The organism is Polynucleobacter sp. MWH-P3-07-1 (genome assembly GCF_018687555.1).
GTDB lineage: Bacteria > Pseudomonadota > Gammaproteobacteria > Burkholderiales > Burkholderiaceae > Polynucleobacter.
In genome coordinates, this window is the sequence record NZ_CP061296.1 from 1135009 (window position 1) to 1593245 (window position 458237).

The 458237-nt window shown below is 46.7% G+C and carries 466 protein-coding genes, 5 tRNA genes, 2 other RNA genes, 1 pseudogene and 1 riboswitch (2 of these 475 only partly in view); of the genes and pseudogenes, 192 read left to right on the forward strand and 282 right to left on the reverse strand.

Translation table 11 applies throughout. From position 1 onward, the window contains the following. The 4 genes from ICU98_RS05925 to ICU98_RS05940 all read right to left on the reverse strand — a co-directional run. Positions 1–746 carry the 5' portion of an HD-GYP domain-containing protein gene (locus ICU98_RS05925; RefSeq protein WP_215351269.1) on the reverse strand. Its footprint begins 565 nt before the window's first position, so only the first 746 of its 1311 coding nucleotides appear in the window; its start codon is at positions 744–746; its stop codon lies off the left edge, out of view. Between the two features lie 74 nt (positions 747–820). Further along, positions 821–896: transfer RNA gene (locus tag ICU98_RS05930), tRNA-His, on the reverse strand. A 54-nt stretch (positions 897–950) separates the two neighbouring features. Then, positions 951–2033 carry a tRNA dihydrouridine(20/20a) synthase DusA gene (gene dusA, locus ICU98_RS05935; RefSeq protein ID WP_215351293.1) on the reverse strand — a complete coding sequence of 361 codons (1083 nt, stop codon included), beginning with the start codon at positions 2031–2033 and terminating at the stop codon, positions 951–953. Then, positions 2033–2332, reverse strand: a complete 300-nt coding sequence (locus tag ICU98_RS05940) for a hypothetical protein (RefSeq protein ID WP_215351296.1) — start codon at positions 2330–2332, stop codon at positions 2033–2035. The genes dusA and ICU98_RS05940 overlap by 1 nt, the downstream gene beginning before the upstream one ends. A 97-nt stretch (positions 2333–2429) precedes the next feature. Between ICU98_RS05940 and ICU98_RS05945 the strand changes: the two genes are divergently transcribed. Then, complete coding sequence (locus ICU98_RS05945) at positions 2430–3185, forward strand: TSUP family transporter (RefSeq protein ID WP_251365317.1); 756 nt, start codon at positions 2430–2432, stop codon at positions 3183–3185. 6 nt (positions 3186–3191) lie between these two features. Next, entirely contained in the window at positions 3192–4385 is a 1194-nt protein-coding gene (locus tag ICU98_RS05950; protein ID WP_371818421.1) for an MFS transporter, read from the forward strand. 15 nt (positions 4386–4400) lie between these two features. On the opposite strand, the gene ICU98_RS05955 is transcribed toward ICU98_RS05950, so the two are convergent. The 10 genes from ICU98_RS05955 to scpB form a co-directional block, all read right to left on the reverse strand. Next, on the reverse strand, positions 4401–4817 hold the full coding sequence (locus tag ICU98_RS05955; protein ID WP_215351300.1) for a type II toxin-antitoxin system VapC family toxin: 417 nt from the start codon (positions 4815–4817) through the stop codon (positions 4401–4403). After that, positions 4817–5071, reverse strand: coding sequence for a type II toxin-antitoxin system Phd/YefM family antitoxin (locus tag ICU98_RS05960; RefSeq protein WP_215351303.1), 255 nt, complete (start codon positions 5069–5071; stop codon positions 4817–4819). Before ICU98_RS05960 ends, ICU98_RS05955 begins: the two co-directional genes overlap by 1 nt. Positions 5072–5201: 130 nt before the next feature. Continuing rightward, positions 5202–7019 (reverse strand): translational GTPase TypA, encoded by a 1818-nt coding sequence (typA, locus tag ICU98_RS05965; RefSeq protein WP_215351306.1) that lies wholly within the window; start codon positions 7017–7019, stop codon positions 5202–5204. Positions 7020–7082: 63 nt separating this feature from the next. Beyond that, positions 7083–7994, reverse strand: a complete 912-nt coding sequence (gene truB, locus ICU98_RS05970) for a tRNA pseudouridine(55) synthase TruB (protein ID WP_215351309.1) — start codon at positions 7992–7994, stop codon at positions 7083–7085. A gap of 4 nt (positions 7995–7998) precedes the next feature. Next, the gene (gene rbfA, locus ICU98_RS05975; protein WP_215351312.1) at positions 7999–8367 is read right to left on the reverse strand and encodes a 30S ribosome-binding factor RbfA; all 369 of its coding nucleotides are present in this window, start codon (positions 8365–8367) and stop codon (positions 7999–8001) included. A gap of 18 nt (positions 8368–8385) precedes the next feature. Beyond that, the gene (gene infB, locus ICU98_RS05980) at positions 8386–11124 is read right to left on the reverse strand and encodes a translation initiation factor IF-2 (RefSeq protein ID WP_215351315.1); all 2739 of its coding nucleotides are present in this window, start codon (positions 11122–11124) and stop codon (positions 8386–8388) included. A 13-nt stretch (positions 11125–11137) separates the two neighbouring features. Beyond that, entirely contained in the window at positions 11138–12619 is a 1482-nt protein-coding gene (gene nusA, locus ICU98_RS05985; RefSeq protein ID WP_215335870.1) for a transcription termination factor NusA, read from the reverse strand. After that, positions 12616–13107: a ribosome maturation factor RimP gene (gene rimP / locus ICU98_RS05990; protein WP_215351318.1), complete on the reverse strand. Its 492-nt coding sequence runs from the start codon at positions 13105–13107 to the stop codon at positions 12616–12618. Before rimP ends, nusA begins: the two co-directional genes overlap by 4 nt. Before the next feature lie 189 nt (positions 13108–13296). Continuing rightward, a complete protein-coding gene (rluB, locus tag ICU98_RS05995; protein ID WP_215351321.1) occupies positions 13297–15018 on the reverse strand; it encodes a 23S rRNA pseudouridine(2605) synthase RluB in 1722 nt (573 codons plus the stop codon). A 6-nt stretch (positions 15019–15024) separates the two neighbouring features. Continuing rightward, positions 15025–15705: an SMC-Scp complex subunit ScpB gene (gene scpB, locus ICU98_RS06000; protein WP_215351324.1), complete on the reverse strand. Its 681-nt coding sequence runs from the start codon at positions 15703–15705 to the stop codon at positions 15025–15027. A 197-nt stretch (positions 15706–15902) separates the two neighbouring features. Between scpB and ICU98_RS06005 the strand changes: the two genes are divergently transcribed. Then, positions 15903–16796, forward strand: a complete 894-nt coding sequence (locus ICU98_RS06005; protein ID WP_215351326.1) for a patatin-like phospholipase family protein — start codon at positions 15903–15905, stop codon at positions 16794–16796. A 15-nt stretch (positions 16797–16811) separates the two neighbouring features. Here the strand turns inward: ICU98_RS06005 and ICU98_RS06010 are convergent, their stop codons facing one another. From ICU98_RS06010 to ICU98_RS06030, 5 genes are all read right to left on the reverse strand, one after another. After that, complete coding sequence (locus ICU98_RS06010) at positions 16812–17456, reverse strand: C40 family peptidase (RefSeq protein ID WP_215351329.1); 645 nt, start codon at positions 17454–17456, stop codon at positions 16812–16814. A gap of 127 nt (positions 17457–17583) precedes the next feature. Further along, complete coding sequence (locus tag ICU98_RS06015) at positions 17584–19242, reverse strand: ABC transporter ATP-binding protein (protein WP_215351332.1); 1659 nt, start codon at positions 19240–19242, stop codon at positions 17584–17586. Beyond that, positions 19239–20264, reverse strand: coding sequence for an ABC transporter permease (locus ICU98_RS06020; RefSeq protein WP_215351335.1), 1026 nt, complete (start codon positions 20262–20264; stop codon positions 19239–19241). The genes ICU98_RS06015 and ICU98_RS06020 overlap by 4 nt, the downstream gene beginning before the upstream one ends. Continuing rightward, positions 20261–21325 carry a microcin C ABC transporter permease YejB gene (locus tag ICU98_RS06025; protein ID WP_215353178.1) on the reverse strand — a complete coding sequence of 355 codons (1065 nt, stop codon included), beginning with the start codon at positions 21323–21325 and terminating at the stop codon, positions 20261–20263. The genes ICU98_RS06020 and ICU98_RS06025 overlap by 4 nt, the downstream gene beginning before the upstream one ends. Positions 21326–21336: 11 nt before the next feature. After that, positions 21337–23214, reverse strand: coding sequence for an extracellular solute-binding protein (locus ICU98_RS06030; RefSeq protein ID WP_215351338.1), 1878 nt, complete (start codon positions 23212–23214; stop codon positions 21337–21339). A 50-nt stretch (positions 23215–23264) separates the two neighbouring features. On the opposite strand from ICU98_RS06030, the gene fabI reads away from it, so the two are divergent. The 3 genes from fabI (at position 23265) to ICU98_RS06045 (ending at position 26439) form a co-directional block, all read left to right on the forward strand. Next, complete coding sequence (fabI, locus tag ICU98_RS06035) at positions 23265–24050, forward strand: enoyl-ACP reductase FabI (protein ID WP_215335879.1); 786 nt, start codon at positions 23265–23267, stop codon at positions 24048–24050. Beyond that, positions 24047–25366: a chromate efflux transporter gene (chrA, locus tag ICU98_RS06040; RefSeq protein WP_215351341.1), complete on the forward strand. Its 1320-nt coding sequence runs from the start codon at positions 24047–24049 to the stop codon at positions 25364–25366. The genes fabI and chrA overlap by 4 nt, the downstream gene beginning before the upstream one ends. Before the next feature lie 80 nt (positions 25367–25446). Continuing rightward, on the forward strand, positions 25447–26439 hold the full coding sequence (locus ICU98_RS06045) for a tripartite tricarboxylate transporter substrate-binding protein (RefSeq protein ID WP_215351344.1): 993 nt from the start codon (positions 25447–25449) through the stop codon (positions 26437–26439). 66 nt (positions 26440–26505) lie between these two features. Here ICU98_RS06045 and ICU98_RS06050 read toward each other — a convergent pair whose 3' ends face one another. From ICU98_RS06050 to ICU98_RS06060, 3 genes are read right to left on the reverse strand one after another with little or no spacing between them, the layout of a single operon-like run. Next, positions 26506–27150 (reverse strand): hypothetical protein, encoded by a 645-nt coding sequence (locus ICU98_RS06050; RefSeq protein ID WP_215351347.1) that lies wholly within the window; start codon positions 27148–27150, stop codon positions 26506–26508. After that, positions 27150–28355, reverse strand: coding sequence for an exo-alpha-sialidase (locus ICU98_RS06055; RefSeq protein ID WP_215351350.1), 1206 nt, complete (start codon positions 28353–28355; stop codon positions 27150–27152). Before ICU98_RS06055 ends, ICU98_RS06050 begins: the two co-directional genes overlap by 1 nt. Then, on the reverse strand, positions 28352–30094 hold the full coding sequence (locus ICU98_RS06060; RefSeq protein ID WP_215351353.1) for a glycosyltransferase family 39 protein: 1743 nt from the start codon (positions 30092–30094) through the stop codon (positions 28352–28354). The genes ICU98_RS06055 and ICU98_RS06060 overlap by 4 nt, the downstream gene beginning before the upstream one ends. Positions 30095–30158: 64 nt before the next feature. Between ICU98_RS06060 and ICU98_RS06065 the strand changes: the two genes are divergently transcribed. The 4 genes from ICU98_RS06065 (at position 30159) to ICU98_RS06080 (ending at position 33128) form a co-directional block, all read left to right on the forward strand. Further along, entirely contained in the window at positions 30159–30473 is a 315-nt protein-coding gene (locus ICU98_RS06065) for a c-type cytochrome (protein WP_215351356.1), read from the forward strand. 4 nt (positions 30474–30477) lie between these two features. Continuing rightward, positions 30478–31758, forward strand: coding sequence for an NAD(P)/FAD-dependent oxidoreductase (locus ICU98_RS06070; RefSeq protein ID WP_215351359.1), 1281 nt, complete (start codon positions 30478–30480; stop codon positions 31756–31758). Between the two features lie 67 nt (positions 31759–31825). After that, entirely contained in the window at positions 31826–32803 is a 978-nt protein-coding gene (locus ICU98_RS06075; protein ID WP_215351361.1) for a DnaJ C-terminal domain-containing protein, read from the forward strand. Between the two features lie 4 nt (positions 32804–32807). After that, positions 32808–33128: a chaperone modulator CbpM gene (locus ICU98_RS06080; RefSeq protein ID WP_215351364.1), complete on the forward strand. Its 321-nt coding sequence runs from the start codon at positions 32808–32810 to the stop codon at positions 33126–33128. Here the strand turns inward: ICU98_RS06080 and ICU98_RS06085 are convergent. From ICU98_RS06085 to ICU98_RS06115, 7 genes are read right to left on the reverse strand one after another with little or no spacing between them, the layout of a single operon-like run. Continuing rightward, positions 33125–35032, reverse strand: coding sequence for an ATP-binding cassette domain-containing protein (locus ICU98_RS06085; protein ID WP_215351367.1), 1908 nt, complete (start codon positions 35030–35032; stop codon positions 33125–33127). The genes ICU98_RS06080 and ICU98_RS06085 overlap by 4 nt on opposite strands. 47 nt (positions 35033–35079) lie before the next feature. Beyond that, positions 35080–35532, reverse strand: coding sequence for a molybdopterin synthase catalytic subunit MoaE (gene moaE, locus ICU98_RS06090; protein WP_215335890.1), 453 nt, complete (start codon positions 35530–35532; stop codon positions 35080–35082). Between the two features lie 3 nt (positions 35533–35535). Further along, positions 35536–35793 (reverse strand): molybdopterin converting factor subunit 1, encoded by a 258-nt coding sequence (gene moaD / locus ICU98_RS06095; protein ID WP_215351370.1) that lies wholly within the window; start codon positions 35791–35793, stop codon positions 35536–35538. Between the two features lie 3 nt (positions 35794–35796). Next, a complete protein-coding gene (glp, locus tag ICU98_RS06100) occupies positions 35797–37038 on the reverse strand; it encodes a gephyrin-like molybdotransferase Glp (protein WP_215351372.1) in 1242 nt (413 codons plus the stop codon). A gap of 18 nt (positions 37039–37056) precedes the next feature. Beyond that, entirely contained in the window at positions 37057–38499 is a 1443-nt protein-coding gene (thrC, locus tag ICU98_RS06105) for a threonine synthase (RefSeq protein ID WP_215351375.1), read from the reverse strand. Between the two features lie 9 nt (positions 38500–38508). After that, a complete protein-coding gene (locus tag ICU98_RS06110; RefSeq protein WP_215351378.1) occupies positions 38509–39819 on the reverse strand; it encodes a homoserine dehydrogenase in 1311 nt (436 codons plus the stop codon). Next, entirely contained in the window at positions 39816–41075 is a 1260-nt protein-coding gene (locus ICU98_RS06115; RefSeq protein WP_215351381.1) for a pyridoxal phosphate-dependent aminotransferase, read from the reverse strand. Before ICU98_RS06115 ends, ICU98_RS06110 begins: the two co-directional genes overlap by 4 nt. A 78-nt stretch (positions 41076–41153) precedes the next feature. Here ICU98_RS06115 and ICU98_RS06120 point away from each other — a divergent pair, with 78 nt between their 5' ends. From ICU98_RS06120 to ICU98_RS06165, 10 genes are all read left to right on the forward strand, one after another. After that, complete coding sequence (locus tag ICU98_RS06120) at positions 41154–41534, forward strand: Mth938-like domain-containing protein (protein ID WP_215351384.1); 381 nt, start codon at positions 41154–41156, stop codon at positions 41532–41534. After that, positions 41531–43225: a glycosyltransferase family 39 protein gene (locus ICU98_RS06125; RefSeq protein ID WP_215351387.1), complete on the forward strand. Its 1695-nt coding sequence runs from the start codon at positions 41531–41533 to the stop codon at positions 43223–43225. Before ICU98_RS06120 ends, ICU98_RS06125 begins: the two co-directional genes overlap by 4 nt. 6 nt (positions 43226–43231) lie before the next feature. After that, the gene (locus ICU98_RS06130; protein ID WP_215351390.1) at positions 43232–44389 is read left to right on the forward strand and encodes a DegT/DnrJ/EryC1/StrS aminotransferase family protein; all 1158 of its coding nucleotides are present in this window, start codon (positions 43232–43234) and stop codon (positions 44387–44389) included. Positions 44390–44452: 63 nt separating this feature from the next. After that, complete coding sequence (locus ICU98_RS06135; protein ID WP_215351392.1) at positions 44453–45424, forward strand: glycosyltransferase; 972 nt, start codon at positions 44453–44455, stop codon at positions 45422–45424. Further along, positions 45425–46300, forward strand: a complete 876-nt coding sequence (locus ICU98_RS06140; RefSeq protein WP_215351395.1) for a formyltransferase — start codon at positions 45425–45427, stop codon at positions 46298–46300. 18 nt (positions 46301–46318) lie between these two features. Continuing rightward, positions 46319–47365 (forward strand): bifunctional UDP-4-keto-pentose/UDP-xylose synthase, encoded by a 1047-nt coding sequence (locus ICU98_RS06145; protein WP_215351397.1) that lies wholly within the window; start codon positions 46319–46321, stop codon positions 47363–47365. A gap of 12 nt (positions 47366–47377) precedes the next feature. Beyond that, complete coding sequence (locus tag ICU98_RS06150) at positions 47378–48295, forward strand: polysaccharide deacetylase family protein (RefSeq protein WP_215351400.1); 918 nt, start codon at positions 47378–47380, stop codon at positions 48293–48295. A gap of 18 nt (positions 48296–48313) precedes the next feature. Further along, complete coding sequence (locus ICU98_RS06155; RefSeq protein ID WP_215351403.1) at positions 48314–48781, forward strand: peroxiredoxin; 468 nt, start codon at positions 48314–48316, stop codon at positions 48779–48781. A gap of 208 nt (positions 48782–48989) precedes the next feature. Next, the gene (locus ICU98_RS06160) at positions 48990–50654 is read left to right on the forward strand and encodes a PhoH family protein (RefSeq protein ID WP_215351406.1); all 1665 of its coding nucleotides are present in this window, start codon (positions 48990–48992) and stop codon (positions 50652–50654) included. Then, the gene (locus tag ICU98_RS06165) at positions 50635–51198 is read left to right on the forward strand and encodes a C40 family peptidase (protein ID WP_215351409.1); all 564 of its coding nucleotides are present in this window, start codon (positions 50635–50637) and stop codon (positions 51196–51198) included. The genes ICU98_RS06160 and ICU98_RS06165 overlap by 20 nt, the downstream gene beginning before the upstream one ends. Here ICU98_RS06165 and dnaB read toward each other — a convergent pair. The 6 genes from dnaB to ICU98_RS06195 form a co-directional block, all read right to left on the reverse strand. Beyond that, positions 51195–52643 carry a replicative DNA helicase gene (gene dnaB / locus ICU98_RS06170; RefSeq protein WP_371818422.1) on the reverse strand — a complete coding sequence of 483 codons (1449 nt, stop codon included), beginning with the start codon at positions 52641–52643 and terminating at the stop codon, positions 51195–51197. The genes ICU98_RS06165 and dnaB overlap by 4 nt on opposite strands. Before the next feature lie 24 nt (positions 52644–52667). Next, positions 52668–53120, reverse strand: a complete 453-nt coding sequence (gene rplI / locus ICU98_RS06175) for a 50S ribosomal protein L9 (RefSeq protein ID WP_215335906.1) — start codon at positions 53118–53120, stop codon at positions 52668–52670. Between the two features lie 13 nt (positions 53121–53133). Then, on the reverse strand, positions 53134–53406 hold the full coding sequence (gene rpsR, locus ICU98_RS06180) for a 30S ribosomal protein S18 (protein ID WP_112204645.1): 273 nt from the start codon (positions 53404–53406) through the stop codon (positions 53134–53136). 12 nt (positions 53407–53418) lie between these two features. Continuing rightward, positions 53419–53712 carry a primosomal replication protein N gene (priB, locus tag ICU98_RS06185; RefSeq protein WP_215335907.1) on the reverse strand — a complete coding sequence of 98 codons (294 nt, stop codon included), beginning with the start codon at positions 53710–53712 and terminating at the stop codon, positions 53419–53421. A 59-nt stretch (positions 53713–53771) separates the two neighbouring features. Then, positions 53772–54146: a 30S ribosomal protein S6 gene (gene rpsF / locus ICU98_RS06190; RefSeq protein WP_215335908.1), complete on the reverse strand. Its 375-nt coding sequence runs from the start codon at positions 54144–54146 to the stop codon at positions 53772–53774. Between the two features lie 113 nt (positions 54147–54259). Continuing rightward, complete coding sequence (locus ICU98_RS06195; RefSeq protein ID WP_215351411.1) at positions 54260–55336, reverse strand: asparaginase; 1077 nt, start codon at positions 55334–55336, stop codon at positions 54260–54262. A 63-nt stretch (positions 55337–55399) separates the two neighbouring features. On the opposite strand from ICU98_RS06195, the gene lexA reads away from it, so the two are divergent. Next, entirely contained in the window at positions 55400–56119 is a 720-nt protein-coding gene (gene lexA, locus ICU98_RS06200) for a transcriptional repressor LexA (protein ID WP_215351413.1), read from the forward strand. Between the two features lie 69 nt (positions 56120–56188). Here the strand turns inward: lexA and ICU98_RS06205 are convergent, their stop codons facing one another. The 5 genes from ICU98_RS06205 to uvrC all read right to left on the reverse strand — a co-directional run bounded on the left by ICU98_RS06205 (position 56189) and on the right by uvrC (position 59553). Beyond that, positions 56189–56644, reverse strand: coding sequence for a hypothetical protein (locus ICU98_RS06205; protein ID WP_215351416.1), 456 nt, complete (start codon positions 56642–56644; stop codon positions 56189–56191). 95 nt (positions 56645–56739) lie between these two features. Then, a tRNA-Cys gene (locus ICU98_RS06210) sits at positions 56740–56813 on the reverse strand. A gap of 47 nt (positions 56814–56860) precedes the next feature. Continuing rightward, positions 56861–56936 (reverse strand) — tRNA-Gly (locus tag ICU98_RS06215). A 73-nt stretch (positions 56937–57009) separates the two neighbouring features. Then, positions 57010–57585 carry a CDP-diacylglycerol--glycerol-3-phosphate 3-phosphatidyltransferase gene (gene pgsA / locus ICU98_RS06220; RefSeq protein WP_215351419.1) on the reverse strand — a complete coding sequence of 192 codons (576 nt, stop codon included), beginning with the start codon at positions 57583–57585 and terminating at the stop codon, positions 57010–57012. 48 nt (positions 57586–57633) lie between these two features. Then, complete coding sequence (gene uvrC / locus ICU98_RS06225) at positions 57634–59553, reverse strand: excinuclease ABC subunit UvrC (protein ID WP_215351422.1); 1920 nt, start codon at positions 59551–59553, stop codon at positions 57634–57636. Here uvrC and earP point away from each other — a divergent pair. Continuing rightward, positions 59552–60622 (forward strand): elongation factor P maturation arginine rhamnosyltransferase EarP, encoded by a 1071-nt coding sequence (gene earP / locus ICU98_RS06230; protein WP_215351425.1) that lies wholly within the window; start codon positions 59552–59554, stop codon positions 60620–60622. The two genes, uvrC and earP, sit on opposite strands and share 2 nt — an antisense overlap. An 86-nt stretch (positions 60623–60708) precedes the next feature. Continuing rightward, complete coding sequence (efp, locus tag ICU98_RS06235; protein WP_215335915.1) at positions 60709–61269, forward strand: elongation factor P; 561 nt, start codon at positions 60709–60711, stop codon at positions 61267–61269. A gap of 45 nt (positions 61270–61314) precedes the next feature. Here efp and nagZ read toward each other — a convergent pair whose 3' ends face one another. The 17 genes from nagZ to ICU98_RS06320 all read right to left on the reverse strand — a co-directional run bounded on the left by nagZ (position 61315) and on the right by ICU98_RS06320 (position 76602). Next, positions 61315–62397, reverse strand: coding sequence for a beta-N-acetylhexosaminidase (gene nagZ, locus ICU98_RS06240; protein WP_215351427.1), 1083 nt, complete (start codon positions 62395–62397; stop codon positions 61315–61317). Between the two features lie 13 nt (positions 62398–62410). Continuing rightward, the gene (acpS, locus tag ICU98_RS06245; RefSeq protein ID WP_215351430.1) at positions 62411–62806 is read right to left on the reverse strand and encodes a holo-ACP synthase; all 396 of its coding nucleotides are present in this window, start codon (positions 62804–62806) and stop codon (positions 62411–62413) included. After that, positions 62803–63549: a pyridoxine 5'-phosphate synthase gene (pdxJ, locus tag ICU98_RS06250; protein WP_215351433.1), complete on the reverse strand. Its 747-nt coding sequence runs from the start codon at positions 63547–63549 to the stop codon at positions 62803–62805. The genes acpS and pdxJ overlap by 4 nt, the downstream gene beginning before the upstream one ends. Positions 63550–63579: 30 nt before the next feature. Then, on the reverse strand, positions 63580–64314 hold the full coding sequence (gene recO / locus ICU98_RS06255) for a DNA repair protein RecO (protein WP_215335919.1): 735 nt from the start codon (positions 64312–64314) through the stop codon (positions 63580–63582). Then, positions 64315–65211 (reverse strand): GTPase Era, encoded by an 897-nt coding sequence (gene era, locus ICU98_RS06260; RefSeq protein WP_251365419.1) that lies wholly within the window; start codon positions 65209–65211, stop codon positions 64315–64317. It lies immediately after the preceding gene. A gap of 44 nt (positions 65212–65255) precedes the next feature. Continuing rightward, positions 65256–66047, reverse strand: coding sequence for a ribonuclease III (gene rnc / locus ICU98_RS06265; RefSeq protein WP_371818423.1), 792 nt, complete (start codon positions 66045–66047; stop codon positions 65256–65258). Between the two features lie 3 nt (positions 66048–66050). Further along, on the reverse strand, positions 66051–66857 hold the full coding sequence (gene lepB / locus ICU98_RS06270; protein ID WP_215351436.1) for a signal peptidase I: 807 nt from the start codon (positions 66855–66857) through the stop codon (positions 66051–66053). Continuing rightward, complete coding sequence (gene lepA / locus ICU98_RS06275) at positions 66857–68662, reverse strand: translation elongation factor 4 (protein ID WP_215351439.1); 1806 nt, start codon at positions 68660–68662, stop codon at positions 66857–66859. The genes lepB and lepA overlap by 1 nt, the downstream gene beginning before the upstream one ends. Positions 68663–68798: 136 nt before the next feature. Beyond that, positions 68799–70253: a DegQ family serine endoprotease gene (locus ICU98_RS06280; RefSeq protein ID WP_215351442.1), complete on the reverse strand. Its 1455-nt coding sequence runs from the start codon at positions 70251–70253 to the stop codon at positions 68799–68801. 49 nt (positions 70254–70302) lie between these two features. Further along, complete coding sequence (fabF, locus tag ICU98_RS06285) at positions 70303–71550, reverse strand: beta-ketoacyl-ACP synthase II (protein ID WP_215351445.1); 1248 nt, start codon at positions 71548–71550, stop codon at positions 70303–70305. Between the two features lie 21 nt (positions 71551–71571). Then, positions 71572–71811, reverse strand: a complete 240-nt coding sequence (acpP, locus tag ICU98_RS06290; RefSeq protein WP_028819177.1) for an acyl carrier protein — start codon at positions 71809–71811, stop codon at positions 71572–71574. Positions 71812–71916: 105 nt separating this feature from the next. Further along, complete coding sequence (gene fabG / locus ICU98_RS06295; RefSeq protein WP_215351448.1) at positions 71917–72660, reverse strand: 3-oxoacyl-ACP reductase FabG; 744 nt, start codon at positions 72658–72660, stop codon at positions 71917–71919. 38 nt (positions 72661–72698) lie between these two features. Next, positions 72699–73634: an ACP S-malonyltransferase gene (gene fabD / locus ICU98_RS06300; protein WP_215351451.1), complete on the reverse strand. Its 936-nt coding sequence runs from the start codon at positions 73632–73634 to the stop codon at positions 72699–72701. Positions 73635–73657: 23 nt separating this feature from the next. Continuing rightward, the gene (locus tag ICU98_RS06305) at positions 73658–74644 is read right to left on the reverse strand and encodes a beta-ketoacyl-ACP synthase III (protein ID WP_305849374.1); all 987 of its coding nucleotides are present in this window, start codon (positions 74642–74644) and stop codon (positions 73658–73660) included. Next, positions 74641–75654, reverse strand: a complete 1014-nt coding sequence (plsX, locus tag ICU98_RS06310) for a phosphate acyltransferase PlsX (protein WP_215351453.1) — start codon at positions 75652–75654, stop codon at positions 74641–74643. The genes ICU98_RS06305 and plsX overlap by 4 nt, the downstream gene beginning before the upstream one ends. An 84-nt stretch (positions 75655–75738) precedes the next feature. Next, the gene (rpmF, locus tag ICU98_RS06315) at positions 75739–75918 is read right to left on the reverse strand and encodes a 50S ribosomal protein L32 (RefSeq protein ID WP_112204698.1); all 180 of its coding nucleotides are present in this window, start codon (positions 75916–75918) and stop codon (positions 75739–75741) included. Between the two features lie 102 nt (positions 75919–76020). Continuing rightward, positions 76021–76602 (reverse strand): DUF177 domain-containing protein, encoded by a 582-nt coding sequence (locus ICU98_RS06320; RefSeq protein ID WP_215351456.1) that lies wholly within the window; start codon positions 76600–76602, stop codon positions 76021–76023. A gap of 31 nt (positions 76603–76633) precedes the next feature. Between ICU98_RS06320 and ICU98_RS06325 the strand changes: the two genes are divergently transcribed. Both ICU98_RS06325 and ICU98_RS06330 read left to right on the forward strand, forming a co-directional pair. Further along, positions 76634–77242: a Maf family nucleotide pyrophosphatase gene (locus tag ICU98_RS06325; protein ID WP_215351459.1), complete on the forward strand. Its 609-nt coding sequence runs from the start codon at positions 76634–76636 to the stop codon at positions 77240–77242. Then, positions 77239–78012 (forward strand): SAM-dependent methyltransferase, encoded by a 774-nt coding sequence (locus ICU98_RS06330; RefSeq protein ID WP_215351461.1) that lies wholly within the window; start codon positions 77239–77241, stop codon positions 78010–78012. The genes ICU98_RS06325 and ICU98_RS06330 overlap by 4 nt, the downstream gene beginning before the upstream one ends. On the opposite strand, the gene sppA is transcribed toward ICU98_RS06330, so the two are convergent. The 3 genes from sppA to ICU98_RS06345 are packed head-to-tail and all read right to left on the reverse strand — an operon-like array spanning position 78009 to position 80708. Continuing rightward, entirely contained in the window at positions 78009–78962 is a 954-nt protein-coding gene (gene sppA, locus ICU98_RS06335) for a signal peptide peptidase SppA (protein ID WP_215335931.1), read from the reverse strand. The two genes, ICU98_RS06330 and sppA, sit on opposite strands and share 4 nt — an antisense overlap. A gap of 17 nt (positions 78963–78979) precedes the next feature. Then, positions 78980–79663 carry an HAD-IIIA family hydrolase gene (locus ICU98_RS06340; RefSeq protein WP_215351464.1) on the reverse strand — a complete coding sequence of 228 codons (684 nt, stop codon included), beginning with the start codon at positions 79661–79663 and terminating at the stop codon, positions 78980–78982. Between the two features lies 1 nt (position 79664). Continuing rightward, entirely contained in the window at positions 79665–80708 is a 1044-nt protein-coding gene (locus tag ICU98_RS06345; protein ID WP_215335932.1) for an RluA family pseudouridine synthase, read from the reverse strand. 447 nt (positions 80709–81155) lie between these two features. Here ICU98_RS06345 and ICU98_RS06350 point away from each other — a divergent pair, with 447 nt between their 5' ends. From ICU98_RS06350 to ICU98_RS06370, 5 genes are all read left to right on the forward strand, one after another. After that, complete coding sequence (locus ICU98_RS06350) at positions 81156–83765, forward strand: Rne/Rng family ribonuclease (protein WP_215351467.1); 2610 nt, start codon at positions 81156–81158, stop codon at positions 83763–83765. A gap of 84 nt (positions 83766–83849) precedes the next feature. After that, positions 83850–84965: a GTP 3',8-cyclase MoaA gene (gene moaA / locus ICU98_RS06355; protein ID WP_215351469.1), complete on the forward strand. Its 1116-nt coding sequence runs from the start codon at positions 83850–83852 to the stop codon at positions 84963–84965. Beyond that, positions 84965–85570, forward strand: a complete 606-nt coding sequence (gene mobA / locus ICU98_RS06360; protein ID WP_215351472.1) for a molybdenum cofactor guanylyltransferase MobA — start codon at positions 84965–84967, stop codon at positions 85568–85570. Before moaA ends, mobA begins: the two co-directional genes overlap by 1 nt. Further along, positions 85567–86865 carry a gephyrin-like molybdotransferase Glp gene (glp, locus tag ICU98_RS06365; RefSeq protein ID WP_215351474.1) on the forward strand — a complete coding sequence of 433 codons (1299 nt, stop codon included), beginning with the start codon at positions 85567–85569 and terminating at the stop codon, positions 86863–86865. Before mobA ends, glp (ICU98_RS06365) begins: the two co-directional genes overlap by 4 nt. A gap of 12 nt (positions 86866–86877) precedes the next feature. Beyond that, entirely contained in the window at positions 86878–87171 is a 294-nt protein-coding gene (locus tag ICU98_RS06370; protein ID WP_215351476.1) for a hypothetical protein, read from the forward strand. A gap of 39 nt (positions 87172–87210) precedes the next feature. Here ICU98_RS06370 and ICU98_RS06375 read toward each other — a convergent pair whose 3' ends face one another. After that, positions 87211–88212, reverse strand: coding sequence for a D-glycerate dehydrogenase (locus ICU98_RS06375; protein ID WP_215351479.1), 1002 nt, complete (start codon positions 88210–88212; stop codon positions 87211–87213). 138 nt (positions 88213–88350) lie between these two features. Here ICU98_RS06375 and fdxA point away from each other — a divergent pair, with 138 nt between their 5' ends. Genes fdxA through ICU98_RS06395 form a run of 4 tightly spaced genes read left to right on the forward strand, consistent with a single transcriptional unit; the run spans position 88351 to position 91057 of the window. Next, positions 88351–88674, forward strand: a complete 324-nt coding sequence (fdxA, locus tag ICU98_RS06380; protein WP_215351483.1) for a ferredoxin FdxA — start codon at positions 88351–88353, stop codon at positions 88672–88674. A gap of 31 nt (positions 88675–88705) precedes the next feature. Next, a complete protein-coding gene (locus tag ICU98_RS06385) occupies positions 88706–89743 on the forward strand; it encodes an NAD(P)/FAD-dependent oxidoreductase (protein ID WP_215351486.1) in 1038 nt (345 codons plus the stop codon). A 28-nt stretch (positions 89744–89771) separates the two neighbouring features. Then, the gene (locus ICU98_RS06390) at positions 89772–90566 is read left to right on the forward strand and encodes a thymidylate synthase (protein ID WP_215335941.1); all 795 of its coding nucleotides are present in this window, start codon (positions 89772–89774) and stop codon (positions 90564–90566) included. Between the two features lie 2 nt (positions 90567–90568). Next, on the forward strand, positions 90569–91057 hold the full coding sequence (locus tag ICU98_RS06395; protein ID WP_215335942.1) for a dihydrofolate reductase: 489 nt from the start codon (positions 90569–90571) through the stop codon (positions 91055–91057). A gap of 3 nt (positions 91058–91060) precedes the next feature. Here the strand turns inward: ICU98_RS06395 and pmbA are convergent, their stop codons facing one another. After that, complete coding sequence (pmbA, locus tag ICU98_RS06400) at positions 91061–92407, reverse strand: metalloprotease PmbA (protein ID WP_215351489.1); 1347 nt, start codon at positions 92405–92407, stop codon at positions 91061–91063. 26 nt (positions 92408–92433) lie between these two features. Between pmbA and mog the strand changes: the two genes are divergently transcribed. Beyond that, positions 92434–93045 (forward strand): molybdopterin adenylyltransferase, encoded by a 612-nt coding sequence (gene mog, locus ICU98_RS06405; protein ID WP_215351492.1) that lies wholly within the window; start codon positions 92434–92436, stop codon positions 93043–93045. 8 nt (positions 93046–93053) lie between these two features. Here the strand turns inward: mog and orn are convergent, their stop codons facing one another. Next, positions 93054–93653: an oligoribonuclease gene (gene orn, locus ICU98_RS06410; RefSeq protein ID WP_215335945.1), complete on the reverse strand. Its 600-nt coding sequence runs from the start codon at positions 93651–93653 to the stop codon at positions 93054–93056. Positions 93654–93668: 15 nt separating this feature from the next. Between orn and ICU98_RS06415 the strand changes: the two genes are divergently transcribed. Both ICU98_RS06415 and rsgA read left to right on the forward strand, forming a co-directional pair. Further along, entirely contained in the window at positions 93669–94925 is a 1257-nt protein-coding gene (locus ICU98_RS06415; RefSeq protein WP_215351495.1) for a M48 family metallopeptidase, read from the forward strand. Further along, on the forward strand, positions 94925–95938 hold the full coding sequence (gene rsgA / locus ICU98_RS06420) for a ribosome small subunit-dependent GTPase A (protein WP_215335947.1): 1014 nt from the start codon (positions 94925–94927) through the stop codon (positions 95936–95938). The genes ICU98_RS06415 and rsgA overlap by 1 nt, the downstream gene beginning before the upstream one ends. Here the strand turns inward: rsgA and ICU98_RS06425 are convergent. From ICU98_RS06425 to rpsP, 6 genes are all read right to left on the reverse strand, one after another. Then, a complete protein-coding gene (locus ICU98_RS06425) occupies positions 95883–96842 on the reverse strand; it encodes a CobD/CbiB family protein (RefSeq protein ID WP_215351497.1) in 960 nt (319 codons plus the stop codon). The genes rsgA and ICU98_RS06425 overlap by 56 nt on opposite strands. Then, the gene (locus tag ICU98_RS06430; RefSeq protein WP_215351501.1) at positions 96839–97585 is read right to left on the reverse strand and encodes a CoA pyrophosphatase; all 747 of its coding nucleotides are present in this window, start codon (positions 97583–97585) and stop codon (positions 96839–96841) included. Before ICU98_RS06430 ends, ICU98_RS06425 begins: the two co-directional genes overlap by 4 nt. Before the next feature lie 66 nt (positions 97586–97651). Beyond that, on the reverse strand, positions 97652–98047 hold the full coding sequence (gene rplS, locus ICU98_RS06435) for a 50S ribosomal protein L19 (protein ID WP_215335950.1): 396 nt from the start codon (positions 98045–98047) through the stop codon (positions 97652–97654). A gap of 76 nt (positions 98048–98123) precedes the next feature. Next, complete coding sequence (trmD, locus tag ICU98_RS06440; protein ID WP_215335951.1) at positions 98124–98876, reverse strand: tRNA (guanosine(37)-N1)-methyltransferase TrmD; 753 nt, start codon at positions 98874–98876, stop codon at positions 98124–98126. Between the two features lie 11 nt (positions 98877–98887). Further along, positions 98888–99448, reverse strand: a complete 561-nt coding sequence (gene rimM / locus ICU98_RS06445) for a ribosome maturation factor RimM (protein WP_215351504.1) — start codon at positions 99446–99448, stop codon at positions 98888–98890. An 80-nt stretch (positions 99449–99528) separates the two neighbouring features. Further along, positions 99529–99774: a 30S ribosomal protein S16 gene (gene rpsP / locus ICU98_RS06450; RefSeq protein ID WP_215335953.1), complete on the reverse strand. Its 246-nt coding sequence runs from the start codon at positions 99772–99774 to the stop codon at positions 99529–99531. 236 nt (positions 99775–100010) lie between these two features. On the opposite strand from rpsP, the gene ICU98_RS06455 reads away from it, so the two are divergent. Both ICU98_RS06455 and ICU98_RS06460 read left to right on the forward strand, forming a co-directional pair. Further along, entirely contained in the window at positions 100011–100556 is a 546-nt protein-coding gene (locus ICU98_RS06455; protein ID WP_215351507.1) for an META domain-containing protein, read from the forward strand. Beyond that, the gene (locus tag ICU98_RS06460; RefSeq protein WP_215335955.1) at positions 100553–100999 is read left to right on the forward strand and encodes a hypothetical protein; all 447 of its coding nucleotides are present in this window, start codon (positions 100553–100555) and stop codon (positions 100997–100999) included. Before ICU98_RS06455 ends, ICU98_RS06460 begins: the two co-directional genes overlap by 4 nt. Before the next feature lie 12 nt (positions 101000–101011). Here ICU98_RS06460 and ICU98_RS06465 read toward each other — a convergent pair whose 3' ends face one another. From ICU98_RS06465 to ICU98_RS06475, 3 genes are all read right to left on the reverse strand, one after another. Beyond that, positions 101012–101947 carry an electron transfer flavoprotein subunit alpha/FixB family protein gene (locus ICU98_RS06465; protein ID WP_215351510.1) on the reverse strand — a complete coding sequence of 312 codons (936 nt, stop codon included), beginning with the start codon at positions 101945–101947 and terminating at the stop codon, positions 101012–101014. Further along, positions 101948–102697: an electron transfer flavoprotein subunit beta/FixA family protein gene (locus ICU98_RS06470; protein ID WP_215335957.1), complete on the reverse strand. Its 750-nt coding sequence runs from the start codon at positions 102695–102697 to the stop codon at positions 101948–101950. Between the two features lie 85 nt (positions 102698–102782). Beyond that, entirely contained in the window at positions 102783–103703 is a 921-nt protein-coding gene (locus ICU98_RS06475) for a histone deacetylase family protein (RefSeq protein WP_215335958.1), read from the reverse strand. 140 nt (positions 103704–103843) lie between these two features. Here ICU98_RS06475 and ICU98_RS06480 point away from each other — a divergent pair, with 140 nt between their 5' ends. After that, positions 103844–105049 (forward strand): lytic transglycosylase domain-containing protein, encoded by a 1206-nt coding sequence (locus ICU98_RS06480; RefSeq protein WP_251365318.1) that lies wholly within the window; start codon positions 103844–103846, stop codon positions 105047–105049. On the opposite strand, the gene cysM is transcribed toward ICU98_RS06480, so the two are convergent. The 15 genes and pseudogenes from cysM to gyrA form a co-directional block, all read right to left on the reverse strand. After that, positions 105046–105957: a cysteine synthase CysM gene (gene cysM / locus ICU98_RS06485; protein WP_215351516.1), complete on the reverse strand. Its 912-nt coding sequence runs from the start codon at positions 105955–105957 to the stop codon at positions 105046–105048. The two genes, ICU98_RS06480 and cysM, sit on opposite strands and share 4 nt — an antisense overlap. Before the next feature lie 41 nt (positions 105958–105998). Continuing rightward, the gene (locus ICU98_RS06490; RefSeq protein ID WP_215351519.1) at positions 105999–106427 is read right to left on the reverse strand and encodes a helix-hairpin-helix domain-containing protein; all 429 of its coding nucleotides are present in this window, start codon (positions 106425–106427) and stop codon (positions 105999–106001) included. Between the two features lie 116 nt (positions 106428–106543). Further along, a complete protein-coding gene (rfaD, locus tag ICU98_RS06495; RefSeq protein ID WP_215351522.1) occupies positions 106544–107563 on the reverse strand; it encodes an ADP-glyceromanno-heptose 6-epimerase in 1020 nt (339 codons plus the stop codon). After that, the gene (rfaE1, locus tag ICU98_RS06500) at positions 107560–108489 is read right to left on the reverse strand and encodes a D-glycero-beta-D-manno-heptose-7-phosphate kinase (RefSeq protein WP_215351525.1); all 930 of its coding nucleotides are present in this window, start codon (positions 108487–108489) and stop codon (positions 107560–107562) included. Before rfaE1 ends, rfaD begins: the two co-directional genes overlap by 4 nt. 35 nt (positions 108490–108524) lie before the next feature. Then, complete coding sequence (locus ICU98_RS06505) at positions 108525–109889, reverse strand: UDP-glucose/GDP-mannose dehydrogenase family protein (protein ID WP_215351528.1); 1365 nt, start codon at positions 109887–109889, stop codon at positions 108525–108527. 82 nt (positions 109890–109971) lie between these two features. Continuing rightward, positions 109972–111183 (reverse strand): lipopolysaccharide assembly protein LapB, encoded by a 1212-nt coding sequence (gene lapB, locus ICU98_RS06510; RefSeq protein ID WP_215351530.1) that lies wholly within the window; start codon positions 111181–111183, stop codon positions 109972–109974. Positions 111184–111249: 66 nt separating this feature from the next. Continuing rightward, positions 111250–111588 (reverse strand): annotated as a pseudogene (locus tag ICU98_RS06515) (integration host factor subunit beta); the annotation flags it as partial. Positions 111589–111640: 52 nt separating this feature from the next. Beyond that, positions 111641–113314, reverse strand: a complete 1674-nt coding sequence (gene rpsA, locus ICU98_RS06520) for a 30S ribosomal protein S1 (RefSeq protein WP_112204783.1) — start codon at positions 113312–113314, stop codon at positions 111641–111643. A gap of 126 nt (positions 113315–113440) precedes the next feature. Beyond that, on the reverse strand, positions 113441–114103 hold the full coding sequence (gene cmk / locus ICU98_RS06525; protein ID WP_215351533.1) for a (d)CMP kinase: 663 nt from the start codon (positions 114101–114103) through the stop codon (positions 113441–113443). A gap of 6 nt (positions 114104–114109) precedes the next feature. After that, positions 114110–115429 (reverse strand): 3-phosphoshikimate 1-carboxyvinyltransferase, encoded by a 1320-nt coding sequence (gene aroA, locus ICU98_RS06530; RefSeq protein ID WP_215353193.1) that lies wholly within the window; start codon positions 115427–115429, stop codon positions 114110–114112. A gap of 8 nt (positions 115430–115437) precedes the next feature. Then, positions 115438–116307 carry a prephenate dehydrogenase/arogenate dehydrogenase family protein gene (locus ICU98_RS06535; RefSeq protein WP_215351536.1) on the reverse strand — a complete coding sequence of 290 codons (870 nt, stop codon included), beginning with the start codon at positions 116305–116307 and terminating at the stop codon, positions 115438–115440. Between the two features lie 3 nt (positions 116308–116310). Then, positions 116311–117429: a histidinol-phosphate transaminase gene (hisC, locus tag ICU98_RS06540; protein WP_215353196.1), complete on the reverse strand. Its 1119-nt coding sequence runs from the start codon at positions 117427–117429 to the stop codon at positions 116311–116313. Continuing rightward, positions 117429–118511: a prephenate dehydratase gene (gene pheA, locus ICU98_RS06545; protein WP_215351539.1), complete on the reverse strand. Its 1083-nt coding sequence runs from the start codon at positions 118509–118511 to the stop codon at positions 117429–117431. The genes hisC and pheA overlap by 1 nt, the downstream gene beginning before the upstream one ends. Next, the gene (gene serC / locus ICU98_RS06550; RefSeq protein WP_215351541.1) at positions 118511–119608 is read right to left on the reverse strand and encodes a 3-phosphoserine/phosphohydroxythreonine transaminase; all 1098 of its coding nucleotides are present in this window, start codon (positions 119606–119608) and stop codon (positions 118511–118513) included. The genes pheA and serC overlap by 1 nt, the downstream gene beginning before the upstream one ends. 33 nt (positions 119609–119641) lie before the next feature. Then, on the reverse strand, positions 119642–122350 hold the full coding sequence (gene gyrA / locus ICU98_RS06555) for a DNA gyrase subunit A (RefSeq protein ID WP_215335969.1): 2709 nt from the start codon (positions 122348–122350) through the stop codon (positions 119642–119644). Between the two features lie 160 nt (positions 122351–122510). Here gyrA and ompA point away from each other — a divergent pair, with 160 nt between their 5' ends. The 4 genes from ompA (at position 122511) to ssrA (ending at position 124939) form a co-directional block, all read left to right on the forward strand. Then, a complete protein-coding gene (gene ompA / locus ICU98_RS06560; protein WP_215351544.1) occupies positions 122511–123080 on the forward strand; it encodes an outer membrane protein OmpA in 570 nt (189 codons plus the stop codon). A 63-nt stretch (positions 123081–123143) separates the two neighbouring features. Beyond that, positions 123144–123839 carry a bifunctional 2-polyprenyl-6-hydroxyphenol methylase/3-demethylubiquinol 3-O-methyltransferase UbiG gene (gene ubiG, locus ICU98_RS06565; protein ID WP_215351547.1) on the forward strand — a complete coding sequence of 232 codons (696 nt, stop codon included), beginning with the start codon at positions 123144–123146 and terminating at the stop codon, positions 123837–123839. After that, on the forward strand, positions 123839–124510 hold the full coding sequence (locus ICU98_RS06570) for an HAD family hydrolase (RefSeq protein ID WP_215353200.1): 672 nt from the start codon (positions 123839–123841) through the stop codon (positions 124508–124510). The genes ubiG and ICU98_RS06570 overlap by 1 nt, the downstream gene beginning before the upstream one ends. A gap of 70 nt (positions 124511–124580) precedes the next feature. Continuing rightward, positions 124581–124939, forward strand: a transfer-messenger RNA (tmRNA) gene (gene ssrA, locus ICU98_RS06575). A 66-nt stretch (positions 124940–125005) separates the two neighbouring features. Here ssrA and ICU98_RS06580 read toward each other — a convergent pair. From ICU98_RS06580 to ICU98_RS06590, 3 genes are read right to left on the reverse strand one after another with little or no spacing between them, the layout of a single operon-like run. Further along, complete coding sequence (locus ICU98_RS06580; protein ID WP_215351550.1) at positions 125006–126172, reverse strand: 50S ribosomal protein L11 methyltransferase; 1167 nt, start codon at positions 126170–126172, stop codon at positions 125006–125008. Positions 126173–126180: 8 nt separating this feature from the next. Beyond that, complete coding sequence (locus ICU98_RS06585; RefSeq protein WP_215351553.1) at positions 126181–126735, reverse strand: carboxymuconolactone decarboxylase family protein; 555 nt, start codon at positions 126733–126735, stop codon at positions 126181–126183. 21 nt (positions 126736–126756) lie between these two features. Then, on the reverse strand, positions 126757–127755 hold the full coding sequence (locus ICU98_RS06590) for a tripartite tricarboxylate transporter substrate binding protein (protein ID WP_215351556.1): 999 nt from the start codon (positions 127753–127755) through the stop codon (positions 126757–126759). Between the two features lie 86 nt (positions 127756–127841). Between ICU98_RS06590 and ICU98_RS06595 the strand changes: the two genes are divergently transcribed. Beyond that, complete coding sequence (locus ICU98_RS06595; protein ID WP_215351559.1) at positions 127842–128612, forward strand: sulfurtransferase; 771 nt, start codon at positions 127842–127844, stop codon at positions 128610–128612. 12 nt (positions 128613–128624) lie between these two features. On the opposite strand, the gene ICU98_RS06600 is transcribed toward ICU98_RS06595, so the two are convergent. Further along, on the reverse strand, positions 128625–128927 hold the full coding sequence (locus ICU98_RS06600) for an antibiotic biosynthesis monooxygenase (RefSeq protein ID WP_215335976.1): 303 nt from the start codon (positions 128925–128927) through the stop codon (positions 128625–128627). An 81-nt stretch (positions 128928–129008) separates the two neighbouring features. Between ICU98_RS06600 and ICU98_RS06605 the strand changes: the two genes are divergently transcribed. The 6 genes from ICU98_RS06605 (at position 129009) to ICU98_RS06630 (ending at position 134453) form a co-directional block, all read left to right on the forward strand. After that, entirely contained in the window at positions 129009–130004 is a 996-nt protein-coding gene (locus ICU98_RS06605; RefSeq protein ID WP_215351561.1) for a tripartite tricarboxylate transporter substrate binding protein, read from the forward strand. A gap of 31 nt (positions 130005–130035) precedes the next feature. Then, positions 130036–131409: an MmgE/PrpD family protein gene (locus ICU98_RS06610; protein WP_215351564.1), complete on the forward strand. Its 1374-nt coding sequence runs from the start codon at positions 130036–130038 to the stop codon at positions 131407–131409. A gap of 4 nt (positions 131410–131413) precedes the next feature. After that, complete coding sequence (locus tag ICU98_RS06615; RefSeq protein ID WP_215351567.1) at positions 131414–132397, forward strand: D-2-hydroxyacid dehydrogenase family protein; 984 nt, start codon at positions 131414–131416, stop codon at positions 132395–132397. Between the two features lie 81 nt (positions 132398–132478). Further along, the gene (locus ICU98_RS06620) at positions 132479–132946 is read left to right on the forward strand and encodes a chromate transporter (protein WP_251365319.1); all 468 of its coding nucleotides are present in this window, start codon (positions 132479–132481) and stop codon (positions 132944–132946) included. Continuing rightward, positions 132946–133467 carry a chromate transporter gene (locus ICU98_RS06625; protein WP_215335984.1) on the forward strand — a complete coding sequence of 174 codons (522 nt, stop codon included), beginning with the start codon at positions 132946–132948 and terminating at the stop codon, positions 133465–133467. The genes ICU98_RS06620 and ICU98_RS06625 overlap by 1 nt, the downstream gene beginning before the upstream one ends. Before the next feature lie 11 nt (positions 133468–133478). Beyond that, complete coding sequence (locus ICU98_RS06630; protein ID WP_215335986.1) at positions 133479–134453, forward strand: tripartite tricarboxylate transporter substrate binding protein; 975 nt, start codon at positions 133479–133481, stop codon at positions 134451–134453. Positions 134454–134461: 8 nt separating this feature from the next. Here the strand turns inward: ICU98_RS06630 and crcB are convergent, their stop codons facing one another. Genes crcB through ICU98_RS06650 form a run of 4 tightly spaced genes read right to left on the reverse strand, consistent with a single transcriptional unit; the run spans position 134462 to position 136003 of the window. Further along, positions 134462–134845 carry a fluoride efflux transporter CrcB gene (crcB, locus tag ICU98_RS06635; RefSeq protein WP_215335988.1) on the reverse strand — a complete coding sequence of 128 codons (384 nt, stop codon included), beginning with the start codon at positions 134843–134845 and terminating at the stop codon, positions 134462–134464. 7 nt (positions 134846–134852) lie between these two features. After that, positions 134853–135629 carry a 4,5-DOPA dioxygenase extradiol gene (gene ygiD, locus ICU98_RS06640; protein ID WP_215351572.1) on the reverse strand — a complete coding sequence of 259 codons (777 nt, stop codon included), beginning with the start codon at positions 135627–135629 and terminating at the stop codon, positions 134853–134855. 22 nt (positions 135630–135651) lie between these two features. After that, positions 135652–135789: a hypothetical protein gene (locus tag ICU98_RS06645; protein ID WP_215335991.1), complete on the reverse strand. Its 138-nt coding sequence runs from the start codon at positions 135787–135789 to the stop codon at positions 135652–135654. A gap of 43 nt (positions 135790–135832) precedes the next feature. Then, positions 135833–136003 carry a hypothetical protein gene (locus tag ICU98_RS06650; protein WP_215335993.1) on the reverse strand — a complete coding sequence of 57 codons (171 nt, stop codon included), beginning with the start codon at positions 136001–136003 and terminating at the stop codon, positions 135833–135835. Positions 136004–136031: 28 nt separating this feature from the next. On the opposite strand from ICU98_RS06650, the gene ICU98_RS06655 reads away from it, so the two are divergent. The 4 genes from ICU98_RS06655 to ICU98_RS06670 all read left to right on the forward strand — a co-directional run bounded on the left by ICU98_RS06655 (position 136032) and on the right by ICU98_RS06670 (position 140431). Then, complete coding sequence (locus ICU98_RS06655) at positions 136032–136694, forward strand: site-2 protease family protein (protein ID WP_215335995.1); 663 nt, start codon at positions 136032–136034, stop codon at positions 136692–136694. A 9-nt stretch (positions 136695–136703) separates the two neighbouring features. Then, positions 136704–137909, forward strand: coding sequence for an MFS transporter (locus tag ICU98_RS06660; protein WP_215351574.1), 1206 nt, complete (start codon positions 136704–136706; stop codon positions 137907–137909). Between the two features lie 72 nt (positions 137910–137981). Then, entirely contained in the window at positions 137982–138908 is a 927-nt protein-coding gene (locus ICU98_RS06665; protein ID WP_215351577.1) for a dihydrodipicolinate synthase family protein, read from the forward strand. Positions 138909–138961: 53 nt separating this feature from the next. Beyond that, complete coding sequence (locus ICU98_RS06670) at positions 138962–140431, forward strand: M23 family metallopeptidase (protein WP_251365320.1); 1470 nt, start codon at positions 138962–138964, stop codon at positions 140429–140431. A 10-nt stretch (positions 140432–140441) separates the two neighbouring features. On the opposite strand, the gene ICU98_RS06675 is transcribed toward ICU98_RS06670, so the two are convergent. Then, positions 140442–140882, reverse strand: coding sequence for a universal stress protein (locus ICU98_RS06675; protein ID WP_215335999.1), 441 nt, complete (start codon positions 140880–140882; stop codon positions 140442–140444). A 97-nt stretch (positions 140883–140979) separates the two neighbouring features. Between ICU98_RS06675 and ICU98_RS06680 the strand changes: the two genes are divergently transcribed. Beyond that, on the forward strand, positions 140980–141381 hold the full coding sequence (locus tag ICU98_RS06680) for a DUF2177 family protein (protein WP_215351581.1): 402 nt from the start codon (positions 140980–140982) through the stop codon (positions 141379–141381). A 16-nt stretch (positions 141382–141397) separates the two neighbouring features. Here the strand turns inward: ICU98_RS06680 and ICU98_RS06685 are convergent, their stop codons facing one another. Then, the gene (locus ICU98_RS06685) at positions 141398–142597 is read right to left on the reverse strand and encodes a nitrate/nitrite transporter (protein WP_251365321.1); all 1200 of its coding nucleotides are present in this window, start codon (positions 142595–142597) and stop codon (positions 141398–141400) included. A gap of 49 nt (positions 142598–142646) precedes the next feature. Continuing rightward, positions 142647–143393, reverse strand: coding sequence for a 2OG-Fe dioxygenase family protein (locus ICU98_RS06690; protein ID WP_215351586.1), 747 nt, complete (start codon positions 143391–143393; stop codon positions 142647–142649). 65 nt (positions 143394–143458) lie between these two features. On the opposite strand from ICU98_RS06690, the gene ICU98_RS06695 reads away from it, so the two are divergent. After that, the gene (locus ICU98_RS06695; protein ID WP_215351588.1) at positions 143459–144568 is read left to right on the forward strand and encodes an AbrB family transcriptional regulator; all 1110 of its coding nucleotides are present in this window, start codon (positions 143459–143461) and stop codon (positions 144566–144568) included. A 35-nt stretch (positions 144569–144603) separates the two neighbouring features. After that, positions 144604–145365 carry an SDR family oxidoreductase gene (locus ICU98_RS06700; protein ID WP_215351591.1) on the forward strand — a complete coding sequence of 254 codons (762 nt, stop codon included), beginning with the start codon at positions 144604–144606 and terminating at the stop codon, positions 145363–145365. A gap of 9 nt (positions 145366–145374) precedes the next feature. On the opposite strand, the gene ccmI is transcribed toward ICU98_RS06700, so the two are convergent. From ccmI to ICU98_RS06780, 16 genes are all read right to left on the reverse strand, one after another. Next, entirely contained in the window at positions 145375–146559 is a 1185-nt protein-coding gene (gene ccmI / locus ICU98_RS06705) for a c-type cytochrome biogenesis protein CcmI (protein ID WP_215351593.1), read from the reverse strand. After that, on the reverse strand, positions 146556–147041 hold the full coding sequence (locus ICU98_RS06710; protein WP_215351596.1) for a cytochrome c-type biogenesis protein: 486 nt from the start codon (positions 147039–147041) through the stop codon (positions 146556–146558). The genes ccmI and ICU98_RS06710 overlap by 4 nt, the downstream gene beginning before the upstream one ends. Continuing rightward, positions 147038–147568, reverse strand: a complete 531-nt coding sequence (locus ICU98_RS06715) for a DsbE family thiol:disulfide interchange protein (RefSeq protein ID WP_215351599.1) — start codon at positions 147566–147568, stop codon at positions 147038–147040. The genes ICU98_RS06710 and ICU98_RS06715 overlap by 4 nt, the downstream gene beginning before the upstream one ends. Then, positions 147558–149480 carry a heme lyase CcmF/NrfE family subunit gene (locus ICU98_RS06720; protein ID WP_215351602.1) on the reverse strand — a complete coding sequence of 641 codons (1923 nt, stop codon included), beginning with the start codon at positions 149478–149480 and terminating at the stop codon, positions 147558–147560. The genes ICU98_RS06715 and ICU98_RS06720 overlap by 11 nt, the downstream gene beginning before the upstream one ends. Then, positions 149477–149911, reverse strand: a complete 435-nt coding sequence (ccmE, locus tag ICU98_RS06725) for a cytochrome c maturation protein CcmE (protein WP_215351605.1) — start codon at positions 149909–149911, stop codon at positions 149477–149479. Before ccmE ends, ICU98_RS06720 begins: the two co-directional genes overlap by 4 nt. A gap of 14 nt (positions 149912–149925) precedes the next feature. Then, the gene (gene ccmD, locus ICU98_RS06730) at positions 149926–150114 is read right to left on the reverse strand and encodes a heme exporter protein CcmD (protein WP_215351608.1); all 189 of its coding nucleotides are present in this window, start codon (positions 150112–150114) and stop codon (positions 149926–149928) included. Beyond that, entirely contained in the window at positions 150114–150875 is a 762-nt protein-coding gene (gene ccmC, locus ICU98_RS06735) for a heme ABC transporter permease CcmC (protein ID WP_215351611.1), read from the reverse strand. Before ccmC ends, ccmD begins: the two co-directional genes overlap by 1 nt. Positions 150876–150880: 5 nt before the next feature. Next, positions 150881–151546: a heme exporter protein CcmB gene (gene ccmB / locus ICU98_RS06740; RefSeq protein WP_215351614.1), complete on the reverse strand. Its 666-nt coding sequence runs from the start codon at positions 151544–151546 to the stop codon at positions 150881–150883. Next, positions 151543–152187: a cytochrome c biogenesis heme-transporting ATPase CcmA gene (gene ccmA / locus ICU98_RS06745; RefSeq protein ID WP_215351616.1), complete on the reverse strand. Its 645-nt coding sequence runs from the start codon at positions 152185–152187 to the stop codon at positions 151543–151545. The genes ccmB and ccmA overlap by 4 nt, the downstream gene beginning before the upstream one ends. 129 nt (positions 152188–152316) lie before the next feature. Further along, positions 152317–152892, reverse strand: coding sequence for a YceI family protein (locus ICU98_RS06750; RefSeq protein ID WP_215351619.1), 576 nt, complete (start codon positions 152890–152892; stop codon positions 152317–152319). A gap of 27 nt (positions 152893–152919) precedes the next feature. Beyond that, on the reverse strand, positions 152920–153495 hold the full coding sequence (locus tag ICU98_RS06755) for a YceI family protein (protein ID WP_215351622.1): 576 nt from the start codon (positions 153493–153495) through the stop codon (positions 152920–152922). Further along, on the reverse strand, positions 153492–154049 hold the full coding sequence (locus tag ICU98_RS06760) for a cytochrome b (RefSeq protein WP_215351625.1): 558 nt from the start codon (positions 154047–154049) through the stop codon (positions 153492–153494). The genes ICU98_RS06755 and ICU98_RS06760 overlap by 4 nt, the downstream gene beginning before the upstream one ends. 6 nt (positions 154050–154055) lie before the next feature. Further along, positions 154056–154697, reverse strand: a complete 642-nt coding sequence (locus ICU98_RS06765; RefSeq protein ID WP_251365322.1) for a hypothetical protein — start codon at positions 154695–154697, stop codon at positions 154056–154058. A 24-nt stretch (positions 154698–154721) separates the two neighbouring features. Beyond that, the gene (locus tag ICU98_RS06770; protein ID WP_215351631.1) at positions 154722–155204 is read right to left on the reverse strand and encodes an isoprenylcysteine carboxylmethyltransferase family protein; all 483 of its coding nucleotides are present in this window, start codon (positions 155202–155204) and stop codon (positions 154722–154724) included. A gap of 76 nt (positions 155205–155280) precedes the next feature. Next, the gene (locus ICU98_RS06775; RefSeq protein WP_251365323.1) at positions 155281–156261 is read right to left on the reverse strand and encodes a quinone oxidoreductase; all 981 of its coding nucleotides are present in this window, start codon (positions 156259–156261) and stop codon (positions 155281–155283) included. Positions 156262–156315: 54 nt separating this feature from the next. Further along, positions 156316–157017, reverse strand: coding sequence for a pirin family protein (locus tag ICU98_RS06780; RefSeq protein WP_215351634.1), 702 nt, complete (start codon positions 157015–157017; stop codon positions 156316–156318). 183 nt (positions 157018–157200) lie between these two features. Between ICU98_RS06780 and ICU98_RS06785 the strand changes: the two genes are divergently transcribed. Further along, complete coding sequence (locus ICU98_RS06785; RefSeq protein WP_215351637.1) at positions 157201–157623, forward strand: hypothetical protein; 423 nt, start codon at positions 157201–157203, stop codon at positions 157621–157623. 82 nt (positions 157624–157705) lie between these two features. Then, entirely contained in the window at positions 157706–159316 is a 1611-nt protein-coding gene (locus ICU98_RS06790) for an FMN-binding glutamate synthase family protein (RefSeq protein WP_215351640.1), read from the forward strand. 5 nt (positions 159317–159321) lie between these two features. On the opposite strand, the gene ICU98_RS06795 is transcribed toward ICU98_RS06790, so the two are convergent. From ICU98_RS06795 to ICU98_RS06810, 4 genes are read right to left on the reverse strand one after another with little or no spacing between them, the layout of a single operon-like run. Further along, the gene (locus tag ICU98_RS06795; RefSeq protein WP_215336044.1) at positions 159322–159864 is read right to left on the reverse strand and encodes a DUF3833 domain-containing protein; all 543 of its coding nucleotides are present in this window, start codon (positions 159862–159864) and stop codon (positions 159322–159324) included. Continuing rightward, complete coding sequence (locus ICU98_RS06800) at positions 159861–160418, reverse strand: chalcone isomerase family protein (RefSeq protein ID WP_215351643.1); 558 nt, start codon at positions 160416–160418, stop codon at positions 159861–159863. The genes ICU98_RS06795 and ICU98_RS06800 overlap by 4 nt, the downstream gene beginning before the upstream one ends. Positions 160419–160463: 45 nt before the next feature. Further along, entirely contained in the window at positions 160464–161147 is a 684-nt protein-coding gene (locus tag ICU98_RS06805) for a haloacid dehalogenase type II (RefSeq protein WP_215351646.1), read from the reverse strand. A gap of 32 nt (positions 161148–161179) precedes the next feature. Further along, positions 161180–162448 (reverse strand): MFS transporter, encoded by a 1269-nt coding sequence (locus ICU98_RS06810; protein ID WP_215351648.1) that lies wholly within the window; start codon positions 162446–162448, stop codon positions 161180–161182. Positions 162449–162639: 191 nt separating this feature from the next. On the opposite strand from ICU98_RS06810, the gene ICU98_RS06815 reads away from it, so the two are divergent. Further along, the gene (locus tag ICU98_RS06815; RefSeq protein WP_215351651.1) at positions 162640–163260 is read left to right on the forward strand and encodes a cysteine dioxygenase; all 621 of its coding nucleotides are present in this window, start codon (positions 162640–162642) and stop codon (positions 163258–163260) included. Between the two features lie 116 nt (positions 163261–163376). Then, on the forward strand, positions 163377–163538 hold the full coding sequence (locus ICU98_RS06820) for a hypothetical protein (protein ID WP_215351653.1): 162 nt from the start codon (positions 163377–163379) through the stop codon (positions 163536–163538). 194 nt (positions 163539–163732) lie between these two features. On the opposite strand, the gene ICU98_RS06825 is transcribed toward ICU98_RS06820, so the two are convergent. The 6 genes from ICU98_RS06825 to ICU98_RS06850 form a co-directional block, all read right to left on the reverse strand. Continuing rightward, positions 163733–164746 (reverse strand): cytochrome d ubiquinol oxidase subunit II, encoded by a 1014-nt coding sequence (locus ICU98_RS06825; protein WP_215336056.1) that lies wholly within the window; start codon positions 164744–164746, stop codon positions 163733–163735. A 7-nt stretch (positions 164747–164753) separates the two neighbouring features. Next, positions 164754–166106, reverse strand: coding sequence for a cytochrome ubiquinol oxidase subunit I (locus tag ICU98_RS06830; protein WP_215351656.1), 1353 nt, complete (start codon positions 166104–166106; stop codon positions 164754–164756). Positions 166107–166217: 111 nt separating this feature from the next. Continuing rightward, the gene (locus tag ICU98_RS06835; protein ID WP_215351659.1) at positions 166218–167663 is read right to left on the reverse strand and encodes an amino acid permease; all 1446 of its coding nucleotides are present in this window, start codon (positions 167661–167663) and stop codon (positions 166218–166220) included. Positions 167664–167741: 78 nt separating this feature from the next. Beyond that, positions 167742–168395 (reverse strand): cupin domain-containing protein, encoded by a 654-nt coding sequence (locus ICU98_RS06840; RefSeq protein ID WP_215351662.1) that lies wholly within the window; start codon positions 168393–168395, stop codon positions 167742–167744. Positions 168396–168726: 331 nt separating this feature from the next. Continuing rightward, positions 168727–169566, reverse strand: a complete 840-nt coding sequence (locus tag ICU98_RS06845) for a hypothetical protein (protein ID WP_215351664.1) — start codon at positions 169564–169566, stop codon at positions 168727–168729. A gap of 58 nt (positions 169567–169624) precedes the next feature. After that, positions 169625–170239 carry a hypothetical protein gene (locus ICU98_RS06850; RefSeq protein ID WP_215351667.1) on the reverse strand — a complete coding sequence of 205 codons (615 nt, stop codon included), beginning with the start codon at positions 170237–170239 and terminating at the stop codon, positions 169625–169627. Between the two features lie 111 nt (positions 170240–170350). On the opposite strand from ICU98_RS06850, the gene ICU98_RS06855 reads away from it, so the two are divergent. Further along, a complete protein-coding gene (locus ICU98_RS06855) occupies positions 170351–171220 on the forward strand; it encodes a hypothetical protein (protein WP_215351670.1) in 870 nt (289 codons plus the stop codon). Here the strand turns inward: ICU98_RS06855 and ICU98_RS06860 are convergent. The 3 genes from ICU98_RS06860 to ICU98_RS06870 form a co-directional block, all read right to left on the reverse strand. Further along, a complete protein-coding gene (locus ICU98_RS06860) occupies positions 171213–171785 on the reverse strand; it encodes a site-specific integrase (RefSeq protein ID WP_215351673.1) in 573 nt (190 codons plus the stop codon). The genes ICU98_RS06855 and ICU98_RS06860 overlap by 8 nt on opposite strands. 201 nt (positions 171786–171986) lie before the next feature. Further along, entirely contained in the window at positions 171987–172460 is a 474-nt protein-coding gene (locus tag ICU98_RS06865; protein ID WP_215351676.1) for a hypothetical protein, read from the reverse strand. A 391-nt stretch (positions 172461–172851) separates the two neighbouring features. Continuing rightward, a complete protein-coding gene (locus ICU98_RS06870) occupies positions 172852–173136 on the reverse strand; it encodes a hypothetical protein (RefSeq protein ID WP_215303416.1) in 285 nt (94 codons plus the stop codon). Positions 173137–173290: 154 nt separating this feature from the next. Here ICU98_RS06870 and ICU98_RS06875 point away from each other — a divergent pair, with 154 nt between their 5' ends. The 3 genes from ICU98_RS06875 to ICU98_RS06885 all read left to right on the forward strand — a co-directional run bounded on the left by ICU98_RS06875 (position 173291) and on the right by ICU98_RS06885 (position 175085). Beyond that, the gene (locus ICU98_RS06875) at positions 173291–173734 is read left to right on the forward strand and encodes a DUF6641 family protein (protein WP_215281431.1); all 444 of its coding nucleotides are present in this window, start codon (positions 173291–173293) and stop codon (positions 173732–173734) included. Between the two features lie 105 nt (positions 173735–173839). Next, complete coding sequence (locus ICU98_RS06880) at positions 173840–174307, forward strand: hypothetical protein (protein ID WP_215351679.1); 468 nt, start codon at positions 173840–173842, stop codon at positions 174305–174307. 121 nt (positions 174308–174428) lie between these two features. Next, complete coding sequence (locus tag ICU98_RS06885) at positions 174429–175085, forward strand: putative quorum-sensing-regulated virulence factor (protein WP_215351682.1); 657 nt, start codon at positions 174429–174431, stop codon at positions 175083–175085. A gap of 1 nt (position 175086) precedes the next feature. On the opposite strand, the gene ICU98_RS06890 is transcribed toward ICU98_RS06885, so the two are convergent. The 5 genes from ICU98_RS06890 to zorA are packed head-to-tail and all read right to left on the reverse strand — an operon-like array spanning position 175087 to position 183647. Then, positions 175087–175503, reverse strand: a complete 417-nt coding sequence (locus ICU98_RS06890; RefSeq protein ID WP_215351685.1) for a hypothetical protein — start codon at positions 175501–175503, stop codon at positions 175087–175089. Beyond that, positions 175500–179480 (reverse strand): SNF2-related protein, encoded by a 3981-nt coding sequence (locus ICU98_RS06895; protein WP_215351688.1) that lies wholly within the window; start codon positions 179478–179480, stop codon positions 175500–175502. Before ICU98_RS06895 ends, ICU98_RS06890 begins: the two co-directional genes overlap by 4 nt. Next, entirely contained in the window at positions 179480–180961 is a 1482-nt protein-coding gene (locus ICU98_RS06900) for an EH signature domain-containing protein (RefSeq protein ID WP_215351690.1), read from the reverse strand. The genes ICU98_RS06895 and ICU98_RS06900 overlap by 1 nt, the downstream gene beginning before the upstream one ends. Next, the gene (locus tag ICU98_RS06905; RefSeq protein WP_215351693.1) at positions 180940–181689 is read right to left on the reverse strand and encodes a flagellar motor protein MotB; all 750 of its coding nucleotides are present in this window, start codon (positions 181687–181689) and stop codon (positions 180940–180942) included. Before ICU98_RS06905 ends, ICU98_RS06900 begins: the two co-directional genes overlap by 22 nt. Beyond that, entirely contained in the window at positions 181689–183647 is a 1959-nt protein-coding gene (zorA, locus tag ICU98_RS06910) for an anti-phage ZorAB system protein ZorA (protein WP_215351696.1), read from the reverse strand. The genes ICU98_RS06905 and zorA overlap by 1 nt, the downstream gene beginning before the upstream one ends. A 153-nt stretch (positions 183648–183800) precedes the next feature. Between zorA and ICU98_RS06915 the strand changes: the two genes are divergently transcribed. Together ICU98_RS06915 and ICU98_RS06920 are read left to right on the forward strand one after the other, a co-directional pair. Then, on the forward strand, positions 183801–184274 hold the full coding sequence (locus ICU98_RS06915) for a hypothetical protein (RefSeq protein ID WP_215351698.1): 474 nt from the start codon (positions 183801–183803) through the stop codon (positions 184272–184274). Then, positions 184271–184876: a hypothetical protein gene (locus tag ICU98_RS06920; protein ID WP_215351701.1), complete on the forward strand. Its 606-nt coding sequence runs from the start codon at positions 184271–184273 to the stop codon at positions 184874–184876. The genes ICU98_RS06915 and ICU98_RS06920 overlap by 4 nt, the downstream gene beginning before the upstream one ends. Before the next feature lie 229 nt (positions 184877–185105). On the opposite strand, the gene ICU98_RS06925 is transcribed toward ICU98_RS06920, so the two are convergent. The 3 genes from ICU98_RS06925 to ICU98_RS06935 are packed head-to-tail and all read right to left on the reverse strand — an operon-like array spanning position 185106 to position 187645. Continuing rightward, positions 185106–185366 (reverse strand): hypothetical protein, encoded by a 261-nt coding sequence (locus tag ICU98_RS06925; RefSeq protein WP_215351704.1) that lies wholly within the window; start codon positions 185364–185366, stop codon positions 185106–185108. Between the two features lie 31 nt (positions 185367–185397). Next, entirely contained in the window at positions 185398–187305 is a 1908-nt protein-coding gene (locus ICU98_RS06930) for a DUF3857 and transglutaminase domain-containing protein (RefSeq protein WP_215351707.1), read from the reverse strand. Positions 187306–187312: 7 nt separating this feature from the next. Continuing rightward, positions 187313–187645, reverse strand: a complete 333-nt coding sequence (locus tag ICU98_RS06935; RefSeq protein WP_215351709.1) for a hypothetical protein — start codon at positions 187643–187645, stop codon at positions 187313–187315. 64 nt (positions 187646–187709) lie between these two features. Between ICU98_RS06935 and ICU98_RS06940 the strand changes: the two genes are divergently transcribed. The 4 genes from ICU98_RS06940 (at position 187710) to ICU98_RS06950 (ending at position 189159) form a co-directional block, all read left to right on the forward strand. After that, complete coding sequence (locus tag ICU98_RS06940) at positions 187710–188024, forward strand: hypothetical protein (protein WP_215351711.1); 315 nt, start codon at positions 187710–187712, stop codon at positions 188022–188024. A gap of 3 nt (positions 188025–188027) precedes the next feature. Further along, positions 188028–188150 carry a hypothetical protein gene (locus tag ICU98_RS08950; RefSeq protein WP_256441003.1) on the forward strand — a complete coding sequence of 41 codons (123 nt, stop codon included), beginning with the start codon at positions 188028–188030 and terminating at the stop codon, positions 188148–188150. Positions 188151–188530: 380 nt separating this feature from the next. After that, on the forward strand, positions 188531–188731 hold the full coding sequence (locus ICU98_RS06945; RefSeq protein WP_215351712.1) for a hypothetical protein: 201 nt from the start codon (positions 188531–188533) through the stop codon (positions 188729–188731). A 2-nt stretch (positions 188732–188733) separates the two neighbouring features. Further along, entirely contained in the window at positions 188734–189159 is a 426-nt protein-coding gene (locus tag ICU98_RS06950; protein ID WP_215351714.1) for an HAD domain-containing protein, read from the forward strand. A 2-nt stretch (positions 189160–189161) separates the two neighbouring features. Here the strand turns inward: ICU98_RS06950 and ICU98_RS06955 are convergent, their stop codons facing one another. Both ICU98_RS06955 and ICU98_RS06960 read right to left on the reverse strand, forming a co-directional pair. Beyond that, positions 189162–189512, reverse strand: a complete 351-nt coding sequence (locus tag ICU98_RS06955) for a hypothetical protein (RefSeq protein ID WP_215351716.1) — start codon at positions 189510–189512, stop codon at positions 189162–189164. Beyond that, positions 189505–189858 carry a hypothetical protein gene (locus tag ICU98_RS06960; RefSeq protein WP_215351718.1) on the reverse strand — a complete coding sequence of 118 codons (354 nt, stop codon included), beginning with the start codon at positions 189856–189858 and terminating at the stop codon, positions 189505–189507. Before ICU98_RS06960 ends, ICU98_RS06955 begins: the two co-directional genes overlap by 8 nt. A 291-nt stretch (positions 189859–190149) precedes the next feature. Between ICU98_RS06960 and ICU98_RS06965 the strand changes: the two genes are divergently transcribed. After that, positions 190150–190590 (forward strand): hypothetical protein, encoded by a 441-nt coding sequence (locus ICU98_RS06965; protein WP_215351719.1) that lies wholly within the window; start codon positions 190150–190152, stop codon positions 190588–190590. A 21-nt stretch (positions 190591–190611) separates the two neighbouring features. Next, the gene (locus tag ICU98_RS06970; protein ID WP_215351721.1) at positions 190612–191583 is read left to right on the forward strand and encodes a YafY family protein; all 972 of its coding nucleotides are present in this window, start codon (positions 190612–190614) and stop codon (positions 191581–191583) included. On the opposite strand, the gene ICU98_RS06975 is transcribed toward ICU98_RS06970, so the two are convergent. From ICU98_RS06975 to ICU98_RS07000, 6 genes are all read right to left on the reverse strand, one after another. After that, entirely contained in the window at positions 191584–192078 is a 495-nt protein-coding gene (locus tag ICU98_RS06975) for a hypothetical protein (RefSeq protein WP_215351723.1), read from the reverse strand. Next, the gene (locus tag ICU98_RS06980) at positions 192038–192529 is read right to left on the reverse strand and encodes a hypothetical protein (protein ID WP_215351724.1); all 492 of its coding nucleotides are present in this window, start codon (positions 192527–192529) and stop codon (positions 192038–192040) included. The genes ICU98_RS06975 and ICU98_RS06980 overlap by 41 nt, the downstream gene beginning before the upstream one ends. Continuing rightward, the gene (locus tag ICU98_RS06985; RefSeq protein ID WP_215351726.1) at positions 192526–193239 is read right to left on the reverse strand and encodes a DUF3293 domain-containing protein; all 714 of its coding nucleotides are present in this window, start codon (positions 193237–193239) and stop codon (positions 192526–192528) included. Before ICU98_RS06985 ends, ICU98_RS06980 begins: the two co-directional genes overlap by 4 nt. After that, the gene (locus ICU98_RS06990) at positions 193240–193593 is read right to left on the reverse strand and encodes a hypothetical protein (protein ID WP_215351728.1); all 354 of its coding nucleotides are present in this window, start codon (positions 193591–193593) and stop codon (positions 193240–193242) included. Between the two features lie 95 nt (positions 193594–193688). Beyond that, entirely contained in the window at positions 193689–194051 is a 363-nt protein-coding gene (locus tag ICU98_RS06995; protein WP_215351729.1) for a hypothetical protein, read from the reverse strand. A 123-nt stretch (positions 194052–194174) separates the two neighbouring features. Continuing rightward, positions 194175–194286, reverse strand: a riboswitch (SAM-I-IV-variant riboswitch). 52 nt (positions 194287–194338) lie between these two features. After that, positions 194339–195508, reverse strand: coding sequence for a restriction endonuclease (locus ICU98_RS07000; protein WP_215351731.1), 1170 nt, complete (start codon positions 195506–195508; stop codon positions 194339–194341). A gap of 95 nt (positions 195509–195603) precedes the next feature. Here ICU98_RS07000 and ICU98_RS07005 point away from each other — a divergent pair, with 95 nt between their 5' ends. Beyond that, on the forward strand, positions 195604–196356 hold the full coding sequence (locus ICU98_RS07005) for an Eco47II family restriction endonuclease (RefSeq protein WP_215351733.1): 753 nt from the start codon (positions 195604–195606) through the stop codon (positions 196354–196356). Here the strand turns inward: ICU98_RS07005 and dcm are convergent. The 9 genes from dcm to rpsU form a co-directional block, all read right to left on the reverse strand. Continuing rightward, complete coding sequence (dcm, locus tag ICU98_RS07010) at positions 196289–197521, reverse strand: DNA (cytosine-5-)-methyltransferase (protein WP_215351735.1); 1233 nt, start codon at positions 197519–197521, stop codon at positions 196289–196291. The two genes, ICU98_RS07005 and dcm, sit on opposite strands and share 68 nt — an antisense overlap. 374 nt (positions 197522–197895) lie before the next feature. Then, entirely contained in the window at positions 197896–198105 is a 210-nt protein-coding gene (locus ICU98_RS07015) for a hypothetical protein (RefSeq protein ID WP_215351737.1), read from the reverse strand. Between the two features lie 43 nt (positions 198106–198148). Beyond that, positions 198149–199495, reverse strand: coding sequence for a hypothetical protein (locus ICU98_RS07020; RefSeq protein WP_215351740.1), 1347 nt, complete (start codon positions 199493–199495; stop codon positions 198149–198151). 153 nt (positions 199496–199648) lie between these two features. Next, the gene (locus tag ICU98_RS07025) at positions 199649–200059 is read right to left on the reverse strand and encodes a hypothetical protein (RefSeq protein WP_215351742.1); all 411 of its coding nucleotides are present in this window, start codon (positions 200057–200059) and stop codon (positions 199649–199651) included. Between the two features lie 17 nt (positions 200060–200076). Further along, positions 200077–200559: a hypothetical protein gene (locus ICU98_RS07030; RefSeq protein ID WP_215351745.1), complete on the reverse strand. Its 483-nt coding sequence runs from the start codon at positions 200557–200559 to the stop codon at positions 200077–200079. Between the two features lie 617 nt (positions 200560–201176). Then, positions 201177–203627, reverse strand: coding sequence for an RNA polymerase sigma factor RpoD (rpoD, locus tag ICU98_RS07035; protein WP_215351747.1), 2451 nt, complete (start codon positions 203625–203627; stop codon positions 201177–201179). A 223-nt stretch (positions 203628–203850) separates the two neighbouring features. Then, positions 203851–205782, reverse strand: coding sequence for a DNA primase (gene dnaG / locus ICU98_RS07040; RefSeq protein ID WP_215351750.1), 1932 nt, complete (start codon positions 205780–205782; stop codon positions 203851–203853). A 5-nt stretch (positions 205783–205787) separates the two neighbouring features. Continuing rightward, entirely contained in the window at positions 205788–206234 is a 447-nt protein-coding gene (locus ICU98_RS07045) for a GatB/YqeY domain-containing protein (RefSeq protein ID WP_215351753.1), read from the reverse strand. 135 nt (positions 206235–206369) lie between these two features. Further along, positions 206370–206582 carry a 30S ribosomal protein S21 gene (gene rpsU, locus ICU98_RS07050; RefSeq protein ID WP_011903537.1) on the reverse strand — a complete coding sequence of 71 codons (213 nt, stop codon included), beginning with the start codon at positions 206580–206582 and terminating at the stop codon, positions 206370–206372. Between the two features lie 76 nt (positions 206583–206658). Between rpsU and tsaD the strand changes: the two genes are divergently transcribed. After that, complete coding sequence (gene tsaD / locus ICU98_RS07055; protein WP_215351755.1) at positions 206659–207723, forward strand: tRNA (adenosine(37)-N6)-threonylcarbamoyltransferase complex transferase subunit TsaD; 1065 nt, start codon at positions 206659–206661, stop codon at positions 207721–207723. A gap of 4 nt (positions 207724–207727) precedes the next feature. Here tsaD and folE2 read toward each other — a convergent pair whose 3' ends face one another. The 4 genes from folE2 to xseB are packed head-to-tail and all read right to left on the reverse strand — an operon-like array spanning position 207728 to position 211658. After that, positions 207728–208555, reverse strand: coding sequence for a GTP cyclohydrolase FolE2 (gene folE2, locus ICU98_RS07060; RefSeq protein ID WP_215351757.1), 828 nt, complete (start codon positions 208553–208555; stop codon positions 207728–207730). Between the two features lie 25 nt (positions 208556–208580). After that, positions 208581–210485 (reverse strand): 1-deoxy-D-xylulose-5-phosphate synthase, encoded by a 1905-nt coding sequence (dxs, locus tag ICU98_RS07065; protein ID WP_215351759.1) that lies wholly within the window; start codon positions 210483–210485, stop codon positions 208581–208583. A gap of 26 nt (positions 210486–210511) precedes the next feature. Next, positions 210512–211402 (reverse strand): polyprenyl synthetase family protein, encoded by an 891-nt coding sequence (locus ICU98_RS07070; RefSeq protein ID WP_215336113.1) that lies wholly within the window; start codon positions 211400–211402, stop codon positions 210512–210514. A gap of 22 nt (positions 211403–211424) precedes the next feature. Further along, a complete protein-coding gene (xseB, locus tag ICU98_RS07075; protein ID WP_215336115.1) occupies positions 211425–211658 on the reverse strand; it encodes an exodeoxyribonuclease VII small subunit in 234 nt (77 codons plus the stop codon). A gap of 161 nt (positions 211659–211819) precedes the next feature. Between xseB and ICU98_RS07080 the strand changes: the two genes are divergently transcribed. Both ICU98_RS07080 and ICU98_RS07085 read left to right on the forward strand, forming a co-directional pair. Next, on the forward strand, positions 211820–212926 hold the full coding sequence (locus tag ICU98_RS07080) for an aromatic ring-hydroxylating dioxygenase subunit alpha (RefSeq protein WP_215351760.1): 1107 nt from the start codon (positions 211820–211822) through the stop codon (positions 212924–212926). Between the two features lie 43 nt (positions 212927–212969). After that, positions 212970–213800, forward strand: coding sequence for a sulfurtransferase (locus tag ICU98_RS07085; protein ID WP_215351762.1), 831 nt, complete (start codon positions 212970–212972; stop codon positions 213798–213800). 8 nt (positions 213801–213808) lie between these two features. On the opposite strand, the gene ICU98_RS07090 is transcribed toward ICU98_RS07085, so the two are convergent. The 3 genes from ICU98_RS07090 to polA are packed head-to-tail and all read right to left on the reverse strand — an operon-like array spanning position 213809 to position 218211. Next, complete coding sequence (locus ICU98_RS07090; RefSeq protein ID WP_215336120.1) at positions 213809–214582, reverse strand: ZIP family metal transporter; 774 nt, start codon at positions 214580–214582, stop codon at positions 213809–213811. Positions 214583–214585: 3 nt separating this feature from the next. Further along, positions 214586–215461 (reverse strand): dienelactone hydrolase family protein, encoded by an 876-nt coding sequence (locus tag ICU98_RS07095; protein ID WP_215351764.1) that lies wholly within the window; start codon positions 215459–215461, stop codon positions 214586–214588. Further along, a complete protein-coding gene (gene polA / locus ICU98_RS07100) occupies positions 215461–218211 on the reverse strand; it encodes a DNA polymerase I (protein ID WP_215351767.1) in 2751 nt (916 codons plus the stop codon). Before polA ends, ICU98_RS07095 begins: the two co-directional genes overlap by 1 nt. Before the next feature lie 84 nt (positions 218212–218295). Here polA and ICU98_RS07105 point away from each other — a divergent pair, with 84 nt between their 5' ends. The 3 genes from ICU98_RS07105 to ICU98_RS07115 are packed head-to-tail and all read left to right on the forward strand — an operon-like array spanning position 218296 to position 220460. Further along, entirely contained in the window at positions 218296–218706 is a 411-nt protein-coding gene (locus ICU98_RS07105; protein ID WP_215351770.1) for a hypothetical protein, read from the forward strand. A gap of 3 nt (positions 218707–218709) precedes the next feature. Further along, positions 218710–219681, forward strand: coding sequence for a homoserine kinase (locus ICU98_RS07110; RefSeq protein ID WP_215351774.1), 972 nt, complete (start codon positions 218710–218712; stop codon positions 219679–219681). Then, on the forward strand, positions 219678–220460 hold the full coding sequence (locus ICU98_RS07115) for a BPSS1780 family membrane protein (RefSeq protein WP_215351775.1): 783 nt from the start codon (positions 219678–219680) through the stop codon (positions 220458–220460). The genes ICU98_RS07110 and ICU98_RS07115 overlap by 4 nt, the downstream gene beginning before the upstream one ends. On the opposite strand, the gene ICU98_RS07120 is transcribed toward ICU98_RS07115, so the two are convergent. After that, entirely contained in the window at positions 220457–222805 is a 2349-nt protein-coding gene (locus ICU98_RS07120; RefSeq protein ID WP_215351777.1) for a UvrD-helicase domain-containing protein, read from the reverse strand. The genes ICU98_RS07115 and ICU98_RS07120 overlap by 4 nt on opposite strands. Before the next feature lie 24 nt (positions 222806–222829). Between ICU98_RS07120 and ICU98_RS07125 the strand changes: the two genes are divergently transcribed. Next, on the forward strand, positions 222830–225739 hold the full coding sequence (locus ICU98_RS07125) for a valine--tRNA ligase (RefSeq protein WP_215351779.1): 2910 nt from the start codon (positions 222830–222832) through the stop codon (positions 225737–225739). A 24-nt stretch (positions 225740–225763) separates the two neighbouring features. Continuing rightward, a complete protein-coding gene (galU, locus tag ICU98_RS07130; protein WP_215351781.1) occupies positions 225764–226648 on the forward strand; it encodes a UTP--glucose-1-phosphate uridylyltransferase GalU in 885 nt (294 codons plus the stop codon). A gap of 12 nt (positions 226649–226660) precedes the next feature. Here galU and ICU98_RS07135 read toward each other — a convergent pair whose 3' ends face one another. Continuing rightward, positions 226661–226888 carry a sulfurtransferase TusA family protein gene (locus ICU98_RS07135; protein ID WP_215353207.1) on the reverse strand — a complete coding sequence of 76 codons (228 nt, stop codon included), beginning with the start codon at positions 226886–226888 and terminating at the stop codon, positions 226661–226663. Positions 226889–226902: 14 nt separating this feature from the next. Further along, complete coding sequence (gene alaS, locus ICU98_RS07140; RefSeq protein WP_215351783.1) at positions 226903–229527, reverse strand: alanine--tRNA ligase; 2625 nt, start codon at positions 229525–229527, stop codon at positions 226903–226905. A gap of 126 nt (positions 229528–229653) precedes the next feature. On the opposite strand from alaS, the gene ICU98_RS07145 reads away from it, so the two are divergent. The 3 genes from ICU98_RS07145 to ICU98_RS07155 all read left to right on the forward strand — a co-directional run bounded on the left by ICU98_RS07145 (position 229654) and on the right by ICU98_RS07155 (position 233485). After that, positions 229654–230112, forward strand: coding sequence for a tripartite tricarboxylate transporter TctB family protein (locus tag ICU98_RS07145; RefSeq protein ID WP_215351785.1), 459 nt, complete (start codon positions 229654–229656; stop codon positions 230110–230112). A gap of 18 nt (positions 230113–230130) precedes the next feature. Next, positions 230131–231633 carry a tripartite tricarboxylate transporter permease gene (locus ICU98_RS07150; protein ID WP_215282047.1) on the forward strand — a complete coding sequence of 501 codons (1503 nt, stop codon included), beginning with the start codon at positions 230131–230133 and terminating at the stop codon, positions 231631–231633. Between the two features lie 79 nt (positions 231634–231712). Then, complete coding sequence (locus ICU98_RS07155) at positions 231713–233485, forward strand: glutamine--tRNA ligase/YqeY domain fusion protein (protein WP_215351788.1); 1773 nt, start codon at positions 231713–231715, stop codon at positions 233483–233485. On the opposite strand, the gene ICU98_RS07160 is transcribed toward ICU98_RS07155, so the two are convergent. Further along, on the reverse strand, positions 233466–234362 hold the full coding sequence (locus ICU98_RS07160; RefSeq protein WP_251365324.1) for an SDR family oxidoreductase: 897 nt from the start codon (positions 234360–234362) through the stop codon (positions 233466–233468). The two genes, ICU98_RS07155 and ICU98_RS07160, sit on opposite strands and share 20 nt — an antisense overlap. A gap of 26 nt (positions 234363–234388) precedes the next feature. On the opposite strand from ICU98_RS07160, the gene ICU98_RS07165 reads away from it, so the two are divergent. Together ICU98_RS07165 and ICU98_RS07170 are read left to right on the forward strand one after the other, a co-directional pair. Beyond that, complete coding sequence (locus ICU98_RS07165; RefSeq protein WP_215351791.1) at positions 234389–235429, forward strand: CDP-6-deoxy-delta-3,4-glucoseen reductase; 1041 nt, start codon at positions 234389–234391, stop codon at positions 235427–235429. 39 nt (positions 235430–235468) lie between these two features. Beyond that, entirely contained in the window at positions 235469–236659 is a 1191-nt protein-coding gene (locus ICU98_RS07170; RefSeq protein ID WP_215351793.1) for an acetylornithine transaminase, read from the forward strand. Between the two features lie 22 nt (positions 236660–236681). Here ICU98_RS07170 and ispH read toward each other — a convergent pair whose 3' ends face one another. Next, positions 236682–237623, reverse strand: coding sequence for a 4-hydroxy-3-methylbut-2-enyl diphosphate reductase (ispH, locus tag ICU98_RS07175; protein WP_215336144.1), 942 nt, complete (start codon positions 237621–237623; stop codon positions 236682–236684). Between the two features lie 9 nt (positions 237624–237632). Further along, entirely contained in the window at positions 237633–238079 is a 447-nt protein-coding gene (locus ICU98_RS07180; RefSeq protein WP_215351795.1) for a peptidylprolyl isomerase, read from the reverse strand. 63 nt (positions 238080–238142) lie between these two features. Between ICU98_RS07180 and radC the strand changes: the two genes are divergently transcribed. The 3 genes from radC (at position 238143) to rpmG (ending at position 239360) form a co-directional block, all read left to right on the forward strand. Continuing rightward, the gene (radC, locus tag ICU98_RS07185; protein WP_251365325.1) at positions 238143–238799 is read left to right on the forward strand and encodes a DNA repair protein RadC; all 657 of its coding nucleotides are present in this window, start codon (positions 238143–238145) and stop codon (positions 238797–238799) included. A 148-nt stretch (positions 238800–238947) separates the two neighbouring features. Beyond that, positions 238948–239181, forward strand: a complete 234-nt coding sequence (rpmB, locus tag ICU98_RS07190; RefSeq protein ID WP_076023792.1) for a 50S ribosomal protein L28 — start codon at positions 238948–238950, stop codon at positions 239179–239181. A gap of 11 nt (positions 239182–239192) precedes the next feature. Next, a complete protein-coding gene (rpmG, locus tag ICU98_RS07195) occupies positions 239193–239360 on the forward strand; it encodes a 50S ribosomal protein L33 (protein ID WP_088526346.1) in 168 nt (55 codons plus the stop codon). A gap of 66 nt (positions 239361–239426) precedes the next feature. On the opposite strand, the gene ICU98_RS07200 is transcribed toward rpmG, so the two are convergent. From ICU98_RS07200 to purN, 3 genes are all read right to left on the reverse strand, one after another. After that, positions 239427–240539: a fatty acid desaturase gene (locus ICU98_RS07200; protein ID WP_215336974.1), complete on the reverse strand. Its 1113-nt coding sequence runs from the start codon at positions 240537–240539 to the stop codon at positions 239427–239429. Positions 240540–240679: 140 nt separating this feature from the next. Continuing rightward, positions 240680–242215 (reverse strand): RsmB/NOP family class I SAM-dependent RNA methyltransferase, encoded by a 1536-nt coding sequence (locus tag ICU98_RS07205; RefSeq protein ID WP_215336148.1) that lies wholly within the window; start codon positions 242213–242215, stop codon positions 240680–240682. Continuing rightward, the gene (purN, locus tag ICU98_RS07210) at positions 242208–242840 is read right to left on the reverse strand and encodes a phosphoribosylglycinamide formyltransferase (protein WP_215336150.1); all 633 of its coding nucleotides are present in this window, start codon (positions 242838–242840) and stop codon (positions 242208–242210) included. The genes ICU98_RS07205 and purN overlap by 8 nt, the downstream gene beginning before the upstream one ends. Before the next feature lie 38 nt (positions 242841–242878). On the opposite strand from purN, the gene ICU98_RS07215 reads away from it, so the two are divergent. From ICU98_RS07215 to dut, 5 genes are read left to right on the forward strand one after another with little or no spacing between them, the layout of a single operon-like run. Next, complete coding sequence (locus tag ICU98_RS07215; protein ID WP_215351797.1) at positions 242879–243829, forward strand: bifunctional riboflavin kinase/FAD synthetase; 951 nt, start codon at positions 242879–242881, stop codon at positions 243827–243829. Continuing rightward, positions 243822–246683 carry an isoleucine--tRNA ligase gene (gene ileS, locus ICU98_RS07220; protein WP_215351798.1) on the forward strand — a complete coding sequence of 954 codons (2862 nt, stop codon included), beginning with the start codon at positions 243822–243824 and terminating at the stop codon, positions 246681–246683. Before ICU98_RS07215 ends, ileS begins: the two co-directional genes overlap by 8 nt. A 17-nt stretch (positions 246684–246700) precedes the next feature. Beyond that, a complete protein-coding gene (lspA, locus tag ICU98_RS07225) occupies positions 246701–247183 on the forward strand; it encodes a signal peptidase II (protein WP_215351800.1) in 483 nt (160 codons plus the stop codon). A 9-nt stretch (positions 247184–247192) separates the two neighbouring features. Beyond that, the gene (coaBC, locus tag ICU98_RS07230; RefSeq protein WP_215351802.1) at positions 247193–248404 is read left to right on the forward strand and encodes a bifunctional phosphopantothenoylcysteine decarboxylase/phosphopantothenate--cysteine ligase CoaBC; all 1212 of its coding nucleotides are present in this window, start codon (positions 247193–247195) and stop codon (positions 248402–248404) included. 27 nt (positions 248405–248431) lie between these two features. Further along, positions 248432–248881, forward strand: a complete 450-nt coding sequence (dut, locus tag ICU98_RS07235) for a dUTP diphosphatase (RefSeq protein WP_215336159.1) — start codon at positions 248432–248434, stop codon at positions 248879–248881. 59 nt (positions 248882–248940) lie between these two features. Here the strand turns inward: dut and ICU98_RS07240 are convergent, their stop codons facing one another. Genes ICU98_RS07240 through clpS form a run of 3 tightly spaced genes read right to left on the reverse strand, consistent with a single transcriptional unit; the run spans position 248941 to position 251863 of the window. Beyond that, entirely contained in the window at positions 248941–249174 is a 234-nt protein-coding gene (locus ICU98_RS07240) for a hypothetical protein (protein ID WP_215351805.1), read from the reverse strand. A 29-nt stretch (positions 249175–249203) separates the two neighbouring features. Further along, complete coding sequence (gene clpA, locus ICU98_RS07245; protein WP_215351808.1) at positions 249204–251510, reverse strand: ATP-dependent Clp protease ATP-binding subunit ClpA; 2307 nt, start codon at positions 251508–251510, stop codon at positions 249204–249206. Further along, complete coding sequence (gene clpS / locus ICU98_RS07250) at positions 251507–251863, reverse strand: ATP-dependent Clp protease adapter ClpS (protein WP_215336163.1); 357 nt, start codon at positions 251861–251863, stop codon at positions 251507–251509. Before clpS ends, clpA begins: the two co-directional genes overlap by 4 nt. A 277-nt stretch (positions 251864–252140) precedes the next feature. On the opposite strand from clpS, the gene ICU98_RS07255 reads away from it, so the two are divergent. Both ICU98_RS07255 and ICU98_RS07260 read left to right on the forward strand, forming a co-directional pair. After that, positions 252141–252344 carry a cold-shock protein gene (locus tag ICU98_RS07255; RefSeq protein ID WP_112205123.1) on the forward strand — a complete coding sequence of 68 codons (204 nt, stop codon included), beginning with the start codon at positions 252141–252143 and terminating at the stop codon, positions 252342–252344. A 105-nt stretch (positions 252345–252449) separates the two neighbouring features. Beyond that, complete coding sequence (locus ICU98_RS07260) at positions 252450–252908, forward strand: DUF192 domain-containing protein (protein WP_215351811.1); 459 nt, start codon at positions 252450–252452, stop codon at positions 252906–252908. A 63-nt stretch (positions 252909–252971) separates the two neighbouring features. On the opposite strand, the gene ICU98_RS07265 is transcribed toward ICU98_RS07260, so the two are convergent. Genes ICU98_RS07265 through argF form a run of 3 tightly spaced genes read right to left on the reverse strand, consistent with a single transcriptional unit; the run spans position 252972 to position 255547 of the window. Continuing rightward, the gene (locus tag ICU98_RS07265) at positions 252972–253277 is read right to left on the reverse strand and encodes a pyrimidine/purine nucleoside phosphorylase (RefSeq protein WP_215336166.1); all 306 of its coding nucleotides are present in this window, start codon (positions 253275–253277) and stop codon (positions 252972–252974) included. Between the two features lie 32 nt (positions 253278–253309). After that, positions 253310–254542, reverse strand: coding sequence for an argininosuccinate synthase (locus ICU98_RS07270; RefSeq protein WP_215351813.1), 1233 nt, complete (start codon positions 254540–254542; stop codon positions 253310–253312). Between the two features lie 24 nt (positions 254543–254566). Further along, entirely contained in the window at positions 254567–255547 is a 981-nt protein-coding gene (gene argF / locus ICU98_RS07275) for an ornithine carbamoyltransferase (protein ID WP_215351815.1), read from the reverse strand. A 119-nt stretch (positions 255548–255666) separates the two neighbouring features. Between argF and ICU98_RS07280 the strand changes: the two genes are divergently transcribed. After that, a complete protein-coding gene (locus ICU98_RS07280; RefSeq protein ID WP_215345266.1) occupies positions 255667–255975 on the forward strand; it encodes a DUF3579 domain-containing protein in 309 nt (102 codons plus the stop codon). Positions 255976–256055: 80 nt separating this feature from the next. On the opposite strand, the gene rpsT is transcribed toward ICU98_RS07280, so the two are convergent. Beyond that, entirely contained in the window at positions 256056–256322 is a 267-nt protein-coding gene (rpsT, locus tag ICU98_RS07285; protein WP_112205133.1) for a 30S ribosomal protein S20, read from the reverse strand. A 165-nt stretch (positions 256323–256487) separates the two neighbouring features. Between rpsT and murJ the strand changes: the two genes are divergently transcribed. Beyond that, positions 256488–258041, forward strand: coding sequence for a murein biosynthesis integral membrane protein MurJ (gene murJ / locus ICU98_RS07290; protein WP_215351817.1), 1554 nt, complete (start codon positions 256488–256490; stop codon positions 258039–258041). A 5-nt stretch (positions 258042–258046) separates the two neighbouring features. After that, positions 258047–258889, forward strand: a complete 843-nt coding sequence (locus tag ICU98_RS07295) for a SirB1 family protein (protein ID WP_215336173.1) — start codon at positions 258047–258049, stop codon at positions 258887–258889. Between the two features lie 6 nt (positions 258890–258895). Here the strand turns inward: ICU98_RS07295 and ICU98_RS07300 are convergent, their stop codons facing one another. Then, the gene (locus ICU98_RS07300; protein ID WP_215353213.1) at positions 258896–259525 is read right to left on the reverse strand and encodes a VTT domain-containing protein; all 630 of its coding nucleotides are present in this window, start codon (positions 259523–259525) and stop codon (positions 258896–258898) included. A gap of 89 nt (positions 259526–259614) precedes the next feature. Here ICU98_RS07300 and miaA point away from each other — a divergent pair, with 89 nt between their 5' ends. Continuing rightward, positions 259615–260619 carry a tRNA (adenosine(37)-N6)-dimethylallyltransferase MiaA gene (miaA, locus tag ICU98_RS07305; protein ID WP_215351819.1) on the forward strand — a complete coding sequence of 335 codons (1005 nt, stop codon included), beginning with the start codon at positions 259615–259617 and terminating at the stop codon, positions 260617–260619. Here the strand turns inward: miaA and purM are convergent. Beyond that, positions 260606–261658, reverse strand: a complete 1053-nt coding sequence (gene purM / locus ICU98_RS07310; RefSeq protein WP_215351821.1) for a phosphoribosylformylglycinamidine cyclo-ligase — start codon at positions 261656–261658, stop codon at positions 260606–260608. The genes miaA and purM overlap by 14 nt on opposite strands. A 72-nt stretch (positions 261659–261730) precedes the next feature. Here purM and ICU98_RS07315 point away from each other — a divergent pair, with 72 nt between their 5' ends. Genes ICU98_RS07315 through panB form a run of 6 tightly spaced genes read left to right on the forward strand, consistent with a single transcriptional unit; the run spans position 261731 to position 267011 of the window. After that, a complete protein-coding gene (locus ICU98_RS07315) occupies positions 261731–262720 on the forward strand; it encodes an AI-2E family transporter (protein ID WP_215336179.1) in 990 nt (329 codons plus the stop codon). A 9-nt stretch (positions 262721–262729) separates the two neighbouring features. Beyond that, the gene (gene hda / locus ICU98_RS07320) at positions 262730–263497 is read left to right on the forward strand and encodes a DnaA regulatory inactivator Hda (protein ID WP_215336180.1); all 768 of its coding nucleotides are present in this window, start codon (positions 262730–262732) and stop codon (positions 263495–263497) included. Beyond that, complete coding sequence (locus ICU98_RS07325) at positions 263494–264180, forward strand: HAD family phosphatase (protein WP_215351823.1); 687 nt, start codon at positions 263494–263496, stop codon at positions 264178–264180. The genes hda and ICU98_RS07325 overlap by 4 nt, the downstream gene beginning before the upstream one ends. A 4-nt stretch (positions 264181–264184) precedes the next feature. Further along, positions 264185–265606, forward strand: a complete 1422-nt coding sequence (gene pcnB, locus ICU98_RS07330; protein WP_215353218.1) for a polynucleotide adenylyltransferase PcnB — start codon at positions 264185–264187, stop codon at positions 265604–265606. 41 nt (positions 265607–265647) lie between these two features. Continuing rightward, positions 265648–266175 (forward strand): 2-amino-4-hydroxy-6-hydroxymethyldihydropteridine diphosphokinase, encoded by a 528-nt coding sequence (folK, locus tag ICU98_RS07335; RefSeq protein WP_215336184.1) that lies wholly within the window; start codon positions 265648–265650, stop codon positions 266173–266175. A 17-nt stretch (positions 266176–266192) separates the two neighbouring features. Continuing rightward, complete coding sequence (gene panB / locus ICU98_RS07340; protein WP_215351826.1) at positions 266193–267011, forward strand: 3-methyl-2-oxobutanoate hydroxymethyltransferase; 819 nt, start codon at positions 266193–266195, stop codon at positions 267009–267011. Between the two features lie 6 nt (positions 267012–267017). Here panB and dnaJ read toward each other — a convergent pair whose 3' ends face one another. From dnaJ to hrcA, 5 genes are all read right to left on the reverse strand, one after another. Next, positions 267018–268148: a molecular chaperone DnaJ gene (gene dnaJ, locus ICU98_RS07345; RefSeq protein ID WP_215336188.1), complete on the reverse strand. Its 1131-nt coding sequence runs from the start codon at positions 268146–268148 to the stop codon at positions 267018–267020. 90 nt (positions 268149–268238) lie between these two features. After that, a complete protein-coding gene (gene dnaK / locus ICU98_RS07350; protein ID WP_215336190.1) occupies positions 268239–270170 on the reverse strand; it encodes a molecular chaperone DnaK in 1932 nt (643 codons plus the stop codon). A 157-nt stretch (positions 270171–270327) separates the two neighbouring features. After that, on the reverse strand, positions 270328–270864 hold the full coding sequence (gene grpE / locus ICU98_RS07355; protein WP_215336192.1) for a nucleotide exchange factor GrpE: 537 nt from the start codon (positions 270862–270864) through the stop codon (positions 270328–270330). A 73-nt stretch (positions 270865–270937) separates the two neighbouring features. After that, the gene (hemH, locus tag ICU98_RS07360) at positions 270938–272032 is read right to left on the reverse strand and encodes a ferrochelatase (protein WP_215351828.1); all 1095 of its coding nucleotides are present in this window, start codon (positions 272030–272032) and stop codon (positions 270938–270940) included. 27 nt (positions 272033–272059) lie between these two features. Further along, a complete protein-coding gene (gene hrcA / locus ICU98_RS07365; RefSeq protein ID WP_112205160.1) occupies positions 272060–273070 on the reverse strand; it encodes a heat-inducible transcriptional repressor HrcA in 1011 nt (336 codons plus the stop codon). 38 nt (positions 273071–273108) lie between these two features. Between hrcA and ICU98_RS07370 the strand changes: the two genes are divergently transcribed. Both ICU98_RS07370 and recN read left to right on the forward strand, forming a co-directional pair. Continuing rightward, on the forward strand, positions 273109–274014 hold the full coding sequence (locus ICU98_RS07370) for an NAD kinase (protein ID WP_215351830.1): 906 nt from the start codon (positions 273109–273111) through the stop codon (positions 274012–274014). Positions 274015–274040: 26 nt separating this feature from the next. Continuing rightward, the gene (gene recN, locus ICU98_RS07375) at positions 274041–275711 is read left to right on the forward strand and encodes a DNA repair protein RecN (protein ID WP_215351832.1); all 1671 of its coding nucleotides are present in this window, start codon (positions 274041–274043) and stop codon (positions 275709–275711) included. On the opposite strand, the gene glnE is transcribed toward recN, so the two are convergent. Further along, positions 275697–278513: a bifunctional [glutamate--ammonia ligase]-adenylyl-L-tyrosine phosphorylase/[glutamate--ammonia-ligase] adenylyltransferase gene (gene glnE, locus ICU98_RS07380; RefSeq protein ID WP_215351834.1), complete on the reverse strand. Its 2817-nt coding sequence runs from the start codon at positions 278511–278513 to the stop codon at positions 275697–275699. The two genes, recN and glnE, sit on opposite strands and share 15 nt — an antisense overlap. A 78-nt stretch (positions 278514–278591) precedes the next feature. On the opposite strand from glnE, the gene ICU98_RS07385 reads away from it, so the two are divergent. The 4 genes from ICU98_RS07385 to ICU98_RS07400 are packed head-to-tail and all read left to right on the forward strand — an operon-like array spanning position 278592 to position 286196. Continuing rightward, on the forward strand, positions 278592–282719 hold the full coding sequence (locus ICU98_RS07385; protein ID WP_251365326.1) for a YhdP family protein: 4128 nt from the start codon (positions 278592–278594) through the stop codon (positions 282717–282719). Positions 282720–282735: 16 nt separating this feature from the next. Continuing rightward, positions 282736–283557 (forward strand): carbon-nitrogen hydrolase family protein, encoded by an 822-nt coding sequence (locus ICU98_RS07390; protein ID WP_215351836.1) that lies wholly within the window; start codon positions 282736–282738, stop codon positions 283555–283557. A 4-nt stretch (positions 283558–283561) separates the two neighbouring features. Beyond that, positions 283562–285052 (forward strand): metalloprotease TldD, encoded by a 1491-nt coding sequence (tldD, locus tag ICU98_RS07395; protein ID WP_251365327.1) that lies wholly within the window; start codon positions 283562–283564, stop codon positions 285050–285052. Between the two features lie 19 nt (positions 285053–285071). Continuing rightward, positions 285072–286196, forward strand: coding sequence for a 3-deoxy-7-phosphoheptulonate synthase (locus ICU98_RS07400; RefSeq protein WP_215351838.1), 1125 nt, complete (start codon positions 285072–285074; stop codon positions 286194–286196). Positions 286197–286227: 31 nt separating this feature from the next. Here ICU98_RS07400 and ICU98_RS07405 read toward each other — a convergent pair whose 3' ends face one another. Further along, on the reverse strand, positions 286228–286797 hold the full coding sequence (locus tag ICU98_RS07405; RefSeq protein ID WP_215351840.1) for a cob(I)yrinic acid a,c-diamide adenosyltransferase: 570 nt from the start codon (positions 286795–286797) through the stop codon (positions 286228–286230). Positions 286798–286838: 41 nt separating this feature from the next. Here ICU98_RS07405 and ICU98_RS07410 point away from each other — a divergent pair, with 41 nt between their 5' ends. Genes ICU98_RS07410 through proC form a run of 5 tightly spaced genes read left to right on the forward strand, consistent with a single transcriptional unit; the run spans position 286839 to position 292347 of the window. Next, on the forward strand, positions 286839–288329 hold the full coding sequence (locus ICU98_RS07410) for an FAD-linked oxidase C-terminal domain-containing protein (protein ID WP_215353231.1): 1491 nt from the start codon (positions 286839–286841) through the stop codon (positions 288327–288329). Continuing rightward, positions 288329–289483 (forward strand): glycolate oxidase subunit GlcE, encoded by a 1155-nt coding sequence (glcE, locus tag ICU98_RS07415; RefSeq protein WP_215351842.1) that lies wholly within the window; start codon positions 288329–288331, stop codon positions 289481–289483. Before ICU98_RS07410 ends, glcE begins: the two co-directional genes overlap by 1 nt. A gap of 7 nt (positions 289484–289490) precedes the next feature. Further along, positions 289491–290768, forward strand: a complete 1278-nt coding sequence (glcF, locus tag ICU98_RS07420) for a glycolate oxidase subunit GlcF (RefSeq protein ID WP_215351844.1) — start codon at positions 289491–289493, stop codon at positions 290766–290768. Next, positions 290765–291490, forward strand: a complete 726-nt coding sequence (locus tag ICU98_RS07425) for a YggS family pyridoxal phosphate-dependent enzyme (protein WP_215351846.1) — start codon at positions 290765–290767, stop codon at positions 291488–291490. The genes glcF and ICU98_RS07425 overlap by 4 nt, the downstream gene beginning before the upstream one ends. Before the next feature lie 26 nt (positions 291491–291516). Further along, positions 291517–292347, forward strand: coding sequence for a pyrroline-5-carboxylate reductase (proC, locus tag ICU98_RS07430; RefSeq protein ID WP_215353233.1), 831 nt, complete (start codon positions 291517–291519; stop codon positions 292345–292347). Here proC and ubiA read toward each other — a convergent pair. Genes ubiA through recG form a run of 3 tightly spaced genes read right to left on the reverse strand, consistent with a single transcriptional unit; the run spans position 292333 to position 296198 of the window. After that, on the reverse strand, positions 292333–293190 hold the full coding sequence (gene ubiA / locus ICU98_RS07435) for a 4-hydroxybenzoate octaprenyltransferase (RefSeq protein ID WP_215351849.1): 858 nt from the start codon (positions 293188–293190) through the stop codon (positions 292333–292335). The two genes, proC and ubiA, sit on opposite strands and share 15 nt — an antisense overlap. Further along, entirely contained in the window at positions 293183–294115 is a 933-nt protein-coding gene (locus tag ICU98_RS07440) for a LysR substrate-binding domain-containing protein (protein WP_215336214.1), read from the reverse strand. The genes ubiA and ICU98_RS07440 overlap by 8 nt, the downstream gene beginning before the upstream one ends. A gap of 10 nt (positions 294116–294125) precedes the next feature. Next, positions 294126–296198, reverse strand: a complete 2073-nt coding sequence (recG, locus tag ICU98_RS07445) for an ATP-dependent DNA helicase RecG (RefSeq protein WP_215351851.1) — start codon at positions 296196–296198, stop codon at positions 294126–294128. A gap of 33 nt (positions 296199–296231) precedes the next feature. Here recG and queA point away from each other — a divergent pair, with 33 nt between their 5' ends. The 5 genes from queA to secF all read left to right on the forward strand — a co-directional run bounded on the left by queA (position 296232) and on the right by secF (position 301738). After that, positions 296232–297248: a tRNA preQ1(34) S-adenosylmethionine ribosyltransferase-isomerase QueA gene (gene queA / locus ICU98_RS07450; RefSeq protein ID WP_215351853.1), complete on the forward strand. Its 1017-nt coding sequence runs from the start codon at positions 296232–296234 to the stop codon at positions 297246–297248. A 12-nt stretch (positions 297249–297260) separates the two neighbouring features. After that, complete coding sequence (gene tgt, locus ICU98_RS07455) at positions 297261–298418, forward strand: tRNA guanosine(34) transglycosylase Tgt (protein WP_215351855.1); 1158 nt, start codon at positions 297261–297263, stop codon at positions 298416–298418. Positions 298419–298561: 143 nt separating this feature from the next. Beyond that, complete coding sequence (gene yajC / locus ICU98_RS07460) at positions 298562–298888, forward strand: preprotein translocase subunit YajC (protein ID WP_215351856.1); 327 nt, start codon at positions 298562–298564, stop codon at positions 298886–298888. Positions 298889–298900: 12 nt separating this feature from the next. Continuing rightward, a complete protein-coding gene (gene secD, locus ICU98_RS07465; RefSeq protein WP_215351858.1) occupies positions 298901–300760 on the forward strand; it encodes a protein translocase subunit SecD in 1860 nt (619 codons plus the stop codon). A 3-nt stretch (positions 300761–300763) separates the two neighbouring features. After that, positions 300764–301738 (forward strand): protein translocase subunit SecF, encoded by a 975-nt coding sequence (gene secF, locus ICU98_RS07470; RefSeq protein ID WP_215351861.1) that lies wholly within the window; start codon positions 300764–300766, stop codon positions 301736–301738. On the opposite strand, the gene ICU98_RS07475 is transcribed toward secF, so the two are convergent. Beyond that, on the reverse strand, positions 301735–303081 hold the full coding sequence (locus ICU98_RS07475; RefSeq protein ID WP_251365328.1) for a 3-deoxy-D-manno-octulosonic acid transferase: 1347 nt from the start codon (positions 303079–303081) through the stop codon (positions 301735–301737). The two genes, secF and ICU98_RS07475, sit on opposite strands and share 4 nt — an antisense overlap. Beyond that, positions 303078–304457, reverse strand: a complete 1380-nt coding sequence (purB, locus tag ICU98_RS07480; protein ID WP_215336226.1) for an adenylosuccinate lyase — start codon at positions 304455–304457, stop codon at positions 303078–303080. The genes ICU98_RS07475 and purB overlap by 4 nt, the downstream gene beginning before the upstream one ends. A 95-nt stretch (positions 304458–304552) precedes the next feature. Between purB and ICU98_RS07485 the strand changes: the two genes are divergently transcribed. Next, positions 304553–305167, forward strand: a complete 615-nt coding sequence (locus ICU98_RS07485; protein WP_215351864.1) for a glutathione S-transferase N-terminal domain-containing protein — start codon at positions 304553–304555, stop codon at positions 305165–305167. Between the two features lie 25 nt (positions 305168–305192). Here ICU98_RS07485 and mnmA read toward each other — a convergent pair whose 3' ends face one another. Beyond that, positions 305193–306248, reverse strand: a complete 1056-nt coding sequence (gene mnmA, locus ICU98_RS07490; RefSeq protein ID WP_251365423.1) for a tRNA 2-thiouridine(34) synthase MnmA — start codon at positions 306246–306248, stop codon at positions 305193–305195. A 255-nt stretch (positions 306249–306503) separates the two neighbouring features. On the opposite strand from mnmA, the gene ICU98_RS07495 reads away from it, so the two are divergent. The 3 genes from ICU98_RS07495 to ICU98_RS07505 are packed head-to-tail and all read left to right on the forward strand — an operon-like array spanning position 306504 to position 309402. After that, positions 306504–307637, forward strand: a complete 1134-nt coding sequence (locus ICU98_RS07495; RefSeq protein WP_215351868.1) for a Re/Si-specific NAD(P)(+) transhydrogenase subunit alpha — start codon at positions 306504–306506, stop codon at positions 307635–307637. 25 nt (positions 307638–307662) lie between these two features. Further along, positions 307663–308001, forward strand: a complete 339-nt coding sequence (locus ICU98_RS07500) for a proton-translocating transhydrogenase family protein (RefSeq protein WP_215336234.1) — start codon at positions 307663–307665, stop codon at positions 307999–308001. Between the two features lie 33 nt (positions 308002–308034). Further along, positions 308035–309402 (forward strand): NAD(P)(+) transhydrogenase (Re/Si-specific) subunit beta, encoded by a 1368-nt coding sequence (locus ICU98_RS07505; protein WP_215351870.1) that lies wholly within the window; start codon positions 308035–308037, stop codon positions 309400–309402. 9 nt (positions 309403–309411) lie between these two features. Here ICU98_RS07505 and ICU98_RS07510 read toward each other — a convergent pair whose 3' ends face one another. From ICU98_RS07510 to ICU98_RS07530, 5 genes are all read right to left on the reverse strand, one after another. Beyond that, positions 309412–311778 (reverse strand): tetratricopeptide repeat protein, encoded by a 2367-nt coding sequence (locus ICU98_RS07510; RefSeq protein WP_215351872.1) that lies wholly within the window; start codon positions 311776–311778, stop codon positions 309412–309414. Continuing rightward, a complete protein-coding gene (locus ICU98_RS07515; RefSeq protein WP_215351874.1) occupies positions 311769–311912 on the reverse strand; it encodes a hypothetical protein in 144 nt (47 codons plus the stop codon). The genes ICU98_RS07510 and ICU98_RS07515 overlap by 10 nt, the downstream gene beginning before the upstream one ends. Before the next feature lie 123 nt (positions 311913–312035). Further along, positions 312036–313289 (reverse strand): oxalate/formate MFS antiporter, encoded by a 1254-nt coding sequence (gene oxlT, locus ICU98_RS07520; RefSeq protein ID WP_215351878.1) that lies wholly within the window; start codon positions 313287–313289, stop codon positions 312036–312038. Between the two features lie 182 nt (positions 313290–313471). Continuing rightward, a complete protein-coding gene (gene groL, locus ICU98_RS07525) occupies positions 313472–315124 on the reverse strand; it encodes a chaperonin GroEL (RefSeq protein ID WP_215336242.1) in 1653 nt (550 codons plus the stop codon). Between the two features lie 27 nt (positions 315125–315151). Next, positions 315152–315442, reverse strand: a complete 291-nt coding sequence (locus ICU98_RS07530) for a co-chaperone GroES (protein ID WP_087909492.1) — start codon at positions 315440–315442, stop codon at positions 315152–315154. A 315-nt stretch (positions 315443–315757) separates the two neighbouring features. Between ICU98_RS07530 and ICU98_RS07535 the strand changes: the two genes are divergently transcribed. The 4 genes from ICU98_RS07535 to dacB all read left to right on the forward strand — a co-directional run bounded on the left by ICU98_RS07535 (position 315758) and on the right by dacB (position 321240). Further along, positions 315758–316591 (forward strand): EAL domain-containing protein, encoded by an 834-nt coding sequence (locus tag ICU98_RS07535; protein WP_215351880.1) that lies wholly within the window; start codon positions 315758–315760, stop codon positions 316589–316591. Beyond that, positions 316591–317214 carry a response regulator transcription factor gene (locus ICU98_RS07540; protein WP_215336245.1) on the forward strand — a complete coding sequence of 208 codons (624 nt, stop codon included), beginning with the start codon at positions 316591–316593 and terminating at the stop codon, positions 317212–317214. Before ICU98_RS07535 ends, ICU98_RS07540 begins: the two co-directional genes overlap by 1 nt. Before the next feature lie 73 nt (positions 317215–317287). Further along, positions 317288–319714: an ATP-binding protein gene (locus ICU98_RS07545; protein ID WP_251365329.1), complete on the forward strand. Its 2427-nt coding sequence runs from the start codon at positions 317288–317290 to the stop codon at positions 319712–319714. Between the two features lie 2 nt (positions 319715–319716). Continuing rightward, positions 319717–321240: a D-alanyl-D-alanine carboxypeptidase/D-alanyl-D-alanine-endopeptidase gene (gene dacB / locus ICU98_RS07550; protein WP_215351884.1), complete on the forward strand. Its 1524-nt coding sequence runs from the start codon at positions 319717–319719 to the stop codon at positions 321238–321240. Here dacB and ICU98_RS07555 read toward each other — a convergent pair. From ICU98_RS07555 to ICU98_RS07585, 7 genes are all read right to left on the reverse strand, one after another. Further along, positions 321186–322277: an L-threonylcarbamoyladenylate synthase gene (locus ICU98_RS07555; protein WP_215351886.1), complete on the reverse strand. Its 1092-nt coding sequence runs from the start codon at positions 322275–322277 to the stop codon at positions 321186–321188. The genes dacB and ICU98_RS07555 overlap by 55 nt on opposite strands. A gap of 3 nt (positions 322278–322280) precedes the next feature. Next, complete coding sequence (locus tag ICU98_RS07560) at positions 322281–323465, reverse strand: 5-(carboxyamino)imidazole ribonucleotide synthase (protein WP_215351887.1); 1185 nt, start codon at positions 323463–323465, stop codon at positions 322281–322283. A 5-nt stretch (positions 323466–323470) separates the two neighbouring features. Next, positions 323471–323977, reverse strand: coding sequence for a 5-(carboxyamino)imidazole ribonucleotide mutase (purE, locus tag ICU98_RS07565; protein WP_215351890.1), 507 nt, complete (start codon positions 323975–323977; stop codon positions 323471–323473). Between the two features lie 73 nt (positions 323978–324050). Beyond that, the gene (locus ICU98_RS07570; RefSeq protein ID WP_215351893.1) at positions 324051–324950 is read right to left on the reverse strand and encodes a phosphoribosylaminoimidazolesuccinocarboxamide synthase; all 900 of its coding nucleotides are present in this window, start codon (positions 324948–324950) and stop codon (positions 324051–324053) included. 7 nt (positions 324951–324957) lie between these two features. Next, positions 324958–326022, reverse strand: a complete 1065-nt coding sequence (fba, locus tag ICU98_RS07575) for a class II fructose-bisphosphate aldolase (protein WP_215336259.1) — start codon at positions 326020–326022, stop codon at positions 324958–324960. Positions 326023–326065: 43 nt separating this feature from the next. After that, positions 326066–327502, reverse strand: a complete 1437-nt coding sequence (gene pyk, locus ICU98_RS07580) for a pyruvate kinase (RefSeq protein WP_215351895.1) — start codon at positions 327500–327502, stop codon at positions 326066–326068. 2 nt (positions 327503–327504) lie between these two features. Continuing rightward, positions 327505–328716, reverse strand: a complete 1212-nt coding sequence (locus ICU98_RS07585; protein ID WP_215351897.1) for a phosphoglycerate kinase — start codon at positions 328714–328716, stop codon at positions 327505–327507. A gap of 191 nt (positions 328717–328907) precedes the next feature. On the opposite strand from ICU98_RS07585, the gene ICU98_RS07590 reads away from it, so the two are divergent. The 4 genes from ICU98_RS07590 to ICU98_RS07605 are packed head-to-tail and all read left to right on the forward strand — an operon-like array spanning position 328908 to position 331580. Continuing rightward, entirely contained in the window at positions 328908–329831 is a 924-nt protein-coding gene (locus ICU98_RS07590) for a branched-chain amino acid transaminase (RefSeq protein ID WP_215336265.1), read from the forward strand. 24 nt (positions 329832–329855) lie between these two features. Next, the gene (locus ICU98_RS07595; RefSeq protein ID WP_215351899.1) at positions 329856–330044 is read left to right on the forward strand and encodes a zinc-finger domain-containing protein; all 189 of its coding nucleotides are present in this window, start codon (positions 329856–329858) and stop codon (positions 330042–330044) included. A gap of 51 nt (positions 330045–330095) precedes the next feature. Continuing rightward, a complete protein-coding gene (waaF, locus tag ICU98_RS07600) occupies positions 330096–331124 on the forward strand; it encodes a lipopolysaccharide heptosyltransferase II (protein WP_215351901.1) in 1029 nt (342 codons plus the stop codon). 21 nt (positions 331125–331145) lie between these two features. Next, on the forward strand, positions 331146–331580 hold the full coding sequence (locus ICU98_RS07605; protein ID WP_215351903.1) for a nuclear transport factor 2 family protein: 435 nt from the start codon (positions 331146–331148) through the stop codon (positions 331578–331580). A gap of 12 nt (positions 331581–331592) precedes the next feature. Here ICU98_RS07605 and ICU98_RS07610 read toward each other — a convergent pair whose 3' ends face one another. Beyond that, positions 331593–333311: a M48 family metalloprotease gene (locus ICU98_RS07610; protein WP_251365330.1), complete on the reverse strand. Its 1719-nt coding sequence runs from the start codon at positions 333309–333311 to the stop codon at positions 331593–331595. A 22-nt stretch (positions 333312–333333) separates the two neighbouring features. Here ICU98_RS07610 and moaC point away from each other — a divergent pair, with 22 nt between their 5' ends. Beyond that, on the forward strand, positions 333334–333813 hold the full coding sequence (moaC, locus tag ICU98_RS07615) for a cyclic pyranopterin monophosphate synthase MoaC (protein ID WP_215351905.1): 480 nt from the start codon (positions 333334–333336) through the stop codon (positions 333811–333813). A gap of 80 nt (positions 333814–333893) precedes the next feature. On the opposite strand, the gene ICU98_RS07620 is transcribed toward moaC, so the two are convergent. From ICU98_RS07620 to ICU98_RS07675, 12 genes are all read right to left on the reverse strand, one after another. Continuing rightward, positions 333894–334826 carry a glycosyltransferase family 2 protein gene (locus tag ICU98_RS07620; protein WP_215336275.1) on the reverse strand — a complete coding sequence of 311 codons (933 nt, stop codon included), beginning with the start codon at positions 334824–334826 and terminating at the stop codon, positions 333894–333896. Positions 334827–334867: 41 nt separating this feature from the next. After that, complete coding sequence (locus ICU98_RS07625) at positions 334868–337183, reverse strand: glycosyltransferase family 41 protein (protein WP_215351908.1); 2316 nt, start codon at positions 337181–337183, stop codon at positions 334868–334870. 80 nt (positions 337184–337263) lie between these two features. Then, positions 337264–337782, reverse strand: coding sequence for a pilin (locus ICU98_RS07630; protein WP_215351910.1), 519 nt, complete (start codon positions 337780–337782; stop codon positions 337264–337266). A 127-nt stretch (positions 337783–337909) separates the two neighbouring features. Continuing rightward, entirely contained in the window at positions 337910–338617 is a 708-nt protein-coding gene (locus tag ICU98_RS07635) for a TerC family protein (RefSeq protein WP_215351913.1), read from the reverse strand. Between the two features lie 79 nt (positions 338618–338696). Then, positions 338697–339590, reverse strand: a complete 894-nt coding sequence (gene sucD / locus ICU98_RS07640) for a succinate--CoA ligase subunit alpha (protein WP_215336282.1) — start codon at positions 339588–339590, stop codon at positions 338697–338699. A 16-nt stretch (positions 339591–339606) separates the two neighbouring features. Continuing rightward, positions 339607–340776 carry an ADP-forming succinate--CoA ligase subunit beta gene (gene sucC, locus ICU98_RS07645; protein WP_215351916.1) on the reverse strand — a complete coding sequence of 390 codons (1170 nt, stop codon included), beginning with the start codon at positions 340774–340776 and terminating at the stop codon, positions 339607–339609. A 187-nt stretch (positions 340777–340963) separates the two neighbouring features. After that, positions 340964–341491 carry a recombination regulator RecX gene (gene recX / locus ICU98_RS07650; protein ID WP_215351919.1) on the reverse strand — a complete coding sequence of 176 codons (528 nt, stop codon included), beginning with the start codon at positions 341489–341491 and terminating at the stop codon, positions 340964–340966. A 4-nt stretch (positions 341492–341495) separates the two neighbouring features. Next, positions 341496–342581 (reverse strand): recombinase RecA, encoded by a 1086-nt coding sequence (gene recA, locus ICU98_RS07655; RefSeq protein WP_371818449.1) that lies wholly within the window; start codon positions 342579–342581, stop codon positions 341496–341498. Positions 342582–342720: 139 nt separating this feature from the next. Further along, a complete protein-coding gene (locus tag ICU98_RS07660; RefSeq protein ID WP_251365331.1) occupies positions 342721–343242 on the reverse strand; it encodes a DUF2878 domain-containing protein in 522 nt (173 codons plus the stop codon). A 54-nt stretch (positions 343243–343296) separates the two neighbouring features. Then, positions 343297–343373, reverse strand: a tRNA-Met gene (locus tag ICU98_RS07665). A 31-nt stretch (positions 343374–343404) separates the two neighbouring features. Beyond that, positions 343405–344022, reverse strand: a complete 618-nt coding sequence (locus ICU98_RS07670) for a flavin reductase family protein (protein WP_215351922.1) — start codon at positions 344020–344022, stop codon at positions 343405–343407. 5 nt (positions 344023–344027) lie between these two features. Continuing rightward, positions 344028–345125, reverse strand: a complete 1098-nt coding sequence (locus ICU98_RS07675; RefSeq protein ID WP_215336291.1) for a linear amide C-N hydrolase — start codon at positions 345123–345125, stop codon at positions 344028–344030. A 272-nt stretch (positions 345126–345397) separates the two neighbouring features. Here ICU98_RS07675 and ICU98_RS07680 point away from each other — a divergent pair, with 272 nt between their 5' ends. Then, on the forward strand, positions 345398–346027 hold the full coding sequence (locus ICU98_RS07680; protein WP_215351924.1) for an MOSC domain-containing protein: 630 nt from the start codon (positions 345398–345400) through the stop codon (positions 346025–346027). A 58-nt stretch (positions 346028–346085) separates the two neighbouring features. On the opposite strand, the gene ICU98_RS07685 is transcribed toward ICU98_RS07680, so the two are convergent. Then, positions 346086–347756 (reverse strand): MFS transporter, encoded by a 1671-nt coding sequence (locus ICU98_RS07685; RefSeq protein WP_215351926.1) that lies wholly within the window; start codon positions 347754–347756, stop codon positions 346086–346088. 156 nt (positions 347757–347912) lie between these two features. On the opposite strand from ICU98_RS07685, the gene ICU98_RS07690 reads away from it, so the two are divergent. Beyond that, on the forward strand, positions 347913–349511 hold the full coding sequence (locus ICU98_RS07690; protein WP_215351928.1) for a gamma-glutamyltransferase family protein: 1599 nt from the start codon (positions 347913–347915) through the stop codon (positions 349509–349511). On the opposite strand, the gene ICU98_RS07695 is transcribed toward ICU98_RS07690, so the two are convergent. Together ICU98_RS07695 and ICU98_RS07700 are read right to left on the reverse strand one after the other, a co-directional pair. Beyond that, on the reverse strand, positions 349498–350127 hold the full coding sequence (locus ICU98_RS07695) for a trimeric intracellular cation channel family protein (protein ID WP_215351930.1): 630 nt from the start codon (positions 350125–350127) through the stop codon (positions 349498–349500). The two genes, ICU98_RS07690 and ICU98_RS07695, sit on opposite strands and share 14 nt — an antisense overlap. A 12-nt stretch (positions 350128–350139) precedes the next feature. Then, positions 350140–350664 carry a gamma carbonic anhydrase family protein gene (locus ICU98_RS07700; protein WP_215351932.1) on the reverse strand — a complete coding sequence of 175 codons (525 nt, stop codon included), beginning with the start codon at positions 350662–350664 and terminating at the stop codon, positions 350140–350142. A 91-nt stretch (positions 350665–350755) separates the two neighbouring features. On the opposite strand from ICU98_RS07700, the gene ICU98_RS07705 reads away from it, so the two are divergent. Further along, positions 350756–351118 carry a Rap1a/Tai family immunity protein gene (locus ICU98_RS07705; RefSeq protein WP_215351935.1) on the forward strand — a complete coding sequence of 121 codons (363 nt, stop codon included), beginning with the start codon at positions 350756–350758 and terminating at the stop codon, positions 351116–351118. A gap of 26 nt (positions 351119–351144) precedes the next feature. Further along, positions 351145–351432, forward strand: a complete 288-nt coding sequence (locus ICU98_RS07710) for a glycine zipper domain-containing protein (RefSeq protein ID WP_251365332.1) — start codon at positions 351145–351147, stop codon at positions 351430–351432. Between the two features lie 28 nt (positions 351433–351460). On the opposite strand, the gene ICU98_RS07715 is transcribed toward ICU98_RS07710, so the two are convergent. Next, complete coding sequence (locus tag ICU98_RS07715; RefSeq protein WP_251365333.1) at positions 351461–351853, reverse strand: OsmC family protein; 393 nt, start codon at positions 351851–351853, stop codon at positions 351461–351463. Positions 351854–351927: 74 nt separating this feature from the next. Between ICU98_RS07715 and ICU98_RS07720 the strand changes: the two genes are divergently transcribed. Genes ICU98_RS07720 through ICU98_RS07760 form a run of 9 tightly spaced genes read left to right on the forward strand, consistent with a single transcriptional unit; the run spans position 351928 to position 361831 of the window. After that, a complete protein-coding gene (locus ICU98_RS07720; protein WP_215351938.1) occupies positions 351928–353190 on the forward strand; it encodes a putative Na+/H+ antiporter in 1263 nt (420 codons plus the stop codon). 58 nt (positions 353191–353248) lie between these two features. Beyond that, positions 353249–354595, forward strand: coding sequence for a tRNA (N6-isopentenyl adenosine(37)-C2)-methylthiotransferase MiaB (gene miaB, locus ICU98_RS07725; protein ID WP_215351941.1), 1347 nt, complete (start codon positions 353249–353251; stop codon positions 354593–354595). Further along, positions 354585–355043, forward strand: a complete 459-nt coding sequence (gene ybeY, locus ICU98_RS07730; RefSeq protein WP_215351943.1) for an rRNA maturation RNase YbeY — start codon at positions 354585–354587, stop codon at positions 355041–355043. The genes miaB and ybeY overlap by 11 nt, the downstream gene beginning before the upstream one ends. Positions 355044–355087: 44 nt before the next feature. After that, positions 355088–355933 carry an HlyC/CorC family transporter gene (locus ICU98_RS07735; protein WP_215336306.1) on the forward strand — a complete coding sequence of 282 codons (846 nt, stop codon included), beginning with the start codon at positions 355088–355090 and terminating at the stop codon, positions 355931–355933. A 14-nt stretch (positions 355934–355947) separates the two neighbouring features. Beyond that, the gene (lnt, locus tag ICU98_RS07740; RefSeq protein ID WP_215351946.1) at positions 355948–357453 is read left to right on the forward strand and encodes an apolipoprotein N-acyltransferase; all 1506 of its coding nucleotides are present in this window, start codon (positions 355948–355950) and stop codon (positions 357451–357453) included. Between the two features lie 49 nt (positions 357454–357502). Continuing rightward, complete coding sequence (glyQ, locus tag ICU98_RS07745; protein WP_215351948.1) at positions 357503–358390, forward strand: glycine--tRNA ligase subunit alpha; 888 nt, start codon at positions 357503–357505, stop codon at positions 358388–358390. Next, positions 358387–360525 carry a glycine--tRNA ligase subunit beta gene (gene glyS / locus ICU98_RS07750; protein ID WP_215351951.1) on the forward strand — a complete coding sequence of 713 codons (2139 nt, stop codon included), beginning with the start codon at positions 358387–358389 and terminating at the stop codon, positions 360523–360525. Before glyQ ends, glyS begins: the two co-directional genes overlap by 4 nt. After that, the gene (gmhB, locus tag ICU98_RS07755) at positions 360522–361094 is read left to right on the forward strand and encodes a D-glycero-beta-D-manno-heptose 1,7-bisphosphate 7-phosphatase (protein WP_215351954.1); all 573 of its coding nucleotides are present in this window, start codon (positions 360522–360524) and stop codon (positions 361092–361094) included. Before glyS ends, gmhB begins: the two co-directional genes overlap by 4 nt. Positions 361095–361099: 5 nt before the next feature. Continuing rightward, positions 361100–361831, forward strand: a complete 732-nt coding sequence (locus tag ICU98_RS07760; RefSeq protein WP_215353249.1) for a 1-acyl-sn-glycerol-3-phosphate acyltransferase — start codon at positions 361100–361102, stop codon at positions 361829–361831. Here the strand turns inward: ICU98_RS07760 and rsmA are convergent. From rsmA to ICU98_RS07780, 4 genes are read right to left on the reverse strand one after another with little or no spacing between them, the layout of a single operon-like run. Continuing rightward, complete coding sequence (gene rsmA, locus ICU98_RS07765; RefSeq protein WP_215351957.1) at positions 361828–362616, reverse strand: 16S rRNA (adenine(1518)-N(6)/adenine(1519)-N(6))-dimethyltransferase RsmA; 789 nt, start codon at positions 362614–362616, stop codon at positions 361828–361830. The genes ICU98_RS07760 and rsmA overlap by 4 nt on opposite strands. Then, positions 362617–363621, reverse strand: a complete 1005-nt coding sequence (gene pdxA / locus ICU98_RS07770) for a 4-hydroxythreonine-4-phosphate dehydrogenase PdxA (protein WP_215351959.1) — start codon at positions 363619–363621, stop codon at positions 362617–362619. It abuts the gene before it with no gap. Further along, positions 363599–365095: a peptidylprolyl isomerase gene (locus ICU98_RS07775; protein WP_251365334.1), complete on the reverse strand. Its 1497-nt coding sequence runs from the start codon at positions 365093–365095 to the stop codon at positions 363599–363601. The genes pdxA and ICU98_RS07775 overlap by 23 nt, the downstream gene beginning before the upstream one ends. Further along, the gene (locus tag ICU98_RS07780; protein ID WP_215351960.1) at positions 365092–367614 is read right to left on the reverse strand and encodes an LPS-assembly protein LptD; all 2523 of its coding nucleotides are present in this window, start codon (positions 367612–367614) and stop codon (positions 365092–365094) included. The genes ICU98_RS07775 and ICU98_RS07780 overlap by 4 nt, the downstream gene beginning before the upstream one ends. Before the next feature lie 32 nt (positions 367615–367646). On the opposite strand from ICU98_RS07780, the gene ICU98_RS07785 reads away from it, so the two are divergent. The 10 genes from ICU98_RS07785 (at position 367647) to ruvB (ending at position 377104) form a co-directional block, all read left to right on the forward strand. Beyond that, positions 367647–368639, forward strand: a complete 993-nt coding sequence (locus tag ICU98_RS07785) for an aminoglycoside phosphotransferase family protein (RefSeq protein WP_215351962.1) — start codon at positions 367647–367649, stop codon at positions 368637–368639. A gap of 53 nt (positions 368640–368692) precedes the next feature. Beyond that, on the forward strand, positions 368693–369358 hold the full coding sequence (murU, locus tag ICU98_RS07790) for an N-acetylmuramate alpha-1-phosphate uridylyltransferase MurU (protein ID WP_251365335.1): 666 nt from the start codon (positions 368693–368695) through the stop codon (positions 369356–369358). Next, entirely contained in the window at positions 369345–370688 is a 1344-nt protein-coding gene (gene pepP / locus ICU98_RS07795) for a Xaa-Pro aminopeptidase (RefSeq protein WP_215351966.1), read from the forward strand. Before murU ends, pepP begins: the two co-directional genes overlap by 14 nt. A 10-nt stretch (positions 370689–370698) precedes the next feature. After that, entirely contained in the window at positions 370699–371856 is a 1158-nt protein-coding gene (locus tag ICU98_RS07800) for an FAD-dependent monooxygenase (protein WP_215351968.1), read from the forward strand. Positions 371857–371994: 138 nt separating this feature from the next. Continuing rightward, positions 371995–373011, forward strand: a complete 1017-nt coding sequence (gene dusB, locus ICU98_RS07805) for a tRNA dihydrouridine synthase DusB (protein WP_215351970.1) — start codon at positions 371995–371997, stop codon at positions 373009–373011. 15 nt (positions 373012–373026) lie between these two features. Then, positions 373027–373266: a helix-turn-helix domain-containing protein gene (locus tag ICU98_RS07810; protein ID WP_215351972.1), complete on the forward strand. Its 240-nt coding sequence runs from the start codon at positions 373027–373029 to the stop codon at positions 373264–373266. 23 nt (positions 373267–373289) lie between these two features. Beyond that, positions 373290–374873 (forward strand): bifunctional phosphoribosylaminoimidazolecarboxamide formyltransferase/IMP cyclohydrolase, encoded by a 1584-nt coding sequence (gene purH, locus ICU98_RS07815; protein ID WP_215351974.1) that lies wholly within the window; start codon positions 373290–373292, stop codon positions 374871–374873. 15 nt (positions 374874–374888) lie between these two features. After that, positions 374889–375416: a crossover junction endodeoxyribonuclease RuvC gene (ruvC, locus tag ICU98_RS07820; protein WP_215351976.1), complete on the forward strand. Its 528-nt coding sequence runs from the start codon at positions 374889–374891 to the stop codon at positions 375414–375416. Between the two features lie 18 nt (positions 375417–375434). Continuing rightward, positions 375435–376016 (forward strand): Holliday junction branch migration protein RuvA, encoded by a 582-nt coding sequence (ruvA, locus tag ICU98_RS07825; protein ID WP_215351978.1) that lies wholly within the window; start codon positions 375435–375437, stop codon positions 376014–376016. Positions 376017–376033: 17 nt separating this feature from the next. Further along, complete coding sequence (gene ruvB / locus ICU98_RS07830) at positions 376034–377104, forward strand: Holliday junction branch migration DNA helicase RuvB (RefSeq protein WP_215351980.1); 1071 nt, start codon at positions 376034–376036, stop codon at positions 377102–377104. A gap of 6 nt (positions 377105–377110) precedes the next feature. On the opposite strand, the gene tyrS is transcribed toward ruvB, so the two are convergent. Continuing rightward, complete coding sequence (gene tyrS, locus ICU98_RS07835) at positions 377111–378343, reverse strand: tyrosine--tRNA ligase (protein WP_215351982.1); 1233 nt, start codon at positions 378341–378343, stop codon at positions 377111–377113. A 73-nt stretch (positions 378344–378416) separates the two neighbouring features. Between tyrS and ICU98_RS07840 the strand changes: the two genes are divergently transcribed. Further along, positions 378417–379544 (forward strand): anhydro-N-acetylmuramic acid kinase, encoded by a 1128-nt coding sequence (locus ICU98_RS07840; RefSeq protein ID WP_215351984.1) that lies wholly within the window; start codon positions 378417–378419, stop codon positions 379542–379544. A 12-nt stretch (positions 379545–379556) separates the two neighbouring features. On the opposite strand, the gene erpA is transcribed toward ICU98_RS07840, so the two are convergent. The 4 genes from erpA to rplM form a co-directional block, all read right to left on the reverse strand. Beyond that, a complete protein-coding gene (gene erpA / locus ICU98_RS07845) occupies positions 379557–379931 on the reverse strand; it encodes an iron-sulfur cluster insertion protein ErpA (protein ID WP_215336341.1) in 375 nt (124 codons plus the stop codon). A gap of 69 nt (positions 379932–380000) precedes the next feature. Continuing rightward, positions 380001–381059, reverse strand: a complete 1059-nt coding sequence (argC, locus tag ICU98_RS07850; RefSeq protein ID WP_215351986.1) for an N-acetyl-gamma-glutamyl-phosphate reductase — start codon at positions 381057–381059, stop codon at positions 380001–380003. Between the two features lie 120 nt (positions 381060–381179). Then, a complete protein-coding gene (gene rpsI / locus ICU98_RS07855; protein WP_062310144.1) occupies positions 381180–381581 on the reverse strand; it encodes a 30S ribosomal protein S9 in 402 nt (133 codons plus the stop codon). Between the two features lie 9 nt (positions 381582–381590). Next, positions 381591–382019: a 50S ribosomal protein L13 gene (rplM, locus tag ICU98_RS07860; RefSeq protein WP_112205386.1), complete on the reverse strand. Its 429-nt coding sequence runs from the start codon at positions 382017–382019 to the stop codon at positions 381591–381593. Between the two features lie 402 nt (positions 382020–382421). Between rplM and ICU98_RS07865 the strand changes: the two genes are divergently transcribed. Next, positions 382422–382844 (forward strand): OsmC family protein, encoded by a 423-nt coding sequence (locus ICU98_RS07865; protein ID WP_215351987.1) that lies wholly within the window; start codon positions 382422–382424, stop codon positions 382842–382844. Here ICU98_RS07865 and rnpB read toward each other — a convergent pair. From rnpB to ICU98_RS07930, 13 genes are all read right to left on the reverse strand, one after another. Beyond that, an RNA gene (rnpB, locus tag ICU98_RS07870) (RNase P RNA component class A) lies at positions 382845–383151 on the reverse strand. Between the two features lie 40 nt (positions 383152–383191). Beyond that, positions 383192–384256, reverse strand: coding sequence for a dihydroorotase (gene pyrC / locus ICU98_RS07875; protein WP_215353253.1), 1065 nt, complete (start codon positions 384254–384256; stop codon positions 383192–383194). Positions 384257–384272: 16 nt separating this feature from the next. After that, entirely contained in the window at positions 384273–385592 is a 1320-nt protein-coding gene (locus ICU98_RS07880) for a glycerate kinase (protein ID WP_215351988.1), read from the reverse strand. Between the two features lie 9 nt (positions 385593–385601). Then, on the reverse strand, positions 385602–387425 hold the full coding sequence (locus ICU98_RS07885; protein ID WP_215351989.1) for an ABC transporter ATP-binding protein/permease: 1824 nt from the start codon (positions 387423–387425) through the stop codon (positions 385602–385604). Then, positions 387422–387871 carry a dihydroneopterin triphosphate diphosphatase gene (nudB, locus tag ICU98_RS07890; RefSeq protein ID WP_251365336.1) on the reverse strand — a complete coding sequence of 150 codons (450 nt, stop codon included), beginning with the start codon at positions 387869–387871 and terminating at the stop codon, positions 387422–387424. Before nudB ends, ICU98_RS07885 begins: the two co-directional genes overlap by 4 nt. A 10-nt stretch (positions 387872–387881) precedes the next feature. Continuing rightward, complete coding sequence (gene aspS, locus ICU98_RS07895) at positions 387882–389681, reverse strand: aspartate--tRNA ligase (protein ID WP_215351991.1); 1800 nt, start codon at positions 389679–389681, stop codon at positions 387882–387884. Between the two features lie 16 nt (positions 389682–389697). Continuing rightward, positions 389698–390351, reverse strand: coding sequence for a DUF502 domain-containing protein (locus tag ICU98_RS07900; protein ID WP_215336355.1), 654 nt, complete (start codon positions 390349–390351; stop codon positions 389698–389700). A gap of 53 nt (positions 390352–390404) precedes the next feature. Continuing rightward, positions 390405–391985: a ubiquinone biosynthesis regulatory protein kinase UbiB gene (gene ubiB, locus ICU98_RS07905; RefSeq protein ID WP_215336357.1), complete on the reverse strand. Its 1581-nt coding sequence runs from the start codon at positions 391983–391985 to the stop codon at positions 390405–390407. A 2-nt stretch (positions 391986–391987) separates the two neighbouring features. Beyond that, positions 391988–392608, reverse strand: coding sequence for an SCP2 domain-containing protein (locus ICU98_RS07910; RefSeq protein WP_215351993.1), 621 nt, complete (start codon positions 392606–392608; stop codon positions 391988–391990). A gap of 51 nt (positions 392609–392659) precedes the next feature. Beyond that, positions 392660–393547: a Tim44 domain-containing protein gene (locus tag ICU98_RS07915; protein ID WP_215336361.1), complete on the reverse strand. Its 888-nt coding sequence runs from the start codon at positions 393545–393547 to the stop codon at positions 392660–392662. 50 nt (positions 393548–393597) lie between these two features. Continuing rightward, the gene (gene ubiE, locus ICU98_RS07920; protein ID WP_215351994.1) at positions 393598–394341 is read right to left on the reverse strand and encodes a bifunctional demethylmenaquinone methyltransferase/2-methoxy-6-polyprenyl-1,4-benzoquinol methylase UbiE; all 744 of its coding nucleotides are present in this window, start codon (positions 394339–394341) and stop codon (positions 393598–393600) included. Positions 394342–394358: 17 nt separating this feature from the next. After that, complete coding sequence (locus ICU98_RS07925; protein ID WP_215353255.1) at positions 394359–394751, reverse strand: gamma-butyrobetaine hydroxylase-like domain-containing protein; 393 nt, start codon at positions 394749–394751, stop codon at positions 394359–394361. Beyond that, entirely contained in the window at positions 394751–398590 is a 3840-nt protein-coding gene (locus tag ICU98_RS07930) for an FAD/FMN-binding oxidoreductase (RefSeq protein ID WP_215351996.1), read from the reverse strand. The genes ICU98_RS07925 and ICU98_RS07930 overlap by 1 nt, the downstream gene beginning before the upstream one ends. 134 nt (positions 398591–398724) lie before the next feature. Here ICU98_RS07930 and ilvA point away from each other — a divergent pair, with 134 nt between their 5' ends. From ilvA to queF, 3 genes are read left to right on the forward strand one after another with little or no spacing between them, the layout of a single operon-like run. Continuing rightward, the gene (ilvA, locus tag ICU98_RS07935) at positions 398725–400245 is read left to right on the forward strand and encodes a threonine ammonia-lyase, biosynthetic (RefSeq protein ID WP_215351997.1); all 1521 of its coding nucleotides are present in this window, start codon (positions 398725–398727) and stop codon (positions 400243–400245) included. Between the two features lies 1 nt (position 400246). Further along, a complete protein-coding gene (locus tag ICU98_RS07940) occupies positions 400247–401155 on the forward strand; it encodes a 5'-nucleotidase (RefSeq protein ID WP_215336366.1) in 909 nt (302 codons plus the stop codon). A gap of 4 nt (positions 401156–401159) precedes the next feature. Further along, the gene (gene queF, locus ICU98_RS07945; RefSeq protein WP_215351998.1) at positions 401160–401987 is read left to right on the forward strand and encodes an NADPH-dependent 7-cyano-7-deazaguanine reductase QueF; all 828 of its coding nucleotides are present in this window, start codon (positions 401160–401162) and stop codon (positions 401985–401987) included. A 6-nt stretch (positions 401988–401993) separates the two neighbouring features. Here the strand turns inward: queF and ssb are convergent, their stop codons facing one another. After that, positions 401994–402449: a single-stranded DNA-binding protein gene (gene ssb / locus ICU98_RS07950; protein ID WP_215271884.1), complete on the reverse strand. Its 456-nt coding sequence runs from the start codon at positions 402447–402449 to the stop codon at positions 401994–401996. 64 nt (positions 402450–402513) lie between these two features. Then, the gene (locus ICU98_RS07955; protein WP_215351999.1) at positions 402514–403680 is read right to left on the reverse strand and encodes an MFS transporter; all 1167 of its coding nucleotides are present in this window, start codon (positions 403678–403680) and stop codon (positions 402514–402516) included. 37 nt (positions 403681–403717) lie between these two features. On the opposite strand from ICU98_RS07955, the gene uvrA reads away from it, so the two are divergent. Further along, positions 403718–406603: an excinuclease ABC subunit UvrA gene (gene uvrA, locus ICU98_RS07960; RefSeq protein ID WP_215352000.1), complete on the forward strand. Its 2886-nt coding sequence runs from the start codon at positions 403718–403720 to the stop codon at positions 406601–406603. Between the two features lie 23 nt (positions 406604–406626). Here uvrA and ICU98_RS07965 read toward each other — a convergent pair whose 3' ends face one another. Beyond that, complete coding sequence (locus ICU98_RS07965; protein WP_215352001.1) at positions 406627–408609, reverse strand: monovalent cation:proton antiporter family protein; 1983 nt, start codon at positions 408607–408609, stop codon at positions 406627–406629. Positions 408610–408620: 11 nt separating this feature from the next. Here ICU98_RS07965 and ICU98_RS07970 point away from each other — a divergent pair, with 11 nt between their 5' ends. From ICU98_RS07970 to rapZ, 9 genes are all read left to right on the forward strand, one after another. Further along, positions 408621–409613 (forward strand): SIS domain-containing protein, encoded by a 993-nt coding sequence (locus ICU98_RS07970; protein ID WP_215352003.1) that lies wholly within the window; start codon positions 408621–408623, stop codon positions 409611–409613. 3 nt (positions 409614–409616) lie between these two features. Continuing rightward, complete coding sequence (locus ICU98_RS07975; RefSeq protein ID WP_215352005.1) at positions 409617–410189, forward strand: HAD family hydrolase; 573 nt, start codon at positions 409617–409619, stop codon at positions 410187–410189. A gap of 3 nt (positions 410190–410192) precedes the next feature. After that, positions 410193–410831, forward strand: a complete 639-nt coding sequence (gene lptC / locus ICU98_RS07980; RefSeq protein WP_215336372.1) for an LPS export ABC transporter periplasmic protein LptC — start codon at positions 410193–410195, stop codon at positions 410829–410831. Beyond that, positions 410831–411394: an LptA/OstA family protein gene (locus ICU98_RS07985; protein WP_215352007.1), complete on the forward strand. Its 564-nt coding sequence runs from the start codon at positions 410831–410833 to the stop codon at positions 411392–411394. Before lptC ends, ICU98_RS07985 begins: the two co-directional genes overlap by 1 nt. Then, the gene (lptB, locus tag ICU98_RS07990) at positions 411391–412155 is read left to right on the forward strand and encodes an LPS export ABC transporter ATP-binding protein (RefSeq protein ID WP_215352008.1); all 765 of its coding nucleotides are present in this window, start codon (positions 411391–411393) and stop codon (positions 412153–412155) included. Before ICU98_RS07985 ends, lptB begins: the two co-directional genes overlap by 4 nt. Positions 412156–412337: 182 nt before the next feature. Then, complete coding sequence (hpf, locus tag ICU98_RS07995; protein WP_215337001.1) at positions 412338–412661, forward strand: ribosome hibernation-promoting factor, HPF/YfiA family; 324 nt, start codon at positions 412338–412340, stop codon at positions 412659–412661. A 33-nt stretch (positions 412662–412694) separates the two neighbouring features. After that, complete coding sequence (locus ICU98_RS08000) at positions 412695–413150, forward strand: PTS sugar transporter subunit IIA (protein WP_215352010.1); 456 nt, start codon at positions 412695–412697, stop codon at positions 413148–413150. Continuing rightward, positions 413151–414137, forward strand: coding sequence for an HPr(Ser) kinase/phosphatase (hprK, locus tag ICU98_RS08005; RefSeq protein ID WP_215352011.1), 987 nt, complete (start codon positions 413151–413153; stop codon positions 414135–414137). It abuts the gene before it with no gap. Further along, complete coding sequence (gene rapZ / locus ICU98_RS08010; protein ID WP_215352012.1) at positions 414137–415027, forward strand: RNase adapter RapZ; 891 nt, start codon at positions 414137–414139, stop codon at positions 415025–415027. Before hprK ends, rapZ begins: the two co-directional genes overlap by 1 nt. Here the strand turns inward: rapZ and mutY are convergent. Next, on the reverse strand, positions 414972–416132 hold the full coding sequence (gene mutY / locus ICU98_RS08015; RefSeq protein WP_215352013.1) for an A/G-specific adenine glycosylase: 1161 nt from the start codon (positions 416130–416132) through the stop codon (positions 414972–414974). The two genes, rapZ and mutY, sit on opposite strands and share 56 nt — an antisense overlap. 13 nt (positions 416133–416145) lie before the next feature. Next, positions 416146–416982 (reverse strand): bifunctional DNA-formamidopyrimidine glycosylase/DNA-(apurinic or apyrimidinic site) lyase, encoded by an 837-nt coding sequence (mutM, locus tag ICU98_RS08020; RefSeq protein ID WP_215336380.1) that lies wholly within the window; start codon positions 416980–416982, stop codon positions 416146–416148. A gap of 35 nt (positions 416983–417017) precedes the next feature. Here mutM and ICU98_RS08025 point away from each other — a divergent pair, with 35 nt between their 5' ends. The 6 genes from ICU98_RS08025 to pth all read left to right on the forward strand — a co-directional run bounded on the left by ICU98_RS08025 (position 417018) and on the right by pth (position 421956). Then, positions 417018–418502 carry a lipoprotein insertase outer membrane protein LolB gene (locus ICU98_RS08025; protein WP_215352014.1) on the forward strand — a complete coding sequence of 495 codons (1485 nt, stop codon included), beginning with the start codon at positions 417018–417020 and terminating at the stop codon, positions 418500–418502. Then, on the forward strand, positions 418495–419379 hold the full coding sequence (ispE, locus tag ICU98_RS08030; protein ID WP_215352015.1) for a 4-(cytidine 5'-diphospho)-2-C-methyl-D-erythritol kinase: 885 nt from the start codon (positions 418495–418497) through the stop codon (positions 419377–419379). Before ICU98_RS08025 ends, ispE begins: the two co-directional genes overlap by 8 nt. Positions 419380–419383: 4 nt before the next feature. Further along, a tRNA-Gln gene (locus tag ICU98_RS08035) sits at positions 419384–419460 on the forward strand. 73 nt (positions 419461–419533) lie between these two features. Then, entirely contained in the window at positions 419534–420490 is a 957-nt protein-coding gene (locus ICU98_RS08040) for a ribose-phosphate pyrophosphokinase (protein ID WP_215336386.1), read from the forward strand. Positions 420491–420627: 137 nt separating this feature from the next. Next, the gene (locus ICU98_RS08045; protein WP_215336388.1) at positions 420628–421278 is read left to right on the forward strand and encodes a 50S ribosomal protein L25/general stress protein Ctc; all 651 of its coding nucleotides are present in this window, start codon (positions 420628–420630) and stop codon (positions 421276–421278) included. 87 nt (positions 421279–421365) lie between these two features. Then, complete coding sequence (gene pth / locus ICU98_RS08050; protein ID WP_215352017.1) at positions 421366–421956, forward strand: aminoacyl-tRNA hydrolase; 591 nt, start codon at positions 421366–421368, stop codon at positions 421954–421956. On the opposite strand, the gene ICU98_RS08055 is transcribed toward pth, so the two are convergent. The 5 genes from ICU98_RS08055 to ICU98_RS08075 are packed head-to-tail and all read right to left on the reverse strand — an operon-like array spanning position 421953 to position 426086. Next, the gene (locus tag ICU98_RS08055) at positions 421953–422216 is read right to left on the reverse strand and encodes a YfhL family 4Fe-4S dicluster ferredoxin (protein ID WP_215352019.1); all 264 of its coding nucleotides are present in this window, start codon (positions 422214–422216) and stop codon (positions 421953–421955) included. The two genes, pth and ICU98_RS08055, sit on opposite strands and share 4 nt — an antisense overlap. A gap of 18 nt (positions 422217–422234) precedes the next feature. Next, on the reverse strand, positions 422235–422726 hold the full coding sequence (coaD, locus tag ICU98_RS08060; protein WP_215336393.1) for a pantetheine-phosphate adenylyltransferase: 492 nt from the start codon (positions 422724–422726) through the stop codon (positions 422235–422237). A 35-nt stretch (positions 422727–422761) separates the two neighbouring features. Next, on the reverse strand, positions 422762–423379 hold the full coding sequence (gene rsmD, locus ICU98_RS08065) for a 16S rRNA (guanine(966)-N(2))-methyltransferase RsmD (RefSeq protein ID WP_215352021.1): 618 nt from the start codon (positions 423377–423379) through the stop codon (positions 422762–422764). A gap of 2 nt (positions 423380–423381) precedes the next feature. Then, complete coding sequence (locus tag ICU98_RS08070; protein ID WP_215352023.1) at positions 423382–424719, reverse strand: pitrilysin family protein; 1338 nt, start codon at positions 424717–424719, stop codon at positions 423382–423384. Next, entirely contained in the window at positions 424716–426086 is a 1371-nt protein-coding gene (locus tag ICU98_RS08075) for a pitrilysin family protein (protein WP_215352025.1), read from the reverse strand. The genes ICU98_RS08070 and ICU98_RS08075 overlap by 4 nt, the downstream gene beginning before the upstream one ends. 60 nt (positions 426087–426146) lie before the next feature. On the opposite strand from ICU98_RS08075, the gene ftsY reads away from it, so the two are divergent. Further along, on the forward strand, positions 426147–427037 hold the full coding sequence (ftsY, locus tag ICU98_RS08080; RefSeq protein WP_215352026.1) for a signal recognition particle-docking protein FtsY: 891 nt from the start codon (positions 426147–426149) through the stop codon (positions 427035–427037). A gap of 92 nt (positions 427038–427129) precedes the next feature. After that, positions 427130–428071: an RNA polymerase sigma factor RpoH gene (gene rpoH, locus ICU98_RS08085; RefSeq protein ID WP_215352027.1), complete on the forward strand. Its 942-nt coding sequence runs from the start codon at positions 427130–427132 to the stop codon at positions 428069–428071. Positions 428072–428081: 10 nt separating this feature from the next. Here rpoH and ICU98_RS08090 read toward each other — a convergent pair whose 3' ends face one another. The 5 genes from ICU98_RS08090 to ICU98_RS08110 are packed head-to-tail and all read right to left on the reverse strand — an operon-like array spanning position 428082 to position 432113. Further along, positions 428082–428672: an SCO family protein gene (locus ICU98_RS08090; protein WP_215352028.1), complete on the reverse strand. Its 591-nt coding sequence runs from the start codon at positions 428670–428672 to the stop codon at positions 428082–428084. Between the two features lies 1 nt (position 428673). Beyond that, positions 428674–429567 (reverse strand): heme o synthase, encoded by an 894-nt coding sequence (gene cyoE / locus ICU98_RS08095; protein ID WP_215352029.1) that lies wholly within the window; start codon positions 429565–429567, stop codon positions 428674–428676. Continuing rightward, positions 429564–430694: a heme A synthase gene (locus tag ICU98_RS08100; RefSeq protein ID WP_215352030.1), complete on the reverse strand. Its 1131-nt coding sequence runs from the start codon at positions 430692–430694 to the stop codon at positions 429564–429566. The genes cyoE and ICU98_RS08100 overlap by 4 nt, the downstream gene beginning before the upstream one ends. Continuing rightward, positions 430694–431350 carry a hypothetical protein gene (locus tag ICU98_RS08105; protein WP_215352031.1) on the reverse strand — a complete coding sequence of 219 codons (657 nt, stop codon included), beginning with the start codon at positions 431348–431350 and terminating at the stop codon, positions 430694–430696. The genes ICU98_RS08100 and ICU98_RS08105 overlap by 1 nt, the downstream gene beginning before the upstream one ends. Beyond that, positions 431343–432113 (reverse strand): SURF1 family protein, encoded by a 771-nt coding sequence (locus ICU98_RS08110; RefSeq protein WP_251365337.1) that lies wholly within the window; start codon positions 432111–432113, stop codon positions 431343–431345. The genes ICU98_RS08105 and ICU98_RS08110 overlap by 8 nt, the downstream gene beginning before the upstream one ends. A 14-nt stretch (positions 432114–432127) precedes the next feature. On the opposite strand from ICU98_RS08110, the gene ICU98_RS08115 reads away from it, so the two are divergent. Next, positions 432128–432340, forward strand: a complete 213-nt coding sequence (locus tag ICU98_RS08115; RefSeq protein ID WP_215352032.1) for a twin transmembrane helix small protein — start codon at positions 432128–432130, stop codon at positions 432338–432340. Positions 432341–432397: 57 nt separating this feature from the next. Here the strand turns inward: ICU98_RS08115 and ICU98_RS08120 are convergent, their stop codons facing one another. The 7 genes from ICU98_RS08120 to ICU98_RS08150 form a co-directional block, all read right to left on the reverse strand. After that, positions 432398–433252, reverse strand: a complete 855-nt coding sequence (locus ICU98_RS08120; RefSeq protein ID WP_215352033.1) for a cytochrome c oxidase subunit 3 — start codon at positions 433250–433252, stop codon at positions 432398–432400. 29 nt (positions 433253–433281) lie between these two features. Next, positions 433282–433473, reverse strand: a complete 192-nt coding sequence (locus ICU98_RS08125) for a DUF2970 domain-containing protein (protein WP_215336411.1) — start codon at positions 433471–433473, stop codon at positions 433282–433284. After that, on the reverse strand, positions 433470–434063 hold the full coding sequence (locus ICU98_RS08130) for a cytochrome c oxidase assembly protein (RefSeq protein WP_215352034.1): 594 nt from the start codon (positions 434061–434063) through the stop codon (positions 433470–433472). The genes ICU98_RS08125 and ICU98_RS08130 overlap by 4 nt, the downstream gene beginning before the upstream one ends. Positions 434064–434077: 14 nt before the next feature. After that, entirely contained in the window at positions 434078–434209 is a 132-nt protein-coding gene (locus ICU98_RS08985; RefSeq protein ID WP_215336415.1) for a cytochrome oxidase small assembly protein, read from the reverse strand. Further along, positions 434193–435812: a cytochrome c oxidase subunit I gene (ctaD, locus tag ICU98_RS08140; protein ID WP_215352035.1), complete on the reverse strand. Its 1620-nt coding sequence runs from the start codon at positions 435810–435812 to the stop codon at positions 434193–434195. The genes ICU98_RS08985 and ctaD overlap by 17 nt, the downstream gene beginning before the upstream one ends. A gap of 41 nt (positions 435813–435853) precedes the next feature. Beyond that, the gene (gene coxB, locus ICU98_RS08145) at positions 435854–437005 is read right to left on the reverse strand and encodes a cytochrome c oxidase subunit II (RefSeq protein ID WP_215352036.1); all 1152 of its coding nucleotides are present in this window, start codon (positions 437003–437005) and stop codon (positions 435854–435856) included. 178 nt (positions 437006–437183) lie between these two features. Then, positions 437184–437984 (reverse strand): class I SAM-dependent methyltransferase, encoded by an 801-nt coding sequence (locus ICU98_RS08150; RefSeq protein WP_251365338.1) that lies wholly within the window; start codon positions 437982–437984, stop codon positions 437184–437186. Between the two features lie 23 nt (positions 437985–438007). On the opposite strand from ICU98_RS08150, the gene ICU98_RS08155 reads away from it, so the two are divergent. Beyond that, positions 438008–438748 carry a ComF family protein gene (locus tag ICU98_RS08155; protein WP_215352038.1) on the forward strand — a complete coding sequence of 247 codons (741 nt, stop codon included), beginning with the start codon at positions 438008–438010 and terminating at the stop codon, positions 438746–438748. Then, positions 438741–439211, forward strand: coding sequence for a tRNA (uridine(34)/cytosine(34)/5-carboxymethylaminomethyluridine(34)-2'-O)-methyltransferase TrmL (gene trmL, locus ICU98_RS08160; RefSeq protein WP_215352040.1), 471 nt, complete (start codon positions 438741–438743; stop codon positions 439209–439211). The genes ICU98_RS08155 and trmL overlap by 8 nt, the downstream gene beginning before the upstream one ends. A 13-nt stretch (positions 439212–439224) precedes the next feature. Here trmL and ICU98_RS08165 read toward each other — a convergent pair whose 3' ends face one another. Genes ICU98_RS08165 through ICU98_RS08180 form a run of 4 tightly spaced genes read right to left on the reverse strand, consistent with a single transcriptional unit; the run spans position 439225 to position 441493 of the window. After that, the gene (locus ICU98_RS08165) at positions 439225–440247 is read right to left on the reverse strand and encodes an NAD(P)H-dependent glycerol-3-phosphate dehydrogenase (RefSeq protein ID WP_215352042.1); all 1023 of its coding nucleotides are present in this window, start codon (positions 440245–440247) and stop codon (positions 439225–439227) included. A 25-nt stretch (positions 440248–440272) separates the two neighbouring features. Continuing rightward, positions 440273–440797 carry a protein-export chaperone SecB gene (secB, locus tag ICU98_RS08170; protein ID WP_215352044.1) on the reverse strand — a complete coding sequence of 175 codons (525 nt, stop codon included), beginning with the start codon at positions 440795–440797 and terminating at the stop codon, positions 440273–440275. A 22-nt stretch (positions 440798–440819) separates the two neighbouring features. Continuing rightward, positions 440820–441074 carry a glutaredoxin 3 gene (gene grxC / locus ICU98_RS08175; protein WP_215336428.1) on the reverse strand — a complete coding sequence of 85 codons (255 nt, stop codon included), beginning with the start codon at positions 441072–441074 and terminating at the stop codon, positions 440820–440822. A 5-nt stretch (positions 441075–441079) separates the two neighbouring features. After that, entirely contained in the window at positions 441080–441493 is a 414-nt protein-coding gene (locus tag ICU98_RS08180; RefSeq protein WP_215336429.1) for a rhodanese-like domain-containing protein, read from the reverse strand. A 22-nt stretch (positions 441494–441515) separates the two neighbouring features. On the opposite strand from ICU98_RS08180, the gene gpmA reads away from it, so the two are divergent. The 3 genes from gpmA to ICU98_RS08195 are packed head-to-tail and all read left to right on the forward strand — an operon-like array spanning position 441516 to position 444436. Next, the gene (gene gpmA, locus ICU98_RS08185) at positions 441516–442205 is read left to right on the forward strand and encodes a 2,3-diphosphoglycerate-dependent phosphoglycerate mutase (protein ID WP_215352045.1); all 690 of its coding nucleotides are present in this window, start codon (positions 441516–441518) and stop codon (positions 442203–442205) included. An 11-nt stretch (positions 442206–442216) separates the two neighbouring features. Beyond that, positions 442217–443656, forward strand: coding sequence for a S41 family peptidase (locus tag ICU98_RS08190; protein ID WP_215352046.1), 1440 nt, complete (start codon positions 442217–442219; stop codon positions 443654–443656). A 27-nt stretch (positions 443657–443683) separates the two neighbouring features. Further along, entirely contained in the window at positions 443684–444436 is a 753-nt protein-coding gene (locus ICU98_RS08195; RefSeq protein WP_215352047.1) for a molybdopterin-synthase adenylyltransferase MoeB, read from the forward strand. A 19-nt stretch (positions 444437–444455) separates the two neighbouring features. On the opposite strand, the gene ptsP is transcribed toward ICU98_RS08195, so the two are convergent. The 8 genes from ptsP to ICU98_RS08235 form a co-directional block, all read right to left on the reverse strand. After that, positions 444456–446210, reverse strand: a complete 1755-nt coding sequence (gene ptsP, locus ICU98_RS08200; RefSeq protein WP_215352048.1) for a phosphoenolpyruvate--protein phosphotransferase — start codon at positions 446208–446210, stop codon at positions 444456–444458. A 2-nt stretch (positions 446211–446212) separates the two neighbouring features. Next, positions 446213–446482 (reverse strand): HPr family phosphocarrier protein, encoded by a 270-nt coding sequence (locus tag ICU98_RS08205; RefSeq protein ID WP_215336438.1) that lies wholly within the window; start codon positions 446480–446482, stop codon positions 446213–446215. Further along, positions 446483–446923 (reverse strand): PTS sugar transporter subunit IIA, encoded by a 441-nt coding sequence (locus ICU98_RS08210; protein ID WP_215352049.1) that lies wholly within the window; start codon positions 446921–446923, stop codon positions 446483–446485. It abuts the gene before it with no gap. A gap of 2 nt (positions 446924–446925) precedes the next feature. Then, positions 446926–447867 carry a glutathione synthase gene (gshB, locus tag ICU98_RS08215; RefSeq protein WP_215352050.1) on the reverse strand — a complete coding sequence of 314 codons (942 nt, stop codon included), beginning with the start codon at positions 447865–447867 and terminating at the stop codon, positions 446926–446928. 38 nt (positions 447868–447905) lie between these two features. After that, the gene (gshA, locus tag ICU98_RS08220; RefSeq protein ID WP_215336444.1) at positions 447906–449204 is read right to left on the reverse strand and encodes a glutamate--cysteine ligase; all 1299 of its coding nucleotides are present in this window, start codon (positions 449202–449204) and stop codon (positions 447906–447908) included. A 103-nt stretch (positions 449205–449307) separates the two neighbouring features. Beyond that, positions 449308–450774 (reverse strand): ammonium transporter, encoded by a 1467-nt coding sequence (locus ICU98_RS08225; protein WP_215336446.1) that lies wholly within the window; start codon positions 450772–450774, stop codon positions 449308–449310. 13 nt (positions 450775–450787) lie between these two features. Further along, entirely contained in the window at positions 450788–451126 is a 339-nt protein-coding gene (locus ICU98_RS08230) for a P-II family nitrogen regulator (protein ID WP_112205519.1), read from the reverse strand. A gap of 24 nt (positions 451127–451150) precedes the next feature. Beyond that, positions 451151–452041, reverse strand: a complete 891-nt coding sequence (locus tag ICU98_RS08235; RefSeq protein WP_215352052.1) for a TorF family putative porin — start codon at positions 452039–452041, stop codon at positions 451151–451153. Positions 452042–452303: 262 nt separating this feature from the next. On the opposite strand from ICU98_RS08235, the gene ICU98_RS08240 reads away from it, so the two are divergent. Next, positions 452304–452558 (forward strand): accessory factor UbiK family protein, encoded by a 255-nt coding sequence (locus ICU98_RS08240; protein ID WP_215336449.1) that lies wholly within the window; start codon positions 452304–452306, stop codon positions 452556–452558. Here the strand turns inward: ICU98_RS08240 and ICU98_RS08245 are convergent. The 7 genes from ICU98_RS08245 to ICU98_RS08275 are packed head-to-tail and all read right to left on the reverse strand — an operon-like array spanning position 452555 to position 457243. Next, positions 452555–453151: a hypothetical protein gene (locus tag ICU98_RS08245; protein WP_215352054.1), complete on the reverse strand. Its 597-nt coding sequence runs from the start codon at positions 453149–453151 to the stop codon at positions 452555–452557. The genes ICU98_RS08240 and ICU98_RS08245 overlap by 4 nt on opposite strands. Further along, a complete protein-coding gene (gene lipA, locus ICU98_RS08250; protein ID WP_215352056.1) occupies positions 453144–454148 on the reverse strand; it encodes a lipoyl synthase in 1005 nt (334 codons plus the stop codon). Before lipA ends, ICU98_RS08245 begins: the two co-directional genes overlap by 8 nt. Before the next feature lie 11 nt (positions 454149–454159). Further along, the gene (lipB, locus tag ICU98_RS08255; RefSeq protein ID WP_215352058.1) at positions 454160–454801 is read right to left on the reverse strand and encodes a lipoyl(octanoyl) transferase LipB; all 642 of its coding nucleotides are present in this window, start codon (positions 454799–454801) and stop codon (positions 454160–454162) included. Between the two features lie 29 nt (positions 454802–454830). Next, a complete protein-coding gene (locus ICU98_RS08260; RefSeq protein ID WP_215336457.1) occupies positions 454831–455097 on the reverse strand; it encodes a YbeD family protein in 267 nt (88 codons plus the stop codon). Further along, positions 455097–455813, reverse strand: coding sequence for an alpha/beta hydrolase (locus ICU98_RS08265; RefSeq protein WP_215352060.1), 717 nt, complete (start codon positions 455811–455813; stop codon positions 455097–455099). Before ICU98_RS08265 ends, ICU98_RS08260 begins: the two co-directional genes overlap by 1 nt. Positions 455814–455824: 11 nt before the next feature. Beyond that, on the reverse strand, positions 455825–456133 hold the full coding sequence (locus ICU98_RS08270; protein ID WP_215336461.1) for a ferredoxin: 309 nt from the start codon (positions 456131–456133) through the stop codon (positions 455825–455827). A 15-nt stretch (positions 456134–456148) separates the two neighbouring features. After that, complete coding sequence (locus ICU98_RS08275) at positions 456149–457243, reverse strand: VanZ family protein (protein ID WP_215352062.1); 1095 nt, start codon at positions 457241–457243, stop codon at positions 456149–456151. Positions 457244–457280: 37 nt separating this feature from the next. Here ICU98_RS08275 and ICU98_RS08280 point away from each other — a divergent pair, with 37 nt between their 5' ends. Next, complete coding sequence (locus ICU98_RS08280) at positions 457281–458075, forward strand: biotin--[acetyl-CoA-carboxylase] ligase (RefSeq protein ID WP_215352064.1); 795 nt, start codon at positions 457281–457283, stop codon at positions 458073–458075. Further along, positions 458072–458237, forward strand: the 5' portion of a protein-coding gene (locus ICU98_RS08285; protein ID WP_215336466.1) for a type III pantothenate kinase. Its footprint extends 653 nt past the window's final position; 166 of the gene's 819 nt are visible here — the first part of the coding sequence; the start codon lies at positions 458072–458074; its stop codon lies off the right edge, out of view. The genes ICU98_RS08280 and ICU98_RS08285 overlap by 4 nt, the downstream gene beginning before the upstream one ends.

The following is a 458237-nucleotide window of genomic DNA, read 5'->3' on the forward strand; positions in this document are numbered from 1 at the left end:
TGGTCTCCCGTCTCGTTATCACGCACCATGGACAGCGCATTCAAGCTATGAAGTAATCCACTTTCAATCGCTCTAGAACTACTTCGATGCAACTTCCACAGTGCGTCCAAATAGTAGTGGGTAATGACCATGCAAGAAAGAATGACGCACAGGGAAGATAGAACCCGAATTGAAAATCCGATGGCACCCTCATGAAATAGATACTCAATCTGCTCGCCTGGCCAGTCGTATAAAACAACTAGTCTTACTACACGTAAAACAATTTGCAGAACGATGATGCCAATCAAAATCTGGATTTGCTTAGCTGAATTATGTTGAACAACTGAACGTAGCTCCCATAACTGCCAGATGGAAAAGCCCGTTATGAAGGCACTGACAATATAAACCCGACTTACTGCATCACCGAACCCAAACAGGAAAAGAAAGGCGATCGATAGGATGGAGAACCCAACCCACACATAAGGGCTAATTTGTTGAGAAATATTATTTCGCCAAGATCGGAACAGTAGCGCAAGGCAAAGCATTCCGCCAATCAACAAAAAATTAGACAAGACCAGGAAAAACAGGCTCCCCCAGGAAGCGATAAAGAAGGAAAGGGAAGACAGCGCTAGGAAGGAAAGACTGGCAGGCCAATACCAAATTTTTTCAGTTTCTTTATATTCATCACGCTGAGAAACAAAGCCCAGCATCAAACCCATCAAAATAATGAAGGTAGAGAAATAAAAGGTCTGGTTAACGAGATCCATAAACCTATTCTAGTGGCACTGGCTAGAAAAGCGCTCCAACAAGAGATGGGCAATAAATAGGGGGATAGAGTTAATGGGGCGAACGACGGGGCTCGAACCCGCGACAACCAGAATCACAATCTGGGACTCTACCAACTGAGCTACGTCCGCCGTTGTAGAAATGAGATTATAGCTTCTTGCTCAAAACCTGCCAAATACCCTGATTTAGGCAGTTTCGAGCTCAAATGCAGCCCAATCCCCAAGGGTTAGACTGGCATCGAGGAAAAAATCAGCAATCGCTGCTTTACTCTGGACTTTGGCTAGAGCATGGTGGTCTGAGAGTCTTTGACGCCAATAGCGTGAACCTGCCCTACCATGGGCAAGGCCCAAAATATGTCTTGTAAAAGCACCGATATAGAAAGGCTTGCCTTTAGCTTGGCATTCTTCAAACCAACTTTGCACTTGCTTGACTAAGGCAATCTGAATCCGGTGCCATTCGGTTTCACTAAAAAGATAACCAGCAGCCTCGCCATGCGTATTAATCAAATCATCCCACCCCAATAACATTGCCGGAAAATGATAGGCTGCCCTCCCCACCATGAAACCATCAAAGTCTTGCCAATGGCCTGCAATCTGATCATTCGTTTCTAGGCCGCCGTTGAGCAGGACATTTAGCTTCGGGAATTGTTTCTGAGCATCAATGCGCAACTGTTTTGCCACTTCATAATGCAAAGGCGGCTTACTGCGATTTTCTTTGGGTGATAAACCTTTGAGCACTGCATTACGCGCATGAATCGTGACTTGACTGGCCCCTGCATCGGCGACAGCCAAAATGAAATTGAGGGCAAATTGGTAATCTGCTTGAGAGCTGGACGCATCCATGTGATCCAAGCCCAAGCGATGCTTTACAGAGATCGGAATATTGACCGCACCTTTCATCGCCTTGACACAATTAGCCACCAACTCGGGCTCTGCCATCAAGCATGCACCAAATGCGCCACGTTGAACACGCTCTGAAGGGCATCCACAATTCAGATCAATCTCATCGTAGCCCCACTGCTGAGCAAGTTCTGCTGACTTAGCCAAATCACTGGGCTCTGATCCTCCCAATTGCAATACCACTGGGTGTTGATCTTCTGAATAATCTAAATGACGAGGCACATCACCGTGAAGCAGAGCACCTGTGGTAACCATCTCGGTATACAGCACTGCTTCTTTTGTCAGCACGCGATGAAACGATCGGCAATGGCGATCTGTCCACTCCATCATGGGTGCGACCGCGAGACGTTTTTTATGAATGGCTGTCATCAGTCGAAAGTGAAGCGATGCTTTAATGTTCCCGTTGCTCCCCCGGGTTTGGTATTAGTGCCGCTGCCACCGTTGAGGTTCAGAATATTAGTTTTGGGCGCCTTCTTTTGCTTGTCGATATCATCCAGATTCACATCCGTTGTATTGGGCTGATTCTGCGCTGGCGGGGCGTAAGGGCTCTTTTGTACTGGGAAGGCTTGATTAGAATTCACTGTACTGGTTTGATCGGCATGCGTATTCATGCTGTAGCCAACTACTACAGCAAAGAGGGCTGCAAGGAAGATCTGAATCAGACGCATAGAGGCCCCATTATAAGGCGCTATACAATGCAATTTAGGCGCCCTCGCTAAGCTAAGGATGCAATTTTTGTGATGCAAGATGTTTGATCTTCCCCTAATGAATCTCATCGTTCTAGTATGCGCGGCTCTGTTGGCGGGGCTGATTGACGCAATTATGGGTGGTGGTGGAATGATTCAAGTGCCTGCGCTATTTGCCGTCTTTCCAGGCCTGGCCCCTGCCACCCTTCTCTCGAGTAATAAGATTGCCTCGGTGATCGGTACGACTGGCTCAGCCCTTCAGTACACCCGTGTGAATAAGACTCCATGGCGTTTAGTCATCATCTCTTGCTCGGCAGCTTTTTTAGCTTCGGTTGCTGGAGCTTATTTAGTTACCCAGATACCCAATCAGTGGCTAAGAGTGGCGCTACCGTTTATCTTGGCCGCCCTCCTCATTTTCAACCTCAAATCGAGTGCGGGTCTGGTTCATGCGCCACGTCATCAGCACCACAAACAAAGTGCGATTGCCTCATTAGGCGCAAGCGTGATTGGTTTCTATGATGGCTTCTTAGGGCCTGGGGCTGGTTCCTTCTATAAATTGCTCTACACCCGTGTTTTAGGCTTTGACTTTATCAATACCGCCGCACCATCGAAGTTTCTCAATGTCGCCTCTAATCTAGGCGCTCTTTGTGTCTTCTTCTATTTGGGATTCTTTGATTGGCGACTCGGCCTCTTTATGGCCGTAGCGAATTTTATCGGTGGCCAGATTGGCAGCCGCATTGCGCTGAAATATGGCAATGGCTTTATTCGTAAGGCCTTCTTTATCTCAGTTTCTGTTTTGACAATCAAAACCTTTTATGACGCTTTCTTAAATTAAACTCTGATGATGAACTCAGCTCACACCCCACACTCTTCTGCCTCACATCAATCCCATATGCCGGGCTGGATGGTTTTTCTCTTTGCCTGCGCCTGCGGCCTGATGGTCGCTAATTTGTATTACTCTCAACCGCTGATTGGCTTGATTGCCCCTGAGATTGGTTTAAGTGATTCCGCTGCGAGCTTAATCGTCACCTTAACCCAAATCGGCTATTGCGCTGGTCTGATTTTGCTAGTGCCGCTCGGTGATCTGGTTGAGAATCGCAAGCTGGTGATCTTCACTATTTGCGGTGCGATTCTGGCACTCTTCATTGCCATGCTGGCCCAGAATGCGACTTGGTTCTTAATGGGCTCTTTATTAGTCGGCATTGGCACCGTCGCTGTACAGATGCTCATTCCGATTGCAGCCCATATCTCACCAGAAGAAAAGCGGGGTCGTACTGTCGGCAATATTATGAGTGGCTTATTGCTCGGCATTATGCTGTCCCGCCCAATCTCCAGTTTAATTGCGCACTCTTTTGGTTGGCGTCCTGTATTTGGTATTTCTGCATGCCTACTAGTTTTGCTAGCCGTGATCTTGTGGCTACTCTTGCCTATTCGCAAACCCAATTCTCATCATCACTATTTTTCATTAATTGCGTCCCTCTGGCCTTTATTGCGCGATACCCCCATCTTGCGACGTCGCGCTATTTATCAAGCCTGTCTATTTGCTTCCTTCACTTTGTTCTGGACAATCTCTCCAGTCCTGCTGGCAAGCCCCATGTATTCCTTAACCCAACTCGGAATTGCTTTGTTTGCCTTAGCTGGTGCAGCAGGCGCTTTAGCGGCTCCAATTGGCGGTTGGCTAGCAGACCATGGTCACACCAAAATCGCCACTGCTGGCTCTCTTCTGACTGTGGCAGCTGCATTTTTACTTTCCCAACTGGGTGGTATGGGCTCATTACCGGCTTTGGTCATAGCCGGCATCTTGCTCGACTTGGGTGTGCAATGTAACGTTGTCTTAGGTCAACGTGCAATCTACTCATTAGGTGCAGATATACGCAGTCGTTTGAATGCGCTTTATATGGCGATCTTCTTTGCAGGTGGTGCGATTGGCTCGGGCATTGCCAGTCTGGCCTATGTCACTGGCGGTTGGAGTCTTGTTGCTTGGATTGGCTTTGCCTTTCCCATTGGGGCATTTATTTACTATTTGACTGAATAGAAAGTAGCAAAAAGATTAGGCCCACGGATCGAAAATTTTTACCCCTGACTGACTAAAATCTGAGACATTTCTAGTAACAATCGTCATGCGATGTTCAATTGCAGTTGCAGCAATCATGGCGTCGCGCTCTGACTTTGGGTTCGGCACATGAAGGCTAGCACAACGCTGAGCAACAGCCGCATCAATAGGGAGAACTCTTTCAGAAAATGTTCCTAAAACATTTTTGTTAAGCCATTTTCTTAAGACCGAACCCTGCTTCTTATCGCGTCTTTCAATTTGCAAGATCCCCATCTCTAATTCAAATATCGAGATAACAGAAATAAACATTGAATTTGCAGAGGCCCCTTCAGCCCACTGCTCAACTCCCTTGTTAATTCTGCCGCTACCTGCTTTTCTAAATTCTGATACAACGTTTGTATCCAATAAATACATTACAAAGCATCTCCGATGGGCTTAGAAAAGCTTTGTATTTTCTCAGGCTCGAACTCAATATCGCCTGCACTCTTCATACCCACAAGATCTAGAATACTTTTACTTTTTCCTGTAACCCTTTCATACTCAGAAAATGTCATCAAGACATGTGCGGGTCTTCCGCGATCGGTGATTAAAACAGGTCCAGTTTTAGCTGCTTTTTTAGCCCTGCTGGTATCTTGATTAAATTCACGACTTGATAAAGTAGTAATCATTAGCGCAACCCTATGCTTTCTCTTTAATGTAGCAATGTTACTACAAAATTAAGATGGCGCAAAACCCCCATTATTTAAGGGAAAAGGTTGAAAAAAAGCCACCCGAGGGTGGCTTTTTGATTGGCGATAATTACTCGCGTGAGGCTTTCTTACGCTCATGCTCCTTGAGGTAACGCTTGCGCAGACGAATACTCTTTGGTGTGACTTCTACCAATTCATCATCATCAATAAACTCGACTGCGTACTCGAGGTTCATAGCGATTGGAGTCACCAAACGGACCGCTTCATCCGTTCCTGAGGCGCGAACGTTGGTTAATTGCTTACCTTTAATGGGGTTCACAACCAAATCGTTATCACGACTATGAATGCCAATAATCATGCCTTCATACAGTGGGTCGCCAGGACTCACAAACATGCGGCCACGATCTTGCAGCTTCCATAAAGCATATGCCACTGCATCGCCATCATCTTGACTAATCAGTACACCGTTATGACGCTCACCCAAAATACCATCTTTAGCTGGGGCATAAGCATCAAAGGTGTGACTCATCAAACCATTACCGCGAGTCATGGTCATGAAATCACCTTGGAAGCCGATCAAGCCACGCGCTGGGATACGGTACTCTAAACGGGTACGGCCTTTGCCATCACTCACCATATCAAGCAACTCGCCTTTACGCTTACCCAAATCTTCCATCACGGCGCCTTGGGTAGTATCTTCAACATCCACTGTTAAGTTCTCGTATGGCTCCATCTTGACGCCATTCTCTTCATGGAACACTACGCGTGGACGGGACACCGCCAACTCGTAGCCTTCACGACGCATCGTCTCCACCAAAATGGTGAGATGCAATTCACCGCGACCAGATACTTCAAAAACGGTATCGTCATCAGTCTCTTTAACGCGCAAAGCCATATTAGATTTGAGCTCGCGATCTAAACGCTCACGAATCTGACGGCTTGTTACAAACTTGCCTTCACGACCGGCCAAGGGACTGGTATTGACCATGAAGTTCATGGTTAAAGTGGGCTCGTCAATCTTGAGCATTGGCAATGCTTCTGGAGAGTCGGGTGCACAAATCGTAGTGCCAATTGCCAAGTCTTCAATACCGTTCACTAGAACAATATCGCCAGCCATTGCTTCGTCGACAAGCTCGCGCTCGAGACCACGGAACTTGAGTACCTGATTAATGCGACCTTTACGAACAGCACCGTCTGGGCCATCCATAAAGACGACATCCATCAAGGGCTTCACAGTGCCTCGGTTAATACGACCAACACCGATCTTACCAACGTAAGTGCTGTATTCAATTGAGGTAATCTGTAGTTGTAATGGGCCGTCTGGATTGTCATCACGGACAGGCACATGCTTGAGGACAGCGTCAAACAAGGGGCGCATATCGCCCTCACGCACATCATCTGTCAGGCCTGCAAAACCATTCAAGCCAGAAGCGTAAATGATGGGAAAGTCGAGCTGCTCTTCAGTAGCGCCTAATTTATCAAACAACTCAAAAGTGGCGTTAATCACATAGTCAGGACGAGCGCCTGGGCGATCAATCTTATTCACAACGACGATTGGCTTTAATCCGAGTGCCAAGGCTTTCTTAGTCACGAAACGGGTCTGAGGCATTGGGCCTTCAACTGCATCAACCAAGAGCAATACACCATCAACCATCGAGAGCACACGCTCTACTTCGCCACCGAAGTCGGCATGTCCTGGTGTGTCGACAATGTTGATATGAGTGCCGTCGTATTCCACTGCACAGTTCTTCGAGAGAATAGTAATACCACGCTCTTTTTCGAGATCGTTTGAGTCCATGACGCGTTCGGTCATTTTTTCATTGGAACGGAAGGTGCCAGATTGACGCAAGAGCTGGTCAACCAATGTCGTTTTGCCGTGGTCAACGTGGGCGATGATGGCAATGTTACGGAGTGCGCGTTTAGTCATGTGAAGCTTCTAAAGTTAAGGTAAAAGTGAAATCAGGTTAATGAATAAATAAGTCAAAATGGTTTAATGGGCTTGCGAAATCAAGCGCTTGGGATGCAAGACCCCAGAACGCCAATCCGCAGTTCCAATGAAGTTATGAGGAGCTGCGGTTGCACGATAAATGCGGACTAAAGCTTCAATCGAAGGCAGATTCAGCGGGACTCTTTGCCCCATCTCTAAACGTTTTGCCTGCTGCTCATCCACCGTTAAGTGGGGCAAGGTTTGCAATAAGGCATCGACTGGCAAAATATAAGTGGAGCTCTCTTGCAGACCTTTTTGAATCGACTCCAAAGTAAAGGATTGCTCAAGATTGAGATGCCCCACTTCGGTTCTGCGCAAACCGATTAAATGGGCGCCGCAGTGCAGTGCCGAACCAATATCTTCCGCAAGGACACGGATATACGTGCCCTTACTGCAGCTTACTTCCAAAGTAGCTTGAGGCCACTGAATATCGGTCCAACGGATCCGATGAATGATGATTTCTCTGGGTGTTCGTTCAAGCTCTACACCAGCACGAGCATATTCATATAAAGGTTTACCGTCACGCTTGAGTGCGGAATACATTGGTGGCACTTGTTGAATAGCACCAGTAAATTGCATCAAAACAGAATCTAAGGCTTTTTGAATCGCTGCCTCATCTGCAAAATTAGGCAAGTCAAAGGTTTCGACTATCTGACCTTCAGCATCACCCGTATCAGTTCTGCTGCCAAATTGAACTTTAGCAATATAAGTCTTGTCGGCGTCGAGTAAGTCTTGTGAATATTTGGTAGCCTCACCCAAACAAATCGGGAGTAGGCCTGTAGCCATTGGATCTAAAGTACCGGTATGGCCCGCTTTATCGGCATTGAAAGCGCGCTTAACAGCGGTAACAGCCCCTTGAGAACTCATTCCGGCTGGCTTATCTAACAACACAACTCCATCGATGCGCACTGACATAGGGTTACTTATTTTCATCCCGATGATCACTATCAACCGCTTGATCAATCAGTTTAGACATTTCAATTCCGTGCTCGACTGAGACGTCATAGTGAAAGTGCAATGTTGGCACCGTGTGAATATGTAAACGTTTAAATAACAAAGAATGTAAATAACCCGCTTTTTCTTGCAAAGCTTGTAATGCATGATCAGGCTCTGCACCCAGGACGGTAAAGAAAACCTTGGCATGGGCTAAATCAGGAGAGAGCTCAACACTTTGCAAGGTAATTAAACCCAAACTGGGATTACGCAGCTCTCTTGGAATCAGCTCAGCCAGGTCTCGCTGAATTTGATCGGCAAGGCGCTGGTTGCGATGAGGGCTAGCTTTATGCATAGGAGCTTAGTGATCGGCTTAGAGGCTTCTGGCTACTTCAGTCACTTCGAATACCTCAAGCTGATCGCCTTCCTTGATGTCGTTGTAGCCCTTCAATGACAAGCCACACTCAACACCGGCACGCACTTCTTTGGCATCATCTTTGAAGCGCTTGAGCGAATCCAATTCGCCTGACCAGACCACGACGTTATCGCGCAAGAGACGAACGCTTGAATTGCGTTTGACCACACCATCTAAGACCAAACAACCTGCAATCGCGCCAACTTTAGAGACCAAGAAGACTTGGCGAATCTCGACCATGCCCGTGATTTCTTCTTTCTTATCGGGAGTCAACATGCCACTCAAGGCAGCTTTAACTTCGTCTACCGCGTCATAAATAATATTGTGATATCGAATATCAACGCCATTATTCTCAGCCAACTTGCGAGCAGCAGCATCAGCACGGGAATTAAAGCCAATGATCACTGCTTTTGAAGCTACCGCCAAGTTCACGTCAGTCTCAGTAATGCCGCCCACGCCAGCATGAACGATTTGTACTTTCACCTCTGGTGTAGACAATTTTTGCAATGATTGAGAAAGCGCTTCTTGCGAGCCCTGAACATCAGCCTTGATAATCAATGGCAAGAGCTTCGCTTCAATTGCGCCCTCACCCATGTTTTCCATCATGGTTTCGAGCTTGACAGCTTGCTGTTTGGCTAACTTCACATCACGGAACTTGCCTTGACGGAAGAGTGCAATCTCACGTGCTTTACGCTCATCAGGAACAACTTGCACTGCCTCTCCAGCTGCAGGAACTTCAGATAAACCTTGGATCTCCACTGGAATCGATGGGCCCGCTTCATTACAAGGCTTACCGTTCTCATCCAACATCGCGCGGACACGACCAAAACTAGAACCTGCTAAGAGCATATCGCCGCGCTTGAGGGTGCCCGACTGAACCAAAATGGTTGCAACAGGGCCCTTACCTTTATCGAGGCGTGCCTCAATCACAAGACCTTGCGCAGGAGCATCTTTAGGCGCCTTGAGCTCAAGCACCTCGGCTTGGAGGAGCACGTTCTCTAGGAGTTCGTCGATACCAACGCCCGTTTTTGCAGACACCGGAATAAACGGCACATCACCGCCGTACTCTTCTGGCACGACTTGCTCGGCAACTAACTCCGTCTTGACACGCTCTGGGTTAGCTTCGGGTTTATCAATCTTATTAATAGCCACCACGATTGGCACCCCAGCGGCAAGCGCATGGTGAATGGCTTCTTTTGTCTGAGGCATCACACCATCATCGGCAGCCACAACCAAAATCACAATATCTGTCGCCTTAGCACCGCGGGCACGCATCGCCGTAAAGGCTTCGTGACCTGGGGTATCCAAGAAGGTAATCATGCCGCGTGGGGTTTCCACATGGTATGCACCAATATGCTGAGTAATGCCACCCGCTTCACCAGAGGCCACTTTTGCTAAACGAATCTTGTCTAGCAAAGAGGTTTTACCGTGGTCAACGTGACCCATCACAGTCACTACGGGTGGGCGAGGAAGCAACTCGGCATCATGTGGTTCAGCCCCGATATCCAAATCTGGATCGTCGAGTTTGGCAGCATGAGCAGTGTGACCCATTTCTTCCACAATAATCATCGCAGTATCTTGATCGAGCACTTGGTTGATGGTGACCATTTGGCCCATACCCATCAGCAACTTAATGACTTCAGCACTCTTCACTGCCATCGCGTGCGCTAATTCAGCGACGGTAATGGTTTCAGGAACATGCACATCACGAACTACTGGCTCTGTAGGCACCTGGAAATTGGTATCGACGTTGGCTTCAGCAATTTGACGTTGCTTCTTACGACCACCGCCAGAGCGCCAACCACCAACACCTCCAGAGCTATCGCCCCGGGTCTTCAGTCCGCCAGGACGTTTTGCGCCCTCTTCTTGCCATGTGGAGGAGGTCTCGGCAGACTTAATCGTTTTGCCGCCAACCTTAATAACCTTTTTCTTATCGTCTGCACCTTCAACCTTTGCGGGCTTATGCAGTGTGCCTTTTTTGGCTTCTTCAGCAGCGGTCTCACTTGGCGCCTTGAGAACACGAGCTGGCGCACTCATCATGTCGCGAATCGCTAATGCCTCGGCTTCAGCAGCAGCACGACGTACTCGAATATCAGCGAGTTCTTTTTCTTTAGTCGCTGCTAACTCTTTAGCAGCCTTCTCAGATGCGGCTTTCTTTTCAGCTGCGGCTTCATCATTCGATTTGGCTGGAGGTTCGACAGCAGCAACTTCCTTCTGACGTGCATCTTCAGCAGCCTTCATCTCCGCTTCTTGGCGTGCTAAAAGTTCAGCTTGACGAGTTGCTTCAGCAGCGCGCTTTTCCAGCTCTTCTTCAGAAAGAATCGACTTCGCAGGCGTGCTTGCTACAGCTACCTTGGCTGGCTTTTCTTCCTCTACTTCAGGGGCAGCAGCAGCCTCACCACTCTTAAGTAATACCCGTTTTTTCCGAACCTCAACTTGAACGGTACGAGTCCGTCCAGCAGAATCCGCCTGACGAATCTCAGAGTTCTCGCGCTTAATCAGGGTAATCTTTTTGCGATTCCCTGCATCGGCATTACCGTGCTCTTTTTGCAAATGCTCAAGCAGGACTTTTTTGTCCTTCTCGGTAATGCTGTCGTCCTCAGAACCTTTATCGATCCCTGCTGCCTTTAATTGCTCCAAAAGGTCAGTCGAGGTCCGTTTAAGTTCCGTAGCGAGTACTTTTACTGTTGTTGCCATTCACTGCTTCCTCTTATGAAGTAAACCAATGTTCACGCGCTTTCATGATGAGCGCTTTCGCAGTTTCTTCGTCAATTTGTGTCGCCTCAACTAGCTCATCAACAGCCAATTCAGCAAGGTCGTCACGGGTATGTACTTGATTGTCAGCAAGCTTCGCAATCAACTCAGGAGTCATGCCATCCAAAGAACGCAAGTCTTGGGAAACCTCACCAATACGCTCTTCTTTGGCCAACTCCATAGTCAATAAAGAATCGCGTGCACGAGTACGCAACTCGTTCACAGTATCTTCATCGAATGAGTCAATTTCCAACATCTCTGAAAGAGGAACATAAGCAACCTCTTCCAAAGTATTAAAGCCTTCTTCAATCAAAATATCAGCCACTTCTTGATCAACGTCTAATTTATCCATAAACAATTGACGAATTGAAGAAGCTTCTTTTTCTGTTTTCTCAGCAGACTCTTCTGGAGTCATGATATTGATTTGCCAACCCGTTAGATCACTCGCCAAACGGACGTTCTGTCCGCTACGGCCAATCGCAATCGCCAAGTTTTCTTCATCAACCACGACATCCATTGCATGACGCTCTTCGTCAACTACGATTGAAGAGACCTGTGCTGGAGCTAAAGCACCAATCACAAACTGAGCTGGGTCTTCTGACCACAACACAATATCTACTGCCTCGCCAGCCACTTCGTTACGTACAGCGGTGACGCGAGTACCGCGCACACCAACGCAAGTACCGATAGGATCGATGCGCTTGTCATAGGTGACGACGGCAATCTTGGCACGGATACCAGGATCACGAGCAGCACCCTTGATCTCTAGTAAGCCCTGCTCCATTTCAGGAACTTCATTCTCGAACAACTTGATCAAGAAATCTGGGCAAGTACGGGATAACTCGATCTGTGGGCCACGGGCTTCGCGATCTACTTTCAGAATGTAAGCACGAACCCGGTCGCCAGAACGCAAGTTCTCTTTCGGAATCATTTGATCGCGACGCAGCAATGCCTCTACTCGGCCAGATTCAATGATTAAGCCATTCTTATCGGCACGCTTAACGGTACCGGTCATGACTTTTTCGCCACGCTCAAGGTAATCGTTCAGAATCTGTTCACGCTCAGCATCACGAATACGCTGCAGGATGACCTGCTTAGCGGCTTGTGCGCCAATACGACCGAAGGCCAAAGATTCAATTTGCTCTTCGATGTAGTCGCCAACTTCCATGTCAGCCAATTGCTCTTGAGCCTCAAATTGCAGGATCTCTTTATCCGGCTCTTGCAGACCAGCTTCATTAGGAACAACCAACCAACGACGGAAGGTTTCGTATTCACCAGACTCACGGTCGATGGAAACACGAATATCCACATCCTCGTTTGGATAGCGCTTCTTAGTGGCCGAAGCTAACGCCATTTCTAGCGCCTCGAACACAATAGCTTGATCAACATTCTTTTCACGCGCTAGGGCGTCTGCCAACATGAGAACTTCTCGGCTCATGACTTTCTTCCTTTGAAATCAATAACAGGGACCAACCGAGTCTTATCGACCTCGGCTAATGAAAACTCCAATTGAGACTCAGCACCATCGGTGCCTTCAAACAGCAAACCAAATTTGGCATCAGGCGCATGAATATCGCCACTCAGCAAACCTTGCAACACACCACGAAAATTCTTGCGACTACCTACAGCAACACGTAACTTCAAATCCACTTCCATACCAGCAAAGCGAACAAAATCTTCTGCCGATTTGACCGGACGATCCAGGCCTGGAGAAGAAATCTCCAAACGCTCATAAGGAATGTTCTCAACTGGCAATGCATAGCTCAGTTGATGACTGACCCTCTCGCAATCCTCGACCGTAATCAAACGTTCGTAATCTGGGTTTTCAATCGTGACGCGGAGCAAACCACCGGCTTCACGCTCAATATCGACTAGCGCGTAACCTAAGTTCTCCAACTCCGCAGAAATAATCTGCTGATCTCTCACATCAACCCTTCATACCGAAACGGCAAAAAAAAATGGGCTTCAAAGCCCATATTCTCGAATTCAGAACAGGCCGGCTTACGTTGATCGCAACATCAGCCGGGAAATACATACCCATTGCTACTAACTAAATCAGCGGTAAATCGCTGTAAGAACGAAATTATAGCTGAATTAACAGAAAATCGATAGAAATCAGAAGCTTTCGCTCGGATTACGGGGCTTTCTAGGGCCCTTATTGAAGGGCTTACGGCCTTTAGGCGCGCTGCGTTTAGGGCCATTACCCGGACTCTGGGGATTACCAGTCACAAAGGCAGACTGTCCATGATGGACTTTTTTGGCTTTATTGCGATTTTGTCCCTGAGCACCTTGACCACCCTGCCCGCCTTGACCTGGTCTGCCGCCCTGAGCTCGACCGCGAAAGGGACCCCGACCTTCACCACCGCCACTCGGCTGACCGCCCCTGCCTTGATGCGTGAGGCCATGGTGCCCGCTAGCCAGCGTTAGAGCGTCGCGCGAACCCCAATACGAAACTGAAGTTTGCATTGGGTCGGGCTGATGATCGCCACCTGCCTGAGGATTACGGTGATGACTGTTGCCATTCCCGTTGGGATTACGACTCTTATCCTGCGCTTGTGGAACTTTGAGTCCAGCGGAGCGCATGAGTGCAGCAACGCCTTCAGCAGGAACTTCCTCCCACTTACCGCGTCTTAATCTTGGGGGCAATAAGAACATGCCATAGCGGGTTCGAAGCAAACGGGATACGGTATGGCCAACTGCCTCAAACATGCGACGCACTTCACGATTACGACCTTCAGTTAAGGCAACGTGATACCAGCGATTAGCACCGTCACCACCACCCATGGTTAAGCGCAAGAAACGGGCTTGACCATCATCGAGCTGAATGCCGCTCTTTAATTGCGCCATCGACTCTTGTCCTAGCTCACCTAAAATTCGTACAGCGTACTCACGCTCGATACCGTAGCGTGGATGCATTAAACGATTGGCTAATTCACCAGAAGTCGTGAAGAGTAAAAGTCCTTCAGTATTGAAGTCTAAGCGTCCGACCGCAATCCAGCGGCCTTGACGTGGCTTTGGTAGGCGATCAAATACCGTTGGGCGTCCTTCGGGATCGGATTGACTCACGATTTCGCCAGAAGGCTTGTGATACAAAATCACGCGTGGTGGCTTAGTTTGTATCTTGCGATGGACTTGTTTGCCGTTAATTCGAACCTGATCGGTTGGACCAATGCGCTGACCAATATGGGCAGGCAAACCATTTACTGAGACACGACCCTGAATAATCAAATCTTCCATGTCGCGGCGTGAGCCCATACCAACATCAGCCAACACTTTGTGTAACTTGACGGTATCTTCATCATCTGCTTCGTCGTCAAGACCATCGAGATCAGACCAGACCTCATCTCGCAAACTTAATGGCAACTCATCCACGTTTGCAAATTGCAAACTGCTCATCTCTTCTTCAGTAGGCGCATCCGCATCTTCATCATGACGCACGCGCTGTGCACGGCGCTCTGCACCTGTCTGATGTGAGATGTCGTTCTCATTAAAACCTTCAGGATGTTTTACATCCTCCACTTCGGGGGCATCTAAGGCAGCATCAAATTCACCAGAAACTACTGCAGCGAATAAGGCTTCACTCTCAGCAGGATTGGGTGCTAATTTAGCTGGCTGCCCGCCACTCTCACGAGGCCCCCTTGATTCGCCGCCTTCTCTGCGTGGCTTATCTTTATTGAAGGGTCGCTTCTTATTAAAGGGGTGCTTACCAGGTCTACGCGGACGACGCTCTGCGCCCTCATGGCCTTCGGTAGGAGCACCTTCCGCTGGGGATGGGGCTGCGTCAGACTGAGGTGAATGCACTACTGGTGGTGAATCGTTTTCGTTGGAACTAGTCATTAATAATTATTTTTGCTCGTCAGGATTGTCTGACGCATCGCTTTCTTCGGTAATTTCGATGGTGATTTCTTCCACCGTTTCAATCGTGGCTTCTTCTGTCACAATCTCAGTGATCGTTTCGGTGGCTGTATCAACATCAAATTGAATCACAGCCTGACCTACATCCTCTGCGGCCGGCGCAACATCTTCTAACATCGGCAGACTTTGTAAATTCGTCAAACTCAGATCATCTAAGAATTGCTTGGTTGTGGCATACAAACCTGGGCGGCCAATGGTTTCTTTGTGGCCAATCACTTCTACCCAACCGCGGTCCTCTAGCTGCTTCATCACATTACTACTCACAGCAACGCCACGAATCTCTTCAATCTCACCGCGGGTTACAGGTTGACGATAAGCAATGATCGCCAAGGTTTCCATCACAGCGCGGGAATACTTAGGTGGTTTCTCAGGAGTGAGGCGATCCAAATACTCGCGCATGGACAAGCGACTCTGAAAACGCCAGCCGGTTGCAATGTGTACCAACTCCATGCCTTTGTCCTGCCATTCGACTTGAATGGCGTCCAAGACTGCTTTAATTTCTGTAGTGGATATCTCTTCTACAAATAAGCGAGTGAGATCAGCAGGACTCAGTGGCTCCTGTGCGCACAGGAGTGCAGTTTCAATTACGCGTTTATTGTGATCATCCATAAAGTCGGGCTATCAGGCATCCCCTGAGTAGGCTTAAATAGTATTTCAGTAATGGGTTTGAGATATTTTCTCGGTATAACAGGCAATCAATCTCTGGATTTCTTATTAGAAGAGATGCCGGGGCTACAACAAAGCAAATTTGGGTATCCTTTGTCAGCAGTCAGTCCATTATAAGGTAGGCTCAATACAATAGCCATATGTCCAAATCTTTACGCCAATTTACCCTCTCCGCTCCCCGCCGCCAGTTTCTGGGCTGGGGGTTAGGCCTGGCTGGCAGTCTAAGCCTAGGGGCCTGCAGCCTTAGTCCGTCTCGGAAACCGGTCCTAGGCTTGGTCTTAGGTGCAGGCGCAGCAAGGGGGTTTTCCCATATCGGCGTGATTAAGGCCTTGGAATCTCAGGGTATCCGCCCCGATTTAGTGGTTGGAAGCAGCGCTGGGAGCGTGATTGCCGCCCTACTAGCATCTGGCGCCACCGGCAATGAGCTCAATCGACTAGCACTCAATTTAGATGAGGCCACTATCGCAGATTGGGGACTACCCTTTGCTGGGCGTTTTGGAGGTTTGATTAAAGGTGAGGCTTTGCAAGCGATGGTCAATCGAGAAGTGCGGAACAAAACCATTGAGCAAATGAATCTGCCGCTCGGCATTGTTGCAACCGAATTACAAACCGGCAAAGGTGTGCTCTTTCGTTCTGGCAATACGGGCTTAGCAGTGAGAGCATCCTGCAGTGTGCCTGGCGTATTTCAACCAGCAAGCATTAATGGCAAAGAGTATGTAGATGGCGGCTTAGTAGCGCCTGTACCCGTCAGTTATGCCAGACAGATGGGCGCAACCATCGTGATCGCAGTCAACATTTCTTCTGAGCCCTTACATCAAGATGCAAGCGGCACTTTTGGAGTCCTGCAACAAACGATTTCAATCATGCAGAACAGCATCAATCAATATGAACTGAAAAGTGCTGACATTGCAATCCAACCGCAACTCAAACAAATGAGTGGAAGTGATTTCAAGGCCAGAAATGCAGCCATCTTGGCTGGCGAGGTTGCCACTCAAGAACAAATGGCACTCATTAAAGACAAACTCAAACTGTAATCACTTGAGTTTCAACTAGAGGCTTTGGGGCTTACGCTTGATATTATTGATTTGATCGAGCAGCTCGCGACGCTCAGCACCGCCCAATGCATCTCCACTGTCTAAACGACGCGCACCGTCAAAACGACGATCCCAATACACGCTACTCAGATCATCGACTCGCACGCTGGCACCCTTAGAAGGTGAATGAATAAATTTGTTGTCGCCAACATAAATACCAACGTGTGAAAAAGTTAAACGCATGGTGTTAAAAAATACCAAATCGCCAGGCTGCAGATCATCGCGAGTAATGGGTTTGCCAACCTGACTCATTTGGGTTGACTTATTGGGAAGCAAAAATCCCAACTTATCTTTAAAGACATAGGCGACAAAACTACTGCCATCCAAACCAGACTGGGGCAGCTCAGCATTCCAGCGATAACGCACCCCAATCACAGACATCGCTTGATTAATCAGGGACTCAGATTTTTCTGAGACGGAATCAACCAGACGATCCGAAGCGCGAGAGAAATAGGATTTCCCAGCTTGGAACATACTTTCTTTGGGGGCATCCACTGGCTCCTCAGCATGAGCAAATCCAGCGCAGGCAAGAAATGCGGCAAGACCCAAAGACATTAGGATGCCTTTGAGGGTCTGAGGGGCTACTTTGTTTAATGACATCAGGCGAGTGTAACAAAGAAGCTTGACGTTACCAAGACTGGGGGATATCAGTAAGTATTTGTTTATAAACAATTTTTTTAATATTTCTGATAAAAACGCACCAATTTAGCCCATTCAATCAAGGGGCCTAGGTAATTTCGGCGGCTTCAAATAGCTCTTTGGTATAGCTTTGCTTGGGGTGCTTAATTAGGGTTTCGGTCTCACCAAACTCGACCATCTTGCCACCTTTGAGCACCATAATCTCGTGCGACATGGCTCTAATTACTGCCAAGTCATGACTAATCATCAAATAAGCCAAATTGTATTTTTTCTGTAATTCGGTCAATAAAGCCAGCACCTGTTTCTGAATCGAGACATCCAAGGCCGAAGTAGGCTCATCCAGCACCAGAATCTGGGGCCGCAAAATCAGTGCCCGGGCGATGGCGATGCGCTGTCGTTGCCCTCCAGAAAATTCGTGCGGATAACGCGCTAATGCAGAGCGATCAATGCCAACCTCTCGCAAAATATCCAATACCCTCTGCTCTCTTTCAACACTACTCAATTTTGGGAAATGAATATCCAAACCTTCGGCAATGATTTGCATCACCGTCATACGTGGCGAGAGAGAGCCAAAGGGATCCTGAAAGATCACCTGCAAGCTCGAGCGCATTGATCTTCTTTGAGCAGGCTTCAAAGTTTTCCAGTCATTCCCGAGCACATCCACCTCGCCAGTCACTTCAGCAGATGAATCATTTAAGAGACCGAGCACCGCCATCCCTAAAGTCGTTTTTCCAGAGCCAGACTCTCCAATGACACCGATGGTTTGCCCTTGTTTCAGGCCAAAACCAATTTTTTTCAATGCCGAATGTCTTGGCGCCTTCTTAAACCATGATCCTGAATCTAGGCTGGGATAGGAGACTGACAAATGATTAGTTTGCAGCAAGACTGGAGCGAGCGGCATGACTGGCGCCAGGTCTCTCACAGGCTCGCTATTGACCAAGGTTTGGGTATACGGATTTTCTGGATGTTCAAAGACTTGCTTGGTCAAACCGAATTCCACTAAATTGCCTTGGTTTAATACTGCCACCCGATGAGCAAAGTGCTTCACCAAATTGAGGTCATGCGTAATCAAGAGAATGCCCATACCGCCATGATCTTTAGATTCTTCTTGTAGCTCTTTCAGCAAATCCAGAATCTGCAAGCGCAAACTCACATCAAGTGCAGTCGTAGGCTCGTCCGCAATGAGTAAACGGGGTTTACACGCCAGAGCCATCGCAATCATCGCACGCTGTCTTTGTCCGCCGGATAGTTGGTGTGGATAAGAGTGAAAGCGTTTTTCAGGCTCAGGGATTCCGGTCTTACGCAAAAGATCCACCGCTGCTGCAAAGGAATCTGCTTTAGAGATGAAGGGCTCATCAATCTGGACTGCTTCAATAATCTGATCGCCAATAGTAAATAAGGGATTCAGAGCTGTCATCGGCTCCTGAAAGACCATGGCAATTTCTCGTCCGCGGATCTGACGAATCTTTTCAATGGGTAGTGACAGCAAATCGACTGGCTTAGTAGTGGCTTGCTGTTGTGCATTCTCTTTGCCACTCCACCAAATCCGACCTGTCATCTTGGCACCCTCGGGCTCAAGTCTCAAAGGCGCAAGCGCGCTTAAGGTTTTTCCAGAGCCGGATTCACCAACCAAAGCAATTCGCTCACCAACCCCGATTTCTAAATCAAGATGGCTCAGTGCAAACTTCTCGCGACGCCCTGTTCCAAAAGAAATACTTACATCTTCGAAGCGCAATAAAGTATTCACGAGCGTACCCCGCTGACCGAGCCTGATTGACGAGAATCAAACGCGTTGCGCAGGGCCTCCCCCATAAAGGTCAGGAGAAGCAATGTTGCAACTAAGACCACAAAGGTGGAGAGGGAAATCCACCATGCATCTAAATTCCCTTTGCCTTGTGAAAGCAGCTCACCAAGACTTGGCGTACCTGGTGGAACACCCAAACCCAAGAAGTCCAAACTGGTGAGGGACAAAATGGCAGCACTCATTCGGAATGGCAGAAAGGTAATGACCGGTGTCAAACTATTCGGCAGTATGTGGCGCATCATGATCTGAAAATTGGTCAGCCCTAAAGCTTTGGCCGCACGAACATACTCAAGGGCACGGTTACGATAAAACTCGGCACGGACATAATCAGACAAACCCATCCAACCAAAAGCCGCCAGCAACACAATTAATAGTAAGACGCTAGGATTAAAGATCGAGGCAAAGATAATCAGTAGATAGAGTTCAGGCATTGAGCCCCAGATTTCAATCAGGCGCTGAGATATCAAATCAAACTTACCCCCGAAGAAGCCCATCAAGGAGCCTGTGATGATGCCCACACCAACTCCCACAATGGTGAGTGCGAGACCAAAGAGAATGGATAAACGAAAGCCATAAATTAAACGGGATAAAACATCACGCCCGCGATCGTCAGTGCCAAACCAATTCTCCGCTGATGGTGGAGCGGGGTTGGGAACCTGAGAAAAGTAATTGAGGGTTTCGTAGCTATAGGGGATCAGTGGATAGATCGCCCAATTGCCATCACTGGTAATGTTGTGGCGAATATCGGGATCCAGAAAATCTGTCGGTGCAGCAAAGTCTCCACCAAAAACCGTCTCGGCTTGATTGTGCACAATCGGAAAATAGAAGTGTCCGTTGTAACGAACAATCAGCGGCTTGTCATTGGCAATGAAATCGGCGCACATACTAAAGCCAAACAACAGCAGAAAAATCCACAGACTCACATAGCCTGTGCGATTGCGCTTAAATCGTTGCCAGCGACTCACGAGCCGCCTCCTGCGCCAAACTGAATACGAGGATCAATGTAGACATAACAGAGATCTGAGATCAACTTGGTAAATAGACCAATCAGGGTGAACAAGTACAAGGTACCAAAAACAACTGGGTAATCGCGTCGCATGACAGACTCATACGAGAGAAGACCAAGGCCATCTAGAGAGAACAAGGTCTCAATTAGTAAAGAACCCGCAAAGAAAGCGCCAATGAAGGCGGCAGGAAATCCTGTCACTAAGGGCAAGAGCGCATTACGAAAGACATGCTTCCATAGGACTTGTTGTTCACTTAAACCTTTGGCTCTTGCTGTCAACACATACTGCTTGCGAATTTCTTCTAAGAAAGCGTTTTTGGTGAGCATAGTGACCACCGCAAAACTACCCAGCACCATCGCAGTAATGGGTAAGACCAAATGCCAGAGGTAATCCAGAATCTTGCCAATCAAACTGAGATCTGACCAATTATCAGAAGTCAAACCACGCAAGGGAAATAACTGCAAGAAGCTGCCTCCTCCAAAGAGTACGAGCAACAAGACTCCCAATACAAACCCTGGAATGGCATACCCTACCAAGATGATGGTACTCGTCACCGTATCAAAGCGAGAACCTTCTCGAACTGCTTTAGCAATACCCAGGGGAATAGAAATTAAATAGGTGATAAGGAAAGTCCACAAACCAATGCTGATTGACACGGGTAATTTAGAAACCACTAAATGCCACACGCTTTGGTGTTGGTAATAGCTTTGACCCAAATCAAATCTAGCAAAGCGTCCTAACATCATGAAGTAGCGCTCTACTGGTGGCTTATCAAAACCATATAGAGCCTTGACCTCAGCTAGGCGCTGCTCATCAATTCCCTGGCGCCCGCGATAAGTCGCACCAGCGCCAGAAGACTCAGAACCGCCTACCGAACCATTGCCCTTACCCTTTAGCTCCAGCACCATTTGTTCTACTGGACCACCAGGAACAAATTGCACTACAGCAAAAGTGAGGGTCAAGACACCCAATAGCGTTGGGATCATCAATAACAATCGCTTTGCGATATAAGAACGCATCTGTACTTGCATCAGGGCGCCTCTGCTTTCCACCAGTTCTGCAGGATCCAAGTTTCAGCCATGTAATACGAAGGGGGTTCCGGATAGCGCATTTCTTTTCTGAAGGCGATTCGATGTGTTGGGTTATACCATTGGGGTACGACAAGATAGCTATTCCATAAGACCCGATCGAGCGCTCGACTCGCCGCTCGCAGCTGCTCTCGGTTCTGGGCTTTAGTAATTTCTCCAACCAAGGCATCCACGACTGGCGACTGAATGCCGATGACATTATCTGAGCCCTTTTCTTTAGCAGCTTGGCTACCAAAGCGATCCCACAGTTCGTTACCTGGGCTTTGTGAGTCTGGAAAGCGAACCGTCGTCATATCAAAATCGTATTCATTCATCCGCTTTTGATGAAGGGCGAAATCACTAGTTCTGACGTCGACCTGAATTCCCAACTTCTCCAAATTACGGGTATAGGCAGAAATGACTCTCAGAAAGAAGCCGCCGTCTTCGACCATTTCAAAACGGAATGGCTCCCCTTGAATATTTCTTAATGCGCCATCACGATAGGTCCAGCCAGCATCTGCCAATAACTCTCGCGCCTTCCGTAGATTCTGACGCAGACTAGATGGTGCCGCAGTTGATGGCGCTGGCGGCATCGGACCAAATACAGCATCCGGCACCCAGCGGGGGTATTTCTCTTTGAGGGGTCTGAGTAACTTCAACTCAGCTTCAGTGGGTTTGCGTGGACCATCAAAATTGGCACTCAAATCACTGTTTGTGAAATAGCTGTTAATGCGACTGTATTGATCAAAAAAGAGCTGGCGGTTTAACCATTCAAAATCAAGTGCATAACCCAGAGCCTGACGGACACGTACATCCTGAAAAATCGGCCGGCGTAAATTCATCGCAAAGCCTTGCATGCCCGCGCCATTGTGATTCAAGAAGGCTTTTTTCAATAAGCTGCCGTCATTAAATTTAGAGCCGACATAGCCTTTGGCCCAAATCTTAGCGCGGTACTCAACTAAGGCATCAAACTCACCCGCCTTGAATGCCTCGAGACGCACCGCATCATCACTGTATAACTTGTACACAATCCGATCGAAGTTATAAAAACCGACCCGCACATTCAGGGGTTTATTGACATGATCCGCCCAGTAATCAGGATTGCGTTTGAAAGTAATCGACTTTCCCGCTTTATAAGATTCAATTAAATAAGGGCCGCTGCCAATCGGGGTCTCAAAGTCCAGTTGGTCAAAGGGAATATAAGTGCCATCCGCCCGCTTGCCCCAGTTATGCGAAAAGATCGGCATGGTTCCAGCTAGCAGTGGCAGTTCGGGATTTTGGTTCCTGAAATCAAACCGCACTTCTCTTGGAGATAAGACCACTACCTGTTGAATATCTCCGAAAGTAGTCTTATAGCGAGGATGAGCCTGCCCACTCATCAACATCTCAAAACTGTATTTAACATCTGCAGCCATGACTGGACTGCCATCTGAAAACTTTGCTTCCGGCCTCAGGCGAAATGTCACTGATTTACGATCGGCCGCAACAGCAATATCCTCTGCCAATAGGCCATAGATACTGGCCACTTCATCTGCACTACCCTCAGCCAAAGATTCAAACATCAACTCGATACCAGGGGCGGTGACGCCTCTGAGGGTGAAAGGATTGAACTTATCAAAACTGCTTCTGGAACCCGGGTTAGGTAAGGTCAGCGTGCCACCACGAGGTGCATTGGGATTAACGTAATCAAAGTGGCTAAATCCATCGGCATACTTTGGTTTTCCATACTGCGCGATTCCCTGTGAGCCGTAACTTGGGATGCTAATGAGGCTGAGCACCAGGGCTATAGCCAAAATCAGGCGCTGAATACAGAATGGGCGAAGGGATGAGTAAATCGGCATATATGTAACAATTGTAGATAGCAAACCACATTTGAAGCAAAGGACACTCTATGGGCTTTCTGACCGGCAAAAAAATCCTCATTACCGGCCTTCTTTCTAACCGCTCAATTGCCTATGGCATCGCTAAGGCGTGCCATCGCGAAGGGGCTGAATTGGCCTTCACCTATGTGGGTGAGCGCTTTAAAGACCGAATTGTCGATTTTGCTAAAGAATTCAATACTGATCTGATTTTTGACTGTGACGTCGGCAGCGATGAACAAATCACTGCACTCTTTAGGGATTTAGCCAAAACCTGGCCACAATTTGATGGTTTTGTACATGCCATTGGTTTTGCTCCTCGCGAAGCAATTGCTGGTGATTTCTTGGACGGCTTGAGCCGCGAGGGCTTCAAAATTGCCCATGATATTTCTGCTTATAGTTTTCCAGCGATGGCTAAAGAAGCCATGCCCATGTTGCGCGACAAATCTGCCTTATTGACGCTGACTTATTTGGGCTCGATGCGCAATGTACCCAATTACAACACCATGGGCTTAGCCAAGGCATCTTTGGAGGCATCGGTTCGCTATCTGGCAGGTTCATTAGGCCCCAAAGGAATTCGTGTGAACGGCATATCTGCAGGTCCGATCAAAACTTTGGCTGCCTCTGGTATCAAGGGCTTCGGTAAGATCTTAGATGCAGTTGAAGCAACCGCACCCTTACGACGTAATGTCACGATTGATGATGTTGGCAACAGCGCAGCCTTCCTCTTGTCTGATTTAGCTAACGGCATTACTGCTGAAATCATTTACGTTGATAACGGCTTTAGCCAAGTGGTTGGCGGAATGGAAGACGCTTGAGTGTTTCACTCCGCGAAGCCCTGAAGTTTTGGGCTAAGCTAGGCTTCATTAGCTTTGGTGGTCCTGCAGGACAGATCGCGGTTTTACATCAAGAATTAGTTGAAAAGCGTCGCTGGATTTCTGAGCGGCGCTTTTTACATGCTTTGAACTACTGCATGCTTTTGCCTGGTCCTGAAGCCCAACAATTAGTAACGTATATTGGTTGGCTGATGCATCGGGGCTGGGGTGGCTTATTAGCGGGTAGTTTATTTATTCTGCCCTCACTCTTGATTTTGATTGCTCTATCCTGGATCTACCTGACTTTTGGACAGATACCGTGGATTGCGGCTATCTTCTTTGGGATTAAGCCTGCAGTCACTGCCATTGTGGTATTCGCTGCAGTTCGCATTGGCAAACGCACGATTCATAACCGCGTCTTGCAATTGATTGCACTGGGATCTTTTCTAGCCATCTTTCTTTTCAATATTTCTTTTCCCATCATCGTAGTGATTGCTGCCTTCATTGGTTGGTGGGGTAGCAAACGTTATCCAGCATATTTTCAAACGCAACAATCGCACGGGAGCAACTCAGAACACTTTGGGCCAGCCATCATCGATGACAACACCCCAACTCCCGAGCATGCGAAATTTTCTTCTGGCAAGGCGATTCGACACAGCCTGCTCGCACTTTGTTTTTGGCTTCTACCCATCGGCTTACTTTGTGCTTTGGGTGGCTGGGAAAGCCTCTATCCTCAATTGGCTTATTTCTTTACCAAGGCTGCCTTCTTAACCTTTGGTGGGGCTTATGCTGTTTTGCCTTACGTTTATCAAGGTGCGGTTGAACATTATCAGTGGCTCAGCGCAGGACAAATGATCGACGGTCTCGCTTTAGGAGAAACGACGCCAGGTCCATTAATTATGGTCGTGGCATTTGTGGGCTATCTTGCGGGACATCTCACTCATCTGTCGAGTAATCTCAATCCCTTTTGGTTTGGCGCACTTGGTGCAGTGGTAGCCACTTGGTTTACCTTTCTGCCCTCCTTCTTTTTTATCGTAGTCGGCGGTCCACTCATTGAATCGACTCACGGTAAGCTGAGCTTGACCGCGCCCTTGACTGCCATCACCGCAGCGGTTGTTGGTGTAATTGCTAATTTGGGAATATTTTTTGCCTACCATGTCTTTTTTCCTGCCGGCTTAAGTGGATCAATCTCTTGGACTTCAATTGTGATTTGTGTGCTTTCAGCCATTGCCTTATTCAAATACCAACGCGGGGTCATTACCGTCATTGCTGGCGCCGCTGTAGCGGGGCTATTAAGCTTTGTCATTGCTTACTGGTAAACACTAATCTAGCAAAGCCCTAAAGCTGGCACAATCACAGCTAGATAAAAAGTCATTCGAGCTTGAAAACGGAGATCCCCATGAAGATTCGCTCATCAATATTTAGCAGCATATTTGCACTGGTTGCCGCCACTTGTGGTCTAAGCGGAACTGCAATGGCTGCAGATACCTACCCCAATAAACCCATTACTTTAGTGGTACCTTTCTCAGCAGGCGGACCCACTGATGCAGTTGCCCGTTTAATCGCAGTGCCTATGGGCAAAGAGCTTGGCCAAACGGTGATTGTTGAAAATACTGTGGGTGCTGGTGGCACGATTGCCTCTACTCGTGTGGCACGGGCGGCTCCAGATGGATACATTTTGTATCTCCATCATATGGGGATGGCAACTGCACCAGCTTTATATAAAAAGCTCCCCTTTGATCCCATGAAAGACTTTGAATATATTGGCCAGGTCGTTGATGTGCCAATGGTGCTCTTGGGTCGTAAAAACTTTCCAGCAAACAACTTTAAAGAACTTGAGGCTTATATCAAAGCCAATAAAGAAAAGGTAACAATTGCTAACGCAGGGCCCGGCTCAGTATCTCAATTATGTGGTCTTTTATTAATGTCTCGTGAAGGTGTGGAACTTACCACTGTGCCCTATAAAGGCACTGGCCCCGCCCTAACTGACCTTTTAGGCGGTCAAGTTGATTTGTTGTGTGATCAAACAACGCAAACCGTCCCCTATATCAAAGACAATTTAGTGAAGACCTATGGGGTTACAACACTGAAACGCCTTCCAGGTCTGCCTGGCATTCCTACACTTGATGAACAGGGTCTAAAAGGTTTTGAGGTCAAAGCGTGGCATGGGCTCTATGCGCCTAAAGGTACGCCACCAGAAGTGCTTGCCAGAATTAACAAAGCGCTCAAAGTGGCTCTCAATAATCCTGAGGTCAAAGCCCGCTTAGGCGAATCGAATATTGAAGTTGTCCCAATGAGCAAAGTGACTTCCGAATCCCTCAAAACTCAACTAGACTCTGAAATTAATAAATGGGGTCCCGTCATTCGTAAAGCAGGGGCTTATGCAGATTAAATATTTGACTCGACTCCATTAGTGAAAAAGCCAGCGTGATGCTGGCTTTTTTCTTGTAGCAAGATCTTATCCCGCTCTAAATAAGAATCCTGACTGCAAACGCTCGCGTCGCTTACGTCGGATAGCACTGATACAAGCAAATAAAGCCCAAATCATGAGGAAAGGATCCAATAAATAATCCCAGAGGTTCGCAGACTCATGCCAATGAATCGACCACGCCAGAATCGCCAAGGCAATAATCAATGCGCCCTTAGTCCAGTTTACGATTGCCAGGATAGCCGCAAATATCGACACGACCATCAAGAACCCAATACTCGCATAGCCCCACCCATAAGGATCAAACATTCCGACACCAAGCGCAAAGGGATAAAAACCGAATGCGATGACGACGATCGACACCTTAAACCCAATCGGCACAAAATGTGCTTCGGTATTTCTGGGATCAACGCGATCAAGTAAGACACTCGACCACAGTAAGAGCAAAGTGACCACACTGAGATCGCCAGTTACACCGCGGATATAGGCTGCTAGTGGCAATTGCATAAACATACCGAGCGGCCAATAAAAAAGATTGGCTAACAACAAGGCTAAGATCATTCGGGCTGCCACCGGTATTTGCGCCTCGAAGTTTCTTTGGATCGCCCAAACTATGAGCGCGGCACAAGTGATCGACATCTCGAGCAAGGCAATCGTCTGCATGATATTTTTCATTACTTAGCCTCCTCGCTGTTTGCGGACTTAGCTTGTGCATTGCTATAAGCTTGCTGAATCCAGCCAGCATCAAAACGAATATGCCGAATCTTTTTTCGATCCCAGGTATAGACCAAGTCGACTTGAGCACCATTAGCAACGATGTAAGGATAAGAAAACTCTCGGCGCTGTTCTGGTGCCAAGGCTTCATCATCCTCGAGCACATCAATGATTTGCCATTGCGCAGCTGAATGATCCTGAGCCAGCATCACCAAACGATCGCGCCCCGATTCGAGGTCATTGGCTACGAGCACTCTTAAGCCACTGGGTAACAGCACTCCCGTAATGGCAGCATTAGGATTGGCAATCGGAAGGTCGGCTTGAGCCTGCCAAGACTGGCCGGCATTTTGCGTTTCACTAACAGGGATTTGATGTACTTGGGAGCCTCCTCGGGTCTGACGGAAGTAGGCATGGGCTTTTTCAGGGCCATCGATCAACACGAGTGGCTGAATCGCACTTCGGCCTGAACTCATCCGGCGCTTATCAATGACTTGATCACCATCGATTCGCAGTAACTCCCCAAACTTACCAATCCACTCGTGGTAAGCGGGTAAACCGAGGCGACTATCTGTAAAAGAAATAGCGGGTGTTTTTACTAAGGTACTCAAGTTGGTAAACGGCGAAGTAATTAAGCGTTGTGGCTTACTCCACGTTAGCCCCTCATCAGCCGAACTCATGGTGGAGATTGAGCTACCTGCCCATCCCCCTATGGATACCGTAACAAAAAATAGTTGTAGCTGCCCGTCAGCCGCCCTAGCAGGAACAGGATTACCCAATTTGGCAATATAGCGCGCCAAGGATTTTTCAGCAGTTAACCGATCGATCACTACCGTCGGCTCACCCCAAGTATTAGTGTGTGGGTCAAATACCGCACTGTTGATCACTACATCTGCTGCCCCCTCGCGGCTACCGGCAAACCAGAAGGCTCGCAATGCGCCATCTTTCAGGGTAATCAATGAAGCCGCATGAACTGAGGCTGCGCCAGTATCGGGCAGCCAATCTGATTTGGGCTGAACCACTCCCGCTTTACTGTTGTGGCTAGATTCTGGGTCAGCACTAACCAGCTCTTGTATCTGAAACGGTGCCCATGCAGGATGACTATCCACATGCAAGAAACCGAGGACTGTTGCCAGCAATAAAAAACAGAGTGCTACTACGCGCATCATCTACAAGCATCCTTAGGCAGCCCGCTGCTTAATTCATTACCAGGCTCAACACTTGGAACGATAGCCGGGCCTGCGATTAAATATTCATTCACAAAAAGATACTCTCCAATATGACCCTTCAGTATCGCCTCAATCTCTTGGGGCGTTTGTCTTGCCCGCATTTCCATACGGTGGCCAATGATATTGCAAGAGGGGCAAGCTGCTAGCTTCTCTTCAATTGATGAGTTCAAAGGGGCTTGAACTGCCACCAATGGATATTGGCCTAGTAAGCCGGTGATGTCATTTGCCTGCTGAGATGGATAACCATGTAACTGCGCCCCAGGTAATAGCAAGCGATACTCCTCGTCTTTGGCGCGATAGTCACAAGGAATCCAGACTGCTTTTTCCTGAACAGCTTCAATGGCCTGGAAATCATAGCGACCCAATGCTCCCTCCAGTGGGGCAAGACTACTATTGAGAGCGCAATAAGAGAGAAAGCAGACAGCCAATGTCAGCGACTTACACCATTGCGTTTTGGTAAGACCCAGTAATGCGCAAGTCACGCTGATGGCCATCAAGACCCAATGCCCAGAGGAGTAATGCCAGATAGGATTTTCAGCTTGGAGATTAAAGCCTACCCACGTTAGAGCACCGAGGATGATCAACTGTAGAACCAAAGCAAACCGAAAGCCCCAAAAGGATAAGTGTTGCCAATGTAGCGCAATCAATGCAGCAAAGGCTGGCATCACAGGCAATAGATAGCGTCCAGAGCGTTGACTTGGCAAGCTAAAGACAATCAAGAAGGCTGCAATCAAGAGTAGTAGGAGATTTTCTTCAATGGAAAGAAAGCGCCGCTCACGCCAGCATTGCCAGAGCGTGTTAACCAGGACGGCAATGAATAGACCAGCGTTGGCTAATGTGGTGAGAATCAGCATCCAGATACTATCGCCACCTCGGAAGAGATCGAATAAGTAGTTAGAGCTTCTCGCCTGAAACTTGCCCGCGTTCTCACCCAAGACAAATTCTCTCCAAATTGCCTCAGGAGAAGGATCGAGCAAGAACCAAAGAGCAAATACACCCAAGGCCACAATCACAATCAAGGCCAACTTCAAGAGATCGCGGGTAATGAATTTAGACAGACTCCACTCACGCCAGCGCCAGTAATAGAGAGTCAGGGCAAATGTGGCTGGCACGATATAGGCAAAAGATTTAGCAAGCAATGCCAGACCAAAACATAGGGCAGCAAATACCGGGAATAGCAAACGGGAGTCAAAGGCTGTCTTACCCCAATACAACAATCCCATAAAAGGAAGGGTTAAGAAAAAGACTTCCGCGGGATCAGTTAAGAAAGGTCGACCATAACGATAGCTTGAGAAAAAAGCTAGCCACACTAGAGCAGCCAATATTCCTGTCTTTGTTTGAGCGCTAAAACGTCGCACCGCTAAAAATAAGAAGAAAGCGGTTAAGCCCGTATACAGCAGATTGGGCCACCGAAGATTCCATAGGGTCCACTGACTTGCCCAAGAGGTACTGGCAATTCCCTGCCAAAACAGTAAGGGAGGTTTAGTATTTTTTAAGCCATCCATCTCGGACTGTAAAGGCAACCAATGACCAGAGTCTGCAGTGAGGCGCACGATATGCATATAGGGATACTCATCCCCATTCTTCGGAGCAAAGCGGCTATCTAATCCATAAAAATAGCTCACGACCGCTAATAACAGGATTAGAAGCGCGCTACGGATTGAGAAATTGCCTTGCATCCCGACAGTTTATCGGTTTTGATCGGGAGGGATAAAATGAATCCATGAATCATAGAGACCTCAAGTGAAATCCCTCGCCTATAGCGTTTTACTATTTGCCAGCCTCAGCTCTTCTTGCTGGGCTCAAATCTCTACAGCCGATCAACTTGATCAACAGGGTTTGGCTGCTACTTGTGCCAATTGCCATGGTACGAATGGCAAGGGCTTACCCAATGCCAGCATTCCTTTAATTAGCCAATTGAGCAGCGAAGAATTACTGGCACAACTTTTAGCTTATAAATCAGGTAATCGGGCTGGCACGCTCATGCCTCAGTTAACGAAAGGCTATACCGATGCCCAGCTAGAGAGCATTGCCAATCAACTTGGTCAGAAGCCATAAACAGATGAACAATAGTCGCCGTCACTTTCTTGCTCATGGTGCTGCTGGCTTAAGCTTGCTGGGGGGATTCTCATCTTTTGCCCGAGCCGGCTTAGATAAAGCACAGATTTTAGTCATTGGTGGTGGCTTTGGTGGTGCGACGGCTGCTAAATATCTGCGCCTGTTTTCGAACAATACGGCCAATGTCATATTGATTGAACCTAATGCGAGCTTCTTGTCATGTCCCATGTCGAATTTTGTTGTGGCAGGTATGCGTTCGATGGCAGACATTACATCACCCTATGACAGCCTGACCAAGCATCATGGCATCAAACTCATTCGTGATAGCGTGAGTGCGATAGATCCTGACAAGAAGACTGTCAAACTGTCTTCAGGATCGGTTATCGGCTACGACAAAGTTGTACTTTCTCCCGGCATCAGTTTGATGACGAATTCGATTGAGGGTCTTGCTAAAGCCAATCAAGCAGGCGTGACATTACAAGCCTGGAAGGCTGGTCCTGAAACGCTGATGCTCTATAAACAATTAGCTGCTATGCACGATGGTGGCGTATTCGCTATCAGTATTCCTGAAGCGCCCTATCGCTGTCCTCCTGGACCATATGAACGCGCCAGCTTGGTTGCCAATTACTTAAAGCAACATAAACCGAAGTCTAAAGTACTCATTTTGGATGCCAATCAAGACATCACCTCAAAAGGAGCGCTCTTTAAAAAAGCTTGGTCAGAGCAATACTCGGGGCTAATTGAATATCTTCCTTCACACAACGTTACCGGCGTTGATCCAAAAACCAAAACACTCCGCTTCGAAGTGCAAGATGATGTGCGAGCCGATGTGTTGAATGTTTTACCAGCCATGAGTGCTGGTGAAATTGCTATCAAAACTGGGCTCGCGAATGCAAATGGACGCTGGGTCAATGTTGACTTCCTCAATTTTGAAGCCACTGCAACGAGGGATATTCATGTACTGGGAGATGCTATCCAGACAGCGCCACTCATGCCAAAGTCAGGTCATATGGCCAATCAACATGCCAAAGTAGCTGCAGCAGCCATCATTGCACAGCTGAACGATTGGCCAATCAACCCTGCGCCCGTTGTCAATAACACTTGCTATAGCTTTGTGAGCGAGCAAGCCGCCGTTCATATTGCCAGCGTTCATCAATACGATGCCCAAGCAAAAACATTTAAATCAGTACCAGGCGCTGGTGGTCTCTCTTCCGAACCCTCTAATACAGAGGCAAGCTACGCTTGGGGCTGGGCACACAATATCTGGGCAGACACCTTAGCGTAATTGAAAGACGAAGGGCTGTAGAATCCACCTATTGAGGTAAACATTCAATGGGGATCACGCTAGAACCATGAAATTTCGGGACTATTACGAAACACTCGGTGTTGCCCGTGGCGCAACTGAAGCAGAAATCAAGACTGCTTATCGCAAGCTTGCTCGCAAATATCACCCAGATGTCAATAAAGAGAAGGATGCTGAAGAGCGCTTCAAAGAGATTGGCGAGGCCTACTCCGTTCTCAAAGATACAGAAAAGCGGGCGGCCTACGATCAAATGGGTAGCAATTGGAAGCAAGGCCAAGACTTTAGTCCTCCTCCTAATTGGAATGCCGGTTTTGAATTTTCTGAGGATCCAAATACTGGCTTCGGAGGATATGGTGGTGGCTACGACGGCGATCAAAGCGAATTCTTTGAATCGTTGTTTGGGCGAGCAAGACACCGTCAGGGTAGTCGTGGTGGCAATCCTCGCCAAGGTATGCATTTCAAAGGGCAAGATCATCACGCCAAGATTCTGATTGATTTATCGGATGCCTATAACGGCGCTAAGCGCACGATCTCTTTGCACATGCCAGTACAAGATGCAGAAGGACATGTGATTACGCAAGAGCGTAAATTGGATGTCAATATTCCAAAAGGGATTAAGGCTGGGCAGAACCTGCGTCTTAGTGGCCAAGGTGGTCCCGGCATGGGTGATGGTGGCGCCGGTGATCTCTATTTGGAAATTGAGTTCCACCCTAACCCACTTTACAAAGTAGATGGCAAAGATGTGTATCTCGATTTACCGCTGGCTCCTTGGGAGGCAGCATTAGGTACGAATGTGAACATTCCCACACCAGCTGGCAGCACTCTGGAATTAAGCATACCCCCCAACACCAAGTCGGGCCGCAAAATGCGTCTCAAAGGTAAAGGGATACCCAGTAAAGAGCCTGGTGATTTTTATGTCGTACCCAATATTGTTTTACCTGAAGCACAAAGCGATGCACAAAAAGCAGCTTACCAAGAGCTAGAAAAAGTTTTCGATTTCAAGCCTAGATCTCATTTGAAGGGATAAGCGTATGAGCCAAACCAATATCACTTGGATTGAAAGCACTATCGTTGAAGATGAAGTCTATATGACGATCGTGGAACTATCTCACGCAGCCAGCACTCCTGAGGAACTCATCATGGATTGGGTCTCAGAGGGCGTTCTGAGTCCGGCAGGAAGCAGCCCTCAAGATTGGCGCTTTAGTGGCGACTCTTTAAAGCGAGCCAAAACAGCGGCGCGTCTGACTCGGGATTTTGAAATCAATACTTCTGGTTTAGCGCTGGCCTTAGACCTCATGGATCAAATTAGCCAATTGCGCGCAGAGCTATTGCGCTTGAGCGGGCCGGTCTAAGATTCGGATTTGGCGAGTAGCAATTCCCAGCGTTGCATTTTTCGATCTAAGTCAGTATTAATCTCACTCAAGCGAGCTTGTAGGCTCGCCAATAGCTCGGGCTCATTCTGATATAACTCGGGCTTACTCATTGTGATGCCAATCTCTGCCTGCTCTTCCTCTAGCGCTTCAATTTGCAGGGGTAGTTGCTCCAGCTCTTGACGCTCTTTACCATTGAGCTTTTGGACTGTACTCTCGACTTTGATTGGCTTTACCTCTGTCTTGGGCTCTGGCTTTGCTTCTATTTTTGCAGGGGCCTTGCTGGCACGAATTTTGTCAGAGCGCGCCTTTTGAATCTTCCAGTCTTCATAGCCACCCTCGTACTCACGCCAGAAGCCATCGCCCTCATTGGCAATAATGCTCGTTACGACGTTATCCAGAAAATAGCGATCATGGCTTACTAAAAATACCGTCCCTTTGTAATCTTGCAGGAGTTGCTCTAGCAAATCGAGTGTATCGATATCCAGATCATTGGTGGGCTCATCGAGGACCAGGACATTGGCAGGTCTTGCAAACAAGCGGGCTAAGAGCAAACGATTACGTTCGCCACCCGATAAAGTACTCACAGGGGAATTGGTGCGTTCTGGTGCAAACAGAAAATCGCTCAAATAACTCTTGACGTGTTTTTTATTGCCATTGATCTCAACCCACTCACTGCCCGGACTGATGTAATCCTCTAAAGAAGCATTGAGATCAAGACCTTCACGCATTTGGTCAAAGTAAGCCACTTCAATACGGGTACCCATGGTGGCCGAGCCCGAATCTGGTTGAATCGATCCCAAAATCAACTTGAGCAAAGTGGTCTTACCCGCCCCATTAGGCCCCAATAAGCCGACCTTATCGCCACGCAAAATGGTTGCCGTGAAATCTTTCACGATTGGGCGATCATAGGTTTTAGAAACATTCTGTAGATCAGCCACAATCTTGCCACTGCGATCGCCTGCAGAGACGGCCAATTTAACTTGACCAATAGCATCACGACGCTCACTACGACTGGTGCGCAGTTTTTCTAGTCGAGCAATGCGAGCTACGCTCCGGGTTCTTCTAGCCTCTACACCCTTACGAATCCACACCTCTTCTTGCGCCAGCAATTTATCAGCCCGAGCATTAGCGAGAGACTCTGCGCTTAACTCTTGATCCTTCAGTACTTCATAAGCAGAAAAATTACCGGGGTAGGATCTGAGGATACCCCGATCAAGCTCAACAATCTGAGTGCAAACGTTGTCCAAGAATGCGCGGTCATGGGTAATCAGAATTACTGAGCCCTGATACTCTTTCAGCAACTCTTCGAGCCAGGAAATCGAATCTAAATCTAAATGGTTAGTAGGCTCATCTAACAATAAGACGTCAGGCACTTCCACTAAAGCCCTGGCTAGAGCAACTCTTTTTTTGGTACCACCAGACAGGGTATTGATTTTGGCTTCTGCATCGAGATGTAAGCGGTCTAGGGTTTCATGAACACGCTGCTCCCAATTCCAACCGCTAAGCGCTTCTAATTGAGATTGAACTTCGTCAAGGCGATGATGAGAAGCATCATCCCACTCGCCTACGCTCAGTGCCTCATATTCTTCGCGCAGGGCTTTTGCTTGAGCAACACCTTTAGAAACAGCTTCAAAGATGCTTTCATTTGCGTCAAAGAGTGGCTCTTGAGGAACATAAGCAATGCGAAGACCTTGCTGATATTGCAAAAGGCCATCATCAAGCTTTTCTATGCCAGCCAGAATCTTCAATAAAGATGATTTGCCGGTACCATTGCGCCCAATGAGGCCGACACGTTCGCCTGATTCAAGAGAAAAAGCAGTATTTGCGAGTAGATCAACGTGGCCAAAAGCCAGTTTTGCATCAGTGAGTACGATTAGAGCCATGGCAGCATTATCGCTACTTTGAAAAATGCTTCTGAATTATTGCTGCTTTAGCTCTTCTTCCAGCGTGCCATGGCAGCATCATCAGTAACTCTGGCATCAACCCAACGCCCACCTTCGGCAGTCTCTTCCTTTTTCCAGAAGGGAGCAGCAGTTTTGAGGTAATCCATCATGAACTCGCAAGCAGCAAATGCTTCGGCTCGATGCGCGCTTGTGACTGCTACTAGAACGATTTGATCCTCAGGTTTGAGGGGTCCTACGCGGTGAATAATCAAGGTATTGCTGATATCCCAGCGAGTTTTGGCTTGAGCAACGATCGCCTCCAAGGCTTTCTCAGTCATACCAGGGTAATGCTCTAGGGTCATTGAATACACCTCACTACCCTCATTCATATCTCTTACAGTACCCAGAAAAGAGACCACTGCACCAACTTGCAAATCACCTTTACGTAGATTGGTAATCTCTGTGCTGAGGTCAAAGTCGGCTTCTTGTATGCGAATCATTTTTTATCCTCCGGTTACCGGTGGAAAGAAAGCGACTTCCGCATCTTCCATTAATGGCGTACTTGAATCAACCATCTCTTGATTTAAGGCACAACGAATAATCCTGTTGCCAGTGAAGACCTCAGACCACAGCGCATCTCGTTTGCAAAGATAAGTCTTGAGATCATCGATCGTCTTTACTTCTGCCGGGACATCGATACTTTCTTCAGAAACACCCAGCTTCTCACGGAGAGCAGCAAAGAAGCGTAATTGAATCTGCATAGATTAAGCGAGTAACGCACTAAAAGGGATGTACTTCACCATACTACCCGCCTCAAAGGCTTGGCCTGCCGGACAGTCAATCAAACCATCACCCCATGAGGCACTGGTTAAAACACCTGAACTTTGATTGGGAAATAAATCTAGACCGCCTTTGCTATTGACTTTAACGCGCAAGAATTCATTACGCCGATCTGCTTTAGGCCAATTGAAATCAGCTCGCATTGGGTAGGCAGTCATCGATCCTGAATCACGCCCTTGTAATTTCAGAATGAAAGGGCGAACAAAGAGCAAGAAAGTGACAAAGCTAGAAACCGGATTGCCAGGCAAGCCGATAAACCAAGCCTCTCCTGACCCTGCTTGTTCTGCTTTACGAACCGCCCCGAATGCCAAAGGCTTTCCGGGCTTAATGGCGATCTGCCATAAATCTAGGCGGCCTTCTGCAGTCACTGCAGGCTTAATGTGATCCTCTTCACCTACCGATACTCCACCAGAGGTAATAATCAAATCATGATCTTTGCTAGCTTTGCGCAAGGCCTCGCGTGTTGCATCGAGCCGATCCGGAATAATTCCCAAATCCGTCGCGTCACATCCTAATGAACGTAAGCAGGCTAACAAGGTATCGCGATTAGAGTTGTAAATACCGCCTGGCTTTAAAGGCTCACCTGGTAGAGCTAACTCATCGCCAGTGAAGAATGCGGCAACGCGTACGCGACGCTTCACATTTAAATGGGTTAAACCGGCCGAAGCAGCAACCCCTAACTCTTGAGGGCGCAAAAACGTTCCAGCCTGAAGCGCCACTTTTCCAGCGCTGAGATCCTCACCGCGACGACGAATCCATTGACCTAATTTAGGGATGTAATTCACTTGCACTTGATCGGCATGACCTTCAATAAGAGTGGTGTCTTCCTGAATAATGATCGCATCCGCATTAGGTGGGATAGGTGCCCCTGTAAAAATTCGTGCAGCACACCCTACCTCCAAAGGCTTCCCTACCAAACCCGCCGGAATCCGCTGGTTCACTTTTAGTACTGCACCCTCTTTGGTGATGTCAGCAGTTCGCACTGCATAGCCATCCATTGAGGTGTTGTCCAGTGGCGGCACATCTACTAAGCTATTAACATCTTCAGCAAGCACTCTCCCAAGGGCAGCTTGCATAGCAACGCGCTCTGTTTCTGAAACTGCTCTTGCATGACTGAGTAAATGCTCAAGTGCCTGCTCAGCAGTCAGCATCGGTGGCTTATTCATAGCAGCTTAAAAATGAAATTAATTAACGTGATCAGTGATGAAAGACTTCACTTGACCGACATCAGCATCGATATTAACAACGCGTTGTGGAAGAGACTTAATACCCTCCAAAGCTTTGGGACAGTCAGCCGGACGACCAAGCGCCTCCAGAATAGTCTCTTCGAACTTGATAGGCAAAGCAGTCTCTAATACAAGCATCGGCACTCCTGCTTGCAGATGCTCACGAGCGACTTTCACGCCATCAGCAGTATGGGTATCGATCACCACACCATAACGTTGGTCGATATCCTGAATGGTTGCAATTCGGTTTTGATGAGTGCTGCGACCAGACTGAAAACCATACTTTGCCATTGTCTGATAAACCGATTCTTTGGAGAGATCAAAACCACCTTGGCTCTCTACTTGCTGAAAGAGCTTGGCTGTAGCTTGACCATCTTGAGACATCAAATCAAATACAAAGCGTTCAAAGTTACTAGCTTTGGAGATATCCATCGATGGGCTAGAAGTGTGCAAAGTTTCAGCAGACTTACGAGCGCGATAGACGCCTGTTTTATAGAACTCGTCGAGCACATCGTTTTCGTTAGTAGCAACCACTAGATGCTCGATTGGCAAACCCATCATGCGAGCGATATGGCCGGCACAGACATTACCAAAGTTACCCGAAGGGACTGTAAAGGATACTTTCTCAGCACTGGATTTAGTGGCCAACAGATAGCCCTGGAAGTAGTAGATCACCTGTGCCACTACCCTGCCCCAGTTGATTGAGTTGACTGTTCCAATCCGGTTCTTCGCTTTAAAAGAAAGATCGTTACTTACTGCCTTCACAATATCTTGGCAGTCATCAAACACGCCACCTACGGCTAAGTTAAAAATATTCGGGTCTTGTAAGGAATACATTTGGGCCGACTGAAAAGCGCTCATCTTCCCACGTGGTGAGAGCATGAATACGGTCACGCCTTCTTTGCCACGCATTGCATACTCAGCGGCGCTACCGGTATCTCCAGAAGTCGCCCCGAGAATATTCAGTTTCTGACCAGCGCGCTTGAGTGCGTATTCAAATAAGTTACCCAGCAATTGCATGGCCATGTCTTTGAAGGCCAAGGTCGGACCATTGGAAAGACTGAGCAATCCAATCTGTGTGCCCTGCTCTTCACCCAACCAATGAATGGGAGTGATATCTTGTGCAGAGTCTGTTGCACGTCCATTGCAATAGACCTGAGCGGTATAGGTCTTGCGCAATAGAGCACGCAGGTCAGCCTCAGGAATGTCATCACAATACAAACTCAGAATCTCATAAGCCAAATCAGCATAGGAGAGGCCACGCCAGCTATCGAGTTGCGCTGTACTAATTTGTGGATAGTGCGTTGGCAGATATAAACCACCATCTGGCGCCAATCCACCCAGGAGAATTTCTAGAAAAGATTGTTGCGGACTATTGCCGCGAGTCGATTGATAACGCATCTTTAAATACTAGGATAAGTTTTCTAAACGAATCTTGGTGACTTCACCCGCAACTGTTTTCAAGCCCTGAATTTCTTGAATGGCAGCCAGCATATTTTTCTCTTTAGTTTCATGAGTCAGAATCACGAGATCCGTTTGACTCTCACCTTCATTGGCTTCTTTTTGAAGCAGCGCATCAATCGAGACACTATGTGAAGCCAAGATTTTAGTTATTTCTGCCAAAACGCCAGCTTGATCCGCCACTCTCAGACGCAAGTAGTAGCTGGTAGTTACTTCACCGATCGGTAAGACAGGAATATCTTGAACAGCATCAGACTGGAAGGCCAAATGGGGAACGCGATTTTGCGGATCAGCTGTAAGCAAGCGAGTAACGTCTACTAAGTCAGCAATTACGGCAGAGGCTGTTGGTTCAGACCCTGCACCCTTACCGTAATACAAAGTCGTTCCGACTGCATCACCAAAAACCTGAACGGCATTCATCGCGCCTTCAACATTAGCAATCAAACGCTTGCTTGGGATCAAGGTAGGATGCACACGCAACTCGATACCAGCGGGCGTTTTCTTGGCAATGCCCAATAATTTGATGCGATAACCTAATTGCTCTGCATAACGAATATCAATCGCGGAGAGTTTTGTAATCCCCTCCACATGCGCTTTATCAAACTGCATTGGAATACCAAATGCAATCGCACTCATGATAGTAGCCTTGTGTGCGGCGTCGATCCCTTCAATATCAAAGGTGGGGTCTGCTTCTGCATACCCTAAACGCTGCGCCTCTTTTAAGACGGTTGCAAAGTCCAAACCTTTGTCACGCATCTCAGAGAGAATGAAATTGGTAGTGCCGTTGATGATGCCAGCAAGCCACTCAATACGATTGGCAGTTAAACCTTCGCGTAGTGCCTTGATGATAGGAATGCCGCCTGCAACCGCAGCTTCAAACGCCACCATCACGCCTTTATCGTGAGCTGCCTTAAAAATCTCATTGCCATGCACTGCAATCAAAGCCTTGTTGGCTGTCACGACATGCTTGCCTGCAGCAATGGCCTCTAAGACCAAGTCTTTGGCAATCCCGTAGCCACCAATCAACTCCACCACAATATCAATTTCAGGATTGTTGATGACAGTGCGAGCATCGTTCACGATCAGCGCATGATTCCCAACCACTTCTTTTGCGCGCTCGACATTTAAATCTGCAACAGTATGAATTCGAATCCCGCGACCCGCACGACGCTGAATCTCATCCTGATTACGCTCGAGAACAGTGAATACGCCACCACCTACAGTGCCAATACCTAACAGACCTACTTGAATCGGTTTCATGATGCCTTTGTTACGGTTGAAGAAGCCACTTTGCGGCCATGTTTATTTCGATAACGCTCTAAGAAACTCGCCAAACGTGTAATTGCTTCTTTAAGAACATCTTCATGCGGCAAGAACACCAAGCGGAAATGATCTGGCGTTGCCCAGTTAAATCCGGAACCCTGCACCAACAGTACTTTTTCTTCTTTTAACAAATCGGCAATAAATTGCTGATCATCTTTGATTGGATACATTTCAGGATCCAACTTAGGGAAAAGATACAAAGCAGATTTGGGTTTGACACAAGTCACGCCTGGGATCGCGGTAATGAGTTTCCAAGCGATATCACGCTGCCTTGCAAGACGACCACCTTCACCTACCAAATCATTGATGCTTTGATAACCACCTAAGGCTGTCTGAATTGCATATTGGCCTGGAACGTTGGCACACAGCCGCATTGAGGACAACATATTGAGCCCCTCAACATAATCCCGTACCATCGACTTATCACCTGAGACCACCATCCAGCCTGCACGGTAGCCGCATGAGCGATAGTTCTTAGATAAGCCATTAAAAGTAATCGTGACAACATCTTTTGAGAGCGAGGCCAAAGACACATGCTTCTCTTGATCGTAAAGCATCTTGTCGTAAATCTCATCTGCAAATAAGATCAAACCATGCTCACGGGCAATCTCGGTCAGCTCTGTCAATACAGCCGTGGAATATATTGCACCAGTAGGATTATTTGGGTTAATCACCACAATCGCTTTAGTGCGTGGCGTAATTTTTTTGCGGAGATCCGCTAAGTCAGGGGCCCACTCTTTTGACTCATCACACAAGTAATGAATCGGTGTGCCGCCAGACAAACTCACGGCAGCCGTCCACAAAGGATAGTCAGGCGCAGGTACTAACACTTCATCACCGTTATTGAGCAATGCATTCATGGCCAAAACAATGAGCTCAGAAACACCATTGCCGGTATAGATGTCATCCAATGTAACGCCTTGGATCCCTTTTTCCTGGCAATACTGCATGATGGCTTTGCGAGCTGCAAAGATTCCTTTTGAGTCCGAGTAAGCTGATGCATTGCTCAGATTGCGGACCATATCCAACTGAATTTCTTCGGGGGGATCAAAGCCAAAGATGCCCACATTACCAATATTGAGCTTAATGATCTTTTGACCCTCTTCTTCCATGCGCTGAGCAAGCTCGAGCACGGGACCACGAATGTCGTAACAAACGTCTTTGAGTTTTTCTGACTTAAGGATCGGCTTCACGGTAAATTAGGGGTAAGTTCTTGAAATCTTGGAAAAAATGCCTAGCTATAATCCCTACAATTATGACAGAGAGTCCATGTGAAGCTTGAATCTGACCCCCATTCTGGAGCTAATACCGTTACCGGTTATGGCGAAGGCTATGTTGAAATCAACAAAGTTCCCTATCAGCACGCCGTACTTCTCAGCTCCAACGGTGAGATTAAGCCTTGGCCAGTAGCCAGCTTTGGTGAACTCGAAGGTGAGCATTTTTCCCAAATAGCCGTCCTAAAGCCCGAACTGATCATCATCGGCACCGGTAAGCGCCAGCAATTTCCTAAGCCGGAGTTACTCAAACCTTTAATCACCGCCAAGATTGGTTTTGAGATCATGGACTCCCAAGCTGCCTGCAGAACCTACAACATCTTGGTTGGGGAAGGACGCCAGGTTTTGCTAGCGCTGATCGTTGAAGGCGCTGCATGAGCTTTAGCTCCAGAAAACCAGAGACCCTATTAAGCCCAGCTAAGGTGCTTTTGCTCCTGGCCATCTATGCATTGATTTGGTTTGGCACACTCAACTATCGCCATCTCATCCCTTCTGATGAAGGTCGCTACGCAGAGATGGCTCGTGAGATGCTGGTCAGTGGTGATTGGCTTACCCCACGCTATAACGGCTACCAATACTTCGAGAAACCTCCTCTACAAATTTGGGCTACTGCAGTTGCATTCAAACTATTTGGTATTGGTGATTGGCAAGCGCGTCTGTGGACAGCCTTAACAGGATTCATCACCATTCTCTTCGTTGGCTTTACTAGTGCACGCATTTATGGTGCGCGTGCCGGCTGGCTTGCAGCAGTAGTTCTCGCTTCCACCCCGATGTGGATTATTGGGGGCCACTTTAATTCTCTAGACATGGGCCTCTCAGCATTTTTGGTGGCCGCACTTTGCAGTCTTTTGCTTTCGCAAACATCGAATAATCAAAACGCTATCAGACAGTGGATGTGGGTCTGCTGGATCATGATGGGTCTAGCAACACTCTCTAAAGGTTTAATTGGGGCTGCCTTACCGCTCTTGGTTTTGATCATGTATTCCATCAGTAGCTGGAACTGGAAAATCTGGAGACAGTTGTCTTTGCTTAGTGGCTTCATTCTTTTCCTAGCAATCACTGCCCCATGGTTTATTTTGGTTTCGATTCGCAATCCGAATTTTGCTGAGTTCTTTTTTATTCACGAGCATCTACAGCGCTTCACCCAAGATGCCCATAGCAGAACAGGGCCGATTTACTACTTCATTCCCCTGCTCTTGATTGGCTTTCTGCCTTGGCTCTCCCAGATGCCCGGTGCTATGGTGCAAGCTTGGAAAGAATCCAAAAGGGGCTTCTCGAGCGCTTGGTTATTGGTGTGTTGGTTTGTGGTGATATTTGGATTCTTTAGCATTTCGCATTCAAAACTCCCCGGCTACATCATGCCAATCTTTCCGGCACTGGCTATGTTGGCGGGATATCGACTCAATCACAACCTAGGTCAAATGAATGCACTTAAGTTCACTTGGCAATTGCAGACCCTTACCTTTGCCGTTCTGGGAGGAATTGGATTCGCATTCTTAGATCAAGTCGGTATTCAGGCGCGCCCCGATGAAATCGCCGCTTATGCGAGCTATACCCATTGGATCATTGTTGCGTTAATTGCTTTAATTATTTTTTCTCTTCTCGCAACCTGGCAAGCTAAGCGCAATGGGCTTATTAGTATTGCTAGCTTTGCTATCGGATTTTTTCTCTGCGCCATCGTTGCAGGGACTGGCCACGAAACTTTGGGACGCACTGTCTCTGGCGTTGATCTAGCTGAGCGAGTGAAGTCCAGCATTCCGCAAAAGGTCAATTTCTATTCCGTGCGCATACTAGATCACACTATGCCCTTCTATTTAGGCAAAACGATGATCATGGTAGAGGATCCCGACGAGCTGGAGTACGGCGTCAGTCAGGAACCCAATCTTTGGCTACCCACCCTAGATGCCTTCATCGAACGTTGGAAAGAGGATCCTAGCAGCTATGCTTTGATGGTGCCTGAGCAATACTTGCAATTACAGCAGCAAGGGCTAGCAATGCAAGAAGTAGACCGTGACTCTCGCCGAGTGGTAGTGAAACATCCTGATAGGCCACAATCTCTGCAACAATAAGACACCATGGCTCATACCCCTTTTATTCCCTTTACGCGCCCCAGCTTTGATGAGGCGACGATTGATGCCGTGGGTGAAGTATTGCGCTCAGGCTGGGTGACCTCAGGCCCTAAGTTAGCTGAATTCGAGGCAGCCCTCAGCGACTATTTTGGAGGTCTTCCTGTGCGTTGTTTTGCCAACGGCACGGCAACCATGAAGATTGCGCTCCAAGTGGCTGGCATTGGCGAAGGCGATGAAGTCATCACCACCCCCATCTCTTGGGTTGCTACTTCTAATGTGATTTTGGGTGTTGGGGCTAAACCGGTGTTTGTGGATATTGACCCAGTTACTCGTAATCTCGATCTATCCAAAGTAGCTGCTGCAATCAGCCACAAAACCCGCGCCATCATGCCGGTCTATCTAGCTGGCTTACCTGTCGATATGGATAAGTTGTACGACTTAGCTCAGCAACACCAATTGCGCGTGATTGAAGATGCTGCGCAAGCCTTTGGCTCATCTTGGAAAGGTCAAAAGATCGGCAGTATCGGTGATCTCGTGAGTTTTAGTTTTCAAGCGAATAAGAATCTGTCTACTGTAGAAGGTGGCTGCTTGGTTTTTAACAATCTGGATGAGGTAAAACTCGCTGAGAAACTGCGCTTACAAGGCGTGACTCGGCAAGGCATGGATGGCATGGATGTCGATGTATTGGGCGGAAAAGATAACCTCACCGATGTCAATGCCGTGATCGGTCTTCATCAACTCAAACAACTACCCCAATTTCAGGCCAAGCGAACCGAGTTAGCGCGTCACTACTTTGCAAGTCTTCGTCAAGAAATCCAATCAGCAGGTCTGGAGAGTTTGCACTTAGAGCTGCCTCCAGAAAATTTCACAGATAGTAATTGGCATATGTTCCAAGTGGTTTTGCCTTTAAACCAACTCCAGGTCGATCGCGCACAAGTCATGACAGAACTAAAAGGGCTGGGCATTGGCACAGGCTTACATTACCCAGCAATCACCGGCTTTAGCCTTTACACAAAACTGGGTTACCAGGTCAGCGATACACCGATCGCCGAGCGTATTGGCCGATCCATTCTGACTCTGCCATTATTTCCGGGCCTCAATCAATCCGATGTGGAGCGTATCTGCAAAAGCCTGGTTGCCATCCTCAAAAAGCACGCTAAATAGTCCTTTGACGACCCCCATTGGCCATAATCGGGGCCACATGCCAAGATCAGGCAAAATTGAGGGATGACTGCGAATATAGCCACCCCAGCTAATCAGCCTCAACTGAGCATCGTTATCCCCGTTTATAACGAGGAAGATGGCCTGCAAGCCCTCTTTGATCGCCTCTACCCCGCAATGGATCGTGTGGCGGCCAAGCACCAACTTGCCTATGAAATCATTTTCGTGAACGATGGCAGTAAAGATCGCTCTGCTGGCATGCTGAGCAAGCAATTTGAGCTTCGCCCAGACCAAACCCGTGTTCTCTTATTTCACAGCAACTTTGGTCAGCATATGGCCATCATGGCTGGCTTTGAATACGCCCAAGGGAATTACATCATTACCTTGGATGCCGACCTGCAAAATCCTCCTGAGGAGATTGATGCCCTAGTTGTCGAGTTACTCAAAGGACATGACTATGTTGGCACGATTCGCGCTGATCGTCGCGATAGTTTCTTCCGAAAATTTGCTTCACGAATGATGAATCGTCTGCGCCACAGCATTACCCACATCACCATGACAGATCAAGGCTGCATGCTCCGTGGCTATAGCCGTCGAATTGTGGACTTAGTTCGTCAATGCGATGAGAGTAATACTTTCATTCCTGCTCTTGCTTATACCTTCGCTGCTGATCCAGTAGAGATTGTCGTCAAGCATGAAGAGCGTTTTGCTGGCGAATCCAAATATAGTCTCTATCAATTGATTCGCTTGAACTTTGATTTAGTGACCGGTTTCTCTGTCATGCCACTCCAGATCTTTTCGATCCTAGGCATGCTCCTGGCTCTGGCTTCCGGTATTTTGTTTATCTATCTGCTAGTACGCCGCTTCTTGCTGGGGGCTGAAGTTGAGGGTGTATTTACCCTCTTTGCACTCACCTTCTGCTTGATCGGTGTAATGCTCTTTGGCCTGGGCTTAGTCGGTGAATACATCGGGCGTATCTATCAACAGGTTAGACAACGTCCTCGCTATGTTGTTAAAACTGTTCTCGAGAAAAAATAATTGCGTGCAGTCGTCTTTGCCTATCACGATGTAGGCGTCAATTGCTTACAGGCATTGCTGGATGCAGGCATTCAAGTGGATCTAGTGCTCACTCATCATGATGATCCACATGAAAATATTTGGTTTGGCAGTGTGGCTAGACTCTGTGAAGAAAAGCAGATACCTTACATTCAGCCTAGCGCTAGCGAATTGTTAAGCCTTACTCCAAAACTCCAAGCGCTTGCACCAGACTACCTCTTTTCTTTTTACTATCGCTACATGATTCCGGCAGATATTCTGAGTTGCGCCAGAATCGCGGCTCTGAATATGCATGGCTCGTTACTACCAAAGTACCGCGGTAGAGCACCGGTGAATTGGGCAATTCTGCATGGCGAATCTGAAACGGGTGCGAGCTTACACATCATGGAAGCCAAACCCGATGCGGGCGATATTGTTGGTCAAGTAGCAGTAACAATTGGTCCCGATGAAACCGCAACAGATGTATTTGCCAAAGTGAGCAAGGCCGCAGTAGCGGTTCTCAAAAGCGTACTCCCCCAACTGATTCAAGGCCAAGTTCCTCGCAAACCCAATCTTTTGAGTGAGGGTAGTTATTTTGGTGGACGCAAGCCTGAAGATGGGCGCATACATTGGGCCCAGACCGCTCAGCAGGTCCATAACTTGGTCCGTGCGGTGGCACCCCCCTATCCTGGAGCCTTTACCGACTTTCAAGGACAGACACGGATTGTGGCAAAAACCCATTTGGGCGGGCCATTTCCTCAGGGGCTGAATCTTCAGACTCCGGGAGTCCAAGTGGTTGATAATCGGGTATTTGGTATCTGCGGAGACCAACGGGCTCTGGAAATTCTAGAGTGGTATCCCGCAAACAAAACTTCATGAAAACGGGGCAGTAGAAAGATGAAAAAAGTACTCATTCTGGGTGTTAATGGCTTTATCGGCCACCACCTCTCCAAGCGGATACTGGAGACAACTGATTGGGATGTCTATGGCATGGACATGCAAAACGATCGCTTAGGTGATTTGATCAATCATCCACGGATGCATTTCTTTGAGGGTGACATCACCATCAATAAAGAATGGGTTGAGTACCATATTCGCAAATGCGATGTGATCCTCCCACTTGTAGCGATTGCAACTCCAGCAACTTACGTCCAACAGCCGTTGAAAGTTTTTGAGCTCGACTTTGAGGCTAATTTGCCCATCGTGCGCTCTGCCATGAAATACAAAAAGCATTTGGTCTTCCCTTCAACCTCAGAAGTCTATGGCATGTGCGAAGACGGCGAGTTTGATCCCGGCACATCCAATCTAGTCTATGGCCCAATCAATAAACCCCGTTGGATTTATGCCTGCTCAAAGCAACTGATGGATCGCGTGATCTGGGGTTACGGCATGGAAGGCTTGCGCTTTACCCTGTTCCGTCCATTCAACTGGATTGGCCCTGGTCTAGACAGCATCTACACCCCAAAAGAGGGATCCTCACGGGTGGTAACTCAGTTCTTAGGCCATATCGTGCGCGGTGAGCCCATCAATTTAGTTGATGGTGGTGCTCAAAAAAGAGCCTTCACATATATTGACGACGGCATCGATGCCTTGATGCACATCATCGCCAACCAGAACGATATTGCCAATGGCAAGATTTATAACATCGGCAATCCAAAAAACAATCACTCTGTACGCGACCTCGCTAATCAGATGCTTGAGATTGCCAGAAGTATTCCTGAATACGCGAAGAGCGCCAAAGAAGTGAAGATTGTCGAAACTACCTCAGGCGCTTATTACGGCGAGGGCTACCAAGATGTGCAGAACCGAGTTCCCGCAATCGATAACACCATGGCTGAATTGGGCTGGAAGCCCACCACCACCATGACTGATGCGCTCAAGAATATTTTTGAAGCCTATCGTCAGGATGTGGATAAAGCCCGTCAACTCGTCGACTCAGACTAATTCTCGAGGTCCATGGCAAAAATTGCTCTCAAGGTTGATGTTGATACCTTACGCGGCACGAAAGAAGGTGCCCCAAATCTAGCGCGTCTTTTTCAGCACTACGATCTTAAGGCTACCTTTTTATTTAGCTTAGGGCCTGACCATACCGGCTGGGCCTTGAAGCGCGTCTTTCGTCCGGGCTTTCTGAAAAAAGTCAGCCGCACCTCAGTCTTAGAGCACTACGGTCTCAAAACATTGCTGTACGGGGTATTGCTTCCGGGCCCTGATATTGGCAAGCAAGCGCCTGATCAAATGCGCGCAATTGATCAGGCGGGTCATGAGACTGGGATCCATACTTGGGACCACGTTGCTTGGCAGGACGCCGTTCGTAATCGCGACCCCCAGTGGACTCATGCACAAATGCAAAAGAGTTGGGATCGTTTTGTGGAGATCTTCGGCCATCCTCCAGTCACTTACGGTGCAGCTGGCTGGCAAATGAATGAAGCTGCGTTTGAGCAACTCGACCAATGGGGTATTCACTACTCTTCTGACGGAAGATCTGAGCCCAACTTAATACCCTACCGTTTGGCACTCTCATCCGGCAAAGCGAAGCATGTACAGTACCCCACTACGCTTCCAACTTTTGATGAACTGATCGGGGTGGATGATGCCTCCGAACTGGATGCCGTTAAACAAATCCTGGCTATAACCCAAAGCAATCCCAACGATCAAGTCTTTACCTTGCATGCTGAGCTCGAGGGCCAAAAACTGCTCCCCGCTTTTGAAGCCCTGATTCGGGGCTGGCTAGAGCAGGGTCACGATTTAGTCACCATGGGAGAGTTACATCAATCATGGGTAGCGACAAAACAGCTTGATAAGATAGCGGTAATGCCCCTGGTTTGGAGTGAGATCCCCAATCGGAGTGGTGAACTCATCGTACAAACCCATTGATAATTAAGAGAGACTAATATGACTGTAAGCATCGGCCAAACCATTCCTAACTGTGCCATTCCTGCTACTTCAGGCCTGACCTTTACCCCAGAATCTGCCCAAGGCAAAAAATTGGTGCTCTACTTCTATCCGAAAGATATGACTCCAGGTTGTACCGCTGAGTCTGGTGAGTTTAGAGATCATATTGAGGCCTTTAGCAAAGCCAATACCTTGGTTGTTGGCGTCTCCCGCGATAGCCTCAAATCACACGATAATTTCCGCAGTAAATTAGGCTTGCCGTTTGAATTGGTTGCCGATACTGAAGAGCAGCTTTGCCAGATCTTTGGTGTCATGAAGATGAAAAACATGTATGGCAAACAAGTCCGTGGCGTAGAGCGCAGCACCTTTCTTTTTGACGCTTCAGGCAAGCTCGTTAAAGAGTGGCGTGGCCTCAAAGTTCCAGGTCATGTGACAGAAGTATTACAGGCTGCTCAGGCAATTAAATAAATTTGCTGCAGGCGCTTGCAAAGCTCTGAATTTGGGGTAAAGTATTTACATGCACCGTAAACGACGGGAAAGTCTGACAATCCGTTTGAATCATCAGCCTGAAGACTCTAGAGCAGGCGCGGTAAATAACCCCCTCTTTTTTGTATCCAGTTTCATCACAAACCGTCAATGCAAATCGCTTGGCGGTTTTTTCTTTTAGGAGAGCTGCATGCCATTGCCACCCATCCCAACTCAAATTGCTGGTCAAGTGAAGTTGAGCGCTAAAGACACACCAGATTTAAAGAAACGTCCTGCTCCAGCAAAACCGGTTGTGATGGAAAATCATGCACCCGATTGGGCTCATGATGATGAGGTTGATTTATCTGCTGCTGAGGAAGCCCTGGAGAAGATTAAAAGCGATCATCGTCCAGCACAAATTCAACGTACTGAAGCAAAAGCGCCAGCCCCCGAAAAGCCAAAGCGGATCATTCGCACTGGCCCTCCTAGCTTATTCGTGCTCGATACCAATGTCTTGATGCATGATCCAAGCTCGCTGTTCCGCTTCGATGAGCACGATCTGTTTTTGCCAATGACTACCTTAGAGGAATTGGATAATCACAAAAAGGGAATGACGGAAGTAGCACGCAATGCCCGTACCGTCAGTCGCTCACTCGATCAACTGGTCGCCGGCACTAATGGTTCACTGGATGAAGGTATTCCGCTGAACAAACTGGGTAATCAAGATGTATCCGGTCGTCTCTATTTCCAGACCAAGTTATCTACCCAAGCTTTGCCAGAAGGTCTACCTGAAGGTAAAGGTGACAACATGATTCTGGCGGTCGTGAGTGAGTTGCAAAAAACTCGCCAGGGCCAAGAGGTGGTGTTGGTTTCTAAAGATATCAATATGCGCATCAAGGCTCGCGCCTTGGGATTACCAGCAGAAGATTATTTCAATGACCAAGTCTTAGAAGACCGTGACCTGATGTACTCCGGCGTGATGACATTGGCTGCCGATTTTTGGCCCAAGCATGGCAAGTCGATGGAGAGCTGGGCAGACTCCAAGTCAGGTACGATGTTCTATCGCGTGACCGGCCCAGCTGTCCCAAGCATGCTGGTGAATCAGTTTGTCTATCAAGAAAATCCTGACGGCTCCACACCGTTCTACGCCCAAGTCCGCGAGATCAACGGCAAGACCGCCCTACTACAAACATTGAGAGATTTTTCTCATCAGAAAAATAATGTTTGGAGTGTGACTGCCCGCAATCGTGAGCAAAACTTTGCGATGAACCTACTCATGAATCCTGAGATCGATTTTGTAACGCTCTTAGGTCAAGCGGGTACAGGTAAAACCTTGTTGGCTTTGGCTGCTGGACTGGAGCAAGTGCTAGATAGCAAGCGTTATAACGAAATCATCATCACCCGCGCTACCGTTCCAGTAGGTGAGGATATCGGCTTTTTACCAGGTACCGAAGAGGAGAAAATGCAGCCATGGATGGGTGCCTTTGACGATAACCTTGAAGTGTTGCATCGCAATGATGACAATGCTGGTGAATGGGGTCGCGCTGCTACTCAAGAGCTCATTCGCTCACGCATCAAAGTCAAGAGCATGAACTTCATGCGTGGCAGAACCTTTGTGAGTAAGTTTGTCATTATTGATGAAGCGCAAAACTTAACTCCCAAACAAATGAAAACCTTGGTTACCCGCGCAGGCCCAGGAACTAAGATTATTTGCTTGGGCAATATTGCCCAGATTGATACGCCTTACTTAACTGAAGGATCTTCGGGTCTGACCTATGTTGTCGATCGCTTTAAGGGTTGGCGTCATGGTGGCCACATTACCTTGGCTCGGGGCGAGCGCTCCCGTCTTGCGGATCATGCTGCAGACGCACTCTAAGTCAAATCAATCATGCCGCATCCTTGTGGGGTGCGGCATTTTTATTTGCACCCTACTAACGCTATCAGGCTGCAGCACTTTCTCAGGCTCCAGTACCAGCGGTAAATACTCCAATCCCAAGCTCGCTCAATTCAAAAATGATACGAGCGTAGGTACAGAAGATATCTCGATTGCCGCCGTCGGTTTAGTGGGCGTTCCTTATCGCTGGGGCGGAAATAATCCCAATGGTGGCTTTGATTGCAGCGGCTTAATTAACTATGTTTATCTCAAAGCTGCCAGCATTAAGTTGCCGCGTACCATCCAAGAGATGAGCAACAAAGGCCGTAGTGTTGACAATCAACCCCCTGCTCCAGGTGACTTAGTATTCTTTAATACTACTGGTGAAAAATATTCCCATGCAGGCATTTATGTAGGTCAAGGGCGTTTTGTTCATGCGCCCAGTGCCGGTGGTACGGTGCGGTTAGAGCAAATTGAGAGCCCTTACTGGGCAGCACGCTTTACAGAAGCGAGAAGGTTTACCCTCTCAAATCAGCGCACCAATTAAAACGGCTCGTAGCCACCAGAGGAATAGCCAATGGATCCTAATGCTAAGTTATCGAACTTGGTATACGGACCTTGCCAGCTCAGGCGGATTGTCCCAATTGGACCATTACGCTGTTTGCCGATGATGATCTCTGCCATACCTTTATCTGTGGTGGTATCCGGGTGATAAACCTCATCACGATAAATAAACATGATCAAGTCAGCATCTTGCTCGATCGCTCCAGACTCTCGCAAGTCAGACATGATAGGGCGCTTGTTAGGACGTTGCTCAAGACCACGGTTTAACTGAGACAGAGCAACTACAGGGCATTGCAATTCTTTTGCAAGCGACTTTAGTGAACGGGAGATCTCAGAAATTTCAGTAGCTCGGTTTTCAGAACTGGAGCCACCACTACCACTCATCAGTTGCAAATAGTCAATCACGACCAAACCGAGTGTGCCACCAAAGTTTCTGGCAATCCGTCTAGCGCGTGCACGCAATTCCAGACTTGATAAAGAGCCCGTTTCATCAATCAGAATTTGGGTATTACTGAGGCGGGCAATGGCATCAGTCACACGAGGCCACTCATCGTCTTGCAATTTGCCAGTTCGCATCCGGCTTTGATCTACCTTGCCTACTGAGCCAAGTAAACGAGAGGCCAATTGCTCACCCGACATCTCCATTGAGAAGACTACGACTGGCAAACCTTCAGAAAGCGCTACATTCTCAGCGATATTCAATGCAAAAGCCGTTTTCCCCATTGAGGGTCTGCCGGCCACAATCACCAAGTCACCTTTTTGCAAACCACTAGTTTGCTTATCTAAATCAATAAAGCCTGTAGCAATACCAGTAATGTCGCTACCGCCTTGACGGTTATATAACTCGTCGATGCGTGCAACAACGGATTTCAGCAAGGGCTCAATCTCGAGCCAATCGTTTTTACGATTGCCTTCTTCACCGATCTGCAAAATGCGTGACTCTGCTTCATCCAGCAAAGTTCTCACCGATCGTCCTTCAGGCACAAAAGCCGAATTCACAATCGCGTCGGAGACTTCGATTAAGCGTCGCAGAATACTACGATCACGCACGATATCAGCGTAACCCTTGATATTGGCCGAGCTAGGTGTGTTCTGCGCTAGAGAATTCAGGTAATCAATACCCACCAGATCACCACCCTGCTCTGCCTTTACGGCATCGTGCACGGTAATCACATCAGCTGGTTGATTCTCACCAATCAGACGTGCCAGCACCTTGAATACCAAGGCATGTTCAGGACGGTAGAAATCTTGATCTGTTAACACACCACCTAAGCGGTCCCAGGCGGTGTTATCGAGTAGTAGACCGCCGAGCAATGATTGCTCGGCTTCTACAGAGTGAGGCGGGACTTTTAAAGCCTGCAGGGCTGAGTCCCCAGAACCCGTCATGCCAGGATTCAGCGTAACGGAACGTGAGCGGGATTCAGCCATGAGGCTAGTTTACAGTTCTAAAACTTAAGCTTGCTCGCCAATGACACGAATGGTGATATCAGCCACTACATCGGTATGAACTGCAACCGCTACTGGGTGATCACCAACCATTTTCAATGGGCCAGTAGGCATACGAATAGATGATTTTTCGATCTCAAAACCTTTGGTCTTCAAAGCATCAGCGATGTCATGGTTAGTGACTGAGCCAAACAAACGTCCATCCACACCTGCTTTTTGACCGATTTCCAAAACAAGATCTTTCATCTTGACGCCAACCGCTTCAGCAGCAGCCAATTTCTCAGCAGCTAACTTTTCCAATTCAGCACGACGTACTGCAAAGTCAGCAATCGCAGCTTCAGTAGCACGACGGGCTTTACGTTGTGGGATCAAGAAATTGCGAGCGTAGCCATCTTTAACACGAACAACGTCGCCAAGATTGCCCAAATTGGTTACTTTTTCTAAAAGAATAATTTGCATAATGGGCTCCTAATTATTTCTTGTGTTGATCTGAGAAAGGTAACAGAGCCAAGAAACGGGCACGCTTGATAGCGGTGTCCAATTGACGCTGATACTTTGCTTTTGTGCCTGTCAAACGTGCAGGGGTGATCTTTGCATTCTCAGCAATGAAGTCCTTCAAGGTGTCGACATCTTTGTAATCGATCTGCTCAACACCAGCAACGGTAAAACGGCAATAACGCTTACGCTTGAACAATGGGTTCTGAGCGGGCTTCTTTTTGAAATCGGGTTTCTTTCCAAACGCCATGATGATTCCTCTTTAATCTTTCAATTGAATATGGGTAATGTGGAAAACGAGTCTTTGATTACGTAAGGTCTTGGGGGCTAAAAATCCTTCAAACACTGCCTCGATTCCTAAATCCATTTGCTCTATACCCTTTTGAATTGGGCCAATTGCAATGGCTTCGACACTCATCTGAATTTTCCGCGCTACTCCTACTTCGTTAGCTTCACCAGCATGTTCTAGCTGGCAATGCATCACTGGTATTCCAGCGGGGGTAAATCGAATTGCGTCTTTAGCAACCAAGCGTGCAGTAAGGGTGAAATGATTCAACGCCGTTCCGCCACTCTATTTCGTTTCGTAGTCTCTGCTTTCCTCTTCAAATTTCTTACTTAGACAGCCACTTCTGGCACATCGGTATGAGCTTGTTTGCGCGCTTCTTCACGCTGCACTTCTTTCATCATGATGGAAGGCTCTGTTTCAGCTTTCTTAGTCTTGATGATGAGGTGGCGCAAAACAGCATCATTAAATTTGAACGCATGCTCAAGCTCTTCCAGAGTTTTCTGGTCGCACTCAATGTTCATGCAAACGTAATGGGCTTTAGCAAGTTTGTCGATCATGTAAGCCATCTGACGACGACCCCAATCTTCAATACGATGAACTTTGCCGCCGCTGGCAGCTAAGGTTGCCTTATAGCGATCAATCATCGCTGGCACTTGCTCGCTTTGGTCCGGATGGACGATAAAGACGATTTCATAATGACGCATCTAACACTCCTTTAGGGTAAAGCCACCTGGGCGTCTTGCTAAGTTCGGATGGTTGTAGAACTTAGCGACCAGTGTGGCAAGGTAGTAACAAATTGTAGGTAAACCTAAAACTCTCACCTGATTTCAGGCAAGACCGCTATTCTAGCAAAAAAATCCTGCCAAGTCAGAGATTTAGCGCTCCCGCCCTGTAAATGGGCAGCATTTAAAGCCAACTGCAGTGCGATCCTTGCTTTAGGGCTTGAAAGCTTGCCGGCTGCCGCAAAGCCGGGCTCGTCCTTTTCAGGAATATTGGGATAAACCGATCCCGCACCTGTTCGAGTGGTTCGCACAATAGCAATGCCCTGCTCAGCTGCAAGCCCTAAAGCGGACTTCCAAGCATCATGAAAGCCGCCCAAGCCCGAACCTGCAATGACTAAGCCCCTGACATCGGTTTTGAGCCAATGGGCAATAGATACCTCTCTGGCACCTGCATGACTGGTCAAAATTTCTACCCAGGGCCAAGCATCAGCAGTTGGAATAGGGAAATCCTCTGGAAAGGTCGCTAGGGTTTCCCTAACCATCGATAGCCAAGAGGGATTGACTAGGTGCATGGGGCTTGAGGATGAATCCTGAATCGGTGCATGAAGAGCGCTACTGTGCCGCTTTGCGAGATCGGCAGCCAGACAAACCTGGCCTGCAAACACGCCATAAACCCCGCCCGGGGCATTATCCAAGGGGGTAGCAGCCCAGAGAATCGCAGCCATCAGATTCTTAGGGCCATCCGCACCAGGAGCATTTGCAGGCAACATCGCACCGGTCAGAACAACCCGCTTACCCAAGGTTGATGCAAGCTTGCTGCAGGTGGCCTGGAGAAAGACTCCCGTCTCCTCAAGAGTGTCGGTACCATGGGTAATGACGATTCCTGAGACTTGGGTATTGGTAAGGGACTCCCTTACTGCATTGCCCAACTGGGTTAGCAGATCCTCACTCAGATTCCGACTATTGATGTTGGCAAGCTGACGGGAGATCAGCTGAACTCCCTCCGGAAGACCCGGCTTGAGGTGGCTCAGCAGCACGTCTACCCCCAATTGCCCAGCCTCATACTGGAGGGGGTTTCCAGAGGGATTAGAGGCTAGCCCAGCGATGGTACCCCCCATTCCAAGAATCAGAATATGAGGAGAATTTGCGCTACCTGTGGTTTTTGTGCTCATGGTTCATTATCCCGCTTCCCAAATTCTCTTGAATTGTCTAAAACTGCTGTATACAATCACAGCATGGACATAAATACAGTCGATTTCCCTGAAGAGCTAGCCGCCCTCCCTAAACTCACTCCCCGCCAAAGTGAGATCTTGGATCTCATTACCAGCGCGATCGAGGAAAGTGGTTTGCCACCTACTCGTGCAGAAATTGCAACCCGTCTGGGTTTTGCCTCTGCCAATGCAGCTGAAGAACACTTACGTGCTTTAGCTCGTAAAGGTTATGTTGAGTTGAGTCCCGGCACATCTCGCGGCATTCGCATTCCACAACGCTTCAATCAGTCGCATAGTCAATCGCGTCCGCATCAAATGTCTTTACCTTCAGGTGCATTACAACAGCTGACTCTGCCGCTCATTGGTCGCGTTGCTGCTGGCTCCCCCATCATGGCGGTTGAGCATATCGAGAAGCACGTACCCATTGACCCTAGCCTATTTAGCAAAGGTGCTGATTACTTACTCAAAGTGAAAGGCATGAGTATGCGCGATGCCGGTATTTTGGATGGAGATTACTTAGCAGTGCGTAAAACTACCGAAGTGCGCAATGGCGATATTGTGATTGCCCGCCTCGACGATGAGGTTACTGTTAAACGTTGGCAACAAAAGAAAACTGCCGATGGCATGGTCATTGAACTCCAGGCAGAGAACCCAGATTTCAAAAATATTCTGGTGGACTCTCGGCAAGCAAACTTTGCCGTTGAAGGTCAGGCAGTAGGATTGATTAGAGCTGGCGGCCTTTAAGACAAGCCTACCTTAGCAAGCAAAAAGGCCTCGTTAGAGGCCTTTTGTTTCACTACTTCGCAGCTTGTATTAACGCTTAGTAGGAGAAATCACATTCGCGTTCTTCGGGGATGAAGTGATCACAATGATTGTCTTAGGCCCACTAAATGAGCCTTCAGAAACTTCGACCGTTGCCGTTCTGTCGCCTTTAGTGAATACCAAAATACTGGTCTTGGCTTTGACTGCGCTCACAGTATTCCAGCCAGCTTTGGGGTACTCGGACTGAAAGAATGCATACACATCTGTTGCCCCTTGCAAAGCGTTAATGACAGCTCGCCCAACCCATTGATCACCACCACCGATGATGATGGACTCTGCGCCGACAATTTTGGCGCCTTGAGGCAAAGGCATATCGCCCAAGAGTTGAGTCTGCACTTCCTGAACTTCGGCGGGCGTGCCGCTGGGCGAATCACCGGTTGCGCAACCAAACAATAGGAAGGCTAATAAAACCGAGGATCCGACTTTGATCAATCTGAATACAGTCATGTTTTGCTCTTTTCAGTTATTTTTACTACAGTGCCTTAACTTACAGCAACTATAAGTATTTTAGGTGAAGCCACTATTTCGTCAAGGGAAATAGATGGAGGCGCGTGAGGGAATCGAACCCCCGTACGAAGCTTTGCAGGCTCCTGCCTAACCACTCGGCCAACGCGCCAAACTTGAATCAAAAATGGGAAGCTTTTCAGGGCTTCCCATCAAAATTGGAGCGGGAAAGGAGGTTCGAACTCCCGACCTATACCTTGGCAAGGTATCGCTCTACCAGCTGAGCTATTCCCGCATAACAGGGCAGTAGTTTAACAAACAATCGCCAAGAGAGCATTATTTCATTTCAAAGCAGATAGTCCAGAGCTTTAATCAGCCCTGCCACTCAATTGCGGTAAGGCTTTCTGCAGATAATAGAACATGGACCATAAGGTTAAAAAGGCGGCGATCCAAATCAGCCAAGTTCCAAGCCGAGCGCAATTGAGCCAACCAAAAAGGGTGTCATTGAGGAGTAAAAACGGAATCGCGATTAACTGTGCAGTGGTCTTAAGCTTGCCAACCAAATGCACCGCCACACTTCTGCCAGCACCTAAGAGTGCCATCCATTCACGTAGAGCCGAGATCGTAATCTCTCGTCCAATAATGACCAGAGCCACCCAGACCTGAACACGATCCATATTCAGTAAAACCAGTAATGCTGCAGCCACGATCAACTTATCCGCGACGGGATCCAAGAATTGTCCGAAGGCCGACTCTTGCTTCATCTTTCTGGCTAAATAACCATCCAACCAATCGGTTACTGCCGCTGCAACAAAAATAATCGTTGCAAAAAGATTTTGGTCGAATGGAGATAGCCAAGAATTCGGTAAGTAGAAAATGGCTACCAACAATGGAATGGCGGCAACGCGCAACCAGGTTAAAGCGATTGGTAGATTAAAGGGCATCGTGTAAGCATAAACCAATGCGAACCAGCTGTAGCAGGACCCTAGAAATTAATGCAGTTGCCGATAGATTTGCTCGGCTAGGGTCATCGAGATTCCATCTACTCCAGCAATTTCTTCAATGGTAGCGCCTGCCACACCTCGCAAGCCTCCAAAGCGAGCCAAGAGTTTCTGACGACGCTTGGCTCCAATCCCTTCGATCTCCTCTAAGCGAGAGACCGTTCTGGCCTTGGCGCGCTTAGCGCGCATACCGGTAATGGCAAAGCGATGCGCTTCATCCCGAATTTGTGCCACCAGCAATAGGGCTGCGCTATCAATACCTAACTCGAGCGGCTTGCGATCATCCGCGAAGATCAGCGTTTCCAGACCCACCTTACGGCCCTCACCCTTGGCAACACCCACAATCAAACTGATATCCATACCAAACTCTGTGAGGACTTGCCTTGCCATCTCCACTTGTCCTTTACCACCATCAATCAAAATCACTTGCGGTAATTTATCGACTGGCAACTCTTGAAAATTAGCATAACGTCTTTGCAATACTTGTCGCATCGCTGCGTAATCATCCCCGGGGGTAATGCCATCAATATTGAAGCGACGGTATTCGCTCGATTGCATATCATTCTTGGCATACACCACACAGGATGCTTGTGTTGCTTCACCCGAGGTATGACTAATATCAAAGCACTCGATACGTAGCCGCTCCAGATTTTCAAGATCCAAACTCAATACATCAGCTAAAGCTCGAGCGCGCGCTAGCTGTCCACCAGTCTCGACTAGGCGTTTAGTGAGAGCCAGCTTAGCATTGCCCTCTGCCATTGCTAACCAATGTCGACGCTGCCCTTGAGGTTGATGCAAGAAGGTAACTTTCTTACCCGCTTGAGTGCTTAATAGACTTTGCAAGCTCTCAACGGATTTGTCTTCTACAGATACACCATCCTCAGAGCTAGGCTGTAAAGAGTGATTGAGAATAAAAACTGGGGGAATTAAATTCGTAGTGCTAGTTCCACTTTCGCTTGGCTCATCCTCTAAGTAGTGTTGCTGAATAAAAGTTTCCAATATTTCAGCTGGGCTAGCCTGCTCACCCGAAGACATCCTTAGGCCTTTAGGGAAATACGGTCTGTCGCCCAAATGACGGCCACCGCGCACCATTGCTAAATTGACGCAAATCATGCCCTCCATTTGCGCTACTACAATGATGTCTACATCTCCCTCACCATCGGCGACGGTATCCATCGACTGTTGTTGCAGAACACTTGATAAGTCAGCGATACGATCCCGCATCACAGCGGCCATTTCAAACTCCATGGCTTCACTGTATGCTGCCATCTCTTTTTCCAGTTCAGATAGCACCCGACTATGGTCGCCCTCTAAGAAACGGGTAGCTTGCATTACATCTTGTCCGTATTGCTCCACGCTCAACCGTCCAACGCATGGGGCACTGCAGCGATGAATTTGATGAAGTAAACAAGGACGACTGCGATTCTTAAATACAGAGTCTTCGCAGGTGCGCAAGCGAAATACTTTCTGCAAAATCTGCACGCTATTGCGCACCGCCCATGAATTCGGAAAAGGGCCAAAGTAGCGATTGCGTTTATCCACCTTGCCTCGATAAGAGGCTAAACGAGGAAATGCATGTCCTGTGAGCATCACGTAGGGATAGGATTTATCATCCCGAAACAAAATATTGAATGGTGGAGACAACTCCTTAATCAGATTGTTTTCTAAAATTAAGGCTTCGGTCTCAGTTCGTGTTACCGTCGTCTCATAGCGAGCAATTTTGCGCACCATGTTTTCAATTCGCGGAGATAACTGGGTGCGCTGAAAATAACTCGATACACGCTTTTTGAGGTTGCGGGCCTTACCTACATACAGAATGTGTCCCGCTTCATCAAAAAAGCGATACACCCCCGGCAATCCGGGAAGCCGTTTAACGTCCTGCTGAAGGGTTTCAAAAAGCGAATTACTCATGCGTTGGGATATTTTCTGCCAAATCGTCGATAACTATGGTGATGCCGGTATTTGCTGGCGTCTAGCCCGAAGCTTAACAAGCCTTCATGGCCAAGAGGTCCGCATTTTCTGCGATGACCTGCCAACCCTCAATTTACTCTCCCAAGGCTGCCCCGCTGAGATTCGTGACAAGATTAAAACCGAAACTTGGGCAGCCAGCTTTGAAAATGCTCGCCACCCGGTTGAAACCCCTGATGTTGTGATCGAGGCCTTTGGCTGCCATTTACCCGAACGCTATCTGGCGGGCTTAATGGTTGCGCCAAAAAAGCCCATCATTATTAATTTGGAATACCTCAGCGCTGAACCGTGGGTACTGGACTTTCATGCTAAAGCCTCACCCCAAGCTCATGGCATGCCAAAGTATTTTTTCTTTCCAGGATTTCAAGAGGCTGCAGGTGGCATCCTGATTGATCCTATTCCAACCGAACAAAATAGCGCTGCAAGCAATCTTCCTAAAAGCTTGATCAACACTTGGACAAAGCTACGACCTGGAGCAAAACGGATCAGCGTCTTCTGCTACCCCGGCTTTCCGCTCCGCAAGTGGATTGAAGATCTGAGTGCGATAGATGAGCCAATCGATGTGATCCTTACGCATGGCCATGCAGAGCTATTAAAGATGGGCTCTACAGAATCTCTTGGGCTAGCTCCCAGTATTCAGCTGCTCTCTATACCGTTTGTTTCTCAAGATGAATATGACTGGCTACTGGCTCAATGTGATCTGAATATTGTGCGAGGAGAAGATTCATTCATCCGCGCTCAATTGGTTGGTAAGCCATTGATTTGGCATATTTACCCACAGGATGATCAAGCGCATCAAGTCAAATTGGCAGCCTTTCTGGATCTCTATCTCATCACTGCCAATCTACCTCTACAGAATGCTTGCCGAAATGCCATGAATTGGGCACTGCCCCATACCTGGTTTTCGGAACTAGATGCTTGGACCCTCCATGCCAGGGCCTGGCAAACAGATTTACTACAAAAACAAGGCGACGGAGGCCTAGCAGCGCGTTTAGTACGGTTCGTAAGCTAGACCCCTGCAGAGTAGGTCTGCGGGCGGTTACAATGCTGTCTTTGATAAAAATTGCAGATTTTTGATCTGCCCTCAGGAATAGCAAGATGAAAACAGCACAAGAACTCCGCGTTGGTAACGTAGTAATGCTCGGTACTGATCCTATGGTCGTATTGAAGGCTGAATACAGCCGCTCCGGTCGCAACTCTTCCGTTGTGAAAATGAAGTTCAAGAACCTCATTTCTGGCGCACCCAATGAGGGCGTTTATAAAGCCGATGACAAATTTGATGTCGTCATTCTTGATAAAAAAGATTGCACCTACTCCTATTTTGCCGATCCAATGTATGTCTTTATGGATACTGAATACAACCAATATGAAGTTGAAGCAGAGTTCATGGGCGACGCCCTTCATTACCTCGAAGAAGGTATGCCTTGTGAAGTAGTGTTCTACGAAGGTAAAGCACTTTCAGTTGCGATGCCTAACTCCTTGGTTCGTGAAATTATTTATACCGAGCCAGCAGTGAAAGGCGACACCAGCTCTGGCAAAGTATTAAAGAGCGCCAAGCTTGCTACCGGTTATGAATTACAAGTTCCTTTATTCTGCAACACCGGTGACAAGATTGAAATTGACACTCGGACTGGTGAATACCGCAGTCGCGCTAATTAATTAGCAAGCAACAGATGTTAAAAAGCCCGCTACTAGCGGGCTTTTTTATTGGATCAAGTCAAACTCGTTGAGCAAACCCTTTGCATGCTGATATTCAGCTTGTTTTTGTAACTCATCCCAACTGGCTGCACTAGCTGACGGCATCAATTGATTTAAACGTAATCTGGATTCAGCTTGCTTGGCTGTTGAGACTTTGAGTTTAGCCAGCAACTCATCCGCCAGATCTGGTCGGTTACAGATTAAGACTGCATCACAACCAGCCTCCAGGGCCAACTCGGCACCTTTCACCACTGATCCTGCCACGCTAGCACCTTCCATTGAGAGGTCATCACTAAAAATCACCCCCTGAAAGCCTAACTCTTGTCGCAGAACAGAGTGAAGCCAGATTCTTGAGAATCCAGCTGGAAGTTGATCTACCCGAGGATAGATGACGTGAGCAGGCATCACCGCAGCCAAACTCAGATCTAGCCATTCATAAGGCTTGGCATCATCATTGAGGATTTCATCTAGAGAGCGCTCATCGACCGGAATGGCTATGTGTGAATCGGCCTCTGCCCATCCATGCCCCGGAAAGTGTTTACCGCAATTGGCCATACCGGCCATTCGCAGGCCTTCATTCAGACTTTTTGCTAGAGCGAAAACAATTTGGGGATCACGACCAAATGATCGATCACCAATCACGGCGCTGCGCCCGAAATCTAAATCCAGTACTGGTGTAAAGCTGAAATCTACCCCGCAAGCCCTAAGCTCGGCTGCCAATACATAGCCACAGGCAGTCGCCGCTGCCATCGCTAATGCTGCAGACTCAGCAGCATGCTTTGATTGGTGCTTACCCATCCAAAGCTCACCCAATTTTCTCATTGCAGGTAAATGGGTGAAACCATCAGTCTTGCAGCGCTGCACACGTCCGCCTTCATGATCAATCGAGATCAAGACATCGGGACGTAGCTTCTTAATCTCTGCAGTCAGTTTGCTCAGTTGCTTACGATTAAAAAAGTTTCTACCAAATAAAATCACTCCACCCGTAAGTGGGTGCAAAATTCGGCGGTGATCTTCAGCATTAAGCTCGTAGCCAATGACATCCAAGGTAATGGGTCCAGGACGAGCAGCTTTATTGATTAGGGTCATTTCAATTCCTGCATTAGTTTTGTTGAGTCACAAGCACAAAAGCAATCGCCATATCTACCTCATCGCTTACGGTAACTTGAGCGTGCCACTGCTTTTCTGCCATAAATATAGCCAAGGCACCTGAATAACTTGTAACTGGCTTGCCGCTGGCTTCATTCAAGGTCTGCAATGAGCGCCAGGTCATTGGCATTCTCATCCCCAGACCGATTGCCTTTGAGAAGGCCTCTTTAGCAGCAAAACGGGTTGCCAAGAAAGCCATGCCCCGCTTGGGGTTGCGGGCTAAGCGGGCTTTGAAAATAAGCATCTCATCAGGCCCCAGAATTCTCTCTGCTAAACGCCCTTGGGTACGATCATAAGCCGCTTGTAAGCGCTCGATCTTCAAAATATCGGTACCAATACCAACAATCATGATGCGTGCTGTCTGCCTTGGTTCATGAGGGCTTTCATATCGATAATGGCTTTTTGCCAACCCTTGAAGAGGGCCTCAGCCACAAGCGCATGACCGATATTCAGCTCAGATAATTCGGTCATGGCAGCGATAGGCAAGACATTATTTTCATTCAAGCCATGACCAGCATTAACTCTGAGACCCAAACTTTTACCAAACTGAGCAGCTTGTTGAATACGTTCTATCTCAGCAGCCTGCTCTACTCCAGCAAGATCTGCATAACGTCCAGTATGCAGTTCAATTACTGTGGCGCCCACATCTTTAGCCGCCTGAATTTGATTTACTTCAGGATCAATAAAAAGTGAGACCCGAATATCTGCGGCTTGTAATTGCTGAGTAGCGGCTTTGACAGCAGCAAAATGGGTCACTACATCTAAACCGCCCTCAGTCGTTACCTCTTCCCGTTTTTCTGGAACTAGACATACATCATGTGGCTTTACTTGACAGGCAATTGCCAGCATCTCGGACGTAACCGCACACTCTAAATTCATGCGGGTTTTGATTAATGGACGCAAAGCCAAGAGGTCGGCATCTTTAATATGGCGACGATCTTCACGCAAGTGCAAGGTAATCAAATCTGCGCCAGCCTCTTCAGCCAAGCGAGCTGCCCGAATGGGATCAGGATAGCGAGTACCTCGTGCATTACGCAAGGTGGCAATATGATCAATATTGACACCGAGCTCAAGGGTTGGGGAGGGGCTCATAACAATAGATTACTGGAATTTATCAGGAGCTTAGATTTTCTTGAGATCAATCAAGATCTGACGGGTCGTCAGGACTTGATCTTGAAGATGCAACCCCAACAGAAAGCGCATCAATTGTTTACTTTCAGCAAGAGTTACCGGATCAGAAAAATGGCCAACTGCAATATTGAGCAGAGATTGACCACTCAAAACTGGCCAGTGACCAGGGTCATCCGCCTGTACTGGTCTTACCCCTCTTTCAGGCTGGTAAACATACTGCAGGGATGGCTCAGGTTTATCTTGGGTCTCTACACAATGGTCTAGGGCTGCGGCATAACCGGTTTCTTGTAATAGCGCTAACTCAAAAGGACGCAAAATTTCTTCTAAGCCCTTAGACTCAAACTCGAGATTAGAAAGGGCTGTAATCGTTTCTGTATAGCGGTCGTAAAGTCTTTCATAGTCATCTTCACGAGCCAGGAATTTCACTAGCAGCTCGTTCAGATAAAAACCACATAGAAGCGCATCACCAACTAAGGCAGGAGTTCCACCAACCCACTCCGATTTGGTTAAGGTACGCAGTTCTGACTTACCGCTCCAGGACACCAAGAGCGGCTGAAAACGCTGTAATACGGGGCGCAGCACGGAGTGTGGACGCTTGGCGCCTTTAGCAATCAGAGCCATACGACCATGTTGCCTGGTGAAGACATCTAGGATGAGACTAGTCTCTTTATAGGGAATACTGTGTAATACGAAAGCGGGCTCGTCAACGATCCGGATCGAAGCCATTTATTCCAAACCTTGCGCCCGGAGTTCAGCGCGATCATCTGCCCAGCCGCGCTTGACTTTGACCCAAGTCTCTAAGAAGACTTTGCCATCAAATAATTTTTCCATGTCGATACGCGCATCAGTTGAAATTTTCTTAAGACGCTCACCTTTTTCGCCAATAATCATTGCCTTGTGACTATCGCGATCCACCAGAATGGTGGCCGCAATCCGACGCATCCGACCATCCATTTTGAACTGATCAATGACTACCGTGCTGGTATAGGGCAACTCATCACCAGTAAAGCGAAATACTTTTTCACGCAGAATCTCTGCCGCTAAAAAACGCTCATTGCGATCAGTTAATGTATCTGGGTCATAGACTGCTTCGGCCTCAGGCAGGTAGCCCTCCAAGGTATCCAGCAAGCGGATAATGTCAGGCGGACTTTTGGCACTCATCGGAACAATCTCAGCAAACTCGCACTGATTTTGATCCTCGTGACCACCCAACTCACTCCAAGGACGACTCATTTCTTTCATGAAACTCAATAGCGCTTGATCTCGCTCAGAAGGGGTCTGGAAACGACTATTGAATAAATCCAGCTTATTAAGCACAAGCACTACTGGCAAATCAGCTGGTAGAAGCTTTAATACCTTCTTATCATCCTCACCCCAGTAGCCCGCTTCAATAATGAAACAAGCGACATTCACATCTTGAAGTGCAGTAGTTACTGTCCGGTTAAGCGCTTTATTGAGAGTATTCAGCAGGCGAGTCTGAAAGCCAGGTGTATCAATAAAGATGAATTGGGCATTCTCGCGCGTCTGAATCCCCAAAATACGATGGCGAGTAGTCTGCGCTTTTCGAGAAGTAATGCTGATCTTTTGTCCAACCAAAGCATTCAGCAAAGTCGATTTGCCCATATTGGGTCGGCCAACAATAGCGATAGTGCCGCATCTAAACACAGTTAGCCCTTCAGCTTAAGATTCAATTGCTCTTCACCAGCATCTTGCTTGGCCGCTTTCTTCTTGGCTGCCCTGGTCTTTTTAGGTTTACGCGATTCTTGTGGCAATGCTTTGAGTATGGCAGCAAGCGCCAATTTAGCCGCACCCTGCTCTGCCGCTCGGCGTGAGGCGCCTTCGCCCTTCACAGCAATCTTGAGATTCGGAATTAAACATTCCACTTCAAACTGCTGATTGTGAGCAGCGCCCGTGGTGCCAGTCACGTTGTAGGTTGGTAATGGTAGCTGGTAGCTTTGTAGACATTCCTGTAAAAGCGTTTTGTCATCTTTACCTAATGTTTTAGGGTCAACATGCTGCAAGATCAAGGAATACAGTTTACGTAGACAGGATTTCGCAGAATCAAATCCACCATCCAAGAAAATAGCCCCTGTAACAGCCTCTAAGGTATCGGCCAAGATTGAAGGACGTCGAAAGCCCCCGCTTTTAAGCTCGCCCTCTCCTAAGCGGAGGTAGTCTGATAAAGCAAGTGATTGTGCGATTTCATAAAGCGCTTGTTGCTTAACCAGATTGGCGCGCACTCGAGAGAGGTCGCCCTCATCTAAATCAGAGTACCGTTCGTACAACATCTCAGCGACCACGCAATTGAGAACGGAGTCTCCCAAGAACTCAAGGCGCTCATTATTCTTTTTACTATGACTACGATGTGTCAATGCCTGCGTCAGCAGCTCAGGTTTCTTGAAGGTATACCCCAAGCGCTCTTGCAGCGGACCAATATCGATGACGGCGCGTGCGTTCATGATTTAGTTAAAGCCACCAATACGACCTAGTGAACCTAAATTCAGCCAAACAAAGAAGGCTTTGCCAACAATATTTTGGTCGGGCACAAAGCCCCAATAACGTGAGTCCGCACTGTTATCGCGGTTATCACCCATTGCAAAGTAGCTTCCAGGCGGGACAGTGCAAACTAAACCAGCGTTGACATAGTGACATGCCTCAAAGCCGGGAAAACGTTCGGCAGGGAACAGGCCTGCTGGACGATCAGGATCATTAATAATCTCGTGATGATTGCCGCCAAGATCAGCAGGGAATGATTCGGTAAAACGCTTGGCATAGTGCATGCTCTCCGGATCAAGATAAGGCTCACCGTTGCTATAACTTAATGCTTGGCCATTAATTTTTAAGCGCTTATCTTGATACTCAATAACATCCCCAGGTAAGGCAACAATGCGTTTAATGTAATCAACTGACTCGTCACGGGGATAGCGGAATACCACAACATCACCGCGTTGAGGTGAACCTAATTCAATCACTTTTTGATTGATTACAGGCAAACGAATGCCATAGGTGAATTTATTCACCAAGATGAAATCGCCAATCTGCAAAGTCGGAATCATCGAGCCCGATGGAATCTTGAACGGCTCAACAATGAAAGAGCGCAGGATAAATACAGCGCAAATCACAGGAAAGAAGCTAGCGGTGTACTCGAGCCAGAGTGGCATGCGCTCAACTCCAGCAGCACGACGTTGTGGTGCGAAATGTAATTTATCAGCGACCCAGGCAATCCCGGAGATGATGACGAGGATGAAGAGAATCAGTGCGAAGTTCATTAATCATCCACCTGCAATATGGCAAGAAACGCCTCTTGAGGAATCTCTACGTTACCAACCTGTTTCATGCGCTTTTTACCCTCTTTCTGTTTCTCTAACAATTTCCGTTTTCGAGAAATATCACCGCCGTAACACTTTGCTAAGACGTTCTTCCGCAGGGCCTTCACATTTTCGCGGGCCACAATATTGCTTCCAATCGCCGCCTGAATTGCAACATCAAACATTTGACGCGGAATAATGCCGCGCATTTTGGCAACAACCTCACGGCCCCGATGTTGGCTATTACTGCGGTGAACGATGACGGATAAGGCGTCAACACGCTCACCATTAATCAAGATATCGACCTTCACTACATCGGCAGGACGGTATTCTTTGAACTCATAATCCATTGAGGCATAACCTCTTGAGATTGACTTCAGACGATCAAAGAAATCCATCACAATCTCAGCCATCGGTAACTCATAGGTCAACTGCACCTGTCTGCCTAGGTAATTCATGCCAGTTTGAATACCGCGCTTACCGACACACAAAGTAATAATCGAACCCACATACTCTTGTGGCATATACAGGTTGACAGTGACAATCGGTTCAAAAATCGTATCGGTCTTACTGGGCTCGGGCATCTTAGAAGGGTTATCCACCATCACGATTTCGCCATCAGATTGCTTCACCTGATAGACCACTGTTGGCGCAGTCGTAATCAGATTCATTCCATACTGACGCTCTAAACGCTCTTGCACAATCTCCATGTGGAGCAAACCTAGGAAGCCACAGCGGAAGCCAAAACCCAGTGCTTGAGAAACTTCTGGCTCATACAGGAGTGAAGCATCGTTCAGCTTGAGTTTCTCTAAAGACTCGCGCAACTGATCGTATTCACTGGCCTCAACTGGATACAGTCCCGCAAAGACTTGTGACTTTACTTCCTTGAAACCGGGTAAGGGGTCAGGCGAAGGAGTGCGGCCCTGCTGACCGGGCGCATGAGTCACAGTGTCGCCGACCTTAGCAGCCTTCAACTCTTTAATGCCGGCGATGATGAAACCCACCTGTCCTGCGGAGAGTTCCGGGCGATCGATCGATTTAGGGCTAAATACTCCAACATGCTCAACTAAGTGCGTTGAGCCATTGGCCATCAATGTAATTTTGTCTTTAGGCTTTAGGGTGCCATTCACGACCCGCACCAACATCACGACGCCGACATAGTTATCAAACCACGAGTCGATGATTAAAGCCTGCAAGGGAGCAGATGCATCCCCTTTCGGAGGCGGCACACGGCGGATCATTTCTTCGATCACATCAGCTACACCTAAGCCAGTTTTTGCAGAACAGGTGACCGCATCAGTTGCATCAATTCCAATGACATCTTCAATTTCTTGTTTGGCACGTTCAGGATCTGCCTGGGGCAAATCAATCTTGTTGAGGACTGGTACCACCTCAACACCCAGCTCAATTGCGGTGTAACAGTTAGCCACGGTTTGAGCTTCAACACCTTGACTCGCATCTACTACTAAGAGCGCACCCTCACATGCCGAAAGTGATCGACTTACTTCATAAGAAAAGTCAACGTGTCCTGGGGTATCAATAAGATTAAGGTTGTATACCTTGCCATCTTTGGCTTTGTAGTTCAGTGCGGCTGTTTGCGCTTTGATGGTGATGCCGCGCTCTCGCTCGATATCCATCGAGTCCAGAACCTGCGCTTCCATCTCACGATCTGAAAGTCCACCGCACAACTGAATAATACGATCAGCCAAGGTGGATTTGCCGTGATCAATATGGGCGATGATAGAAAAATTGCGGATTAAATCCATGGCGTCTTGTTAGCTCAATCAAAAAACGCCTTGTCAGAACGCACCACAATGATGCGCTGCAAAAAGCCGTCTTATTGGAATTGTAATGGGTGAACCTAAACCCAGCCCGAAGCTGGATTTAGAGGTCAAAAAAGGGCTATTTTGGCCTTACAGGGATCACTAGGGTGCTATCAGCTCGGCGGACAAAAACTGGCACAGCCCTATTAGAATCAAGCCCCTTGACCAGGGACTCAAACTGCTTGACCCCGGTAATATCGCTATCGGCAACTCTCACAATAATGTCTCCAGGCCGAATACCCGCACGTGCCAAGGGGCCATCCACCAGACTGGTCACCTCAACCCCAGATCTCAGGCCCATATCTTTTTTCTTGGTATCAGACAATTCGGTAACAGCAACCCCAAAGCCATTATTGCTTGCACTTGAGTTATTGCTAGGACTTTCTGATTTCTTGAGAGCGCCTGAGTTATTTTCAGTGTCCGACACTGTAATACTCAATTCACGGGAGGCTCCTTTACGCCACACCTGAACGCTAGCTACAGTGCCAGGACGTGTGTCCCCTACCACTCTGGGTAAATCGCTGGCTTTATTGATGTCACGCCCATTGAAGCTCAAAATGACATCGCCCGCCTCCATGCCACCAATTGCTGCAGGACCACCAGCTTCTACATTGCGGACATATGCTCCACGAGGCTTACCCAGACCCAAACTCTCGGCCACTTCTTTAGTCATATCACCTAAAGCCACACCAATTCGACCTCGAACTAATTTGCCATTGGTCCGCAGCTGATCGGCAACACGCATCGCTTCATCAATCGGAATCGCAAAAGAGATTCCCATATAACCACCAGAGCGACTAAAGATTTGGGAATTAATGCCGATGACTTGACCCGCGGTATTGAGCAAAGGTCCGCCTGAGTTACCGGGATTAACCGCTACGTCAGTTTGAATAAACGGCAAGTAATCACCAGTATCTCGACTCTTTGCCGAGACAATGCCAGCAGTAACGGTGTTCTCCAAGCCAAAGGGTGAGCCAATCGCCAAGACCCACTCGCCTACACGCACTTTAGATGAGTCACCCAATGGAAGTCGGGGCAAATCATGGGCATCGATTCGAACCACAGCAACATCAGTGCGCTTATCCATTCCCAATAATTTGGCTTTGAATTCGCGCTTGTCTGTGAGGGTCACGTAAATAGTTGTGGCACCCTCTACGACGTGGGCATTCGTCAAAATCAAACCGTTTGAATCAATGACAAATCCCGATCCTACGCCACGCTCAGCCTCTTGTGGCTTTCCCGAGTTAGGTTGCTGGGGTTTTGGTGCATTTGGAATTCCTGGGATGGGCACCCCAAAGAAGCGGCGAAAGAATTCAGCCTGATCTTCAGGCATGCCTGGAATACCACCTTGTGCTTGTTGCACTACGACATTTTCAGTTGTCCGAATGTTCACTACTGCAGGACTGGCGCGCTCAACCAAATCAGCAAAGTCAGGAATAGTGACGCGGGGATTTTGCGCCAAGACGCTAGGAGAGAAAAATGCCTGTCCCAAGACAAGAGCAGCTAAAAATGCGATTGAAAACTTTTTCATCATGCCCTAAACCTACTGAGTTAATGCCAATGCAGCCAATATCAATTGAATATTAGTTTACTTTGCCAAAAACCAGTGAGCCGTTAGTACCCCCAAAGCCAAAATTGTTTTTCAGGGCGTAATTAATCTTCATATCCCGCGCTGTGTTGGCACAGTAGTCCAAATCACATTCAGGATCTTGATTAAAGATATTAATGGTGGGGGGAGATTTTTGATGATGCAAAGCGAGGATCGTAAATACAGACTCTAAGCCGCCAGCACCGCCTAAGAGGTGGCCAGTCATCGACTTGGTAGAGTTAATGACCGCTTTCTTAGCATGATCACCTAAAGCCGCTTTGATCGCTTCAGTCTCATTCTTATCACCTAGCGGCGTTGAAGTACCGTGGGCATTGAGATACTGAATCTGATCGGTATTTAAACCTGCATCACGAATCGCATTGATCATGCAGCGACGGGGGCCATCCATATTGGGCGCAGTCATATGATATGCGTCGCCACTCATACCGAAGCCAACGAGCTCACAGTAAATCTTGGCGCCACGCGCTTTTGCGTGTTCGTATTCCTCAAGAACAACAACGCCAGCACCTTCTCCCAATACAAAACCATCGCGGTCTTTATCCCATGGACGCGAAGCAGTTGCAGGATCATCGTTCCGGGTTGAAAGTGCGCGGGCAGCAGCAAAACCACCAACACCCAATGGTGAAATCGTTGACTCTGCTCCGCCAGCAACCATAACATCGGCATCACCGTACTGAATTAAGCGTGCTGCTAAACCAATACTATGAAGACCAGTGGTGCAAGCAGTCACTGCAGCAACGTTGGGACCTTTGAGACCAAATAAGATACTCAAATGGCCGGAGATCATATTAATGATCGAGCCAGGCACAAAGAAAGGTGAAATGCGACGGGGTCCGCGAGACAAGTACTCTGCATCTGTCTCTTCAATTAACGGTAAACCACCGATACCGGAGCCGACCATCACGCCTACTCTCTCGGCATTAGCGTCATTAATCTCTAAACCGCTGTCTCGAATAGCCTGTGTACCGGCAGCAATCCCGTAATGGATAAAGGTATCCATATGGCGTGCCTCTTTGGCAGAGACGTACTCTTCTACATTGAAGTCTTTGACCTCGCCAGCAAAATGCACTCCCAGAGCTGCGTGATCAAATTTCGTGATGGTAGCAATGCCCGACTTGCCTGCAAGCAAGTTAGACCAAGCTACATCGACTGAATTACCGACAGGTGAAATAAGACCTAAGCCGGTAACTACTACCCGGCGTCGGCCATTTGATGCTGACACGAAAATACCTGAACTCGGGAATTAACCCTGAGCTTTAGATTTAGCGAAGTCGATCGCGAGCTGAACGGTGGTGATTTTTTCGGCTTCCTCATCAGGAATTTCAATACCGAATTCATCTTCCAAAGCCATTACTAACTCAACAGTGTCAAGAGAGTCAGCGCCTAGGTCATTCACAAAAGAAGATTCATTCTTGATATCTCCTTCAGCGACGCCCAATTGCTCAGCGACGATTTTCTTAACGCGTTGTTCGATGTTATCCATTAAGTCCCCCAAGGGTTGTAAAAAAACGATTTGAGGATTTTATCAGCTTGTTGGACTAAATCAGCAAATCCGCTAAAACCCAATAAAATCCATAGCTTAGCGAGATCAGGCTAAATAGAGCCCGCCATTGACGTGAAGCGTATTTCCAGTGATGTAAGCTGCCGCGGGCGAAGCCAGGAATACAACTGCTTGCGCAACATCCTCTGGAGTCCCCAAACGGGCCAAAGGAATATTGGCTTTCAGTGCATTTTGTTGCTCTTCGCTCAGAGCGCGAGTCATATCCGTATCGATAAAGCCGGGCGCGACACAATTCACCGTAATGTTACGGCTGCCAATTTCTCTAGCAAGGGCGCGGGTCATGCCGGAGACCCCTGCCTTAGCAGCAGCATAGTTTGCCTGGCCTGGGTTACCCATATGCCCCACGATCGAGGTGATATTGATAATTCGGCCAGCACGAGCCTTCATCATCGGACGCAAAACCGCTTGTGACAATCTGAAAACTGCGCTCAGATTGGTATCAATCACATCTGTCCATTCCTCGGACTTCATGCGCATCGCTAATTGGTCTTTGGTAATGCCAGCGTTGTTAACCAATATATCGATCCCACCAAATTCTTTAACAATCAAATCGATGATCTCTTCACAAGCCTTTGAATCAGTCACATTTAGAGCCATGCCCTTACCACCATTCGACTTCAGACGGGCATCAATCGCCTGAGCTCCCGCCTCAGTCGTAGCTGTACCGATCACCTTGGCACCAGACTGCATTAAGGCATCCGCAATCGCTTGGCCAATACCACGCGACGCTCCAGTTACTAAAGCAATTTTTCCGTTGAGATCAAGATTCATATTCTTTTATATTCCGCAATCAATGGTCCACTAGTAGTTTATTTCACAATCTTTAATGCTTCTTGCAAGCTGTCTTCATCAAACATCGGCAGACCGGTGACTTGATCATTAATCCGTTTGGCCAAACCAGCCAATACTTTTCCAGGGCCACATTCAATTACCTGAGTGATGCCCTGATTGGCCATCAGATTGATGGTTTCGTGCCAGCGAACCGGTCGAGCCGCCTGGCGCACCAAGGCATCTTTAATGGCGACAGGATCGTTTAAGACTTGGACATCTACGTTATTCACAACAGAGATGCTTGGGGTATTGAAAACAACACCACTCAAATAGGTCTGTAATTTTTCGGAGGCTGGTTGCAGTAGTGAAGAATGAAACGGCGCAGAAACAGGCAATGGCAAGGCACGCTTAGCACCAGCCGCCTTCAAGAGCTCACAGGCCTTCGTTACCGCGTTGCTTGAACCTGCAATCACCACTTGCCCAGGGGCATTGAAATTCACAGCCTCGACTATCTGGCCAGAGACTTTACTAGCCTCGACACAAACCTGCTTTACGATCTCATCATCCAGACCCAAAATTGCCGCCATACCACCGGTACCTACTGGTACCGCAGTCTGCATTGCTTCAGCACGGAAGCGCACCAAGGGCACTGCATCTTTGAATGCAATGACGCCAGCAGCAACTAAGGCAGAGTACTCACCCAAGCTGTGACCCGCCATGATGGTGGGCGCAGAGCCGCCCTCTGCTAACCAAGCGCGATAGAACGCTACCCCAGCCGTCAACATAACGGGTTGGGTATTGGTGGTTAAAGACAATTCCGGCGCAGGACCTTCAGCAATCAGTTGAGCCACATCCTCACCTAAAGCATCTGAGGCCTCTTGCAAAAGGGCCTTCACCTCAGGGCGATGCGCAATGGTGTTTAACATACCGACCGATTGAGAACCTTGGCCAGGGAAAATGAATGCAAAAGTCATTTGATCAATCGATGTATGGAAATTTAGTATTTAAGAACGACTGCGCCCCAAGCGAAACCGCCGCCGACACCCTCTAATAATAAATGTTGGCCTCGCTGTATTTGACCAGAACGTACACCTGCATCTAATGCAAGCGGTATGGAGGCAGCAGAAGTATTACCGTGCTCATGCACTGTGACAATCACTTTATCCATCGACATACCCATCTTGCGGGCTGTGCCTTCCATGATCCGAATGTTGGCTTGATGTGGTACCAACCAGTCGATTTGCTCTGGCTTGAGCCCTGCTTTGTCGATAGCCTCGATGGCGACTTGCTCAAGCACCTTAACGGCCAATTTGAATACCGCCTGACCATCCATAGTCATAAAGGCTGAACCCTCAACCCCACCTCGAACCGCTCTGCCTGGTACGCACAGAATGTCACGTTGACTACCGTCTGCATGTAAAGCACTCGATAGAATTCCTGGCTCTGGAGAAGCTTCAAGTACTACTGCACCAGCACCATCGCCAAAGAGCACACAAGTCGTGCGATCGTTAAAATCCAAAATACGAGAGAAGGTTTCTGCACCGATGACTAACACTTTTTTGTAAGTGCCCGTCCGAATAAAAGCATCAGCTATCGCCAATGCATAAGAAAAACCTGCACACACTGCTTGCACATCGAAAGCAGCGCATTGGTTGTGTGCACCTAGCTTATCCTGAACCACGCAAGCCGTGCTTGGGAAACCACCCAGATGATCAGGAGTAGATGTAGCCAAAATAATGAGATTGATTTCTTGAGCAGAGCTCTTAGCACTTTCTAAAGCAGCCTGCGCTGCTTTGACTGCAAGATCACTAGTGAGTTCATTTTCAGCAGCAAAATGACGCGCAGAAATTCCACTACGGGTAAAAATCCATTCATCACTCGTTTCTACTCCGCTCTTTGCCAAGCGTTCAACCAGATCTTGATTGGTCAGGCGTTGTGCTGGCAGATAACTGCCGGTTCCTGCCACCCGAGAATACATACTCATGCTTTAGTCTCCGCCACAAAGTCCTGTGCAATTCTTGCTACCATCTTATTCTTCGCTGCTTCATATGCACGATCTAAAGCAAAACCAAAGGCAAACCGGTCGGCTGAGCCATGACTTTTGATCACGCAACCGCGCAAACCTAACAATACAGCACCGTTATAGCGTCGATGATCTACGCGCTTACGGACTCTCAGCAAGGGCACCATGGCACAGATCGCCATGATTTTGGTCATGAGTGAGCGATTAAACTCTTCACGAATCAAGCCGCTCATCATCTTGGCCAAGCCTTCACTCGCCTTCAAAACCACATTACCAACAAAGCCATCACATACTACGATGTCGGTTGTGCCTTTAAAGATGTCGTTACCTTCAACGTTGCCGTAGAAATTCAGCTTGCTTGCACGCAAAAGTTCAGCGGTTTGTTTAACTACCTCATTACCTTTAATGACTTCTTCGCCAATATTCAGCAGTCCAATGGAAGGACGATCTTTACCGTCAACCACTTGAACCATCACGCTCGCCATTTGCGCGAACTGCAATAAATGCATAGGCTCACAATCAGCGTTCGCACCTAAATCCAGCATCGTCGTACCGCGCCCCAACTCATTAGGAATTGCAGTAGCGATAGCAGGACGGTCTACTCCATCGAGCGTTTTCAGTACATAACGAGAGATCGCCATCAAAGCGCCCGTGTTTCCAGATGAAATCACAGCGTCGGCCAAACCTTCCTTCACTTGCTCGATTGCGACACGCATCGAAGAATCTTTTTTACGGCGCAAGGCTACCTCGATTGGGTCGTCCATCAAAACAACTTCGCTTGCAGGAACAATTTGAATCTGCTCTAAAAGCGTTTTGGAATAGGGTTTTAAGGCGAGCTTCAGCTGCTCAGGGTCTCCAACTAAGGAGATTCTGACATCAGGGTGTTTTTCAAGGAAATCGCAGCAAGCGGGAACGGTAACCACGACCCCATGGTCTCCGCCCATGGCATCAATAGCGAGAGTGACACTCATAAGCTGATTGAATACTGCAATTGAGTATGTTCAAGAAAAAAGCGGCTTTAAAGTGAGCCGCTTCGATCTTTTTAGACTAAAAAATTAGTCGTTTTTAGTTTTAACAACCTTACGACCACGGTAGTAGCCATTTGGCGAAATGTGGTGACGTAAATGCGCCTCGCCTGTGGTGGCTTCTACAGCCGTAGCAGGTGCGGACAGGAAATCGTGTGCACGGTGCATGCCACGTTTGGAAGGTGATTTTTTATTCTGTTGGACGGCCATATTGAACTCCTAAGCAAGGCAATATTCTAGCATAGAAAACCCCCTAAATGCTTGATTTATTGGCAATTTGCCATCAAGACACCCTTCACTCCATGGTCCTCCTTAGGAACTTTTCTTCATATTTTTCAATATGTTAAAGGGATTTTCTCGCTTTTCAGCAGGGCCTCCCTCTGTCTCATTGGCGTCACCATAGGACAGATGAGCCTGACAAACTCCCTCGGAATGCTTTGGAATTAAAGGCAAGGAAAGCAGAATTTCATCCTCAATGGTTTCGAGTAAGTCAAAGTGCTGGGAGGCTACCAAGGGCTCTAGCTCATCATCCTCAATCGGATAGGCATCTGCGTCTGCCTCGCTTGCTAGCAGCAGAAATTGGCGCTTTTCAACTAGATCCACAGCAAAAGGCCTAAGACAACGCTGACAGATCAAATGCAACTTCCCATTCAGGCTTAAATCCAAAATCGGGTTAGGCTCGCTTCCGGGCGAATGGGTAAAGCGACTCTGAACTGACCAAGTAAAACCATCCCCTTCAGCAATCTCAGAAACCTCCTTAGCCACTCGGGCTAGGGCTTTGATTGGTAAAAATCCTGACCCTTGATAGGTCTGAGGGGCGCAAAAATCGATTTTGCGCAACGCATTGGGTTCGCCAGATAAGACCACTTGAGGTAAAACTTGATTACGATTCATGACATCAGTCTAAATGAAGGCAAGTTTCAGTATGAGCAATTCCACTAATCCCAAGTTGATCCTGGCATCGACTTCGGTGTATCGCAAGGAGCTTTTGAGCCGTTTCGGCATTCCCTTTGAGGTGGTATCACCTCAAGTGGATGAAACACCTTTTGCAGGAGAAAGCACCCAGGCCCTCGCCCTACGTCTTGCAAAAGCCAAAGCAGCAGCGGTTGCCAAAATCCATCCCGAGGCTTGGGTGATTGGTTCAGACCAAGTGGCAGACCTATGTGGCGCAGCTATTGGGAAGCCGGGAAACTTTGAGCGTGCGTTTGCACAACTTCAACTCATGCGCGGCTCAATCGTCACTTTTTATACAGCCCTGTGTTTGATGAATGGCGGAAGTGAAACGAGCCTTTGTATTCCGACTGAAGTGAAATTCCGCAATCTCAAAGATGATTTACTGGAGGCTTATTTGCATGCCGAAGAACCCTACGATTGTGCCGGCAGTGCTAAGTCTGAAGGCATGGGGATTACCTTCTTGGAGTACATTCGTAGCGATGACCCAACTGCGTTGATTGGTTTACCTTTGATTGCACTCAGTGGTTTGTTGCGCGATGCAGGGTTCACCATCCCAGCCACAAAGAGCAGCTCCCAATGAGCTCTGCGCCAGGAACCCTCTATCTCGTTCCCAATACTTTGGGTGACCATGCTCGTCAGGAACAATTAGCATCAGTGCTACCATCTGAAACGATTAGTCAAGCGGCCAAACTTCAATATTGGATTGTGGAAGAAGCAAAAACAGCGCGGGCCTTACTAAAAGCGATTGAAACTGTGACGCCTTTGATTTGCCCGCTTCAAGAAATGCAAATGAGTGAATGGCGTGGTGCAGCTCGCAATGCAAAATATGGTGCAGACATTGAAGCAGCCGATCTCCTGAAGCCTTTAATTGCGGGCAAAGACATAGGACTGATGTCGGAAGCGGGTGTACCTGGTGTTGCTGACCCTGGCGCCGAATTAGTATTGGCTGCCCATCAGCTAGGGGCTAAAGTGAAACCGCTGGTTGGCCCGAGCTCCCTCTTGTTGGGCTTGATGGCGAGCGGTCTAAATGGGCAACGCTTTGCATTTCAAGGTTATTTACCGCATGACAATCAAGAGCGCAGTAGCAAGCTGAAGCAACTCGAACTAGAGTCCAGAAAATTACAGCAAACCCAATTGTGGATTGAAACGCCCTATCGCAATACTGCAATGGTTTTGGCCTGCTTGAGCAACTTATCACCCCAGACAAAGCTGTGCATTGGAGTTGATCTCACTTTGCCTACTGAATCTATTGGGACGCTGAGTGTTTCTGAATGGCGCAAGCGTTATCCCAATGAGGCCGCTTGCGCATCGCTACAAAACCGACCAGCCGTCTTTTTACTGCTAGCCTAGTGAAGGTCTGAAGCCTTCACGATTGCCTTACCCGCAGCGGTTCCTGCCTCTGCACCAAAACGCTTTGCTACGCGCTCGGCAAAGTTTTCTTTTACAGTGTAATCCAAGATATCCGGTGCCTTAAAGGTATCGCGTGCAACAGAATTGACAGTGCCATAGCCATCAGCTAAGCCAAGCTTGACTGCCTGTTCGCCATTCCAGACACGACCAGAAAAAAGATCTGGCGCATCTTTTAGGCGATCGCCACGCCCCTCTTTCACCACGTTAATGAACTGTTGATGAATCTCATTAATCATGGTTTGAACCATCTCAACTTGTTTTGGATTTTCCTTGGTGAAGGGATCCATCATTCCCTTGTTAGAGCCAGAAGTAATCATGCGACGAGTCACGCCCAACTTATCCATTAAGCCCGTAAAACCAAAGCCTTCCATGATGACGCCGATTGAGCCAACCAAGCTGGCTTTATCAACCAAGATCTGATCACCTGCGACTGCGACGTAATAACCACCTGAGGCGCAAATATCCTCTACGACGACTACAAAAGGCTTATTGGGGTAGAGCTTACGCAAGCGGTGAATCTCATCATTCATCATGCCCGCTTGAACAGGCGAACCGCCAGGACTATTAATTCGCAGAATGACGCCAGCACTATGCTCATTCTCAAAGGCAGCATCTAATGATGCATTGATGTCCTCAGCATTGGCCATTGAGTGCGCAGAAATTTCGCCCTCTAAAGAGACTAAGGCAGTGTGTTTCTCAACCCCCATGCCGTGACCCGGCAACTGAAAATCAAATAAAGATACAGCGATGCCAATCAAGATCAGCAATGTAACGATCCGAAAGACAACACGCCAGCGACGGCCTCTGCGACTCTCTTTGAGATTTTCTAAGAGTAAATGCTCGAGTGCTTGACGCTCCCAGTTGGTGTTTGGATTCTGATTGTTTTCCATGATTACTTTCTCAGACTTTATTGTTCTATTAAGTTCAGTTTCAGCCACTGTGATAGTTGGGAAACATTATCCACATGGCTCAAAGACTTTGCTTCTCGCAGAGTGTCTGGAGGATGCGCCCCATAAGTGACTGCAATGGCATCAACTCCTGCGTTATTAGCCATATCCAAATCATGTGTAGTGTCGCCAATCATTAGCATCCGACGAGTAGGTACTTGCATTACATCGGAAAGTTCTAAGAGCATACCGGGGTGGGGCTTAGAAAAAGATTCGTCTGCGGTGCGCGTCTCGTGAAACACATGACCCAATTGATGAAACTCTAAAGAGCGATCCAAGCCCGCGCGTGACTTTCCAGTTGCAACACCCAACAAGTAGCCCTCATTGCGTAAATCCTCGAGTAGCTCGCGGATACCCTCAAACAAATGAAGCTCATGATCTTTAGCTAAATAGTGATAACGAAAACGATCTGTGAGCTTAGGAAAATGCATTGGCTCAATCCAGGGTACGGCGCGTCGTAGCGAATCCTGAATGCCCAAACCGATCACTGAGCTTGCCAAAGTATCATCCGGCTCCTTGAATCCCAAGTCACGACAGGCTTGCTGAATACAGTTCACAATCGTGGGGGTAGAGTCCATGATCGTGCCGTCCCAATCCCAAACAATCAGGTCATAGCGTCGCTTAGATTGCGCAGATTTGGTCATGCTATTGCTCAAAGCTTTGCATCATGGCTGCAAACTCAGCAGGAAGTGGGGATTCAATCCGCATTTTTTCTCCGGTACGAGGATGGGTAAATCCTGCTAAATGAGCGTGCAAATAGAGTCGCTTGGATCTCATCCGCTTATCCGCATCCTCAAAGCCGTACTTATCATCACCCAAAATCGCATGCCCTAATTTTTGTAAATGCACCCGAATTTGGTGAGTGCGACCTGTCTTTAATTGCGCTTCAGCCAAACTGATTGCAACATCTCCTTGTTGCAACTTTTTGACAACCCTGAGCGCGGTATGGCTCGGCAATCCATCAGGATCGACTTTGACCCGACGCTCACCATTTGGGAGGAGGTATTTATGTAAGGGGAACTTGAGCTGCATCGTTCCTGGACCGGCATCAATTGCGCCATGCGCCAAAAGGTAATACCGTTTATCAGTGTGACCTTCTCGTATTTGGCGATGCATCTCTACTAGGGCGCTACGCTTTTTTGCCAGCATCAAAACGCCCGAGGTATCTCGATCTAAGCGATGTACTAATTCCAGAAAATTCAACTCGGGTCTTGTAATTCGTAGAGTCTCGATCACGCCCAGGGCAATTCCCGAACCGCCATGAACGGCAAGACCGGCTGGCTTATCAACAATCAGCAAAGCTTCATCTTCAAACAAAATGGGCATTTTGTCGGAAAAGCCTTGAGCGCGGGATTTGGTTTGAGCAGAATTTGCAGCCGCAATTTGGGCGGGTTCCGCAATTCTGACAGGGGGCACTCGAACCACATCGCCCTCAACAAGACGGGTCGTAGGCTCAGCTCTTTTTTTATTGACCCGCACCTCGCCAGAACGAATAATCCGATAAACGTGGCTTTTGGGGACACCCTTGGCCCAGCGCAAGAGATAGTTATCTAAGCGCTGTCCAGCCTCTTCTGGCCCGATTGTCTCCAAACGCACCGCCGGAGCGACTGGGACTTTGGTCTTAGCAGCTTTGATGGTGGGCTGGCTGAGAGGCTTGGCTGAGGGCTTGGGAAAGGGGTTCGATTTCATACTGTTATCTCTCGCCAGACTGGCAAGGGACTCAACAATACCCCATTCTCATTCAACTTGTGCCGTATAATCAATGCTCTAGCCAATTTATTGGCCCGAGACCGGTCTGAGTTAGACTGGAATTGTGGAGCTTGGAGTCGCCCTTAAAGACTCCCAGGGTTGCCCCTCCCCTGTTTAATGAGGCGCAGGGTTGGTGTGCCGTATGCCGCGACCCGCGATTAGAAGACAGTTTTCAGGCGCGCGCCTGCATTGATGACCTAAAGGAGGTCTCTGCGGCGATCGTCAGGTGTGGCACCGAATCACAGAACAGTGAATTCAGTGAGCCAAGTGAAATTCACTGGCAATAGTTTGATCCACACTTTTACGCCAATGGGCTTTGCCCGCACTTGGTACAAATCTGTCCCCTAACGCAGCGCGCAACGACGCCCTCCCCCTAAGGAGAGTGTTATGAAACGCATGTTATTTAATGCAACTCAACAAGAAGAGTTGCGAGTTGCCATCGTCGATGGTCAAAAACTCATTGATATTGATATTGAAGCTGCCGGTCGTGAACAACGCAAAGGCAATATTTACAAAGGGGTTATCACCCGCATTGAACCTTCCCTCGAAGCTTGCTTCGTCAATTATGGTGAAGAGCGTCATGGCTTTCTACCATTCAAAGAAGTGGCTCGCACCTATTTCAAAGAAGGTATCGATGTCCGTAGTGCTTCTATTAAGGATGCGCTGCGCGAAGGGCAAGAAATCATTGTCCAGGTTGAAAAAGAGGAGCGGGGCCAAAAAGGCGCCGCCCTAACCTCTTTTATCTCTCTGGCAGGTCGTTACTTGGTATTAATGCCCAATAATCCTCGCGGGGGTGGTGTATCTCGTCGGATTGAGGGTGAAGATCGCCAAGAACTCCGTGATGCCATGGCCCAATTGGATATTCCGGATGGGATGAGCATCATTGCACGTACCGCTGGTATTGGCCGCGATGCTACTGAATTGCAATGGGATCTAAGCTATCTCATGCAGTTATGGAAAGCCATTGATGAGGCTGCCAAAGGTAATTCCGGACCACTGCTGATTTATTTAGAGTCAAGCCTCGTCATTCGGGCGATTCGTGATTATTTCCAGCCTGATATTGGCGAGATTCTCATTGATACCGATGACATCTTTGAACAAGCGCAAGCATTTATGTCGGTAGTGATGCCAGACAACTTGCCACGGGTTAAGCGCTATCAAGATGATGTACCCCTCTTCTCACGTTTCCAAATTGAGCACCAAATTGAAACGGCTTACTCACGTACCGTGCCTTTGCCATCTGGCGGCGCAATTGTGATCGACCATACCGAAGCATTGGTATCGGTTGACGTGAACTCTGCTCGTGCCACCCGTGGCTCGGATATTGAAGAAACTGCCGCACGCACCAATCTTGAGGCTGCCGATGAAATCGCTCGTCAAGCGCGTTTACGCGACCTAGGCGGTTTGATTGTGATCGACTTCATTGATATGGATTCGAGCAAAGCGCAAAAGGATGTTGAGAATCGCTTACGAGATGCTTTGCGTCATGACCGCGCTCGCGTTCAGATGGGCAAGATCTCCAAGTTTGGTCTGATGGAAATGTCGCGTCAGCGTTTACGCCCTGCTCTTTCTGAGGGTAGCCATGTGACTTGCCCACGTTGTAATGGCACCGGTCATATTCGCGATACCGAATCCTCTGCACTGCAAGTCTTGCGCATCATTCAAGAAGAGGCAATGAAAGAAAATACGGCTGCAATTCATACGCAGGTTCCAGTCGAAGTGGCTGCCTTCCTGCTCAATGAGAAACGCGCTGAAGTGATCAAGATCGAGAGCCGCTTTAAGGTGAATGTTTTGATGGTGCCTAATAAACACTTGGAGACACCGCATTACAAGCTTGAGCGTTTGCGTCACGACGATCCACGCTTAGATGACCAAAAAGCCAGCTATGTGATGGCAGAAGAAGCTGCTCGTGAATTAGAAGCAGATACCATCGTGAGTCGTAAAGACGCCGATGTAAAGGTTCGTCCTGAGGCTGCTGTTAAAGGCATTACACCTAATCAGCCTGCGCCAGTCAGTCAGCCACGTCCACAGCGTGAGCCAGCCAAGAAGGTGGAAAGTGCCGGCGGCTTGTTTGGCTTTATTAAGAAGCTATTCTCATCGGCTGAGCCTGAAGTAAAGCCCGAAGAAAATCGCGGTCGTGGTCGTCATCCAAATCAACGCAACGGCAACAATAGTGGTGGCAATAACCGCAACCGTGGCCGCCGCGGTGATCGGAACGATCGCAATGGTGAACGCGCTGAACGACCTGCCGTAGATGCTGCTGCCGGTGAGAATAAACCGCGTCCAGAAGGACAAGGTCAGGGTCAGGGACGTAACCGCAATAACAACCGTAACCAGAATGGACCAAAGCCAGAGCGTCAGCAAAACAATGCCAATGCAGCCACTCCTGTCAGCAGTGGTGAGGTGGCACCTCAAGCTGATGCAACTCAAAATGCCGATGGTGAAGAGCGTCGTGGTCGCGGACGTAATCGTCGTGGTCGTGGTCGCGGTCAACGCGAGCGTGGCGAACGCAATGCTGGTGATGAAACTACAAGCATCGCTTCAGCCGCTCCAGTCTCAGCTCCAGCATCTGCTCCAGCTTTCTCAGGACCACCGGTTGGTATGGCTGGAACATCCGCTTCAATGCCTACTCAGAACTTGGCACAGAGCTTTGGTAATCACAAGCCTACACCGGTTGCACCTGAGCGTCCTCAAAGAAGCCATAGCAATCCAAAACCATCAAGCCCCGCTCCTGCAATTGAAGTGATTGCCAAACCTGTTGCTGAACTTCCTAAGGTGGCCTTTAAAGCCCTAGAGGAAACTCCTCTGCAAAATGTGGTGGAGTCCGCCGGAATGATTTGGGTTGCAACTGATTCAAGCAAGCACTCGGAAGTGCAGTCACAAATTCAGACAGAACCTATTTCTGTTAATTTGGGTAGAACTCCGAAGCCAGCCGCAACGCTTCCAGATGGCCCCATGGTTCTGGTTGAAACCGGCGGTCAAGAAAAAACGGTTTAAAACGAATTTCTCCAGACTACTCAATATCCCAACGGGGTATTGAGCGGTTTGGCAGAAACCCCGTTTCACAGCCATAATTGAACGATGGTTGAAAAAGTCATCCCCATTCGAATTGATGAAGGAAAGGGCCTTGTTGCCCCTATCCCTTCTCATCTACATTCGCCCAGCATGTCGACTCTAGACACTCGTGGTCGACTATTAAGAGATCTGCGAATTTCTGTTACCGATCGTTGCAATTTCCGCTGTACCTACTGCATGCCAAAGGAAGTCTTTAATCAAGACTATCCTTATTTGGCTCATGATGAACTGCTCAGCTTTGAAGAAATCACTCGACTTGCAAACATCTTTGCTACGCTCGGCGTAGAAAAAATCCGCCTAACGGGAGGCGAGCCTCTTCTTCGTAAAAATCTAGAGATTCTGATTGGGATGCTCGCAAAGATTCAAACCCCTCAGGGTGAGCCACTGGATCTCACCTTAACGACGAACGGCAGCGTTTTGCGCAAAAAAGCTGCGGCTCTCAAGGCAGCTGGCCTCAAACGCATTACCGTTAGCCTCGATGGCTTGGATGATGCCGTCTTCAAAAAGATGAATGATGTAGATTTTCCTGTTGAAGATGTGCTCGATGGTATTACTGCTGCTCAAGAGGCAGGGTTTGAATCCATCAAAGTGAACATGGTTGTTCAAAAAGGAAGCAACGAGCACGAAATTATTTCCATGGCAGAACGCTTCAAAGGGACTGGCATTGTTTTGCGTTTTATCGAGTATATGGATGTGGGGAGTTCCAATGGTTGGAATATGGCGGAAGTACTTCCCTCTCAGGAGGTGATTGCGCTGATTCATTCAGTACATCCTTTAGAGGCCATCTCCGCCAACTATGCTGGTGAAGTCGCTAAACGCTGGCGCTATCAAGATGGCTCCGGTGAAATCGGCGTGATCTCTAGTGTGACCCAAGCCTTCTGTAGTGATTGCTCACGGGCGCGCATCTCAACAGATGGTCAGCTTTATCTCTGTCTCTTTGCGAATAAAGGTTTTGATTTCAAATCCATGCTGCGTTCAGGTAAAAGTGATTTAGAGATTGCTAATGCCATCATGTCGGTCTGGTCTAAACGCGATGATCGTTATTCTGAGATCCGAGGCTCGATTAGCGAGCAAGTAAAGTCACTAGGTCCAAAAGTTGAAATGTCCTACATTGGCGGCTAATGATCTCTCGAACAGAAATTACCGGACTCATCCTTGCTGGCGGTCGCGCCCAAAGAATGGGTGGCGTTGATAAGGGCCTGATTCCTTTTCATCATCGCCCACTCATCGAATCGGCCATTCATCGGCTGCGCCCTCAAGTCGGTTCAATATTGATTAATGCTAATCGCAATCTTGAACACTACTCAAGCTATGGATTCCCAGTGCTTAGTGACGATGATCTGAGTTTCTCAGGCCCTCTGGCTGGCTTTGCTGCTGGCCTGAAAGCCTGTCCCACCAAATATTTGGTCACCGCCCCTTGCGACTCTCCTTTACTGCCGACAAACCTGGTTGAACTCCTAGCGGCCAAGATGAGTGAGGAATCTTTTGATCTTGTCTATGCATCCAGCAAGGATCTCGCAGGTAAAGCTTGGGCTCAGCCAGTCTTTTGCCTGATGCGCACCGCTGTCCTGGAGTCGCTTCAGGAATTTATCAGCTTGGGAGATTTCAAAATTGATCGCTGGTTTAAACAGTTAAATGCCAGTACAGTAATCTTTGATTCAGAATCTGCATTTGCCAATGTAAATACTCCCGAAGAACTCCTTGCTCTGGAAAAAGTATCAGCATGAAGTATTCTCCTAACAACCCCATCCTCTTGAGCTCATCTTTACGTGTTGATCAAGCGCATGAGTCGATTACTGGTTTAGTAAACGAGGTCTTACGAGAATCACCACTCGACTCCGAGCTAGTGCCCCTGAATGATTCGCTCAATCGCGTTCTAGCCGAAGATCTCCTCTCGCCGATTGATGTGCCCTCAGCTGATAACTCTGCAATGGATGGTTATGCTTTTGATGGTACTTGCCTAAAGAGTGGGAGCGGAAAAACTCAGTTAAAAATCGTCGGTACCGCCTATGCGGGTAAACCGTTTATTGGTGAAATTGCAGCAGGTGAATGCATCAAGATCATGACAGGTGCCTTGATGCCAAACACCTGCGACACCGTCATCCCTCAAGAATTGGTTAGCGCTACTGAACATGACATGATCTTTGACCCATCAGCCTTGAAAGCTGGCGATAACCGCCGCCTCAAAGGGGAGGATTTACAAAAGAATAAGCCAGCAATTCTTGCCGGCAGAATCTTACGACCTGCTGATCTCGGCTTAGCAGCTTCATTGGGAATCGCTTCATTAAAGGTCAAACGTAAATTACGAGTAGCTATTCTGTCATCAGGTGACGAACTAACCCCCTTAGGAGAAACGCTTCAGGAAGGCGGCATCTACGATAGCAATCGCTATAGCTTGACTGGCATGCTCAAGCGCTTAGGTTTAGAAGTAGTCGATTGTGGCATTGTGCAAGATGATCCAGATTCATTAAAGGCAGCCTTTTGTGAGGCAGCAAAAAAGGCAGATGTACTGATATCCAGTGGCGGGGTATCCGTCGGGGAGGCGGACTTCACTAAACAAGTGCTGCAAGAGCTTGGAGATGTTGGCTTCTGGAAAATTGCTATGCGGCCAGGTCGGCCAATGGCATTTGGCACACTAAAAGCTGTTCCAGGAAAATCTCCAAGCCACAAGACCTTATTCTTCGGACTACCAGGCAACCCTGTGGCAGTGATGGTCACCTTTTATCAATTTGTGCGCTCCGCCCTTTTACAACTCAATGGCGCCAAAGACATAAGGCCACCCCTAACTCAAGCAATGGCAGAGCAACCCATTCGTAAAAAGCCTGGGCGGACTGAATTTCAACGGGCAATCCTGAGCCGCGACCCACTTGGTCGACCTGTGGTTCGGATCACTGGAAGTCAGGGTGCGGGGATCTTGCGCTCGATGAGTGAAGCGAACTGCTTTGTTATTCTTGGCCACGATCAAGAAAATATTGCTGCAGGTGACTGGGTTGATGTAGCGCTTTTCGAAGGACTGCTTTAAGATTGCAGCATTATGAAACTCACTAAAAAAGAAGTTGTCTTCCTCGATCCGTCGCACACCGCCAAAACCCTCGTTTTGGTTTACCTCTGCTTCTCGGTACCGATTGTTCTCCTAGCCCTGTTTGTTGCATTTATTCGGGATGGTGCAATACCAGGATTTACCGTAATCTCTGCATTGATTCTGAATGCATTACTCGGTTTTGCATTGCTATGGATTGCATGCAAAGTCTACAACTGGGTTGCCAGCAAGTTCGGTGGTATTGAATTAGCTCTGCGCGAACTCCCAGACGAAATCGAAACAGAGTAATTACCCTGTTTCGATCGCTGAATAATCAGTTCTGAACTTTTAGCTCGGCTTTAACTCTGCATTAATTAAGTTTGGTGGTCTTTGACCTGCGAGTCCTGCGCGCAGATTTTTGATTGCCAGATTCATCATCGCTCTACGGGTTTGTTCTGTTGAGCTACCCACATGCGGCGCAAGCACTACATTGCTACATGCCAGCAACTCTGGAATCACCTTTGGCTCACCTTCAAATACATCTAGACCGGCACCAAAGATCTTGCCTGCCTTCAAGGCTTGCGCCAGCGCCAGGTCATCGACAATACCGCCACGCGCAATATTGGTGATCGTTGCAGTAGGCTTCATTAATGACAGCTCTTTTGCGCCAATGGTGTGATGACTCTCAGCGCTGTAAGGGAGAACCAAAACTACGTGGTCTGCTGTTTTCAGTAACTCTTCTTTTGAGACATGAGTTGCACCGAGCTCTTTTTCAATATCTTCTGGCAAGCGTTTGCGATTGCAATAGATCACTTTCATACCGAAGCCTAAACCACGCTTAGCGATTGCTTGACCTATACGGCCCATACCAATGATGCCCAATGTGCTGTGATGAATATCGACGCCCAATGGGTTATTGAACAAGGCCCACTTTTCCCATTTTCCGGCTCTTAGCCAATGCTCTGATTCAGTCACTCGACGCGCCGCAGCCATCATTAAGGCAAAACCAAAGTCAGCAGTGGTATCCGTCAATACGTCAGGGGTATTTGTTCCCATTACGCCTGCTGCAGTCATGGCTGGGATATCTAGGTTGTTATAGCCCACTGCAATATTGGCAACGATTTTGAGATCCTTTGCAGTTGCTAGGACCTTGGCGTCAATTCGGTCGCCGCCCGAAACTAAGGCGCCATCCATCCCGACGAGGGCTTTTTGCAATTCATCGGGAGTTAATACCTCATCGGACTGATTTGAGGTGACCTCAAAAGACTCCTCCAATAGGGGAAGTGCGTCCTGAAATATCGCTCTGGCGATGAAGATTTTAGGTTTTTTAGCTGTATTTTGTGTACTCATTTAGATCTCCTTAGAAGAGACTTTACCTCAACTGAATTAGGAAGTTTCTCAAGAAAAAGGGTGAATTCAGCTAAAATCAGTTTTTACCCCCCCCCACGGCAAGCCTTGGGCTACCGAATAGAAAATTGAGCAATTACCATGACTTACGTTGTTACTGAATCCTGCATCCGTTGTAAATATACCGACTGTGTGGACGTGTGCCCAGTGGACTGCTTCCGCGAAGGCCCCAACTTTTTGGTAATCGATCCCGATGAGTGTATCGATTGCGCCGTATGCGTACCAGAATGCCCAGTCAATGCGATCTATGCGGAAGATGATGTCCCCGGAGATCAACAAGAATTTATCAAGATCAATGCTGAGCTCGCATCCTCTTGGACTTCTATTACCAAATCCAAAGGCGCCTTGCCAGATGCTGATGAGTGGAAAGACGTCAAAAACAAATTGGCTGCACTGGTCAAGTAATTTTTACTTACCTATCCTCTAGGGCAATCACTTGTCATCCCCCATTGAAACCGATGCAGTCATCATTGGCGCCGGTCCGGTGGGACTCTTTCAGGTATTTGAACTCGGTCTTCTAGAGATTAAAGCGCATGTCATCGATGCATTGCCCATCATTGGTGGTCAATGCATGGAGCTCTATCCCGATAAACCGATTTACGATATCCCTGCCCTGCCTGTTTGCACCGGTAAAGAATTAACTGACAATCTTCTCAAACAGATCGAACCTTTTGGGGCCCAATTTCATTTGGGGCAAGAGGTCAGCATGGTGAGCCAGCGACAAGATGGTCGCTTTGATATTCAGACTTCAGCAGATCAACATTTCATCAGCAAAACCGTTTTTATCGCTGCAGGTGTCGGCGCATTCCAGCCGCGCCTAGTCCCCCTCGATGGGATTGAGGTATTTAATGGCAGCCAAGTGTTCTATCGCGTAAAAGATCCTGAGCAATATCTTGGTAAAAATATGGTGATCTGTGGCGGCGGTGACTCAGCGCTCGACTGGGCTTTATATTTTGCTGACAAGGTCAGTAAGCTGACGCTGATTCATCGGCGTGATGACTTTAAAGCGGCTCCAAAATCCGTTTCCAAAATGCGTGAGCTCTGTGATGCCGGAAAAATCCATCTGCAAATTGGACAGCTGGCTGGCTTTGAAGTGAAAGATGGCAAACTCAGTGAACTCCTCATCACTGGCATTGATGGTACTAGTAGCAAGGTTCCCTGTGACGTGATGTTGGCATTCTTTGGTCTGTCTCCTAAATTAGGCCCCATCGCTGACTGGGGCTTGAATATTGATCGCAAACAAATTACGGTGGATACCGAAAAGTTCCAAACCAGCACCCCAGGAATATTCGCGGTAGGCGATATCAATATCTACCCTGGTAAGAAGAAACTCATTCTGTCGGGCTTTCATGAAGCAGCCTTGGCAGCCTTTGCTGCTGCAGCCTATCTCAGCCCAGAAAAAACCATTCAGCTCCAATACACCACCACCTCAACCAAGCTCCACAAAGTCCTTGGGGTAGGGAATACAGAGTAAAGCCCTTTTACATTACACTTTATCAATCATGCGCCAATATCACGACCTGATGAAAGAAGTTCTCGCTAAGGGGACCCCCAAATCTGACAGAACAGGCACCGGCACACTCTCAGTTTTTGGCCACCAGATGCGCTTTAATTTGGCCGATGGCTTTCCGATGGTGACAACTAAAAAACTCCATCTCAAATCCATCATCTATGAATTACTCTGGTTTCTCAAAGGTAGCACTGATAACAATTGGCTAAAAGAGCGCGGTGTTTCAATTTGGAATGAGTGGGCTGCGCCAGACGGTGATCTTGGTCCAATCTATGGCTATCAATGGCGTTCCTGGCCTGCACCCAATGGCCAACATATCGATCAGATCTCTGAAGTGCTTGAGACCATTCAAAAGAATCCTGACTCACGACGCATCATCGTCTCCGCCTGGAACGTAGCAGACATTCCTAAAATGGCGCTAGCACCATGTCATGCTTTCTTTCAGTTCTACGTTGCCGATGGAAAGCTGTCATGCCAGCTCTATCAACGCAGTGCAGATATCTTCTTAGGCGTTCCCTTCAATATCGCTAGCTATGCTTTACTAACCCATATGGTTGCCCAGCAATGTAATTTAGAGGTGGGTGACTTTATTTGGACGGGTGGCGACTGCCACTTGTATAGCAATCATCTTGAGCAAGTTGAACTGCAATTGTCGAGAGACTTCTTCCCGCTACCTAAGCTCAATATTTTGCGCAAGCCAGACTCTCTGTTCGATTATGAATTCGAAGACTTTGAGATCGTTGGCTATGAATCTCACCCCCATATCAAAGCGCCGGTAGCGATCTAATCATGGCGCGACCTGCAATTTCAATGATTGTTGCCCGTTCACAGAATCATGTGATTGGGCGAGACAATCAAATGCCTTGGAAAATTTCAGCTGATCTGCAATTCTTCAAACGTGTCACCATGGGTCATCCCGTCATCATGGGCCGCAAGACTTGGGAATCGATTGGCCGCCCACTTCCGGGTCGTCGCAATATTGTTGTGACACGCAATCATGACCTACAACTTCATGGTGGTGAAGTCGTTCACTCTTTAGAAGAAGCGCTGGCTAGTCTTGCAGAATTCCCGCGTGTATTTGTAATCGGTGGCGAGCAATTATTTACACAAGCCTTTCCTTTAGCGGATCGTCTTTACCTTACTGAGATTAAACTCGACATACAGGGCGGAGATACCTTCTTTGAGATTCCCGATCCTGCTCATTGGCATGAATTAGAACGTCTACCGAATGTCGAGGGTGACATTCACTTTGACTTCGTTACTCTAGAGCGCAAATAAAAATTATTTTCCGCCCACGGTCATTGAGCCAATCAAGATCGAACCGGTTTCTTTGCTGCCCCGAACTAAAGTATCACTGCCAATCATGGCAATGTCCATGAGCATGTCACGTAGATTGCCAGCAATTGTGACTTCCTCAACGGGATATTGAATTTCACCGTTCTCTACCCAGTAACCAAAAGCGCCTCGAGAGTAATCGCCAGTAACGTAATTCACACCCTGGCCCATTAGCTCAGTCACTAATAAACCGGTGCCCATCTCTTTTAACAGCGCAGGCAATCCACCTTTGCGAGTTCTTTTACTTTGGAATGTGAGATGGTGTGAGCCGCCCGCATTACCAGTAGTTTTCATGCCTAACTTGCGCGCAGAGTACGTCGACAGAAAATAGCCCTGCAAAATTCCTTGATCAACCACAGTACGTGCATGGGTTTTTACACCCTCCTCATCAAAAGGCGCGCTACCCATTGTGGCAGGATGATGAGGCTCTTCAATCAGACTGACATGCTTGGGTAATACCGCCTTACCCAGGCTATCTAGTAAGAAGCTGGATTTACGATATAAAGCCCCGCCTGAAACAGCCTGAACCAAGCCACCCATTAGACCTGCAGCCAGAGGAGCTTCAAAGATTACCGGACAACGTCGAGTACTAATCGACCTCGCATTTAGCCGAGAGAGTGCTCGCTCAGCCGCGTACTTTCCGATTGCAGCAGGTTCAGCAAGCTCTGCAGGCACTCGAGAGCTGGAATACCAGTCATCACGTTGCATGCCCGATTTTTTCGTCAAGCCGTTCGCAATTGGCGCACATGAAATGTAATGGCGAGAAAAAGGATAGCCCCCCATAAAGCCATTCGTAGTCCCCATCATGAAATGGCCGTGATGGGCGGATACAGAAGCGCCATCACTATTGCGAATTTGTCTACTCACCCCAAAGGCAGCAGCCTCAGCAGCACGTGCAATCTCAACCGCCTCAATCGAATCGATGTTCCAAGGATAAAACAAATCTAAGTCTTTTGGTTTTTTCTCTAAGAGCTCAGGCTCGGCCGGACCTGCACAGTCATCCTCTGCGGTATGTTGAGCAATATGGTACGCAGCCTCTACAGTTGCCCGCAAAGATGCTTGTGAAAAATCACTAGTACTAGCATTACCCCGGCGATGCCCCAGAAAGACGGTGACCCCAACTTGTTTATCAAGGCTTTGCTCAATCGTTTCCACTTCACCCTTACGGACGGTAACCGCCAAGCCTTGACCCTCAGAGACTTCAGCGATGGCATCAGAAGCGCCTCTACGCCCAGCCTCTGCCAGCATAAACTCGATGATTTCTTGAAACTGATGGGATGAATAAGTGAACATGTCTCAATAATAGCTAGAATAGAAACATGAAGCATACAGAAGCCGCCCCAGATCCGATCAAAATCGGGTTAATCTCGATCTCTGACCGTGCCAGCAAGGGTGTCTACACCGATGAAGGCTTGCCCGCTCTCAAGAATTGGCTAGAAAAAGCCATGCTCAATCCCTGCACTTTCTCAGAACGTCTGATAGCCGATGAGGCTCAGGAAATCACAAAGAACATTATTGAATTGGTTGATGAGATTGGCTGTGACTTAGTTCTAACTACTGGTGGCACAGGGCCATCACGCCGGGATGTCACACCTGAAGCAACCGTTGCTGCTGGCACTCGCGAGATGCCAGGCTTTGGAGAGCAGATGCGACAAATCAGTTTGCGCTTTGTACCCACTGCAATTCTGTCGCGTCAAACTGCCGTCTTGCGCGAGATTGAGAATCACGCTGCCTTAATTATGAATTTACCAGGACAACCTAAGTCAATTCAAGAAACTCTAGAGGGCCTAAAAGATGCCGAAGGTAAATCCATCGTTCCCGGTATCTTCGCCGCTATACCCTACTGTATCGACCTGATTGGCGGACCTTATATTGAGACCCAAGACAGTGTCGTCAAGGCATTTAGGCCTAAAAGCGCTATCAAGAAATAGTTATCCCGCTATTGCGGTAGTGGCACGATAAACTTTTCGCGGTAATACTTTAACTCTTCGATAGATTCCTCGATATCAGCTAATGCTGTATGTGCCTGCTGCTTGGTAAAGCCCTTAAGCAGTTCAGGGTGCCAACGCTTACAGAGTTCTTTGAGCGTTGAAACATCGATATTTCGATAATGAAAGTAAGCCTCTAGTTTAGGCATATAGCGTGCCAAGAAACGACGGTCTTGTCCAACGGTATTTCCGCACATTGGTGCAATACCTGCTTTGATATATTGCTTGAGAAAGGCAATACATTGCGCCTCAACGGTCGCTTCATCCAGCGTGGATGCTTTCACTTTATCAATCAAACCCGATCGGCCGTGAGTACCCTTATTCCATGCGTCCATTGCATCTAATACTGCATCTTCCTGATGCACCACCCAAACTGGAGCGGTCGCAATCGTATTTAAGTGGGCATCGGTAACAATGATGGCGATCTCCAGAATGCGCTCAGTCTCTGGATTTAAGCCTGACATCTCCATATCAATCCAAATCAGGTTCTCACTGGCTGGGGCGGTGCTAGAGACAGTTTTAGGGGCTTGGGGCTGGTTTTGTTCACTCATATCTATAATCATCTCATGACATTCACAATTGTTTTTTTAATCGCCTTTGTTGCTAGTTTCGGCCTACGCTACTGGTTATCCCAACGTCAAATTCGCTATGTTGCAAAACACCGCACTCAGGTACCCGCTGAATTTGCCCAAAAGATTTCTTTAGCAGAGCACCAAAAAGCGGCTGACTATACGATTGCCAAATTGCGTCTAAGTATTTTAGAGAATAGTGTCAGCGCGATTGTTCTGATTGGCTTTACCCTTTTAGGCGGCCTCCAGATTCTCAATCTCATCTTGATTGCCAGCCTTGGCCAGGGCATCATCCAACAGATCGCCTTGCTCGTTTCGATTGTGCTGATCTCCGGCGCAATCGATCTTCCATTTTCTTGGTACAAGCAGTTCTATCTCGAGGAGCGTTTTGGCTTTAATCGCATGTCGAAGAAACTCTTCTTTGTCGACCTCGTTAAAGGCTTACTCATCGGCGGGGTAATTGGTATTCCTTTACTGTGGATTATCTTAAGCTTGATGGCGCAAGCTGGAAGCTTATGGTGGCTTTGGGCATGGGCCGTCCTGACGGTATTCAGTTTGTTAATGCAGTGGATTTTCCCGAGCGTGATTGCACCTCTATTTAATCAATTCCAAGCTCTAGAAGATGGCGCACTCAAAACACAAATTGAAGCACTACTAAAGCGTTGTGATTTTGCTAGCCAAGGTCTTTTTGTAATGGACGGCAGCAAACGCAGCGCCCACGGTAATGCTTTCTTTGCCGGGATGGGCAAGGCCAAGCGGATTGTTTTCTTCGATACCTTGATTGAAAAACTCAACCCCAATGAAGTAGAGGCTGTGCTGGCACATGAGCTCGGTCACTTTAAGTGCAATCACATTCGCAAACGTTTAATCATCTCTTTCGCCTTGAGTTTTGGCATCTTTGCCTTGCTAGGCTGGATTAGTACGCAAGTCTGGTTCTACGAAGATCTCGGCGTGATGCCAAGCATGGATGGTTACAACGGAGGCTTAGCCCTAGCACTGTTTATGCTGGTCTCGCCTGTATTTACCTTCTTCTTTACACCACTAGGCAGCCTCGCTTCTCGCAAACATGAGTACGAGGCCGATAATTTTGCCGCTAGCAAATCATCAGCGAGTGACCTGATCGCAGCCTTAGTCAAGCTGTATCAAGACAATGCTTCAACGCTTACACCTGACCCAATCTATACTGCTTTCTACAGCTCGCATCCACCCGCCCCGTTGCGTATCGCCAATTTACAAAAGAGTTCAGCGAGCTAATGGAGCAATTTCGTGCGCTACTGACGGCTTCTTATGGTCGACATTATTTAGCGCAGCGTTTATCGGTTGATACCTCCGGCAATGAGTCGCCTGAGGGGCCTTTAATTCAAGTCAGCACCCCTGCTAAGCAGCACATTGGCGCCGTGGGAGATCGCATGTTGCTTGAGAGCACATCAGCAGATCAAGCTCGCCTAGTTGAGATCGAGCCACGCCGCAATTTACTTTATCGCTCGGATGCTTTCAAGAGCAAATTAATTGCCTCTAATGTGGATCAAATTTTGGTAGTGCTCGCCACCCAACCGGCCTTCTCGCCTGATCTTTTAGGTAGAGCAGTGGTTGCCGCTGAAGCCAATCAAATTGATTTACATATCCTACTCAATAAGTCTGATCTGCCCGCAAACTTAGCTCATGCCCGCAAACTGATTGAGCCCTATGCACGCATGGGCTACCCCGTGAGCGAAGTCTCAGCCAAGTTTGATAGCGCCTCAATTGAGGCTCTGCGCCCTGCTCTTCAAGGGAAGGTCTCTGTCTTTGTGGGTCAGTCGGGCATGGGTAAATCTAGCTTACTGAATGCTTGGGTACCCAATGCTGCAGCGATTACCCAAGAGTATTCCGTTAGGCTAGACACTGGCAAACATACGACGACAGCCTGTCGCTACTTTGAACTCCCTGAGTCTTGGGGCAAGAATGCAACAGGCAAGCTCGGTGCATTAATTGATTCCCCAGGCTTTCAGGAGTTTGGGCTTGCCCACATGTCGGTTAGCGAGTTGCAACACGCCTTTAGAGAATTCCAGCCCTTATTAGGAAAGTGCCACTTTCATAACTGCGCCCATCAATCCGAGCCAGGTTGTGTAATTCGGGAGGCAGTCGAGAAGAATGAGATCGCACCAGAAAGACTGGCACTATTTAGACAATTACACTCGGATTCGAAAACGGCAGATACGCAGCTACAGGGAATCACCCAAGCCAAAGAGCGATGGTCAGCATTAACAACAAAGCCAACCAAACGATAACTAAGCGCCAAACCAAACCCACTGCTGAACGCATAGTTCTCTCGCTAGGCTCAATACCAATCTCATAAATCTGAGGCTCACCTGCTTCAGCCATCAGCAAAGCTTGATCGCTATCAGGCTCAGTTAAGGGCTCACCCAGACGAACTCCAAGCGCACCGCTACCAGCCGACAGAATCACGGCATTAATAGAGTCAGACCATTTATGCGTTAAATGTCGCCATGCATAGGCGGCGTCTTCAAAATTACCAACGATAGCAAAGCCCATTGCTGTGATGCGTGACGGAATCCAATCAATCACATAGAAGAAGTAGCGAGCGGCTTCACTGAGGTTGAAATCACCCTTAGCAGTCCAACGAGTAATAGCGGTATCTGCTAAGCGATACATCACAATTCCGGCGGGGCCAAGCGGCATCAAGAACCAAAACAGCACCCCAAAGACGTGGCGATGTGCGCCCACAATGGCTCGTTCGAGGGCTAAAGAGATGACTTCAGTTTCATTCAGGTTGCTCACATCTAAATCTGGGCCATACCACTCTGCCAAAGCTGCACGAGCCGCAGGCAGATCATGAATTTCAATGGCTTCATGAACTTTGGTATAGGAGTGACTAAATTGGCGAAACCCAAAAAAGAGGTAGGCAATGATGACGTTCCAGATGAAACCCAGAATCTTGTACTTGAGCATGCAAGCGACATAGATCGCAAAAACAATCACTGTTGGGAGAATAAAAGCAATTGTGCAAGCAATCCGAGCACCCACAGGTGTCGCGCCCGTTTGGTTCTTGCCGCCGAACTCTTTGGCAATCCAATCTAACCAACGATCACTCATCCGCCGAATCCAATGATTAGCGTTGACTGGGCGATATTGCTCAGCAATCAGGGCGATGAGGATAGAGAAGAAAGTCATACTTTTAATAAATGATACAGGTTACGCAACATACCAGCAGTAGCTCCCCAGATAAACCGATTCCCATAGGGCATGGCATAAAACCGACGCATTCCTTGCTCACTTTGCCAGATGCGAACTTGATGATTGGCGGGATCCATCAGAAAACTCAGAGGCACCTCGAAGATGTCTGCTACTTCAAACTCGTCATGAACATATTCTGCCTGAGCCTGAACCAGCCCTACAACCGGGGTGACGCTGTATCCAGATACTGTTAGATACTCGGGTAAATGTCCAATGATTTCGACATTAGCAGGATTGAGGCCAATCTCTTCCTGACTCTCACGCAAGGCGGTCCTTTCAGGGGTGAGGTCCTCGGGATCCATGCGCCCCCCTGGAAAGCTAATTTGCCCAGCATGATCATGAAGATGCTGCGTTCTCTGAGTAAGCAATACCGATAATCCGCCCTCATGTAATAACAGAGGAATGAGCACCGCTGCCTGAGTGATTTTTCCAGCAGCTTGGCGCCTGGCAATAATGTCAGCCGCAATAACGTGGCGGTTCTCATCTGTGATCTCAGGCTGCCATTGCGGAGGATGTTGAAGACGGTGCCGCAATTGATCTGGATCCAAGACTCGAGGAGATACCTTGGGGTCTTGACTGCACTGCATATGAATCGGAATTGCCTCTGCATCAAACCCCAGAGGGGCTGCAACATTCAGCTTCGAATGTTCCGCAGGGGTAGGAGAAGATGCTTTAGACATTCGTTTATTTTAGGGCAATAAAAAGGCGACCGAAGTCGCCTTTTTGTAACAAGCCAAGGGCTCGAATTATTCCGCAGCTGGAGCAGCCACTGCTTTAACGCGAGCTTGAAGCTTTTCTTTAATACGTGCAGACTTACCAGAGCGATCACGCAGGTAGTAGAGCTTAGCGCGACGAACATCGCCACGACGCTTCACTTCAATACTAGCGATCAATGGTGAGTAAGTTTGGAATGTACGCTCAACACCTTCACCAGAAGAGATCTTGCGCACAATGAAATTGGAGTTCAGACCGCGATTGCGTTTCGCAATCACAACACCCTCAAAAGCCTGGGTACGTTTACGAGTACCTTCAACAACGTTAACGCTAACAACAATCGTATCGCCAGGAGCAAAACTTGGAAGAGTTTTGTTGGCAGTGAGGCGAGCAATTTCTTCTTGCTCAATTTTTTCAATTAAGTTCATTTTAAATCCTTAAACATCTTGTCAGAGTTCAATCCCGAGACTTTCATCAACGGACCTGATAGAGGATGTAGTTAAATCATTTCACCAAATCTTGAAGGAACCGCTCATCTTCTCGACTTAGTAACCCATTGGTTCTGGCCAATTCAATCAGATCTGGCCTGATCCTGAACGTCAGCTCAAGAGACTTGTGCCGACGCCAATCCGCTATTTTAGCGTGATGTCCGCCTAAAAGCACGTCCGGCACTGATAAATTTTCATAGATCTCAGGTCGGGTGTAGTGCGGATAGTCCAAAAGACCGTTCATAAAGCTATCCTGGAGGGCCGAGTCCTCATCCCCCAAAACCCCTGGAATGAGCCTCATCAGGGCATCCATGATGGCCATAGCAGGGATTTCACCCCCGGAAAGGACAAAGTCTCCTAAGGAGATCTGAAGATCGACATTGCGATCTACAAAACGTTGGTCAATTGCCTCATATCTGCCACAAATCAGGGTCAAATTGCCCTGAGTCAGCAGCTCAGAGGCCATTTTTTGAGAAAACCGCTCTCCCTGAGGTGCCAATAAACAAACCGGACCACTGGAGATACCTTGGGATTGATGCTCTGCCTTGATCGCATTTACGGTGTCCTCTAATGGTTTAACCATCATCACCATGCCAGGGCCACCGCCATAAGCACGATCGTCGACAGTTTTACGGGGGTCACTTGAATAGTCTCTGGGATTCCAGAGTTTGACTTGGGCTAAATTGTGTTCGCATGCACGGCCAGTAATACCCCATTGCGTTAATGCAGTGAACATTTCTGGAAAGATAGTCAGGACATCAAAGCGCATATTGATCTGCTTTACCAATCCGCTTGCCAATCAAGCGTAATGCATTTTTTAGATAGGTCTACGTTTTGTACGACGTCTTTGACGAAAGGAATTAACTGCTTAGTCATGCCATCGGCAAGATTACCCAAAGCAATCACACCATGGGCACCATTCTCGGTCACATCTAAAACTTGACCCAAATGGATGCCTTCTAAATTAATCACATCGCAACCCATTAAATCAACCCAGTAATAACTGTCCGCTTCTGCTTTTGGGAAAGTATCGCGCGCGACAAGAATGCGCGCACCTTTTAAGGCTAGGGCTTGATCACGATCCGTCACACCATCTAGAGCAATAACAACAGTACCGCTATGCATCTTAGCTTGCTTGAGCTCGTACAACTCTAATGTTGGCTTGGTCGCAGCTTGTGCGACAAGTACTCCACGCGGCAACAGAGATAGCCAAATAGCTTTGCTAGAAAGTAATGCTACGGGATCAGATGAATGTGGACGAACCTTGAGTTGGCCTCGCAGGCCTTGGGCATCTTGAATAGAACCCAGCTCAATTAAATCTTCTAGGGAAGGCGTGCTCATTTACAAGTTACCCCATCACCCCTAAATAGTCCTGCTACTAAGAGCCCGATCATGATGACCAAGCCCTTAGCAAAACAGTTTTAGACTGCAGGATGATCTTTGATCAAACGCTTAACGGTTGGAGAAATCTGCGCTCCAACGCCAGTCCAATAGCTCAAACGATCTTGAGCAACGCGCATGGCTTGCTCAGTCTCTGCTGCTTTTGGATTGAAATAGCCAATGCGCTCGATAAAGTTCGAGTCACGGCGGTTGCGCTTATCAGTAGCAACGATGCTGTAAAAAGGGCGCTTCTTAGAACCGCCGCGTGCCAGTCGAATGACGACCATATTTATTCCTTAAAATCTAAAATGAAAACGGGTTGAATACAAGCCAAAGTAATTTCTTTCGAAACCTCAGACTCCAACAATGAAGGCAAATGCTGAAAACAGATGCAATGCAAAGCGGAAAACCTCATATTCTAGACGAAAAGCCCTATTTGTTCCACCTATTTAAGCACTTTAGTCATTAGAATAGACACGCCCTCACAATAAAAAATACATTAAAAACAATAACTTAACTATTTATGACCACCCAAAAGTGCCCCTTAAACACCTGCCAAGCGCTTAGCAGATGGCTCCGAAGTGTTGTTTATGGCATCGGATTAGGTTTGTTAACAGCCTGTTCTGGAGTCATTCCACCCTGTGGCGCAAAAATCAGTCCGCCGAGTAGCGAGTTACGCAATACCAAATGGGAATTGATTCGCTGGAATCTGACTCCTAACGCAAATGGTGAAGTACGCGGTCGACAAATTCCGATGGGTGAAAACAGTAACCCGGTTCAGCTGGCTTTTGATGCGAGCGGTGAACGCGTCAGTGGTTTTACAGGATGCAATCGTTTTACCGCCACGCTCAGTGAAGATTCACGAGGTTTTACCTTTGAGAAAATCACGACCACCAAAATGGCATGCAATCCTCAGCGCACTGAATTAGAAAACGATTTTCTGTACGAGCTCAATGACTATCGCAATATTGTGAGGGATGGTGATCGCCTGCTCTTCATTGGCCGCGATCGTGAAGTACTCACTTTTGCACAACGCGACATTCCCCAAAGTAAATCGACATTCAAATGAAAAAATATAAATTCTTATTTTGTGCATTAGGCTTATTACTGCCCGGCACAGGTCTCAATGGTTTTTATCTCAAAGGACCAAAATTCTTTTGGTCCTGGATACAGTTGCTTGCTCTGATCGGCGGCATAGCGGGTTGGTTCCTATTAAAAGAGTATCGTTTTCAATCTGCGCCGGGCTGGGTCTTAATTACGCTAGGGTTTATTGCAATGGAGGCCAGTTGGCTTACCACCATTACCTTTGGCTTACGTCCAGATGAAAAATGGGATGCGCAATTTAATCCAAAGATGGATATAAGCCAAGCAACTCAATCACGTTGGCCGACGATATTGACCGTGATCTTCTCGCTGATTCTTGGTGCAGGCGTGATGATGACCTTCTTAGCGATTTCATTTGAGCAATACTTCGTGTCCCAAATTACCGAGGCGAGAAAAATCTCTCAGTAAGACATGGGGGGACTAGGTGATTGCTTTGGTAAGCTCAGGGACGGCAGTAAAGAGATCGGCTACTAGGCCATAGTCAGCAACGCTAAATATCGGCGCATCAGGATCCTTGTTGATTGCCACAATGACTTTCGAGCCCTTCATCCCTGCCAAGTGCTGAATCGCCCCTGAAATTCCGATTGCGATATACAAATCTGGTGCAACGATCTTGCCAGTTTGGCCAACTTGATAATCATTCGGTACATAACCCGCATCTACTGCAGCGCGTGATGCACCTAATGCCGCCCCCAGTTTATCGGCCAAAGGAAGCACCAGTTCTTGATAGGCTTCACCAGATCCTAAGCCGCGCCCACCCGACACAATGATCTTTGCACCGGCCAACTCTGGGCGCTCAGACTGATTCAGATCACGGCTAATAAAATCTGATTTCCCAGGACTACTTACAGGAGCTAACTTTGTAATCTCAGCTGACCCGCCACTGACTCGGACAGGATCAAAGCTAGTGGTACGAACCGTGATAACTTTGATGGGGTCGATCGATTGAACTGTTGCAATTGCATTACCGGCGTAGATTGGTCGTTCAAACGTATCGCTACTAACTATCTTGGTGATGTCTGATATCTGAGCCACGTCTAACTTAGCCGCAACACGCGGCATGACATTTTTACCACTAGCAGTTGCTGGAGCAAGAATATGGCTATATTGATTTGCAATCGCAAGTATCTGCGCAGCCAATGGTTCCGCCAATTGGTCGCCTAAATCAGACGCATCAATGTGAATCACTTTGCGCACTCCAATAATTTTGGATGCCTCAATTGCCACTGCATCTGCGGCATTTCCGGCAACCAACACATCCACATCACCGCCACACTGCACCGCAGCGGTAATGGTATGTAAAGTCGCCGCGTTTAAAAATAGATTGTTGTGTTCAGCAATAACAAGCGCGCTCATTTAAATCACCTTCGCTTCATTCTTGAGCTTCTCAACTAGCTCTGCTACGTTGGCCACCATGATCCCAGCCGCACGCTTGGGGGGCTCATCCACGCGAAGCGTTTTAAGGCGAGGGGCAATATCCACCCCCAATTCTTCTGGCTTCAGAATCTCAAGGGGCTTCTTCTTGGCCTTCATGATGTTGGGCAAGGTGACGTAACGAGGCTCATTCAAGCGTAAGTCAGTAGTAATCACAGCAGGCAAGGTGAGAGCAATGGTTTCAAGACCGCCATCCACTTCACGGGTCACATTGACTTTGCCATTCTCTACCAGCACTTTTGATGCAAAGGTGCCTTGTGGAATATCCATGAGACTTGCCAACATTTGGCCAGTCTGATTGCTATCATCATCAATCGCTTGTTTACCCAATAAAATTAATTGGGCTTGCTCTTTATCGCAAATCGCTTTAAGTAATTTGGCAACCGCTAAAGGCTGTAGTTCAATATCGGTCTCAACTAGGATGGCTTTATCAGCGCCAATCGCCAAAGCAGTACGTAAGGTTTCTTGACATGGGGTTGGTCCCGCAGAAACGACTACGATCTCGCTCGCCACACCTGCCTCTTTTAATCGTACCGCTTCTTCAATTGCAATCTCGTCAAAAGGATTCATACTCATTTTGACGTTGGCAATATCAATTCCAGAGTGATCGGATTTGACGCGAACTTTGACGTTGTAATCTACAACCCGCTTTACTGCTACCAAGATCTTCATGCTGCTTTCACAATCTATCTAAAACGATGTAAATAAGAATAAGACCCTTATTTTATCTTTATCCCTACAAAGCTCTGGAGATTGACTAAAGATCGGCTAACGCCTTCACATGAGCTACAACACTACGCCCCAAGGCAGAAAGGTTGTATCCCCCTTCTAGGCAACTAACAATGCGGCCACCGGCGTATTGATCAGCAATTTCTTTAAGCTTTTTCGTCATCCAGACATAGTCATCCTCTACTAGGCCCATCTGCCCCAAATCATCTTCGCGATGCGCATCAAAACCTGCAGAAATAATGATGAGCTCAGGCTCAAAAGCGCGTAGACGAGGTAACCACTCCTGTTCTACGATCGAGCGCACCACATCCCCACGGGTAGTCGCTGGCAGAGGAATATTGACCATATTCTTCGCGTGATCTAGGCCGCTATATGGATAAAAAGGATGTTGGAAAAAACTACACATCAACACATGAGGGTCGTTGATAAAAGCCGCTTCCGTTCCATTACCATGGTGGACATCAAAATCAATTAATGCGACACGTTCGATGCCATACTGCTCAATGGCATAACGGGCAGCAATCGCGACATTATCAAATACACAAAAACCCATTGAACGAGTGGGCTCTGCATGGTGCCCGGGTGGACGTACGGCACAAAAGACATTCTCCACTTCACCCTTCATAACAGCATCAACGCCTGCAATAGCGGCACCAGCTGCACGCAAAGATGTCTGCCAAGTATGGGGGTTCATGATCGTGTCGCCATCCAACATAAAATAACCACTCGCAGGGGCGCTCTCCTTTACAAAAGCAACATGATCAGGGCTATGCACTAACTCCAATTGATCTTCAGAAGCCAAAGGCGCTTCAAGATGGGTCAAGAATTGATCAACTCCGCTTCGAATCAACTGATCATTAATTGCCTGAATGCGTTCCGGGCACTCGGGATGATGACTTCCCATTTCATGTTTCAGAAAATCGGGATGCGTAATATATCCTGTAGTCATTAAGAGTAATCCTTCATAGCCAAATAATCTTTTTTGTAATCTAATGCATTGTGCTCACAAATCGAGAAACTCTCCACCTCAGAATGAAGTTATTCCCAAACTGTTTTCTTAAGCCATTCCTGCTTACTTTAACTTTTTTATTGGCAGCTTGCTCTACGCCATCCCCTCGGGTGAACGATTCAGCAGATGCCGCGAGTCCAGACATGATTTCCCAAGCGGTTCTGGCCCAAAATCTCCAGCTTTTGATTGGACAAGTGAGCGAATCTCAAGCTATCCCCCCAGCCTTCGTAGAATCGGGTTTTTCTGACACCAAGACTATTCCCTCTATCCGTAAATTGGTATTACCGCCATCCGGGACTTTTAAGAAAAATTGGGCGGTCTATCGACAACGCTTTTTGGAGCCTATTAGGCTCAAGGCTGGAAAAACCTTCTGGGAGCAGAATCAAGCCTACTTAAGCCAGATTGAACAGGATTCTGGAGTACCAGCAGAGGTCATCGTGGCCATTATTGGTATTGAAACCATCTATGGTCGCCAAACTGGAAACTTCAGGGTCAAGGACGTTTTATCGACCCTTGCGTTTAATTATCCCGACACGCCCAATAAAGCGGTCCGAGAGCAGTTATTTAAGGATGAGATCAAATCCCTAATTTTGCTTTGCTGGACTCAAGCCGGTGGAAAGTTGCCTGCCAATAACGCCTCTCAAAATGTCAATCCAGAGCTTTTTAAGCAGTGTGTTAATCAAAATAGCTCATATGCAGGCGCAATAGGTTTGCCTCAATTTATGCCCAGCAGTATTCGCGCTTATGCAGTGGATGGCGATGGCGATGGGCAAATTGATCTGAGACAAAGTTCACGAGACGCTATTGCAAGTGTTGCCAATTTTTTGAAACAGCAAGGCTGGCAACCCGGCATGCCCATCTACTTTGCAATTCCACAGAGTACTTTTGCACAAGCAAGTGCTTTAGCTGATGGGGAGCCTCAACTGAAATATTCGGTTCAAGAGTTAATCGAGAAAGGGATTTTGACGCCACAACAGGGCGACCTCCAAGCCGGCGGCGTCTCACCTCAAAGCAAGGCATTGATCGTTGACTTACCTTATGCAGATCAAGATGGGACAGATAAGGTTCGATATGTGGTTGGTCTCAATAACTTTTTAACCATCGTGCAATACAACCGCAGTTATTTTTATGCTCAGAGTGTCGCTGAATTTGCAGAAGCCCTAGGCTATAAGAACCAGAGTGTGATAACCGCTAACTTACCTGCTCTGCCGTCCGCCAAGCAAAGTACAAACTCTAAAAAGAAGAAAGCACTTCACAAAAAAGCGACTAAAGCTTCAGTTAATTAAGCTGGGAATACACCCGTTGAGAGATAGCGGTCGCCACGATCGCAAACAATAAAGACTATCGTGGCATTTTCAAGCTGTCGGGCAATTCGGAGTGCTACAACCAAAGCACCACCAGCAGAGATGCCACAAAAGATGCCCTCCTCTGCAGCTAAGCGTCTAGCCATTTCTTCTGCATCAGCTTGACTGACATACTCAATGCGATCAACTCGATTGCCTTCATAAATCTTTGGCAAATACTCTGGAGCCCATTTACGAATACCGGGAATTTGAGAGCCCTCTTCAGGTTGAGCGCCAATGATCACGATATTGGGATTCTTAGATTTGAGGTAAGTAGATACACCGGTGATGGTTCCCGTTGTTCCCATCGAGGAGACAAAATGCGTAACTTGACCATCGGTATCGCGCCAGATTTCAGGGCCAGTAGTTTCAATATGGGCACGTGGGTTATCGGGATTGGCAAACTGATCAAGTAATTTGCCACGCCCTTCTTTTTGTAACTGTAGCGCGTAATCTCGCGCGAACTCCATACCACCTGAAGCTGCAGTCAGAATGAGTTCTGCGCCGTAAGCAGCCATGCTCTGCCGGCGCTCAATACTTTGATTTTCTGGCATCACCAAAACCATCTTGTAGCCCAACATGGCGGCAGCCATTGCTAAGGCAATACCAGTATTGCCACTGGTTGCCTCTACCAGCGTATCGCCTGGCTTGATTTCACCACGCTCTTGTGCACGCAGGATCATCGACAGCGCGGGCCGATCTTTGACCGACCCGGCTGGATTATTACCTTCCAACTTACCCAAAATTACATTATTACGAGCAGCATTTTCAGCGCCTGGAATACGTTGCAATCGAACTAAAGGGGTATTGCCAATAGTCTGCGAAATCGTGAGGTAGTTAGTAGTAGCCATAAGACCATTTTAGCCATAAGACCACTTAAGCACGGAAAGGCTTAATTTCTCCGAGTGTTGCTTGGGCGATCCTGATGATTGCGAGTATTGCCTTGATTGCGGGAACTACGACGGCTGGATACTGAGCCCTCTTTTTTCGTGCGCCCATTAGGCTCCCGAAAAGAACTAGGGCTTTCAATCGTCAAGCCGTTGTCCACCATCTTTTCAACGGACTTCATCCCAATCCCCCGCACCCGCTTTTGTAAATCATTGGCATCCTGAAAATGGCCACCATCCTCACGCTCAGCAATGATGGTTCTCGCTTTTGCGGGACCAATCCCTTTAATCGTCTCCAACTCAGACTGTGAAGCGGTATTGACATTAACCGGTGATGCTTGCGCATGACCCGCTCCTGACAATACAAGCCAAGCTGATAACAGTACTGCAGCAGCGGGCACTACTAATTTATTGAAAGCAAAATGTTTAATCATCTTTTCTCCAGAAGTAAATAAAAAATCCATGCCGAAAGGACATGGATCATTTACAACGGGGATAAAGATGCTCGGTTGACTTCTATACCGACAACTACAAAGAGATCAATTAATTCTTACAAGGGATTGGTTAAGAAATCCGCATTGGCCGTTAACCAGTCGATATAACGACTGACACCTTGCTCAACATTGAGGAAGGGCTCGCTGTAACCAGCAGCTCTGAGCTTAGTGAGGTCTGCCTGAGTAAAGCATTGGTATTTACCTTTAAGCGCCTCTGGAAATGGAATGTACTCAATCGCCTTCATCTTGACGAGTTGCTCTAGAGGTTCTGAATTAGCACCATCTAGCTTTCTGAGTGAATTGACTACCGCATGGGCTACATCATTAAAGGGTTGCGCGCGACCACTGCCCAAATTAAAGATCCCGCTGATTTCAGGGTGGTCAAAGAAGAAGAGGTTGACCTTCACTACATCTTCGACTGATACAAAGTCACGGCTTTGCTGCCCTTGTGCGTAGCCTCCATATTCACCAAAAAGCTTAACTAGTCCATCCTTCTTATATTGGTGATATTGATGAAAGGCTACTGAAGCCATGCGCCCTTTGTGCGATTCGCGAGGACCATACACATTGAAATAGCGGAAGCCAACGACTTGCGCGGTATTGGCTTTTTCAGCAAAACGCTTGCGCATCACTTGGTCAAATAAGAACTTGGAATAGCCATAAATATTGAGCGGCTTCTCATGCTCACGGCTTTCAACAAAGACATCTGAGCCGCCATAAGTGGCTGCAGAAGAGGCATATAGCAATTGCACTCTTTGTTCAGTGCAGATATCAAGGAGATCCATGGTGTAGCGATAGTTATTCGCCATCATGAAGATACCATCGGTTTCCATCGTGTCGGAGCAAGCACCTTCATGAAAGACTGCCCTTACCTTACCAAAGCGACCACTTCTAAATGCCTCGAGAAATTCATCTTTATCAAGATAATCAATAATGTCGAGATCGGCTAAATTGCGATATTTATCAGCAGGACGCAAGTCATCGACTGCAATAATATTTTTCTCACCACGGGCATTCAAGCCTTGAACAATATTGGCGCCGATAAACCCAGCCGCTCCAGTAACGATAATGGTCATTGCAATTCCTCAGATGTAACGGTTGCGGTACCCAACTTACCAACCACAATACCCCCAGCACGATTCGCTAATGCCATCGCTTTCTCTAGGGGCCATTTTGCCGCCAAAGCAACCGCTAACGTGGCAATCACAGTATCGCCAGCGCCAGAGACATCAAAGACTTCGCGTGCTTGAGCATGAACATGACTCACACCAGCATCGGTAAATAGGCTCATACCCTCCTCCGAGCGAGTCAGAAGGAGTGCTTGTAGATTCAAAGAGCGACGCAGATCTTGCGCTTTTTTGGTGAGGTCCTCCTCACTACTCCAGCGACCAACTACCTGGCGAAGCTCGCTGCGGTTAGGCGTCAATACAGTAGCGCCCCGATACTTTTCATAATCTTCACCCTTGGGGTCTACGAGAATCATTTTATTTTGGTTGCGAGCTTGCTCAATCATGAGAGTCACTTGATGTAGAGCGCCTTTGCCGTAATCAGACAAAATTACCACGTCAGCACCTGATAGAGACTTCTCAAAACGCTCTAGCTTTCTGGCTAATGCAGTATCGCTAGGAGCTTCTTCAAAATCGAGGCGAATCAATTGTTGTTGACGTGCGATCACACGCAGCTTCACAATCGTCGGCACCTTACTATCTACTTCGAGCTGACTATCCACGCCACTGGTTTTTAGAAGCTGAGTAACGCGTTGTCCGGGCTCATCATCACCAATCACACCCAAAATCGTTGCATGAGCACCCAAGGCAGCAACGTTGCGCGCTACGTTAGCAGCACCACCCAAACGCTCATCAACCTTGCCAACCTGAACTACTGGCACAGGCGCCTCTGGAGAAATGCGATTAGTGTCACCAAACCAGTAACGATCCAACATCACATCACCTACGACGAGTAAGCGAGTTTTGGCAAATTGTTCTGGGTTAGCTTTTTCCACGGGCAGATGTGTTTCTAAGTGTGTTTTAAATAATTTTAGTTATGACGGCCAATACCTTGATACTCAATGCCTAATTCTTGCATAGCTTGCGGCTCATAGAGATTGCGGCCATCAAAAATGACTGGATGTTTCAGTTTTTGTTTTACAAGATCAAAGTCTGGGCTGCGGAAGGCTTTCCACTCAGTCACAATGACCAGAGCATCACAGCCGTCTAAAGCAGTAGTAGGATCATCGACCATGGCTACTTTTTTCAAGCCTTCAGGATTGCCTTTGAAGTCGAGTTCAAGGGCATGCTTCGCTTCGGGCATGGCTACTGGGTCGTATGCCACCACCTGAGCGCCACGCTTAACTAACTCGCCAATGATGACGCGACTAGGCGCTTCACGCATATCGTCGGTATTGGGCTTAAATGCTAAGCCCCAGAGTGCAAACTTTTTACCTTGTAAATCTTGACCAAAGCGCTTTTCAATCTTTTCAACCAAAATGGTTTTTTGAGCTTCGTTAACAGCTTCAACGGCTACTAAGATTTTGAGATCTTTACCATGCTCAATCGCTGTTTTACTAAGCGCTGAGACATCCTTTGGAAAGCATGAGCCACCATAACCAGTTCCCGAATACAAGAAGCCATAACCAATCCGAGAGTCTGAACCAATACCCTGGCGAACCGCTTCAATATCGGCGCCCACCAGATCGGCTAAGTTAGCCAATTCATTCATGAATGAGATGCGGGTAGCCAACATCGCATTAGCGGCATACTTTGTTAACTCGGCACTCTTGACATCCATGTAGTAGGTGCGCTCATGATGACGATTAAAAGGAGCATAGAGTTTGCGCATCTGCTCTTTAGCGCGCAGGCCTGCAGCATCGCTAGAAGTGCCGATCACAATCCGATCTGGGCGCATAAAGTCCTCTACCGCCGCACCCTCTTTTAAGAACTCGGGATTAGAAACTACTGAACAGAGTTCTGGTGATAAGTTCCTTTTTACCAATTCTTCAGTAATGGCTGCAGTCACCTTATCAGCAGTGCCAACTGGTACCGTGGATTTATCCACAATCACCTTGGGTGTAGTCATATGCTTACCAATATTGCGAGCGGCGGCAACAACGTATTGCAAGTCTGCTGAGCCGTCTTCATCAGGAGGAGTGCCTACGGCAATGAACTGAATCTCACCATGCTCAACCGATGCTTTGATATCCGTTGAAAACTGAATGCGTCCGGCGGCGCGATTACGCTCGATCATCTCCTTCAAGCCAGGCTCATAGATTGGAACGCCACCAGAATTGAGAATGTCAATTTTCTTGGGATCTAAGTCTAAGCAAAAAACGTTGTTACCTTGTTCCGCCAAGCATGCGCCAGTAACTAAACCGACATAACCACTACCAATAATCGTAACTTTCAAAACGCCTCCGACTGATTTAATAATTTAACCGTCATTAAACTGTAATTTAATGACGATTTAGTTAATCTACCCTATCTACCAATCACATTGATGGGCCACTAGGAGCGACCCCTTCGCTTCTTCTGGGAGAATACGCCTCCCAATGATTGCACCCAGGGCACTGCCAGTAAAAACGACGGGCTCTAAAGCCGCAATTACCACAGGTATAACGTGCCAGACTAGTTGTACGTTGCTTTAAAAGACCCAGAATCGCCTTAATCTCGGCGATCTTATCGTCTGAGCCATTGCTTTCAGCTAAAGCCAAGCGGGTTTCGGCAAGCTTGGATAAGGCACTCAAACTGGGTGAACTTTGCATTACTTCAACCAGCATGGCTTCAGCAATATGAGGCCCTCTTAACTGGGTAAGGTGCTTATGAACAATATCCAGCAGCTCGCCAGAGGCTTGAGTTTTGAGTAACTCAACCAAACGATCCAAGCCCTCTTCTGCTTTATCCAGACTGGCATGAGCGAGCATCCAACGATCTGCCAGCAAGTGCATGTAAGCAGGATGTAGCTTTGCAATGGCGCCCCAAGTTTCAATCGCTTGAGCGGGGCGATCCATCGCCATAAAGTAGTCGCCCTGCAAAATGAGGGCGCGCGCATGATTGGGGACTGCTTGAAGTGCACGGGCTATAGATTGCTCTGCCCCAGTTAAATCTTGGCGACGCAGTGCTTCTTGCCCTAACTCGCAATGAAACTGGGCGATTTCAGTTTGATGTGATTTACCCTGGAGCGACTCCAGCTCTTGTGCGGCAATGATCGCTTTTTGCCAATCGCGCTCAACTTGATACATCTCCAGCAAGCTTTCTTTTGCTGGTGCAGCGTACTTACCTTCTCCAACCCGATTTAAGGATGCTTCAGCTCGATCTAATAATCCCGCGCGCAGAAAGTCTCTACCTAGCTCATAAGCCGCATGATCGCGATCACGGGGCTTTAAATCATCTCGATTAGCTAAATGCTGATGAACCCGAATCGCACGCTCAGTTTCACCACGACGGCGAAATAAATTACCCAAAGAAAAATGCAGTTCAATCGTTTCAGGATCAAGCTGCGCAATTTTGACTAGGGTTTCAATCGCCTGATCAGGTTGCTCGTTCAGTAATAGGCTCAAGCCCTTAAAGGTAGAACGCTGTTGGCGCAAACGCTCCAGCTCATCCATTCGATGCTCAAGCCGAAGATCCCAGCGTGCGGCCATCCAGCCCAATCCGAATAGGATGGGAATCAACAATAGCCAAGCAGTTGCGATATGAATCATAGCCCTGGGCTCTTGAATAAAAAAATGGTCCGAATGGACCACTGGTGGTTTGCCGAATGATTAGGCACCAGAACCCTCTTTGGGTCCTGACTGCTTCAGTGGCTTGTAATCAACCCGTTCACGTAATTCTTTGCCAGGCTTAAAGTGTGGCACCCGTTTTTCTGGAATAAGCACTTTCTCGCCAGACTTGGGATTACGCCCAGTTCTTGCAGGGCGACTATGCAAAACAAAGCTACCGACGCCACGCAACTCAATCCGCTTGCCTTCAGCCAGTGCGTGAGTCATGGTGTCTAACAGCGTTTTAACCGCCAACTCCACATCCCGTGGCAAGAGCTGCGGAAACTGTTCCGCTAGGCTCTCCACAAGTTCGGAGCGAGTGATTGCTTGTTGCTCTTGATCTGACATGATCTATCAATAAAAAACCGCCGCCCCCGAGACTGGAGGCGGCGATATTGATTTAGCCTTGATTGTCCATTTTTGCTTTAAGCAAAGCACCCAAGTTGGTTGTGCCAGACTGCGCATCACCTTGGAGTTTGCTCATTGCGTCCTGTTGATCGGAGCTATCTTTTGCCTTAATCGAAAGATTGATTACGCGAGACTTACGATCAATATTAATGATCATGGCAGTCACGCTATCGCCTTCTTTCAATACATTGCGTGCATCTTCAACGCGATCGGTTGAGATTTCTGAGGCACGTAAATACGCTTCGACTTCATCAGCCAAATGAATGGTTGCGCCTTTAGCATCAACAGCCTTCACAGTGCCAGTAACAAGACTACCCTTGTCGCTAACGGATGTGTAGTTGTTGAATGGGTCACCAGACAATTGCTTGATACCGAGAGAGATACGCTCTTTCTCAACATCAATGGCCAATACGGTGGCTTCAACTTCATCACCTTTTTTGTATTTCTTAACAGCTTCTTCGCCAGGCTCATTCCAAGAAATATCCGAAAGATGAACCAAACCATCGATGCCGCCAGGCAAGCCAATGAATACACCAAAGTCAGTAATTGACTTGATTGCACCACTTAACTTGTCACCCTTTTGATGGGCGCGTGAGAACTCTTCCCATGGATTGGCTTTGCACTGCTTGATGCCTAAGCTGATACGACGCTTGTCTTCATCAATATCCAAGACCATGACTTCAACCTCAGTACCCAAGGCAGTTGCTTTACTTGGAGCGACGTTCTTATTGGTCCAGTCCATTTCAGAAACGTGTACCAAACCTTCGATACCAGATTCGATTTCAACGAATGCGCCGTAGTCAGTCAAGTTGGTTACCTTGCCGAATAAACGGGTGTTTGGTGGATAACGACGAGCGATACCTACCCATGGATCATCGCCAAGCTGTTTCACACCAAGAGACACACGATTCTTCTCTTGATCGAACTTCAAAATCTTAGCGGTCACTTCTTGACCAACAGTCAACATCTCGCTTGGGTGACGCACACGACGCCATGCCAAATCGGTAATGTGGAGCAAGCCATCGATACCGCCGAGGTCAACGAATGCGCCGTAGTCAGTAATGTTCTTAACCAGGCCAGTCACTACCGCGCCTTCTTTGAGGTTAGACATCAACTCAGCACGCTCTTTACCTTGGCTGGCTTCAACAACCGCACGACGTGACAACACGACGTTGTTACGCTTACGGTCCAACTTGATAACCTTGAACTCCATGGTTTTGCCCTCATAAGGGCTGGTGTCTTTAATGGGACGAGTGTCAACGAGTGAGCCAGGCAAGAATGCGCGGATACCGTTCACCATCACCGTCAAGCCACCCTTGACCTTACCGGTAACAGTACCAGTAACAATCTCAGCTTGCTCGAGTGCTTTCTCTAGATTCATCCAAGACGCTAAGCGTTTTGCTTTATCGCGTGAGAGGATGGTGTCGCCGTAGCCGTTTTCAAGGGCATCGATCGCAACAGAAACGAAGTCGCCAGGGCTTACTTCAATTTCGCCAGCGTCGTTATGGAATTCTTCAACAGGAATAAACGCTTCAGACTTCAAACCAGCGTTAACAACAACGAAGTTATGGTCGATGCGGAGGACTTCAGCCGAAATAACTTGGCCGGTCTTCATATTCGATCGGGTTAATGATTCTTCAAATAGTTCTGCAAATGATTCAGACATGTATGTTCACTTTGTGCCGCCAGAAGGCCTGACGGGTTAGGTTATAAAAGTCCCAAGAAACACGCTTATTAAGAAATCGCGTTGTGGAGTTTCCGAAGACGCCAAAAAACTACTGCATTCAACTACTTACGCGGATGCCGATTGATACCAAGCCAACACCGTTTGAACTGCTTGATCGATCGATAAATTGGATGTTTCAAGCACCTGCGCACCTTCTGCAATCACTAAAGGGGCTGTGCCTCGACTACTGTCTCTAGCATCGCGCTCTTGTAAATCTTGCAACAAGTCCTCTAGTCTAGCAGAAATTCCCTTAGCTATCAATTGCTTATACCGTCGCTCGGCTCTAGCCGAGGCGCTAGCTGTAAGAAAAACCTTCAATTTAGCGTCTGGAAAGATGATGCTGGCCATATCCCGGCCGTCTGCGACTAAACCTGGTTTTTGACGAAAACTACGCTGAAGACCCACTAAAGCACCCCGAACCGCTGGCTGAGTAGCTACCTTTGAAGCTCGTAGCCCATTAGCCTCGGTCCGGATCGCTTGAGTAACGTCCTCGCCACCCAGGAAAATTTCTCCGTCTTTAAAGCTAATTTGAAGTTTTTCTGCCAATTGACCCAATGCAGGGCCATTATTGACATCAATGCCCTGCTTTTCACTGGCCAGTGCAACTAGACGATATAGGGCGCCACTATCCAAATAATGAAAGCCCAACTCCTGAGCTACCAAAGATGCAACCGTCCCTTTACCAGAGGCTGTGGGTCCATCGATGGCGATAACAGGGGGCAAATTCATAGCAAACTAGGAAACAATCTTGGCAAATTCAGCAAAGTAAGTAGGGAAAGTTTTTGCCACGCAATCAGGGTCATTGATCTTGAGGGTATTGGGGCCAAAAGCCGCAAGTGAAAAACACATTGCCATCCGGTGATCGTCATAAGTATCAATTCCTGCTGCAGGAGATTTCCAATCGGTCGGTTTGGCAGGTGCCTCTACCGTAATGTAATCTGCACCCTCCTCCACAATAGCACCAAGCTTACGCAATTCGGTTGCCATTGCTGCAATACGATCGGTTTCCTTAACGCGCCAACTGGCAATATTATTCAGACGCGTTTGACCTTCAGCAAATAAAGCAGCCACTGCTAAGGTCATGGCTGCATCGGGAATCTCAGTGCAATCTAGAGTGATCCCTTTGAGCTTACCGCTTGCATTACTGACCCCAGCAACTTCGATCGATTCATCTGTTGCAGTAATCTTGGCGCCCATCTTTACTAGGGCATCCGCAAAAGCCACATCGCCCTGAATACTATTGGATCCTACACCCAAGACTTTCACGGGGCCAGCACCAATGGCACCAAGCGCTAAGAAATAAGAGGCAGATGAAGCATCACCTTCAACCAATAATTCGCCTGGACTGGAATACACATGCGCACTTGTTTTTGCAGGAATTAAAAAGGTTTGTGCATCGGGGCAAGTCACTTTGACGCCAAAACGCGCCATCAGCTTGAGTGTGATGTCGATATAAGGCCGTGAAATCAGATCTCCGATTACTTCGATTCGAATCGGCTCTCTTGCTACCAGAGGCAATGCCATCAATAGCGCAGTTAAAAACTGGCTAGACACATCACCTCGAATCTTCACAACATCTCTAATCTGAATCGTCGCCGCACTAATTTGAATCGGTGGGTAGCCTTCTTGTTGCTCATAAGCAATTTCTGTATCGACTTGACGAAGGCCATCAACCAAGTCTCGAATCGGCCGCTCATGCATGCGAGCCACGCCAGATAATCGGTAATTGCCACCTTGCATCGCGAGGGCCGCAGTGAGGGGGCGAATGGCGGTACCAGCATTTCCCATAAATAAGTCTGCATCCCTGACCGGGAAATGTCCGCCACAGCCTTCAATCACACAAACTTGATTGGGTTGGTCAGTAACGGATATGCCCAACTTACGCAAAGCGTTGCGCATGACTTGAGTGTCATCCGCATCAAGCAAATTCTTGAGCGTGGTTTTACCTGTAGAAAGAGCTGCTAACAGTAGGGCTCGATTTGAAATGCTCTTTGAGCCGGGCAGAACCACTTCGCCTTGGGCTCGGGTCAATGGGCCGATTGTGATGCTTGGCACAGCAGTCATCAGCTCGCATCCAAGTCTTGTCGCGCTTTACTCGCTTTTACAAACAGCTTTTCGATCCCCGTTCCATCATTCTCAGCAATCAATTTACGGAGATGTTGAAGGATCGCTAAATACTGATCTAACTCTTTCAGAATAGAAGTGCGGTTGGCCAAGCTAATATCACGCCACATTTCAGGACTTGAGCCTGCAATACGAGTGAAGTCTTTAAAGCCCGCGCCAATATGACTTAATTTATCTGCAGCATCTTCAGAATTGATGACGCTGGCCATTAATGCATAAGCAAGGATGTGTGGCAGATGAGAGACGGCTGCGTAAATAGCATCGTGTTGCACATTCGAAAGCATCTTCACTAGTGCGCCAACCGACTGCCAAAATTTCTCGATTAGCGCGATATCTTGCGGAGAATTTTCTTGCAAAGGGCAAATGATGACTTGCTTACCAAAGAACAAATCCGCTTTAGCAGCACTAGCACCATGCTGAGCGCCACCAGCAATCGGATGCGCCGGTACAAACTGACACGCTTTTTTGCCCAAGACTTCTTTGGCAGCCAAAATCACATCACCCTTTGTGCTACCAGCATCGGTAATCAGCGTCTTAGAGACAAGATGAGGTTCAATCATTGCGAAGATGGTGCGCATTTGCGCAACAGGCACACACAAGACAATCACATCGGATTGCTTAGCAGCATCAATTAAATCCACCACCCCATCGATTGCACCCATCTTTAATGCGTGATCTAAATTAGACTGGCTTCGACCAACCCCAAGAATTTTTGACACAACACCTGCTTGCTTAAGTGCCAAGCCTAGTGAAGCGCCAATCAGACCTACGCCAACAATCGATACCACGCCGTAATTTGGTTTTGTCATCACTTAACCCAGAATGGCCCGCATGGCGTCGATGAAGGCAGCGTTTTCTTCAGGCAGGCCTATAGAAATTCTGAGCCACTGAGGCAAACCATAATTGGCAACTGGACGCACAATAATGCCGCGCTTGAGCAGCGCCAAATTCACCTTCGCCCCCGAATCTGCCTCGTCACCCACTTTCAATAAAACAAAATTGCCTGCAGAAGGCAAGTAGGTCAATCCCATTTCCTCGAAGGCATCAGTTAATTGCAGGTAACCTGCACGATTAAGGTCATAGCCCTTTTGCAAGAACGCGGTGTCTTGTAATGCTGCAATTGCAGCAGCTTGCGCCAAGCTATTCACGTTAAAAGGTTGGCGAATGCGGTTCAGTAAATCGGTGAGAGCAGGTTGAGCAATACCGTAACCAATCCGTAGTCCTGCCAAGCCATAGGCCTTAGAAAAACTACGTGAAACGATTAAGTTCGGAAAACGTTTAACCCAAGCGATTGCATCGTACTGCTGCTCAGGCAATAGATACTCGTTATAAGCCTCATCTAGCACGACGATGACATTGCTAGGCACCTGCTCCAAAAATGACTCAATCTCTTGTGCACTCAAATAGCTACCAGTCGGATTATTGGGGTTAGCCACAAAAACTAACTTTGCTTTTACCCCTGAGGTCTGAATTGCTTTGAGCATTGCATTGAGGTCATGCCCATATTGAGGTGTTGCAGCAACCTCTACTGCGCGCGCACCAACCGCTTGAGTGGCTAATGGATACACCGCAAAAGCATGCTTAGAGAAAATAATGTCGTCGTCAGTGTGCGCAACTGCTCGTGTAGTTAACTCCAGAATGTCATTGCTACCATTTCCCAGAGTAATCCAATGCGTCGGGACATCTAAACGCTCTGACAAGACATTCTTGAGTTCAAAACCATTGGAGTCTGGATAACGACCTAAGTCACTGGCCGCTTTCAGCATTGCATCATGAGCCGACTTGGGCATGCCCAGGGGATTTTCATTGGACGCAAGCTTGATAATCTTGCTCTCATCCAAACCATATTCACGCGCAACCTCGCTGATAGGCCTGCCACCAACGTAAGGCGCAATAGCTTGAATATGTTTTAAGCCGAAAGAACTCATAATCAAATGGCTGAGCGGGGATAGGAGCCGAGCTTTTTATAGAACGCAGCTGTGTCTTGAAGCTCAATTAGTGCCTTAGCAACTTTGTCTTCATCTGCATGGCCAGCCACATCAATGAAGAAGTGATACTCCCAAGTTCCCTTGCGCGCAGGACGAGATTCAAAACGATTCATCGAAACACCGTGCTTTGCCAAGGGAGCAAGCAAACGATGTACGGCACCAGGCTGATTATCAACAGATAGCACTAGCGAAGTTTGATCATTACCAGTTGCTTGACATGCATAGTTACCAATCACTACAAAGCGAGTACGATTGTGCGGGTCATCCTGAATTTGTGATGCCACTGCTTGTAAGCTGTATGCAATTTGCGCAGGCTCACCGGCAATGGCTGCCAAAGTGGGATCTGCTGCAGCCATGCGCGCAGCTTCAGCATTACTACTCACTGCTTGGCGCTTTAACTGAGGGGCGTGCTCACTCAACCACTGTTGACATTGTGCAAGCGCTTGAGCATGGGCACAGACAGTAGTAACCCCATCCAAGCTTCCACTCTTCGTTAACAAATGATGACGAATAGGCAAAACGACTTCACCGCTGATTTGCAGGGGGGCATCGAGTAACAAATCGAGCGTACGAGAAACGGCACCTTCGCTAGAGTTTTCCACTGGTACAACGCCAAATTGCGCAGCACCCTTCTCTACCGCTTTAAAAACCTCATCAATACTGACGCAAGGCAAACCGGCAATGGATTGACCAAAATAAGTTTGTGCAGCCTGCTCAGAAAAAGTGCCGACCGGACCCAGGTAAGCAATCGTTTGTCGAGCCTCTAAAGCGCGGCAAGCAGACATCACCTCGCGCCAGATCGCAGCAATACCATCAGGCAATAAAGGACCCTGATTGATCTCTTGCAGTTTTGCTACGACTTGGCGCTCACGCTCAGGCCGAAATACTGGTGAGGCAAATCCACCTTTGATATGCCCTACCTCTTGTGCAGCTTGAGCACGCTGTGAGAGCAGATCCAAAATCTTGGCATCTAAATCATCGATCTTGTCACGCAAGGGCGCAAGTCGCTGTTCTTCAGTACTCATTAAGCCCGCCTTTCAAAATCTTGCATAAATTCAACCAGGGCTTTTACACCCTCTATAGGCATTGCATTGTAGATACTTGCTCGCATTCCACCAACTGCTTTATGACCTCTCAGCGCCACCAAACCAGCAGCATGAGATTGCGCTAGAAATTCGGTATTCATCGCCTCATCTTTCAAAAAGAAGGTGACATTCATTCTGGAGCGATAAGGTTTTGCAATGCGATTCTCGTACAGAGCGCTTTGATCAATGCATTGATAAAGTAAATCTGCCTTTACTTGATTCTGTTTGGCAATCGCTTTAACACCGCCCTGCTTCAGCAACCACTTAAAGCTCAGACCTGCCATATAAATCGCAAACGTGGGAGGCGTATTTAACATCGATTGATTGGCGGCTTCTTTTGCCCAATCCCAAACCGATGGCGTGATTGGCATGCTGTGACCCAACAGATCTTTACGGACGATCACAATCGTGACACCTGAGGGCCCAATATTCTTTTGCGCACCCGCAAATAGCACTCCGTATTGGCTTACATCCATCTCTTTGGATAAGATGTTGCTTGATACGTCCGCGACTAAAGGCACATTACCAACATCTGGCACCTGGTCAAATTCAACACCACCAATGGTTTCGTTAGAGCAGATATGCACGTATGCGGCATCACTCGAGAGATTCCAAGATGAGCGCGGTGGAATCGTGGTGAAGTGCTCTGCCTCTGAAGAGGCGGCTAGATGAGCTGCACCGTATTTCTGAGCCTCTTTCAAGGACTTCTCAGACCAAATACCGGTAACGATGAAATCTGCTTTAGGCCCACTCTTGCTCAGACCCATGAGATTCATTGGGATCGCAGCATTTTGTCCAATACCACCACCTTGCAAAAGCAAGATCTCATATTGATCTGGAATACTCATCAAAGTACGCAGATCGTGCAATGTCTCTTCATACACCGCCATAAACTCTTTGCTGCGGTGGCTGATCTCCATGACACTGGTTCCAAGACCATGCCAGTTGAGCATTTCATCTGCAGCCTGCTTCAGAATCTCTTCGGGAAGAGTGGCGGGGCCCGCAGCGAAATTAAAAATGCGGCGGTCAAACGTCATGATGGTGTCGACTAGTCTGTATTCGATGCCAGCTTAGGCATCACTAGCAGTATCGCTAGCAGCATCACCGACATCGCCAGCATCAATCGAATCATCTTCTACAAGGTCATCCTCGTCATCTGAATCGCTTTCAGCAATCCTCTGCAAGCCAGATAAACGAGTCCCCTCATCTACGTTGATGAGTGTGACACCTTGCGTTGAGCGACCCATCTCTCTGATTTCAGAGACACGCGTCCGCACTAAGACACCACCCGTAGTAATCAACATGATTTGATCTTCAGGAGAAACGAGAGCTGCAGCAACAACTTTGCCGTTACGCTCTGATGTCTGAATGGCGATCATGCCCTTAGTACCGCGACCATGACGGGTATATTCAGCGATTGGAGTACGCTTGCCATAACCATTTTCAGTTGCAGTCAAGACGCTTCCAGGAGTCGCATTGGCTTCAGCATCTGCCACACTAATCTGCGCGCCCTCTGCCACTTCCGCAGGAGCTACTAGCATTGCAATCACTTGCTGACCTTCACCTAAGTTCATACCGCGCACGCCTCGAGCAGTACGACCCATTGGACGAACATCATTCTCATCAAAGCGCACCGCCTTACCAGCATCAGAGAACAACATGACATCGTGTTGGCCATCAGTAATTGCTGCGCCCACCAAGAAATCGCCCTCATTCAAATCAACCGCAATAATGCCGGCCTTGCGTGGGTTAGAAAAGTCAGATAAACGTGTCTTCTTAACGGTACCTAAGCTGGTTGCCATAAAGACGTACTGATCATCCTGATAGCCTTTGATTGGCAGAATCACGGTGATCTTCTCGCCTTCAATCAGCGGGAACATATTGACGATGGGCTTACCTCTTGAGGTGCGACTACCTTGAGGTACTTCCCAGACTTTGAGCCAATACATGCGACCGCGATCAGAAAAACACAAAATGGTGTCGTGTGTATTTGCTACGAATAAAGTATCGATCCAGTCTTCATCTTTAGTTGCCGCCGCCTGCTTACCGCGACCACCGCGCTTCTGCGCACGATACTCACTGAGCGGCTGACTCTTCATATAACCAGTATGTGAAAGAGTAACAACCATATCTTGCGGCGTAATGAGATCTTCAGTGAAGAGCTCAGTTGCATTCATCTCAATAAATGAGCGACGACCGTTGTCGCTGCCTGCAATGCCGTACTCGGCCTGCACTTCTTTTAATTCGCTTTCGATGACCTGAGTGACTCGCTCTGATTTAGCCAATAAGTCGAGCAAGTCAGCAATCTCAGACATGACGTCTTTGTACTCAGAAACAATCTTGTCTTGCTCAAGACCAGTCAAGCGTTGCAAACGCATTTGCAGAATTTCTTGTGCTTGGCTATCAGATAAGCGATAGAGGCCACTGCTCTGCATGCCGTATTCAGGCAAGAGGCCATCAGGGCGATAAGCATTACGACCGCCTGGGGTATCTGTCTCTGCACGCGCCAACATCTCACGTACCATCGAGGAATCCCAATTCTTGCCCATCAACTCCGTCTTTGCTTCTACTGGATTGGCAGCAGCCTTGATGATCGCAATGAATTCATCAATGTTTGCTAATGCGACAGCTAAGCCCTCGAGGACATGACCACGCTCTCGCGCTTTACGAAGTTCAAAAATCGTGCGACGGGTAACAACTTCGCGACGATGCTGCAAGAAATACTCCAGCATCTGCTTCAAGTTCAACAGGCGTGGCTGGTTATCAACCAAGGCCACCATATTCATGCCGAAGTTATCTTGTAACTGCGTACTCTTGTATAAATTATTCAGAACAACCTCAGGAACTTCACCGCGCTTGAGCTCAATCACAACGCGCATTCCAGATTTGTCGGACTCATCCCGCAAATCAGAAATACCTTCGACTTTTTTCTCATTCACTAACTCAGCAATGCGCTCGAGCAAGTTCTTCTTATTGACTTGATAAGGCAACTCATCAACGATGATGGCTTGACGCGAACCCTTATCAATATCTTCAAAGTGGGTCTTGGCACGCATGACCACGCGACCGCGACCAGTGCGGTAACCCTCACGCACACCTTGAACACCATAAATAATTCCGGCAGTGGGGAAATCTGGCGCTGGGATGATCTCAATCAACTCATCAATGGTGCAATCCGGGTTGTGCAAGACGTGTAAACAGGCCTGAACCACCTCATCCAAGTTATGAGGGGGGATATTGGTTGCCATACCTACCGCAATGCCTGAGCTGCCGTTAATGAGCAAATTGGGCACTTTGGCAGGCAGAATCAGGGGCTCGCGCTCGCTACCGTCGTAATTTGGCCCAAAATCGACCGTTTCCTTATCCAAATCAGCCAATAGGTCATGGGCAATTTTGCGCAAGCGGATCTCGGTATACCGCATCGCAGCGGCGTTATCCCCATCCACGGAGCCAAAGTTACCCTGGCCGTCAACTAACATATAGCGTAGAGAGAAATCTTGGGCCATCCGGACGATGGTGTCATACACCGCAGAATCGCCATGGGGATGGTATTTACCGATTACATCGCCAACTATACGGGCAGATTTTTTGTAAGCACGGTTCCAATCGTTGTTTAATTCATACATCGCAAATAAGACCCGGCGGTGTACTGGCTTAAGGCCATCACGCACGTCTGGCAAGGCTCTGCCGACAATGACGCTCATAGCGTAGTCCAAATAGGACCGCCGCATTTCGTCTTCTAGGGATATTGGTAGTGTTTCTTTAGCGGCTTGTTCCATTTAGAAATAATATCATTTTGATGACGGAAGACCCCTATGCTAAGATTCTGTCAGTTTGTACGAAATTGAGATGTGTCGCTTTGCGGTGTTTTTGCTTCAAAGTAGGGCGAATTACATTTAAGTTTGACTTTAATTAAAAAGAGATTTTTGAGGACTAAAAATGAACAAAACCCTAAAACTGTTGCTCGCTTCTGTTATTACCGTTTCTGCAACCGCAGCAATGGCATCTGATAACTGGCAAAACGGCGACGGCTCCCTGAACTGGAAAAACGGCGACGGTACATTGTGCTGGCGTGATAATAACTGGACACCTGCAACTGCAGCTGCTGGTTGCGATGGCGCATTGCAACAAGGTCACTCCGCTGCTGGCGTTAGCCAAAGCAAGATCACTTTGCAAGCTGATACCCTCTACGATTTCAACAAGTCTGACTTGAAACCAGAAGGTAAAGCGACTTTGGACAAGATCGCTGCTGATCTCTCCAAGATCAAGCTGGAAGTCATCATCGCTGTTGGTAACACCGACAGCGTTGGTACAGATGCATACAACATGGCCCTCGGTCAGCGTCGTGCGCAGTCTGTTAAGACTTACCTCGTAAGCAAGGGTGTTGACGCAAGCCGCATCTACACAGAATCCAAAGGCAAGAGCAATCCAGTTGCAAGCAATGCAACTGCTGAAGGCCGCGCTAAGAACCGCCGCACCGACATCGAAGTTGTTGGTACAGCTAAGTAATCCGCTTCAAACCTAAAAAAGCCCGGTTCTGCCGGGCTTTTTTATTTCCGCTATATTCGTAACATGAACGTTGATCAATCTGAAATCGCTAAATTTAGCGCCCTAGCCCATCGCTGGTGGGACCCCAATAGTGAATTTAAGCCCTTGCATGCAATTAATCCGTTGCGCCTGGATTGGATTCAATCCTTTGGCAGTTTGGCGGGAAAGAAGGTCTTAGATGTTGGCTGTGGCGGTGGAATCCTGGCGGAATCTATGGCTCAGTCCGGGGCTGATACCACCGGCATTGACCTCTCTGAGAAGGCTCTCAAAGTTGCTGAATTACATGCCCTCGAGGTGGGTGCCAAACTCATGTATCGCGCCATTTCGGCCGAAGCGCTCGCCGATGAAAATCCAGGTCAATACGATGTTGTGACCTGCATGGAGATGCTCGAGCATGTGCCAGATCCCGCATCGGTTGTCAGAGCCTGCGCCACACTAGCCAAGCCTGGCGGCACCCTTTTCTTCAGCACCTTGAATCGCAATCCCAAATCCTATTTATTTGCCATCCTCGGAGCTGAATACCTACTTCGCCTGCTCCCCAAAGGGACTCACGAATACGCTAAATTCATCAAGCCATCTGAGTTGATTGCCTTTACTCGCGAGGCAGAATTAGAACTGCTCGGGATGAAAGGGATGAGCTACAACCCGCTTACCCAAGTCTATTCGCTAGGGAGCGATATGGATGTCAATTACATGATTGCTGTTCGCAAATGCAGTTGATGCAAAGCCCTTATCAGGGGATCTTTTTTGACTTGGATGGCACCCTAGCAGATACAGCCCCTGATTTAGTTGCCGCCGCAAATCAACTGCTCATTGCTCGCAAGCAAGCTGCACTGCCATATGAACTATTACGCCCTCGAGCCTCTGCTGGCGCTCGCGGTCTCATCGCAGGCGCATTTGGTATCACCCCGGAGCACCCTGACTTCAATCACTTGCGCGATGAATTTTTTACAAACTATGAAAATGCCCTGCTAGTAAATAGTGTTTTATTCGATGGCATTGATGAGTTACTGAATCAACTGGATCAGGCCCATATTCCGTGGGGGATTGTGACGAACAAGCATGAACGATTTACCCACCCCCTGACTGAACAGATGGGCTTGCGTCAGCGAGCAGCGTCAACGGTATCAGGCGACACTACTCCGCATGCCAAACCACATCCCGCCCCCATCCTGCATGCTGCTCAGCTAGCGAAGATTGATCCGACCAAAGGGCTCTATGTCGGCGATGATATTCGGGATGTTGTGGCAGGCAAGGCAGCCGGCATGAAAACAGTAGCTGCAGCCTATGGTTACTGCGGCTGCACAGAGCCTCCCGAAACTTGGGGAGCAGACTATTTAGTCAAAACCCCACACGAATTATTTGAAATCATCTTTCCAGCTCACTCATAGGGCTTTAGTAAAAGTAACGAGCTTTTTTAGGCGGTCCGCCTTAAAATAGACCCTCTTATGCATTAACTCCGGGGTCGACATGGTTTCGACGTGGATTACAAAGCATCAAGGGCATACCGAGGACCCGTTATCTCGTAAATCAATGGGAATGTAATAACTGCTAACGACGAACGTTACGCACTAGCCGCTTAATTGCGGTTGCCCCTGAACTGATTCTCTCTTGGGTCAGCTAGCGAAAGCTAGATCAGGGTCATTTACAAGAGATAAGACTATCTCGTGTCACGTGGGATAGTACGAAAACTTAGTGAATCGTCAACGAGGAACGTGTCAGTCCGTGCCTAGTTGGTTAAATTAAATGATATGACTAAGTATGTAGAACTTGTTGTGGAGGATTTGCGGACGCGGGTTCGATTCCCGCCGACTCCACCATTTAAAGCAAACCCCTCTGAAGCTAGAGGGGTTTGTCTTTTGCTTTTGATCTTTTTACTTTACTCTTTACTTTAAAGAGAGTCGCCACAGCGATGTAACTTCTTTGCTGCGAGCAGTATGCAAAGCATCTGCTTGATCAAACACTTTTTTATGATGCGGCCTGGTATCCATTCGATGAATGACTTTCATTCCGGCCTCATCAAACCAGAGCTCTAGCTCTCTCCGACTTCGCAATCCTAAATGCTCGGCTAGATCAGACAAGATTAACCAAGCCTCACCTTCAGGCAGTAAATGATCTTGGAGTTGCGCTAGAAATCCTTTGAGCATTTGACTGTTGGGGTCGTAGACCGCGCCCTCTATTGATGAACTTGGCCTAGCGGGCAGCCAAGGAGGATTACAAACAATCAGTGCCGCCTTACTAGGGGGGAATACGCCCGTCTTGAGTAACTCAATCTGCCCAGCAAACTCTGATCGATCGATATTATCTTTTGCGCAATCCAGTGCTCTTGGATCCAAATCTGTCGCAATGATCTTTGCTACACCTCTGCTTGCCAGTACGATGGATAAGATCCCGGTTCCCACGCCAATATCGAAGGCAATCGCGTTTTTACTCAGCGCTTTAGGTAAAGGCGCCTGGTTTACTAAATCAATATATTCACCCCGTATTGGTGAAAACACACCATAGTGAGGATGGATATAAAACGCCCTCTCTCCGCTCAAGGCGGGAATGAGAACACCTTTCTTTCGCCACTCATGTGCGCCCACCACACCCAACAACTCTCGCAATGAGACTAAGTAAGAAGACTGAGTATTGCCATAAGCCTCTTGGCAAGCCTGGGCAATATCGGGCGCCCGCCTCAAATCAATGTGGTGATCGGCATTACATTCAATCAGGAGCATACCTAAAATACGAGCTCGTTGAGATTGCGCCAGACGATGCAAATTAAAAAGATCAAGCGGGCTTTGATTAGGCTCTTTTTTGACCCGCTGTGATTTTTTAGAAGGTTTATCCAGCCTACGGGCTAGCGCTTGCAAAAGCTGACGGGCATTTTGAAAATCTCCGCGCCATAGAATGGCGGTCCCCTCGCAAGCCACTCGATAAGCAGCATCTGCAGTCAGGGTGTCATCGCCAATCACCAATTTTTGGTGAGGTCGAATCCCATTTTCGGAGCGCCAAAAGGCAGAGTGGCTAACACCATCCTCTTCCCAGCTGATGGATTGATCAGGGCTCAAGGGTGGAGTCAGTGATCTTCGGGGGTGACGTCTAAAGCAATCAGAAAGCGTGAGACCATGTTGTAGGCAGCAATCACGCTCACTAACTCAACTACTGCAGTATTGCCCAGCTCTTCATGTAAGCGCTTCATTAACTCTGGATCAACTTTGATATTGCGAGTCATCTGCAAGGTGAGCTCTGCAGCATCTTGCTCAATTGGACTAAATAATGCTTTCGGGAAACTTGCTTGTCCCAATAAACGGAGCGCATCCACTTGCTCTTGTGTCCCACCAGCCGCCTTGAAGGGTGGCGCATGATGAATGAATTCGTATTCAGCGCCATTCAAAACAGCTACTCCACACATCCCAAGTTCACGTAACTTGGGATCCAAGGAAAGGTGGTTGCGGATTGCCCCGATGTAATGATTCCAGCCCTCAGCAATCGGCACACTATGCAAGAGCATGCGATCTAAATTAATAAACTTTCCGCCACGTCGTTTCCGAATGGCAGCAACCAACTCGGCAGGTTCAGACAAATCCATCGGCTGGTAGTCAATTAGTCGCTGAGAGCGTTCCTTACTCATTGGCTTTATTACTCAAATAATTTATTGGGTTTCTTTAATATTGTTCTCAATAACAAACTTACCCCAGATTGCAATTTGTTTGCCAACGAAATCACCTAATACCTCAGGGCTACCACCCACGATTTGAATGCCCTGGGCTTTAAACTTATCAGACACCGCGGGATTCTTGAGAGCCTTGTTGAGCGCTACATTCATCGCTTTCACAATCGCAGGTGGAGTCTTGCCTGGAGCTAACAAACCCCACCAAGCAGGCGCGTTGAAGCCCGGAAAACCACTTTCAGCAACCGTTGGAACATTAGGTAATTCAGGGGAGCGCTTGGCAGTTGTAATCACTAATGGCACAACTCCGCCGTTTTCAATATGGGGCATTACCAAGAATTGGGAACCAACACCCAAAGGTACCTGACCGCCTAAGACGTCTTGCATTAAAGGGCCGCCGCCACGGTACGGTACGTGGATCCAATCAAAGCCTGCCGTCTTGGCTAAACGGGCCATGGCCAAATGTCCAAGACTACCAATCCCAATTGAGCCATAACTAAATTTCTTGCCTGCTTTTGACTCTTCAACCAATTGCTTGAAACTCTTGATCCCTGATTGTTTACTGGCCACAAGGACCATTGGGGAAGTTCCAATCAAGCCAACGGGAGCAATATCTTTAATCGTGTCATAGGGGAGCTTGTCTTTCAGACTAGGATTGACGCCGTGAGTATCAAAGACCACCGCGAAGGTATAACCATCTGGTTCGGCTCGCGTCATTGCGGAAGTTCCAATGACGCCAGATGCACCGCCCACGTTATCTACAATGACGCTCTGCTTTAATTCTGCCTGAAGCGCTGGCGCCAAAATACGGGCCACCTGGTCAACTGACCCCCCTGCTGGAAACACTGCAATTAAACGGATTGGCTTCTGGGTAGGCCAAGTACCAACCCCAGGATCTGCAGCTAGCACGAGGCTGCTCATACCGCACAAAATAAGGCTCATCGATAGGGCTCGAGTGATTTGATTAAATAGGTGTCTCATGACAGGTCTCCTCCACTTAAGGACATAAGATTACCACTCCCAGAGCTCCTTGTTTGATAATAGAGGGTGCAACAGAGACAAAATCCATGAAACCCATTCTGAATATTGCTGCCTATTTATTCGTCAGCCTAGACAAGCTCGAAGAACTGCGCTCGCACATGCTTCAGGAGTGCAATGAACGTCATTTAAAAGGCACCATTTTGCTGACTGGCGAGGGTATTAATCTCTTCCTTGCTGGCGCAGAGCTAGAGATGCGTGGCTTCTTAAAATGGCTACGTAGCGACCCCCGCTTTGCCGCTATTGAGGCAAAAGAGAGTTGGTCAGATGAGCAGCCCTTTAAAAAAATGCTAATCAAACTCAAAAGTGAGATTATTCGCATGAATCACCCGAGCATTCAGCCAGAAAAGGGTCGAGCTAATTTTATTGCCCCCCAGAAATTAAAAGAGTGGCTAGATCGTGGTACCGATGATTTGGGACGGCCAGTCGTGATGCTCGATACGCGGAATGCATTCGAAATTGACTACGGCACTTTTGAAAATGCCCTGCACTTCAATATTGAAAAGTTCACTGAATTTCCTGAGGCGATTACTAAGCACAAAGAAGAGTTACTAGATAAAACGATCGTCAGCTTCTGTACTGGTGGCATTCGCTGCGAGAAATCTGGCTTGTATATGCGTGAGATCGGTATGGAGCACACCTACCAGTTGGAAGGTGGAATTCTGAAATACTTTGAAGAAGTTGGTGCAGCCCATTACGAGGGGTCCTGCTTTGTGTTTGATGAACGTGAGGCACTCGAGCCGAGTTTGGACATCATTCCACCCGAGCACTCGATTCGTAAAAAAATTCAAACTGGCTAATTGATAGACTCACTACGCCGACTTACCCACCAAATCAAAGTGCTCTACCACTGGCGGTTTCAGAAAAAATGGCCCCACAATCGAGCGCCACTCCGTGAAGGCAGGAGATTCCCGAAAGTCTACGGTGTGATTCTCGAGAGTGTCCCAATAGTTCATGAGTAAATAGCGGCCAGGGCTTTCCTGACTGTGATTCACTTTAAAGCCTTGAAATCCTTTAGCCTTCGAAATCACAGTCTGGATGCCCCGCAAAATAGCCTCTTCGAACTCTTTTTGCTTGCTTGGATCAATTTCAATATCAGCAACTTCCAAAATCATGGCGTTTCCCTTATTTCTGTAAGACTAAATAGTAGAATTCCTATACAACAACATATTAATCCAAACCTAAGGATGCGAGACATGTCTAAATATTGCAATCGGCTGCTGCCGATTTTTTTATCCTCATTGGCACTTACAAGTAGTTCCCTATTTTTCAGCCCTGTCGCGCATAGCCAAAGTGCTTACCCCACCAAACCAATTCGACTGATTGCACCAGTATCTGCTGGCGGTGGATTAGATAATATTGCCAGGGCAGTTGCAGAACGCTTATCCAAGAATTTAGGTCAAAGCGTGATTGTGGATAACTTATCCGGTGGTGGTGGCGCAATCGCATCCATTACCACGGCCAAAGCCAATCCGGATGGCTATACCCTCATGATTGCCTATGTCGGAACCCATGGCACAAACCCGGCTGTTCGTAAACTGAACTACGATGCAATCAAAGACTTCACCCCTATCGGCATGATCGGCGCAACACCGAATGTCCTCATCATTAATCCTCAGGTGCCCGCAAAAACACTGAGTGAATTTATTGCCTATGCAAAAAAGAATCCATCTAAGCTCAGTTACGGTAGCTCTGGTCCAGGGACCCTAACGCACTTGTCGATGGAAGAGTTCAAAATGGCAACTGGGATCTTCATGGTTCACATTCCTTATCGCGGCATTGCGCCCGCCTTTACTGATTTGATTGGCGGCCAAACCGACGCCATGTTCCCAGGATTGTTTGCAGCACTGCCTTACATCAAAACGGATCGAGCTCGGCCTCTTGCAGTTACTGGCCTTAAGCGGAGTCCTGCTGATCCCTCGATTCCAACCTTTAAAGAATTAGGCTATCCCGGCTTTGAAGGTCAGCAATGGTATGGCATTGCGGGTCCTGCCAACCTGCCGCCAGCGGTAGTCGCCAAATTAAATGCTGAGCTCAATAAAGTATTGGCTAGTCCTGAGTTTGCAGACAAAATGTCTGCTGAGGCGCTTACCGTGATGCCAATGAATCCTCAACAATTTGCTACCTATATCAAGGATGACATTGCACGCTGGAGCAAAGTAGCCAAAGACCGCCACATCGAAATCGAATAATCACTCCACTCTTTATTTTTTAGGAATTCTTATGTCACAAGTTATTGCCGCAGCAGCCGATTTGAACGCTCCACCAGTCACCAAAACCCTAGCGGAGTTTGTCAGCACTCACCCATCTCAAGGATGGTCTGCAGAGGTTGAGCATGAGGCTCACCGTACTTTTTTAAATTGGTTAGGTTGCGCAATTGGTGCAGCCCAGCATGAGAGCGTTACATCTTCGCTGGCAGCTGTTCAAGAGTTTCAACCAGCGCCTCAAGCCTCCATCCTGGGACGCAAAGAGCGCGTGGATATGGGTGGCGCTGCTTTGGTGAATGGCATTAGCTCACATACTTTCGACTTTGATGACACACACCTCAAGACCGTCATTCACCCAGCTGGTCCAGTAGCCTCTGCCATTTTGGCGCTTGGCGAGCACATTAATACCAATGGTCGTCAAATCATTGATGCGATGGTTCTCGGTATCGATGTGGAATGTCGAGTGGGTAATGCGATGTATCCCGATCACTACCATCGTGGCTGGCATATCACTGGCTCAACTGGCATGCTTGGTTCAGCAGCAGCCTGTGCGCGCATTTTGGGTTTAGACACTCATAAAACCATCATGGCTTTAGGTATTGCCGCCTCACAACCGATTGGTATGCGCGAGCAATTCGGAACGATGACTAAACCCTTTCATCCTGGAGCAGCTGCACGCGCTGGACAGATGTCAGCTCTGTTAGCGAAACATGGCTTTACTGCAAGCTTGCGTGCATTAGAGGCTGGTCGAGGGTATATGCAAACTGTCTCCACCAAAAATGATTGGTCGGAAATTGATCGTGATCTCGGTCAATCTTTTGAAATCTCGCTGAATACCTACAAACCCTTCGCTTGCGGTATTGTGATTCATCCTGCAATTGATGCTTGCGCACAATTGCGTGCTCAAGGAGTTAAAGCAGATGATGTCGAACGGATTGAACTGCGTGTTCACCCACTCGTACTTGAACTCACTGGCAAGAAAACCCCAAAAACAGGTTTAGAAGGAAAATTCAGCGTCTATCACGGCTGTGCCATGGGCCTCATGTTTGGCCAAGCTGGTGAAGGCGAATATGCCGACGACATCGTCAACAGACCCGATGTTGTAGCACTGAGAGCAAAAGTCAATGCCACTACGGATACCAATATTAGCGAAGCCTCTGTTGATGTCACAGCGATTCTGAAAGACGGCAAAGAAGTTCATGTCTTTGTAAAGAATGCAATTGGCTCTGTTGAAAACCCCATGAGCGACGCTAACCTTGAGCAAAAATTTACCAGTCTGGCTGAACCAATTATTGGTAAACAAAAAACGGTTCAATTGATTTCAGCGCTTTGGAATCTCAGCAAAGCCACTGATCTCAAGCAAATCATTCAACTCTCTACACCAGATTAAAGCAATGACTGAAACTACCAAACCGACCATTGTGATTCTGGGTGACTACGAAAAAGCCTTACGTCGTTTCTCATCCTGGGATCAACTTGACCAGCGTGCGAGCCTCACCATTCATCACGAGCCTTTGCGAGATGAAGCTTTATATGAGGCAGTAAAAGATGCAGATGCGATAGCGATCGTGCGTGACCGCTCGCCCTTCAATGAGGCAATGATTGCGCGTTTACCAAAACTCAAGTTTCTGATGTTTACTGGGGAGCGCAATGGCACACTCGAGGCAGCAGCATTAGTAAAAAGAAATATCCCTATGGCATGCACCCATGGAGGCCCATCAAAAGAGACCACTGCTGAGCTCACATGGGCCGTCATCTTGGGCGCCTCTAAACGCTTAATTGAACAAAATCATTTAATTGCAACAGGGGGCTGGAGGGATTCTTTATCGCTCGTTCCGATGCTATCAGGCGAGCGTCTTGGCATTATGGGTTTAGGTGCAATTGGTAGTCGAGTAGCAAGAGTAGGCGCAGCCTTCGGCATGGAGGTAGTCACCTGGAGTCCACGCATGACCCCAGAAAGAGCTGCGGCAGAAAATGCGAAGTCGGTGAGCTTGGAAGAATTACTCAGCACCTCCAAAGTAGTTACGATGCATTTGGTTGCTGGTCCGGGCACCAAAGGTCTCATTAGCGCAGATCAATTAGCACTAATGCGCCCCGATTCAATCTTGGTTAATACCTCGCGTGCCGCACTCATTAATATGGCTGATCTGCAAAAAGCATTAGTCGCTGGCAGACCAGGACAAGCTGCGGTGGATGTCTTTGATCTCGAGCCACTTCCTCAACATGATCCCCTCCGCAACACCCCCAACTTACTGGTCACGCCCCATTTGGGTTTTATTGCAGAGCCGATTTTTGAGACTTTCTCCAAAGGCATCACTGAAACTTTAGAAGCTTGGTTAGATCATAAGCCGGTACCCATGCCCTTCAAGCCACAATAATTTTTAATCCCTTTGAAAACCCTCACACCCCTCCAACTTTTTATCGGCTTTTCGAGGATTGGTCTGTCGGGGTTTGGGGGAGTGCTGCCTTGGGCAAGACGCACCATTGTGGAAGAGGAACAGTGGCTCAGCTCTGAAGAATTTAGTGCCACGCTCGGCATCTGCCAAATTGTTCCAGGCCCAAATGTGACGAATTTAGCGGTTTGTGTGGGTTCCAGATTTTGCGGGGTAACTGGGGCAATCGCTGCCGTTTTAGGCCTCTCTCTCGGGCCAATTTGTATCGTCATCTTATTGGCCTTACTCTATAACCACTTTCGTGATTTAGAGTCTGTGCGTGGCATCTTAAGAGGCATCTCTGCAGTAGGAGTCGGATTGATTGCCTCTACCGGATTTAAGATGCTCAAAGACGAATTCCACTATCCGCCCAGTTTGCTGGTAGTCGTTATGGTGATGATTGCAGCCAGCTTTTTTCATCTAGGATTGGGCTGGGTGGTACTGATTGCTTCACCAGTGGCACTGTTCTTGGCATGGCATAAAGCAAAAAGATAATGCCAACACTGATTGCCCTCTTCCTGAAGTTTTCGGCTTTCTCCTTGATTGCCTTTGGCGGTGTGAACGCCTTACTTCCGGTATTACTAGAGCTCACCGTATATCAAGAGCATTGGTTAGATCTGCAAACCTTCTCGGATTACTTTGCAATTGCCCAAGCAGCACCCGGACCAAACTTTATGACAGTCACCTTAATCGGGTGGCATATGAGCGGCGTGCTCGGCGCATTTATGGCCACTTTTGCCATTATTTGGCCTGCTGGGATTTTAGTGTTCTTTTTGCAACGCTTTATCTTGAAGATGCAAGATCCCATGAAGAAGAAGGTGGTGCAATATGCTGCTGCTACTTTGGCAATTGGTTTAGTCCTTTCTTCTGCTCTCGAAATCGCCTTACAGATTAATCATGGCTTGATGGCCTACCTATTAAGTGGACTCACCATTGCGATTGTTTTATTGACACGCTGGCATCCTTTATATTTAATTGCACTAGGCGCCCTGTTGGGTGCATGTGGATTAATTTAGAGGCGAACTGCATGAGTAAATTGAATCTTTGGAAACTGGGCTCTTTGGTCCTAATCATTTTTGCCCAATGCTCAGCTTGGGCAGATAACTATCCCAGTAAGCCCATTAATTTCATAGTGCCTTATGGTGCTGGGGGGGGAGCAGATTCTCGTAGTCGTCAAATTGCGCAAAAGATGAGTGTGCTCTTGAAGCAGCCAATTATTGTGGATAACAAACCGGGGGCCGGTGGCAATATTGGCACTGAATATATTGCCAGAGCTGCTCCCGATGGATACACCATCGGTATGGGCAACTTTGCACCCATGGCAGTTAATAAAACCCTATTTGGTAATTTGCGCTATGACCCAGAGACCGATTTGACCCCCATCGTCTTAGTTGAAAAAGGACCACTCGTTTTGGTCGTCAATCCCAATTCGCCTTATAAAACAGTACAAGATATTGTGGCAGCGGCTAAAGCAAAACCGGGTAGCCTGACTTTTTCTTCTGGCGGCATTGGTGGCAGCCATCAACTATCAGCCGAACTATTCCAGCAAAATGCAGGCATTGAGATGATTCACGTACCTTATAAGAGCGGTTCCGCTGGCTTAACCGATCTCATGGCAGGCAATGTCACGATGATGTTTGATCAGATGTATTCTGCGATGCCGAGTATTAAGGCAGATAAACTTCGTCCAATTGCGATCACCAGCAAAAAACGTTCGCCTTTACTCCCGGATGTACCAAGCTTTACAGAGGCAGGCTATCCCAAGGTTGTCGTGCTCAATTGGCAAGGTCTGATTGCACCTAAGGGCACGCCTAAGGCAATCATTGACAAACTCAACGCGGCAGCTAATGAAGCTTTGAAGGATCCTCAACTCAGAGAGCTCATGCTCTCCCAGGGAAATGAAATTGGTGGAGGTAGCCCCGCTGATTTTGCTGCTTTAATTAAATCCGAGTCAGCCAAGTGGAGCGCTGTAGTCAAGCTGGCAAATATCAAGCCAGAATAAGGCGAGTCTTACCTAGAGAATAAGGCCTGAAAAGTCATAATGCCAAGGAAGGTCAGCGTCAAAGAGCCTACCAAATGAATGACTGCTGTTCCGAGCGCCCAAGTGAACTCGCCACGTTGCATAAAGCCAACTACTTCGGCAGAGAAACTAGAGAATGTCGTTAGGCCCCCTAGAAAACCCGTAACGACTAATAGGCGCCACTCAGGAGAAAGGCTTGGGTTATTGCCAAAAAAGGCAACTGCTAAACCAATCAGGTAGCCGCCGAACATGTTCGACAGCAGAGTGCCCATCGGAATCACTGAAGGTGAATTAATCGTCCAAAAGTTAAAGCCCGCTCTGAGCAAAGCACCAAAGCCAGCACCAACGAAGATTGCGCAAACAGATAGCCACATAATTAATCTATTGTAAATAAAAGCTGAGCATACTAATCGAACTCATTTCAATGCCATCTACCAGGAGCTTAACCTGCTCTCCTTTAGCCTGTAATGCGAGGGTATAGAGCGCGGGCCAATAGTGCTCCGGGGTTGGAATAGACAAGTGCGCAGCCTCGCCATATTGCTCCCATTCAATTAACTGCTGATGCTGATTGGCCTGGATTTGAGAAATGAAAAATTGATTAAAGGATTCTGCCCAGGGGTAAGGTTTTGCATCACTCTGCCAGTGGATTGTGCGTAAATTGTGGACCACATTACCACTTCCAATAATGAGAATATTTTCATCACGCAAAATTTGTAGTTGCTTTGCTAAATCGTAATGGGCTTGTGCACTCATTGCGCCGTTCAGACTGAGCTGCACTACTGGGATATCTGCCTTAGGGAAAAGATATTTTAGGACCGACCAAGCACCATGATCAATCCCCCATTCATGCTCTTCAAGCACCACTGGCATGCTGAGTAATTCTTGGATACGGTCTGCTAATGCTGGACTACCAGGAGCAGGGTACTGAATCTTGAAAAGCGCTTCTGGAAAGCCGCCAAAGTCATGAATCGTTTTGGGCGCAGACATCGCCGTCACCCAAACACCTCTAGTTACCCAATGCGCTGAAATCATCAAAATCGCATCGGGTCGTTTAAGCGACTTACCTAAATTGGCCCAAGCATCGGTATAACGATTGGGCTCAAGGGCATACATCGGACTACCATGACCCACAAAGATTGCAGGCTGACGGTGAGTCATATGGGGAATCTAAATGCTACTTTTAACCGAAAACGTAGCCGATATGGGCGGCAACCAGAGCAAATAAAATCGCCAAGCTAGTAGCGATTGCCAACATCACCACCAGGGTGATGATCTTTTTATTGATCACTTCTTTGGGTTCGTTTTGCCATTCATTCATACCAAATCCTTAGTAAATACAGTATTAATGGATTAATTATCCACTATCGGCCCCGACCAGCCTTACGCATCATCCCCTTACCCCCTCCAAAACCAGCCTGAGGGCGTCCGCCGCCAGCTTGTGGGCCCTTAGAGGGCTGAGGACGTAAGGCAGGCTTAGCAAGCACAACGGGCTTTGCAGGTACTTTTGCTACGGGTTTTTTATCATCAGTCACAATGGTCTCCTATCGATATCATATTGCCATGATTACTGACTATTCTATCCAAGCTATCGCAATTAATGCGATTCCCTTAATTTTTGCCATTACGATCCATGAAGCTGCGCACGGCTATGCCGCCCGCTACTTCGGCGATAACACCGCCTACGTCCTCGGACGAGTCAGCCTGAACCCAGCAAAACATATTGACCCAATAGGCACTGTTTTAGTACCTTTAATGCTCATCTTGGCTGGCTCACCCTTCTTAGTAGGCTATGCCAAGCCAGTACCAGTCCGCTTTGACCGCCTACGTCATCCCAAAACAGACTCAATTTGGGTAGCCCTGGCAGGACCAGGAGCAAACTTGATGCAGGCCATTCTCTGGGCCATGGCTTGGGTGGTAATTCAGGGGCTCGGTATTCAGGAACCCTTTCTGACAGGCATGGCTCAAGCAGGAGTGATGTGGAATATCGGCCTTCTCGTATTTAACCTATTTCCGCTTCCACCCTTAGATGGCGGTCGCATTCTGTCAGGTTTACTCCCCACCCGCCAATCCCTTGCTTTTGATCGATTAGAGCGCTGGGGATTCTTTATTGTTTTGGCTCTTGTATTTACTGGGATTATTGGCGAGTTGTGGATGCAACCTCTCAGCAATCTATTCTTGCGCCTGATTGATCTCCTGATGACACCTTTGCGGATGATTTTTTAATTGAACTCGATGTCGCCTAGCAAGGGCTTTAAAACCATTCTGCTATATCGCGTTGGCAATACCCTGAGCTACCAAATCATGATGGTTGCTGTGGGATGGCACCTCTATGAAATCACTCATAGTGTCGTCTCTCTTGGCTTGGTTGGTCTTTCTGAGCTTGTGCCTTATTTTGTATTTGCCTTGTACTCAGGGCATGCCGTCGATCACTACTCTCGAAAAAAGATTGCTGCTGTAGCGTGCTGCATTCACATGAGTGTGGCTCTATTTCTTACGGCAATCGCATTGGGTTGGTTAAGCCCTCCGGTACCTCTGATCTATACCGCTGTGGCTCTGATTGGGGTTGGCCGCGCAGTGATGCGACCCGCCTACCAAGCCTTGTTTGGACAAGTCATTCCACGCGAACATTTAGCACGCTATACAGCCTATGCCTCATCTGCTTTTCAGATCTGTGTCGTAGCCGGTCCCGGATTAGGTGGGCTATTAATTGGTTTTGCTGGACTTGAGTGGACCTACCTTGTAGCAGCTATTGCCGGCGCAATTGGTTTATATGGTGTCAGCTTAATTAAGGTTAAACAAGAAAATACCGGCAATCTTTCCGGAAACTTTTTGAAGAGTTTTCTGGAGGGCTTTCATTATGTCAAAGGACATGAGCTCATTCTCAGCACAATGGCCTTAGATATGTTTGCTGTGTTATTCGGTGGCGCAGTTTCGATATTGCCTGCTTTTGTTAAAGAAGTCTTACATGCTGGGCCAGAGATTTTAGGCATCTTGCGAGCCGCGCCCGCAGCGGGTGCGGTCATTACTGGAATTTATCTAGCGAGTAGGCCTCCTGTGATGGATTCAGGAAAATATTTACTGCTTGCTGTCGCTGGATTTGGTTTGGCGATCATTGCTTTTGGTCTCTCTAATAGCTTGTGGGTCTGCGCCTTTTTCCTATTTATTTCAGGATGCTGTGACTCGGTCTCCGTTGTTATTCGCGGCAGCATTATTCAGCTCACTACGCCAGATCATATGCGCGGCAGAATTGGTGCAATTAATGGGATCTTTATTGGGTCCTCTAATGAGTTAGGGGCTCTAGAATCTGGTATTGCCGCTAGCTTGATGGGTTTAGTCCCTTCAATCATTTTCGGCGGGATTGCCACAATTGCCGTCGTCCTCATTACCTCCAAGCTAGCCCCACAATTACGTAAATTGCATATTCGGGATCTTTCCTAAGACGGTGAATTTAGAAGTATGATTTACCCCATTCAATTTCATCTGACACCCTATCTCTGATTTGGAGCACCTATGACCTTTACCCTCCACCCCTCCAGCTTGCCTGCAGTGCTATCACCAGTCCTGACTCCATTTATGGCTGATGGCAATGTCGATCATCAGCGCCTGTCAAAGCACTGTCAGTGGCTAGCAAGTAATGGTGTTGGCCACGCATTATTTGGGACCAACTCTGAGGCAAACTCGATGTCTGCTCGTCAAAAGATGGAGGCGTTAACCAAGCTGATTGAAGGTGGTCTAGATCCTGCCCACATTATGAGTGGTACCGGTGCCACCTCTATCGATGCCGCAGTCAGCATGACGAATCATGCACTAGCACATCATTGCGCTGCCGTCCTCATGATTCCGCCATTCTATTACAAAGATGTTTCGGATGATGGATTGTTTGCGTATTTTTCTGAAGTGATTCAAAAGGTTGGAAACTCTGCTTTACAACTGTATTTTTATAACATTCCTGCCGTCACCAAAGTCACATTGAGTCTCTCTTTACTAGATCGCTTGGTAAGGGCCTATCCAAAAACAATCGTCGGTATGAAAGATAGTTCTGGAGACTGGGCTTATACCGAGTCAGTCATTAAACTCTTGGCGCCCCACGGCTTTAGAGTCTATGCCGGCAATGAAGCTTTTTTATTGCGCAGTATGAAAACAGGTGGTGCTGGTTGCATCTCTGCAACTGTAAATATGAATCCAAAGGCAATAGCCACACTTGCTGCAAATTGGCAAGACGGGAATGCTGCCGAGCAGCAAGCCGCCTTAGATCGAGTTCGCTCTGTATTTGATAAGTACCAAATGATTGCTGGCATGAAAACAGCGCTCGCCTTTTTTAGCAAAGATCCTGATTGGCTTCGGGTACGTCCGCCACTCATGCAATTGAGTGCAGATCAGCAAGGGCAATTGATGAGTGAATTAAAAGCAATTCATTTTGACATGCCAGGTCTGTAATTTAGCGTTCGCCTAACAAATGGTATCTACTAGCTTTAGTAGATAATGGTGTTGTGAAAAAAATTGCACTTTATAAGCCCCGCTTTCAGGGGCTGAAGATGATTGGTATAGCCGTACTGATTGCGCTTCAGATTCCTGGCTTTGAACTCATCTCCTATGCCAGCGCACAAAGCAGCCAAAATAATAAAACTGTACAAATTCGTAAACGTGCAGGCTCTCAAAATACCCGGTCCGTTGGACTGAAGGACATTGCCACTTCTAAATCGAATAGCCTAAGTCCTAGCCTCATTGACGATAGTTCGACCCAAACTTTTGTCGGTGATGCTGCTGATAATTTGGACTATCGCGTTACTAGGGGTTGCTTGCGACGCAATCTTAACGACGATAATTTACCTGCGAGTGTAGGCATAGAAGATCGGGCATTCTCTGAGTTTTTCAGAAATCAAACTAGAAGCTTTTTTGATCATATGCGAGGTAATTGCGTTCCTTATGCAGTTGCCCTTGGTAAACGCAATCGCTTTGAATCTCTCAGCATCATGAATGGTCCTGTACAGGACAATAAGACCGAAGTTTGGACCTTTACGCCATCTGCTGTTGGGGGATTTTTGATTCAGCAAGACTACCTCAAGGATGAGTCGAAGCGCTTTGTGGAAATTCAAATTCCTTTGCGGAATGTTTTATACGACCCCAATAAAGTCAGCGACAAACTCCCAGTCGAGCTAGTCTGGGATCTGAATGCATTGATTAAGCAAATTTATCCCGAGACAAGTAACGCCCTTGAAAATACCGATAGCGTGGTCAGACTGATCATCGACTTTGGCGATCGAGAGCGCTGGGCACAGATTTGGGCCGCTGAAATCATCAATCCCGCCAACGGTGAAGTCTATGCAAGCGCCTACTGGTTAGACCGAGGCGATATTCCTGGGGGCTTCTTTACTGCAAGTGGTGAACCTCTTGAGCATTCGTTCTGGACCAATCCCCTGAGCTATCGCCGCATCTCACGTGGTGTCGGCATGGTACCCGCAGGCAGAAGAAAAAGCGCCAAACCAACTGCCGCGAATACCAAAGCTGCTGTTGCAGCTGCCGCTAACTCTGAGCCTAAGCCTGGCTCCAGTAAGCAACGTTATCGCCCACATATGGGTATTGACTATGCGGCGCCGATTGGAACACCCGTCTTCAGCGTGGCTACTGGCAAAGTCATTCAACTCGGTTTTAGTGGCGCCTTTGGTAATCTCATCATTCTTGAGCACCCCGGAAGCTACCGTACCTACTACGCGCATCTCAGCAGCTTCAACCCAGAACTCGAGTTAGGCAATGAGGTCCGTCGTGGCTTTGAGATTGGCACTGTTGGCATTACCGGAAGATCAACGGGACCTCACCTACACTTTGAGTTACGCAAAGATGGGGTCTATGTCGACCCCTATAGCGCAAAGACCCAACTCAATCTCTGGCTCATGCGCGATATCGATAGCGGTCAACTCACCCGAGAAATTCTTTTACTCGGAAGTGTACTGAAAAACTAATCCTGCTAGATTAGCCCAGCACTAGCACTGGCAGTTTGGTATGCACAATGACATCATGCGTTTCGCTACCAAGCAATACGCCCGAAATTCCGGTGCGCTTATGTGAGGCCATCACAATCACATCAGCTTTCGCCTTTTTAGCAGCATCCAAAATACCCTGCGCTAGAGAAATATCGAGAGCATGAATGGTGTTCACCTTCATTCCAGCGCCCAATTGGGTCTGCGCTTGCTTGAATACATTTTTTGCATAAGCCTCGCAAGCTTGCTTATGCTCTTTGGTGGTAATCATGTACCCCATAGTGCTATCTGAATAAGCTAAAGGCGGAGTTGGGTCGGAAACATAAACCAGGGTCACTGCAGCGCCATCGGATTTGGCTAATTGAGCAACTTTCTTGAGCGATTTTTTACTGATGTCTGAACCATCTACTGGAACCAATAATTGCTTGAACATATTACCTCCTGATTTATTCACTTTCGTGATGTTGGCACTTTTTCTAATTCCATCATAATGCTATTTATCGATTCAAACCCCTACAAAGGTAACTTAAATGCTCAAGTATTTTCTACTCTATCTTGGCTTTCTTGTATCACTTGTTTCAATTGATTTGGTATGGCTATTGGGGGTCGCCAAAAACCTCTATCGCGATGAAATGGGCAGCCTCATGGCAACGGAGCCCAAGCTCTGGGCTGGCCTTGTCTTTTATCTTTTATATGCCCTGGGAGCCTGTATTTTTGTCGTCATTCCGGCGATATCGAAGCAATCCTTATCGCACGCCCTGCTTTATGGCGCCCTCTTCGGCTGTTTTTGCTACATGACCTATGACTTAACCAATCTGGCCGTTATTCGGGATTTCCCAATCCGCTTGGCTTTCGTTGATATTGCTTGGGGTAGCCTGGTAACCGCAACGGTATCCGGCCTCATTTATAAGCTAGCAGAGTGGGCAAACTAAAGCGGCATGCCCCGTTTCAGATGGGCTGACTAGCCCAGCCCCTGCTTCGCTCATAAAGAACAAATAGCACGCCCCATATTACGATCGAGGCATAAGCCCAAATCCACGCATGGGGTGAGCTTCTTGATCCACTCATATCCAGGACCAAACCAAAAATGGCTGGGCCAAGTAAACCGCCTCCAAATCCCATGAGGGAATGCAGCCCCATTGCGGCACCTTTAATGTCTGCTCGGGCACTAATCACTAAACCAGCAGTAAGCGTTGCCGAATCGGCCATGATAAAAATGGCATGCGCCACAGCCAGCATGACGATCAGCCACCAACTTTGACCAGTTGAAGCTGCAAGAGATATTCCGAGCACTGCACTAATCAGCATCACTATACAGACCCATTTTTGGCGTCCAATACGTAGCGCAATCTCATTTCCCAAAATAGATGCGGGGACCGCAAAGAAATTGACGATACCTGCTAGGGTGGTAGCTGCAATAAGAAAGTTGTGTCCCGCATAAGTTGCACAAAAACCAAAAAAGGCTACCAACCAACTACGCGAGGCAAAGAGCTCTAAAGTGTGTGCGGTATAACCCAAAATAAATCCTGCAGCATTGCGATCTTGTAAAACCAACTTCCACTTCGCCAGAGGAAAAATATCCTGTAGTCGCAAATGAATAGGCCCGTGCCACTGAGCAGATGCTAAGGGCGGAATACAAAAGAACACAATCGCAATTGCAGCGAGTGGCGCTAGGGCAATCCATGCAAACACCGCATGCCAACCATAGACCGAATTAATCCAACCAGAGCACAAATAAGAAAGTCCAGTGCCAATTCCAAAAAAAGCGGTATAGAAGGCAATATGTCGCGTGAGTTCACCGCCCTGAATACGATCGGATAGAATTTTTAAACCCGGCATATAGGTCGCGGCGAGTCCTGCCCCATTTAAGGCCATCCAAAAGAGTGCAGTAAAAAAATCGTGAGCGAAGAAAGCCATACCGAACAAGCCGCAACTCGCCAATACACCGCCACAGAAATACACCTTACGCGCATCGATGCGATCTGTCAGTGCAGTAGCAAGAGGCACAGCTAGCATATAGCCAAAGAAAAAGGCACTTGCAATCAAGCCGGATTGCAGATTAGTGAGATGCCACTCCTCTTGTAAGGGGGTGAGGACTACTGCGTAGCAAGCAAAACCAAGTAAAGCGCAGACCTGCGCTAAGAGCATAAAGGGGGTGTAGGCTACAGAACTGATGCGCACAAAAAATGAACTATTTTTACTGTTGTGCCTGCTGGGGAGAATCCTGGAACCCATTTGAACGATAGGTCAACACTAAAGTATCACGATGGCCATGAGCAGCCAGCGGCTGAATCGGAGTTGATTCATGAATCATTTTTTCATCATTCATTAACAATAGGGACCAGGGCTGCGATAAAGTAAAACGGAGGCCAGCAGATCCATTGGCATCAAAGATACGGGTTTCACCGCCCTTGATACCCACTCGATTCAATAAGAACACCGCGACAAAATCTACCCCATCGCGATGCGCACCTTCAGGTGTTGGGCGACCAATTCCATCCGTTGTATCAATCCGAAATTGGTGCGCCTCTACAAACCAAGTTTTAACTGGCTTCAAACTACTTAAGGCCTTTGCAATCCCTAGCAAAATTGACTGCCATGCAACAGACTTCGCCAAATCGGCTTCAATAGGCTCAAACCATCGTTCAATCCCACCATGCAGTGCGTTATAAGTAACTGACTGCCAGTGAGCGCGATGTGGCACCATCTCCAACTGCTCATTAGTGATTTGATAACTGGCATGACGGCGATAGCGATAGCGACCACCATCCTTTAAATAAGGATCTCTGGGCATCTCATCCCAGAAGTGATTGAGGGTATTGAGCTCAATCGTGCCCACATGACATAACTCAGACACCGTTTCAGCGGAGATCACGGCATATCCATTCATTTTGAGCGACTGGACAATCTCCTGGCGTGGAGTTAGTAAGGGAGCTAATGTCATTGCCCTATTTTAGGCTAATGCGCTAATGAAGGTTGCTTGTAACCGCTAAAATGGGGGCTACCATCATGAAGCCAGCCCACCCTCTTCTCGATTTTCTGCGCCAAGACCAACGATCTCCTTTGCTCTTATGGGTACTAACCTATCTCATTGCAATTGCCAGTGCAGCAATCGCCCAGCTTCTTCATACTCCGCTGCCCTGGATGCTGGGACCTCTCTTTGTTTTAGCCTTACTCGGCTCACTTGGGCTTCCTTTACAAGCACCACCACTTGGCAGAAGTATGGGGCAGTGGTCTTTGGGGATTGCGATTGGGCTTTATTTTTCGCCAAGTGCAGTTGCCAATATTGGACATGACCTCCCTTTTATTGCGATAGCCTGTGTGGTCTCAACGATCTTATTAGCCTTTGGCACGTGGATGTTATGGCGCTTCTTCCATATTCCACTTAGAACCGCTTTCTTTGCCTCTGCCCTAGGTGGGGCATCTGAGATGACGGTGCTGGCAGAGCGTCATGAGCAAAGAGCAGACTTGGTTGCGGCCGCACACTCTCTTAGATTGCTGTTGATCCTAGCAATTATTCCTGGGGTCTTTCAGATTTATGGAGTACCTGGCAATCTCGATTTTCAATCTCTCCACTTGCCAATCTCATACTCTGGCATGGGTTTACTCTTACTCTGCTCCTCAATTGGTATTGCCGGCTTTCATTTTCTGAGGCTACCCAATGCATTTCTCTTGGGCCCACTAGCCGTCAGTGCCATCCTCACTGCATGTGGAGTTGAGTGGACCACTTGGCCAAAAGCACTTTCCAATGCAGGACAGCTTTTAATTGGGGTTGGTCTAGGTATACGATTTACTCGAGAGTTTGTTATTCATGCAAAAAAATTAGCTATCGGTGTCACCATTTACACCCTGCTTGCCTGCATCATTAGCGTACTCTTTTCATTGGCAATTGCTGGCCCATCAGGGCTGGATATTGAATCACTGATTCTGAGCACTGTTCCTGGTGGCATGTCAGAAATGGGGATTACCGCGAAGAACTTTCACCTTAACGTCCCCGCTGTTGCAGTCTTTCACGTTCTGCGTATGGCTTTTGTGATTCTCTCCGCAGAATTATTTTTTCATCAAGTCCTAGGTCGTCTTGAGCGAAAATTTGACCTGCATATTGATTATCCAAGATAAGATTATCCTTCAATATTCTCATCAGAAAGCATGTTATGAGCCAAACTCACAATAAAGTTGCACTAGTCACAGGTGCAGGTGCTGGCATCGGCAAAGCTGCGGCTAAAGCACTGCTTCAGGGCGGGTATCGGGTAGTGCTGGCGGGGCGGAATCTCGCTAAGCTTGAGAAAGCGATGATCGATATTGGTGGTAGTGCAGAAAACTGTTTGGCTGTTACTTGCGATGTTGGTAAGCCAGAACAAGTCAAGAATTTATTTAAAGCAGTCAAGGAATGTTTTGGGAGGATTGACTTACTTTTCAATAACGCGGGCATAGGAGCACCAGCGATTCCCATGGAAGATCTCAGTTACGAGCAATGGATGAATGTGCTGAATGCCAACCTGTCAGGGGCCTTTTTGTGCTCCCAAGAGGCCATCCGAATGATGAAGACTCAGTCTCCACAAGGCGGCAGAATTATTAACAACGGCTCGATCTCTGCTCATGCACCCCGCCCACTATCAGCCCCCTATACCGCAACCAAACATGCGATCACAGGTCTAACTAAAACCATTGCCTTAGACGGTCGTCCCTTCAATATCGCTTGCGGACAAATTGATATCGGCAATGCCGCAACCGAAATGACGGAGCCGATGGCTGCGGGCATTTTACAAGCAGATCAATCGGTTAAGGCTGAGCCAAGAATGGATGTAGATCACGTAGGTCAAGCAGTGCTGCATATGGCGCAGCTACCGCTTGAGAGCAATATTTTGTCGATGACCATTATGGCTACCAACATGCCTTTTGTTGGCAGAGGCTAGTAAAAGAAATTACTGCTGGATCCGATCAACAGCGAGGCGAATATTGCTGGAGCCGACTTTCACAGTCTGCTGACTGGAGAGCAGGTCGCCTGATTCGGCTTTAGCCATGCCTGTTTTAGAAATACGCACTTCAACAGTGACCTCAGACTGTTGAGAAATGAGTGCGGCAGGATTCATCGCCAACGAATCATCTAAGGTAAATCCCACTGGGAAAGCGCTCACTGCTGTCTTGAGAACAGCTACCGGCATTCTTTCACCAGGCTTGCGAGCAATAACCATGAGTAGCTCATCCGGCTTGATCCGCGAGGCCAACTCTGGTGTGATTGTGATGACTCCGCTAACCCCCTTGCCAACAACAGCCCGCGGGACTGGTAGATGTCCTTTAGCCCGCGCCTCTGCAATCGAACTCAAGACTGCACGCGCCTCCTCAGACTGAGGTGGTAACTGTTTAACGATCTTCTCCCAGTTCAGCACTGCAAGCTCAAATTGATTTGTGCTGAATGCATCGCTACCAGCCAACCATAAGGCCAATAGATTATTGGGGTCGAGTTTAAGAGCCTGCGCAATGAGTTGATGGGGTTTACCAGCAAAGTTACCGTTGGCGTTGGTAGCCAAGAGATCGGCATAGTCAGCCAATAGTTCAGCTTGATTATCGATATAGGAGCCAGCACGCTCATACGCTTTGAGCGCATCGGCATTTCGACCCATCACCCGATAGGATCGAGCCAACATAGCCCAGCCCTTGAGGTTAGTAGGATCTTTCTCCATCTTGGCAGCAAATTCACTAACCATTTTTTCAACATCAGCTTGTGAGGCTGGATGCTTAGCATGCTCCTCTGCCACCTTGAGAGCATCGCCTTGATAAAAATAGATAGCCGATGAGAGCAGAAAGATCGACAGACAAACAAAAGCAATGGTTTTCTTAATTGATCCAAAACTCGCTTGATCGTCTATTTCTTGGGTGTCTTGAAACAAACGTTGACGTAATTCAGCATGCGCCATCGCATAGCTTGTAGCATCCACCTCACCAGCTTGACGCTCTATTTCGAGTTTATCAAGCTCCTCTCGATAGATTGCTGCATTCATTTGGCGACGGGAAGTATTGGCTGCCTGCTTTCTGAAAAACAGCGGGCGCAAGAGCAAGCCAAGGCTGAGCAATAAAATACAGAGCGCCGCAATCAAAAAAAATATCATGGACGGGCATCCTTTTTGAATTCGGTTTCCACTGTGTTTAAGAGTGCATCAAGACGATGATTTTCTTCATCCGAAAGCATCTTGCTATCCATACTGGTATTTCGCTGACGTAAATACATTAGCAAGCCGATGATCCCAATCAACAGAATCGTAAAAGGTCCGAGCCAAAGCAACCAGGTAGTTGGCTTGACTGGGGGGCGATAGAGTACAAAGTCGCCATAACGATCAACCATATACTGTCTAATCTCCGCATCACTCTTGCCAGCCTTAATCATGCTGCGAATCTGCGCACGCAAGTCATTGGCCAAGTCAGAACGAGATCCCGCCAAGGATTCATTTTGACAAACCAGGCAGCGCATTTCTTCTGAGATGCTAATCAGTCTTTGCTCTACAGCAGGATCTTCTGCCAAAGGGACGGCTTCATTTGCCATTAATCCATGACAAGCAAACATCAGCAGCAAAATTGCAATGAGGGACTTCATAATTGATTGAGCTCTGCAATCAAAGGAGCAATCTTCTCTTTCAGAATTTCTGGCGTAATCGGCCCTATATTTTTATACCGAATTACGCCGGTCTTATCGATGATATAAGTCTCAGGCACCCCATACACACCATAATCAATGCCAACCCGTCCATTGCCATCAAAAGCACTCAGAGTATAAGGATTACCCTCCCGCGATAACATGGTCATGGCATCTGCTCTTTGGTCCTTGTAATCAAGGCCAATGATCGGCAAAGTTTTTGTCTTACTAAATTCTATTAAGAGGGGATGTTCTTCGCGACATGCTACACACCAAGAAGCCCAGACATTGAGCATCCATACCTTTCCCTTCATACTCTCCGGAGAGAACATTTTTTGAGGATCAGCCAGCTGCCCAATCTCAAAATTGGGTGCAGGTTTGCTAATGAGTGGAGATGGTACTTCATGGGGATCGCGATTCAGTCCAATCGCCAAAAAAGCCACCAGCAAAATAAACAGAATCAAGGGGACTAATAATCTAGGCTTCATGCGTCACCCTCAACTTTGAACGATATCGCTTATCCGATATTGCAATCAATCCGCCCAACGCCATGAGCAAGCAACCGCCCCAAATCCAATCTACGAATGGCTTGTAATAGACCCTGACTGCCCAAGATTGGTCTGGAAGCGCTTCGCCAAGAGATACATAAATATCGCGAGTTAAACCAGCATTAATGGCGGCTTCGGTCATCGGCATCGTCGATGAAAAATAATTCCGTTTCTCAGGATAAAGTGTGGTTTCCAGTTGACCCTTACGGCTCACTTCGAAAGTTCCACGAGTGGCTTTGTAATTTGGTCCTGCCACTGCACCAATGCCCTTCATCTGAATTTGATAAGCGCCTACTGTCACCGTATCACCTGAAGACATCTTGACGTCCCGCTCTTCTTGATACGCGCCAACCATGGTGACACCAATCACGAAGATCGCAATCCCTAGGTGGGCAAACTGCATGCCAATAAAAGAGCGTGTGGGCTTCCCAGTTTTGAATTGGCGCATCACTTGCTGAATACCAGAGCCAATGATCCAAAAGGCCAGGAGAAAGCCCAAGCTGGCCAGCCATGTGAATTCACCCATGATGGTTGGAATGAGAGCCGCTGCAATTACAGCCAGCAAAGCGGCAATCCAAAGACGCTGAATCACCGCGAGCAAATGCGTATTTTTCCAATTCGTCCATGGGCCAATGCCCATCAATACGAGCAAAGGAATCATGATGGGCACAAATACGGCATTAAAGTATGGAGGCCCCACAGAAATCTTGCCGAGGTTTAAAGCATCAATCAAGAGGGGATAGAGTGTCCCCAATAAAACAGAAGCTGCAGCAGCGACTAAGAAGACATTTCCGAGCAAAATCATGGTCTCACGCGCAGTCAGAGTAAATTGCGCACCCGTTGCGCGTTTTGGGGCCCGGATTGCATACAGAGTCAAAGATGAGCCCACCACCAGCGATAACAGAATCAGAATAAAAATGCCGCGCCTGGGATCCGTTGCAAATGCATGTACTGAAGTGAGTACACCCGAGCGCACTAAAAAAGTTCCCAGTAGGGATAAAGAAAAAGCTGTAATAGCCAGCAGCACAGTCCAACTCTTAAATACGCCCCGCTTTTCAGTCACTGCTAAAGAATGCAGTAAAGCCGTGCCGACTAGCCATGGAATGAAAGAGGCATTTTCAACGGGATCCCAGAACCACCAACCGCCCCAACCGAGTTCGTAATATGCCCACCAAGACCCCAACGCAATACCCAGAGTCAGAAAAATCCAAGCAGCTGTGGTCCAAGGACGCGACCAACGCGCCCAAGCAGCATCTAAACGATTGGAGAGTAAGGAAGCAATTGCAAAGGCAAAGGCAACTGAGAAGCCTACGTAGCCCATATAAAGCATGGGTGGATGGAAGACTAAGCCAGGATCTTGCAATAAAGGATTGAGAGAGCGGCCTTCTTGTGCAGCAGGTAACAATCTTTCAAAAGGATTGGAAGTAGCGATGACAAACAAGAGTAATCCACTGGATACCAGACCAAGCACCCCAATGACCCGTGCAACCATAAACTCATCAAGCGCGTCGGAAAGTTGCGCAACCAGAAAGGTCCAGGTACTCAGCAATAGAAGCCACAACAACAGTGAACCTTCATGCCCACCCCAAACTGCTCCGAAGCGATAGACTGTTGGTAATTGGGTATTCGAGTGCTCAGCAACATAGAGCACTGAAAAGTCATTGACATAAAAACTCCATGCCAAACTCCCGAACGCAAAAGCCAACAACAAGAAAACCGTCTGTGCTGCTGGCTTTGCTAAAACTAACCACTCTCGTCGACCCTGATAAGCTCCCAGCAATGGCAATACTCCTTGGACCAAGGCGATACAGAAAGCCAGAATCAAAGCATAGTGCCCTAGCTCAGGAATCATTTCTGCACTTCCTGTTTTTGCGCCTGCTCTAGTGCATGTTTTGCTTCTGGTGGCATATAGTTTTCATCATGCTTGGCGAGCACTTCACTAGCCACAAATTCACCATTCTGATTTAAGCGCCCTTGCACAACAGCGCCCTTACCCTCTTTAAACAGATCCGGAAGAATACCGGTATAACTCACTGGGATATCTTTAACCAAGTCAGTCACCACAAAGTGAACGGTGATGCCATCGCGCCTTAATGAACCACTTTTCACTAAGCCGCCAATCCGAAAGGTCTGCGATTGAGGTGCTTTGCCATTAGCCACTTCACTTGGCGTGACATAAAGAGCAATATTGCTATTGAGCGCATTGAGAATCAGTAGAGCTGCAACTCCAATGACGATCAGTGCTCCAATAATCAATAAGGCTCGCTTATGACGCGGCTTCATATTATTTTGCAGGCTCACTGTCGACTCTCTTGATGATATTGATCGGCGAGTAATGCTTGTCTGAGTCTGCGTAAAGTAGTCTTACGTTGTGAACGTACGATGAGTACCTCTATACAAAAAGCAATTGCACAGAGTCCAAAACTACTCCAAACATAGAGTGCATAACCGCCCATCGCTAGAAACTCACTGACACTATTCCACATTAGCCCTTAACCTCTTTCAAGTTCTGAACCCAATCTGCATGGGACTCTCGCTCCAAGATGATGACCCGCACTCGCATCAGCGTCATGGCGATTGCATACATCCAGAAACATAGGGCCATGAGTAACATTCCCCACAGCATAGTGTGAGCCATCGAAGGGGATTTTGTCATCGAGACTGAAGCGCCTTGATGTAAGGTATTCCACCACTTCACCGAGAAATAAATAATCGGTACGTTGACAACGCCCACCAATGCAAGAATTGCTCCCGCTTTATCAGCACGACGTACTTGATCGATCGAAGCCTGCAAAGCAATAAAGCCAAGATATAAAAAGAAAAGAATCAGCTCAGAAGTTAGACGAGCATCCCAAACCCACCATGCTCCCCACATTGGCTTGCCCCAAAATGCACCGGTCCACAAGGACAGAAAAGCCATGACCGCTCCAATTGGCGCGATGGCTTGCGCCATCATGGCTGAAAGTCGGGTATTGAAAACTAAACCAATGCCAGCCCATGCTGCCATGACGATGTATAGAAACATCGACATCCAAGATGCCGGGACATGGACAAAGATAATACGATAACCCTGACCCTGTACTGCATCTATTGGTGCAACAAAAAAACTCACCCACAGGCCAGCCAAACCAAATGCAATCGATAAAATCCAGAAAAAAGGAATTAGTCTGCCAGCCACAGGATAAAAAGTACTGGGGCTGGCAAGCCTAAACCAATTGAGCCAGGAAGTGTCAGTCAGATCGTTCATTCAGATTATTCAATCGCAATTCTAAGGGCAGCAGCACTAACCCAAGGAGCAAATGCTAAAGCTAAAATCAATAAGGCGCCGAGAAGTGAAAAATGCCCAGCGACATCAAGCCCAACACTTTTGGCATATACCGCACCAGCTCCAAAAATAAGCACCGGGACATAAAGAGGTAAAACGAGCAGACTCATCAGCGCCCCGCCTCCCCGCAGCCCCAAAGTCAATGCAGCACCAATTGACCCAATTAAGGAAAGCACTGGGGTGCCCAATAATAGGGTCAGCAATAGGGTTTCTAAAGAGGCATTGTCTAGATCAAACTGCAAGCCAATCATGGGCGCCAATATCAACAGTGGCAATCCACAAACTAGCCAGTGAGCCGTGATCTTTCCCAAAACCAGTACGACGAATGAGCGGGGCGATAAAGCCAATTGCTCTAAAGTTCCATCAAGATAGTCACTCGCAAAAAGCCTTTGAAGGCCTAGTAAGGTAGCCAATAAGGCCGATACCCAAATCACCCCTGGTGCGATTTTGCGCAGCAAAGCCGTATCCGCTCCAATACCAAGGGGAAACAAGCTAGTCACAATCACAAAGAAAAATAAGGCGGTCAGCACCTCACTCTTGCGGCGCATGACTAACAACAAATCCCGATGAACCATCACGAAGAAAGCATTCATAGTTGCAAAGCCCTTGATCCAGTAATGCTGATCTCTTGGTGACCAGTGAAGATGGTCATTCCACCTTGAGATAGATGCCGCTCAATCAGCTGAACCAATAATTGCACTCCTTGAAAATCAAGCGCATTAAAAGGCTCGTCTAATATCCATAGAGGTGCTCTGCGCATGGCAATCCGCGCTAGTACTATCCGCTTTTTTTGACCTGCTGATAAATAATGCACTGGTAGATCTTCCCGCTCCCGCAAGCCAAACTGCCACAAGCATTGCAAAGCAGTCTCGTGACTCAAATCGACTTTAGCGAGCGCCGCATACATCATCAGATTTTCCAAGGCACTCAAATCTTCTTTTAAGGCATCACGATGGCCCAGAAAGCAAAGTCCCTGATGGAAATTATCTAGATTGTTTTTGATATTCGCTGCATTCCAGATCACTTCGCCCTGCTCTGGCTGCGCAAGTCCCACCAATAATCGGAGGAGGCTAGTTTTACCAACGCCGTTCTCACCTTTCACATGCAAACAATCGCCTGAACTTAGAGCAAAACTCAGATTGGCAAAAAGTGTTTGCTCACCTCGAACACAGCTCAGATCCTTCGCTTGCAAGCTCTGGGAAGTAAAAGGGGGGTGAGAAATATAAGCTGTCATAGAACAATGGCTTGAAACAAAATTTTCAGAATATTGTCTTTTATTTCAAGTATTTAAAGAATTATAGACGCAAGCCCTAGATATGAAAAAACCACCCGTAGGTGGTTTTTAAGCTTGAGCTAGCCAGACTTATTCAGCCTTTACAGCCTCAATCGCAATCGCGATGGTAACTTCGTCGCCAACATTCGGAACGTACTTGGCCATATTGAAATCACTACGCTTTACTTTGGTCTCAGCATTTGCGCCGCAGACATCTTTACCAGACATCGGGTGCTTTTTGCACTCAAAATGGGTAATCGCCAAGGTAACTGGCTTGCTTACGCCCTTCAAAGTCAAAACGCCCTTCAATGCACTAGGTTTATCCCCTTTAAACACCATCTGGTCAGCTTGGAAAGTTGCGGTTGGGAACTGAGTAGTTGATAAAAAATCTTCACTCTGGATGTGCCCATTAAATACATTGGAACCAGTATCGACTGACTTGGTATCAATCGTAATATCAGCGCTTCCTTTTTTAGCAGCCTGATCAATTGTGACTGTACCGGTGACAGTATTGAAACGGCTAGTCTGAATCGAGAAACCGAGGTGGTTATAAGAGAACTGAGCGAATGTATGGTTTGGCTCAGCAGTATAAGTAGCTGGAGCAGCAAACGCTGTCACTGTTAAACCGAGAGTCGCCACAAGGGCAACGAGTAATTTAGATTTCATTGATTTCTCCGTGATTAAAAAATACTACTAATTAGAATTTAAGACTAAATGGACTTTAACGGGCACCTCATTAGCAACCGCAGAGGTATCTGCCCAATTTCCCGCTCCTAAACCATAATCCAGTCTAAGCAGCTGAAATGACGAATCAAAGACGATTTTTTTGCCCTGCACCTGGTAGCTTGCCGACATCGTCAAAGGCATTGCCTTGCCCTTAATTGTCAACTTACCGGCAATCTCCAGTCGGTTATTGCCTAAGTTTTTAACTGAATCGCTCACAAAATTAGCGCTTGGAAAACTTTTGGTATTAAACCAATCCTTACCTCGAGCCTCTTCTTGCAAATCATCCCCACCTGCATTAAAGCTAGCAATCTCAATGACTAAATTGGCTTTGGCTTTTTCTGCTTGCTCGGGATTGAAATCCACCTTGCCAGAAAACCTACTAAAGCCGCCATTGAGGTTTGAGCCCATCAACTTCGTTGTAAAGGTAATCTTACTTTTGGCTACATCGATAGAATGAAATTCAGTTGCCTGAGCGGGCAATATAAAACCACATAAGAATAATGTTGTACTGAATACTGCAAAACCAGTAAAAAACTTTTTCATGCAGCATCCCTCTTGTTCGATGACTTACAGAATGACATTCGAGTAATTAGGCCATCCTTATCAATAAACTGATGCTTCAAAGCAGCCAGCACATGAAGGGCAACCAAAATCATCAAGCCATCAGCTAAAAAGGCATGCAAATCTTCTAGCTGCTCGGCTAGAGCCTTATCTTTTGACACGAGATCTGGCAATTCAAATAGGCCAAAGTAGTTCACTGTATAGCCGTGAGCAGAACTCATTAACCAACCGACTACGGGAATAGTAAACATCAAAATATACAGAGCCCAATGTGTGAAGACCATGGTGCGCTCTTGCCACTTAGGCATCACGATATGGAGTTCAGGTGCTGGATGGGTCAGGCGCCAAACGATGCGCAATAAGACTAAAAATAAGATCGTGATTCCAATCCACTTATGCCAACTAAAACTCACAATTCGATCCGGCCCCAAAGGCAAATCTACAGCAAGCGTTCCGATAGTCCAGACCACAACAATTAAAATTGCCATGACCCAGTGAATCAGAATGGCGGGAGTGGTGTAGCGTTCGCGTTCCATGCTGATTTACTCCTTTGGCTTACTACTTTGCGGCGCTTTCTTGGGCAATGAAGCCAAAGTAGAGGCATCATTTAATTGCTGGTCGACTAAATAAAGTGTGCCACCGTAATTCGCTTGCAAATCATAGCCAGATAACCCGACGGTATAAAATGTAATATCGGGATTAAAGGAGCGAATTGTGCCGCCCGAACCTGCAGAGAAATTAGCAGCGATATCAATGCCGCCTTTCTGGCCATCTATGGAAGTCAGCAAAAACTCATCAATTGATCCAGGGGTTTTAAAGAAGGCGATTTGATATTGATCTTGATAGCCCGCACCGACGCCCTCACCAGTTTTTAGGGCATTCATGAAGATCGGCTCTTTGCGACGTTTATCAAAGAGCACTCCCTGTCCTCTTGCGACTACAACCAAAACTACATTGATATTGGTAGTGCTGAATACCGCGTATCCAGCAGATTTAGCGGCGAGATCTTTTACCTTAGGGTTCTGCTTAATCAGCGCATCTAAGCCAGTTTGCGCCATCTTCAATCTGGCCTCGCGCATTTGATTAATCTGCGCTGGCGTTAGAGGCTCTCCATTATTACCAGTAGACTGGCAGCCCGCCAGCAACATCGATAAAACCAATAAGAACGTTGTCAGTTTTTTCATAAACCTAATCATTGCATCAATACATTAATAAACCCTAGGGACGAGTTTAGCAGTGCGTCTTTGATACTCTGCGTACTCAGGGTAAACCTGCCCCATCCAATACTCTTCCTGCCTAGACTTCACCTCAAAGAAAATCATCACAGCAATGAACTCAACCAGGGTCAATACAGCTTGAGTATGCAAAAACCAAGCTAAAGCCATCAAAATCACCCCCAAGTAGATGGGATGGCGCACATAGGCATATAAGCCAGTTTGAATAAGTTCACCATGTTCTACTGGCATAGGCAAAGGTGTCAGATTCCGCTTGAGCTGTATGGCAGCAACAATAGCAATCAGAACACCTAGCGGAAAGAGGATCAAAGCAATCATCTTTAAGATCTCGCTTACGATCTGAGAAAGCGAGAGGATGCCCCACCAGTCTGTAGGCCCCAGAAAAAGTATCCCCAAAAGACCAGCTTGGATCAAAACGTAAGTAACGCCATTTTGGAATAATTTTTTAATACTCATGAAGCTCTCTCAATCTAAAAACAAAAAAGCCCCACTGGATTGCGAGGCTTTTTTATATTGACAAACTCTCTAGTGCCTAAGGGATCATGATGATGGCACCAGACACTTTTCTTCCTTCTGCAGCTCGGTGCGCATCAGCTGCTTGCTCAAGCGAAAACTGAGCGCCAATTTGAACTTTGACCGCGCCACTCTGAATTGCGTCAAAGACATCTTTTGCATTTTCTTGAAGCAAGGCAGCTGTCGCATTGTGAGGAAAGACGGATGGTCTAGTTAAAAACAGACAGCCCTTCTTGTTCAAAATCTCCGGGTTGATATCTGGTGCAGGACCAGAAGCAGCACCAAAGAGCGCCACCGTTCCAAAAGGCGCAGTGCAATCTAAAGATCCCAGGAAGGTAGTCTTGGCAACAGAGTCATAAACGACATTAGCCTTACGACCACCAGTTGCCTTAATCACCTCCTCTACCCAATTCGGCTTGGAGTAGTCCACAACAGCATCGCAGCCCGCTGCCTTTGCTGCGGCAAACTTCGCTTCTGAGCCAACGGTGCCCACTACAAAAGCTCCTAAAGCCTTAGCCCAGCCTGCCAAAATCTGCCCAACACCACCGGCAGCAGCATGAACTAATACGACATCACCTGCTTTGACTTTATACGTTTTCTTTACCAAGTACTGCGCTGTCATTGCCTTGAAAAATACTGCAGCGGCCACTTCATCAGAAACCCCCTCAGGGATATGAACTAATTTTTCAGCAGAGACATTACGTAAGCTTGTATATGCACCAATGCCAGCATTAATGTACATCACGCGATCGCCAACTTTGAAACCATTCACACCTTGACCAAGTGCTTCTACTACACCAGCAGCCTCATGACCCAAACCTGTTGGCAGCTCTAAAGGGTACATACCCGAGCGCTGATAAATATCGATGAAATTAAAGCCAACCGCGGTCTGACGAATTTGTACTTCACCTGCTGCGGGAGCGGGAAGCTCCTTGTCAATCAATTCAATCACTTCAGCACCACCATGCTTTGCAAGACTAACCATTCGAGCTGTTGCCACACGTCACCTCATTATTATTTTGTTAAGTAAACATCATAGCGTAAGACTTTCGCCTTACTGTGCCAAGTCAAATACCAAGACCTCAGCATTGCGTCCATTGCTCAGTTGAATTTCATGCTCTTGAGCAAGATAAGCTGCATCACCACTTTGAAGCGCTTTGCCATTGACGGTGAGTTCGCCCTTAACTAAGTGAACATAGGCCTTACGGGATGGATCTATTGTCAAGCTAGCCGACTCAGCTCCATCAAATAAGCCAGCATATAACTTGGCATCGGCATGAATCACAACTGAATCTTTTTCTCCATTGGTCGAGGCTACTAAACGCAATTTGCCGCGCTTTTCTATCTCTGGAACCGTTTTTTGCTCATAGCCTGGAGGGATGCCTTTTACATTTGGCTCAATCCAAATCTGCAGGAGATGGGTTTGCTTACCTTCAGCATGGTTGAACTCACTATGCACTACCCCGGTACCGGCACTCATTCTTTGCACATCGCCAGGAGGGATTCCTTTGATATTGCCCATGCTATCTTTGTGAGCCAATTCCCCTTCAACGACATAACTAATAATTTCCATGTCGCGATGGCCATGATCGCCAAAACCACGTCCAGCCTCAATCCAGTCCTCATTAATGACTCTTAAATTACCCCAACCCATAAATTGAGGATCGTAATAGTTAGCAAAAGAGAAGGAGTGGAAGCTTTTTAACCAGCCGTGGTCTGCATAACCCCGTTCAGCCGATTTACGAATATTGATCATTTGGTTAACCTTAAAACATGTTATTTCAGTGAACAACTATCCTACACCAAGGACCAAAATCTGGCTGAGGCCTGATTAGCCTTGTTTTAAATGCTCCTTCGACTCCCCAGCATCATCGGATTGTCATAATTGAATGGGAAACTTTGACCATATTCGATTCCACAACCGATCGGGAGTGATGAGATGCTCTACCAAATTATTCCTCTTGAAATGGGCTCCATCGTTGAGCGCGAGATTTATCGCAAATCCAATATGGAGATCAAATGTGGCCTAGTCTGGAAGCTGGGATCCGTCATTACTCCCCATAAGCCTACTTTCCTCAAAACCTATAACCCTGCTATTGGTATTTGTCTTGAGGATCTCAAGGGTGCAGAAATCAGCGATACCTATAACGGTGAAAAAGTGATCTATTTTTCGGAAACCGTTCCTGAGGATCTGCAAGAAGAATTAACCGATATTTTTTATGGTATCTCCCGCAAATACTCCGGTCCGCATCAAGCTGTTTTTGAGGACCTGGATTGGTCTCTTGAAAAAGTAGAATCCTTCATCTTTGGACAGTTGGAAGTAAAAGAATTAAAAGAAGAGGATTTGGCTGCCTATAAATAAGCAGTAGTAATTGGTTTTCTAAATCCAGTAGTCGTGCTATCGTCTTCTCGATGCACTCCCTTTAGCCAATTTCGATACTAATATGACTCGCTACTTTGTTTGGAACGCCTCGGTCTTTCTTAGCATTCTGTTTGCTTATTTACTGTTAGCCGACCGTCAGACTCCCGTCATTTGGTATGGCCTCATTCTATTTTCCAGTCTCAGCATCATCGGGGCCCTCGATCAGATCCAGAAAAAACATGCCATTCTCCGCAACTATCCCGTCATAGGGCATTTGCGATTTTGGCTCGAATTCATCCGGCCTGAAATTCGACAGTACTTTGTCGAGTCGGATAGCGAAAAACTTCCCTTCTCTCGCAATCAACGGGCATTGGTTTATCAGCGCTCTAAAAATTTATCCGATCAACGTCCATTTGGCACAATCGATGATGTCTACAAACCCGGCTATGAATGGCTGAATTATTCCAACGCGCCAATTACCGATGAGCTTCCAGATGACATCAGAATAGAGGTTGGGCAGCAAAGTTGCTCTCAGCCCTATTCCATTTCGTTATTTAATATTTCAGCGATGAGTTTTGGCTCTCTCTCAGCCAATGCAGTGCTAGCTCTAAACAAAGGCGCCAAACTTGGTGGCTTTGCACAAGATACCGGTGAGGGCTCAGTCTCTCCGTATCATAAGGTCTACGACGGCGATCTCATCTGGGAAATTGGCTCAGGCTACTTTGGCTGTCGTCAAGCAGATGGTCACTTCGATATTGAGAAGTTCACTCAAGTTGCGACCGACCCCCAAATCAAAATGATTGAGATCAAGTTATCTCAAGGCGCTAAACCAGGGCACGGCGGCATTTTGCCTGCAGCCAAAATTACTCCAGAGATCGCTCTTACGCGGGATGTGCCGATGGGAGTCGATTGCGTTTCACCAAGCAGGCATACGGCTTTTAATACCCCAGTCCAGATGTTGGAGTTTTTCTCTTTGTTACGTGAAAAATCCGGCGGTAAGCCAGTAGGCTTCAAGCTCTGCATTGGTAAACCCGAAGATTGGTTTGCCATTCTGAAGGCCATGATCGATACTCAATTAACACCAGACTTTATCGTAGTAGACGGTAGCGAAGGTGGGACAGGCGCCGCTCCTGTCGAGTTTATTGATCATATTGGCATGCCAATGCGCGATAGCTTGCGCCTCATCCATGAAACTCTCATCGGCGCTAATTTACGTTCACGCATCAAGCTTGGCGCTGCAGGCAAAATCATTTCCGCTTTTGATATCGTGCGCGCCTGTGCGATCGGTGCAGATTGGTGTAACTCAGCACGCGGCTTTATGTTTGCGATTGGTTGCATTCAGTCACGCACCTGCAATACGGATATGTGCCCCACTGGAGTCGCAACTCAAAACGCCCAAAGACAAAAAGCACTGGATCCTGTTGATAAAGGAACCCGGGTTTACCAATTCCATAAAAATACAATGCATGCCCTTAAAGAAATTCTGGCTGCGGCAGCTATTCGACATCCCTCAGAGTTAAAGCCAGATCACATCATGCGCAGGGATGAAAATGGAATTACTCAACCCTTCTCAAAACATTTACTTCACATAGCAGCAGGATCTTTATTGCAGAATGATCCAAGCAATGCATTTACAGGTGAGTATGCTTATCTGATCAACGCTTGGAATGCGGCGAATGCGAAGAACTGGTAGGCGACTTAACGCTTGTAGAAGCTAAGGGTTACCTCACCCAGGTAAATACCAAACTTGCTCATTTGGGCTTTATTGAGCATCACTTTGGGCGTCACTAAATACATCCAGTCATTGAACTGGACCTTGTAAACATCTTTATCTACTGGCAGCGCTAAGGTATAGGTCCAATTGAGGGCATTGCCCGCAGACTCACCAATAGCCTCACCGACCACATCATCTGCCTTGCCAATATATTTACCTGGCGCTATCTCAGTTAACTTCCAAATTCGCTTTTGCTTTGTCCCGTCAGAGTATTCAAAGCTTTCATCAAGAGTGCCCACCTTTTTCCCGTCGATCACCTCCCAATGGCATTGCATGAGAACGGTGAAACGCTTAACAACCTCCCCGCTACGATCAGTAAATATTCCGTAAGCATCCAGTGTGCCGTTAAAGTATTCAGATAAATCGAGCGTCGGCTTCTGACTGGCATAGTCAGTCACCTTAGGGCTCGCACAAGCTGACAAGAAACCAATCAGGCAGATGGCTAATAGTCGGTAGAAGATTTTCATGGTGCGCAAGGCTCGCTAAATAAAGGGGACAGACAATTCTGTCCCAGTAAGGTTTTACGTAATTTGGGTGAGCTGGTTTTATCGGAAAACCAAACTCCAAAAAAGGCTTTGGAGAAATCCTCACCTGAAACTTGAGCTAAGGGCTTTTGATTTAACAGAAAAGTAGTGCCTTGCTTTGGGACATAAACTGCAGTCAACATCGTGCCGGGCTCTACATTTGGAAAAATTTTTGCCAACTCTTTGCCCCACAAATCCGCTTGCTTCTCAGGAACCCCGGTCTTGATCATTTCATCCGCGGTTCGACTGGCCAACGTATCCCGAGAAATGGAACGTTGATAGCGAATCTCTAGAGCAAACTCACTTGCATTGGGAGTGGCACTTCGATAGAGCGTGGCATCATAAATTGGCAAGCCCCAATACGTCAATCGACCAGTGCTCTGAACCTTGGCTTGATTAAGCAACTTATCCATATATAGAGCTTCATCAGCGTAGCCAGATCCAATTGCAGCCAAGAGCAACACGGCAGCACAAGAGGCTTTGAAAAACACTTTCATGCAATCATCTTATTGCAAAAGGGTGTACGACGTATTACAGCCTGCCTATAGGGTTTCTAAGACCTCTGATAAGGATTTGCCTTCGTAATTCGGCTTCTCGCCAATCTCTTCAAATGGATGGCCAAGGCGATTGACCCAAAAGACATCATAACCAAACCATTTGGCAGCAAGAGCATCCCAAGCGTTGCTAGATACAAATAAGACTTCATTTTTCTGGACCGGAAAAGCTTGTAATAACAACTCGTAAGCTTGCGGCGCAGTTTTAAATAAGCGCACTTCTTCAACCGTCACTACTTGATCCAGGTAAGGCTTGAGGCCGTTACTCTCAACCACCGTTGCCAGCATCTCGCGGCTCCCATTCGACAGAATCGCTGTTGCAATGCCCTTTTCCTTGATGGCCTTGAGCACACTTAGGCTATCCGCAAATCCAGTGAGCTTGGCATACTGATCCATCAAGCGTTTCTCATTTGCAGCAGATAGCTCAAGATCCATTCGCTTGCAGACGTAACGCAGAGAGCGAATCGTCAATTCCCAAAATGGAATGTAGTGTTTGCTTCCACTAGGATTGGGATCACTCATTGTGACTAAACGGGTGTACTCAATTTGGCGATCACGCCACATCAAGGCAAGTGCTACTCCATTTCCTGGGAATAACTCTTCTGCCAAAGCCCCCATGGAATAGACATCAAACAAGGTGCCATAGGCATCGAAAGCAATGAGTTTGTACATGAATATGAATGATTCCAGTTTTTTAATTTCGGCTAAGCATTTTTGTGTAAACGATTACGGACAGCTAGTAAGGCCAATAAAGAAATGGTTGCTGCAGTCGAGAGGTAGTAGCCCACAAACTCTAGGCCGTAGTTTGTCGCCAACCAAGTAGCGATATAAGGCGCTAATGAGGCGCCCAAGATACCAGCTAGCGTAAATGACAGTGATGAACCGGTATAACGTACAGTAGTCGGAAACAACTGGCCTAGAGCAGTGCCGAGTGGGCCGTAAGTAAAGCCCATCAACAACAAACCCATTGCCAAGAATATGACGGTAGTCAGCCAACTGCCTGAAGTAAAGAGCGGTGCGAACACGAGACCAAATACGAAGGCTGCCAGCATCGTCACAATGAGTACCTTGCCGCAACCAAATTTGTCAGATAACACCCCAGAGACCGGCACCCCAATTGCGAAGAACAGCACTCCAATCATTTGCGCAATTAGAAAACTCGAGCGAGGGTAATGCAGAACAGAAGTGCCCCAGCTCAAGGTAAATACTGTCATCAAATAAAAGACGGCGAAGGTTGTAATTGATAGCAAAGTTGCCCAAAACAAAGTAGCAGTATGTTTTGTGAGGACTTCCATCATCGGCATTTGCACGCGTTGATTTTTTTGAATCGCCTCCAAAAATGCAGGGGTCTCTTCAATCTTCAAACGCACATACAAGCCGACAAATACCAAGACCGCACTGGCGAGAAAGGGAATACGCCAGCCAAAATCAAAGAACTGTTCATCTGTTAAGTTTTTACTCAGAATCAGGAAAGTTCCACTCGACAATAAGAAACCAATTGGCGCCCCCATTTGCGGGAACATGCCATACCAAGCTCGCTTACCTGCGGGTGCATTCTCTGTAGCTAGCAATACCGCGCCACCCCATTCACCCCCTAAGCCCAAGCCCTGGCCGAAGCGAAACAGTGCCAATAAAATCGGGGCCAAAATGCCAATCGAGGCATAAGTAGGCAATAAACCAATCGCCACAGTAGAAGGACCCATCGTCATCAGTGCAGCTACTAAGGTAGCTTTACGCCCAATCCGATCGCCAAAGTGTCCAAATAAAGCGGCGCCGATGGGGCGTGCAAAGAAAGCCAGTGCAAAGGTGGCCAAGGACTGAAGCACAGCCGTGTTTGCATCACTTGATGGAAAGAACAGCTTTGGGAAAACTAAAACAGCTGCTGTGGCATAAATGTAAAAGTCAAAAAACTCAATCGTGGTGCCAATTAAGCTAGCCGTTAATACGCGTGTTGCTGAATTTTTTTGGCTCATGCTTGTCTCCTATTTTTATTTTTTATTGCTAGCCTCATAGGCCAATCGTCTGCAAAATCATAGCATTGGGATAAAACGTAGATTGCGATCGAACCCCCTCCAAAACCCGTAATCGGTAGACCTTTAGGAATTCAGAACCATTATTTTGGAGTACATTACAAGAAATCAGTGTGAGTTAAATACCCATCAAAATGAACCAAACCTCATCTATAACCCCTCTGCGGAATTTCATTACGAGCATGACTCGCTTGGTTGAGAAAACTCAAGATGAAACGCTCTTGCTGGCAGAAAGTAAGCAACTTCTCGCAAACCTGATTCAAAGTGAGTCCTGGTTACCTGAGTTTTGTACTGTGCCCCACCCGGAGTTCTATCAGCAATACTTGCTGCATGCTGATCCACTCGAGCGGTTTTCAGTGGTGAGTTTTGTGTGGGGTCCGGGACAAAAAACGCCGATTCATGATCACTGCACCTGGGGCTTAATTGGCATGCTCAGGGGCGCAGAAAAGGGACAGCGTTACCAATTCGATAGCGCTGGGAAGCTAGTAGCAGCTGGGCCAGAGACGACCCTCAAACCAGGCGATATTGATGCTGTAAGCCCACATATTGGCGACATTCATGTTGTGAGCAATGCATTTGATGACCAAACCTCCATCAGCATCCATGTGTATGGAGGCAATATTGGCGCCATCCATCGACACGTCTACCAAGCAGAAACCGGGGAGATCAAGCACTTTGTCTCTGGATACTCATCGCCCCAGACCCCCAATTTGTGGGATCGCTCAGCCGAAGTCAGAGCTCAAATTCACCAATAAACCTGCAAAAACAGGAAGTTAGACACAATTTTTTCTGATTGCTGTCATGCAATATTCATGAAAAGGGCTCATAATAGCTAGGTATTAACCCTAATACGCTAATAAAGGAGCCTTAAATGACACAATTATTGAGTCTCTGGAATGAGGTTTTTGCCCATAAAAGCAAGACCGCAAATCTTGAGCAATTTATTAACAGCCACAACCCCGCTTCTGAGCATGAGGTTGAAGTATTAACACGTGATTATTTATTTCACTACAGCACTGTACGGGGGCTCTAATCATGAAATCATTCAGTTCATTTTTACAAGATCTAGTGGCCTCTTACAAAGCCGCCAAAGAATGGCAAGAAAAAAATCTGCGCTCTGTGCTTGTCTAAAAGAGCAGTTCAGATTCTCTTAGCAGATTCTTGAGAGATAAAAAATACCAACCTCTAGGTTGGTATTTTTATTTGTACCATGCAGAATTAAATGATTTAGTAGTAGCTCAGCGGCTCTGTTTTTCCCCAAAAGATTTTGTAGGAATAGATGGTGTAGCCAATGATGGTTGGCAGCACAACAATGGCACCCCAAAATATCATCCATAAAGAATCTGTTGCAGAGGCCGCTTCCCAGATGGTCATTTTGCCGACGACAATATATGGGAACATACTGTAAGCAATTCCCAAGAAGGCCAACACAAAAATGGCGACGCTCAGCGCAAATGGAAGCCAGACAGGCGCAGGTTTATCTCTTTGCATTTTTACTAAATTCAAATCAATCAATACAAAACAGGCCAGTGATAACACAGGGAATGGCAATAAGAAAAAGATATTCGGGAATGTAAACCACTTTGCTGCAATCTCAGCACTAAAGAATGGAGTCGCTATAGAGATAATGCCCACTCCCAGGGCTGTTAACCACAGGCATTTTCTGGCCCAAGCCACAGCCTTACGCTGAAGCCCTCCGGAGGTTTTCATAATCAACCAGCCCGCGCCCAGCAATGCATAGCCAGCAGGCAAGCACAATGCCACAATGAATGCGAATAACCAACCCAAACCCCCGGAGTCAAAGCCGATCACCTCTCTACCAACCATCACGCCTTGTGATGCTGCCGCTAAGAAGCTGCCAAAAAAGAATAGAAAATTCCAGACGGCTTTTTGACTAAGGTGCGCCTTTGCCCGAAAGTCAAAAGAAACGCCGCGCAAAATCAGTCCAGCAAGCATGATGCCAACGGGTAAATAGAGTTCGGTCAAAATAATGCCATGCGCCATTGGGAAGGCGATCAAGAGCACGCCAACGCCCAGGACTAACCAAGTTTCATTTGCATCCCAAAATGGGCCAATTGAGGAAATCATGATGTCTTTTTCTTCATCTGTTGCTTGATTAAGCAAAATGCCAACACCTAAGTCATAACCGTCGAGGACAACATAGGCCACCATGGCAATACCCATTGCCACCAAAAAGAAAAGGGGTAACCAGCCTGCAGGTTCTAGTAGATTGGGAATCATATTTTTCTTAAGCTCCGATAGGACGGTTAACTAAGTTTGGCCTTGCGTCATCAGCAGCCTTTGCGGGTCCAGTCTGACGGGCTAAATAGAACACCACCCAGATATAAGAAAGGATCAGACCAAGATATAAGGCTAGATACATCACCAAGGTTCCTAAAATCATATTGGTTGGTAGTTTCGTTACTGCGTCAGCCGTTTTGAGAACCCCCGTGACTAAGAATGGTTGTCTACCCACCTCTGTCACATACCAACCGGCTACGACACCTACCCATCCAGAGAAACTCATGACGCTGAGGGTCTTTAAAAGCCATTTTGGCAATTCTTGTTTTTTTCTAACAAGGTAGAAACCCACAAAGGCCGTGAGCAGCATGAGCATTCCAATTCCAACCATGATCCGGAATGCAAAGAAGACAGGCTTAACCGGAGGATGCGTATCAGGGAATGCGTCTAAGCCCTGGACTTCACCATCCCAAGAGTGCGTCAGATACAAAGAAGCCAGTTTTGGCACAGCCACTTCATACTTATTTGCCTTGGCAGCTTCATCAGGAATGGCAAACAAAACCGCATCGGCACCTCTGGTGGTTTGCCAAATACCTTCCATTGCTGCTACCTTGGCAGGCTGATATTCCAGAGTATTTAAGCCATGCATATCACCCAAGACAATTTGCAAGGGGGCCAGCACCACCGCAACTGTCATGGATAGCTTAATCAATGCCCGGCTACCAGCAAGATTGATGCCTCGCAAGTATCGATAGGCAGAGATACCAGCAATTAAAAAAGTGACCGTCAAGAATGAAGCCGTCATCATATGGAAGAGTCGATACGGCATGGAAGGATTGAACACAATCTCAAGCCAATTGGTCGCATGCGCTTGACCATTAATCATTTCAAAACCTTGTGGGGTCTGCATCCAGGAATCTAAAACGATGATCCAGAATGCGGACAACGAGGTTCCAAAGGCAACCAGAAAGGTGGCAACCGTATGGGCTCTTTGTGAAACCCGTTTAGCCCCGAAGAGCATGATTCCCAAGAAAGTGGCTTCAAGAAAAAAGGCTGATAACACTTCATAGCCTAATAAGGGTCCAGCGATATTACCCACCGTTTGCATATAGCCTGGCCAATTAGTGCCAAACTGGAAGCTCATGGTAATGCCGCTCACAACACCCAAGGCAAAGGTTAAGGCAAATATTTTGACCCAGAACTGGTAAGCCTCACTCCATTCGATCTGACCGGTCCTATTAAATTGAATCTTGAAATACAACAAAGCCCAAGCTAATGCAATGGAGATGGTTGGAAAAAGAATATGAAAAGTAATGTTGGCAGCAAACTGAATTCTGCTCAAAATAAGTGCATCAAGCATCGTATTACCCCTTATTTTTATCTTGTCCTTTCATTATGCTCTTCGGACTTGGGCAAAACAATTGCTTGATCAGATTACTCAACTACCCTTTTTCTGAAAGGGAAATGCCTTCTAGCGAGATCTGGCGCGGTATTCCTTAGCTGCCACTTTTTGAGCGATCACCTTCTCGCGGAAATTAGCAACTAAGGTTTTTTGATGGGCGCTTCTATGGGTCTTGAGCCAATACAAAACTCCGAGCAGTGCAAACCAGATTGGCAGCACATAAAGTGCAACCCGGGTGTCCTCGCTTAGAGTGAGGGCATAGAGCACAATCGCAAAAAAAATAAATGCAACGTAAGGCATGACTTTACTCAGGGGCATTTTGTACTCAGACTCATCATGAGCTTGAGGCAGTCGTCTGCAGTAGGCTAGATAAGCAAGCAAGATCATCGACCAAATAAAGATAAAAATAATTGCAGCCACGCTACTGACAATCTCAAATGCACTCATCATCGACTGGGTGGTTGTGAGTAGTACCGTCGCAGACAGGATTAAGCCAGTTCCCAAAAAAATACCGCCAGATGGAATCTTGAAGGCAGACAGCTTGCCGAACACAGCTGGAGCATGATGCTGCTTAGCGAGACCATATAGCATCCGTGATGTTGCATAGATGCCGCTATTGCTTGATGAAGTTGCAGAGCTAATCACTACCAAGTTCACTAGCGATGCAGCACTGGCCATGCCAATCAAAGAGAACATGCCAACAAATGGGCTCTCATTGGGAGAAATGTCAGTCCAAGGCGTAACCATCATTAATACGATGATTGTGCCAACATAAAAAATCATGATCCGCATCGGGATTTTGTGAATCGCATCGGGCAGCATTACTTTTGGATTTTTGGTTTCAGCCATCATGGTTCCAATAATTTCCATGCCGGCAAAAGCAAAGATAGTCATCTGTAGCCCAGCAAGCAGGCCTGAAACGCCGTGCGGCATAAAGCCACCATAAGACCATAGATTACTTACCTTGGCATGAACACCGCCAGGAGATACAAATCCAGTCACGCACAGATAAAGACCCAAAACAATTAAGCCTACGATTGCGACGACCTTAATGATGGCCATCCAAAATTCCAACTCACCGAAGGCCTTAACAGTCAACAAATTTAGAGTTAATAACAACAGAATCAATCCAACAGCAGAAATCCAATTAGGCAGATCAGGAAACCAAAATGAAATATACCCAGTGATTGCAATAATTTCGGCAATCGCTGCGACAATCCAAACAAACCAATAAGACCAACCCACAAAAAATCCTGCTGTAGGTCCTAAGATGTCTTCTGAAAAGTCTACAAAAGATTTGTAGCTTAGGTTATGCAGCAATAATTCGCCCATAGCCCGCATAACGAAATACAAAATCAGTCCGGTAATCGCATAGATAAAGATGATTCCGGGTCCGGCCAAAGAAATTGTTTTACCTGAGCCCATAAATAGCCCTGTACCAATACAGCCGCCGATGGCGATCATTTCAATATGGCGTTGGTTCAGACCACGCTCTAGCTCACTACTCTTTTCCATATGAGAGGACTTCCGTTAGGTATTGGCAATAAAAAGACTATATCAAAGATGACTTTAGCTGCAGAGCCATGCTCCTATCTAAATCAGCAAATGCCCAGTCTTTACAAAGATCGTGCAGCCTTCCTTACTAAAGGGCTGGTGGAGGCTCATATGAGGGCTTCTAATCCATGAGCCAGCTGGATAGCGTCCGTGCTCATCCTCGAACACGCCATCAATTACAAAGATTTCTTCACCACCAAAATGCTTGTGTGGATTGAAGTAGGTTTGCGGCGCCCAGCGCACTAAAGTTGATCCGCTGCCTTGCCGCATCAGCGGCATTACCTGAAGACCGGGAACCATACCTTGATACCAAGCTGATGTTTTTGTATCAATCATTTCTCGCTCCACTTGATCCGGACCAAGATGTCGGAGTTTGACAAATAGAGTGCACCCGAACTCACTAAATGGTGCATGGGAAGAGCCCGGTGGATTCATGATGTATGTGCCCGCAGAGTAATTGCCAATCTCATCGCTAAATACACCATCTAAAACAAATATCTCCTCACCAAACTCGTGAGTATGGGTTGAAAACTTCGATCCTGGTTGATAGCGAACAATGGAAGTTGCTTTTGCTACCTCATCACCCATCCGATCCAGCATACGCCTCTCCACTCCCAACTCGGGACTTGAGATCCACGGTAAGTCATGGTGATTTATCACTACTCTCTGACTGTAATCAGCATTAATATTCATGTAGTCATTTCAGATAGTTAAAAACTTGACAAAGCATAGCAAGCAAAATGAATGTGTGCCCAAAAGACAAAACCCTCACCATTGCTGATGAGGGTTTGCGTTTCTGGTGGGCCCACCAGGACTTGAACCTGGGACCAAAGGATTATGAGAGCAGAAGCCCATGATAGAACCATATAAACAGGGGCTCTGCAGGTGGTCAGTGTCGGTGTGTAAGCAAATGTGTAAGCAAATTCACTCATTTACTAGAAGAGCTAGCTCACTCTTTAGTTTTCAAAACCAAAGGATTTTTGGAGCAACCATCTAGCACTTCGTTGCTCCAAACTCCTTCACATTACACTTCGCCCTTTTCTTTTTGCTCCCTTCCCTCCAAAATCTTTGCCATACCTGGCGTCATGCTATCCCAACGCTCTTTGCGGGCCTCCATTGCCTTATCATGTAGCTTACTAACAAGTTCCTCTGCATTTTCTAAAGCACCAAGTTGATTACCAATTAACTGAATTGCACGATCATGAAATGCAGGATCGGCAGGAATATTGGCAATAACATAACGCATACCTTTACGCTTTATACATGCGTAATATTCAAAAGAAACATCTTTACGCTTGCTGAAATCTGTTGGAGATTCAAACACAGCAAAAGGTAACTCCTCGCGTGATAGACAATACTTCCAACCTAGGTCATATTTAAATTGCTCAGACTCTTCCTGCTTGGCTTTCGTTGCTGGATCAACACCTAAAGAGCGTATGTTTTCTACTCCACCGCATTCTTGAACATAGTCCGTAAATTGCTCTACTGAGATTTGATTAGAGACAGCAGATTCAATCGCCCGGGCATAGACGTGAGCTGTTTTACGATCTGCGCGGGTGATATATCGAACTAATACCGCAGTATCTGAGCTGTTTGATTGGACGCGAATCTTATAGCTATGAACTAGCTTGTGCTTCATATCACTGATCAAATCCTTTTTATCAGGGGCAGCATCAAGCTGTTGATATAAAGTGAAAATCTTTGCAAGTAAATCATATAAAGCTAAACGTCCGCCAACAATATAGTTGGCATTAAATTGCTCATGCTCTTTTGCCAAATCATCAGCTTGGCTAATTAAGCTTTTGGTGATGACTGGCAGAGTACTTTTCTTAGTATTTTCTAATCTAATAATTTCTTTTTTCATTTTTTCCTTGCTCTAACTACACAGGCGTTACAACCTGTAACGCCTGCATGTCTTTTTATTAGTGAAATATAACTTTAGATAAATCTAAAAATTTCATTCCCAATTTTTCAGATGCATTTTTTCTCGCAATTTGTACTTTCTCATTACGCATGCACCAATTAAATTTCTTTTCGGCAACTTCTTCTATTGCATTAAAAGTCTTTAAATCAGCAATATCTAGATCAATGCCCTGCTTAACTTTATGCATTGCTTTATAAAAGGCCTCAATGCTACCTGCGCCTAACTTATCGGTTATATATGCACCAAACTTATGTGCTGCAGTTTTTTCTTGATTTAAATTGATCATCATCTGTAAATGAATAACTAAACCATCCCTATCAATAAATTGCATTCCATACTTTTTACATGCTTTAAGTCTAGCCTTGGTTACAGCCGAATCTTTTAAACACATGCCATGCTTTTCATAAGTCAGCGCATCAATCTTATCTAGCACCTTCAAGTCATCTCTACTCAAAGTAGCTTTATTCAATACCTTTCCAATAGCACGCGAATATATGTGTAATTCGGACTTCTCTAAAGAGCGAGTAATTGTTGTATTCACATCTAATAAGTTTTGCCCACTGAACCTATCAATTACGTTGTTTAGTTTTACTTTTTCTTGAATAAATTGCATTTTTAATACTCCTAATAAACATAGCGAAATTGCTATGTAAGTAGGATATGATTTATTACTTTTATTAAAAATTAACTTATATATAGATCTTTATTTTGGTAATATTTAATTATGACAAATCGACAAAAATTACCCCGCTTTGAGTCTCAAGAAAGCCATTGGGAAGAAAGTGGCTTATTCGCTGCTAGTGACTGGCGTTATGACGCTTTAATTGATTACTTAAAACTCAGCCCCAGCTATCAGCTAGTTTGCGAATGGGCTAGGAAAGGTAAAAAAGCACTTCCGGCCAATGCTCCCAAAGACTGGCAGCAAATAGTTAAGACTTATGAAGATTTTGGGGATGTATGGCGTATTCCAGAAAGTCGCTGGTGGGACAGTCGCGGGAAAGCGCTATTTGGTATTAAAGCAGCCAAAGCTCAAACATTCGCCGTTGGATATTCTGATGAAGCCACTCTTATTAATAGCAGCACAGCCACTCAATCACGGAACACATGGCAAGACATGGGCAAGCCAGAGTGCTTGGTACTAGCTATACCAACCAATCAAACTAAACAAATGGCCCTAAAGCAAATTAATGCCATAGTTCGTGCTGGTAATTTTGTATGCACTAAACCAAAGTTAATTAGACCGAAATATGAGCTAATACGCTCTAAGTTACGCGAGCCTACTATTAAGCTAGGCACTATTGCACTAAAGATGTACCAAAATGGTTACCCGCTTTGGCTTATTGGCACTAGACTTGAACTATCTCCTGCCCACCACATTAAATTAGATGATAAGGGAAATCCTGATCCCGGCGAACTCAATCTAGCTGATAAAAAAATACGTCTACAAATCCTAGCGAGTAAATTGGTAGCTAAAGCAGAGCTGATTGCTGAAAATGCCGCACGTGGGCTCTACCCTACTGACGCTCCTTGTAGGTATGCCATGAAGTTTAAATCTGCAACCCGCAAAGTAGGCAGGCCCAGTAAATCTAAATAAGCTCTACAGCTCTTCGCTTCATATCATCGTTCACATCAATATAAGCCTGCGTAGTGCTGATATTCTTATGACCTGCCAAGCTCATTAATACTCTCACCCCAATACCTTTACTTGCCAAGTTCGTAATAAAGCTTCTACGTCCACTGTGACTCGTGGCTCCTTCTATTTGGCATTGCCTATAGATGCCATTCATATGCTGAGTTAATGTATTAGCAGTAAAGCCTCTACGTGGAAACTTCTGGGTTGGAAAAAAGGCCCACTGGGGATCTCTGGTTTTTAGAGTATCTGCATAACCCTGTAATTCAACCCTCAACTTCTCATTCACAAATACAGTGCGAGCTATCGCACCTTTAGTCTGCTCAGCACTCAAGCGAATCTCGCTTTTCACCATCAAATTGGCGTCTAAAACGTCGCACATGCGTAGCGCAGCAACTTCACCCACTCTAAGTCCAGCCCAGTGGGTTAGCAGCAATATCGCCCTATTACGCTGGGCATGTTTAGATAGTTTTACGTAATCAAGTACTCGCTCTAATTCTTCAGCTTTAAATGTCTTTGCTTGTGCCATATAGCTAGCTCCTAAAAGTAATATTTACTTAGCTATAAGCATATTTTCTGATGTATGGAATGGACAACCGAGAGTGTCAAAATGCCACAGAGTATGTGATCTCTAAGTTTTCAATGACTTACAGGCTGAACTACAGGAAAGCTAGATTTCCTGTAGTTTTTTAAATTATGGAATCTTTATGGAAAACTATGGTGCAAATGACTAAGGGATATTTGCCAACATTGGAAATGGCTGATGATCTGTCATACCACTTACATGCTCCATCCAAACTATCAATTTTTGTGAATCAGATAACTTACTATATGTATCAATTCCATCATAAACCTCATAATCTGTATAGCCAGGATCCTCAAAAGATCTTATGGCCCCATCATTTCCATTGCGAATTTCACGGAATATGATCTGGTACAAAAATTTATCGGAACCCATATCTCGATCTATCTTTCCGAAAAGGTCATCTAATTTGGCATGAAAGATTAAGTCTGCAACTTTATCAAAATCTTTTTGATCGCTAATAGTTTTAAGCCAGTAATAGACCTCTAATCTTGTCATCTTATACACATAGTATGAAAAATCATTCCGATACAAACCCTCCAAGAGTTTTTCTTGTGTTTTTAAAGCGCGATTAGACTCTGATGTTCCTACTTGAATTTTTGATTTTTTACTTGTCGCCATGATTACCTTTTTATAGAAGGTGAACTGCGTTCACCCGTTCTTCGCTCGCGCTCATCACATTTATTCCGTTCTATATTACATAATAATCATGATTGGATCTATTGATTTATTGACAAGATTGGTTGATAGATTCTTTAGTCAAACGACGGCTATAGCACTAGGAAAGTACTATAGCCGCCGCTTCGTGTAGATTGGTCTGATGAGTTCCTCAGCAACACGACTCTAAAAGAATTTATTGGAGACAGATGTATTAAAACTCCAAACCCTAAATAACAGGGAATTCTGCGGCCTACTTGTAGTGCATAACCTTTAGAGCATTTATGCCAAGTGCGGGCTCATTAGCCGACGTATTACAACCCGCGTTTTTGCCGTTTAAGGTGAGCTAACCTTATTACCCCTGTTTTTGCCTATGTAATTGCCTGCGTATCTTTTTATATAAATTGAGTACTTGGTACATGCGCTTTTGCGTAGCATTACTATTAAATGCCTGTATTAGTTCAGTTTGCTCTGACGTTAATAAATCCACACAATCAATCAATAACTGCTTACTAGCTGCCTTCGCCCTTATGTAATCAATCTCCAAATCTGGGCTAAAGAAAGTGCTTGGGTTATACCCATTAGCCTTAAGCCAAGCATCTCTTAGCTTGATGTCTTTGATAGTCTGATAACTTTGCATACAGTTATTTATTAATACCAATGATCGCCCGCTGATCTTTTATTTCTTCATGGATTTCAATGGCTTATATGGCTTATTTTGTGGCCTTTTTCGGTAGGAATTTAAATACTCTGAAGTTACTGTAATAGCTATACAAACACTCCAGGAGCAAGAGATGACAGCGCTTAGCAGCTTACAGCTAGTTAATAGTAAGAAGTCTTTAAAGGTTAGCCCAATCGTTCATAGACGCAATAAGTTGGTAGCCAAAATTCATGAGCAATTAGAGCTGTGTGAAGCAAAAATGAATGGGCAACTATATGCACCTAAAAAGCTACGTACATATATTAATAAACAAACTGGTGAGCGTATGACTGTGGAAGCTGTTAAACGGATTAAGGAATGGCACTGGACTACGCCCGATGGACTCATTCATTTGTCTGTCAAATACGGATCCAAAGTATTGCCCTTATCAGCAGATGGTAGCAATGCCATTGTTTGCGCTAACAAGGATGCACTAGTGCAAGCTCTTAAGACATTAAAGGTTGCTGTGCTAGATGGGGAATTAGATACAGCTATTGCTGAAGCTAGCAGCTACACAAAATCTGGCTTTATCAAATGACCTTACTAATTTTCCTGGCGCTATTGGCAGAGCTCAATGAATACCTTTAATCAGATTACTTCATCACCTAACTCATAGTACTAAATATATGAATAGGAGAACATCGTGCGCATATATGAAATTACCAACCCAGAAGATCAACTGGCTTTACTGAAAATGATCATCGATAACACTTGGGCGGCCATTAGCAGAGAACAACAAACCAAAAAACCACTAGTCAAAGCTACTCCAGCGACTCCCCTTAAAAAAGGTGTAAAGCCTAAGGCTATTCCAAAGCCCAAAAAAGCTCCTTATGCTGCGACTCCAAAACCCTTAGCAAAACCTAATCCGGTATATCAAACTCCAACACAAATACATCATCAACAACTCAAAACTAAGCAAGGCTATGCACAGGAGGTTGAAGGGACTTTTAATAAGGATGCCGTAAAAATGCCTAAGTCATTGCAGCCCCTGCCAGGTAATATCATCAGCCCTATTGGTGGTGTTGATCCTGACTTTGAGAAGAAGATGCAGGACGCCCGAAATCAAGGCGAGCAAAACCGCGCTAACGGGTCACTACCGCTGTCAAATTAATCAGATTAATTTTCCTACTCATCAGGCAAACAGGCTATGCGAACCGCAATACTGATACTTTCTAAGCGTTACTTTAAGTAACGCTCATAATTACACCTATAACTACCAATCCTAATTACCCATGTCCAAAACCATTATTTTCGATACCGAAGCTACAGGTATTAAAGAACCCGTACTCATAGAAGCTGCTTGGGTTGAACTGGAGTCCTTATACCCATTCTCAATCACTAACCCCTTTGTCCAGCGTTATAACCCTGGTAAACCTATTGCCTTAGGCGCACTAGCTACCCATCACATCATGGATGAGGAATTGGTTAATTGCCCACCAGCTGCTAGCTTTACCCTGCCTGGACACGTGGACTACATGATTGGGCATAACGTGGACTTTGACTGGGAAGTAATTGGTAAACCTGATGTCAAACGTATCTGTACACTGGCACTTGCTCGCAAACTATGGCCAGACTTAGATAACCATAATCAAAGCGCATTGATGTACTACTTAGAGCGCGATACAGCACGAGAGCAATTACGTAATGCTCACTCTGCTATTGCCGATGTGGGTATATGCGCCGTGATCCTAGATCACATTTGCCAAGAGCTAGGGGTAAAGACTATTGAAGATTTATATGCTGAATCTGAAAAGGCTAGAACCCCAACAACCATGCCATTTGGTAAACATAAGGGCGTGTTGTTATCAGATGTTCCCAGCGACTATAAACAGTGGCTACTGACTCAAGGGGATATTGATCCGTATTTGAGAAAAGCTTTGGAGGTTTAAATTAGCCAACAATGCCATCATTTGAATAAGGCTCGGGAATTATTAAATCTGGTATTGGCTCACCTAATGTTACAAGCCTCGGGGTGTGAAGATCATTCAAATCAAAAAATGAGTTTAGTAATCTAAAGCAATTAATTACCGAATGATGCGTTTGTATAGGTTCAATTTCTGGATGGGATATATTCCGGGTGCCAGAATATATCATTGAATAAATGTCGTATAGCCAGTTTGATACAAGTTCAGAATTACCCCCCAACGAACCAACCAATGCTTCTGGTGCAAAAAAATTACTAGCGCCCTTTAGAATTTCCGAGGCGAGAGAAGTATCGCCATTCAATAAAGCCTCTTTACTCGCTTTTCCTACCCAATCCACAACTTTCAAATCATCCTCTTGACCCCAAAGCCAACTCCTACTCATATATTCACCGAAGATTTAGACGTACTCATATAGAACTTAAAAATTTCTTCATCCAGAGTTAATTGCTTAAGCTGGACTTTATTCAACAATTCAATCAACTCAGCTCTTCCTATTAGCTTTACTCCAAGAGTGTTGGCCTGCTGAATTGCAGTTGCATTAAATTTCTTATTAGTAATTGCAGCCTTCTGGAATATTACGCCCGGATGCCTTGCCTGATAAGCCGGACTTCCAGCGGTAACTTCTTTGACTGCATCCCACCCTAGCTCATCTTGCGTGCTGTGTTTACACTGACCAATCATACCTTTGCCATCGATACCAATAACAACAATATCAATGCCGCCATCACCTCTTTGTTTTTGGGTAATGTAGGCTTTATTTGGATAGGCGCCAAATAGTAGCTGACAAAATACCTCAAATGTAGCCCCATCCAGAGTATCGACACGGTTTATATCAACCAACTTATCTGCATCAACTTTAATTCCACCAGGGCCACTATCTGGCATTAATGTTCCGGATGGTATATCAGAACCCACCCCATCTAACATATCCCCAGCAAGATCCATCTTTAAAGTCATTAATCGATCTAACTTAGCGTCAAAGGTCACAAAGTCTTCAGCTGTGATAGTTGGGCAATAAACATATACATCCTTAGTCTGCCCAATACGATATGCCCTATCTGTTGCTTGGCCTTCTTTAGCCGGATTCCACGTTCTCGTGAAATGGATCACATGATTGGCTGAAACTATGTTTACTCCAAAGCCAACAGCCAATGGAGAGAGAATGATTACGCCAAAACCGTCGCGTGATTGGAACGCATCAATTAAATCCTGTCGATCATCAATATCTCCATTAATGATCTGCGCTGAAAAATCAAAGCGTTTACGTATAAACAGAACTAATGATCTTTGAATTTCCTTGATATCTGTAAATATGATCACTTTCTCTTGCTTTTGTGCAATCATTTCCAGCGTACTCAATAACCACTTCAATTTAGGAGCATTATTTAAATGAGTGTCGACCCCATTTGTATCTATAGCAAAAGTGGTCTTTGGGAGACAATAGGGTTCGGAACACAAAGCTCTTACAAAATGGAGAACTGCAAAAGAAATATTTGACCTTCTTCTTGCATCCTTTTCTTGAGCTGCTGCTGCAATTTGACGCAATCCCTGCGCATATAAATTTCTCTGATGATTTGAAATGGGAACAGATAACCTTTTCCTAAGAGCTCCATCAAACTCATATTCATCATTTGAAACTAATATCTTCTGAGGCAACTCATCAGCAATATCACTCTTCATTCTTCTTAAAATCTGAGGGCTAACTATTGCACGCAGATTTTCGATTACTTCTGCCGCCTTTTCATCGCCGGCTTCCTTAGCCTCAATCGGTTTTCTATATGTTCTACCGAATTCATCTAGAGCCCCAAGCAATCCAGGCTGTATAAAGTCAAACAAGCACCATAAATCTGCCAAACTGTTTTCTACAGGCGTTCCTGTGCAAGCAATTCTAAATTTAGCCTTCTGTTTTTTAGCCGCTGTTGTAGATTGTGCATTTGGCGTTTTAATTTTTTGAGCTTCATCACAAATCATGAACGTAAATTCTTGTCTAGCTAAACTAAACTCATAATCTCGTACAGTTTCATATGTAGTTAAGACCACCTTCGCAGAACCTAACCAATTTGGCGTTAATAGGTTTGCAATCTTCTTATCAAGTAATGACTGATCAATAAATTGCTTGGGCTGTCTTCTAGCACTTAACCCATCAGCATGAAGCAGCAATATCTCTGGAAAATTATTAAAAAAGTTCTTAGCTTCATTCTTCCAGTTTTGCATTAATACTGGAGGCGCAACAATTAATGAAGGCGGCGCCTCTGGATTGCGCTCATAAAACCAAGAAAGCAATGATAGAAGTTGTAATGTCTTTCCAAGCCCCATATCGTCAGCCAACAATGCACCTCGACAATATTCCGGAGCTTTTGAATACAAGTACTGCATCCAAGCTAATCCATCTAACTGATGTTTTTTTAACTTAATTTCACTCTTCAGATCAGTAGGTAGTTGAGGCGAAAAGCCTTCTGGCACTTTAAGTATTGCCGCACGCATTTCCTCTGCCGCAGTTTCACTATAGTCAAGCTGTGTAATATTTACTTTCACCAAGAGCGTCTCTTTGCGACCTTTTCCTGGCGGGTTTGGACTTGGTGGAGTCGGGCCAGGTGGAGTCGGGCCTGGCGGGGTTGGACCTGGTGGAGTCGGGCCAGGTGGAGTCGGGCCAGGTGGAGTTGGGCCTGGCGGAGTTGGGCCAGGCGGCAGAGGATCACCCCCTGAACCAATAATCCCAAGCAAAACCTTTAGCTCTTTTACTAAATCAATAGCTTCAGGTATTGAAAGAGGAATTGGTAATCGGGGATCGGCAACTTTGTCGACACCTGCTGCCTTTGCCTGCTCAATCTTAGCCTCAAATTCCGTTACCCATATTTCATCAACAGCTATAAAAACAGGTGCTGAGCCTGGAGTTAATGAAACACCGAGAAGCGGTGGCGCCCAAGAAGAGTCATCTCCACCCTCTTTTTTTATGTAAGCTGAGTAGATGGGTTTTGCAACTCCAATACCATCAATTCGCCCACCATAATTATCGAGAGCATAAATGTCGTTAAAGTCTATGAAATTTTTTACCTGATCTTTCCAAACATTGAACCAAACCTTAGCGCTATCCAATGTCTGATAAAGATCACCATCAACATCAATTACAAAATTACGCCAAGTAAAAAATTGACGCTCTTCCGAGAGAGCCGATTCAATTTCTTGTATTAATAAGTTAAGCTCATGGGCAGTTGAAATAATTGATCTATCGGCCTTCGCCATCCCATCTTCAAGATTCTGATATATGGTTGCAGTAACACTTACAATGGTTCCTTTTTGTATGTCAGGAAAAAGCGTAATTCGAGTAGAGTAAATTCCAGCTTCTTCCTTAGCTTCTTGTATCTGCTTCTCATCTAAAACTTTGGAGGCAGCTTCACCAAGATAAGCGAAGGGATTTCTAAGAAATGCTTCGGCCTTACTACCAGCAACCTTACGTCCATCAAATTGTGTTTTGATGACTGTAAGAACATCTCTAATCGCCTCAGGAAAGATAACTCTTGTTTTACCTGTTGCGGTTGGAAAATCACTATGTTCAGGGATGAATTTAAATGCATCAAACTGACCCATCCAATTATCAGGCGCTCCATCAAAATAGGGTTCGATTGTTACAACGCTAGTACCCAAGGCTTGCGCTCTGATATAACGCATCTTTAGCAGACTTGGGACCAAAACAATAGTTGAGAATAGGTATGGTGAAAGCTCCGCTTTTGCCAACAAGGCTAGTTTACGTGCTTCACCCCACAATATTTCATTATCAGATTGTGAGCGTGACTGGTCTTCAAATCCTTGATGGCGAGTAATAAAATCTATCAACTCCCAAGACTCTTTTGTTTGAAGTGAGTATGTTGAACCATCAACAAATGCGCCCCCAAGGCACTTTCTAAGCCTGATGCTACGACCTGAGGCTTCACGCCAACCATCAATTCGTAACCTGAAGAATTTATCCGCCACCGTTCCTACCTCACCAAGAACTGGAGATGATTTATCTATTTGTGGAAGTGATAACAAATATATGGAATCTTCGTGATCAATATCTGCTTCTAAGGCATAAAGATGAGCCCAAGAAATAACTACATCAGAACCATTGAGTATTGCAATCCCGTCGGAGACAAGCTGCGCTAAGTAGATTAACTGCTGACTACCCTTAGCAGGATCAGTTGCAATATCCATCAGTTCGCTAGGTGTACTTAGGGCATTGTGTGCACCAGTAGAATATGAAACAGCATCATAAAAAAAACTAGGCTGAATTAAATTTTGAGAAGCAGGACTATTGCTCATCCCATCGAAAACATTTTTAACTTCAGGATGTGATTTAAAAAGTCTACTAAGAAAGTTCATTAGAAATATTTGTCAATTGAAAATGTGATTGTTCCTGAGCTCACTTTACCAGCTCGGACATCATCAAAGATGCCAAATGCAGGCAACTGATAGGTTCTAGCTTTATATTGCCATCCCTCTCTGTGCACAATGTCAGGACCTTTGGCGCTACCAGTGTAATAACGCTCTTTTAAACCTTTTGAGCTTGTAGATGCATCAAGACTGACCGCATTTACATTAAATTTATTTTCCCCTTTTTGATAGATGTAGCATCCACCATGAGGATTGAACTCAACAATTAAATGTCCGCTGATTTCCATAATGAATGCATCTAGCGATGACTCACCTTTAGCGCCCATTAGATTGGCGTATGACTCGACATCATTTTTAAAGTGCTCTTTTAACTCTGGATGTGCCGTCAAATATCTGCGCATATCCTCACCCAACACAAGTCGGGTGAAGGTTATTTGATTTATATACTGCATCCAAAAATCAAGTCTTCCATGTGGATCCGGAACACCTCGGCGCTTGAGCAGTTCAAAGAATAGTCTGAGATTGGCTTCTTGCACCCACGTCAATACCATGCGCCATGTGGGATCCGATACATGGATCCATTTTGAAGCTCCAGTATTCCGCAGCTTGGGGCTTTTCCAAGTCTCTAAAGCAAATTCTTTAAGTTCCCTGTGAACCCGTATATCTGAGGATGCCCTATACCTATCCAACAAGGCGCGCAAACCATTATCCAAATAGGATGGGTGTCGCCTCAACAAGGAAATAATTAGGGGTATAGATTCTTTAAACTTGGCATCAGATTGAGATAAAGAAGCTTTCAAGCAGGACTTAAAGAATTCCTCCCAAAACCAGCTTGCATCCGGAATATGCAACTCTTGTTTAATTTGCTTAACCCGAACCTCGCTACCAGCAAGCCACTCAGCACCATAAATCTCACATGGCGACTCTCCAAGTAAATGTTGGTTTGCCTCAATACTTTTCATCCAATTAGTTGAAAAGGTTGCATTCTTTTTTACATAAGGCCAAGTTTTAGCCAAGAAATTACGTATAGCCCGTTGGGAATTAAAAAAAGTATCACCCTCGTAATTTATCTTTTGTGCTTGAAAGTAAGATTGAAAAACTCCAAACCAAAAGATTCCATCAATCTTGTCATTCTCAAACTCAGTTGTATAACGATCGAAGAGAGTCCTTAGCTTTACACCATCTGAGGCAACAGATATTCCACCTAATTCAGAAATGGGTTTTGTAAGAACAAATGAAATTATTTCGTACTCACCTACATCACCACTTAAGGAGCCATCAAGAAAACTGCGTGCCGCTGCATAAGCAACTTCATCCTTTGGCTTTAGAATAAAAGTAAATTCATCTGTTATTTTTTTATGAATCTTGGATAGCTTAGGATAGCTCTCACCACGATCACTTTTCAACTCAAATTGAAAAGTATTATTTAAATCAGCAAGAGAATTTTTTAGTAGGTTTGCGAAGGACATACACCAAAATCTTTCCCCGATAAATCTATTGTTGACTCTTGTTGTCTCTTTTTATCGTCGCCTAATTGCCAGAATTCTAGCTTCAATTCCGCCCGTCTACTTTCTTCATCGCTTCTTTTTTGCGAATTGAAGGAGAACCCACCAACCAAGAAAAGTCTCTTCACTTGATTTTTTTCATCAAGAGATAAGCCACCTGAACCATCGGGGTCATTCTTTGCAAGCTCACAAACGACCTCCCTACTTCTTTTTAAAGAAAGATCAAGATTAGTCATATAGTTACCCGTTTTACTTGTGTATCCCTCAACAATTACACGTCGAAAATAATCTTGACACTGATTTTCTTTAACTGTTTTTAATACGGCCGGGATATATTGTCGTAAAAATTTTGAAGCCTCTGGACTAATTTCATTGGACTTTTCCTGGAATTTAACAATGGAACCCAGATCAATCCTTATTGCATCCCCTTTGTTGTATTCGATCTGGGCTTTTCCAGGAAATTCTTGATTTGCATTCTTCTGAAGTTTTTTAGCGCAGTCCGAGATTGATTGCTCCCTCTTGGCGGCAGCCTCGTATTCCGGAAGATATTTGGTCTTAATCATAATAATGTTGGCAGCCATGACCACTAAAAAAAGGGTCATACAAGCAGTCATCAGATCTGAATACGAAATCCAAAAAGGCTTTTCACCCTCATCCTTATATGACTTCTTAGAAGATCTTTGATTAAACATTATTCAGACTTCTTGAGCTTGGCAACCGACATCAACATTGACTGCACAGCACCCTCTAAGGCACTTAATGAGCCAGTGAGTAAGGTATCTGATGAAACTTTTAGCGCCTCAACCTGGGCAACCATTTCTTGTCCAAACTGCTGGAATGAGCCTTTGAGCACAGAATTAACTTGATTTAAATAATCAGTGCTTTGTTTTTCAGCGGCCTGCAATGAACCCAAAATTCTTTCTAAGTCAGAAAGCATTTGAGTACTTAGACCAGCCTCTTTTTTAGCATTTTCTACAAGGGTCTGCAGCTGTAGTACATAACCCTGAACAGATTCACGAGACTCATCATACTTCTCAAATGCCGTTCTTACCGATGAAGAAGCCATCTGAAGTGTGGAGGCTGTTTGCTCCAATTGATCCGTTACTACACGGCTCTTATCAAACACACCACCTATACTATCTCCAGCCTTAGAAAATCTATCCGCCGCATCTCGCATCACAAGCGCACCGTCATTCATTCCTGAAATAGCGCCAGTTGCAGCATTCTGAATAGCTCTGATATTTTCTTCGGTCTTAAAGGCTGCGTTCTTTACGTCAGTCATTAACTGAACAACATTATCAGTTAATCCGCTATAAAGACCTTCTGTTTCTTCCACCAAACGATCTGCCCGCGCTTTATCGGCAATAGCTTGATTTTCCCTTTCGGCAGAAATTACAGAAATTGACTTTTCAAGCTCGGATAGAATATTTTGCATAGTCTCATCCATCGCCTGCTTAGTTTGATTTTGCTGCTCCAAAATTAAATTACGCAATTCCTCTACAAAACTTCGTAGCTGTTGATTCATCTGCTCTTGTGCAAGAGCAGCCTTGGACATTGACTCTTCCATCTTGGCTGACATTTCAGATGTAGCTTTTTGACCAGCACCTGAAATATCCGTAATTAATCGAGTCATTGCCTCCTGAACCATGGTCATCGAATCCGATGATTTCTGAATTGCAGTATTGATATTTTGAATTTGAGATCCAAAGGTCTCATCAATTTTTGCCATGAATGCGCTTAGCAAGTTCTCTAGCATACCGGTAACAGCGCCGCCCTGCTCTCCTGAAGCTCTGGCCACTACATCCATTAAATCCTTCATCGGAGCATCGAGGCTCTCTTTAATAGCGCCCGATACTTGCGATGAGAAGTTTTGTGCCGATTGAAGTTGAGCATTTATTTGCTTATCCGCTACCTCGTGCATTAACTGCTTTAAATCATCAATCAATGCATCTTTAAGACTTGCTGTATTGGCTGAACTTTTTTCAGATGCGCTAACCAATCTATATAGATATTCCTCGCCAACACCTTTAGAAAATAAATCATCAATTCGGTTATTAACTGTTTCTAGTAAGCGGTAGCATTTATTTAATGTTGTCTTCTCAAAATAGGTAATCCCAATTGCAGCAAAGATTGCTAAGCCTGATCCAATAAATGCTGATGTAACCTCTTGAAGTAATAAACCTAAGGTCTCGGGACTGTCTGCATCAAATAGATGCAGCCCCCAAACTAATCCACTAAACGTTCCAACAATACCAATTCCAGTCAAAATGCCAGGCAAATGCCTATAAAAATCAGCTTCAATTTGTGTATCTACCACTGATTCTTTGGAGAAGTAAACTTCAGAAGTCGATGTTGCACGCATGGAGATTGGTTCACCATCCGGCGTGCGAACTAGATGCAAGGTATCCTCATATTCGGCCCATAAATGCTTAAACGGCTCTTCCGAAAAGATGGGATTCAAATTAGATATTTCTAATATTTGAATATTCTCCTTCTTATATTTCAGCAACCCATCTGCTATCTTTATCAGTTCCAATTGAAGTTTTTTTGCTGGCCGTAGATATTGGGCAATGAATTGAAATAAGAGATAGCCAATAATCCCTACAACTGGCGCCAAAATTAGCCAATTTAAATGTACTAAAAAACTCATTTTTTACTTCTTTCTTTTGTATTTGTATCCAGCATACACAGTTACACCCTATATATTTCTATTTTATATAGGTAATTTATATAAGGGGGCTCAATATGTGAGCTTCGTCCTAGACATACTGCATTCCTCTGCATAAAACATCGCGAGGAAATTATGACAGCACAAGTTTCAGAAAGGCTGATTTACGGCGGTAAGGAGATTCCCTTATTCACCAACCCCTTGTCGCTTTATCTTCGTCAAACTGGAATTTCCTTTCAATCCCCACACACTGCGAATTGGCGTGGTTATGTTGGCACCTGGGAAATTCTGGAGCATGAAGGTGTTGAGCGTCTCTATTTGGTAGCTTTGTCTGCCCACAAGACCTATGAAGAGATTATTGGGCTATCTGATGTTTTTCCTGGTTGCGATAAGGTCTTTGCACACTGGTTCACAGGCGAATTGCGCTGTCCTCAAGGCGCCCAGCTTAAATACCGTCATATGGGATACGGCAGTATCTATGAATATGACCTCTTGATGGACTTTAAACAAGGTGTACTGGTTAATAAGCACGCCCGGCATAATCAGGTGCCTGAAGAAGAGCCGATTGATCCAGCAAAGATTCCATCTTTTCTGAGGAAACAACAATGATGGACTCTCTATTGTCATGGAGGCCTGAGACCTGGTTTGAGTATCTACTTCTTTATATCACCCCAGGTGCTTTAATTATTATCTACTTGCTTGTCTCAACATGGCTTGAAAAGCCCTCTGACTTTGCCAAAGGTCTCATGAAGATAATGGGTAAAGAAGAAAAACTACTGGATAGACTAAAAGAGGCCGGTGTATATGGCATTGCCTTGATATGCGTCTTAGTTGGCTGGCCAGGATTTATGATTTGGTTTATTAAAGAGAAGCGCAATAATGCTGTTCAACAAAAGTTCTATGATGCTCCTGACTTTAATTGCCTACCTGAACACCTAGTAGCAATAGTCAATCCAGTTGATGCAGAGATTGCCAGTTACATCATTGACCCTCTAGCAAGCGTACCTGCACTACCCTTTGGGCATCTAAATAAAGGCTGGGTAAATTTTCTGACTGATATGAATGATGATCGCGATGAAATGTGGGCTTTTTATGTGTCCAAGGGTAGTAAATGCGGGAAGCACCGCTTTGCTGCTACAAGTGATCTCAGAGGGTATGCCAGGGTTCGCGATGGGCAGGTCTTAGGAGAATTTATTACTGAATCTAATTAGCTCATGATTTGAGCTTTAGCCCTGCTTTAATTAATTCATTAGATGTTTGATTTGTTTTGGTGATCGCCGGGATCAGGTATGAGTGCCCTAAGATCAAAGGACTGCCTTTTATTCATTAGCCCTTCTCATGAGAAAACCATACCAGCATGTGCATTCTGCTATACCCATTTCGTTGGGGCCTCCTTCAGGGTGCGAGCAAGCTGACAGCCGGGAAAGACCGGCTGTTTTTCTATTCGTTAATTACAACTCTACCGATCAAATCCCCCATCACCATACCCCCTTCACGGTAGATGGCGATGCAGCGATTAAGGCGTACTGACTTTACAAGCTCGTCATCATCTTCACATAAGTGAACTTCTTTTTGACAGTCATTACAAAAGTGCACCTTGTCATCATCCGTTGGGGTTAACTCATCCCACTTTGCTGTGCACTTAAATGCAAAGACACAGTTGCGAATCGTGTAATCATCATCTTCTGGCATTTGAATCATTTATTTCTCTCCTTATTTAGAGCTTCTTTTGTTACTCATAAAAAATCTGCCCACGCATATCTTTAATGAAGACTTGATAGAAGTCTTTCCAGTTCTGCAGCTCTTCTGGCTGGCAGACTGCTCCCGGTCTTTGAATGGCTAGCTTTCTAATAACAAAGATATTGTTCTTGACTTCGTTATAGGTGGCTTCATATTCAATGCCGGCTTTTTTGTAGCTTACATTAGGTGGAATACGCGTTACCTTGGTGTTGCTAGGAAATCTGATCTGGTATGACTCTCCTACCATTCTGGTGGAACAGATATATGGAACTGTAAATTTCTCAGGCGGCCTATCACTGGCAATGGCAGCCAACTCTCCAGGCGCTAAGCCAATAGGCACTGTCATTGCGCCTGGTCCTGGCACATTTGCAATGGCGTCTAAGGTGAACTCAGTGTCAGTTGTAAAGGGTTTATCAAGGTCATAGACATAGCTAGTGGTGATCTTGCCTTCACCTGTTTGCCTAAATTTAGCTAACTGGTTTTTTACTAGCTTTTCTGAGTAGGATGTTTCAGCACCCTCATATTTATAACGAGCACTGATTGCTGCACTTCCAAAATACATAGTGTGTGCCTTACCGGTAATCCGCCCATCTTTCTCAATCTGCATAAAGATACCAGTAGCCATCTCGCTATCTTCTTTCTTAGGCTTGGGTGTGCGCCCTACCTTTGCTAATTTAGTGAGTAGTACAGGCTTATCCATCTCATCCGAGGGCAACGTGCCGTAGCTCGCCATCTCATCGGTCGAGTCTAGATATAGATTCCAGGCTGGGATATAGGTGATGACATGATTAAAAGGCCCGAAGACTGGGTATTTAGGGAGTACATAAGCATTACCTGAGTTAATTAATGCGCTGGTTGCTTCGATGCCCTTGGCTGCTAATAAAGTGATTAAGAGTGCGTTGTGATCTTTGCAGTCACCATAGCGATTTTTCAGCACGCTATTGGCATCGTGTGGCACGATTCCACCATCAGAAAGGTAGATAGCTACATAACGAATATTTCTGGCTACCCAGTGATAGATCGCCTTGGCCTGTTCTTTTTTTAGGTCGAGTTTTGGATCATTTTGAACCTTCTTCTCTAGCCCTTTAGTTATCTCATCAGCTTGTTTCTGAATCTCTGGGGTGATGATGAATTTACCTTTAATGCGCTCTTCATATGCCTTGGCAAAAGCCTCTTGACTTGGGAAGCTGGAAATATAAATATGGGGAGCATAGTCGTTACTAGAGACCTGATATGGTTCTTTTTTCTTCATCTTGAGGTTTTCATATGTGTAGCTCACATAACGTACGCCACCAACCACTTCATCTCTCGTTTGTTTAACGTCTTTAATATCGGTATACAGCTTTAAATCTTCCGGATAACTGAGGTTGTACTCATAAGACCTCACCTCCACATTAGGCGAGAAGATCAGCCTGGTATAGAAATAACCTGGCAATAGTGGCTTGTAGGTCGTGAGCTTCGTCTTGTAATAGGTTTTAGATCCCGGTGTTACCTTTGGAAAGATGATGATCTTGTGTTTTTGATCGGAGAACATAGCTGCGCCTGAGCTATTGTCATCCTCTACTGTGCGTATTGCATTGGCGGCTACCGGAATTTTTTCTCCCTTAGGGGTGATTGTGTAGGCATCAAGCACTTCCAGCTTAGATAGCGTGGAGTTATATGGCAAGTCGGCTTGTGACTCAGAGTCAACGACTAACTGCGATTTCACCAAGGTAGTGAGTTCATCAATCTCGACAACCGTACCATCGGCCTGAATAGTTTCTGTGATGATGGCTCTTTCAACAGCAGAAAGTGATTCGAGCTCACCTCTGCCTGCGCTGGTTATGCCAACATTGGCGAGCAATAAGAATCCCATAAGGACTGCCGCAAGACTACTAATTGATTGAATTGCAAATTTCATAAGATCCTTAGCGCCTTACATACGATTGTATGTAGACTTTTCGTTTATTTACTTCGCTGGTGAAAATAATTCCTGCGCTGTCATGGATCATCGCCAACGGTTCTTGTAGAAGTGTTTTTTCTGGCATGTAGGGATTACCATTTCCATCCCTGAGCCTGAACTTAGGTAAACCTAAGATCTTTGAGGCATCAACATAGGCAGCAACAGCCAAAGGCCTAGAGAGGGGTACGACTGACTTTCCGGTTGGAGAAACCTGCAGAGGCATGAAGGTAACGAATACAAGGGTGCTTAACATGGGCTCTTTATGAAATTTGTTAGGTATTTCATTTTCTTGAGCCACTAGCTCATTGGGTGAGCCTTATTGCTTTTAATCTAACTCCATCAAGACTTATTTGGAGGTCAACATGAAATATCTAATCACTCTATTTTTAATAGCCCAAGCCGCTCTAATGGCACGGGGAGCATCAGCTCAGGCTATTTATGGACCCACCGGGAATTACCTTGGCTATAGTCAAACAGCGCCAAGCGGTGTCACTAATGTTTACAACGTCACTGGTCAGAACGTTCAGTCTTTTCAAACCGATAACGGGCAGACCAATTTTTATAGCCCTCAGGGTGCTTATCAAGGGACTTCAACTACACCTGTTTATGCAGCGCCAAATACTTCGATCAATACGCCGCGCCAAGCACCTCAGGCGCCTTCTGTGAAAGGTTGGTAAAAAATGAAAAGGCTAGTCATTACTGCGATGTTAATTAGCATCGCCATTCCTGTTTTTGCACGCACCGATGGCGGCGGCAAGAAGAGCTCGCAAAAATATAACAATCCAAGTGGGCATGAGAATTGATACTACTGCTGGAAAGATCTGAGCACTAACTACACACCGTCCCGCCACAAATATGCCAAAAAATCTTAGGAGATCTAAATGAAGCGATTACTTGTTATAGGTGCCCTTCTAATTTCTAGCGTCAGTCAAGCCCAAATAACTAGCTGGGATAACTCACCTTTAAATTACAACAACAGCCCTCTTAACTACAACAACTCACCCTTGAATTACAACAATTCCCCATTGAATTATCAAAACAGCCCCCTTAACTACAACTCAACCAATGGGGTTTATGACAATAATGGAAATCGAATTGGATATGAAACTCAGTCGCCCACTGGCGTCACCAATGTCTTCGATAACAATGGCAACAGGATTGGGTACTCACCTAGCAAAAGACAATGAGTACATACGAATATGAACTAATCAAAATGGAGCCCGTATCATCAGACATTGATACGGTGGAAAATATCCTTAATGAAAAGGGTGGTGAGGGGTTTCGTTTTGTGGCGGTACAAAAGTTTTGGACACAAGATGACTATGGACAACCGATTCAGAGGAATTTCATAGTGCTTGAGAAAAAAGATGAGGAAGAACTATAAGAGTGCATAAGGAAAAGCTAATCTTTTTAGATTTTGATGGAGTTTTACATCCAACTCACTTTGCGGGTGAATCTCCATTCTCACGCGCAGCTCTTTTAGAGGAATCTTTTAACTTGCTATCACCCAAGATTGTGATTTCATCTAGCTGGCGCTTTACCGATAATCTTGAAAAACTACAAAAGACCTTACCTACTTTTATTTCATCCCTCATTATTGGTGCCACTGGAGCAGCAGTAATTGGCAAACATCCGCGCTTCACGGAAATTCAGAATTACTTACAGAGTTACGGATCAGCAGATTGGAGAGCGCTTGATGATTCTTATTGGGAATTTCCAAATCCTTGTACCAGACTAATCCGCTGCAATCCTAATACCGGTATTGCTGATAGACAAATACTGGAACTCAACCAATGGCTCATTCAGGGTTAGGACTACAAAGCCATTGGCTCTAAGTCCGGCTCCGGCTCATAGTCTTCAAACTCAAAGCGCAATTGTCCAGATAAAGGAGTTAAGCAGCGCAAGAATCGATCAGGTACCAAGCCCACCCTTTCATGGCGCAATTCCCCTTTTTTAGGTAGGTGATAACAGATAGCATGACCTTGAGCTAGGACTTTGACGCGCCAAACTGGAATTACTCCCCAATCAATATCCGGCCAGTGCATTAAGCCCATAGGCTCAATCACCTTCACAATGATTCCCTTATTAATTGAAAATTTACTATCGGTAATCATGGCAATGCTTCCTAACTCGCAACGCAAATGAATATGACCATTCCTAGACATTGCTTTCGCTTTCCACAAAATCTAGTTCATGAAAATTTATTTGCAGCTGCTCTGAGTCTATAAACTTATCATTAAGGTATCCGCTAGGCGGGGTTAAGCGTCTAAGATAAGTGTCAGGAACCGGACCAGATGTAAATGGTTTAAATTCTTCGCCTTCATATTGGTAGTACAAAAAGCTGCCTTCACTGGCTATCTCTACATTCCAGGTATAAACCAGCTCCTCATGATTTGCCCATTCCTCAAATCCAACGGCTGAAACTATCTTCACGATATTGCCTAGATTTTTTGGATAACTACAATTCACGGTAATTGCTAAGTCACCAACTGAACAATTAAGTTTTCTCATCTTCTTCCCCTGTACTGCGCGCGCACCCTTTCACGCTCAACAAAAAATAGGTGCTCAATAAGTGGTTTGCCACAAACCATAAAAAGACCCAATAAAAAGATAGCAATCAACTTGGGGGTGTAATAACCCTGCTCAAAGTTGTAGCAACTCAAAAATATCAGTAAGAACCCTAAAAGCTTCATTTGGAGCACCTCCCTCTGGACATATATACGAAGAATAAAGTGCCAGTAGCTCATTAAATGAGCTATAAAGAACTTATAGTTCTTAAATGCAATTAATCCGGGAGGCTAAATGGAAGGTGAGATCTTCGTCATACCCAAATGGCAGGCGCATAACGTAGTCAATTTTGAGCAACTCGTAAAACTAGATAGTGGCGGAGGAAAAGTTTTAAATTTTGCATCCTGCGCATTAATAAACACTATGCCTATGGTCGGTATCACCGAAATAACAGAGGAAACAAAGCGAGACCTATGGGTAAGAATCGCAATATTTCATGCCATGAATGGAAGTTTATTTTATTTTGAGCAGGAAGATAAAAAAACACCTGTATTTTTAACTCAACAGGATATTGATAGACATATAGGACTTAGCACCGAAGGTGCTAATTATTCATTTGTAGAATTTATTGACAGATGGGTAGCAAATAGAAATATTGAAGACGAAACCTCTTCAGCTAGGTGTGCAAACAACTTTAGGTCGATGCTAGATATCTGCCTTGCTAACAAAGCATAATTCGTACGGGAAATAAAAAATATGAGCGATATTGAACGTTTACACCGCATTAAGTACATGATTCAGGATCGAAAATGCGTCCCTATCGAAAGCTTCTTAGATGAGCTTGAAATCTCCAAAGCCACCTTTAAGCGTGATCTTGAATACCTACGTAGTCGACTTAAAGCATCAATCATTTATGACCGCTTTGAAGGAGGCTATAAATTTGAATTCCCAGACCAAGTTAACAAGATTGAAATGCCGGGTTTATGGTTCTCCGAAAAAGAAGCTACTGCTCTGGTCTTAATGCAGCACTTACTGTCATCTTTAGATCAAGGTGGATTAATTGGTCCTCATATTGAACCCTTAACCACAATCATCGATGGTATTTTGGGTCAAAGTGAAACTTCCGCTAAAGAATTACGTAAGCGCATCAAAGTATTGGGCATGGGTTCACGTAAGAACTCGATTGATAACTTCTCTGAAATTGGCGCCGCCCTACTGAAGCGCAATCGTCTTGCGATCAAATACTATGCCAAGGGCAAGAATGAAGAAACTGAGCGTGAGATTTCTCCGCAACGACTCATTTTCTATCGCGAGAATTGGTATCTCGATGCCTATTGTCATATGCGCGAAGGCCTACGCAGCTTTGCTGTAGACGGCATCCGCAGTGCAGTACCGACTAACAAGAAAGCGCAAGAAATCTCCGATAAAGAGTGCCAAGAACACTTTGCCGAGAGCTACGGCATCTTCTCTGGCAAGGCTACACAAAGAGCAAAACTTCGTTTTACACCAGAACACGCTCGTTGGGTCTCGGGAGAAAACTGGCACGGCCAGCAAGTAGGCTCTTTTGATAAAGAGGGTTACTTCAATCTTGAGTTTGATTACAACCAAGATCCCGAGCTTGTGATGGACATCATGAAACATGGCTCTGGGGTTGAGGTGATTAGTCCTACTAGCCTTAAGAACAAAGTAAGAGCCGAATTAGAAAAAGCATTTAAGGCTTATCAATAATTATTGTTGCTTTAGTTTTTTATTGCACGCATCACAGTAATACTTGCCATCCTTTTCCCAGGCTTTAATACCAAGCTTCTTGGTACACCAGTAGCAATACAGATTGGTTGAAGGTATAAATTTACTTTCTGCCAAATCCGGCATACTTTGGATCAATTCCGGCTGACCAAGATTGACCTCAATGGCTTTAGGCTTTAACTGCGTAAGCATCCATCTCCAAGCTTTTGGGATAAGCTGGTAATGAAAGATCGCATAGCTTGAGGCCAACCCTAGCAATATGAGAACCACAGTTAGTGGATTTTGACTCATCCACTCTAAGACAGCTAGCGCTGCCATATAGGCAATGTAAAGGCCTAATATTGCCAATAGATATGGCCAAATCGCCGCTAGAATCAAAATTGAAATAATGGTTCCAATAATTGATCCGCCACCAGAGCTATTGCTATCGTCGTAATCACCCATGAGCTCTCCTGGGAAGCTGAGTACTCCAGTCATAGGCCAGATCGATAAAGATATTAGCTTCTTGAGATAAGTATTGGGGTGCAGGAAAAATTCCAACCCTCCCAAGATCCAATCGATCTGCGTCCCAACAGGTCTGAATTGTTTTGTTAGCCGAGACATCACCACCTGAGTGATGGCGTAGTGCATAACAAAGCTCATCCAATTGCTTTGAGCGAAGTTGATAGAAGTCCCCGTGAATGCCATGCGCAAATTCTGCAGCACGTTCGCCATGTTTTGGATCTCTACCATCATCTAAGCGACAACTATCATGCAAGAATCCAAAGAGCTCGACGACTAGTAAGTCTGCTTTGCGTAATTGCCCGATATTTTTACCGTGGTGAAGCACCCTAGCCCAATGGTTTGCGCCATGAATACCTTGCCAATCGAGCTTGAACTCAGACTTGATCAGAGCAATCAGACCTGAGCGGTCATAGTCTTTACTCATGAATAGAGTTTTTCTAAGCCAGAGGCTGCTAACTTAAACATCCGATCCATTTCTGTTCCTGCAGATATGGCTGTGCCATCTGGGGTGGCGAGCGGCCAAGGCTGATTAAGATCCCAATATTGAGGAAATAACCAATGCTCTAACTCCACCTCAGAAATCGTCATGAGCCACTTCACATCCGGGTAAGAGCCACGAAGTAAGGCCAGCATATGGGCTTGCGAAAGACCCAAGGTCCACTCGTGCAATTCTTGGTTAGTAGGCTCTCCAATGGGATGCTGCAACTTCAGACTCACAAATCCGTGCTCATTCGTTACCCATAGAAATGCATTCTGCTCATATCGATCTGCTAAGACCCTTGCATCGTCTAGATGTATACCTAAAGTGAGCATGCTTAGCTCATGAGGCCATTGGTCATCCTTATCTCGTCCTATTCCCGGAAATATTTTGGGGCACATTGGCAAAGCATCAGCCCACATCTTTTTTTGCCGCGCCTCATTCTCTTGAGTATCTAAGGGTTGGCTATAGGGATTAAAGGCAGTCAGAAAAGCTGCTGTTGTTATCTCCCACTCCGTCATCAACTCTGCCAATTGACTAGAAGCCTGGTTCACTTGCAGGGCGATTTCTCGATCACCAAGATGAACCACATAGACCGCTTCGCGATAGGCCTTAATTAAATTTGGAGAAATTGTTCTGATCTCTAATTCGTCCATTTATTTCCCCAATTCAAAAATATTGATCGGTGCTGCTGGTTTAGTTGGCCAGTGATAGCCAATTCCTAGCTCTTTTGCCTTTCGGATGCGGTGGTGCAACTTCAATGCGGAAGAAAAATAATAGAGGCGAGGGTTACTTATAACGCGCTCATACTCATATTGCTCTGCCTGCACTGTCAAATCATCTACCCGATAAAAATATTTACCTTCATGTTCAATCGCTTCGGCAAAGTAATTGTTTTCATCTTTGACAAACACAATCGGAATATAACGATCTCTAAAGACGTCTAGTAGTTTCTTCCACTTACTGTCGTTAAATTGATGTAAGCCAATTTTTAATTGCGTAATCTTCATTGCACTCTCCTGTTTAGCCAATTTGACAAATGTCTGGGCTTGGCAATTCGGTTTAAATCCGCCCTCCTACTTTTTTACCTCTACCGCTGATTCGCTTAGTGGATAACAGCCTCCACTACTTCAGGCTTTCCCTCGGGGTTCTTTTTTTGACTTGAAACCAAGAACTCTTTAGTCTCTAGTGCTACGGTGAGATAAGCGTCAGTTGCGATACGAAACGCATCTTGACCATCCTCTTTGCTAAAGATATAGGTCAGGCTATAGATGAGGTTGTCCGCATCCTCGCCGTCAACAGTGACGGTATTACCTACATCGTTATCTACAACCCGCAATCCTCTTGTGAAATCTGGCTTCTCACCATCAACCCAGCTCATATCGAGGCGATCAATATCAAACCTCAAGCTTCGGAATAAGTTATTGATGGAAAAACGAGCACCATTTAAATATGTGTAATCACGCATAAGACCTCCAATATCAATTGATTAATCTCTACAATTCCATTATCAAGATTGGCAGGTTCAAATAATGAGCTAGTGGTCAGTTTTTGAGCCACTTGTCCAACAAAAAACCCACCAAATGGTGGGTTTGTCGCTTTTGATTACCTTTTACCTTGCTTGGTATTGGGTCTCATCTTTTTAGCACCTTACTAGCGTTAGCAGGTTGCTGTGGCGACAAAGCCATCTCTTGATGTTTGTTTGATTATAAAGACCTTGCAGTCATTTGTAAATAAGTTCTAGGAGCCATGGGCTCAAAATTGGCTTAACCATTGCTCAAGCATAGAGACATCAGCAATGCCTTTTGAAATTAGCAGCTGTGAAATATCTATGGCGGATATTATTAACAGCGGATGTCCATCCTCAATAATTTCTTTATAAGCCTGGAGAGATACAAATGATGTAGTAATAAAAATACCAAATTGCCTATGTCTTAGACGTGAAATTAATCGCGAGGTTTCCTTAACGCCACAACTCGATGTCAACTTATAACACTTAGCTTCAAGAGCAAACTCTACATCTGTGTAAGCCTGACCTACACCTATTCTATAAACTCCGATAGCATCTCTACCGCCGTCTCTCCATGGCCTTGTGTTATCACAAGAGATAATATTTTTATCCATCATTTGTGCAATTACCGAAGCACACTTCTCAAATGAATACTCGCCATCCTTATGTTTAGAAAAGTAATCTTTGATTAACTCTATATACTTTTTCTCTTGTGACGTTTGTGGCAATTGTTGCTCAGGGGTTCGATAACTAACAGTCGGCGGCGCTAATAACGGAAGGTACTTGCCAGTATTGAGCCACTTTAAATAGGTGTCCGGGGCATTTCTTGTAGCACTACCGTTTTGGAGTTCGCTTATCCAGCCCCTTTTAATAACCGACTCATTCAAAATGGTAAAAATTGCGCGATAGTTTTGAAACCTATTGCCATCTACTGATTTCCATATAGCCACTAGATCATCAGTTTGTAAGATATTTGCAGCACCAGGAACAGCCAGGCCACGGAAAACTACAGAGCGACCAGCACCTCCGACCTTTGTAAATATAAAAAATGGAGGAACTTTATCTCTTTGTAATGAGTGCAAGTTATCAAAAGAATTTTTTAATATTAAATTTCCTTTTTTGCTAGTGTCATGCAGCTCATGCCCAGCTTTTTTGTTGTCTCCAAAATAAATGAACTGTCCTCTTTCAGAATTCAATTCATCTGGCCACTCATTGTTTGACATTTCGGAATATAGGACGCAGTACTTAAGGTCTCCTAGAGTGCCTTTTTGACGAAATCCACCCTGATTTCCACATCCCATTAATTTAGAAATTGGATCGTCACCAGCATTGCCGGAATTGCCACCTTCATAGATAGCGTCAATAACTAAATCTGCATTTTCAAGTTCGTCAAATTTGAATAGTTTGGCTGTCATATATTTCAAATTGTGTAATTTTAGTAATTAATATACCTCTTCTGTCTATGCATGGGTTACCATTCTTTTGGGCATTATTAATTTTGGAGAATTTCATGGCATATGTCAGCTTTATCAAGGATGAAGATTTTAAGAAAATCATAGGTGAAATTCTTGTCATTGCTGCCCAATCAAAAAAGAAGGCTGATACTAAATTTAATAGAAATGTCATTGATCCATTTTCTGTATTGATTGAAATCGGTGGGTTTGATATTGACTTTGATACATGGGTTATCAGCGAAAAGACTCGGCAAGCTCAAAAGTCCCTATCTAACCATGTGGGCTTATTGCATCAAAAATTACTAGGCTCCATAGAGGGCTGGACTGATCTTGGCGTAGGACAGTTAATTGATGTTGTAAATCCTCAGAAAAAAATAATTGCGGAAATCAAAAACAAACACAACACCATCAAGGGTGCAGACAAAATCGGACTATATAAAGAATTAGATAATTTAGTGATGATGAAAGGTCACCAATATAAGGACTTTACCGCCTACTATGTTGAGATAGTCCCAAAAAAAGCTGATAGATATAATATTTGCTTCACCCCATCCGATAAGAGCAAGGGAAATAAATGCTCTCCAAATGAAAAAGTAAGGCAAATCGACGGCGCCAGCTTTTATGCTTTAGTCACTGGCATTGATGATGCCCTAGAGCAAATATTCCGCGCGTTACCTCAAGTAATAAAAGATTGCAAAGCTGATGCAAAAATGATTGGGGCTGAAAAGGCGACTGAATTTTTTAAATCAGCTTATGTTCCAAAACCACTAAAGACTTCTCGTCGTACGAGTTCGAAAGCATCGCAATAATAGCTCTTCCAATATGGTAGCCAAGATTTACTGGCACCGCATTTCCTATTTGCTTATACTGCGACGCTGTTGATCCAGAAAATGCCCATTCATCAGGAAACGACTGAATACGGGCATACTCCCGAACATTTAATGGTCTCGTTTCACCAGGGTGACATCTCTCGGTTTGCTTTTGCGCAGGATTACAAGTCAGTGTCAACGATGGCTCATCCCAAGATAGCCTCCTAGCCATACCGGTTTTTCCGCCCCCCAAATAGAAGCTCGCTCCCATGTATTTTTTCTGCAAAGGTAATGGTAGGTCACGCCAATATCCTCCAGGCGGGATCAATTCCATAATTTTCTTTTTTTCGGGTGTATATTTTTGACCTTCAGCTTTTGGAGCACCTTTTAATGCCTCACGTATGCCAACCGTATAGTTCTGTTCTTTGGGAAAGGCAATAGCACGTTTTAGATCTTTTCTAACGCCCAAAATAACTAAACGTTCTCTCTTTTGAGCTACATCAAAATACTGAGCACGCAAAATTTTGTAGGAAACATCGTACCCAAGCTCATCAAGGACATTGAGCATAGTCTCGAGAGTACGCCCGTTATCATGACGCTCGAGCCCCTTTACATTCTCTCCAAGTATTACTTTGGGCTTTATTTCTTTAACCGCTCTAGCGTATTCAAAGAATAAAGTCCCTCTTGTATCCTCAAAGCCCATTCTCTTACCAGCATAACTAAATGCTTGACAAGGAAACCCTCCAGCAACTACATCCGCTTTGATCTTTTTAAAATCTACATTAGCAATATCATCATCAACTACATTCCACTTTGGACGATTCGTCCTCAGTGTCTCGACTGCTTTTTTATCTATCTCAACCAACAAATTGCAATCTAGCCCAGCATTTTCCATTCCTAGCGCTAAACCACCAGCACCAGCAAATAATTCAACAACAGAAAATGGGGATTTTTTCTTCGCCTTTAATACTTTGTAGCCAACATCCCCGCTACCACCATTTTTGGCAATCAGCCTATCCAACTCTTTTTTATCAAAATATCTATGGCCATTTGCCGCCCTATGCGCCTTGATTAACCCCTTCTTTTCCCAGCGCCGGATTGTGTCAAGCGATACGGCCAACTTCTCGCTTGCATCAGAGATAGAGATATGTGTAGCTGAATTCATTTAACTGGTAACCTTTGCCTATGCATTGGTTACCATAATACATTCTTTTTAACATTTTTCAAAATTGAAAGATAAGACAATCCCACCAGCATTAGTAGCGTTAAACCATTGAAGTTATTGATAAATTCCATTTAAGATTCCAAATTAAAGTTATTGAGATCTTAGAATAAGTAACTTAAAGCTCACACAATGAGCTTTAAGTTATATTGGGAAATTATTAGCTCTTAACCCTCCGATTTCTTTGCTCAAACTCTATAGCTTCTTGTAGCAAAGCTCGTTGCTTATCTGCCTCCTGTTTGGCCAATCTATCGCGCTCAATAAGTTTCTTGCCCGTGATGACCTGTTGGTCATTTAGCAAAGAATCTAACGTAGGCTTACTCTTCCCAGGGGAATCTTTCACGAGTCATTTCTTCCATGATTTCACGCTTGCTAAGAGCGGCCTTCCTTTGACTATTGGTACCGTACCTTTTCCAGCGCTCAGTATCAGCCTTAATTAGCTCTTGCTCTTTCTTGGCGTCTTCCTCCAGCGAGGTTAGCTTCTGAGGATTCATTTTTCCTACAGGTTCAAGATTATCGATGCTCATTTTAATATTCTAAGCGTTACTTAAAGTAACGCTTATAACTAGCCTACGCTGCCCGCCGCTCTTGTTCAGCCCGCTTCTTACTTGGATAGTTATCCGCAGCCTTACTATCAGCCTCAATGAGCTTTCTAGTATTAGCGCCGCGCAATTGCTCAATAGCCTGTATTACCTGTAAGTGACTATAGTGCCGCTCTATCATTAATACGCTAGTACCCATCTGCTTGGCTAAGGTATGAATAGGCACCATATCGTGAGTAAGTGCTAAGGTGGCATAGGTATGGCGTAGGCTATAGAACACCCGCTTTTGATTAGTCTTGGGATCAATAAGTAACCCATGGTCTGCTAAAAAACCATCAAACATGTGATTAAGCACATCACTTAAATCCCTGCCTTCTTTGGTTCTAAAGATGTAGTCGTCATTAGTAGGTTTAATGAGTTCAGCCAATGGATCTTTAGTTGAGCTAGCAACCCCATAGTTTCGCAAGGCAATGCGCTCTAAAACTCTAATACTGGGTAAGCGTCCAATTATCTGTCTTTGTCCTGTTTTGCCTTTAACTGTCATTTCGCAGCTACGGTTAAGGCTGTGCACTTCAATAACTTCGCCTTCTTCATCGATTTGGTCTGTTACAGTACTAATGGGGTTCATCATGAAACGAATTTGCTTCCATTTCATATCTAAGAGCTCAATGCCTGGTCTTGCGCCGGTATCCACCAGCATCTCCACATAATCTCGCAGGATTTCTCGGCGTTCACGAACATCTTTAGTTCTGCCTGAGTCTATGTATGGGCCTAGAAGTTTTAATAAAGCTCTAAGCTCATGAAGCTCAAATGCTGGGCGACGCACACTCTCTTTAGTCTTGCCATCTAGCTTAGGACGATTGCTCTCAGTTAAATAACCCCGAACGATGGCTTCATCAAAAACTCTATTAAATGCAGCATTTTGGGTTTTACGATTACTGTTAGACATTGCCAAGCCATACCTAGCTTCACGATCATCGTAGTACTGCTGCAGGGCGTCGTAGTCAATATTGGTAATGAGTCTTTGCCCAAGAGTGGAGATGAAATTTTCATTAATAATACGGATGTAGTCTTTGTAGATTGATTTACCTAGGCCGCCTTTTAAATCCCGCTCCATGCGATCAATAGCCAACATAGCAATATCTTTAAAGCGCTTGGTCACTACTGGGATGCCAGAGCGTTTACGAATCTCTGCTTCCACTAAAAGCTCTTTGGCTTTATTGACCGCCAAGTCAAGCTGGGTTTCTTTGGTAGTTGCTCGTATCCACTTGTTATCTACCTTATAGCGGCATTGCCATACGGCACTATGCTCGCGTTGATAGAGGGTTAGGTTACGGTGTATGAGTTGATGTGTACTTTCTTTTTTAATTGCCATACACATACTTTAGCTTCTGACCACCAGCTAGGACAACCTAATTGGAGGAATTACTGGGGGCAATTTAGCCAAAATAAAGAGTGGCTATGAGTGGTGATTCATGGGGGAGTTTTTGAAGTATTGCGCGGGGATGAGCGTTACTTTAAGTAACGTTTAATGACCCAGTTTCATTTCAATCAAAAAGTATCTAGCTAACTCTTGGTTAAGCTGTCGAACCCAATCTACAACATCTTTACCATTTTGATATAAATCCGTAAATCGAGCATCGTTATACGTTTTTTGGTAATGAAATACACCATTTCGGTACCTTCTAAGCAACTCAAGATTATCGGATTTAAGTAACTCATTAATTTGATCATCCTTTAACTTAAGCTCTCTCCATCCATCTGCAACTAAATACATAGTTGCGTACCAATATCCCATGTACATAAATGCATCCATACCATTGCTGCCATCTTGCGTTACAGAATATTTGAGCGTTTCATCAAAATTTTGGCGCATCTTATTTGCCCAGATGAAGTATCGATGTAAGGAAAGAAGCTTTTCTTTTGAAGCTAGAGTCATAAAAATACCATTCCGAACTATAAAGATTGATCGCTGATTTTTTTCTGGTCTCTTATGTGCTGAGCTAGTCTAAACATTGAGACCATATTGAGAGGTGCTAATAATGAATATAAATCATTGGCTAAATCATATAACTCAGCAGAATCAGCTTTTCTTTCCGGCATTCCTGGCCTAGCTGGTTTTAATATATCCACCGACCCGGGAACTGCATAGATTCTTCCGTGAATAATTTCATTCCTCTTCTCCATGAGATTTTTTACGTAATCTAAATATTGATCAAATCCTTGAAATTGACCTCCAAGCAAATTTTTTTCTTTAAGCCAGTCTTTAATAAACTTAATTTGCTTGCTAACTTGCTGTTTGAGAATGTTGTCATCAGCAGTTGAATCGCTTGCTAGGATGACTTTTATAACCTCCTCAATTGCCTCTTCTACGTAAGCTGCATACACTGCCACATATCCGACACCATGGATTAAGTCACCATCATTTTTAACTGGCATGTTTAAATCCTTAAATATGTAGTTAGATTCTAGATCTCAAAAGACAAAAACCCCCATCATTACTGATGGGGGTTTGCTTTTCTGGTGGGCCCACCAGGACTTGAACCTGGGACCAAAGGATTCCGGTTTGTGTAGCTTTCACTACTCCCTGGACTATGCCTTCATCATATCGATTGCTCGACTTAGATGGGTGCCGTCTAGTCTCTACACGTTCAAAGTATTTCTACTAAGCTTCGCTCGGCGTTAGCTTGTGCAGCTTTTGGCTACATTTAGCTTTCTCCGAATTTGACACCATCCCTTATGCAGTTTCCACGCATAAGGCACAACTTTCGCTATGAGTCCTCTGCTCTAACCAACTGAGCTATGGGCCCTAAATCGTTACTTTTACTACACACCTTACTGCTGGTGTTTACCACTGCAAAACCACACTAAAACCGCATTTACTACACACCTCGGTTTTTGCTTCGGTGTGTAAGCGGTGTGTAAGCAATTTTGACCACCTAATTCACCACTAACCTCTTGAATCTATTGAGGTCTTTGTTACAAGACCCCTTGGGCTTCTTTCTTATGAGTCCTCTGCTCTAACCAACTGAGCTATGGGCTCGTAAATGCTTCGATCAATCTTCCTCTAGGAAAGTTTTGAGCTTGTCACTACGACTTGGATGACGCATTTTACGGAGTGCTTTTGCTTCGATCTGACGTATACGCTCTCGGGTGACATCGAATTGCTTGCCCACTTCTTCAAGGGTGTGATCTGTACTCATCTCCACACCAAAGCGCATACGCAATACTTTTGCTTCGCGAGGTGTGAGTGAGTCCAAGACATCCTTAACGACATCGCGCATGGAGTCATGCAAAGCTGCCTCTGCTGGCGCCAAGGTATTCGAGTCTTCAATAAAGTCACCCAAATGAGAGTCTTCATCGTCACCAATTGGAGTCTCCATAGAGATAGGCTCTTTAGCGATCTTCATGATCTTGCGAATCTTATCTTCCGGAATCTCCATCTTGAGCGCTAAGGTTGCCGCATCCGGCTCATGACCAGTCTCTTGCAAGATCTGACGGCTGATGCGGTTCATCTTATTGATAGTCTCAATCATATGGACTGGGATACGAATCGTGCGGGCTTGGTCAGCAATAGAGCGAGTAATAGCTTGACGGATCCACCAAGTTGCATAAGTGGAGAACTTATAACCACGACGGTATTCAAACTTATCTACCGCCTTCATCAAACCAATATTGCCTTCTTGGATCAAATCCAAGAACTGCAATCCGCGATTAGTGTATTTCTTGGCAATAGAGATCACCAAACGCAAGTTCGCCACGGTCATTTCACGCTTCGCTTCACGGGCACGCTTCTCGCCAGCGATCATCTGCTTGTTGACTTCTTTCAACTCAAGAAGTGGCAGAACCACACGAGTCTGAATATCAATCAGCTTCTGTTGCAACTCTTGAATCGCTGGAACGTTACGCTCCAAGAGAGCTGAGTAAGGCTTATTTTCTTTGAGTAATTTAGCGGTCCAGCCCAAGTTCATTGACATCTTAGGGAACTCTTTTAAGACTTCACCGCGGTTTACGCCGACTTTATCGACCAACAGACTCACAATACCGCGCTCGAGTTTCCAGACCTGGTCTACTTGCGAGCGCATGGTGTCGCATAACTTCTCAACACTTTTTGCAGTCAAGCGGAAACCTAACAACTCATTGCGAATGTTTTCTTGAGCCTTAAGGTAAGCAGGGCAGTTATAGCCATCTTTGTCAAAAGCTCTGCGCATTTTGTCAGCTTGAACACGAACTACTGCAAATTTTTCGAGCGAGATTTGCTTGAGCTCTTCGAGCTGCTTCGCATTCGCTGTAGCAGCACCTCCGCCACCACCGCCCTCTTCGCCTTCACCGCCCTCTTCGCCTTCTTCAGCATCAGGATCAATCTCAGGCTCTTCAGGTCCCAACTTAATATCTTCAGCATTAGGATCAACCAAACCATCCACAAACTGATCAATTTCCATTTCACCAGAAGCAATCTTGGCAGCGTTATCCAAGATCTCAGCAATAGTTACTGGGCAGGCAGACAAAGCCATCACCATGTCTTTTAAGCCAGCCTCAATCTTTTTGGCAATGACAATCTCACCCTCACGCGTCAAGAGATCAACTGTACCCATTTCACGCATGTACATGCGCACGGGATCGGTAGTACGGCCAAACTCAGAATCCACTGTGGATAAAGCGGCCTCGGCTTCTTCCTCTGCCTCTTCTTCTGAGGTGGCTGCAGCAGTGTTCTCACTTAGGAGCAATGTTTCTGCATCAGGCGCTTGCTCGTAAACAGTAATGCCAATGTCATTCAATAAACCAATCAAAGTCTCTAATGCATCCGCATCAGACAACTCATCTGACATTACGTCATTCATCTCACCATGGGTTAAGTAACCCTTAGATTTACCCATCTTGATCAATGTCTTCAAGCGGGCACGACGGAGTTCTTGTTGCTCTTCAGAACCCAACTGCTGCGCAGCGAATTCTTTTAAGAGGGCTTTTTCTTTTGCTTTGCGCTCACGGGCTTTTTGGCGATCGGTCAGAACAACCTCACCACTCTCAACTGGCGCAACTTCAGCTTTTGGCTTACGGCCGCGTGTTTTCTTTTCCTCGACTACCTCAACTACGGGCAACAACGCTTCTTTTGCTTTTTTACCCTTAGCAACTGGCTCTGGCTTTGCGACAACCTTGGCGACTTTGGCCGGTACTACCTTAGCGACTTTCGCAGGCGCTTTTACTGCCGCCTTAGCGACAGGCTTAGCAGCTGGCTTTGCGGTAGGCTTAGCTACTGGCTTTGCGGCCACCTTCTTAGCGACTGGCTTCGCTTTAACTGCGACTTTCTTGGCAACCGGTTTCTTAGCGACTGGCTTCGCTTTGACTGCGACTTTCTTGGCAACCGGTTTCTTAGCTACTGGCTTCGCTTTGACTGCGACTTTCTTGGCAACCGGTTTCTTGACTGCTACTTTTGCTGGTACTTTTTTCGCAGCAGGTTTTTTAGCAACGGCTTTAACGGCGGGTTTTTTTGTCTTGGTAGTTGGCATTTGTTAGTACTTACTTACATTACTGGTGATTGATATCGACTGATTAAGTACAGCCCCGTTTGTCACTTGCCCCAAATTTCATCAAAATAATGCGCAAGTGACTGAATTAAATCGGTTTTTTCTGGGAATAGAGGATTATAGTCGATTACGATATTTTTCCCCTGCTTCATCAGCAAAATAAGGGGATATTTTCAGAAAAATCTAGGGGGAATTCTGTAAATTCTTATGAGAATTTCAGTTTTTCACCCAATTCACGATATCGGGCCCGGTCTTGGTCGCTTGCCGAACCATCAGACAGCTTTTTGGTGATTTCATTCATCTCTTTTTTGAGCTGATTGGCCTGAAGCTTTTTAAAGGCGCCCTCAAGGTCTGCGCTAGCACCAGCCAGATCTAAATCGGATTCCATGACCCTTTTGCGTAATACCTCGTAAAGAGGTGCCAATTCACTCTGCGCTAATTGTTCTTGAAACATTGCAAAAGCCCCGGCACCCACTTCACCAGCTCCGCCATGTTCACCGGGGATGAGCTCCACACTGTCACATTGGATCAAAAGGTCTTGCATCATACTCTTGGCATTGGGTGATCGCTGCTCTGCTGCTTCAATTGCCATACTGCGCTGATTTGAATTCAATGCTTTACCTAAATGCGGAAACTGCAAAACCACTCGCAAAATTTGTTCGGCCAAATCCATGGGTGCTTGTGGCGGAGGAATATTCTGCGCCATTCTTTTAGAAGCGCCTTTACCTGCTTGCCATGGCCCGCCTTGAGTGCGATTAGGGAAATTGCCTTGCTCAGTGCGTGGCTGCATTCTGGGCTGAGCTGATGGCGCCGCAGGCATAACAGTCAAGCCACAGAAGGCCTCTAACTCAGCTGGCGAGGAGTTCGTCCTAATGGCCAACTCTCTCAAGATTTGTGTACGCAAGGCAATTGGCGGCATTGATAGCAGCAATGGCTTGGCGGCATGATGCGTTTGCGCCCTACCTTCAGGAGTGGTGAGATCGTGGTCTGCGCTCGCTACCCTAAAGAAAAAGGTTGAAAGTGATACTGCTTCCTTAATGACTTTCTCAAATGCAGGCGCACCATAAGCACGCACATAACTATCGGGGTCATGCTCCGTTGGCAAAAATAAGAAACGAATCTCTTTGTCATCCGACATCAAGGGCAAACAAGCCTCTAGAGCTCTTTGCGCAGCGCGCTGACCTGCGGAGTCGCCATCAAAAGAAAACACAATCCGATCTGTTTGACGCAACAACATGCGCACGTGGTTTGCGGTACATGCTGTACCTAGTGTGGCTACCGCATTCGGAAAGCCTAACTGTGCGAGCGCCACCACATCCATATACCCCTCACAGACCAACACATACTCTTGTGCACGAATGGCCTGGCGGGCCTCAAACAAACCATAGAGTGTGTTGCCCTTTGAAAATAATGGCGTCTCTGGAGAGTTGAGGTACTTAGGCTCGCCTTGATCGAGAATGCGTCCACCAAATCCAATCACTTGACCTTTGGGATTGCGAATCGGGAACATGATGCGATCTCGAAAACGGTCGTAGCGACGCACCGTTTGATTACCTTCACTTGCCTCACTCTGAATCAACAAGCCACCCTCCAATAAAGTCTTGGCAACCTCATCATTACTGTAGGGTCCGAAGACTGCCTCTAAGCCCTGCCAACCATCGGGTGCGTAACCTAAGGAGTAACGCTTGGCAATCTCGCCCGTCAAACCTCGGCCTTTGAGATAGTCAATGGCACGTGGGGCATTCTTGAGTTGAGCACGATACCAATCCGCTGCAGAACTCATGACCTCACTTAAGGCCATGGCCTGCTGTTGGCGAGCGACATCCTGAACAGTACGCTCTTCACGCGGAACAGTAAGTCCAGCAGAACGCGCTAAGTCTTCAATCGCATCAACGTAACCCAGGCCAGAGTACTCCATCAGGAAGCTGATTGCAGAACCGTGGGCTCCACAGCCAAAGCAGTGATAAAACTGCTTATTCGGTGAAACAGAAAATGATGGAGATTTCTCTTGATGAAAGGGACACAAACCTTGATAGTTTGCGCCAGCCTTTTTGAGCTTTACATGCTGCCCAACCACATCAATGATGTCAACCCGATTTAATAGATCAGCAATGAAAGATTGAGGGATGAGCGCCATGAAACTTATTTTGCGAGAGCAGCCTTAACCAAGCCAGAGACTTTGCCCATATCCGCTTTACCTGCCAACTGGGGTTTCAGAATTCCAATGACTTTACCCATATCCTGCGGACCAGATGCACCGCTAGCACTAACGGCGGCCGATACTGCGGCAGCAATCTCAGCATCCGATAATTGCTCAGGAAGATAATCCTGCAAAATCACCATCTCTGACTGCTCTACCGCTACGAGATCATCACGCCCTGCTTTTGCAAATTGCTCAATCGAATCTTTGCGCTGCTTGATCAGTTTTTCAACAATCGCTAAAACACCAGCGTCATCCACCACCACACGCTCATCTACTTCACGCTGTTTGATGGCTGCTAATAGCAAGCGGATGGTTCCAAGTCGTGTCACTTCTTTGGCACGCATTGCGGTTTTCATATCTTCAGTGATTTGGTCTTTGAGGCTCATAAATAAATCCGTTTAATGGAAATGAATTCTTATCGTAAATGCTCTGGTATTAAAAAAGCAAAAACCCGCTGCGAATCACCGTCAGCGGGTTCAAAGCCTCTCGGTGAGGAGAGCTTTAATATTCTGAAAAGCTACTTAGTAGAGCTTCTTAGGCAACATTTGGCTGCGAATACGCTTGTAATGGCGTTTTGCAGCAGCAGCTTTTTTGCGCTTGCGCTCAGCTGTTGGCTTCTCGTAAAACTCGCGCGCGCGCAAGTCGGTCAAGAGGCCGTTTTTCTCAATGGTGCGTTTGAAACGGCGTAAAGCTACTTCAAAGGGCTCGTTTTCGCGTAGGCGGACTGTAGTCATACTGGTTTAACTCGTTTATGCTCGAAAAATATCGAAATTTAACTGAATCACGGATTCTAGCACGACCAGGCCAAAAATGATTGTTTTAGGAGTAGAAAGTTCTTGTGACGAGACAGGGGTGGCTTTATACAACACCAAGCCCTGGGAAAGGGGTCTACCCGCCTCACAAGGGGTTTTGGGGCAAGGATTGCACTCCCAGATTGCCATGCACCGAGATTATGGGGGTGTTGTCCCAGAATTGGCCTCACGCGACCATATCCGCCGGGTTTTACCCCTTTTAGAACAAAGCCTTACGGAGGCAAGTCTGAAGCTGAGCGATATTGATGCGATCGCCTATACCCAAGGCCCAGGTTTAGCGGGCGCCCTCCTAGTCGGCACTGCTTTTGCCAAATCTTTAGCTCAAGGACTCAATATTCCCTCAATAGGGGTCCATCATCTTGAGGGCCATCTGCTTTCCCCGCTCTTAGGCCCATCTGCACCCCATTTCCCTTTTGTCGCCCTACTGGTTTCAGGAGGACACACCCAACTCATGTTGGTCAAAGATATTGGCCAATACGAACTCCTTGGCGAAACGGTTGATGATGCCGCTGGCGAAGCTTTTGATAAAACCGCCAAACTCTTAGGCCTGGATTACCCCGGGGGAGCCGCTCTTTCTGCACTTGCCGAAAAAGGGCAAACAGGTCGCTTTGATTTACCTAGGCCTATGATGCATTCAGGAGACTTCGACTTTTCATTTTCAGGACTCAAAACTGCAGTCTTAAATCAAGTCAAACAGTTCGAAGCAAAGAACATCGCTAACGCTGATGAAGTTATGCAATTTCATGCGGATCTTGCGCGGGGTTTTGTTGAGGCCTTGGTTGCCGTTCTGCTTCGCAAGTCTGAAAAAGCAATTCAGCAGACAGGCTGCAAAGACCTGGTTCTCGCTGGCGGCGTTGCTGCAAACAAGCAACTCAGATTCGCGCTGAACGCAAGTGCTAGTAAACATGGCTTTGCAGTTCACTATCCCCCACTTGCACTATGTACGGATAACGGGGTCATGATTGCATTTGCAGGAGCGTTGCGCATGCTACAAAAAAATAATGCCGCGACTCAATCGGGATCGTTTGATGTCAAGCCCCGCTGGGACTTAGTGGATTCTTAGTGAGTTACTTCGTCAAACTAATTTTGGCGTAGGCACTGTGATTGTGAATCGATTCAAAGTTTTCAGCCTCAACTACCAAAGATTGAATACGTTGATCTTCTTGTAAGCGGCCAGCCACATCACGGACCAAGTCTTCTACAAACTTCGGATTACTGTAAGAGTGCTCAGTAACCCACTTTTCATCAGGGCGTTTGAGCAAACCCCACAACTCACTAGAGGCTTCGCTCTCTGCAGCAGAAACTAAATCTTCCACAGTCATTTGTGTTTGAGGATCAAGCGCCACTGACATGGTGACGTGTGAACGTTGGTTGTGCGCACCAAATTCAGAAATCTCTTTTGAGCAAGGGCACAAGCTCATGACAGGAACAACTGCCCGTAAATGCAGCTGCGTTTCTAGAGTGCCATTGGCATTTTGACGAGCATGGGCTGTCCATGTAACTTCATAGTCCATCAAGCTTTCAACGCCAGATACCGGTGCAGACTTCTTAACAAAGTGAGTGTACGTAAATTGCACTTGGCCTTCAGTCGCATTTAACAGAGGCAACATCTCCTGCACTAAATTCACCGCAGTTGTGCTATCCACTGCTGCCTCTTGCTTTTGCAAGAGTGCAATGAAGCGTGACATATGCGTACCTTTGATGTGTGCAGGTAAAGCGACATTCATTTCAAATGTAGCAACCGATGGAAAGCTACCGGCTTTACTACGCACAGTTAAGGGATGACGCACTCCACGAATCCCAACTTGCTCGATAGCTAAGGCCCGTTCATCCCGAGTCGACTGCACATCGGGCATGCTTTGGGTCTTTAAAAAGGCTGCGCTTAAATCATTCATGGGTATATTTTCGGATAAAACCGAATTATTTGCCGATCACTGCCGGATTAACAGGCAGGATCACCGGAAATCGCTCCTGAATCGACTTCAAAATCCCTTCGGCATTTAAACCGCAGCCGGCCATCAGTAGCTTGTAATCACCATGCTCAATAAAGCTGTCAGGTAAGCCCAATTGAAGAAGGGGTTTATTGATAGCCATTGCAGCCAGCGCTTCTAAGCAAGCACTGCCCGCTCCACCCTGAATCACGCCGTCTTCAATCGTCACAAAGTAATCATGGTCCTGGGCCAAAGTCTTTAACAACTCGACATCGAGCGGTTTAACAAAGCGCATATTTGCTACTGAAGCGTTGAGTTGTTCAGCCACTTCCAGGGCGGGATAGAGCAAAGTACCAAAAGCCAAGATCGCAATACGCTTACCGGATACCGCAGAAGATCTTCGGCGAAGCTCTGCTTTACCAAATGGAACAGTACGCAATTCTTTTGAAGGGATTGAACCAATACCTGCGCCTCGTGGATAACGAACAGCACTAGGATGATTCTGGTGATAAGCCGTTGTCAGCAGATCTCGACACTCAGCTTCATCGCTTGGCGTCATGATCAACATGTTTGGAATACACCGCAAGAAAGCGATATCGTATGAGCCAGCATGGGTTGCGCCATCCGCCCCAACTAGGCCAGCGCGATCGAGAGCAAACAGAATCGGTAGATCCTGGATCGCCACATCATGAATCAATTGATCGTAGGCACGCTGTAAAAAGGTCGAGTAGATCGCAACTACAGGCTTCATGCCTTCGCAAGCCATGCCAGCCGCAAACGTGACCGCATGTTGTTCGGCAATGCCAACATCGTAATAACGATTTGGAAACTGTTTCTCAAACTCTACTAAACCAGAGCCCTCACGCATTGCTGGCGTAATGCCAATCAGCAAGGGATCGGCGTTTGCCATATCACATAGCCACTCACCAAAGACCTGGGTAAACGTTTTGTTAGAAGGAGCTGCAGGCTTTTTAACGCCCTCATCCGGATTAAATTTACTGGGGCCGTGATACAGGACTGGGTCCGCTTCGGCCAATTCATAGCCCTGACCTTTGCGAGTAACCACATGCAAGAACTGGGGGCCACGCCCTTCTATCGCCAGGCGTCTTACGTTCTGCAACATGGGCACCAAGGCATCGAGATCATGTCCGTCGATGGGGCCAAAATAATTAAAGCCAAATTCTTGGAAGATGGTTGAAGGTGAGACCATACCCTTGGCATGATCTTCAAGACGCTTAGCAAACTCCCGTAGCGGAGGGGCAATAGAAAGCACACTATCGATCCCTTTTTTAGTGGCTGAATAAATATTGCCACTCAGCAATCTTGCCAGGTGACGATTCAAAGCACCCACTGCTGGTGAGATCGACATATCGTTGTCATTCAGAATCACAACAAGTGGTAGATCGTCATAGACACCTGCATTATTCATTGCCTCAAAGGCCATGCCGCCAGTCATCGCGCTATCACCAATGACTGCAACTGCTACGTGACGCTCGCCAAGGGTTTGAAAAGCACGGGCCATACCCATTGCTGCAGAAATACTCGTAGATGAATGACCGGTACCAAAGGCATCGTATTCACTTTCAGAGCGGCGCGGAAAACCTGCCAAGCCATCGAGTTGACGCAAGGTGTTCATTTGCTCACGACGTCCCGTCAATATCTTATGGGGATAACTTTGATGCCCTACGTCCCAAACGATTCGATCAGCCGGTGTATCAAATACATAATGAAGCGCAATCGACAGCTCAACAGTGCCCAAATTAGAGGAAAGATGCCCGCCTGTCTTAGAAACTGAGTCTAGGATAAATTGACGTAACTCATCTGCCAGCTCAGGCAAGTCTTCGCGAGAGAGCTTTTTTAAGTCTGCGGGAGTGTGAATAGAATCTAAAGTCATTGAGTCAAATAATAGGTGATGGTTCTTTACTTGCCGCGATTCACCATCAAAAGCGCCAACTCTTTTAATGCTTGCGCCTTACTGCCAAAACTAGCCAAACTCGCAATTGCCTCGACCTGAAGCTCTTGAGCCTGCTTACGGGCATAGTCTAAACCCATCAAGCTGACATAGGTTGGTTTGTCCTGGGCAGCGTCTTTTCCAGCAGTTTTTCCTAGGGTTTGACTATCGCCGGTGACATCCAAGACATCATCGATGATCTGAAAAGCCAGACCCAACTTTTGCGAGTAATTACGCAAGTGCATCATTTGAGCCTGATCGAGATGGGATGCGATAGCGCCCATCTCAACTGCACACGACAATAACGCACCGGTTTTCATGGCGTGCATTTGCTGCAAACCCGATAAGTCCAATTGCTTACCCACATTCTCTAAATCAATCGCCTGACCGCCAGCCATTCCTCGAGAGCCAGATGCTGCAGCAAGTGCACTGATCATCGACAGACGAATCTCAGCTGAACAATTAGCATGAGCCAAGATTTCAAAAGCCCGTGTTTGTAAAGCATCGCCAACCAAGAGTGCAGTCGCTTCATCAAATGCTTTATGCACAGTGGGTCGTCCGCGCCGTAAATCATCGTCGTCCATGCAAGGCATATCATCATGTACTAGTGAATAGGCATGAATACATTCAATGGCGGTAGCAGCCGCATCCAAAGTTTCAGGATTAGCATCGCCCAATTCGCCGGCGGCATAAACCAACAGTGGCCGCATGCGTTTACCCCCACCTTGAGCCGCATAACGCATTGCTTGATGCAAGCGCGTGGGGATCGAGGTTTGCGCATCGAGCAAACTTTCTAGAGCTTGCTCGCTCCTGTGCGTATGACTCGCAAGCCATTCAGTAAATGAAATTAATTCGCTCATGGTGAACTACCTAGAGTGCAATCTAAGCTTCGAAGACTCTCACCTGTTGCTCAACTTGCGCCAAGACAGCCTGGCAATGTTTAAGCAAGGCTGCGCCCCGTTGGTAGGCCAATAAAGTTTCTTCCAGAGAAAACTTGCCTGATTCCATGTCAGAAATCAGCTTCTCAAGCTCTTTAACGGCTTGCTCGTAGCGCAAATTCGGATCAATTTGAACCTCTAGGCCAGCGCCTGAGTTCTCGGGTTTTTTAGATGCCATATGCTGACTTTCTCTGGATTTCCATGCGAATAGCCCTACATATTAAAGCGATATGGGGTCTAGATGGGTATAATCACCCCCTTCCTTTCCAATATCGATACGTCGATGGTTGGATTGGTTATTCCGCTTAGCTTCGGCTGACGTTTTCGGGGGTGGGGAGAATGACTAATCTGGCTACCGTGCAGAAACTTGCACCGTCCAATCTACAACTGCCGGTTTCGGCATATTTTGACGTTGATTTATACCAACGTGAAATTGAACTGCTTTTTAAGCAGGGGCCGAGTTATGTCGGTCACGAACTCATGGTTCCTGAAAAAGGCTCCTATCGCACAATTGCTGCCGAAAACGAGGGGCGCATACTGGTGCGCAATGAATCTGGTGTCGAATTACTTTCCAACGTTTGCCGTCATCGTCAGGCGCTGATGCTCAATGGCAGCGGCCAAGTTGATAACATTGTTTGCCCCTTGCATCGCTGGACTTATGATTTACATGGCGAGCTCTTGGGCGCACCTCACTTTGAAGATAAACCTTGTCTTAACTTAGGCAAGTCTCCCCTGCAAAACTGGCAAGGGCTTCTGTTTGAAGGTCCACGGGATGTTTGCAAAGACCTAGCGAATCTCGGCGTTGCTGATGATCTCAAGTTTGATGGCTATGTCTTAGACCATGTTGAAGTGCATGACTGCAACTACAACTGGAAGACCTTTATTGAGGTTTATCTTGAGGACTACCATGTGGTTCCTTTTCATCCAGGCTTAGGTAAGTTCGTTTCTTGCGAAGACTTACATTGGGAATTTGGTGATTGGCATAGCGTTCAAACTGTAGGTATTCATAAGAATCTGGAAAAACCAGGCTCTGCTACTTATCAGCAATGGCATGACGCCGTCTTACGTCAATTCAATGGGAAGACACCGCGCCATGGCGCAATTTGGTTAACCTATTACCCTAATGTCATGGTTGAGTGGTATCCAGGCGTCCTCTGCGTTTCTACCCTGCACCCTATGGGCCCTAATAAAACTCGCAATATTGTCGAATTTTATTATCCGGAAGAAATTGCCTTGTTCGAACGTGAGTTTGTTGAAGCTGAGCGCGCTGCTTACATGGAAACCTGCGTTGAAGATGATGAGATCGCAGAGCGGATGGATGCGGGTCGCGCAGCCCTGCTGGCGAGGGGTATCAATCAGGTTGGCCCTTACCAAAGCCCAATGGAGGATGGCATGCAGCACTTTCATGAGTGGTATAGACGGGTGATGCAGCTCTCTGACATCTAATAATGCTTTAATCAGAAAACCCTCTTTAAGACAGGCTTCCCACATGAATCCACTGATTACCGCTAACCAGCTAGAAGAAATCATTAATAGCGGCGAAGATGTGTTGATCTGTGACTGTCGTTTTGATTTAGCCAATCCATCAGCGGGCAAGACAGCCTATTTAGAAAATCATATTCCTGGCGCTCTTTACGTTGATCTCGATCAGGATTTATCGGGCAGCAAAACCGGTAAAAATGGTAGACACCCCCTACCCTCACCAGAAGATTGGGCTGAAACTAAAACACGTCTAGGGATGGACAACAACACTTTGGTTGTTGCTTACGACAATCAAGGCTCCATCTTTGCTAGCCGTCTGTGGTGGATGCTCAAAGCTACAGGCCATGCTAACGTGCGCGTACTAGATGGTGGACTTGATACTTGGAGCGGTCCGATTGGCAAAACTCCGCGCCAACCTACTGCTAGCGCCCATCCTATCGATGCCATGCCTTATGTTGGGCTAGCATTACTGGAAGAGGTGCTTACAAATCTTCAAACTCATCAAAAGAAAATTGTTGATGCCAGAGCAAGCGATCGGTTTCATGGTGAGAATGAAACGCTGGATCCCGTTGGTGGCCATATTCCAGGGGCCCTCAATCATTGCTATAAAGAAAATCTCTCTGGAAAACTCTTCAAATCGCCTGAACAGCTCTACCAAGATTATGTGGACTTACTTGGCACCACTAAAGCAGCAGAAGTGATTCATCAATGTGGATCTGGCGTGACCGCTTGCCATAATTTACTAGCGATGGAAGTTGCCGGCTTAAGGGGTGCGCGCTTATATGCGGGCAGCTGGAGCGAATGGTGTGCTGATCCCAGTCGCCCTGTAGGGCGTTGATTTAAGCGCTATGACGCTTGCGATAAGAGCAGTACAAAACCTACTCCACAAGCAATCAATATAGTTTGGCGCAATGACTCAGCCCAATGTGGTCGACGATGCATTTGTGGAATGAGATCGCTCACTGCAATATAGATAAAACTACTCGAAGCAATCACCAGTAAGTAGGGCATCATCGCATGGGCTTTTTCTAGAAAGAAGTAAGCCAAAACACCACCGATCACAGCTGATAAACCACAGAGCAAGTTATATAGGAGCGCCCGACTTTTTGAAAATCCCGCATTCAGCAACACCATGAAGTCGCCAATCTCTTGGGGAATTTCGTGAGCAATGATGGCAATCGCAGTGAAGAAGCCCACTTCATAATTGGCCATAAAAGCAGCGGCAATCAAAACACCATCGACAAAATTATGCAGGCCATCACCAACCAATATCATCCACCCGCTTCTACCTGCGACTTCAGCATCATGGCCATGATGGTGCTCATGGCCATCACCCTCATGATGATGACTATGTCTTAGCAAAGCAATTTTTTCTAATAAGAAAAATCCCAACAGGCCAGCCAATAAAGTTCCGAACAAAATTTGCGGCTTGGTATTAGGGAAGCTAAATGCTTCTGGTAAAGAATGCAATAAGGCCGTTGCCAACAAAATGCCGACTGAAACGCTCACCATATTGTCGACCATCTTGGAAAGCAAGCCCAAGGAGAAGCTGGCTGCAATTAAGACACTCACCAATCCCGCAAGAATGGTAACTAACAGAATGTTTTGAAGAATTGACACCGGTTAAATAACTCCGTTTTTCTTGAACCAGGCTAAGCACTTGCTCCAGCCATCTTTGGCGGGACCTTCACGATAGGAATCTCGATAGTCTGCATGAAAGGCGTGCGGAGTATCAGGATAGACCACGATCATAGAATCTCTCGCTGCAGGATTAGTGGGTGCTGCTTTTGCCAATGCTGCCCGCATTTGCTCAACACTCTCTAGAGAAATGCCGGTATCCGCTCCGCCATAGAGGCCGAGGACAGGGGCATGTAATTGAGCAGCAATGTCTACGGGATGCAAAGGATTACCTGGAGTTTTGTCACCAATTAAACGTCCATACCAAGCTACCCCGGCCCTCACTTGCGGCAAGGTCGCAGCTAACCAGGTGATACGACCACCCCAGCAGAATCCAGTAACGCCAACCCGTTTTAGGTCACCGCCATTTTTGCCAGCCCAATTCATGGTGGCCTTGAGATCACCAATCACCTGATCATCAGGTGTTTTAGAAATGACGTTAGTAAAAATCTCGGCAATGCTGCCATAGTTATTCGGATCTCCAGCGCGCATAAAGAAATCTGGTGCAATGGCAAGATAGCCAAGCTTTGCGAAGCGTCTGGCAACATCAGCAATGTGCTCATGCACACCAAAGATTTCACTTACTACAATAATGACAGGTAAAGATGTTTTAGCATTCTGTGGACGTGCTACGTAGATGGGCAGCTGATAGTCGCCCATCTGAATATTCTGCTCGCCAGCCTCAAGACCGACAAAATCGGTTTTGATTGCAGCAGCCATCACTGGCATAGATGCTGGGGCAAAGCCAACCCCCATCACTCCTGCAGTCAGTGCAGAAGTTTTTAAGAAAGCTCTTCGATTTAAGGGCATATTTGATTTCATTAATGTGCTTCCTCCCAGTTATCACCAACCCCAATACTAACCACTAATGGGACTTTAAGTTGCGCAACCTGACACATCAACTCAGGCAATTTCGCTTGTAAGATTTCAATCTCGTCCAAGGGAACATCAAACACCAATTCATCATGGACCTGCAAGAGCATCTTAGTCTTCAATTGCTCCTTCTCTAACCAATCTTCTACTGCAATCATTGCCAGCTTAATTAAATCTGCCGCAGTACCTTGCATAGGCGCATTAATTGCGGCTCGTTCAGCACCTTGTCTGCGCGGACCATTAGACTTAATCTCAGGCAACCACAAGCGTCTCCCAAAAACGGTTTCAACATAACCCCTATCGCGAGCCTCTAGACGGGTTCTCTCCATGTATTGGGCAACGCCAGGGTAACGCTCAAAATACTTGGCAATGTAATTCTGAGCTGCCCCTCTTTCAATGCCCAGATTTCCCGCTAGACCAAATGCGCTCATGCCATAAATCAAGCCGAAGTTGATCACCTTGGCATAACGTCGCTGCTCCGAGCTTACCTCCGCCAAGGGGATCCCAAAGATCTCCGCAGCAGTTGCCTGGTGTACATCCTTGCCCGTAGCAAATGCCTCGAGTAGATTTGCATCTTCAGCAATATGCGCCATGATGCGCAACTCGATTTGTGAATAGTCAGCTGAGAGCAATTTACATCCTGGCGCGGGAATAAACGCTTCGCGAATGCGCCGCCCCTCTTCAGTTCGTACTGGAATATTTTGTAAATTGGGTTCGCTCGATGCCAAGCGACCAGTGACCGCAACGGCCTGAGAGAAATTGGTATGTACGCGCCCAGTTTGAGGATCTGCCATCCTTGGCAATTTCTCAATATAAGTCGACATCAATTTAGCGAGACTGCGGTAATCCAAAATGCGAGCAGGCAATGGGTAGTCTTCTGCCAGCTTTTGTAAAACTTCCTCATCGGTGGAAGGGCTACCAGATGGGGTTTTCTTGATCACAGGTAATTGAAGCTGGCCAAACAGAATCTCCGCAATTTGTTTTGGCGACTGAATATTAAAAGGCTGACCGGCTAACTGATGGATCTCCCTCTCCAAGGCTAACAAGCGCTTACCAATTTCTTGACCCTGCTGAGCTAATAAGGCAGAGTCAATCCGAATGCCATTGCGCTCCATGATGCCGAGGACGCGCATTGCGGGCATTTCAATTTTTTCGTAGACGTAGAGCAAGCCGGGGCTAGTCTGAATTTGAGGCCACAAGGCCAGATGCAAGCGTAAGGTGATATCAGCGTCTTCAGCGGAGTACTTGGTGGCTGTTTGAAGATCAACCTGATCAAAACCAATCTGATGAACGCCTTTGCCACAAACCTCTTCATACTTAATCGTCTTCATGCCCAGATGACGCTCTGCTAAGTTGTCCATATTGTGTGGCATATGAGACTCCAACACATAAGACTCGAGCAAGGTATCGAACTGGACACCCTGTAAGGCGATGCCATAGTTTGCAAAAATATGGGCGTCATACTTTAAGTTTTGACCCACCTTGAAATGCGTTTTGCTCTCTAGCCAAGGCTTTAGTCGGTCAAGTACATACTCCCGCTTTAATTGCTCTGGCGCATTGAGATGACCTACCGGAATATAACAAGCCTCGCCTGCATGTACTGATAAGGAAATACCCACTAACTGTGCGGCAAGTGCATCCAAACTGGTAGTCTCAGTATCCACTGCGGTGAGACTCGCTCCTTGAATTTTCTGAATCCATTTATCGAGACCAGCCTCATCCAAAATGCACTCATAATTTTTTTCAACAGCACTGTGCATCGCACCCATTTCAGGCGATGGTGAAGTAGTAGCCTCCAAGGCCAAGGAGGTTGGCGAAGTGACTTGAGATGAACCACCGACCTGCTCAACTTCGCGTAACCAAGTTTTAAATGCGTAACGTTCAAATAATTCACGCAGTAGCTGACTGTCTTCTGGTTTTGCATGAAGCTCATCTAGACTGGGCACATGGGATGACAAATCGCAATCTGTCTTCACAGTAATGAGTTGTCGCGCTTGAGGTAACCAAGCGAGAGCAGCGCGTAAATTTTCACCAACGACACCTTTGACTTGATCCGCATTCGCCATCAAGCTGTCGAGGTCCCCAAACTCAGCCAACCATTTATTCGCTGTCTTTGGGCCTGCTTTTGGCACCCCAGGTACGTTATCTACCGCATCGCCGATGATGCTCAGATAATCTACGATGCGCTCTGGAGGGACGCCAAACTTCGCAACCACCCCTTCAGCATCCAGACGTTCATCAGTCATCGTATTAATCAAACTCACTGATGCGTTCACGAGCTGGGCCAAGTCTTTATCCCCAGTAGAGATAATCGTCTCCCAGCCAGCCTGAGTTGCCTGGCAAGCCAAGGTGCCAATCACGTCATCAGCCTCGACCCCTGAAACCACTAAAACAGGCCAGCCCAGGGCCTTGACCAGGGCATGAATTGGCTCGATTTGCTTCACCAAATCTTCTGGCATCGGGGAGCGATGGGCTTTGTACTCGGGATACATCTCATCCCGAAAGGTCTTCCCTTTGGCATCAAAAATACAGGCAATATGGTCGGCCTGAATCTCTGAACGAGCCCGGCGCATCATATTCACCATGCCGTAGATCGCCCCAGTGGGGTCACCCGCCCCATTTCTGAGATCTGGCATGGCATGAAAGGCGCGATAGAGGTAGCTTGAGCCGTCTATCAATAAGAGTCTATGTTTAGTCATACCGCAATCGTACAATCTAGTGGTGAATTACCTGCCAGTCTGGTGAATCGAAAACCGGGCGGTAGGCTTTAAAAGGTGAAAATCATGCACGCTATTAGTTACTTATTTGGCCACACTTTGAGCTATACCCTGACTTTATTGAGTTTTTTGATGGCCTTTAGTGTTTTCGGGGTCAGCAACACCTGGGCTCAAGGGACAAGTCAAGCCCTCAGCCCCAATGAGCTTGAACTCATTAATAATCAGCCACTTGCACAGCCCGTCACTGCTTCGGATTCAGCGAACTCCAGCAGCAAACGGAATCCAAGCTATCAGTACACCGATAAGAATGGCACGCAAATTACTGAATACAAAGATGCCAATAGTCCAACCCAGGTTCAAGTCAAGACCCGCCTAACTACTTATGACATGTCTCCACCAGATTCAGTGATGCCTGGACCTCCCTCTGGCGAGGGTAGCTTACTCAGCGTACCTAGCATCAGCATTCCATTTAAGTAATTCATGGCCGTTTTTACCCCACTTGAGCTGAGCGATATCTCAGCGTGGATTGCTCGAGATTTTCGGATTGGCGACGCCACTGGCATTCGTGGCATTCATGGTGGAATTGAGAATTCCAATTTCTTTTTGGATACCTCGCTGGAAGGCAAGCCCCAAGAATATATCCTCACCATCTTTGAAAGACTGACTGCCGAGCAGCTTCCCTACTATCTCGAGTTGATGCGCCATTTAGCCAATCGAGGTATTTCGGTACCTAGACCAATTGAAAACCAATATGGTGAAATCCTATTTGAACTTCAAGGCAAACCTGCAGCCATAGTCAGCAAGCTTCCGGGCTTATCTAGACTGAGCCCAGATAGCCATCACTGTGCCCTAGTTGGTGAAATGCTAGCCAAGATGCATCTGGCAGCAAAAGACTTTGGGCAGACCCAAGAAAACCTTCGCAGCTTAGCTTGGTGGCAAAAAACAGTTCCGGAAGTCCTCCCCCATTTGAGCGCAGATCAACAAGATCTTCTTCAAACTGAGTTAGCAGCACAAGAGCAATTTTTTGCTTCTTCTGAATATTCCGCGCTGCCATTTGGCGCCAGTCACTGCGACTTGTTTAGGGATAATGTCCTGTTTGATCCACAACCGAATCAATCCCCCGATCTTCTGGGTGGCTTCTTTGATTTCTACTTCGCAGGAACTGATAAATGGTTATTTGACCTCGCGGTCACGGTAAATGACTGGTGTCTTGCTGAGAATAAAAAAGATTTGGATCCACAACGACTCGAGGCAATGCTCAATGCTTACGAAGCGGTTCGTCCGTTAAGCCCCATTGAAAAAGAGTCTTGGTCAATGATGTTGCGTGCAGCTGCACTGCGTTTTTGGATATCCCGGCTCTGGGATTTTTATCTACCTCGCAATGCCGAAATACTCACACCACATGATCCAAAGCATTTCGAAAAGATTCTACTTAGCCGGCGCGCCGTATGAAACTCAACTCAGTAGGCATTCAAGAGGGCTATCACTGGATTCGCCAGGGCTTTTGGTTATTTAAGCAAAATCCCCTTGCCTTTCTGATGCTCGTCTTCATCTATGTTTTAGTTGCACAACTGGCTATTTTGATTCCGATCATTGGCGTCATTGCCGTGCTCGTTTTGACCCCCACCCTATCTGTAGGCTTTATGACGGCTTGTCGCCAAGCGATTCAGGGAGAGCGGATTGTTCCACAAGTCTACTTTTGTGCGCTTCGATCAACTCCACTGATTCGCAAGCGCATTCTGCAATTGGGCTTGCTCTACGCCATCATGATTTTTGTGCTGAGTTTGATCCTGGGTTTATTCATCAACGTTCAAGCCCTCATTCCCTTAATTAGCAATGATCAAGCCATAACACCTGAAGCAATCCATCAGCTCTATTGGGCTTTACTGATTGGCGGTTTACTCTACTTCCCTATTGCGGTATTAATGTGGTTCTCCCCTGTACTCGTTGCTTGGGAAAACATGTCAATCCCACAGGCACTTTTCTCAAGTTGGATAGCGTGTTGGACAAACCGTGGGGCATTTCTGTACTACATCCTAATCTGGGCAGCGATTCTGGTCGCCATTCCTCTATTGGTCGGCGCATCACTAGATACAGTGAACCTGGGTCAAGCCGCTTCTTTCATCATTGCGCCGATTTCAATGGGTGGTCTCACCATCATGCATTGCTCTTTTTATGCGAGCTGGAAGGGTAGCTTCATTACTGATGAAGCAATGGTAATGGGCGATTAATCTATCGCAGCCAACTTAGCAATACTAAGTTGTAGCCACTTAATGCCATTGCGCTTGAAATGAATTTGAGCCCGTGCATCAGCATCCAACCCTTCTAAAGCAGTAACGCGGCCTTCACCAAACTTTGTGTGAAAGACATTTTGGCCAATCTTAAATGGATACGTATCACGCGGGGGCGCAGCCATTCTTTTGACGGTAGTTGCTAGCGAACTATGGGGCTTAGTCGCTTGACGATCGCTGCCGGAATCAAAGAAATCATTTGACTCATACTCGCGTTGACGGGTATAGCCGTCATTCCAGGTAGAGCCCGAAGTACGGCCACCCCAACGTGCGTCTTTGGCTTTAGGAGTTAACCATTTCAGCGAATCAGCCGGTAGTTCCTCGAGGAAGCGGGAAGGCATGTTGTAGCGCACCTGACCATGCAACATACGAGATTGGGTATGCGACAGATATAGACGTTCTTTGGCACGAGTGATCGCAACATACATTAAGCGCCGCTCTTCTTCTAGGCCATTGAGTTCGTTAACGCTGTTCTCATGAGGGAATAAACCCTCTTCAAGACCAGTGATAAAGACGGATGTGAACTCCAGGCCTTTCGCAGAATGGACTGTCATTAATTGCACAGCATCCTGCCCAGCCTGGGCTTGGTTATCGCCAGCCTCTAATGAAGCATGAGACAAAAAGGAAGCCAGGGGTGAAACTTCAACATCACCTGGCGCATTCTCACCGGGCAAGGTGGCTGCTTTAGCGTCTTGCCCATAGCCCTCTTCTGCAATAAATGCAGTGGCAGCGTTAATCAATTCCTGTAGGTTCTCCACTCGATCCTGGCCTTCGCGCTCACCCAAGTAATGCTGAATCAGGCCGCTATGCTGAATCACAAACTCCACGGTTTCAGGCAAAGTATTGTGTCGGGTTGCTTCACGCATATGATCAATCAAACGCACAAAACCGCCAAGCGCAGCTCCCGCCTTACCCTCCAGGCTAGAGGCAGCCAAGTAAAGAGAGCATTGTTGATTACGAGCGGCATCTTGTAATGCCTCGATTGAACGAGCACCAATGCCACGCGTCGGGAAGTTCACCACCCGTGAGAAAGAAGTATCGTCATTGGGATTCTCGAGCAAACGTAAATAAGCCAAAGCATGCTTAATCTCAGCACGCTCGAAGAAGCGCAAGCCACCATACACACGATAAGGCAGTCCTGCAGAGAACAAAGCATGCTCAATAATTCGTGACTGGGCATTGCTACGGTAGAGCAGTGCAATCTCGGTGCGCTTAATACCACTATTGATCAGGGCCTTGATTTCATCTACGAGCCAAGCAGCCTCTAGGCCATCACTTGCAGCCTCATAAATACGTACTGGCTCACCATGCCCAGCATCTGTTCGAAGATTCTTACCGAGCCGCTCAGTGTTATTGGAAATCAGGTGGTTCGCCGTATCGAGAATATGTCCATGTGATCGATAGTTTTGTTCCAATTTCACCATCATGGGATGAAACTGTTTTTCATATAAACGCATGTTTTCAACATCGGCGCCACGGAAAGCATAAATACTTTGATCATCATCACCCACCGCAAAGACAGCACTTCGCTGCGTAGAGGAACGACCACCGTCATGTCCAGAAAGTAATTTGAGCCAGGCATATTGCAAGGCATTTGTATCTTGAAACTCATCAATCAAAATATGACGAAAGCGTTCTTGATAATGCGTCCGAATCGCTTCAGAGTGCTTGAGCAACTCATAACTACGCAGTAAGAGCTCTGCAAAATCTACCACGCCTTCACGCTGACATTGCTCATCGTAGGCTTGATAGAGTTGTGCCATCTTTGCCTGAAAATCATCGCCGCTGTCTATATCCTTGGCACGCAGACCCCTCTCTTTGGCATGGGCGATAAAGTACTGCAATTGCTTAGGTGGGTACTTTTCATCATCCACCTTTAGGCCCTTCAATAAGCGCTTAATGGCTGAGAGTTGATCTTGAGTATCCAGAATTTGAAAAGTGGAGGGCAAACCGGCTTCTTTGTGGTGAGCTCTGAGTAGTCGATTACAAAGACCATGAAAGGTCCCAATCCACATGCCACGGGTATTAATCGGTAACATCGCCCCCAAGCGAATCAGCATTTCTTTGGCGGCTTTATTCGTAAAAGTCACCGCTAAGACCCCAATTGGGGAAACTTGCCCTGTTTGGATCAACCAAGCGATTCGGGTTGTGAGCACACGAGTCTTGCCGCTTCCTGCCCCCGCCAGAATTAAAGCAGATTGGGCATGGCCGTTTTGATCAACAGGAGGGAGGGTAACTGCCTCGCCCTGTTCTGGATTGAGGTTGGCGAGTAAGTCGGAGTACATCAGCCCAATTATAATTTGCCTCTTATGCCAAATGCCTCGAATACCCCTAATTCATCATCAAAAAATCCTGAGGGCAATCAGCAACCCTTGGATGAACTTGCTAAATCCTATGAACCAGCCCCGATTGAAGCCTTTTGGGGTCCCGAGTGGGAAAAGCGGGGCATTGCCGATGCAACGCTAGATGAGGGTAAAGGTGACTTTAGTATTCAGCTCCCACCACCCAATGTAACGGGCACCCTACATATGGGGCATGCTTTTAATCAAACCATCATGGATGGGCTGGTTCGACATGCACGCATGTCAGGTAAAAATACCCTGTGGGTGCCTGGCACCGATCATGCTGGTATCGCCACCCAAATCGTGGTTGAGCGTCAGCTCGATGCCCAAAAAGTTTCTCGTCACGATTTAGGTCGTGAGAAGTTCTTGGAAAAAGTGTGGGAGTGGAAGGAAACTTCTGGCTCGACCATAACCCGTCAAATCCGTCGTCTTGGCGCCTCGATTGATTGGGCTAAAGAATATTTCACGATGGACAGCAAAATGTCCAAAGCCGTGGTTGAAGTCTTTGTGCGTCTCCATGAGCAAGGCCTCATTTACCGCGGCAAACGGCTTGTCAACTGGGATCCTGTTTTGGGTACTGCCGTTTCTGATCTCGAAGTAGTTAGCGAAGAAGAAGACGGCTCGATGTGGCATATCCGCTATCCGCTCGCAGACGGTTCTGGCCAACTGATTGTGGCCACCACTCGCCCCGAGACCCTATTGGGTGACGTGGCGGTGATGGTCAACCCCAACGATGAGCGCTATCAACATCTGATTGGTCAATCCGTTGTGTTGCCGCTTTGCGATCGTGAGATTCCAATCATTGCTGACGACTACGTCGATCTGAGCTTTGGTACTGGGGTCGTTAAAGTCACCCCCGCACATGACTTCAATGACTATGCGGTTGGTCAACGCCATCAATTACCTCTCATTAATATTCTCACACTAGATGCCAAGATTAATGAGCATGCACCAGCGGCATATCAGGGCTTAGATCGCTTTGCTGCACGCAAACAAATTATTGCCGATCTAGACCAAGCTGGACTCTTAGAAAAGGTGCAGCCTCACAAATTGATGGTTCCACGCGGTGACCGAACCCAAACCATCATTGAGCCCATGTTGACTGACCAATGGTTCGTGGCTGTCTCTAAACCCAGTCCCGATAATCAATACAAACCTGGTTCCTCGATCGCAGCTGCCGCCTTAGAGGCGGTAACCAAAGGCGACATCAAACTGGTTCCAGAAAACTGGATCAGTACTTACACGCAGTGGTTAGAAAATATCCAAGACTGGTGTATCTCTCGTCAACTCTGGTGGGGCCATCAAATCCCCGCTTGGTATGGCGATCAAGGTCAAATCTTTGTAGCACGCTCTGAATCAGAAGCGAAAGCGCAAGCAGCTGCAGCGGGCTACTCAGGAGAGTTAAATCGTGATCCCGATGTATTGGATACCTGGTTCAGCTCCGCTCTCGTTCCTTTTAGCTCTCTCGGCTGGCCAGATAAAACCCCTGCGCTTGACCATTTCTTGCCCTCTTCTGTTTTAGTTACTGGCTTTGACATCATCTTCTTTTGGGTAGCGCGCATGGTGATGATGACTTGTCATTTCACTGGTAAGGTCCCTTTCCATACGGTATATGTACATGGCTTAGTGCGCGATGCTGAAGGTCAGAAAATGAGTAAGTCCAAGGGCAATACCTTAGACCCCATCGACCTCATCGACGGCATTGAACTCGACGCATTGGTTAATAAGAGAACTGTGGGGCTTATGAACCCTAAGCAAGCTGAGAGCATTAGTAAGCGCACTCGCAAAGAGTTTCCGGAGGGTATCGCTGCATTTGGAACAGATGCCTTGCGCTTCACCTTTGCATCCCTGGCATCCCTAGGTCGCAACATCAACTTTGATCAAAAACGCTGCGAAGGTTATCGTAATTTCTGTAATAAGCTTTGGAATGCCACGCGCTTTGTTTTAATGAACTGCCCTGGCACTCTTGAAGATAATGGCTTTGCACCCTGCGATGATCAATGCGGTCCTGAGGGCTACCTTGATTTCTCGCCAGCAGACAAATGGATTGTTTCAGCATTGCAAAGAACCGAAGCCGAAGTTGAAAAAGGTTTTCAAAACTATCGCTTCGACAATATCGCCAATAGCATCTACCAATTTGTTTGGGATGAATATTGTGACTGGTACTTAGAGCTTGCCAAAGTTCAACTTCAAACCGGAACTCCAGCACAGCAACGCGCTACCCGCAGAACCTTGCTGCGTGTTCTAGAAACTATTTTGCGTTTAGCCCATCCTCTGATTCCATTCATCACTGAGACCCTGTGGCAAACCCTTGCCCCCAAGACAGGTAAAGAGCTTGCACAGCAAACCAAACAAACAATTGCATTGCAGCCCTACCCAATTGCCCAGCCTGAAAAAATCGATATAGCGAGTGAAGCATGGCTAAATCAAATTAAGGCCATGGTGGATGCCTGCCGTAACTTGCGTGGAGAAATGCAAGTCTCCCCCGCACAAAAAGTGCCCCTTTGGATTTGCGGTCCTGAGACTTTCCTGAAGCAAGCCACACCTTATCTTCTGGCCTTAGCTAAATTATCTGAAGTGAAGATCTACCAAAATGAGGCCTCTATGGAAAAAGAAGCTTCTGGAGCACCCATGGCTCTAGTGGGAGATCTGAAACTTCTTCTAAAAATTGAGGTTGATGTGGGTGCTGAGCGTATTCGTCTGGGCAAAGAGATTGATCGTCTAGCCAATGAGATCCAGAAAGCTCGCAGCAAACTCTCCAATGAGAGCTTTGTGGTCCGGGCCCCAGAAGAGGTGGTAGCCCAGGAAAAACAACGTCTTACAGGGTTTGAACAAAATCATGAGAAGCTTGTAGCACAATTAGAGCGTCTGAAATAACTCACTCATCAATGACTGCGCGATATGACCACTTTGAATAAACCTGTTACTAAAGCCGTCTTCCCAGTTGCCGGTTTGGGCACTCGCTTCTTGCCAGCCACCAAGGCTAGCCCAAAGGAAATGTTGAACGTGGTTGACAAGCCATTGATTCAATACGCGGTTGAAGAGGCTATTGCGGCAGGTATTACTGAAATGATTTTCGTTACGGGTCGCAGCAAACGCGCCATTGAAGATCACTTTGATAAAGCATACGAACTAGAAGCAGAGTTAGAGGCCAAGAATAAACAAGCCCTCCTGGAGATCGTCCGCAATGTCAAACCAAGTCATGTCGACTGTGTTTATGTTCGTCAACCCGAAGCCCTAGGTCTGGGTCATGCCGTTCTATGCGCAGAGAAACTCGTCCGCGATGAGCCCTTCGCTATCATCCTGGCGGATGACCTATTAGATGGTCAGCCTGCCGTTCTCAAGCAAATGCTCGCTGTGCATGATGCTCAAAAAGGCTCAGTGCTGGCAGTAGAAAAAATTGATCCCGCCAAGAGCAGTTCTTATGGAATTGTTTCGGGATCAGAAGTGAGCAAGGGAATATATCGTCTCGATGGCATCGTAGAGAAACCCCAACCGAAAGATGCGCCATCTAATTTGGCAGTTGTGGGTCGCTATGTGCTTTCGTCTAATATTTTTCAACACATCCGCGACCTCAAACCAGGCGCTGGTGGCGAAATTCAATTAACCGATGCCATTGCATCTCTTCTCAAGGAAGAGCCCGTATTTGCTTATGAGTACAGCGGTGTTCGCTATGACTGTGGTAGCAAGCTAGGCTACCTCAAGGCTTCGATTGAATTTGCCTTACGCCACCCAGAGGTTGGCACTGACTTTGCTGCCTACCTAAAAAGTCGCTCTCTGGCCTAAATTAGGTGTCGCTTATCTTCTTTTCATAAAGAAGATCAGAACATCGCCTTCTTTTCCAGCAGCAAGCAGTTCATTGCCAGTTTGCTTGGCAAACGCAGGGAAGTCATGCACTGCGCCTGCATCAGTCGCTTTGATCTTCAATACCTCACCTGATTGCATAGTGGCCAAAGCCTTCTTGGTACGCAAAATGGGTAGCGGACAATTCATACCAATCGCGTCCACTTCCGCATTAAAGACCATATTCAAGCTCTCACTCATTTACTAGCAACCCAATCTTTCACTCCAGCTAACGCCGCAGGAAGAGCAGCAGCATTCGTGCCGCCCGCCATCGCCATTTCGGGCTTACCACCACCCTTACCGCCAACTTGCAGGGCAACGAAGTTAACGAGATCACCTGCTTTCACTCTAGCAATCGTGTCGGCAGTAACGCCTGCGATCAAACTCACCTTATCGCCCTGAACTGAAGCCAATACAATCGCAGCGGTCTTGAGTTTGCCTTTAAGGGCATCCATTGTTTCGCGCAAGACTTGTGCATCTGCGCCATCCAATCTTGCTGCCAACACTTGAATTCCATTGACCTCAATTGCTTGACTAGCTAATTCATCGCCTTGGCTAGCCGCCAATTTGGAATTGGCTTTCTCAAGTTCGCGCTCAGCTTGTCGCAAACTCTCTTGTAACTGCGCCACGCGGTTCACTAAATCTGCTGGATGCGTTTTGAGAATAGTTGCCGCCTCATTCATGCGATCTTCTAGGTCTTGTAGAAAATGGAGGGCGTTACTACCTGTAACCGCTTCTACCCGACGAATGCCTGCAGCCACTCCACTCTCAGACAGAATCTTTAAGCTACCAATATCACCAGTACGTTGTACGTGAGTACCACCGCATAACTCTTTTGAGCTCCCAATTTCCAATACGCGCACTTCTTCACCGTACTTCTCACCAAAGAGCATCATCGCCCCAGTCTTTTGTGCGTCATCTAATGACATGACTTTGGCTGAGGTAGCAGCATTGGCCAAAATTTCGGCATTGACAATATCTTCGATGCGGCGAATTTCTGCTGAGGAGATCGGCGCATGATGCGTAAAGTCAAAGCGCGTTTTGCTCGCATCCACCAAAGAACCTTTTTGCTGAACATGATCGCCCAAGACTTCGCGCAATGCCTTATGGAGGATGTGGGTTGCACTATGGTTACGCATCGTATCGAGACGAAGCTTGCTATCAACAATTGCGGTAAGCGAATCACCAACCTTCAATTCACCCTCCAGCAATTCGCCTTGATGCCCAAAGACGTCTGCCTGAATTTTGAAAGTATCTTGCACACCAAAGCGAGCAGCCTCATTACGTAACTCACCTTGATCACCAACCTGACCGCCTGACTCAGCATAGAACGGGGTATTGTCTAAAACCACAACGGCGGCATCGCCAGCCTGAATTGCCTGCACTGGGGCGCCGTCTACATAAAGAGCTGTAACACTAGCACCCTCATGCTTGAGGTTCTCGTATCCATGAAAATGGGTTGGCTTACCTGAATACTCCAGCCCTTGCGCTACTTTGAATTTACCTGCAGCTCGAGCTTGATCCCGTTGCTTTTGCATCGCTTGCTCGAAGCCTTCTGCATCTACGGTAACGCCTCGTTCACGACAAACATCTGCGGTTAAATCCAATGGAAATCCAAAGGTGTCATGTAGACGGAAAGCGGTCTCACCATCAACTACTGTTGCGCCACCTGCTAGAGCACTCTCGAGGATTTCCATACCATTTGAAATGGTCTGGAAGAAACGTTCCTCCTCTTGTTTCAAAACTTCGCCGACTTTATCTTGCGCCGCCCGAAGTTCTGGGTATGCATCGCCCATCTCTTTGACTAAGGCTGGTACTAATTGATAGAAGAAAGGCTTACGTGCGCCTAGCTTATATCCATGACGAATCGCACGACGCGCAATGCGGCGCAGAACATAACCCCGCCCAGCATTACCGGGGATCACACCATCAACCACCACAAAGCTACAGGCACGAATATGGTCTGCAATCACTTTTAAGGATGGACTATTAGCGTCGCAATGACCTCCACCAGCAGCATCGACTGCTTCTTTAGCAGCTTTTAATAAGTGAACAAATAAGTCGATTTCATAATTGGAATGCACCTGTTGCAGAACTGCTGCAATGCGCTCCAGACCCATACCAGTATCCACGCTAGGCTTAGGCAGGGGGTGCATATTGCCCGCCTCATCGCGATTAAATTGCATGAAGACGTTATTCCAAATCTCAATGAAGCGATCGCCATCCTCATCGGGACTGCCAGGAGGGCCTCCTGGGATATGCTCGCCATGATCGTAGAAAATTTCAGTACAAGGGCCGCATGGACCTGTATCACCCATCATCCAAAAATTGTCTGAAGCGTAACGCGCACCCTTGTTATCACCAATCCGAATAATCCGTTCAGCTGGAACGCCAATTTGATCTTTCCAAATCGCGTAAGCCTCATCGTCTTCTGCATAGACAGTGACGAGCAGTTTTTCTTTTGGCAGCTTGAAGACTTGAGTCAGCAGATCCCATGCAAACTGGATCGCCTCTTTCTTAAAGTAATCTCCAAAAGAAAAGTTACCCAGCATCTCAAAGAAAGTGTGGTGACGTGCGGTGTAACCTACATTATCTAAATCATTATGCTTACCACCTGCGCGAATACACTTCTGTGCAGTTGTTGCTCTGCTGTAGGGGCGCTTATCAAATCCCAAGAAAACGTCTTTGAATTGATTCATCCCGGCATTTGTAAACAGCAGGGTCGGATCATCTCCAGGCACTACAGGGCTAGATGGGACAATTTGGTGGCCCTTGCTGGCAAAGAAATCCAGGTAGGCTTGGCGAATTTGGGAGACTTTCATGTGAATAATTATCGCATTGGCCCAAATCTAGGGCAAACCCTAGAGAGCGGGCTCTAGGTCTGCCTTACAATTCGAGAGCTTTGATATAAATAAATCGGCACAAATGCCGATACACAAGGAGATTTTGTGGAAATCCGTAATCAAAAAGATTTTGGTGCTGGCCTGATGTACATGGTGGTCGGTATCTTTTTTGCCTATCTAGCCAGCCAGTATCAAATGGGGACACCTGCCAAAATGGGGCCAGGTTACTTTCCATTTTGGATCGGAATACTGCTCACTGCCATCGGCTTGCTTGTTTTAGTAAAGTCACTCAGCGCCAAGGCAGCCATTGAAAAGATTCCGGCTTTTAACTGGAAAATTATTGGACTCATTACTGGATCAGTCATTCTTTATGGCGTTCTGCTCCCCATCATGGGCTTTGCCTTCGCGATTCTGGTGCTGGTTTTTACTTCAGCCTACGCTAGTCATGAGTTCAACTGGAGGGGCACCTTGGTCAATGCGGTGGTCTTGGCCGCCTCGACCTATTTAGTTTTTGTCCTGGGACTCAAATTGCAGTTCCCATTACTTCCCTTCTTCTTTCAATAATTAACCGGGACATTCAAAATGGATTTATTTAGCAATCTAGCGCTCGGTTTCGATACCGCCTTCACCCTACAGAATCTTCTGTATTGCTTTATCGGCTGCATCCTGGGTACGCTCATTGGAGTATTGCCTGGCCTTGGTCCTATTGCCACCATTGCGATGCTCTTGCCAGCAACCTATGCACTTCCACCCACAGCTGCCCTGATTATGTTGGCCGGCATTTACTATGGCTCCCAATATGGCGGCTCGACTACAGCCATTCTGCTCAACATCCCGGGAGAGACGTCCTCGGTGGTCACTGCAATTGATGGCTACCAAATGGCTCGCAATGGTCGAGCGGGCGTGGCACTCTTTACAGCCGGCATGGGATCCTTCTTCGCCGGTTGCGTTGCTACTTTAGTTTTAGCTGCATTCGCTGCCCCTCTTTCTCAGCTCGCATTTAAGTTTGGTCCGGCAGAGTATTTTTCTTTGATGGTCCTTGGCCTGATCGGCGCCGTTGTGCTCGCCTCAGGATCCTTGATCAAGGCGATCGGCATGATTGTGCTTGGTCTGTTAATGGGTCTGGTTGGTACAGACGTCAACTCTGGCGTATCTCGTTATGCATTCGATATTCCAGAGCTGAGCGATGGTATTGGCTTTGTTGCAGTTGCGATGGGCGTATTTGGTTTTGCTGAAATCATGACCAACCTTGAAAAGAAAGGTGAGGATGAGGGCTTCTTGAACAAGATGACCACCATGATTCCAACCAAGCAAGACATTAAGCGCATGATTCCTGCCATCTTGCGCGGTACAACCATTGGTTCTATTTTAGGCATCCTGCCAGGAGGCGGCGCTGCTTTGGCTTCATTTGGCGCTTACTCGGTAGAGAAGAAAACTTCCAAGTACAGCCATGAATTCGGTAAGGGTGCTATTGAGGGTGTTGCTGGCCCAGAGTCAGCAAATAACGCTGCCGCACAAACCTCCTTCATTCCATTGCTCACTTTGGGTATTCCACCAAATGCTGTGATGGCGCTAATGGTTGGTGCGATGACAATTCATAACATCCAACCAGGACCCCAGGTGATGACGAGTAATCCAGCTCTCTTTTGGGGCTTGATTGCGTCTATGTGGATCGGCAATATGATGCTGATCATTTTGAACTTGCCACTGATTGGAATGTGGGTACAGCTTCTGAAGATCCCATATCGCTTTATGTATCCAGCAATCCTGGTCTTCTGCTGTATTGGCGTCTACACCGTTAACAACACCGTGTTTGATGTCTACATCACTGCTGTGTTTGGTCTGGTCGGTTACTTGTTTACCAAACTGGGTTGCGAGCCACCTCCATTGCTACTGGGTTTTATCTTGGGGCCCATGATGGAAGAAAACTTCCGCCGCGCCCTATTGTTATCGCGTGGAGATTTCTCGACCTTCTTTACCCGTCCACTCTCCTTGGGTCTGTTAATTGCTGCAGCCCTCTTGGTTGTGATTGTGGCACTGCCAGCGGTTAAGAAAACCCGTGAGGAAGCATTCGTAGAGGAATAAGTAGCATCCGCCTAGAACCAAGCCCGCATTAGTTTGCGGGCTTTTTCTTTGAGCGCAAGGATTTCCTTACAATGTTGGAATGTCCCAAGAAAGCAAATCAGCCAAATCCAGTCCTAGCTCGGTAACAGAGCCATCTAATTTTCTGCGCCAAATTATTGATCACGATTTAGCAAGTGGTGCATATGCTGGACGTAGCGATAGTGAGGGACATGGATTGCCAACAATCATTACGCGCTTCCCACCAGAACCCAATGGCTATCTGCATATTGGTCATGCCAAAAGCATTTGCCTCAATTTCGGCTTAGCCGAAGATTACAACCAGCTTCCCGGGGGAGCTCGTTGCAATATGCGTTTAGATGACACCAATCCCGTCAAAGAAGATGTGGAATATGCAGAGAGTATTTTGGATGCTGTGAAATGGCTTGGATTTGATTGGGGTACGCATCTTTATCATGCAAGCGATTATTTTGATCGCCTCTATGCATTTGCTGAAATTCTGATTCAGCATGGCAAGGCCTATGTTGATAGTCAAAGTGCGGACGACATTCACGCTAATCGCGGTAACTTTGGTCAAGCCGGAAAAAATAGTCCTGATCGCGAACGTACTGTCGAAGAAAATTTACAACTCTTTCGGGATATGCGTGACGGCAAGTTTCAAGATGGTGAGCACGTATTACGCTTAAAGATTGATATGTCGCATCCGAATATTGTGATGCGAGATCCCGTGGTGTACCGCATTCGCCATACTGATCACCATCGCACCGGAAACAAGTGGTGTATCTATCCGCTGTATGACTTCACGCATTGCATTTCTGATGCGCTTGAAAATGTCTCTCACTCAATCTGCACCCTCGAGTTTGAAAATAATCGCCCACTGTATGACTGGGTTCTAAATGCCCTAAAAGAAGCGGGCGTTTTCAAGGGCCCTCTGCCACGCCAATACGAATTCGCTCGCCTGAATTTGACTTACACCATTACCAGTAAAAGAAAACTGCTTCAGCTGGTAGAAGAAAAACATGTTGACGCTTGGGATGACCCCCGTATGCCCACGATTGTTGGTATCCGCCGGCGTGGCTACACCCCTGAAAGCATTCGTTTATTTTGCGAACGCATTGGTGTCTCCAAAGCGGATAGCTGGATTGATATGAGCACACTTGAGCAAGCTTTACGGGATGATCTTGAAGTCAGGGCTCCTCGCGCAACCGCTGTGCTAAAGCCCCTCAAGCTGGTAATACAAAACTTTGATGAGCAAGCCAGTGAGCTCTGCTCCGCACCGTGTCACCCTCAGCACCCCGAATGGGGTAACCGTGATTTTCATTTCACACGTGAGTTGTGGATTGAGGCAGATGATTTTATGAAAGAGCCAATCAAAGGCTTCTTCAGGCTGTATCCACCCATAGGTGATCAAGCTGGTAGCCGAGTTCGTTTACGTCATGGTTTTGTGATTGAGTGCACTGGATTTGAACAAGATGCTGCGGGCAATATCACTCAAGTCAATGCAAATTACTTCCCCGATAGTAAAAGCGGTACAGCAGGATCCAATAACTACAAAGTTAAAGGGAATATTCATTGGATCAGCGCCAAGGAGGCCGTGCCTGCTGAAGTGCGCCTTTATGACCACCTCTTTAATGATCCTCATCCGGATAGCGGGGATAAGAATTTCCTAGACGCAATCAATCCTCATTCCAAGCAAACCATCACCGCTTACTTAGAACCTTGTATGAAAGAAGTGAAACCAGAGGAGCGCTTTCAGTTTGAACGGCACGGTTATTTTGTTGCCGATCAACTCGACTCCAAACCAGGTAAGCCGGTTTTCAATCGTACAGTTGGACTTAAGGATTCTTGGAAATAGTTTTTAAGAATGCCGCTACGCTCGGGTAGCGCAAAGTTGTTTTCAATTCACCCAGGCGGGTATTCATGACCCGTCGAGACTCGCGCATAAAAGACCAGAGCATAGGACTGACGATTTTTTGTAATTGCTCAGCAGGCAACCTTGTTGGTCTCGCTAAATCAAATGCATCAGCAACCTGATCAAAGTAATCACCCATCTTTGTCTCGCCACCGTCGCAAGCGTTAATCACTCTCTGCGGTTTACCGTGATAAACCGCGCTACATACCAATCGAGCAAGATCTTCGCTATGGATATGATTGGAATACGCATCTTCCTCGGGCAATAACGCTGGTGTCTTAGCCTCTAAGCGCTCGAGCGGCAAACGGTCCAAAGCATAAATCCCTGGAACCCTCAAGATAGTCAATATGACCCCATGCGCTAAGGCCCATAGCCTCAAGGTGCACTCAGCATCGACGCGTCGCCAAGCCCTTTCGCTTTCCGGATGGACAGGGGTTGTTTCGCTGACATGGGCTCCAGAATGATTGCCATAGACACCGGTGGTACTGACATAGATCAGGCGTCGGACTTGATTGGGCCTTTGGGATAAAATTCGAATGAGATTGCGAGTGCGCCGGTCCAAACGGCTCATATTTTGTGGGGGCGCTAGATGAATCACGGTTTCGGCGATCGCACTTAAACGCCATAAGCTATTAGGTTCGTCCAGGTTGCCTAAAAGCGGTGTAACGCCAACCGCTCTTAGTTCAGCAAACCGGCTCACCTGAGAAGTTAAAGCAAAGACTTTGTAGTGACGAATGAGCTGTTTGGCTACGCGCAGACCAATGTCGCCGCAGCCAATAATCAGAATTCGAGGTTTACCAAACGATTGCATAACTGACATCGTAACGATTTATTAAAGGAATGAGAATGTCTTACCAAGTCACCATCAAAGCGAGCGGCAAACAATTTGAGGTTAACGCCGATGAAAACGTGCTCGAGGCGGCTCTGCGTCACAATATTCAACTGCCCTATGGCTGTAAAAATGGTGCCTGCGGCTCCTGCAAGGGCAAGATCCTTGAAGGTCAAGTAAGTCACGGGCAACATAGTGCTAGCGCCCTCTCGCCTAACGATGAAGCCGCAGGATCTGCTTTATTCTGCTGCTGCCATCCTCAATCAAATCTCTTAATTGAAGCTCGCGAGATTCAAGGGGGTGGAGATATGCCAGTGCGCAAGGTCCCTTGCCGTGTTGCATCCCTCTCCATGCCGAGCGCAGATGTGGCTATCCTGAAGCTTCAGTTACCTGCTACAGATCGATTCCAATTCTTGGCTGGCCAATACATTGAGTTTCTCTTAAAGGATGGGCAAAGACGTGCTTACTCAATCGCAACGCCTCCAGTCGCTGAGGGTCCGCTTGAGCTTCATATTCGCCATCTACCTGGCGGCTTGTTTACAGACTTTGTCTTCGGCAAAACAACGCCCGCTTTAAAAGAGAAAGACATCCTCCGTTTTGAAGGCCCCTTGGGTAGCTTTTTCTTGAGAGAAGATTCTCAAAAACCCATTATTTTTGTTGCCGCTGGAACTGGCTTTGCGCCAATTAAATCGATCATTGAGCAGATGCAGGCTAAAAAGATCACTCGCCCCATTCATCTATATTGGGGCGGCCGTCGCCCCAGCGATCTTTATCTTGATGAACTGTGCCAGACCTGGGCCAAGGAGATTCCTGAATTTACCTATACCCCAGTCATTTCCGATGGCCTGGCTGAAGACGCCTGGACTGGCCGTACCGGCTTTGTGCACGCTGCAGTAATGCAAGACCACCCGGATTTGTCTGCCTTCCAGGTCTATGCCTGTGGAGCGCCAGTGATGGTGAATGCAGCACGACAAGACTTTTCATCAAAATGTCATTTGCCTGAAGAAGAATTTTTCGCAGACTCATTCACCAGCGCCGCAGATCTCGCATCTGCGTAATAATAAGGTCTTGCCTGAATCCTTTATCTTCCAAAAGACATGAACAAAGCACCAGCTACTATTGATACCCACTCAGTGATGTTCATCACACAGCGGCCTGACGTGGTCATGGTTGAAGGTGAGGGATCTTGGTTAACAGATAACAACGGCAAACGCTATTTAGATTTTCTGCAAGGTTGGGCGGTCAATTGTCTCGGTCATGGTAACCCTGGCATGATTTCTGCACTAAATACACAAGCTAAAAAGCTGATCAATCCCAGCCCCGCTTTTTATAACGAACCAATGATTGGTTTGTCAGATCTCCTAACGAGCAATAGTTGTTTTGACAAAGTCTTTTTTGCCAACAGCGGAGCTGAAGCAAACGAAGGTGCCATTAAATTGGCGCGTAAATGGGGGCAACTCCATAAAGGCGGCGCTTTTGAGATCATTACCTTTGATCACAGCTTTCATGGTCGCACTTTAGCCACCATGAGCGCCTCCGGTAAACCGGGTTGGGATACTTTATTTGCACCGCAAGTGCCAGGCTTTCCAAAAGCAGACTTAAATGATTTAGAGTCTGTTAAACAATTAGTCACTCACAATACGGTTGCGGTGATGCTAGAACCTGTTCAAGGTGAAGGCGGCGTCATCCCTGCAGATCCAGAGTTTATGAAGGGCTTACGCAAGTTCACTCAAGAGCAAAATATTCTTTTGATTGTGGATGAAGTACAAGCAGGGTGCGGTAGAACCGGCAAACTCTTTGCACACCAGCTATACGATATTGAACCTGACATCATGAGCCTGGGTAAAGGTATTGGTGGCGGTGTTCCGCTGGCTGCTGTCCTCGCGACTGATACTGTTGCTTGTTTTGTACCTGGCGATCAAGGCGGTACCTATAACGGCAATCCCCTCATGACCGCTGTAGGTATGAGCGTTATTGAACAGTTGCTTGCTCCAGGATTTTTAGATGCAGTGAAAGCCAAAGGCGCCCTCTTGCGTGCTGAACTCCTTAAATTAGCAAATGAGTTTGGACTCGAGGGTGAACGTGGTGAAGGCTTACTCAGAGCATTGATGCTCGGCAAAGATGTCGGCCCCAAATTGGTTGAACTTGCTCGCGATCGTAGTCCAGAGGGATTATTAATTAATTCACCAAGACCAAACTTGCTCCGCTTCATGCCAGCACTCAACATCGCTGATCAAGAGATCATACAGATGTGCAATATGCTCCGCGAGCTCTTAAAGCAAGTCTAAGTTTGCTTGCTGATTGAATGCACTAATCTACTAAATTTTTAGGCAGTGAAAAAGTAACGTCTTCAACTACCCCCGGTAGGGGTCTGACACTTCTCGGTCCAAACTCTTGGATGCGCGCCACAATCGATTGAGCCAAGCTCTCTGGGGCTGAAGCGCCTGCTGTTAAACCCACCCGCTTCTTGCCTTCGAACCATTCGGGCTTGAGCTGATCCGGCGCATCGACCATGTAGGAAGGTACACCCAGTTTTTCAGAAAGTTCGCGCAAGCGATTCGAGTTTGAGCTTGTCTGACTTCCGACCACAATGACCACCTCGACCTGAGGTGCCATGAACTTCACGGCATCTTGTCGGTTTTGGGTTGCATAACAAATATCTTGCTTGCGAGGTTGAACAATATTGGGAAATTTTTCTGTCAGCGCTACAACAATCTCTTTAGTCTCATCAATCGACAAAGTAGTCTGGGTGACGAAAGCTATTTTGGTATCTTGTGAAAAAGATAAGCCGGCTACATCGGCCAACTTTTCAATCAGGAATACACCCTCCTTGACCTGTCCCATGGTGCCTTCAACCTCAGGGTGTCCTGCATGTCCAATCATCAGAACAGTGAAGCCCTCTTTGCACATCTTGATCACCTCTAGATGCACTTTAGTCACCAAGGGGCAAGTTGCGTCATATACCTGTAGGCCTCGCTCCTCTGCATCTTTTCTCACCTCTTGAGAGACGCCATGAGCACTAAACACCACAATTCCGCCTTTGGGTACCTCATCCAATTCTTCAACAAACACTGCGCCCTTATTTCGCAGCTCATCCACTACATAAGCGTTGTGGACAATTTCATGACGAACATAAATTGGCGCGCCAAAACGATTCAGCGCTTCATTCACAATATTGATTGCTCGATCCACGCCCGCACAGAAGCCACGGGGCTGAGCCATCAAAATCTCGGAAACATTCGACTCACTCATGCATCACTCTCACATAATCGCCACAATTTGCGCTTCGAAATTGACTGCCACTCCAGCCAAAGGATGATTGAAGTCAAACCAAGCACCCTCCTCGTTAATCGATTGCAATACTCCTGCGTACTGAGCGCCACTCGGTGCGTTGAACTCAATCACATCACCGGGGTTGAATTCCACATCCTCATCGCGCCCTTCTTTCAGCGCTTGCAGGGAAACCCACTGCACTAGATCTTCTTTTCGCTCTCCAAAGCTTTCTTCTGGTGCCAACAAAGCACTTCTTCTCTCCCCCACTTCCAAACCGAGTAGTACTTTTTCAAAACAAGGTGCAAATTGTCCAGAACCCATCAACACCGTAGCAGGTCGATCCACAAAAGTATTGATGTAATCAGCCCCACTCGGCAAGGTGAGCCGGTAGTTCAAAGTCAAATAAGAATTGGGCAAAACAGTGAGCTTGGTCATCTTGCAATTGTAGCGAGACCCTCGCAATGCGTAGATTCCCCGATTTCGAAATGGCCCAAGCCGGTGCAACCCCGCGAGAAATTACGCTCGTTTGGGGCAGATGCCTTAAGCAACGCAGAGCTCTTAGCCATTTTTCTGCGAGTTGGGGTGAAGGGTAAAACTGCCGTTCAGTTAGCGAAAGATCTTTTATCCCAGTTTGGCAGCCTGCCGAAACTGCTGAACTGCAGTCCTGAGGAGTTGACTGCTATCCACGGAATGGGTTGGTCAAAATGGTCACAGATACAGGCAGCCTATGAATTGGTTAAGCGCAGCCTAGAGGAAAAACTCGCCCAGGACTCGATCTTTTCCTCCCCACACCATGTTCGGGAGTTCTTGCAAGCCAAAATTGGCCGCCTACCGCATGAGGTTTTCCTTTGTCTATATCTCGATAGCCGCTGTCGCCTGATTGAATGCCAAGAGCTCTTCAGGGGGTCTATCACCCAAACTGCCGTCTACCCCCGAGAGATCCTCAAGGAAGCGCTTGGAAGAAATGCCAGCGCCTTAATCGTTGCCCATAACCACCCCAGCGGGAACCCACTCCCAAGCCAGGCCGATCAGGACCTGACTAAAACCCTCGAAAAAGCCCTCCAGCTGGTGGATATTCCCCTGCTTGACCATTGCATTGTCAGTAGCAGCGGTTTTTTCTCCTTTTCAGATGCGGGGCTTATCCAAAATACGTAGAAATGATAGTAATCACTAACTTATTGGGTATTTAAGCACTCCAGACTTCACCCTTAATGCAAACAGTCTAAGTAAAAGCAATTTAGGGCTAGCTCAAACAGGGTCTAGCCTGATACAATCTCTTTTTTTCGCAATTATGGAGTCTGTCATGGCAAAAGTTTGCCAAGTCACTGGGAAGAAGCCGATGGTTGGCAACAATGTTTCCCATGCAAACAATAAAACCAAGCGTCGCTTTTTGCCTAATCTGCAAAATCGTCGTTTTTGGGTTGAATCTGAAAACCGTTGGGTTAGCTTGCGCTTAACCAATGCTGGTTTGCGCGTTATCGACAAGAATGGCATTGATGCCGTGTTGTCTGATCTTCGTGCACGTGGCGAAATTTAAGGAGCGCACAAATGGCTAAAGGCGGTAGAGAAAAAATCAAGTTAGAGTCATCAGCTGGTACTGGTCACTTCTACACAACCACAAAAAACAAGCGTACCAAGCCTGAGAAAATGGAGATCATGAAGTTTGATCCAACCATTCGCAAGCACGTTGCTTACAAAGAAACTAAGCTGAAGTAATTACCTTCTTCAGATAATAAAAAACCCGCTCAGTGCGGGTTTTTTATTGACCAGGATTCTGAATCCCTAAGCGTACCGACGCAATCTCAATGAGAAATCACGCAAGCTGGTTAGACCACTATCTTCTGCGCGTTGACACCATGCATGCAACTGCGAAACTAATTGCTCACGAGTTGCATTAGAGCGGCCCCATAGCATCTGCAACTCACGACGCATCTCAATCATCTTACGCAGTTGCGCATTCGCTGCAATCAACTCTTCCAACTTGAGCTTCTCTTGCTCACTCAGGCGAGACTCGTCTTTACATAACCATGAACGAGCATCACTTAAATGGCCAGCTAAGACTTGCATATGCTGGACCTCATTACTAAAGAAGCGATGCAAGGTTTTACTGTAGCGAGCCATGATCTCGTAACGATTGGCAATAATGGCTTCTAGAGTGCCTTGGTCTGCGGGACGTAAATTACTCATGACTGGCTTGGGCGAAGTTTTCTTGACAGTAGCCAAACCCACTGCACTCATCATCTGGATATACAGCCATCCAATATCAAATTCGTACCATTTGCTTGAGAGCTTTGCACTCGTTGCAAAGGTGTGATGATTGTTGTGCAGCTCTTCTCCGCCAATCAAAATACCCCATGGCATGATGTTCCGCGAGGCATCTTCGCAGTCATAGTTGCGGTAACCCCAGAAGTGCCCAATGCCATTAATCACCCCAGCCGCAGTCACGGGAATCCATAACATTTGCACCGCCCAGACTGTTAGACCCACCGCACCAAATAAAAACACATCAATGATGAGCATCAAGGCAACGCCCTGCCAAGAAAACTGGGAATAGATATTGCGCTCAATCCAATCATCGGGAGTGCCGTGACCAAATTTTTCTAAGGTCTCGGGGTTGGCTGCTTCTTTTTTATACAGCTCGGCACCGCGAGTTAGTAAAGTTTGAATGCCCAGAACTTGTGGGCTATGGGGATCGTCAATGGTCTCGCATTTAGCGTGGTGCTTGCGATGGACCGAGGCCCATTCCTTAGTGACCATTCCTGTAGTGAGCCAAAGCCAAAAGCGGAAAAAATGAGATGCAATTGGGTGCAAATCTAATGCGCGATGCGCTTGGCAGCGATGCAAAAAAATTGTCACGCCGGCGATCGTGATATGCGTCACGAGCAAGGTAAACATCACAATTTGCCACCAGGCCCAATTGAGATAGCCATTTGCTAGCCAATGTAAAAACTGATCAAACCCTGAAACGGTATTCAAAAGGAAGTGTCCTAAAAGATCTACTAAGTCTCTATTTTAGAACCTTCTAACCACAGGGGTTATTGCTCGGACTCTTCTTTTGGCTTCTTCTTGGAGACCTCTTTGGGAGGTGTGGTGCTAGGCTTTCTTTGAAAAATAGCCCCAAAGAAGCCATCAGTCCCATGAATATGGGGCCATAACTGCCACCAAGGATTGTCTTTACTGCAACCAATTGGCAAAATATCCTTTGGAAACAACGGCTTAAGCGCTTCCGCTGCAGGGACAATCTCAAACTCAGGATGATTAGCCAGAAAATCTTCCGCTATTTTTTGGTTTTCCTGAGGCAGGAGACTGCAGGTGGCGTATACCAAGCGGCCACCAGGTTTGAGCAAGCGGCTAGCAGAATGCAAAATACTGGCTTGTTTTTGATTGAGCTCTAAAACCCCCTGAGGGGTTTGGCGCCACTTCAGATCTGGGTTACGTCGTAAAGTGCCCATGCCACTACAAGGGGCATCTACCAGGACGCGATCAATCTTGCCGGCCAAGCGCTTAATCTTGGCATCGTTCTCACTATCAATCCACACAGGATGGACATTTGAGAGGCCGCTGCGGGCTTGTCTTGGCTTTAAGTTCGCAAGTCGACGCTCTGAGGTGTCAAAAGCATAAAGGCGCCCTGTCGAGCGCATCAGAGCTCCAATCGCTAAAGTTTTACCGCCTGCACCAGCACAAAAGTCGACTACCATCTCGCCTCGCTTGGGGGCAAGCAAGTAGGCCAATAATTGACTGCCCTCATCTTGCACTTCAAAAGCGCCAGCTTTAAAGGCCACTGTATTTTGTAGGGCAGGCTTGCCCATGATGCGCACACCATCAGGAGCATACGGGGTCGGGATGGCTTGATAGCGACCACCGAGCGCATTCATATCGGCAAGCAATTGCTCGCGATTGATTTTCATGGTGTTGGCTCTTAAATCGAGCAAGGCGGGATGCATCAATGCTTTAGCTAAGTCTTCGCGCGCCTCCTCACCCGGATACTCTCCAAAAGCATCCCATAACCATTCAGGTAAATTGTTCCGCACCAATGGATTTAGGGCTTGCGGGTCGACAGTTGAGAAGCGCTGCAACCACTCGTACTCCCCAGGCTGGAGAACATGTGCAAGATCAGCAATCGCGCTCTCGGCACGATTAGCAGAGCCTAGACCGCCCTCAGAGAGAGCGGAAACCAAACCCAAGAGAGCGAGACGTCTAGCTTGCGAGCCAGTACCACTCTCAGCAAACTGAGCAAACTCATTTTTTCTTCGCAAGATCGCAAAGGCACTCTCTGCAATCAAAGCACGGTCGCGATTGCCCAACTGTGGCTCAGCACGAAAATAGCGACTCACCACTCGATCGGCTGGCTGCTCAAAACTCAGGAGTTCTGGCAATAAACGCTCTAAATGAATTGCATGCTGAGGCAAGGCCTTGGCGTTCGAGAAATTCTTTTGACCAACAGGGGCGATTAAGTTACCACTTGCATTGCGTCGCTCTGGACGCTTTGAGGCATCTCGGCTTTTAGCTGCGTAGCTTTTGGTATTACTGCTGCGTGGGCCAGACCCACGTGGTGAACGTTCTTTACTCATATTTAAAAAATTGCGCCTCAGGGGGAGATAACTTCACTTGATTACCTTCAATGCGCAATCGTCCATCAAGGAACCATTTTACGGCCCGCGGGTAGATTTGATGCTCAGCGGCCAAAACACGGGCAGCTAGAGCCTCAGCGCTATCGCCCTCCAAGACTGGCACTGAGGCTTGGCAAATGATGGGGCCTTCATCAACTCCCTCAGTGACAAAGTGGACAGTTGCCCCGTGAGTCTTCACGCCTGCCTCTAAAGCCCGCTCATGGGTATGCAAACCGGGGAACTGGGGCAATAAGGCAGGATGAATATTGATCAAACGACCTTCAAAATGTCGAATAAATTGCGGGGTCAGAATTCTCATGAAACCCGCCAACACGACCAAATCAGCCCCTAATTGGTCGATTTGATGAATTAGTGCCTCATCGAACGACTCTCGGCTGGCATGAGCACGATGCTCAACTGTAAAAGCCGGAATACCCTCTGAGCGAGCAAAATCAAGGCCCTTGGCGGCAGAATGATTGGCAATCACCCCTGAAAAAATGACTGGCCAAGCCTCTTTTTGGGCAGTTTTGACGATGGCCTCGAAATTAGATCCGCGGCCGGAGATTAAGGTAACGATTGAAAGCATGCCCACAATATAATTGATGGCTACCCTGAAAGCGATTTGTGAACGTATTCCGTGGCCCCACCCAGTTTTCCGCAGGACCAGCTTGTGCCTTAACCATCGGCAATTTCGATGGCGTGCACAGGGGTCATCGCGCCCTGCTTGAACAACTGAAAACTGGGGCTAAGGAAAAAGGGTTGGTGAGCTGCGTCATGACTTTTGAGCCACACCCTAAGGAATTTTTCTCCCCAGAGCAAGCGCCCCCACGAATTTTGAATCTGCGCGACAAGCTTTCTGCATTTTCTGATGTCGGCATTGACCGAGTGGTGGTGGAGCATTTTGATAATGCCTTCGCAAAACTTACTCCCGAAGAATTTGTTTCAGAGATTCTGGTTAAGCGCTTGAACGCCAAATGGATTTTGATTGGTGATGACTTTTGCTACGGAGCCAAACGTGCCGGAAATTTTGCAAGTCTGAAAGCTTCTGGCAATCAACTGGGTTTCGAAGTGTCCAGTATTGCTACCATTCTAGAAGACGGCGAACGTATCTCCAGCTCAGCACTGCGTGATGCTCTAGCAAATGGGGATATGCAACTGGCAAGTAAGTTACTAGGTCGTCCCTACGGCATTTCTGGTCACGTGATACATGGCCAGAAATTAGGTCGAGAGCTTGGCTTTCCGACCCTTAATCTTGCTGTCGCAAATCATCTCCATCATCGCAAACCTGCAACCAGCGGAATTTTTGTGGCGCAGGTTCACGGCCTGTCTGACAAGCCTTTACCAGCCGTGTCCAGTCTGGGTGTCAGGCCTACCGTAGAAGACCAAGGACGCGTCTTACTAGAAACACACGTGTTTGATTTCAATCAAGATGCTTATGGCAAAGTCATTACCGTAGAACTCTTAGAAAAAATTCGGGATGAGGCAAAGTACTCCGACCTCAACTCTCTTACCCATGCCATTGCGGCAGATGCTCAGCACGCCAGAAATTATTTCCTGAAAAAAACTTATGTCTGAAAAAGAAAACGCCTATCCAGTCAATCTTCTTGATACTCCATTTCCAATGCGGGGAGATCTAGCAAAGCGCGAACCTCAATGGGTTGCACAATGGCAAAAAAATAAGCTCTACGAAAAGATTCGTGAGGCACATGCGCATCAACCGAAGTTCATCTTGCATGATGGCCCACCATATGCAAACGGCGATATTCATATTGGGCATGCAGTCAATAAGATTCTCAAAGACATGATCGTTAAATCCCGTTGGCTGATGGGTTTTGACTCTGTCTATGTGCCAGGCTGGGATTGTCATGGCATGCCAATTGAGATTCAAATTGAAAAACAATTTGGTAAAAATCTACCGACTGCTGAAGTGCAATCGAAAGCGCGTGCTTATGCTCAAGTACAAATTGATAAACAGAAAAAAGATTTTGAGCGTCTAGGGGTGTTGGGCGATTGGAATAATCCCTATCTCACCATGAACTATCGCAATGAGGCCGATGAAATTCGAGCCCTGGGTAAGATCTGGGAAAAAGGCTATGTCTTTCGCGGACTCAAGCCTGTGAACTGGTGTTTTGATTGCGGCTCTGCACTCGCTGAAGCTGAAGTGGAATACCAAGATAAGACTGACACGACCGTTGACGTCGCATTTGCGTTTGATGATGCGCAACTACCTGCCCTTGCCAAAGCCTTTGGCTTAAGTAGCATCCCAAACAAACCCGGCATGATTGTGATTTGGACTACCACTCCCTGGACTTTGCCTGCGAACCAAGCCTTGAATGTGCACCCAGAAGTGAACTATGCATTAGTAGACGTAGGTGACAAATTACTGATTCTGGCTAAAGATCGTGTTGAGACTTGCTTAACTGACTATGGTCTTGAAGGCAAAGTGCTTGCTACCTGTTTAGGAAGTCAATTGGAAAATATTTCTTTCTGGCACCCTTTGGCAAAACTAGATGAGGGTTATCGTCGCTTATCGCCAATCTATCCTGCGGAGTACGTCACACTCGATACTGGAACTGGAATTGTTCACTCATCCCCAGCTTATGGCGAGGAAGACTTTAAATCTTGCAAAGCCCATGGCTTGTCCGACAAAGAGATTCTGAATCCTGTGATGGGTAACGGCGTCTATGCCTCATGGTTGCCCCTCTTTGCTAATGAATTTATCTGGAAAGCCAATCCGAAGATTGTCGAAGCCCTCCGTCAAGCGGGAAGCCTGCTGAAAGATAAAACCTATACGCATTCCTATATGCATTGTTGGCGTCATAAGTCACCCATCATTTATCGCGCAACCTCACAATGGTTTGCGAGTATGGATAAGAAGCCAAGTGATGGCAAGGCCAGCTTACGAGAAACTGCCCTAGCGGGTATTGAGAACACCGAATTTTTCCCTGCCTGGGGTAAGCAACGCTTACACAGCATGATTGCCAATCGTCCTGACTGGACTTTGTCACGCCAACGCCAATGGGGTGTGCCGATGGCTTTCTTAGTTCATAAAGAGAGTGGTGAGCCACATCCAAGAACCATAGAGTTATTAGAAGAAATTGCAAAGCGCGTTGAGAAAGATGGTATTGAAGCTTGGCAAAAATTGGAGTTGAGCGAACTCATTGGCGATGAAGCAGGTCAATATGAAAAGAATCGAGATACGCTGGATGTCTGGTTTGATTCAGGTACGACACATTGGCATGTGATTCGGGGTTCGCATCGTCATGAACTCTATCGCCCAGAAGCCGAGACTCCAAATGGCCGTCTAGCTGACCTGTATCTCGAGGGCTCAGATCAACATCGTGGCTGGTTTCATTCATCGCTATTAACCGGCTCGATGCTCGATGGCAAACCACCCTATAAGGCATTGCTCACGCATGGCTTTACGGTAGATGGACAAGGTCGCAAGATGAGTAAGTCCGTTGGCAATGTCATCGCACCGCAACAGGTTGCCGATAAGCTCGGCGCAGAAATCATTCGTTTGTGGGTTGCATCGACGGATTACTCAGGAGAGATGACTATCTCCGATGAGATTCTCAAACGAGTGGTAGAAAGTTATCGTCGCATTCGTAACACCTTGCGTTTCTTATTGGCGAACTTGGCAGACTTTGACCCTAGCAAGCATGCTATGTCAGCTGACCAGTGGTTAGAGATTGATCGCTATGCTGTAGCCTTGGCCGCTCAATTGCAAGATGAGGTCAAAAACTCTTATCAAGCCTATGAATTCCAGCCTGCGGTGGTAAGGATGCTCACCTTCTGCTCAGAAGACCTTGGTGGCTTCTATCTCGACATCCTCAAAGACCGCCTCTATACCAGCGCCCCCGATTCTCCTGATCGCCGTGCAGCTCAGAATGCGCTCTTTCACATTACCAAGAATCTACTTAAATGGGTTGCGCCATTTCTTTCCTTTACGGCAGAAGAGGCTTGGCAAGTAATGCCTCATGCTGACAGCGAAAAAGCCAAAGCATCGATCTTCATGGAAGAGTTTGGAAAATTTCCTGCCATTACAAATGCTGCCGACTTACTGACTAAATGGAATCGCATTCGCGAGATTCGGTCTGAGGTAACTAAAGCAATCGAAATCGAACGTGAAGCTGGTAACGTCGGATCGTCACTTCAAGCTGAATTAGTGATCAAGCTACCCGAGCCTGATTTTGCAATCCTGAATAGTTTAGGCAATGACCTACGCTTTGTCACGATTACCTCTAGCGCTTCGGTTGAACTCCATCAAGGCCCGCTTGAAATTGCAGTACGGGCTAGTCAATATAAAAAATGTGGTCGTTGCTGGCATCACACTGCTGATGTGGGCAGCAATGCCGATCATCCCGATTTATGTGGCCGCTGTATAAGCAACCTTTTTGCCAGCGGTGAACATCGCTTATTTGCTTAAGCGATTGGTTTAAGAAAATGCCACTTTATTATTCGCTCACAATTGCTACCTTAGCTCTACTATTAGATCAGTGCACTAAATGGCTAGCGTTGAGTCATTTGCAACTAGGCATTCCCCAGCCTGTATTGCCATTTCTAAACTGGCTGTTACTTTTTAACCCAGGCGCAGCATTTTCTTTTCTGGCACAAGGGAGTGGCTGGCAACGTTGGTTCTTCACGCTTCTAGGTTTAGCCGCTTCAGCCTACATCGTTTACTTGCTGGCACGTACCCAGCTGAGTAAAACGATGTCTTGGGCATTGAGTCTTATTCTGGGCGGCGCCTTAGGCAATGTCTTAGATCGGTTGATGTTTGGTTTTGTGATCGACTTTATTGATTGTCACTACGGAAACTGGCATTGGCCAGCCTTCAATATTGCTGATAGCGCTATCTCAATTGGTGCAGCCCTCATTATTTGGGCTGAATTACGTCGGGCATTTGGCAAATCTGCTCAACCCCTTTAAGCTTGCACCATGCAATCACTTTTGAACAAAAAAATTGTCCTCGGTATCTCCGGGGGAATCGCTGCCTATAAGTCGGCTGAATTAGTGCGTCAACTGATTCAGGAAGGCGCCCAGGTTCAAGTAGTGATGACTAATGCTGCTCAGCAATTTATTACGCCTGTAACCATGCAGGCTTTAAGTGGCAATCCGGTCTTCACCTCCCAATGGGATCAGAGTATTGCTAACAATATGGCGCACATCGAGCTCTCTCGTGGTGCGGATGCAATTCTCATTGCCCCAGCCAGCGCAGACCTGATGGCAAAACTCTCACTTGGTTTGGCTGACGACTTATTAAGTACCCTTTGCCTTGCAAGAGAATGTCCTCTGCTACTAGCGCCCGCTATGAATCGTCAGATGTGGGATCACCCAGCAACTCAACGCAGCGTGAAACGCCTGGAGTCTGATGGTGTATCGATTCTGGGTCCAGCTAGCGGTAGTCAAGCCTGTGGCGAGACTGGTATGGGAAGAATGCTCGAACCTGGTGAGATTACCGAACAGCTGATTGCTTTCTTTCAACCTAAGCCACTCAAGGGAAAACGTGTCTTAATCACGGCAGGCCCGACCTTCGAAGCCATTGACCCCGTCCGCGGTATTACCAATTTGAGCTCCGGTAAGATGGGCTTTGCAATTGCTCGGGCAGCTATTGAAGCGGGTGCAGAGGTTCATCTTATTGCTGGCCCCTGTGAACTGGACACCCCCCTACTCAGCAGCGGAAAAATTATCCGCACCAATGTGACTAGCGCAAAAGTAATGCATGCAGCCGCAATGCAAGCAACTGACTGCGATATTTTCTTTGCAGTTGCAGCCGTAGCAGATTGGGGTATTGCCAAACCTTCAAAAGAAAAAATCAAACGGCAAGGCGGCAAGATCCCAGCATTAGACTTCGTAGCAAACCCAGATATTTTGTTAGATATGGCCAGCACAGCAAAGACTAAGGCCGGCAAACCCCGCCCTTACTGTGTCGGCTTTGCTGCAGAATCTTCTGCTCTTGCGGAACATGCTGCCGAGAAACGCAAGCGCAAAGGGATTCCGATGATTGTTGGTAATATTGGTCCCGACACCTTTGGTAGCGATCTCAATCAATTACTGGTGATTGATGCCGCTGGTAGCAAAGTACTCAAAAAAGCCGATAAGTTATTACTCGCTCGTCAGCTGGTGCAACTTGTCGCCAAAAAGATTTAAATCACTCTCCTCGTTTTAGGAAATCCCATGCAAGCATTGCAAGTCAAAATTCTCGATGAACGGATGCGTTCACAATTACCCACCTATGGCACCCCTGGTAGCGCAGGTCTTGATCTGCGCGCTTGTATTGATCAAGCCATTGAGATTGCCCCCGGTCAGACGATACTCGTACCAACAGGTCTAGCCATCTATGTGGAGAATCCAGCCTATGCTGCGCTGATTCTGCCGCGCTCTGGCTTGGGCCACAAGCATGGGATTGTTTTGGGAAACCTTGTAGGCTTAATTGATTCCGATTACCAAGGACAACTCATGGTGAGCACTTGGAATAGAGGATCAACCCCATTCAAACTGGAGCCTATGGAACGCCTTGCGCAGTTAGTCATCGTGCCTGTGCAACAGGTTGAACTCAAGATAGTCGAAGAATTTGCAGAGACTAGTCGTGGGGCTAGTGGTTTTGGCAGTACTGGTAGAGCGTGAGTAGAGCCTCAAATAAAAAAACCACCCGCGGGTGGTTTTTTAACGATCACTAAATCTGCTTACTTACGGATATGTGCATGACGAGCAGCATCTTGTGACATACCGGCGCCCTTACCTTCGCGTGATTCTTTCTCAGCAGTAATTTCTTTACGACGCTCTTTGCAAGATCCAGCAATTTCTTGCAAAGCCTTACGAGCGCGAGCAGCCGAAGCTTTAACACCATTACCCATAAACTTTTCGTTTTCAGCCTTATAAGTTTCTAGGGCACTGAGTAATTTATCGTGATGTGACATTTTGTCCTTTTTGTTTTTAGATTGGTAAATTAAATTTCTTCGGCAGGGGCTATATCTGCCTTAGTAGGCGCCTTTGGAATGCTTGGCGCATCAAACTCGAGCAACACTTTGCCATCAGCATCAATATCTACAGCCACATGACCACCCTGGGCTAATTTGCCAAAGAGCAATTCATCAGCCAAGGCTTTGCGAACCGTGTCTTGAATAATCCGCTGCATTGGACGTGCACCCATGAGAGGATCGAAGCCATGCTTTGCCAAATGGCTGCGCAGCGCTGGGCTAAAAGTCGCATCTACCTTCTTCTCGTGCAACTGCTCTTCAAGCTGCATTAAGAACTTATCAACCACCCGCATGATGATGGATTCATCCAAGGCCTTAAAGGAGACAATGGCATCCAAGCGGTTGCGGAACTCGGGTGTGAAGAACTTCTTAATATCCGCCATCTCGTCACCAGACTCACGCGCATTGGTGAAGCCAATGGTCGCCTTCTGCATGGCTTCCGCACCAGCATTCGTGGTCATAATGATGATGACGTTTCTGAAGTCAGTTTTACGGCCATTGTTATCTGTCAGAGTGCCATGATCCATTACTTGCAACAAGATATTGAAAATATCAGGATGGGCTTTTTCAATCTCATCCAATAGCAATACGCAATGCGGCTTCTTATTGACAGCCTCGGTCAGCAAACCGCCCTGATCGAAACCCACGTAACCAGGAGGAGCGCCAATCAAGCGACTGACAGCATGACGCTCCATGTACTCAGACATATCAAAGCGTAGTAATTCAATCCCTAAGATATAGGCAAGTTGTTTTGCTACCTCGGTCTTACCGACTCCAGTTGGCCCAGAGAATAAGAATGAGCCAATTGGTCGATCGATCTTACCTAAGCCAGCCCGAGTCATCTTGATGGCGCTTGCCAAAGCTTCAATCGCAGGGTCTTGACCAAACACCACGCTCTTAATATCGCGATCTAAGGTTTGTAGCTTGCTACGGTCATCCACTGTGACTGATTGGGGTGGTATACGGGCAATCTTCGCCACAATCTCTTCAATCTCTGGGCGGCCGATTGTTTTCTTCTGTTTAGACTTTGGCAGAATACGCTGAGCAGCACCAGCCTCATCAATCACATCAATCGCCTTATCAGGTAAATGACGATCGTTGATATAGCGCGAGGAAAGCTCTGCAGCAGCCACTAGAGCTGCAGCGGCATACTTGACACTATGGTGCTCTTCGAAGCGAGACTTCAGACCACGCAGAATTTGTACGGTTTGATCAACGGTTGGCTCAACCACATCGACCTTTTGAAAACGGCGTGAGAGTGCTGCATCTTTTTCAAAAATACCACGGTACTCTGTAAATGTTGTTGCGCCAATGCATTTGAGCTGACCATTGGATAAGGCTGGTTTGAGCAAATTACTCGCATCCAAGGTTCCACCCGATGCAGCACCTGCACCAATCAAAGTATGAATCTCATCAATAAATAGAATACCGTGTGCACTATCTTTTAATGATTTCAGAACACTCTTCAAGCGTTGCTCAAAGTCACCGCGATATTTAGTACCCGCAAGTAAGGCGCCCATATCGAGCGAGTAGACCGTTGCATCAGCCAAAATCTCAGGAACATCACCTTTCACAATTCTCCAAGCCAAGCCTTCTGCAATGGCAGTCTTACCTACGCCCGCCTCACCCACTAAGAGTGGATTATTTTTACGACGACGACACAGCACTTGAATCACGCGCTCAACTTCAGCTTCGCGCCCAATCAAGGGATCAATCTTGCCCTGACGCGCCAAGGCATTGAGGTTTTGGGTATATTGGTCGAGCGGACTTTCCTTACCACCTGATGCAGCCTCCTCAGACTCTTGAGCAGGGTCAGCGGGCTTAGCATGCTCAGTTTGGTCTTTACGAACGCCGTGGCTAATAAAGTTAACCACGTCAAGGCGGGTTACACCCTGCTGCTGCAAGAAATACACTGCATGCGAATCTTTTTCACCAAAGATTGCTACTAGGACGTTCGCACCAGTCACTTCTTTTTTACCACTCGAGGTCGATTGAACATGCATGATGGCACGCTGAATCACCCGCTGAAATCCTAAAGTAGGCTGAGTATCGACTTCATCATTACCTGGCACGATCGGCGTGTTGTCGTTAATAAAATTTTTCAGTTGAGCACGCAACTCTGCAATATTGACTGCACAAGCTTTCAGAACTTCCACCGCTGTAGCGTTATCAAGCAGTGCAGCGAGCAAATGCTCCACCGTAATGAATTCATGTCGAGCTGCCCTTGCGTCAACAAAGGCCATGTGCAAACTGACTTCTAATTCCTGGGCAATCATACTTCCTCCATGGTGCACTGTAATGGGTGGCCCGCTTCGCGGGAGAGCTCGACAACTTGATGAACTTTGGTAGCAGCAACATCCCGGGTAAAAATTCCGCAAACACCTTTGCCGGCCAAATGAACTTGCAACATGATGCGCGTCGCTGTTTCGTGGTCTTTATTGAAATACTCCTGAATGACCATCACGACAAACTCCATCGGGGTGTAATCGTCATTCATTAACAAGACCTTGAACATCGATGGCGCCTTCAATTTCTCGGCTTGTTTTTCAAGCAGAATCGTGTCCTCTACATGAGGATTAACAGGATTTCCAGATACGGGATTTTTGGGAGTGCGACTCATGAGAACCATTCTAAACACAGATCAGCAAACTTCAATTTACAGGGGCTTAGAGGAGAAAATTCCTCTTTAACTAGGCCATAACCCTATATTGGGGCATTTTTTGATAAAAAAAGGGGGGTTTTCATGTCTTTATATGCACATAACTCCTTGACACACTTGGGAAAAGGGCAAACAATCGGGGGTAGGCTTCAAAAAGAAGTTCTATTTAGGCGTGTTGTGGAGCGAGACTGATTAAAAAGTATTCACCCTCTTCACGGTTGTTTTAAGTTTATGTAATGGAGTTCGCATGGCGACCGGAATTGTTAAGTGGTTCAATGATGCAAAAGGTTTTGGATTTATCAAACCTGATGATGGTGAAGAAGAGTTGTTCGCGCACTTCAGCGCGATTACTATGGCGGGTTTCAAAACCCTCAAAGAAGGCCAGAAGGTAACGTTTGACATTACCCAAGGTCCTAAAGGAAAACAAGCTACCAATATTCAAGGTGCTTGATAGACCATAGATCACTATGAGAAGCCCAGGACTTGTTCCTGGGTTTTTTTTCGTCTGCAATTTCCTTCCCATAAAATACTTTTTTTATAGGCAAACCACTTCGCTATGAACCAAAACTCTCATCTATTTTTTGCGCAACGCATTTGCATAGCCCTACTTACCGCTATATCTTTCTCTGCGAATGCCCAAGTCAATTCTGGCTTGCCCACAATTGAACTCAAAGCAGGCATGTACGCCATTCAAGCCGAAGTTGCAGACAATCCCAATCTCAGAGAAGTCGGGTTAATGAATCGAACTAGCTTGCCAATGAACTCCGGCATGCTTTTTATCTTTGAGCAAAAGGCAGGCAATTGCTTTTGGATGAAGAATACTAAGCTACCACTCTCCATTGCATTTATTGCTGATGACGGCAAAATTATCAATATTGAAGAGATGCAAGCAGACACGACCAATAATCATTGCCCTAAGGCACCCATTCGCTATGCTCTAGAAATGAACAAAGGGTGGTTCTCTGACCGAGTGATTGTTCCAGGCAATATGATTCAGGGGCTACCTAAAAGATAGCGCCGTTTTAAGATGAATAAAAAAGCAGACCTAGGTCTGCTTTTTCTTTTGCATACAAAGCGCTTATTCAAAGTGGCAAACGTAGTGCACTGGCGCTTCGGCGCGAATAATAAAATAGCCACCCTTCTCAACCGTCCAACTCTGGCCTGCCTTGAACTCCTCCTCAGGAGCGCCATTGATACTAACAAAGGCATTGCCATCTACGACTTCCATCACTTCTTTAGTGCTAAGGTCAAAACGTAAAGTGCTAGGTAAGACAACACCAACTGACTTACGAACACCATTTGGCATGGTGACGGTATGGGAAACACATTTACCGTCAAAAAAGACATTGGCTTTTTTACCTACGGAAACTTGATCAAATTGCATAGAGATTCTTTCTATTCGATATAAATGAATGATTACTTGGCAGCCCGCTTGCGTTTTGCAATTTCAGCAATCCGCATCCGTAAGGCATTGAGCTTAATAAAGCCACCAGCATCTGCTTGGTTATACGCACCACCATCATCATCAAAAGTCGCAATATTCTGATCAAACAGTGTATTCGCGGAATCTCTTGAAATCACGGACACAGAACCTTTATAGAGTTTGAGGCGAACTACGCCATTCACTTGTTGTTGGGTATGATCGATCAAGGTTTGTAAAGCCAAGCGCTCAGGAGACCACCAGAGGCCGTTATAAATCAGGCTGGCATACCGTGGCATCAAGTCGTCTTTCAAGTGTGCCACTTCGCGATCAAGGGTGATGCTTTCGATTCCGCGGTGAGCCTTGAGCAGAATAGTGCCGCCCGGCGTCTCATAACAACCACGACTCTTCATGCCGACAAAACGATTTTCAACCAAATCTAAGCGCCCAATACCATGCATACCACCTAAGCGATTGAGCTCAGCCAATAGCTCATGAGGCTTGTGGGCCTTGCCATCAATGGCAACTGGGTCACCGGCACGAAATTCAATTTCAATAATTTGAGCCGCATCAGGAGCCTTCTCTGGAGACACCGTCCAACGCCACATGGATTCTTCCGCTTCAGCGTTGGGATTCTCGAGATGACGACCTTCATAGCTGATATGCAAGAGATTTGCATCCATTGAATACGGTGAGCCACCCTGCTTATGTTTCATCTCGACTGGAATGCCATGCTTTTCAGCGTAGGCCATCAATTTTTCACGAGAGAGTAGATCCCACTCGCGCCAAGGTGCAATGACTTTAATGCCAGGCTCAAGAGCGTAATAACCCAGCTCGAAACGCACCTGATCGTTACCTTTACCAGTAGCACCGTGCGATACCGCATCAGCACCCGTTTTGCGAGCGATCTCAATTTGGCGTTTAGCAATCAACGGTCTTGCGATTGAAGTACCCAGCAAATACTCGCCTTCATAAACCGTATTGGCGCGGAACATCGGGAATACAAAATCACGCACAAACTCTTCACGCAGATCATCGATAAAAATATTTTCGGGCTTGATACCAAATTGCAGAGCCTTGATTCTTGCAGGTTCAAGCTCTTCGCCTTGGCCTAAGTCAGCCGTAAAGGTAACGATTTCACATTGATAGGTATCTTGCAACCATTTCAAGATCACACTGGTATCGAGACCACCTGAGTAGGCTAGTACGGCTTTTTTAATATCAGACATAGTTCCATTCAATCCAAAAAATATTTAATCCAAACGACCGCAGAGCAAATACTCCATCAAGGCTTTTTGAACATGCAAACGATTTTCTGCTTCTTCCCACACAACGCTTTGGGGACCATCAATCACTTCTGCTGTCACTTCCTCACCACGATGCGCGGGCAAACAATGCATAAATACGGCATTGGGCTTTGCTACGGACATCAGTTCTTGAGAAACAATCCAGTCTTTGAATGCAGTCATACGGGAGGTATTTTCTTCTTCGTAGCCCATACTGGTCCAAACATCTGTTGTCACTAGATCAGCAGCTTTACAGGCTTCTTTAGGATCAGCGCATATGGTCAGATGTTTTAAAGCGTTCCCACTAATACGAGACATATCTAACTGATAACCAGCTGGGGCAGAGAAGCGTAATTGGAAATCGAGTTTCTCAGCAGCCTGCAACCAGGTGTAAGCCATATTATTGGCATCACCCACCCAAGCTACTGTCTTGCCCTGTATGGGGCCACGCGTCTCCACAAAAGTGAAGATATCTGCCAACACTTGGCATGGATGGTATTCGTTGGTTAAGCCATTGATTACTGGCACACGGGAGTTTGCAGCAAAGCGCTCAATAATCTCCTGACCGAAGGTGCGAATCATAATAATGTCAGTCATTCGAGAAATGACTTGGGCTGCGTCTTCAACTGGTTCACCACGGCCCAATTGGGTGTCACGGGTATTGAGATAAACCGCATGTCCGCCGAGCTGATGAATGCCTGCCTCGAAAGACAGACGGGTTCGAGTAGAGTGCTTCTCAAAGATCATCGCAAGCGTACGATCATGTAATGGATGCCAAGTCTCGTAGCTTTTGAATTGCGCCTTCAGCCAAGCCGCTCTCAATAAGAGGTAGTCATACTCCTCACGAGTGAGATCAGCAAACTGTAAGTAGTGTTTGACCTGCCCTGGGACCTGGGGTTTTGCCAGAGAAGTTTTGGTGGAGCTAGCTACTGCATTTTGAGCTTGCATTTTTTATACCAACATTCATCTACATAAAAATAATTACTAAAGTCATCTTAAGACCACTTTGCACTGTTAAGCTAGTGATCTGAGCTACTTTGATTCTTTACTCTAACGCTGACGCAAACTTGAACCACAAAAAGCTTTTTATTCAAGGCATTACAAGCTCAGGCAAGCCCTTTAGGCCCAGCGATTGGGCTGAACGCCTGTGCGGTGTGATGGCATCCTTCAGACCCCCAGGTGAATCTGGAGACCCTCGCTTTACCTACTCACCCTACGTAACACCTGTCCTGATCGCACAAGTCAAATGCGTTGTAATCGATACTCGATTGGGAGACCTCGACCCACGCGCACTCGACTTTGTCGTGAACTTTGCCAAAGACAATGGACTGCCAATTGAAGAGGCTTGTGAGTTCGAACCTCAATCACGCACCTAGTCTTAAAAACAAAAACCCGCTCGGATCAGGAGCGGGCTCGGGCAAGAACACTCCCTTGCCAGCCAGTAAATCTAAAAAACTTACGCTGCCATTGCCTTGATAGCTGCAGACAAACGGGACTTCTGACGTGCTGCAGTATTTTTATGAGCAATCTTCTTGTCAGCAATCTTGTCGATAGTAGCTTGGGTTGCTGCGAAAACTTTTGCAGCGGTTGCTTTATCACCAGCCTCAATTGCTTTACGTACTGTCTTAATAGAAGTACGCAGCTTAGAACGTAAGCTGGAATTGTGCTCATTCTGTTTTACTGCCTGCCGTGCGCGTTTACGCGCTTGTGCGGTATTGGCCATCTCTTTAAACCTTGCCTAAAAAATTACAAACTACGATTCGTTAAAAAATTCTTTTGGACTGCCACCGTCTGACTTCCTTGAAGGAAGGAGCCCACCAAAACCCAAGATTTTACCCGAAAGGCTCAAAAAAGCCCAGTTGCTTGATAAATAGGGGAAAATCCCCCCATGAACCTGCTTTCTGCTGCCGCCAAAGTCAGTTCCCTGACCATGATTTCCCGTATTACGGGACTCCTTAGAGAAACGCTGATTGCCCGTAGCTTTGGGGCTTCAGAGTGGACAGACGCCTTTAATGTGGCCTTCCGACTCCCTAATTTGCTGCGGCGCCTCTTTGCCGAGGGAGCCTTTTCCCAAGCATTTGTGCCGATTTTGGGGGAGGTCTCCAGCCAGGGGGGCGTTAAGCAATCCCAAATCCTGATCAATGCGGTGGCAACCCTCTTGTTTTGGGCCCTACTCCTAACGGTCATTTTGGGCGTTTTGGCTGCCCCAGTTCTCATTATGGTGATTGCAACGGGTTTTGATGGTGGTCCTGCCTATGAGGCAAGCGTCGTCATGACCCGCATCATGTTTCCCTATATCGGCTTGATATCGATGGTCTCACTCTCAGCGGGGATCCTCAACACCTTCCAGCGCTTCGCTATTCCGGCTTTTACTCCTGTTCTTCTCAATCTTTCTCTGATCGCTGGGGCGATTTTTCTCTCGCCGCTTCTGGCGCAACCCATTTATGGCCTCGCTTGCGGCGTTCTGTTGGGCGGTGTTCTGCAATTAGCAATTCAGATTCCAGCCCTATCTCGCTTGGGGCTCTTACCTCGCATCGCGCTCTTGCCCGGCGCAATTGTCAGTGCAGTTCGCAATCCCGAGGCTCGCCGAGTCCTCCGCCTGATGGGTCCTGCAGTCTTTGCGGTATCGGTAGCGCAAATCTCGCTCATTATCAATACCAATATCGCCTCTCGTTTGCCAGCTGGAAGTGTTTCCTGGTTGTCCTATGCAGATCGACTGATGGAGTTTCCCACGGCATTGCTGGGTGTTGCTCTCGGTACCGTTTTACTTCCCAGCCTCAGCAAAGCAAATGCGCAAAACGATTTAGAGCACGCTGGAGAATTGCTAATCTGGGGGCTGCAATTGACTTTCCTGTTGGCAGCGCCCTGCGCCATTGCCCTCTTTTTGTTTGGACAACCGATTGCGGCAGCGCTTTATCACTACGGCAAATTTAACGCGGTTGATGTGGTCATGACCCAGCATGCGCTGTCAGCTTACGGTGTTGGCCTCATCGGCCTCATCCTGGTCAAAATTTTGGCTCCTGGTTTTTATTCTCGCCAAGATATCCGCACACCCGTCAAGATTGGTCTGATCGTCTTGGTCTGCACTCAGCTAGCCAATCTTATTTTTGTTCCTTGGCTCGGTCATGCTGGCTTGGCACTTTCAGTGGGAGTGGGCGCTTGCCTCAACGCTAGCCTTTTATGGATAGGCCTGAGTAAGCGTGGCGCTTTACCATCTCATCCTTGGGGGAAATACTTGGCCCAATTATTTTTTGCGCTCATCCCCTTCTCCCTGCTGCTGTATTACGCAGCTGGAGCCCATGACTGGATTGAGCTACGCTCGGCGCCCTGGACCCGTATTGGCTTATTAGCAGGCTGGTTAATCGCCGCCGGCGCCGTTTACTTTGCCGCCCTGGCTTTAGTCGGAATTCGCTGGCAAAAATTTCTACGTCATGCAAAATAGGAGTTATGCCAACTCAACAACTCGACTACTTCGCCTCCTTAGTTGCTGAGGACGAACACCTCCCCTTAACTGAAGCGGCCATCGCGATTGCCCAGCACGCCTACCCCGACCTGGATGTGCAAGGAGTACTTGATCATATTGATCAAATGGCAGAGAAACTCAAGACGCGTATTACGCCGGAAACTTCTGCGATTCAGCGTCTGCAGATTCTGAAACATTATTTTTATACCGAACTCGGTTTTGGTCCCAACCCAAACGATTTCTACGCGCCTGAAAATTCATATCTGCATCAGATTATTGATAACCGTCGTGGCATCCCCATTTCGCTTGCCATTCTGATGATGGAGTTAGGCAATCAAATTGGCTTGAAGATCCGCGGGGTTTCTTTTCCGAATCACTTCATGATGCGCATCTCTTTACAGCAAGGCGAGATCATCATGGATCCGCTTACTGGCGCCTCTCTCTCGAAAAATGAATTGCAAGAGATGCTTGACCCATACCTAGATGCCAAGGGTTACCGCGGTGAACTGAGCTTACCCTTGAATATCTTTTTGCGTGCCTCAAGCCCCAGAGAAATTCTGTCGCGCTTTTTGAGAAACCTGAAAATGATCTACTCCGAACATGAGCGCTGGGAACGCCTCCTCGGTGTTCAAGAGCGTCTAGTGATTTTGCTACCCGATTCATTGGAAGAAATTCGGGATCGCGGACTCATCTTTGCCCAACTGGAGTATTTGCGTCCAGCCTTAGCCGATATGCAGCGGTATTTGCGCGAATCACCCGAGGCAGAAGATGCGACTGAAATTCGGGATCACATTGCCACTCTCGAGGGCCAAACCAAGCTGCATTAAAGCAACTTAGGATTTGGACTTAAAGATTTTATAGAGACCAGCCAGAATTACTGGCAGCGCAGCAGCACCAACCCCAATTAAAACGATGATGTTGAGGTTCTGACGAATCACGGGAATGTTTCCAAAAAAATATCCTGCCACTACCAAGATAACTACCCACAATAGCGCACCTGTGATATTGAACAATTGAAAGCGGGCGAAGTTCATTTCCGAGACGCCGGCAATGAATGGTGCAAAGGTCCGAATAATTGGCAAGAATCTGGCTAATACAATCGTCTTACCGCCATGCTTTTCATAGAAGCCGTGCGTCTTACGCAAAGCTTTTTGATCGATCCAACGCGATTGACTACTAAAGACCCGATGGCCAATCCAGCGCCCAATGAAATAGTTCACGGTATTGCCCAATACTGCAGCCAATACCAAGCCAATCGACAGCGTACCCATATTGAAATGCTCTGTCGCACAATAGGCGCCGGCAATAAAGAGTAAAGAGTCGCCTGGTAGAAAGGGGGCAACTACTAAGCCCGTTTCTGCAAAAACGATAGCAAACAAAAAGCCATAAGCCCAGTAACCATATTGCGCAATGACTAAATCTAAGTGGCGATCAATGTGTAAAAACAGGTCGCCCAATTGCATTAAGGTATCAATCAATCTTTGCTCCAATCATTTGCTTGGAAGTGATATTAACAGGCTGTGCGATCAATACATTGACCCTATAATTTGGTATGCAAACTGAACTTCACATTCAGCCCGAGCATTCACCAGTCTTATGTATTGTTGGTCCGACTGGCTCCGGCAAAACCCATCTAGCGATGATGCTAGCGGAACAGGCCCAATCTCGAGGGCAAGCTCTTGAAATCATCAGCATGGATTCTGCCTTGGTCTATCGCGGTCTTGATATCGGTAGCGCTAAGCCCACGCTCGCCGAACGAGCTGCAGTACCTCACCATCTGATTGATATTTTGGACCCAACTGAGTCCTATTCAGCTGCGCGCTTTGCAAACGATGCAAAAAAACTCTGCACTACTATTCGTGAGCGCGGCAACATTCCAATCATTGTTGGCGGCACTATGCTTTATTGGCGGGCATGGGCCTTTGGTCTCTCGAGCCTGCCTCCGGCCAACCCAGAGATTCGTGCTCGCCTTGATGAAGAAGGAAAACAATTCGGCTGGCCTGCAATGCATCAAAAACTATCCTTGATTGATCCCATCACAGCCCAACGCCTTGAGCCTAATGATTCACAACGCGTGCAACGTGCATTAGAGGTTTACGAGGCCACCGGTAAAAGCATGTCTGCATGGTTGGCTGATACGCCGATCGAAGATGGTCGCGAGGGCTCCGACATTCCCTCATGGATCACATTAGTTTCTCTAGAGCCAAGTGATCGCGCAAAACTCCACGGCTTACTCGAGAAGCGGTTCGATCAAATGCTCAAGCAGGGGTTTATAGAAGAGGTTGAAGGCTTACGACAAAATCCCGGACTTCATGCTGACTTACCAGCGATTCGCTCCGTCGGCTACCGACAGGCATGGGAGTATTTGGAAGGCAAAATAACTTTGGAAGAGATGCGCTACAAGGCCTTAGCAGCTACCAGACAACTTGGTAAACGTCAGCTTACGTGGCTTAGAGCGATCGCAGGACGCAAAGTGTTTGATTCTTTTAGTCCAATTGAGCTCGCATCCGCTCTGGACTTCTGCCAAGATATCCTACAAGACCTTAAACAACGATAGTTTGTGGGGCACCTGGTGGAAGTTCGCGTACTTCACCCACGACCCACGCTTTGAGCCCTTGGGTTGCTAATGAAGCAATCGCAGTATCAGCCTGATCAGGGGAAACGATCACCACCATCCCAATGCCGCAGTTAAAGACCCGAACCATTTCTGCGTCGGCAACGCCGCCCTTCATTTGTAACCAACGAAAGAGTGCGGGCATTTCCCAGCTATCCCGATGCAAGACTGCTTGCGTATTTTCCGGAAGCACGCGAGGGACGTTATCCACCAAACCACCACCGGTGATATGGGCCATACCTTTAACGTTCAGCTCGCCAATTAACTTCAAGAGAGGCTTGACATAGATTTCGGTTGGAGCCATTACGACATCGCCGAGAGCCAGACCTCCAAGATCATCGCTTGGCTTTGCGCCGGCCCGCTCAATAATTTTTCGAACCAATGAGTAACCATTAGAGTGCGCGCCGCTAGAGGCGATCGCAAGCACGACATCGCCAGGGACAATGGTTGAGCCATTAATAATTTTGGATTTCTCAACTGCACCTACCGCAAATCCCGCAAGATCATATTCACCTGGGGGATACATTCCTGGCATTTCCGCAGTTTCACCACCAATGAGTGCGCAACCTGCTAGCTCACATCCTTTAGCAATGCCACCCACTACAGTTGCGGCAGTGTCTACTGTCAACTTGCCGCAGGCAAAATAATCCAAGAAAAAGAGGGGTTCAGCGCCCTGGACCAGAATGTCATTGACACTCATCGCCACCAAGTCTTGACCGATGGTATCGTGGCGATTCCACTCAAAAGCCAAGCGAAGCTTAGTCCCGACTCCGTCGGTACCAGACACCAAGACAGGCTCCTGATAGCGCTTAGGCACCTCAAATAAAGCCCCAAAGCCTCCAATTCCAGCCAAAACACCCTCGCGCATGGTTTTTTTGGCTAAGGGTTTAATCCGATCAACTAAATCATCCCCAGCGTCAATATCGACGCCAGCATCACGATAGGAAAGGCCTTTGAAGGATGGGGAACTAGATGAAGTCATGTCAGATCTGGAAGATTAGTAAAAAACAGCACTTGGTCGTTAGAATCATTGCATTCTAGAGGATCGCACGCGATGGCTGAAATTTTTACTCCTTTTTTAGCAGCATTTATTCTTGCTTACATTCTGAGACCCGTTTGCACGTGGCTTGGACGGCAGCGCTTGCCTCACCCTCTTGCCGCCTTAATTTCTATGGTGCTGGGCTTAATCGTTCTGTTTTCCATTCTGGCCCTCTTTGGCGGCCTCCTAAAACAAGAAATCCCCCTCATCCGCTCGCAGGCACCCGACTGGATCCAGAATATCCAAGCCTGGCTTGAGCCTAAGCTGATTCAGTTCCATATTGAGCTCGATTGGGGCAGTTTAAAAACTTCAGCCACCCAAAAGATCACACAACATCTCAGCGACAACGCCGATAGTTTGATGAGCACAACGTTTGACACTGTATTAATGTCGGGTAGCTCCTTAGCCACTGCCTTTATTAATTCAGTGCTCATTCTCTTTGTAATGTTTTACTTGCTACTCGACTGGAATCATTTTTTTCAGTTTCTCAAAAAGTTAATTCCTGTAAGGGCGCAAGCAACCGTTCAACAACTGGCAATCCAAGCGGATGCTCTCTTATCCCAATATCTCAGAGGGATGTTCATTGTTATTTCGATCATGGCCACCTACTATGGCTGCGGTCTCTCTTTGGTCGGGCTCAATGGTGCAATTCCATTAGGTGTATTTACTGCGCTAATGATTGTCATTCCCTATATTGGCATTGCTTTAGGTTTTAGCTTGGCGGTCATCACAACCTTATTGCAATTCGGTGTCGATATTCACATGATCGGCGTCCTGGCTGTTTACGGTGGCGGTCAAATGATTGAGGGCTTTTTTCTTACGCCACGCCTAGTGGGAGAGCGGATTGGACTTCACCCAGTAGCAGTGTTATTTGCCTTGTTATTTTTTGGGCAATTATTTGGTTTCTTCGGCGTATTACTCGCACTACCCATTAGCGCAGTGACATTGGTTCTCGTCAAATTTGCTTGGCAACGCTATCAACAGAGCTCTTGGTATCAGAAATAGACTGCAGTAATGAATAAGACCCCTCTACCAAGACAATTTGCTCTCGATCTCAGCCACACCCCTCCCGCAAGTCTGAACAATTATTTACCTGGCAAAGACTTGGCTTTGGTGGATGCCCTTCGTAAATGCATTAGTCGCTGGCAAGATCCTGAGCATAATCACAATACCAACGCCCTTGATCAACGCTGGATTTATTGGTGGGGGCCACAAGGCTCAGGACGCTCCCATTTATTAAAAGCCATTAGCAATGCCGCAGCAGACTTAGGGCTAGCGTATTTTTCACTAACCCCCAATGAACCAATTTCCTGGGTCAATCTGGAAGAAAAAATAGTCAGCCTGAGCCAAGATACACGGCCCTCTGTTATCACCGTAGATGATGTGGATCAACTCGATGATCGTCAGGTTGCCGCCCTATTCAGAATTTTGAATAGTGTTCAAGCGAGCCAAGAAATCTATATATTTATGGCCGGTAGTGCTGCCCCTAATCATTTGCATTTACGCGAGGACCTACGCACTCGACTGGGCTGGGGTTTGATCTTTCAGACCCAATTACTCGATGATGATGAGAAAATACAGGCACTTGAGACTGCAGCACGTGACCGTGGCTTAATGCTTTCTCCCGAAGTCTTGCCTTGGTTATTGAATCGGTTTTATCGAGATATGCCAAACTTAATGGCTCTGTTAGATGCTTTAGATGCCTATTCACTGGAAACAAAACGGGCTGTGACACTTCCGCTAGTGCGGGAACTTTTACAGTCAGGAAAAAATACTGCATGACCCAATTAGCGCTTTTTGATCTTGATCACACACTATTACCCTGCGATAGCGATTACGAGTGGGGGCAATTTTTAGCCCGCATTGGGGTGGTTGATAGCCAATACTATGCCGAGCAAAATGAACGCTTCTATCAAGACTATAAAGAGGGTAAGTTAGATATTGATCGCTTCTTACGCTTTGCGCTTAAACCCTTGTCAGAACACTCTCGTGCCCAACTCAAAGCATGGCACGATGCGTTTATGGATGAAGTCATTACCGGCAAATTAAGACAAGCAGCACTCGATTTGGTAAAGAGCCATCAAGATGCCGGGGATATCTGTTGTGTTGTGACAGCCACTAATAGCTTTGTCACGCGACCCATCGTCGAGCGATTTGGTATCAAACATCTCGTAGCCACTGAGCCAGCGACCTTAGGCAATCAAGCTGATGCGATATTTACTGGCGCAGTCTATGGCATTCCTAGTTTTCGTGAGGGGAAGATTCTTAAGGTGAATGAATGGCTTCAGAGCCAGCAGCTTTCTCTAGATCAGATCAAGAAAAGTTATTTTTATTCAGATTCCATCAATGACTTGCCACTCCTAGAAAAAGTGACGCATCCAGTAGCAACGAACCCAGATGACCGTTTGCGTCAAGAAGCGAGTAAACGGAATTGGCCTATCCTCGATTTATTTACTGAGCGATGAATTCATGATTACTAAATTCATTAAACGGATCATGCGTCGCGACCCTATGGAACGCGGTGCGCACATAGGCCCTGCACATGCGCCCAAAAGGATCCCCAAAAAAACCCATCGTATTGATCCCCATTTACTTTCAAAAAATGCCGTCAAAGTCACTCATACACTGCAACAAGCAGGCTATGAGGCCTTTATTGTTGGGGGTGCAGTTCGCGATCTGGCTCTGGGTATCGGACCTAAAGATTTTGATGTAGCCACCAATGCCACCCCAGACCAAGTCCAGAGATTGTTTCGTAAAGCACGCTTAATAGGCAGACGCTTTCAGATCGTCCATGTGACTTTTTTTGGCAAGGCTCATCCAGAAATTATTGAGGTCTCGACCTTTCGTGCCCTGCTTGATAACGCTGGTGACCACGTCGCTGAGAGTGGCCGCATTTTGCGAGACAACGTATGGGGCTCCCAAGGTGAAGACGCAGCTCGCCGCGATTTCACAATCAACGCCATGTATTACGACCCCGCTACCGAAACCGTGCTCGATTACCACGGCGGTATGGCTGATATGCAAAAGAAAACCTTGCGCATGATCGGGGATCCTGCCAAACGCTATCGCGAAGACCCGATTCGAATGTTACGTGCCATTCGGTTTGCAGCAAAAACGGGTTTTACTTTAGATTCTGCAACTGCGGCGCCCATCGCTGAATTAAGCGCATTAATTCATGATGTTCCTGCAGCGCGTCTGTTTGATGAAATTCTCAAACTTCTCATGTCTGGTTATTCCTGGGCAGCCATTCAAGGTCTGCGTGAAGCAGGACTTCATCATGGCCTATTACCGCTACTCGATCATATTCTCGATAGTAAAGAGAGCTCCAAGACCGCTAATGATTTTGTCAAACTGGCTTTAGCCAATACTGATCAACGGATTCAATCAGGGAAAAGTGTTTCAGCAGGCTTTCTCTTTGCCACTTTGCTATGGCCTGAGTTGTTGAAGAATTGGCAAAACAATATCGCTAGTGGGATGTCGAATATTCCCGCGCTACATGCTGCGATGGATGACACCATTGCCGCCCAGAGTAGCGGCATGACCATTCAACGTCGCTTTGAGAGTGATATGCGAGAGATTTGGTCTATGCAGCCCCGCTTTGAAAAACGGGTGGGACGCTACCCCTTCCGCTTAATCGAATCCCCTCGCTTCAGGGCGGGATATGACTTTATGTTGCTACGGTGTGCCACCGGGGAACAAAAAGCCTCTTTAGGTGAGTGGTGGACTAGCTTTATCGATGCCGACCCCGCAGGACAAGAAGCCTTGATGGTTTCAGCTAAAAATGAGGTGGGCACCTCGACTGGCTCGCCCTCCGGAGCCAAAAGACGCCGTCGCAGAAAACCCAAAAGCACTTTACCAACGGATAGTGGGGCAGGTTCAGCAGAAATATAAAAACTTCAGTAAAGTAGTTTCATTGCAAATTTGGAACTAACATGGCTCAAGCCTTTATTGGATTTGGTGGGAATATTGGTGATACGCGCCAGATCATCACTGATGCCATCGTTTGCCTAGCCCTGCGTTGCGAGCTGACTATCACCGCCAAGAGTTGCTTCTATCAAAGCGCTCCAGTAGATGCTTTGGGCGGCGACTACATCAATGCAGTGGTTGAAGTGGATACCGAACTGAGTCCCTATGGCCTACTCCATGTCTGCCAAACGATCGAACAACAGTTCGGTCGCGAGCGTCCCTATGAAAATGCGCCCCGCACTCTAGACCTCGATATTCTCTTTTTTGAGGGCGTTACTCAAAATGAGACCAACCTAATTCTGCCCCACCCACGGATTATTGAACGCTCCTTTGTTTTGCTTCCCCTCCTAGAAATTGCCCCTGATTTCTTTGACCCTCAATTCGGGGAACTCAAGAGCCATTTACCCAAAGTTGCTCATCAACGAATCGAAAAACTCTCCTGTCGCAACTGTAATTGTGGTGAAAACACGGTTTATAGCCAATCGGCACAGTAATTCATTAAACTCACGCCATGGGTTACTTACAAGGCGATAAGCCAATCAACATCTCCAAGCTGCTCTCAATGCATGCAGAGCGAGAGAAAATCACTATGCTGACGGCATACGATTCCACTATGACAGCACTGCTGAATCGCTGTGGTGTAGAAAGTATTTTGATTGGGGACTCACTAGGTAATGTGATTCAGGGTCAAAGCTCCACTACTCCTGTCACTGTAGAGCAAATGGTCTATCACACCCAGTGCGTCGCTCGTGCCAACACTCATGCTTTTCTGATTGCGGACCTGCCTTTTGCTAGCTATGGCGACCCCATTCAAGCGCTAGATTCTGCCGCCCAGCTGATGCGCGCTGGCGCCGATATGGTCAAACTCGAAGGTGGCGGCGACTGGCAGCTCGAAATTATTCAATACTTAGTTGAGCGTAGCGTTCCGGTTTGTGCTCATCTGGGATTGTTGCCACAATCTATTCACTTGCTCGGCTCATTTAAGGTGCAAGGTAAAACCAAGACTGCAGCGCAGATCATGCATGAACAGGCCCTTGCTTGTGAACAAGTTGGTGCGCAAATGGTTGTGCTTGAGGCAATTCCGTCTTCGCTTGGTAAGCAAATCACTGAATCTGTATCAATTCCTACGATTGGCATTGGTGCCGGCCCAGACTGCTCTGGTCAGGTATTGGTGCTACAAGATATGCTGGGTATCAGCGCAGGTCACCAGCCAAAGTTTGTGAAAAACTTTGTGGAAGGTCAAGCTTCCATCGAAGGCGCGGTCAAAGCCTACGTTAGAGAAGTGAAATCAGGCAAGTTTCCAGGGCCTGAGTATGGCTACTCAGGCTAAATCCCCTTAGTTAAAAAAGCTTTTCACGCTCTCGAACCATCCCTTTTGATTCGGGTTGTGTTTGTCACCACCCGACTTCAGGCTGTCATCAAATTTCTGCAATAACTTCTTTTGCTCTTCAGAAAGTTTCACAGGGGTTTCTACAACAACGTGCACGAAAAGATCACCAACCAATGAGGAGCGTAGACCCTTCATTCCTTTATGACGGAGTCGGAAAGTTTTACCTGTCTGAGTGCCCTCTGGAATCGGAAACTCTACTCGACCTGATAAGGTTGGAACTTCAATTTCTCCACCCATTGTGGCAGTCGCAAAAGAGATCGGCATCTGCACATGCAGATCACTGCCATCCCGCTCAAAGACTGGATGCGGTCTTACCCGAACCTCGACATACAGATCGCCGGATGGACCGCCATTAATACCAGGCTCGCCATTGCCCACTGAGCGCACGCGCATACCATCATCAATTCCTGCTGGAATTTTGATCTCTAAAGTCTTTTGTTCTTTTAACTTACCGCTACCATGACAGCTCTTGCAGGGCTTGGGAATGTATTCACCAGTACCGCGACACTTAGGACAAGTCTGTTGCATCGAGAAGAAGCCTTGCTGAATACGGACTTGGCCATGGCCATCACAAGTAGGACATTTCTCTGGCTTACTGCCAGGCTCAGCGCCACTACCATGACAAGTATTGCAATTGCTCCAACTGGGCACTCTAATCTGCGTGGTGTAACCCTCCGCAGCCTGCTCAAGAGTAATGTCCATGTTGTAACGTAAGTCAGCACCTTTGTAGACTTGGGGGCCAGCCTGACGTCCACCAGCTTGACCAAAGATGTCGCCAAAGATATCGCCAAAAGCATCTGCAAATCCACCGCCGCCAAAGCCACCACCAAATCCACCCATAGAAGGATCAACTCCGGCATGACCATACTGATCATATGCGGCGCGTTTATTAGAATCACTTAAGGTTTCATAAGCTTCCTTCACTTCTTTGAAGTCAGCCTCAGCACTTTTACTGTCCGGATTGCGATCTGGATGATGCTTCATCGCCAACTTGCGATAAGCCTTTTTTAACTCCTCATCAGTGGCGCTTCTGGAGACCCCAAGGACTTCGTAATAATCGCGTTTACTTTTAGACACAAACTGTTTCCTTTAACAACCCGAAAGACACAAGTCGGCACGAGGCCGACTTGGTGTTATTTCACTACAAAATGACTTCACAATTTACTATTACTTTTTGTCATCAACCTCTTTAAAGTCAGCGTCGACCACGTCGGCATCAGGAGCGGCCGCTTGTGCACCTGGATTTGCGCCTGGAGCGGCACCGCCTGCCTTAGCCTGCTCTGCAGCCATCACTTTTTCGCCGAGTTTCTGACTGGCTTTACCCAGCGCTTCTGTCTTAGCTTCAATGATTGCTTTATCACTACCTTTAATTGCTTCATCAAGCTCTTTCAAGGCGGTTTCAATCGCTTCTTTCTCAGCCGCTTCTAGACCGGCGCCATGCTCCTCTAAGGCTTTCTTAGTGCTATGAGCTAAAGCATCAGCAGTATTGCGAACAGTTACTAATTCCAAGGCTTTTTTATCTTCCTCGGCATTGGCCTCAGCATCTTTCACCATGCGCTGAATTTCTTCTTCAGTCAAACCAGAATTGGCCTTGATAGTGATCTTGTTCTCTTTGCCAGTGTTTTTATCTTTTGCAGTGACATGCAAAATACCGTTGGCATCGATATCAAAGGTCACTTCAATTTGAGGCTGGCCACGAGGTGCAGCGCCAATACCTTCGAGGTTAAATTCACCCAAGAGTTTGTTAGCTGCAGCCATCTCACGCTCACCTTGGAAGCACTTAATGGTTACTGCAGGCTGATTATCTTCAGCGGTAGAGTAGACCTGTGAATGCTTGGTAGGGATCGTGGTGTTCTTTGGAATCATCTTGGTCATGACGCCACCCAAGGTTTCGATACCCAATGACAATGGGGTAACGTCAAGTAGCAAAACGTCTTTACGATCACCAGACAATACGGAACCCTGAATCGCTGCGCCAACGGCAACGGCTTCATCGGGATTCACATCTTTACGTGGCTCTTTACCGAAGATGGATTTCACTTTATCTTGAACTGCTGGCATACGGGTTTGACCACCGACCAGAATCACGTCATCAATGTCACTCACATTGACGCCAGCATCTTTAATCGCAGTGAGGCATGGACCGGCAGTACGGTTAATCAGCTCCTCAACCAATGATTCCAACTTGGCACGAGTTAACTTCAAATTCAAATGCTTTGGACCGCCTGCATCGGCAGTGACATAAGGCAAGTTGATTTCGGTTTGCTGGGCTGATGACAATTCAATCTTGGCCTTTTCAGCAGCGTCTTTCAAACGCTGTAATGCCAAAACATCTTTACTCAGATCAACGCCCTGCTCTTTTTTGAACTCAGCAATAATCCAATCGATAATGCGCTGGTCAAAGTCTTCACCGCCCAAGAAAGTATCGCCGTTAGTGGACAACACTTCAAATTGCTTCTCGCCATCAACGTTCGCAATCTCAATGATGGAGACGTCAAAGGTACCGCCACCTAAGTCATACACAGCGATCTTGCGATCGACTTTATCTTGCTTGTCTAAACCGAATGCCAAAGCTGCTGCGGTTGGTTCATTGATGATGCGCTTCACATCTAAGCCAGCAATACGACCAGCATCTTTAGTTGCTTGACGCTGACTATCATTGAAGTAAGCAGGAACCGTAATTACCGCTTCGGTCACTTCTTCACCGAGGTAGTCTTCGGCAGTCTTTTTCATCTTACGCAGAACTTCTGCGGATACTTGTTGCGGCGCCATTTTTTTGTCGCGAGCAGATACCCAAGCATCTCCGTTATCGGCTTTGATAATGGCGTAAGGCATCAAGCTGATGTCTTTCTGAACTTCAGCATCCTCAAACTTACGACCCATCAAACGCTTAACAGCGTAAACGGTGTTCTTGGGATTGGTGACTGACTGACGTTTTGCAGGAGCGCCAACCAAAACTTCGCCATCCTCAAGGTAGGCGATGATTGAAGGGGTAGTACGAGCGCCTTCGGCATTCTCGATGACTTTAGGTGCATTGTTTTCTACGACTGATACGCACGAGTTCGTGGTTCCCAAGTCGATTCCGATAATCTTTCCCATAATTGCTCCAATAATGAAATGGTTAGGTAATTTGTCTTACTTGCTACTGGTAATAAGTTGATACCCTCTAAATGGGGTTTAATGACTGGAATTCAAGGGCTGAAATACAAAAAAGGCAGAAATCTGCCTTTTTCTGGGTATTTCTAGTGAAAAACTGCTATTTTGGGGCGCTAACCGTTACCAAAGCGGGTCGCAAAACTCGGTCGGCAATTGAATATCCACGTTGCAAGACCGAAACCACTGTATTGGGCTCTTGCTCAGAAGGTACCGAGGCAATTGCCTGGTGGTGGTGGGGATCAAATTTATCCCCTACAGCGGGATTAATCTCGCTCATCTTGCCCTTTTCAAAGGCACTCAAAAGCTGCTTTAGGGTAATTTCTAGGCCCTCTTTAAATGCCTTGGCATCAACCGCTTCGGCGCTGAGTGCGGCATAGAGGCTATCAGTTACGGGCACCAAATGCTCTGCAAAGCTCTCAATCGCAAACTTATGCGCTTTCGCGATGTCTTCCACTGCACGACGGCGAATATTTTCACCCTCAGCCTTGGCTCTCAAAAAATTGTCTTGGGCTTCAAGCAATTTTTGATTGAGCTCCTCAATCATTTGCTCAGGAGTCTGCGCAGTAATTTCTGGCTCGACTGGAGTCTGTGCTGGCTGATCAGATTCGGCGGAGGGATTTGGATTTTCAGTTGTCATGATGGTGATGTTTTATTAAACCTTTGCTATCTATGCAAGATGGGGGCAAGTTTGCCAATTTCAAGGGATATCTCTAAACAGCTTGGGTTTTCGCAAATTCTGCACGCTGATTTCTCAATGACAACTCATCAGTAGACTCAGTACCCAAAGACCAGCCCAAGAGGTGCTGCTCAGCAATATCTGCAAGTGCATCAATCCAGCTTGGATTGCTATTCAGACAAGAAATATAACGATAGTCCTTGCCGCCATGTTCCAAGAAAATCTCGCGCGCTTCCATTGCGATCTCTTCGAGCGTTTCTAAGCAATCCGCAGGAAAGCCAGGGCAAAAGATATCAATCCTCTTACATCCCTCTTTAGCTAATTTCTCAATCATGGGTGCGGTGTACGGCTTTAACCACTCCGCCCTTCCGAAGCGAGACTGAAAGGTAACCAGATATTCGCCTGGCTCAAGGCCCAATGACTCGCCCAAGAGACGACCTGTTTTTAAGCATTCGCAATGATAGGGGTCCCCCTTCATGAGATTGCGCTTAGGCAAGCCGTGAAATGACATGACAAAACGATCACCTGCTGCGAAATCGGGACGACCATCTTTTTCCCAGACACTGAGGACTTGATTGCGCAACGCTTGAATATAAGCTGGATGATCGTGATAGTGCTTGACCAAGCGGAGCTCAGGCTGGTCACGCCAGGTTTTTAGTACTCGAAAGACTTCATCAAAACTCGATGCACTGGTCGTAGCGGAATACTGTGGGTAGAGCGGCAGCAATAGCAGACGCTCCATGCCTTGCTCTTTTAGGCTCATGAGAACTTGCTCTGTAGAAGGCTCACCATAACGCATGGCCAGATCTACCAGCACCGTATGGCCTTGATCAGCAAATACCTCTGATAACTCTTTCGCCTGCAGTCTTGAGTAATGCATTAAAGGAGAGCCTAACTTAGGCAACCAAATCGAAGCATATTTTTTTGCAGAAGCACCACTGCGAATTGGCAGAATGATGCCGTTCAAAATGCACCACCAAATCACCCGTGGAATTTCTACTACACGCGGATCCGATAAGAATTCTTTGAGATAGGCTCTCACCGCTTTAGCTGTTGGAGCACTGGGTGTCCCTAAATTCAGCAATAACACTGCAGTCTTAGAAGCGCGTAAATGGGGATTGGTATTCAAGGCAGATATCTCATCAGAAAAATGTAATTAGGAGCTTAGTGCACCTGATAATAATTTAGAAGTGATATCCACAATCGGGATCACTCTGTCATAAGCCATACGGGTTGGACCAATCACACCTAAGGTGCCAACAATCTGACCATCAACACTATAAGGCGCGCTGATTACGGCGAGATCCTCGTAGGGCAAGAGATCGCTCTCCCCACCAATAAAGATCTGAATACCATCGGCATGGCTCGATACATCTAGGAGTTGCAGCAAAACAGACTTCTGCTCTAAGAGGTCAAACATCTTACGCAACTTATCCAGATTAGAGCTGAGATCGCCCACATTGAGTAAGCGACGCTCTCCAGACATGACTACATCGCTTTGCCCCATGCCGTAATCTGTCACTCCGCTTTGAAGGGCCAAAGCCATCAAGCCAGAAATATCACTCCGTAAGTTATCGAGATCAGATTTCAGATGATTTCTGACTTCAATAAAACTCTTGCCGGCAAACTGACTGTTAATGTAATTGCTGGCTTCAATGAGTTGACTGGGGGTGTAGTCCTGAGTGGTTGGCAGAATACGATTCTGCACATCACCTTCAGGAGTGACCACAATCAACAGAATCTTGCCTTCCCCCAAACGCAGAAATTCAATATGTTTGAAGACTTGCGCTCTTTTGGGCGTCATGACGACCCCAGCAAAATGGGTCAAATTAGACAGAATTTGTGCCGCTGAATTCATGACCCGCTGGGGGGAATCCGGTAGCAGCCCTTTTTCCATCTCCCGCGCGGCAATCTCCTCAAGAGGCCTCACGGTCACCATGGTGTCCACAAACAAGCGGTAGCCTCTGGGGGTGGGTATCCGACCAGCGGAAGTATGGGGGCTGGTCACCAAACCCAAATCTTCCAAATCGGCCATGACATTGCGAATCGTTGCAGCAGAAAGGTCTAGACCTGAGAACCGAGAGAGCGTCCGTGAGCCAATCGGCTGGCCCTCCTCGATATAGCGCTCGATGAGGGTTTTAAGGAGGGTGCGAGAACGATCATCCATGGTGGAAAGGATTGGGTTGCCTATGGTTTAATCGTTATATGTTAAGCCCATCTTCAAATTCTCCCAAAAAGGCCTTTAAGCGGATTGCCCTGGTTGGCAAATACCAGGCCGAAGGAATGCTGGCCCACTTACAAGACCTGGCAAAGCTACTTAAAAGTCTCGACTGCGAGGTTTATATCGAGGCAGGCACCGCAAGTCACTTGGGGCTGAAAGATTTTCAGAGCAAACAGGTCTCTGAATTTTCTGGGTCAATTGATTTAACTGTGGTCCTTGGCGGTGACGGCACCATGCTGGCGATTGGACGGCAGTTAGCCGGCAGTAACGTACCCTTGGTTGGCATCAATATGGGTCGCCTTGGGTATATGACAGACATCCCCATTCAAGATGTTGGAACTGTCTTACCTAAAATCATTGCGGGTGATTACGAAGCCGATACTAGAACCTTGTTGGATGCAGTAGTAATTCGTGATCAAAAAGCAATTAATCAGGCTCTGGCACTCAATGATGTTGTAGTGAATCGTTCTGGAATATCTGGCATGGTTGGCTTATCGGTCAGCGTGAATGGATCCTTTATGTACAACCAGCGCTCGGATGGTTTGATTGTTTCGACTCCAACCGGCTCTACCGCCTACGCCCTGTCTGCAGGCGGGCCCATCCTTCATCCTCGTGTTGCCGGTTTCTTGCTCGTACCGATTGCACCGCACTCCTTATCGAATCGCCCCATCGTTTTACCTGAGGACGTCACGATTAGCATTGAAGTGGTAGATGGACATGAAGTGATTGTGAACTTTGATATGCAATCGCTAACTAAACTTCAATCTGGTGACACCATTGAAGTGAGTCAATCCACAAAAACCATCAGTCTTTTGCATCCTCGTGCTCATAGCGACTACAAAACTTTGCGTGAGAAGCTGCATTGGAATGAGTACCCCTCGACATTCTGATGTTGCATTTATTTGTACGCTAGACCATGCTTCAAAATCTCGCCCTTCGCGACTTCGTCATTGTTGATCAGTTAGAACTTGATCTCGCCTCAGGGTTTACTGTTCTGACTGGTGAGACAGGCGCAGGTAAATCAATTCTTTTGGATGCGCTTGGCTTAGTTTTAGGTGAACGCGCCGATAGCAGTCAGATTCGAGAAGGTGCTCAACGCGCAGAAATCAGCGCACTCTTTCAGATCGCTGATGAACAGATTACCCAATGCAACCAGTGGCTTGATGAGCAAGGCTTTCCATTAAATGAAGAGGGTCGCACCCTGCTTCTAAAAAGAACGATTGAAAGTAATGGGCGTAGCCGCGCCTTTATCAACGGTAGCATCGCAACCCTTGCACAATTGCGTGAGGCTGGAGATCAGCTAGTCGACATCCATGGTCAACATGCCCACCAACTGTTATTAAAAAGTGGTGCACAGCGTGAACTGCTAGATCGGCATGCCGGTCTTCTGCCACAGGTTCATGAGCTTGGTGAGCTCTACAAACAATGGAGTGACTCTCGCAAACTCTTAAGCCAAGCAGAAAATGCAGGGCAGGATATCGAGCGTGAACGTGAGCGCTTGGAGTGGCAATATGAAGAACTCAAAGCACTTTCTCCGCTAGAAGGCGAATGGGATGCCATTCAAGTAGATCATGCTCGCTTAGCTAATGCAGCCAAAATTATTACGGGCTGCCAAGAAGCTATTGATGGCTTGAGTGAATCTGAAAACTCTGCAGAATCGATTTTGTCTAAGACGAGCCTCAGTATTGGCAGTTTGGCTCAGCATGATCCCGCTCTGGGTGAAATCAGTCAAGCACTGGAGTCTGCTCAAATTCAGATGGATGAAGCAGTTCATGGTCTTAATCGCTATCTACAAAAGATTGACTTAGATCCAGAGCGCCTTAATCAACTGGAAGAGCGCATGCAAGCACTTCATGCTGCCGCCAGAAAATTTCGTACTGACACAAATCAATTACCTCAACTTTTAAGCGAAACTTCTGAGCGATTAGCTGCCCTCAGTGCGTCGCAGAATATTGAAGCACTCCGCATTAGAGTCCAAGAGCACGAAAGCCTATACCTTAAAGCGGCAAAACTGCTTTCCCAAAAGAGGGCAAAAGCTGCCACCGAATTAGCTAAGCTAGTGACTGCAGCCATGCAAAATTTATCGATGGCTGGCGGACAGTTGGAGATTGCTCTCAAGACCTTGGATGAAGGTGCCTCATATGGACTGGAGCAAGTCGAGTTTTTGGTTGCTGGGCACGCAGGCAGCACCCCGCGCCCTCTGGGTAAAGTGGCCTCAGGCGGAGAGTTGGCTCGCATTAGCTTGGCGATTAGCGTAATCACCAGCAAAGCTTCGTTTACACCAACCTTGATATTTGACGAAGTCGATGCTGGTATTGGGGGAGCTGTAGCTGAAACCGTTGGCAAACTACTCAGACAACTTGGTGAATCGCATCAAATTTTATGTGTCACTCACTTGCCGCAGGTGGCCGCTCAAGGTAACCAACATTTCAAAGTCAGCAAATCTCAATCGGGCGATAAGACACTGTCTCAGCTAAATGTCTTAGGTAGAAATGAAAGGGTGGAAGAAATTGCGCGCATGCTTGGTGGCGCAACCATTACCGATACCACCCGCCGGCATGCTCGGGAGCTACTAGAGCAGAGTTGAGCGCTTGAAAACGCTTTCCCAAAGACTGAATACTGCAGACCTCGCCGCGATAAATTCTGGTTCTAAATCAATATCTATTCGCGTTTTTTCAAATCCATCTAGACGCAAGCGGTGCTGTCTAGACCTAAACAGTCGATATGCATTCGAAACTGCTTGGGCAAGCTCTTCACTGATCAGTCCCATCTTCGCAGCAATCCCCAATAAGGCAATATTTCCGAGATTCTGAATAAGTTGTGGATATTGAGATGCATAGGCTAGGATGAAAAATTGAACGGTAAATTCAATATCCACCATGCCGCCAGCATCATGCTTTAAATCAAACTTAGCAGTGGTATTGGGATGGCCAGCATGGACTTTCTGTCGCATCTCTGAGATTTCTTGACGCAGGGCGTCGACATCCCGAACTTGACTCAGCACTTCTGAGCGAACCTTGTCAAAGAATTGACCGACCTGCTCACTACCAGCGCAAGGGCGAGCCCTCGTTAAAGCTTGATGCTCCCATACCCAAGCACTGTTATCGCCCTCACGCAATTGATATCTTTTAAAAGCCTCTGCATTGGTTACCAAGAATCCAGCCGAGCCATTGGGACGAAGACGCGTATCGATCTCAAATAAACTACCTACCGAGGTATATGCCGTCAGCCAATTAATCATGCGCTTAGCTAGGAGCCCATACATTTCTTGGGCTGCATAGTTTTGATCTTCTGCCTCGAATAAAAAGATCAAATCTAAGTCAGAGGCATAACCTAATTCCTTACCGCCTAGCTTGCCGTAGGCAATCACAGCAAAAGGTGGCAGGGTGTCAGGATGTTGATCAAACTTCTTAGCAATACTAGGCCACACACGCTCAAATGCAGTTTGCACAATGAGGTCAGCTAATGCGGATAAATGATCACTAACCTTTTCTACTGGCAGTGCATTTTGCACTCCGATACCCAAATCAGCCAAGAGGGTAATAAATGTTTCAGTATGGTGCGTCACTCGCAAGACATCCATTGCCTGCTCAGTACCGCCCTCATGAGCCATCGCATCATCTAAACGTAAATTGAGATTTGCCTTGACCTCACGCCAGTATTCAACAGGCTCTTGAGTCAGCGCAAGCTCGGCACGTGGATTTAATAAGTGGTCCAACAGGTGTGGGTGACGAGTAAGGTATTTCGCTCCCCACTGAGAAGCTCTGAGTAGGTGCAAAACATTTTGTAGAGCTTGCGGATACTCCGCCAAGATCGCCAGATATGCTGTGCGCCCCGCTACAGCCTCTAGGAGATCAAAAAAACGCAAGAGCACTTCATCCATATTGGGCGATATTGCCGTGTCCAGCTCCAAAAAATCGGCTGCTTTTCGGACCAGCTTTCTGACAATCCATTGACTCTTCTCTGGCAAAACTTTTTGCTTATGACTTTCAGTCCAAACCTGCCAGCGCTTTAAGCTGTTCGGAAAGCTCGTTGCACTAGGTTGCCAATCCAGCTCGTTTAACTCTTGCTCTAGATTTGCGCCCGCATCCAAAATAAATGCTTTCTCAAAGTAGCGAGCCACTGCATTTTGGTGCTCGTCTAAGTGAGCCATGAAGGCATTTGCATTTTCGGGCATGGTTCCTAGATCCATACTCTCAGCCAAACGGATTCTGGAGGATGGATCATCCGGCAGGTAGTGGGTCTGTTGATCCTCCCAAATCTGAATGCGATGCTCTAAACGACGCAGATATACATAAGCCGCACTTAATTGATCGACCTCATCTTTTGGCAAGATGCCTTTTTGAGCGAGCAAACGGAGCACATCCACCGTTGCCCGAGTTCGGAGTTGGGGCTCAGTGCCGCCGCGCATTAACTGAAACATTTGCGCTAAGAACTCAATTTCACGTATACCGCCGCGGCCTAACTTGATATCTCGAGAGCGCCCTTCGTGCTTTAGAGAGCGGCGCTCAGCCTCTTGCTGGATTTGTCTATGAAGCTCACGAATAGCTGAGATAACCCCATAATCCAGATGACGTCGATACACAAATGGCCGAATCAGTTGCTCTAATTCTTTTTCACAATGCGTAAAGATCGTTGATCCTGGTGATGGCGCGACCAATCTGCCTTTGATCCAAGCGTAACGCTCCCACTCACGTCCTTGCACAAGTAAATACTCTTCAAGCATATCCAAGCTGCAGACTAGAGGACCGGAGTCACCATTGGGTCGCAACCGCATATCAACTCTAAATACAAAACCATTGGCATCATGTTCGGCGAGACACTTAATTAAACGTTTACCCATACGGGTAAACCACTCGTGATGAGAAAGGCTTTTAGGTCCGCCTTGAGTCTCCCCTTCATGCTCGTAGAGAAAAATTAAATCGATATCCGAAGAGAGATTAAGCTCACGTCCACCAAGCTTGCCCATGCCTACTACCATTAAGGGCATTTCAAGATTGAGGTCGGTATTCCACGGTAGACCAAACCGCTCCTTTAAATCAGCACGAATGAATTCAATACTGATATTGATAGCTGACTCCGCAAATAGACTGAGGCTATGCGTTACTTCGTCTAGGTCGGCCAGGCCGTTGAGATCCCGAAAGCCAAGCCAAATGATTAAGCGTTGCCTTACTAAGCGCAGCTCGCTCATGAATTGCGCTTCATCGACCTGCTCTTTTTTTAGCAGCTCCTGGCAGGGCTTCAGGAGAGCGAAAATTTTGTCTTCATCCACCTGGGTTGGGCCGACCTCGCCAAGCCATAGCTCCCAATCGGGATGCGCGCTCAGCCAACGACCGGCAAAGGTCGAATGCTTTTTTAAAAAATCCAGTTGGGCTTGAAAATCACGCATTCCCTCATCTTAATCGCTTCATTCCCTCAAGCCAGCAAAGAATGGGCATCTCTAATGGGGTGAAGGATAATAGCCTTTATGCTTCGAAATTTGCTTCCTCCCGGTCTGCTAAACGCCTTTCAAAAATATTGGCAAGGCTCCGGCAATCTTTGGCGTAAACGTCTTTTGATCTTAGTTATCGCTTTGATCATTTTCTTAGGTCTACTCCATGCCGGTGTTCGCTATCTTGTTTGGCCTCGTATCGAGAAATCCAAACCTGCAATCGAACAATTGCTGAGCACTCGCTTAGGCACGAATGTCACTATCGATCATCTTCAGGTTTCTTGGGATGGACTTAGACCTCAATTCTCAATGGAGGGATTGCGCTTTAATGATGCCAAGCACTCATCTGCTCCACTCCAGATTAAAAAAATTCATGGGGAATTAAGCCTAGTCAGCTTTTATTATCTTCAGCCTTATTTCTATAAGCTGCAAATTGAAGATGCACAGATTCAAATCCAGCGCTCTAAAGATGGAACAATCCAAATTGCCGGCATCACCATTAAAGATAGCTCGGATGATTTCTCGACGGGCAATTGGCTATTCGCGCAAGATGATATTCATCTCACCAATACACAGATCAATCTGCAGGATGCTCAAGGCAAAGCACTGAATGCTGATGTTGAATTAGCAGATTTCCATTTAACCAATGGAATACGCAAACATGATGCCCTGATTCAAGCGAAAACCCCCTGGAACAATGGCTCGCTAGAGCTAAGCGCCCACTTCATTCATCGCTTTGGTGGACAAGCTGGAAATTGGCGTGATTGGGCTGGTGAATTTGCGTGGAATTTTTCTGATCTTCAGTTCCAGAAAATGAGCCGTGATTTTGACATGCCATTTAATGTTCTTAGCGGCAACATGAGCTCAAAAGGTCATGTGAGCCTAGATGGCGGCAGGCCAGATGGCGGCCAAATGACCTTAATGGCAGATCAATTTAGATTGCAACTAGCAAAAGAAGATACGCCGATTGAATTTAGTCGACTTGAAACTGAACTCACCCAAGCAAGCGAAGGTCAACTGCTCTCGATCACCACCCAATCCTTTGCATGGCGTGAAATGAGTAGCCCAAGCAACTCGCCACTGCAACACCTGAGCCCCATGACATTTCGGTGGCTTCCTCCTAAGCCAGGTGAAGAAATTAAAGAGTTTGGTTTTAGCTCTCCCAAAATTTTCGTGAAGGATGTGACTCGCTTTGCATTAAACCTTCCGCTTTCCAAGAGAATTCATCAATGGATTGCAATTGCAAAAGCAGATGGTGAGCTGCAGGATCTAGACATGCATTGGTCAGAAAAACAATCTGCCCTTGCCAGCCTACCTATCCCAGGATCGTGGCTCAACTTTAATAAGTTAGATTTCAGCATCAATGCCCGTCTTGTCGATCTCAGCTTTACTGGTATCAACAAAGACATCCCTAGCGTCTCCCATCTCACTGGGCAAGTGGCTGGGGATCAGAAGCAGGGTGTGCTGACCCTAAACTCCCCTATGCTAGAAATTGAACTACAAGATTTCTTACTTGATCCAAAAATCAAACTGGATCAAGCCCAAGGTCAAATCACTTGGAGCAAACAAAGTGGAGGCTGGTTGATTAGCTCAAAAGAATTCAATATTCAGAATGCGGATCTAAAAGCCAAGGCTAACTTTGCCTATCTCATGACCGGACCCAAGCAAGTCGATCATCTCAACTTAGATATTGATTTTCAGGAAGCCAACTTAGTTAATGCTTATCGTTACCTGCCAGTGACAATGTCAACGGATACCAAACTGTATTTAAGTAAAGCTTTTGCAGCAGGCAAGGTTGAGAATGGAAGCCTGCACATCAATGGAGATCCCAATGGAGCTCCATTCCCCCCAGGCAGCACAGGAGAGTTTGCTCTGACCTTCCCCATTAACGGGGTGACATTCAGGCCAGCGCCATTAGTCAGTCCCGAGCAAGGAGTGTGGGGAGACTTTACGAATATTGTTGGAACGATCAGCATGAAACAGTCCGCCTTAAATGTGGATGTTTCGCAAGCCAATCATCAGCAGATCAGTGTAAGCAATATCAATGCACAAATTGCTGATGTAAGCGCCAATCAACTAGTGCTTGCCTTAAATGGCAATGCCAAAGGCCAAGCGCCTCAGATGTTGGATTATCTATTTGCATCGCCTTTTGGCAAAAAACGTCCAGAGTTTGAGAAGAATCTCAAGCTTGCAGGCCCTCTTGACCTGAATCTCAAACTAGAAGTCCCCTTGAGCAATAGTGACGACACAAAAATAGATGCACTTCTCAGTCTCCAAAATAATATGGCGCAGTGGGCCAATATTCCACCGCTTGAACACTTGAATGGCAAAGTACGCATCACTGAAAGCAACCCCGAATTTGAGGATGTCAGCGCTCAATTTTTGGGCGGCTCAATCAAAATGGCGAGCGCACCATCATCAACAGATAAACATAACTTCACTATTACTGGCGATCTCAGCGCAGATTTTATAAAGAACTATTCCTCTGAAATTTCTGAATCGGCAAGAACCTTATTGAATGGCATGAGCGGAATTGCCAAATATGATGGCCTGATCAGTTTCAGCAAGGCAGGTAGCGAAACAAAGCTGAAGCTCAATCTAGACAACTGGGCAAGCAATACTCCGATACCTCTCAAAAAGCAAAGGGGCGCATCCTTACAAGGCGAGTTGCTTTTACAAACCTTTGCTAAAAAAACCAATCCGGATCGGCTCAGCTGGTCTGGAAACTTAGGCAGCCAGCTCTTCACTCAAGGCGTACTAAATCAGAATAATGATTTACGTTATGCGATCGGCATTGGCGGGGTCGCAGCGATGCCCTCACAAGGCTTGAATTTAGGCATTCAAGTCAATGAACTCAATTGCGATACATGGCTGGCATTTTTGTCCGCCAATAGAGCTAAAACACTTCCAAGCAAGAGCCCAACGAGCTTGTCCGATGGCATCCAAATCAACGCTCAAGTCAAAGCATTGACCGCCGCAGACTATGTTTGGCCCAATCTCAGCCTCACTGCAAGCCTCAAAGATAAGGGTTGGAAATTGAATTTGAGCTCTCCCAAAATAACCGGGCAAGTTCTTTACAGTGAGCCATCCTCTGCTCTACCAAGTGGCATGATCAGCGGTCATCTTGATCTTCTGAAATTGATTGATGAGCAAAACCCTAAAGCCGCCTCTAAGGATAAAAAAGTAGCGACACCCAATACCAAGCTTTCGCCAAACTCTATACCCAGCCTAGATCTGACGGTAGATAATTTTGTTTGGGAACGAGCCCAACTTGGTCTAGTCAAAATAAAAAGCCAAACCGCCAAGAATCTGCTCAACCTAGAAAAGCTGCAGGTTATTAATCCACAAGACAATGCGACCATTACCGGCCAATGGAGCATCGACCCTCGAACAGGTCAACAGAAAACATCACTTATTCCAGATCTCCAAATTAAGGATGCCGGTCAAATCATTGCGCACTGGACTCCAGCAAAATCCGTTGAAGGTGGTCAAGGCCAATTGACTGGCAAGCTAGAGTGGATGAGCAATCCCTTCTCACCTGATTTTCAAACTTTGAGCGGACAGCTGAATCTCAAACTAGAAAAGGGGCGCTTGCTCGAGGTTAATTCCAGCGCAGCCCAAATCTTGAATGTGTTGAGCTTACAAAGTCTATTTAAATTCGCCACACTGGACCTGCAAGGCAGCGTCGGAAATCTCGTGAGTAAAGGTACGGCTTTCAACACCATCAATACCACTTTCAATATCCAAAATGGCATTGCCAAGACTGATCAGTTTGTGATGATTCTGGATCAGGCGCGCGTTGCGATGAATGGGCAAATTGATGTCACTAAACAAACACAAGATTTACGGGTGACTATTTTCCCAACGATCGACGCCACTGCGGGCTCACTCGCTCTGTTCGCGATTAACCCAATCGTTGGCCTGAGTGCTTTAGTTGGTCAATACTTAGTAAGCAATCAAATCAATCGCTCAATGCAATCAGACTATCTCATTCAAGGATCATGGAGCGATCCAGAGGTTGTACCACTGAATCAACAAGGACAGCCTTTGGATCAGAAAACTTTGGACACAATTCGTAAAAAAGGTTTGCTGAAAGAACAGAGTAAGCCAAACTCTTCAGGCAATCCCACTCCAGCCCCTGTGGCCGCAAGCCCGGTTGAATGATTTCTCTGTACTCAATATGAATTCATCCAAAATCCAGATTGCTGCCATTCAGATGGTATCGACGCCAGTGCCTCAAGAAAATCTAGAGACGGCAGCTCGACTCATTAAAGCAGCAACAGACGCAGGTGCTCAGGTAGCAGTATTACCGGAATATTTCTGCCTCATGGGTTTGAAAGATACCGACAAGATCCAAGCACAAGAAAAAGCTGGTGTTGGCCCGATTCAGGAAGCGCTCAGCTCATTGGCAAAGGAGCATGCCATTTACCTATTTGCCGGCACTATTCCACTGCAGGCGAGTGAGAACAATAAAGTTCTGAATACCACTCTCGTTTTTGGCCCTACTGGAGAGCAAATTGGGCGCTACGACAAAATTCATTTATTTGGATTCGAGACTTCTACAGAAAGATATGCCGAAGCGGAAACTATCGAGGCCGGAAGGCAGCCAGGCGTGATTGATTTCAGTATTGATGGTGAGCGTTGGCGGTTTGGTCTCAGCATTTGCTACGACTTACGCTTTCCGGAGCTGTATCGCTCCATTGGCCCAGTCGACTGTCACATTATTCCAGCCGCCTTCACCTACACCACCGGAAAAGATCATTGGGAAATCTTACTAAGGGCGCGTGCAATTGAAAACCAATGCTATGTACTTGCCTCAGCCCAAGGTGGTCAGCATCTCAATCAACGACGCACTTGGGGCGATAGTATGCTGATTGATCCCTGGGGTACCGTTCTTGCCCATCTACCCGAGGGGGAAGGCTTTATTTCTGGGATACTGAGCAAAGATAAGTTAAACGAGGTACGCTCTAAGTTACCCGCCCTGAAACATCGCAAGCTTTAATGACATGAACGCACCCGAAGCATTATTTCCTAGCAGTTGGACCCAGGCCAAGAAACAACCTGAATTACTGAAGCTCGCAAAAACGATTTTGCTTGAGCCTACCGGCTTAACTGAGCAAGATCTTCATCGCACTTTCGGCAATATGTTTACGCATCGCCTTGATGATGCCGATCTTTACTTTCAGCACACCCGCAATGAAAGCTGGAGTCTTGAGGAAGGAATTGTGAAGTCCGGAAGTTTCAGTATTGACCAGGGTGTGGGTGTGCGTGCCATCTATGGTGATAAAACAGCCTTCGCCTATTCCGATGAAATGAATCTAGAGGCCCTGAATAAGGCTGCAAAAGCAACTCGTGTCATAGGCCCACAAGGCGGCAAACAAGCACTTGGCAGCAAAATTTTCATTCCCACTTCCAATGAGCTCTACTCCGATCTCAATCCCCTAGACTCCTTACAGCCTCAAGAAAAAATTGCACTGCTCGAAAGCATTGAGCGTCGAGCAAAAGCGCGTGATCCTCGCATCATTCAAGTAATGGCCAGTCTCGCTGGTGAATTCGATGTGATCTTGGTGGTGCGTTCAGATGGTTTACTAGCTGCAGATATCAGGCCACTGGTTCGGATTTCGGTTCATGTCATTGCAGAACAGAATGGCCGACGTGAGTCTGGCTCCTCTGGTGGCGGGGCGCGTCATGACTATTCTTACTTCAATAGCGAGCTGGTAAATCAATATGTCGATGAAGCCGTCGATAGTGCTTTAGTCAATTTAGACTCTAGACCAGCACCAGCAGGTCAAATGACGGTTGTGATGGGCCCAGGATGGCCTGGCGTTTTATTACATGAGGCTGTTGGACATGGCCTTGAAGGAGACTTTAATCGCAAAGGATCCTCTGCTTTTGCAGGGCGCATCGGTGAGCGGGTTGCCGCCAAGGGCGTCACTGTTGTTGATGATGGCACTCTCTCAGGCCGCAGAGGCTCTCTCAATATTGATGACGAAGGTACTCCGACACAATGCACCACGCTCATTGAGGATGGCGTTCTCAAAGGTTACATTCAGGATAGCTTGAATGCCCGCCTCATGAATATGCCCTTAACGGGCAATGGTCGACGTGAGAGTTTTGCATCCTTGCCGATGCCCCGCATGACCAATACTTACATGCTTGCTGGTAAAGATGATCCAGAAGAAATTGTTGCCAGCATCAAACGTGGTCTATATGCCGTCAATTTTGGCGGTGGCCAGGTCGATATCACTAGCGGTAAATTCGTTTTTTCGATCTCAGAGGCCTATTGGGTCGAAAACGGCAAAATCCAGTACCCCGTCAAAGGTGCCACCATTATTGGCAACGGGCCGGAATCACTAAAACAGGTTTCCATGATCGGAAATGATCTAAAACTGGATGGCGGTATCGGGGTTTGTGGCAAGGAAGGCCAGAGCGTTCCGGTAGGGGTTGGCCAACCCACTTTACGCATTGACGGCATGACTGTCGGTGGTACGGCTTAATACGGCTTAAAATAGCCGTATGAGCCAACAAAACACCAACCCCGCTAATTGGTACGCCGCCGTTGACAAAACGTCGGATACCGACGACCAACGCATTCATAACATCACGGTTCTGCCTCCGCCAGAACACTTGATTCGTTTCTTTCCGATTTCGGGCACAGCAACTGAGGCACTAATCAGCAAAACTCGTGTCAAGATTCGGAACATCATTCACGGTAAGGACGATCGTCTCTTAGTCATCATCGGCCCCTGCTCGATTCATGACCCCAGAGCTGCCTTGGAGTATTGCCAGCGTCTTTTAGCTGAACGTGAGCGTTTTGCGGGCGAACTTGAAATCGTCATGCGCGTCTATTTCGAAAAGCCCCGCACTACAGTTGGCTGGAAAGGCTTGATCAACGACCCCTACCTTGATGAGAGCTATCGTATTGAAGAGGGCTTGCGCATTGCGCGTCAAGTGTTGATGGAAATTAATCGTCTTGGTATGCCCGCTGGTAGCGAATTCCTGGATGTGATTTCGCCACAATATATTGCTGATTTAATTTCTTGGGGTGCAATCGGCGCACGCACCACCGAGAGCCAAGTGCATCGCGAACTCGCTTCTGGTTTATCCGCTCCAATTGGCTTTAAGAATGGTACCGATGGCAATATCAAAATTGCTACTGATGCAATCCAAGCAGCAAGTCGTCCACACCACTTCTTATCAGTCCATAAAAATGGTCAAGTCTCCATCGTTGAGACCAAAGGCAATAAGGATTGTCACGTGATTTTACGTGGTGGCAAAGAACCAAACTACGAAGCCCAATATGTTCAAGCTGCCTGCGCTGAGCTCGAAGCAGCCAAGCTTCCAGCCAGTTTGATGGTTGACCTATCCCATGCAAATTCAAGCAAAAAGCATGAGCGTCAGATTATTGTTGCTGAAAATATTGCTGAGCAAATTGAATCGGGTTCAAATCAAATTTTTGGCGTGATGATCGAAAGTCACATTAAAGATGGTGCACAGAAATTTACACCAGGCAAAGATGATCCAAGTCAACTTGAGTATGGCAAGAGTATTACGGATGCCTGCATTAATTGGGAAGACTCGGTAAATGTTTTACAAAGATTGGCGCTTGCAGTCAAGAATCGTCGAAAGCTTAAGAAATAAACCAACGCTTTGTTTAGATCAAGAGACTAATTTATTTAGTCTCTTTTTTTTCGTGCTTCCACAATACATCCTGCCCACCAGCAGCCCGATTTAAAACACGAGCCAAAACAAACAAGAGGTCAGAGAGTCGATTGAGATATTGGCGTGGAGCATCATTGATTTCAACATCCCATCCTAAACGAACCACTGACCGTTCAGCACGACGACATACGGTCCGGCAAATATGTGCTTGTGCAGCTGCCATAGTGCCGCCAGGAAGAATGAATTCTGAAAGGGGCTCTAGGGTAGCGTTGTATTGAGCAAGCCATTCATCCAAACGGCTTACTTGTGTCTCTTTGAGGAGGGTGTAATTTGGAATACAAAGCTCGCCGCCCAAGTCGAACAAGTCATGTTGCACTTGTAGCAATAGATCCTGAAGGGCTTGGGAGACACTGCTTGGTAATGGGATTGCCAACAAAACCCCGATTTCGGAGTTCAGCTCGTCGACATCACCCATGGCGCAGATCCGCAAATGGTCTTTTTCGACCCGGCTGCCGTCGCCCAAACCAGTCATCCCGGCATCACCCGTTCTGGTCGCAATTTTTGAAAGTCGGTTACCCATGAACTCATTATAGGTAAATGGCTAAAATGGCAGTTATGAATATGGTCGCCCCACCCCCTGATCTCGCAATCATTAGCGCTTTACAGACTAAGCTGGTTGCCGCCCTACGCCCAATCCTGCCTGAAGATGGCCTCCTTTGGGAGCCTGAAGACACGATTCCCTATGAATGTGATGGCTTAGCGGCCTATCGCAGGATGCCTCTAGCCGTTGCATTGCCAGAGACTGAGGCTCAAGTTGCCCAAATTCTGAAGATTTGTCATGCCATGAATATCCCTGTTGTTCCTAGGGGGTCAGGCACTGGTCTTTCTGGTGGAGCAATGCCGATTGCCCAAGGCCTAGTCCTCTCTCTAGCTAAGCTCAAAAAGATTGTCAGTATTGACCCTTTTACTCGTACCGCCGTTGTCCAGCCAGGCGTTCGTAATTTAGCAATCTCTGAAGCAGTTGCACATCTCGGCTTATATTACGCGCCCGATCCTTCATCCCAAATTGCCTGCTCAATTGGCGGCAATGTAAATGAGAACTCTGGAGGAGTGCACTGCCTGAAGTACGGCCTAACCCTACACAATGTTCTCCGTGTTCGTGCCGTACTCATGAATGGCGAAATCGTTGAATTTGGTGGACTAGCCCCAGATGCACCAGGATTAGATTTAATGTCGGTGATGATCGGTAGCGAGGGCATGCTCGCAGTGGTAACTGAAGTTACCGTAAAGCTCGTACCTAAGCCCAAACTTGCAAGAGTCATCATGGCGAGCTTTGACGATATTGAAAAAGGTGGCAATGCCGTTGCAGCCATTATTGCCGCAGGGATTATTCCTGCCGGTTTAGAGATGATGGACAAAGCAACTACACGTGCCGTAGAAGAATTTGTTCACGCAGGCTATGACCTCGATGCGGAAGCGATTCTGCTCTGCGAATCCGACGGTACTCCAGAAGAAGTTGCTGAAGAAATTGAGCGCATGACTGAAGTTCTGAAAAAAGCTGGGGCAAGTGGCATTCAGATCTCACGTGATGAAGCTGAACGTTTGAAGTTTTGGAGCGGGAGAAAAAATGCTTTCCCTGCAGCTGGACGTCTCGCAGCTGATTACTACTGTATGGATGGCACTATTCCCCGCCGCCACATCGCTACTCTCTTGAAACGCATTCAGGGAATGGAGAAGAAATATGGCCTTGGTTGCTTAAATGTATTTCATGCGGGCGACGGCAATATGCATCCGCTTATTTTATTTAATGGCGCCGATCAAGACGAATGGCATCGCGCTGAAGACTTTGGTTCTGAAATTTTAGAAGCCTGTGTTGAATTGGGTGGCACGATTACAGGCGAGCACGGCGTTGGTATCGAGAAGATCAATACGATGTGCATTCAGTTTGGTGAAGGTGAACGCGAATCGTTTTGGGGCGTAAAAAATGCCTTTGATCCAGATAAATTACTCAATCCAGATAAAGCGATTCCCACACTCAATCGCTGTGCAGAATATGGTCGTATGCGGATTAGCAAAGGAATCCTCCCTCACCCAGAGTTGGAGCGCTTTTAATGAGTCCTGCAGATTCCCAGCAGCACATTGAGTCTTTTCGTAAACAGATTCTCGAGGCAGCACAATCTAAAACGCCTTTATCCATTGAGGGTGGCGGTACTAAAGCATGGTACGGCAACCCCAATTCATTTTCTAAGCTCAGCACCAAAGCTTATAGCGGCATCCTCGACTATCAACCTGAAGAGCTAGTAATCACCGCTTGTGCCGGTACTCCACTAAAAGAAATTGAAAGAGTCCTGTCTGAGAAAAATCAAATGCTTGCCTTTGAGCCCCCACATTTCGGTGAAGGCGCTACGCTTGGAGGCGTCATCGCGGCAGGCTTAGCTGGTCCAGCTCGTATCAGCGTAGGTAACTTACGTGACTTTGTTTTAGGCGCTCGCATCATGGATGGCAAGGGTCAAGATTTATCTTTCGGCGGCAAAGTGATGAAAAACGTTGCAGGCTATGATGTATCTCGTCTCATGCCGGGATCCTTAGGTACTCTTGCACTCATCCTAGAAGCATCAGTCAAAGTCTTACCAAAACCCGCTGCTAGTACGAGCATTCGCTGTCAAATAACGCAAGCTGCTGCTTTACAAAGCTTGAATGAATCTGCCGGTCAACCTCTACCCCTATCCGCAAGTTGCTGGATTGGTAAAAACCGAGCCGATAGCTTTGGTGAGCTCACTATTCGATTGGCAGGAGCAGAAGCAGCGGTTTATGCCGCAAAAATATCCCTGTGTTCCAGTCTCAATGCGAAAGAGCTGGATGTTAAAGAGGCGGAAGCTTTTTGGAGCAATCTTCGAGAGCAGCAGTTACCAGACTTTACAAGCCTGGCAGCTGATGAAACACTCTATCGCCTCGCCTTGCCTGCAGCCTGTGGTTTGCTTGAACTGAACAATATGTCTGATGACATTATTTTAGAGTGGCATGGTCAAGAGCGTTGGCTAAAAGGTCTAAGTGATGACGCCACTTTTAACGCTCTAAAAAAAATTGCGAGCGCTCATGGTGGACATGCAATGCGTTTTCGTCAGGGCTCGAATGTGAATCCTGCAAATCAACGCTTTACTCAGCTCAGTGAACAAAGTCATTCGCTAGCGCTTGAGCCAATTCAGGCTAGGCTCAGAGCTAGCTTTGACCCTTCCGGTGTTTTTGCCACCCATCGTCTTCCATAAGTAATCAATGCAAACTGAACTCGCCCCCCAATTTCAAAATACCGCTGAAGGTTTAGAAGCCGCCCGAATTTTAGGTAAATGTGTTCATTGTGGATTCTGTACCGCCACCTGTCCTACATATCAACTCCTAGGCGATGAGTTAGATGGGCCGCGCGGACGCATCTATCTGATTAAGCAAATGGCTGAAGGCCAAGCGCCTACCGAAAAAACCCGCCTACATCTAGATCGCTGCCTAACCTGCCGCAACTGTGAAAGCACCTGTCCTAGCGGTGTTCAATACGGCAAACTCATCGATATTGGGCGCCAATGGGCTGAAGACAATACTGCTGCGCGCCCCCTGAAAGATCGTCTCACCCGTTGGGCTCTCAAGGAGGGCTTAACCAGTCCTACCCTGATGAAGACGGCAATGAAATTGGGTCGTCTAGTACGCCCGATTCTGCCGCCTAGTATGAAGCGAAAAATTCCGCACCTCAAGAATAAAGCGCTTCACCCTAATACCAACCCTCACCATCGACCCCAAACAGAGCATGCTCGGAAAATGCTCTTGCTGGAAGGTTGCGTTCAACCCGATATGCTGCCGAATGTGAATTCTGCTACCGCTCGGGTATTGCACGCGCTGAATATTCAACTGATTAGCGCGCCTAAGGCGACCTGCTGTGGCGCTCTGCGTTATCACCTCAATGACCAAGTCGGCGGCTTAAGCGATGCCAAACAAAATATTGATGCCTGGTGGCCTTTAATTGAGTCTGGGGTCGAGGCAATTGTGATGACCGCCTCTGGTTGTGGTGTGATGGTTAAGGATTATGGACACCTCTTAGCTGATGATCCAATATATGCAGCCAAAGCAAAAAGGGTTTCAGAGCTAACGAAAGACATCTCCGAAATCTTGCCTTCACTCCAAAATGAATTACTGGAATTGATTGGTAGCGACCAGAAACCAGGTGTGGTTTATCACCCACCCTGCACCTTGCAACATGGCCAACAAATCCGTGGTCAAGTTGAAAAATTGCTGACCAGTTTAGGTGTGGGAGTACGATTGTGTGCAGATAGCCATTTATGCTGTGGCTCAGCTGGCACCTATTCCATTACACAGCCTGAACTTTCAGAGCAATTACGCAAGCAAAAATTAATGCACCTACAAACAGCATGCGAAGAATCGGATGCTGAGTTGATCGTATCAGGAAATATTGGCTGCATTGCCCATCTACAACAGGATCAAACTCCCGTTGTTCATTGGATAGAATTAGTCGATCAACTCCTGACTCAGCAAGCAGAGAAAAAATGACGCTGATTGCGACCCATCTTGGACAGGTTCGTCGACGGATTCAAGATGCTGCCTTAGCGGTCAAGCGCAATCCCAGTGGTATTACTCTGATGGCGGTCAGCAAAACCTTTCCTGTCCAGGATATTGAGCAAGCCATTGCAGCAGGTCAAATGGTATTTGGGGAAAACTATGTACAGGAAGGGATTGAGAAAATCCAAATCCTCTCAGCCTTGCATCCCAAACTCGAGTGGCATTTTATTGGTCCACTCCAAAGCAATAAAACTAAAGATGTAGCGGCTCATTTTGATTGGGTGCACAGTATTGATCGCCTCAAGATTGCCGAGAGGCTTTCTATTCAACGTGGGGAACTTGCTATTCCCAAGAAGCTGCAGCTTTGTGTACAGGTCAATGTCAGCAATGAAGACTCCAAAAGCGGCATCCCTTTAAAGGAAGCACAAACACTCTGTAGCGCCATCGCCCAATTGCCTCACGTTTCCCTAAGAGGTTTAATGGCTATTCCTGCGCCGACCTCAGATCTCATCATCCAGGGACAAGCTTTTGAGGCGGTAGAAGATTGCTTCAAGCAAATTCAGGCCAAATACTCCAAAGAAGTAGGATTTCAAGAATTTAATACCTTATCAATGGGAATGTCGGATGATATGGAGTCTGCAATAGCCCATGGGAGTACGATTGTCCGAGTGGGTACCGCGATATTTGGTAAGCGAGATAAGATAAGCGCATGACAAACAAAGATCAATTTACTAACGATATTCATATCACCTTCATTGGTGGCGGCAATATGGGCCGCGCCATGATTGGCGGCCTTCTTCATGACGGCCTTCGCTCAACTCAGGTATCGGTGGTTGAAGCAAAAGCTGACACGGCAGTAGCTCTCATTAACGACTTTTCAATTAAGCTGATCACTTCGATAGATCAAATCGCTTTAGATGCTGCCAAAAATAATGTCATCGTCATGGCAGTCAAGCCCCAGGACTTTAAAGTGGTTTCTCACGCTCTTAGCGCTCAACTTCAAAACTCTCTAGCAAAACCTTTAATCCTCAGTATTGCTGCAGGAATACGTATCGCTGACATGAGCCGCTGGCTTGCTCAGTCCCGTTGCGTCCGAGCAATGCCGAATACCCCCGCCCTCATTGGAAAAGGCATCACTGGTCTATTTTCTGAGACTGGCGTTAGTCAGGCTGACCGTGAATTAGCAGAAGGCATTTGCAAGGCGGTTGGGCAAACAGTTTGGGTAGATGAAGAGCCACTTTTGGATGCTGTGACTGCCTTATCTGGCAGCGGCCCCGCTTACGTATTTGCTTTCCTGGAAGCATTACAAGCTGGCGGTGAAAAACTCGGGCTAGATTCAGCAACTGCGCGCAAGTTGGCTTATGCGACGCTTGAAGGCGCATCTCAACTCGCTAATCATTCTGTAGAAAGTGCCGGCGCCCTTCGTGAAAGGGTGACATCAAAAGGAGGTACTACTGCTGCCGCCTTAGAGGTACTTAAAGATTTAGACTGGCAAGCCATACTTGGGAAAGCCCTTGCCGCAGCCCAGGAGCGCAGCAAAACCATGGGCGATGAATTAGGTCAGGGATAAACCCAAAACGATTCCTAAGAACAGGAATCCTCCCAACCAATTATTGTGAAGAAACGCCCTGAAGCAATCATTGCGTGAGCGAGTAGATACTAGTCTTAGGTGATACAAAGCGCACAGCAATGCAGCTCCCCAGCCTAGCCAAAAATACCCACTCAGATGAGCAAGTTGAGCAACGATCATTTGACTCAATAGCAGCAGACCATAACAAATTCCAATCGCAGCTATATCAAAACGACCAAATGTAATTGCTGAAGTTTTGATGCCGATGCGAATATCGTCTTCACGATCCACCATGGCATAAGCAGTATCGTAAGCAATCGCCCAAAAGATATTGCCGACAAATAAAATCCACGCCTCTAGTGGTACGAATCCCAATACAGCGGCATAAGCCATTGGGATACCAAAACCAAACGCTACACCCAGCACTGCTTGAGGAATGGCAAAGAAACGCTTGGTAAATGGATAAACTGCAGCGATCAGTACTGCAAAAATAGATAAGACTTTGGTCAATAGATTGAGTGGCTGAATTAAAGCAAAAGCAAGTAAGGCCAAAAGTATTGCAAGCCAAACTGCTTCTTTGCCCGAGATCTGACCGCTGGTCACGGGACGATGTTGGGTTCTGAGAACATCGCGATCAAAATCTTGATCTGCATAATCGTTAATGGCGCAACCTGCACTGCGCATCAGGAAAGTGCCTAACGTGAAAATCAATAGAATCTGTAGATTTGGTAAGCCACCACTTGCTAGCCACAAAGCCCACCAAGTCGGCCACAGCAGCAGCAGTGTGCCGATGGGTTTATCCAATCGAATGAGACGTGCATAGGCCCGCAAGCGCTCACGCATTGATAAAGCTCACCCCAGATAGATCGCAACGACGAATCGTTTTCGCAAGCTCTTGCATCACCGGAGCGCGGGTATAGCTTTTGCGCCAAACTAAGCACACCCTTCTAGTAGGCGTTGGCTCCTCGAGTGGAATATAACGAATCAAACCTTCTTGGGTTTTGGGATCGTCGACCGAAGTGCGCGGTAAAACACTAATACCGATTCCGCCAGCAACCATTTGTCTAATCGTCTCTAGCGAGGAACCTTCAAAACTATGCTGCTCGCCAATGGTTGAGCCACTTCCTAGGCGATTAAGTTCTGGACAAACGCCGAGCACATGGTCGCGGAAGCAATGGCCTGCACCTAGCAGCAAAGTATTTTGGGCTTTTAATTCCTGATGAGCAATCGCTTGGCGACTCTCCCAAGCATGCCCTTTTGGTACAGCAACTAAGAATGGCTCATCGTATAAATCAATCATCTCCAGACCGGAGCTAGGGAAAGGATGTGCCAGTACCGCACAATCGAGCTCACCCTGCCGCAACATTTCCAACAAACGGGCCGTAAAATTTTCTTCTAGAAATAAAGGGGCATTTGGCAAAGACTCTCTAGCCTCTCTTACTAGACTAGGAAGCAAGTATGGGGCAATGGTGTAAATCGTACCCAATCTTAGTGGGCCCGACAAAGGGTCTTGGCCATGCTTTGCTAAATGCTTCAAAGTATTTGCTTCTTCTAGAACACGCTGAGCCTGCTCTACTACCAAAGCGCCTAAAGCAGTCATCGACACCTCGGAGCTGGTTCTCTCAAAAATCTGAATATTGAGCTCTTCCTCTAGCTTCTTGATCGCGACAGAGAGTGTAGGCTGAGAAACAAAGCAAGCCTCAGCTGCGCGCCCAAAGTGGCGCTCACGAGCGACGGCAACGATATAACGCAGTTCAGTCAGTGTCATAAGGTAATTATCAGGCCTTTAAAAATTCGGCGCGTGCTCCCAGCCATCTGGCCAATTGTTTTTCCACCAAATTGGGGTGCTCTGCCAGTAAGCGCTCCGCCGCTTGCTGAGCTAATTCTATCAACCAAGCATCTCTTTGAAGATCCACAAAGCGCAACATGGCATCTCCGGATTGTCGAGCCCCCAATAATTCACCAGGCCCCCGCAATGATAAATCTCGTTCAGCAATCACAAAGCCATCGGATATTTCTCTTAAAGTTTGTAAGCGCTCTTTAGCAGCCAAAGATAAGGGCTCTGCATACATCAGAATACAAACTGAATCCGCAGAGCCACGGCCCACACGTCCTCGTAGTTGATGAATTTGCGCATAGCCAAATCGCTCCGCATGCTCAATCACCATCAAAGCCGCATTTGGGACATCGACCCCCACCTCAATCACGGTAGTAGCTACTAAAAGCTGGATTTCATTGGCCTTGAAAGCGGCCATAACGGCTGCTTTTTCATCACTCTTCATACGACCATGAACTAGACCCACCTTAAAGTTTGGTAACGCTATAGTCAGCTGCTCAGCGCTCTCAACTGCCGTTTGTAATTGCAAGGCCTCGGACTCCTCAATCAAAGGACATACCCAATAAGCTTGCAGACCTTTCGCTAGCCACTCTTTCACACCGTCAATGACCTCATTGCGACGGGTGGCCTTGAGTACTTTGGTAATGATTGGTTTGCGTCCGGGTGGCAGCTCGTCTATCACAGAAACATCGAGGTCGGCGTAATAGGTCATTGCGAGTGTGCGCGGAATTGGGGTAGCCGACATCATCATCTGGTGGCAATAGAACAATTCAGAACCAATCCGTTGCTGAATTTCTAGCCGCTGTCTTACTCCAAAACGATGCTGCTCATCAATCACTGCTAGGCCAAGTTTTGCAAAATGTACTGATTCTTGAATCAGGGCATGAGTCCCGACAATCAGTTGCGCCTCACCACTCTCAACTAAGTCCTGAGCCAGTTTTTTTTCTTTTGTTTTAAGGCTACCCGAGAGCCAAACTACTTTGATACCTAGTGGCTCAAACCATTCCTGCATTTTCAGAAAATGTTGCTCAGCCAAAATTTCGGTCGGGGCCATGATGGCCGCTTGGTATCCATTATCGATAGTCCTTGCAGCTGCCAGCGCGGCAATCACCGTCTTGCCACTACCAACATCACCTTGTAATAAACGGTTCATCGGAAAACCACGTGATAGGTCATGGCCAATCTCAGTCCACACTCGCTTTTGTGCTGAGGTCAGCTTGAATGACAAACGCGCTAATAAACCTAACTCAATACTTTTTTTAGAACTCGATTCTGTTACGGCATGAACTGCTGGAGCTCGTCTTTTTTGCCGTATTGAATGCGCGCGCTTTAAGGAGATCTGCTGCGCCAGCAATTCTTCAAATTGAACACGCCGCCAGGCTAAATGGCTGCGATCCAATAAAGACAAGGTATCCGCATCTGATGGAGGTTGATGCAATAAGGTAATTGCATCTTGTAGATTAGGCCACTGATGACTGGGCAATAGCTCGGCCAATAGTGCGCTCGGCAAAAACTCTGCAAGGAGGTCTTGAGTGCTTGGATTTTTTAAAGCATTAGCAATGGCTTTGCGCAGCACTGTCTGAGTCACGCCTGCACTCGCTGGATACACTGGGGTCAAACTTTTTGGTAGCGGGGCTTCAGGGGCAACTGCTCGAACGGTGGGGTGCACCATTTCAGGCCCCTGAAATCCCTCTCGGATTTCACCCCGAACTCGGACGTGAGCGCCAACTGCCATTTGCTTTTGTTGGCTAGGATAAAAATTGAGGAAACGAAGTTGTAAAACCTCCCCCGCATCTTCAATCGTGACTACCAGCTGTCTTCTGGGTCTAAACAAGACCTGACTTCGAATCACTACACCCTGGGTTTGCACTGAACGAAAGCGTCCTAGTTGCAGAGCCTCCTCAATTGTCAGGAGCTCAGTTTCATCCTCATAGCGCATGGGAAGATGCAAAACAAGCGCCATAGGGCTGTCTAAACCCATTTTTTGGAGTGCTGGAGGTACAGTCTTAGTCATGATGGTTAGAATCCAAGCTCTGATGGTAATGCTATGCAACTCTCCGACTTCAATTACGACCTCCCTGACCGCCTAATCGCCCAAAACCCCTTGGCCGAAAGGACTGCTAGCCGCCTTCTTGAGGTGCAGGCAGGCAACCTGATCGACCGGCAATTTCTGGAAATTTTAGAACTCCTAAAACCTGGTGATTTACTGATAATGAATGACACCAAGGTAATCCCCGCTCGGCTCCATGGGAAAAAGCCTACTGGCGGCGCTATTGAGTTACTGATTGAACGTATTACCAGCACTCAACGGGCCTGGGTTCAAATCCGCGCATCGAAAGTACCCAAGCTCAACACCAGCATTCAAATCCACAATCGCCAGGGCGAGAGTTTTGAAGCCAAGGTCCTTGCTTACGATGGTCGCTTCTTTGAAATCGAATTTCCAAAAGACCTGCTCGATTTACTAGATCAATTTGGTGAGCTTCCCCTACCGCCATATATCGAACATCAACCCAATCAGGTGGATAGCAATCGATATCAAACTGTTCTTGCTAAAAATCCTGGCGCTGTTGCAGCTCCTACCGCAGGACTCCATTTTGATGAAGCGATTTTGACTAAACTCAAAGGGCGTGGTATTGAACAAGCCACCATCACTCTGCATGTTGGCGCTGGCACCTTTACTCCTGTACGAGAAGAGAACTTAAGTCTGCACAAAATGCATTCTGAGTGGTACTCCATTCCAGAGGCGACTTTACAAGCGATCAAAAAAACTCGAGATGCGGGTGGAAGGATCGTTGCAGTAGGAACAACTAGCTTGCGCACCCTAGAGAGTTTTGCGATTAGTCAACAACAATCCGGTGAAACCAATTTATTCATTACTCCAGGCTTCCCATTCAAAATGGTGGATTGCCTTATTACCAACTTTCACCTGCCTAAGTCCACCTTACTCATGCTGGTCAGTGCCTTTGCAGGCATGGACAATATTCGCAAGGCCTATCAACACGCGATTGCTCAGGAATATCGATTCTTTAGCTATGGTGATGCGATGTTCCTCACACGGCTTTAAAATCACGCACACATGACAAACCCTATTCAATTCAGCGTATCTGCGCGTGACTCCCAAAGCCTAGCTCGCGTAGGCCAACTCGATCTGCCGCATGGTAGTGTGCAAACGCCAATCTTCATGCCAGTCGGCACTTATGGGACGGTCAAAGCAATGACCCCGCGTGATCTGGAAGAAGCGCATGCACAGATCATTTTGGGCAATACGTTTCATCTTTGGCTCCGACCCGGCTTAGATGTCATCAAAAAACATGGTGGCCTGCATCGCTTTATGGCTTGGGATAAGCCCATCTTGACCGATTCAGGAGGCTTTCAAGTATTTAGCTTGGGCGCCCTGAGAAAAATATCAGAAGAAGGAGTGACCTTTGCTTCTCCTATCAACGGTGACAAATTATTTATGTCTCCTGAAGTTTCCATGGAAATACAGGCTGTTTTAAACAGTGACATCGCTATGCAGTTTGATGAGTGCACTCCTTATGAAAGTCATGGCAAGGCTACTACTGAAAAAACGGCGCAACAATCTCTTGAACTCTCTTTGCGTTGGGGCGAACGCTCCATTAAGCGCTTCAGAGAATTAGAAACGGGCAATGGCTTATTCGGTATTGTGCAAGGCGGTATGTTTGAGAGTCTGCGAGAACTTTCTTTGGCAGGGGTTAGCGAGCAAGGCTTTGATGGGATCGCTATCGGCGGTCTATCGGTTGGCGAACCCAAACCAGAATTTGAGCGCATTCTTAATTTCACAGCGCCCAAGTTGCCCGCCCATCTTCCCCATTACCTCATGGGGGTGGGTACACCGGAAGACCTTATTCTGGCTGTTAGCCTGGGTATCGATATGTTCGATTGCGTGATGCCCACGCGTAATGCACGCAACGGCTGGCTATTTACCCGTTTTGGCGATCTTAAATTACGTAATTCTGGCTATAAGGACGATGATCGCCCCCTTGACCCAACCTGCACCTGTTATACCTGCAAGCATTTCACCCGCTCCTATTTGAATCATCTTCAAAAAGCGAATGAAATCCTGGGGTCTCAGCTCAATACGATCCATAACCTGACCTACTACCTTCAGCTCATGACCGAAGTCAGAGAGGCGATTAGCCAAGACCGCTTTCAGGCCTATCGTGAAGAATTCCACCGCAATCGCCAGCGGGGTGTGGAGCCCGGGCAAGACTAGCTTTGCCTAAAGCCCCCAAATAGCCCACATATACCGCCTTATCTGCCCTCTAAGACCCACACAGTTTAGAATTGCGGGTTTACGGCTTTAGTTGAAAAGCCCACACTGAATCAGTTTTTATTTTGTCTTTAATGGAGGTTTTTATGTGGATTAGCAATGCTTTTGCCCAAGCTGCGGCTGGCGGTTCTGAGTCTGGTGGCCTAATGAGCTTCCTTCCCTTGATTTTGATGTTTGTTGTTTTGTACTTCATCATGATTCGTCCTCAAATGAAGCGCCAAAAAGAAACTAAGGCAATGCTCGAAGCATTAGCGATTGGTGATGAAGTGGTTACTGTTGGCGGCATCGTAGGCAAAGTAAGCGCTCTGAAAGATCAATTTATCAGTGTTGAAATTGCCGCAGGCACAGAAGTACAAATGCAAAAAGGTGCAATTACTACCGTCTTGCCAAAAGGCACACTCAAGTCCGCTTAATACTGTCTCACTATGAATCGCTACCCTCTCTGGAAATATATTGTCATCGTCGTTGCATTACTGATCGGCGGACTATATTCAATCCCCAACTTTTTCGGAGAGGCTCCAGCGGTTCAAGTCTCATCTGCCAAACCAACCATCAAGGTCGATCTGGCAACAGAGTCCAAAGTTGAAAGCATTCTGAGTAATGCGAGCATTAGTAGCACCGGCCTCTTCTTTGAGAATGCCAATAATGTAGGCTCAATCAAGATCCGCTTTGCCGATACCGATACTCAATTGCGTGCTCGAGATCTGTTGCAACAAAAACTCAATAGCGATCAAAATGATCCTAACTTTACAGTTGCCCTCAATCTCTTATCCAATACCCCCGGCTGGTTAAATGCGATCAACGCCCTACCAATGCCATTAGGTCTTGATTTGCGGGGTGGCGTCTACTTTCTGCTGCAAGTAGACATGAAGGGTGCAGTCCAGAAGAAAATAACTTCCCTAGCGGGCGATATTCGGAGTCAATTGCGCGATAAAAATATTCGCCATCAAGGTATTGATCGTGGCGCAGAATCGATTGCAATCAATTTTAGCAACCGCGATGATGCAGATGCAGCCCGCTCGCTTCTATTGAATAGCGAACCAGAATTGGATTGGCAAATCAAATCGTCTGGCGGTAACGCTCAATTGCTTGGTGAGTTCAAACCGAATGCCTTGAAGACTGTGCAAGATAACGCAGTCAAACAAAATATTATTACTTTGAATAAACGCGTGAATGAGCTGGCTGTTAAGGAGCCCGTGATTCAACAGCAAGGTGCTGAGCGAATTGTTGTTCAACTCCCAGGTGTACAAGATACCGCGCGCGCTAAGGACATTATTGGGCGTACAGCTACCCTAGAGTCTCGTTTGGCTGACCCTATTACTCCATCTATTGGCCTTGGAGAATCTGCCCCTCCCGGTATGGATGTGTTCCGCTTTGGCGAAAATCGGTATGGCGTATTTAAGAAATCCGTCATCTTTAGTGGCGAAAGCATTACTGACGCTAGCGCTGGTTTTGATCAAAATCAGCGACCTGCTGTCAATATCTCGCTTGATGCCACTGGCGGCCGAGTCATGCAAGAAGTGACTCGTGAAAATATTGGCAAGCCCATGGGCATGATTCTGTTTGAAAAGGGTAAAGGTGAGGTGCTGACCATAGCCACCATTCAAGGAGAATTTGGTTCCAAGTTTCAGATTACCGGGCAACCCACCACTGCCAGCGCTAATGACTTAGCGCTATTGCTCCGCGCTGGCTCCTTGGCCGCTCCAATGGAAATTATTGAAGAGCGCACCATTGGACCAAGCCTTGGGGCAGAAAACATTGAGAAAGGCTTCAAATCTTTACTCATTGGATTTACCGCCATCGCTATTTTCATGATGGCTTACTACTTACTGTTTGGCACTTTCTCCGTATTGGCGTTGGGGGTCAATTTATTGCTTTTGATTTCTGTGCTTTCGATGCTGCAAGCTACTCTCACCCTACCAGGCATTGCCGCTATGGCCCTAGCTTTAGGTATGGCAATTGACTCGAACGTGCTGATCAATGAACGTATTCGAGAAGAGCTGCGCAACGGTACGGCTCCACAAACCGCAATTGCCCTCGGCTTTGATAAGGCCTGGGCTACCATTCTCGACTCCAACGTCACCACCTTAATTGCCGGTCTGGCTTTATTGGCGTTTGGCTCTGGTCCTATCAAAGGTTTTGCTATTGTCCACTGCTTAGGTATTTTGACTTCGATGTTCTCTGCGGTTTTCTTCTCACGCGGAATCGTGAACCTCTGGTACGGCAGACATAAGAAGGTTCAAAAACTCGCCATCGGCCAAGTCTGGCGCCCAAAGGAGAAATAAGCTATGGAATTTTTCCGAATCCAAAAAGACATCCCCTTCATGCGCCATGCTTTGGTGCTGAACATTATTTCTTTGATTACTTTTTTGGCTGCAGTCTTTTTCTTATGGCATAACGGCCTCCATCTCTCCATCGAATTTACTGGTGGCACCGTCATGGAAGTGAGCTATCCACAAGCTGCCCCTCTTGATTTAATTAGAGATCGTGTTCAAAAACTGGGTTACAACGACACCCAAATCCAAAACTTTGGTAGCTCACGCGATGTCATGATTCGCTTGCCTATTCAAAAGGATGCTGATGGCAAAGTTATTGCTTCTGCCGATCAAAGTACCGCGGTAATGAAAGCCCTTGATCCAGCAAGTTCTGGCGCTAAATTACAAAGGGTGGAGTTTGTTGGTCCCCAAGTAGGTCAAGAACTTGCGCTTGATGGTTTGAAAGCATTGGTGTTTGTGATCATTGGGATTGTGCTTTACCTATCATTCCGCTTCGAGTGGAAGTTTGCCCTTGCCGGCATCATCGCGAACTTGCACGACGTTGTCATTATTTTGGGCTTCTTTGCTTGCTTCCATTGGGAGTTCTCACTGTCAGTCTTGGCTGCAGTTCTGGCGGTTCTTGGTTACTCAGTAAATGAGTCCGTCGTGATCTTTGACCGAATTCGGGAAAATTTCCGCAAATATCGCAAGATGAATACACGCGAGATTATTGACAATGCGATTACCAGCACGATCAGCCGCACTATGATCACCCACGGCAGCACCGAGATGATGGTGTTAGCTATGCTGATCTTTGGTGGTCCAACCCTCTTCTACTTTGCACTGGCTTTAACCATCGGTATTTTGTTTGGTATCTATTCCTCTGTTTTCGTGGCTGCCGCCTTAGCAATGTGGCTTGGCGTCACCCGCGAAGATCTGATCAAAGGTGATCGCAAGCCTGATGACACTTCTCGCAAAGATGATCCTAATTTTGGGGCCAGGGTTTAGTCAGAAAAATGATTCTGGCGATCTAAGATTGCCAGAATATTTTGCGTTGCACCTTGGTGATCTACCGCATATTGCTTAGCGGCCTGAGCCATCCTTAGTAGCTCCTCAGAATTCAGTAGACAAGATTTGAGTGACTCCTTAAGTGCTAAGGGTTCGCCTAGTGGCATCTCCTCCACTTGCTTTGCTGCTCCACACTGAAGCGCATCTAAGGCTGCCTGCTGAAAGTTATAGGTGTACTTACCCAACAAAACGGGACAGCCTGCTGCACAAGCTTCTATCAAGTTTTGTCCACCAAAGGGTAATAGGGTTCCGCCCATCACGGTCAAACTCGCTGCGCTGTAGTACATTGCCATCTCACCCATCGAGTCGCCCAATAAGACGTCTACCTGATGACAAGCATCTGGCGTCTTAAGCCACTCACTCCGCTTACGAAATGTGAGCCCCATATTGGCTATCACACTGGCAACATCTGCAAATCGTTCAGGGTGTCTTGGAATTAAACACAGTAGCGGTGGCACTGTAAATGCATTGCTGAGCAATAACTGTTTCCAGGCCTTGAGAATGATTGCTTCCTCGCCATCACGCGTGCTCGCGGCACAAACTAAAAGTCGCCGCTCTTTTTGTAACTCGCTGCGCCATTCTTGACCTTTTTGCAATTGCGCTGGATCTAAAGGCACATCAAACTTGAGATTACCGACAACATCAATATTTCTGACACCCAATTGGCGATAACGCTCTGCATCAAATGCAGTTTGTGCCAAGATAGCGGTAAATGCCTGAAACAGCGCCTGCCCTGCTTCACCAAAACTTTGCACTCGTTTTGCACTGCGTTGCGATAAGCGGGCGTTCACCAGAAATAACGGCAAGCCAATTTCTGCACAACGAAATACGACTGTTGGCCAGGCTTCGGTTTCCATAAATAAACCTAACTTAGGCTTAAACGTTTTGAGAAAGTTTTCTACTGGCCCACATAGATCGTAAGGTAAATACACTTGATGAATCTGACCAGCAGCTATGGCTGATGCAAACAACTGTTTACCAGTTCGACGTCCATTTAGAGTCATATGTGTCAGCAGGATGTTTTCACCGCGGGCCAGATAAGCCTCAATCAATGGCTGTGCGGCACGCGTCTCACCAACCGATACCGCATGAATCCAAATAGCGCCGGTGGCAATGGGTTTTGTGTAACCAAACCCTAAGCGCTCTGATAAGTTACCCAGATATTGGATGGAATGGCGCGCACGCCAGGCCAGACGAATAAAAGCCAAAGGCAGCAGTAAATGCCAGAGCAGTTGATAAACCGCAAACCAGATGACTGGTCTGCCCGACTTCTGGACACTCACTTTTTAAGACGTTCAGTCAATTCGACTGCCTTGCCCAAATACGATGCTGGGGTCATTTCTAAAAGACGAGTCTTCGCGTCCTCGGGAATCTTTAAGCCCTTGATAAAGGCTTGGAGATCAGCTTGGTTGATCCCTTTGCCACGAGTCAGCTCTTTTAACTGCTCATAGGGGTTTTCAATTCCGTAACGGCGCATGACTGTTTGAACAGGTTCAGCGAGGACTTCCCAGCAGGCATCTAAATCAGCCGCAATAGCCGCATGATTCACTTCTAGCTTACCTAAGCCACGTAGTGCACTGTCATAAGCCAAAAGGCTATGGCCAAAAGCAGGGCCCAGATTACGCAGAACAGTTGAGTCAGTTAAATCGCGCTGCCAACGGGAGATAGGTAATTTTTCTGCCAGATGGCGCAAGAGCGCATTAGCAACACCCAAATTACCTTCGGAGTTTTCAAAATCAATTGGATTGACTTTATGCGGCATGGTCGATGAGCCGATTTCACCAGCCTTAGTGCGTTGCTTAAAATAGCCAACCGAAATATAGGCCCAGAAATCCCGATCCATATCGAGCAGAATCGTATTCGCACGAGCAATCGCATCAAACAGCTCTGCCATCCCATCGTGAGGCTCAATTTGAATGGTGTAAGGATTGAAAGTCAAACCTAAGCGCTGCTCAACGACATTGCGCGAAAAGCCTTCCCAATCAAAATCGGGATAAGCAGAGAGATGCGCATTGTAGTTTCCAACGGCGCCATTCATCTTGCCTAGCAAAGGTACCGCAGCAATGCTTGCAATTGCTCGCTCCAAACGTTTTGCAATATTTGCCAGCTCTTTGCCCAAAGTGCTTGGGGAGGCTGGTTGGCCATGGGTGCGCGAGAGCAAAGGTACCGCAGCATTCTCAATGGCTAAGTCCGTTAGGACTGAGAGTATTTTTTGGAGTTGAGGCAACAACACCTCATCGCGCGCCCCTCGTAGCATCAAGCCATGCGAGGTGTTATTAATATCTTCAGAAGTGCAAGCAAAGTGAATAAACTCGCTGGCTTTCAGTAAATCAGGGCGACCAGCCACTTTTTCTTTCAAGAAATACTCAACTGCTTTAACGTCGTGATTCGTAACCGCTTCAATTTCTTTAATCCGTTGGGCATCGGCATCAGAGAAATTCTTGGGTAACGATAGCAAGAATTCAGAATCGGCGGCGCTAATTTTTGGAACGTCTGCTAAGCCAGCTGATGCCAGCGCCAATAACCAATGAATTTCGACAAACACTCGCTGACGCATAAAGGCTGATTCAGAAAGCCAAGGGCGCAAGGCGTCAAGTTTTCCGGCATAACGACCGTCTAAGGGGGAAAGTGCATTAAGGGTTGAAAGCGGCTGGCTCACGAGTATTGCCTTTTAAGTATTAGGTCAACAAAGCCTGATTTTAATGCGTTCTTTAATCTGACCCAGCCCTCGCCAGATCGCTATACTTAAAGCCTATGAAAATTATCGGATCACTCACCAGCCCCTACGTACGCAAGGTACGTATCGTCTTTTTAGAGAAAAAGCTTGAAGCAGCCCTAGAGCTTGAAAACGTTTGGGATGCTCAGACCAAAATAGCTGCTGTAAACCCTTTAGGTAAGGTGCCCTGCCTCATTTTGGATGATGGCGAGGCTATTTATGATTCTCGGGTCATCGTGGACTATGCAGATACGCTGAGCCCTGTAGGTAAGCTCATTCCTGCCGAGAGTCGGGCACGTGCCACCGTAAAAACCTGGGAAGCCTTAGCAGACGGCATTATGGATGCTGGCATTCTGGCTCGTTTAGAAGCCACCTGGAAGCCTGTAGAACAGCAAAGTCAAGCCTGGATTGAACGTCAAATGGGCAAGATTGAAGCCGCCCTCTCCCAAATGTCACAAGAATTGGGTGAAAACTCCTGGTGCCACGGCAATCAAATGACTTTGGCTGATATTGCCCTAGGATGCGCGTTAGCCTACCTCTTGTTCCGTTTCCCTAAATTAGAATGGCAAACAAAATATACCAATCTGGATGGCTTATATCAAAAACTCATGCAGCGTCCATCCTTCATTGAAACAGCACCACCAGTAGCCTAGTGCTTTCCGCAATCTCTGTTTGATACTAGGCGGTGATAATTCCGCCGCCTAGACAAATCTCACCGTCATATAAAACTGCTGACTGTCCAGGCGTAACTGCCCATTGTGGCTCAGGAAATTGCAACTGAAAGCTCTGAACACCAGAGGGTCCGGCTTGTATTTCACAAGCAGAGTCAGTCTGACGATAACGCGTCTTAGCAGAGAAATTGCCTGGTGCAGGTGGAGAACCTGCAATCCAGCTTGCATCCATTGCTGATAGCGCATTCGTCAATAACCATGGATGTTCATGACCCTGGGCAACATACAAAGTATTGTTACCAACGTCTTTGCGAGCAACGTACCAAGCGTCTCCCGTCCCGTCTTGACTGCCCCCCAGCCCAATACCCTTACGCTGCCCTAGGGTAAAGAACGCAAGACCCATATGCTCACCAACCGTTTTTCCTTCGACTGTTTTGATCGGGCCCGGTGTGCGAGGTAAGTAACGATTCAGAAATTCTCGGAAGGGTCGCTCACCAATAAAACAGATCCCAGTTGAATCTTTTTTACGGGCATTGGGTAGACCAATCTCTTGTGCAATTTTGCGGACTTCTGTTTTCTCAATCTCACCTAGCGGGAATAGCACTTTTTCTAATTGGGTCTGCGTAAGGCGATGTAAGAAATAACTTTGATCTTTACCAGCATCGACTGCTTTTAATAATTGCACTCCCTCATCTTGTCGACGCACGCGCGCGTAATGCCCGGTTGCTATGGCATCGGCACCCAAACTCATCGCATGGTCTAGGAAGGCTTTGAATTTGATTTCTGCATTACAGAGAACATCTGGGTTTGGCGTTCTACCAGCAGCATACTCCCTTAAGAAATCGGCAAATACCCGTTCACGGTATTCGGCGGCAAAGTTGACAGCCTCCACATCAATCCCAATTAAGTCAGCAACAGAAACTACGTCAAGCCAATCCTGGCGAGCGGAGCAGTATTCGTCATTGTCATCATCTTCCCAGTTTTTCATAAATAGGCCAACAACCTCATAGCCCTGCTGCTTAAGCATCCAGGCTGCCACAGAAGAATCGACCCCTCCAGACATCCCAATGACGACTTTGGAGGGCTGAAATGGAGATTTGGAGGTTTTGATGGGGGAGTTCACAGAAGAATGGGGTTCACTCATGAAAAGTGCGAAAATTCAATAAATACTTTCTGCTTCTATTGTAAAAGTCTTGGACTGCTTTCACTGAAAATAGGTCAAAACTAGTCAAGAAAAGGCAGAAATTCGTAACTAGGTGCAATTTGGCCTATTTCACTAAAATAGCAGTTTTGAAAAATACGCTTTTGGAGACAAGTAATGCGCATAGGGGTCCCGCTGGAAACCAAGGCTGGCGAAACGAGAGTAGCCGCCACACCAGAAACTGTTAAAAAACTCATCGGACAAGGTCATCAAGTCCTCATTCAAAAAGATGCGGGGCTGCAAGCCAGTCAACCCGATGCTGCCTATGTCGCTGTTGGTGCAAGCATTGGCAGCGCAAGTGAGGCATTTGCCTCTGAAGTTATTTTAAAAGTACGCGCCCCTCAGCCAGAAGAGCTCAAGCAGATCAAATCCGGTAGCGTTTTGATCGGCATGCTCGATCCATTTGATAACGATAATATTGCTGCGATGGCAGCTCAAGGCATTACCGCCTTCTCGCTCGAAGCGGCACCAAGAACTACCCGTGCTCAAAGCATGGATGTACTTTCTTCTCAAGCAAACATCGCTGGATATAAGGCGGTGATGGTTGCAGCCAACGAATATCAACGCTTTATGCCGATGCTGATGACTGCTGCAGGTACTGTCAAAGCAGCTCGTGTTCTGATTTTGGGCGCAGGTGTTGCGGGATTGCAAGCGATCGCAACTGCTAAACGCCTTGGCGCAGTGATCGAAGCATCTGATGTTCGTCCTGCCGCTAAAGAGCAAATTGAATCTCTCGGCGCTAAGTTTGTTGATGTCCCTTTTGAGACTGATGAAGAGCGCGAAATCGCTAAGGGTGTTGGTGGTTATGCTCGTCCCATGCCAGAGGCCTGGATGAAGCGCCAAGCTGCTCTCGTAGCAGAGCGCGCACAACAAGCGGATATCGTGATTACGACTGCACTGATACCTGGCCGTAAGCCCCCAGTCTTGCTCCATAGCGATACTGTTGCCAATATGAAAGCTGGCTCAGTGGTTATCGATCTTGCATCTGGCAAAGGGGATAACGGATCGGGTAACTGCCCTCTCACTCAAGCCGACAAAATTGTGGATGTGAATGGCGTCAAGATCGTGGGTTACACCAATTTAGCCAGCATGGTTGGTGCTGATGCTTCGGCACTCTATGCGCGCAACCTATTGGACTTCTTAAAACTCATCATTGATCAAGAAGCCAAACTGGTCATACCTACTGATGATGACATTGTCACCGCCTGCCTCATGTGTCGCGATGGTCAGGCTGTTCGTAAAAACTCATAATAAAAAATATTGCAAAGGAAATAAGATGGATTACGCTGCCTTTCAAAGCATCCTGACTGTTCAAAACATTACTGTTTTTGTACTCGCCATTTTTGTGGGCTACCACGTTGTCTGGAACGTCACCCCAGCTCTACATACTCCTTTAATGGCAGTTACCAATGCCATCTCTGGAATTATTATTGTTGGTGCCTTACTTCAAACTGAGGTTATCGGCGGTGATGCCATTACCTTCACGAGTGTGATTGGTGCGATTGCCGTTTTCTTGGCATCGATCAATATTTTTGGTGGCTTCATGGTGACCCGTCGCATGCTTGAAATGTTCAAGAAAAAAGCCCCTAAAGCCGAAGCCGCTTCAAGCAAGTAAAAAACAGAAAAAGATTCATTAGAGACCAAACTCATGTCAAACCTTACCGCGATTTCCTACCTCATTTCTTCAGTGCTATTTATCTTGGCGCTGAAGGGCCTGTCCTCACCAACCACCTCACGCCAAGGCAATACCTTCGGCATGATCGGGATGTTGTTAGCCGTAATTACCACTTTCTTTGTTGCTGACTTCAAGCCAGCCTTTTCCTTAATTATTGGGGCGATTGTGGCTGGCGCCATCATTGGTACTCTGGCAGCAAAACGGGTACAGATGACCAAGATGCCAGAGCTAGTTGCTCTCATGCACTCCTTTGTTGGACTCTCGGCTGTCTTGATTGCAGTAGCTGCAGTTTTTAATCCAGCACATGAGCATACTGGCGCTCAAAAGATTGAGTTATTTATCGGGGCATTCATTGGCGCAATTACCTTTACCGCTTCTGTGATTGCCTTCGGCAAACTGTCAGGCAAAGTCAGCGGCAAACCAGTGAGCTTTGCTGGACAGCATTTGCTAAATCTGATCTTGGCACTTGCCATGATCGGAAGTGGTATTGCTTACTTTATGGCAGATAGTCACGCCGCCTTTATGGCCATGTGCGCAATTGCTTTAGTACTCGGTGTAACCTTGATCATCCCAATTGGTGGCGCAGATATGCCTGTTGTGGTCTCCATGCTGAATAGTTACTCTGGATGGGCAGCGGCCGGCATTGGTTTCACACTAAATAACCCCGTATTGATTATTGCTGGTGCATGCGTTGGCTCTTCCGGCGCCATTCTTTCTTACATCATGTGTAAGGCTATGAATCGCTCCATCCTTGCCGTGTTGCTTGGTGGTTTTGGTGCTGAAGCGGCTGCAGGTGGTGGCGATGATGGCGGCCCGAAGAATTACAAAACAGGCTCACCAGAAGATGCGGCCTTCCTGATGGAAAACGCTGACACTGTGATTATTGTCCCTGGTTATGGCTTGGCCGTAGCAAGAGCACAGCATGCCCTTAAAGAGTTAACTGAAAAACTGACTCATCATGGCGTTACCGTGAAGTATGCGATTCACCCAGTTGCTGGACGTATGCCTGGGCATATGAATGTGCTCTTGGCTGAAGCCGAAGTGCCTTATGACCAAGTGTTTGAGATGGAAGATATTAACAGCGACTTTGGTCAGGCTGACGTAGTGCTTGTCCTTGGTGCAAATGACGTTGTAAACCCAGCTGCAAGAACTCCAGGTAGCCCAATCTTCGGTATGCCAATCTTAGAAGCCTTTAAAGCTAAAACCATTATTGTTAACAAACGCTCGATGGCTGCTGGTTATGCAGGCTTAGACAACGAACTCTTCTACATGGATAAAACCATGATGGTCTTCGGTGATGCGAAGAAGGTAGTTGAAGAGATGGTCAAGGCTGTTGAGTAAAAACTTAGCTTACTGAATCGCAAGATGCTCGGGTTCTAAATCAGCCTGATATCGCTCATACATTTTGATGTAAGCTGCTTCTAAATTTTTAGCAAAGAGTGGCGTATCAAACAATGGGGCAGATAGGCGGTTTACTGCTAACTTGTTTTTAATGTCTAAAAGTTTCTGTGGATTGCTAGCTAATTGGATTGCTAGCTCCTCATATTCTTGCTGGGTGGTGGTCACTAGCTCAGGAAGACCGATAGCATTTAGCAAACTAGCCGCTACACGACCAGGGAAGGACTGGCCTATCAATGTCAGCACGGGGACGCCTGCCTTTAAAGCGTCCACAGTCGTAGTGTGAGCGTTGTAGGGATAGGTATCTAGAAATAGATCTGCCAGGCTGTATCTAGCCAAATGATCTGCCATCAACTCCACACGTTGCGCAAAAATAATCCTACTCGAGTCGATGCCACGCTTCTCAAACTCAGCGCTTATATTTTTTTTGAAAAGTGGATTGTTTTCCGAAATCCACAAAACACTGTTGTTGACCCGCAGCATGATCCTTGACCAACTATCTAAAACTTGTTCATTAAACTTATAGTCGTTGTTGAAGCAGCAAAAAATAAAACTATCTTCAGGAAGGCCGCACTCTAATTTAGAAAAGATCCTGCCAGAACTGATCCTCTTTGAATCGTCAACCATATAAGTGTCAGGTAGGGTGACTACTTTCTCTGAATAGAATTGCTGTGATTCTTTGGGAATTAACGTGTAATCAGCAATAATGTAATCTATATAATCTGCGCCCAAGGTACCAGGATAACCGAGCCAATTAACTTGAATAGGCGCTGCGCGGTAAGAAAAAATTCCAGTTCTAGAGTACTGAGTATGGCCACCCAAATCTATTGCAATATCGATCCCAAGTTTTCGTGCCATTTGTGCGATCTCTTGATCAGATAGATTTTCAACATCAATGAAATGATCAAATCCTGTTCTTAGGCGCGCATTTAATTCGTCGCCATCTGGTGGACTAAGCAAGGAAAAGGCAAATACTTCAAAACGGCTCCTATCGTGAATTTCATAAAGCTCTGAAGTGAGAAGAGCAACGGCATGATTTCTAAAGTCCCCTGAGAAGTAAGCAATCCGAATTCTTTCTTTTCTTGCTTGCTTCGGGATGGGTCCTAAAATTGAATTCCTAGAAAACCTAAATTGCGTATAAATTTCGGATGTTTTTTTATGTAAAAAAGGATCGCCAGTTAATGACAGCATTGCAAATGGCTGGATCATTTTCTTTGAAGCGCTTACTTTCTGAATTAGGGTTTTAACTTCCTCTTGGATATTTCCCCAGGAGCAAATTCTTGATTTGAGATGCACTAAAGCCCCATAAAACCATTGGATATCGGGATCAAGATTTACAGCCTTATCGTAGCAAGCAATAGCCTCCTCAAAACGTTTTAGCTCGTGTAAGGTAGCCCCCTTATTACCCCATCCCTCAGCATAATCAGGCTTAATTTTTAAGGCCTGATCGTAGCAAGTGACGACCTCGTCAAACTTCCTAAGCTGATGAAAGACAAGACCCCGATTGCTCCATGCCTCGTGATAATCCGGCTTCAGACTAACGGCTTTGTCATAGTGAGCGATCGCCTGGTCATAGCGCTTGAGCTCATAAAGGGTAGCCCCCTTATTAACCCACGCCTCTGGATATTCGGGCATAAGCTTTAGGGCGTGATCATAAGACGCGATAGCCTCATCGTAACGCCCCAGTTTATTAAACGCGACTCCTTTATTGGTCCATGCCTCGTGATAATCCGGCTTCAGACTAATAGCTTGATCATAAGCAATAATTGCTTCATCGTACTGCCCAAGCTCATACAGGGTAGCACCCTTGTTGGTCATTACCTCAGAATCATCTGGACGAATACTTAATGCCTTGTCATAGCAAACAATAGCATCGTCATAACGCTTGAGCCCCTTTAAGGCAATCCCTTTATTAGACCAAGCTTCAGCCAAATCTGGACTAATAGCGAGGGCTTTCTCAGCACAAGCTAAAGCATCTTCAAAGCGCCTAAGTTCTCTTAGGGTTGCGCTTTTATTAGAGAGCGCTTGGACAAAACCTGGCTCCAGGCTAAGCGCTTTATCGTAATGAATCAACGCATTTTCATGACGTCCGAGATTGGATTCTGTTTTGCCATAGTTGAGCCAGGCTTCTGGGTTATGGGGTGCCAGCTCTACTGCTTTTTTATGGTGTGGGATTGACTCATTATCTGAGCCAATATCACTAAGGACTTTAGCTAGGTTGTATTGAATGGAGGCATCATTGGGATGGATGCGGGCTGCTCTACCTAATAAATGGGCAGCCTCTTTGAAATTGGCTTGTGAGGCTCTAATTAAGCCCAAGATATGCAGGGCTGGCAGATTCTTGGGATCGACCTGAATGAGTCTTTGCGCAAAATCGTAGCAGCTCTCTCAAAGTTACCACCTTGAAAGGCTTCAATAGCCTGCTGAAGCATGAGCTGAAGTTGAGGATTCATGAGGTTATTTTATAACTACCTTGAGGAGCAGCCTTACGTTGTATGATCATTCGGGAATGCAGGCCCCCTAAAGCATAAAGGCCACTGACGTGGCCTTTATATTTAACACTTCGGCAGTTGAAATTACTCCAGTACACCCTTGATATATTTGGCGCGCATCGGCTTCAATACAAAGAATGCCAAAACAGCAGCCGTAGCATCTAGAGCAATCATGATCGCAAATACCGGCATCCAACTTTCAGTTGCGCCGTGGATATAAGCAGCAATCGGTCCACCAATAATTGATCCAACACCCTGGGCCATATAGAGAAAGCCGTAATTGGTAGTAGCGTGTTTTTGGCCAAAGGTATCTGTCAGAGTGGATGGGAAGAGGGAAAAGATTTCGCCCCAGCCAAAGAACACCACACCAGACATCAACACAAATACCACTGGATCTGAACGGGTAGCAACCCAAATAAACATTGCGATCGCCTCTAGGCCAAATGCAATGGTCATCGTGTACTCACGACCAATTCTGTCAGAAATCCAACCAAAAAATGGGCGGGTGAATCCATTCGTCACACGATCAATAGTTAAGGCCAAAGGCAAAGCAGCCATACCAAACACCATGGTGCCTGTAATCCCAAAGTCTTTGGCAAAGGCGCCCATCTGCGAAATGACCATCAAACCCGATGTTGACATCATGGACATCATCAAAAACATGAGCCAGAAAACAGGGGTCTTAAGCATGGTTTTAGGTGCAACTCCAGATGCAGCTGCTTCAACTTGGCTGGCTGTCTGAACTCGATCAGCGTGAGGTACTCGAATACCCTGCGCAGCCAATAGCCCAACTGCGCCAATCACATAACCAAAGAAAGTTAATGTTCCTTGCAAGCCAGAAGACGCCAAGCTGTCTGCAATTGGAAAGGTGGTTAGCAATGCACCGATACCATAGCCTGCAGCAACCATACCCACAGCGAAGCCACGATTATTCGGGAACCAACGCACCATCAAGCCGACTACACCGATATAAACAATACCGGTTCCTAGGCCACCCAACACACCATAAGTAAAGTAAAGATTAGAAACGGTGCTGAGATTGGCCGAGAGCACCCAACTCAGCCCGGTCAATACTGTACCCACTGACAATAACAGTCGTGGACCAAACTTTTCGACTAAGAAGCCTTGGAATGGAGAGAAAAAAGTTTGCAACACAATCAGAATTGAGAATGTGACTTGTAACTCAGTCAGACTCACTCCGAGTTGACCCATGATGGGCTTTGTAAACAAGGCCCATACGTATTGCGGACTTGAAATCGACATCATACAAATGACGCCCAATGCCAACTGAACCCATTTCGATTTCAATGGATTGCTAGCGGTTTCTGCTGTGCTCATACCTTATCTCCCATTAAACGATCAATTTAAAGCTGATTTCTTATCTTAGTGATTTACTTCGGGTAAATACGGATATTTGCCCCATCCTGGTGCTTATTTAGTTTTGCGGCCAACAAAACAAAATGCCTGGTCTTTTGAACCAGGCATTTTGAATTTCAGCAGCTAAGAGCTACTGGGGGAAATTACATCATTCCGCCCATACCACCCATACCACCCATACCACCCATATCAGGCATACCGCCACCAGCAGACTCATCCTTTGGCGCTTCGCAGATTGCGCAATCGGTGGTCAACAATAAGGCTGCAACAGAGGCTGCATTAACCAATGCAGTTTTGGTTACCTTAGTTGGATCGATCACGCCCTGTGCAACTAAATCGCCATACTCACCGGTAGCTGCGTTATAACCGTTATTACCTTTGCTGGCCAATACCGCATTCACAACTACGCTTGCTTCATCACCAGCGTTAGAAACGATGATGCGCAGAGGCTCTTCCATGGCGCGCAATACGATGCTAATACCAGCGTCTTGATCAGCGTTATCGCCCTTCAAACCTTTGATACCTTGCATTGCGCGAATCAAAGCTACGCCGCCGCCAGGAACAATACCCTCTTCAACAGCCGCACGGGTTGCATGTAATGCATCGTCGACGCGGGCTTTCTTTTCTTTCATTTCGACTTCAGTAGCAGCACCAACCCGAATCACTGCAACACCGCCTGCTAACTTAGCAACGCGCTCTTGCAATTTTTCTTTATCGTAATCGCTGGTCGCCTCTTCGATCTGTACACGAATGTTTTTCACACGCGCTTCGATCGCTTTTGCATCACCGGCGCCATCAATGATGATGGTATTTTCTTTACCAACTTCAATGCGCTTCGCTTGACCTAAATGCTCAAGAGTCGTTTTCTCGAGTGTTAAGCCAATTTCTTCAGCGATCACAGTGCCGCCAGTCAATACAGCGATATCTTCGAGCATTGCCTTACGACGATCGCCAAAGCCTGGAGCCTTAACAGCACAGGTCTTGATGATGCCGCGAATATTATTCACAACTAAAGTTGCTAAGGCTTCGCCTTCTACATCTTCGGCAATGATCAACAATGGACGGCCAGACTTTGCTACTTGCTCGAGAACTGGGAGCAAATCACGGATATTGGCAATCTTCTTGTCGAACAAGAGAACATAAGGGCTTTCCAAAACAGCTACTTGTTTCTCAGGTTGGTTAATGAAATAAGGTGAGAGGTAACCACGATCAAACTGCATACCTTCAACTACTTCAAGCTCATCTTCTAAAGACTTGCCATCTTCAACAGTAATCACACCCTCTTTACCAACCTTTTCCATCGCTTCAGCAATGCGCTGACCAATGCTGGTGTCGCTGTTAGCCGAGATTGAGCCAACTTGTGCGATCTCTTTGGTAGTAGTGCAAGGCTTACTGATCTTCTTGAGTTCTTCCAGAGCAGCAGTTACCGCTTTATCAATACCGCGCTTCAAATCCATTGGGTTATGGCCTGATACAACATACTTCATGCCTTCGCGCACAATGGACTGAGCTAAAACAGTAGCGGTAGTTGTTCCGTCACCCGCGATATCAGCGGTTTTAGAAGCAACTTCTTTAACCATCTGCGCGCCCATGTTCTGGAGCTTATCTTTGAGTTCGATTTCTTTTGCTACAGATACGCCATCCTTAGTAACGGTTGGGCCACCAAAGGAGCGCTCCATCACCACATTGCGACCCTTTGGTCCCAAAGTTGTTTTTACTGCGTTCGCGAGAATATTGACACCCTCGACCATCTTGGTCCGAGCACTATCTCCAAATACGACGTCTTTTGCTGCCATGATTGAATTCCTTTCTTAAATACCGAATTACTTCTGTACAACAGCCATGATGTCTTCTTCGCGCATTACAAGAAGTTCATCGCCGTCTACTTTGACTGTTTGTCCAGCATATTTGCCAAAGAGGACGCGGTCGCCTACTTTGACGTCTGGTGCATTGAGTTTTCCGCTGTCATCACGCTTACCAGGGCCTACTGCCAAAACTTCGCCTTGGTCTGGTTTTTCAGCAGCAGCATCAGGGATGATGATTCCTGAGGCAGTCTTTGATTCTTGATCTAAACGCTTAATGATTACGCGATCATGTAAAGGACGCAGATTCATTCCTTCTCCTAAGTTGGTGGTTGTTAACTAAATAAAAACTATATAAATCAGTGATTTGTAATCTCTACACACAAATACTTAGCAAAAACTAGGGTTTATCACCCGTTTTAGCACTCACGTGTTGGGAGTGCTGATTATATAGGTCTGACTTCCTATATTTCAAGATCTTGAACCCATAAATTTTGTAAGGATTAATGGCTTTCCTATACTCAATATGGCTGGGGTAGGAAGTTTCCTACGGATAAATCAGCCTTAAGCCCTTTCGGCTCCAATCCGTCCTGCATAGACTGGACGGTCACAGATTGGAGAATGCTGATGAGCCCGAAATCCCGGCTATACACCCTTGTAAAAGCATGGAAGAACAAACCCTTCCAGGAAGTCCGCGATGCTTGCTCGGAGTCTTGGTTAAGCCTAGGCCCCGAAGAAATGGCCGAACAAGAATCTTGGTCAAAGCGACAAGCAATTAGCCATGAACCGATTTTTAATCTGAAAGGCACAAAACTGACAGGCTCTTTATATAGACCCCTTTTGGAAGCGAAGGATCTTCAACTCTTGAGACTATTTATGGAGGGCTTAGACACCATCGCCTTTTGGCATCGAAGCGGTCGCTCAATCTCCGGGGTTTTGCCAATTCCGTTTCATGCCCTTTCTTCTAAAAACCATGTAGAAGCATTAATCGATCTGATTCTCAACTCTCGACTACCCGTCGGCTCATTAATTTTAGGCTTACAACACGCCTCTGTCGCGAAGCTCACACCCGATTCTGAAGAGGGCTTGTCTCGCTTCCGTCGACTTGGTGTCGGCATTCATCTTTTAGATTTCACCGCAACTTCAGAGCAGATCAATCTAATAGAAAAATTTAGGCTTGAAGGTATTCATATCGCATTACCCCATTTTCGCAATCAAGATCCACCCACTCGCCTCATCTCTCAAATTCAAAGTGCTGGCACAAAGATATATGCCAGTCATTTGGCTCTTGTAAATGACCTTGAGAATGCTAAACGTCTCCAAGCTGATTACTGCTATGGAGGCTTAATGATGTCTCCAGTAAGTCGCCATCAAATTTTTCATATTAATGATAGTCGTATTGCCAAAGCCATTTTTTCGCTGCACTCACATAACAACCTCAACCAAAATGGAGACAAATAATGAGAAAACAAGTGATGTTAGTAGATGACCATCCCGCTATGCTGATGGCCCTGAAAAGCATGCTGCAAGACCAATTACTTTTTGAAGTGGTTGGTCAGGCTCAAAATGGGGAGGAATGCTTACGCTCGATCAAGGAGATGAATCCCAATTTGATCATTCTCGATTTAGATATGCCCAAGACTGATGGTTTTGATGTCATTAGACGTATCGGTTTAATGTATCCAGAGGTCCGTATTCTGGTGCTCTCAAGCCTGGATGAGTCGGTTTACGGAGGCCGAGTCCGCTCTTTGGGTGCACACGGCTTTGTCAATAAGACCGCTGGAGCTGACATCATTCTTTCAGCCTGTCTCGCTATTTCTCAAGGCTATAACTTCTTTGCGCATGGTCGAAATGGCAATAGCTCTTTGACAGATAACGATAAGTTGGCACTGATTTCTGATCGCGAATTACAAGTCATGAAGTACCTCGGCAAAGGCAATACCAATCAGCAAATTTCTGACATGCTGCATATCAGCAATAAAACTGTGGCGACCTATAAGACGCGGGTCTTTGATAAGTTAGGCATTAATAATATTGCCGACTTAATTTTATTCTGTCGTAACAATCACATTATCGAAAGTTAATTTGGTAATGCATCGATTCATTTTTTTGAGTACCGTATTTGTCTGTCTCACGACAAGTAACTTTGTACACTCATTGTCTTTATCTTCGGAAGAGCAAAAGTGGGTCGATGCACACCCCATCGTACGATTTAGTATTCATGAGAAATATCGGCCTTACCTTAGCTCTGCTTCAGACAAAGAGGGCAAAGGAATATTTAGGGCCTTGCTGGATCGCTTAAGCGAGCACACCCAACAAGAATTTCATCCGATTTGGCGACATTCTGATGCCGAGATATTTCATCAACTCACTTCCGGCCAAATCCACTTTGTGATTGACCCTCCTCACTTAGATCACAAACCAGGTCCAGCCTTACTACTATCTGATCCCGTGTTTTGGGGGCAAGATGTACTAGTGGGCTATAAAGGTGCTAACTTAGATCAGCCAAAGGGCGATAGTAGAGTGCTCTATTTTGATCGTGGCTATTCCAATTTTCAGAATCCAGATTTAATCCCCATTACCGCTAGCACTAACCTGGAGAGCTTAAGTGCCTCCCTAGTTACAAGAGAGGTTGAGGCTCTAGTGATGCCTGCCAGACTAGCCGCTCAACTCCTCAAGAAGTGGAATCCTTCTGAGATCGACATCCTTGGGCATTATGGTCATCAACCTTTTCCCTATCGACTACTGATGGCAGAAAAACATGCGCCATTAGATCGGATCATTCAGCGCTTTTTAAACGATCTAGACCCACTTGAATCAGCAAATGACTTTGGCTTGCCGAAACTTGCATCAATCGCGACAACTAAAGAGTCTAGTCATGCCCAATGGCTCTTGACATTGATTTTGCTATTAATCGGAGGGGCTTTTATTTGGGATCTTCAAAAGAAGCGGGCAGCACAAGATTTACTTGGCCAAACGCTATTGAAAGCGAAAAATATAGCTGAACAGGCCAATGCTGCAAAGTCCTCTTTCTTGGCAACGATGAGCCATGAAATACGAACTCCAATGAACGCTATTCTGGGCATACAAGAACTGTTACTCAATAATCCGAGCATTCCTCCCAATGAGAAGACCTTACTCAAAAGCGCTCATAGCTCTGCTCAATCTTTACTGGGAATCTTGAATCAAGTTTTAGATCTATCGAAAATTGAAGCAGGAAAGCTAAGCCTTAATCCGGTTTCATATGATCTAAAGGCTTTGATTGACGATATTCACGCTTCTTTTTCGCCGATTGCGAAAAAGGGAGGCTTAATTCTTCACACTACGGTGGATAAAAGACTTGCAGAAGTGCTAATGGTTGATGGCTTACGCTTTAGGCAAATTCTGCAAAATCTCATCAGCAATGCAATCAAATTTACCAAGCAAGGTGAGATCTATTTTTCAGTGAGCGTGCTTGCGGATGATCATGCCGGTCAGCTCCTAGAATTTAGGGTCATTGATACCGGCATCGGAATGCGTTCTGATGAAATTGAATTAGCCCTTCAAGAATTTGAGCAGCTCTCAGCAGCGGGTCAAGTAAATCAGAATAGTGTCATACAGGGCAGTGGACTGGGTTTGGCGATCACCAAACGCTTACTAGAGTCAATGGATAGTCACCTCTACTTTGACAGCGCACCGGGATTCGGAACCAATGTCCATTTTTCAGTTGCCCTTTCGAGAACAGGGGATGCAGCTGTAAGCCACTCGAGCCATGCGGCAGCTCGATCTTATGTCACCGAAAGTATTGCCGGCCGACAAAAAATCAGGGGACAAAATATTGCTACTTTAGTGGTGGAAGATCATGCAGCTAGTCGCCAAATTTTATCCCTCCAACTTGAGGCTCTGGGGTTCAAGGTTTTGGTTTGCGAGTCTGGAGCCAAGGCGCTTGATCTCATTGATGAGCATCATTTTGACTTACTGCTGACAGATCAGTCTGTCCCAGGCATGCAGGGTTCCGAGCTTTCCAAAAAAATCAGATCCTCAGGTAACACCGACCTGATTATCATTGGTATTACTGCCGATATCTATGCTCTAGAATCCCGTAGCAAGTTCATGAGCGCCGGAATGAATAGTGTCTTAATTAAACCGCTAAGCCTCAAGACACTCGAGCAAGAATTGAGGCAATATTTTCATTTCTCTGAAGAACCAACCGATGATCTAGGCAGTGAATATTCATTCGACAATTTTGGTCCACTTTTTCAAAATGATCCAAACAAAATATTGCTTGTACTTGATGAAATTCAAAAGGTTCATGATGAGTCACTAATGGAACTCAGGAACTCATATTCGAAAGGAAAGCTCTCCCAGAGCGACTTTGATCAGTTGCTTCATAAAATCAAAGGTGGCGCCGCCCTTTTAAATGCAAAACAGTTTATTGCGGACTGCACGATCTTAGAGCTAGATACTCATTTAGAAAGCAGAATTTCAAGCTTGATTGACTTATTAGAAGAGCAGAATTTACTGATTGAGAGATACAAGAATAGATTAGCGACAGCTCCCAAAAATGAATGTTTTAATGGAATCCAAATTACGCCTAGAATCTAGGAATGTCTTTACTTAAGCCACTAAAAATACTGACTTTATTGCTGGTGTGTCAGCTTGCTCATGCTGCACCAGAACAAATACTCCATTCGCTACCGAAGGCTGTTTTATCTAGCCTAGAAAAGAATCAAATTTCCCCTGAAGCCATGGGGGTTTCAGTTATGGAGATTCTTAAGACGGGGTCAGGAAAATCTGAAGCGAGAGCAGTCTTAGACTGGAATGCCAGTAAGCCCATGAATCCAGCTTCAACCATGAAGCTCTTAACTACACTTACTAGCTTAGAAGTGTTAGGTCCAGGCTATCGTTGGCGCACTAATTTATATACTGATGGCCTCATTCGACAGGGTGTCCTCAAGGGAAATCTTTACCTCCAAGGGAGCGGAGACCCAAAACTCATTCCTGAAGAATTAGCCAAGATGATGCAAGCATTACAGAATCTTGGCATCCAAAAAATTGATGGCAACCTCGTCTTTGATAGAAGCGCTTATGCTAAAGAGGTCATGGAGCAGCAATCTATTGATGGGGAAGAATCTCGCGCCTATAACGTTTCCCCCGACCCTCTGCTTTACTCATTTCGAACCCTATCTTTCACCTTGAGTAAATCGCGTACGGCAGATTTCATTGATGTTAGCTATACGCCCACCCTATCTCAATTGACCATCAATAATCAACTAAGACTAGTGAATCAATCTTGCGATAACTGGAAAAAAGGAATTGCTTTTGACTTGATTGGCAACAATAAGCAGAACATTGGAGAAAAGATACTTACAGCAAACTTTAACGGCTATTTCCCCGCTGCCTGTACTAATGCTGCTTATAACGTGGTTGCAATCGATGCCAACACTTTTTTAACCAAAGGCTTCTCTGCAGCTTGGGAGCAATCTGGCGGGACTTGGGCGCAAGCACCTGATGGCCAAGACGGGACGGTACCAGTCTCCGCCAGACCGCTACTGCAATTTGAAGGAATTAAGCTTGCAGATGATGTTCAGGACATCAATAAGTTTTCCAATAACGTCATGGCTAGACAAGTCTTACTGACACTGGCTTTAGAGAAAGTGGGTAAACCCGCGAGTGTCGAGAACGGTGATTTAGTCATTCGGAGCTGGCTAAAAAAGATGAATCTACAGTTTCCGGAGCTTGTCATTGAAAACGGGGCTGGTTTATCTAGAAATGAAGCCATCACTCCAGAACATATGAATCAGCTATTAGTGCTTGCTCGAAGCCTTCCAACAGGAGATATTTTTTATAACAGCCTACCGATTGCTGGAGTAGATGGCACGATGAGAAATCGTTTGTTAGTTCAATTGCGTAAATTTCTTCATCTACAGAAAAAACCGGAAGCTCGAATTAAGACAGGGTCACTCTCTGATGTACGCTCGATATCAGGATATGTTGTGAGCAAGTCTGGAAAAATATACGCCGTCACTTCGTTTATTAATGATCCAAATGCCAATAGGGGCATTGAGGCGCAAGATCAGCTGTTGTCTTGGCTACTAGAGGATGGTCCTGAGCCAAAGCAAGCACGCTGAAGCCGGTCTCTAACCCCATCCCACTCCTCGCCTGGGGGTGGCTGCGGTATCAGAATCAAATCCCAACCCTGCTCATCTAAGTCCCGCAACGTTCTATACAAACGATTTGCAAAATGGCGTGGATTGCTTGAAATCAGTATCTCTTCTACATCAATCGAGGGGTGATCTTCTAAACCTAAAGATGATTCTGAATCCCAAACAGCAACCGCAACTCGAGACTTGATATCTGGGAATTCTGTGAGCGCATCAAGCACCTGTCCTGAGGAATACATTCTTAAGGGAGTGTTGGGAGCGTAGTGAGCTCGTAAGCTACCCGATACCCTCGGTAAATTTTGGTGCTCGAGATTATTTTGCTCGCCTGGTCTGACAACCTGAATACCTGTCTTTGCGAGAATTTCGGAGGGCGTAATGGCGCCGGGCCTCAAGAGCACAGGGGAGCCTTCGGAGGACAAATCTAAAATAGTGGATTCAATTCCGACTTCGCAATCCCCTCCATCCAAAATCATCAAATCCAGAGTGTTTTCAAACTCACTTCGCACATCAGCTGCATTTGTTGGCGAAATTTTTCCGAAACGGTTTGCCGAGGGAGCAACAATACCGCCCTTAAATTTTCTTAATAAAGTTTGTGCAACAGGATGTGCAGGCGCCCGAATTGCGACGGTATCTTGACCTCCCGTAACTTCGGTCAAAACACTTTTATCTTTCTTAAAAACCAAAGTCAGGGGGCCTGGCCAAAAGGCATTAACTAAAACCAGCGCTTGTTCCGATAAATCACGTGCCCATGGGCTTAGTACCGCACTCCAATCCATTTCGTTTTGATCAAACCGATCTGGTGCAGCCACATGAACAATCAAAGGGTGGTTTGATGGTCGCCCTTTGGTAGCAAAGATTTTCTTTACCGCCTCAGGGTTTTTGGCATCGGCACCCAAGCCATAGACAGTCTCAGTCGGGAAGGCGACTAACCCTCCCTCTCGGAGAGTTTGTGCTGCTTCACTAATCACCACTGAAGATTGAAGTGAGGGAATATTGTTAGGCATTGCCTACGGCTCAATTCCCAATTCTGAAGCAACTGCAGCGCAAGTTGCTCTGGCGTCGTCCAAAGTCTCACCGAGACAATTAACGTGTCCCATTTTTCTACCGATACGGGGAACCGACTTGCCATAAAGATGTAATTTTGCGTCTGAGTGACCTAATACCTTATTCCATGCCGGCTCTTTAGCTTGATCATCAATCCCCTCAAACCAGAGATCACCCAATAAGTTGAGCATCGAAACAGGGGCCAGCAATCGTGTATCGCCCAAAGGAAGGCGAGCCATTGCTCGGACCTGCTGTTCGAACTGACTGCTAATGCAGGCATCCATCGTATAGTGTCCGGAATTATGGGGGCGCGGGGCAATTTCATTGGCGATGATTTCACCGTTCTTCAACACAAAAAACTCAATACACAAAACCCCAACATAATCAATTTTTCGAATGAGTGCTTTGGCAGCCTCAACAATTTTCTTTTCTTGCTCTGACTGTAATGATGGTGCTGGAACTGTAGAGGTATGCAAAATACCGTCACGGTGAATATTCTGTGAAACTGGATAAACCACTACGGTATCGTCATGGCCTCGTACTGCAAGAGCTGAAACCTCAAAATCTAAATCCATGCGCTTTTCTAATACACAAGGCACGCGTGCAAACTGATTCCAAGCAGCATTTAACTCTGCAGCATTTTGAACGGTGATTTGACCTTTACCGTCGTAACCCATTCGGGCAGTCTTCAAAATTCCGGGTAATAAATCTGCAGGCACCTGTGCGATATCGGCATCATGCTCAATCACAAAATGCGGTGCAGGGCCAATATTGGTTTCAGCCTTCCAAGTAGCTAAGAATTTTTTTTCAGCAATGCGGTTTTGCGCCAGGGATACGCAGGCGCTTCTAGGCGCAACAAAAGCGCCCAGAGATTCAAGCTGATCTAAAGCTTGTGCAGGCACATTTTCAAACTCAGTGCTGACAGAAGCACAAAGTAATGCCATTTCTGTGAGTGCTTTTAAGTCTCCATAGTCAGCCTGAATAAATTTTTCTGCGATCGATCCAGCGGGACTATCAGCATCCGGGTCTAATACGCAAACTTTGTAACCCATTGCTTGAGCAGCTTGGGTAAACATTCGACCGAGTTGACCACCACCTAAAATTCCAAGATAGGAGCCCGGCAAAACGGGCTCTAAACGCTGAACCATCTGATTTAATATCCTGGCAGATTCATTGAACGCGCAGTTTCAGATTGTTTGGCGCGAAAAGCCTCTAGCTGCTGCGCCAAAGCTGGATCTGAAATTGCTAAGTTTGCGATGACATGTAAAGCAGCATTGGCCGCACCAGCCTCACCAATAGCAAAAGTAGCCACAGGAATCCCTTTAGGCATTTGCACAATCGAAAAGAGGGAATCCTCGCCACGAAGATACTTACTAGCCACCGGAACACCATAAACTGGAACGATTGTCTTTGAAGCCAACATGCCTGGTAAATGAGCAGCGCCGCCGGCACCAGCAATAATGGCTTGCAGGCCGTTATGACGTGCTTGCTCTGCATACTGAAACATATCATCAGGCATGCGATGAGCGGATAAGACTTTGGCTTCGTGAGCGATACCAAATGAATCTAGCATTTGAGCAGCGTGTTGCATGGTGTCCCAATCTGAATTGGAGCCCATCACGATTCCGACTACTGGTTTTTTGCCCAACTTCTCACTCATTTACTTCTCCGGAGCTAATTTCTTGAATAAGTTTCTATTATCCCAGCCTTTTACTGGGTTTTGCTAGGTGAACTTAGCCTGCTTGGGTCAAACGCGCTAGCGCCTCACGGTACTTTTGAGCAGTTTGTTCAATCACAGCTACTGGCAACTCTGGGGCTGGAGGGCTCTTGGCCCAAGGCTTGCCATTAAGCTGAGCAGTCTCTAGCCAGTCCCGGACAAACTGCTTGTCATAGGAAGGGGGATTGGAGCCCACATGATAGGTTTCAGCAGGCCAGAAGCGAGAAGAATCAGCTGTCAGGATTTCATCCATCAAGACTAGATCACCATTTGCATCAAGTCCAAACTCAAACTTGGTATCCGCAATAATGATGCCGCGACTTGCAGCATATTCAGAGGCCTCTTGATACAAACGAATGCTAACGTCGCGGATTTGCTTGGCAAGCTTCTCGCCAATGAGTTCAATCACTTGCTCAAAAGAAATATTTTCATCGTGCTCACCAATTTCGGCTTTTGCAGCAGGGGTAAAAATGGGTTCAGGCAGCTTCTGCGCATTCTCTAAACCTGCAGGCAAAGTAATACCGCAAACCTTGCCTGTCTCTTGATAATCCTTCCAACCACTTCCTGCCAAATAACCACGCACAACCGCCTCAACCAAAATTGGCTTAAGACGCTTGGCCACAACCGCACGACCCTGAACTTGTTCTACTTCATTAGGAGCGACAACCGAAGCTGGATCAATACCGGTGAGATGATTTGGAATGACATTTACTAATTTATCGAACCAAAAATTAGCCATTTGATTGAGCACAATGCCCTTCTCAGGAATAGGCTGACCCATCACCACATCAAAAGCAGATAAGCGATCGGTGGTAATCATGAGCAACTTATCATCGCCCACAGCATAAACATCACGTACCTTACCCTTTGACAGCAGAGGCAAGGATTGAATAGAAGTGGAATACAGAGCAGGCATTAAATTTTCACTTTACGATTTGGGCTAATTCACCACTGCGATAGCGCTCAGCCATTTTCTCTAGCGAAATGGGCTTGATTTTCGCAGCCTGTCCAGCTGAGCCAAAGGCTTCGAAGCGAGCAATACAGACTTTCTTAGCTGCTTCACGCGCAGGCTTTAAGTAATCACGTGGGTCAAACTTACTGGGATTTTCAAATAAGTAACGACGAATTGCACCAGTCATCGCCAAACGAATATCGGTATCAATATTAATTTTACGTACGCCGTTCTTAATACCTTCTTGAATTTCTTCAACAGGAACACCATAAGTTTCTTTCATATCACCACCAAACTCACGAATCTCAGCTAATAATTCTTGGGGCACACTAGATGAACCATGCATCACCAAATGCGTATTTGGAATACGAGTATGAATTTCTTTAATCCGCTCTATTGCCAAAATGTCACCGGTTGGCTTCTTCGTAAATTTATAAGCGCCATGACTGGTTCCAATCGCAATTGCCAAAGCATCGCATTGGGTGGCTTTCACAAAATCAGCAGCTTGCTCGACATCGGTAAGCAACTGCTCACGCGTCATCATTCCGTCAGCGCCGTGACCGTCTTCTTTATCGCCTTTCATTGTCTCCAAAGAGCCTAAGACGCCCAATTCAGCCTCTACCGTGACACCAATGGAGTGGGAAAACTTCACCACCTCTTTTGAGACATTGACGTTGTATTCATAGCTGGCAACGGACTTGCCGTCTGCCTCGAGGGAACCATCCATCATCACACTGGTGAAGCCACTCTTAATGGCAGCCATACACACTGCAGGACTTTGTCCATGGTCTTGGTGCATCACAACTGGAATATGGGGATATGCCTCTACCGCAGCAGAGATGAGGTGTCTTAAAAAGGCTTCGCCAGCATATTTTCGGGCTCCTGCTGAGGCTTGCATGATGACTGGGGAGCCAACTTCGTTGGCAGCTTCCATGATGGCTTGAACCTGCTCAAGGTTGTTTACATTAAAGGCTGGTAAACCGTAGCCATTTTCTGCGGCATGATCCAAAAGTTGGCGCATTGAAACTAAAGACATAGTTTGTTCTCTTAATCTAAGGTTAAGTGGTTAATTAAATAGCTTACTTTACGTGAATAATTTTGAGAGTATTGGTCCCACCAGGTTGACCCATAGGCTCACCAGAAGTTAAAACCACGGTATCGCCCTCATTAACAGCCCCGACACTCTTTAGACATGACTCCACTTCACTCAAAGCTGTTTCACGGTCAGAGCTGTAGTTCAAGCTCAGGGGAATGACATTGCGATAAGTACTCAGAGCACGCTGTGTCGCAATCTTGGAGGTGAGCGCATAGATCGGCACATGGATATTGTGACGACTCATCCAAATTGGAGTAGAACCAGAGTCAGTTAAAGCTGCGATGGCTTTTGCATTGAGATGATGGGCTGTGAACAAAGCTCCAAGAGCGATCGTTTGATCAATACGACTGAAGGTTTGGTCCAAAAAGTCTGTATCCAACTTCACATTATCTGATTTCTCAGCTTCAACACAAATCTCTGCCATCGCCTTAATCGTTTGCACTGGGTACATTCCAGCCGCAGATTCTGCAGATAGCATGACAGCGTCAGTTCCATCTAAGACGGCATTGGCTACATCGCTCACCTCTGCCCGCGTTGGAACGGGAGCATTAATCATCGACTCCATCATTTGGGTTGCGGTGATCGTAAACTTATCTGCCTCGCGCGCCAATGTGATCATGCGTTTTTGCAATGCTGGTACCGCAGGGTTGCCAACCTCAATCGCCAAATCTCCGCGCGCAACCATAATTCCATCGCTCTCCTGAATAATGCCAAGTAATGCATCGGTTTCAATCGCTTCGGCGCGCTCTACCTTAGCAATCGTTTTGACTCTACCGACCTGATGTTTAGCGCTAGCAGCATCCGCTAGCTTGCGGGCATAGGCCATATCAGCACCATCTTTTGGAAAGCTAATTGCCAGAAAATCCACGCCCATAGCGATAGCTGCATCCAAGTCGACAATATCTTTTTCAGTTAATGCAGGAGCAGTCAGGCCACCACCAGCGCGGTTAATTCCTTTGTTATTGGATAAAGGGCCGCCCTGCTCAACGCGAGTCAGAATTTCACCGCCGTTTACGCTTTGCACACGCAATACGACTAAGCCGTCGTTTAATAAGAGTCGATCATTGGGCTGGACATCGCTAGGTAGCTCTTTGTAATCGAGGCCGACACGATCTTGATTGCCCAACTGACAATTGACGTCCAAGATAAAGTCAGCGCCCTCTTTGAGTTGAATTTTGTTTTCTGCAAACTTACCAACCCGAATCTTGGGGCCCTGTAGGTCTGCCATGATGCCGACCTCTTTACCAAGCTCAGCTGAAATACTGCGTACTAAATCGTGACGCGCCTTGTGGTCAGCAATCGTGCCGTGTGAGAAATTCATTCTCACCACATCCACGCCAGCCAGAATCATCTCTCTTAAGACTTCTGGCTTTTCAGAGGCTGGCCCTAAGGTAGCAATGATCTTAGTTGCTCTTAACATGCTTACTCTTTCGCTCTTTCAGCCAGAACCTCAAAGGCGGGCAAGGTTTTACCTTCGAGGAACTCCAAGAAAGCGCCGCCTCCAGTAGAAATATAGTCAACTTGGTTCTCAATGCCATATTTTGCAATTGCAGCCAGAGTATCGCCGCCACCAGCGATTGAAAACGCTGGGGAGTGAGCAATCGCCGCAGCCAGCATCTTTGTACCGCCACCGAATTGATCAATCTCGAATACGCCGAGCGGGCCATTCCAAACTATCGTCCCTGCATGCGCCAACATAATCGATAGTCTCGCAGCAGTCTTAGGCCCAATATCCAAAATCATGTCGTCTTCTGCAACTTGATCAGCAGGAACACGATTAGCGCGGGCTAAGGGAGAGAGTTCATTCGCCACCACAACATCCTCAGGAATAGGTACATGTGCGCCGCGCTTTTCCATGAGCTCCATGATTTCTTTGGCCTCATTCACTAAGTCTGGCTCAGCAAGCGATTTACCGATCGGCAACCCTTTGGCCAACATAAAGGTATTTGCAATTCCACCACCCACAATCAGCTCATCTACTTTTGCAGATAAGGCTTTAAGAATCGTTAACTTCGATGAGACCTTTGAACCAGCAACAATCGCAACTAGCGGGCGCTTTGGATCAGCCAAGGCCCGACTGAGTGCATCTAACTCTGCTGCCATCAGCGGACCTGCGCACGCAACGGGTGCAAATTTAGCAACACCATACGTTGTAGCTTCTGCTCGGTGCGCAGTTCCAAAGGCATCGTTTACATAGACATCACACAATGCCGCAATCTTTTTAGATAGCGCATCCGTATTTTTCTTTTCGCCCACATTCAAACGACAGTTTTCCAGCAATACCAAATCACCAGGTGCAAGCTCAAAACCACCATCAACCCAATCACTAATTAAAGGAACTTTGCGATTGAGTAACTCGGCAATTCGATGAGCCACAGGAGCCAAGCTATCTTCAGGTTTAAATTCGCCCTCGGTTGGGCGCCCCAGATGTGAGGTCACCATTACTGCAGCCCCCGCGTCTAAACAAATTTGTACCGCGGGCATCGATGCCCGAATCCGAGTGTCCTCTGTAATATTGCCTGCCTCATCCTGAGGAACGTTCAGGTCAGACCGAATCAGGACCCGTTTTCCCTTCAGTAAACCGGCTGCGGCCAAGTCACTCAAGCGTTTCACTTTAAAAAGGGTATCTGACATAGAAAATAAAGGCTGTATTGGATCGGTTTATGGGTAGTTCTCCATTCTAAATCCTCCAAGTTCCCACCCACCCAGAGATTTGGCCTACCTGCTCTACAATAAGGTTTCGAAGGCATTCCGAATCCGGGAATTAACCCATTTAGCGCGCCTTCCACTTAACCTAGACTGATCTGGAATAAAAGGTAGAAAACATGTCGATGTCTGACCGCGATGGCTTTATTTGGTCCGATGGGAAACTAATCCCATGGCGCGAGGCCAATATTCATGTCCTGACTCACAGCCTGCATTACGGCATGAGCGTATTCGAAGGCATCAGAGCCTATAAAACCCCTCAAGGAACTGCTATTTTTCGCCTATCAGACCATGTTAAGCGCTTGATCAATGGCACCAAGATATTCCAGATGAAACTGCCCTTTAGTGCTGAGCAAATTGGTCAAGGGATTCAAGAAGTCGTCAGTAGCAATAAATTAGAGTCTTGCTATATTCGACCCATCGTTTTCATTGGCTCCGAAAAGCTTGGGATCTCCCCCAAGGGCAATACGATTCATACCTCAATTGCAGCTTGGGAATGGGGTGCATATCTAGGCGAGGATGGCCTCAACAAGGGTATCCGAGTTAAAACCTCGTCTTTTACCCGCCACCATGTCAATTCTTCCTTGGTCAGAGCAAAAGCATCTGGCTACTACATTAACTCTATCCTAGCTAACCAAGAAGTTACCGCCAATGGTTACGACGAAGCCCTTCTACTAGACATTGAGGGTTATGTTTCGGAAGGCTCTGGAGAGAACTTGTTTATGGTTCGTAATGGAGTGATTTACACCCCGGACCTGGCCTCTTGCCTTGAGGGCATCACTCGCGAATCCGTGATGCAGATTGCCAAAGACCTTGGCTACGAGGTAAAAGAGAAGCGCATCACGCGAGATGAAATCTACTCTGCTGATGAAGCCTTCTTTACTGGTACTGCTGCTGAAGTAACGCCGATTCGTGAATTAGATGATCGCACCATCGGTGATGGCAAAAAAGGTCCGATTACTGCCAAAATTCAAGACACTTACTTTTCCGCGGTTTATGGGAAAAATGATCGTTATCAATCTTGGCTAACCTACGTAAAGTAATCATTTCAATCATTGGGAAATCATATGAGTGAAGCAAATATTGTGATGGTGGACGGCAAAGATCTTCCTTTGCACTGTCCAACGAATAAAACTCCAAGTTGGAACTCTCATCCACGAGTCTTTTTGGATATCACTGATACCGGCGAAGCGAAGTGCCCCTACTGTGGCACCGAATACAAACTCATTCCTGGAACAGCGCCCCGCGGGCACTAAATCCATTCGCATCTCCACCAATATTGAGATGCGTCATCGGGATACCCTCTTATGCACCGTATTCTGATCATTGCCCCCAACTGGATTGGAGACGCTGTTATGTCTCAGCCTTTTTTGGCGGCACTTAAGCTCAATTACCCCAAGTCACAAATTGATGTTTTGGCTACTCCATGGGTAGCCCCAATATACCGAGCATGCCCAGAAATTCATTCTGTCATTGAAGCCCCGCTTGAACACAAAAAACTGCAATGGGCCTTGCGTAGGCAATTAGCGCAAGACTTGAAAGTAAAGTCTTATCAGGCTTGCTATGTCTTGCCTAATAGCTTTAAATCCGCACTGATTCCATGGCTAGCAAACATTCCTTTTCGTCTTGGTTATCGTGGTGAAGCACGCTTTGGTCTCATTAATTTTGCACTGAACAATCCAAGCAAAACAGAGCGGCCTCCGATGGTTGAGCGCTATTTAGCCCTAGCCCATCTTCTTAATAACGAGGGGCAAGCCCAAAATACAGGATCGCCAGTTCCCAGCTTACAAAGCTCTGCCGAAATCACTCACACCACGCAAGATAAATTAGCACGTGCCAATATCAAACCACATGCACTGTATATCTTTTGTCCCGGTGCAGAATATGGTGTCACTAAGCGCTGGCCAGCAGATTACTTTGCAGCACTCGCCGAAAAGGTATTGGGTCAAAACATCGAGAATCAAATTATTTTATTAGGCAGCCAGAGCGATCATCACTCAGGTCAAATCATTGCTCAGCAAAATCCGGACAGAATTCATAACTGGTGCGGAGAGACCTCGCTTGATGAAGCGATGGCAGTCATTGGTCTCAGCAAGACTGTGATTAGCAATGACTCCGGGTTAATGCACATTGCAGCAGCCCTTCAGAAGCCGCAAATTGCCATCTTCGGATCTAGTGACCCCAAACATACACCGCCTCTATCCAGTAAGGCAAAAGTCATTTGGCTGAACTTACCCTGTAGCCCTTGTCATCGCAGAGAATGTCCTTTGGGGCATCTAAAATGCCTAAAGGGAATTTCCCCAGAACAGGTGTTTAATAGCATTACCGCAGAATAAGAACTCAGTCAGAAAGCCATCATGTCAAAACTTGCCAGACTCTTTCATAACGCAGATGATGTGGTTGATGCTTGGCGTGAGGCCCTCAGAAATCGGGATGTGCAAACTGCTCTCGACATTTGGCTTGATGATGATTCTATTACTTGCGTTTTACCAGAAGGTCAGCGCCTAACGGGTCATGCAGAAATTCGGGATGGCCTTGAGAGATTGTTGTCCAAACAGCCCTTATTTCTGGAGCCAATTGCATGCATTAATCACACAATTCTGGGTGCAGCAATTTATGACACCACTGAAGCCGTCCATTTGAAAGCAGATCAAATTGAAGCGGCTTTCTTTCTGAACATTACATTGGTATTGCTACAAGATAGTCAAGGATGGCGAATTGCTCATTTACATGCCAGCCACTCTACTGAAGATACTTTTGATGCGCCTACGACTCTGCACGGTCTACACTAAATCTATTCAATACTAACCACTGGTTTTACCCAGATCTTTTTGCTCTTCCTGAAAACGTCTCTGCATATCTCTTAAGCGAGCATCGATCATAGAGGCTTGGTAAAAATCTGATCCCCCTATTGATCTGGCAATTTTCAGCTGCTCAATTGCTGCATTCCAAGACCCCTCTAAAGCATATTTCTCACCTAAAGCGTAATGGCGCATTGGATCATTTTTTGCCTGATCATAAGCTTGAGATAAGAGACCCCACCAAAGAATTTCATTTGGCTGAGCTTTAGTGCGCGCCTTCAACCATGTAATTGCCTCATTGGTTCGCCCCATTTTGAGCTCAGCATTGATGAGGGCGGCACCTGCTGCATAAGATTGGGGGTATGCCTTTAAGGTAGCCTGCGCAATCTGTAGAGCATCGTCATTTTTTCCTTTGGCAAGCGCTAACTCAGAGGCAGTGATATCTAAGGATAGGCTTTGTCTCTGCACAGAAGAGTTCGGTGCAATTTCTGCATGGGCAACTTTACGAGCATCCTGAAGATAAGCTTCGGCCTGATCAATTTTGCCTTGGCGTTGTGCAATCAGAGCAAGGCCATACAGACCTTCCATTTGCTTTCCGGGTTGCGCTTGTTTACTCAGGCTGTCAAAAATATTCTTGAGATCATAAAGTCCACTGGTTGTTCCAGACTGCTCCAGTCGAGCGCGGGCTTTAATAAAGTAAAACTCAATATTTGTTGGAACGGTGCGGTTAGGCATAGAACGAACCCGATCTTGCATATCCGCGATGCGATCCGTCGTTAGAGGGTGAGTCCGAACATAGGCAGGCACGCCACTATCCATAATGCCGGTGGCTTTTTGTAAGCGCTGAAAGAAATCTGGTGCTCCATGAATGTCATAACCGCTGCCACTCAGAATCTGAAATCCCACTCGATCTGCCTCTCGCTCTGCATCACGAGAATATGAAAGCTGATTATTAACGGCAATAGCTTGACCGCCCTGTATCAGCCCAGCGGCGGCACTGGGATTTCGCGAGGCTGCAAGAGCACCCAACACCATACCCGCCAAGGCGATCATCGTATTGGTCGATTGCTTATCTAACTGACGTGCCATATGTCGTTGTAGAACGTGGCCAGTTTCGTGCCCCATGACGGAGGCTACTTCCGAATCTGTTTCGGCGCTCACAATTAAGCCCGTGTGAAAGCCGATAAATCCACCAGGCAATGCAAAAGCATTAATCGAGCTATCTTTGACAGCAAAAATTTCATACTGATAAGCGCCACTGCCTTGCTCATTGGCACCACCCAATTGCAAACGTTTGGCGGATTGCAAGAGACGTCTTTCCATCTCATTCAGATAATCGTACAGAGGTAAATCATTCGAGTAGTCCGGATCCGGCCGAATTTGTCGCATGATCATTTCGCCGTACTTACGCTCATCAACCCGACTTAGTGCATCCCCGCCTGGATCACCCATATCCGGGAGAACAATATTGGGCTGGGTTGGCGCCGCTGGGCGTGTTGGTAAATTAGCAGAGCGGGCATCGGGTGATTGCATGGCTCGCCCAATATTCTGAATCGCAGTTGAATTTCCCTCTACAGAAACATCACCTGGAGGGGCCGTAGACGCTGTACCGGCGCCCCATGCCAATCGCGTATTACTCGACATCGTCAGAATCATGACAAGAAAATAGGTCAGATAACTCCGAGCAAGGGATGTCAAATACGATATTTTTATATCATCCATCCCTATATGGTAAAACTATTCCATGAACAAACTTACCCATTTTGATGACAGTGGCCAAGCCCATATGGTTAATGTTGGAAATAAACCTAATACCCATCGGATTGCGATTGCCTCAGGCCGAATCTCCATGCAGGCAGAAACTCTGCAAATGATCACAGCGGGCAGCCACAAAAAAGGGGATGTTTTGGGAATCGCTAGAATCGCCGGGATTCAAGCCTCCAAGAAAACCTCTGAATTAATCCCACTATGCCATCCACTCGTCCTGACACACCTCAGCCTAGAGTTTGGGTCAGATCCAAAAGAGAATGCCATCAATTGCACGGTGCAAGCTGAAACTACTGGCCCTACCGGTGTTGAAATGGAGGCGCTCACCGCAGTCCAAATTGCACTCCTCACCATCTACGATATGTGCAAAGCAGTCGATAGGGGCATGGTTATGGGCGATATCAGGCTCTTAGCAAAGAGTGGTGGGAAGACCGGGGATTGGAAGTCGGAGAAGTAAATGCTAAGCTTAGTGGAGTATCAGGGGCATGTAACTTTGCACCTCATCGAGCTTAAGGGTAATGTATCGCATCAATCCAATCAAGAGGCAATCAGATACTTAGAATAATCCACAGGTGGAACATAGAGTTTGACACAGTCTTTCGCGTGAGTATTCAAAGAATCCCAGTCCATGCGAGCAAGCATATCTAATTCATACATTCTATCAATAGGTAAATCATATTTGAGTTTAAAACGAGCCCAATTTTCGTAGATCTTAGCCCATCTTGCGTTCAGCTTTTTCTCTCGTGCATTTTTTTCTAAATAATCAAAATTTGAATTTCTATGGTGAAAAGCAAAAGCACCTTTAGCAACCGCTAACTTAAAGCCAGCCCGCATTGCTCTAATTCCATAATCATGATCGGCAAAGTATCCGTAAAAAAGGGGGTCAAAAGTACCTATTTTTGTTATCACTTCTCTTTTAGTCATGAATGCATCGCCAGTTAAAAAATTCTCTTCGAGATAAGAATTTTTTTCTAATTCGAATAACTCTTCCCCAAAAGTTGCAACATCACCTAGATGCTTGATTTTATCCACAATGTTGATGTTGTGAGTTTTTTTTCCACAGTTATCTACAAAATTAGAAACGCCCCTCACTATCCCAATATTCGGACTACTGTCAGCAACTTCTAATAATGCCTTTACATAAGAAGGCGATATAAAAATATCATTTGATACAAAAAAAACCTTATCCCCCGTAGACTCGGAGAGAATACAATTCAGACTTCCGCTGTATTCTTTGTTCTCATCAAATCTATAAATTTTTGTATTTTTGTGCTCTTTGGCGGCCTCGATGAAAAGCTTAGTAATTAAACCATCATCAGGCGAGCAATCATCAACCAAGATTAATTCATAATTTCCCTTCAGCCCATCCAGAATCACTCTTAGGCAATGCTTGGTTGTTTCGTGATTGCCGTATGCAGAGACTCCAATAGTGATTGATTGGTCTAGGGAATTTGTATCTAAAGATGCCATTGTTGTTATTTTATAAGGTAGGTATTGGTTGGAATGATATTTCAGCTCGACAATTTGACTGCAGTCAATAAAAAATTTTCAAGCGCACGAATTGGCTCTGGGTCATCGTATAGAACCTGTTTCATTTCATTCATCTTATTAACAATTTGAGAGTGATATAACTTATCTTGTACAAGTCGGATAACTAATTCAATGTAGCTTTGATCAGAATCTGCAATTAATTCAGGCATTTTCATTCTTTTTAGGATGCCGCTTGCAAAACGGCCCCTCATAAAGTCTCCTTCTTGAGTCACAATTGGCAGTGCACAATCAATTGCTTGCATTGCAGTATTAAATCCTGAAAATCCAATGGTATCCATGAATACATCTGCAAGCTTCATAACCCCATAAAACTGTTCTGATTTTAGCCAGGGGATGAAAACAATATAATCACTAAGAGCCAAGTTAGATTCTTGAAAAACATTATTGAGACGTTTTTTTAAAATTTCTGCCAAATTATTTTGATCTTTGAAAAAAATAAACTTGCATTTACCTAAACGCTTCGCTATTTCAACAAAAATCCAATCATTTTTTGGGGCGTATTTAAATGGAGCTCCCGGGCATATTAAGATTGGCTCATGGCGGCTGATGCCGAACTGTTCAAGATCAATAACTGAGGGGCTTATAGATAGCCGAGAATAACTACAGCCTAGGTTAGGCAATTTAATTAAGGTTTCAGTGTAAGCATCTTGTGAAAAGTCACTCTCAAAGAGCTCGCCCGATAAATAATAGTCAATGGTTGGCAAGCCTGTGGTTTCGGGGTGCCCCCAAGCGGCAATTTGTATTGGGGCAAGTCGTAAACAAGCCAACTGCATCGTTAGCGCATGCATACCAATCTCAGGGTAAAGCAAAATATCAAGATTTTTTTCAAGAATCAATTTTGATAAACCCAGCAATGAAAACTGATTGTCAGTAAAAGTTTTTACCTTATCTCTTGCAGATAGAGTTTCATTATCAACAGCAGTTCCCAAATGAAAAATATGAGCCTCAAATTTACTGGTATCGAGATTTAATAATAGACCCTTGGTAATAGCATTCCAAACAGAATGATTACAAATTTGTTCGCCAATAATCCCAATCTGAATTTTAGTGTTCTCTTTTTTTATGCTCCGTTCCAGCATATTCACTTTTTGCCAATGGGCCATGATCCGATGACAAATGCAGCCATATAAATTTAGAAGATCTTTATTATTCTGCGCTTGATATGCTAAATAAAACGGTTGAGTAGATCCTACCACTTCATGTGCCCCATCAAGCCTATCATCACAAAACCATTTATCCAACTTATGGAGATCAGAAATAAATACCTCTCTTAATGATTGAACGCTTTCATTTGAAGAGGAAATGATAGGTATTGATGTAAATAGTTTTCCCCAGTGGGCCGCATTTGACTCAGGGACTAACTCAATCGCTTTTTTAAAAGCACTTCTTGCATCCGCTGGCTGATTTAATTCCTTTAAAGTGATTCCTTTATTAAGCCATCCTTGGTGATACTCAGGGTTAAAACTGAGCGCTTTATCGTAGCAAGCCATAGCTTGGCTATAAAGTTTTAAGTCATTTAAAACAGCCCCTTTGTTCGCTAATACTTCGTGATAATCTGGCTTTAGAGCAAGGGCTTGATCAAAATGAGTGATTGCCTCTTCATAACGTTTTAGGGCCTTTAAAGTAACCCCCTTATTTGTCCAAGCCGCGTAATCGTCTGGCTTTAAAGTTATGGCTTGGTCGTAATGAGTGATTGCCTCTTCATAATATCCAAGCTCGTGTAAATTCACCGCCTTATTAGACCAAGCTTCAGCTAAATCTGGACTAATAGCGAGGGCTTTCTCAGCACAAGCTAAAGCATCTTCAAAGCGCCTAAGTTCTCTTAGGGTTGCGCTTTTATTAGAGAGCGCTTGGACAAAACCTGGCTCCAGGCTAAGCGCTTTATCGTAATGAATCAACGCATTTTCATGACGTCCGAGATTGGATTCTGTTTTGCCATAGTTGAGCCAGGCTTCTGGGTTATGGGGTGCCAGCTCTACTGCTTTTTTATGGTGTGGGATTGACTCATTATCTGAGCCAATATCACTAAGGACTTTAGCTAGGTTGTATTGAATGGAGGCATCATTGGGATGGATGCGGGCTGCTCTACCTAATAAATGGGCAGCCTCTTTGAAATTGGCTTGTGAGGCTCTAATTAAGCCCAAGATATGCAGGGCTGGCAGATTCTTGGGATCGACCTGAATGAGTCTTTGCAAAATCGTAGCAGCTCTCTCAAAGTTACCACCTTGAAAGGCTTCAATAGCCTGCTGAAGCATGAGCTGAAGTTGAGGATTCATGAGGTTATTTTATCTTCATAATTTATGTGACACTCGCAGTCATCAATAGGCAATGAGATCGTTGTTAGCGATCTCATTCATTATTTAGATACTCTACATTCTGAAGGCAGCAACTGAGGCAATAGATTTGTTTCTGCCGATCTACAAGTCCAACCGCCTGCCCAGGTTGAACCCTCAGGTTTTGATAAATCAATTGGCTTAGGGATATTTGCATCAGGATCATTTGTGGGGACGAGATGCAAAGTATTCTTTCCTTCAGGCGCAACACTCACTTGGAAATCAATGGCAATTGCTCCCGATCGAGTAATTTCAATTTCCTTAACGCTTCTCGTTGGGTTAAATGAGAAGGACCCTTGAGTGGCCTCATCCATCGAGATAGTCCCACGACTTGCAAAAGCTTCCGTTACAGCAAGTTTTGCACTAGAAGCCAAATTCATACCCTCAACCACACGACTACGGGCGATATAGTCTTGATACTGCGGTACCGCTATTGCAACTAATATTCCAATGATGGCCACAACCACCATTACCTCAATTAAGGTAAATCCCCGTTCTTGCTCATCAAGCAATTGATCATCCAATCGAACTATTTTTTGCATATCAAATTCTCCTGAGGTGAAAAGCAAGATCTTCTACCCTGTACTGAGAAATTTCTACCCCGCCTAAAGTCAGAAAAGCCAGTATTGAAGACTGGCTTTTCTGAAAAATATGAAATCTTAAAATGATCTACCCTAGGGTCTTGCTAGCTTCTTTCTTTTTTAAATAACTTCCTAGCAAGATCACAATCACAATTCCAACACCTTCAAAAATCATATGAGCATCAGCTATTGCCGCCTGTAGAGAATCTTTAATCGCAGGATCTTCGACCAACATTCCACCGGCAAGCAAACCTAACAGGCCAGCACCAACAGTAATAATGATTGGAAAGCGATCCATGACTTTTAGCAAAACAGTACTACCAAAAATAATCAATGGGATAGACAATCCTAACCCTACTATCAGCAAAACAAGCCGGGTTTCCTCAGGGCCTTTTTGAGCGGCTGCAGCAACTGCAATCACATTATCAAGGCTCATGACCAGATCAGCCACTAAGATTGTTCGTATAGCAGCCCAAATATTAGAGTGTCCATGAAGCTCGTCTTCCTCACCGCTATCAGCTAAGAGTTGAACTCCGATATAGACCAATAAGATAGCGCCAATAATTTTTAGGTAAGGAAGCGCCAATAACTGGACTGCCGTCACAGTCAAAATCACACGCAAAATAATAGCGGCTGCACTGCCCCAAAAGATCGCCTGCTTTTGCTGATATTTAGCAAGATTACGCGAGGCCATCGCAATTACTACGGCGTTATCGCCCGACAGGAGAATATTTGCAACGATGATGGATAGTAAAGCTGTCCAGAATGGGGCTTCTGATAAAACTGAAAAGTCCATGTTGTCTCCTACATTATTTTATTTATGAACTACGTCATAGGGCAGACTTTTTTGCCTGCCCTATGTCAAAACAAGATCTTTACAACATTGCCTTTAATAAAGCAGCCATCTCAGATGGATTCTTAGTGACCTTAAAGCCACACTCCTCCATCACGGCCAATTTAGCATCTGCAGTATCGGCTCCACCAGAAATCAATGCACCGGCATGACCCATGCGCTTGCCGGGAGGAGCCGTTACACCCGCAATAAAACCAACGATGGGCTTTTTCATATTGTCTTTACACCAACGGGCTGCTTCGGCCTCATCAGGCCCACCAATCTCACCAATCATGATCACTGCATCAGTATCGGGATCTTCATTAAACATCTTCATGATGTCGATATGTTTTAGACCATTGATAGGGTCGCCACCAATACCAACAGCAGTGGATTGACCTAAACCGATTGCGGTGAGCTGACCCACAGCCTCATAGGTCAAAGTTCCTGAGCGGCTAACAACCCCAATGCGACCTTTTTTATGAATGTGTCCTGGCATGATGCCGATCTTAATTTCATCAGGTGTGATGATTCCAGGGCAATTTGGCCCCAGCAATAAAGTCTTTTTACCGCCAGCCGCTTCCTTAGCCTTCATCTTATTACGCACTTCCAACATATCTCTGACGGGAATACCTTCAGTAATGCAGATCACAAAATCAAGATCTGCTTCTACTGCTTCCCAAATAGCTGCGGCGGCGCCTGGGGGCGGCACATAAATGACTGAAGTAGTTGCACCAGTTTGCTGAGCAGCTTCTTTGACAGTTCCATAGATCGGAATATTGAAAATCGACTCGCCTGCTTTTTTGGGATTTACGCCAGCAACAAAACAATTCTTGCCGTTGGCATACTCCTGACATTTTTCAGTATGGAACTGACCGGTCTTACCGGTAATTCCTTGCGTAATCACTTTAGTATTTTTATTAACCAATATAGACATTTTCAGAGTTCCCTGATTATTTGTTTTTAGCAACAGCGGCAACAACTTTGGTTGCAGCTTCAGCCATGGAGTCAGCGCTGATGATTGGTAAACCAGATTCAGCCAGAATCTTCTTACCCAATTCTTCGTTAGTGCCTTTCATGCGCACCACTAGAGGTACAGTGAGATTGACTGCTTTACAAGCAGTTACTACTCCGTCAGCAATCACATCACAACGCATAATTCCACCAAAAATATTGACCAAAATTGCTTCAACATGTTTATTCTTCAGCATAATCTTAAAAGCTTCGGTCACCTTCTCAGCAGTAGCACCACCGCCGACATCCAAGAAGTTGGCTGGTTCGCCACCGAATAACTTAATCGTATCCATCGTTGCCATTGCTAGACCGGCACCGTTCACTAAGCAGCCAATGTTGCCGTCTAAAGAGATATAAGCAAGATCAAATTTAGAAGCCTCAATCTCGGCTGCATCTTCTTCGTCGATATCGCGATAGGCAACGATTTCTGGGTGGCGATACAGGGCGTTTGGATCAAAGTTAAATTTGGCATCTAAGGCCTTAATCTTGCCATTGCCTTCCAGAATCAGTGGATTGATCTCGACCAAGGATGCATCGGTATCCCAATAAGTCTTGTAGAGGTTTTTAAATACATCGCGAGCCATCGGTATCGACGCATCCGGAATACCAATCCCCTTGGCTACCGTATCGCACTGCGCATCTGTCAAGCCAATCAAGGGATCAACAAATACTTTAATAATTTTTTCAGGGTGGGTGGCAGCAACTTCTTCAATATCCATACCGCCTTCGCTTGAAGCCATGATCACATTCTTTTGTGTGCCACGATCAGTCACGATGCTGAAGTAATACTCTTTTTTAATATCTGCACCATCTTCGATCAGCAGACGGTTAACCTTCTGGCCTTCTGGCCCAGTTTGATGCGTCTTCAATTGCATACCCAAAATCTCTGAAGCATATTTTTTTACCTCATCCATGCTCTTTGCCAGCTTCACGCCACCGCCCTTACCTCGGCCGCCCGCATGAATTTGCGCTTTCACCACCCAAACAGGTCCGCCCAGTTTTTGAGCTACAGCCAAAGCCTCATCAACACTAAATGCAGGTATGCCATTAGGAACTGGCACATTAAATTGGCGCAAAAGTTCTTTGCCTTGGTACTCGTGAATTTTCATAATGACTCCGGAAACGGTATCTTTTGATGGAAGTGATGTGGATTAGTAAGGCCAACTTCACCCTCTAGTCAGAGATTTTCACCCATGCTTGTGACAAGCAAATTGAATAAATCTGTCAGGCTTTATCGACCTCTGAAGTCTAGCATGCTGCAACGCCGCAAGATGGCCTGATCTATCCGTAATTCCCCTAGTCTAGGGAACGGCCGCCAACAATCTTGCTCACCACATCGGCACTAAAGCCCTTTGAAGCCAGAAAACGGTACTGCCTGGCTCGTTCTTTCTGATCCTCAGCCAGAACTCCAAACTTTCGCTGCCAAAGCTCTTGGGCCCGCTCTCGCTCGGTTTCCCTTAATCCCCGTATTAAGGTGCTGGTCTTTGTGGGATCAACCCCAGCCTGCAAGAGCTCATCCTGAATTTTGCGCGCCCCATAGCGCTCACTTCGACGCCGCACAAGGGCTTCAGCAAAGCGCTCATCCGAGAGCCAGCCGCGAGCCTCAAAATCATCGAGGACTGCCTCTATCTGTTTCGTTACATCAGTTGCAGCCAGTTTGGGCTCAGCATCATTAGCCGATAGATTTTTTTTCATCGATCGCACCATCGACTCTTGTAACTTAGCAGCCAAACCCTTACGGCTATATTCTCTCGAAGATAAAAGGCGCAAAGCCCGAGCTTTTAAACTCGGGCCTTGTTTGGCTTTACTGCTAAATTCAGACATCGAATTATTCGACTTCCTCTTCTTCGCCTATTACATCTGCTACTACTGCTGTACCGGCTTTGACACCCAACTTCTCACGTATTTTGCTCTCAATATCCTTAGCAATTTCTGGATTCTCTTTTAAGAAATCGCGGACATTATCTTTACCTTGACCAATACGATCGCCGTTATAGCTATACCAAGAGCCAGACTTTTCAACCAAATCTGCTTCAACTCCCATGTCGATAATCTCGCCTTCTCTAGAGATGCCAGCGCCGTACATGATGTCAAAGATAGCTTCACGGAATGGTGGTGAAACCTTATTCTTAACGACCTTAACGCGGGTTTCATTACCAACAACCTCGTCACCCTTTTTGATACTGCCAATACGGCGGATATCTAAACGCATGGATGCGTAAAACTTCAGGGCGTTACCACCGGTTGTTGTTTCTGGGGAGCCAAACATCACACCAATCTTCATCCGAATTTGGTTAATGAAAATGACTGTTGTATTGGTCCGCTTAATGGCGCCAGTCAATTTACGCAATGCTTGACTCATTAAACGCGCCTGTAAGCCTGGCAATGAATCACCCATATCACCTTCAATCTCTGCCCTTGGCACTAAAGCTGCTACGGAGTCAATGACGATTAAGTCAATTGAGCCTGAGCGCACTAATGCATCGGCAATTTCCAATGCTTGCTCACCAGTGTCTGGCTGAGAGATTAGTAAATTATTCACGTCCACACCCAAGCGAGATGCGTACTGCACATCCAGAGCATGCTCTGCGTCGATAAATGCACAGGTTCCACCTAACTTTTGCATTTCTGCAATGGCATGCAAGGTTAAGGTTGTTTTACCGGAAGATTCTGGGCCGTAGATTTCGATGACGCGACCACGTGCTAAACCGCCAACCCCAAGTGCAATGTCTAAACCCAATGAGCCACTGGATACGACCTGTATATCTTGGCTGATCTCAGCATCGCCCAATCGCATGATGGAGCCTTTGCCGAACTGCTTTTCAATCTGCGCTAATGCTGCTGTTAGCGCCTTTTGCTTGTCTCCGCTCATCCCCTCAAACTCTGAGGAGGCTGATTTTTTCTTATCATCCAAGGCCATTTTGATTCCTTTTTCGCTATGTTTAGGGCTATTTCCCGTAGATTTACTGGCTGTTTAACAACTTAGAAGTTACTGTATATAAAAACAGTAGTTCTTGCAAGCCCTCATGCCAAGGAATTTACAGATTTTTCTTTCAGGCCCTGTCGCTTGTTGTTTTATTCCAATAGAAAAATAAGGGGATAGCGACAGCCCACACTAGAGATATCAGGGCCATACCCGGTAATTTGTCGCCCATACCCCAGTTACCCGCTCCCAACTTCATTCCCGCCTCGTATGAGAGGGGTCCTGCAATTGCTCCCAGCGCAGCCCCCAATATGGGCCTCCCTTTTAACCAGATCAAAGAGCCATTGATCGTGCTGGCGACCAATATCCATAGCGCCCACATCCAGGCAGGGGATAAATATTGACTGGGCCAAACATCATTAAAGCCTAAAAAGCCTAAATTCATTATTAGTGAGTCAGCACTCACTCCGTATAGAAAGGCTTTGCATAATAGAACCCCCTCCGCCTTCCGATCCTCAGATTGCCATATATGAAAAAATACATAGAGCAGGGTTCCAAGTACCGCCCAGAATGCCTGGTTATGGGCCGCACCCAAAACACAAGCAAACCACCCTACTTGAAAGAAAATAAAGTTCCAAACTTTAGCCATCATTCATTAAACCCCAGATATGAAAAAGGCCACTGCGCAACGCAATGGCCTTCAATTTGGTGGCGAATCAGGGATTTGAACCCCGGACCTGCGGATTATGATTCCGTCGCTCTAACCAGCTGAGCTAATTCGCCGAACTAGTTATTATAAGATGAAAAACAACTCTTAGCGAGGTCTCAATAGCTCAAAGAGCTGATCTTGTCCAATTGTGAAGTAATCACCACGGCCCCCAGCCCTGAGGATATGACCTGCAGTAGCAGTGTCATAGATACCGTCTTTTAATAAAGATTGATCGATATGAATATTCACCACCTCCCCCAATACCAACCAAGTCTCCACTTTTTCCCCTGAAATCCCTTTGAGTTGAAGGATCTCGGTGCACTTACATTCAAATGCAACTTTAGCCTTCGCCACTCTTGGGGGAATCACTAATTTGGATGCAGCCTTTTCAAGACTGAGGGCATCAAACTCGCTGGTTTCGGGTGGAAAAGCGGCCGAAGATTGATTCATCACTTCAGCCAAATCTTTGGTAACTAAGTTCCAAACAAACTCACCCGTCTCTTCAATGTTTCTGACCGTATCTTTGTAGCCCACGCTAGAAAAGCCAATGATGGGTGGAACATAGTTAAAGGCATTAAAGAAACTATAAGGAGCAAGATTGGCTACACCCGCTTTGCTTTGCGAAGAAATCCACCCAATCGGCCTGGGCCCAACAATGGCATTAAATGGATCATGGGATAAGCCATGTCCATTCTTGGGTTCATAGGAATACATCTGCGACATACGTTTTAATTAATTGGAATATAGGTCTGAGGTTTATTCAGATCGTAGTACTTAACATCTTTAGCATTGAAATCGATTTTCTTCATATCAAATGACTGCACATTCGTAGTCTCAAACATTTTGACGTAGTACATCATGTTTTTGTTATCGGCTACAACAGTCCACTCAGTAATCTCAATTCCACCAGCGCCGCCACCATAGGCATTGGTTGCTGGCAAGCTAATCGCGCCAGGCGGAATATCAAAGCTACCCAAGATATGCCAAGCCGTATGGGTTTGCTGATCCGTACTCACATTCGTTGGTGCAGATTTTGACAGGAAGAGTGCGCGAATAAATCGACTTGGGCTCAGGTAATCGCCAGGCAAGCCATGCAAGCCACTGCCAGAACTAGGAGGAACATAAGCGACCCCATTGATCACCATCGGATCTTTTTCAACTGGGGTCAAGTTTGCGTAGTTACCAATGCTATTGAGCTGATCTCTGAAGGCGGGATCATTGGTCATCACAGTCACAGGATTATCTGTAATCACTAGCTCGCCCTTGAGATACTCAATCACGATGCTCTTACCTGTTGCATCATGCAAAGTCATCCGCACTGGTGCTGATTGATTATGAAATGCAGGAATAATTGAGCGATTCACTTTGATCTTTTCAAAGCCGACTTTTACTTCACCTACAGTCGCAAAATTCGTTAAGGCATACATCAGCATTTGTACCGAGGCGATGCTATTAGCGGAATCAGCAGGACTTACTTTTTGATACTCGGCAGTATTGGGTGCATTCAGCAAACCCCCTACCAAACCTTTTTCATTCATACCATCGACTAGCACTGGCAGGCCTAAGCCATTCATTCCAACAGCGGCATATTTGGTGGTCCAATTCAAGCCAGAACCAGGCTTGCTATCTACGCCAACACCTTGCGCTTGGTAATTACGAGGAATGACGGTAAGTTGGGACTTAAGAGGTAAACCGAATTCCATCGTGCGGCCATATACGAAGCCACCATCATTACCTTTTAATAAAAAACTGGTGCAAGCATTACCTGTCATTGGGCTCAAAGCAAAAGTACTTGCAAGTGCTATCGTGAGTATTTTTTTAATCATGATCAAAACCCTAAAAATGATTGGATGGATGAGTTAATAAATCAATACTAACCACTCTTTATGACTCCCCCTATTGGGAGAAGCCATTAGCGCAAGATATTAAATTGAGGTATCTTTGCTAGATTCTTAGCAAAAGACAAAAGCCAGCATTGCTGGATCATCCAGAAATGCATTTGCACAGTAGATACTGACGCGGTAAAGCAATGGCAGCAAGTATTCATAAAAGTAAGTCATTACCCCTATTTTAAAGCCCAACTGAAAGTGACCCTAATATGACTCAAGCTCCCTCTGGAAAGCTCCTCTCCATTTCCATTGGAAAAGTAAGCGGACTATTTGCTCAAAACGGTTCCGAACCCTCTAGGGTGATATCAGCTATTCATAAGCAATCGATTAGCAATCTCGATAATCCCATTTCAGTAGAAATTACCAAGCTGGGTGTGCAAGGTGATGAGCAGGCCGACCTCACAGTTCATGGCGGAATTGAAAAAGCCATTTATGTATATCCATCCGAACATTACGTTTTTTGGAACGAACTCCTCACACGAGAAACAAAACGGCCTGTCAATTTAACGCCAGGGTCCCTTGGGGAAAACTTCACTATCGAAGGCTTACTCGAGACGAATGTATACGTTGGTGACATTCTCATCATCGGCGATCTTGAGTTCTCAGTAGTCAAATTGCGCGAGCCCTGCTTTAAGTTCAATGCCAAGATGGGATACAAGGGTGCCGCTAAAGCCATGCTGCAATCGGGTTTCAGTGGCTGGTATCTCAGGGTCAATCGGGTCGGCGCACTCGCTGCTGGTGCCGGTATCGAACTCATACCTGGCAGCCGCCAAACATCGATTGCCGATCAAAATACGGCATTACTCCATCGCAGTAAACAGCAAGATTTATGGGAATAAAAAACCCGACCAAGTGGTCGGGTTCTTATTAAAGCTCAGTAAGACTGTATTCAACTACTTAGTCACGTGCGTAAATATCCACATCTTTAGTTTCACGAACGAACAAGGTACCTATAACCAATGTCATTGCAGCAATGATGATTGGGTACCAGAGACCGTAGTAAATGTTACCGTTCTGCGCTACCAAGGCAAAGGAGATGGTTGGCAGCAAGCCACCGAACCAACCGTTACCAATATGGTATGGCAAGGACATTGAGGTGTAACGAATACGGGTTGGGAACATCTCTACCAACATTGCAGCGATTGGGCCGTACACCATCGTTACCAACAAGACCAAGAAAGCCAAGAGCAAGAAGGTTGCAAAGTAGTTAATTGCAGCTGGATCCGCTTTGACTGGATAGCCGGCAGCTGTCAAGTCATCACGAATCGCTTTCTTAAATGCTGCATCTTTTGCTTTTGCTTCAGCTGGATCGAGACCTTTTGATGAATAACCTTCAATCTCAGTTTCGCCAATCTTGACCTTAGCCACGCTGCCTGCTGGTCCAGCCACTGTGGTGTAGCTAGCGGAGTTGGAAGCCATCACCTGTTTTGCAATATCGCAAGAGCTGGTGAACTTCGCAGTACCGGTTGGGTTGAACTGGAAAGTACATTCAGACAAATCAGCAGTAATTGTCGCTGGTGATGTAGCCATTGCATTTTCCAATGCAGGATTCGCAAAGTGTGTCAGTCCATTGAATACGGAGACTGGAGTATTTGGAATATAGGTAATCACCGCCAACAACAAACCGCCCATGATGATCACCTTACGACCAATTCTGTCGGACAAGCTACCAAATACGACAAAGAATGGTGTGGCAACCAACAAGGCAGCCGCAATCAATAGATTAGCTGTCTTAGCATCTACTTTGAGAACTTGAGTTAGGTAGAACAAAGCATAAAACTGGCCTGTGTACCAAACCACAGCTTGGCCAGCAACCAAACCAAACAAAGCCAAGATCACAATCTTCAAGTTCTTCCATTGGCCGAAAGATTCGCCCAAAGGTGACTTAGACAGCTTGCCATCTTCTTTCATTTTCTTAAATGCAGGGGATTCATTCATTGACATACGAATCCATACTGAAACACCTAAGAGTGCAATCGAGACGATGAAAGGAACACGCCAGCCCCAAACTTCAAAATCAGGTCCGGTAATTTCACGAGTGAACAAAATCACTAACAAGGAAAGGAAAAGACCCATTGTTGCTGTGGTCTGAATCCAAGCAGTGTAAGCACCGCGCTTACCATTTGGAGCGTGCTCTGCAACATAAGTTGCCGCACCACCATACTCGCCACCTAAAGCTAAGCCTTGCAATAAACGCAGAGCGATCAGTAACACTGGAGCGGTCACACCAATCGTTGCATAGTTTGGCAAAATACCAACTACAAAGGTGGATCCACCCATAATCAGGATAGTCACTAAGAAGGTGTATTTACGACCAATCAAATCACCGAGGCGACCAAATACCAATGCACCAAAAGGGCGAACGATAAAGCCGGCAGCAAAAGCCAATAAGGCGAAAATGAAAGCAGAGCCCGCATCTAAGCCTGAGAAGAATTGCTTGGCAATAATGGCAGCCAATGAACCGTATAGATAAAAGTCGTACCACTCAAAGACTGTTCCGAGTGAAGATGCAAAAATAACTTTGCGTTCTTCAGCAGTCATTGGGGCTGCTTTGGTAGATGTTGACATCTGTAGCTCCTAAATATTTTTATGGATTTAAACAACGAAGCAATTATGCTGTGAAAAATTTGAGATAAATCCATTACTTAGGGTAATTCCTCATCAAAACAGATTGGGGTTTTCCCGCGATCTACAATTGAGTATTCAATAAGGCTAAGTCGATATATGCAACAAAAATGGGGTATTCAAGGAATGGCGGTTGCACCTCATTCCCTAGCATCAGAATCTGCAGTAGCCGTTCTGCGAGAAGGCGGTAACGCATTGGAGGCCATGATTGCGGCAGCTGCAACCATTGCCGTGGTGTATCCCCACATGAACTCGATTGGCGGAGATTCTTTTTGGGTCATTCACTCCCCCGGCAAAGCCATGGGCGGCATTGATGCCTGTGGGGCTGCTGCAGGCCTGGCCACTAAACAATGGTATGCGAATCAAGGCATTACTAAAGCCATCCCTTTCAGGGGTGCAGTAGCTGCAAATACCGTTGCAGGAACGATTTCAGGCTGGGGGGCTGCACAAGCACTTTCTCAGAAGGCCTTAAGAGGCAAGATCCCGCTGTCACGATTACTAGCAGACGCAATTCACTATGCAGAAGCTGGTGTGCCAGTCACTTTCAGTCAATCTAGCTTGACTGCTAAGAAACGAGAAGAGTTAAGTCCCATTCCTGGTTTTGCAGAAACCTTTCTTGTTAATGGATGTGCTCCAGCAGTCGGCAGTATTTTCAAACAAGAGCGTCTGGCAAAAACCTTACGACAAATTGCCAGAAAAGGAACCGAGGATTACTACCGCGGCGATCTTGCTGAGCTGCTGGCCAAAGAGCTTGCTGAACTAGGAAGCCCACTACGACTTGGTGATTTGCGTCGCCATCATGCCAAGCTGATTGATCCTCTCGAGCTCAAACATAGCTTGGGCAATGTTTACAACATGACCCCGCCAACGCAAGGTGTTGTGTCCTTAATGATTCTAGGGATTCTGGATCAACTCAATCTCAAGCGCTTCAAAGTCGATAGCGCAGAATATGTTCATCACTGTGTTGAAGCAACCAAGCAGGCGTTTAAAGTGCGCGATCAATTCGTTACCGATCCTGCATACATGAAAAAACATGCGCAATCTTTTTTAGCTCCTGCTTTTTTAAAGAAGCTAGCAAAAAATATTGATCCTGAAAAAGCATTACCTTGGGGCCAGGGCAAAGGTCCAGCGGATACGATCTGGATGGGTGTAGTTGACAAACAGGGCAATAGCGTTTCTTTCATTCAAAGCATTTATCACGAGTTTGGTGCCGGGATTGTGTTGCCAAGTTCAGGCGTCAATTGGCAAAACCGTGGCTGCAGTTTTTCTCTAGATCCAAAAACACTCAATCACCTTGAGCCTTATCGCAAACCATTCCACACCCTCAATCCTGCACTCGCTTTATTCAAAGATGGCAAGACGATGGTGTACGGAACGATGGGTGGCGATGGACAACCCCAAACGCAATGTGCAGTCTTTACCAGAACGGCAACGTATGGCCTTGATCCACAAGATGCCATCAGTCGCCCACGCTGGTTACTTGGGCGTACTTGGGGTCAGACAAGCGACAGCCTCAAACTCGAATCCCGCTTTAGCCCTTGGGTTGCGAAAGAATTGCATGCACTGGGTCATGAAATTGAAATGCTCGACGCCTTCGATGAAACCGTGGGACATGCTGGCTGCATTATTCGCGAACCTTCAGGCACTTTAAGGGGTGGCTGGGATCCCCGCAGCGATGGAGCAGTTAGCGCGTTTTAGTGATGAAAGCTTTGGGCACGCTCAAATTCCAATGAATCGCTGCTGCACGCAAGCCAAAGATGGCGAACATGCACAGCACTGCGGATTCGAGACGGTATTGCGGCAAAAAGTTGAGCGCTAGAATATAAAGACAACATCCCAATGTAACGGGGATTGCATACAACTCATGTGACATGAGTAAGGTTTTTCTACCTGCCAAAATATCTCGCAATAAGCCGCCCCCAATCGCGGTGATTACCCCCAAAATTACTGGTGCTACTGGCAAACCAAAATCCAGCTGCCATGCTTTGAACGCCCCTTGAATGCCAAATAAGGCTGCGCCCAAACCATCCAAATACAGCATGGATCGATAAATTTGGGGTTGAGTAAAAAAAGATTCAGCAACAAAGGTAGCCATACTGGCGGCTAAAGCAAGCCATACATACAGTGGCGCTTGTGACCAAAAACTGGGGACACCCAAAATGATGTCTCGAATCGTTCCACCACCAATTGCGGTAATCACCCCCAGCACTAGGACTCCAAAAAGATCAACGCCACGGTCCGCAATCGCCAACACTCCCGTTACTGCGAAAGCAATGGTGGCAACAATGCTGATCCAAAATTGAATATCTGACATGGCAAGTCTAGATTAGGAAATAGGCTTGAGGGTCTTTAGATAGCGCTGCGCATTGCTGACGTAACGTCCAGCAATTTCTTCGATCTTTTTTATTTGCTCATCATCAAGCATCTTCACGACTTTGGCTGGTGAACCCAAAATCATCGAACCGTCTGGAAACTCTTTGCCCTCTGTTACAAGCGCACCTGCGCCCACTAGGCAATGTTTACCAATTTTGGCGCCATTCAAAATCACGGCACCGATACCAATTAGACTGCCATCACCAATTTGGCATCCATGCAACATCACCTTATGACCTACTGTGACGTGCTTACCAATCAATAGCTCAAAGCCAGGGTCGGTATGTAATACCGAGGCATCCTGAACATTACTACCCTCACCGATCTGAATCAGATCGTTATCACCTCGAATCACAACCTGGGGCCAAATGCTCACGTTTTCATGAAGCTCTACGCGACCAATCACTTCAGCGCTTTCAGCAACCCATGCGCCCTTCGCTAATAAGGGGACAATGCCGTCAAGTTCAAATATAGCCATAAGTCATTATAGGATTACCCTAATTGATCGCATGTTTAGACTAATCGATCATATACTGATAGCTATAAATCACTTACTCAAGGGGGATTACATGAAAAAAATACTGGTGGCTCTGAGCATCTTCGCCAGCTGCGTTAGCAACGTCTATGCGGATGAAAAAGTTCCCGTCTTAAGTACTCAAGAATTAGTGAACTCCTGCAAATTACCGGCAAGTCCTGAGGCCCGGAGTTTCTGCATTGGGTATACAACGGCAATTTATGACACCTATTTAGCCACGCGTCATCCGCAAAAGGCTAAGCCCTTTATTTGCGTTAAACAACCTGCCCCACAACGCGATGAAGTCATTGGTGATTTTGTCAAATGGACTGGCACTAATCCTCAAGCTGCCGACAAGCCAGCCGCGGGAACATTTCTAGGCTTTTTAGCAGTGCGCTTTCCTTGTGCTAAACAATAAATCCGTTCAATCTTAGGAGTAGTTATATGAAAAAAATGATCGCCCTCCTCATTGCTGTATTCGCTATGACAGCTTGCTCAAATATGAGTAATACTGAACAACGCACTTTGTCTGGCGCAGGAATTGGTGCAGCTGCCGGCGCTGTTGGTACTGCCGTTCTTCATGGCAATCCGATTTGGGGTGCTGTTGGTGGTGCGGCCGTTGGTGCAGCATCAGGCTATGTTTATGATGCTTATAAGAAACAACAGGCATCAGAATATAACGCTGGCTACAAAGCCGGTAAGACCGGCTCAACACCTGCCGCCCCAAACTAAATTTATTTTTACTACAGCCCAGCTTGGTTTAGTTAACCAGCTGGGTTTTTATTTGGATCTCGCCTGAGAGTGCTTTATGAATTGGGCATTTATTGGCAATCTCTAAGAGGCGCTGTTTTTCCTCTTCTGCTAACTCACCAAATAATTGAATATCACGGTTAAATTTTTCAATATCATTCTCACGCTCAACCTGCACTGTGACAATTGCATTAGTTAAGTTCATCGATTTACGACCAGCGTACATTTTCAGGGTCATGCTGGTGCAAGAAGCTAAAGCAGCAGCCAAGTACTCATGTGGGGAAGGGCCAGTGTTATCGCCCCCTGAAGCAGCCTCGACATCCGCCAGCAAGTGAAAATCTCCGATCGCAAGCTTTTGCTGGAAGGAGCCTACTCCGAACTGGGATTGTGCATTTCTGATCATGACGTTCTCTTTATTTAATTTCGACTAATTCTGAAGGTTATTTATCTGGAAAGATCTACTGATACTATGCCGGTATGAACTTCACTCTGTCTGAAATCGGCGCTAGTACTATTTTTGCGCTTGCAGTATTGCACACTTTTAGCACCTCTTATTTTGAGGATTTGGCTAAGAGTCATCCAAAGCATGCAGGCCTTTGGCACCTACTGGGTGAAGTTGAAATCGTCTTTGGTTTTTGGGCTGCCATCCTCATTATTTTTTTGGCTCTAGTTGATAATTTAGAAACGGCTAGACATTACGCTAGCACCAGAAACTTCACCGAGGCTCTTTTTGTTTTTGCCATTATGGTTGTCGCAGGCAGTAAACCCATTCTCAATTGCGTCACTCATATCCTACACGCCATTGGCAAGGTTCTCCAGGCTGTTTTAAGGACGAAGTCGACCCCCACTTTATACTTTTTAACCCTGAGCATTACACCCATACTAGGCTCATTCATTACCGAAGCGGCTGCAATGACCTTGGCGGCTTTTTTACTAAGAGATCTGGTGTATCGCCACTCTTGCTCCAAACTGATGCTCTTCGGTACGCTAGGCGTATTGTTTGTCAATATCTCGATTGGTGGCACGCTCACAAACTTTGCAGCACCTCCCGTGCTCATGGTGGCTTCCGCCTGGAATTGGGATAGCGCCTTCATGATGAGTCATTTTGGCATCGAGTCTTGTATTGCGATTTTGATTAACGCATTACTCATCACCTGCTTATTGCGAAAAGAGTTTGTTGAACCCAAGTCCAAAACGAGTCTCGACAAAACACCGATAGCAGTAACCTTAGTTCATCTTTTATTTTTGGTGGGGGTTGTCGTTTTTGCGCACGACCCAGTGATCTTTATGTGGTTGCTTCTGTTTTTCATTGGCTACACCACTGCATACCCAAAGTACCAAAGCCCACTCATTTTGAGGGAGGCTTTATTGGTAGGCTTCTTCTTGGCCGGATTAGTTGTCCTAGGCGGACTTCAAGAATGGTGGCTACAACCGATTTTGCAAAACATGAGCCCAACCGCTGTCTTTTATGGTGCGCTTGGTCTAACCGCCCTAACCGACAATGCAGCCCTGACGTACTTAGGCTCCCTGGTTACTGGTACATCGCTGGAATTTAAACTGGCCCTAGTCGGTGGTGCGGTTGCTGGAGGCGGCCTCACAGTCATTGCGAATGCCCCCAATCCTGCAGGATTGGCTATTCTGCGGCCTTATTTTCCAAATGCCGCTGTTTCCGCCGGCATGTTGCTCTTAGCCGCCATTCCGCCTACTCTGGTAACGATTCTCGCCTATCGATTCCTCTGACTTAGACAATCCCGTAAAATCAACGCTTCGCCCCCAGTTATAAACCTGAGAACGGCATATGAAGAAGCTCTATATCAAAACCTTTGGCTGTCAAATGAATGAGTATGACTCTGACAAGATGGCCGACATCCTCCATGCCGATGAGGGCATGACTATCACCGATACACCTGAAGATGCTGATGTTGTACTTTTGAACACCTGCTCGATTCGGGAAAAGGCAGAAGACAAAGTGTTCTCTGACCTCGGCCGATTACGAGAACTTAAAAAACGTAAACCCAATTTACTCATTGGGGTAGGTGGTTGTGTTGCCAGCCAAGAAGGTCAGCAAATTATTAATCGGGCGCCGTATGTTGATGTCGTCTTTGGCCCACAAACACTCCATCGCCTGCCTGATCTGATTGCGCAACGCCATCAAACTGGCAGGCCTCAAGTGGATATCTCATTTCCAGAAATTGAAAAGTTTGATCATTTGCCAGCTTCACGTAAAACCCGCGGCTCTGCATACGTCTCGATCATGGAGGGCTGCTCTAAGTATTGTAGTTATTGCGTAGTGCCCTATACCCGAGGCGAAGAAGTCTCACGTCCCCTTGATGATGTTTTGACCGAAGTGGCAAGCTTGGCAGCACAAGGCATTAAAGAAATTGTTTTGCTGGGGCAAAATGTAAACGCTTATCTGGGTAAGATGAGTGACGGCAGTGAACTTGCTGACTTCGCTTTACTAATTGAGTATGTTGCAGAAATTCCGGGGGTTGAGCGGATTCGCTTTACAACCAGCCACCCAAAAGAATTTACGCAACGCTTAATTGATGTATACGCAAAAGTACCTAAGCTCGTTAGCCACTTACATTTACCTGTTCAGCACGCCTCCGATTCCGTCCTCTCTGCCATGAAGCGCGGTTATACCGCCTTGGAATACAAAAGCATTATTCGAAAAATGCGCGCTGTCCGGCCCGATCTCACACTCTCTAGTGACTTCATTGTTGGGTTTCCAGGTGAAACCGATGAGGACTTTAATAAGTTACTCAAGATGGTTGAAGAACTTCAGTTTGATAATAGTTTTTGCTTTATTTTCAGCCCCCGGCCTGGAACGCCTGCCGCCAACTTGACTGATGACACGCCTTATGAGATCAAACTCCAACGCCTACAAACCCTGCTGGCACTAATTGACTCACAGGGAGAAAAAATTAGTCAACGCATGCTTGGCAATACCGAAACCATCCTGGTTGAGGGTCTTGCAAAAGACGGGGTCAATCTTCAAGGGCGGTCTGCAAATAATCGCATTATTCACCTCGAACTACCAGATCATAATGGGGACGACTGGATCGGAAAAATGCTGGACGTCAAAATCACAGAAGTATTGAATTACACCTTACGCGGTGAATTGATTGAATCCCATGTCATCTAAACTTCAGATTGATATTCAATTCGCAAGTCCAGCAATCGAAGCGGCCATCAATCAAGTCGCATCTAATACCCTTTTAAAAAAATGGATCAAAGCTGCTACCAATAAAGTAGGTCTCATTACCATTCGCTTTGTGAATTCCGCTGAATCAAAGAAGATGAATGCTTCTTACCGAAAGCAAGACAAAGCAACGAATGTCCTGACCTTTCCCTATGCTTTAGATAAAGCCAGTCTCAATGCTGACATCATCTTATGCCTACCCGTCATTCAAAAGGAAGCCAAAGTGCAAGGTAAGACGATGAAATCGCATTTAGCCCACCTTGTCATTCACGGCTGCTTACATGCCCAAGGCCATGATCATGAAATTTCCAAGCAAGCTCTAAAAATGGAAGCACTTGAGATTAAGCTACTCAAAGAGCTTGGTTTTGCCAATCCCTATACCCCTCAGTAATCCACTGTCACCAATTTCATCCCCATCTACGCTATTCTTGCACCATGCCCGACCCCAATAAATCATTACTTGAACGCTTAACCGCTTTTCTAAGTCCCGTACCCATTAGCAGCACAGAACGTCGTCAAGAATTAATCCTGACACTTCGAGAAGCCGAATCTGAGGGGCTGATCGATGCAGATGCCTTATCAATGATTGAAGGCGTATTCCAAGTGGGGCAGCTATGTGCGCGCGATATTTTGGTGCCTCGCGCCCAAATTGATTGGATTGATATCAACCTACCCTTAGCAGAAATTATTCAAAATGTGATTACTGCTGCTCACTCCCGCTTCCCTGTATTTGAAGGTAGCCGAGATAACATCATTGGCACCCTGCTTGCTAAGGATCTTCTCCGCAATGCCAGTGAAAAAGATTTTCAGGTACGCGATTGGTTACGACCTGCCGTGTTTATTCCTGAATCAAAGCGTTTGAGCGTGTTACTAAGGGATTTTAAAGACAACCGCAATCATTTAGCGATCGTGGTCGACGAGTACAGCGGTGTAGCCGGAATTATTACCATTGAAGATGTGCTTGAACAAATTGTGGGCGACATCGAAGATGAGCATGATGTTGATGAAGAAGCTGACAATATCATCGCCTTAGATAATGGTGATATCCGGGTCAAGGGTATTACTGAGCTCGAACAATTTAATGAAGTTGTAGGGACTGATTTTTCTGAAGAGGATATTGATACCGTTGCCGGTCTTGTTATTCAACATCTGGGTCGAGTACCTAAAATTGGTGAGCTCATTAAACTGGGGAATATCGAGTTTGAGATTCAGCGCGCCGACCCTAGGCAGATTCATATTTTGTTAGCAAGAAAGATCAATCAGAAACCTACACCTGCTTGAGATTGCATGCTGTTTTGAAAAATCCCGCCCGATTTCTCACCCTCATCTTATTTGGTGCGATTCTTGCCTGCACGGCCGAGCTGCCCTATGGCGGGTGGATTCAAATTCCGATTCTTACCCTAGTTTGGTGGGGTTTACTTCAGTTTAAACACGCATCACTCAAGCAATTTTTGCTAGCAGGCTTGGCTTTTGGTTTGGGCTATTTTGTAGTGGGCCTATCCTGGATCTACATCAGCTTGCACGATGTAGGAAAAATGAACTTCCTTCTGTCATGTGCAGCAGTCGTTTTACTTTCTACCTATACCGCAGTATTTTTCTCTTTAGCCTGTCTGCCACTCTATTTCTTTAAGAAAGATTCTTTTTACACCGGATGCTTTCTTGCAGCCAGCTGGGTCTTGATTGAATGCCTACGTGGTTTTTTCCTCACCGGCTTTCCTTGGTTGGGTTTAGCAGAAGCTCAAGTGAATGGTCCGTTTGGGCTAGCAGCTCCTTACCTCGGTGGCTTAGCTTGTACCTTCCTAGCAGTGTGGAGTTCATGGCAACTCTTGCATATTCGCAAACATGCCGTACTCAGCGTTGCTCCGGTCGCACTCATAGTTACTCTTATTCAGATCGGGGGGCTATGGAGTTTTACCAAGCCTACGGGCTCACCCTTAAGCATTGAGCTCGTTCAAGGCAATTTTTCACAGAGTCTCATCTTTAGGCCCGAAGGCGTAATGCAACAAATTGACTATTACTCAAATGTCATGAAGCGCTCTTCCGCTGAATTAATTGTTGCGCCTGAAACTGCCTTCTCTTGGCCTGATATCAATTTACCTCAGGGCACACTGGAGTCTTTACAAGATAACGTTAATCAACATCACAAGACATTACTGTTTGGGATCATCGGCCGACGCATCAATCCAAGCGATGGCAGGGAGTTTTCAAATCGAGCGCTTGGACTAAATCAAAATGCCGCAGTATATGAGTACGATAAATCTCACCTGGTTCCTTTTGGAGAGTTCATTCCCCCTGGATTTCATTGGTTTGTGAATGCCTTCAATGTCCCTTTGAGTGACTTTTCACGTGGCTCGATGAGTCAGCCACCTTTCAGGATTGTGAGAGATGACAAGGATCCACTCTTTGCCGCGATCACCATATGCTATGAAGACGTCTTCGGTAGTGAGCTTGCCACCCGCCTTCGACATAGCCCCGAAGCAACCAATCTATTGATTAACATCACTAATCTTGCTTGGTTTGGCGATTCTCAAGCCCCAGGTCAACAACTCAGACTTTCTCAACTACGATCTCTAGAAACAGGTCTGCCTGCCCTTCGTGCGACCAATACTGGCATTACTGCAGTCCTAGGGCCAGATGGGAAAGTGATTGAGCAATTGCCTAAATTTACGCAAACCTCTTTAGTGGGCTCTGTTCAGGCTTACACAGGCAGAACACCTTATGTCATTTGGGGTAATGCGCCAATTTTGACCATCTCTTTCCTGCTTCTCTTGATTGGCATCATTCGTCAAAGACGGTTTTAGTAATCGCCCAGCTTCGCCATGTAAAATCAATGGCTTAGCTAGGTTAAACATGCTTACATTTCAGCAAATCATTCTTAAACTTCAAGAGTATTGGGACCAACAAGGTTGCGCCCTACTTCAGCCTATTGACCTTGAGGTTGGCGCAGGCACATCGCATACCGCCACCTTTTTAAGGGCAATTGGTCCTGAGCCCTGGAAGGCTGCTTATGTTCAGCCATCCCGCCGCCCTAAAGACGGTCGTTATGGCGAGAACCCCAATCGCTTGCAACACTACTACCAATATCAAGTGGTGCTCAAGCCAGCTCCAGCAAACATCCTAGAGCTCTATTTAGGATCACTGGCAGCACTCGGTTTAGATCTTAAAGAAAATGATGTTCGCTTCGTCGAGGATGATTGGGAAAATCCCACCCTCGGTGCCTGGGGCTTAGGTTGGGAAGTTTGGCTCAATGGTATGGAAGTCACACAATTTACCTACTTCCAACAAGTCGGTGGCATTGACTGCAAGCCCGTACTTGGCGAAATAACCTATGGTATTGAGCGCCTGGCGATGTATATCCAGAATTGTTCCAATGTATTCGATCTTGTTTGGGCGGACGGCATCTCCTATGGTGACGTGTATCACCAGAACGAAGTTGAGCAGTCTTCTTACAACTTCGAACACTCCAATACCGATTTACTCTTTGCGAACTTCAGTAATTATGAGAGTGAAGCAAAACGCTTAATGGAAGTACCTCTAGCCTTACCCGCTTATGAAATGGTTCTCAAAGCCGCCCACACTTTTAATTTGCTGGATGCGCGTGGAGCTATTTCGGTTACCGAGCGGGCTGCCTATATCGGTCGAATTCGGAATCTTTCCCGTGCAGTGGCGCAAGCCTACTTCGAGTCTCGTGAGAAATTGGGCTTTCCGATGTGTCAACGCAGTTCAGCTAAATCATGAGTACATTGAATCCCGGCCCTACTTCAGCCAGCCTTCTACTTGAAGTATTTACAGAAGAGCTGCCTCCCAAATCCTTACGTCGTTTAGGTCAGGCTTTTAGTGATGGGATTACGGATTCCCTTAAAGTGGCTGGCCTGTTAAGCGAAAAATCTATCGTCACTGGGTTTGCAAGCCCCCGTCGCTTGGCTGTCCACATCACAGAGGTGCTTAATCAAGCTCCCGATTATCCAGTCCGAGAAAAATTACTTCCTATTTCTATTGCCTATGATGCGCAGGGTCAAGCTACCGCCCCCTTACTAAAGAAACTGGCTAGCCTAGGTTATGCTGACATTGATCTTTCATCCTTAGAGAAATCAGGTGAAGGGAAGAATGAAGCGCTCTATTTAAATGTAGTTGCAAAAGGCGCAGCTCTAGAGCCTACGGTACAACAAGCGCTCGAACAAACCCTGAGTAAGTTACCAGTCGCTAAGATGATGCACTATCAAGTCACACGCACCAATGGCGACTTGGTCGACGTTCAATTTGCCCGTCCAGTGCATGGCATTGTGGCTTTACATGGCGATAGTCCGCTTCAGATCAGCGCCCTAGGCATTGATTCAGGAAATAAAACCGATGGACATCGCTTTTTATCTCCTGGGGCAATCAAGATTGAGAGTGCCGATCAATACGAAACCTCACTCGAGACCAAGGGAAAAATTATTCCTAGCTTTATAAAACGTCGCCAACAAATTGAGGCGGCACTGCTCAAGGCTGCAGGTGATGATCTGGTGCTGATGCCAGACAGCCTGCTTGATGAAGTGACAGCCCTCGTTGAGTGGCCAGCAATTTATGAGTGTCATTTTGATGCTGAGTTTTTAGAAGTTCCACAAGAATGTTTAATTCTGACGATGCAAACCAATCAGAAATATTTTGCATTAACGGATAAACAAGGCAAGCTCAGAAATCGCTTCTTAATTGTCTCCAATATTCAAACTGATCAGCCTGCAGCAATCATTTCAGGGAATGAACGTGTGGTGCGCCCTCGCTTATCAGATGCACGCTTCTTTTTCCAACAAGATCAAAAGCGTTCCTTGGCCTCTCGAGTAAATGATCTCGCAAGAGTGGTGTATCACAATCAATTGGGTAATCAACTCGATCGCACCAAGCGGGTTCAAGCCATTGCGCTCGGTATCGCCAAATTACTCGGATGGAATGAAACGCTTTCTGCTAGAGCAGCTGAGATTGCTAAAACGGATTTGCTGACTGATATGGTGGGTGAGTTCCCAGAACTACAAGGAATCATGGGTCGCTACTATGCAACTCTCGACAAAGAAAATCCTGAAGTGGCAGCAGCATGCAGTGAGCACTATATGCCACGCTTTGCGGGTGATACTTTGCCAAGCACTCAAACTGGAACTATCTTGGCTATTGCTGACAAACTAGAAACCTTGGTCGGCATTTGGGGAGTTGGGCTAGCCCCCACAGGCGATAAAGACCCATACGCACTGCGACGTCATGCACTGGGTATCTGTCGTTTGCTGTTAGAAAAAAATCTGTCTTTGAGTCTGCCGACCCTAATTGAACTAGCGCGCCAACAGTTTCCGCAAAAGGAAGTTCAGGAAAAAGCCCAGGTTACTGAAATCAATGAATTTATTCTTGACCGCTTGCGTGCTTATCTTCGCGATCAAGCAATTGACGGCAAACCCTTTACCAACCCTGAAATTGAAGCTGTCTTGAGCCAAGCACCAGAACATATCAATGACATCATCACCCGTCTGTCCGCTGTAAGAGCATTCAATGCCCTCACACAAGCCGGTCAATTGGCGGCTGCTAACAAGCGCATTAGCAATATTCTAAAAAAGACCACCACTGCCATTCCCGACACTTGTTCAGAAAAGCTTTTGCAGGTTCCTGCAGAAATTGCATTGCATCAAGCTTTTGAGGCATTAAAACCCAGTCTTGATTTGGCTTATGGAAAACATCAATTTGTTGAGCTATTAAAAGCATTAGTTGCTTTGAGTGAGCCGATCGATCAGTTCTTCGCGGACGTCATGGTGATGGATCCTGATCCAAAATTACGTGATAACCGCCTGGCCCTTTTACAAGAACTACACCAAAAAATGAATTTAGTCGCGGATCTCGGCAAATTAGCATGAGCAATAGCTCTTCTAAATTCATCATTCTCGACCGCGATGGTGTGATTAACGAAGATCGAGATGACTACGTCAAATCTGTTGATGAATGGATTCCGCTACCAGGTAGCTTAGAGGCTATCGCCCTACTCAATCAAGCTGGCTACCAAATTGCAATTGCAACCAACCAGTCTGGCTTAGCGCGCGGTTTCTTTAGCATCAGTGATTTACATGCCATGCATAACAAGATGGCTCATTTACTCAAGCCCCTAGGAGGGCATATTGATAGCATCTTCTTTTGCCCACACATCGATGCACATGCATGCGACTGTCGCAAACCAGCGCCAGGAATGATGAAAGAAATTGCTTTGCGATATCACAGAAATCAGCACAAACATCCCTTGGAAGGCATTCCTGTGGTTGGTGATTCCCTGAGAGATCTTCAAGCCGGAGTTGCCTTGGGCGCTAGACCTCATCTTGTTCTCACTGGCAAGGGTCAAAAGACTCTAGCGGGCGGAAACCTGCCTGAAGGAACGGAAATCCACCAAGACCTTCTGGCTTTTGCCAATAGCTTTCTCAAGGGCGTAGCATAAAGATGATGACATTCGTACGCTCAACCCTTTTCACCCTCTTCTTGCTGGTCTTTACGCCGATTTGGTCGGTACTGTGTATGCTGGCTTTTCCTTTTCTCAACCCAGAGAATCGCTATCGCTTTATTGGGCTATGGAATAAGGTGGTCATATACGTTCTGAAGCATCTCTGTGGCATTCGTTTTGAGATTCGGGGCATGGAAAATATGCTGGCTGTACTGGATCAACCGGTCGTCGTTCTCAGCAAACACCAATCTGCTTATGAGACGATCGCTTACATTGCCTTGCTGCCTAAACAACTGTGTTTTGTATTTAAGCGTGAGCTCTTGTGGATTCCATTTTTTGGCTGGGCCTTGGCTCTACTCAAAATGATCCACATTAATCGAGCTAGTAAAGAAACGGCAGCACTTTCTGTTGCAAGCCAAGGCCGCAAACGCCTAAGTGAAGGCAAATGGATTTTGATGTTCCCTGAGGGTACTAGAACCCCCGTTGGCTCTCATAAGCCCTATCGCAAAGGCGGAGCTCGTCTTGCTAGTGCCACTGGTGCCATCGTGATTCCGATTGCCCATAATGCCGGGCACTTCTGGCCACGCAATAGCTTCATGAAATACCCAGGTACCGTCATCTTCTCAATTGGCCCCGCGCTTGCTTCTGCAGGAAAATCTGGTGACCAACTCCATCAAGAAGTTGAAGGCTGGATTGAAGCAGAGATGAGAAAAATAGATCCGAGCGCTTACTAAGCTGAGATTCCATTGGCTAATAATTTAGCCCATGCAATATAACGATCTACCGAAATATCCTGCGCTCTAGCTTTGAGCTCATGCTCACCCAGACTTAAACGATCGGCATAGGCTTGTAGATTGGTCCGCAACATTTTACGTCTCTGAGCAAAGGCTGCTGCGACCACTTTTTCAAGAGCGCTCCACTCCTGAGAACTTAAGTCAAAATCTGTACGGGGAATCATTCTGACTACCGCAGAATTTACCTTGGGCTGCGGATCAAAAGCTTCGGGTGGAACCTCTAATACCTGCTCCATATGATAACGAGCCTGCAGCATGACAGAGAGCCGACTAAAGTCAGAGCTTCCTGCTGGTGCAACCATTCTTTCTACCACCTCTGCTTGCAACATAAATACTTGCTCATGAATCTGGCTGGCTGCTGATACCAAATGAAATAGGAGTGGTGAAGAGATGTTGTAAGGTAGATTACCTACGACCTTACATTGACCCTGATGGGTGCCTCGCTGTTTTGCCCATTCAGAAAAATCAAACTGAAGTGCATCGCCCTCGATAACATTGAGCCCTGGTAAATTTTCTTGTCTCCAGTACGCAACGAGGTCTCGATCGATCTCTAGAAGATCTAGATGATCTAGATTAGCTAATAAGGGGCGAGTTAACGCACCTAAGCCGGGTCCGATTTCAATGATGTGCGAATCTGCAGCAGGATGAATCAGAGCGACGATGGCATGAATAATCCCGTTATCCTGCAAGAAATTTTGGCCAAATCGTTTTCGGGCGCGATGCATCTATACCAAGCTATTGTGATGCAGTGCTAATGAGTAGGCCAACCGTAGTGCCTCTAGCATGCTGCGGTGATCAGCTAGGCCTTTTCCAGCAATATCAAGAGCCGTACCATGATCTACTGAAGTACGAATCATAGGCAAGCCCAATGTAACGTTGACACCACTGCCGAAACTGACAAATTTAAATGGTGCCAAACCTTGATCGTGATACATAGCCAAGAAGGCATCTGTTTTATTCAGGGCCCGAACATCAAACATCGTGTCGCCCGGATAAGGGCCCGATACCGCGATCCCTGCATCACGCGCTAAATGAATTGCAGGAATAATCTGATCAACCTCTTCCCTGCCAAGATAGCCAGATTCTCCAGCATGGGGATTCAATCCAGCAACCCGTATTCGAGGGTTTGCAATACCAAATTTAGAACGTAAATCATGCTCAATAATTTGAATCGTTTCAAAAAGAGTATTACAGCTTAAAGCAGCCGAAACCTCCTTTAAGGGTAGGTGGGTTGTTGCTAGAGCGACTCTTAACTGCTGAGCAGTGTGCATACCCAAAATACCAGCCTGAAGTTCAGTGCAGAGCATCATCACGACATGCTTCACACCGCAACGCTCTGCCAGATACTCAGTGTGGCCTGTAAAGGGGGTTCCCGCGAGATTGATGACGCTTTTTTGAAGAGGCGCAGTCACCATCGCATCAAACCGACCCTGCAAACAACTATCGATTGCGAAATCTAGGGTGTTTAAGACATAGGGGGCATTTGCAGGATTTAACTCACCATATTTAACCGGCTCAATCAACGGTACATGGTGAATGTGCAAACGCTCCCGTATTTTCGAATCCACCGAATATGAAGCCGACAAAAGATCGCTACACCCCACTAGGGTAATTTCAAGATCAGTTTGCTCTTTTAAAAATTGGACAGCAGCAGCCAAGGAAACCTCGGGGCCGATGCCTGAGGGCTCTCCTGTGGTAACAGCTAATTTAACGATTGCCGATGGCTGCATCTTCGACGTTTAAAATTTTCACCGTTGCAGAATCACGCAGCTGTCGAAGCCAATCTTGATAAGCCTGCTCAAATTTTCTCTGACGAATAGATGCTTTAGCAAGATCGCGTTGCTTTTCTACCGTAAGCTCAGCCTGGCGGCGATCCAAAACTTGAATTAAATGCCAACCAAATTGAGATTTAACCGGAGGGCTAACTTCGCCAATCTGCAAACGATTCATGGCCTGCTCAAACTCAGGCACTAAATCACCAGGACTCATCCAGCCTAGATTACCGCCATTTGTAGCAGATCCATCTTCAGAATATTTTTTAGCAAGTTCACCAAAATCTGCTGTTTTAGCAACAACCTGAGCGCGATAGCCTGCTAAACGCCTTTCTGCATCCTGATCACTTAAGCCTTCACGATTCTTAAGCAAAATGTGGCGAGATAGAGTTTGGGTAATCATAATATTTTGGGGCGCATTTGAAGTGACCACCTCTTGAACTGGGGCCTGTTGAGCTTGCGATCCTCCTGTAGCAGATCGTCGATCAAGAACTTTTAGAACATGGTATCCCGCAGGGCTCTTCACTACATTATTCGCAAGCTGGCCACCACCAATATTTCTGATGGCCTCATAAAACAGTTGAGGCAATCGATCTGGGGTTCGATATCCAAGCTCTTGAAATTTAATCTTCGGATTTTCTTTGGAAGCCATTTCACCAAGTTTAAGAAAATCAACATCACCCCGAGCATCACGCAATAGACTTTCTGCTTTTTTCTTCGCCTCTGCCTGAGTGCCAGCTCCTGCATTGGGGTCTACTGGGATAAATATTTGAGCAACATCAATTTCTTCTGCACTACCAGAAGCCCCGGGTGAGCTTGGTGCAGGTTTTAAAGAGCCCCCTTTAGCAATTGACTGCTCAGCAATAAAGTTATCAATCTCAGCATCCGATATCTTAATCTTAGCCTCAACTTCACGCTCGCGATAACGACTCATCACTATGTCATTTCGCAACATTTCCTTGTAGCGCGAAAAACTCACACCTGAAGCAACTATTTTTGACCTTAAATCATCTAAAGTCATTTTATTTCTGACAGCAATGTCATTCACAATTTTATTAAGCTCTTTATCACTTACGATTACTCCATCTTGTTGAGCCTCTTGTAACTGAATCTTTTCGATAATTAAACGATCCAAAATTGCTTTGCGCAAAGCGACTCCATCGCCAGGAAGTTTTGCACCTTGTTTTTGCAGGGTAACAATTCGATCATCAATCTCCTTACGCGTAATAAATCCAGTATTGACAACTGCAGCAACGCCATCGATATCACGAACTTTACTATCTGAGCTGAATGAATTTGTTGTGTCGCTGATTGAATTAGTTTTTTTAGAGCTAGTGGAATTTTGCGCGCCAGAAGAAATTGATAGCAAAGTAAGCCCTGCGAGTACCGCACCTGAGAGGATTTTTTTGAGGTTATTTCTTAAATGCATCATTGATAATTCTCATATATTGAAGGTGGCACAGGCTTCGAAGTTGGCAAATATCCAGGAACATTTAACTTCATGATATCAACTGGGTTACTACCTGCACTAGCAAAACCCCTAAACTCCACCTGGAAGAGCACTTGGGTGGTCATGAGTTGCGAAGTATTCACTACCTGAGAGTACGCGCCTCGAAAGGTCCAGCAATCTCGGGTCCACTCTAGTGCCGCTAAGGAATTCAAGGTTTTACCTGCTAAGGCATCGTAACCCCAGCGCCCCAATACAGAGACCTCACGGGTGAGCGGCCATTGTCCAGAAATATTGTATTGGTTGGTTGTTGTTGTACCTGGTGCCGCAGCTTGGTTATTCTGAGTAGAGGCTATAACAGGTGGGGTATATACGTTTCGGTAGCCGATATTTAAACTTCTGCCCGGCGTAGGGCGCCAACTAGTTCCAGCAGTAGTTTGAACAAACTGATTTAGCTGAGCGTTGTAGTCTCCAAACGCATCAACACTGAGATTACCAAGCAATCTAACGGATGCAGAGCCTAGGGTATCTTGGTATGTTGAAGGATTGGCAATTGTGCCATTCAAGCCTACCCGTTGTGCCGTGAATTGCTGACGTTGCGCAAGTGTTACCGAAGCTCTTTCAGCGCCTGTATTCGCCTCAATCATGCGGCTCGTCACACCCCCAGTCAATTTATTGTTATCAGCAATACGGTCGTTACCAATAAAATTATTCTCACTAAAAACTTGAATCAGGCCAAAGCCACCATCTGCAGTATCAAACAGGGGTGTATTGGTCTGATCCTGATATGGCGTGTATACGTAAAATGCACGTGGCTCCATGGTTAGCAGCATATCTCTGCCAAAAAAACTTTTTAGCTCCGCCGCATCGCGTTCGTAAGCTACGCCAGAGTCCAAACTAAAGGTAGGCAGCACAAAGCCTTGAGCGGGCGCTACAGTACTGTTGTTAAAAGCAGTCGCGTTATAGGTATTAGATTGAAAACTGACTTTCGGCGTGATGTAGTAACCAGGAGTAACCTGGGGTAACGCCATAGCCCCCTTGACAACCGTTCTATCAGCCTGACTATATACACCAGGAGCAGTAGCAGCTAAATTCCCACCAATGTTGTATGCAAAGCGTGTGTAATCCGTAGAAAAGGTTGTGGCAGGGCCGCTAGGTAAGGTCACATATTTACCACTGACATCAGAAGCAGTTGGCGTGAGTCGATTATTGTAGGCAGCAGTGATGTTCGGCATGATGTTGTACGGTGATTGAACAGTTACCGTTGGATCTGGCTGTAAAGTTTGAAATGTTAGGGCGCGCGCTGATACATTCCAGTTACTCAAGCTATCGGTGAGCTGTTTATTAGTTCCGACTTCTTGACGAAACTGGCTTGTAACGGCTCCAGCAATACTTTGTGAAAAGTCTGTTGGATATAAATTATCTGAAACACGTGCGATATTGGCATAACCAGTCCAAGCCCCTGGAATCGGAATTCCATTTTGACTTAGAGCGCCATTAAAATTTTCTCGCTGTTGCCAGTCATAGCGCCAGCGGTTAGTTCCCGTTTTCCGATCGTAAGGTAAATAATCACCCCCCAATGTGCCAATATCATTTTTATCCAAGAAACGATACTGAGCTCCTAATTGAGTTCCGCGCTGTCCCATTACCCTCGGTAGCAATAAAAGATCTCGATTGGGAGCGATATTGACGTAATACGGCTGCGTGACATCAATACCATTATTAGAGTTATACCCAGCGACTGGAGCCAATAAACCAGAACGCCGCTGGCCAGAAGTGGGAACAGAGAAATACGGCACATAGGCAATTGGTACATCAAAGAATCGCATCACCCCGTTAGTACCAGTCATTTCTTTCTGTTCATTATCGATTTCAATTTTGCTGGCCGTGAAATACCAATCGAGATTTTCTGGATTACAGGTTGTATAGGTTGCGTTATCAAACACAAATACATCGGCGCTTTGGACTGTTAGTTTTTTTGCATTTCCATTTGCATGGGAATCACGCAACTCATAATTCGGCGTTTCCATCTCACCCTCACGGGCATCGACATTAAAGCGTGCAGTAGGCCCCTTAAAGGCAGTGTTTCCTTTAATTAATTCGGCATTGCCAATTAATGTCGCCACATCACTATCCGGGTCGTAAGAAATTTCATCGGCTTTCATGACGGCGCCATTACGACGGATTTGTGCGCGACCAATCAAATGCATATCTCGATCAACTAATCCATTAATCGCATCGCTTGATGTAAAAGTTAAAGCCTTGCCATCTGTAATAGGCTTGCCTACACGCAATTGATCATCCAATTTCAAAACCGTTACATCGCCTCGATCAGGAATTAAAATAGAGCCTACGGATGATTGAGAATTGAGGGGTAATGGAGCGGGGGCCTGGGCAATCGAATGAGTAGCCAGCCCAAGCAAACCTAACCCCATCAAAACGCGCAGGATTAGCTTACTAAAAAGAGGGGCGCAAAGGCCGGCGCGACGGCGATAATGACTCATGGATCTTGACCCGCCTTATTATACGAATCGACATGACCGACATACGCTTAGACACCCTGCGCAAATGGCTAAAAGGCCTAGAGCCTAGCTGGCAATTAGACCTTGCCAGTTTGGCACCGGCTTCTGCTGATGCCAGTTTTCGGAGGTATTTCCGAATTGCGTCCAAAACCCCTCATTTTGAGACTTTGATCGTCATGGATGCCCCGCCTGAACATGAACCCTTAGACGACTTTATTCAGGTTGACCTATTACTTGAAAATGCGGGTCTTAATGTCCCCAAAATCCTGGAAAAGAATATCGCTGAGGGCTTTCTTTTGCTCAACGATTTGGGTAGAAAAACCTATCTCGCAGAACTCAATCCTGACGCAGCAAACTGGCTTTATGAAGATGCAACTCAGGCATTGATCAAAATGCAATTAGCCAGTAAACCAGATGTACTTCCAAACTATGATGCCACTCTTTTACTGCGCGAGCTCCAACTCTTTCCAGAGTGGTATTTAAATAAGCATCTTGGTATTCAATTGGATTTAAAACAAGAACAGCTCATCCAAGAGGCTTTTGATCACATCATTCAAAATAATCTAGCGCAAGCCAAAGTCTATGTTCATCGCGACTACCATTCACGTAATTTGATGGTTACAGAACAAAACAATCCGGGCGTGATTGACTTTCAAGATGCAGTGTATGGCCCAATTACTTACGATGCTGCATCGCTTTGGCGTGATGCCTATATTGCATGGCCTGAAGAGAACGTCATAGACTGGGTTATTCGTTTTTGGGAAGCCGGAAGAAAGGCTGGACTTGCAATGCCAGATGATTTTGGTGAGTTTTATCGCGATTTCGAATGGATGGGACTGCAACGTCATCTCAAAATCTTAGGTATCTTTGCAAGGCTATTTCATCGCGATGGCAAAGATGCTTATCTAAAAGATATTCCCCTCGTCTTGGAATACGCGATTGCAACAGCCAATCGCTATATCGAGCTAAGACCACTTGCTCGTCTTTTGGAATCTACTCGTAGATGAGTCAATTTTCTGCACTTCCGTGTCTTTTGCTTGCTGCGGGTAGAGGTGAACGTATGCGTCCTCTTACAGATGATTTACCTAAGCCATTACTGAAAATTGGTAATCAATCTTTATTAGAAAGACACCTCAACTTACTCAGCAAAGCAGGAATCAAGGAAGTGGTGATTAATCACGCTTGGCTTGGAGAAAAAATTGAAGATGCACTGGGTGACGGGGCTCAATTTGGCTTACATATTGAATATTCTCGGGAAGGCACCGCACTGGAAACTGCGGGTGGCATTCATCAAGCCTTGAAACTGCTCAAACCAAAGGATTATTTGCTAGTCATCAACGGGGATGTTTTCTGCCCCAACTTTCCCATTGAGGCTCTTTTAGAGCAAATTTCCACCTTAAGAGCCAATCCTGCAAAACCTTTGGCCTATCTCGTGATGGTGCCCAATCCGGCCCAGCATCCCAATGGTGACTTTTATCTAAAAGATGGGTTAATTCAAGATAACCTCTCACCCAATGCAGAAAAACTTACCTTCTCAGGGATCGGGATCTATCACTACAGCCTATTTACACATATCCAAAGTGGGGCATCGGCTAAATTAGCCCCCCTTTTGAGAGAGGCCATGGGCAAAAATCAGGTTCTCGGTGAAAAATATCTCGGTCCGTGGCACGATGTCGGTACACCTCAACGCTTAAAAGAACTCAATGCGGCATATGCATCAAGCTGAAATTTACCAATCTCGCAGATTAAAACTCGCAGAACAGATCCAGTCTAAAACTGGGAGCGGTATTGCGATTATTTCAACTGCGCCAGAATTAGCGCGTAATCGGGATAGCGAATTTCCTTATCGCCATGACAGTGATTTCTTTTACCTCACTGGCTTTGATGAGCCAGGAGCAACATTAGTCATCATCGTGCAGGGTAAGTCGGTTGAGTCACACTTATTCTGTCGCCCAAAAGATCTTGAGAGAGAAATTTGGGATGGAATCCGACTGGGGCCAGATGCGGCACCTGAATCGCTGGGACTGGAGTTTGCCTACAGCAACCAAGAGTTAGATACCAAACTCAGTGAATTATTGAGTAGGCATGAAGCAATTTACCTTCGCTTGGCCGAGAATGCGGAATCAGATCGTCGCCTAAGACATTGGATGGAACAAGTACGTAAACAAAGTCGCTCAGGCCTGAATCCACCAACGCAATTGCATGATGTTGATGCGCTGATTCATGAAATGCGCTTATTCAAAGATGCTCATGAAATCGATATCATGAAACAGGCCGCAGCTATTTCAGCACGCGCCCACATTCGGGCGATGCAAACCTGCAAACCCGGCATGCGTGAATACCAACTCGAAGCTGAACTGCTTCACGAATTTCGTTTTCACGGCTCGCAAAGCGTAGCCTATAACAGCATCGTAGCTGCTGGCGAGAATGCTTGCATTCTCCATTACCGAGCTGGCAATGCACAATTGCAGAGCGGCGATTTATGTCTGATTGATGCAGGCTGCGAACTCGATAGTTATGCCTCTGACATTACTCGCACTTTTCCTGTGAATGGAAAATTTACCGGTCCACAGCGGGCTTTGTATGAGATCACTGTGCAAGCTCAAGCAGCAGCGATTGCAGAAACGCGTCCGGGCAATACTTTTATTCAGCCGCATGAAGCTGCTGTCAAAGTATTAACTCAAGGACTGCTGGATGAAAAGCTTCTCAAACTTACTGAATTGGGCTCCCTACAAAATGCCATCGAAACCGGTGCCTATCGTCGCTTTTATATGCACCGCACTTCACATTGGTTGGGAATGGACGTTCATGATGTGGGCTCCTACAGAGAGGCCAGTACCCAAACAGAAAAGCCTTGGCGTATTCTCCAGCCTAATATGACTCTCACTATTGAGCCTGGCCTTTACATCAGGCCGGCAGAAGATATATCCGAAGCCTTTTGGAATATTGGCATCCGGATTGAAGATGATGCCGTTGTCACTGCTTCAGGTTGTGAATTGATTTCTCGTGGAGTGCCCGTTAAGGCCGAAGAAATCGAATCCCTCATGCGCCAGTAATCGCAATCCGATGAAAAACACTGCTTGCGACATTCTGATTTTAGGTGGTGGTCCCGTTGGTCTGGCTTGTGCCGCATGGACTCTGCAAAAGCATCCGGAAGCTCGACTTACTCTCCTCGATCGTAATTCAAGAAACGATCAGGATCTAGGCTCTGCTGATACTAGAGGTATCGCCCTCTCTCATGGTAGCAAGCTTTTACTCGATACGATTGGTGCCTGGCCTACCGATAGCGCACCCATTCATCAAGTGCATGTGTCTCAAGCCGGCCGTTTTGGTCGCGCCTTGATGACTAGAGAAGAGCTCAAGCAAGATGCACTTGGCCATATTGTTCGCTACCGAGATATTCATCTGGCGTTACGCAATGCGCTACGCACTTTACAACAGAATAGTCAAAATTTTTCTTGGGAACATATTGATGCAGCTGGGGTAGCACCAACAATCGAAGCCAATTGCATCGTGCATGCCGAAGGGGGATTATTTAAAACCCAAGATTGGGTTGAATCTGGTCGAGACTATGGCCAAGCTGCTTTAGTTGGCCTAGTTGAAGTGGAAACAGCAACCGCGCATATGGCATGGGAGCGGTTCACCTCAGAGGGCCCCCTAGCACTTCTTCCCAGTCACTATGGCAGTAATATTTTGAATCTTGTCTGGTGCGGCTTTCCTGACTCCACCAAAAAACGGCTTGCCTTAAAGGATGCAGAATTTCTCTCTGCTCTGGAGAGTGAATTTGGCACACGGATTGGGCGCTTTCTTAAGATACAAGATCGTCGCTTTTACGATTTAGGCCTCAATTACCGCAAACAGATTCATCAAGGCAATGCCGTTTGGATCGGCAATGCAGCTCAAACCCTGCACCCGGTTGCAGGACAGGGTTTGAACTTGGGCCTGCGAGACGCCTATCTCCTCTCAGAAAAACTCAGCGGCGTATTTGCCAGATCTGCACAAGGAGCAAGCGCGCAAGCAATCGAGCATGCACTGTCTGAATATGCCCAAAGCCGGCAAGTAGATCGAAAAGCAACGATTGGTCTCACGGATATGATGGCCAGAGTCTTTACTTCACACCTAATCCCCGTTGTACTTGCCAGGGGCCTCGCTTTAACGGCTCTTCAATGGCTTCCACCCGTAAAGACCGCACTTGCCCGTCAAATGATGTTTGGAAGGCGCTAGCAGCCTTTAAAGCAGTTCTATGGTCGTTCAAATACAAGCATTAATTTGCCTAAAATTTAGGCAAATCTAGGGACGCCTGTGCTAAAGTAACACCCTTTCCCATCAGCTCAAACTGCCTTTTTAGCCTCGTCTAAACACATGAAAATCGGTCCTCATCAGCTCGCCAATCAGCTCTTCGTTGCCCCGATGGCAGGAGTGACAGATCGACCTTTTCGTCAGCTCTGTAAAAAACTCGGCGCTGGTTATGCGGTATCCGAAATGATCGCCTCTAATGCGCTCTTGTGGAACAGTGAGAAGACTCAGCGCCGCGCAAACCACAAAGGCGAATTCAAGCCGATTGCGGCGCAGATTGCTGGCGCTGATCCAGCCATGATGGCTGCTGCTGCCAAACTCAACGTAGATCATGGCGCTCAAATCATTGACATTAATATGGGTTGCCCAGCGAAAAAAGTCTGTAATGTTGCTGCTGGCTCTGCCTTATTGAGGGACGAGCCATTGGTGCAACAAATCATTGAAGCGGTAGTCCAGGCTGTTGGAGTTGGTCCTGATGCAGTTCCAGTTACCCTGAAAATTCGGACTGGCTGGGATCGTGAGCATAAAAATGCACTAGCTGTAGCAAAACTGGCAGAGCAGTCTGGCATCTCTATGTTGACCATTCATGGACGTACTCGCGCGGATTTGTATCACGGAGCAGCAGAATACGAAACGATTCAAGCTGTAAAAAGCAGCATTAAGATTCCGGTAGTTGCAAATGGCGACATCACCACCCCAGAAAAAGCCGCTCAAGTTTTAAAACTGACTGGCGCTGATGCCATCATGATTGGTCGTGCTGCGCAGGGGCGCCCTTGGATCTTTAGAGAAATCGCGCACTATCTTGCTACTGGTGAAACCTTGCCAACGCCTGAGATTGCTGAGATTCAAGACATCATGAACGAACACTTGCTCGATCATTACGCTTTTTATGGTGAATACACTGGTCTACGTACTGCGCGAAAGCATATTGGCTGGTATTGCAAGGGTTTGCGTAATTCTCATCACTTTAGACAGAAGATGAATACCGCCGATGATTGCAAGACCCAACTGCAAATGGTTAATGATTTTTTTGATGAAATGAAATCCCATTCTGATCGTCTCCTCTTTTTAGAAGCTGCTTAAATTGGTATTTGATGAATGACTTATAGACAACCTATTACTGAGTGCGTTGAAAAACATTTACAACACTATCTTGATGACCTAAAAGATACGCCTCCGTCAGATATTTACCAAATGGTGCTAGCTGTAGTAGAAAAACCTATGCTAGAGATTGTCATGCGTCACGCAAAAGATAATCAGTCTCTCGCCGCCCAATATCTGGGTATTAACCGTAATACTTTGCATAAAAAATTAATCGAGCACAAGCTCATTAAATAATCTCTTTTCTTTAAATAAAACCTATGATTCGTACTGCACTCCTCTCTGTTTCCGATAAACACGGCATTGTCGATTTTGCTAAAGAGCTTCATGCTCTGGGTATCCAGCTCATCTCTACAGGGGGTACGGCTAAGCTACTTGCTGAAAATAACTTACCCGTAGTTGAGGTCTCCGCATTAACTCACTTTCCGGAAATGCTGGATGGTCGCGTGAAGACCCTTCACCCGATGGTGCATGGTGGTCTTTTAGCCCGCAGAGATTCAAAAGAGCACATGGCCGCCCTGAAAGAGCATGGTATTGGCACGATTGATATGCTGGTCATTAACCTCTACCCCTTTCATCAAACAGTAGCAAAAACAGAATGCAGCTTTGAGGATGCAGTTGAGAATATTGATATAGGCGGCCCAGCAATGTTGCGAGCTGCTGCCAAGAATCATCAAGATGTTACGGTATTGATCTCGCCAAACGACTACGCACCCGTACTCGCAGAAATGAAAGCGAATCAAAATAATGTGTCTTATCAAACCAATTTGGGATTAGCGAAAAAAGTCTTTGCCCATACAGCTCAATATGATGGTGCTATTGCAAATTACCTATCTTCTTTGGGTGATGACTTGAACCATCAGCAACGCTCTTCATACCCAGAGACTCTGCACCTGGCATTCGAGAAGGTCCAGGAGATGCGCTATGGTGAAAATCCTCATCAATCTGCTGCGTTCTATAAAGATCTTCAACCCGTAGATGGTGCCTTAGCAAACTACCGTCAATTGCAGGGCAAAGAACTCTCCTATAACAATATTGCAGATGCAGACGCTGCCTGGGAGTGCGTGAAAAGCTTCTCTACCAGTAATGGTAATAACACTCCCGCCTGCGTCATCATCAAACATGCCAATCCTTGCGGTGTTGCAGTTGCCAGCTCGGCTCTGGAGGCCTATCAAAAAGCGTTTAAGACTGATCCAAGTTCCGCATTTGGTGGAATCATCGCCTTGAATGTACCTTGTGATGGCGCTGCGGCCGAAGCCATCTCTAAACAATTTGTGGAAGTTCTGATTGCGCCCAGCTTTAGCAAAGAAGCCTTAGCGATCTTTGCGGCAAAGCAAAATGTTCGCCTGTTAGAAATCCCACTAGGTACTGGTTTTAATGCTTTTGATTTCAAAAGAGTAGGGGGTGGCTTATTAGTGCAATCTCCTGATGCGAAAAATGTTTTGCAAAATGAAATCAAAGTGGTTAGTCAGAGACAGCCTACGCCGAAAGAGCTCAATGACATGATGTTTGCTTGGCGCGTTGCGAAGTTTGTCAAATCGAATGCAATTGTGTATTGCGCAGACGGCATGACTCTGGGTATTGGCGCTGGCCAGATGAGTCGCGTAGACTCTGCAAGAATGGCAAGCATTAAAGCTGAAAATGCAGGACTGAGCCTCAAAGGATCAGCCGTGGCGAGTGACGCTTTCTTCCCCTTCCGTGATGGTTTGGATGTTGTAGTTAGCGCAGGTGCCAGTTGTGCCATTCAACCAGGCGGTAGCATGCGTGATGAAGAAATCATCGCCGCAGCCAATGAACATGGCATTGCCATGATCTTCACTGGCACTCGACACTTCCGCCATTAAGCACGAGATTACTCAATGCGCTGGATAGGAATTGATCCTGGGTTACGGACAACGGGCTTTGGTGTCATTGATGTTGATGGACAAAAATTGACTTATGTTGCCTCGGGCACCATTGAAAGCGGTGATCCTGCCAAAGGCCTTCCTGAGCGTTTAGGTGCTCTCTATGCTGGATTAATCGAAGTATTGGAGACCTATCGTCCAGAGTCAGCTGCAATTGAAGAGGTCTTTCTGAATGTGAATCCTCGTTCTACTTTAATGTTGGGGCAGGCGCGTGGTGCAGTCATCGCTGCTCTCGTTTCTAAAAAACTCCCTGTAGCTGAGTACAGTGCCCTAAGAGTGAAGCAAGCCATCGTTGGCACAGGGCGTGCTGCCAAGCCCCAGGTTCAAGAAATGGTTAAACGCTTACTCCGACTCAATCGTGCCCCCGGCTCTGATGCCTCGGATGCCTTGGGTGTGGCTATTTGCGCCGCGCATCATGCACAAATACCCAAGGCAATCACCGCTGCACTTGCGTCTAAGAAGCCTCTGAAGCCAAAAGCCTAAACAGGTTAAGATCACCCTATGATTGGTCGTATTCAAGGAACCCTCGTCTCAGTTCACCCACCTCGCCTCCTGGTGGATTGCCAAGGCGTTGGCTATGAAATTGATGTGCCGATGAGCACCCTGTACCAGCTACCCGAAGTGAATCAAAAAATTACTTTACTCACTCACTTTCAAGTGCGTGAAGATGCCCAACAGCTCTTTGGTTTTGCTACTGAAACTGAGCGTGAGGCATTTCGACAACTCATTAAGATCAGCGGTGTTGGCTCTAGAACTGCTTTAGCCATTCTCTCTGGGATGAGCGTCAATGAATTGGCGCAGGCCATCGCACTTCAAGAAGCTGATCGCCTGACCCAAGTTCCTGGTATTGGCAAGAAGACTGCTGAACGACTTTGCTTAGAGCTAAAGGGTAAGCTTGCACCCGATTTAGGAATTGCTAATGGTAAGCCGCAAGCGATTGAGGCAAGCAGCGAGATATTGCAGGCCCTTCTAGCTCTCGGTTACTCAGAAAAAGAAGCACTCTTGACTCTTAAACAAATCCCACCCGACAGCACAGTTTCTGACGGTATTCGGATGGGCTTGAAGTATCTATCTAAAGCTTAAAGCACTACACTTGCAGCATGGCAATTCATACCGACGATCTCAACTCTATTCCTGAAGATTTACCAGAGGGTAATGATCGCATCGTCAGTGGTGCCGCAGGTAACGCCGAGGCGGTTTTTGAAAAAGCCCTGCGCCCCAAGCAGCTAGACGAATACGTAGGCCAAACCAAAGCTCGCGCCCAGCTTGAGATCTTTATTAGCGCTACTCGCGCGCGCCAAGAGGCGCTTGATCATGTCTTGCTATTCGGGCCTCCTGGCTTAGGTAAGACCACCTTAGCGCACATCATCGCCAGAGAGTTAGGCGTTAACCTGCGACAGACCAGTGGCCCCGTACTAGATCGCCCAGGAGATCTTGCGGCACTGCTGACTAATTTAGAAACCAATGACGTTTTGTTTATAGATGAGATCCATCGCCTCTCTCCAGTTGTTGAGGAGATCCTCTATCCCGCTCTGGAAGATTACAGCCTAGACATCATGATTGGTGAAGGCCCTGCAGCACGTAGTGTCAAGATTGATCTCAAGCCATTTACTCTGATTGGTGCAACCACACGCGCCGGAATGCTGACCAACCCCCTGCGGGATCGCTTTGGTATTGTGGCTAGACTCGAGTTCTACACTACAGAAGAGCTGACCAAGATCATTAATCGCTCAGCAAGCCTTCTCAAAGCAGATATCGATCCAGAAGGCTCAGTAGAAATCGCTAAGCGTGCCCGTGGAACGCCACGAATCGCCAATCGACTATTGCGCCGTGTACGGGACTATGCTGAAGTCAAAGGCACAGGCACCATTACTAAAGCGATGGCTGATGCTGCACTGAAAATGCTCGATGTTGATCCAAGCGGCTTTGATGTAATGGATAGAAAACTCTTAGAAGCCATCATGCATAAGTTCGATGGTGGTCCAGTTGGGATTGATAATTTGGCTGCAGCAATTGGTGAGGAGCGTGACACTATTGAGGATGTTCTAGAGCCCTACCTCATTCAGCAAGGATATCTACAGAGAACTTCTAGAGGAAGAGTGGCAACCCGTCAAGCTTATGAGCATTTTGGTTTAACGCCACCTAGTAGCAATACCAGCTTAGATCTATAGCTCTAATTAGCTCAGCGTCACTTTTGCAAACTTACGCTTTCCAACCTGCACAATATACGTTCCGGCCTCAATCTTTAATTGCTTATCAGCAATCGTTACGCCATCAATCTTCACACCGTTTTGCTCAATATTGCGCATCGCTTCAGATGTAGACGGCGCTAATCCAGCAGCCTTGAGAAGGTTGGCAATTTGCATTGGTGCGCCAGAAAGAGTGACTTCAGGAATCTCATCAGGCACACCACCTTTAGCGCGGTGATTAAAGTCTTCTAATGCTTTTTCAGCAGCCGCTTGTGAATGAAAGCGTGTCACGATTTCTTGGGCAAGTAACACTTTGCAATCTTTTGGATTTCTGCCAGCAGCAACTTCCTGCTTCATGAGATCGATTTCAGCGATTGGGCGGAATGACAACAAGGTGAAGTAATCCCACATCAAATCATCAGAGATACTCAAGAGCTTGCCAAACATCTCGCCAGGCGCTTCACTGATGCCAATGTAATTACCTTTGGACTTACTCATTTTCTCAACGCCATCTAGACCCACCAAGAGTGGCATGGTCAAAATACATTGAGGCTCTTGGCCATACTCACGCTGGAGCTCACGACCAACAAGAAGATTAAATTTCTGATCTGTACCACCCAGCTCTAAATCACTCTTGAGGGCAACAGAGTCATAACCTTGCATGAGTGGATATAAGAACTCATGAATTGAAATAGGCACGCCATTGCGATAGCGCTTAGTAAAATCATCGCGCTCCAACATGCGAGCAACGGTATGTTTTGCTGCTAACTGAATCATGCCGCGCGCACCTAGTGGATCACACCACTCACTGTTATAGCGCACTTCAGTTTTTGTAGGATCGAGCACCATACTTGCTTGACGATAGTAAGTCTCAGCATTGACAGCGATCTCCTCTGCAGTCAATGGTGGGCGAGTGGCATTGCGACCCGATGGATCACCGATCATGCTAGTAAAGTCGCCGATCAAGAAGATGACCGTATGCCCTAAGTCTTGCAATTGGCGTAATTTATTCAGAACTACCGTATGCCCCAAATGAATATCAGGCGCCGTAGGATCTAAACCTAATTTAATCCTGAGCGGAGTCTTGGTCACTTGGCTACGGGCTAACTTTTGGACCCAATCGGCCTCAACCAATAGCTCATCACAGCCACGTTTAGTCACTTCAAGTGCCGCGAAGACTTCAGGGGTCAAAGGATATTTTTGTTCTGGTTTTGCCGTCATACTGATTCGGATGCTGATACAGTTATTTAGTATTTCAAATGTTAAGCATAATTGTCGCATTCCTGAGAACTCGATGAACAAACCGCACTCTCTCTACATTGGCCTCATGTCTGGCACTAGCCTAGATGGGATCGACGCCGTTCTAGCCAAGATCGGACCCAATGGAGAAACGAGCGCCCAAGCAGCCTTTAGCGCCCCCTTTGATCCTGAGCTTCGTAAGGCCCTGTTTGAACTTCAAAGCCCTGGGGAGAATGAACTCCACCGGGAGAAGCAAGCCGGCAATGCATTGGCTTTGGCCTATGCAGAGGCAGTAAGCCAACTCCTTAACAAGGCTCATTTGCAGCCATCTGATATCGCTGCGATTGGCGCCCATGGACAAACCATTCGCCACCAACCGCAGCTTGGGGAATTGGGATACACCCACCAAACATTGAATGCCGCCCTTTTGGCCGAGAAAACCGGGATCGATGTCATTGCTGACTTTAGAAGTCGTGATCTCGCTGCTGGTGGACACGGCGCACCTTTAGTGCCCGCTTTTCATGCGCAGCAATTTACATCAACTGAAAATCTCGCCATTCTCAATATTGGCGGTATCGCCAATTTCACACTGCTTCCAAAAAATGGTGCAGTTACTGGCTTTGATTGTGGCCCAGGAAATATGCTGATGGATGCCTGGATTTATGAACATCAGGGTAATGCTTTTGATGAAAATGGCGCATGGGCATCACAAGGTAAAGTAAATGAAGATTTACTAAGCAAAATGTTGGCTGATCCATTCTTTAAAAAGTTACCACCAAAAAGCACTGGTCGAGATGACTTTCATCTTGAATGGTTAAAAGAAAAATTAGGCGAAGAAAATCACCGTACCGAAGATGTGCAAGCAACACTTCTGCACTTAACAGCACACTCTGCTTTAGAGGCTTTGCTACATCATGCCCCGCAAACCCAGAAGTTGATTGTCTGCGGGGGTGGCGCAAAGAATAAAGCCCTCATGAATTTGCTCAAAGTCAAAGCACAACATGTGTTTAAACAGCCTTTAGAAATCGCGAGTAGTGAAGCTGTTGGGATTGATCCTCAACTCGTGGAAGGTCTTGCCTTTGCTTGGCTCGCCTGGGCTCATAAAGCAAAACGGCCGGCAAATCTGCCAGCCGTAACGGGTGCTAAAGGACTCAGAATGTTAGGCGCTTGTTACCCAGCCTAGTTTCTAAAGGTATTAAGCCGAGAAAGAAGAACCGCAACCGCAAGTGGTGGTTGCATTCGGATTCTTAATCACAAATTGTGACCCATGGATATCTTCTTTGTAATCAATTTCTGCACCAACTAAATATTGGAAGCTCATTGAGTCCACCAGAAGTGTCACACCATTTTTTTCAAACTCAGTGTCATCTTCATTCACAGCATCATCAAACGTAAATCCATACTGGAATCCTGAGCAACCGCCACCTTGGACGAATACTCTTAATTTGAGGCTGGGATTGCCCTCTTCGGCAATCAGGTCAGCCACTTTTGCGGCAGCGCTATCCGTAAACACTAACGGTGTTGGTGGCTCTGCAAGATCCTGCGCAACTTGGGTAGCAACTTCAGTCATGATGAACTCCTAATTCGAAAGGCAATAATTCATTTTAGGCTTTAAATCCCCAGTCTGCTGGAAAGGTCTTTAGGGCAATAAGGCAATCTGGGTCAAGCCCATGGTCTCGGGCAAGCCAAACATCAGGTTTAGGCACTGCACACCCTGACCAGAAGCCCCTTTAACCAGATTGTCCTCAACCACCAAAATGACCAAAGTATCGCCATTGCCAGGCCGATGGATCGCAATTCGAAGGCCATTACTCCCTCTTACCGAACGCGTCTCTGGATGACTCCCGGCTGGCATCACATCCACAAAGGGCTCATCCTTGTAGAAGTTCTCATACAGCTTTTGGTAATTGACCTCTTTGCCTACCTCGGTTAGACGCACATACAAAGTGGAATGAATACCTCTAATCATTGGTGTGAGATGGGGTACAAATGTCAAACTAATCTGTTCATGACCAGCAATGGCTTTGAGTCCTTGAACAATCTCAGGTAAGTGACGATGGCCTTTAACGCCATAAGCCTTAAAGTTATCACTAGCCTCAGCCATCAAGGTGCCGATCTCGGCTTTACGTCCTGCACCTGAAGTGCCGGACTTCGAATCCGAAATAATATGTTCGCCATCAATCAGTTGTTTACCACCAGTGGATTTTGGAGAAAGTAGTGGCGCGAGACCTAATTGCACAGAAGTTGGATAGCAACCTGCAAGCCCAACGACCCGCGCTTTCTGAATGGCATCCCGATTAATTTCTGGCAAGCCATATACCGCCTCTGCCAAGACATCAGGACAACTATGCTCCATGCCATACCATTTTTGAAACTCAGCAACGTCTTTCAAACGAAAGTCTGCAGCCAAATCTAGCACCTTAACGCCTGCAGCCAAAAGTGCTTTTGCCTGAGCCATCGCAACACCATGCGGTGTGGCAAAAAATACGGCATCACATTCAGTTAGATTAGCATCCTCTGGCGTAGTGAACTTGAGATCGACTCGGCCACGCAAGGAAGGAAACATATCTGCTACGGGCATACCTGCTTCAGTACGCGAGGTAATCGCCTGAATCTGGACTTCAGGATGCTGTGTCAATAAACGGAGTAACTCCACTCCGGTGTATCCAGTTCCACCAACGATGCCAACCTTAATCATGCTGATCTCCAATTTCAATAAGCCATAGCTTACTGCTTGATTCTGACAAATACTTTCATTTTAGAAACAAAAAGGGCCGCTTGCGCGACCCTTTCATCAAAACATAGCGACTGAAAGAAATTAGCGCTTGCTGAACTGCTTGCGACGACGCGCGCCGTGCAGACCAACCTTTTTACGCTCAACCTCACGAGCATCGCGAGTTACCAAACCTGCTTTAGACAGGGTTGGCTTCAAAGCATTGTCGTAGTCGATCAAAGCACGAGTAACGCCGTGGCGAACCGCGCCAGCTTGGCCAGTCTCACCACCACCAGTTACGTTCACTTTGATATCAAAGGTAGTTAGGTGAGCAGTCAGAGCCAAAGGTTGACGAGCGATCATGCGGGATGTCTCGCGTGCGAAATAAGCATCGATAGGCTTACCGTTAACAGTAATCTCACCTTTGCCAGATTTAATAAATACACGGGCTACAGAGCTCTTGCGACGACCTGTACCGTAATTCCAATTTCCGTAATTAATAGCCATTTGGGTTCCTTAAATCTCTAACGCTTTAGGCTGTTGAGCCGTATGCGGATGATTAGCGTCGCCATAGACTTTTAATTTCTTGATCATGGCATAGCCGAGTGGGCCTTTTGGCAACATACCTTTCACAGCCTTCTCTAAGGCGCGACCAGGAAAACGGTCTTGCATCTTATCGAAGTTAGTCGTGCTGATACCGCCGGGGTATCCACTGTGACGGTGATAGAGTTTATTCAAGCCTTTGGTGCCAGTGACACGCAGCTTGGATGAGTTGATTACGACGATAAAATCGCCCGTATCAACGTGGGGTGTGAATTCAGGCTTGTGCTTGCCGCGTAGACGGTGTGCCACTTCACTGGCGACACGACCGAGGACTTTGTCCGTAGCGTCAATCACGAACCATTCACGCGTTACCTCATGGGATTTTGCGGAAAAAGTTTTCATGATTTCTCAAATTGTTATTGTCAAAAATACTCCAATCAAACTACATCCACTTTGGCCCTGCTTATGTTTGCAGGCTCGCAGATTCAGCAACTCAATCGGTAAAACAATTACCGCTGACAAGTCGGTAATTCAGTTAAGCCTTGAATTGTAACCCAAAAAAAACCCAGGAACGAGTCCTGGGTTGGAATCCACCGATGTTTGGGTGGAGGAGACACTGGGAGGTAAATCGATCTCTTGTATAAGACTGATCACCAATATGGTTATTTGACCATAATTTATGGTGCAATGCAAGAAAATTGATCTAAGTCAATTTTTTGGCATATACGATAGCGTTGCATAATCCCCCTATAATGTCTAAATCATTGATAATATTGATTAATTTAGAAGTTAGGGATCACTAATATGGATTGCACAGTTTCTTGGTTAGGTAATGGTGGTATGGCTTTTTCAGCCGAAACCGGCAGTGGCCATCTACTCAATATGGATGGCGCCCCAGAGGCCGGCGGCAAAAATCTGGCCCCTAGGCCCATGGAGCTGCTCTTGGCGGGGGCGGGCGGGTGCTCAGCCTTTGATGTGGTTTTAATCCTACAAAAGGCCCGTCAGGCTGTTTCTGGCTGCGATGTGGAGCTCAAGGCTGAGAGGGCTAACGAAGACCCCAAAGTCTTTACTAAGATTGATTTACATTTCATCGTTACCGGGAAAGACTTGGACCAAACCAAGGTTGAGCGAGCAGTCAAACTCTCTCACGATAAGTATTGCTCTGCCACAGCGATGCTCGCTAAAACGGCTGAACTGACTTACAGCATCGAAGTCCGTTCCGAATAAGTGCAGAGCCAATCGATAAGCCGGATTCTGTCGCCTAGACTTGCGTCTAGGGGCAATCATTCCTCTAGGCCGTTAGTTACCTAACGGCTCAAGCTCCCTACCCGCAGACTCAGCGGGACGCCTCATCGCCTGCTTACTTGGGATTGCTCCGGGTGGAGGTTACCGCGTTTCACCGTAACTAAATACGCTCGTCTCTGTGGCCCTATTCCGCACGTCGCCGTGGATGGCCGTTAGCCATCACCCTTCCCTATGGAGTCCGGACTTTCCTCCCCCTCAATAAAGAGGCGGCGATTGCCTAATTGACTCTGCGCCTGCAGTCTAACGCAGTCAGGAAAAAACGTTTGGAATTAAGCCGAAACGAGGGACCAGGCAACGCTCTCGCCAGCTCGCAACGGAATGATGGTCTCACCACCAAACGGCAGCGCTTGCGGAATGCTCTGAGCTTGTTTTGCTAAAGTCATTTTTTGGGTATTACGTGGCAAGGAATAAAAATCTGGCCCAAAGAAACTTGCAAAGCCCTCTAGGCGATCGAGCTTACCAACACTATCAAAAGCTTCAGCATACAGTCCCATTGCATTGAAGGCGCTATAACAACCCGCACAGCCGCAAGCGCTCTCTTTTGCAGCTTTGGAGTGAGGCGCACTATCTGTGCCCAAGAAAAAACGGGGATTACCACTGGTAGCCACTTCCAATAAAGCTAGTCGATGCTCTTCACGCTTCAACACAGGCAAGCAATAGTGGTGTGGACGAATCCCACCAGCAAAAATAGCATTGCGATTCATTAATAGATGCTGCGGAGTAATCGTTGCGCCAATCAAATGTTTTCCATTCGTAGCCGCATCGCGGACATAGTGAGCAGCTTGTAAGGTAGTAATGTGCTCAAAGCTAATCTTGAGCTCTGGCAAGTCTTTGCGCAAAGGTTCGAGCACACGATCGATAAACACTGCTTCACGATCAAAGATATCAATTTCAGAATTCGTCACTTCACCGTGAACCAGCAGTGGCATACCCACTTCTTGCATCGCTTCCAGAGCGGCATAACAACGACGCAGATCACTCACACCAGCATCACTATTGGTAGTGGCTCCAGCAGGATACAACTTAAAACCCACAATTCCATCCGCCTTTGCCTTGCGAACTTCTTCAGCAGAAGTGTTATCTGTCAAATACAAGGTCATTAAAGGCGTAAAGTTTTTGATCTGCAGCGATGCAAGCTTAGCTTCAATTCTGGAGCGATAGGCCTTAGCCAATTCAACCGTAGTAACTGGAGGCTTTAAGTTCGGCATGATGATGGCACGCGCAAACTGTCTTGCGGTATCCACCAACACGCTACCCATGACTTCACCATCGCGGATATGCAAATGCCAATCATCCGGCTGAGTAATCTGAATCTGTTGTGGCTTGGTCGACATGGTGATGACTTTAAGATTAATTAAGCAAGATGATACGGAAATCATTCACATTGGTCAGGGTGGGTCCAGTTTCTACCAAAGCGCTCAATTCTGCAAAGAATCCATAACAATCATGCTTTTCCAGAAATTGACTGGGGTTAAGGCCCCTAGCTTTACTGGCTTCACGCAGTTCTGGGGTAAACCAAGCACCCGCGTTCTTTTCACTACCGTCAATTCCATCGGTATCGGCAGCTAATGCCGCCAATTGAGAAATATGTCCGGTTTCTGTAAATAAAGAGAGCAAAAACTCGCTGCAACGACCGCCTCGACCTTTGATGCCAGCGGGAAGGGTTACCGTACATTCACCTCCAGAAATGACCGCAAGTGGCTTGCTCCCGCTATTTTTTTCAATCAGCTCCTTAGCAAGTTTCGCCTGATCAACGCCAACCTCTTTAGCCTCACCAGTAATGGTGTCACCCAGAATGATTGGCTCGTAGCCTTCAGAGCGAACATAGTCTGCAGCCGCCTCCAAACTTTTATAAGCGGTTGCAATGACATGATTTCTGACGCGTCCATTTTGTAAATCAGATTCTTTCAGTGTTTCGGGTATCAGCCCTGCTAGGCCTTTTTGCAAATGCTGGATTACTGATGCCGGTATCGCGCTTTCATCTAACTGATGCTTCACCAAAATATCAACAGCATCCTGGTAGCTTGAGTAATCCGCAGCACAAGGCCCACTGCCAATATCCGCAGGCTGATCTCCCGTGACATCAGAAATCAATAAGGCTTCAACTCGGGCACCGCGTTGCATAGCTGCTCTAGCTAAATTACCGCCCAAGATTGCAGATAAGTGCTTACGAACAATATTCATTTCCTCAATGGGGGCGCCGCATCTTAGCAATGCTTGAGTTGTTGTACGCATGTCCTCCATGCTGATACCAGCCTGAGGTAAGGTCAATAAGCTTGAGCCCCCGCCAGATACCAACACAATCAATACGTCATCCGCATTCAGTTGGTTTACTAATTGCAAAACCGCTTTTGCCCCATCCATGCCCGCTTGATCTGGGACTGGATGGCCCGCCTCAATAATCTGGATATGCTCAGTTGGCGACCCATGCCCATAGCGGGTTAGAACTACGCCATTCATCTGCGTACTAGGCCAATGCTGTTTAGCAAATTGCTCTAAAGCGCTCGCCATTGAGGCGCTTGCTTTACCGGCACCTACAACCAGGCACTTTCCTTTTGGCGCGCCATTCGCAAAGATTTTTTCTAGGTATTCGGGCACGATCTGCTGCGGATCGGCGACAGCTAAAGCAGCAGCAAAAGCATTTTGAAGAATGGTTTTTTGATTACTCATCAGAGTATTCTAATCAAGCGTAGCCCGCTCTTGCATTTGCCACATCTCGGCGTAGCGACCTTGCAGCGCTAGCAACTCAGTATGGGTGCCTCTCTCTAGAATCTGCCCATGCTCCATCACCAAGATCTGGTCTGCATGAACAATCGTTGAAAGACGATGGGCAATGATGAGGGTAGTGCGATTTTTAGCTAAACTGAGCAATTCTTCCTGAAAAGCCCGCTCTGTCTTGGAATCTAGGGCTGAAGTGGCTTCATCGAAGATCAGCATAGCTGGCTTCTTCAACAAAGTACGAGCAATCGCTACCCTTTGCTTTTCTCCTCCAGATAACTTCAGACCCCGCTCTCCAACTTGGGTGTTATAGCGATCCGGTAGTCGCTCAATAAAACCGTCGATTTGTGCTGCCCGCGCCGCCTCTTGAACTGCCTCTGGAGTGGCTCCTGGATTTCCGTACGCAATGTTATAACCAATCGTATCGTTAAATAGCACGGTGTCCTGAGGAACAATGCCAATCACCTTACGCAAACTGGTTTGCTGCACATCTTGAATATTTTGCCCATCGATCAAAATCTTGCCTGACTGCACATCATAAAATCGAAATAGCAAACGGGCTAAGGTGCTTTTACCTGCGCCACTCTGACCAACCACAGCCGTAATAGTCCCCGCTGGAATATGAAAGCTCACATCGCGCAGAATCTCGCGCTTTGCATCGTAGTGGAAAGAGACATGCTCAAAGTGGACATCAGGCCCAATCGTAAAGTTCTGAATAACTAAGGGCTGTGCGTTGGGAGAGTCAGCAATTTCTTTATCGGTATTGAGTAGCGAAAACATCCGATCCATATCAGTTAATGATTGCTTAATTTCTCGATAAATCACTCCTAAAAAATTCAGGGGAATGTAAAGCTGAATCATTAGCGTATTGACTAGAACTAGGTCACCCAGACTCATCGTGCCATTGATAACACCTGAGGTAGCGCGCCATAAAATCAGAATCAGGCCAAGCGCAATGATAGTTTGCTGACCCAAGTTCAGAATGGCCAATGACTTTTGCGACTTGACCGCTGCTATTTGATAGCGAGCGAGATTTTCATCATAGCGTCGAGCTTCAAACGCTTCGTTGCCAAAATACTTCACCGTCTCAAAATTCAATAAAGAGTCAATCGCTTTTTGATTGGCTTTGGAATCCATCTCATTCATAGTGCGACGGAAATGGGTTCGCCATTCAGTCACAACGACCGTGAAAGTAATGTATAGCACTAGTGCTACCAGCGTGATGAGCGCAAACCAAATATCGTAGGAGTAGGCGAGATAACCAAGAACCAGAATAAATTCGATGAGCGTTGGCAAAATGCTATACAGCGAATACTGAATCAGAGACTGAATCCCTCTGGTGCCACGCTCAATATCTCTACTCACTCCCCCCGTCTGACGTGCCAGATGAAAACTCAAGGAGAGTGCGTGTAAATGCTCAAACACCTGTAGCGCCACCTTGCGCACTGCGTTTTGCGTGACCTTGGCAAACAGAGCTTCGCGCAATTCATTAAATAAAGAGGCAGAGATTCTCAATAAGCCATAAGCGATGATGAGAGCAACTGGAACAGCCAATAAGGCTTGGCCTGAATCAGCTTTGATATTCAAAGCATCGATCAAACGCTTCATCAAAATCGGAATACCTAGATTAGCTACCTTCGCCGCAACTAAGCACATTAGGGCAAGAAATACCCTTAAGCGGTACTCCAATAGGTAAGGTAGCAGATCACGAATGACACGCCAATCACTGCGTTGCGAGACTGCCAGGGAAGGCTCTGTGCGTCTAGGGCCCGATAAATGTCTCATGATGCCTTCGAAGAAAATAAACGCAAAATAGCTTGGCCATTGCTAGGAGAAAAGCATTTAGCGGCAGCGGTAGCAAATGGAAGCCACTGGTAAGCAATGTGCTCTCGGGGTGAAAGCCTAATCACAATGTCATCAGGCACCTGTAATGAGAACCAATGTTCGGTATTTTTAATTACACCGGCTTCATACTTAAAGCGCCATTGTGGATAGATTTCGTATTCAATATGGTGATGCATATCTTGCAACGCGTCAGGACTTAGCTTATGGACATCGATACCTGTCTCTTCCTGCACTTCCCTGATCGCAGCTTGCCTTAAATCTTCACTAGCAAAATCAATGCTGCCTGTTACGGATTGCCAGAAGCTTTCTTGATCAGCTCGCTCGATTAATAAAACTTCCCCATTCGATTTATAGATGACAACTAAAACCGAGACGGGGATTTTCAAGATATGGCGCTTATGCAGTAGGCGCTGCTTGGCGAAGGCGGATGTGTAATTCGCGTAATTGCCGCTCATCCACCGGACTAGGCGCTTGGGTCAATAAACACTGTGCCCGTTGTGTTTTGGGGAAAGCAATCACATCACGAATCGATTCAGCGCCAGTCATCATGGTAACAATACGATCTAAACCAAAAGCGATACCGCCATGGGGAGGAGCGCCGTACTGTAGAGCATCTAACAAGAATCCAAATTTAGCTTGTGCTTCCTCTGGACCGATCTTAAGAGCACGGAATACTTGGCTTTGCACTGCCTCTTGATGAATACGCACAGAGCCACCACCAATTTCACTACCATTCAATACCATATCGTAAGCCTTTGCCAAGCACTTGCCTGGATCGGTCTCGAGATGCTGCAAGTGCTCATCTTTAGGGCTCGTGAATGGGTGATGACAAGCAACCCAACGGGCTTCAGCGTCATCGTAATCAAACATAGGGAAGTCAACTACCCACAAAGGCTTCCAGCCTTCAGTGAATAAGCCATGTTCTTTACCCCAAGCAGAATGACCAATCCGTAAACGTAAGTTACCAATTGCATCATTGACTACCTTTTCTTTATCGGCTCCAAAGAAAATAATGTCTCCATCCTTTGCGCCTGTCCGCTTCAAGATGCCCTCGATTGCAGCATCGTGGAGATTCTTAACGATGGGAGACTGCAAGCCATTGCGGCCTTCGGCAACCGAATTGACCTTAATCCAAGCCAAACCTTTTGCACCATAGATCGATACAAATTGCGTGTAATCATCGATTTCACTACGGCTGATCTCAGCGCCACCAGGAACACATAATCCCACTACCCGACCGCCTGCTTGATTGGCGGCTCCAGAGAAGACCTTGAAATCTACATCTTTCATCAGATCAGTCAGCTCTGTAAATTCCATTGCAACCCGTAAGTCGGGTTTATCTGAGCCATAGCGAGCCATACCTTCCGAATACGGCATAGTTGGAAAGGGATTAGGCAACTCAACATTCATCGTTGTTTTGAAAATGTGACGAATCATATTTTCAAATAAATCCCGAATCTCGATCTCATCTAAGAATGCAGTTTCGCAATCAATCTGAGTAAATTCTGGCTGACGATCGGCCCGCAAGTCTTCGTCACGGAAGCACTTGGTAATTTGGTAGTAACGATCAAAACCGGCCACCATCAATAATTGCTTAAACAATTGAGGAGACTGAGGTAAGGCAAAAAATTGTCCATCATGAACGCGGGAAGGAACCAGATAATCGCGCGCACCCTCAGGGGTACTCTTGGTAAGCATCGGTGTTTCAATGTCAATAAAACCTGCAGCATCTAAATAACGTCGGCACTCCATGGCAACGTTGTAACGCAATCGCAGATTCTTTTGCATTTGTGGGCGACGTAGATCGAGAACCCGATGAGTCAAGCGGGTTGTCTCGGATAAATTTTCGTCATCAATCTGGAATGGTGGTGTTACAGATGCATTGAGAATGACTAGCTTATGGCATAGAATTTCAACCTTGCCACTGACCAAATCGGCATTCTCGGTACCAGCAGGACGCGCCCGCACTAGGCCCGTAATCTGAATACAAAACTCGTTACGCACTTGCTCGGCAAGTCCAAACATCTCGGGGCGATCAGGGTCGCAAACGATCTGGACAAAGCCCTCGCGATCGCGCAAGTCAATAAAAATCACGCCACCGTGATCACGACGACGGTTAACCCAACCAGCAAGGGTAACTTCTTTACCAATCAGTGAATCGCTAACCTGGCCACAGGTATGACTTCGCATCGACATAACAATTTCCTATAAATCAAAGAGGTTTTGGTGACTCTAATGCAGTCTTACCAATAGAACTATTTGGCGGGACAGATCCCATTGAAACAATGTGTTTCAGTGCTTCTTCAACACTCATATCTAGTGCAATCGTTTGCTCACGAGGCACGATCATGAAGAAACCTGAAGTTGGATTGGGAGTCGTAGGTAAAAAGACATTCACATAGTCTGCACCCAACTTAGTACTTATTTCTTTCGCAGGCAATCCCGTTTGAAAAGCAATTGCCCAAGAATCAGCATGGGGATATCGAATCAGCAAAGCCTTACTAAAGGCGTTGCCATTACCAGACAATAAGGTGGTGGAAACCTGCTGAACGCTTGAATAGATAGAGCGAACGATTGGAATGCGATTAACAAATTTATCCCAAATTCTCATCCACCACTGTCCAGCAAAATGAATTGCCAACAAACCCGTAAAGATGACTACCAGAATGACGATCAGAATTCCGACCCCCGGAAGGTTACGGAAATGCTGTAAATCGGATGAAAATTGCTCTGGGAAAACCGCAATAATGGCGCTCATGACGGAACCAAAAACACCGTCGAGCAAGCCTAAGCCCCACGTAATCACCCAAATGGTGACAGCCATGGGAGCCCAAACGAGAATTCCAGCGATAAAGTATTTTTTCATGTTTTTTGCCTAACCACGCATTTTAACGGGTTAGACGGCTCTAGGGCGAGAGCCTAGTAAATACCGAGGCTAATTAAGAGGATCCCTGCTAAAAAGCCGCCCGCAAAGAGAAGAGAACCCACAATTAGACGATGGGTCCGGCGCTCTTCTAATAGCACTGCTCTTAAAACCTCTAACTCCGCGTTTTGCTCTTGATGCTGGCTTTGGGCTAGGCGATCCGCAATCAACCTCGGCAGGGTAGGCAGAATTTTTGCCCAGGCAGGCGCCTCTGCCTTGAGGCCATCAATAAAGCCGCTCCATCCCAGCTGCTTATCAACCCACTTTTCTAAAATCGGTTTAGCTGTTTTCCACAAATCCAAATCAGGATCGAGCTCGCGGGCCAGTCCTTCTACGTTTAATAACGTTTTTTGTAAAAGCGTTAACTGGGGCTGAATCTCCACCTTAAAGCGGCGCGAGGTCTGGAATAAACGCATCAACACAATACCCAAAGAAATCTCTTTTAGAGGTCGATCAAAGTAAGGTTCGCAAACTGAGCGTACCGCTCCTTCTAATTCCTCGACTCTGGTATTCGCCGGCACCCAACCAGACTCGATATGTAGCTCAGCCACTCGTCGGTAATCACGATTAAAGAAAGCCAAGAAGTTTTGAGCCAAATAATTTTTATCGATTTCACTTAGCGTACCGACAATACCGAAGTCAAAAGAAATAAAGCGGCCAAATGTTTCAGGCTCTAGGCTGATGGAAATATTTCCAGGATGCATGTCTGCATGAAAGAAGCCGTACTCAAATACTTGAGTAAAAAAGATCTCAACGCCATCAGCAGCAAGTTTCTTAAAGTCCACTCCTGCTGCGCGTAACTCTGCAGTACGACCAATGGAGATGCCATCCATTCTTTCCATGACGATGACATTAGTTCTGCATAGATCCCAATACATTTCAGGGATCATGAGTTTCTTGGAATCAATAAAGTAGCGACGAAGTTGACTCGCGTTAGCAGCTTCGCGCATCAAATCAAGCTCATCATGCAAATAAATATCAAACTCAGCTACAACTTCACGCGGCTTTAAGCGCCGACCATCTTCTGATGTTTTCTCGATGATTTTGGCCAGGTCTCTCATCAACGCCAAGTCACCCTCGATCACCGGCAGAATGCCTGGGCGAAGTACCTTGATGGCCACCGACCGGCCCTGCCACTCTGGATGCTTATCCGTTCCACGCAATACCCCGAAGTGCACCTGAGCCACTGAGGCACTGGCTATAGGGGTGGCATCAAAACTTTCAAAGACCGTTTCAATAGGCGCTCCTAATGCCGCTTCAATCAAATTCCGTGACTCAGCATTTGAAAATGGTGGCACCTGATCTTGCAGCTTAGCTAACTCATTAGCAATATCCTCAGGTAAGAGATCTCGACGCGTAGAGAGAACTTGACCAAACTTCACAAAAATTGGACCCAGCTCTTCTAGCGTTAAGCGAATCCGTTCGCCTCTTGGCAAGTTAGCGCTCGGAGAAATCCAACACAGAATAGACAAAAGACCGCGGCGTAATCCAGGCCTGAGATTGTCCCGCAATAATGGGAGCAAACCATAACGCCAAGCGGTGAAGAAAATAAAAAAGAGACGGCTGATTCTGCGCATAATTATGTTGTTTTTTTCTCAAGTAGAGCAATGCGTTTTTCAATTCGATCTACCGAGTCACGCAGCTCATTTAATTCATGCTTACGAGCAATGAAATCGCGTTTATTCAGAAGTATTTTTCTTTCCTCACTGACATACTCCACCACATTTTGCAGAAAGTCTTTTGAAGCAGCTTGACCAGCCTTTGCAATGGACTTGGCTTGTCGTACTGCAAAATGCGCTGGGGCATCACCAATGAATTTCGCCAAGTCTTCTTCATACTCCCAGCGAACCTGAGAAACCAGTCGCCCAATCAATTGGGCCAGATCAGCATCGCCACTGAGTTTGACTGCTTTAAAAGCTTGATCACGCAAATTTCCAGGGCTCGCAAGCAAATCAGACAGCGCCTGGGCTGAGACCTCTAAAACTAAAGATGCTTTATCAACAGTACTTAGCGCTGAGAGATTTCCCTCTGGAGTGATCTCTACAACCATCATCCCCATCGGCAGGTTTAAGCAAATACTCTTACCTGCATGAAGATTCAGTTCTGCCATTGCCCATGGCTCACTGGCTAATACATGATTTACCCCGCGACATAGCGCGCCGGCAGCAAGGTGATGGGTTGTGGAAGTCAGGCTATTCATGGGTGCAAAAAACCCGCACGAATGCGGGTTTCCTTAGGAAAGTATCTAAGCTTAAACCAACTGCTGAATACCCGCTAGTACCCAACCTCCAGGGCCATTTACCGGCTTACTCAGGTTCCAGATTTCTGAAAAGTTACTTGCCGGAGCAGAAACTTGCTCACGAATCATGCCCGTAAACTGAACGCTACAGTAATAATTGGTATCCGCCGTTTCAATTCCCAGCAAACTTGCCTGCATGCTGACCACTTCAGTCTGGTTAGAAGCATCAAATCTACCTGCCAAATCTTGCTGAATAGTAGTGAACATCTCGGGAGTGGTGTATTCCTTTAGTGAAACTAAATCTCCCTGATCCCACGCTTTTTGAAGACGGACAAAGAATTGTTTGGCGTTCTCTAAAAAAGAATACTCATCAAAACCGGGGGGCATGGTTGATTGAAAAGTTTCAGCAACTGGAGCAACACCACTAAAGCCATTAGTGACGGGCTGAAAAGCTGGCTCTTGTTTAGCAAGAGGGTCACTAGTCCGCTGCGCACCTTGAGCACCTGAAAGAGATGGCAATAAACGTCGGATCACAAACATAATGGCAAAGCCAACTAGCAGTGCAATGAGCAAACCAGAAAACATGGACGCCATACCTTCACCCAAACCGAAGTGGGAAAAGAGATAAGCAATGCCCAAGCCTGCTGCTAGGCCGCCCAACATGCCACCCATTCCTCCAAAACGACTTGGGGCTGCTGGTTGCACTGGAGCTGCTGCTGGAGTTGCAGGCTGTGCTTGCTGTGCAGGCCTTTGTGGTGGAGTAGCTTGTCTTTGGATTGGTGCACTAGGAGCGCGACCAAAACTTCTGCCGCCGCCCAGACGAACTGCATCAGCATCGCCCACTACAGCACATAACAAAGTACAGCTTAAGAGAACTGCTTTAAAAAAGTGCTTATTCATGCTACCCCTTCAATAATCAAGTAATACATAGACTACCATCGCGTTGAATTTTAATATTTCATGCCGATATGGAGAGCCACAATACCCCCTGTCATGCGATGGGTATCAACTTCATCAAAGCCTACTGCCAACATCATTTCTTTGAGTGTCTCCGCATCTGGATGCATCCGGATGGATTCAGCCAAGTAACGATAACTCTCAGCATCTTGCGCAATCTTTTCGCCTAACCAAGGCAGAACTTTGAAAGAGTAAGCGTCATAAATGGGTTTCAAGAACTCATCGGGCTTAGAAAACTCCAAGACCAGTACGCGGCCACCGGGCTTAATGACTCGCAACATCTCTGCCAGGGCTACTTCTTTATGCGTCATATTGCGCAGGCCAAATGCGACGGTCACAACGTCAAAATAATTTGCAGGAAAGGGAATCTTTTCAGCATCAAACTGAACACAGGGTAAAGCTAAGCCATCATCGAGTAAGCGATCCCGGCCGACGCCTAACATGGAGGCATTAATGTCGCTCAACCAAACTTGAGCATCTGCATTAGTACCGTAATGGGCTGCTTGCGCAAACGCTTTTGCTAAGTCGCCAGTACCACCAGCAATGTCTAAGACTTTTTGGCCAGGGCGGACTTGCGCGCGGGCAATCGTAACTTTCTTCCACAGACGATGCAAACCAAAAGACATCAGGTCATTCATCACGTCATATTTACTGGCTACCGAATGAAATACCTCAGCTACCTTACTGGCCTTCTCTGCTTCGTCAACACTCTGATAACCAAAATGGGTTTTACTCATACTGACTCTCTAGATAGTTAATGACTGCCACAGGAATGGGTATCTTTACCCGAGCTCATTACCGCATCTCGCTCAACTCCGTGAACCTCGAGCTTCTTCAAATATTCCACCCATAAGCTTTCTTGATTCTCAGCCAAATGAAGCAAGTATTCCCAGGTAAATAAACCAGAATCATGTCCATCAGAAAAGGTAGGCTTGATCGCATAATGACCCACAGGTTCAATTTGTATGATCACCACTTCGCGCTTCCCGGTTTGCAAAGTTTCTTGCCCAGGACCATGTCCCTGTACTTCAGCCGAGGGTGAATGCACCCTCAAAAACTCAAAAGGCAAACGAAAACTTCTGCCATCCTCATAACCCAACTCCAAGACTTTGGATTGCTGATGAGAAACGATTTGATTGGGAATAATCAAACCAGCACCCTCTCAATACCGCCCTGGTTCGCTTTAGTCACATATTCTTGCATCCAGTCATCGCCCAAGATTTTCTGAGCCATCTCAACCACGATGTAATCAGCCGTAGTACCGCTATCAGCATCAAAACGGGTCAGGCCTTGCAAGCAAGATGGGCAGCTCGTCAGCACCTTCACATCAACTGCTGGATCATCCTTGCGAAGTGCATTGGCACCTTTTTCCATTTCAATTTCTTTACGGAAGCGAACTTGAGTGGAGATATCAGGTCGGGTAATTGCCAAGGTTCCAGACTCACCACAGCAGCGATCATTTTTAGGAATCGCTTTACCGTTTTCTTGCTGAATCAATTCATTCACAGTCTTAAGAGGATCTTGCAACTTCATCGGCGAATGGCAAGGATCGTGATACATATATTTGACACCCGTCACGCCAGAGAGCTTCACACCTTTCTCGAGCAAATACTCATGAATGTCAATAATTCGGCAGCCGGGGAAGATTTGTTCAAACTGATAACCTGCCAATTGATCGTAGCAAGTACCGCAAGACACTACAACAGTTTTGATGTCTAAATAGTTGAGCGTATTGGCAACACGGTGAAAGAGCACTCGATTGTCAGTAATCATTTTCTCGGCTTTATCAAAGTCGCCATTACCGCGCTGAGGGTAACCACAGCAGAGATAGCCTGGAGGTAAAACGGTTTGCACCCCGACATTCCAAAGCATTGCCTGAGTGGCCAAGCCTACTTGAGAAAACAAGCGCTCCGAACCGCAGCCTGGGAAATAAAATACAGCCTCAGTATCAGCAGAAGTGGTTTTTGGATCTCGGATAATGGGTACGTAGTTGGCATCTTCAATGTCAAGCAGAGCACGGGCGGTCTTCTTGGGCAAATTCCCAGGCATTTTCTTATTCACAAAGAAAATCACCTGCTCTTTAATGCTCGGCTTACCAACCGTTGCAGGTGGGTGAGCTGTTTGCTTGCGAGCCAGCCGACTAAATAAATCATTAGCAAGTCGCTGAGCTTTATAGCCCCAACCAATCATCGTCTTCCGTACGAGATTAATGGTGTCAGGACTAGTCGCATTCAAGAACAACATCGATGCTGCAGTGCCTGGGTTAAAGCGTTGCTGCCCCATCTTGCGCAACAAATTACGCATATTCATCGTGACATCGCCAAAGTCAATTTTGACTGGACAAGGCGTTAAGCACTTATGACACACTGTGCAATGGGCTGCCACATCATCAAACATCTCCCAATGCTTAATTGAGACACCGCGACGCGTTTGCTCTTCATACAGAAAAGCTTCAATTAATAAGGAGGTTGCCAAGATCTTGTCGCGCGGACTGTAGAGCAAATTAGCGCGAGGAACATGGGTTGAGCAGACCGGCTTACATTTGCCACATCGCAAGCAATCCTTGATGCTATCGGCAATTGCACCAATATCACTTTGCTGCATGATGATGGACTCATGGCCCATTAGTCCAAAGCTTGGGGTGTATGCCATGCCAAGATCAGCATGTGGCATCAATTTGCCTTTATTGAATCGACCCTCTGGATCAACCCGATTTTTGTAGGCGCGGAAATCTTTTAACTCGGCTTCAGTTAAATACTCTAATTTTGTAATACCAATACCGTGCTCACCTGAAATGACGCCATCGAGCGAGCGAGCCAATTTCATAATGCGATCAACAGCATGATGAGCATCTTGCAACATCTCATAGTCATCAGAGTTCACCGGCAAATTGGTATGGACATTGCCATCACCTGCATGCATATGCAAGGCGACAAATACCCGCTTACGCAAAATCTGCTTATGGATTGCTTCTAGTTCATTCAAGATGGGTTCAAAAGCTAAACCGCCAAACATGATCCTCAACTCAGCGCGAATCTCAGTTTTCCAAGATGCCCGCAAACTATAGTCTTGCAGCTGTGGAAAGTAAGTGTCCATCTTAGTGAGCCACTCGGACCAGCGTGCACGTACTCCCGCAATCAGATCAAGGGCCTGCTGAACTCGATCACCTAAGATTTCTGCACTAGGAATTTCATCATCTTCAGTAGATTTTCCGAGTGGAAGAGCACTTTTTCTTAAGAAGTGCTCTAAACCATCTAAGACCTGTAACTTATTTTTTAAGGACAACTCAATATTGATTCGCTCAATACCATCGGTGTACTCACCCATGCGCGGCAAGGGGATCACTACATCCTCATTAATCTTGAACGCATTGGTATGGCGTGCGATTGCTGCAGTACGAGCTCGGTCCAACCAGAACTTCTTCCGAGCCTCAGGACTCACAGCGACAAAACCCTCGCCGACTCGAAGATTAGCCATGCGCACGACTTCACTAGTGGCCGCCGCTACTGCCTCTTCATCGTCACCAGCAATATCGCCCAGTAAAACCATTTTGGGAAGACTATTACGCTTGGATTTGGTGGAATAACCAACAGCTTTCAAATAGCGATCATCTAGATGCTCGAGACCTGCCAAGATCGGTCCACCCTGCTTACTCAAACCATCTAAGTAGGCTTTGATTTCAACAATACTTGGGATCGCCTCACGCGCTTGGCCAAAGAATTCTAAGCATACGGTACGCATATATTTCGGCATGCGATGCAAGATCCAAGTTGCACTTGTGATCAAACCATCACAACCTTCTTTTTGAACGCCAGGCAATCCTGATAAAAACTTATCAGTCACATCCTTGCCTAAACCTTCTTTACGGAAACGCTTACCCTCAGACTCAATGATTTCAGTTTTGAGAATACGTTTCCCAGGCTCACTCAAACCATCAGACCAGGTCAACTGAAAGCGCACTAAGGGAGCATCATGAATCTTGCCGAGGTTATGATCTAAACGTTCTATATCCAGCCAATTACCTTCTGGATCAACCATGCGCCAGCTGGCTAAATTATCTAAAGCAGTACCCCAGAGGACGGCTTTCTTACCACCTGCATTCATCGCAATATTGCCGCCGATACAGCTTGCATCAGCTGAAGTGGGGTCAACTGCAAAAACCAAACCAGCGTGTTCTGCTGCATCTGCAACGCGGCGTGTCACTACGCCAGCGCCAGTAAATATCGTTGGAACTTCTTTTGAAACGCCAGGTAAATGTTTGCTCTTGACGCTATCAATCTGCTCAAGCTTCTCTGTGTTGATGACTGCAGACAATGCATACAGCGGAATTGCGCCGCCGGTATAACCAGTGCCGCCTCCGCGAGGAATAATGGTTAAGCCAAGCTCAATACATCCTTTGACAAGGCCTGGAATTTCAGATTCATAGTCAGGCTTCAACACTACCAGCGGAAACTCAACACGCCAATCGGTAGCATCGGTGACGTGCGCTGCACGAGAAACACCATCAAAGCAAATATTGTCGGAAGCGGTAAAGCGGCCCAGCACTTTGCGCGCCTGTTTACGAATCCGCTCGACCTCCTTAAAACCATTTTCAAAATTCTCAACGGCACGATGTGCGGCATTTAACAGGAGTTGTACTTGTGGGGCAGACTCTCCGCTAGCGCGTTTCTTGACCTCGCCAAGGCGATGCCACAGCGCATCAGTCAGCATCTGGCGACGATTCGCGTTATCTAATAAGTCATCCTGCAGGAAGGGGTTGCGCTGCACCACCCAAATGTCCCCCAGAACCTCAAACAACATCCGTGCAGAACGGCCTGTTTTTCTGACTCCACGGAGTTCATTGAGGGTCTGCCAAGACTCCTCACCCAGAATTCGGATGACGATTTCCCGGTCAGAAAAGGAGGTGTAGTTGTAAGGTATTTCACGCAGACGGGGTGAGCCCTCGTCGGCTTCAAATAACTGATTTAATGCTAGTGGAGCATTCATGGTGTGATATTCGTTAAAGAAGCATTTTAATAGAGCATCCCTGATATTGGCAGGAAACCTAAAAAGATGTTGAGGAAGTCTATAAACCCCAGCAAAACTAAGGGCTTAGAACCCAACCGTGGTACGCTCATTGGATGGCAACCGACTACTTAAAGAAAATATTAGCTGCCCGGGTCTACGACGTAGCCAGGGAGACCGAACTTGAGCTGGCCCCCGAATTGAGCAAGCGTTTGGGGAACCAAGTTCTGCTTAAAAGAGAAGATAACCAACCTGTTTTCTCATTCAAATTACGGGGCGCCTACAACAAAATGGCGCATCTATCCCCAGCAGCACTAAAACGGGGGGTGATTGCGGCCTCCGCTGGAAATCATGCCCAAGGGGTAGCTTTGGCTGCAGCCAAAATGAAGACTAAGGCGGTCATTGTGATGCCTGTCACCACCCCCAGCCTCAAAATTGATGCGGTTAAAGCCCGCGGTGGCTCTTGGGTTGAAGTCATTCTGCACGGCGAGTCTTACAGCGATGCTTTCGCCCACTCTCAAATCTTGGAAAAAAAACGGGGATTAACTTTTGTTCACCCCTTTGATGATCCCGATGTCATTGCAGGTCAAGGCACGATTGCCATGGAGATTTTTCAGCAATATGAAAAACCCATTGATGCGATTTTTGTTGCTATCGGTGGTGGTGGCCTCATCGCAGGTATTGGCGAGTACGTCAAAGCCGTAAGCCCTAAAACCAAAGTCATCGGTGTGCAGTCAGTGGACTCAGATGCAATGAAGCGCTCACTTGAGGCGAATCGTCGCATCGAAATGAAAGACGTTGGACTTTTCTCAGATGGTACTGCCGTCAAACTGGTCGGCAAAGAAACCTTTCGCATCTGCAAGAAAGTGGTTGATGAAATCATTACGGTTGATACCGATGAAATCTGTGCGGCTATCAATGATGTCTTTACCGATACCCGCAGTATTTTGGAACCTGCTGGAGCCTTAGCGATTGCTGGCCTCAAGAAATATGTTGAACTGCACCATACCAAGAAGAAAACCATGGTGGCAGTCGCCTGCGGCGCGAATATGAACTTTAGCCGTCTGCGCTTTGTAGCAGAACGTGCTGATGTCGGTGAGTTTAAAGAAGCAGTCTTTGCAGTCACAATTCCCGAAGAGCGCGGCTCATTCAAACGCTTCTGTGAGCTACTCGGTAAACGGAATGTGACTGAGTTCAACTACCGTATCGCAGATCAAAAGCAAGCCCATATTTTTGTTGGCATAGGTACACAAAAGGCCGGGGATAGCGAGGCAATTGCTAAACATTTCCGCAAGGCGAAGTTTGCTACGATCGATTTAACCCATGATGAACTTGCTAAATCTCACTTGCGGCACATGGTCGGCGGTCACTCTGCGCTCGCTCAGGATGAGCAACTCTATCGCTTTGAGTTTCCAGAGCGTCCTGGTGCACTGATGAAATTCTTAACGAGCTTGGCGCCGAACTGGAACATCAGCCTGTTCCACTACCGTAACCATGGCGCTGACTATGGACGCATTTTGGTAGGCATTCAAGTTCCTAAAAATGAGCAAAAGCAATTCCAATCATTCGTGGCAAAGTTAGGCTACCCACATTGGAACGAAACCAACAATCCAGCTTATCGTCTCTTCCTCAAATAAGATGTCTTTCTCACTTACCGGAAAACTGGTTGTCGCAATTTCATCCCGCGCGCTCTTCGACTTCGAAGAAGAGAATCGCATCTTTGAGTCAAGTGATGACAGCGCCTATATGAAGCTCCAGCTGGATCGACTTTCCCAGGCTGCACAGACTGGTGTAGCGTTCCCGCTAGTTAAGAAACTCCTCGCCTTCAATGAGGAAGGTGAGCAACGAGTTGAGGTAGTCATTCTGTCACGTAATGATCCAGTCAGTGGTTTACGGGTCTTCCGCTCTGCAGAGCATCATGGCTTGCATCTTGAGCGCGGTGTATTTACCAGAGGTAGACCTCCTTACCATTACCTGCGCTCTTTGAAGGCCAATCTTTTCTTGTCTGCCAATGAGGATGATGTCAGGGCAACCATTGATGCTGGCTTCCCAGCGGCACGGGTGTATCCGGAGTCCAGCAAAACAGCGGAATCCCATCCCAACGAAATTCGTATCGCCTTTGACGGTGATGCAGTGCTCTTTTCTGATGAAGCCGAGCAAGTCTTTCAGAATAAAGGCCTCGAAGCGTTTGTCGACCATGAAAGTAAGAAAGCAGATATCCCGCTGCCTCCTGGCCCCTTCAAACCCTTGCTTGAAGCATTGCATCGCCTTCAGCGCTCTACCAGCGAAAAAGGCATGCGGATTCGCACTGCATTAGTTACTGCACGCTCTGCACCCGCCCATGAACGTGCGATTCGTACTCTGATGGCGTGGGGTATCGATGTTGATGAAGCCATGTTTTTAGGCGGCCTTACTAAGAGTGAATTTCTCCGAGAGTTTGAGCCTGATTTCTTTTTTGACGACCAAACAGGTCACTGCCAATCAGCCGCTTCAGTTGCGCCTACAGGGCATGTTGTATCTGGCGTCTCTAATCGGCCGAAAGATTAATCAAATGAATTCATTACAACTCGGCAAGAGCACGCCCTATCCAAATCAATACGATCCAAGTTTACTTTTTCCGATTCAACGCTCGGTCAATCGCGCAAAACTCAGCATCCAAGAAAATGCTCCACTTCCTTTTATGGGGGTCGATATTTGGAATGCCTTTGAACTCAGTTGGCTCAATCCCAAAGGCAAACCTCAAATCGCTTTGGCTGAGTTCCAGATTCCTGCAGACTCACCCAATATGATTGAGTCGAAATCATTCAAGCTTTACCTCAACAGTCTTAATAGCGCACACTTCGAAAGCGAAGATGCCGTTCGTGAACGCTTAATCACAGACCTATCAGCAGTAGCTGGAAGTAAAGTCATCACTCGCATCAACCCAACTGAAGCGATTGCCAAAAAAGGTATGCAAGAAATGGGTGGGGTCTTATTAGATCGGCTAGATATCGAGGTAGACCCTGGAGCGAGTGCCGATCCCAGCTTATTAAGTGTTAATGAATCCTTTAGTCCGGTTGAGCAGTGTTTAGTCTCCCATTTACTCAAATCCAACTGCCCCGTTACAGGCCAGCCCGATTGGGCAAGCATCCAAATTCGGTATCAAGGTAGACCCATTTTGGAAGAGGGCTTGCTGCGCTACTTAATTGGCTTTAGACAGCTCGGGGAATTTCATGAGCATTGTGTAGAAACGATTTTTTGTGACATCAAGCAGCAGTGTAAGCCAGAGAAATTATCTGTCTATGCTCGCTACACACGAAGAGGTGGCTTAGACATTAACCCCTTCCGCACCGATCACAACGCTGTCTGGCCTGACAACACTCGCCACGCCAGACAGTAATTCAATTTAGAACGGAATATCGTCGTCCATTGCGCCTAAAGAGGCGGCATTGGAAGATGCTGCCGGTGCAGAAGACTCAACAGACTTTGAACGACTGTAGCTCTCGCCACCTTCGCTACCGCCTACTGGCTTACCACCCAACATTTGCATGGTTTCAGAAACAATCTCTGTAGAGTATTTCTCTTGACCACTCGCATCAGTCCACTTGCGAGTGCGTAAGCGACCCTCTACGTACACTTGTGAACCTTTTTTCAAATACTGACCAGCGATTTCTGCAAGCTTGCCAAAGAATGCAACACGATGCCATTCTGTGGTCTCTTTCATTTCACCAGTTTGTTTGTCTTTGTAACGGTCTGAAGTCGCTACTGAGATATTGGTTACCGCGTCGCCACTAGGCATATAACGCGTTTCTGGGTCACGTCCTACATTACCCACGATGATGACTTTATTTACCGAAGCCATGTTGTCTCCCGAAGAAAAATACCGCTGTTAAAAAATGATGAAGCTTAGGCGCTATCTCTGCAGCTTATGCCTTATCAGCTGATCTGGCGGGCAATTCCTGCATTGACCAAGCAATTATAAGCCAGCAAATTAAGAGGCCAGCGCCCGCCGCAAAGACTGAGGAAGTGCCAAGGCTATCCATTAAATAGCCCCCTAGCACGGCTCCACTAAATAGGCCAATAGATTGGGTGGTGTTGTAAACCCCTAGGGCTGTTCCCTTGGATTCTTTAGCAAAACGAGAAACCAGCGAAGGTTGCAGTGCCTCTAATAAATTAAAGCCTACAAAGTAAATCACAAGCGCAGTAGCAATGACTGAAATTGAAGTTACACTCGTAAAAATACTTTCAGCAATGACCAGTAAAACAATAGCTACTATCAATACAGTCCGCAAGCGATGTTTCTTTTCTCCCAAAATTAAAATGGGTGCCATGATGACAAAAGAAAGTAGTACTACTGGTAAATAAATTTCCCAATGCGAGGAGAGTGGCAAGCCAGCCTGAACCAGTAGACGGGGCACCACCAAGAACATTGCCACTTGGGTGGCGTGCAGAACAAAAACCCCCGCATTTAAACGCATGAGCTCTGGACGAAAAAAAACCTCCCGTAAAGAGGCAGACTGCGCCTGGGGTTCAGGTTTCGAGTTCGGCAAGACAAAGTGGGTAACCAGCATCGCCATGACACCCAAGCCTGCCAAGACAATAAAAATTCCGCGCATCGTAATGAGGCGATAAAGGGGGGCTGCAATGACTAAAGAAAGGGCAAAGGACAATGCAATACTCCCGCCAACTAGGGCCATAGCGCGGGTGCGGACTTGCTCACGAGTTAAATCCGCGACCCAGGCCGAGATTGCAGCTGAAATCGCCCCCGCCCCCATCACGCCCCGACCAATGGCGATCCAGAGCAGATCATCCCTTGCAGAACAGATCAAAGCACCAGCAATAAATAAAGATAAGCCCCAGAAAACCACAGGCTTACGACCAATACGGTCGGAGAGGCGCCCCAAAGGAATGTAGAGACAAGCCTGAACAATATTGAAGATTCCCAGGGCAAGACCAACCCAAAGTGCCCGCTCACCGCCAGGAAGGCCATGGGCATAGACGCTAAAAACTGGCAAAAGCAGGAATAGACCTAGCATTCGAAGGCCAAAGATGCCTGCCAAGGCCAGAGTGGAGCGAAGTTCAGAAGGATTCATAAGAAAAGGCTATATTAACAAGTTACCCAAAAAAATCATGAATAACGAAATTAAAATCCGCGGCGCACGCACGCACAACCTTAAAAATATCAATCTGGATATTCCCAGAGAAAAACTGGTGGTCCTGACCGGCCTATCTGGTTCTGGCAAAAGCTCCCTCGCCTTTGACACCCTATATGCCGAAGGTCAACGACGCTATGTTGAGTCTCTTTCGGCATATGCCCGTCAATTTTTACAGTTAATGGAAAAGCCTGACGTCGATGTGATTGAGGGTCTTTCTCCAGCAATTTCGATTGAACAAAAAGCGACTAGCCATAACCCCCGCTCTACAGTGGGTACCGTTACAGAAATTCATGATTACTTACGCTTGCTATTTGCTAGAGCAGGCACACCCCATTGCCCAGAACATAATTTGGCTTTAGAAGCACAGAGTGTTTCGCAAATGGTAGATACCGTCTTGTCGATGCCTGAAGATACGAAGTTAATGATCTTGGCTCCTGTGGTTAGTGAGCGTAAAGGCGAATTTGTTGACTTATTCCAAGATCTGCAAGCTCAAGGTTTTGTGCGCTTTAGAGTTCGCTCTGGTGGTGGCACGACTAATACTGCTAAAGCCGAAATCTTTGAAGTAGACCAACTACCTTCACTCAAGAAAAACGATAAGCACTCCATCGAGGTAGTAGTTGACCGCATCAAAGTGCGGCCTGACATCCAGCAACGTGTAGCGGAATCTTTTGAGACTGCCCTCCGCTTAGCAGAAGGCAAGGCCATGGTTGTCAATATGGACACTGGCAAAGAGATGATCTTCTCAAGCAAGTTTGCTTGCCCGATTTGTTCTTATTCTCTTCAAGAGCTTGAGCCGCGCCTCTTTTCGTTTAACAATCCGATGGGTGCCTGCCCTTCGTGTGATGGTCTGGGTCATATCTCCTTCTTTGATCCAAAGCGAATTGTTGCTCACCCAGAATCATCTTTAGCCTCTGGTGCAATCAAAGGCTGGGACCGGCGTAATCAGTTCTATTTCAAACTATTACAGACACTTGCTAAACATGGTGGCTTTGATCTTGAAAAGCCCTTTGATAAATTGAGCAAGAAAGCCCAAGACCTCATTCTCATGGGCTCAGGGGAAGACAAGATTCCATTTGAATACATCAATGAGCGTGGCAAACCCAGTATTCGGGAGCACGCTTTCGAGGGGATCGTAGCGAACTTTGAAAGACGCTATCGCGAAACCGACTCGATGGCAGTTCGAGAAGAGCTCGCACGTTATCAAAATATGCGCTCCTGCCCCGATTGCAGTGGAAGTCGCTTACGTAAAGAGGCACGCTTTGTTAAGGTCGGTGACGGCAAACAATCGCGCGCGATTTATGAAATCAGCGCACTGCCTTTAAAAGAAGCTAAAGAATATTTTGAAGAACTCACCTTAAAAGGTGCCAAAAGAGAAATCGCTGACAAGATTGTTAAAGAAATCGGTTCACGTCTACGCTTCTTAAATGATGTCGGTTTAGATTATCTTTCTTTAGAGCGCAGCGCAGATACCCTTTCCGGTGGAGAAGCGCAACGCATTCGACTCGCATCACAGATTGGCTCCGGCCTCACGGGCGTGATGTATGTCCTAGACGAACCTTCTATCGGCTTACATCAACGTGATAATGATCGCTTAATTGGCACCCTCAAACACTTACGAGACTTGGGTAATAGCGTGCTGGTAGTTGAGCACGACGAAGATATGATTCGTGCTTCGGACTATGTGATCGATATTGGTCCAGGTGCTGGAGTTCATGGCGGTGAAATCGTTTCACAAGGCACGCCTGCTCAAGTTGAGGCAGACCCTAAATCACTCACTGGGGCCTATCTCTCGGGACGAGAAGCCATTGCCGTTCCAGAAAAACGAATTCAACCCGATGATCGCTACTTAGAAATCCTCGGTGCCCGGGGTAATAATTTACAGTCTGTTCATGCCAAGATTCCGGTAGGTTTGCTGACTTGTGTTACTGGTGTATCAGGGTCGGGTAAATCGACCCTCATTAATGACACTCTGCATCATGCAGTCGCACAACACTTGTATGGCTCTACAGCTGAACCTGCTGCGCACGATTCGATTAAAGGACTTGAGCACTTCGATAAAGTCATTAGCGTTGATCAATCCCCGATTGGTAGAACACCGCGCTCGAATCCTGCAACCTATACGGGCCTCTTTACGCCGATTCGTGAACTCTTTGCTGGCGTACCCTCAGCGCGTGAACGTGGCTACGAAGCCGGTCGCTTCTCTTTCAACGTCAAAGGCGGACGCTGTGATGCCTGCGAGGGTGATGGCGTATTAAAAGTAGAGATGCACTTCTTACCTGATGTCTATGTTCCATGCGATGTTTGTCATGGCAAACGTTACAACCGTGAAACCTTGGATATTCGCTATAAAGGAAAAAATATTCATGAAGTGCTCTCAATGACCATTGAGCAAGCGCATGAGTTTTTTGAAGCTGTGCCGGTTGTTAAACGTAAGCTCAAAACCTTACTCGATGTCGGCTTGGGTTACGTCAAGTTAGGTCAAAGTGCTACCACCTTGTCTGGTGGTGAAGCCCAACGTGTAAAACTCTCTTTAGAGTTATCGAAACGCGACACGGGTAGAACACTCTATATTTTGGATGAGCCAACTACCGGCCTACATTTCCATGACATTCAACTTTTGCTGACGGTGATTCAGACACTCAAGAAACAGGGCAATACGATCGTGATCATTGAACATAATCTAGACGTCATTAAAACAGCGGATTGGCTCATTGACCTTGGACCCAAAGGTGGCGCAGGTGGTGGACAAATTATTGCGACCGGAAGTCCTGAAGATGTTGCCAAAAACAGTGCTAGTTTCACTGGCCACTACTTAGCACCACTACTGAAGCGTAAAAATCCTCCAGCTAAAAAGAAATAGCCAGATTTCGAAACTGCAGTTTGCTAAATTAATTTAGCTTGGGCTAAATCCGTTGCCTCTGGGTTTCCTGAGAGCACTAAGACGTCATTCGCTTGTAAGCGGAGCTCTGGGCTTAATTCGAGTTTGATGTAATCCATGCCGCCCATCTTACGTCTTACCGCCTGCACGCTTACACCTTCATTTTCAAGATGAAGCTCCTCCAAGGTCTTGCCTACGCTGGCTGACTCTGGCAACAGTGTGATCGATTGCAAGCGCCAAGATTCATTAGGCTCTGATTCAGTTTCTACGGAGCCCCTGAAATACCCTCTCAACAAACTGTAGCGAGCTTCACGGGCGCTTGTGATTTGCCGCACCACTTTACGCAATGGAATGCCCATCATTAACAAGACATGGGATGCCATCATCAAGCTGCCTTCGATGAGTTCGGGAACTACTTCAGTAGCGCCAGCAGCTTGTAACTTACCTAAATCGGCGTCATCTTTAGTGCGTACTAAAACAATCATGCCAGGGCGCAAGCGCTCGACCTGATGCAATACCTTGAGGGTCGCTGGGGTATCAGCATAAGTAATCACTACTGCTTTTGCTTTTGATAAGCCGGCGGCAGTCAGGTAATTTTCTCGACTGGCATCACCATAAACTACGTTATCTCCGGCAGCGGCAGCCTCCTTCACTCGATCAGGATCCATATCCAAAGCAAGATACGGAATCTTTTGCTGATCCAGCATCCTTGCCAAGCTTTGTCCCGATCGACCAAAACCACAAATCAATACGTGATTCGTGGTGCGGACGCTCTTTGCTGCAAGCTGAGTTAAGGCCAAGGATTGCAAGAGCCACTCATTGCTTGAGAAACGCATTGCAATGCGGTCACTATATTGAATTAAGAAGGGAGCGCCAAACATTGAGAGCAGCATGGCAGCCAATACCGCCTGACTTAAGGCAGGATCGATCAAGTCAAGACCATCAATTTGATTCAGCAACACAAAACCAAACTCACCAGCTTGGGCCAAACATAATCCGGTGCGTATTGAGATGCCAGGGCTCGAACCAAAAGCGCGTGAGAGCAAAGCAATCAACCCGAACTTAAATACTAAGGGTCCAACAAGCAATGCTAAGACCAAGACCCATTGCGCCTGAATGACTTTGAAATCAAGCAGCATACCGATCGTAATAAAAAATAGTCCGAGGAGCACATCGCGAAAAGGCTTGATATCTTCTTCCACCTGATGACGAAACGGTGTTTCTGAAATCAACATTCCTGCAAGAAATGCGCCGAGTGCCAATGACAAACCAAAATGCTCAGTTAACGCTGCCATTCCCAACACAATCAGTAAGAGGTTCAACATGAACAACTCTTGCGATCTCAGCTTGACTACCAATCTGAACCAACGGCTCATGACGGTTTGGCCAATATAAAAAATGAGGAATAAGGCAATCGCAATCTTGATGCCGGCAGTCGAGAGGGCAAAAATCAGATCTTTGGGATTTTTACCTAAGGAAGGTAACAAAATCAGCAGGAAGACAACTGCTAAATCTTGAAACAATAAGATACCAATGACGTTTCGCCCATGCTGAGTCTCGAGTTCAGATCGATCCGCAATAAGCTTTGTCACAATTGCGGTCGACGACATCGCTAAGGCACCTCCAAGCGCAATCGCTGCCTGCCAAGAAATGGGATAAATCCAGTTCATCAGGAGACTCGCTGGTACCGCCAAAAGCATGGTCAAAATGACCTGACTCGCCCCTAAACCAAATACGATTCTGCGCATCGAGCGCAGCCGGTGGAGGTTGAACTCTAGACCAAGCGAAAACATTAAGAAAACCACCCCAAACTCGGCTAGATACTTGACTGTGGCCGAGTCGTTCGCTAAGGCCAGGGCATTGGGACCAATCAGCACCCCTATCGCCAAATAGCCCAAAATAGGGGGTAGGCCAAAATAGCGGAAAATAAGAACCCCGGCCACCCCAAAGGCCAACAAGATGAGAGTTAATTGAAGAACTGACGGCATATACTCACCCCATGATAGCTAAGACTCGTGAAAGAACCCTAAAGCTCGCGCGTGACACCCTCACTATTGAGGCTGCTGCGCTTCAGAATATGCGTGACCGACTGGAAGGCGCCAATGCAGACGCTCTAGTTCACGCCGTTGAGCTGTTACATGCCTGCAAAGGTCGCATCGTCGTGTCTGGGATCGGAAAATCCGGCCATATTGCCCGCAAAATTGCCGCCACATTTGCATCCACTGGTTCCCCGGCCTTTTTTGTTCACCCTGCTGAAGCGAGTCATGGGGACCTAGGAATGGTCACCCGGGATGATGTCTTTGTTGCGCTTTCAAATTCTGGTGAGACTGAAGAGCTCTTAACCATTGTTCCTATTGTCAAACGGACTGGCGCAAAACTCATTGCGCTTACTGGCGCACCTCAGTCTGCTTTAGCCAAACTTGCCGATGCTCACTTGGACACCAGCGTGGAGAAAGAGGCCTGTCCTTTAAATCTTGCCCCCACTTCTAGTACTACCGCAGCACTGGCCATGGGTGATGCGCTTGCCGTTGCACTCCTAGATGCGCGCGGGTTTCAGGCAGAAGATTTTTTACGCTCCCACCCAGGCGGTAGATTAGGTCGCAAACTTCTGACACACGTCAGTGAAGTGATGCGTAGTCTAGAAGACACACCAAAAATTCGTATTGATGCTTCGTTTAAAGCGGCTTTACTTGAAATGACTGCCAAGCGCATGGGTATGGTGGTCACGCTAGATGCAAATCAAAAAGTCATGGGCATACTGACTGATGGTGACTTACGACGTCTCCTCGAAAAGAATGTAGATCTCGCGAGCATTACGCTTAAGGATGCAACAACGAATGCGCCACGCACCATTCCACCAGAGTTATTGGCTGAGGAAGCAATTGAAATGATGGAGAAACATCGTATCAATCATTTGGTCGTTAGCGATGCCGATGGTACTTTGCTTGGCGCCCTCAACTTGCACGATTTGTTTGCAGCTAAGGTCATTTAATTCATGCCAACTGCGTTCGGAACCCACAACACCAATCCACTGAGTCAGTTCCCACAAGCCTGGGATCGCGCCAGCAAAGTAAAGCTACTTGTTTTAGATGTCGATGGGGTTATGACTAATGGCCAGGTCTGGATTGGGGCTGATGGCAAAGAATCTCTTAAAGCCTTTGATATTCAAGATGGCTTAGGCATTAAGCAATTATCTCAATGCGGCATACCCACCGCCGTCATCACTGGGCGGAGCTCCAAGATGGTCTTGGCGCGCTGCGAAGAATTAGGCATCACCCATGTACACATGGGCGTTAATAACAAAGCTCAGGCGCTCAATGAAGTACTCAAGAAAATCAACCTTCGTCATGAAGACTGCGCTGTTATGGGAGATGACTGGCCCGATCTCGCCATGATGGCAAAAGCAGGATTCAAAGTTTCCCCCGCCCAGGGACACCAAGCTGTAAAAGATATCGCGCACTATATTTGCTCCATGCAAGGTGGCAATGGTGCTGTACGTGAGGTTGCTGACCTGATCCTCAAAGCACAAAATCGATATGAGGAATTGCTGCGACAGGCGCTGAGTTAAGCAATGGAACTTAATTCAGAACAAATTAAGCTTGGCGCATGGCGACTTTTTTTACGCCTTCTCCCTTTGATCATCATGGGATTATTCGTTCTCATGACTTTTTGGCTGGTTAAAAAAACTAGCCCTCCTGAAGGCCCGGCCCTCGCCAGAGTGCGCCTGCATGAGCCAGACTATACGATTCATAATGGGGCACTGTCCGCTCTCAATGAACTAGGTCAAACAAAATATCGGGTATTGGGCAAAAAGGTAACGCACTACGATGATGATGCATCGATCGATATCGATACCCCACGGATGCGTTTATTCCAAGCCGATAAAACCCCTGTTACCGTTAAATCAGATACAGGTCATCTCGATGGCGATTTAACGATTCTAGATTTAATTGATAACGCAGAGATTTTTAAACCCGCTCAGGCAGCTACATCGACTACTCCCGCAAGCTTTCGTATGTTAGCCCAGTCTTCCTACTTCAAAGTACTGATCAATGATGACATCATTGAGACGGACCGCCCCATTACCCTTGAGCAGGGTATCTCCGTGATGCATTCCACTGAAGGTGGAAAGTTTAATAACGTTGAGCAAAGCATGACACTCCTTGGGCAAGTGAAAGGGCGCATTGAACGCGCCCAAGAAAAGAACTAATGAAGCCACTTTCGCAGACCTATCGCCACCTATGCCTAATTAGCCTACTCGTTGTTTTGTTTGACGCAGCTCATGCAGAAAAAGCTGATCAAAAGAAACCACTGATACTAGAAGCCGACAAAGTTTCTGTGAATGATGTGCAGCAAGCTTATGAGCTTAATGGCAATATTCTGTTAATTAAAGGGAGCATTCTCGTTACGGGCGAACAGGGCAACATTAAGGTCGACCCAGAGGGTTATGAGTTTGTTACGATGCAAAGCGATGAAGACAGTAGTGCAAGCTTCAGGCAGCGACGCGAGGGCCCTGCGAACGAATTCATCCAAGCTAATGGCAAGGATGTCGTCTACGATGCCAAAACTGAAATATTGACTATTACCGGTGACGCCAGTATGAAGCGGCTGCTGAATATGCAAATGCTGGATCAACTGCGTGGCTGGAAAATTGAGTACGATGACGTTAAGCAGTACTATCGGGTATTTCCACCACCCAATGCCAAAGAGAGTGATTTGCCCCTAGCAAGAGCAATACTTTCACCCAGACAAAAAGCTACTTTAGAAAAATGACTGTAGATTCAAATTCAAGATCCGCTGCAACGCTTAGTGCACATCATTTGCAAAAACACTATGGGTCACGCACAGTCGTCAGGGATGTCTCTTTAGAGGTGAAGTGTGGAGAGGTCGTGGGCTTACTTGGTCCGAACGGGGCCGGTAAAACTACTTCCTTTTATATGATTGTTGGCCTAGTCCCACTTGATGATGGCAGAATCATTTTGGATGGCACAGATATTACCCATTTGCCGATTCACGAACGCGCCCGCATGGGACTCTCCTATTTGCCTCAAGAGGCTTCGGTGTTCAGGAAATTGAATGTGGCAGAAAACATTCAAGCGGTTCTAGAGCTGCAAGCGCAAGGTGGCGTTCCGCTCAGCAAGGCTGAAATTCGAGATCGACTTGATGAGCTGTTGGGAGAACTCCAAATTAGTCACTTGCGTGATAATCCTGCGCTTTCATTATCGGGCGGCGAGAGACGACGTGTAGAGATTGCGCGTGCACTAGCATCGCAACCCAAATTCATTTTGCTCGACGAACCCTTTGCTGGTGTAGACCCAATTGCTGTTGGCGAAATTCAACGAATTGTTCGCTTCTTGCGTGATCGCCAAATTGGAGTACTGATTACCGATCACAACGTTCGTGAAACTCTAGGCATTTGTGACCACGCTTACATTATTAGCGAGGGCTCCGTCCTTGCTGCAGGCAAGCCCGATGAAATTATCGAAAACGATGCCGTCCGCAGAGTCTATCTCGGCGAGAATTTCCGAATGTAATTCAGGATCTTTTTGATCTTTTTTCATTAAATATCGTAACCCCCTCTTGGTTTTCGGCAGAATCACTGATACGCTAAAGGTTCATGAAATCCAATCCACAGATATAAATCCGTAAATCAAGGGGCATGCTACGCACCCTGGTCCTTGCCATGCGTAGACAGCGTTGTTAATGGGAGCTGATGATGAATTTAAAGATTAATAGCCGTCATGTAGAAGTTACACCAGGAATGCGGGAACATCTTGAGGCGGGTTTTGCCAAAATTCGCAAACATTTTGATCATGTAATCGATGCATCCGCATTTTTGATGGTAGATAAGGCCAAAGAAAAAGATTTGCGCCAGACCGCTGAAATCACTATTCACCTCAAAGGGAAAGAACTCTTTGCTCAAGCCCATCACTCTGACCTCTACCATGCGATGGATGCCGTGGTTGACAAATTAGAGCGCCAAGTCGTTAAACACAAAGAAAAAATCCAAGATCACCATCACGAAAAGCATTTCGACTAGTGTTTACCCTCAGGACACCTATAATCATTTGATATGAATGCCCTGAATGATCTTTTTACCCTCGACTGCATCACCCTAGACAGCCCTGCTCAAAACAGGGCTGAGGTATTTGTGGATGCAGCTAAGCTTTTTTCCAATCAAATTGGTATCAATGCCAACTTGGTGGTGGAGTTTCTCAATGCGCGAGAAGCGCTTGGCTCAACCGCCCTTGGCGCTGGTGTCGCTATTCCCCATGGTCGAGTTAAAGGCTTAAAGCAGCCGATTGCCGCCTTTATCAGACTAAAAAATCCAATCGATTTTGCCGCTCCTGATGGCGAAGCTGTTTCAATCTTGATCTTTTTATTGGTTCCTGAAAAAGCAACCCAAGAGCATTTGGAAATCCTCTCTTCAATCGCACAACTCTTATCAGATGCTGATGCTCGCAGAACACTATCGACTGAAGCTGAGCCAGAAAAAATCTGTGAGCTCATACAAAGCTGGGCTCAATAAATGACACAGCCCCTATTACTCGAAGGCGTTACTGCTCAGCAAATATTTGACGACAACGTTGCTGAGCTCAAGCTTTCTTGGATTGGTGGGCTTGAGGGGGCGGATCGCACATTTCCTCCTGAGGCAGTAAAGGCTGCTGCGGCAAGCTCGGACTTGGTGGGGCACTTAAACCTGATTCACCCTAGTCGAATTCAAATTTTTGGCGAGCAAGAGGTGGTGTATCACGCCCAGCTTGATCAACAGCAGCGACAAGAGCAAATAGCCTCATTAATTTCTAAGACTCCACCCTGTGTGATTGTTGCGGATGGCAAGGCTGCAGATCCTGATCTACAACTCTTTTGCCAACGATCATCAACCCCGCTTTTTACTACCAGTATCTCAGCAGCATCTGTCATTGATCATTTACGGACCTATTTATCAAAGATTGGCGCACCACAAATGACGATGCATGGTGTGTTCATGGATATTTTGGGTTTAGGCGTTTTACTCACCGGTGAATCGGGTCTTGGCAAAAGCGAATTAGGACTGGAGTTAATTTCTCGTGGCCACGGTTTAGTAGCTGACGATGCTGTCGATTTTGCACGTCTTGGCCCTGATTACATTGAAGGTCGCTGTCCAGTCATCCTCCGTGACTTATTGGAAGTACGAGGTCTAGGCTTATTGGATATTCGAACCATTTTTGGAGAAACTGCTGTTCGCCGGAAGCTCAAATTACGCCTGATCGTCCAACTTGTCCGTCGCACTGATGGTGAGTTTGAGAGGCTGCCGCTTGAAGCTCAACATCTTGATGTTTTGGGAATTCCGATTCGGACGGTGAAGATTCAGGTGGCTGCCGGTAGAAACTTAGCAGTATTGGTAGAGGCTGCGGTCCGCAATACCATTTTGCAGTTACGTGGTATTGATACGCTCAAGGAATTCATTGAACGTCAACGCCAACAAATGAATGCCGAGCCCGACAACACCAAAATCCAGGGGCGCTTACTCTAATGCAAATTAATCTGATCACCGGAATTTCTGGCTCAGGTAAATCAGTAGCCCTGAGGGCCTTTGAGGATGCCGGTTTTGATTGTGTTGATAATCTGCCAGTTTCGCTATTAGAAAGCTTGGTAGCCAATCTTGATAAAGAGGGAAGCAAACAACTCGCTGTCGCTATTGATGCTCGACGTGGCGAATCCATTTCTGAGCTACCTAAGATTTTAGAGAACTTACGAAGCCATCATGAGCTTAGAGTGATCTTCCTTAGCGCAGACACTGACTCTTTGGTGCAACGCTTCTCTGAAACTCGTCGGCGCCACCCCTTATCAGACAATAGTAAAACTTTCGAGTCAGCTACCTTGATCGAGGCGATTGATCGTGAGCGGGCTTTATTGGAACCACTACGCAGCCAAGCCCACTGCATTGACACTAGCACCATCCCTGCTCATGCTTTGCGCTCATGGATATATGACCTCGTAAAAGATAAATCACTTGGTCTGAATGTAGTTTTTCAATCATTTGGCTTTAAAAAAGGGGTTCCGAGCGAAGCGGATCTTGTGTTTGACGTTCGGTGCTTGCCCAACCCTCACTATGACAAAGTCCTGAAACCATTGACAGGCCATGACCAAGCAGTCAAAGAGTTCTTGGAACAAATTCCGGAAGTAGTGAGCATGGAAAAAGACATTATTCAATTTATCGAGAAATGGCTTCCCCACTATATTGCGGATGGCCGCAGCTATCTGACGATTGCAATTGGTTGCACGGGCGGGCAACACCGCTCCGTCTATCTAGTAAATCGTCTAATCAAGCATTTCCAGAATCAAAAAGCATTAAGTGATTTACAGATTAGCTTTTTGTCCCGACATCGCGAGCTAGACTCAATCCCTGTAAAAGCAGCTTGATTGGCTGAGGTAGGCCGTATTGTCCCAGCTTGCGAAGATCTATCCACTGAAGAGTAGGATCAACAAAACAATATCGTTCTTGTGAATGGCTTTCCCAAATTTGCATCCACAAACGACGATGTGTGAACACATGCCTAATCTCCTCTTTATGCAACAAGGGGGAGCATTGTTTGAAAAGGTCCTTTACATTCTCCCCCGTCAAAACAGTTGTCAACAGATTGAGTGAACTCGTCTTAGAGGGCGAGTGAGAGAGTTTGAGGTTGACTGGCTGACGAGCTATCCATTCTGACTCTGGCAAAGACCATAGCCCTCCCCAAATTGCTTTTGGGGGACGCTTCTGTAGTAAGACGAAATCACCATGGCGCAGTAGAACCATATTGCAGATAAATTCTGGTGACTTTGCCTTACTGATTTTCTTAGGTAGCAGTAAAACCTGATCATTTAAGTTAGCCTGGCAGTTTTTTTCAAACGGGCACCGCTGTTGTCCGCTAATACAAACGGGTTTACGAGCCGTACACCACGTTGCCCCAAAGTCCATCAAGGCCTGGGTATAAGTTGGCATACTCTTTGCAGACTTTGGTAATAAGCGCTTCGCCAATGCCCAGAGCTCATCTGTCACCGCCTTTTCTTGCAAAGCTTTATCTATCGCAAATAAGCGCGCCAAAATTCGCTTCACATTGGCGTCCAAGATGGGGGCATGTTCCTCAAAAGCAAAAGCAGCGATGGCGCCAGCAGTCGACCTACCGATCCCCTTCAGCTTTTCTAACAGCAAAGGGTCTTTAGGAAAGTGTCCATCAAACTCCTCTACCACCTGCTTAGCGCAAGCATGAAGATTTCTAGCGCGCGAGTAATAACCTAGTCCAGCCCATTCTGCTAAGACCTCATCGATATTTACCGCAGCGAGTTTTTTAACCGTAGGGAAGCGCTTCATGAAACGGGGGTAACGTTCGAGCACTGTAGCCACTTGAGTTTGCTGCAGCATGATTTCAGAAACCCAAACTGCATAAGGATCGCGATGACCTTGCCAGGGAAGACCGTGGCGGCCATCACGCTGATGCCAAGCAATTAAGCGATCAGCAAATTGGTCAAGGAATGATTTGCTCACTACAGACTATCCATTAACGCTTTTGACAGTGGGGGCAAAAATACGTTGAACGTTGACCCTGAGTAATTTGCTTAATGGGGGTTTTGCAAACCTTACAAGGTAAATCTTTACGATCATATGTTTTGGTTTGAACCATAAAGTGGCCTGGATCACCGTCTGTATTAACAAAATCTTTGAGTGAACTCCCACCAGCTTCAATGGCTTTTTTGAGAATCAATCTCACAGCGGCCGCGAGACGAACGCATTGTGGTCGCGTTAATTTACCCGCAGGCTTTGCAGGATGAATGCCGGCCTCAAACAAACTCTCAGAGCAATAAATATTGCCGACTCCCACGACAGCCTCGCCAGCCAATAAAAATTGCTTTACCGCAATCGTGCGCTTACGGGATTTCTGAAACAGCAGTTGTGCGCCCTGCTCTCCCATGAACGCTTCTGAGAAAGGTTCTACACCGAGTTTTTGTAATAAGGGATATTCCTCAATCGGTCCCTTAGCTTTAGGATGCCAAAGGACCGCGCCGAATTTTCTGGGATCATGCAGACGTAAACTCAAGCGTCCAAAATCCATTGTTACCCGATCATGAAGCTTTAAGGCCTCATCGATCGGCAAGACCCGTAAAGTCCCGGTCATTCCGAGATGAACCAGGAGGTAACCATCATCCATTTCCAATAACAGGTATTTTCCCCGGCGCGCAATGGCGTGGAGTTTTTGCCCAAGGAGAGTTTTGCTGAGATGTTTTGGAACGGGCCAACGCAGACGACCGTCAATGATTTTGACTGCCGTGACTTTGCGGCCCTCTAGGTGTGGCTGGATTCCGAGTCTGGTGACTTCTACTTCTGGGAGTTCTGGCATGAATCGATTGTAGATTCGCGGATTAGAATGTGCTTATGAACCGATTCAATAAATCTGCCTTGCACTCTATTTGCCTACTCTGGCTGTTTGGCGCAATGAGCTGCCTAAGCTTAAATACCTTTGCCCAATCTGAGAATCCCGGCAATGGGGAGGCGGTATTTGAGATTCTGGCCTCAGAAATCGCTCTCCAGCGAGGTGAAGGGGGTATTGCCTACAACACCTATTTAGAGCTAGCTCGCCGCTATCAAGATCCAAGATTAGCCCAAAGAGCAATGGAGATCGCGATTAATGCGGGGGCTCCAGATCTAGCGCTACAGGCTGCGCAAGCTTGGCAAGGTTTGGCGCCGACCCAGACCAAGCCCAAAGAGGTCGTTGTCACCCTGCTGATTCTGAATCAACGTTGGTCAGAAGCAGTTCAGCCAACCATTGCCTTACTGAATCAAGAATCTTTAGCTGAACGTGAAAATACCCTACTTCAGATCCAAACCCTCATTAGCAAAGCCTCGAATGAGTCCGATGCCCTGCATGCCTTTTATGAGATTGTCTCCGCCCTAAAACCAGCCCCAAAGAATCTGGGAATTCTGTATACCTATGCAATGGCTGCCGAAAATGGCGGGCACACCGAAATCATGGAAAGGGTATTACGGCAGATCCTGGTTAAAAATCCCAATGATGCCAATGCGCTCAATGCCCTTGGTTATTCTCTAGCGGACCGGAACCAACAACTCAGCGAAGCATATAAGCTCATTTCAAAAGCGCATCATTTGTCACCAGATGATCCTTATATTTTGGATAGTCTGGGTTGGGTGAATTTTCGACTAGGAAAAAATGCTCTCGCATTAGAGGAGCTCAAGCAAGCTTTTAATATGAAGCCGGAGGCAGACATCGCTGCCCATATTGGAGAAGTCCTCTGGATCATGAATCGCCATTCTGAGGCCGATGCGATTTGGTCTGAAGGACAAAAGCTGGATGCAAATAATGCGACCCTGAAAGAAACCATCAAGCGTTTTAAGCCCGATTGGTCATTAAGTGCACCGTCATCTCAAGGATCATGGGATGGTCGATTTTCAGTCAAAATTACAGGCATCACCGATACCCAAAATCAAGGTGGATCAGGCGGCTTTACCTTAACGCAAGATGCTCAGAAAGATATCTTAGAAATTCGTAATCCCGTTGGCGGATCAATTGCAAAAATTACCATCACCCCCGGTGAAGCAAGTCTAGAAAGTAACGGTAAAACAGTTACCGCAGTAGATGCCGACACACTAGTGCAAAACACTTTAGGTCTGCCACTGCCCGCCAGAGGCCTATCTAATTGGCTTAGAGGGGAAGTGCGCCCAGGCAGTAGCGCTAGCGTTGAGCGTAATAAGAGCGGTCAAGTCAGTCAAATTATTCAAGATGGCTGGAACCTAAACTACACCTGGTCTAAATCAAATACCTTAGAAAAACTGAATCTGAGTCGCAACTCTAATATTGGCTCGATCGATATTCGCCTGGTATTCGATAAACCGAATGAGTGATTTTTTAGAGCTTCAGTCACCCGCTAAGCTCAATCTCTTCTTACACATTATTGGTCGTCGCAGTGATGGTTATCATTTGTTGCAATCTGTTTTTCAACTAATTGATTGGTACGACACCATTCAACTGCAATCGATTCCTGAGAATACGATTCGCCGCGTTAACCCTCTGCCCAACATCCCCCCCGCACAAGATCTCGTGGTTCGTGCAGCCCAACTGCTAAAAGATACCTATCAAGTCAAGCACGGTGTGGAAATTACACTGGATAAACGCATTCCGATGGGCGCCGGACTCGGCGGTGGCTCATCGAATGCAGCTACTGTTTTAATCGGTTTGAACCACCTATGGAAACTCAAACTCGATCTCACCACGCTATCTAAATTAGGCCTGCAATTGGGAGCAGATGTTCCGTTTTTTCTCTTTGGCCAAAATGCTTTTGTAGAAGGCATTGGCGAACAGCTCCAGGCCATTCATCTCGAGTCCGAGCGCTTCTTGGTCATTTTTCCGGGGCAAAGTATCGCTACCGCAGGCATTTTCCAAGACCCTCAATTGACCAGAAATCACGCTGCGATTACAATAGATGGCTTATTTGCATCGCCAGTAGGCTATAGCAGCAGCCAATTTGGCAATGACTGTGAATCCGTAGCGATGCGAATCTGTCCTGAAGTGAAGCAAGCTTTGGCTTGGATTGCGGCGAATGTGCCAGGTTCCGCACCGCGGATGTCCGGCTCTGGAAGCAGCGTGTTTACTGTCTTACATCAAGATCAGAAAGCCGCCGATCTAGAAAATCGCCTACAAAATCTTCCATCAGGGTGGGTGGGTCGAATTGTTGAGGGCTTAAATAAAAATCCCGCTTACAATTTGATTTCTTTGGAGTAGCTGTAGGGGAATCGCCAAGCTGGTTAAGGCACTGGATTTTGATTCCAGCATGCGAAGGTTCGAATCCTTCTTCCCCTGCCAAATTCTGTAGAAATACTAAAAAGATATCTGATAGATTCTTCAACCCTTAACTGTAAAGCCCATATACGCCCATATGAATGCTGACCATCTGACCCTTTTTACCGGCAATGCGAATCCCACCTTGGCGCATGCGGTTGCCAAAGAGCTCAACCTACAGATGGGCAAAGCCTTTGTTGGGCGGTTTTCAGATGGTGAAATTCAGGTAGAAATTCAAGAGAATGTCCGGGGTAAAAACGTTGTTGTAATCCAGTCAACTTGCGCCCCTACCAACGACAATTTGATGGAGCTCATGATCATGATTGATGCTCTAAAGCGAGCATCTGCGGGTCGTATAACCGCAGTGATCCCTTACTTCGGTTATGCCAGACAGGATCGTCGGCCCCGCTCTGCACGGGTAGCCATTTCCGCTCGTATCGTTGCCAATATGTTGCAGTCCGTTGCCGGAATTGAACGCGTCTTAACCATGGATCTCCACGCCGATCAGATCCAAGGTTTCTTTGATATTCCCGTTGACAATATTTACGCCTCCCCCGTTTTGCTTGCTGACTTGCAGGCCCAAAAGACTCAAAAAGAGTTAATCATCGTCTCCCCTGATATTGGCGGCGTGGTTCGCGCCCGCGCGATGGCCAAACAATTAGGCACAGATTTAGCAATTATTGATAAACGCCGCCCCAAGGCCAATGTATCTGAAGTGATGCATTTAATTGGTGAAGTAGAAGGTCGCCATTGCGTCATCATGGATGACATCATTGATACCGGCGGCACTTTATGCAAGGCTGCTGAGGCACTTAAAGATCGAGGCGCTAAGGGTGTAACGGCGTACTGTACCCATGCCGTACTTTCAGGTGGTGCTGTAGCCAGAATCGCTGCCTCTGAGCTTGATGAGCTCGTTGTGACGGATACCATCCCACTGAGTGCGGAAGCCTTAAAAGTGAGCAAAATACGCCCATTGAGCGTAGCGCCCATCCTTGCTGAGACCCTGTCTCGAATCAGCAAAGGCGATTCAGTGATGTCCCTATTTGCTGAATAATCCCAAAAAAGGGGTTTGGAGCCCCTTTTTCAGATTTTTTGGCCCTTTCGCAGTCAAAACCCCTGTTCCCACGCTATAATCGAAGGCTTTTCTGTTTGGTCGCGAACGGAAATTAACCTTAATTTGGGAGTTCAAATATGAAAGTAGTCGCTTTTGAAAGAAGCGTACAGGGAACGGGTGCGAGCCGCCGCCTGCGCAACTCCGGTAAAACTCCGGGAATCATTTATGGCAGCAAAGATCCAGCAGTAGCTATTGAGCTGGATCACAATGCCCTTTTCCACGCTCTCCGCAAGGAAGCTTTTCACTCATCCATTCTCGATCTCGAGATTGATGGCAAGGCACAAAAAGTCTTGTTACGTGATTACCAGATGCATCCATTTAAACCGCTGGTTTTGCATATTGACTTTCAGCGTGTTTCTGCAAGTGAAAAGGTTCATATGCGCATTCCATTGCACTTCACCCATGCTGATGAATCTGCAGCCGTGAAATTGCAAGGTGCGATTATTAGCCACATTGCCAACGAGTTGGAAATCTCTTGCTTGCCTGCAGATTTGCCTGAATTCATTGAAGTGAACTTGGCTAATATCGAAGTTGGTCATGCAATTCACGCTAAGGATCTCACTTTGCCTAAAGGTGTTTCCTTGGTATTGCATGTTGAGCAAGAAAATCCTGTTTTGGTTAATGCTCGCGTCCCAACGGTTAAAGCCGCAGATACCGAAGAGACTCCTGCTGCTGCTCCAGCGGCCGCTGCTCCTGCGGATGCCTCTAAGGAAAAGGATAAGGCTTAATCCCTTTAAGCAACCTATCTTTGTATTACAGAAGACCCGCTTGCACGCGGGTTTTCTTTTTTGTACAAATGCTTTTATGCTCACACTATGACTAAATTAATTGTTGGCTTAGGTAACCCAGGCAATGAACATGAACACGATCGCCACAATGCGGGCTTTTGGTTTGTGGATGCTTTAGCAAAACAATTGGGAGTGCGCTTCGAAACTGAAAAACGGTTTCTGGGTAAGGCTGCAAAAGCGAAGTGGGAATCAGAAGATCTTTGGCTACTCAAGCCCGATACCTACATGAACCTCAGTGGGCAAGCAGTAGGTGCTTTGTGTCGCTTTCACAAGATTAAACCTGAAGATGTCTTGGTAGTGCAAGATGAGCTAGATCTTAAACCCGGGAGTGCACGACTCAAGCTGGGCGGTGGAACTGGGGGTCACAATGGCCTCAAGGATATTCAAGCCCATCTGGGCACCCCTCAGTACTGGAGACTCCGCCTAGGCATTGGCCATCCTCGTGATCTTGCCGGTGATGGTCGGGCTATGGATGTAGCAGATTATGTTTTAAGAAAGCCCTTGCTGGCTGAGCAAGAGTTGATTGACGAGAGCATTCAGAACGGTTTAGATTGTTTGCCACTCTTGCTGAGAGGCGATCCCCAAGCGGCAATGTTGAATCTCCACTCTAAAGACTAGGCTGCGTCTGTTTTCAGTGCAGTCAGTTTATGGTATTTCACTAGCAGCTGCTCCCGCGACTCCACATGGTCCGGATGCAGCGGGATACAGTCAACGGGACATACTTGTCGACACTGAGGCGCATCAAAATGCCCCACACATTCGGTGCATTTATTGGGGTTGATTTCATAAATCTCAATGCCCATATAAATAGCATCGTTAGGACATTCAGGTTCGCAGACATCGCAATTGATGCACTCGTCTGTAATCATTAAAGCCATGATTCAGATTGCCTTTGGCTATTTCAATTTATTTGCTGCTGTTTTTTGTATCAGCCATTTTTCAACTGACGGAAAGACAAACTTGCTGACATCACCACCCATCAAGGCAATTTCTCGTACGAAAGTCCCTGAGATAAATTGATATTGATCTGATGGGGTTAAGAAGAGGGTTTCAACATCAGGCAGTAAATAGCGATTCATGCCTGCCATCTGAAATTCATACTCAAAGTCAGAGACCGCCCGAAGGCCGCGTACGATGACCCGCGCATGATGCTCACGCGCAAAATCTTTTAGCAAACCAGTAAAGCCCACAATTTTGACATTGGTGTAATGGCCCAATACCTCTTTGGCGATCTCAATGCGCTCATCCAGATTGAAAAAGGGGTGCTTGCTCCGACTATCGGCAACGCCCACAATCACTTCTGAAAAAATACTTGAGGCACGTCTTACCAAATCTTCATGACCGCGAGTGAAGGGGTCAAAGGTTCCTGGATATACAGCGACAGTCATTTACTCTCCTAAGGCTAAATCTATCTATGAAGAGTTTAGTCGCTTCTGCCAATAAATAGACAGGCTTTTACCTGTCCAGCCTCTAAGTACTTTCCACAATCCCAGGCCGGCAATAGGTTTTTGATTTCCTCAAGGGATCGACTTGCTGGAAATTCAACATAAATACAGCCTCCAGAGCTTGGGCTACAGACCCGGGAGGACTCGCTTAGGGCCTGATTGAATAGGCCCTCATCTTGAAAGGGTGGGTCAATAAAGATCAGATCAAAGGATTGATCGGCTTGACGTTTTAAAAACTCTAGGCCATCTTGCTGGTCAATCTGAACTACTCCGGCTACCGGTGAAGATTGGAGAGCAGTCAAGTTGCTTGTCAGTGCCAAATAGGCTTTTTTATTTTTCTCCAACAACTGAACGCTTGCCGCGCCACGAGAGGCAGCCTCAAATCCTAAAACACCAGTACCTGCGAAGACATCCAAACATCGTAAACCAGAAAGATCTTGCCCCAGCCAATTAAAGAGTGTCTCTCGAATACGATCAGTAGTAGGCCTGAGATCTGGCAAATCTATCACGTCAAGCAAACGACTCCGCCAAACTCCGCCAATAATACGAATTCTCTTCGGCAATTCGGCTGACTGCTTAGGCGCACTTTTGGACATCGTTATTGCTTAGCGCCTAAAACGACAATTTTCATTCTATCCATCGCGAGATATTTTTGGAATGCAGTTTCAATTTGATCCCTCGTTACGGCATTTACTTGCTCAGTCCAAGTATCTAAGGTATTTAGGGGTAAGCCATTCCAAGCAATCGATGACACGTTATCAAGTAATTTACGATTGTTATCAATCCGCAAAGGAAATCCATTTGCTAAATTTGCTTTAGCGGCATCAAGTTCAGACTGTGTCGGACCCTTTGCAATAAATTGCGCAATGGTTTCTGTCATCACATCGAGAGCCATGCTGGCTTGATCGTTTTTTGTTTGTAAGCCCGCCTGAAAAATACCATTATCTTGACCTGGTGCAAAATAACTAAAGGCGCTATAAGCAAGTCCGCGCTTCTCACGAACTTCATTCATCAAGCGAGAAACAAATCCACCGCCGCCCAAAGCGTAGTTCCCTACCATCAAGGGAAAGTAGTCAGGATTATTTCGCGCGATTGCCGTCATACCCATAGCGATATGGGCTTGCTGGGAATCAAACGGAATTTGTATCTCACGGTCTGCAGTGCTTTCAATTGGTGAGCGGAATAATTCTGGAAGTGGAGGGATTGCCGATCCTGTCGCAGGCAAATCTTTGACAAGGGTTTGCATCATTTCCTGAGCCTCAGCCCTGCTGATATCGCCAACCATACTCACAATCACGCGATCACTTCGATAAAACTGCTGGTGAAATTGCTTCAATTCAGATGCAGTCAAGGCCGCAATGCTTTTGACTGTCATGGCATTGCCTAAGGGGTAATCTCCGTAAACTGCTTTTTTGAAACGTCGTTCCAAAACAAAATCAGGTTTAGTTTCTGCCTCTAGCAAGCCCGCACTGATTCTCTGCTTCTCGCGATTGAGGACTGCGGGCTCATAACTTGGATTACTTAAAATTTGTCTCGCGAGCCCTACTGCACGATCCCGAATATCAGATCTACTCAGGCAACGAATCCGAATCAAAGCCCGCTCACCTGTCACCCCCACGCTGAGATCTGCACCAAGATCGGCGACTTGATCAGCAATCTGATCTTCTGTTAGAGCACCCTTTGATGATCGAATACCCTTGTTCAATAAGGCCCCAGTCAGACTAGCTAAACCACTTTTTGCGCTTGGGTCATACCGACTTCCAGCATCGATACTGATTTCAATATCCAGCATCGGCAAAGTTTTGGTCTGCACCAAATATCCCTTGGCCCCATGGAAAGAATCTAATTGTTCGATAGGTAAGGCTGCCTGCACACTACTGATCAACGCTAGCGCCATAAGCGCACTCAAAATCAGCGGCTTGAAATCAGTTTTCATTTCTGTGCCTCCGCCTTGGTTGATTGACGTGCTTGGGGATCCAGAATTGCGATTGTCAAGGTAGTGTCAACCAAGTATTTTTTAGCAACAGCCTGAACTTGCGCTGGAGTAATTTTTTGCATACGCTCTAAGACGGTATCCAAATCTTTCCAGGAAAATCCTGCCATCTCGAAACCACCAATCTCCATGGCTTGGCCAAAAATCGAATCTCTTTTATAAACTTGATTGGATAGCAAGCGGATTTGAATACGCTTTAACTCTGAATCCAATACGCCCTTATCCGCAACTTCTGCTAGCGTCTTACGAATTCCTGCCTCGGCCTGAGCAACGGTTTTCCCCTTTGCCAAATCTACGCCCACAATAAACAGCGCTGGTCCACGAGAAATCATGTCGTATTGAGCATCAACGTTATCCGCTAGACGCTCTTGCTTTACTAATGTGCGATTCAGTCGAGCATTGTCATAGCCATCCAGCACTGCAGCCAATAACTCTAAGGCATAAGGCTCGTCATTATTAATGCCATCGGGCTGTAAGCGCGGAACCTTCCATACCATCACTAATTGAGCTCCATCTGCTGGCGCTTTGACATGAACCTGCTTCACCCCTTTTTGCTCAGGCTCAATCTGGGGTTTACGAACCGGTAATGCATGAGCCTGTATACCGCCATAATATTTTTCTACCAGTCGGTAGGTCTTTTCAGGGTCGACATCTCCACTGATCACAACGGTTGCATTATTCGGTGCATACCAATATTGATACCACTGGCGTGCATCGCTTGCCTTCATATTGATTAGATCATTCATCCACCCGATTACTGGATGACGATAGGGGGAGCTCATGAAGGCAGTCGCCATCAATGATTCATTTAACAGGCTATCGGGATTATCTTCAGTCCGCAGACGTCTCTCTTCCATGACTACCTGAATCTCTTTTGCAAATTCGGCATCATCAAAATTGAGATGGACCATTCGATCAGCCTCTAATTCCATAACTTTATTTAGCTTAGTTTTTTCAACTTGCTGAAAGAAAGCGGTGTAGTCGCGGGTAGTAAACGCGTTTTCACGCCCTCCCTCTGCAGCAACTAGACGAGAAAATTCTCCGGCCTTAACCTTATCGGTGCCCTTAAACATCATGTGCTCCAAGACATGGGCAACCCCGGTTGTGCCATTGAATTCATCCATGGAGCCCGCACGATACCAAACCATGTGTGCCACGGTGGGAGCTCGATGATCCTCTCTAATAATCAACTTCAGGCCATTGCTCAGAAAATACTCATGAGTGTCATTGGAAGATTGGGGAGAGGCCCCCAATGCGAATGGGCTGGTGAATAAGAATCCAAAGAATAGGAGCTGAAGATAGTGCCGCATCTGGGTTTGCCTTGTTCTCAGATTAAATTGATAAGATGCAAGTTTTGGATTGTATCGATAATGCTCGGCCTACGTAAAACCCTCGGATCGCTTTTTAAATCAAGCCGGATTGATGAAGCTTGGTTTGATACTCTGGAAGAGTCCTTGATTCAGAGCGATGTGGGCATGCCAACCTGTATGCAATTGATGGCCAGCTTACGTCAAGCCGCCAAATCAGAAAAAGTCCAAGACTCAGAAACCCTACAAGCATTATTGATTCAAGAGCTTACTAAGCTATTACAGCCATTGGAGGCTCACCCTAACCCAATCTTTGAGCATCAAAACCATCATCATCCTGAAATCTGGCTGATTGTTGGCGTCAATGGCGCAGGTAAAACCACCACCATTGGTAAGCTCTGTAAACAATTTCAGTCACAGGGCAAATCGATTCTCTTAGCTGCTGGCGACACCTTCCGTGCAGCTGCCCGCAATCAACTCTTGGAGTGGGGACAGCGTAATCAGGTCGATGTCATTGCCCAAGAAAGTGGCGATGCTGCGGCTGTGGCGCACGATGCTATTCATGCTGCAATCTCGCGCAAGACCGATATCTTGATCATTGACACTGCGGGTAGACTAGCCACACAAGACCATTTGATGGAAGAGTTGAAGAAAGTAAAACGCGTCATTGCTAAGGCCCTCCCAGGAGCGCCTCATCACACACTCTTGATCTTGGATGGCAATACTGGTCAGAATGGTTTAAATCAAGTCAGGGCCTTTCATGACGCTCTAGGGCTCACCGGCCTGATTGTTAGCAAACTCGATGGAACTGCCAAAGGCGGGGTCATTTGCGCCCTTGCTCACACCTTTGAAAGCGGCTCCAAACCAGTAGTTCTCGGGCTGGGCAAAGGCGAGGGAATTGAGGATCTAATCCCCTTTACTGCCTCTCAATATTCAGCAGAATTATTCAATTAAATCATCAGCTTACGTAAATAAAAATACATTAGCACTCCCTTGACAAGAGTGCTAAAATAGGCCTACTGAACTACTCAAATAACCAAATAAAAATGGTCGAAAAGAAAGCTTACAAGCCAACTACTCGCGCTGCATCTGCCGTCCTAGCGGCATCGCAGCCTGGTGGTGCTATGGCCTTTCCTACCATGCCATCCCTTGGGGTCGGCACTTTAGATGCCTATATTGCTTACGTCAATCGCGTGCCGATGCTAAGTGCTGCGGAAGAATTGCATCTAGCGCAAGAGTTTCGTCGCACTGAAAATGTTGATGCTGCGAGAACTTTAGTGCTCTCCCACCTTCGCTTAGTGGTGTCGGTTGCGCGTCAATATTTAGGCTACGGCATTCCACATGCAGACTTGATTCAAGAAGGCAATGTGGGTCTCATGAAGGCCGTCAAACGCTACGATCCTAGCCAAGGAGCACGCTTAGTGTCTTATGCAATTCATTGGATTAAAGCGGAGATTCATGAGTACATTCTCAAGAATTGGCGCTTAGTCAAAGTAGCAACGACCAAAGCACAACGCAAACTGTTTTTTAATTTACGCAGCAACAAGCCCACTCTAGCGACACTCAAACCCAGTGAAGTAGATGCTCTGGCAAAAGCACTTGATGTAAGCGGTGAAGACGTAAAAGAAATGGAAATGCGACTTGCCGGTGGCGACATTACCTTAGAAGGCGATGATCGTGATGAAGACTCTGCTTATGCACCAATTCAATGGTTAGCAGATTCAAGTCAAGAGCCCACTGCCATGCTCGCAGCTGCAGAGACAGACAATCTTCAAGGCCCTCAATTAGATAAAGCATTAATGTCCCTCGACGAGCGCAGCCGCAATATTGTGCAATCTCGTTGGTTGGCTATGGATGCCGATGGTCATGGTACTAAAACCCTACATGACCTTGCAGCAGAGTATGGAATTTCTGCTGAGCGCGTGAGACAGATCGAAACATCTGCTCTCAAAAAGATGCGTGCGCTACTCCAAGCGCAAGCCGCTTAAGCCCAACTATTTACTTCAGCAGTTCTTTCAAGTCATGCGCCAAGGTCTCTGGACCTTGTGCGTGCTTGATGTAAAGACGTAGATGACCATTCTGGTCAAAGGCGTAACTTCCAGCAGTGTGATCGATTGTGTAAGACCCTGGGGATAAGCCAGGCACCTTCTTGTAGTAAATCTTAAAATCCTTAGTGACTTTTTCAAGAGCAGCATCGTCAGCAGGACGTAAGCCCATAAAACGCTGATCAAATGACGGGACATATTGCCGCAAAATCGCTGCCGTATCACGCTCAGGGTCAACGGTCACAAACAATACCTGCACCTTATCCGCTTGAGGGCCGAGTAGCATCATTGCTTGTTGCATTTCGGTTAAGGTAGTTGGACAAACATCAGGACATTGTGTGTAGCCAAAGAACATGATGACAACTTTACCTTTGAAGTCCGCTAAGGTTCTGGTTTTGCCGTCCACATCAAGCAGACTAAAATCATTACCGAAGCCACTGGCTCCGGTAATGTCAATATTCTTAAACTCAGGCTTAGCGCTACATGCCAACAGGGCCAGAGTGATCAAAGCCATTACAAGGGAGCGGATAGAAAAGCGCTTCATCTTAAATAAAGTAATGGTCAATTAATAAGGCAGCAAACAAAAGCGATAAATAGGTGATCGAAAAACGAAACGTTTTCTTTGCTAAGGCATCGCTATAAGAAACAAATAAGGCAATTACGTAAGCTAAGAAAATCAATCCCAATACGAGGGCTGAGATCAAATACACCAAACCACTCATGCCGTAGATATAGGGTAATAAGGTAGCTGCAATCAATATCAAGGTGTACAACAAAATATTGAGCAGCGTAAAACGCTCACCATGGGTTACGGGTAGCATGGGTAGGCCTGATTGCACATAATCATCACGACGATATAGAGCCAAAGCCCAAAAGTGTGGGGGCGTCCATACAAAAATAATTAATACCAATAGCCAGGCCTCAGCCGGCACAGAATTCGTTACCGCAGCCCAACCCAAAGCAGGTGGCATCGCACCTGAGAGGCCACCGATCACGATGTTCTGAGGGGTGGCAGGCTTAAGCAACCAGGTATAGATCACTGCATAGCCTACAAAAGTAGCTACAGTGAGCCACATGGTTAATGGGTTTGTGAAATTCCACAAAACGAACATGCCGAGCGCACCCAGCACAATCGAAAAGATGGCGATATGGAATGGAGCAATTTCGCCGGTAGCGGAGGGGCGCCAAGCAGTTCGCTTCATCTTGGCATCAACCGCCTGCTCAATCAAACAATTCATTGCAAATGCAGCACCTGCTAATAACCAAATGCCGACGATACCCCCAATCAAGATATGAGTAGGGACCATACCCGGTGTAGCCAAGAACATTCCAATCACGGCACAAAAGACAGCCAACTGTGTCACGCGAGGCTTTGTTAGCACCCAAAATTGGCGCCAACGAGGCAGCTGTTCAACAGAATGAGTATGTGGAGTATTCATGATCGCTTTGGCATCTTAATCTGAATTGCTGTTTTCCATGAAGCCCAGCCACTCAGTCTGACCAAACAAAAGACCAAACCAGCAGCGCCTGCAGTGTGCAGGAGTGCAGCAATTAGAGGCCATTGAAAGACGACATTAGAAATTCCAGTCACCAGTTGCAACAATAAAAGGCCTATTAATAGGCTGCCTAGTCGATAGAGCTCGGGTTGAGCAGTCTTGCTTACACTGTGTGCACTCAGACCCAATGTAGCTAAAGCCAGAATCGCAACCATAGCGAACAAACGGTGCGCCCAATGAATGGTTTGTAATGCTTCAGGAGAAATGTAATCCCCGATTGCATTCTTACCCAATTCTCTCCAGAACGTAAAGCCTTCATGCCATTGAGTATCAGGCCACCATGCACCATTGCAAAGCGGAAAATCTGGACAAGCCAATACTGCGTAATTGGTACTGACCCACGCGCCTAAAAAAATTTGCATCGCTAGAAAAATGAGGGCCAGACTCACAAGCCATGCAGAGAGTGGCTTCTGTCTTAGAGGCACAACGACTGAGGATGGTCTTGACCAATTCTGCTGTGCATACAGGGTCAGACAAGCGAGCAGACATAGAGCCAGCATCAGATGTGTACTCACGATAATCGGCTGAAGTTTAAGAGTCACGGTCCATGCTCCAAAAGCACCCTGAATACAAACCAGCACCAATAAGCCTAGGCTAGCAATCAAGGGCCACTTACCAAAAGATTTCAGTTTGGTCCAGGCTAGGATCACTTGAACAATAATTAAAGTACCGACCGTCATCGCTAGATAGCGATGAATCATTTCAATCCACGCTTTAAGCAGGGTAACTGGACCTGATGGCATGGAGGCCTCAGCCAGCTGGATATCTCCGAGAGCATGCCAGGGATTAGAACTTCCATAACACCCTGGCCAGTCGGGACAGCCTAAACCAGAATCACTTAAGCGAGTGAAGGCACCAAAAATAATTAAATCAAACGTCATAAAGACCAAAAGCCAATTTAGCTTCTGAAAAAATGAATAGCCAGGCTTTTTCCAAAGATAAGCTACAGGAATGCCAGCAAAGATGAGGGCAATCACTGCAAGCTCAGAGAATAAAGCTAAAGTGGGCATTACTGACTTTCGCCCTTATGGTTTAAGCGCAGTAATTTTTCTAAATCTTTTTTGATACTACCGAATTCTTTTGGTGAATTCGTTACAGGGAAGTACATCATCTTTTGAGCACTTGGATCAATCAACTGAATGGCTTGACCAGCGCCCTGCGCATTCAGCCAATCATTAAATTGCGCCCTGAGCTTCGGATCCGCAGGTAAATTCACCACGCTAAAACCCGCTACCTCGTGGTCATAGGCTTTGGCAATCTCAGGATCAATTGGCTTACCATCCGTATTGACCCACAGTAGTTGCACTCGACCCCCTTCTCGACCCACACCAACTCGCAACTGTCGCATTAAATATAAGCCCTCAACACAGGATGCATTTTGCGCTGTGCACTCTGCGGCAGGGCGTGCGATTAACATAGTCCACTTTCCACTAAGCGGTACATCAAACCATGCCGGATTGGTATCTTGCACTGGCTGCACTAAAGTGCCGAAATTGGTCTTACCACCCTCTGGCTTAAATACGTAATACGCTAAATAGGATGCAATGACTGGTGCAGCACAGGCAAGCAATAAGAGCAACATTTGTAGACGCCCACGACGAGTCCGCGCATCAATTGCTGCACCGTCTGACTGTGCAGAAGGAATTAATAGCTCTTCTTTACTCACTCATACCCCCAGATAACTTTCGGTATTGTCGGATACCCGAAATCAACCAAAACAAGAATGCGCATACTGCCAAAGCAAACCACTGAAAGGCATAAGCATAATGGCGATCTACCCCTGTTGTCAGTGGGGCCCATTGTCTCAGCAAACCATCTGCCTGCCCATGCTCGATCTCACGCAAAATAAAAGGACTTTGGCTCCAGCCATGGCTCTTGGCCTCCTGCTCAAGATCTAGATTTTGTTGAATCCTGGGTTGAATAGATTGATCAGAATTACTAATCCCAAATTGATAGACCCTGCCTGGATTAGCAAATACGACTCCCTCTACTGAAACAGGTTTACCAGGTGTAGCCACAGAAGGAAGCTTGAGTCGATCTAAACCATTGCGGGGAGCCCAGCCCCGATTTATCCAAAGAATCCGTCCACTATCCAGCCTTAATGGCATCAAGACATAAAACCCAGCCTGAGCCGCCTCTCCGTCTTTAGGGGCCGGCTGTGGACGGTTATCCAGCCAAATTGCCTCCTCTAGAATAAAAATACCTTGCGCAACCATGCGTCGCTGATTGGTCTCAGCCAAAGTCCAGTCTTGCGCGCCCGCCTGTAGCGCTGGCATGGCTTGCTTGGCGACTAAGTTGGCAGCGAGCATAATCTTTTCATTGGCTCTGCGTAACTGCCAAAAGCCTGCACTGCTGCAAATGATGATCGTGATTAAGGCTGCTAAAGTAGCAACTATGCGCTTAGTAACGAGGCTAGAAAAAATATTCAATTGAGGATGTTGAAATGAAGTGGATTATTCCCATCGTACTGCTAATGATCGTTGGAAGCTTGGGCTCAGCCCTGTATTACATGATGAAAGGTAAAGGCTCTAGCCCAAAAATGGTGTATTCCTTAATGTTCCGTATTGGGTTATCACTGCTGCTATTCATCGGTATTTTGCTTGCGTATTACTTTGGACTTATACAGCCTACCGGCATCCGCGTTGGCGGCAACTAAAGAAATCAATTACGCGGTAAAACAAATCGGGGCTTAAAGCCCCGATTCTGATTTAACTTACATCCAGTAAACGCAGATGTATAGACCGAGCCAGACAACGTCAACAAAGTGCCAGTACCAAGCGGCACCTTCAAAGGCAAAATGGTGCTCAGGGGTAAAGTCACCACGAATCAAGCGACGCAATACGATTGCCAACATGGTACCGCCTAAGAACACGTGGAAGCCATGGAAGCCCGTCAGCATGAAAAAGGTTGAGCCATAAACACCTGAGGTCAATTTCAGATTGAGCTCATGATAGGCATGGTAGTACTCAAAGGCTTGGAAGCACAAGAAAACAAAGCCGAGGCCTACTGTTGCTGCTAAGCCAACAATGGCTTGCTTCATATGATTCTTCACTAATGCGTGGTGCGCAAATGTGATGGTGACACCAGAACTCAACAATAATAGGGTGTTGATGGTGGGAATTGGCCAAGGACCCATCGTTTCGAATGGAGCAACCAAACCAGCAGGGCCATCATTAGGCCAAACTGCAGAGAAATTGGGCCAAATCAACTTGCTTTCAACATCGCCCATCCAAGGCATCGCGATATTTCTGGCATAGAACAGCGCAGCAAAGAAAGCGCCGAAGAACATGATTTCAGAGAAGATAAACCAGGCCATCGACCAACGATAGGAGACGTCCACATTCGCGCCATTTTTACCGGCATTAGACTCAGCAATCGTATCGCCAAACCAGTTATAGAGCACATACAAAACCCACACAATGCCAGCGATTGACAAGGGGCCGCCCCAAGCTGCGTGATTGACCCATCCGACCATGCCGAAGCCAAAACCGATCAGGCCAATCGCAGCCATCACCGGATGTCTAGATAGGCCGGGAACGAAATAATAAGGGGTTGAATTGGATGACATCTGATTCTCTCTATTCAATCAAAAAATTATTAATGGGATACCACTGCTCTCACAATTAACAAAAGGGTGCCCATGAAAACCAAAGCCCCAAGCACACCCGCAATGATAATGTGAACAAAACTTATTGAAGCAACATCATCTTGAAGGCCTGCTTTTTTGCGGACCCCCAAAAAAGCCCATAAAACTGCTTTCATGGACTTCAAAAAGCTACTCTTTTTCATATCGTCGCCTTTGATTTTGGTGTCGTCGCTCCGGGAGCTGCTGGAGGCACACCAACCTCAAAGAAGGTATATGACAAAGTAATGGTTTTGACATCGTCTGGTAACCCAGAGTCAATCACAAATACCACTGGCATTTTTCTAGTTTCGTTAGCGGCTAAGGTTTGCTGTTGAAAACAAAAACATTCCAGTTTGGTAAAAAATTCTGTGGCGATCTTTGGTGCATAGCTGGGAATGGCTTGGGCTTGCACTGCGCGATCTAATTTATTGGAGACCTCATACACAATTTCAGTCATCTCTCCTGGATGAACTTCCAAATAATTCTTCATCGGGTGAAAGCTAAACGGCCCCCGGCTGTTGGAGTCAAACTCAACAGTCACTTTACGTGAGTAATCCACTTGAGTGTTGCCTACTTTATTAGCGCTATAGGCTCTGACACCATAGTCATTCTTGCTAGTAACCACATTGATACCTGTTACTTCGCATAATGCTTTGTATAGGGGAACTAGCGCATACCCAAAACCAAACATCAACACGGAAGCGATTAAGAGCTTCAGCAAGATTTGGCGGTTGAGATTTTGAGAGATGGACATTGAGCAGCGTAGGTTTAACTTAAGAGGCTATGTTTAAGCACGATGCCAATGAAGAAAACAATAGCAATACTTAAAAGTACAAACCCCAACCGCCGGTTATTGGCAGCTGAGGTTTGTTGTTGAGCAGATTTAAATTCCTGCTTCATGCAATTGTTCAGCGTTTGGAGGAGTCTCAAAAGTATGATGAGGCGCTGGGGAAGGAACTGTCCACTCTAGGCCTTTTGCACCATCCCAAGGCTTCATTGGGGCCTTTTGACCATGGCCACGATAAGCAGGCAATGCTACGAAGAAAAGGAAGTAAACCTGGGACAAACCAAAACCAAACGCGCCAATTGAGGCAATCATATTGAAGTCCGCAAACTGGGTTGGATAGTCAGCGTAACGACGTGGCATACCTGCTAAACCTAAGAAGTGCATTGGGAAGAAGGTGATGTTGAAGAAAATCATGGAAGCCCAGAAGTGAATCTTGCCACGTGTTTCATTAGCCATCATGCCGGTCCACTTTGGACACCAGTAATAGAAACCAGCGAACATTGCAAATAAAGAACCTGCGACCAATACATAGTGGAAGTGAGCAACCACATAATAGGTATCTTGCAAGCCAATATCGATTGGCGCCATCGCCAATATTAAGCCAGTGAAACCGCCCATAGTAAATACAAAGATAAAGCCAACGGCCCACAACATTGGAGTTTCAAAGGTCATCGAACCCTTCCACATGGTTGCGACCCAGTTAAAAATCTTCACGCCAGTTGGTACGGCAATCAACATCGTGGCGTACATGAAGAAGAGTTGGCCTGTTACTGGCATGCCCGTTGCAAACATGTGGTGTGCCCATACGATGAAGGACAAGATCGCAATCGATGAAGTTGCATAAACCATCGAGCTGTAACCGAACAAGGTTTTTCTGGAGAAGGCTGGAACGATTTCACTAATGATTCCGAAAGCAGGAAGAATCATGATGTAAACCTCTGGGTGACCAAAGAACCAGAAAATGTGCTGGAACATAATGGGGTCACCACCGCCCACTGCGGAGAAGAATGAAGTGCCGAAGTGACGATCAGTCAAGACCATCGTAATCGCGCCCGCTAAGACAGGCATAACCGCAATCAACAAATAGGCAGTAATCAACCAAGTCCAGCAGAACATTGGCATCTTCATCAGCGTCATCCCTGGAGCACGCATATTCAAAATGGTGACAATGATGTTGATTGAACCCATGATGGAAGAAGCACCCAGCAAGTGGAGGGCAAAAATCGCCATATCCATACCGGGACCCATTTGCGAGGTCAATGGTGCGTAGATAGTCCAACCGCCTGCGGGAGCGCCGCCAGGAGCCAAGAAAGAACTCAATAGCAAAGTGGCTGCAACTGGCAGAATCCAGAAGCTGAAATTATTCATTCGAGCGAATGCCATATCAGATGCCCCAATTTGCAAAGGCACCATCCAGTTCGCAAAACCAACGAAGGCCGGCATGATAGCGCCGAACACCATCACCAATCCGTGCATGGTGGTTAACTGATTGAAGAACTCAGGGCGGAAGAATTGCAAGCCAGGCTGGAACAACTCCAAACGAATACCCAAAGCCATCGTTCCGCCAGCCAACAAGCTAACGAAAGAAAAAATTAAGTACATCGTGCCGATGTCTTTGTGGTTAGTAGCAAACAACCAGCGACGCCAACCATGTGGCGTGTGATCATCATGCGCATGATCATGTGCGTGATCGAGAGAGCCAGTAACTGTGTTCATGTTTACTCCGGTTTCGTTTTATCGGTATTTGTTTAAATGAATTATTTGTGTAAAGCAGCTACATCGGAAGTTTGGATGACTTCACCAGTGTGGTTGCTCCAGGCATTCCGCTCATAGGTAATCACAGCTGCGATATCGCCGTCAGAAAGTACACCGGCCCACTTAGGCATCGCGTTCTTGCCATTCAGCACCATTTGAATCTGATATGCCTTAGGACCGTTAACCACTTTGCTACCGTCCAGTGCTGGGAAAGAGCCTGCACCTTTGCCGTTAGGCTGATGGCATGCTGCGCAATTCGCTGCATATACTTTTTCACCGCGGGCTTTTTGTTCTTCAAGGGTATACACCTTGGATGGATCTTCACCACCTGCAGCCATGGCTTTTTGTTTCTCAGCAACCCACGCGGTGTAATCCTCAGCGGAAACTACCTTTACAACGATAGGCATAAATGCGTGCTCTGCACCACAGAGCTCGGAGCATTGACCGCGGAACGTACCGATCTTGTCTGCCCGGAACCAAGTATCACGCACAAAGCCAGGAATCGCATCTTGCTTGACGCCAAAAGCAGGAATAGTCCAGGAGTGAATGACGTCATTCGCAGTAGTGATCATGCGAATTTTTTTGCCGACTGGCACAACCATTTCATTGTCGACTTCCATCAAATAGGTATTTGATTTTGGTGCCAAGTTGTTAATGGCTTCGCGTGAAGTTGAGAGCGTGGAAAGGAAGTTAATGCCTTCGCCTTCGCCTTTAATGTAGTCGTAGCCCCATTTCCACTGATAGCCAGTGACTTTGATAGTGATATCAGAGTTGGTGGTGTCTTTCATTGCTACAACAGTTTTGGTAGCTGGCAAAGCCATACCAATCACAATTAATAATGGCACTACAGTCCAGATAATTTCAACAGTTGTGCTTTCATGGAAAGAGGCTGATTTGTGACCGAGTGATTTACGGTGCTTAAGAATGGAGTAAAACATCACTCCGAATACGCCAATAAAAATGACCGCACAAATGATGAGCATCATGATATGCAAACCATGAATTTGCTCCATGATTTTTGTTGCAGGTGCAGCAAAATTGATTTGATTTACGGCTGGGCCGCCAGGCATGTTTTCTGAAGCGTTTGCAAGCGTTATGCCCAAACTCGCTAAAAGTGTTAGCGCAGCCTTAGTGACTTTTCCAAATAAATTCATCTTATTCTCTATTTATTGTCCCCAGCAAATTGAACAATCTTGCTTGGGATGCTCAAAAAGCGGTATCTAGCCAATACATCCAGCGGTAATTATAGGGTGAATTAACAGCTTCAACAATTGAGCCCCTCGAAGAGCAAAAGGATGATTAGTGGCTCAAAATGATAGTAAGCACTTACATTTAATTAGGATCACGGCTTGTCTTGCGCTGAATTTGCCGGGGATCAATATAAGCCAGCTGATCTTTGGCTCTAGTGAGGTGCTTACCGATAGCCCACGCATGTCCGTAGACCACCTCCAGAGTCATTTTTTTAGGTAACTCCGGGGTAGCCACCTGCATTTGGGGTGCTTGAGACATTAGTTGCAAAGCAATCGAGTCTGCCACTAAAAGAGCATCTGATTCGTATTCCAAATGAACATACTCCATGTCCATCACCGGCTCTGAAAAGCCTTCTGATAGAACTGCATCCCCCATATCGTGCATATCCCAAGGACTCGCCAACTTTTGTAGAACCCCCTCTAGCCCAGGTATGCCAATCAACTCTTTACCAGTATCAGGGCCTAAGTAGGCAAAGGTCAGAAGCCCACCCTCCCGCAGCACTCTCCAACATTCCTGTAAAAAATGTTTTGGGTCAGGAAGGTTTTGTAGAAGCAAATCGCTAAAGACCAAATCAACCGAATCATCCGGAAGATCAATGTGCCCAGTCTGTCGATAACGCTCTAAAGAAAACTGATTTCCTCCGCGAAATATTGCGCGCGATTTTCGAAACATCTGATAGCACCACGAATCCCAGGCATTCATGGTGGGTTCTGAAGCGCTATTGATGCTCACACCCGGAAATCGCTTAGCTAAAAGTGAAGCATGCTTCCCCGGAAAATCCGGAATCACCAGCAGATCATTTACATCAAGCTTAACGATTTCTAGCTTTTGCATCATCCGACTTGCAATTTCGGATTGAAGCCATCTTAGGGGTTGGGTCATGTGCTCAGTATACTCAGCGGCCCATGTTTTCAATAGCAAAACTATTGCCCAACGCTTGCATTATTTGCGAGTCTTTTCAGGATGATCTCGTTTGCCTAGGATGCTTGAAAAAACTCTCTGATGAGGCTCTTTGTCATTATGAATGTTGCAGACAATGCGGCATCTGCTTAACTGCAATCGAACTTAGTGCAGGCAAGTGTGATGAATGTCGACTAGAACCGCCCCACTTTGATGAGAGCGTTTGTCTTGCATCTTATGAAAGCGGTTTGCAAAAATCCCTACATAATTTGAAATACACCAAGCGCATCAGTGTGGCGCATGGCTTAGCGAGTACTTGGAATCACATTCTGGCATCGCGCTTAGATTATGTTGGAATTGACGTGGCAATGCCTGTGCCACTGAGTCAGAAAAAATTATGCGAGAGAGGTTTCAACCAAAGCTGGGAAATTCTGCGTCGCATACAAGTACCCAAAACCATTCAAAAATTAGCGTGTGTGCTACAAAGACATCATGCGCCACATGACCTTGTGGGATCTGACAGCACTTCACGCGCAGAAACGGTCAAAGGTATGTTTTATCTCAATCCTCACTTCAAAGATTCCATCAAAGGCCGGCACGTGGTGATTTTTGATGATGTGATGACAAGCAAAGCCACTTTGAATGAAATTGCTGCTGTTCTGAAGGACAATGGAGCTTCACGAGTTCTGAATTGGGTTTTACTCAGAACCCCAAGATACATGACCAAAAGATTGCAGCATGTTTAACATTGTTTTATTCGAACCTGAAATCCCACCTAACACCGGCAACATCATCCGCCTGTGTGCGAACACTGGAGCCTCGCTTCATTTAATTGAGCCTCTAGGTTTTCCGATGGAGGACGCAAAGCTTCGGAGAGCGGGTTTGGATTACCACGAATTTACTAGCGTCAAAGTACATCAAAACTGGCAAGTTTTTCTCATGAATGAACAGCCCAAAATGGAGCGGGTGTTTGCACTAACCACGAAAGGCTCTGGGCATTTTCATGCTGGCCATTATCAGCCAGGCGATTATTTTGTCTTTGGCTCTGAAACCAAAGGCATTACTGACGAAGTGAGAGATTCCATTGCTGCCCAAAACCGGATGCGCTTAGCGATGCAAGAGAGCAGTCGCAGTCTTAATCTTTCCAATACGGTTGCGATTGTTGTCTACGAAGCCTGGCGACAAAATGGTTTGCAAGGCGGTAGCTAGAAAATGAGCTGAATCAGACTTCTGTTGTTGGATCGCGACCCATTAATTTCTGCAAAGCTTCTTGCGCACCAACATGACCGGATAAAACTTCCGTCATCGCATTCGTAATAGGCATTTCTACCCCCAGGCGCGCCGCTAAATTACTTACTGCCGAGGCACACAAAACGCCTTCAGCTACATGCCCTAGTCCATCTAATATTGTTTGTAGTGGCTGGCCCGTAGCAAGCGCTAAGCCCACTTGTCGATTTCTTGAAAGGTCGCCAGTGGCTGTCAAGATCAAATCGCCAACGCCCGTTAATCCCATGCAGGTTTCTGAGCGTCCCCCGGCTGCTTTAACCAAGCGCATCATTTCTGCCAAGCCTCGCGTGAGAACTGCTGCACGCGCATTCAGCCCCAGATTTAAGCCATCACTGATACCCGCCACAATAGCCAGTACATTTTTAATTGCGCCACCCAACTCAACGCCGATCAAATCATCGCTTGCATAGATTCGCATATTGCCATGATGAAAAGCGGTTTGCACAATCGTACATAGTTCATCTGATTGACTGGCCACCGTCAAAGCGCAAGGCATTCCATTGGCTACCTCTTTGGCAAAACTGGGTCCAGACAACACACCGTATGCATGCTTGATACCTTTGTTGTGCAAACGATCTTCTCGCTCTACGACTTGATGTGGCAAAAAGGTCGAGCTTGGCTCTAAACCCTTACACAGCCAAACAATGTTTAAAGCATGTTTCGCAACTTGCAATACTTGAACAAGTGTCTCTGCTAAACCTGCCATCGGGGTTGCAATCACCAATAAATCATGCGGGCCTAAGCGATGAATCGCCACAGAAAAATTGGCCTCTAGGCGCAGGCTCTTGGGTAATGCGAAGCCAGGCAAGTAGGCGCGGTTCTCACCCTGTTTTTGAATATGCTCAATCTGCTCCAAGGAGCGCGACCATAAACAGACTTGGTCATGCTCAAGAAAACGAGCAGCCTGAACGGCCATCGCCGTTCCCCAGGCTCCAGCTCCAAGCAGCGTCACTTTCATGATCTGTTGGCCCTATTTAAACAGCTTAGTTAGGAAGAATGATCTTGCTTTCTTCGGCGGAACTATCTTCTGAGCCCGCACCAGCCTGTTGAGCCTGCATTAAGCGATGCTCATACATTCCGTGGAAATTGACTTCATTCAAATGAATCGGCTGGAAGCCAGCGCGGCTGATGGTGTCAGCAATATTGGAGCGCAAATAAGGATACAAAATCGTTGGGCAAGCAATACCTAGCATGGGGTCAATCTGCTCAGGAGGGATATTGGCAAATTCAAAAATACCGGTTTGATTGGCTTCAATTAAAAACAATACTTTGCCCTCAATGCGGGCGGTAACAGTCCCAATCACGCTGACCTCAAATAATCCATCTGAAAGACGGGTGACTGCAATATCGATTTCAACTTGAACTTGTGGTTCTTTTGGAATCAATAATATTTCTGGCGCATTTGGCTGCTCCAAGGAAAGATCTTTTAGATAGACACGTTGAATCCGAAAGCTCGGGGCCTGATCTTGATCCAAACCATCTTGAGTTGAAGTGGCTTTATCGCTCATGAAAATTCTCTCTATTGAATATTTACGCTAAAAGAAGGTCTAACTGTCCAGCACGATCTAGGGCTACCAGATCATCATATCCACCAACATGGGTATCGCCAATATAGATTTGCGGCACGGTTCTACGACCCGTTTTTGTCATCATGATTTCGCGCTGAGCTGGATCTTTGTCGATCAAAATCTTCTCTAGATTGCTTACCCCTTTTTTCTGCAAAAGCTTTTCGGCCATCACGCAGTAAGGGCAAACTTGGGTGCTATACATCAAGACTTGTGGCATATTTTTTACTTAACTAAAGGCAAAGCGGCTGCTTTCCAAGCAGCGATTCCGCCGTCTAAGGCGGCTACTTCAGCAAACCCGAGTGTTTTGACCACCGCAACGGCTTTACGAGAGTCACTACCATTCTCACAAATTAAGACCACTGGATGCTTGCGATCCAGCTTGAGCTTACCCATCTCAGCGCCTAGGGTAGCGGCGGCGGCGAATTTCGCCCCAGGCAAGTGACCTGCTTTAAAGGCATCTTCAGAGCGCAAATCAAAGACATAGGCCTTACGACGATTGATCCAAATCGTCGCCTCGGTTGGAGAGAGGCCCTTTCCACTAATAAGCGTAGATAATGTGGGTAGGAAGAGTGCGATACCTGAAACAGCTAGTAAGGCAATCAGCGCTAAATTGTCAATTTGAGTGAAAAAGTTCATCACCAGATTATAGAATGGCTCTATGAAACAACTTGTTCTTATTCGTCACGGCGAATCCGCTTGGAATCTTGAAAACCGCTTCACCGGCTGGGCCGATGTTGATTTGACCCCAAATGGGGCAAAACAAGCGCATGCTGCAGGTGAAAAGCTTCTCAAAGCGGGTTACGTATTTGACATTGCCTATACCTCCGTTCTCAAGCGTGCGATCCGAACCTTGTGGGGCGTTCAAGATGCCATGGACCTCATGTGGATTCCAGTAGTTCATAGCTGGCGTTTAAACGAACGCCACTATGGCGCGTTAACGGGTTTAAATAAAGCAGAGACTGCCACACAGTATGGTGATGAGCAAGTACACATCTGGAGAAGGTCTTACAACATCCGCCCCCCTCTATTAGAGACGCACGATGAACGCAATCCCCAAAAAGATCGCCGCTATGAAAAACTCCACCCCTCTGAAGTGCCTCTTGGCGAATGCCTTGAAGACAATGTCGAGCGGGTCCTACCCTTGTGGAATGAGTCGATCGCCCCTGCACTCAAAGCTGGCAAGCGAATTGTCTTGGTTGCACACGGCAATAGCATCCGAGCACTCATCAAATACTTAGATCAACTTTCTGATGAAGCCATCATGGAAGTGAACGTTCCAAATGGTATTCCCTTGGTATATGAGCTTGATGACAATCTCAAGCCTATTCGCCATTTCTATTTAGATTAAAAAGAAAAAATATGCGCCAATTTTTAAAGAATTTTGCCCTCATTGCGATTGGCTTAATTGCAGGGGTGGCAGCAACGATTCAATTGTCGGCAACGGCTCAACAAAATACGACACTACCCTTGGATGAGCTTCGTACGCTCTCGAACGTATTTGCCCAGATCAAACGTGAATATGTGGAACCAATCGAAGATAAGCAATTATTAACAGATGCAGTAAAGGGTATGGTCAGTAGCCTTGACCCTCACTCTACATTTCTAGATAAAAAAGATTTTGAAGAGATGCAGGAGCAAACTACAGGTAAGTTTGCTGGTCTCGGAATTGAAATCACCTCTGAGGATGGCTTAGTGAAAGTCTTGAATCCCATTGAAGGCAGTCCTGCAGAGCGAGCTGGCCTTCAGGCTGGGGATTTAATTACTCGCTTGGACGACAAGCCTGTCCGCGGCATGTCGCTTGATAAAGCCGTTCGAACCATGCGTGGCACTCCTGGCACAAAAATTACGTTGACCATTTATCGCAAGAGTGAAGAACGGACATTTCCTGTCACAATCACTCGCGCAGAAATTAAAGTGCAATCAGTCAAAGCCAAGATTTTAGATAAGGATATTGCTTGGGTGCGCGTCACCAGCTTTCAAGAGCGAACCGTTCCAGATCTTGCTAAAAAACTGACTGAGTTGGCAGCGCAAGACCCCAAGCTAAAAGGGATTATCTTGGACCTTCGCAATAATGGTGGCGGTCTCTTACAAGGTGCAGTCGGTGTTGCAGCGGCATTCTTACCAAACGATGCAGTGATTGTTTCTACCAAAGGCCAAACGCAAGATTCAAAACAAGTATTTAATGCAACGCCGGCCATGTATCGATTAAATGAGCCTGGCGATCCCCTTGCTGGCGTCCCTGAAATCTTTAAGAAACTTCCGATGGTGGTTTTGGTAAATGCCTATTCTGCTTCAGCCTCTGAAATTGTGGCAGGCGCTCTACAAGATTACAAACGGGCAACGATTATCGGTAAGACCACCTTTGGTAAAGGTTCCGTACAAACTGTGCGCCCCCTCACCAATGACAGCGCCCTCAAGATTACGACTGCTTACTACTACACACCTAATGGCAGATCTATTCAAGCTTTTGGCATCAAGCCTGACATTGCGGTAGATCAAAGTAAAGATGGCGATCCAGATGATGTCCTGATTACTCGCGAGGTTGATAGCGAGAAACATCTTCGTAATAAACAGGCATCTGAAGAAAAATTAATTGCTGATCGTGAAAAGCGTCGTTTAGAAGAGATGCAGCGCATTGAAGAAAAAAATGCAAAGAAGACCGATCAAGAAAAAGAGGCTGAAAAAGCTAAGGCCAAAAAGCCTATCGAACTTGGTAGCTCTGATGACTTTATGCTCGAGCAAGCTGTCTCCTACTTAAATGGTGGCACCGTTAAACGTTCTGCTTCCAAACTCGAATAAATCCGTTAGCACCGCTCGAGATAGAAAATGAATGATGAACAGCTACTGCGCTATTCAAGGCACTTGCTACTCGAAGAGATTGATGTTGCTGGCCAAGAAAAACTGCTTGCCTCACACGCTGTCATTATTGGCGCCGGAGGACTTGGCAGTGCTGCAGCTCCCTACCTAGCTGCGGCAGGTATCGGCAAACTGACTTTGGTTGATCATGACCAGGTTGATTTAACCAATCTTCAACGGCAAGTGATGCACTCCCATAAAACGATTGGGCAAAATAAAGCTGTATCTGGGAAACAATTTCTGGAACAGCTTAATAGCACGATTGAACTCATTGCTGTTGAGGAAAGGGCAAGCGCCAAGTTGCTGAATCCACTTCTGCCAACAGCACAGATTGTCTTGGATTGCACTGATAACTATGCGACAAGACAGCTCATCAATCTCGCTTGTGTTGAGCACCGTTTGCCCCTGGTATCGGGAGCTGCACTTCGCTTTGATGGTCAGGTGAATGTCTTTGATATTCGTAGTCCTGAATCACCCTGCTATGCCTGTATCTTTTCTCCAGAGGAGCAGTTTGAAGAAACCAATTGTGCAAGCATGGGAGTCTTTGCCCCACTAGTAGGCATCATTGGCAGCATTCAAGCAGCCCAAGCTTTGCAACTCCTGATCGGCTTTGGTGATTCACTGATCGGCAGAATGCTGCTTTGGAATGCGCTCACCACCCAAATCGATGAAATTCGCTTAAAACGCAATCCTGAATGCTCAGTTTGTGGCAATCGTCACTAAACCGATTTACTAAGTGAATCTAACTCGCTAAGAGGCGCTCAAGCGCGATCGCCTGAGCCTCTGGCTCAACTGCTTTCAGAATTTCAGGGAGGTGAGATTTGAGCTGACTGACATTGGCCTTGAGTATTTCACGCTTCACCAATAAAAGTTGACTAAAGTGCATGGAGAAGTCGGTTAAGCCCATTGCCAGCAATAGCTTAGTCAATGTTGGGTCGCCCGCCATCTCACCACAAATAGCAATTGGCGTCTTCGCTTTGTTTGCTTGGGTAATGATGGTGTACAGCAAACTCAAGATAGCGGGATGCAAAGGATCATACAAATGTGCCACAGCATGATCAGCCCGGTCAATCGCCAAAGTGTATTGAATTAAATCATTTGTACCAATCGATAAAAAATCAAAGTGGTGAATGAATAAAGGAAGCGTCAATGCAGCCGCAGGGATCTCAATCATGGCGCCAACTTGGATATTGGGATTAAATGATTGGCCTCGTTGATGCAGCTGCTGTTTGGCCTTTTCAATCAAGCGGAATGTTTCATGAATCTCTTTTGCATGCGCCAGCATCGGAATCATGATCCGAGCCTGTCCATGAGCCGATGCCCGCAAAATTGCTCTTAATTGCGTTAGGAAAATTTCTGGCTCAGTGAGGGACCAACGAATCGCTCGCAAGCCTAATGGTGAAGTTCCTGTTTGCGATAAATCGCTGCCAGCCCCCAGGGCTTTATCTGCGCCCACGTCTATCGTCCTGATATTCACTGGCAAACCATGCATTAATTCGATAACGCGCCGATATTCCTCGTATTGTTGCTCTTCATCTGGCAATGCCTGATTACGATCCATGAACAAGAATTCAGAACGAAATAAACCTACACCGACCGCCCCAAACTCAACAGCCTGAATAGCATCTTCAGGAAGCTCAATATTGGCAAATAATTCAATGGCTACTCCATCTGCTGTGCAGGTTTTGGAGTGCTTCAGATTCTGTAACTTACTAGTTTCTTCGATTGCCTTGACTTGAAGGGCGCGATACTCAGCCAATAATTGCTCATCTGGGGCAACAATCACAACCCCATGCTCTCCGTCCAAAATGAGCCAGTCGCCATGACGAATCATTTCACTAGCGTGTCGCACGCCAAGCACTGCCGGTATTTCCATACTGCGCGCCACAATGGCAGTATGCGAGGTCTTGCCTCCAAGATCGGTTACAAAGCCCGTGAATGCATGTTCTTTAAAACGCAACATATCATGCGGAGCAATGTCATGCGCAACGATAATGGCATCTGCTCCAAGCTCGCTCGTTGGTAGAGCATCGGGTTCTTGCAAAGAATCGGATTGCTGATTACTGAGAGCCTTTAAAACACGCTCAGCCACCTGACGAATATCATTTGCACGCTCTTTGAGATAGGCATCCTCAATCTCAGAAAACTGCTCAAGTAAATCATTCAATTCGGTTGTCAGCGCCCAGGCTGCATTTAAGCGCTCAGTCCGAATCAGCTTGAGTGGTTTTTCAGCAAGAGCAGGGTCAGCCAAAATCATGCCATGCACATCCAAGAAAGCGGCCATCTCCTGAGGGGCATCTTTAGGCAGGCCTTTGCGCAATTGATCTAGCTCTAAACGAACTTGCTCAAAAGCATCTAATAATTTTTGCGCTTCCGCCTCTTCTTTGCCCGGCTCAATCACATGGTGACTGACCTCTAATGCCGCACGCGAAATCAACACTGCCTTGCCAATTGCAATACCCTTCGATACCGGAATACCGTGCAAGGCAAATGTCATCGTTATTCAGCCTCACCAAAACGGTTATTAATCAGCTCGGTTAAGGCCTGCATAGCCTCATCCGCTTTATCACCAATCGTTTCAAGCGTCACAGTGCTGCCAATACCGGCAGCTAGCATCATGACACCCATGATGCTTTTTGCATTAATTTGACGTCCATTGCGAGATAGCAATATTTCACAGGGAAATTCAGCCGCTAATTGAGAGAGCTTAGCAGAGGCCCGAGCATGTAATCCAAGCTTATTCACAATCTGAATATCGGCAACTGGCATTTATGTTTGCTCCTGAGTTTTTTCTGTGGCAACTTTATTTCCCAAGCGAAGGATTCCATTCTGGCCACCTTGTAGCGCTTTGAGGGCCAAGCTCTCTAAACCATCTTCTCGGTGTGAAATACAACGCATCAACATTGGCAGATTTAAGCCTGCCAAAACAATGACTTTGGGATGCAGACCAGATGACGAGCCATTGGTCTCTAATTTAGTAGCCACATTAGCAGGGGTGGCGCCCATCACATCGGTTAGCACTAGAACTCCGTTGCCATTATCAACTTCATTCGCCGCTTGTAGCACCCGCTCAAAACTGACCTTCGTATCCTCATAAGGCGGAATATCAATTGCCCTGACTCGCTCAGGCGATTTACCAAAAATGTGCTCTGCAAACCCGTACATGGCACTTGCTACCGGAGTATGCGCAACAATAATAATTCCAGCCATTTTTATTTCAATGCTTTCTCTAAGGCCTCTAGCCAAAACTGAGCTACATCAATGCCACTTTGCTCAGTTATCTCAACAAAACAAGTCGGGCTTGTGACATTGATTTCAGTCAAATACCCGCCAATTAAATCCAATCCTACTAAAAATAAACCGCGTTGATTCAGCAATGGGGCCAACTTTTGTGCAAGCCCTAATTCTTGAGGAGTGAGCTGCATTGCCACGCCCTTCCCTCCAGCGGCTAAGTTACCCCGAATCTCGCTGCCCTGTGGAATACGAGCCAAGGCAAAAGGCACTACCTCGCCACCAATCAAAAGCACCCGCTTGTCACCCTGCGAAATCTCTGGCAAGAAACGCTGAATCATCAAGGTTCTCAAGCCATTCTCTCCCAGAGTTTCAACAATGCTTGCCAAGTTGAGGCCATCAGGCCCGACACGAAATACACCCATTCCACCCATACCATCTAATGGCTTAATGACAATATCGCGATGCGCTTCATGAAACTTCACTACGGCAGAAAGTTCACGAGTCACTAAAGTTGGGGGGGTAAGCTCAGGAAATTCAGTGATCGATAACTTTTCTGAATGATCACGAATAGCGTTTGGGTCGTTGAATACCTTTGCGCCTTGACGTACAGCCGCCGACAAGAGCCAAGTGGTATTAAGGTATTCAATATCAAAAGGAGGATCGGTACGCATCAGTACTGCAGAAAAATCTTTTAGGGCGCGTGCCTTGGTTTTTCCCAACTCAAACCAAGCATGTCCACTGGGCTTGATTGCTAGCGCTTGGCAATCAGCAATGACTGCCTCGCCGCTCCAAAGAATATTGCGACTTTCTGCAAACCATAATTGATGCCCTGCGGTCTGGGCAGCGCGCATCATCGCCAAGGTGGAGTCTTTCGAGACCTTAAAACTCTCCAGTGGATCGGCAATAAATAAAAAATCCATTCATCTACCTCTATATCGCCATTAGCAATGCAGGAACATTAAACGACTTCAGCATCAGGATCGGTCCGCTCCAACTCCAGAGAGGCGGCCAATAAAGCCAGACGAGCAACAACGCCATACAGATAAAAACGGTTTGGTGCTGCGCTACCGGGCTTGGCCTGCATATCAGGCATTGAGTTTTGCTCAAAAGCCAGTGGTACGAAATGCATTCCAGGGGCATTGAGGTTCTCATCTGGTCCACGATCAGTATGAACTCGGTAGAAGCCACCAATCACATAGCGATCAATCATATAGACCACAGGCTCAGCAACAGCCTCGTTGACTTTCTCAAAGGTGTAGACACCCTCTTGGATCAATACATCGCTGACCTCAAGGCCCTCCTTGACGACACTCATCTTGTTGCGATCTTTGCGATTGAGGTCTTTTAGCTGCGCCGGGTCATGTACCACCATGACTCCCATGCCATAGGTGCCGGCATCAGCTTTCACAACGACATAAGGCTTCTCTTTAATACCGTACTCACGATATTTTTTGGCGGTCTTTTTCAGAATCTGTTCAACGGCTGTTTGTAGCTCGTCTTCACCCCTGCGCTCATGGAAGTTCACATTCTTGCAGCTCGTGAAAAAAGGACTAATCATCCAGGGATCAATATCGACTACTTTAGAAAACTTCTTCGCAACCTCTTCGTAGGCTGCAAAGTGATTTGATTTACGACGAGTCTGCCAGCCTGCGTGCAAGCCGGGCAGTAAATACTGCTCATAAATATTTTCTAGAACAGGAGGAATTCCTGCGGACAAATCATTGTTTAGCAAAATGGAACAAGGATCAAAATCTTTCAAGCCGAGGCGCTGCTTCTTCAAACCCAAGCGCTCTAAAGGCTCCATCAATAAACGATTGCCGTCGGGCAACTCAATCCAAGTTGGTTTCTTAATCTCATCTGACAAAGTACCTAAACGGACATTCAAGCCTGCTTGACGCAAGATAGAAGATAAGCGGGCAATATTTTGTAGGTAGAAGGTATTACGAGTATGACGCTCCGGAATCAACAATAAATTCTTGGCCTCAGGGCAAATCTTCTCAATTGCAGCCATAGCTGCCTGAACAGCCAGGGGTAGCATCTGTGGCGATAAATTATTAAATCCGCCAGGGAATAGATTGGTATCTACTGGTGCGAGCTTGAAGCCCGAATTTCGGAGATCAACTGAACAGTAAAAAGGAGGGGTGTGTTCTTGCCACTCCAGCCTAAACCAGCGCTCAATTGTTGGGGTTGCTTCTAGAACCTTGGACTCGAGCTCGAGCAAGGGACCGCTAAGGGCTGTGATGAGATGTGGAACCATTTCACCATTGTAAGATTATTAAAAGAAAGACGCGGAATCCAAGGATTCCGCGCTTAAAAATCAGGCAACCTGAAGGCCGCCCGATTGAGGGGTAATGAACTAATTAAGACTCGTAAGCTGATTCTTCGTGGGAAGCAATATCCAGGCCTTCGCGCTCTTCTTCTTCCTTAACACGGAGACCAATAACCATATCGATCAACTTGAAGGCAATGAAAGAAACTACGCCAGACCAGATCAAGGTGGTAATCACGCCTTGAGCTTGGATCCACAATTGGCTGGCAATAGAGTAATCAGGGGCAACTGCATTAGCAACATAATCCCAGATACCTGTGCCACCCAATGCTGGGTCAGCAAAAACACCGGTTAACAAGGCGCCCAAAATACCGCCAACGCCGTGCACACCGAATACATCTAAGCTATCGTCAGAGCCCAAGATTTTCTTGAGACCTGTTACACCCCACAAGCAAACTACACCTGCAGCAACACCGATAGCGAGAGCGCCCATTGGGCCTACAAAGCCAGCAGCTGGAGTAATAGCGACCAAACCTGCTACGCAACCAGATGCGCCACCTAACATGGATGGCTTGCCTTTGAGAATCCACTCAGCGCATGACCAGCCGATAACAGCTGCAGCAGTTGCCAAATAGGTGTTAACGAAAGCCAATGCCGCACTACCGTTAGCCTCAAGAGCCGATCCAGCATTAAAGCCAAACCAACCGAACCACAAGAGTGCTGCACCAGACATAACGTAAACCAAGTTATGTGGCTTCATTGGCTCTTTGCCGTAACCCAAACGCTTACCGATAACGAAGGAACCAACCAAACCAGCGATAGCAGCGTTGATATGAACAACGGTACCACCAGCAAAGTCGAGAATACCCTTCTGCCACAACCAACCAGCACGAGCTGTAATAGCGTCGAGTGATGCGGCATCTTTGATGTCATCAGGACCAGGCCAGAACCAAACCATGTGGGCGATTGGCAAGTAGCTGAATGTGAACCAGAGGATCATGAAAATCAAAATTGCGGAGAACTTAGCGCGCTCAGCGAATGAACCAATGATCAAACAGCAAGTAATTGTCGCGAACACTGCTTGGAAAGCCATGAATACATACTCAGGAATGCCAACACCCTTAGAGAAGGTTGCTGCGATAGAGTCTGGAGTCAGGCCAGCCAAAAAGAGTCGATCTGTTCCACCGATGAATGCTCCGCCTTCCGTGAACGCCAAACTGTATCCATAAAGGGACCAGAGTACCGTTATCACTGAGAAGATCATGAAGCACTGCATACAAATAGACAGTACATTTTTGCTACGTGTCAGACCGCCGTAGAACAAAGCCAAACCAGGAAGGGTCATCAACAGCACGAGTGCTGTAGACATCAACATCCAAGCGGTATCGCCTTTGTTTACTGTGTCGGCAGGAGCCGCAGCAGCTGGAGCGGCAGCAGGTGCAGAAACAGCAGGCTTCGCTGTATCGGCAAATACTGGTGCGCTAACCATGACACCGGTTGCACCGATAGCCATAGCCATCGCGCTTCCAGCGATAAGTCGTTTCATCCAAGTTAACATTTTCAACCTCTCTTTAAAGTGCTGACGCGCCGGTTTCACCGGTACGAATGCGAATGACGTGTTCAACAGGGGAGACGAAAATCTTACCGTCGCCGATCTTGCCAGTTTTGGCGGACTTCTCAATCGCCTCAATAGCTTTTTCTAGGATGCCATCTTCAACAGCAGCTTCGATTTTTACCTTAGGCAAAAAATCGACAACATACTCAGCGCCACGGTACAACTCAGTGTGGCCCTTTTGACGACCGAAACCTTTAACTTCAGTAACGGTGATGCCCGAAACTCCCACTTCTGAGAGAGCTTCGCGCACTTCGTCAAGCTTGAATGGCTTGATGATTGCGGTGATTAATTTCATGCGTTTCTCCGTTCAGGGAAAGAATTAGAAAGTTTTTGTTAAAGAAACCAGACCAGTGGCTTTACCAGTGTTCTTACCTTGTGGATCTGAGTAGCCGTATGCACCCTTATAGGTAGCAGCATTGGTACCAACATAAGCCAAAGCGCCAGATAAGCCACCGCCAAAGTCTTTTGTTACGCCCAGCTTCCAATCGGTGTAGCTATAAAGTGTGCTATTGGTGAGACCGTTCACGTTGCCAGAAGTGCCCCAAGTTGTATTGCTAGAAGGCTGATGGCCTGCAACATATTGATAGCCAATGTGTCCGTTAAGAGCAAGGCCCCATACACCAGTGTCATAGTTCGCAGTGAAATCAGGGTAGTAAGAACCACTAGAATTGACATTACCAAACAGTGTTGAAACAGCGTATGAGAACTTTACGAAACCTGTCAATGGGCCGTATGTGTAGTTCTGTGCTGCATAAATCTCTGTAGTGTTTGGATTAGCTTGCTGGCTAGTTAATTGGATACCGCTTGTTGGGTAGTAGTACTGCAAGATACCTAAATCAGATGCAAAACCTTCGCCAATCAGTTCTTTCTTAAAGCCACCGTAGAAATCCATTTCGATTGGTGCAGATGTGCTTACTCCAGCAGCAGTTTTGTAATTATCTCCAACCCAGCTAATGGAACTATTCCAGTTTCCAACATAAAAACCGCTTTCGTGGGCGTAATCAAATCCACCTTGAATTGCTGGTTTAAAGTTTGATTGGCTGATACCACGATAGCGATAATCATTGACCACTGTAACGTTCGCTACGATTGGGCTAACTTCAGGCACATCAGCAGCTGGTGCGTCTTCCGCGAATGCTGACGCACACGCTAAGCTAGTCAACAAGCCTACTGCTACTGCAGAGATTGCTTTCTTTTGTAAAGATTTCATAAAATTACTCCTACGGGTTGTAAATAAAAAAGAGGTTGATGCATATTGCATGGTGCAATCATGAGGGTTTGTCACTAGACTGAAATCTAAGAATTCACCAAATCAATGCATATGCACCAAAATGGTACATAAAATCAGTTGCAAAGTGACTTTTTAGCCAATTTTGAGGTCTTTTTAGGGTTTTTCACCCTAAATTCCCATCCAAATTAAAATTAGCTCTGTGACTATTAAGCAACATTAACCAATTTGGGCCCTTTAGATCATGCAAAAACCTGGTGAAATCCTCGAGCAAATTCAACGCATCGCAGGTGATATGCAAAACAAAGTGAGTGAGGCGATTAAAAATTCACCAGCGCAAGAGATTGAAAAGAATGTGCGCGCCATGATGAATCAAGGTTTTCAAAAAATGGATCTGGTCACTCGCGAAGAGTTTGAATTGCAATCCAAAGTACTTGCAAAGACTCGTGAGAAATTGGAAACACTCGAAGCTAAAGTAGCCGCTCTGGAAAAGTCTTAATCCAGTTTGAACTCTTCAAAAAAGGGTGAGAACGCTTCATTGTTTAAAACTGTTTTTGGATCTTCATTGCTAGCGCCAGTTCTTAATACTGTTAGCTGGTAAATCCATGCTCCCTCATTTTCAACAGTGCCAGTAATCCACATCACGCGCATCAGCTGGCGTGTTGCATTATTTTTTTCACTCGCTGGGATCTCTAGGAAATAGCTCTTCGCGGCCATGCGCTGCTGATTAGCATTTCTGTAGTAGCTCTCTTGAGAGACCGCATTTTGAAGATTCACTCCGGCTCTATTCAATACGTTATTTTGCAGTTGTTCCAAAATCTTTGGCAAGAACTCTGCTTGCTTACCAACTAAATGAATACTGCTAACAGAATAGATATCGTCACCAACTTTAGCAGCTTGGAGCACTTGATGAATCACTTGATCTTGGAACGGAAGATTTCTTTCTAACTTATCAGGCTTGGCTGGAAATAAAGTTGAATAACTTTCTTCAGGGGCTTGAACAGTGCGCCAATTCAAGCTTGGACTGCAAGCCAGCATTCCAAATATTAATGCAATGCTCAATAGCGCTTGAGCAATCTTTGCTCTAAACAATCCCTGCCTCATGCGCTTGTTGATCAGCGTGATAGCTAGAGCGCACCATGGCCCCAACTGCCGCATGGGAGAAGCCCATCTTATATGCCTCTTCTTCAAAATGTTTAAAGACATCCGGGTGCACATAGCGCTTGACGGGCAAGTGGTGACCTGAAGGCGCCAAGTACTGACCGATCGTAAGCATGTCAATATTGTGCTCACGCATATCGCGCATCACTGCCAAGATTTCTTCATCGGTTTCACCAAGACCCACCATCAGACCACTCTTAGTGGGAATATGGGGAAAGCGCGCCTTGAAATCTTTTAATAACTTTAGCGAGTGCAAATAGTCTGCGCCAGGACGCGCTTCCTTGTATAGACGAGGAACCGTTTCTAAATTGTGATTCATCACATCAGGCAGACCCATAGACGCATGCTCAGAAAAAATATCCAGCGCTTTATCTAGGCGCCCTCGGAAATCTGGTACCAAAACTTCAATACGGGTCTTCGGTGAGAGCGCTCTACTTTGAGTAATGCAGTCGACATAATGCATCGCACCACCATCACGTAGATCATCTCGATCTACGCTGGTAATCACGACGTAGTTGAGCTTGAGTGCAGCAATCGTCCTAGCTAAATTATGAGGCTCGTTCTGGTCAAGTGGATCCGGCCTACCATGACCGACATCACAAAATGGGCAACGGCGTGTGCACTTATCACCCATGATCATGAAAGTTGCAGTACCTTTACCAAAGCATTCACCAATATTTGGGCAACTTGCTTCTTCGCAAACGGTTACCAACTCATTCTCACGCAAAATCTTTTTGATCTCTGAAAAACGAGAATTGCCAGAGGCTGCCTTAACCCGAATCCAATCTGGCTTTTTTAGCATCTCCTCGAGGGGGACAATCTTGATCGGAATACGCGCAGTCTTCTCGCTCGACTTTTGCTTGCGAGAGGCGTCATAGTTCAGATCTTTGCGCTCTTCAATCTGGGGGGCGTTTTTATTAGTAGTCATTGATGAAGTCATTACTTCTGTAGGTGTCGCTTTAAGTTCTCCACTAACTTTTGGGAAACGTTCTCTATATTGTCCTTGATCCCTAAGGTTTGCATATCCACTGTCCGCAAACCCTCATACCCACAAGGGTGGATACGGCTAAAAGCCGCCAAATCAGTCGATACATTTAAGGCTAGGCCATGATAAGAATAGCTTTTGGAGACTTTCAGACCCAAGGCGGCAATCTTTGCACCTACCCACTCCTGAGGCACTTTTTCTTGCGCTGCTATATAGATGCCGGGGGCACCTGCCTGGCGCTCTGCTTGCAGCCCATATTCAGCCAGGGTATCAATCAGGGCTTGCTCAATCCTCGAGACTAGCTCTTTCACAAATATTCCAAGGCGCTTGAGGTCCAGGAGCAAGTAGATCACGATTTGCCCGGGACCATGATAGGTAATCTCACCGCCACGATCAACCTCAACCAGAGGTATATCTGCGCTTGGCGAATGCAAGTTTTGTGGATCACCCGCGAGGCCGAGAGTAAAGACGGGGTGATGCTCTAGCACCCAAATCTCATCAGCAGCATCAGCCGTTCGTTTCTGAGTAAATTCACGCATCGCTTCATAGGTTGCAGAGTAGTCCACCAAGCCCAATTGCTTTACAAGAATTTGCATTGATTAAATTGAGTGCCGGTAATTCGCTCTTACAAGACCATGCTCACGAGCGGATGAGTCGATAGCGTTCTATATAACTCATCGAGCTGCTCACGACTGGTCGCATTAATAGGCAAAGTAATACCTAGGTAATTACCATCCTTAGAAGGTCGTTGCTCAACCTTACTCTCATCAAAAATGGGATCAAATTGTTTAGCGATATGAATAATCGCTGGCAAATATTCAGGGACTGATTTACCCATCACCTTAATCGGAAAAACAGATGGATATTCAATGAGGGATTTTTCTTCGGCCATTATTGACTCCGGTGATCAGGCATACCTAACCAGGCGCCTGTAATGATGTTACGAATCAAGTGAAGGCGCCGATGAAAAAAATGATCTGCTCCAGGAACCACTTGGACAATGAGCTCTTGAGGGCGCGCCCAATTTAAAACATCGATGAGGGGGATCGTTTCATCTAACTCGCCATGAATCAAAATCGTATCCGCCGGGACAGGAGCTAGCTCCCATTTGCCCGCAGCACTACCCACCATCACTAGGCGCTCGGCCGGACGCCCCAAGTCAATGAGTCGTTGGATTAAATGGCTACCTACAAAGCTCCCAAAGGAAAAGCCTGACACCACAAAAGGCAAATCATTCGTAGCGTTTACCCAATTCTGAGCTTGCGTCACTGGAAGGTTTGCCCAAGAAGATGGGGTTCGCATCCAGTCGCTAATATGCAACAGGTCTTCCAGCTCACCGCGACCATCATCATGCACGCCAGCCGTTTCACCAACCCCCCGGAAGTTTGGGCGGACGCTAACATAGCCGAGCTGATTGAAGGCGCGCGCCATCGTTTGCGCAACCTTGTTGTCCATTGTGCCGCCCAGTAAGGGGTGAGGGTGTGCTACCAAAGCCAGGCCCCGGACAGGAAATGTAGGGTCGGCCTTCAGTTCGTCAGGTAAATCAATCGAGACTTGAATCGGGCCGACTAGACCGGCAATCGTCATCACTTGGGTACGACTATTCATAAAAGTATTCTTTAAATTAATTGCAAACGTTCAACTACACGTCCTTCAATTAGATGAGACTGAATAACCTCTTCAACATCTTCAGTATCTACAAAGGTGTACCAAATTCCTTCTGGATAAACGACCATGACTGGACCATCATTGCAACGGTCTAGGCAGCCAGCTTTATTCACGCGAATCTTTCCAGGCCCAGCTAAGCCCAATTCTTTTACTCGGTTTTTGGCATATTCAAATAGTGCGAATGCATTGTGTTGAGCACAACAATTGTCACCGTTGCTACGCTCATTGAGACAAAAAAATAGATGGTGTGAGAAGCTCATAAGAAATTATATCGATCAATATTTCAGGCGAATGCTCAATTTATCCCACAATAGCCAAACTAAGGCTAGGGGTAGCCATGCTATGGAGACCCATTGCATTAAATCATTGAAATGCAATAAGCGCCCCTGATACCAATGGCGCAGAGTCAAAATAAAATAGGGGTTATCAGGCAATACATAGATTGCTAAAGTACTCCCGAGCAAGCAAACCAAAGCCAGCCACGTTTTTAAAACTATCGGCAACTGCAATGCCCATTTCAAAATTACGCTGGCGATCAGCATTCCCCAGAGTGCGCCATCAGTCAACCAAAGCAAGCTGTACTCAGTGCCAAACTGTAAGGCGGTGAAGAGTGTTTTGATGAGCACGGTCAGCAATAGCAAGCCATTGAGAATGCGCCACTGTGGCGCCTTTGGTCTCATCCCCAAAGAAAGGAGTAAAGCAGCGCCCAGCCAGCAGATTGAGGTAATCAATGTCTCCTGTAAAAAATGGTTAACCACCGTGGTACCCCAATCAATCGAGCCAAAAATGGCTTGCCCCCATACCCCAGTACCCAGCCAAGAGCTTTGCGGATAAATCTGAGCCCAAGGAAAAAGCAGCAGTAAGGCACAAGCAATCCAATTCAGACCAAACCACTGGTCAAAACATCGTCTAATGACGCTTCCGGAAAGCCATTCTGGCCCCAAGGGGATAGCTAGCAAGCCTCCCAAGACGCCGCCCAGAATATTTGCCCACCAATCCATCTGACTCGGAATACGGGTCGGTAGCCAAGTTTGAAGAGATTCCACGAGGAACGCCAATCCAGCACTAGCCAAGAGCGCTAATCCCAAGGCCACAAAATTGCGCCAACGTGGATAGGCAGCAAAAACCAGCAAAAATCCCAGCGGGATATAAGCCAGGATATTGACCGAAACATCAAAGAGGGTAATGAAACGGGGTAATGGGGCATCCAACCAGGCCCAGGGGGCTAGGCTAGTTTCAAAGTCAAAATCGAAGGGATTCAGGCTTACATACAGAATTAATAGTGCATAGGCAAGACTCAACACCCTAGCCATAGGCATGGCCTGCACTGGCCAAACTAATTTTCGGGGTCTTTGATCTTGAGCATGCATTCCCCAATTCTAGGCTAGACCTTTCTACAATAGTCTAATGAGTAGCCATTGCATCCTTGAACGCGTCGCAGAAACCGAATCTACTAATGATGACCTCATGGCGCGCTGGCGCGCTGGTGAGTTAATTGATCCGATTGCACGTCTAGCTCAAAATCAGACCGCCGGCAAAGGTAGAGCAGGTCGATCTTGGTTAGCCAGTCCACAGGATTCACTTTGTTTTTCCTTGGCATATCCCTTCCAAAGAAAACTCGCAGACCTCTCTGGTTTGAGTCTCCTAGTTGGATTAGCGGTAATCTCGGGGATCTCAAAAGCACTAAATCTTTCAGAAGATATTCTCTACCAAAGGGGATTACGCCTCAAATGGCCAAACGATTTATTGCTAAATCAAGGAAAGCTAGGCGGCATTTTGATTGAAGGTGGTCAAACAAAAATCGGCGATCCAAGCTGGATGATTATTGGCATTGGGATCAATCTACAAAATGCGCGGGCTTTTAATGAGGCGTTGCACCAAGAATATCCCATTACCGCATTAGATCAACTCCTCAATCCGCAAGAAACAGTGCCCGATGCAGAATGGATTTGGTTAAAAATGGTTGAGGAATTGGAATCTGTACTGTCTCAATTTGATCAAACAGGTTTTAGCCAATATCAAAAACTTTGGATGCATTGGGATGCTTACCAAAATCATCCTGTCCGCATTACTGGTGCAGGCCAAGAAGCGATTGAGGGGATTGCGCGAGGAATCGATGCTTCTGGTGCCCTTAGATTAGAGACTGAAGAAAAAATGATCAGCATTCATGCGGGAGATGTTTCCTTGAGGATTACAAAATGAGTCTCTACTTATTGTTTGATATTGGCAATACCCGAATGAAATGGGCTGCAATTGAATCCACTCATAATCCCTCTGATCGTCAGAAAAAATTATGGGCTTACTCTGGTTCAATCAGTAGTAAATCTTTAGAGTCTGCTGAACATCGGGCTGAACTTGCTGACT

What these genes read in the sequence shown, in the direction of transcription:
- sucC (WP_215351916.1), bottom strand. Translation starts at nt 340,776, where the DNA reads ATGAAAATTCACGAGTACCAAGGCAAAGAACTTTTGCGCCAATTTAAT.
- ICU98_RS06965 (WP_215351719.1), top strand. Translation starts at nt 190,150, where the DNA reads ATGGAAGGTGAGATCTTCGTCATACCCAAATGGCAGGCGCATAACGTA.
- ICU98_RS06460 (WP_215335955.1), top strand. Translation starts at nt 100,553, where the DNA reads ATGAAAAAATATAAATTCTTATTTTGTGCATTAGGCTTATTACTGCCC.
- ssb (WP_215271884.1), bottom strand. Translation starts at nt 402,449, where the DNA reads ATGGCTTCGGTAAATAAAGTCATCATCGTGGGTAATGTAGGACGTGAC.
- ICU98_RS06165 (WP_215351409.1), top strand. Translation starts at nt 50,635, where the DNA reads ATGCTGCAGACGCACTCTAAGTCAAATCAATCATGCCGCATCCTTGTG.
- ICU98_RS07985 (WP_215352007.1), top strand. Translation starts at nt 410,831, where the DNA reads ATGAAGCCACTTTCGCAGACCTATCGCCACCTATGCCTAATTAGCCTA.
- ICU98_RS07295 (WP_215336173.1), top strand. Translation starts at nt 258,047, where the DNA reads ATGCCAACTCAACAACTCGACTACTTCGCCTCCTTAGTTGCTGAGGAC.
- ICU98_RS08190 (WP_215352046.1), top strand. Translation starts at nt 442,217, where the DNA reads ATGCGCCAATTTTTAAAGAATTTTGCCCTCATTGCGATTGGCTTAATT.
- zorA (WP_215351696.1), bottom strand. Translation starts at nt 183,647, where the DNA reads ATGAGTTTTTTAGTACATTTAAATTGGCTAATTTTGGCGCCAGTTGTA.
- ilvA (WP_215351997.1), top strand. Translation starts at nt 398,725, where the DNA reads ATGGCAACCGACTACTTAAAGAAAATATTAGCTGCCCGGGTCTACGAC.
- ICU98_RS06045 (WP_215351344.1), top strand. Translation starts at nt 25,447, where the DNA reads ATGAAGATTCGCTCATCAATATTTAGCAGCATATTTGCACTGGTTGCC.
- ICU98_RS06070 (WP_215351359.1), top strand. Translation starts at nt 30,478, where the DNA reads ATGAACAATAGTCGCCGTCACTTTCTTGCTCATGGTGCTGCTGGCTTA.
- ccmD (WP_215351608.1), bottom strand. Translation starts at nt 150,114, where the DNA reads ATGTGGAATAGTGTCAGTGAGTTTCTAGCGATGGGCGGTTATGCACTC.
- ICU98_RS08275 (WP_215352062.1), bottom strand. Translation starts at nt 457,243, where the DNA reads ATGCATGCTCAAGATCAAAGACCCCGAAAATTAGTTTGGCCAGTGCAG.
- ubiB (WP_215336357.1), bottom strand. Translation starts at nt 391,985, where the DNA reads ATGCGCAGAATCAGCCGTCTCTTTTTTATTTTCTTCACCGCTTGGCGT.
- fdxA (WP_215351483.1), top strand. Translation starts at nt 88,351, where the DNA reads ATGACTTACGTTGTTACTGAATCCTGCATCCGTTGTAAATATACCGAC.
- ICU98_RS06905 (WP_215351693.1), bottom strand. Translation starts at nt 181,689, where the DNA reads ATGTTTAATCAAAGATCTTCTAAGAAGTCATATAAGGATGAGGGTGAA.
- gshA (WP_215336444.1), bottom strand. Translation starts at nt 449,204, where the DNA reads ATGGTTCCACATCTCATCACAGCCCTTAGCGGTCCCTTGCTCGAGCTC.
- ICU98_RS08950 (WP_256441003.1), top strand. Translation starts at nt 188,028, where the DNA reads ATGAAAAGGCTAGTCATTACTGCGATGTTAATTAGCATCGCCATTCCT.
- ICU98_RS06150 (WP_215351400.1), top strand. Translation starts at nt 47,378, where the DNA reads ATGGCAAAAATTGCTCTCAAGGTTGATGTTGATACCTTACGCGGCACG.
- ICU98_RS07955 (WP_215351999.1), bottom strand. Translation starts at nt 403,680, where the DNA reads ATGAATCCTTCTGAACTTCGCTCCACTCTGGCCTTGGCAGGCATCTTT.
- ICU98_RS06860 (WP_215351673.1), bottom strand. Translation starts at nt 171,785, where the DNA reads ATGGCACAAGCAAAGACATTTAAAGCTGAAGAATTAGAGCGAGTACTT.
- waaF (WP_215351901.1), top strand. Translation starts at nt 330,096, where the DNA reads ATGCACCGTATTCTGATCATTGCCCCCAACTGGATTGGAGACGCTGTT.
- ICU98_RS06895 (WP_215351688.1), bottom strand. Translation starts at nt 179,480, where the DNA reads ATGAACTTTCTTAGTAGACTTTTTAAATCACATCCTGAAGTTAAAAAT.
- truB (WP_215351309.1), bottom strand. Translation starts at nt 7,994, where the DNA reads ATGTCAGTGCGCATCGATGGAGTTGTGTTGTTAGATAAGCCAGCCGGA.
- ICU98_RS06305 (WP_305849374.1), bottom strand. Translation starts at nt 74,644, where the DNA reads ATGAGTATGTATTCTCGGGTGGCAGGAACCGGCAGTTATCTGCCAGCA.
- ICU98_RS06465 (WP_215351510.1), bottom strand. Translation starts at nt 101,947, where the DNA reads ATGAGCGCGCTTGTTATTGCTGAACACAACAATCTATTTTTAAACGCG.
- sppA (WP_215335931.1), bottom strand. Translation starts at nt 78,962, where the DNA reads ATGGAAAACAATCAGAATCCAAACACCAACTGGGAGCGTCAAGCACTC.
- ICU98_RS07865 (WP_215351987.1), top strand. Translation starts at nt 382,422, where the DNA reads ATGGATTGCACAGTTTCTTGGTTAGGTAATGGTGGTATGGCTTTTTCA.
- groL (WP_215336242.1), bottom strand. Translation starts at nt 315,124, where the DNA reads ATGGCAGCAAAAGACGTCGTATTTGGAGATAGTGCTCGGACCAAGATG.
- miaA (WP_215351819.1), top strand. Translation starts at nt 259,615, where the DNA reads ATGCAAACTGAACTTCACATTCAGCCCGAGCATTCACCAGTCTTATGT.
- ICU98_RS07080 (WP_215351760.1), top strand. Translation starts at nt 211,820, where the DNA reads ATGACTAATCTGGCTACCGTGCAGAAACTTGCACCGTCCAATCTACAA.
- ICU98_RS06995 (WP_215351729.1), bottom strand. Translation starts at nt 194,051, where the DNA reads ATGCGTGATTACACATATTTAAATGGTGCTCGTTTTTCCATCAATAAC.
- ICU98_RS07630 (WP_215351910.1), bottom strand. Translation starts at nt 337,782, where the DNA reads ATGCAAAAAATAGTTCGATTGGATGATCAATTGCTTGATGAGCAAGAA.
- ICU98_RS08115 (WP_215352032.1), top strand. Translation starts at nt 432,128, where the DNA reads ATGAAGTGGATTATTCCCATCGTACTGCTAATGATCGTTGGAAGCTTG.
- ICU98_RS06535 (WP_215351536.1), bottom strand. Translation starts at nt 116,307, where the DNA reads ATGACAAAACCAAATTACGGCGTGGTATCGATTGTTGGCGTAGGTCTG.
- queA (WP_215351853.1), top strand. Translation starts at nt 296,232, where the DNA reads ATGCAACTCTCCGACTTCAATTACGACCTCCCTGACCGCCTAATCGCC.
- coxB (WP_215352036.1), bottom strand. Translation starts at nt 437,005, where the DNA reads ATGAATTTATTTGGAAAAGTCACTAAGGCTGCGCTAACACTTTTAGCG.
- ICU98_RS06590 (WP_215351556.1), bottom strand. Translation starts at nt 127,755, where the DNA reads ATGAGACACCTATTTAATCAAATCACTCGAGCCCTATCGATGAGCCTT.
- ICU98_RS07535 (WP_215351880.1), top strand. Translation starts at nt 315,758, where the DNA reads ATGAGCCCGAAATCCCGGCTATACACCCTTGTAAAAGCATGGAAGAAC.
- ICU98_RS06395 (WP_215335942.1), top strand. Translation starts at nt 90,569, where the DNA reads ATGGCGCGACCTGCAATTTCAATGATTGTTGCCCGTTCACAGAATCAT.
- recG (WP_215351851.1), bottom strand. Translation starts at nt 296,198, where the DNA reads ATGACTAAGACTGTACCTCCAGCACTCCAAAAAATGGGTTTAGACAGC.
- ICU98_RS06685 (WP_251365321.1), bottom strand. Translation starts at nt 142,597, where the DNA reads ATGCTCTTAGCGCAGGTCTGCGCTTTACTTGGTTTTGCTTGCTACGCA.
- rpsP (WP_215335953.1), bottom strand. Translation starts at nt 99,774, where the DNA reads ATGGTCGTCATTCGACTGGCACGCGGCGGTTCTAAGAAGCGCCCTTTT.
- ICU98_RS07265 (WP_215336166.1), bottom strand. Translation starts at nt 253,277, where the DNA reads ATGCAATTTGATCAAGTTTCCGTAGGTAAAAAAGCCAATGTCTTTTTT.
- ICU98_RS06825 (WP_215336056.1), bottom strand. Translation starts at nt 164,746, where the DNA reads ATGATTCCCAATCTACTAGAACCTGCAGGCTGGTTACCCCTTTTCTTT.
- argF (WP_215351815.1), bottom strand. Translation starts at nt 255,547, where the DNA reads ATGCAAGCTCAAAATGCAGTAGCTAGCTCCACCAAAACTTCTCTGGCA.
- ICU98_RS06720 (WP_215351602.1), bottom strand. Translation starts at nt 149,480, where the DNA reads ATGATTCCTGAGCTAGGGCACTATGCTTTGATTCTGGCTTTCTGTATC.
- ICU98_RS07255 (WP_112205123.1), top strand. Translation starts at nt 252,141, where the DNA reads ATGGCGACCGGAATTGTTAAGTGGTTCAATGATGCAAAAGGTTTTGGA.
- ICU98_RS07660 (WP_251365331.1), bottom strand. Translation starts at nt 343,242, where the DNA reads ATGATGGCTAAAGTTTGGAACTTTATTTTCTTTCAAGTAGGGTGGTTT.
- scpB (WP_215351324.1), bottom strand. Translation starts at nt 15,705, where the DNA reads ATGGATGATCACAATAAACGCGTAATTGAAACTGCACTCCTGTGCGCA.
- lepA (WP_215351439.1), bottom strand. Translation starts at nt 68,662, where the DNA reads ATGGATTTAATCCGCAATTTTTCTATCATCGCCCATATTGATCACGGC.
- ICU98_RS08180 (WP_215336429.1), bottom strand. Translation starts at nt 441,493, where the DNA reads ATGAACTTTTTCACTCAAATTGACAATTTAGCGCTGATTGCCTTACTA.
- pdxA (WP_215351959.1), bottom strand. Translation starts at nt 363,621, where the DNA reads ATGCAGCCATCGGCAATCGTTAAATTAGCTGTTACCACAGGAGAGCCC.
- ICU98_RS07900 (WP_215336355.1), bottom strand. Translation starts at nt 390,351, where the DNA reads ATGAAAAAATACTTTATCGCTGGAATTCTCGTTTGGGCTCCCATGGCT.
- hprK (WP_215352011.1), top strand. Translation starts at nt 413,151, where the DNA reads ATGACACAGCCCCTATTACTCGAAGGCGTTACTGCTCAGCAAATATTT.
- plsX (WP_215351453.1), bottom strand. Translation starts at nt 75,654, where the DNA reads ATGAGTGTCACTCTCGCTATTGATGCCATGGGCGGAGACCATGGGGTC.
- polA (WP_215351767.1), bottom strand. Translation starts at nt 218,211, where the DNA reads ATGACTAAACATAGACTCTTATTGATAGACGGCTCAAGCTACCTCTAT.
- rpmG (WP_088526346.1), top strand. Translation starts at nt 239,193, where the DNA reads ATGGCTAAAGGCGGTAGAGAAAAAATCAAGTTAGAGTCATCAGCTGGT.
- uvrC (WP_215351422.1), bottom strand. Translation starts at nt 59,553, where the DNA reads ATGAGTAATTCGCTTTTTGAAACCCTTCAGCAGGACGTTAAACGGCTT.
- glcE (WP_215351842.1), top strand. Translation starts at nt 288,329, where the DNA reads ATGAGTCCTGCAGATTCCCAGCAGCACATTGAGTCTTTTCGTAAACAG.
- ICU98_RS07485 (WP_215351864.1), top strand. Translation starts at nt 304,553, where the DNA reads ATGAAAATTATCGGATCACTCACCAGCCCCTACGTACGCAAGGTACGT.
- rplI (WP_215335906.1), bottom strand. Translation starts at nt 53,120, where the DNA reads ATGCAAATTATTCTTTTAGAAAAAGTAACCAATTTGGGCAATCTTGGC.
- ICU98_RS07160 (WP_251365324.1), bottom strand. Translation starts at nt 234,362, where the DNA reads ATGTCAGTTATGCAATCGTTTGGTAAACCTCGAATTCTGATTATTGGC.
- ICU98_RS06370 (WP_215351476.1), top strand. Translation starts at nt 86,878, where the DNA reads ATGAAACTCACTAAAAAAGAAGTTGTCTTCCTCGATCCGTCGCACACC.
- ICU98_RS07530 (WP_087909492.1), bottom strand. Translation starts at nt 315,442, where the DNA reads ATGAATCTGCGTCCTTTACATGATCGCGTAATCATTAAGCGTTTAGAT.
- cysM (WP_215351516.1), bottom strand. Translation starts at nt 105,957, where the DNA reads ATGGCTACTACTAACTACCTCACGATTTCGCAGACTATTGGCAATACC.
- ICU98_RS08120 (WP_215352033.1), bottom strand. Translation starts at nt 433,252, where the DNA reads ATGTCATCCAATTCAACCCCTTATTATTTCGTTCCCGGCCTATCTAGA.
- ICU98_RS07555 (WP_215351886.1), bottom strand. Translation starts at nt 322,277, where the DNA reads ATGCCTAACAATATTCCCTCACTTCAATCTTCAGTGGTGATTAGTGAA.
- clpS (WP_215336163.1), bottom strand. Translation starts at nt 251,863, where the DNA reads ATGGTTCTCATGAGTCGCACTCCCAAAAATCCCGTATCTGGAAATCCT.
- gmhB (WP_215351954.1), top strand. Translation starts at nt 360,522, where the DNA reads ATGAGCAATAGCTCTTCTAAATTCATCATTCTCGACCGCGATGGTGTG.
- rpsR (WP_112204645.1), bottom strand. Translation starts at nt 53,406, where the DNA reads ATGGCGTTTGGAAAGAAACCCGATTTCAAAAAGAAGCCCGCTCAGAAC.
- ICU98_RS07680 (WP_215351924.1), top strand. Translation starts at nt 345,398, where the DNA reads ATGACTCAAGCTCCCTCTGGAAAGCTCCTCTCCATTTCCATTGGAAAA.
- ICU98_RS07000 (WP_215351731.1), bottom strand. Translation starts at nt 195,508, where the DNA reads ATGACAGCCAAACTATTCAAATTTGACGAACTTGAAAATGCAGATTTA.
- lptC (WP_215336372.1), top strand. Translation starts at nt 410,193, where the DNA reads ATGGAACTTAATTCAGAACAAATTAAGCTTGGCGCATGGCGACTTTTT.
- ccmE (WP_215351605.1), bottom strand. Translation starts at nt 149,911, where the DNA reads ATGAAGCCGCGTCATAAGCGAGCCTTATTGATTATTGGAGCACTGATC.
- ICU98_RS06475 (WP_215335958.1), bottom strand. Translation starts at nt 103,703, where the DNA reads ATGACTACAGGATATATTACGCATCCCGATTTTCTGAAACATGAAATG.
- ICU98_RS07720 (WP_215351938.1), top strand. Translation starts at nt 351,928, where the DNA reads ATGAACTTCACTCTGTCTGAAATCGGCGCTAGTACTATTTTTGCGCTT.
- ICU98_RS08055 (WP_215352019.1), bottom strand. Translation starts at nt 422,216, where the DNA reads ATGGCTTTAATGATTACAGACGAGTGCATCAATTGCGATGTCTGCGAA.
- fabG (WP_215351448.1), bottom strand. Translation starts at nt 72,660, where the DNA reads ATGAATCTTGATCTCAACGGAAAAATTGCTTTAGTAACTGGAGCGTCG.
- ICU98_RS07810 (WP_215351972.1), top strand. Translation starts at nt 373,027, where the DNA reads ATGACTTATAGACAACCTATTACTGAGTGCGTTGAAAAACATTTACAA.
- ICU98_RS06005 (WP_215351326.1), top strand. Translation starts at nt 15,903, where the DNA reads ATGTCCAAATCTTTACGCCAATTTACCCTCTCCGCTCCCCGCCGCCAG.
- murJ (WP_215351817.1), top strand. Translation starts at nt 256,488, where the DNA reads ATGAACCTGCTTTCTGCTGCCGCCAAAGTCAGTTCCCTGACCATGATT.
- ICU98_RS08025 (WP_215352014.1), top strand. Translation starts at nt 417,018, where the DNA reads ATGAACCGATTCAATAAATCTGCCTTGCACTCTATTTGCCTACTCTGG.
- nusA (WP_215335870.1), bottom strand. Translation starts at nt 12,619, where the DNA reads ATGAGCCGAGAAGTTCTCATGTTGGCAGACGCCCTAGCGCGTGAAAAG.
- ICU98_RS06680 (WP_215351581.1), top strand. Translation starts at nt 140,980, where the DNA reads ATGCTCAAGTATTTTCTACTCTATCTTGGCTTTCTTGTATCACTTGTT.
- ICU98_RS06345 (WP_215335932.1), bottom strand. Translation starts at nt 80,708, where the DNA reads ATGAAATCGAACCCCTTTCCCAAGCCCTCAGCCAAGCCTCTCAGCCAG.
- pyrC (WP_215353253.1), bottom strand. Translation starts at nt 384,256, where the DNA reads ATGTCGACCAAGCCACAACAGATTCAGATTACTCAGCCGGATGATTGG.
- ICU98_RS08090 (WP_215352028.1), bottom strand. Translation starts at nt 428,672, where the DNA reads ATGAAGCGCTTTTCTATCCGCTCCCTTGTAATGGCTTTGATCACTCTG.
- rpsT (WP_112205133.1), bottom strand. Translation starts at nt 256,322, where the DNA reads ATGGCCAATACCGCACAAGCGCGTAAACGCGCACGGCAGGCAGTAAAA.
- glp (WP_215351372.1), bottom strand. Translation starts at nt 37,038, where the DNA reads ATGAATAAGCCACCGATGCTGACTGCTGAGCAGGCACTTGAGCATTTA.
- ICU98_RS06570 (WP_215353200.1), top strand. Translation starts at nt 123,839, where the DNA reads ATGCAAAGCCCTTATCAGGGGATCTTTTTTGACTTGGATGGCACCCTA.
- ICU98_RS07800 (WP_215351968.1), top strand. Translation starts at nt 370,699, where the DNA reads ATGAAAAACACTGCTTGCGACATTCTGATTTTAGGTGGTGGTCCCGTT.
- ICU98_RS07025 (WP_215351742.1), bottom strand. Translation starts at nt 200,059, where the DNA reads ATGACTCTAGCTTCAAAAGAAAAGCTTCTTTCCTTACATCGATACTTC.
- mnmA (WP_251365423.1), bottom strand. Translation starts at nt 306,248, where the DNA reads ATGTCTGGAGGGGTCGATTCTTCTGTGGCAGCCTGGATGCTTAAGCAG.
- ICU98_RS06430 (WP_215351501.1), bottom strand. Translation starts at nt 97,585, where the DNA reads ATGTCTAAAGCATCTTCTCCTACCCCTGCGGAACATTCGAAGCTGAAT.
- ICU98_RS07715 (WP_251365333.1), bottom strand. Translation starts at nt 351,853, where the DNA reads ATGATCAGAAATGCACAATCCCAGTTCGGAGTAGGCTCCTTCCAGCAA.
- glyQ (WP_215351948.1), top strand. Translation starts at nt 357,503, where the DNA reads ATGCTTACATTTCAGCAAATCATTCTTAAACTTCAAGAGTATTGGGAC.
- ICU98_RS05945 (WP_251365317.1), top strand. Translation starts at nt 2,430, where the DNA reads ATGAATCTCATCGTTCTAGTATGCGCGGCTCTGTTGGCGGGGCTGATT.
- ICU98_RS07315 (WP_215336179.1), top strand. Translation starts at nt 261,731, where the DNA reads ATGGCTGAAATTTTTACTCCTTTTTTAGCAGCATTTATTCTTGCTTAC.
- mog (WP_215351492.1), top strand. Translation starts at nt 92,434, where the DNA reads ATGAAGCATACAGAAGCCGCCCCAGATCCGATCAAAATCGGGTTAATC.
- ICU98_RS07105 (WP_215351770.1), top strand. Translation starts at nt 218,296, where the DNA reads ATGCACGCTATTAGTTACTTATTTGGCCACACTTTGAGCTATACCCTG.
- grxC (WP_215336428.1), bottom strand. Translation starts at nt 441,074, where the DNA reads ATGCCACAAGTCTTGATGTATAGCACCCAAGTTTGCCCTTACTGCGTG.
- ICU98_RS07590 (WP_215336265.1), top strand. Translation starts at nt 328,908, where the DNA reads ATGTCGATGTCTGACCGCGATGGCTTTATTTGGTCCGATGGGAAACTA.
- thrC (WP_215351375.1), bottom strand. Translation starts at nt 38,499, where the DNA reads ATGCGTTATCAATCGACTCGCGGCAATAGTCCGCAACAATCTTTTCTA.
- rsmD (WP_215352021.1), bottom strand. Translation starts at nt 423,379, where the DNA reads ATGTCCAAAAGTGCGCCTAAGCAGTCAGCCGAATTGCCGAAGAGAATT.
- ICU98_RS07840 (WP_215351984.1), top strand. Translation starts at nt 378,417, where the DNA reads ATGAACAAACCGCACTCTCTCTACATTGGCCTCATGTCTGGCACTAGC.
- ICU98_RS07370 (WP_215351830.1), top strand. Translation starts at nt 273,109, where the DNA reads ATGTTAAGCCCATCTTCAAATTCTCCCAAAAAGGCCTTTAAGCGGATT.
- xseB (WP_215336115.1), bottom strand. Translation starts at nt 211,658, where the DNA reads ATGGCATCTAAAAAACCCGAGAACTCAGGCGCTGGCCTAGAGGTTCAA.
- ICU98_RS07045 (WP_215351753.1), bottom strand. Translation starts at nt 206,234, where the DNA reads ATGAGCCTCAAAGACCAAATCACTGAAGATATGAAAACCGCAATGCGT.
- pcnB (WP_215353218.1), top strand. Translation starts at nt 264,185, where the DNA reads ATGATTACTAAATTCATTAAACGGATCATGCGTCGCGACCCTATGGAA.
- ICU98_RS06985 (WP_215351726.1), bottom strand. Translation starts at nt 193,239, where the DNA reads ATGGACGAATTAGAGATCAGAACAATTTCTCCAAATTTAATTAAGGCC.
- ICU98_RS06855 (WP_215351670.1), top strand. Translation starts at nt 170,351, where the DNA reads ATGACAAATCGACAAAAATTACCCCGCTTTGAGTCTCAAGAAAGCCAT.
- ICU98_RS08070 (WP_215352023.1), bottom strand. Translation starts at nt 424,719, where the DNA reads ATGAAAACTGATTTCAAGCCGCTGATTTTGAGTGCGCTTATGGCGCTA.
- rsgA (WP_215335947.1), top strand. Translation starts at nt 94,925, where the DNA reads ATGGAGCAATTTCGTGCGCTACTGACGGCTTCTTATGGTCGACATTAT.
- ICU98_RS07705 (WP_215351935.1), top strand. Translation starts at nt 350,756, where the DNA reads ATGAAAAAAATACTGGTGGCTCTGAGCATCTTCGCCAGCTGCGTTAGC.
- glnE (WP_215351834.1), bottom strand. Translation starts at nt 278,513, where the DNA reads ATGCGTGATTTTCAAGCCCAACTGGATTTTTTAAAAAAGCATTCGACC.
- ICU98_RS07005 (WP_215351733.1), top strand. Translation starts at nt 195,604, where the DNA reads ATGGCATATGTCAGCTTTATCAAGGATGAAGATTTTAAGAAAATCATA.
- secD (WP_215351858.1), top strand. Translation starts at nt 298,901, where the DNA reads ATGAATCGCTACCCTCTCTGGAAATATATTGTCATCGTCGTTGCATTA.
- panB (WP_215351826.1), top strand. Translation starts at nt 266,193, where the DNA reads ATGGGTTACTTACAAGGCGATAAGCCAATCAACATCTCCAAGCTGCTC.
- argC (WP_215351986.1), bottom strand. Translation starts at nt 381,059, where the DNA reads ATGATTAAGGTTGGCATCGTTGGTGGAACTGGATACACCGGAGTGGAG.
- pmbA (WP_215351489.1), bottom strand. Translation starts at nt 92,407, where the DNA reads ATGTTCACTTATTCATCCCATCAGTTTCAAGAAATCATCGAGTTTATG.
- ygiD (WP_215351572.1), bottom strand. Translation starts at nt 135,629, where the DNA reads ATGACTCACCGTCAGCCTGCAATCTTTGTGGGTCATGGTAGTCCGATG.
- ICU98_RS08155 (WP_215352038.1), top strand. Translation starts at nt 438,008, where the DNA reads ATGTTTTCAATAGCAAAACTATTGCCCAACGCTTGCATTATTTGCGAG.
- glyS (WP_215351951.1), top strand. Translation starts at nt 358,387, where the DNA reads ATGAGTACATTGAATCCCGGCCCTACTTCAGCCAGCCTTCTACTTGAA.
- ICU98_RS07970 (WP_215352003.1), top strand. Translation starts at nt 408,621, where the DNA reads ATGATAGCTAAGACTCGTGAAAGAACCCTAAAGCTCGCGCGTGACACC.
- lepB (WP_215351436.1), bottom strand. Translation starts at nt 66,857, where the DNA reads ATGAACTTCGCACTGATTCTCTTCATCCTCGTCATCATCTCCGGGATT.
- pth (WP_215352017.1), top strand. Translation starts at nt 421,366, where the DNA reads ATGACTAAATTAATTGTTGGCTTAGGTAACCCAGGCAATGAACATGAA.
- ICU98_RS06790 (WP_215351640.1), top strand. Translation starts at nt 157,706, where the DNA reads ATGACTCGCTACTTTGTTTGGAACGCCTCGGTCTTTCTTAGCATTCTG.
- ICU98_RS08040 (WP_215336386.1), top strand. Translation starts at nt 419,534, where the DNA reads ATGAATGCTGACCATCTGACCCTTTTTACCGGCAATGCGAATCCCACC.
- ICU98_RS08985 (WP_215336415.1), bottom strand. Translation starts at nt 434,209, where the DNA reads ATGAAGCAGGAATTTAAATCTGCTCAACAACAAACCTCAGCTGCCAAT.
- ICU98_RS07610 (WP_251365330.1), bottom strand. Translation starts at nt 333,311, where the DNA reads ATGGATGATATAAAAATATCGTATTTGACATCCCTTGCTCGGAGTTAT.
- ICU98_RS06075 (WP_215351361.1), top strand. Translation starts at nt 31,826, where the DNA reads ATGAAATTTCGGGACTATTACGAAACACTCGGTGTTGCCCGTGGCGCA.
- ICU98_RS08230 (WP_112205519.1), bottom strand. Translation starts at nt 451,126, where the DNA reads ATGAAATTAATCACCGCAATCATCAAGCCATTCAAGCTTGACGAAGTG.
- ICU98_RS08280 (WP_215352064.1), top strand. Translation starts at nt 457,281, where the DNA reads ATGAGTAGCCATTGCATCCTTGAACGCGTCGCAGAAACCGAATCTACT.
- ICU98_RS07325 (WP_215351823.1), top strand. Translation starts at nt 263,494, where the DNA reads ATGACCCAATTAGCGCTTTTTGATCTTGATCACACACTATTACCCTGC.
- rplM (WP_112205386.1), bottom strand. Translation starts at nt 382,019, where the DNA reads ATGAAAACTTTTTCCGCAAAATCCCATGAGGTAACGCGTGAATGGTTC.
- ICU98_RS06765 (WP_251365322.1), bottom strand. Translation starts at nt 154,697, where the DNA reads ATGAAAAAACTGACAACGTTCTTATTGGTTTTATCGATGTTGCTGGCG.
- ICU98_RS07930 (WP_215351996.1), bottom strand. Translation starts at nt 398,590, where the DNA reads ATGAATGCTCCACTAGCATTAAATCAGTTATTTGAAGCCGACGAGGGC.
- ICU98_RS06710 (WP_215351596.1), bottom strand. Translation starts at nt 147,041, where the DNA reads ATGAAGTCCCTCATTGCAATTTTGCTGCTGATGTTTGCTTGTCATGGA.
- folK (WP_215336184.1), top strand. Translation starts at nt 265,648, where the DNA reads ATGGCTCAAGCCTTTATTGGATTTGGTGGGAATATTGGTGATACGCGC.
- dnaB (WP_371818422.1), bottom strand. Translation starts at nt 52,643, where the DNA reads ATGGCTGAATCCCGCTCACGTTCCGTTACGCTGAATCCTGGCATGACG.
- ICU98_RS07700 (WP_215351932.1), bottom strand. Translation starts at nt 350,664, where the DNA reads ATGGCTATATTTGAACTTGACGGCATTGTCCCCTTATTAGCGAAGGGC.
- crcB (WP_215335988.1), bottom strand. Translation starts at nt 134,845, where the DNA reads ATGTGGCTATCTGTTTGCGCAATCTTCGTTGGTGCTGGCTTTGGTGCT.
- ICU98_RS06865 (WP_215351676.1), bottom strand. Translation starts at nt 172,460, where the DNA reads ATGGCGACAAGTAAAAAATCAAAAATTCAAGTAGGAACATCAGAGTCT.
- ICU98_RS07400 (WP_215351838.1), top strand. Translation starts at nt 285,072, where the DNA reads ATGAGCCAACAAAACACCAACCCCGCTAATTGGTACGCCGCCGTTGAC.
- dut (WP_215336159.1), top strand. Translation starts at nt 248,432, where the DNA reads ATGCAAGCATTGCAAGTCAAAATTCTCGATGAACGGATGCGTTCACAA.
- ICU98_RS06800 (WP_215351643.1), bottom strand. Translation starts at nt 160,418, where the DNA reads ATGAAAGTGTTTTTCAAAGCCTCTTGTGCTGCCGTGTTGCTCTTGGCT.
- ICU98_RS07620 (WP_215336275.1), bottom strand. Translation starts at nt 334,826, where the DNA reads ATGGCATCTTTAGATACAAATTCCCTAGACCAATCAATCACTATTGGA.
- fba (WP_215336259.1), bottom strand. Translation starts at nt 326,022, where the DNA reads ATGTCTTTAGTTTCAATGCGCCAACTTTTGGATCATGCCGCAGAAAAT.
- ICU98_RS08235 (WP_215352052.1), bottom strand. Translation starts at nt 452,041, where the DNA reads ATGAAATCTTTACAAAAGAAAGCAATCTCTGCAGTAGCAGTAGGCTTG.
- ICU98_RS07915 (WP_215336361.1), bottom strand. Translation starts at nt 393,547, where the DNA reads ATGAATAAGCACTTTTTTAAAGCAGTTCTCTTAAGCTGTACTTTGTTA.
- ICU98_RS07760 (WP_215353249.1), top strand. Translation starts at nt 361,100, where the DNA reads ATGACATTCGTACGCTCAACCCTTTTCACCCTCTTCTTGCTGGTCTTT.
- ICU98_RS07030 (WP_215351745.1), bottom strand. Translation starts at nt 200,559, where the DNA reads ATGCCAGTTAAAAATGATGGTGACTTAATCCATGGTGTCGGATATGTG.
- ICU98_RS06940 (WP_215351711.1), top strand. Translation starts at nt 187,710, where the DNA reads ATGAAATATCTAATCACTCTATTTTTAATAGCCCAAGCCGCTCTAATG.
- ICU98_RS06700 (WP_215351591.1), top strand. Translation starts at nt 144,604, where the DNA reads ATGAGCCAAACTCACAATAAAGTTGCACTAGTCACAGGTGCAGGTGCT.
- ccmC (WP_215351611.1), bottom strand. Translation starts at nt 150,875, where the DNA reads ATGAACGATCTGACTGACACTTCCTGGCTCAATTGGTTTAGGCTTGCC.
- ICU98_RS06625 (WP_215335984.1), top strand. Translation starts at nt 132,946, where the DNA reads ATGCCAACACTGATTGCCCTCTTCCTGAAGTTTTCGGCTTTCTCCTTG.
- ICU98_RS07205 (WP_215336148.1), bottom strand. Translation starts at nt 242,215, where the DNA reads ATGAGTAAAGAACGTTCACCACGTGGGTCTGGCCCACGCAGCAGTAAT.
- dcm (WP_215351735.1), bottom strand. Translation starts at nt 197,521, where the DNA reads ATGAATTCAGCTACACATATCTCTATCTCTGATGCAAGCGAGAAGTTG.
- ICU98_RS07495 (WP_215351868.1), top strand. Translation starts at nt 306,504, where the DNA reads ATGCGCATAGGGGTCCCGCTGGAAACCAAGGCTGGCGAAACGAGAGTA.
- miaB (WP_215351941.1), top strand. Translation starts at nt 353,249, where the DNA reads ATGAAGAAGCTCTATATCAAAACCTTTGGCTGTCAAATGAATGAGTAT.
- ICU98_RS06945 (WP_215351712.1), top strand. Translation starts at nt 188,531, where the DNA reads ATGAGTACATACGAATATGAACTAATCAAAATGGAGCCCGTATCATCA.
- gyrA (WP_215335969.1), bottom strand. Translation starts at nt 122,350, where the DNA reads ATGGAACAAGCCGCTAAAGAAACACTACCAATATCCCTAGAAGACGAA.
- ICU98_RS06060 (WP_215351353.1), bottom strand. Translation starts at nt 30,094, where the DNA reads ATGCAAGGCAATTTCTCAATCCGTAGCGCGCTTCTAATCCTGTTATTA.
- ICU98_RS06805 (WP_215351646.1), bottom strand. Translation starts at nt 161,147, where the DNA reads ATGTACAAACTCATTGCTTTCGATGCCTATGGCACCTTGTTTGATGTC.
- pgsA (WP_215351419.1), bottom strand. Translation starts at nt 57,585, where the DNA reads ATGCCCTTTAATCTACCAATCGCTTTAACCTGGTTGCGCGTTGCCGCC.
- secB (WP_215352044.1), bottom strand. Translation starts at nt 440,797, where the DNA reads ATGAGCGATAAAGCCACTTCAACTCAAGATGGTTTGGATCAAGATCAG.
- ICU98_RS06980 (WP_215351724.1), bottom strand. Translation starts at nt 192,529, where the DNA reads ATGAGTAAAGACTATGACCGCTCAGGTCTGATTGCTCTGATCAAGTCT.
- ICU98_RS07110 (WP_215351774.1), top strand. Translation starts at nt 218,710, where the DNA reads ATGGCCGTTTTTACCCCACTTGAGCTGAGCGATATCTCAGCGTGGATT.
- ccmI (WP_215351593.1), bottom strand. Translation starts at nt 146,559, where the DNA reads ATGATATTTTTTTTGATTGCGGCGCTCTGTATTTTATTGCTCAGCCTT.
- ICU98_RS07180 (WP_215351795.1), bottom strand. Translation starts at nt 238,079, where the DNA reads ATGACCAAGCTCACTGTTTTGCCCAATTCTTATTTGACTTTGAACTAC.
- ICU98_RS07690 (WP_215351928.1), top strand. Translation starts at nt 347,913, where the DNA reads ATGCAACAAAAATGGGGTATTCAAGGAATGGCGGTTGCACCTCATTCC.
- ICU98_RS07505 (WP_215351870.1), top strand. Translation starts at nt 308,035, where the DNA reads ATGTCAAACCTTACCGCGATTTCCTACCTCATTTCTTCAGTGCTATTT.
- rplS (WP_215335950.1), bottom strand. Translation starts at nt 98,047, where the DNA reads ATGAACTTAATTGAAAAAATTGAGCAAGAAGAAATTGCTCGCCTCACT.
- ICU98_RS06960 (WP_215351718.1), bottom strand. Translation starts at nt 189,858, where the DNA reads ATGAGAAAACTTAATTGTTCAGTTGGTGACTTAGCAATTACCGTGAAT.
- hrcA (WP_112205160.1), bottom strand. Translation starts at nt 273,070, where the DNA reads ATGGATGATCGTTCTCGCACCCTCCTTAAAACCCTCATCGAGCGCTAT.
- ICU98_RS07785 (WP_215351962.1), top strand. Translation starts at nt 367,647, where the DNA reads ATGACCGACATACGCTTAGACACCCTGCGCAAATGGCTAAAAGGCCTA.
- ICU98_RS08225 (WP_215336446.1), bottom strand. Translation starts at nt 450,774, where the DNA reads ATGTTAACTTGGATGAAACGACTTATCGCTGGAAGCGCGATGGCTATG.
- ruvB (WP_215351980.1), top strand. Translation starts at nt 376,034, where the DNA reads ATGGCAATTCATACCGACGATCTCAACTCTATTCCTGAAGATTTACCA.
- purM (WP_215351821.1), bottom strand. Translation starts at nt 261,658, where the DNA reads ATGACTTCATCTAGTTCCCCATCCTTCAAAGGCCTTTCCTATCGTGAT.
- ptsP (WP_215352048.1), bottom strand. Translation starts at nt 446,210, where the DNA reads ATGACATTTGCCTTGCACGGTATTCCGGTATCGAAGGGTATTGCAATT.
- purE (WP_215351890.1), bottom strand. Translation starts at nt 323,977, where the DNA reads ATGAGTGAGAAGTTGGGCAAAAAACCAGTAGTCGGAATCGTGATGGGC.
- glcF (WP_215351844.1), top strand. Translation starts at nt 289,491, where the DNA reads ATGCAAACTGAACTCGCCCCCCAATTTCAAAATACCGCTGAAGGTTTA.
- pepP (WP_215351966.1), top strand. Translation starts at nt 369,345, where the DNA reads ATGCATCAAGCTGAAATTTACCAATCTCGCAGATTAAAACTCGCAGAA.
- ubiG (WP_215351547.1), top strand. Translation starts at nt 123,144, where the DNA reads ATGAACGTTGATCAATCTGAAATCGCTAAATTTAGCGCCCTAGCCCAT.
- ICU98_RS06870 (WP_215303416.1), bottom strand. Translation starts at nt 173,136, where the DNA reads ATGCAAAGTTATCAGACTATCAAAGACATCAAGCTAAGAGATGCTTGG.
- ICU98_RS06990 (WP_215351728.1), bottom strand. Translation starts at nt 193,593, where the DNA reads ATGAAGATTACGCAATTAAAAATTGGCTTACATCAATTTAACGACAGT.
- ICU98_RS06455 (WP_215351507.1), top strand. Translation starts at nt 100,011, where the DNA reads ATGACCACCCAAAAGTGCCCCTTAAACACCTGCCAAGCGCTTAGCAGA.
- acpP (WP_028819177.1), bottom strand. Translation starts at nt 71,811, where the DNA reads ATGGATAACATCGAACAACGCGTTAAGAAAATCGTCGCTGAGCAATTG.
- ICU98_RS07975 (WP_215352005.1), top strand. Translation starts at nt 409,617, where the DNA reads ATGCCAACTGCGTTCGGAACCCACAACACCAATCCACTGAGTCAGTTC.
- era (WP_251365419.1), bottom strand. Translation starts at nt 65,211, where the DNA reads ATGGGCAAATCGACTTTGCTGAATGCTTTGGTTGGACAAAAGATCAGC.
- rpsA (WP_112204783.1), bottom strand. Translation starts at nt 113,314, where the DNA reads ATGTCTGAATCATTTGCAGAACTATTTGAAGAATCATTAACCCGATCG.
- ICU98_RS06955 (WP_215351716.1), bottom strand. Translation starts at nt 189,512, where the DNA reads ATGTCTAGGAATGGTCATATTCATTTGCGTTGCGAGTTAGGAAGCATT.
- recO (WP_215335919.1), bottom strand. Translation starts at nt 64,314, where the DNA reads ATGGCTTCGATCCGGATCGTTGACGAGCCCGCTTTCGTATTACACAGT.
- ICU98_RS07085 (WP_215351762.1), top strand. Translation starts at nt 212,970, where the DNA reads ATGAATCCACTGATTACCGCTAACCAGCTAGAAGAAATCATTAATAGC.
- moaD (WP_215351370.1), bottom strand. Translation starts at nt 35,793, where the DNA reads ATGCAGATTCAATTACGCTTCTTTGCTGCTCTCCGTGAGAAGCTGGGT.
- ICU98_RS06645 (WP_215335991.1), bottom strand. Translation starts at nt 135,789, where the DNA reads ATGAATGAATGGCAAAACGAACCCAAAGAAGTGATCAATAAAAAGATC.
- ICU98_RS07735 (WP_215336306.1), top strand. Translation starts at nt 355,088, where the DNA reads ATGCCCGACCCCAATAAATCATTACTTGAACGCTTAACCGCTTTTCTA.
- ompA (WP_215351544.1), top strand. Translation starts at nt 122,511, where the DNA reads ATGAACAAAACCCTAAAACTGTTGCTCGCTTCTGTTATTACCGTTTCT.
- tsaD (WP_215351755.1), top strand. Translation starts at nt 206,659, where the DNA reads ATGATTGTTTTAGGAGTAGAAAGTTCTTGTGACGAGACAGGGGTGGCT.
- ICU98_RS06675 (WP_215335999.1), bottom strand. Translation starts at nt 140,882, where the DNA reads ATGTTCAAGCAATTATTGGTTCCAGTAGATGGTTCAGACATCAGTAAA.
- lspA (WP_215351800.1), top strand. Translation starts at nt 246,701, where the DNA reads ATGCCACTTTATTATTCGCTCACAATTGCTACCTTAGCTCTACTATTA.
- ICU98_RS06375 (WP_215351479.1), bottom strand. Translation starts at nt 88,212, where the DNA reads ATGAGTACACAAAATACAGCTAAAAAACCTAAAATCTTCATCGCCAGA.
- ICU98_RS06810 (WP_215351648.1), bottom strand. Translation starts at nt 162,448, where the DNA reads ATGAGCCAAAAAAATTCAGCAACACGCGTATTAACGGCTAGCTTAATT.
- ICU98_RS08130 (WP_215352034.1), bottom strand. Translation starts at nt 434,063, where the DNA reads ATGTCCATCTCTCAAAATCTCAACCGCCAAATCTTGCTGAAGCTCTTA.
- ICU98_RS06055 (WP_215351350.1), bottom strand. Translation starts at nt 28,355, where the DNA reads ATGATGCGCGTAGTAGCACTCTGTTTTTTATTGCTGGCAACAGTCCTC.
- ICU98_RS07585 (WP_215351897.1), bottom strand. Translation starts at nt 328,716, where the DNA reads ATGTCAGATACCCTTTTTAAAGTGAAACGCTTGAGTGACTTGGCCGCA.
- ICU98_RS07240 (WP_215351805.1), bottom strand. Translation starts at nt 249,174, where the DNA reads ATGTCACATCACGATAAATTACTCAGTGCCCTAGAAACTTATAAGGCT.
- acpS (WP_215351430.1), bottom strand. Translation starts at nt 62,806, where the DNA reads ATGATTGTTGGTATTGGTACCGATATTTTGAAGATCGAGCGCTTACAA.
- ICU98_RS07595 (WP_215351899.1), top strand. Translation starts at nt 329,856, where the DNA reads ATGAGTGAAGCAAATATTGTGATGGTGGACGGCAAAGATCTTCCTTTG.
- ICU98_RS07300 (WP_215353213.1), bottom strand. Translation starts at nt 259,525, where the DNA reads ATGCAATTGGGCGACCTGTTTTTACACATTGATCGCCACTTAGATTTA.
- ICU98_RS07880 (WP_215351988.1), bottom strand. Translation starts at nt 385,592, where the DNA reads ATGAGTAATCAAAAAACCATTCTTCAAAATGCTTTTGCTGCTGCTTTA.
- ccmA (WP_215351616.1), bottom strand. Translation starts at nt 152,187, where the DNA reads ATGACAGCTTATATTTCTCACCCCCCTTTTACTTCCCAGAGCTTGCAA.
- mobA (WP_215351472.1), top strand. Translation starts at nt 84,965, where the DNA reads ATGATCTCTCGAACAGAAATTACCGGACTCATCCTTGCTGGCGGTCGC.
- lexA (WP_215351413.1), top strand. Translation starts at nt 55,400, where the DNA reads ATGGACATAAATACAGTCGATTTCCCTGAAGAGCTAGCCGCCCTCCCT.
- ICU98_RS07685 (WP_215351926.1), bottom strand. Translation starts at nt 347,756, where the DNA reads ATGTCAACATCTACCAAAGCAGCCCCAATGACTGCTGAAGAACGCAAA.
- dusA (WP_215351293.1), bottom strand. Translation starts at nt 2,033, where the DNA reads ATGACAGCCATTCATAAAAAACGTCTCGCGGTCGCACCCATGATGGAG.
- fabI (WP_215335879.1), top strand. Translation starts at nt 23,265, where the DNA reads ATGGGCTTTCTGACCGGCAAAAAAATCCTCATTACCGGCCTTCTTTCT.
- ICU98_RS06050 (WP_215351347.1), bottom strand. Translation starts at nt 27,150, where the DNA reads ATGAAAAATATCATGCAGACGATTGCCTTGCTCGAGATGTCGATCACT.
- ICU98_RS06835 (WP_215351659.1), bottom strand. Translation starts at nt 167,663, where the DNA reads ATGGAAAAGAGTAGTGAGCTAGAGCGTGGTCTGAACCAACGCCATATT.
- pheA (WP_215351539.1), bottom strand. Translation starts at nt 118,511, where the DNA reads ATGAGTACTGAAGAACAGCGACTTGCGCCCTTGCGTGACAAGATCGAT.
- ICU98_RS06820 (WP_215351653.1), top strand. Translation starts at nt 163,377, where the DNA reads ATGACACAATTATTGAGTCTCTGGAATGAGGTTTTTGCCCATAAAAGC.
- tgt (WP_215351855.1), top strand. Translation starts at nt 297,261, where the DNA reads ATGACAAACCCTATTCAATTCAGCGTATCTGCGCGTGACTCCCAAAGC.
- ICU98_RS07155 (WP_215351788.1), top strand. Translation starts at nt 231,713, where the DNA reads ATGTCCCAAGAAAGCAAATCAGCCAAATCCAGTCCTAGCTCGGTAACA.
- rnc (WP_371818423.1), bottom strand. Translation starts at nt 66,047, where the DNA reads ATGAACGCACGCGCCGTCATCGATATTGGTCCGCTGCAAGAGCGCTTG.
- ICU98_RS06195 (WP_215351411.1), bottom strand. Translation starts at nt 55,336, where the DNA reads ATGAGCACAAAAACCACAGGTAGCGCAAATTCTCCTCATATTCTGATT.
- ruvA (WP_215351978.1), top strand. Translation starts at nt 375,435, where the DNA reads ATGATTGGTCGTATTCAAGGAACCCTCGTCTCAGTTCACCCACCTCGC.
- alaS (WP_215351783.1), bottom strand. Translation starts at nt 229,527, where the DNA reads ATGAAAGTCTCCCAAATTCGCCAAGCCTACCTGGATTTCTTTGCCAGC.
- queF (WP_215351998.1), top strand. Translation starts at nt 401,160, where the DNA reads ATGAATTCATTACAACTCGGCAAGAGCACGCCCTATCCAAATCAATAC.
- coaBC (WP_215351802.1), top strand. Translation starts at nt 247,193, where the DNA reads ATGCAATCACTTTTGAACAAAAAAATTGTCCTCGGTATCTCCGGGGGA.
- ICU98_RS07385 (WP_251365326.1), top strand. Translation starts at nt 278,592, where the DNA reads ATGCTTCGAAATTTGCTTCCTCCCGGTCTGCTAAACGCCTTTCAAAAA.
- ctaD (WP_215352035.1), bottom strand. Translation starts at nt 435,812, where the DNA reads ATGAACACAGTTACTGGCTCTCTCGATCACGCACATGATCATGCGCAT.
- ICU98_RS06920 (WP_215351701.1), top strand. Translation starts at nt 184,271, where the DNA reads ATGATGGACTCTCTATTGTCATGGAGGCCTGAGACCTGGTTTGAGTAT.
- ICU98_RS06080 (WP_215351364.1), top strand. Translation starts at nt 32,808, where the DNA reads ATGAGCCAAACCAATATCACTTGGATTGAAAGCACTATCGTTGAAGAT.
- hpf (WP_215337001.1), top strand. Translation starts at nt 412,338, where the DNA reads ATGAATTTAAAGATTAATAGCCGTCATGTAGAAGTTACACCAGGAATG.
- ICU98_RS07390 (WP_215351836.1), top strand. Translation starts at nt 282,736, where the DNA reads ATGAATTCATCCAAAATCCAGATTGCTGCCATTCAGATGGTATCGACG.
- ICU98_RS08125 (WP_215336411.1), bottom strand. Translation starts at nt 433,473, where the DNA reads ATGAAAAAGAGTAGCTTTTTGAAGTCCATGAAAGCAGTTTTATGGGCT.
- nagZ (WP_215351427.1), bottom strand. Translation starts at nt 62,397, where the DNA reads ATGACCCTAATCAATAAAGCTGCTCGTCCTGGACCCATTACCTTGGAT.
- dacB (WP_215351884.1), top strand. Translation starts at nt 319,717, where the DNA reads ATGTCTTTACTTAAGCCACTAAAAATACTGACTTTATTGCTGGTGTGT.
- ICU98_RS07125 (WP_215351779.1), top strand. Translation starts at nt 222,830, where the DNA reads ATGCCAAATGCCTCGAATACCCCTAATTCATCATCAAAAAATCCTGAG.
- ICU98_RS06085 (WP_215351367.1), bottom strand. Translation starts at nt 35,032, where the DNA reads ATGGCTCTAATCGTACTCACTGATGCAAAACTGGCTTTTGGCCACGTT.
- ICU98_RS06715 (WP_215351599.1), bottom strand. Translation starts at nt 147,568, where the DNA reads ATGAAGCCTAGATTATTAGTCCCCTTGATTCTGTTTATTTTGCTGGTG.
- ICU98_RS06815 (WP_215351651.1), top strand. Translation starts at nt 162,640, where the DNA reads ATGAACCAAACCTCATCTATAACCCCTCTGCGGAATTTCATTACGAGC.
- ICU98_RS07095 (WP_215351764.1), bottom strand. Translation starts at nt 215,461, where the DNA reads ATGAAATCAAATATGCCCTTAAATCGAAGAGCTTTCTTAAAAACTTCT.
- ICU98_RS07165 (WP_215351791.1), top strand. Translation starts at nt 234,389, where the DNA reads ATGTCTTACCAAGTCACCATCAAAGCGAGCGGCAAACAATTTGAGGTT.
- serC (WP_215351541.1), bottom strand. Translation starts at nt 119,608, where the DNA reads ATGACGTTTGACCGCCGCATTTTTAATTTCGCTGCGGGCCCCGCCACT.
- ispH (WP_215336144.1), bottom strand. Translation starts at nt 237,623, where the DNA reads ATGAGTGAGTCGAATGTTTCCGAGATTTTGATGGCTCAGCCCCGTGGC.
- ICU98_RS06770 (WP_215351631.1), bottom strand. Translation starts at nt 155,204, where the DNA reads ATGAGTATTAAAAAATTATTCCAAAATGGCGTTACTTACGTTTTGATC.
- ICU98_RS06145 (WP_215351397.1), top strand. Translation starts at nt 46,319, where the DNA reads ATGAAAAAAGTACTCATTCTGGGTGTTAATGGCTTTATCGGCCACCAC.
- ICU98_RS07635 (WP_215351913.1), bottom strand. Translation starts at nt 338,617, where the DNA reads ATGGACTTTTCAGTTTTATCAGAAGCCCCATTCTGGACAGCTTTACTA.
- purH (WP_215351974.1), top strand. Translation starts at nt 373,290, where the DNA reads ATGATTCGTACTGCACTCCTCTCTGTTTCCGATAAACACGGCATTGTC.
- ICU98_RS06760 (WP_215351625.1), bottom strand. Translation starts at nt 154,049, where the DNA reads ATGGAACGCGAACGCTACACCACTCCCGCCATTCTGATTCACTGGGTC.
- ICU98_RS07200 (WP_215336974.1), bottom strand. Translation starts at nt 240,539, where the DNA reads ATGTTTACCTTGCTCGTGACGCATATCACGATCGCCGGCGTGACAATT.
- ICU98_RS07570 (WP_215351893.1), bottom strand. Translation starts at nt 324,950, where the DNA reads ATGCCTGCTCTGTATTCCACTTCTATTCAATCCTTGCCTCTGCTGTCA.
- ICU98_RS06135 (WP_215351392.1), top strand. Translation starts at nt 44,453, where the DNA reads ATGACTGCGAATATAGCCACCCCAGCTAATCAGCCTCAACTGAGCATC.
- ICU98_RS06125 (WP_215351387.1), top strand. Translation starts at nt 41,531, where the DNA reads ATGAGCTTTAGCTCCAGAAAACCAGAGACCCTATTAAGCCCAGCTAAG.
- ICU98_RS06890 (WP_215351685.1), bottom strand. Translation starts at nt 175,503, where the DNA reads ATGAGTAGGAGTTGGCTTTGGGGTCAAGAGGATGATTTGAAAGTTGTG.
- ICU98_RS07115 (WP_215351775.1), top strand. Translation starts at nt 219,678, where the DNA reads ATGAAACTCAACTCAGTAGGCATTCAAGAGGGCTATCACTGGATTCGC.
- ICU98_RS07780 (WP_215351960.1), bottom strand. Translation starts at nt 367,614, where the DNA reads ATGAGTCATTATCGCCGTCGCGCCGGCCTTTGCGCCCCTCTTTTTAGT.
- tldD (WP_251365327.1), top strand. Translation starts at nt 283,562, where the DNA reads ATGAACGCACCCGAAGCATTATTTCCTAGCAGTTGGACCCAGGCCAAG.
- ICU98_RS07775 (WP_251365334.1), bottom strand. Translation starts at nt 365,095, where the DNA reads ATGATGCATTTAAGAAATAACCTCAAAAAAATCCTCTCAGGTGCGGTA.
- ICU98_RS06970 (WP_215351721.1), top strand. Translation starts at nt 190,612, where the DNA reads ATGAGCGATATTGAACGTTTACACCGCATTAAGTACATGATTCAGGAT.
- lipA (WP_215352056.1), bottom strand. Translation starts at nt 454,148, where the DNA reads ATGACTACTAATAAAAACGCCCCCCAGATTGAAGAGCGCAAAGATCTG.
- ybeY (WP_215351943.1), top strand. Translation starts at nt 354,585, where the DNA reads ATGTCATCTAAACTTCAGATTGATATTCAATTCGCAAGTCCAGCAATC.
- hda (WP_215336180.1), top strand. Translation starts at nt 262,730, where the DNA reads ATGAATAAGACCCCTCTACCAAGACAATTTGCTCTCGATCTCAGCCAC.
- yajC (WP_215351856.1), top strand. Translation starts at nt 298,562, where the DNA reads ATGTGGATTAGCAATGCTTTTGCCCAAGCTGCGGCTGGCGGTTCTGAG.
- ICU98_RS06600 (WP_215335976.1), bottom strand. Translation starts at nt 128,927, where the DNA reads ATGATTTTGGAAGTTGCTGATATTGAAATTGATCCAAGCAAGCAAAAA.
- ICU98_RS06425 (WP_215351497.1), bottom strand. Translation starts at nt 96,842, where the DNA reads ATGACTTTCTTCTCTATCCTCATCGCCCTGATTGCTGAGCAATATCGC.
- ICU98_RS06130 (WP_215351390.1), top strand. Translation starts at nt 43,232, where the DNA reads ATGGCTCATACCCCTTTTATTCCCTTTACGCGCCCCAGCTTTGATGAG.
- ICU98_RS06830 (WP_215351656.1), bottom strand. Translation starts at nt 166,106, where the DNA reads ATGCTTGATGCACTTATTTTGAGCAGAATTCAGTTTGCTGCCAACATT.
- rpsU (WP_011903537.1), bottom strand. Translation starts at nt 206,582, where the DNA reads ATGACTACAGTCCGCCTACGCGAAAACGAGCCCTTTGAAGTAGCTTTA.
- ICU98_RS06780 (WP_215351634.1), bottom strand. Translation starts at nt 157,017, where the DNA reads ATGATCAATATTCGTAAATCGGCTGAACGGGGTTATGCAGACCACGGC.
- lptB (WP_215352008.1), top strand. Translation starts at nt 411,391, where the DNA reads ATGACTGTAGATTCAAATTCAAGATCCGCTGCAACGCTTAGTGCACAT.
- tyrS (WP_215351982.1), bottom strand. Translation starts at nt 378,343, where the DNA reads ATGACGGCAAAACCAGAACAAAAATATCCTTTGACCCCTGAAGTCTTC.
- ICU98_RS07270 (WP_215351813.1), bottom strand. Translation starts at nt 254,542, where the DNA reads ATGTCTGATATTAAAAAAGCCGTACTAGCCTACTCAGGTGGTCTCGAT.
- sucD (WP_215336282.1), bottom strand. Translation starts at nt 339,590, where the DNA reads ATGTCTATATTGGTTAATAAAAATACTAAAGTGATTACGCAAGGAATT.
- gshB (WP_215352050.1), bottom strand. Translation starts at nt 447,867, where the DNA reads ATGGATTTTTTATTTATTGCCGATCCACTGGAGAGTTTTAAGGTCTCG.
- ICU98_RS07710 (WP_251365332.1), top strand. Translation starts at nt 351,145, where the DNA reads ATGAAAAAAATGATCGCCCTCCTCATTGCTGTATTCGCTATGACAGCT.
- coaD (WP_215336393.1), bottom strand. Translation starts at nt 422,726, where the DNA reads ATGACTGTCGCTGTATATCCAGGAACCTTTGACCCCTTCACTCGCGGT.
- trmL (WP_215352040.1), top strand. Translation starts at nt 438,741, where the DNA reads ATGTTTAACATTGTTTTATTCGAACCTGAAATCCCACCTAACACCGGC.
- oxlT (WP_215351878.1), bottom strand. Translation starts at nt 313,289, where the DNA reads ATGAGCACAGCAGAAACCGCTAGCAATCCATTGAAATCGAAATGGGTT.
- dnaG (WP_215351750.1), bottom strand. Translation starts at nt 205,782, where the DNA reads ATGGCGCTCATCCCTCAATCTTTCATTGCTGATCTATTAAATCGGGTT.
- ICU98_RS06845 (WP_215351664.1), bottom strand. Translation starts at nt 169,566, where the DNA reads ATGAAAAAAGAAATTATTAGATTAGAAAATACTAAGAAAAGTACTCTG.
- ICU98_RS06695 (WP_215351588.1), top strand. Translation starts at nt 143,459, where the DNA reads ATGAAGCCAGCCCACCCTCTTCTCGATTTTCTGCGCCAAGACCAACGA.
- ICU98_RS06415 (WP_215351495.1), top strand. Translation starts at nt 93,669, where the DNA reads ATGACATTCACAATTGTTTTTTTAATCGCCTTTGTTGCTAGTTTCGGC.
- ICU98_RS08100 (WP_215352030.1), bottom strand. Translation starts at nt 430,694, where the DNA reads ATGCCCACTTTAGCTTTATTCTCTGAGCTTGCAGTGATTGCCCTCATC.
- ICU98_RS06160 (WP_215351406.1), top strand. Translation starts at nt 48,990, where the DNA reads ATGCCATTGCCACCCATCCCAACTCAAATTGCTGGTCAAGTGAAGTTG.
- orn (WP_215335945.1), bottom strand. Translation starts at nt 93,653, where the DNA reads ATGAGTGAACAAAACCAGCCCCAAGCCCCTAAAACTGTCTCTAGCACC.
- ICU98_RS05960 (WP_215351303.1), bottom strand. Translation starts at nt 5,071, where the DNA reads ATGATTACTACTTTATCAAGTCGTGAATTTAATCAAGATACCAGCAGG.
- rfaD (WP_215351522.1), bottom strand. Translation starts at nt 107,563, where the DNA reads ATGACCATTATCGTTACTGGAGCGGCTGGGTTTATCGGCGCCAATATT.
- secF (WP_215351861.1), top strand. Translation starts at nt 300,764, where the DNA reads ATGGAATTTTTCCGAATCCAAAAAGACATCCCCTTCATGCGCCATGCT.
- ICU98_RS07425 (WP_215351846.1), top strand. Translation starts at nt 290,765, where the DNA reads ATGACGCTGATTGCGACCCATCTTGGACAGGTTCGTCGACGGATTCAA.
- ICU98_RS06900 (WP_215351690.1), bottom strand. Translation starts at nt 180,961, where the DNA reads ATGTCCTTCGCAAACCTACTAAAAAATTCTCTTGCTGATTTAAATAAT.
- ICU98_RS06850 (WP_215351667.1), bottom strand. Translation starts at nt 170,239, where the DNA reads ATGCAATTTATTCAAGAAAAAGTAAAACTAAACAACGTAATTGATAGG.
- ruvC (WP_215351976.1), top strand. Translation starts at nt 374,889, where the DNA reads ATGCGCTGGATAGGAATTGATCCTGGGTTACGGACAACGGGCTTTGGT.
- ICU98_RS06330 (WP_215351461.1), top strand. Translation starts at nt 77,239, where the DNA reads ATGAGCTCTGCGCCAGGAACCCTCTATCTCGTTCCCAATACTTTGGGT.
- ICU98_RS06605 (WP_215351561.1), top strand. Translation starts at nt 129,009, where the DNA reads ATGTCTAAATATTGCAATCGGCTGCTGCCGATTTTTTTATCCTCATTG.
- ispE (WP_215352015.1), top strand. Translation starts at nt 418,495, where the DNA reads ATGAGTGATTTTTTAGAGCTTCAGTCACCCGCTAAGCTCAATCTCTTC.
- ICU98_RS06690 (WP_215351586.1), bottom strand. Translation starts at nt 143,393, where the DNA reads ATGACATTAGCTCCCTTACTAACTCCACGCCAGGAGATTGTCCAGTCG.
- folE2 (WP_215351757.1), bottom strand. Translation starts at nt 208,555, where the DNA reads ATGAATGATTTAAGCGCAGCCTTTTTAAAGACCCAAAGCATGCCCGAT.
- ileS (WP_215351798.1), top strand. Translation starts at nt 243,822, where the DNA reads ATGTCTGAAAAAGAAAACGCCTATCCAGTCAATCTTCTTGATACTCCA.
- ICU98_RS07695 (WP_215351930.1), bottom strand. Translation starts at nt 350,127, where the DNA reads ATGTCAGATATTCAATTTTGGATCAGCATTGTTGCCACCATTGCTTTC.
- ICU98_RS07965 (WP_215352001.1), bottom strand. Translation starts at nt 408,609, where the DNA reads ATGCCGTCAGTTCTTCAATTAACTCTCATCTTGTTGGCCTTTGGGGTG.
- pyk (WP_215351895.1), bottom strand. Translation starts at nt 327,502, where the DNA reads ATGTTAAGAGCAACTAAGATCATTGCTACCTTAGGGCCAGCCTCTGAA.
- ICU98_RS06325 (WP_215351459.1), top strand. Translation starts at nt 76,634, where the DNA reads ATGAGCAATTCCACTAATCCCAAGTTGATCCTGGCATCGACTTCGGTG.
- ICU98_RS08000 (WP_215352010.1), top strand. Translation starts at nt 412,695, where the DNA reads ATGAATGCCCTGAATGATCTTTTTACCCTCGACTGCATCACCCTAGAC.
- mutM (WP_215336380.1), bottom strand. Translation starts at nt 416,982, where the DNA reads ATGCCAGAACTCCCAGAAGTAGAAGTCACCAGACTCGGAATCCAGCCA.
- cyoE (WP_215352029.1), bottom strand. Translation starts at nt 429,567, where the DNA reads ATGAATACTCCACATACTCATTCTGTTGAACAGCTGCCTCGTTGGCGC.
- ICU98_RS07515 (WP_215351874.1), bottom strand. Translation starts at nt 311,912, where the DNA reads ATGAATCCTCAACTTCAGCTCATGCTTCAGCAGGCTATTGAAGCCTTT.
- gpmA (WP_215352045.1), top strand. Translation starts at nt 441,516, where the DNA reads ATGAAACAACTTGTTCTTATTCGTCACGGCGAATCCGCTTGGAATCTT.
- ICU98_RS06785 (WP_215351637.1), top strand. Translation starts at nt 157,201, where the DNA reads ATGCTCTACCAAATTATTCCTCTTGAAATGGGCTCCATCGTTGAGCGC.
- ICU98_RS08165 (WP_215352042.1), bottom strand. Translation starts at nt 440,247, where the DNA reads ATGAAAGTGACGCTGCTTGGAGCTGGAGCCTGGGGAACGGCGATGGCC.
- ICU98_RS07625 (WP_215351908.1), bottom strand. Translation starts at nt 337,183, where the DNA reads ATGAATCCTCAACTTCAGCTCATGCTTCAGCAGGCTATTGAAGCCTTT.
- infB (WP_215351315.1), bottom strand. Translation starts at nt 11,124, where the DNA reads ATGGCAACAACAGTAAAAGTACTCGCTACGGAACTTAAACGGACCTCG.
- ICU98_RS06595 (WP_215351559.1), top strand. Translation starts at nt 127,842, where the DNA reads ATGAAACCCATTCTGAATATTGCTGCCTATTTATTCGTCAGCCTAGAC.
- clpA (WP_215351808.1), bottom strand. Translation starts at nt 251,510, where the DNA reads ATGATTGCCCAGGAATTAGAAGTCAGTTTGCACATGGCCTTTGTTGAC.
- trmD (WP_215335951.1), bottom strand. Translation starts at nt 98,876, where the DNA reads ATGCGCTTTGATGTCCTGACTATCTTTCCAGAAATGTTCACTGCATTA.
- rpsI (WP_062310144.1), bottom strand. Translation starts at nt 381,581, where the DNA reads ATGGCTATTAATTACGGAAATTGGAATTACGGTACAGGTCGTCGCAAG.
- ICU98_RS07540 (WP_215336245.1), top strand. Translation starts at nt 316,591, where the DNA reads ATGAGAAAACAAGTGATGTTAGTAGATGACCATCCCGCTATGCTGATG.
- rsmA (WP_215351957.1), bottom strand. Translation starts at nt 362,616, where the DNA reads ATGCATCGCGCCCGAAAACGATTTGGCCAAAATTTCTTGCAGGATAAC.
- moaC (WP_215351905.1), top strand. Translation starts at nt 333,334, where the DNA reads ATGAACAAACTTACCCATTTTGATGACAGTGGCCAAGCCCATATGGTT.
- ICU98_RS07410 (WP_215353231.1), top strand. Translation starts at nt 286,839, where the DNA reads ATGGTCGCCCCACCCCCTGATCTCGCAATCATTAGCGCTTTACAGACT.
- grpE (WP_215336192.1), bottom strand. Translation starts at nt 270,864, where the DNA reads ATGACAACTGAAAATCCAAATCCCTCCGCCGAATCTGATCAGCCAGCA.
- dxs (WP_215351759.1), bottom strand. Translation starts at nt 210,485, where the DNA reads ATGACTTTAGATTCTATTCACACTCCCGCAGACTTAAAAAAGCTCTCT.
- ubiE (WP_215351994.1), bottom strand. Translation starts at nt 394,341, where the DNA reads ATGAGTAAAACCCATTTTGGTTATCAGAGTGTTGACGAAGCAGAGAAG.
- ICU98_RS06205 (WP_215351416.1), bottom strand. Translation starts at nt 56,644, where the DNA reads ATGACTGTATTCAGATTGATCAAAGTCGGATCCTCGGTTTTATTAGCC.
- ICU98_RS06585 (WP_215351553.1), bottom strand. Translation starts at nt 126,735, where the DNA reads ATGAGTAAGGAACGCTCTCAGCGACTAATTGACTACCAGCCGATGGAT.
- ICU98_RS07440 (WP_215336214.1), bottom strand. Translation starts at nt 294,115, where the DNA reads ATGACACTGACTGAACTGCGTTATATCGTTGCCGTCGCTCGTGAGCGC.
- ccmB (WP_215351614.1), bottom strand. Translation starts at nt 151,546, where the DNA reads ATGAATGCTTTCTTCGTGATGGTTCATCGGGATTTGTTGTTAGTCATG.
- pdxJ (WP_215351433.1), bottom strand. Translation starts at nt 63,549, where the DNA reads ATGAGCCCCTCCCCAACCCTTGAGCTCGGTGTCAATATTGATCATATT.
- ICU98_RS07885 (WP_215351989.1), bottom strand. Translation starts at nt 387,425, where the DNA reads ATGAGACATTTATCGGGCCCTAGACGCACAGAGCCTTCCCTGGCAGTC.
- cmk (WP_215351533.1), bottom strand. Translation starts at nt 114,103, where the DNA reads ATGAATTTGCCCCCTGTTATCGCCATCGATGGACCCACAGCCTCTGGT.
- uvrA (WP_215352000.1), top strand. Translation starts at nt 403,718, where the DNA reads ATGAATAACGAAATTAAAATCCGCGGCGCACGCACGCACAACCTTAAA.
- ICU98_RS06755 (WP_215351622.1), bottom strand. Translation starts at nt 153,495, where the DNA reads ATGAAAAAGTTTTTTACTGGTTTTGCAGTATTCAGTACAACATTATTC.
- rpoD (WP_215351747.1), bottom strand. Translation starts at nt 203,627, where the DNA reads ATGCCAACTACCAAGACAAAAAAACCCGCCGTTAAAGCCGTTGCTAAA.
- moaA (WP_215351469.1), top strand. Translation starts at nt 83,850, where the DNA reads ATGGTTGAAAAAGTCATCCCCATTCGAATTGATGAAGGAAAGGGCCTT.
- ICU98_RS08265 (WP_215352060.1), bottom strand. Translation starts at nt 455,813, where the DNA reads ATGAATAGTCGTACCCAAGTGATGACGATTGCCGGTCTAGTCGGCCCG.
- ICU98_RS06490 (WP_215351519.1), bottom strand. Translation starts at nt 106,427, where the DNA reads ATGATTAAACATTTTGCTTTCAATAAATTAGTAGTGCCCGCTGCTGCA.
- ICU98_RS06915 (WP_215351698.1), top strand. Translation starts at nt 183,801, where the DNA reads ATGACAGCACAAGTTTCAGAAAGGCTGATTTACGGCGGTAAGGAGATT.
- ICU98_RS06655 (WP_215335995.1), top strand. Translation starts at nt 136,032, where the DNA reads ATGATTACTGACTATTCTATCCAAGCTATCGCAATTAATGCGATTCCC.
- glp (WP_215351474.1), top strand. Translation starts at nt 85,567, where the DNA reads ATGAAGTATTCTCCTAACAACCCCATCCTCTTGAGCTCATCTTTACGT.
- ICU98_RS07500 (WP_215336234.1), top strand. Translation starts at nt 307,663, where the DNA reads ATGGATTACGCTGCCTTTCAAAGCATCCTGACTGTTCAAAACATTACT.
- ICU98_RS06875 (WP_215281431.1), top strand. Translation starts at nt 173,291, where the DNA reads ATGACAGCGCTTAGCAGCTTACAGCTAGTTAATAGTAAGAAGTCTTTA.
- ICU98_RS07020 (WP_215351740.1), bottom strand. Translation starts at nt 199,495, where the DNA reads ATGGCAATTAAAAAAGAAAGTACACATCAACTCATACACCGTAACCTA.
- recN (WP_215351832.1), top strand. Translation starts at nt 274,041, where the DNA reads ATGCTTCAAAATCTCGCCCTTCGCGACTTCGTCATTGTTGATCAGTTA.
- ICU98_RS08260 (WP_215336457.1), bottom strand. Translation starts at nt 455,097, where the DNA reads ATGGCCGAAGAAAAATCCCTCATTGAATATCCATCTGTTTTTCCGATT.
- rpmB (WP_076023792.1), top strand. Translation starts at nt 238,948, where the DNA reads ATGGCAAAAGTTTGCCAAGTCACTGGGAAGAAGCCGATGGTTGGCAAC.
- rimM (WP_215351504.1), bottom strand. Translation starts at nt 99,448, where the DNA reads ATGAGCACGCCTTCCCTAGAAGATTTAATTGAGCTGGGTTCTATTCAA.
- ICU98_RS08210 (WP_215352049.1), bottom strand. Translation starts at nt 446,923, where the DNA reads ATGGCTGGAATTATTATTGTTGCGCATACTCCGGTAGCAAGTGCCATG.
- lapB (WP_215351530.1), bottom strand. Translation starts at nt 111,183, where the DNA reads ATGATTCATATCGCAACTGCTTGGCTATTGTTGATTCCCATCCTATTC.
- rpmF (WP_112204698.1), bottom strand. Translation starts at nt 75,918, where the DNA reads ATGGCCGTCCAACAGAATAAAAAATCACCTTCCAAACGTGGCATGCAC.
- ICU98_RS07120 (WP_215351777.1), bottom strand. Translation starts at nt 222,805, where the DNA reads ATGTACTCCGACTTACTCGCCAACCTCAATCCAGAACAGGGCGAGGCA.
- lipB (WP_215352058.1), bottom strand. Translation starts at nt 454,801, where the DNA reads ATGCAAATTCTTGTAAAGCAATTGGGCTTGGTGGACTACTCTGCAACC.
- ICU98_RS06155 (WP_215351403.1), top strand. Translation starts at nt 48,314, where the DNA reads ATGACTGTAAGCATCGGCCAAACCATTCCTAACTGTGCCATTCCTGCT.
- erpA (WP_215336341.1), bottom strand. Translation starts at nt 379,931, where the DNA reads ATGACTGAAGTTGCTACCCAAGTTGCGCAGGATCTTGCAGAGCCACCA.
- ftsY (WP_215352026.1), top strand. Translation starts at nt 426,147, where the DNA reads ATGCTCGGCCTACGTAAAACCCTCGGATCGCTTTTTAAATCAAGCCGG.
- ICU98_RS08045 (WP_215336388.1), top strand. Translation starts at nt 420,628, where the DNA reads ATGAAAGTAGTCGCTTTTGAAAGAAGCGTACAGGGAACGGGTGCGAGC.
- ICU98_RS06610 (WP_215351564.1), top strand. Translation starts at nt 130,036, where the DNA reads ATGTCACAAGTTATTGCCGCAGCAGCCGATTTGAACGCTCCACCAGTC.
- rpsF (WP_215335908.1), bottom strand. Translation starts at nt 54,146, where the DNA reads ATGCGTCATTATGAAATCGTCTTTATCGTCCATCCGGACCAAAGCGAG.
- ICU98_RS07150 (WP_215282047.1), top strand. Translation starts at nt 230,131, where the DNA reads ATGGATTTATTTAGCAATCTAGCGCTCGGTTTCGATACCGCCTTCACC.
- ICU98_RS06340 (WP_215351464.1), bottom strand. Translation starts at nt 79,663, where the DNA reads ATGACCAAATCTGCGCAATCTAAGCGACGCTATGACCTGATTGTTTGG.
- ICU98_RS06470 (WP_215335957.1), bottom strand. Translation starts at nt 102,697, where the DNA reads ATGAAGATCTTGGTAGCAGTAAAGCGGGTTGTAGATTACAACGTCAAA.
- rluB (WP_215351321.1), bottom strand. Translation starts at nt 15,018, where the DNA reads ATGACTAGTTCCAACGAAAACGATTCACCACCAGTAGTGCATTCACCT.
- ICU98_RS07940 (WP_215336366.1), top strand. Translation starts at nt 400,247, where the DNA reads ATGTCTTTCTCACTTACCGGAAAACTGGTTGTCGCAATTTCATCCCGC.
- ICU98_RS07675 (WP_215336291.1), bottom strand. Translation starts at nt 345,125, where the DNA reads ATGATTAAAAAAATACTCACGATAGCACTTGCAAGTACTTTTGCTTTG.
- ICU98_RS07260 (WP_215351811.1), top strand. Translation starts at nt 252,450, where the DNA reads ATGAACCAAAACTCTCATCTATTTTTTGCGCAACGCATTTGCATAGCC.
- purN (WP_215336150.1), bottom strand. Translation starts at nt 242,840, where the DNA reads ATGCTTTCAATCGTTACCTTAATCTCCGGCCGCGGATCTAATTTCGAG.
- ICU98_RS07135 (WP_215353207.1), bottom strand. Translation starts at nt 226,888, where the DNA reads ATGGTCTTTAATGCGGAAGTGGACGCGATTGGTATGAATTGTCCGCTA.
- ICU98_RS06885 (WP_215351682.1), top strand. Translation starts at nt 174,429, where the DNA reads ATGTCCAAAACCATTATTTTCGATACCGAAGCTACAGGTATTAAAGAA.
- ICU98_RS06390 (WP_215335941.1), top strand. Translation starts at nt 89,772, where the DNA reads ATGCGCCAATATCACGACCTGATGAAAGAAGTTCTCGCTAAGGGGACC.
- aspS (WP_215351991.1), bottom strand. Translation starts at nt 389,681, where the DNA reads ATGTCGATGCGAAGTCATACCTGTGGCCAGGTTAGCGATTCACTGATT.
- ICU98_RS08195 (WP_215352047.1), top strand. Translation starts at nt 443,684, where the DNA reads ATGAATGATGAACAGCTACTGCGCTATTCAAGGCACTTGCTACTCGAA.
- ICU98_RS06660 (WP_215351574.1), top strand. Translation starts at nt 136,704, where the DNA reads ATGTCGCCTAGCAAGGGCTTTAAAACCATTCTGCTATATCGCGTTGGC.
- ICU98_RS07910 (WP_215351993.1), bottom strand. Translation starts at nt 392,608, where the DNA reads ATGAATAGCCTGACTTCCACAACCCATCACCTTGCTGCCGGCGCGCTA.
- dusB (WP_215351970.1), top strand. Translation starts at nt 371,995, where the DNA reads ATGAAAATCGGTCCTCATCAGCTCGCCAATCAGCTCTTCGTTGCCCCG.
- ICU98_RS06930 (WP_215351707.1), bottom strand. Translation starts at nt 187,305, where the DNA reads ATGAAATTTGCAATTCAATCAATTAGTAGTCTTGCGGCAGTCCTTATG.
- rapZ (WP_215352012.1), top strand. Translation starts at nt 414,137, where the DNA reads ATGCAAATTAATCTGATCACCGGAATTTCTGGCTCAGGTAAATCAGTA.
- ICU98_RS05950 (WP_371818421.1), top strand. Translation starts at nt 3,192, where the DNA reads ATGATGAACTCAGCTCACACCCCACACTCTTCTGCCTCACATCAATCC.
- ubiA (WP_215351849.1), bottom strand. Translation starts at nt 293,190, where the DNA reads ATGCGTGAGCGCTTGCGGGCCTATGCACGTCTCATTCGATTGGATAAA.
- fabD (WP_215351451.1), bottom strand. Translation starts at nt 73,634, where the DNA reads ATGACTTTTGCATTCATTTTCCCTGGCCAAGGTTCTCAATCGGTCGGT.
- ICU98_RS06320 (WP_215351456.1), bottom strand. Translation starts at nt 76,602, where the DNA reads ATGAATCGTAATCAAGTTTTACCTCAAGTGGTCTTATCTGGCGAACCC.
- ICU98_RS07560 (WP_215351887.1), bottom strand. Translation starts at nt 323,465, where the DNA reads ATGGTTCAGCGTTTAGAGCCCGTTTTGCCGGGCTCCTATCTTGGAATT.
- ICU98_RS06750 (WP_215351619.1), bottom strand. Translation starts at nt 152,892, where the DNA reads ATGAAATCTAAATTACTCGTTGCCCTTGTGGCGACTCTCGGTTTAACA.
- ICU98_RS08150 (WP_251365338.1), bottom strand. Translation starts at nt 437,984, where the DNA reads ATGACCCAACCCCTAAGATGGCTTCAATCCGAAATTGCAAGTCGGATG.
- ICU98_RS06030 (WP_215351338.1), bottom strand. Translation starts at nt 23,214, where the DNA reads ATGCCGATTTACTCATCCCTTCGCCCATTCTGTATTCAGCGCCTGATT.
- recX (WP_215351919.1), bottom strand. Translation starts at nt 341,491, where the DNA reads ATGTCTGAATTTAGCAGTAAAGCCAAACAAGGCCCGAGTTTAAAAGCT.
- efp (WP_215335915.1), top strand. Translation starts at nt 60,709, where the DNA reads ATGAAAACAGCACAAGAACTCCGCGTTGGTAACGTAGTAATGCTCGGT.
- ICU98_RS06630 (WP_215335986.1), top strand. Translation starts at nt 133,479, where the DNA reads ATGAGTAAATTGAATCTTTGGAAACTGGGCTCTTTGGTCCTAATCATT.
- ICU98_RS07170 (WP_215351793.1), top strand. Translation starts at nt 235,469, where the DNA reads ATGAACAAAGCACCAGCTACTATTGATACCCACTCAGTGATGTTCATC.
- ICU98_RS08240 (WP_215336449.1), top strand. Translation starts at nt 452,304, where the DNA reads ATGCAAAAACCTGGTGAAATCCTCGAGCAAATTCAACGCATCGCAGGT.
- ICU98_RS06840 (WP_215351662.1), bottom strand. Translation starts at nt 168,395, where the DNA reads ATGAATATTAATGCTGATTACAGTCAGAGAGTAGTGATAAATCACCAT.
- ICU98_RS07605 (WP_215351903.1), top strand. Translation starts at nt 331,146, where the DNA reads ATGTCAAAACTTGCCAGACTCTTTCATAACGCAGATGATGTGGTTGAT.
- ICU98_RS07015 (WP_215351737.1), bottom strand. Translation starts at nt 198,105, where the DNA reads ATGAGCATCGATAATCTTGAACCTGTAGGAAAAATGAATCCTCAGAAG.
- ICU98_RS05955 (WP_215351300.1), bottom strand. Translation starts at nt 4,817, where the DNA reads ATGTATTTATTGGATACAAACGTTGTATCAGAATTTAGAAAAGCAGGT.
- ICU98_RS06025 (WP_215353178.1), bottom strand. Translation starts at nt 21,325, where the DNA reads ATGCGTTCTTATATCGCAAAGCGATTGTTATTGATGATCCCAACGCTA.
- ICU98_RS08270 (WP_215336461.1), bottom strand. Translation starts at nt 456,133, where the DNA reads ATGAGCTTCTCACACCATCTATTTTTTTGTCTCAATGAGCGTAGCAAC.
- murU (WP_251365335.1), top strand. Translation starts at nt 368,693, where the DNA reads ATGCGTCCTCTTACAGATGATTTACCTAAGCCATTACTGAAAATTGGT.
- earP (WP_215351425.1), top strand. Translation starts at nt 59,552, where the DNA reads ATGCGTTGGGATATTTTCTGCCAAATCGTCGATAACTATGGTGATGCC.
- ICU98_RS08075 (WP_215352025.1), bottom strand. Translation starts at nt 426,086, where the DNA reads ATGCGGCACTATCTTCAGCTCCTATTCTTTGGATTCTTATTCACCAGC.
- typA (WP_215351306.1), bottom strand. Translation starts at nt 7,019, where the DNA reads ATGACTAAACGCGCACTCCGTAACATTGCCATCATCGCCCACGTTGAC.
- ICU98_RS05940 (WP_215351296.1), bottom strand. Translation starts at nt 2,332, where the DNA reads ATGCGTCTGATTCAGATCTTCCTTGCAGCCCTCTTTGCTGTAGTAGTT.
- galU (WP_215351781.1), top strand. Translation starts at nt 225,764, where the DNA reads ATGACCACTTTGAATAAACCTGTTACTAAAGCCGTCTTCCCAGTTGCC.
- ICU98_RS07070 (WP_215336113.1), bottom strand. Translation starts at nt 211,402, where the DNA reads ATGAGCGAATTAATTTCATTTACTGAATGGCTTGCGAGTCATACGCAC.
- ICU98_RS06280 (WP_215351442.1), bottom strand. Translation starts at nt 70,253, where the DNA reads ATGATGAAAAAGTTTTCAATCGCATTTTTAGCTGCTCTTGTCTTGGGA.
- ICU98_RS06665 (WP_215351577.1), top strand. Translation starts at nt 137,982, where the DNA reads ATGACCTTTACCCTCCACCCCTCCAGCTTGCCTGCAGTGCTATCACCA.
- dnaK (WP_215336190.1), bottom strand. Translation starts at nt 270,170, where the DNA reads ATGGGAAAGATTATCGGAATCGACTTGGGAACCACGAACTCGTGCGTA.
- rpoH (WP_215352027.1), top strand. Translation starts at nt 427,130, where the DNA reads ATGGTCGAAAAGAAAGCTTACAAGCCAACTACTCGCGCTGCATCTGCC.
- ICU98_RS06795 (WP_215336044.1), bottom strand. Translation starts at nt 159,864, where the DNA reads ATGAAAATCTTCTACCGACTATTAGCCATCTGCCTGATTGGTTTCTTG.
- rbfA (WP_215351312.1), bottom strand. Translation starts at nt 8,367, where the DNA reads ATGCATAAAGCTAGCCCTCATCGCAACCAGCGCCTTGCCGATCAAATT.
- ICU98_RS06925 (WP_215351704.1), bottom strand. Translation starts at nt 185,366, where the DNA reads ATGATTCAAATGCCAGAAGATGATGATTACACGATTCGCAACTGTGTC.
- ICU98_RS08205 (WP_215336438.1), bottom strand. Translation starts at nt 446,482, where the DNA reads ATGCCAGTTGCCGATATTCAGATTGTGAATAAGCTTGGATTACATGCT.
- ICU98_RS07405 (WP_215351840.1), bottom strand. Translation starts at nt 286,797, where the DNA reads ATGGGTAACCGACTTTCAAAAATTGCGACCAGAACGGGTGATGCCGGG.
- ICU98_RS06350 (WP_215351467.1), top strand. Translation starts at nt 81,156, where the DNA reads ATGAAACGCATGTTATTTAATGCAACTCAACAAGAAGAGTTGCGAGTT.
- ICU98_RS07670 (WP_215351922.1), bottom strand. Translation starts at nt 344,022, where the DNA reads ATGTCGCAGATGTATTCCTATGAACCCAAGAATGGACATGGCTTATCC.
- moaE (WP_215335890.1), bottom strand. Translation starts at nt 35,532, where the DNA reads ATGATTCGCATACAAGAAGCCGACTTTGACCTCAGCACAGAGATTACC.
- ICU98_RS06110 (WP_215351378.1), bottom strand. Translation starts at nt 39,819, where the DNA reads ATGAAACCGATTCAAGTAGGTCTGTTAGGTATTGGCACTGTAGGTGGT.
- ICU98_RS06975 (WP_215351723.1), bottom strand. Translation starts at nt 192,078, where the DNA reads ATGACTGGAGTACTCAGCTTCCCAGGAGAGCTCATGGGTGATTACGAC.
- ICU98_RS06615 (WP_215351567.1), top strand. Translation starts at nt 131,414, where the DNA reads ATGACTGAAACTACCAAACCGACCATTGTGATTCTGGGTGACTACGAA.
- ICU98_RS06010 (WP_215351329.1), bottom strand. Translation starts at nt 17,456, where the DNA reads ATGTCATTAAACAAAGTAGCCCCTCAGACCCTCAAAGGCATCCTAATG.